At 39.2% G+C, this 335,940-nt stretch carries 283 protein-coding genes and 2 tRNA genes; 103 read left to right on the forward strand and 182 right to left on the reverse strand.

Features of this window, described 5'->3' with window-relative positions:
* Positions 1 to 268 precede the first annotated feature (268 nt).
* From RM541_RS07380 to RM541_RS07395, 4 genes are all read right to left on the reverse strand, one after another.
* The gene (locus RM541_RS07380; RefSeq protein ID WP_311499580.1) at positions 269 to 2,194 is read right to left on the reverse strand and encodes a putative porin; all 1,926 of its coding nucleotides are present in this window, start codon (positions 2,192 to 2,194) and stop codon (positions 269 to 271) included.
* Positions 2,195 to 2,309: 115 nt separating this feature from the next.
* Positions 2,310 to 3,227, reverse strand: coding sequence for a hypothetical protein (locus tag RM541_RS07385; protein ID WP_311499581.1), 918 nt, complete (start codon positions 3,225 to 3,227; stop codon positions 2,310 to 2,312).
* An 85-nt stretch (positions 3,228 to 3,312) separates the two neighbouring features.
* Positions 3,313 to 4,803: a RagB/SusD family nutrient uptake outer membrane protein gene (locus RM541_RS07390; RefSeq protein ID WP_311499582.1), complete on the reverse strand. Its 1,491-nt coding sequence runs from the start codon at positions 4,801 to 4,803 to the stop codon at positions 3,313 to 3,315.
* A gap of 16 nt (positions 4,804 to 4,819) precedes the next feature.
* Positions 4,820 to 8,074 (reverse strand): SusC/RagA family TonB-linked outer membrane protein, encoded by a 3,255-nt coding sequence (locus RM541_RS07395; RefSeq protein ID WP_311499583.1) that lies wholly within the window; start codon positions 8,072 to 8,074, stop codon positions 4,820 to 4,822.
* 161 nt (positions 8,075 to 8,235) lie between these two features.
* Between RM541_RS07395 and rnhB the strand changes: the two genes are divergently transcribed.
* Both rnhB and RM541_RS07405 read left to right on the forward strand, forming a co-directional pair.
* Positions 8,236 to 8,838 (forward strand): ribonuclease HII, encoded by a 603-nt coding sequence (rnhB, locus tag RM541_RS07400; protein WP_311499584.1) that lies wholly within the window; start codon positions 8,236 to 8,238, stop codon positions 8,836 to 8,838.
* Between the two features lie 19 nt (positions 8,839 to 8,857).
* A complete protein-coding gene (locus RM541_RS07405; RefSeq protein WP_311499585.1) occupies positions 8,858 to 11,311 on the forward strand; it encodes a DUF3352 domain-containing protein in 2,454 nt (817 codons plus the stop codon).
* Here the strand turns inward: RM541_RS07405 and lipB are convergent, their stop codons facing one another.
* Positions 11,312 to 12,013 (reverse strand): lipoyl(octanoyl) transferase LipB, encoded by a 702-nt coding sequence (gene lipB, locus RM541_RS07410; protein ID WP_311499586.1) that lies wholly within the window; start codon positions 12,011 to 12,013, stop codon positions 11,312 to 11,314. It abuts the gene before it with no gap.
* A 4-nt stretch (positions 12,014 to 12,017) separates the two neighbouring features.
* A complete protein-coding gene (locus RM541_RS07415) occupies positions 12,018 to 12,176 on the reverse strand; it encodes a YqaE/Pmp3 family membrane protein (protein ID WP_311493920.1) in 159 nt (52 codons plus the stop codon).
* Between the two features lie 132 nt (positions 12,177 to 12,308).
* Between RM541_RS07415 and lysS the strand changes: the two genes are divergently transcribed.
* Positions 12,309 to 14,006 carry a lysine--tRNA ligase gene (lysS, locus tag RM541_RS07420; protein WP_311499587.1) on the forward strand — a complete coding sequence of 566 codons (1,698 nt, stop codon included), beginning with the start codon at positions 12,309 to 12,311 and terminating at the stop codon, positions 14,004 to 14,006.
* Between the two features lie 218 nt (positions 14,007 to 14,224).
* Positions 14,225 to 14,683, forward strand: a complete 459-nt coding sequence (locus RM541_RS07425) for a hypothetical protein (protein ID WP_311499588.1) — start codon at positions 14,225 to 14,227, stop codon at positions 14,681 to 14,683.
* A gap of 73 nt (positions 14,684 to 14,756) precedes the next feature.
* On the opposite strand, the gene RM541_RS07430 is transcribed toward RM541_RS07425, so the two are convergent.
* Entirely contained in the window at positions 14,757 to 14,996 is a 240-nt protein-coding gene (locus RM541_RS07430) for a DUF2267 domain-containing protein (protein ID WP_311499589.1), read from the reverse strand.
* A 315-nt stretch (positions 14,997 to 15,311) separates the two neighbouring features.
* Between RM541_RS07430 and RM541_RS07435 the strand changes: the two genes are divergently transcribed.
* Both RM541_RS07435 and RM541_RS07440 read left to right on the forward strand, forming a co-directional pair.
* Entirely contained in the window at positions 15,312 to 17,813 is a 2,502-nt protein-coding gene (locus RM541_RS07435) for a zinc-dependent metalloprotease (protein ID WP_311499590.1), read from the forward strand.
* Positions 17,814 to 18,094: 281 nt separating this feature from the next.
* Positions 18,095 to 19,003, forward strand: a complete 909-nt coding sequence (locus RM541_RS07440) for a DUF7282 domain-containing protein (RefSeq protein ID WP_311499591.1) — start codon at positions 18,095 to 18,097, stop codon at positions 19,001 to 19,003.
* Between the two features lie 227 nt (positions 19,004 to 19,230).
* On the opposite strand, the gene RM541_RS07445 is transcribed toward RM541_RS07440, so the two are convergent.
* The 11 genes from RM541_RS07445 to xrtF form a co-directional block, all read right to left on the reverse strand.
* Entirely contained in the window at positions 19,231 to 22,470 is a 3,240-nt protein-coding gene (locus tag RM541_RS07445; protein ID WP_311499592.1) for a heavy metal translocating P-type ATPase, read from the reverse strand.
* A 1-nt stretch (position 22,471) separates the two neighbouring features.
* On the reverse strand, positions 22,472 to 23,818 hold the full coding sequence (locus RM541_RS07450; protein ID WP_311499593.1) for an APC family permease: 1,347 nt from the start codon (positions 23,816 to 23,818) through the stop codon (positions 22,472 to 22,474).
* Between the two features lie 68 nt (positions 23,819 to 23,886).
* Positions 23,887 to 24,207, reverse strand: coding sequence for a four-helix bundle copper-binding protein (locus RM541_RS07455; protein WP_311499594.1), 321 nt, complete (start codon positions 24,205 to 24,207; stop codon positions 23,887 to 23,889).
* 95 nt (positions 24,208 to 24,302) lie between these two features.
* A complete protein-coding gene (locus RM541_RS07460) occupies positions 24,303 to 24,869 on the reverse strand; it encodes a helix-turn-helix domain-containing protein (protein ID WP_311499595.1) in 567 nt (188 codons plus the stop codon).
* A 79-nt stretch (positions 24,870 to 24,948) separates the two neighbouring features.
* Positions 24,949 to 25,521 carry a DUF3347 domain-containing protein gene (locus tag RM541_RS07465; protein ID WP_311499596.1) on the reverse strand — a complete coding sequence of 191 codons (573 nt, stop codon included), beginning with the start codon at positions 25,519 to 25,521 and terminating at the stop codon, positions 24,949 to 24,951.
* 22 nt (positions 25,522 to 25,543) lie between these two features.
* The gene (locus RM541_RS07470) at positions 25,544 to 27,268 is read right to left on the reverse strand and encodes an efflux RND transporter periplasmic adaptor subunit (protein WP_311499597.1); all 1,725 of its coding nucleotides are present in this window, start codon (positions 27,266 to 27,268) and stop codon (positions 25,544 to 25,546) included.
* Positions 27,268 to 28,557 (reverse strand): TolC family protein, encoded by a 1,290-nt coding sequence (locus RM541_RS07475; protein ID WP_311499598.1) that lies wholly within the window; start codon positions 28,555 to 28,557, stop codon positions 27,268 to 27,270. Before RM541_RS07475 ends, RM541_RS07470 begins: the two co-directional genes overlap by 1 nt.
* Positions 28,558 to 28,565: 8 nt before the next feature.
* Positions 28,566 to 32,423: an efflux RND transporter permease subunit gene (locus RM541_RS07480; protein ID WP_311499599.1), complete on the reverse strand. Its 3,858-nt coding sequence runs from the start codon at positions 32,421 to 32,423 to the stop codon at positions 28,566 to 28,568.
* A gap of 112 nt (positions 32,424 to 32,535) precedes the next feature.
* A complete protein-coding gene (locus tag RM541_RS07485; protein ID WP_311499600.1) occupies positions 32,536 to 32,940 on the reverse strand; it encodes an HYC_CC_PP family protein in 405 nt (134 codons plus the stop codon).
* An 85-nt stretch (positions 32,941 to 33,025) separates the two neighbouring features.
* Entirely contained in the window at positions 33,026 to 33,493 is a 468-nt protein-coding gene (locus tag RM541_RS07490) for an exosortase F system-associated membrane protein (protein ID WP_311499601.1), read from the reverse strand.
* Positions 33,490 to 34,035 (reverse strand): exosortase family protein XrtF, encoded by a 546-nt coding sequence (gene xrtF, locus RM541_RS07495; protein ID WP_432264666.1) that lies wholly within the window; start codon positions 34,033 to 34,035, stop codon positions 33,490 to 33,492. The genes RM541_RS07490 and xrtF overlap by 4 nt, the downstream gene beginning before the upstream one ends.
* Positions 34,036 to 34,123: 88 nt before the next feature.
* Between xrtF and RM541_RS07500 the strand changes: the two genes are divergently transcribed.
* Positions 34,124 to 34,579 carry a GAF domain-containing protein gene (locus tag RM541_RS07500; protein ID WP_311499603.1) on the forward strand — a complete coding sequence of 152 codons (456 nt, stop codon included), beginning with the start codon at positions 34,124 to 34,126 and terminating at the stop codon, positions 34,577 to 34,579.
* 295 nt (positions 34,580 to 34,874) lie between these two features.
* Here the strand turns inward: RM541_RS07500 and RM541_RS07505 are convergent, their stop codons facing one another.
* Positions 34,875 to 36,128 (reverse strand): ABC transporter permease, encoded by a 1,254-nt coding sequence (locus RM541_RS07505; RefSeq protein WP_311499604.1) that lies wholly within the window; start codon positions 36,126 to 36,128, stop codon positions 34,875 to 34,877.
* Between the two features lie 143 nt (positions 36,129 to 36,271).
* Between RM541_RS07505 and purH the strand changes: the two genes are divergently transcribed.
* The 7 genes from purH to RM541_RS07540 are packed head-to-tail and all read left to right on the forward strand — an operon-like array spanning position 36,272 to position 44,231.
* Positions 36,272 to 37,804, forward strand: a complete 1,533-nt coding sequence (purH, locus tag RM541_RS07510; RefSeq protein ID WP_311499605.1) for a bifunctional phosphoribosylaminoimidazolecarboxamide formyltransferase/IMP cyclohydrolase — start codon at positions 36,272 to 36,274, stop codon at positions 37,802 to 37,804.
* 38 nt (positions 37,805 to 37,842) lie between these two features.
* The gene (locus tag RM541_RS07515) at positions 37,843 to 38,871 is read left to right on the forward strand and encodes a rod shape-determining protein (protein ID WP_311493940.1); all 1,029 of its coding nucleotides are present in this window, start codon (positions 37,843 to 37,845) and stop codon (positions 38,869 to 38,871) included.
* A gap of 14 nt (positions 38,872 to 38,885) precedes the next feature.
* A complete protein-coding gene (gene mreC / locus RM541_RS07520; RefSeq protein ID WP_311499606.1) occupies positions 38,886 to 39,707 on the forward strand; it encodes a rod shape-determining protein MreC in 822 nt (273 codons plus the stop codon).
* The gene (mreD, locus tag RM541_RS07525; RefSeq protein WP_311493942.1) at positions 39,700 to 40,206 is read left to right on the forward strand and encodes a rod shape-determining protein MreD; all 507 of its coding nucleotides are present in this window, start codon (positions 39,700 to 39,702) and stop codon (positions 40,204 to 40,206) included. The genes mreC and mreD overlap by 8 nt, the downstream gene beginning before the upstream one ends.
* Positions 40,203 to 42,071: a penicillin-binding protein 2 gene (gene mrdA, locus RM541_RS07530; protein ID WP_311499607.1), complete on the forward strand. Its 1,869-nt coding sequence runs from the start codon at positions 40,203 to 40,205 to the stop codon at positions 42,069 to 42,071. Before mreD ends, mrdA begins: the two co-directional genes overlap by 4 nt.
* A gap of 1 nt (position 42,072) precedes the next feature.
* Positions 42,073 to 43,320, forward strand: coding sequence for a rod shape-determining protein RodA (rodA, locus tag RM541_RS07535; RefSeq protein WP_311499608.1), 1,248 nt, complete (start codon positions 42,073 to 42,075; stop codon positions 43,318 to 43,320).
* A 35-nt stretch (positions 43,321 to 43,355) separates the two neighbouring features.
* Positions 43,356 to 44,231 (forward strand): GIY-YIG nuclease family protein, encoded by an 876-nt coding sequence (locus RM541_RS07540; protein WP_311499609.1) that lies wholly within the window; start codon positions 43,356 to 43,358, stop codon positions 44,229 to 44,231.
* A gap of 178 nt (positions 44,232 to 44,409) precedes the next feature.
* Here the strand turns inward: RM541_RS07540 and RM541_RS07545 are convergent, their stop codons facing one another.
* A complete protein-coding gene (locus RM541_RS07545; protein ID WP_311499610.1) occupies positions 44,410 to 46,545 on the reverse strand; it encodes a carboxy terminal-processing peptidase in 2,136 nt (711 codons plus the stop codon).
* A gap of 145 nt (positions 46,546 to 46,690) precedes the next feature.
* Here RM541_RS07545 and surE point away from each other — a divergent pair, with 145 nt between their 5' ends.
* Genes surE through RM541_RS07570 form a run of 5 tightly spaced genes read left to right on the forward strand, consistent with a single transcriptional unit; the run spans position 46,691 to position 51,604 of the window.
* Positions 46,691 to 47,473, forward strand: a complete 783-nt coding sequence (surE, locus tag RM541_RS07550) for a 5'/3'-nucleotidase SurE (RefSeq protein WP_311499611.1) — start codon at positions 46,691 to 46,693, stop codon at positions 47,471 to 47,473.
* Entirely contained in the window at positions 47,466 to 47,750 is a 285-nt protein-coding gene (locus RM541_RS07555; protein WP_311499612.1) for a hypothetical protein, read from the forward strand. The genes surE and RM541_RS07555 overlap by 8 nt, the downstream gene beginning before the upstream one ends.
* A 22-nt stretch (positions 47,751 to 47,772) precedes the next feature.
* The gene (lpxB, locus tag RM541_RS07560) at positions 47,773 to 48,888 is read left to right on the forward strand and encodes a lipid-A-disaccharide synthase (protein ID WP_311499613.1); all 1,116 of its coding nucleotides are present in this window, start codon (positions 47,773 to 47,775) and stop codon (positions 48,886 to 48,888) included.
* A 4-nt stretch (positions 48,889 to 48,892) separates the two neighbouring features.
* Positions 48,893 to 49,495 (forward strand): C40 family peptidase, encoded by a 603-nt coding sequence (locus tag RM541_RS07565; RefSeq protein ID WP_311499615.1) that lies wholly within the window; start codon positions 48,893 to 48,895, stop codon positions 49,493 to 49,495.
* A gap of 36 nt (positions 49,496 to 49,531) precedes the next feature.
* Positions 49,532 to 51,604 carry a ComEC/Rec2 family competence protein gene (locus RM541_RS07570; RefSeq protein ID WP_311499616.1) on the forward strand — a complete coding sequence of 691 codons (2,073 nt, stop codon included), beginning with the start codon at positions 49,532 to 49,534 and terminating at the stop codon, positions 51,602 to 51,604.
* Positions 51,605 to 51,771: 167 nt separating this feature from the next.
* Here RM541_RS07570 and RM541_RS07575 read toward each other — a convergent pair whose 3' ends face one another.
* From RM541_RS07575 to RM541_RS07585, 3 genes are all read right to left on the reverse strand, one after another.
* A complete protein-coding gene (locus RM541_RS07575; protein WP_311499617.1) occupies positions 51,772 to 52,317 on the reverse strand; it encodes a thioredoxin family protein in 546 nt (181 codons plus the stop codon).
* Between the two features lie 78 nt (positions 52,318 to 52,395).
* The gene (locus tag RM541_RS07580; protein ID WP_311499618.1) at positions 52,396 to 54,003 is read right to left on the reverse strand and encodes a peptide MFS transporter; all 1,608 of its coding nucleotides are present in this window, start codon (positions 54,001 to 54,003) and stop codon (positions 52,396 to 52,398) included.
* A gap of 19 nt (positions 54,004 to 54,022) precedes the next feature.
* Positions 54,023 to 56,194 carry a S9 family peptidase gene (locus tag RM541_RS07585; RefSeq protein WP_311499619.1) on the reverse strand — a complete coding sequence of 724 codons (2,172 nt, stop codon included), beginning with the start codon at positions 56,192 to 56,194 and terminating at the stop codon, positions 54,023 to 54,025.
* Positions 56,195 to 56,283: 89 nt separating this feature from the next.
* Here RM541_RS07585 and RM541_RS07590 point away from each other — a divergent pair, with 89 nt between their 5' ends.
* Together RM541_RS07590 and RM541_RS07595 are read left to right on the forward strand one after the other, a co-directional pair.
* Positions 56,284 to 57,702 carry a hydroxymethylglutaryl-CoA reductase, degradative gene (locus tag RM541_RS07590; RefSeq protein ID WP_311499620.1) on the forward strand — a complete coding sequence of 473 codons (1,419 nt, stop codon included), beginning with the start codon at positions 56,284 to 56,286 and terminating at the stop codon, positions 57,700 to 57,702.
* On the forward strand, positions 57,699 to 58,616 hold the full coding sequence (locus tag RM541_RS07595; RefSeq protein WP_311499621.1) for a GYDIA family GHMP kinase: 918 nt from the start codon (positions 57,699 to 57,701) through the stop codon (positions 58,614 to 58,616). The genes RM541_RS07590 and RM541_RS07595 overlap by 4 nt, the downstream gene beginning before the upstream one ends.
* A 116-nt stretch (positions 58,617 to 58,732) precedes the next feature.
* Here the strand turns inward: RM541_RS07595 and RM541_RS07600 are convergent, their stop codons facing one another.
* From RM541_RS07600 to RM541_RS07625, 6 genes are all read right to left on the reverse strand, one after another.
* Entirely contained in the window at positions 58,733 to 60,853 is a 2,121-nt protein-coding gene (locus RM541_RS07600; protein WP_311499622.1) for a peptidylprolyl isomerase, read from the reverse strand.
* Between the two features lie 96 nt (positions 60,854 to 60,949).
* A complete protein-coding gene (locus tag RM541_RS07605) occupies positions 60,950 to 62,239 on the reverse strand; it encodes a hemolysin family protein (protein WP_311499623.1) in 1,290 nt (429 codons plus the stop codon).
* Positions 62,240 to 62,428: 189 nt separating this feature from the next.
* Entirely contained in the window at positions 62,429 to 62,998 is a 570-nt protein-coding gene (gene lptC, locus RM541_RS07610) for an LPS export ABC transporter periplasmic protein LptC (RefSeq protein WP_311499624.1), read from the reverse strand.
* A 1-nt stretch (position 62,999) separates the two neighbouring features.
* Positions 63,000 to 64,376 carry a hypothetical protein gene (locus RM541_RS07615; RefSeq protein WP_311499625.1) on the reverse strand — a complete coding sequence of 459 codons (1,377 nt, stop codon included), beginning with the start codon at positions 64,374 to 64,376 and terminating at the stop codon, positions 63,000 to 63,002.
* A gap of 15 nt (positions 64,377 to 64,391) precedes the next feature.
* Positions 64,392 to 65,627: a BamG family beta-barrel-assembly machinery protein gene (gene bamG, locus RM541_RS07620; protein ID WP_311499626.1), complete on the reverse strand. Its 1,236-nt coding sequence runs from the start codon at positions 65,625 to 65,627 to the stop codon at positions 64,392 to 64,394.
* Positions 65,624 to 66,355, reverse strand: coding sequence for a type III pantothenate kinase (locus tag RM541_RS07625; protein WP_311499627.1), 732 nt, complete (start codon positions 66,353 to 66,355; stop codon positions 65,624 to 65,626). The genes bamG and RM541_RS07625 overlap by 4 nt, the downstream gene beginning before the upstream one ends.
* Positions 66,356 to 66,456: 101 nt before the next feature.
* On the opposite strand from RM541_RS07625, the gene RM541_RS07630 reads away from it, so the two are divergent.
* From RM541_RS07630 to RM541_RS07640, 3 genes are all read left to right on the forward strand, one after another.
* Positions 66,457 to 66,529: transfer RNA gene (locus RM541_RS07630), tRNA-Phe, on the forward strand.
* Positions 66,530 to 66,911: 382 nt separating this feature from the next.
* Positions 66,912 to 67,700 (forward strand): SDR family NAD(P)-dependent oxidoreductase, encoded by a 789-nt coding sequence (locus RM541_RS07635; RefSeq protein WP_311499628.1) that lies wholly within the window; start codon positions 66,912 to 66,914, stop codon positions 67,698 to 67,700.
* Between the two features lie 61 nt (positions 67,701 to 67,761).
* Complete coding sequence (locus RM541_RS07640) at positions 67,762 to 67,920, forward strand: hypothetical protein (protein ID WP_311499629.1); 159 nt, start codon at positions 67,762 to 67,764, stop codon at positions 67,918 to 67,920.
* Here RM541_RS07640 and RM541_RS07645 read toward each other — a convergent pair.
* From RM541_RS07645 to RM541_RS07660, 4 genes are all read right to left on the reverse strand, one after another.
* The gene (locus tag RM541_RS07645; RefSeq protein WP_311499630.1) at positions 67,917 to 68,708 is read right to left on the reverse strand and encodes an anti-sigma factor; all 792 of its coding nucleotides are present in this window, start codon (positions 68,706 to 68,708) and stop codon (positions 67,917 to 67,919) included. The genes RM541_RS07640 and RM541_RS07645 overlap by 4 nt on opposite strands.
* Position 68,709: 1 nt before the next feature.
* Positions 68,710 to 69,237 (reverse strand): RNA polymerase sigma factor, encoded by a 528-nt coding sequence (locus RM541_RS07650; RefSeq protein ID WP_311499631.1) that lies wholly within the window; start codon positions 69,235 to 69,237, stop codon positions 68,710 to 68,712.
* Positions 69,238 to 69,429: 192 nt separating this feature from the next.
* Complete coding sequence (locus RM541_RS07655) at positions 69,430 to 70,272, reverse strand: ferritin-like domain-containing protein (RefSeq protein ID WP_311499632.1); 843 nt, start codon at positions 70,270 to 70,272, stop codon at positions 69,430 to 69,432.
* A gap of 32 nt (positions 70,273 to 70,304) precedes the next feature.
* Positions 70,305 to 71,048, reverse strand: a complete 744-nt coding sequence (locus tag RM541_RS07660; protein ID WP_311499633.1) for a ferritin-like domain-containing protein — start codon at positions 71,046 to 71,048, stop codon at positions 70,305 to 70,307.
* 217 nt (positions 71,049 to 71,265) lie between these two features.
* Here RM541_RS07660 and dinB point away from each other — a divergent pair, with 217 nt between their 5' ends.
* From dinB to RM541_RS07675, 3 genes are all read left to right on the forward strand, one after another.
* Positions 71,266 to 72,483, forward strand: coding sequence for a DNA polymerase IV (gene dinB, locus RM541_RS07665; protein WP_311499634.1), 1,218 nt, complete (start codon positions 71,266 to 71,268; stop codon positions 72,481 to 72,483).
* Positions 72,484 to 72,497: 14 nt separating this feature from the next.
* Positions 72,498 to 75,479, forward strand: coding sequence for a DNA polymerase III subunit alpha (locus RM541_RS07670; protein ID WP_311499635.1), 2,982 nt, complete (start codon positions 72,498 to 72,500; stop codon positions 75,477 to 75,479).
* Between the two features lie 88 nt (positions 75,480 to 75,567).
* A complete protein-coding gene (locus RM541_RS07675) occupies positions 75,568 to 76,479 on the forward strand; it encodes a sulfotransferase domain-containing protein (RefSeq protein ID WP_311499636.1) in 912 nt (303 codons plus the stop codon).
* Between the two features lies 1 nt (position 76,480).
* Here the strand turns inward: RM541_RS07675 and RM541_RS07680 are convergent, their stop codons facing one another.
* The 13 genes from RM541_RS07680 to RM541_RS07740 all read right to left on the reverse strand — a co-directional run bounded on the left by RM541_RS07680 (position 76,481) and on the right by RM541_RS07740 (position 87,835).
* Positions 76,481 to 76,696, reverse strand: a complete 216-nt coding sequence (locus tag RM541_RS07680; protein WP_311499637.1) for a VF530 family protein — start codon at positions 76,694 to 76,696, stop codon at positions 76,481 to 76,483.
* Between the two features lie 48 nt (positions 76,697 to 76,744).
* Entirely contained in the window at positions 76,745 to 77,779 is a 1,035-nt protein-coding gene (gene arsB / locus RM541_RS07685) for an ACR3 family arsenite efflux transporter (RefSeq protein WP_311499638.1), read from the reverse strand.
* 10 nt (positions 77,780 to 77,789) lie between these two features.
* Positions 77,790 to 78,422 (reverse strand): arsenate-mycothiol transferase ArsC, encoded by a 633-nt coding sequence (locus RM541_RS07690; RefSeq protein ID WP_311499639.1) that lies wholly within the window; start codon positions 78,420 to 78,422, stop codon positions 77,790 to 77,792.
* A 25-nt stretch (positions 78,423 to 78,447) separates the two neighbouring features.
* A complete protein-coding gene (locus RM541_RS07695; protein WP_311499640.1) occupies positions 78,448 to 78,918 on the reverse strand; it encodes a DUF6428 family protein in 471 nt (156 codons plus the stop codon).
* A gap of 51 nt (positions 78,919 to 78,969) precedes the next feature.
* A complete protein-coding gene (locus RM541_RS07700; protein ID WP_311499641.1) occupies positions 78,970 to 79,299 on the reverse strand; it encodes an ArsR/SmtB family transcription factor in 330 nt (109 codons plus the stop codon).
* 116 nt (positions 79,300 to 79,415) lie between these two features.
* On the reverse strand, positions 79,416 to 80,648 hold the full coding sequence (clpX, locus tag RM541_RS07705) for an ATP-dependent Clp protease ATP-binding subunit ClpX (protein ID WP_311499642.1): 1,233 nt from the start codon (positions 80,646 to 80,648) through the stop codon (positions 79,416 to 79,418).
* 65 nt (positions 80,649 to 80,713) lie between these two features.
* Positions 80,714 to 81,391 (reverse strand): ATP-dependent Clp endopeptidase proteolytic subunit ClpP, encoded by a 678-nt coding sequence (gene clpP / locus RM541_RS07710; RefSeq protein WP_311499643.1) that lies wholly within the window; start codon positions 81,389 to 81,391, stop codon positions 80,714 to 80,716.
* A 168-nt stretch (positions 81,392 to 81,559) separates the two neighbouring features.
* Positions 81,560 to 82,882 (reverse strand): trigger factor, encoded by a 1,323-nt coding sequence (gene tig / locus RM541_RS07715; RefSeq protein WP_311499644.1) that lies wholly within the window; start codon positions 82,880 to 82,882, stop codon positions 81,560 to 81,562.
* 86 nt (positions 82,883 to 82,968) lie between these two features.
* Positions 82,969 to 83,310, reverse strand: coding sequence for a phage holin family protein (locus RM541_RS07720; RefSeq protein WP_311495980.1), 342 nt, complete (start codon positions 83,308 to 83,310; stop codon positions 82,969 to 82,971).
* Positions 83,311 to 83,391: 81 nt separating this feature from the next.
* Entirely contained in the window at positions 83,392 to 84,966 is a 1,575-nt protein-coding gene (locus RM541_RS07725; RefSeq protein WP_311499645.1) for an SGNH/GDSL hydrolase family protein, read from the reverse strand.
* 11 nt (positions 84,967 to 84,977) lie between these two features.
* Complete coding sequence (locus tag RM541_RS07730; protein ID WP_311499646.1) at positions 84,978 to 86,237, reverse strand: OmpP1/FadL family transporter; 1,260 nt, start codon at positions 86,235 to 86,237, stop codon at positions 84,978 to 84,980.
* Positions 86,238 to 86,355: 118 nt separating this feature from the next.
* On the reverse strand, positions 86,356 to 87,120 hold the full coding sequence (locus RM541_RS07735) for an alpha/beta fold hydrolase (protein ID WP_311499647.1): 765 nt from the start codon (positions 87,118 to 87,120) through the stop codon (positions 86,356 to 86,358).
* Position 87,121: 1 nt separating this feature from the next.
* Positions 87,122 to 87,835, reverse strand: a complete 714-nt coding sequence (locus RM541_RS07740; protein ID WP_311499648.1) for a pyridoxine 5'-phosphate synthase — start codon at positions 87,833 to 87,835, stop codon at positions 87,122 to 87,124.
* Between the two features lie 88 nt (positions 87,836 to 87,923).
* Between RM541_RS07740 and RM541_RS07745 the strand changes: the two genes are divergently transcribed.
* The 8 genes from RM541_RS07745 to murI all read left to right on the forward strand — a co-directional run bounded on the left by RM541_RS07745 (position 87,924) and on the right by murI (position 95,946).
* The gene (locus RM541_RS07745; RefSeq protein WP_311499649.1) at positions 87,924 to 88,580 is read left to right on the forward strand and encodes a CBS domain-containing protein; all 657 of its coding nucleotides are present in this window, start codon (positions 87,924 to 87,926) and stop codon (positions 88,578 to 88,580) included.
* 48 nt (positions 88,581 to 88,628) lie between these two features.
* Positions 88,629 to 89,513, forward strand: coding sequence for an NAD kinase (locus tag RM541_RS07750; RefSeq protein ID WP_311499650.1), 885 nt, complete (start codon positions 88,629 to 88,631; stop codon positions 89,511 to 89,513).
* Between the two features lie 100 nt (positions 89,514 to 89,613).
* Positions 89,614 to 90,315, forward strand: coding sequence for a type IX secretion system protein PorG (gene porG, locus RM541_RS07755; RefSeq protein ID WP_311499651.1), 702 nt, complete (start codon positions 89,614 to 89,616; stop codon positions 90,313 to 90,315).
* Between the two features lies 1 nt (position 90,316).
* The gene (gene uppS, locus RM541_RS07760) at positions 90,317 to 91,057 is read left to right on the forward strand and encodes an undecaprenyl pyrophosphate synthase (protein ID WP_311499652.1); all 741 of its coding nucleotides are present in this window, start codon (positions 90,317 to 90,319) and stop codon (positions 91,055 to 91,057) included.
* Positions 90,990 to 93,704, forward strand: a complete 2,715-nt coding sequence (locus tag RM541_RS07765) for a BamA/OMP85 family outer membrane protein (RefSeq protein WP_311499653.1) — start codon at positions 90,990 to 90,992, stop codon at positions 93,702 to 93,704. The genes uppS and RM541_RS07765 overlap by 68 nt, the downstream gene beginning before the upstream one ends.
* 31 nt (positions 93,705 to 93,735) lie before the next feature.
* Complete coding sequence (locus tag RM541_RS07770; protein ID WP_311499654.1) at positions 93,736 to 94,542, forward strand: OmpH family outer membrane protein; 807 nt, start codon at positions 93,736 to 93,738, stop codon at positions 94,540 to 94,542.
* Positions 94,543 to 94,581: 39 nt separating this feature from the next.
* Positions 94,582 to 95,091, forward strand: a complete 510-nt coding sequence (locus RM541_RS07775) for an OmpH/Skp family outer membrane protein (RefSeq protein WP_311495991.1) — start codon at positions 94,582 to 94,584, stop codon at positions 95,089 to 95,091.
* Between the two features lie 66 nt (positions 95,092 to 95,157).
* A complete protein-coding gene (murI, locus tag RM541_RS07780; protein WP_311499655.1) occupies positions 95,158 to 95,946 on the forward strand; it encodes a glutamate racemase in 789 nt (262 codons plus the stop codon).
* On the opposite strand, the gene RM541_RS07785 is transcribed toward murI, so the two are convergent.
* Positions 95,943 to 96,998, reverse strand: coding sequence for a PorP/SprF family type IX secretion system membrane protein (locus tag RM541_RS07785; protein WP_311499656.1), 1,056 nt, complete (start codon positions 96,996 to 96,998; stop codon positions 95,943 to 95,945). The two genes, murI and RM541_RS07785, sit on opposite strands and share 4 nt — an antisense overlap.
* A gap of 61 nt (positions 96,999 to 97,059) precedes the next feature.
* On the opposite strand from RM541_RS07785, the gene RM541_RS07790 reads away from it, so the two are divergent.
* On the forward strand, positions 97,060 to 97,977 hold the full coding sequence (locus RM541_RS07790; RefSeq protein ID WP_311499657.1) for a NifU family protein: 918 nt from the start codon (positions 97,060 to 97,062) through the stop codon (positions 97,975 to 97,977).
* Positions 97,978 to 97,997: 20 nt separating this feature from the next.
* On the opposite strand, the gene RM541_RS07795 is transcribed toward RM541_RS07790, so the two are convergent.
* Positions 97,998 to 100,265, reverse strand: a complete 2,268-nt coding sequence (locus RM541_RS07795) for an inorganic phosphate transporter (RefSeq protein WP_311499658.1) — start codon at positions 100,263 to 100,265, stop codon at positions 97,998 to 98,000.
* 300 nt (positions 100,266 to 100,565) lie between these two features.
* On the opposite strand from RM541_RS07795, the gene RM541_RS07800 reads away from it, so the two are divergent.
* Positions 100,566 to 101,441: a mechanosensitive ion channel family protein gene (locus tag RM541_RS07800; RefSeq protein WP_311499785.1), complete on the forward strand. Its 876-nt coding sequence runs from the start codon at positions 100,566 to 100,568 to the stop codon at positions 101,439 to 101,441.
* A 23-nt stretch (positions 101,442 to 101,464) separates the two neighbouring features.
* Here RM541_RS07800 and tsaB read toward each other — a convergent pair whose 3' ends face one another.
* From tsaB to RM541_RS07975, 35 genes are all read right to left on the reverse strand, one after another.
* Complete coding sequence (tsaB, locus tag RM541_RS07805; RefSeq protein ID WP_311499659.1) at positions 101,465 to 102,124, reverse strand: tRNA (adenosine(37)-N6)-threonylcarbamoyltransferase complex dimerization subunit type 1 TsaB; 660 nt, start codon at positions 102,122 to 102,124, stop codon at positions 101,465 to 101,467.
* A gap of 12 nt (positions 102,125 to 102,136) precedes the next feature.
* Positions 102,137 to 103,408 (reverse strand): efflux RND transporter periplasmic adaptor subunit, encoded by a 1,272-nt coding sequence (locus tag RM541_RS07810; protein ID WP_311499660.1) that lies wholly within the window; start codon positions 103,406 to 103,408, stop codon positions 102,137 to 102,139.
* 3 nt (positions 103,409 to 103,411) lie between these two features.
* Positions 103,412 to 104,848 (reverse strand): TolC family protein, encoded by a 1,437-nt coding sequence (locus RM541_RS07815; protein WP_311499661.1) that lies wholly within the window; start codon positions 104,846 to 104,848, stop codon positions 103,412 to 103,414.
* A gap of 59 nt (positions 104,849 to 104,907) precedes the next feature.
* On the reverse strand, positions 104,908 to 106,026 hold the full coding sequence (locus tag RM541_RS07820) for an efflux RND transporter periplasmic adaptor subunit (protein WP_311499662.1): 1,119 nt from the start codon (positions 106,024 to 106,026) through the stop codon (positions 104,908 to 104,910).
* Between the two features lie 26 nt (positions 106,027 to 106,052).
* Positions 106,053 to 107,318, reverse strand: coding sequence for an ABC transporter permease (locus RM541_RS07825; protein WP_311499663.1), 1,266 nt, complete (start codon positions 107,316 to 107,318; stop codon positions 106,053 to 106,055).
* A 1-nt stretch (position 107,319) separates the two neighbouring features.
* Positions 107,320 to 108,567 carry an ABC transporter permease gene (locus RM541_RS07830; RefSeq protein WP_311499664.1) on the reverse strand — a complete coding sequence of 416 codons (1,248 nt, stop codon included), beginning with the start codon at positions 108,565 to 108,567 and terminating at the stop codon, positions 107,320 to 107,322.
* The gene (locus RM541_RS07835; protein WP_311499665.1) at positions 108,560 to 109,261 is read right to left on the reverse strand and encodes an ABC transporter ATP-binding protein; all 702 of its coding nucleotides are present in this window, start codon (positions 109,259 to 109,261) and stop codon (positions 108,560 to 108,562) included. Before RM541_RS07835 ends, RM541_RS07830 begins: the two co-directional genes overlap by 8 nt.
* 260 nt (positions 109,262 to 109,521) lie before the next feature.
* Positions 109,522 to 109,746 carry a hypothetical protein gene (locus tag RM541_RS07840; RefSeq protein WP_311496005.1) on the reverse strand — a complete coding sequence of 75 codons (225 nt, stop codon included), beginning with the start codon at positions 109,744 to 109,746 and terminating at the stop codon, positions 109,522 to 109,524.
* A 73-nt stretch (positions 109,747 to 109,819) separates the two neighbouring features.
* Positions 109,820 to 110,359 (reverse strand): DUF420 domain-containing protein, encoded by a 540-nt coding sequence (locus RM541_RS07845; protein WP_311496006.1) that lies wholly within the window; start codon positions 110,357 to 110,359, stop codon positions 109,820 to 109,822.
* Entirely contained in the window at positions 110,356 to 111,087 is a 732-nt protein-coding gene (locus tag RM541_RS07850; protein ID WP_311499666.1) for an SCO family protein, read from the reverse strand. Before RM541_RS07850 ends, RM541_RS07845 begins: the two co-directional genes overlap by 4 nt.
* Positions 111,088 to 111,130: 43 nt before the next feature.
* The gene (locus RM541_RS07855) at positions 111,131 to 111,781 is read right to left on the reverse strand and encodes a hypothetical protein (protein WP_311499667.1); all 651 of its coding nucleotides are present in this window, start codon (positions 111,779 to 111,781) and stop codon (positions 111,131 to 111,133) included.
* A gap of 76 nt (positions 111,782 to 111,857) precedes the next feature.
* Complete coding sequence (locus tag RM541_RS07860; protein WP_311499668.1) at positions 111,858 to 112,220, reverse strand: cytochrome C oxidase subunit IV family protein; 363 nt, start codon at positions 112,218 to 112,220, stop codon at positions 111,858 to 111,860.
* A 20-nt stretch (positions 112,221 to 112,240) separates the two neighbouring features.
* Positions 112,241 to 113,221, reverse strand: coding sequence for a cytochrome c oxidase subunit 3 (locus RM541_RS07865; protein WP_311499669.1), 981 nt, complete (start codon positions 113,219 to 113,221; stop codon positions 112,241 to 112,243).
* 44 nt (positions 113,222 to 113,265) lie between these two features.
* The gene (locus tag RM541_RS07870; protein WP_311499670.1) at positions 113,266 to 113,847 is read right to left on the reverse strand and encodes a cytochrome c oxidase subunit 3; all 582 of its coding nucleotides are present in this window, start codon (positions 113,845 to 113,847) and stop codon (positions 113,266 to 113,268) included.
* The gene (cyoE, locus tag RM541_RS07875; RefSeq protein WP_311499671.1) at positions 113,838 to 114,740 is read right to left on the reverse strand and encodes a heme o synthase; all 903 of its coding nucleotides are present in this window, start codon (positions 114,738 to 114,740) and stop codon (positions 113,838 to 113,840) included. The genes RM541_RS07870 and cyoE overlap by 10 nt, the downstream gene beginning before the upstream one ends.
* An 87-nt stretch (positions 114,741 to 114,827) precedes the next feature.
* On the reverse strand, positions 114,828 to 116,969 hold the full coding sequence (locus RM541_RS07880) for a gliding motility protein RemB (RefSeq protein WP_311499672.1): 2,142 nt from the start codon (positions 116,967 to 116,969) through the stop codon (positions 114,828 to 114,830).
* A gap of 121 nt (positions 116,970 to 117,090) precedes the next feature.
* Complete coding sequence (locus RM541_RS07885; protein ID WP_311499673.1) at positions 117,091 to 117,813, reverse strand: energy transducer TonB; 723 nt, start codon at positions 117,811 to 117,813, stop codon at positions 117,091 to 117,093.
* Positions 117,814 to 118,007: 194 nt separating this feature from the next.
* Positions 118,008 to 118,403 carry a VanZ family protein gene (locus tag RM541_RS07890; RefSeq protein WP_311499674.1) on the reverse strand — a complete coding sequence of 132 codons (396 nt, stop codon included), beginning with the start codon at positions 118,401 to 118,403 and terminating at the stop codon, positions 118,008 to 118,010.
* On the reverse strand, positions 118,393 to 118,773 hold the full coding sequence (gcvH, locus tag RM541_RS07895) for a glycine cleavage system protein GcvH (protein WP_311499675.1): 381 nt from the start codon (positions 118,771 to 118,773) through the stop codon (positions 118,393 to 118,395). Before gcvH ends, RM541_RS07890 begins: the two co-directional genes overlap by 11 nt.
* A gap of 62 nt (positions 118,774 to 118,835) precedes the next feature.
* Positions 118,836 to 125,993 carry a T9SS outer membrane translocon Sov/SprA gene (gene sov, locus RM541_RS07900; RefSeq protein WP_489752722.1) on the reverse strand — a complete coding sequence of 2,386 codons (7,158 nt, stop codon included), beginning with the start codon at positions 125,991 to 125,993 and terminating at the stop codon, positions 118,836 to 118,838.
* Positions 125,994 to 126,013: 20 nt separating this feature from the next.
* Positions 126,014 to 126,595 carry a Holliday junction branch migration protein RuvA gene (gene ruvA / locus RM541_RS07905; RefSeq protein WP_311499677.1) on the reverse strand — a complete coding sequence of 194 codons (582 nt, stop codon included), beginning with the start codon at positions 126,593 to 126,595 and terminating at the stop codon, positions 126,014 to 126,016.
* A 79-nt stretch (positions 126,596 to 126,674) separates the two neighbouring features.
* A complete protein-coding gene (locus RM541_RS07910) occupies positions 126,675 to 128,960 on the reverse strand; it encodes an NADP-dependent malic enzyme (RefSeq protein ID WP_311499678.1) in 2,286 nt (761 codons plus the stop codon).
* 99 nt (positions 128,961 to 129,059) lie between these two features.
* A complete protein-coding gene (locus RM541_RS07915; RefSeq protein WP_311499679.1) occupies positions 129,060 to 129,668 on the reverse strand; it encodes a hypothetical protein in 609 nt (202 codons plus the stop codon).
* Entirely contained in the window at positions 129,652 to 130,143 is a 492-nt protein-coding gene (locus RM541_RS07920) for an RNA polymerase sigma factor (RefSeq protein ID WP_311499680.1), read from the reverse strand. The genes RM541_RS07915 and RM541_RS07920 overlap by 17 nt, the downstream gene beginning before the upstream one ends.
* Positions 130,144 to 130,363: 220 nt before the next feature.
* Positions 130,364 to 131,260: a tRNA epoxyqueuosine(34) reductase QueG gene (gene queG / locus RM541_RS07925; RefSeq protein WP_432264667.1), complete on the reverse strand. Its 897-nt coding sequence runs from the start codon at positions 131,258 to 131,260 to the stop codon at positions 130,364 to 130,366.
* Positions 131,261 to 131,289: 29 nt separating this feature from the next.
* Entirely contained in the window at positions 131,290 to 132,618 is a 1,329-nt protein-coding gene (locus tag RM541_RS07930; protein ID WP_311499682.1) for a cytochrome P450, read from the reverse strand.
* Between the two features lie 106 nt (positions 132,619 to 132,724).
* Entirely contained in the window at positions 132,725 to 133,747 is a 1,023-nt protein-coding gene (ruvB, locus tag RM541_RS07935) for a Holliday junction branch migration DNA helicase RuvB (protein ID WP_311499683.1), read from the reverse strand.
* A 201-nt stretch (positions 133,748 to 133,948) separates the two neighbouring features.
* Positions 133,949 to 135,790 (reverse strand): cytochrome c oxidase subunit I, encoded by a 1,842-nt coding sequence (locus tag RM541_RS07940; RefSeq protein WP_311499684.1) that lies wholly within the window; start codon positions 135,788 to 135,790, stop codon positions 133,949 to 133,951.
* 20 nt (positions 135,791 to 135,810) lie between these two features.
* The gene (locus tag RM541_RS07945; RefSeq protein ID WP_311499685.1) at positions 135,811 to 136,977 is read right to left on the reverse strand and encodes a cytochrome c oxidase subunit II; all 1,167 of its coding nucleotides are present in this window, start codon (positions 136,975 to 136,977) and stop codon (positions 135,811 to 135,813) included.
* Positions 136,978 to 137,009: 32 nt separating this feature from the next.
* Positions 137,010 to 138,401: a quinol:cytochrome C oxidoreductase gene (locus RM541_RS07950; RefSeq protein WP_311499686.1), complete on the reverse strand. Its 1,392-nt coding sequence runs from the start codon at positions 138,399 to 138,401 to the stop codon at positions 137,010 to 137,012.
* Between the two features lie 20 nt (positions 138,402 to 138,421).
* On the reverse strand, positions 138,422 to 139,123 hold the full coding sequence (locus tag RM541_RS07955) for a c-type cytochrome (protein ID WP_311499687.1): 702 nt from the start codon (positions 139,121 to 139,123) through the stop codon (positions 138,422 to 138,424).
* 9 nt (positions 139,124 to 139,132) lie between these two features.
* A complete protein-coding gene (locus RM541_RS07960; RefSeq protein WP_311499688.1) occupies positions 139,133 to 139,657 on the reverse strand; it encodes a DUF3341 domain-containing protein in 525 nt (174 codons plus the stop codon).
* Between the two features lie 3 nt (positions 139,658 to 139,660).
* Positions 139,661 to 141,487: an NrfD/PsrC family molybdoenzyme membrane anchor subunit gene (gene nrfD / locus RM541_RS07965; RefSeq protein ID WP_311499689.1), complete on the reverse strand. Its 1,827-nt coding sequence runs from the start codon at positions 141,485 to 141,487 to the stop codon at positions 139,661 to 139,663.
* A 34-nt stretch (positions 141,488 to 141,521) separates the two neighbouring features.
* Entirely contained in the window at positions 141,522 to 144,611 is a 3,090-nt protein-coding gene (locus RM541_RS07970) for a TAT-variant-translocated molybdopterin oxidoreductase (RefSeq protein ID WP_311499690.1), read from the reverse strand.
* A 55-nt stretch (positions 144,612 to 144,666) separates the two neighbouring features.
* Positions 144,667 to 146,025: a c-type cytochrome gene (locus RM541_RS07975; protein ID WP_311499691.1), complete on the reverse strand. Its 1,359-nt coding sequence runs from the start codon at positions 146,023 to 146,025 to the stop codon at positions 144,667 to 144,669.
* A gap of 223 nt (positions 146,026 to 146,248) precedes the next feature.
* Here RM541_RS07975 and RM541_RS07980 point away from each other — a divergent pair, with 223 nt between their 5' ends.
* Entirely contained in the window at positions 146,249 to 146,638 is a 390-nt protein-coding gene (locus RM541_RS07980; protein WP_311499692.1) for an SPOR domain-containing protein, read from the forward strand.
* A gap of 186 nt (positions 146,639 to 146,824) precedes the next feature.
* On the opposite strand, the gene RM541_RS07985 is transcribed toward RM541_RS07980, so the two are convergent.
* A complete protein-coding gene (locus RM541_RS07985; protein WP_311499786.1) occupies positions 146,825 to 147,955 on the reverse strand; it encodes a DegT/DnrJ/EryC1/StrS family aminotransferase in 1,131 nt (376 codons plus the stop codon).
* 97 nt (positions 147,956 to 148,052) lie between these two features.
* Between RM541_RS07985 and RM541_RS07990 the strand changes: the two genes are divergently transcribed.
* From RM541_RS07990 to RM541_RS08000, 3 genes are all read left to right on the forward strand, one after another.
* Complete coding sequence (locus RM541_RS07990) at positions 148,053 to 149,288, forward strand: 3-deoxy-D-manno-octulosonic acid transferase (RefSeq protein ID WP_311499693.1); 1,236 nt, start codon at positions 148,053 to 148,055, stop codon at positions 149,286 to 149,288.
* Positions 149,289 to 149,417: 129 nt separating this feature from the next.
* Positions 149,418 to 149,714: a hypothetical protein gene (locus RM541_RS07995; protein WP_311499694.1), complete on the forward strand. Its 297-nt coding sequence runs from the start codon at positions 149,418 to 149,420 to the stop codon at positions 149,712 to 149,714.
* Between the two features lie 29 nt (positions 149,715 to 149,743).
* Positions 149,744 to 149,884, forward strand: coding sequence for a hypothetical protein (locus RM541_RS08000; protein ID WP_311499695.1), 141 nt, complete (start codon positions 149,744 to 149,746; stop codon positions 149,882 to 149,884).
* Between the two features lie 76 nt (positions 149,885 to 149,960).
* On the opposite strand, the gene RM541_RS08005 is transcribed toward RM541_RS08000, so the two are convergent.
* The 4 genes from RM541_RS08005 to hpt all read right to left on the reverse strand — a co-directional run bounded on the left by RM541_RS08005 (position 149,961) and on the right by hpt (position 152,799).
* Positions 149,961 to 150,482, reverse strand: coding sequence for a DUF4136 domain-containing protein (locus RM541_RS08005; RefSeq protein WP_311499696.1), 522 nt, complete (start codon positions 150,480 to 150,482; stop codon positions 149,961 to 149,963).
* Positions 150,483 to 150,583: 101 nt separating this feature from the next.
* The gene (obgE, locus tag RM541_RS08010) at positions 150,584 to 151,591 is read right to left on the reverse strand and encodes a GTPase ObgE (protein ID WP_311499697.1); all 1,008 of its coding nucleotides are present in this window, start codon (positions 151,589 to 151,591) and stop codon (positions 150,584 to 150,586) included.
* A 98-nt stretch (positions 151,592 to 151,689) separates the two neighbouring features.
* The gene (locus RM541_RS08015) at positions 151,690 to 152,265 is read right to left on the reverse strand and encodes an adenylate kinase (RefSeq protein WP_311499698.1); all 576 of its coding nucleotides are present in this window, start codon (positions 152,263 to 152,265) and stop codon (positions 151,690 to 151,692) included.
* A 3-nt stretch (positions 152,266 to 152,268) separates the two neighbouring features.
* Positions 152,269 to 152,799: a hypoxanthine phosphoribosyltransferase gene (gene hpt / locus RM541_RS08020; RefSeq protein WP_311499699.1), complete on the reverse strand. Its 531-nt coding sequence runs from the start codon at positions 152,797 to 152,799 to the stop codon at positions 152,269 to 152,271.
* A gap of 120 nt (positions 152,800 to 152,919) precedes the next feature.
* Here hpt and RM541_RS08025 point away from each other — a divergent pair, with 120 nt between their 5' ends.
* The 4 genes from RM541_RS08025 to RM541_RS08040 all read left to right on the forward strand — a co-directional run bounded on the left by RM541_RS08025 (position 152,920) and on the right by RM541_RS08040 (position 157,519).
* Positions 152,920 to 154,080 carry a 5-(carboxyamino)imidazole ribonucleotide synthase gene (locus RM541_RS08025; protein ID WP_311499700.1) on the forward strand — a complete coding sequence of 387 codons (1,161 nt, stop codon included), beginning with the start codon at positions 152,920 to 152,922 and terminating at the stop codon, positions 154,078 to 154,080.
* Between the two features lie 43 nt (positions 154,081 to 154,123).
* Positions 154,124 to 154,609 (forward strand): 5-(carboxyamino)imidazole ribonucleotide mutase, encoded by a 486-nt coding sequence (purE, locus tag RM541_RS08030; protein ID WP_311499701.1) that lies wholly within the window; start codon positions 154,124 to 154,126, stop codon positions 154,607 to 154,609.
* Between the two features lie 201 nt (positions 154,610 to 154,810).
* Complete coding sequence (locus RM541_RS08035; RefSeq protein ID WP_311499702.1) at positions 154,811 to 156,844, forward strand: M3 family metallopeptidase; 2,034 nt, start codon at positions 154,811 to 154,813, stop codon at positions 156,842 to 156,844.
* A gap of 123 nt (positions 156,845 to 156,967) precedes the next feature.
* Entirely contained in the window at positions 156,968 to 157,519 is a 552-nt protein-coding gene (locus RM541_RS08040) for a sigma-70 family RNA polymerase sigma factor (RefSeq protein WP_311499703.1), read from the forward strand.
* A gap of 247 nt (positions 157,520 to 157,766) precedes the next feature.
* On the opposite strand, the gene RM541_RS08045 is transcribed toward RM541_RS08040, so the two are convergent.
* Positions 157,767 to 158,591 (reverse strand): UbiA prenyltransferase family protein, encoded by an 825-nt coding sequence (locus RM541_RS08045; RefSeq protein ID WP_311499704.1) that lies wholly within the window; start codon positions 158,589 to 158,591, stop codon positions 157,767 to 157,769.
* Positions 158,592 to 158,718: 127 nt separating this feature from the next.
* On the opposite strand from RM541_RS08045, the gene gcvP reads away from it, so the two are divergent.
* From gcvP to RM541_RS08060, 3 genes are all read left to right on the forward strand, one after another.
* Positions 158,719 to 161,562, forward strand: a complete 2,844-nt coding sequence (gcvP, locus tag RM541_RS08050) for an aminomethyl-transferring glycine dehydrogenase (RefSeq protein WP_311499705.1) — start codon at positions 158,719 to 158,721, stop codon at positions 161,560 to 161,562.
* A gap of 250 nt (positions 161,563 to 161,812) precedes the next feature.
* Positions 161,813 to 162,871 carry a 3-oxoacyl-ACP synthase III family protein gene (locus tag RM541_RS08055; RefSeq protein ID WP_311499787.1) on the forward strand — a complete coding sequence of 353 codons (1,059 nt, stop codon included), beginning with the start codon at positions 161,813 to 161,815 and terminating at the stop codon, positions 162,869 to 162,871.
* A gap of 5 nt (positions 162,872 to 162,876) precedes the next feature.
* A complete protein-coding gene (locus RM541_RS08060) occupies positions 162,877 to 163,398 on the forward strand; it encodes a methyltransferase domain-containing protein (RefSeq protein ID WP_311499706.1) in 522 nt (173 codons plus the stop codon).
* A gap of 2 nt (positions 163,399 to 163,400) precedes the next feature.
* Here RM541_RS08060 and RM541_RS08065 read toward each other — a convergent pair whose 3' ends face one another.
* Positions 163,401 to 166,055, reverse strand: coding sequence for a T9SS type B sorting domain-containing protein (locus RM541_RS08065; RefSeq protein WP_311499707.1), 2,655 nt, complete (start codon positions 166,053 to 166,055; stop codon positions 163,401 to 163,403).
* Between the two features lie 30 nt (positions 166,056 to 166,085).
* On the opposite strand from RM541_RS08065, the gene RM541_RS08070 reads away from it, so the two are divergent.
* The gene (locus RM541_RS08070) at positions 166,086 to 166,937 is read left to right on the forward strand and encodes a glycosyltransferase family 2 protein (RefSeq protein WP_311499708.1); all 852 of its coding nucleotides are present in this window, start codon (positions 166,086 to 166,088) and stop codon (positions 166,935 to 166,937) included.
* Here RM541_RS08070 and pafA read toward each other — a convergent pair.
* A complete protein-coding gene (gene pafA / locus RM541_RS08075; protein ID WP_311499709.1) occupies positions 166,929 to 168,575 on the reverse strand; it encodes an alkaline phosphatase PafA in 1,647 nt (548 codons plus the stop codon). The genes RM541_RS08070 and pafA overlap by 9 nt on opposite strands.
* A 111-nt stretch (positions 168,576 to 168,686) precedes the next feature.
* Between pafA and RM541_RS08080 the strand changes: the two genes are divergently transcribed.
* A complete protein-coding gene (locus tag RM541_RS08080; protein WP_311499710.1) occupies positions 168,687 to 169,424 on the forward strand; it encodes an MlaE family ABC transporter permease in 738 nt (245 codons plus the stop codon).
* A gap of 1 nt (position 169,425) precedes the next feature.
* Complete coding sequence (locus RM541_RS08085) at positions 169,426 to 170,190, forward strand: ABC transporter ATP-binding protein (RefSeq protein ID WP_311499711.1); 765 nt, start codon at positions 169,426 to 169,428, stop codon at positions 170,188 to 170,190.
* A 6-nt stretch (positions 170,191 to 170,196) separates the two neighbouring features.
* Here RM541_RS08085 and RM541_RS08090 read toward each other — a convergent pair whose 3' ends face one another.
* The 9 genes from RM541_RS08090 to porV all read right to left on the reverse strand — a co-directional run bounded on the left by RM541_RS08090 (position 170,197) and on the right by porV (position 179,645).
* The gene (locus RM541_RS08090; protein WP_311499712.1) at positions 170,197 to 171,636 is read right to left on the reverse strand and encodes a DUF389 domain-containing protein; all 1,440 of its coding nucleotides are present in this window, start codon (positions 171,634 to 171,636) and stop codon (positions 170,197 to 170,199) included.
* A gap of 3 nt (positions 171,637 to 171,639) precedes the next feature.
* Positions 171,640 to 172,719, reverse strand: coding sequence for a mannose-1-phosphate guanylyltransferase (locus tag RM541_RS08095; RefSeq protein ID WP_311499713.1), 1,080 nt, complete (start codon positions 172,717 to 172,719; stop codon positions 171,640 to 171,642).
* 11 nt (positions 172,720 to 172,730) lie between these two features.
* Positions 172,731 to 173,330 carry a SprT-like domain-containing protein gene (locus RM541_RS08100; protein ID WP_311499714.1) on the reverse strand — a complete coding sequence of 200 codons (600 nt, stop codon included), beginning with the start codon at positions 173,328 to 173,330 and terminating at the stop codon, positions 172,731 to 172,733.
* Positions 173,331 to 173,335: 5 nt separating this feature from the next.
* Entirely contained in the window at positions 173,336 to 174,016 is a 681-nt protein-coding gene (locus RM541_RS08105; protein ID WP_311499715.1) for an SDR family NAD(P)-dependent oxidoreductase, read from the reverse strand.
* 1 nt (position 174,017) lies between these two features.
* Positions 174,018 to 175,004 (reverse strand): M28 family peptidase, encoded by a 987-nt coding sequence (locus RM541_RS08110; protein WP_311499716.1) that lies wholly within the window; start codon positions 175,002 to 175,004, stop codon positions 174,018 to 174,020.
* 148 nt (positions 175,005 to 175,152) lie between these two features.
* Positions 175,153 to 176,805, reverse strand: coding sequence for a pyruvate dehydrogenase complex dihydrolipoamide acetyltransferase (locus RM541_RS08115; protein ID WP_311499717.1), 1,653 nt, complete (start codon positions 176,803 to 176,805; stop codon positions 175,153 to 175,155).
* A gap of 3 nt (positions 176,806 to 176,808) precedes the next feature.
* Positions 176,809 to 177,810 carry a pyruvate dehydrogenase (acetyl-transferring) E1 component subunit alpha gene (gene pdhA, locus RM541_RS08120; protein WP_311493683.1) on the reverse strand — a complete coding sequence of 334 codons (1,002 nt, stop codon included), beginning with the start codon at positions 177,808 to 177,810 and terminating at the stop codon, positions 176,809 to 176,811.
* Between the two features lie 109 nt (positions 177,811 to 177,919).
* Entirely contained in the window at positions 177,920 to 178,402 is a 483-nt protein-coding gene (cdd, locus tag RM541_RS08125; RefSeq protein WP_311499718.1) for a cytidine deaminase, read from the reverse strand.
* 91 nt (positions 178,403 to 178,493) lie between these two features.
* A complete protein-coding gene (porV, locus tag RM541_RS08130; protein WP_311499719.1) occupies positions 178,494 to 179,645 on the reverse strand; it encodes a type IX secretion system outer membrane channel protein PorV in 1,152 nt (383 codons plus the stop codon).
* 428 nt (positions 179,646 to 180,073) lie between these two features.
* On the opposite strand from porV, the gene gldJ reads away from it, so the two are divergent.
* Positions 180,074 to 181,756, forward strand: a complete 1,683-nt coding sequence (gene gldJ / locus RM541_RS08135; protein WP_432264669.1) for a gliding motility lipoprotein GldJ — start codon at positions 180,074 to 180,076, stop codon at positions 181,754 to 181,756.
* Positions 181,757 to 181,819: 63 nt separating this feature from the next.
* On the forward strand, positions 181,820 to 183,106 hold the full coding sequence (locus RM541_RS08140) for a UDP-N-acetylmuramoyl-tripeptide--D-alanyl-D-alanine ligase (RefSeq protein WP_311499721.1): 1,287 nt from the start codon (positions 181,820 to 181,822) through the stop codon (positions 183,104 to 183,106).
* 33 nt (positions 183,107 to 183,139) lie between these two features.
* Here RM541_RS08140 and RM541_RS08145 read toward each other — a convergent pair whose 3' ends face one another.
* The 9 genes from RM541_RS08145 to RM541_RS08185 form a co-directional block, all read right to left on the reverse strand.
* On the reverse strand, positions 183,140 to 184,234 hold the full coding sequence (locus RM541_RS08145; protein ID WP_311499722.1) for a transporter substrate-binding domain-containing protein: 1,095 nt from the start codon (positions 184,232 to 184,234) through the stop codon (positions 183,140 to 183,142).
* Positions 184,235 to 184,458: 224 nt separating this feature from the next.
* Positions 184,459 to 184,725, reverse strand: coding sequence for a hypothetical protein (locus tag RM541_RS08150; RefSeq protein WP_311499723.1), 267 nt, complete (start codon positions 184,723 to 184,725; stop codon positions 184,459 to 184,461).
* A gap of 95 nt (positions 184,726 to 184,820) precedes the next feature.
* Entirely contained in the window at positions 184,821 to 187,004 is a 2,184-nt protein-coding gene (locus RM541_RS08155) for a xanthine dehydrogenase family protein molybdopterin-binding subunit (protein WP_311499724.1), read from the reverse strand.
* A gap of 10 nt (positions 187,005 to 187,014) precedes the next feature.
* Positions 187,015 to 187,479: a (2Fe-2S)-binding protein gene (locus RM541_RS08160; protein WP_311493691.1), complete on the reverse strand. Its 465-nt coding sequence runs from the start codon at positions 187,477 to 187,479 to the stop codon at positions 187,015 to 187,017.
* 11 nt (positions 187,480 to 187,490) lie between these two features.
* The gene (locus RM541_RS08165) at positions 187,491 to 189,728 is read right to left on the reverse strand and encodes a xanthine dehydrogenase family protein molybdopterin-binding subunit (RefSeq protein WP_311499725.1); all 2,238 of its coding nucleotides are present in this window, start codon (positions 189,726 to 189,728) and stop codon (positions 187,491 to 187,493) included.
* A 1-nt stretch (position 189,729) separates the two neighbouring features.
* Positions 189,730 to 190,719, reverse strand: a complete 990-nt coding sequence (locus RM541_RS08170) for an FAD binding domain-containing protein (RefSeq protein WP_311499726.1) — start codon at positions 190,717 to 190,719, stop codon at positions 189,730 to 189,732.
* Positions 190,716 to 191,234: a (2Fe-2S)-binding protein gene (locus tag RM541_RS08175; protein WP_311499727.1), complete on the reverse strand. Its 519-nt coding sequence runs from the start codon at positions 191,232 to 191,234 to the stop codon at positions 190,716 to 190,718. Before RM541_RS08175 ends, RM541_RS08170 begins: the two co-directional genes overlap by 4 nt.
* Before the next feature lie 949 nt (positions 191,235 to 192,183).
* Positions 192,184 to 193,095, reverse strand: a complete 912-nt coding sequence (locus RM541_RS08180) for an AEC family transporter (protein WP_311499728.1) — start codon at positions 193,093 to 193,095, stop codon at positions 192,184 to 192,186.
* Complete coding sequence (locus tag RM541_RS08185; RefSeq protein ID WP_311499729.1) at positions 193,079 to 194,596, reverse strand: FAD/NAD(P)-binding protein; 1,518 nt, start codon at positions 194,594 to 194,596, stop codon at positions 193,079 to 193,081. The genes RM541_RS08180 and RM541_RS08185 overlap by 17 nt, the downstream gene beginning before the upstream one ends.
* Positions 194,597 to 194,964: 368 nt before the next feature.
* On the opposite strand from RM541_RS08185, the gene RM541_RS08190 reads away from it, so the two are divergent.
* The 11 genes from RM541_RS08190 (at position 194,965) to RM541_RS08240 (ending at position 205,921) form a co-directional block, all read left to right on the forward strand.
* A complete protein-coding gene (locus RM541_RS08190; RefSeq protein WP_311499730.1) occupies positions 194,965 to 196,311 on the forward strand; it encodes a tyrosine-type recombinase/integrase in 1,347 nt (448 codons plus the stop codon).
* Between the two features lie 713 nt (positions 196,312 to 197,024).
* A complete protein-coding gene (locus tag RM541_RS08195) occupies positions 197,025 to 197,345 on the forward strand; it encodes a four-helix bundle copper-binding protein (protein ID WP_311499731.1) in 321 nt (106 codons plus the stop codon).
* A gap of 454 nt (positions 197,346 to 197,799) precedes the next feature.
* On the forward strand, positions 197,800 to 197,931 hold the full coding sequence (locus RM541_RS08200) for a hypothetical protein (protein ID WP_311499732.1): 132 nt from the start codon (positions 197,800 to 197,802) through the stop codon (positions 197,929 to 197,931).
* Positions 197,932 to 198,347: 416 nt separating this feature from the next.
* Positions 198,348 to 198,911 (forward strand): DUF305 domain-containing protein, encoded by a 564-nt coding sequence (locus tag RM541_RS08205; RefSeq protein WP_311499733.1) that lies wholly within the window; start codon positions 198,348 to 198,350, stop codon positions 198,909 to 198,911.
* A gap of 110 nt (positions 198,912 to 199,021) precedes the next feature.
* On the forward strand, positions 199,022 to 199,414 hold the full coding sequence (locus tag RM541_RS08210) for a transmembrane 220 family protein (RefSeq protein WP_265164179.1): 393 nt from the start codon (positions 199,022 to 199,024) through the stop codon (positions 199,412 to 199,414).
* Positions 199,415 to 199,505: 91 nt separating this feature from the next.
* Entirely contained in the window at positions 199,506 to 200,345 is an 840-nt protein-coding gene (locus RM541_RS08215) for an EboA domain-containing protein (RefSeq protein WP_311499734.1), read from the forward strand.
* A 10-nt stretch (positions 200,346 to 200,355) separates the two neighbouring features.
* The gene (locus RM541_RS08220; protein WP_265164181.1) at positions 200,356 to 201,267 is read left to right on the forward strand and encodes a TatD family hydrolase; all 912 of its coding nucleotides are present in this window, start codon (positions 200,356 to 200,358) and stop codon (positions 201,265 to 201,267) included.
* Between the two features lie 5 nt (positions 201,268 to 201,272).
* The gene (gene eboC, locus RM541_RS08225) at positions 201,273 to 202,148 is read left to right on the forward strand and encodes a UbiA-like protein EboC (protein WP_311499735.1); all 876 of its coding nucleotides are present in this window, start codon (positions 201,273 to 201,275) and stop codon (positions 202,146 to 202,148) included.
* A gap of 9 nt (positions 202,149 to 202,157) precedes the next feature.
* A complete protein-coding gene (locus tag RM541_RS08230; RefSeq protein ID WP_311499736.1) occupies positions 202,158 to 203,345 on the forward strand; it encodes a 3-dehydroquinate synthase in 1,188 nt (395 codons plus the stop codon).
* On the forward strand, positions 203,342 to 204,547 hold the full coding sequence (eboE, locus tag RM541_RS08235; protein WP_311499737.1) for a metabolite traffic protein EboE: 1,206 nt from the start codon (positions 203,342 to 203,344) through the stop codon (positions 204,545 to 204,547). Before RM541_RS08230 ends, eboE begins: the two co-directional genes overlap by 4 nt.
* 3 nt (positions 204,548 to 204,550) lie before the next feature.
* A complete protein-coding gene (locus tag RM541_RS08240; RefSeq protein WP_311499739.1) occupies positions 204,551 to 205,921 on the forward strand; it encodes an alkaline phosphatase family protein in 1,371 nt (456 codons plus the stop codon).
* Between the two features lie 29 nt (positions 205,922 to 205,950).
* Here RM541_RS08240 and RM541_RS08245 read toward each other — a convergent pair whose 3' ends face one another.
* The 40 genes from RM541_RS08245 to RM541_RS08440 form a co-directional block, all read right to left on the reverse strand.
* Positions 205,951 to 207,264, reverse strand: a complete 1,314-nt coding sequence (locus tag RM541_RS08245) for a PQQ-dependent sugar dehydrogenase (RefSeq protein ID WP_265164186.1) — start codon at positions 207,262 to 207,264, stop codon at positions 205,951 to 205,953.
* A gap of 400 nt (positions 207,265 to 207,664) precedes the next feature.
* Positions 207,665 to 208,609, reverse strand: a complete 945-nt coding sequence (locus RM541_RS08250) for an ion channel (protein WP_311499740.1) — start codon at positions 208,607 to 208,609, stop codon at positions 207,665 to 207,667.
* A gap of 27 nt (positions 208,610 to 208,636) precedes the next feature.
* Positions 208,637 to 208,864 (reverse strand): hypothetical protein, encoded by a 228-nt coding sequence (locus RM541_RS08255; protein ID WP_266069594.1) that lies wholly within the window; start codon positions 208,862 to 208,864, stop codon positions 208,637 to 208,639.
* Between the two features lie 489 nt (positions 208,865 to 209,353).
* Complete coding sequence (locus tag RM541_RS08260) at positions 209,354 to 209,455, reverse strand: heavy metal-binding domain-containing protein (protein WP_265164187.1); 102 nt, start codon at positions 209,453 to 209,455, stop codon at positions 209,354 to 209,356.
* Between the two features lie 150 nt (positions 209,456 to 209,605).
* Positions 209,606 to 209,854, reverse strand: a complete 249-nt coding sequence (locus RM541_RS08265) for a heavy-metal-associated domain-containing protein (RefSeq protein ID WP_189602887.1) — start codon at positions 209,852 to 209,854, stop codon at positions 209,606 to 209,608.
* Positions 209,851 to 210,093 carry a heavy-metal-associated domain-containing protein gene (locus RM541_RS08270; protein WP_189602886.1) on the reverse strand — a complete coding sequence of 81 codons (243 nt, stop codon included), beginning with the start codon at positions 210,091 to 210,093 and terminating at the stop codon, positions 209,851 to 209,853. Before RM541_RS08270 ends, RM541_RS08265 begins: the two co-directional genes overlap by 4 nt.
* 60 nt (positions 210,094 to 210,153) lie before the next feature.
* The gene (locus RM541_RS08275) at positions 210,154 to 211,476 is read right to left on the reverse strand and encodes an APC family permease (protein ID WP_189602885.1); all 1,323 of its coding nucleotides are present in this window, start codon (positions 211,474 to 211,476) and stop codon (positions 210,154 to 210,156) included.
* 112 nt (positions 211,477 to 211,588) lie between these two features.
* On the reverse strand, positions 211,589 to 212,140 hold the full coding sequence (locus RM541_RS08280) for a PRC-barrel domain-containing protein (protein WP_189602884.1): 552 nt from the start codon (positions 212,138 to 212,140) through the stop codon (positions 211,589 to 211,591).
* Positions 212,141 to 212,339: 199 nt separating this feature from the next.
* Entirely contained in the window at positions 212,340 to 214,484 is a 2,145-nt protein-coding gene (locus RM541_RS08285) for a copper-translocating P-type ATPase (RefSeq protein ID WP_189602883.1), read from the reverse strand.
* A gap of 11 nt (positions 214,485 to 214,495) precedes the next feature.
* Positions 214,496 to 214,801 carry a phosphoribosylpyrophosphate synthetase gene (locus RM541_RS08290; RefSeq protein WP_189602882.1) on the reverse strand — a complete coding sequence of 102 codons (306 nt, stop codon included), beginning with the start codon at positions 214,799 to 214,801 and terminating at the stop codon, positions 214,496 to 214,498.
* Between the two features lie 6 nt (positions 214,802 to 214,807).
* Positions 214,808 to 215,452, reverse strand: a complete 645-nt coding sequence (locus tag RM541_RS08295; RefSeq protein WP_266069597.1) for a hypothetical protein — start codon at positions 215,450 to 215,452, stop codon at positions 214,808 to 214,810.
* Complete coding sequence (locus RM541_RS08300; protein WP_311499741.1) at positions 215,449 to 216,342, reverse strand: ribose-phosphate pyrophosphokinase; 894 nt, start codon at positions 216,340 to 216,342, stop codon at positions 215,449 to 215,451. Before RM541_RS08300 ends, RM541_RS08295 begins: the two co-directional genes overlap by 4 nt.
* 7 nt (positions 216,343 to 216,349) lie before the next feature.
* Positions 216,350 to 217,852, reverse strand: a complete 1,503-nt coding sequence (locus tag RM541_RS08305; RefSeq protein WP_189602879.1) for a thymidine phosphorylase family protein — start codon at positions 217,850 to 217,852, stop codon at positions 216,350 to 216,352.
* 21 nt (positions 217,853 to 217,873) lie between these two features.
* Positions 217,874 to 219,250 carry an MBL fold metallo-hydrolase RNA specificity domain-containing protein gene (locus RM541_RS08310; protein ID WP_189602878.1) on the reverse strand — a complete coding sequence of 459 codons (1,377 nt, stop codon included), beginning with the start codon at positions 219,248 to 219,250 and terminating at the stop codon, positions 217,874 to 217,876.
* 14 nt (positions 219,251 to 219,264) lie between these two features.
* Positions 219,265 to 220,104 carry an ATP cone domain-containing protein gene (locus RM541_RS08315; protein WP_189602877.1) on the reverse strand — a complete coding sequence of 280 codons (840 nt, stop codon included), beginning with the start codon at positions 220,102 to 220,104 and terminating at the stop codon, positions 219,265 to 219,267.
* 2 nt (positions 220,105 to 220,106) lie between these two features.
* Positions 220,107 to 220,937 (reverse strand): universal stress protein, encoded by an 831-nt coding sequence (locus tag RM541_RS08320; RefSeq protein WP_266069598.1) that lies wholly within the window; start codon positions 220,935 to 220,937, stop codon positions 220,107 to 220,109.
* 16 nt (positions 220,938 to 220,953) lie between these two features.
* Positions 220,954 to 221,289 (reverse strand): P-II family nitrogen regulator, encoded by a 336-nt coding sequence (locus tag RM541_RS08325; protein WP_266069599.1) that lies wholly within the window; start codon positions 221,287 to 221,289, stop codon positions 220,954 to 220,956.
* Between the two features lie 27 nt (positions 221,290 to 221,316).
* Complete coding sequence (locus RM541_RS08330; protein WP_266069600.1) at positions 221,317 to 222,327, reverse strand: type II glyceraldehyde-3-phosphate dehydrogenase; 1,011 nt, start codon at positions 222,325 to 222,327, stop codon at positions 221,317 to 221,319.
* Between the two features lie 165 nt (positions 222,328 to 222,492).
* Positions 222,493 to 222,765 carry a DUF5676 family membrane protein gene (locus tag RM541_RS08335; RefSeq protein ID WP_189602873.1) on the reverse strand — a complete coding sequence of 91 codons (273 nt, stop codon included), beginning with the start codon at positions 222,763 to 222,765 and terminating at the stop codon, positions 222,493 to 222,495.
* Between the two features lie 17 nt (positions 222,766 to 222,782).
* Positions 222,783 to 222,995 carry an SHOCT domain-containing protein gene (locus tag RM541_RS08340; RefSeq protein WP_189602872.1) on the reverse strand — a complete coding sequence of 71 codons (213 nt, stop codon included), beginning with the start codon at positions 222,993 to 222,995 and terminating at the stop codon, positions 222,783 to 222,785.
* 4 nt (positions 222,996 to 222,999) lie between these two features.
* Complete coding sequence (locus RM541_RS08345; RefSeq protein WP_189602871.1) at positions 223,000 to 223,236, reverse strand: hypothetical protein; 237 nt, start codon at positions 223,234 to 223,236, stop codon at positions 223,000 to 223,002.
* 150 nt (positions 223,237 to 223,386) lie between these two features.
* The gene (locus RM541_RS08350; protein WP_311499742.1) at positions 223,387 to 225,786 is read right to left on the reverse strand and encodes a glycoside hydrolase family 65 protein; all 2,400 of its coding nucleotides are present in this window, start codon (positions 225,784 to 225,786) and stop codon (positions 223,387 to 223,389) included.
* 165 nt (positions 225,787 to 225,951) lie between these two features.
* Positions 225,952 to 226,326: a YHS domain-containing protein gene (locus RM541_RS08355; protein WP_266069603.1), complete on the reverse strand. Its 375-nt coding sequence runs from the start codon at positions 226,324 to 226,326 to the stop codon at positions 225,952 to 225,954.
* A 375-nt stretch (positions 226,327 to 226,701) separates the two neighbouring features.
* On the reverse strand, positions 226,702 to 227,148 hold the full coding sequence (locus RM541_RS08360; protein ID WP_266069604.1) for a hypothetical protein: 447 nt from the start codon (positions 227,146 to 227,148) through the stop codon (positions 226,702 to 226,704).
* 82 nt (positions 227,149 to 227,230) lie between these two features.
* Positions 227,231 to 227,770, reverse strand: a complete 540-nt coding sequence (locus RM541_RS08365) for a DUF3347 domain-containing protein (RefSeq protein ID WP_266069605.1) — start codon at positions 227,768 to 227,770, stop codon at positions 227,231 to 227,233.
* A 43-nt stretch (positions 227,771 to 227,813) separates the two neighbouring features.
* Positions 227,814 to 229,637: an efflux RND transporter periplasmic adaptor subunit gene (locus RM541_RS08370; protein WP_266069606.1), complete on the reverse strand. Its 1,824-nt coding sequence runs from the start codon at positions 229,635 to 229,637 to the stop codon at positions 227,814 to 227,816.
* Positions 229,630 to 230,922, reverse strand: a complete 1,293-nt coding sequence (locus tag RM541_RS08375; protein WP_266069607.1) for a TolC family protein — start codon at positions 230,920 to 230,922, stop codon at positions 229,630 to 229,632. Before RM541_RS08375 ends, RM541_RS08370 begins: the two co-directional genes overlap by 8 nt.
* Positions 230,922 to 234,758 (reverse strand): efflux RND transporter permease subunit, encoded by a 3,837-nt coding sequence (locus tag RM541_RS08380; protein WP_266069608.1) that lies wholly within the window; start codon positions 234,756 to 234,758, stop codon positions 230,922 to 230,924. The genes RM541_RS08375 and RM541_RS08380 overlap by 1 nt, the downstream gene beginning before the upstream one ends.
* 105 nt (positions 234,759 to 234,863) lie before the next feature.
* Complete coding sequence (locus tag RM541_RS08385; protein WP_266069609.1) at positions 234,864 to 235,259, reverse strand: HYC_CC_PP family protein; 396 nt, start codon at positions 235,257 to 235,259, stop codon at positions 234,864 to 234,866.
* Between the two features lie 476 nt (positions 235,260 to 235,735).
* Positions 235,736 to 236,347: a helix-turn-helix domain-containing protein gene (locus RM541_RS08390; protein ID WP_265164200.1), complete on the reverse strand. Its 612-nt coding sequence runs from the start codon at positions 236,345 to 236,347 to the stop codon at positions 235,736 to 235,738.
* 34 nt (positions 236,348 to 236,381) lie between these two features.
* Positions 236,382 to 236,972 carry a DUF2911 domain-containing protein gene (locus tag RM541_RS08395; RefSeq protein ID WP_189602862.1) on the reverse strand — a complete coding sequence of 197 codons (591 nt, stop codon included), beginning with the start codon at positions 236,970 to 236,972 and terminating at the stop codon, positions 236,382 to 236,384.
* Between the two features lie 18 nt (positions 236,973 to 236,990).
* Entirely contained in the window at positions 236,991 to 237,863 is an 873-nt protein-coding gene (locus RM541_RS08400) for a DUF6503 family protein (protein WP_229793614.1), read from the reverse strand.
* 111 nt (positions 237,864 to 237,974) lie between these two features.
* The gene (locus RM541_RS08405) at positions 237,975 to 238,430 is read right to left on the reverse strand and encodes a heme-binding domain-containing protein (RefSeq protein WP_189602861.1); all 456 of its coding nucleotides are present in this window, start codon (positions 238,428 to 238,430) and stop codon (positions 237,975 to 237,977) included.
* A 3-nt stretch (positions 238,431 to 238,433) separates the two neighbouring features.
* Positions 238,434 to 239,054: a DUF3347 domain-containing protein gene (locus RM541_RS08410; protein ID WP_265164202.1), complete on the reverse strand. Its 621-nt coding sequence runs from the start codon at positions 239,052 to 239,054 to the stop codon at positions 238,434 to 238,436.
* A gap of 43 nt (positions 239,055 to 239,097) precedes the next feature.
* A complete protein-coding gene (locus RM541_RS08415) occupies positions 239,098 to 241,470 on the reverse strand; it encodes a multicopper oxidase domain-containing protein (RefSeq protein ID WP_266069611.1) in 2,373 nt (790 codons plus the stop codon).
* A 148-nt stretch (positions 241,471 to 241,618) separates the two neighbouring features.
* The gene (locus RM541_RS08420; protein WP_265164204.1) at positions 241,619 to 242,056 is read right to left on the reverse strand and encodes an HYC_CC_PP family protein; all 438 of its coding nucleotides are present in this window, start codon (positions 242,054 to 242,056) and stop codon (positions 241,619 to 241,621) included.
* A 508-nt stretch (positions 242,057 to 242,564) separates the two neighbouring features.
* Positions 242,565 to 242,771 (reverse strand): GDCCVxC domain-containing (seleno)protein, encoded by a 207-nt coding sequence (locus RM541_RS08425; RefSeq protein WP_229793613.1) that lies wholly within the window; start codon positions 242,769 to 242,771, stop codon positions 242,565 to 242,567.
* An 8-nt stretch (positions 242,772 to 242,779) separates the two neighbouring features.
* Entirely contained in the window at positions 242,780 to 244,126 is a 1,347-nt protein-coding gene (locus RM541_RS08430) for a dihydrolipoyl dehydrogenase family protein (protein ID WP_266069612.1), read from the reverse strand.
* Positions 244,123 to 244,722, reverse strand: coding sequence for a mercuric transport protein MerTP (gene merTP / locus RM541_RS08435; protein ID WP_189602856.1), 600 nt, complete (start codon positions 244,720 to 244,722; stop codon positions 244,123 to 244,125). The genes RM541_RS08430 and merTP overlap by 4 nt, the downstream gene beginning before the upstream one ends.
* Positions 244,719 to 245,087, reverse strand: coding sequence for an ArsR/SmtB family transcription factor (locus RM541_RS08440; protein ID WP_189602855.1), 369 nt, complete (start codon positions 245,085 to 245,087; stop codon positions 244,719 to 244,721). The genes merTP and RM541_RS08440 overlap by 4 nt, the downstream gene beginning before the upstream one ends.
* Before the next feature lie 565 nt (positions 245,088 to 245,652).
* Between RM541_RS08440 and RM541_RS17480 the strand changes: the two genes are divergently transcribed.
* The 13 genes from RM541_RS17480 to RM541_RS08500 all read left to right on the forward strand — a co-directional run bounded on the left by RM541_RS17480 (position 245,653) and on the right by RM541_RS08500 (position 260,681).
* The gene (locus RM541_RS17480) at positions 245,653 to 245,973 is read left to right on the forward strand and encodes a DUF6660 family protein (RefSeq protein ID WP_432264668.1); all 321 of its coding nucleotides are present in this window, start codon (positions 245,653 to 245,655) and stop codon (positions 245,971 to 245,973) included.
* Between the two features lie 93 nt (positions 245,974 to 246,066).
* Positions 246,067 to 250,545 (forward strand): CusA/CzcA family heavy metal efflux RND transporter, encoded by a 4,479-nt coding sequence (locus RM541_RS08445; protein ID WP_311499743.1) that lies wholly within the window; start codon positions 246,067 to 246,069, stop codon positions 250,543 to 250,545.
* Positions 250,546 to 250,574: 29 nt separating this feature from the next.
* Positions 250,575 to 251,777, forward strand: a complete 1,203-nt coding sequence (locus RM541_RS08450) for an efflux RND transporter periplasmic adaptor subunit (protein WP_311499744.1) — start codon at positions 250,575 to 250,577, stop codon at positions 251,775 to 251,777.
* A gap of 3 nt (positions 251,778 to 251,780) precedes the next feature.
* Positions 251,781 to 252,197, forward strand: a complete 417-nt coding sequence (locus RM541_RS08455) for a Fur family transcriptional regulator (protein WP_189602851.1) — start codon at positions 251,781 to 251,783, stop codon at positions 252,195 to 252,197.
* 164 nt (positions 252,198 to 252,361) lie between these two features.
* The gene (locus tag RM541_RS08460) at positions 252,362 to 254,365 is read left to right on the forward strand and encodes a heavy metal translocating P-type ATPase (protein ID WP_189602850.1); all 2,004 of its coding nucleotides are present in this window, start codon (positions 252,362 to 252,364) and stop codon (positions 254,363 to 254,365) included.
* Between the two features lie 10 nt (positions 254,366 to 254,375).
* Positions 254,376 to 255,008, forward strand: a complete 633-nt coding sequence (locus RM541_RS08465) for a cation diffusion facilitator family transporter (protein WP_189602849.1) — start codon at positions 254,376 to 254,378, stop codon at positions 255,006 to 255,008.
* Positions 255,009 to 255,419: 411 nt separating this feature from the next.
* Positions 255,420 to 255,908: an asparaginase domain-containing protein gene (locus RM541_RS08470; RefSeq protein WP_189602848.1), complete on the forward strand. Its 489-nt coding sequence runs from the start codon at positions 255,420 to 255,422 to the stop codon at positions 255,906 to 255,908.
* A 498-nt stretch (positions 255,909 to 256,406) separates the two neighbouring features.
* Complete coding sequence (locus RM541_RS08475; RefSeq protein ID WP_229793612.1) at positions 256,407 to 256,649, forward strand: asparaginase domain-containing protein; 243 nt, start codon at positions 256,407 to 256,409, stop codon at positions 256,647 to 256,649.
* A complete protein-coding gene (locus RM541_RS08480; RefSeq protein WP_311499745.1) occupies positions 256,646 to 257,566 on the forward strand; it encodes a helix-turn-helix domain-containing protein in 921 nt (306 codons plus the stop codon). The genes RM541_RS08475 and RM541_RS08480 overlap by 4 nt, the downstream gene beginning before the upstream one ends.
* A gap of 243 nt (positions 257,567 to 257,809) precedes the next feature.
* Positions 257,810 to 258,646 (forward strand): RteC domain-containing protein, encoded by an 837-nt coding sequence (locus tag RM541_RS08485; protein WP_189602847.1) that lies wholly within the window; start codon positions 257,810 to 257,812, stop codon positions 258,644 to 258,646.
* Positions 258,647 to 258,962: 316 nt separating this feature from the next.
* On the forward strand, positions 258,963 to 259,244 hold the full coding sequence (locus RM541_RS08490; protein WP_189602846.1) for a helix-turn-helix domain-containing protein: 282 nt from the start codon (positions 258,963 to 258,965) through the stop codon (positions 259,242 to 259,244).
* Between the two features lie 5 nt (positions 259,245 to 259,249).
* Positions 259,250 to 260,035, forward strand: coding sequence for a hypothetical protein (locus RM541_RS08495; RefSeq protein WP_189602845.1), 786 nt, complete (start codon positions 259,250 to 259,252; stop codon positions 260,033 to 260,035).
* Positions 260,019 to 260,681 (forward strand): ATPase, encoded by a 663-nt coding sequence (locus tag RM541_RS08500; RefSeq protein WP_189602844.1) that lies wholly within the window; start codon positions 260,019 to 260,021, stop codon positions 260,679 to 260,681. Before RM541_RS08495 ends, RM541_RS08500 begins: the two co-directional genes overlap by 17 nt.
* Positions 260,682 to 260,776: 95 nt before the next feature.
* Here the strand turns inward: RM541_RS08500 and RM541_RS08505 are convergent, their stop codons facing one another.
* Positions 260,777 to 261,430, reverse strand: coding sequence for an N-acetylmuramoyl-L-alanine amidase family protein (locus RM541_RS08505; protein WP_311499746.1), 654 nt, complete (start codon positions 261,428 to 261,430; stop codon positions 260,777 to 260,779).
* Between the two features lie 194 nt (positions 261,431 to 261,624).
* Here RM541_RS08505 and RM541_RS08510 point away from each other — a divergent pair, with 194 nt between their 5' ends.
* Positions 261,625 to 261,912, forward strand: coding sequence for a hypothetical protein (locus tag RM541_RS08510; protein WP_168137820.1), 288 nt, complete (start codon positions 261,625 to 261,627; stop codon positions 261,910 to 261,912).
* A 16-nt stretch (positions 261,913 to 261,928) separates the two neighbouring features.
* Here the strand turns inward: RM541_RS08510 and RM541_RS08515 are convergent, their stop codons facing one another.
* Positions 261,929 to 262,072 carry a hypothetical protein gene (locus RM541_RS08515; protein WP_189602842.1) on the reverse strand — a complete coding sequence of 48 codons (144 nt, stop codon included), beginning with the start codon at positions 262,070 to 262,072 and terminating at the stop codon, positions 261,929 to 261,931.
* Between the two features lie 110 nt (positions 262,073 to 262,182).
* On the opposite strand from RM541_RS08515, the gene RM541_RS08520 reads away from it, so the two are divergent.
* From RM541_RS08520 to RM541_RS08550, 7 genes are read left to right on the forward strand one after another with little or no spacing between them, the layout of a single operon-like run.
* Positions 262,183 to 264,603, forward strand: coding sequence for a TraG family conjugative transposon ATPase (locus RM541_RS08520; protein WP_311499747.1), 2,421 nt, complete (start codon positions 262,183 to 262,185; stop codon positions 264,601 to 264,603).
* A 4-nt stretch (positions 264,604 to 264,607) separates the two neighbouring features.
* On the forward strand, positions 264,608 to 265,177 hold the full coding sequence (locus tag RM541_RS08525; RefSeq protein WP_189602840.1) for a conjugal transfer protein: 570 nt from the start codon (positions 264,608 to 264,610) through the stop codon (positions 265,175 to 265,177).
* Between the two features lie 2 nt (positions 265,178 to 265,179).
* Positions 265,180 to 266,022: a hypothetical protein gene (locus RM541_RS08530; protein ID WP_189602839.1), complete on the forward strand. Its 843-nt coding sequence runs from the start codon at positions 265,180 to 265,182 to the stop codon at positions 266,020 to 266,022.
* A complete protein-coding gene (locus tag RM541_RS08535) occupies positions 266,019 to 266,633 on the forward strand; it encodes a conjugal transfer protein TraK (protein WP_189602838.1) in 615 nt (204 codons plus the stop codon). The genes RM541_RS08530 and RM541_RS08535 overlap by 4 nt, the downstream gene beginning before the upstream one ends.
* Positions 266,623 to 267,552, forward strand: a complete 930-nt coding sequence (traM, locus tag RM541_RS08540; RefSeq protein ID WP_189602837.1) for a conjugative transposon protein TraM — start codon at positions 266,623 to 266,625, stop codon at positions 267,550 to 267,552. The genes RM541_RS08535 and traM overlap by 11 nt, the downstream gene beginning before the upstream one ends.
* Positions 267,549 to 268,388, forward strand: coding sequence for a DUF4138 domain-containing protein (locus tag RM541_RS08545; protein ID WP_311499748.1), 840 nt, complete (start codon positions 267,549 to 267,551; stop codon positions 268,386 to 268,388). The genes traM and RM541_RS08545 overlap by 4 nt, the downstream gene beginning before the upstream one ends.
* 7 nt (positions 268,389 to 268,395) lie before the next feature.
* Complete coding sequence (locus RM541_RS08550) at positions 268,396 to 268,752, forward strand: nuclear transport factor 2 family protein (protein ID WP_189602835.1); 357 nt, start codon at positions 268,396 to 268,398, stop codon at positions 268,750 to 268,752.
* Between the two features lie 9 nt (positions 268,753 to 268,761).
* Here RM541_RS08550 and RM541_RS08555 read toward each other — a convergent pair whose 3' ends face one another.
* The 21 genes from RM541_RS08555 to RM541_RS08655 all read right to left on the reverse strand — a co-directional run bounded on the left by RM541_RS08555 (position 268,762) and on the right by RM541_RS08655 (position 295,602).
* Positions 268,762 to 271,902, reverse strand: coding sequence for a type I restriction endonuclease subunit R (locus RM541_RS08555; RefSeq protein ID WP_189602834.1), 3,141 nt, complete (start codon positions 271,900 to 271,902; stop codon positions 268,762 to 268,764).
* Positions 271,899 to 273,254, reverse strand: a complete 1,356-nt coding sequence (locus tag RM541_RS08560) for an RNA/DNA-binding domain-containing protein (RefSeq protein WP_311499749.1) — start codon at positions 273,252 to 273,254, stop codon at positions 271,899 to 271,901. The genes RM541_RS08555 and RM541_RS08560 overlap by 4 nt, the downstream gene beginning before the upstream one ends.
* A gap of 3 nt (positions 273,255 to 273,257) precedes the next feature.
* Complete coding sequence (locus tag RM541_RS08565; RefSeq protein WP_189602833.1) at positions 273,258 to 276,299, reverse strand: TrlF family AAA-like ATPase; 3,042 nt, start codon at positions 276,297 to 276,299, stop codon at positions 273,258 to 273,260.
* A 3-nt stretch (positions 276,300 to 276,302) separates the two neighbouring features.
* Positions 276,303 to 277,565, reverse strand: coding sequence for a restriction endonuclease subunit S (locus RM541_RS08570; RefSeq protein ID WP_311499750.1), 1,263 nt, complete (start codon positions 277,563 to 277,565; stop codon positions 276,303 to 276,305).
* The gene (locus RM541_RS08575) at positions 277,537 to 279,102 is read right to left on the reverse strand and encodes a type I restriction-modification system subunit M (RefSeq protein WP_189602831.1); all 1,566 of its coding nucleotides are present in this window, start codon (positions 279,100 to 279,102) and stop codon (positions 277,537 to 277,539) included. The genes RM541_RS08570 and RM541_RS08575 overlap by 29 nt, the downstream gene beginning before the upstream one ends.
* Positions 279,103 to 279,306, reverse strand: a complete 204-nt coding sequence (locus RM541_RS08580; protein WP_189602830.1) for a helix-turn-helix domain-containing protein — start codon at positions 279,304 to 279,306, stop codon at positions 279,103 to 279,105.
* A gap of 334 nt (positions 279,307 to 279,640) precedes the next feature.
* The gene (locus tag RM541_RS08585; protein WP_311499751.1) at positions 279,641 to 280,462 is read right to left on the reverse strand and encodes a DUF8758 domain-containing protein; all 822 of its coding nucleotides are present in this window, start codon (positions 280,460 to 280,462) and stop codon (positions 279,641 to 279,643) included.
* A gap of 3 nt (positions 280,463 to 280,465) precedes the next feature.
* Positions 280,466 to 281,350 (reverse strand): DUF488 domain-containing protein, encoded by an 885-nt coding sequence (locus tag RM541_RS08590; protein ID WP_189602828.1) that lies wholly within the window; start codon positions 281,348 to 281,350, stop codon positions 280,466 to 280,468.
* Between the two features lie 112 nt (positions 281,351 to 281,462).
* Positions 281,463 to 283,043: a type IV secretory system conjugative DNA transfer family protein gene (locus RM541_RS08595; protein ID WP_189603395.1), complete on the reverse strand. Its 1,581-nt coding sequence runs from the start codon at positions 283,041 to 283,043 to the stop codon at positions 281,463 to 281,465.
* 13 nt (positions 283,044 to 283,056) lie between these two features.
* A complete protein-coding gene (mobB, locus tag RM541_RS08600) occupies positions 283,057 to 284,109 on the reverse strand; it encodes a MobB family relaxase (RefSeq protein WP_189602827.1) in 1,053 nt (350 codons plus the stop codon).
* An 11-nt stretch (positions 284,110 to 284,120) separates the two neighbouring features.
* Entirely contained in the window at positions 284,121 to 284,501 is a 381-nt protein-coding gene (locus tag RM541_RS08605; RefSeq protein ID WP_189602826.1) for a BfmA/BtgA family mobilization protein, read from the reverse strand.
* Between the two features lie 430 nt (positions 284,502 to 284,931).
* Positions 284,932 to 285,129, reverse strand: coding sequence for a hypothetical protein (locus RM541_RS08610; protein ID WP_189602825.1), 198 nt, complete (start codon positions 285,127 to 285,129; stop codon positions 284,932 to 284,934).
* A gap of 11 nt (positions 285,130 to 285,140) precedes the next feature.
* On the reverse strand, positions 285,141 to 285,590 hold the full coding sequence (locus RM541_RS08615; protein WP_168025956.1) for a JAB domain-containing protein: 450 nt from the start codon (positions 285,588 to 285,590) through the stop codon (positions 285,141 to 285,143).
* Between the two features lie 73 nt (positions 285,591 to 285,663).
* Entirely contained in the window at positions 285,664 to 286,020 is a 357-nt protein-coding gene (locus RM541_RS08620) for a single-stranded DNA-binding protein (protein ID WP_189602817.1), read from the reverse strand.
* A 1,085-nt stretch (positions 286,021 to 287,105) separates the two neighbouring features.
* A tRNA-Met gene (locus tag RM541_RS08625) sits at positions 287,106 to 287,178 on the reverse strand.
* A gap of 149 nt (positions 287,179 to 287,327) precedes the next feature.
* The gene (locus RM541_RS08630; RefSeq protein ID WP_311499752.1) at positions 287,328 to 287,681 is read right to left on the reverse strand and encodes a SpoIIAA family protein; all 354 of its coding nucleotides are present in this window, start codon (positions 287,679 to 287,681) and stop codon (positions 287,328 to 287,330) included.
* Between the two features lie 80 nt (positions 287,682 to 287,761).
* A complete protein-coding gene (locus RM541_RS08635) occupies positions 287,762 to 287,944 on the reverse strand; it encodes a CPXCG motif-containing cysteine-rich protein (RefSeq protein ID WP_311499753.1) in 183 nt (60 codons plus the stop codon).
* A 16-nt stretch (positions 287,945 to 287,960) separates the two neighbouring features.
* Positions 287,961 to 289,298, reverse strand: a complete 1,338-nt coding sequence (locus RM541_RS08640; RefSeq protein ID WP_311499788.1) for a TolC family protein — start codon at positions 289,296 to 289,298, stop codon at positions 287,961 to 287,963.
* A complete protein-coding gene (locus RM541_RS08645; protein WP_311499754.1) occupies positions 289,282 to 292,479 on the reverse strand; it encodes an efflux RND transporter permease subunit in 3,198 nt (1,065 codons plus the stop codon). Before RM541_RS08645 ends, RM541_RS08640 begins: the two co-directional genes overlap by 17 nt.
* A gap of 22 nt (positions 292,480 to 292,501) precedes the next feature.
* Entirely contained in the window at positions 292,502 to 293,617 is a 1,116-nt protein-coding gene (locus RM541_RS08650) for an efflux RND transporter periplasmic adaptor subunit (RefSeq protein WP_311499755.1), read from the reverse strand.
* Positions 293,618 to 293,682: 65 nt separating this feature from the next.
* Entirely contained in the window at positions 293,683 to 295,602 is a 1,920-nt protein-coding gene (locus RM541_RS08655) for an ABC-F family ATP-binding cassette domain-containing protein (RefSeq protein WP_311499756.1), read from the reverse strand.
* A gap of 139 nt (positions 295,603 to 295,741) precedes the next feature.
* On the opposite strand from RM541_RS08655, the gene RM541_RS08660 reads away from it, so the two are divergent.
* The 4 genes from RM541_RS08660 to RM541_RS08675 all read left to right on the forward strand — a co-directional run bounded on the left by RM541_RS08660 (position 295,742) and on the right by RM541_RS08675 (position 300,835).
* Positions 295,742 to 296,128 carry a DUF983 domain-containing protein gene (locus RM541_RS08660; RefSeq protein ID WP_311499757.1) on the forward strand — a complete coding sequence of 129 codons (387 nt, stop codon included), beginning with the start codon at positions 295,742 to 295,744 and terminating at the stop codon, positions 296,126 to 296,128.
* Positions 296,129 to 296,250: 122 nt separating this feature from the next.
* Entirely contained in the window at positions 296,251 to 296,652 is a 402-nt protein-coding gene (locus RM541_RS08665; RefSeq protein ID WP_311499758.1) for a (deoxy)nucleoside triphosphate pyrophosphohydrolase, read from the forward strand.
* A gap of 62 nt (positions 296,653 to 296,714) precedes the next feature.
* Entirely contained in the window at positions 296,715 to 298,580 is a 1,866-nt protein-coding gene (locus RM541_RS08670) for an MrcB family domain-containing protein (protein ID WP_311499759.1), read from the forward strand.
* Entirely contained in the window at positions 298,580 to 300,835 is a 2,256-nt protein-coding gene (locus RM541_RS08675; RefSeq protein ID WP_311499760.1) for a DUF2357 domain-containing protein, read from the forward strand. Before RM541_RS08670 ends, RM541_RS08675 begins: the two co-directional genes overlap by 1 nt.
* A 119-nt stretch (positions 300,836 to 300,954) precedes the next feature.
* Here the strand turns inward: RM541_RS08675 and RM541_RS08680 are convergent, their stop codons facing one another.
* A complete protein-coding gene (locus tag RM541_RS08680; protein WP_311499761.1) occupies positions 300,955 to 302,763 on the reverse strand; it encodes a DUF885 domain-containing protein in 1,809 nt (602 codons plus the stop codon).
* 629 nt (positions 302,764 to 303,392) lie between these two features.
* The gene (locus tag RM541_RS08685; RefSeq protein WP_311499762.1) at positions 303,393 to 303,863 is read right to left on the reverse strand and encodes a hypothetical protein; all 471 of its coding nucleotides are present in this window, start codon (positions 303,861 to 303,863) and stop codon (positions 303,393 to 303,395) included.
* A gap of 974 nt (positions 303,864 to 304,837) precedes the next feature.
* Between RM541_RS08685 and RM541_RS08690 the strand changes: the two genes are divergently transcribed.
* The 8 genes from RM541_RS08690 (at position 304,838) to RM541_RS08725 (ending at position 312,477) form a co-directional block, all read left to right on the forward strand.
* Entirely contained in the window at positions 304,838 to 305,569 is a 732-nt protein-coding gene (locus tag RM541_RS08690; RefSeq protein WP_311499763.1) for an SDR family oxidoreductase, read from the forward strand.
* Between the two features lie 33 nt (positions 305,570 to 305,602).
* Positions 305,603 to 305,917 carry a hypothetical protein gene (locus tag RM541_RS08695; RefSeq protein ID WP_311499764.1) on the forward strand — a complete coding sequence of 105 codons (315 nt, stop codon included), beginning with the start codon at positions 305,603 to 305,605 and terminating at the stop codon, positions 305,915 to 305,917.
* Positions 305,918 to 306,472: 555 nt separating this feature from the next.
* The gene (locus tag RM541_RS08700) at positions 306,473 to 306,631 is read left to right on the forward strand and encodes a hypothetical protein (RefSeq protein ID WP_311499765.1); all 159 of its coding nucleotides are present in this window, start codon (positions 306,473 to 306,475) and stop codon (positions 306,629 to 306,631) included.
* Positions 306,632 to 306,847: 216 nt separating this feature from the next.
* On the forward strand, positions 306,848 to 307,429 hold the full coding sequence (locus tag RM541_RS08705) for a PAS domain-containing protein (RefSeq protein ID WP_311499766.1): 582 nt from the start codon (positions 306,848 to 306,850) through the stop codon (positions 307,427 to 307,429).
* A gap of 561 nt (positions 307,430 to 307,990) precedes the next feature.
* Positions 307,991 to 308,977 (forward strand): aldo/keto reductase, encoded by a 987-nt coding sequence (locus RM541_RS08710; RefSeq protein ID WP_311499767.1) that lies wholly within the window; start codon positions 307,991 to 307,993, stop codon positions 308,975 to 308,977.
* Between the two features lie 543 nt (positions 308,978 to 309,520).
* The gene (locus RM541_RS08715) at positions 309,521 to 310,141 is read left to right on the forward strand and encodes a DNA-binding response regulator (protein ID WP_311499768.1); all 621 of its coding nucleotides are present in this window, start codon (positions 309,521 to 309,523) and stop codon (positions 310,139 to 310,141) included.
* Positions 310,134 to 311,402 carry a sensor histidine kinase gene (locus RM541_RS08720; RefSeq protein ID WP_311499769.1) on the forward strand — a complete coding sequence of 423 codons (1,269 nt, stop codon included), beginning with the start codon at positions 310,134 to 310,136 and terminating at the stop codon, positions 311,400 to 311,402. Before RM541_RS08715 ends, RM541_RS08720 begins: the two co-directional genes overlap by 8 nt.
* 277 nt (positions 311,403 to 311,679) lie before the next feature.
* Positions 311,680 to 312,477, forward strand: a complete 798-nt coding sequence (locus RM541_RS08725; RefSeq protein WP_311499770.1) for a response regulator transcription factor — start codon at positions 311,680 to 311,682, stop codon at positions 312,475 to 312,477.
* 55 nt (positions 312,478 to 312,532) lie between these two features.
* Here the strand turns inward: RM541_RS08725 and RM541_RS08730 are convergent, their stop codons facing one another.
* The 5 genes from RM541_RS08730 to RM541_RS08750 form a co-directional block, all read right to left on the reverse strand.
* Positions 312,533 to 313,228 (reverse strand): hypothetical protein, encoded by a 696-nt coding sequence (locus RM541_RS08730; RefSeq protein ID WP_311499771.1) that lies wholly within the window; start codon positions 313,226 to 313,228, stop codon positions 312,533 to 312,535.
* A gap of 80 nt (positions 313,229 to 313,308) precedes the next feature.
* Complete coding sequence (locus tag RM541_RS08735) at positions 313,309 to 313,995, reverse strand: hypothetical protein (protein WP_311499772.1); 687 nt, start codon at positions 313,993 to 313,995, stop codon at positions 313,309 to 313,311.
* A gap of 458 nt (positions 313,996 to 314,453) precedes the next feature.
* A complete protein-coding gene (locus RM541_RS08740) occupies positions 314,454 to 314,960 on the reverse strand; it encodes a cupin domain-containing protein (protein WP_311499773.1) in 507 nt (168 codons plus the stop codon).
* Positions 314,961 to 315,106: 146 nt separating this feature from the next.
* Complete coding sequence (locus RM541_RS08745) at positions 315,107 to 322,882, reverse strand: putative Ig domain-containing protein (protein ID WP_311499774.1); 7,776 nt, start codon at positions 322,880 to 322,882, stop codon at positions 315,107 to 315,109.
* Positions 322,883 to 323,439: 557 nt separating this feature from the next.
* A complete protein-coding gene (locus RM541_RS08750; RefSeq protein ID WP_311499775.1) occupies positions 323,440 to 324,414 on the reverse strand; it encodes an alpha/beta hydrolase in 975 nt (324 codons plus the stop codon).
* A gap of 343 nt (positions 324,415 to 324,757) precedes the next feature.
* On the opposite strand from RM541_RS08750, the gene RM541_RS08755 reads away from it, so the two are divergent.
* The 3 genes from RM541_RS08755 to RM541_RS08765 all read left to right on the forward strand — a co-directional run bounded on the left by RM541_RS08755 (position 324,758) and on the right by RM541_RS08765 (position 327,799).
* Entirely contained in the window at positions 324,758 to 325,390 is a 633-nt protein-coding gene (locus RM541_RS08755) for a Crp/Fnr family transcriptional regulator (RefSeq protein ID WP_311499776.1), read from the forward strand.
* A 73-nt stretch (positions 325,391 to 325,463) separates the two neighbouring features.
* Positions 325,464 to 326,261 carry a sulfite exporter TauE/SafE family protein gene (locus tag RM541_RS08760; protein WP_311499777.1) on the forward strand — a complete coding sequence of 266 codons (798 nt, stop codon included), beginning with the start codon at positions 325,464 to 325,466 and terminating at the stop codon, positions 326,259 to 326,261.
* Between the two features lie 200 nt (positions 326,262 to 326,461).
* Entirely contained in the window at positions 326,462 to 327,799 is a 1,338-nt protein-coding gene (locus RM541_RS08765) for an MBL fold metallo-hydrolase (protein WP_311499778.1), read from the forward strand.
* Between the two features lie 319 nt (positions 327,800 to 328,118).
* Here the strand turns inward: RM541_RS08765 and RM541_RS08770 are convergent, their stop codons facing one another.
* Positions 328,119 to 328,508, reverse strand: a complete 390-nt coding sequence (locus tag RM541_RS08770) for a DUF302 domain-containing protein (protein WP_311499779.1) — start codon at positions 328,506 to 328,508, stop codon at positions 328,119 to 328,121.
* 140 nt (positions 328,509 to 328,648) lie between these two features.
* On the opposite strand from RM541_RS08770, the gene RM541_RS08775 reads away from it, so the two are divergent.
* On the forward strand, positions 328,649 to 329,206 hold the full coding sequence (locus RM541_RS08775; protein WP_311499780.1) for a YeeE/YedE family protein: 558 nt from the start codon (positions 328,649 to 328,651) through the stop codon (positions 329,204 to 329,206).
* Positions 329,207 to 329,211: 5 nt separating this feature from the next.
* Positions 329,212 to 329,625, forward strand: a complete 414-nt coding sequence (locus tag RM541_RS08780; RefSeq protein ID WP_311499781.1) for a DUF6691 family protein — start codon at positions 329,212 to 329,214, stop codon at positions 329,623 to 329,625.
* A gap of 112 nt (positions 329,626 to 329,737) precedes the next feature.
* Here RM541_RS08780 and RM541_RS08785 read toward each other — a convergent pair whose 3' ends face one another.
* Together RM541_RS08785 and RM541_RS08790 are read right to left on the reverse strand one after the other, a co-directional pair.
* Positions 329,738 to 331,246, reverse strand: a complete 1,509-nt coding sequence (locus tag RM541_RS08785; protein WP_311499782.1) for a nucleoside hydrolase-like domain-containing protein — start codon at positions 331,244 to 331,246, stop codon at positions 329,738 to 329,740.
* Positions 331,247 to 331,383: 137 nt separating this feature from the next.
* Positions 331,384 to 332,733: a nucleoside hydrolase-like domain-containing protein gene (locus tag RM541_RS08790; protein WP_311499783.1), complete on the reverse strand. Its 1,350-nt coding sequence runs from the start codon at positions 332,731 to 332,733 to the stop codon at positions 331,384 to 331,386.
* Between the two features lie 144 nt (positions 332,734 to 332,877).
* Here RM541_RS08790 and RM541_RS08795 point away from each other — a divergent pair, with 144 nt between their 5' ends.
* Positions 332,878 to 335,751 carry a glycosyl hydrolase 115 family protein gene (locus RM541_RS08795; RefSeq protein WP_311499784.1) on the forward strand — a complete coding sequence of 958 codons (2,874 nt, stop codon included), beginning with the start codon at positions 332,878 to 332,880 and terminating at the stop codon, positions 335,749 to 335,751.
* Positions 335,752 to 335,940 lie beyond the last annotated feature (189 nt).

Raw genomic sequence — 335,940 nt, forward strand, 5'->3', positions numbered from 1 at the left:
ACTTTTCACTTTTCACTTTTCACTTTTCACTTTTCACTTTTCACTTTTCACTCTTCACGACTCACTCTTCTCTTCCACTCCTTTTGCGTTAGGGATAGCAGCGGCATCCTTATAGCGGAAAATAATCTATGCCCTAATTTGGCAATTATCGACCTCCTTATATATACCCCATACTTCTCCCCTTCTCCAAAAACCGCTATAAGATACAGCGGATAGCCCGGTCGCGACCTTTTCCGGGAGCGGAAACGCCCTACTTAAAAGCAAAAGCTTATAAGAAGAAATTCCAAACCAATCCGAAACGGACGAGAAAATCGGTATATGGGTAACCGGGAGCAGAAAAGTGATTATTTCCCATTATGAGCGAATTAAGATGCTCCAGCTTAAAGAAAATCCTGGTCTGCCGAACTTTTCCATTGAAAAAGAAGTCTACAACGGGAAATCCGCCTAAGTTTTGCTGATCCTGGACAAAGAATTCTGCCAGAACCGGATCATATCCATTCATCTCGTACTTTGAAAAATACTTAAATGTAAATCCTGTTTGGAGATATAAGGCTTTTTGAAACCAGTGATCCTGGTAAAAAATTGAGTTTCTTGTTACGAAATCTGGTAATTTAAGCACATCTGCACCATCCATAACATTCTGGTACATGAGCGTATGATACATTCCAAATTTCCCGAAATCGAATTCCCTCTCTGCGCGTAACTTTAGATATCTTACCTGGTCTCCATACTGAAATGGCTTTACTACCCCAACATCAGTCAGCGCAAAGTAGGCGTAATTCTGAATTTGGGTAAGATTTGCTGTGGCATCAAAAAGTTTCTCAGAATTTATCCTGAAATGGAGATTCTGAGAATTGATATTATCATAATCGTTCTGCCAATTATAATTTATATAGTCACTCTGGTAAAGCAGGTAGTTATAATTGGCATTTTGACTGCTTTGCTTAAAACCAAATTCTATTTGATTTTCCTCGTTGAGCGAATAGGAAGCATTAGCTATTATAAAATTTCCCGAAAAATCATCTCCAAGGTTTAACGAAGCTTTGGCATCAACATGGAATCCTGCGATATCTTTTTCATATTCACCCCCCACAGAAACTACGGAGCCGATTAACCTATTGGTGACTTTTTGATCCTCCAGAATGTAAACCGAGTTATATCCATAATTGTAACGGTTATATCCTGCGCGGATTTTAAGTCTCCCCAGAACGGTATTCCTGAATTCAACATTGGCTTCGTTATATACTTCTTCGAGCCGCGTTTGATCACGAAGATTACTGCTCTCAAATGATTTTCCAAAAACCTCCTGCACTGCCGATTCCTGCGAAAACTGAAATTTCTTATAATTAAACTTGAAAATATGACCAAGAGATAGGCTGCTGAGACTATCTGAAGCAGGATTGGTTAGAAAATACTTGTGGTCCAGATAAAAGCGCTTTCCGTTTAAAGTACTTTGTGCATTTTCGAACCGGACATCTAAAAGAGACCTATCATCAAATTCCTCTTCCTCTCCTATATAATGTTCCAGCGCCTGCTCGGACAAGCCTCCATTTTCTTCATTCAGAAGATCGTGGGACACAAAATGGGTTCGGAGTTGATACTTATTATTCTCTGTACGATAGTTGGCAGTGGTACGAAAAATTCCGGTACTGGTGAGGATATGCTGATATTTACCCAGCGCCCGCACTCCTTTATATGCTACTGAAAAGTTAAGTCTATCGCTCGTATTTACAGTAAAAAATGCATCCAACTGCTGCCCCTGCTCGGGAACGGTTTTAAAATAGATTTCTGTAAATGGTGTGGGAACGCGGTAATAATTAATATCCTCAGTTTCAAAAAAGCCGAAATGCCTTGCCTGCGCCGCAAACTGCGGCATGATTTTATCAAATTGCAGGTCATGACTTAGCGAAGTGTAGGTTTGCCCTGTATTGGAAAAAGGTAAAAGTTCGAAATTATCTTTGCGCAGATAATTGAACCGATAATCTTTTTTAATGTTAAGGGTGGTATCTACATAAGCAGTATCATTTTTATAAGAAATAATCTGGTACAAATCGATGGGAGGTACTGCAACAGAATCTGCTTGTGCCGCTCCAGCTTCATCAGGGTTATTCCCGGGTCGCGCAAGGGTTCTTTCCTGGGCTTGTGAATACAGTGAAACGAAAAGTATAGTAATAGTAAAAAAGACTTGTTTCATTACTTATTTTGAGATAACACAAAAGTATAATATTAAATGAATTGAGCCAGAAAATGGTTTAAACAAAAAAACCACCCCGAGGGGTGGTTTTTTAACCAGATTATTGGTCTATTTATTATTCTGCTGTCTCGTCTCCTTCAGAATCATCTCCTTCGTCAGAATCAGAATCGTCAGAATCATCTCCTTCATCAGAATCAGAATCATCAGAATCATCGCCTTCATCAGAGTCAGAACCGTCTGTGTCGTCGCCTTCTCCTTCAGAGTCTTCCTCAGAATCATCTTCATCTACATTCACATAAGGCTCACCTGCACTAGCATTTTCTCCAAGGGTGAAATCTACACTCATTTCTGTAGTAAAAGCACCAGGAATCACAACAAGATCCTCACCGGAAAAACTAAGAGTTACAGAACCATCTGCGGAAAGTCCATCTCCGTAAGAATCATAAACTGTAAAGGTATAATCCCCATCAGAAAGACATCTTTCCACAGTAGCAGATGCAGCTCCATCTGCAAAACCACCACCTGATAAAAGAATATCTCCTTCAGCATCTGTAACATCCCACGTAGCTTCACTTGCGTAGTCGTCAAATACAAAATCTATTACCAATGGGTTGTCACACGACCAGGATACATTTAATTGAAAGTCATCCCCAACAAAACCTCCATCTTCTCGAGCAATCCCCAAAATCAAGCTTTCGCCATTAGGACGAAAATCCACGTCATCAACATTTACTGTAAAGGTACCTTCATTAGTACCACCCGGTACTGTAACTGTTGCAGGAACTGCATATGCCGCAGAACTCATGGTACTGGAGTTCCTTACTACAACATCAAATGTTCTATCATTACCAACAACGTCAGCAGTATAAACATTAACATCGTAAGAGGTACTTCCTCCGAGTTCAACTTTTATATCAACAGGACTCATTTCGAGTGCTGCATAATTGGGCGCGGTAAACTCATCGTCTGTTTCACATCCCGTAAAGAAAGAAGTGGAAACAACCGCTGCCATAATTAATAAATACTTTTTCATACTATGTTATTATATCTTTTATTAGAAATTAACTATTTGACTTTGGAGGTGCTAAGAACACCTCCAGTGCCATCTTTTTAGTCAACTATTCAGTAATAAGCGGATTGTTTTGAAGTTCGTTAAGCGGAATTTCAAAAGTTAATCTATCGTCGTTATAAGGAATAGACTCTCCAGCCTGAGAAAGGTGATTCGGCCCCCTCGTAATCGTAGCCATGTTTCTCTTCATCGCCAGGTAGCTCTTACCTTCACCCCAAAGTTCAATCCTTGTCTGAAGGTAAATTTCATCCTCAAGTGCCTCTCCGGAAAGATCATCTATAAAAGAAACATCATCAAGTCTTTTTTCAAGAAGCATTTTTAATGTTTCCCTGGCTTCTGCTTCATCACCTGTTTTAGCAGCAGCTTCAGCATGCAATAAATACATTTCAGCAACCCTCATATAGAGGTAATCTGTTTCAATGTTACGCTGACCCCCAATTGCACGTGCAGGTGCATAAAATTTACCGGTTGGGTAAAGATTACCGTCAAACTGAGCCTTACGAACATCGTCTGCAGGAATTTCGGCATATAAATTTGCATCTATAAGTTTTGGATCACCTGCCCAGGCATAGCTATAGGTATAAAGGTCAACCTGACCCCACCAGGAAACTAAATCAAGTCCCTGGTCAAGAGTAATATCCATACCCCACATCCATCCTGCATTACTTACGTCGTTAAAACCACCTCCATAAGGATCTGTATCAGGACCATCATGTTGTGCCCTGGCTACCTCTTCCGCAGTCATAATCGAAAAACCACCATTATCGATAACATCCTGGGTCACGGTTTTCACCTCCTCATAATTTCCCATGGCGGCATAAACATAGGCTAACAATCCCTGGGCAACTTCTTTGTTTACCTGGTGTTTTCCTGATCTGTTAAATCCTTCCAAAAGGGATATAGCATCCTCTAAATCAGAAATCATAAGATCATAAACTTCTGAAGTCGGGCTTAAAGGCTGAGCTTCAATTGCTATTGTTGTGTATAGAGGCAAAATAGGCTCTGAAGGATTGTATTCTTCAGAAAAATATTGCGCGAGGTAGAAATAACCGTAGGCTCTCATAGCTTTTGCCTGCCCCATAATGGCTTTTCCTTCATCAGATTCAGGAACAGCATCATTACCACCATAGCCATCAATGACCTGGTTAGCTGAAAAAATAATCCTGTAATAATACCTCCACGGCTTATAATTATCAATATCTGTGTAATCTATGGTAGATTGCATTTGAGAGATACCGGTATACCAACCGTAAGTAACTCCTCCCATAACCATATCTGCAGAAAGAAGATCACCATAGATATCATAACTCTTTTGTCCAAAATCATCATGATCTAAATCTGTTCCACCTGTTCCGGTATTGAACATTAATGAATAAATACCGGCCATGTTTGCTGCCCGCAAACCTGGATTTTTATCAGAATATTCAGCAATTTGCCTGCTGGAAACAAACTCTGTTGGTTCAGTTTCCAGAAAATCTTCGCTACAGCCGGTAAAAGCAAGAGAGGCGATAGCTATTCCTATATAATATTTAATTTTCATTTTCAATTTTTTTTAATTAAAAGTTTACTCTTACTCCTGCAGTAAATGTTGAAAGCGGAGAGTATCTATAAGTATCAGATTCTCCGGCCTCTGCAGTAGAAGGGTTAAATCCATCCCTTTCAGATAACAGGAATAAATTATCACCACTAAGAGAAATTGTTAAATTATTCAACCCCATTTGTTCAGTAAAAGCACCTGGAACACTGTAAGCAAGTTGTACGTTATTTAACGCAAGATAATCTGCCTTAGTTAAGAATCTTGTTGAAGACGAATTTACATTCTGGTCCAAATCATTTGATAATCGTGGAACATTTGTCATATCTCCAGGTTGCTGCCATCTGTTAAAAATATCGGTATGCCAGTTATTATTACCAACAACATCATTCCCCATTAATCCTGCATAAGCCCCATCATAAGAATATCCTCCAATACTGTATAGGAACTGCGCACTTAAGCTGAAACCTTTATATCCTGCAATTAAATTAAATGCACCACGCACATCCGGGATTGCAGACTGGCCTGTATAATGTTGTGTAGCCTGTCCATAAACCTTTGTGGTCGACTCCATGATGTCACTTTCTTCCACATCTGGGTTATCTTGCAAATAATTTAACATGTTTGAAATTTGCTCACCAGGTTGAAAAGTACCGTTTCCGTTTCCATCAACATAAAATACTTTCCAAAGAGAAGTACCATCTGCAGGATCCACACCTACATAATCCCTCGTGTAGAAGTCATAAATAGAATGCCCAGCAGACCTACCATATAAACCTTGCTGATCTAAAACTTTTGGCTCTCCTGTAGTAGGATCTATAGGCATTTCTAATAATTCGTTTTCAATAAACTCCCCATTTACACTAACATCAAAATAAGCATTGGTAGTTTTAATAATATGTCCTGTAAGATCAAATTCAACACCCTGGTTCAGCAATTCACCACCATTTACTGTAATAATTGCTCTACCACTGGATGGCTGAATTCTCCTTTCAAAAAGAAGATCATCAGTGTTCTTCCTATAATAATCTACAGATCCATCAAGGAATCTTCCCAGGCTAAATTCTATACCTGTCTGGAACATTTTTGAAGTTTCCCATGTAAGGTCAGGGTTACCTACTTCATCAAAAGCAAAAGAAGGTTGATCATTTAAGTTTCCAATGTCAAACCTGTCATATCCAGGATAGAAACCTACGCCACCTTGCTCCCCGATAAGACCATAACTGGCTTTTAGTTTTAAGAATGTAAACAGTCCCTGATCCTGCATAAAACCTTCATTCGAAAGTACCCATGCACCACTTACAGATCCAAAGTTATCCCATTTATTATCACCAAGGAATCTTGAAGAACCATCCCTTCTGGCACTAGCAGAAAGAAAATATTTATCATCAAAGTTATAGTTAATCTGTCCAAAGAAACTTTCAAGTGTGAAATCATCTGTATAAGATCCCGGAGGTGAACTATTCACAACAGCATTATTTAATTCTGTTCCATCAGGATTTACAAGATTATTTTTGGATGCAAATAATGTCTGTCTTGCCCAGGAATTACTTTCATGAGCAACAAGAGCATCTATTGAATGTCCACCAAAACTCTTGCTATATCTCAACAACTGTAGAAAGTTATAAGTAAAGAGCTCTGTTTTCTCTTTGTAAATAGAACCTCCCTGACCAGCACTAGGACCGTAGAACGGATTTTGAAGACTATTAAAGCTGTCGTTATAGTACTGTGTACCAAATCTGGTTTCTAAACTTAACCCTTCGGTAATATCTGCCTTTAAGAAAGCATTGGTATTGATTTCATGTCTTTTTGAGTTACTGCCGCTAAAATTAGCGTCTGCAATAGAATTGGTAAGCGCTCCAAAACCACGTCCCTGACCATAATCGTACTGTGGACCACCATAAATTGGATCGTTTACTATGTTACCATCTGCATCACGCAGGAACAAAGGGTAGATTGATGGAATGTTATCTACAAACCAGAATACACTACCAGAGTCTTCAGACTGTCCATTATTATTTGTTTCTGAAAGTGAGTACCCCATGTTTACAGAACCGGAAAGCCAGTCTTTAACCTGATGGGTCAAATTTAAACGCCCGGAGATCCTCTCAAAATCTGAATCAATGATATAACCCACATCCTTAAGATAACCGACAGATGAATAATAACTAGTAGTTTCACTTCCACCGCTAATTTTAAGGTTAGCTTCATTACGTGTCGAAGTCTGAAAACCATAATCTTCCCAGTCTTCCGGATCGTAACGTCTTGTTACACCAGGTCGTACCATTCTTGTCTCAGGATCAATTAACTCACCACCATTAGCGACATTCCACAAATTATATTGTGTCTGAACACCACTTCTAGAAAACAGTCTGGCATTAGCGTAACCAACAGGATCTGTACTACCACTGGCAACACCACGGTTGTAAAGACCTTCCCATCCAAGAGCAATATACTGCTCTGGAGAATCTATAGTGTTATAACGAGGTAAAAGGTTTACGTTAACACCACTTCTTGTACTAACCTCAATGGCAGATCTTCCAGCCCTACCTTTCCTGGTAGTAATTACAACAACACCATTTGCCCCACGAGCACCGTAAATAGCGGTTGCAGCGGCATCTTTAAGAATAGTGGTAGACGCAATATCCTCCGGGTTAATACCGGCAAGACTTACATCCCCCGCAGGATTATCTGCAGTACCAGGATTATTAGCTGCATAAGGAACCCCGTCAACCACGTAAAGCGGAGAAGTGTTACCATTTACAGAACCAATACCCCTTATACGTATATTAGGCGTACTACCCGGCTGTCCTGAATTGTTGATTACCCTAACACCGGCAACTTCACCAGTTAAGGCCTGAGCAACGTTAGAAACGTTTTTTCGGTTTAACAACTCGGCATCAACAGTTTTCGCACTACCGGTAAAAGACTGCTTTGTACTGGTACTATAACCAGTCACCACCACTTCTTCCAAAGCTGCAGCATCAACATCAAGTTCAACGTTAATACTACTACCCGCTCCCACAGGAATCTCCTGCGTAGCAAAACCAATGTAACTAAAAACTAAAACCTGACCTTCATTTACAGAAATATTAAATTCCCCATCAAAATCAGTCTGAACACCCCTGTTACTTCCCTGAACAATTACATTCACCCCGGGTAGAGGCAAACCTTGATCATCTGTAACTGTACCGGTGACAGTTTTTTCCTGCGCAAACGTAATTTGCACGACCAACGCCAGTAACAGCGTCAGCATTCCATTTAATCTTCTTTTCATTATTATTTAATTTGAATTAGCCTGCGCCAAAAATCATAATAAATTACTAATAAAACAAAATATATTTGATTTTTAATTTCTTAAAACCTCCACATAACTCTGTGTTCATCGGATATTTTGTTAAATTTGGCATCGAAAACGTTAGCGCATAATTCTTAAATATGCTTAAAAAATTTAAATCTTCTTTTAGTGTAGCAGGAACAGATGAAGCAGGCCGCGGATGTCTTGCAGGACCGGTCACTGCTGCTGCTGTTTTACTTCCTCGTAATTTTAAACACGTGCTTTTAAATGATTCGAAAAAAACAAGCCTTAAAAATCGTAATATTTTAAAAAATGAGATTGAGAGGCGAGCCGTGTGTTTCGGTGTATCACATGTTTTTATGGACGAAATTGATGAAATTAATATCCTGAATGCTTCCATTCTTGCCATGCACCGCGCCATCGAAAAACTATCTAACTGTCCCGAACATATTTTAGTAGATGGAAACAGATTTAAGCCTTATAAAAACGTTTCTCATGACTGTATTATTAAAGGAGATGGCAAATATCTAAGTATTGCAGCGGCTTCAATTCTTGCAAAAACGCATCGCGACGCCTATATGGAGAAAATTCATGAAGAATTTCCCATGTATAACTGGAAACAAAATAAAGGCTATCCAACTTTAGAACACAGGGCGGCAATAAGAGAATTCGGCATCACAAAATACCATAGAAAAAGCTTTAGACTTTTACCGGAGCAGCTGGAACTGACGTTTGACTCATAAATTTTGAACCTATATATTGATGAAGAGACTTGTATTCTTCTTTTTTTACCTCTTAGTATTTACCGCATGCTCAAATGATGCGGAAGAAAAGCTTCCTATCGAAAGTTTTATTCAGAAGGAGGCTTCTGTCATAATTCACTCACCCGATTTAAAAGAATTTTTGGCGCAGGTTTCTACAAACCCTATTTTATCCAATAAAGCTACAAAGCTCAAGGAATTTAAGGATCAGCTGATTTTTCTGGAGTACATAGATAGTATAGGAGAAACTCTTATAAGTTATCACGATTTGGAAAAGCAAGGTTCCTATTACCTGCTGGCAACCACAGGAGAGCCAAAAATCAATCTTGATTCTATTAGTGATAAATCACTGGAAACCTATAAGACCGAAAATTGGCAAATTAAGCACTATACTATAGAAGGAGTCAGCACTTATGTTTCAGAAAAAGGAGAATATTTTTTGGCCAGCAATTCCCGACAAGTGCTGGAGCAAAGTCTCGAAGATAAGAGCGGTGTCGAAAATGGCAATTTTCAGCAGTTATTTGCTGCGACAGACCGTTCTAAAGCTTCAGTTTTTATAAATCATAGACTTACTGAAGGTTTTCAGAATTTTTTTAAAGTTCTTCAGTTAAACTCCGCTCGAAAAATGGCAAATTGGAGTGCTGTAGACATAGAACTGGAAGAAAAACCAATGAAAATAAACGGAATTGCCATTACCGCGGAAGATTCTGCTTCAGTTTTGAATATTTTCAAGCGTGCGGGAGTAAACAGAAATGAAATTGCAAAGGTAACACCCTCTTCTGCTTCAGGTTTTCTCTCTTTTACCTTTAAAAATGCGGAAATTCTTCAGAAAAATTTTAAAAAGGTAGGGAAAGATAGTATTAATGAAGCTACAGCGCCTTTTTCTGAAGTAAATGAAATGGGTTTTATATATATGGACGGGAATTCTCTTTTTATACTGAAGTCCCTTAATATTGAAGAAACCTTTCAAAAGATGCGTTCTAAGAGCAGTGCCGAAAATGACAATTATCGGGATACAGAAATCTACACCATTAATCAAAGTCCGGAATTCCGCCGAAGTTTTTCTTCTTTAATAACTATAGAAGATCCGAAGCACTTTATAAGACTGAATAACTTCCTGATTTTTGGCAATAATTTAGCTGATTTACAAAAAGTAATAGCCGATTTTCAGAATGACAATTCTTTGAGTGAAAAAGCATATTACCGGGAGGCGATGGAGAAACTTTCTTCAGAATCTTCTATGCTTCTGGTTGCAAATGGAAAGCAGTTTTTACCGCTGCTTGCCAGGAGTGTTGCGGAAGAATTAAAAGCTGATGTCCTTAATATGGAACTTGGTGATTATCGTATTGGCGCAATACAATTCGTCCAGGAAGACGATTTTGCTCATATTCATGGGATTTTACAAGCATCGGAACAAACACAAGTGTCCGGCGCAGCCCCTGAAGAAGTATTCTCTGTCTCCCTGGAAGCGGAACTGGCTACCCGACCATTTTTCTTCAAAAATCATCTTACAAATCAGATGGATATTGCGGTGCAGGATGTAAATAACACGCTCTACCTCATCTCCAACAAGAATAACATTTACTGGAAGAAGACTTTAGAAAGCAGGATTACCGGAATTATTCATGAAGTAGACCTCTTCAAAAATGGCAAATTTCAGCTTGCATTTAGTACACAGAATTCTGTGCAGGTTCTGGACAGGAATGGGAACACGGTGAAACCTTTCCCTCTTCAATTTAATGATCCTATTACCCAGCCACTATCAGTCTTCGATTACGATAATAATAGAAAATATCGATTTCTGGTCACACAGGGAGACAGAGTCTATATGTACAATGGAGACGGGAAAGCTGTTAAAGGTTTTGACTTCAGCAAAGCTACTTCAGAAATTAAAAATTCGCCGAAGCACATTAGAATTGGCACCAAAGATTACATCCTGGTATCTGAAGCGTCCGGAAAAATTAATATTCTGAGCCGGCAGGGTGATGTACGTGTTCCGGTAACCGAAATTTTTGAATTATCAGGAAATGAGTGGTATGAATACAACGGAAAATTTATTTCCACAAGTACGACAGGGGAATTAATAAGTATTAGTCAGCAAGGAAAAGTGCAAAAAGAAAACCGAAATCTTGCCGAAAATCACTACCTAAACTCTACTCCAAAAACTATACTAACGCTTTCGGATAATATTTTGACAATAGAAGGAAAGAAAGTAGAGCTTGATTTTGGACTATATACCGAACCTCAGATTTTTTACGTGAATAACCGGGTTTTAATTTCGGTGACAGATACCCAGGCGAAACGGGTTTATCTCTTTAATTCCAACGCTGAACTTTTAGAAGGTTTTCCGGTTTATGGTACTTCTCAAATCGATCTTAATAATGCAGACCTCGATAGAAACCTGGAATTTGTAGTAGAAGGAGATGATAAGGCACTGTTATACTATAAGTTTTAATTATTCCACCAACTCCGCCTCAAAAAGATCTGCGAAATGTTTTAATAATTTCTCCTGAACTTCAGGCAACGGAATCTCTTTTTTACCTAATTCTACGTTTAAAGAAGTAACCGCTTTATCTTTAATTCCACAGGGAACAATATTATCAAAATATCCAAGATCGGAATTCACATTAAGTGCAAGCCCATGCATGGTCACCCAGCGGCTTGCCCTTACCCCCATCGCACAAATTTTTCTTGCAAATGGTGTATTTATATCAAGCCAAACTCCCGTTTCGCCTTCACTTCTTTCAGCTTTTAATCCGTATTCTTTTAACGTGAGAATCACAGCCTCTTCCAGCAACCGTAAATATTTATGAATATCCGTAAAAAAATTATCCAGATCGAGAATTGGATAAGCCACCAACTGCCCGGGGCCGTGATAGGTGATATCGCCTCCCCGATTTATTTTGTAAAAACTGGCGTTTTTCTGCTTCAGTTCTTCTTCAGAAATCAGCAAATTCGCAGCGTCACCACTTTTTCCTAAAGTATAAACGTGTGGATGCTCGACAAGCAAAAGATAATTTGAAGTCGGTTCCGTAGCGTTTTCTCTGCGGTTTTTAATTTTTAGATCCAAAGTCGCTTTAAACAACTTTTCCTGGTACTCCCAGGTTTCCTTGTAATCTTTTAATCCCAGCCTTTGAATTTCAACTTTTCTGTTCATTTTTCTAGCTCTTTGGATTATTCAGAATAATTAACGCGGCAATTACACCCGGGATCCAGCCTAAGAGTGTAAGGATAAGAACAATCACTATTGAACCACAACCTTTGTCATAGACCGCCAGCGGAGGAAATAAAACCGATAAGACAACGCGCCAGATACTCATTTTACTCTAATTTTTCGGCACAAAGATAGAATTAAAATTTCGGCTTTCACTGGGATTGGTGGATAGCCTGATTGTCATTATATTTGCACCTGCCAAAGGTATAAGCCGGGCAATAATTGACAAAATAACATCATGCAGCTATCTGAACAGGAAATTGTAAGAAGGGAAAAACTATCTGCCCTTAGAAAATCCGGAATCAATCCTTATCCAGCCGAACTTTTCCCGGTGGACCACACTACTTCTGAAATAAAGTCCAATTTTGAGGAAGGAAAAAAAGTGGTCATCGCAGGTCGGTTAATGTCGCGACGGATCCAGGGAAAAGCCTCGTTTGCGGAATTGCAGGATTCAAAAGGAAAAATTCAGGTTTATTTTAACCGCGATGAAATTTGCCCAGATGAGGATAAAAGTAAATACAATGATGTTTACAAGAAGCTGCTCGATATTGGTGATTTTATAGGAATAGAAGGGGAACTTTTTAAAACTAAAGTTGGGGAGATGACGGTAATGGTAAAAGATTACAGCTTGCTGAGCAAATCTTTACGCCCGCTCCCGCTTCCTAAAACCGATAAAGAAGGTAATACTCATGATGGTTTTAAAGATCCTGAACATCGTTACCGCCAGCGTTATGCCGACCTGGCTGTGAATCCGCAGGTGAAGGAAGTTTTTATAAAACGTACGAAGTTATTTAATGCAATGCGGAATTTCTTCAACGACAAAGGTTATTTTGAAGTTGAAACGCCAATCCTACAATCTATTCCCGGAGGTGCTGCGGCGCGGCCATTTATCACGCATCACAACGCACTTGATATTCCGCTTTACTTAAGAATCGCAAATGAGTTGTATTTAAAGCGCCTAATTGTTGGGGGTTTTGACGGAGTTTATGAGTTTTCGAAAAACTTCAGAAATGAAGGAATGGACAGAACCCATAATCCGGAATTTACCGCAATGGAGATTTACGTAGCATATAAAGACTACAACTGGATGATGGATTTTACCGAAAAACTTCTGGAGCATTGTGCCATTGCCGTTAATGGCACAACAGAGGCAACTTTTGGAAAGCACCAGGTAGATTTTAAAGCTCCTTATAAGCGCATTACCATGATAGATGCCATTAAAGAATTTACCGGTTATGATGTTACCGGAAAATCTGAAAAAGAGCTTTTTGAAGCTGCCAAAGAAATGGGAATCGAGGTAGATGATACCATGGGCAAAGGAAAACTTATCGATGAAATCTTTGGGGAAAAATGCGAAGGCAACTTTATCCAGCCGACTTTTATTACAGATTATCCCAAGGAAATGAGTCCGCTTTGTAAGGAACATCGTGACAATCCGGAATTGACGGAGCGCTTTGAGCTAATGGTCTGCGGAAAAGAAATTGCCAACGCCTATTCTGAATTAAATGATCCTATAGACCAGCGCGAGCGTTTCGAGGAACAACTGAAGCTTTCTGAAAAAGGAGATGACGAGGCAATGTTTATCGACGACGACTTTCTTCGTGCACTGGAATACGGAATGCCACCAACTTCGGGACTGGGAATTGGTATGGACAGGTTGATCATGTTTTTAACCAATAAACAATCCATCCAGGAAGTATTGTTCTTTCCGCAAATGAAACCAGAGAAAAAAGCTCCAACCCCGAAACCGGAAGATTTTATTAAAATCGGAGTTCCGCAGGAATGGGTGGATGTGGTGATGCATGAATTTGTAAGCGTTGCTAAACTAAAAGAAAATAAACCTACCCAAGTACATCAAAAACTTAATGGGCTGAGGAAAAAGAACAAATTGCCTATAGCCGCCCTGCAACTGGAAGATGTTGAAAAGTGGTTTTAGGCTTTCAAAACCAAAATTTCGCTCTTTAAAAAATAAACCAGCATTTAGTTTTTCATTTAATAAAACTAAATGCTGGTTCTCTTTATCCCACCATCAGGGACTGATATTTTTTTTACTATCTTAAAAGGGTGAAAGTAGTAGATATACCTAAACAACCCCCTCTTTTTATTTCTTACCTTCGGGTTGGACAGTATCTTTATTATTCGCTATTGCTTTTCATGGCAGAATCATATCTCTTTGGAAGACTTCTGAAAATTGCTTTGCTGGAAAGCCGCCTCTGGAGTATTATTTTTTGGGGCATCTGTTTTTTGTTTTCCTTTGTTCATGTTTTTCTGATAATAATGGATGGCTGGTCAAGATACCAGGATTATAAAAAAATTAAGGATCAATTTTATATCTATGGGTTTCATACACGCATTGCTGCCCATTTTAGAGGATCAAAATGCCAGAGAACAGCGGTAATTGTTGCAGCCACAGAACTCGGATTTGGCAAAAAGGCGAAAAGCTTCTACCAGAAAATTGGAATTGACAACTATCACTTTATTCCTGAATTTGCAGTTAAAGATCCCATTTTCATTCTCAAAAGACATTTCTGGTCTCGTACATTTTTGGAAAAACACTATGAGCCTAAATTTAATTATAGAAAAATTTCCCGGTCCAGAATGGAACATACATAAATTTTAAGAAGCCTAAAATTCAGAGATTAACATCTTTAACTTTATGTATCACCCAAATTTTCCCATCTGCTGCTTATTTTGGACCAAAGGCTCCACTAATTTTATTCCCAATTCCACCTAAACCATCATCAGATTTTTTTCCATCCTTATTTTCTCCGTCAGGTTCATCCTTATTAAGATAATTATCTACCTGCCCTGCAATTCCAGGCGGTAATCTATCTTTAAGAAAAGATGCTACCGTTCTCACTGCAGTTTCTGCCTGTGATTCTGTAATTCCTGCTTTTTGGGCCACTAATTGCACTACTTTTTTCATAACTCAATTATTTATTTACTCTTCAATTTAATCAGTAAATACCATTTTTCCCATTCTTAAACAGAACTTAACAAATGATTATCACACTGTCCTTCAAAGTAGTATCAACTTTATACATAGCAAGATTTACAGAAACAGACATCTTCCTTTAATAAAATTCCAATTAAGTTATCTTTGTACCCTTTCCCCAATTCATATTTTTCAACTAATTTTTAAACCATTCAGGCTTTGACAAGTCAAAGAAACACCAGGAGATCATCTTTTTTTATAATTCAGATCTCCGGTTAATTAAACAAACCCTCAATTAACAAATTCATGATTAAAAATTTTTCTTACAAGGCGCTACTTGTGGCTTTGTCTGTATCTGTTTCCGGTTGTGCTGTTTTTCAGGCAGGAAAAACTGAAAATGCTCAAACTTCAGAAAATACAGAAGCCAAAAGCAAAGACAAGCTAAAGCCTTACAAAAAAGTAATTACTAAAGAAGCAAGAACTGATGAAGGCATGTTCACGGTACATAAAGTGGACGATAAATATTATTATGAAATTCCGGACAGTCTCTTTAATCGCGAAATGCTCACGGTTACCCGGATTGCGAAAACTGCCAGCGGAATTGGCTTTGGTGGTGGAAAACAAAATACTCAGGTTCATAAATGGGAAAAGAAAGGGGACGATGTTTTGCTTCGCGTAGTTTCTTATGAAGTGTACGCAGCAGATTCTTTACCGGTGCACGAGGCTGTCGTGAACTCCAACTTTGAGCCAATCCTTCAGAAGTTTCCTATTCAGACTGTAAGAAAAGATTCGGTGTATAATAACGTGGTTATTGACGTTACTGCACTTTACACCAAAGATATTATGGCGCTGGGCCTTCAGGATGATGAGAGAAAGGAATACAAGGTCTCCCGCCTGGACGAGGATCGTTCTTATATCGATACCATAAGAAGTTATCCAGAAAATGTAGAGGTACGGCACGTAAAAACCTACAACGCAGGAAATCCTCCTTCTAACAGCAGTTTAGGTTCTATTTCTTTAGAATTTAGTAATTCCATGATTTTACTGCCAAAAGAGCCCATGGAACGTCGCTATTTTGACCAGCGTGTTGGCTGGTTCGCGCGAGAACAGACAGATTATGGTCTGGATGCACAAAAAAGTGAGGAAGTCCGCTATTTAGATCGTTGGAGACTTGAGGTAAAAGAGGAAGACATGGAGAAGTTCGAAAGAGGCGAGCTTGTAGAACCAAAAGAACCAATTGTATATTACATCGATAGAGCCACTCCGCGAAAATGGGTTCCTTATATCGAACAGGGGATAGAAGACTGGCAGGTAGCCTTTGAAGAAGCAGGCTTTAAAAATGCAATTATCGCCAAAGATCCACCTTCTAAAGAAGAAGATCCGGACTGGAGCCCTGAAGATGTGCGCTATTCTGTAGTTCGCTACCTGGCTTCCCCTATTCCAAATGCAAACGGACCTCACGTTAGTGATCCACGTTCAGGAGAAATCCTGGAATCTGATATTAACTGGTACCATAACGTGATGACTTTGCTAAGAAACTGGTTTTTTGTGCAAACTGCTGCAATTAACGAAGATGCACAAGGCGTTGCCTTTAAAGATGAAGTTATGGGCCGATTAATCCGTTTCGTTTCGTCTCATGAAGTTGGGCACACACTTGGTCTTCCGCATAACATGGGAAGCAGCGTGGCTTATCCTGTAGAAAAACTGCGTGATCCTGTTTTTACGGCAGAATTTGGTACGGCTCCTTCTATTATGGACTATGCACGTTTTAACTATATTGCGCAACCGGGAGATGGTGATGTCGCTTTAATGCCAAATATCGGTCCATACGATAAATATGCCATCAAGTGGGGTTACCGTCCTATTCCGGAAAAAGAAGGAAGAGAAGAAAAAGAAATTCTTGACCAATGGATCCTCGAACATGCAGGTGATCCTATGTATCGCTTCGGAAGACAACAAGGTGGCGGCGTAATAGATCCAAGTTCACAAACCGAAGATTTAGGTGACGATGCTGTTCTTGCAAGCGAATACGGAATTAAAAACCTAAAGCGTATCCTTCCAAACCTATTGGAATGGACTGCAGAAGACGGAAAAGACTATGAAGATCTTGATGACCTCTACGGTCAGGTTGTAGCCCAGTACAACAGGTACATGGGACATGTCGCAGCCAATATTGGAGGAATTTATGAAAATTACAAAACCTACGATCAGGAAGGTGCAGTTTATACTCATGTAGACAAAGAGAAACAGCAAAAAGCTATGAACTTTTTGCACACTCAGCTCTTTGAAACTCCTGAATGGCTTATGGATCCTAATATCTTTAATAAAGTTGAATTCGACGGAAATATTGAAAGGATAAGAAGTATGCAGGAACGTGCGCTCAATAATATCCTCGATTTCGGAAGAATGGCTCGTTTAATGGAAAACGAAGAAGTGAACGGTAGCGAAGCTTATAGCCTACTAAACATGATGACCGATCTTAGAAAAGGAATCTGGAGCGAACTATCTTCAGGAGGAAAAACAGACAGGTACCGTAGGAACCTTCAGCGGGCTTACCTGGACAGGATGGAATACTTAATGACCAAAGAACAGGCAGAGATTCCTGCGCGATATAGAAATTGGGTTACGCAGAGCAGTATAGATGTTGCCCAAAGTGATATACGTCCGGTAGTACGTGGAGAACTTAAAGCCCTCCAAAGGCAGATAAGAAATTCCGTTTACAATTCTGGTGATACGTTAACCAAATATCATTTACAGGATGCGCTGGAGCGAATAGATTTAATATTAAATCCTATTGCTAAAGGATAATTACCCTTAACAAATGTAGAAGCCTGCCATTTTTTAGTGGCAGGCTTTTTTTATGGATGTCTTTTTTGCAACGGAAATTGCGTTTTTCCAGTAAAAACGTAGGTTAAGGAGTACTTTATGGTTAACGCTTTTTCACAATACTTCCCATTATCTAAACTAATTTTTAAACCGCTTTAAGATTCGAGTTAAAGTAAGATTAAACAGTCTCCAAAATTTTACCGCAGCATTAAATTTTTACAATTTTGAAGTCAATATTTATTAACTATAAAATAAAGGAATCTATGAAATCGATGATTAATTTTGAAAAGTACAGTAGATACTTCTTCGCATTGGTCCTTTCTGCAGGACTGGCAAGTTGTAGTGATGATGATGATGCTGGAGTTGATCCAGAGCCAATGCCAGATCCAACCGGAAGCATCACCGCAAGTGATCAAACTCTTTCCGGAAATACGCTTATCTTAGAAGATGCAACAGTTGGACAGGATAGTTGGATCGTGGTAACAAACACTGATGACCAATCTATGGCAGCCGATCCTTATCTAATTGAAGATGATGAAGACGGAGAAGTAAGAATTCAGTTAAATCAAGACGCAAACCTAACTGGAAATGTTGATGGCGATGACTTTGACGTTTCTCTCTACTCAGATAACCCGAACCAGGGAACAATGGGTACTTACGATGAAGGAATAGATGAGCCTGTTGCAGACTCCATGGGTGCAGATGTAACACAAACCGTGAACACTACCGCTCCAAGTATATATGGAGATGACGATCAAATGGTAACGGAAGAAGGTGATGTTACTTTCAGCAATGTAAATACTGGAACTACCGGTGGATATATTGGCCTTTACGGTGAAAATGAAGACGGTACACCTAACTATGATGAACAGATTGGAGTTAGCGAATATATTGAGCCAGGGGCGCAAACTGATGTTACTGCTCGTTTTAATGAAGACTATAATTACCAGACAGGACAAACTTATTATCCAAGATTGTATACGGACAGCCCTGCTGACCAGCAATATACATATACACCTGACGGAACAGAAGATATGCCTGAAACCTATGGGTATGATACCACCACAGGTGAAGACCGTTTCGTAGGAAACAGTGCTAATACTGCCACACCAGGAGGATTCACTGTTGGTAATACAGGTACAGTTGGAGCCGGAGCTGATGCCGGAATGTAATATTAGAATTATATCAATTATAAAAACCGGGAAAGTTCCCGGTTTTTTTATGCACAAATGATAAATGGATAGTCCTATTTTCTTCTCCTCAAAACCATTAAAGAATGGATTTAATCAAGATCTGCCCACGCTTAAATGGTGCTATTAAAAGATCAAAACTTATTAAATTCAGCTAAAAATTTATTCAATTCATTATTTACAGTTCGATTATTTAGCGTTATCCCGTCTTAGATTTTTGTGTTGCGCAACCTCAGCGCATTCGCAATAACAGAAACCGAGCTAAAACTCATTGCCAGCGCCGCAATCATTGGTGATAATAAAATCCCGAAAAAAGGATACAGAATTCCCGCCGCTATAGGTACTCCCAAAGAATTATAAACAAGGGCGAAAAAGAGATTTTCCTTGATATTCTTCATCACCTTTTTACTCAGCGTTTTAGCCTTTACCACGCCCTGCAAATCACCCTTTACCAGCGTAATTTTTGCACTTTCTATCGCCACATCAGTACCGGTTCCCATAGCAATTCCAATATCAGATTGTGCGAGAGCGGGTGCATCATTAATTCCATCACCGGCCATGGCAACTTTTTTTCCCTCTGCCTGTAGACGTTTTACTTCATTTAGTTTGTCCTCCGGCAACATTCCTGCTTTAAAGTCGGTAAGATGTAATTCTTCCGCCACCGCAGCAGCTGTATTTTTATTATCGCCGGTAAGCATAATCACCTCAACTCCGCGACTTATTAGTTCTGAAATTGCCGCCCGGCTGGTCTTCTTAATAGGATCTGAAATCGTGATAAATCCGGCAATCTTTCCTTCTATCGCCAAATAAGAAACTGTTTTGCCTAAATTTTGTTCTGCAGCGACTTTTTCCTTTGTTTCTGAAGAAATTTCGGCAGTAACGTCTTTCATCAGTTCTTCATTCCCGATGGCAATTTTTTGATTCTGAAGATTTGCCGTCACTCCTTTTCCCGTTACGGAACTGAATTTTTCAACCTCAGAAATCTGCACATTCCTCTCTTTAGCATAGATTACCGTAGCTTCGGCTAAAGGATGTTCACTCTGCGCATTTACTGAAGCTATTTTCTGCAGAACTTCTTCTTCAGAAAAACCATTTACAGCGACTACTTTTTCTACTGAAGGTTTTCCCTCGGTGATCGTTCCCGTCTTATCGATAATCAGCGTATCGATCTTGTCCATTTGTTCCAGCGCCTGTGCATTTTTAATCAATACGCCGTTCTGCGCACCTTTCCCCACTCCCACCATAACCGACATTGGCGTGGCGAGTCCCAAAGCACAGGGACAGGCAATAATAAGTACTGCAATGGCATTTATGAGCGCATATACATAACTCGGTTCCGGACCAAAAATAGCCCAAATAATAAAAGTGATTACCGAAATTATCACCACTACAGGCACAAAATATCCCGCTATTTTATCGGCAAGTTTCTGAATAGGTGCCTGCGATCTGCTCGCGTCGTTCACCATCTTTACAATCTGCGCCAGCAAGGTTTCATTGCCCACTTTCTCGGCTTTCATCGTAAAGCTCTGATTTCCATTTATAGTCCCTGAAGTTACCGTGTCGCCTTTGCTCTTCTCTACCGGAACCGGTTCCCCGGTGATCATGGATTCATCCAGGCTACTCTCCCCCTTTTCAATAATTCCGTCTACCGGGATTTTATCTCCGGGTTTTATACGTAAAATATCCCCAACCTGAATTTTATCTGTGGCAATAACTTCTTCTTCTCCGTTTATCACGCGAATGGCTTTATTTGGAGCAAGTTTCAATAGTTCTTTTACTGCGGAATTCGTCTGACTGTGTGCCCGGGCTTCCAGGAGTTGACCGAGCAAAACCAACGTTAAAATAACCGTGGCCGCTTCAAAATAAACATGAACGGTTCCTGTTTCTGTTTTAAATTGCTGCGGAAAAAAATCGGGAAAAATTAATCCGAAAACACTGAAGATCCAGGCAATTCCTGCACCTATTCCTATAAGGGTAAACATATTAAGGTTCCAGGAAATGACAGATTTCCACGCCCGCTCAAAGAACATCCAGGTGGCATAAAAAACCACGGGAATGGAAAGTCCCCATTGGATCCAGTTCCAGTAGTACATATCCAGCGCCTCATATAACGGATTATCTGCCAGCATTTCGCTCATTGCGATAAGGAAAATCGGCAAAGTAAAACCTACCGCAATCCAGAATTTCTTCAGCAGTTTTCGATATGTTTTTTTCTCGGCAGAAACATCGGCCTGGACCGGCACCAGGTCCATTCCGCAAATTGGGCAATCTCCCGGCTCATCCTCTACAATTTCCGGATGCATCGGGCAGGTATATTTCCCACTGTTCAAATTCAGGCTCATTTCCTCGACGAGATCCATTCCACAAACCGGGCAATCACCCCGTTTATCATAGGTTTTCTCCCCTTCACAATGCATTGGGCAGTAAAAAGTGCCCGTACCTTTACCCTTAGGTTTCTCTTTTTTTAAATGCTCATGATGGACTTCTTCCCCCGGAATAAAAATCTGGTAATTCCCACCCGCTTCTTTCAATGCATGCTGAAATTTGCCAATTTTAATGTGCCGCTTCATTTCAATCTCCGCTTCGGCTTTTTCAAGATTAACGGAAGCATTTGCAACACCGTCGACTTTGTTTAAAGCTTCTTCAACATGAGAACGGCAGCCGTTACAGGTCATTCCGGTGATCTTATAGGTGTGTTTCATCAGGTTTTCACCAGAATTCCCTTCCGAAGAAGATTCAGAAGGCATCAAAACCTGGTAATTCCCGCCCGTTTCTTTTAATGCATGTTGAAATTTGCCAATTTTGATATGCCGCTTCATTTCAATCTCCGCTTCGGCTTTTTCAAGATTAACGGAAGCATTTGTAACACCTTCAACTTTGCTCAAAACCTCCTCAACATGAGAACGGCAGCCGTTACAGGTCATTCCGGTGATTTTATAGGTGTGTTTCATCAAATTTTCATCTTCTTTTCCTTCCGAAGAAGCTTCTAAAGGCATGAAAATTTGATAATTCCCGCCCGCTTCTTTCAATGCATGCCGAAATTTGTCAATTTTGATATGCCGCTGCATTTCTATCTCCGCTTCGGCCTTTTCAAGGTTAACTGAAGCATTTGTAACACCGTCGACTTTGTTTAAAGCTTCTTCAACATGAGAACGGCAGCCGTTACAGTTCATTCCAGTGATCTTATAGGTGTGTTTCATGAGGTTTTCACCAGAAGTCTCCTCCGAAGAAGATTCAGAAGGCATCAAAATCTGGTAATTCCCGCCCGCTTCTTTTAATGCATGCTGAAATTTGCCAATTTTGATGTGACGCTGCATTTCAATCTCCGCTTCAGCTTTTTCGAGATCAACGGAAGCATTTGTAACACCGTCGACTTTGTATAAAGCTTCTTCAACATGAGAACGGCAGCCGTTGCAGGTCATTCCGGTGATTTTATAGGTGTGTTTCATTCTAATTTTTATTATTTTTTTCATCCTGATCCTCATCAGAATCTTCCAGTTTACCTTCCTGACTGGTATTCTTCAGAAACAGTTTTTCTCCAAAAAATGTAACAACGATTAAGCCTGCAGAGACAATAATTACGGTTAGGTTTGTTTGTGCTCTTACCCATACAAATCCTATTAATACCACTGCATCCAGAACGATGGCTGTAACTACAATTATAGGATTTGCTTTTACCTCTTCTTTCATATGGCGAAGCACTCCCACATGAATAATAATGTCCATTATTAAGTAAAATATTGCGCCCATAGCTGCAATTCCCGAGAGATCAAAAAGAATTGTCAATGCGATGGAGAGCACCACAATATATACCAGCATGTGTTGTTGAATATTCCCCGGCAACCCCAGGTTAGAATGCGGAATCAATTTCATATTAGTAAGCATCGCCGTCATTCTTGAAACTGCAAAAACACTGAAAATCACACCTGTAATGGTAGCGACAATAGCGATCCCCACCGTAAACCACAAGCCATAACTTCCATAAAGTGGACGGGCTGCTTCTGCCAGAGCATAATCTCTGGCTTCAATAATCTGCGGAATTTCCAGGTTAGCTCCTACTCCAAGGGCAGTGATAAAATACACCACCCCGCAAATCACCAATGACCAGATAATTGCCCGGCCCACATTTTTATGAGGCTCTTTTATTTCTCCCCCGCTATTGGTAATAGTGGTAAAGCCCTTATAGGCAAGAATAGCAAGCGCCAGAGAGGCAATATATTTGGTAAAACTATTTTCGGGTGCATCAGAAGGCATAGCAGAGCCCACACTAAAATCGGCTGCCCAAAGTGCTCCAATTGCAAAGATCAAGATTCCGCCAATTTTAATGGTTGCAGTAGTCATTGCTGTTTTACCAATGACTTCGTTTCCAAGAATATTCACCACAAAAGCAGCGACCAGAAGTCCCACTCCAAGCACAGGAACCCAAAAGCTGTTTTCACTTCCATTGAACAATTGCATGGTGTAAGTACCAAAAGTACGGGCAACAAGACTTTCGTTCAAAACCATGGAAAAAGCCATAAGCAAGGCCGCAAAAGCCGTAATGGTCCCTTTCCCATAGGCTTTCTGCAGGAACATCGCAATACCTCCCGCAGAAGGATAAGCGTGCGCCATCTTGATATAGGAATAAGCGCTAAACCCAGAAATAATCCCGCCCAATACAACAGCAAGGGCAAAATATTCTCCCGCAAGTTCTGCTATCTGTCCTAAAAGGGCAAAAATCGCTGCACCTATCATTACCCCGGTTCCCATTGCCACCGCGTTTCCAAGACTAAGACTGTTCTTTTCGTACTGACTCATAAAATTTATTTTAAAGAATAAAACCCAGTTAAACTGGGTTTTAAATATTCATTTTACTTACTCTTTGCTTATCCTAAATAAGCTTTACAAGCTTCTTCACATTCCCTACATGCTTTTGCACAATCTTTACAGTGTTGTGCTTCATGTTTTTCACATTCATCGGCGCATGCTTTACAAACTTTTCTACAATATTCCACCAGGTCTCTGGCATCGGCATCTTTAATAGCCAAAATTTGCACCAATGCCGCACAGGCTTCTGCACAAACTTTATCTGATCTTATACAGCTTACCATTTTCTTTACATCGTCTTCACCCAAACAGGCGTCTGCACAATAATTACAATGGTTAATACAGTTTCCTAATGCATGAATCAATTTCTCATTTCTCATAATAACTTAGTTTTTATTGGTTTACCCCTAAATTAAGAATGAAAAATGGCAATGACTTTTAAAATTATGGTAAGATTTTACAACTTTAAGGGAATTTACACAGCATCCAGGTTATTGCGATTATTTAAATGTTTAGCCTTATAATAGGATGGGCTAATTCCCGTGGCTTTCCTGAAACTGGTAGAAAGATAAGCCGCACTCGAATACCCCATATCTAGCGCTATTTCTGAAATGCTGAGTTCATCGTACTCAAGCAGTTCTTTAATACGTTCAATTTTTATTCTATTCTGAAAGCTTTGTATACTCTGTCCTTCACTTTTGCTGAAGAGGTTGGTGAGATAACTATAATCGTAATGAAGGCGCTCACTTAAGATTTTAGAAAGATTGTCGTTTTTAGAACCCTCTTCATAGACCTGCTCGATAATAATAGACTTTATGCTGTTGATGATGCGCTCCTGTTTCTTCTGAAGCAGTTCAAAACCCACATTTTCAAATTCCTTCTGAAGGTCGTGCAACTCCATATCTGTTAACGGCCTGTCAAGAATGGCTTCACCAAGGAAAACCTGACTAAAAGGAATGTTTAAACCTGAGAGAATTTGCTTCACTGTTGCTATACAACGGCCGCAAACCACATTTTTTATATGAATGGTAGTTTTTTCCAAAAGCTGGTTTATTATTCAGAAACAATTATCCAGCCGACAACAAAACCGGACAGGCAATTTCTCCTGAATTAGATATTCTTTAGTTCAAGGTCTGCTCCACCCTTCCACATTTTAGCATGATATCCCCAAAATAAGGATTTCTAATCTGTTCGGAACTGGAAAACCAATAATCCCCCTTACCTTCAAAAGCCATTGGGCAGTATTGCTTATAAATTTCTCCGGAAGCCAAAGCTCCTTCCAAAACAGGCTGCATTGCCGCAGTTAATGCTGAAAAAGCTTCCCGCTGTTGATTTACATCTTCGGTTTCAGCAATTTTTCGTGCCGGCTCCAAAAGTCCCGGTTCTTCCGGATTCTCTTCTAGAAGACTTACCAGATTTTCCGCAGCATCCTGCGCTCCCGAAGCATCTGTCTTCACCAACGCATCCTTAATTTCTGCATAGGCATTGTACACCTGCGCAGTACCTTCATCGGTAAATTCCGGAGAAGGATCAACCATGTCCTCATTTTCTCCTGTCACCGTATCCTGGTGCATTTCATTTTGCATTGGCGGCGCCAATTCATTGTCGTTTTCTTTGTTCTCTCTACAGGAGGTTAAACTTAAACTCCCTGCGATTGCAGCAAAAAAAAGTGCATTTATAATTACCTTTTTCATTTTATGTCAATTTTTATTAAAGTTAATTTATTTCTTTGGAAACCTCACCACAGGTTAACATTGCTTCTCCGTAATAAGGGTTTCGTATTTCACGGGAAAGGCTAAGCCAGTCTGCACCACGATCATTATCTGCCATTGGGCAATGCTGGACAAATAGTTGATGATCTACAGGCCCAAAAGTGGAAACAAAATTGATCATTACTTCAGAAAGTTCATCAAAATTACTCCGCATTTCTGCAATATTTCCGGCTGCAGCAACTGCTTTGTTCCGAGTTTGTAACTGTGCTTTAAAATGTATCATTGTATTTCCTGCCTCTTGAGGAAATCTCTCTGGGTCGATATTTGCCAATTTTTGAGCCAGGCTTGTTGCGGCTTCCTTTGCAGCATCAAAATCATCGTTCACCAACGCGTCCTTTAACTGCAGATAATTTTCTAAAACGGCGGCAGCTTTATTTCTGGCCTCTTCAGGCAGTTTAAAAGTTTCATCAAGAACTTCGTTGTAAATATTGGGGTTCATCATACTTGGTTTTCCCGCCAATTGCACGGCCGCATCTACCGTGAAAGTACCATTTACCACAATTTCATCACCTTCCTGAAGTCCGTTTTCAATTACATAAGAATCTCCCAGGGAAGGTCCTAATGTTACTTCCTGAAGTTTAAAACCTGCACCATCTGCTAAATCTGATTTTATATAGACCAAAGAACGTTCTCCCGTCCATAACACTGCCGACTTTGGTACTACAATTTCTTCGGAAGAATCCTGTCCCAATTGATTTGTAACCACTCCTGAAGCAAACATTCCGGGTTTTAACCTTCCATTTTCATTGTTTACCTCAACTCTCGCCAGCGCCACGCGGGTACTGGAATTAAGCAAAGGATCAATAAAACTGATTTCACCTTCAAAAGTCTCACCGGGAATCGACCTGATCGTGTACTCTACTGTACTTCCTTCCTCTATCCAGCCGAGTTCGCTTTCGTAAAGATCAAAAACCACCCAGACTTCCTCAAGATTGGAAATTTCGTACACCGGCATTCCCTGCTCAAGGTAATCCCCCTGATCTGCAATTTTTTCAGTAACAACTCCGCTTACATCTGCCGTTATAGGAAAACGCTGAATCGCCTGGCCACTATTCAAAATCTGCTGAATCTGATTTTCGCCAATTTTCCAGTTCCTAAGTTTCTGTTTTGCCGCCTCAAAAAGTTCCGGCTGGTTTTCCTTTATTGCCTGTGCCTGTAAAAGTTCTTCCTGAGCCGTAACTAATTGTGGCGAATAAACTGTCGCCAGTGTTTTTCCGCGCGTTACGTTTTCCCCGGTGAAGTTTACCCGCATTTGTTCAATTCTTCCCGGAATGTGAGTGGACTGAGTGTATGCATTGCCTTCATCTACCACCACTTTTCCGTTTAACCGTACTTCCTTTTCAGCATTGCCGCTGCCCACCGTCATCGTCCTTACATTTGCAAGTTTTAACGCATTTTCACTCATCCTGAAAACCGAAGGGTCTGCAACAACACCATTATCTTCAGAAACAGGGATTAAATCCATTCCGCAAATAGGGCAATCTCCCGGCTCCTGCTGGCGAATCTGGGGGTGCATAGAGCAGGTCCAGATTTGATTTTCTTCCATCGCGTGATCATGACCAGAAACGGATTCAGAGCTATCACTTGCTGAAGGTTTCACCAGCCAGCCGATAAACCCACCAATCAGCAGGGTGACCAATATGATTATTATATTTTTTCTGTTTTTCATTATTCCTGATTTTTGTTGATGAAGAAATATTCCAGCTTCGCATTGGCCACAAAAGCATCTTTTATCGCTTCTATTTTCTGAAGTTGCAGCATTAAAATATCCTGATTCATTTGCAGCACTTCTTCAAAATCTCCTGTTGCATTACTGAAGGCCGATATTTGCAATTTATTGACCTGCTCAGAACTTTCCAGCTGCCGGTCGTAAAGCGCAATTAAGCGCTGCGCCTTTCTTAAATCATATCGGGTCATCGCCATTTCGCTCTTCATACTGTTGATTTTTGCCTGTTTATTTTGCTGAATTGCTGTTTCCATAAGTTCAGCTTCCTTTTGCGCCGCTCTGTATTTTTTTCTGAAGATGGGCAGGCTCACTGAAAGCATTGGCATAATCACATCCTGTCCATTATTCACCGGATTCGCATCTGTTCTTTCAGAAATAACTCCGTAATCCACTCCAACGCCTACTTGCGGGAGTCCGTTTTTCCTGGCTACCACCTGCTGACTCTCATAAGCTTCAGCCTGCCGGTTAAACTGAATGATCGCAGGATGTTCTTCAAAATTCTGCTCCTCCTGAAGTTGATCTTCAGCATCATAAAGCGGCCGCTGAATAGTTAGCGTATCTGCAACAATAACCTGTGCATTTCCGGCGCGGTTGATAAGAAAATTAAATTGCTTTTTCCTGGTTTGCAGTTCCTCATCCAGCAACAGAATTTCGGTAAGTACCTGCTCCCGCTGAATATCAATTTTCACGACATTCACCATCGGAGCGCTCCCGGCTTCAAATTTTCTCAGCGCCAACTCCCGGTAAGAATCAAGGATTTCAAGGTTATCCTCCTTTACCGCAATAGTTGCCGATAATTGGAAAATTTCGGCATAGGCTGATTTTACTTCATAATAAAGGTTTGCCCGCACATCCAGGTACTCCTGAAATTTTGCCTCAGCCATTAATTCTGCCGTAGTCGCTTTTGCCTCTAAAGTTCCAAACCACGGAAACATCTGCATTAAAGAGAACCGCGCTTCCTGAGCTCCCAGCCGCGTTTCTACCATCCTTCCAAAGGCACTCATGGTAAGTGTAGGATCGGGCAGGGACGAAACCTGAGGCACCTGCTGTAAAGCTGCTTCAAAGGAGGTATAAGCAGATTGCACCTGTGGATTATTTTCTTGAGCAATTTGGAGATAATTGTCCAAATCCTGGGCATATCCCCCCAGCCCCCAAAAGAAGAAAAACAAAAATCCCCCTAACCCCCGAAGGGGGGATGATAGTGTAAAGAAAAAATTTATAAATGATTTCATAATAATGTTTATTTAGGAGAAATAGATTTATCCTTTCCCTTCAGGGAAGTTAGAGGGGGATCTGGGAAGGGGATGTTTTCCCTCCAATATGCCTGTAAAACAGGAACCACAAAAATCGTCATAATCTGGATCAACATTCCGCCGACGATAGGAATCGCCATCGGCACCATGATATCAGAACCTTTGCCTGTGGAAGTTAATACCGGAAATAAGGCAATTATCGTAACCGCTGTGGTCATCATCGCCGGCCGAACGCGCTTTAGACCGGCTTCCATTACAGCATCCCGAACTTCCGGAACTGTATTCGGTTTTCTTTCTTCAAAAACCTGATGAATATAGGTTCCCATCAAAACGCCATCATCTGTAGCAATTCCGAAGAGTGCGATAAAACCAACCCAAACAGCTACGCTTAGATTGATCGTTCCCATCTGGAACAAATTTCTCATGTTTACCCCCGAGACTGCAAAATCCATAAACCACTCCTGACCGTAAAGCCAGATCATGATGAAACCACCGGCAAAAGCCACAAATACTCCCGAAAAATGGATAGTAGAAGCAATCACTGTCTTAAACTGAAAGTACAGCAACAGGAAAATAATGATTAAGCAAATTGGGATTAGAATGGATAATCTTTTAACCGCCCGCACCTGATTTTCATAATTTCCCGAAAACTTATAGCTTATCCCGGCAGGAACTACCAGTTCCCCCGCATCAATTTTCTCCTGAATAAAAGCCTGCGCATCATTGACTACATTGACTTCGGCATAACCTTCCCTTTTATCAAAAAGAACGTAACCTGTGAGGAAAGTGTCTTCACTTTTGATCATTTGCGGACCACGCTCATAATTGAGATCGGCAAGATCACCGAGCGGAATCTGAGCCCCGGAGCTTGTTGGAACCAAAATTCTTTTTATAGATTCCGGATCGTCGCGAAGTTCCCGCGGATAACGTACCCTAACCGGAAAACGCTCCCGGCCTTCAACGGTGGAAGTAATTTCCATTCCGCCTATTGCAGTTTCAATAGTTTGCTGAACATCTTCAATGCTAAGGCCGTACCTCGCGATTGAATTCCGGTCAATATCGATTTCCAGGTAAGGTTTTCCCACAACACGATCTGCAAAAACAGCTTCAGATTTAACTGAAGGAACTTTTTTCAGTAATTGTTCCAGTTCAATTCCAAATTCCTGGATACTTTGCAGGTTTGGCCCGTAGACTTTGATTCCCATAGGAGCACGCATTCCGGTTTGCAACATCACCAGCCTTGTTTCTATCGGCTGAAGTTTTGGTGCCGAAGTGACCCCTGGTAAATCTGTTCTTTGCACAATTTCGTCCCAGAGATCATCGGGATTATGGATATGTTCCCGCCAGTTGCGGTAATATTTTCCGTCTTCATCTACAACAAGCTGTTCTGCTGAAATATTCCGTTGAATTCCTTCAGCATTGGTTAAGGAATCTCCAGATTTCAGGATAAATCTATTCTCTTCATCCACTTTAAAAGCCACTGGCTTACCATCTTCAGAAAGAATAAATTCCGGTTTATAGTTGATTATATTTTCAAACATCGAAATAGGCGCAGGATCCAATGCACTTTCCACCCTTCCCATTTTGCCCACGGCGACCTCAACTTCCGGAATAGAAGCAACAGCAATGTCCAGCTGCTGCACCGTTTTTTGAGTTTCTTCTATCCCGGCATGTGGCATGGTGGTAGGCATGAGCAAATAACTTCCTTCATTAAGCGAAGGCATAAATTCCTTCCCTACTCCGGGGAACGTATGTGCAATCTCTGTCCAAAGACTGGTTTTCCTGAATTCCCAGCCTGTTTTTTCTATTCCGTTAGCTACAAAACCAAAGATCTTCGGAAAGCCGAACCAGATCATTATCCCGAAGAAAATGGTGATAAACGGTAAAAGCAGAAACTTTCCTTTATTCTGCAGGCACCAGATGAGAATTGGCTCATAATACTTTACGATTGCCATTAAGAACAGCAGCGTGAGCGCCAATAAAATGATGACAAAAATAAAATTTGAAAGTAAAGAATTCTGGAAGCCCAACGGCATCCACTCTTCCGAAAGGAAAAGCACCGTTACTGCCACAATGATCCCGAGGATAATATTGTCTGAATGTTTGCCAAATAATTGGGGTTTTTGAGCATCGACTAACTTCAGGATTCCAATTAGGGTAAGCGCCAGCGGAAGCCAAAATCCGAAAAGGATTGCCAGTACAATTCCTGAGACTATTAGCAGTATATTCCAAATTCTTTGGCTGCGCTCCTTATTTATCTTCAGGTTAAAAGCGAAATAGGAAAGCATTGGTAAAATAAAAATTCCCACAATAAAAGCCGCGCCAATCGCAAAGGTTTTGGTAAAAGCCAGCGGACGAAAAAGCTTTCCTTCTGCATTTTCCATAAAGAAAACCGGAAGAAAACTTACTATAGTTGTTGCCAATGCGGTAGTAACTGCAGGTGCAACTTCTACGGTCGCTTTATGGATAATTTTTAGCAGTTTACTTCCTTTAGCGTTCCTGTTCTCCGGAAATTCCAGGTGCCGGATAGTGTTTTCGACAAAAACAATCCCGACATCCACCATCACCCCTATCGCAATTGCAATCCCGGAAAGTGCCACTACGTTCGCGTCCACATTAAAATACCGCATTACAATAAAAGTCATGAGTACAGCGACAGGCAGTAAACTGGAAATAAGAAACGACGCCCGGAGGTTAAGTACAAGAACAATTATTACAATTATGCTGATTAAAATTTCGTGGGAAAGTGCAGTTTCCAATGTACCAATAGTTTCATTGATCAACTGCGTACGATCGTAAAAAGGCACAATAGTAACCTGACTCTGCGTTCCGTCTTCCAAAGTTTTAGTAGGTAATCCAGAAGAAATTTCTGCAATTTTCTCTTTTGTATTTTGAATTACCTCCAGCGGATTCGAACCATAACGGGCAACAACAACCCCTCCCACAACTTCGGCTCCTCCTTTATCCAGCAATCCGCGGCGTTGTGCCGGGCCAAGTTGAACTTCAGCAATATTCCTTATTAATATTGGAGTATTTTCATTCTCTGTAACAACCGTATTTTCAATGTCTTCAATGGATTCTATATAACCCAGCCCACGAACAAGATATTCCACCTTATTTACTTCCATGGTTTTTGCACCCACATCCCGGTTGGAATTCTTCACCGCCATCATCACCTGGTCTATGCCGATATTGTAAGCTTTTAAAGCATCGGGATCTACATCTATCTGATATTCCTGAACATATCCACCTACGGAAGCAACTTCGGAAACTCCCTGAGTTCCACTCAATCCAAGCTTTACATAATAATCCTGAATCTTACGCAACTCGTGTAGATCCCAGCCACCGGTTACGTTTCCATCCGGATCGCGACCCTCGAGCGTGTACCAAAAAACCTGCCCCAAACCAGTAGCATCAGGCCCCAATGCCGGTTGAACATCTGGAGGTAATAAACCTGCCGGAAGGGAATTTAGTTTTTCGAGAACGCGGGAACGCGACCAGTAAAATTCAACATCTTCTTCAAAAATTATATAAATGCTGGAAAATCCGAACATTGAAGAACTCCGAATGGATTTTACTCCGGGAATTCCGAGTAAAGAAGTGGTAAGCGGATAGGTAATCTGGTCTTCAATATCCTGGGGAGATCGCCCCGGCCAATCTGTAAAGACGATCTGCTGATTTTCACCAATATCGGGAATAGCGTCTACCGGCACAGGATCGTTGGGTAAAAATCCGGTATCCCAATCAAATGGTGCTGTAACAATTCCCCATCCTACCAAAAATAATAGCAGGATGAGAGCGACCAGACGGTTGTACAGGAAATATTTTATAAGTTTACTGAACATTCTTTTGATAATTTAAAGATGAAATGCTTCAGAAAAATCCGGAAGGAACATTTCTAAAAAAAGTGTAGCTATGCCGTTAGGAAAGGCTTAGCCTACAGAACATCTTTAGATATCAAATAAGAAATACGCTGTCTACCAGATGTATATCTGTGACCAGCAAAGGCGGGGAATAATCTTTAAACGGAATTACCTGTTCCGGAAGTCCTTCGAACAGGTTGATGTAAGCCCAGGTAAATGTGGTTAAAAACAGTTGTTGATCCAGGTCGAAAGACTGAAACGAATGTTTTAACTCATCCTGACCTTCTACAGCTAATTTTTGATTGCTGCAGCAGGAATCCGCCATAATAGTGTCTTCAGAAGACGTCATTTCCATCCCGCAGGTTTCGGCTTTTGCCAAGATTGCAGTATCCACCAATATGCTTCCGCAGAAATGTTTATCTACCGTAAAAGAAACGGTAGAAAACAGCACTACAAATGCCATTAATATGGAAATACAAGTATGAAGTGATTTTTTCATCAGCTACAAAAATACAACTTTTTTAATAATCAGCAGATTACTAAAACTTAAGAAACAAATTTATGGCAGAAAAAGAAATTGTGCTTTAGGTATTTTGGGAAAAGCTTTCAATTTTACCGAATTTTTTATTCCTAAGGCGATAATAGTAAAATGCAGGAAGCAAAATCAGTATAAAAATAGGATGGATCAAAAATCGTCTAACATAAAAGAGGGCTAGAAAATGCTCATTTTCGATATTCAGCAGAAGATAAATAAAAATACTGCCCGCGAGGATAAATAGGATTCCGTAGAGAAGAGCACTAAACTTTAGAATGTTCTTATCGAGGAAAGCAACATACAAGATGTAAAGGGAAATGGCTGTGTTGATGAAGAACCTCAGCATGACATTCAGCACCAACGGCCAGAAATCGAATTCGGGAGTTTTATCGTTCAGGTAATCCCCCTGATAAAACCAAAGTAAAGGATCGTAAAAGAGCTCGTTTTCGAAATACCTGACCAGCACCAGTAATATTACCAGTAAAGAAATTCCTGCTATTCTCCTCTTTTGCTTCATGTTTTAACAGAATTAGAGAAAATCTGCACCCAAATTACCCAAAGAATAAAGACGGTACCATAAATAATAAGCGGAAAAACCACACTATGCAGGATCGAAGAGTATTGCGGATATTCATAAAGACCAATCGCTAAAATGGCAATTCTTATAATATTCATCGCGTAAATTATTACTGCTCCTGCCAGAATATAAATTATTGTGCTTTTCAGCCTTCCGAAGAACGAAAGAATAAACGCCGTAAAAAGAATGATAATGCTAACAGAATTGCAGCCTTCAACAATCCTGGCGAGATATACTTCATTTACAAAAAGCTTCATGGATGGCTCTGTTTGATGCGGAAGTACAGTGGAATTATAACCGAAGGATTTTATTAGCGCCTCGCTTTGAACGCCCACTATGTGAGTGAGATAATCTGGAAAATAAGTTTCAGATCTAAAGAAAATAAGATAGGCATTATAGAACATCGAAAAGACAAAATAGCTCCCGAGGAACATAAAAATGAATCGAAGCACTGAACTGTATTTCCGAAATAGCTGAAGCAAAAACGTAATGGGTTTTAACAAATTTATACAAATACTAAAGCTTGCCGACTATAAAAAATCAAATACTTTTGCAGAAAATATCAAAGTTATGTCATTTGAAAAATTAAAAACCAGGGTTGAGGAAATAATAGGAGGAGGAACTTCTGTAGACAAAAGGCTTACAGAAATTTGTGAGCTCCTGCGAGAGAATGTCGAGTACTACGACTGGGTGGGTTTTTACTTTAAAAATGGTAATAAAGAAGAACTTAAATTACATTCCTTCGCCGGAGAACCAACAGATCACACCATTATTCCTTTCGGAAAAGGAATTTGCGGACAGGTTGCCGTTTCCAACAAAAACTTTGTTGTGCCAGATGTAAAAGCACAGGACAATTATATTGCCTGCAGCATAAATGTAAAGGCAGAAATTGTTGTTCCGCTTTTCGTGGATGGTGAAAACATTGGACAAATTGATATTGATTCCAATACTCCTGATCCTTTTTCTAAAGAAGATGAAGAATTTTTAGAATGGGTAAATGAGAAAGTAGCCAGAATTGTAGCTTAGTCTGTTCGGAATTCGGAGTTTGGAGTTTGGAGTTTAGAGTTTAGAGTTTAGAGTTTAAGGGTAATCTTTCAAATTAAAACTGCAAAAAATTTACAGATCGATAATTGACATTTTCAGCATAGCTCCTTTTCAAAAGACTCTGCGTAAAACAGCGTTATCTGCGGGAGCATTAAAAATTCATTTGTGAATTTGTGGTAAAAATCACTTCGGCTGGTCGATAATTGCCAATTTTAGAACATCGCTAAAAGAAATTCAGAATTTAAAATAGCTTCTAACCTAACCTTGCTTCCTACAATCACATTCCGGTTCTAATTGCTTCCACAGGATCAAGTTTTGAAGCTGATATTGCTGGAATAATTCCGGAAATAAGACCAATAATTGCAGAAACTGCTGTTCCAATGAGTATATTCATTGGAGAAAGCACAAACTCGAAATCACCGGTAAATTGCGAAGCGATAATGGAAACCAGCCACACAAAGAAAAGTCCGATTAATCCACCTATTACCGAAAGGATGATTGCTTCAAAAAGAAATTGCGACAAAATAAAACGATTCTTCGCTCCCAGAGATTTTTGAATTCCAATGAGGTTGGTGCGTTCTTTTACGCTCACAAACATAATATTTGCAATTCCAAAGCCACCAACTAATAGCGAAAATCCGCTTATTATCAATCCGATGATATTGAGCTGACCTGTAATCATGTCTATACTATCTGCAAAACCCTGAACCTGGTTCACAAAAAAAGTGCTGACTTCATCAGGTTTTAATCCGCGGTAATTTCTGAGCTGCTGTTCTACTACTGCAAGGAATTCATCATTATCTACTCCATCTTCAGGTTTTAAAATAATTTGCGCAAAAATATTCTTATTATTGTCCCCAAATATCCGGCGAGTTAAATTTACCGGCACCATCACCTGGCCATCCCGCGAATTACCAAACAATCCTGAACCTTGTTTTTCCAACACGCCAATTACTGTTAACCTCCTGCCGTACATCCTCACCTGTTTTCCTAAAGGATTAGTATTTTCAAAAAGGTTGTTGGCAATTTCGTAGCCCAGAACAATTACCGGTGCTCCGCTTCCAGATTCAGATTCATTATAGAACCGGCCTTCAGCTATTTCAAATTCTTCAATATCATAATAACCGCTGGTAACTGCAATTACACCAACGCCCGTACTGGTAATATCCTGATATTTTATGGACTCCTGCGGCACACCCTGGGCGAAAGTCGAAGCTTCCACATCTGGAACACTACGGGTAAGGTGCTGGTATTCATCATAAGAAACATTTGGAAACTGTTGTCTCTTCCACTGCGGGATATCTGTATTCCCAAAGGAATATTTCATGATAATCACGGTACTGTTATCCAGTGCGCTAAGGCTTCCTTTTACTTCACGCTCCAGTGAATCTACAGCAGCCAGAACCGCAATAATTGAAAATATACCTATGGTAACCCCCAATAAAGAAAGAAATGTCCGCAGCTTATTATTCCGTAGTGCATTTAATGCAAAAAAGAAACTTTCCTTTAAAACTCTAAGATAAATAAGCATATAAAACCGCTGTTATTTGAAGGATTAAAGATAAGACGCAGGCATTAATTATTCGTTACAAAATTTATTGAGAAATAAGAACAGCAGCCTTTAATTTTTTTAAGTGAATTACTTACTTTTGCCACCCTAACAAACACAACATAATGAGTAACTTAAAACAAGCTAAATCTGCCCTAATTTCTGTTTTCAGTAAAGAAGGTTTAGCACCAATTGCCAAAAAACTAAATGATCTTGGAATCACCATCTATTCTACCGGGGGTACCGAGAAGTTTATAAAGGATCTTGGAATAGAAGTGATTCCTGTTGAAGATGTTACTTCTTACCCATCTATCCTTGGCGGAAGAGTGAAAACCCTTCATCCAAAAGTTTTTGGCGGGATTCTTAATCGCCAGGATAATGAAAGTGATGTTAGTGAAATAGAGAAATTTGAAATTCCCCAGATAGACATAGTTATTGTGGATTTATATCCTTTTGAGAAAACGGTAGCTTCCGGCGCTTCAGAACAGGATATTATAGAGAAAATAGACATTGGCGGAATTTCCTTAATTCGTGCAGCGGCAAAGAATTTCAAGGATGTAATTTGTGTTTCTTCAGTAAACGATTACCAGGAATTTGAAGGACTGCTGAATGAAAAGAATGGTGAAACCAGTCTTGCGGACCGTAAGAGATTTGCTGCAAAAGCATTTAATATTTCTTCTCATTATGACACTGCAATTTTTAATTATTTTAATACCGACACAGAAATCCCTGCATACAAGGAGAGCATTTTGACCGGAAAGGCCCTGCGCTATGGTGAAAATCCTCACCAAAAAGGTACTTTCTACGGTGAATTTGATGAATTATTTGATAAACTTCACGGGAAAGAACTTTCTTATAATAATCTTCTTGATGTAGACGCTGCGGTAAACCTGATGAACGAATTTAAAGGTGACGCCCCTACTTTTGCAATTCTGAAGCATAACAATGCCTGCGGACTTGCGCAAAGAGATTCTATTTACCAGGCTTATGTAGATGCTTTGGCCGGCGATCCCGTTTCAGCTTTCGGCGGAATATTGATTAGTAATGTGGAAATTGATAAAGCTACTGCTGAAGAAATACACAAGTTATTTTGCGAAGTGGTGATCGCGCCCTCTTTTTCTTCCGAAGCAGAAGAAATTTTAAAAGGAAAGAAGAACAGAATTTTACTTGTTCAGAAGGAAACTGCATTACCGGAATCTCAGGTAAGAACCTGTCTTAACGGAGTTCTGGTTCAGGATAAAGACAATATAACAGACGCTGCTGAGAATTTAACTTTTGCGACAGAGAATAAACCTTCCGATAAGGAGTTATCTGATATGATATTTGCGTCGAAAATCTGTAAGCACACTAAATCCAACACAATTGTTCTGGCAAAAAATAAACAACTTTTTGCGAGTGGCACAGGTCAAACCTCACGTGTAGATGCTTTGCGGCAAAGTATCGAGAAAGCAAATTCATTTAATTTTGACCTAAAGGGAGCTGTAATGGCAAGTGATGCTTTCTTCCCATTTCCTGACTGCGTGGAAATCGCCGGAAATGCGGGAATTTCAGCTGTTATACAGCCGGGCGGCTCAATTAAAGATAAAGAAAGTATTGATTACTGCAGCCAAAATAATATTGCTATGGTGCTGACGGGAACCCGTCATTTCAAGCATTAATTTTAGTACATTTACCAAACCTCAACACACATTATTATATGGGATTTTTCGATTTTCTCATTGAAGAAATAGCAATAGATTTAGGAACCGCGAATACACTTATCATTCACAATGATAAGGTTGTAGTGGACAGCCCTTCCATAGTGGCCCGTGACAGGACTACTGGGAAAATTACAGCGGTAGGAAAAGAAGCCGCTATGATGCAGGGTAAAACCCATGAAAACATCAAGACTATACGACCATTAAAAGATGGAGTAATTGCTGATTTTGACGCGAGTGAGAAAATGCTTACGATGTTTATTAAGGAGATCCCTGCTTTAAAGAAAAAGCTCTTTACTCCTGCCCTACGCATGGTAATTTGTATTCCTTCGGGAATTACTGAGGTGGAAATGCGTGCGGTTAAAGAGAGTGCAGAGCGGGTCAATGGAAAAGAAGTTTATCTCATCCATGAGCCTATGGCTGCTGCTATTGGAATTGGTGTTGATATTATGCAGCCAAAAGGGAATATGATCGTGGATATAGGAGGTGGTACTACAGAAATTGCAGTTATCGCACTTGGAGGAATTGTATGCGATAAATCTGTAAAAGTTGCCGGTGACGTTTTTACGAACGATATCGTTTATTACATGCGTACGCAGCATAACCTTTATGTAGGTGAACGTACTGCGGAAAAAATTAAAATCCAGATAGGTGCTGCCACTGAAGATCTTGAAGTTCCGCCAGATGAGATGAGTGTACAGGGTCGTGATTTACTCACGGGAAAACCGAAACAGGTAAATATTTCTTACCGGGAAATCGCCAAAGCACTTGATAAATCCATACTTCGAATTGAAGATGCAGTAATGGAAACCCTCTCTCAAACACCCCCCGAGCTGGCCGCCGATATATATAATACCGGAATTTATCTTGCAGGTGGAGGTTCTATGCTTAGAGGTTTAGATAAGCGGTTATCACAAAAAACAGATTTACCCGTTTATATTGCGGAAGATCCTTTGAGAGCCGTTGTAAGAGGTACCGGAATAACCCTAAAAACATTAAACCGCTACAAAGGGATTTTGATTAAATAGGGAAATAGCGTGTTATGCAGCAGATTTTTAATTTTCTTATCCGGAATAAGAATAATATTCTTTTCTTATTACTGCTTACGCTGTCGTTGTTTTTAACCATCCAGACTCATTCCTTTCACAAAAGCAAATTTATAAGTTCTGCAAACGCTTTAACAGGTGGCGTTTATTCATGGGCGAACAATATCCAGACATACCTACACCTGGACGAATATAATGAAAGGCTTCTTGACGAAAATCGGGAACTGCGCAACATCCTCACCAATTTAAATGATACTACTGCAGTAGAAAGCTACCTTGACACCACTTCTTTTAGAGGAGATTATTACTTCAGGGCAGCCACAGTTATTAATAATAACTATTCGAAATTTGATAACTATCTTACTATAGACAAAGGAGAGAGTGATGGTATCGTGGCAGAATTTGGTGTGGTTACGAGCCAGGGGATTATTGGGATTGTAGATCGTGTCAACGCAAATTTTTCCCGTGTAATTTCTATTTTAAACAGTCGATCAAAAATCAACGCTCAACTCAATAAAACCAACCACTTTGGAAGTTTAATCTGGGATGGGAAAGATCCCAATATTGTTCAGTTAATAGATGTACCCCGGCAGGCACCGGTAAAAAAAGGAGACACCATCGTTACGGGCGGTCGCTCCCTTATTTTTCCTAAAGGTCTCCCTATTGGAAGCATTAGCGATTTTAATCTCGATGCTACCGGCAGCTATTATACCATCGATATAAATCTTTTTAATGACATGACCAATATTGGTTACGTTTATGTGATTGAAAACAGAAACAAACAGGAAATAGAGGCTCTGGAGGAACAAAATGAATAGCAGTACCTTATCAAATATAGCACGCTTTTTTGGGCTTATCTTTCTACAGGTACTGGTGCTCAATAATATCAATTTTTTAGGGTACATTAATCCCTATTTGTATTTCCTTTTTGTTCTTTTATATCCATTTAATTCAAATAGAAGTTTATTCCTTTTATTATCGTTCCTCCTTGGCATAAGTATTGATATTTTTGAGGACAGCGGGGGGATTCATGCTGCGGCTTGTTTAGTAGCAGCCTATATAAGACCAAATTTTTTACGGTTTTCCTTCGGAATTAGTTATGATCACCAAACCCTGCGGCTTTCCGCTACGCCGTTTGGAGCAAGATTGAGTTATATTTTTTTAATGGTTGTTATTCACCATTTTATACTTTTTTCTCTGGAAATGTTTAGTTTTAATCATATCTTATTAATTCTGGAAAAAACTTTATACTCAAGTCTTTTTACAATAATTTTGATTTTCCTGAGCCTCGCGCTATTCAGCAAAAAATATAGATGAGAAGAGTACTCCTTTACATATTAATAATCACTACCGGAATTGCCTTCCTTGGCCGCTTATTCTATTTACAGGTGGTAGATACTTCCTTTGCCCTGAGATCACAGAACAATGCCATTAAGGTTGTATATGATTATCCGCAACGGGGATATATTTACGACCGCAACGGAGAATTAATGGTTTCTAATCAGCCTTCTTACGATGTAATGGTGATCCCCAGGAATTTAAAGCCTTTTGACACCACTGAATTTTGTAAAATCCTTAGCCTTACTCCACAACAGCTGGGAAAGAAGCTGGATAAGGCAAAGATTTATTCCCCAATGTTACCTTCGGTCGTCGTACCTCAGCTCACAAAAGGAGAGTATGCATACCTGCAGGAGAAAATGCGGAAATATGAAGGATTTTACATTCAGAAGCGATCTTTAAGAGATTACCAGGTGGAAAATGCCGCGAATGTTCTTGGCTATATTTCTGAAGTAAACCAAAAAACTGTGAATGACAATCCTTACTACATTTCAGGAGATTTAATGGGTAGACAGGGAGTTGAACAGCAATATGAAGAATTGTTGAGAGGAGTAAAAGGCGTAAAACACATACAGAAGGATAGATTTAACAGAGATATAGGACCTTACAAGGATGGAATTTATGATACTCTTCCTGAGAAAGGAAAGGATATTACTATTTCTATAGATGCTACTCTACAGGCGTACGGTGAAAAATTAATGGAAAATAAGCGGGGCGGAATAGTTGCTATTGAACCATCTTCAGGAGAAATTTTATCACTGGTTACAGCTCCCAGTTATGATCCCGCTAAACTTGTAGGCAGGAAGCGTTCTGAAAATTTTACAAAGCTTTGGTACGACACCATCGCCCAACCACTTTACGACCGCGGACTTTTAGCTGAATATCCCCCGGGTTCTCCTTTTAAGACCATGAACGCTCTTATAGGTCTCCAGGAAGGTGTCGTGGATGTAGATGATCAATTCTCCTGCAATCATGGTTACAGCTATGGTAGAGGTAGAAAAATGGGTTGTCACTCTCACAGCAGTCCATTGGACATGGTACCGGGAATTGCCAATTCCTGCAATGCATATTTCGCTAATGTCTATAGAAGGATTATTGAGAAATATCCTACTCCGCAGGAAGGGATAGATACCTGGAATGCCCATCTCAAAAGCTTCGGACTAGGGGATTATTTAGGAAATGACCTTCAGAACGGAAGACCAGGAAAAATTCCTGATTCTGAATATTATAATAAGATCTATAATTATCCCACTTACAAGTGGTATTCAACTGCCACTTTATCCAACGCTATAGGCCAGGGAGAAGTTTTGCTTACACCAATACAGCTCGCTAATATGACCGCAGTGATTGCCAACCGCGGATGGTATTATACTCCGCATTTATTAAAAGAGGTGGAGGGCAAAAAGATTAAGGAGAAAAAATTTACTGTTAAGAACCATACCACCATTGATCCTGAACATTTTGAACCTGTCGTAGAAGGAATGCATCAGGTTTACACCAATGGTACTGCTTCAAGCTTGAGAATCCCGGGAATAGAAATTGCCGGAAAAACAGGAACAGCCGAAAATTTTACGAGGATAGATGGAAAAAGGACGCAACTTACAGACCACTCGATTTTTATTGCTTTTGCACCGGTAGACGATCCTAAGATCGCCATTGCTGTTTTTGTAGAAAATGGATACTGGGGAAGCCGATATGCCGGAAGAATTGCAAGCCTCATGATAGAAAAGTATATTCGCAATAATATTACCCGTACAGATATGGAGGATTGGATTTTATCTCATAGTCTTGAAGAAGAATATGCCAAACCCCTAAGCGGAGAACCTTTTATAATTAACCGCTAGTATGTCCAAAAGCTCAGCAGGATTCGACTGGACAAGCATTCTAATCTACCTGGCTCTGGTTCTTTTTGGCTGGGCCAATATATATTCTGCTTCCTTAAGTGGAACCTCAACATCTTTCTTTGACCTGGATGAAGTTCATGGAAAGCAGGCGCTCTGGATTGGACTCAGCTTCTTTTTAATAATTATAATACTTTCTATAGAGGCAAAATTCTATCAGCGCTTTGCCAGTGTTTTTTATGCTTTAAATATTTTATTCCTTGCCGGTTTGTTTGTCTTCGGGAGCACTATTGCAGGACAGACCGCCTGGTACGTTATAGGTGGAGTTAGTATTCAACCGGCAGAATTTGCAAAAGTAGCTACAGCTCTTGCTGTCGCAAAATACCTTAGCGGGATAGATGTGAAGTTGCAGAACTTTTCAGATCAATTAAAAGTTTTTTTGATAATTGGAATTCCGGTATTTCTCGTTCTTATGCAACCCGATGCCGGAAGCGCCCTGATCTATTTCTCATTTGTTTTTCCACTTTACCGGGAAGGTCTCCACTTTGAATACATCCTTTTAGGTTTTGCTGCTGTTTTACTTTTTGTTATGACCCTTTTATTTGGTCCATACTGGGTAATTGCAGGAACCCTGACAGCAATTGTGTTGATCTACTTTTTTAACAGGAGAAACCGTCCCAGTGCACTTAAATATCTCCTTATCGGTATAGTGGCGATAGGTTTTTCACTTTCGGTCAATTATGTCTTTCAGAACGTTTTCAAGCAGCATCACAGGGACCGCTTTAATATAGTTCTAGGGAAGGAGGTTGATTCCCGCGGAATAGGATACAACACAAATCAAAGCGAAATCGCCATCGGGAGCGGTGGATGGACCGGGAAAGGATGGACAGAGGGCACACAAACTAAAGGACATTTTGTTCCAGAACAGCATACAGATTACATATTTAGCACAGTTGGAGAAGAATGGGGCTTTCTTGGTAGCTCTCTGCTAATAATCCTGTTTGTCGCACTGTTGCTGCGACTCATTATCCTTGCAGAAAGGCAGAAAAATCAATTTCATCGAGTTTACGGATATTGTGTGGTAGGAATAATTTTTATCCATTTTCTGGTGAATATTGGTATGGTAATAGGAGTTTTTCCCACCGTGGGAATACCTCTTCCCTTTTTAAGCTATGGAGGTTCCGGGCTATGGGGCTTTACGATTCTCCTGTTCATATTTATTAAACTGGATTCCGAAAGATTGTCTTTTTAAATCCTGGTAATCGGCTAATACTTTATATTCAGAGAATGAAAAACTTTGGTAAAACCATAAAAATATTTCTTGTTGATGGAGAGCCCAATGGACGAATGACCTGTGAGCTTTCTAACTGGACGGGAAAAGCTTTTAAAATTCCCCGGAAGAAAATAAAAATTTCTTCTGATCGTCCTGAACTTGAAAATACCGGAATCTATATTCTTTTTGGACGTTCTGATAAATCCGAGAATAAAGAACTTGCTTACATAGGAGAAGCTGAGGGCATTTATAAGCGTCTAACTCAGCACCTCTCTTATAAGGATTTCTGGAACGAGGCAATTGTCTTTGTTAGTAAAGATGAAAATCTAAATAAGGCCCACATAAAGTATTTGGAAAGTAGGCTTTATGAAACTGCTATACGTGTCAAAAGATACGATCTTGATAATGCAAACATCCCGCCCCGGCCTGTAATTTCCGAGTCTGATCAAGCAGAAATGGAAGAATTTCTCGAAAACATCAAACTGCTGGTTAACACTTTAGGATTTAAAATCTTTGAAGAGCTCCGGGAAAACAGTCAGACAATAGAGGAAGAGATAGATAATACTTTTTGTATTAATTCTACAAGAGGTGCAAATGCAAAGGGACAGCTAACGAACGAGGGGTTTGTTGTACTTAAAAATTCACAGATAGCCGGTTCTGTCACCAAATCTTTTCCAAAAAACTGGTTAAGCTTCCGTCAAAGTTTGGTAGAGGATGGCGTCATTCAAAATATAAACAATAGCCTCACTTTTGTTCAGGATTACTTATTCAGCAGTCCCTCTGCCGCCGCTGCGATAGTCATGGGAAGAAGTGCCAATGGCCTGACAGAGTGGAAGCTTGCCGACGGCCGCATATTAAAAGCTGTCGAATCTCCTGAACATGCACTCTGATTTCAGCTATTTAATCATTCTATTAAGTACACTAAGTACACTGTTCAGCAACTAATAATAGTGCTGCAACAGCGAGAATGATAACCGGATAAAGTATTTTTCTTTTCATAGAATTCAAATATAAAAAAGAACGCCCCGAAAATTTCAGGGCGTTTTGCAAATGTAAGATTTACTTCAACTAATCTTTAATATTCGCGTATTTGGAACTTTTAAAACTGTCTATCCTCATGTTGGATAAAACATTAATAGCTTCTTCCACATAAACATCTCCGCTTAAGCTTCTGTGCCATCTATCCCTTTTTTCTTTGAGTATAGTATCATTTGCAAAAGCATTTTCTTCGTAAGGAAGAGAAACGTAAGTAAGATCAGTTTCGTATTCTCTAACCGAATCGTATTTTTTTGCTTGCTCTGTTCTTTGCTCAATGCTCGCAGAATATTCTTCAAAATTCAGAGAGTAATTACTATCCTCACTTTGGTTCTTAATCCATCTTGCATTTTCTTCAATAAGCTTTAGTTGAGCATTTTCACTCATTCGCTGCTTACTCTGCTCTATAGTCGCCTCAAGATCTACATAACCGTCCCATTCTTCATACTTCGCAGGATCTATTTTATCCCATGGTAGTGGATTTTCCTGATCTTTTTCTCCTATATCTACAAAGCTGTACCGGTCTGGAACAACCACATCACTTTTAACACCTTCAAGTTGGGTGGAACCACCATTCACTCTGTAAAACTTTTGGGTTGTCAGTTTTAATGCACCAAGATCACCATAATCATTGTTTCTTAACCACCGGTTAAGATCTATCACATTTTGCACAGTACCTTTCCCGTAAGTTTGTTTGCTACCTATAATTATTGCTCGCTTATAATCCTGCATTGCGGCAGCGAGGATTTCTGAAGCCGACGCCGAAAGTTCATTTACCAAAATCACAAGCGGACCGTCCCAAAGTACTTCCGGATCTTCGTCCTCAAGCACTTCTTTTCTTTCTCCACTGGACTTTACCTGAACTATTGGTCCTTCTTCAATAAACAGCCCTGCAATATCAACTACAGTTTTTAAAGATCCTCCACCGTTATTACGTAAATCAAGCACGAGTCCTTCCATGTTTTGTTCCTTAAGGCGAATGATATCCTTTTTAATATCTGAAGCAGCATTGCGCTCTTCATAATCTTCCATATTAAAGTAAAACTTAGGAAGATTAATTAACCCGAATTTCTTTCCGTCTTTTTCCACCATAGAAGTTTTTGCATAAGTCTCTTCTATTTCCACAACATCCCGGGTAATGGTGATATCTTCAATGTTACCCATTAATTTTTTTCTAACAGTGAGGGTGACTTCAGTCCCCTTAGGACCTTTTATAAGATCTACCGCATCGTTAAGTCGCATACCTACTATGCTTACAGCCGCATCCTCATCTTCTTGCTTTACTTTCAGAATTACATCTCCTTCGTCCAGCTCCTCACTTCTCCAGGCAGGACCACCCGAAATTACTTCGGTAATGGTAATGTTGTCACTCTTCTTCTGAAGCCTTGCTCCTATCCCTTCCAGCTTACCAGACATGGCAATATCGAAACGATCTTTATCCTGTGGTGCAAAATAAAAGGTATGTGGGTCAAATTCTTCTACAATAGCGTTTATGTATACTGAAAAATAATCCTCTCGTTCAAGATCATCTGTGAAATCATAATATTCGTCCAATGTTTCAAGGGTTACTTCCCGTGCCTCTTTTTCAAGTTCGGTATCAGATTTTACTTCATAATCAGGATCATTCTCTTTCTTCTGCTCTTCCTGCTCTTTCTTATCTCTAAAAGTAATTAAAGTAGAAAATTTTAACTGCTTTCTCCAACGCTCCTTCATTTCCTCTTTAGAAGAAACATAATCCAGCTTATCATAATCTGTATTAATATTTTCTTTCTCAGTAAAGTCGAATGGCTGGGATAAAATATCCTTGTATAGACTTCGCGCTTCTTCCATGCGCTCGTTCAATGTGCTATAGGAAAGATTGAAGAATTCGATTTCCTTATTCTTTATCTCATCATCTATAAGATCCTGATATTCACTAAAATTTTCTACATCCTTTGCATAAAAAAACCGCTTTGAAGGATCCATCCCCTCAAGGAAATCTAAATACACTTCCCTCGAAAACTCGTCATTTATTTCTCTGGCATCATAATGTCCCTGATTTAAAACATAAGTAATAAGGTCTATCAGGAGCTTATCTTTACTGGGATCGTCGAACTTTTTAGTTGTAAAACTGCATGCTGAGGCCGCCATCACCATCAGCATAATAAGAACTTTAAAATTTCTTTTCATAAACCGCGTAAATTTCTTCATTAACTTCTTCCATAATACATTAAAAACTGTGCCAACAAATATAGATGCTACTAATAATTTGTTAAACTACTAAGATACGCTTTCATTTTGAAATTACTATTTTAGCCAAATTAAATTATCTGTTATGCCGAAAGAAAAACCACTGATTTTAGTAACCAATGATGATGGTATAACCGCCCCCGGAATACGTGCTTTGGTTGAAGTGATGAAGGAATTGGGAGACGTGATCGTGGTTGCCCCCGACAGTCCACAGAGCGGCATGGGGCACGCGATTACCATAAGCGACACTTTATTTTGTGAGCCGGTAACAATTAACAAAAATTACAAGCATAAAGAATATAGCTGTTCCGGTACCCCGGCCGACTGTGTAAAAATTGCCACGCAGGAAATCCTGCACCGAAAGCCTGATCTTTGCGTAAGCGGAATTAACCATGGCTCAAATTCGTCAATTAATGTAATTTACTCCGGCACGATGAGTGCTGCTGTGGAAGCCGGTGTGGAAGGCATTCCGGCTATAGGATTTTCACTGCTGGATTATTCTCTTACCGCAGACTTTGAACCAGCCAAAAAGTACGTTAAGAAAATCACGCAGGATGTATTGAAAAACGGACTTCCAAAAGGAGTTGTCCTAAATGTAAATTTGCCAAAATTAAGCGCTTCAAAAATTAAAGGAATAAAAGTCTGCAGGCAGGCAAACGCTCATTGGGAAGAAGAATATGACAAGCGAACAAATCCGCAGGGACGGGATTATTACTGGCTCACCGGGAAGTTCGTAAATAAAGATGACGGCCAGGATACAGACGAATGGGCATTAACAAACGGATATGTTTCTGTAGTGCCGGTCCAGTTCGATCTTACCGCCCACCATTTTATAAAAGAATTAAACAGCCGCAACCTTAATGTCTAAACAGGATCTATTTATTGGATTTTTAGTAGGTCTGGCCGCAAATATTGGTGGCGTTTTTCTCTATATTTCAATTTTTTCTGAAATGAATATTGACGATACCCTGGCCGATGCTGTAAAAAACGAATATTTGGGTAAGCTCATTGCCCTGGGAGCGATACTTAATTTTCTCCCATTCTTTGTATTCCTGAACAAAAACCAACATTACCATGCCCGCGGTGTCCTCCTCGCTACGATCTGCATCGCCGTGGCCATTGCAGTATATAAAATTGTAAGCTGAAGAAATTTTAAACCTACAGACTTTGAAGTACTACATTATTGCAGGAGAAGCTTCAGGCGATCTGCACGCCTCCAACCTCATCAAAGCCCTAAAGGAAATAGATGAAAATTCCGAATTTCGGTTTTGGGGAGGAGATCTTATGGAGCAACAGGGCGGCACCCTTGTAAAGCATTACCGCGACCTGGCTTTTATGGGCTTTGTAGAAGTGCTTTTTAACCTCCGTACAATCCTGAAGAATATTTCCTTTTGCAAAGAAGACATCTCCAGTTATAATCCTGACGTACTCATTTTTGTAGATTATCCGGGCTTTAATCTCCGCATTGCAAAATGGGCAAAGCAGCAGGGAATCCCCACCCACTTTTATGTTTCCCCTCAAATCTGGGCCTGGAAAGAGAATCGTATTGCAGATATAAAAAGGGACATCGATCATATGTACGTGATCCTGCCTTTTGAAAAGGAATTTTACGAGAAGAAGCACCACTTCCCGGTGCATTTTGTAGGGCATCCTTTAATCGATGCCATTTCTAATAGGAAGAAAGTAGATGCTGAAGATTTTAAAAAACAATATAACCTAAATAAAAGGCCGATAATTGCCCTTTTGCCCGGCAGCCGTAAACAGGAAATATCAAAAATGCTTGAAGTAATGCTGAGTATTACTGAAGCTTACAAAGATTACCAGTTTGTAATTGCCGGTGCACCCAGCCAGGAGAAAGAGTTTTACCAGCAGTTCATAAAAAAAAGCAATGTAAACCTGGTGATGAACCGCACTTACGATATTCTCGATTTGGCGCATGCGGCACTGGTAACCTCGGGCACTGCGACACTGGAAACCGCGCTTTTTAAAGTTCCGGAGGTGGTGTGCTACAAAGGCAGTTTTATTTCCTACCATATTGCAAAGCGAATTATTCAGCTAAAGTTCATTTCATTAGTAAATCTTATTATGGATCGGGAAGTAGTAAAGGAGCTCATTCAAAATGACTTTAATCAGAAAAACTTAAAACAAGAGCTTGATAAAATCCTCGAAGGAAAAAAACGTGAAAAAATTATTGAAGATTATTATCTTTTGGAACAAAAATTAGGAGGTGCCGGCGCAAGTAAAACCACTGCGGAACTTATCTATAATGGTGCAAAAAGTTGAAATAATGGAAAACAATTCAACCGTAAATCAATTTTTCTTCAAAAGAAATAAATCAGAAATTCTTAAAAACGGACTTCTGAAATTTAGTTTACTCCTAATTTTCGCAATTTCTTTAACTTCCTGCGGCTCCTTTAGAACCAAAGTTGCGTCTAAAGACAGATCAGAAAGAATGGTTTCTTCAGAAGAAAAATTTGATTCAAGCCCAGATATTGAACCCGCAGATAAGCGTGTGTACAACATCATTTCCAACGCTAAAAAGTATGAAGGCACCGGCTATAAATATGGTGGTACTACAAAAAGAGGAATGGACTGCTCTGGGCTGGTTTATACAGCCTACCTGGAAGAAGATATTCCGCTGCCAAGAACTTCCAGAGCGATGTCTTTAGAAGGAAAAAGATTATTTTTAAAAGAAGTCACTGTGGGCGATTTGCTTTTTTTCGAGACCAATAAAAACAGAAAAGTAATCAATCATGTCGGTCTCGTGGTAGATGTGCTGCCGGACCATATTCTGTTTATCCACTCCACCAGCTCACGCGGAGTAATAATTTCTTCACTTTCAGAAAGTTATTGGCACAATAATTTTGTGATGGCGCGCCGGGTAATTTAATTTTTCTATATCTTCAGAAGTAAATTCTTCTGTGTCTTGAAATTCTTAAATGTCACGCTCATAAAGCTATGCCTGGTTTTCCTGCTTGGTATTTTATTTGGATTCTATGCTGAATTTTCCAGTGGGTCGATAATTGTCATTTTTGGTTCTGTACTTTTTTTGTTCATTTTTACCTTCATAAGGGCTACAAAAGATGTATTTCAGGATATTTTCTTCGGAATAACAGCATATCTTGCCTTTTTTGCCATCGGATTGATCACAGTTCACCTCCATGAGCCCAAAAATCAGCCAAACCATTACATTCATTATTCTGAAAATGCCAATTCTGAAGACATTATTAAGGTTACGATTACAGAAAGTCTAAAAGACGGTTTTTATGCCGAAAAATACCTTACAGAATCCTCTGAAGCTTATACAAATAATTCCGAAGAAGAAAAATTTAGCAGAAAAAAGCTCACTGGGAAAATCCTGATCAATATATCTAAAGATTCAACAAAATTGAACCTCGAAGTTGGTAATGAACTGCTGATTCCTGCTGCTTTGGAAGAAATAAACCAGCCACTCAATCCGCACCAGTTCGATTACAGGGAATATATGAAAAACCTGGGTGTTCTTCGGCAGATCAGTCTTTCAAAACAGCAAATAGAGGTACTAAAGGACGAAAATTGGCAGTTTAAAGCCATTGCTGAAAAATGGCGAAACAAAAGTATTTCCAGTCTTAGAAATTACAGTTTCCAACCTGAGGAAATGGCAATTATCCAGGCGCTAATCCTCGGTAATAGAAGAGAAATTTCCGCAGAAACCTATGAAAATTACGCTGCAGCCGGAGCAGTGCACATTTTGGCAGTTTCGGGCCTGCATGTGGGGATTATTCTGCTTATTCTCAACTGGCTCCTGCGCCCGGTAGAATTTCTCCCTAAAGGCAGGTACCTCAAAATGGCAATTATCGTGCTCCTGTTGTGGGCGTTTGCATTTATAGCCGGCTTATCCCCATCTGTAATTCGGGCGGTGACGATGTTCTCCTTTCTGGCAATTGGCATGCAACTTAAAAGGAAAACCAGCGCCATGAACACACTCTTCATGTCACTTTTGGTGCTGTTGCTAATAAATCCGTATTACATTTTTCAGGTGGGCTTTCAGCTGAGTTACCTGGCAGTTTTTGCAATTGTTACTATTCAGCCAAAACTTGATAATCTCTATTCACCAAAATATAAAATCACCGACTACTTCTGGAAAATTCTTAGCGTGAGTATTGCAGCGCAAATTGGGGTTTTGCCGTTAAGCCTGTATTATTTTCATCAATTTCCGGGTTTGTTCTTTTTGACAAATCTCGTGCTCCTTCCATTTATTGGGTTTATCCTTGGAATTGGGATTCTGATTATTTTCCTGGCGCTGATAAATGCCCTTCCGGATTTTCTCGCGGACTTCTACGGAAGTTGTATTGCGATAATGAATCAATTTGTAGATGTCGTAGCTGCACAGGAAGCTTTTGTGCTCACCGATATTCCATTTTCAGCATTACTAACAGTGCTGACGTACCTACTGATTGTCGCCGGAATCATGCTGATTTATAAAATGAACTTCAGAAACCTCAGTTTCTTTTTAAGTACTATAATTTTTTTGCAGTGCGGGCTCCTCTTTGAAAATTACAATTATCGACAAGCTGAAGCTGTAGTTTTTCATAAAAGTCGCGAAACTGTTTTGGGCTTCAGAAATAACGAAATACTGACTCTTTATACTTCTGAAAATATTCAACCGGATAAAGAAATATTTCTGAAGAATTATGAAGTTGCCACAAAAGCAAATACTGTGACTTTAAATGAGATGCAAAGCATCTATAACTTTTCAGGAAAAAAATTACTCATTGTGGATAGCGCAGCCGTATATAAAATTCCGGATTTTGAACCTAATATTTTACTCCTGACAAACTCTCCAAAATTAAATCTCGACAGATTAATTACAGAACTAAATCTTCACCAAATTATCGCCGATGGTAGTAATTACAGATCTTATGTAGAAAAGTGGAAACAAACCGCTGAAAGCAAAAAAATCCCTTTCCACTATACAGGTGAAAAGGGAGCTTTTATTGTTTCAGAAAAGTCGGAATAACCGTCTCTGATTATCTTTGGATTTGGTGCTTGTTCGGAAAAGCACTTAACTAATAAATTTGTAGTAAAAATTGTTACATCGAGCGCAGTCGGGACGTTTTTGCTTGACCTTTCGACTCCGCTCAAGGTGACAAAAACTAAGTTTAGGTGTTCAATTGGGAAATCATTTCAGTTTGTAAATTCACCTTTAAAATTTTCTCTGTACTCCGTGAAGTCTTCCTGACTGGTGAATTTTTTATACTCATCACCGGCAAATAACTTCAGGAATATCTCTAATTGCTCGGGAGTACGGTAACCAACAACAGGAGCGATCATTTCGCCTTTTTGATCAAAAAACACCATTGTAGGATATCCTGAAATTCTCATTGCACTGGCAAATTCATGGGTGCTATTCCTCCCACTACGCTCTGCATCATATTTTGGATTTTTAAAAACCCTGTCCTTATATTCTATTTCTTCAGGACCTTCAGCATTAAATTTAACCGCATAGAAATGCTTATTCACATATTGGGCAAGATCTTTATTGGAAAACGTATTACTATCCAACATCTTACAAGGGCCGCACCAACTGGTATAAGCATCCATAAAAATGCTCTTCGGATTTTCTTTTTGTGCATCCAGCGCCTCGTTCATACTCATCCACTCAATTTCCTGCGCCTGTGAAGCGATACCAAAAATGGCTATTATCAGGAAAGTAAATATCTTAAGCTTCATATTTCTATTTTTTTCTTCAACAAAGCAAGAAGCATTCCTAAAATTAAGGAATGCTTCTGTTATATATAGAATTTTCTTTTATCTGATTCCGTGCATTTTCTTCACAAGGAACTTATTTATAAGAATCATTATCAATCCCATAAAAATCGGTATAGAAGTGAAAATTAAGAAGAATACAGATAATGAATATTGCTCAGAAATAGCGTCTATATATCCTCCTGTATATCCACCAAGAATACCGGCAATAAAGTTGGCCATAAACCAGATTCCAAACATAAGCCCTACTAATTTTGGAGGCGATAATTTACTCACATAAGAAAGACCCACGGGAGAAACGCATAACTCTCCTATGGTATGGAAAAAGTAAGCCAGAATTAACCAAATCATACTCACAGAAGCCACTTCTGCTCCCTGTGGAATTCCCGAAGCTCCGTATGCAAGAGCACCAAATCCTACTCCCAGTAAAATAAGCCCAATCCCAAATTTCACAGGACCTGTAGGATTAAATCGGCTTTCCCATATTTTAGAAAACAGAGGAGCAAAAAGAATAATGAACAGTGAATTTAAAACTGAAAACCATGAAGCCGGTACTTCTGAAGCATCTGCTATAAATTCTCTGTATAGAATATAAATTACTATACCCCAAATAATCAAAAAGCTTAAGCCAAGAAAAACATTAGACTTGGCAAAAGAGCCAAAGGTCTGTTTAAACAGCAGTCCTAAAACATAGGTAATCACCAGTAATGGTACGATTGTTATAATTGCATTAATTATTTTAAAAGTATATGCGCCACTACCAACAAGTACCCTATCTGTATAATCTGCCGCAAAAATAGTCATAGAACCACCTGCCTGCTCAAAAGCCCACCAAAAGAAAATTGTAAAGAACGCAAATACAGAAATCACAAGAATCCTGTCGCCCTTTACCTTAGATGAAGTCTCAGTTTTTTGCTCAGGCTCTTCATCTCTAATTACTGCTCCTTCTTCAGAGCTCACTTCACCTTTAACTGTCTTTTGATCTACATAATCAATTTCTTTTGTAGGTTTCAAGCCGATTTTTCCGAAGATTTTCTGGGCAAAATAAAATTGCAGCATTCCGAAGAACATAAAGACACCAGCAAGCCCAAAACCCCAGTGCCAGCCAATATTTTCACCTATATATCCACAAAGAAGAATTCCCAGAAATGCACCAGCATTAATTCCCATGTAAAATATGGTGTAACCGGCATCCTTTTCTTTGTCATCTGTTTTATAAAGTTGCCCTACAATTGAAGAAATATTCGGCTTAAACAATCCATTCCCGAGGATCAAAAGTACTAGCCCTAAATAGAAAAAGTAGTCTGTAAAACCTTCCAAAGCCATTGATGCATGTCCTAAGGTCATTATCAATGCACCCCAGACAACCGCATTACGATACCCGAGAAGTTTATCTGCGATTAAACCACCAAAAATAGGGGTCACGTAGACCAGACCGATATACCAGCCATAAAGAATAAGTGCATCCTGACGCTCCCAGCCCCAGCCTTCTTCCATGAGAGAGGCAGTTAAGAAAAGTACCAAAAGAGCCCGCATTCCATAATAAGAAAACCGCTCCCACATTTCGGTAAAAAACAGAACAAACAATCCCGCAGGATGTCCTAAAACTGTACGCTGATTTTCTTCCGAACCTCCAAATTTGAATTCCATGTGATCCTTTTATTAGGTTTTACAATTTATTCTTGATAAAATCTGTCATTTTGGTGTAAAGGTGAAGCCTTGTGTTTCCCCCGTAGATACTGTGATCCTTGTCCGGATATATTGCCCAGTCAAATTGCTTGTTGGCCTGGATCAAAGCTTCTACCATGCGCATTGTATTCTGCAGGTGCACATTATCGTCACCACCACCGTGTATTAACAAGTAATCCCCTTTAAGCTTTTCCACATGATTAATTGGTGAATTATCGTCGTATCCTGAAGGGTTTTCCTGTGGAGTCGTCATATAACGTTCGGTATAAATACTGTCATAAAATCTCCAGCTGGTAACAGGCGCAACGGCGATAGCCATAGAAAAGGTATCATTCCCCTGCAAAATTGCGTTAGAAGACATAAAGCCACCATAACTCCAGCCCCATATTCCAATTCTATCTTCATCTATATAATTCCACGAACCGAATTTTTGTGCGGCAGCGATCTGGTCTTCCACTTCATATTTCCCCAACTCACGCTGAGTCACTTTTTTAAATGCTGCACCTTTATAACCTGTTCCGCGAGGATCCACACAAGCAATAATGTAACCTTCATCTGCCAGTAACTGATACCAGTAATCGTTGGAATTAAAATAGGTATTGGAAACCGACTGTGATCCCGGCCCGGAATACTGAAACATCAAAAGCGGATATTCCTTGTTTTCATCAAAATCCTGAGGCTTGATCATCCACATATTAAGCTCATTTCCATTGACTTCAATCGTAGAAAGTTCTTTTGGAGAAAAATTATAGGCTTCTTCCAGTTCCAGCAATTTGCTGTTATCCTTTATTTCCCTGATGAGTTTTCCGTCCTTAGCACGGTGTAAGGTATAAACATAGGGAGTTTCAGTATCAGTGAAGGAATTAATAAAGTAAGTAAAATCAGCACTAAAATCGGCACTATTGGTTCCTGTTTCCGGAGTTAAAAGTTCTTTCCTTTTACCCTTCGGATTTATAGAATATACCGCCCTGTTGACACTTCCTGTTTCTGTGCTTTGATAGAAAATTTTCTTCTTTTTGCGATCAAAGCCATAATAATTTGTCACTTCCCAGTCTCCTGAAGTTACCTGATTAATCAAATCTCCTTTATCATTGTAATGATAAATATGATTAAAACCATCTTTTTCACTGGTCCAGATAAAGCTGTTATCCTCTAAAAAAGTCAGGTTATCGGTAATGTCTATATAAGCTTTGTTAGTTTCATTCAGGATCACTTCTTTACTGTTATCTTCTGCATTTACAAAGATAAGATCGAGATCATTCTGGTGGCGATTAATCACCTGTACACTTAGCAACATTGGATCTGCACTCCACTTGATCCTTGGGATATAAAAATCGGTATATTCACTTAAATCTATTTCCTGACTCTCTTCGGAAGCTACATCATACATATGTAGTGAAACCAGCGAATTTGTCTCCCCTGCCTTGGGATATTTAAAAGTATATTCTGAAGGATATAAGCTCTGTCCAAAAATATCCATAGAGAATTCCGGTACTTTAGATTCGTCGAACTTGATATAAGCTATTTTTTCACCTGAAGGATTCCACTGGAAAGCTTTTACAAAAGCAAATTCTTCTTCATAAACCCAGTCTGTAATTCCATTGATGATCTTATTTTTTTCACCATCAAAAGTTACCTGCGTTTCCTCTCCGGAAGCGATATCGTAAACAAAAATATTATTGTCGAAAACATATGCTATTTTAGAAGCATCTGGAGAGAATGTTGGCTCCTGAACAAGCCTGTCGGTTAATTTGGTTAATTCCTTAGTTTCAAAATTGAAGAAATAGTAGATCCCTCGGGAAGATCGCCTGTATATTTTCTCTGAAGCTGTATTGATCAGGATTTTACCCTCATCTTCACTTAATTCGAAATCCTGAAATGAGGAAATTCCAGGAAGATCTGCACTATTCAGCATGGTGCGAACCTGCCCGCCGGTACTGTAATTATATACATCTATAGTAGTCGTCCCCGCATTTCTATCGTTATTTAATACAAGGTATTCCTTGCCATTTTTTAGGGACTGCAGCGACTGCAATCGCTCCTGCCGGAATGTACCATTCCAAATTTCTTCAAGGGTGATCTCTTTTTCCTGGGCATGAACAAAAGAGGTTGCAATTAGGAAAAACGTAGCAACAAGTTTAGGGAACTTCATTAATTTTTATAATTTTTACGAAAGGCCAAGTTTACTAAATTTTCAGCAAAAAAAGGAGCGTTTATATGTTAAATGCTAATAATCTGTTAATGAAAAAAATTGGTTTTAAGCTGTATCTACCTGGTCTTTCAGATTATACTCCTAGAAATAACAATTGTATATTTGAACTTTCAAAAATCAACCCAAAAATGACAGAACCCGTAGCCGGTTTTTCCAAATTCAGCAAAGAAGAAAAAATTCAGTGGCTTAGCAATTATTATCTAAATAATGATCCAGAGGCAGTTAAAGTCTTAAAGCAGTATTGGAACAGAGAGGATAAGCTCCAGCAGTTACATGATGAATTTACAGAAAATACTATATCTAATTTTTACCTTCCTTTTGGTCTTGCCCCCAATTTTTTAATTAACGGCAGACTAATAGCAATTCCTATGGTCATTGAGGAAAGCTCGGTAATTGCTGCAGCAAGTAAAGCTGCAAAATTCTGGGGAAGCCGGGGCGGATTTAAAGCCACAGTGTTAAACACAAAGAAGATTGGCCAGGTTCATTTTATTTACAAAGGTGATTTCAGCAAACTGCAAAGATTTTTCACTGAAGTATATTCCCAATTGCTTGATGCGGTAAAGCCTATCACCAAAAATATGGAAAAGCGCGGTGGCGGTGTTCTGGAGGTGGAGCTAAGAGACAAAACAGAAAAACTCGAAAACTATTATCAGTTGCACTGCAATTTCGACACGAGGGATTCTATGGGTGCAAACTTTATTAATTCCTGTCTCGAAAAATTTGCTGAAGTATTACAGAACGAAGCTCATAATTATTCAGATTTTAATGCTGAAGAAAAGGATATCGAGATCCTGATGAGCATTCTTTCCAATTATGTTCCGGAGTGTGTTGTGAGAGCTGAAGTTTCCTGCCCTCTGGATGAACTTTCTGATGATCCCAAACTGGACGGTCAGGAATTCGCTGATAAATTTCTTAGAGCAATTCGTATTGCTGAAGTTGAAAAACATCGTGCTGTCACCCATAACAAAGGAATCATGAATGGGATCGACGCAGTTGTGCTCGCTACAGGAAATGACTTTAGGGCCGTGGAAGCAGGAGTTCATGCCTACGCTTCAAAAGATGGTGAATATACCAGTCTTACCCATGCTTCAGTTGAAAACAAAATCTTCAGGTTTTGGATGGAAATACCACTTGCACTGGGAACGGTAGGAGGCCTCACCAGTCTTCATCCTTTAGTGAAACTGGCGCTTCAGATCCTTCAAAAACCTTCCGCAGAAGATTTAATGAAAATTGTTGCTGTGGCAGGCCTGGCCCAGAATTTTGGTGCGGTCAAATCTTTAATTACAACAGGAATTCAGCAGGGACACATGAAAATGCACCTTATGAATATCCTGAATCAACAACATGCAACTTCGCAGGAAAAAGAATTTATAATAGATTTCTTCAGAAAAAATAAAGTTTCGCACAGTAGCGTGATAGATCAGCTTGAAAAAATAAGACAACAATGAAAAGATTCCAAAGCAACGGTAAATTACTCATCACGGGCGAATATGCAGTTTTAAACGGAGCGAAAGCACTGACTGTCCCAACAAAATTTTCTCAGGACCTTATAATTCATGAAAGTGAAGAGACTACCACGAACTGGAAGAGCTTTGACCAGGATGATAAAGTATGGTTTGAGGGAGCGTTTAAGATTGAAAACGGAGAAGTAAAGTGTATCTCAGAAAATGCTTCTTCTGAAGTTGCCAAACGCTTAATTCAGATTTTACAGGCTGCACATCATTCAAATCCTGAAGTATTTGCTGAGAACATGGGATATAACGTAGAAACGAAATTAAATTTTGACCAAAATTGGGGTTTGGGAACCTCCTCTACTCTCATAAATAATATCGCACAATGGTTCAACATTGATGCATTCCAACTTTTAGCAAAAACTTTTGGTGGCAGCGGATTCGACATTGCTGCTGCGCAAAATAATAATCCTGTGACTTATCAATTAACAGGAACCGGAAGGACGGTCTTAAATGCCAATTTTCGACCTCCTTTCAAGGATGACTTGTTTTTTGTTTATCTGAACAACAAACAGAACAGCAGGCAGGCCATTGCACACTACAAAAATCAGCCACAGGAGAACCTGGATGTGCTAATTGAGAAAATTTCCAATATTACCCTTCAATTTATCGATTGCACAAGTCTAGCAGAGTTTGAAATGCTTATTGAAATTCATGAAACGCTCATTTCTCAGGCAATAAACCTTCCGAAGGTGAAAACGGAGCTGTTTAATGACTATCCGCGTAAAATAAAGAGCCTTGGCGGCTGGGGCGGTGATTTTGTAATGGCCACCGGAGGAGAAAATGAAAAAGAGTATTTCCGAAGTAAGGGTTACCATACCATTTTTTCTTATGAAGATATAGTTTTATAAAATTTGAATCGGCTTAAAAGTCACTGCTCCAAAACGGCAATTATCGTACATAAAACAAAAAAGTCTCCGTAGTGGAGACTTTTTTATATCATCAATATTTTATTTAACTGAAACTTCTAATAGAAATTAGACCTGTTATCTTCAATTTCAGCATTTTTCTTTAGAGCTTCAAAAACCCTTGTACTGGCTTCCTGACGACGACGCATTGTTTCCTGTTGTGCAACAGCATTGTAAGAGTTTAGAGCCGGAGCTTCATTTTTAGCTGTTACTTCAACCACATAAACTCCTTTATCTCCCGCGATAGGCGCGCTAAGGTTTCCGGTTTCCAACCCGAATGCAGTACCAACCACTTCTGGTTCGCTACCGGCACCAGGCAATGTTGGATTGTTAAGATTAACCGCATTGGCCGTCTGAACAATTACATTCTGATTTTCAGCTATAGCCACTAATGTATTACCACTAATTTTCTCTTTAATAATCTCAGCTTTTTTACGCTTAGTTAGTATTGGAATAACAGTAGAAGAAGCTTCTTCGGCACTCATTAATCCAGCGTCCTTTTTCGAGGTTAATTGCGCAACAACATAGCCGTTAGGGGTGTCAAAACGTTTAACCTCACCCACTTCCACGTCTTCTTCAAATGCCCATTGTATTACACCTCTTTGAGGACCAACACCGGGAAGATTTTCATCAAGTGCTTTTACTTGTTGAACTGTCCTTACATTATAGTTTTCACTTTTTGCCTGTTCAGTAAAATCGCCGTCAGCTGCAGCAATCTGGAATTTTGTTACCTCGTTAAAAAGGTCACTTCTGGAGCGCTCTGATGGAACAACTTCTTTTGTTACGGTAGCAACTTTAACTGCTTTCTCTTCTTCTGTCTGCTCATCTATGGAAATAACATGATAACCCAATTCTGTTTCCACAACACCTACATCACCTTCGTCATTGTCAAAAACGTAATCTTCAAAAGCGGGAATCATTTGTCCCGGAGAAAACCATCCTAAGTCTCCTGCATTTTGTTCTTTAGAACGATCTGAAGAAAATTGTGAAACTAAATCTCCAAATTGTGACTGATCTCTTCTTACCACATTAGCAAGACTATCTGCAAGCGCTTCTGCTTCTGCTTTGGTCCTTGTGGCTTCAGGATCTATCTGCGTACCCTCATAAGCAACTAAAATATGACTGGCTTTTACAGAATCAGGAATTTGTTTGGTTTCCAGCATTCTTGTTATTTTCCACGCATTATTTTCTTCGTAAGGACCATAGGTTTCTCCTTCTGAAAGATTAAAAATCTGCTCTGCATGCTCTCCGGAAAGATCACTTCTAAACTGGAATTGATCCTGAAAAGGAGTATCTGAGTATTGATTAACAAAATCCTCAACATCTTCTGTAGCACCAAACCCAGCAATAGTGTCATTTGCTCCTGAAGCAGAATTATACTCTGCCCTGTTTTGCATCAAAGACTGGATTTCTTCCTTTGCTTCAGATTTATCTTCTGAAGAGGCAGTTTCTTCAAAATATACATACTGAAGGTTTACGGCTTTTTCAGTCTCAAACCTGGTCGGATGATTTTTTACATACTCGTTTATTTCAGATTTACTAACCTCCACCTGATCATCTGGAACGGAAGTGTATGGAACCTGAACGAAGCTAAGATCGATATTGTCATTTTCTAACCTGTAAGCTTGCTCAGCTTCGGTTACTGTCGCACCGACACCTGCGCTTATCATGTTAAAGTAAAGATTCTGGCGGGCAGTTGCTGCCATATTCTGAGTGTATTGTTGCCATTGAGCATAAGCCTGAGGAGAAGTAGCTCTCATATTGGCCACATATTCCTTTAACCTGTTCTCGTCAAACATTCCTGCCTCGTTCTGGAAGTTAGGATTATTTGCCATCTGAACCCTGATCATCTGCGTTATTTGATCTTCTTCAGCCCTTAAACCTATCTCTTCCAGTTGATCTTCAATAATAATCTCTCTAAGTTTTAGCTCCCAAACGCGGTTAGCAGCCTGTATATTACTGACATTTCCTCCGGTATTACGCTGGAGGGCCTCTACCTGCTGTGCAAATTCTTCACGACTAACTTCTTCTCCATTCACTGTAGCAATGATGTTTTGTGACTTCTGTGAAGACAAGCCGCCATTACGTATAACATCTGCCAAAACAAAAGAGAACAGAGCCAAAGCAATGATGATAATCAAGAAAACAGAACGCTGTCTGATTTTATTTAATACTGCCATTTGTAATTAATTTTTTATCAAAATATAGTGGGCGAAAATAGTGTTTTTAGCCTAATTATAAAACTTATAATTAGCAAAATATTAACTCGTAGAAAATTAGTCAGCAGGTTTGACTTTTACCTCTACCACCTCAATTTTTGTATTGGAAACTTCGAGGATCAGGAATTCAAAATTTTCAATCTTAAGAACCTCTCCCTGCTGCGGAATTTCTTCAGTATGATTTACAATATAACCCCCCAGAGTTTCATAGTTTTCACCAACCGGAATGTCCAATTTATAAGCTTCATTTACATAATCTACTTCTGTCCTTGCAGAGAAACGGTAGTAATCTTCCTCTAGTTTTTCCTCAATTAAAATGGCAGAATCATGCTCATCCTCAATTTCCCCAAAAAGTTCCTCGACAATATCTTCTACAGTCATCATCCCGCTTGTACCACCGTATTCGTCTATAACAACGGCTATACTTTTTCGCTTTTTGATTAGCACATTAAGGACATCTTTTACCCACATGGTCTCTGGAATAAAAACAACAGGTAAAAGCACAGATTTTATGGATGTTGGCTTTTTGAACAATTCAAAAGAATGAACGTAGCCTATAATATCATCTATGGTTTCGTTATAAATCAGGATTTTGGATAATCCCGTTTCTGTAAATTTATTAATAAGATCCCCTGGATTTTCTTTTTGATCTACCGCAATAATTTCTGTCCTGGGAATCATTACCTCGCGGGCTTTAATTTCAGAAAACTCCAAGGCATTCTGAAAAATCTGGATCTCGGAATCTACTTCTTCATTTTCCTCTACGGTTTCCATCTGCTCACTTATAAAATTTCCAAGCTCTACCTTGGTAAAAGCAAGCTGAACCTCGTCCCCTTCAGTTTTAAAGAACCTCTTCAGTACCTTGTCTGAAACCCATATAACAAAGGAAGAAATAAAACTAAAGAGCAGGTAAAAGAAATAAGCCGGTACCGCAAAAAGCTTAAGCATGGAATTGGCATATATCTGAAAGAAAACCTTTGGAAGAAATTCCGCAGTTAGCAAAATAACCAACGTAGATATTACCGTTTGGGTAAAAAGGCTTAAATCTACAATGAGATATCTTAGTATATCGTTCTCCACTGGACGCATTCCAACAAGCCATTCCATTAAGAGATCACCCATAAAAAAGCCGTAGACAACAAGTGCGATATTATTCCCTACCAGCATGGTAGCAATAAATTTGGAAGGTTTTTTTGTGAGCCTTTTCAGAACCGTAGCAAGAAAATCGTTCTGACGTTTTTCAATTTCAATAAAAATCTTGTTGGAGGAAACGTACGCGATTTCCATTCCGGAGAAAAAAGCAGAAAATACAAGGGAAAGAACAATAATTAGAACATCTATATTCATATAGATTATTTGTTTCGGTCCTTAAGCTTTTTTCTAAAGCGCCTTTTAAAGAAAAACATGAAGATGGAAATTAGAGCGAAAAATATGAATATATAAGCTCTGTCCCTTTCGAGATCCCATATCCTGATAGTTTCAAAGATGAAGAATGCAGCAAAAGCTAAATATGCATATTCAAAAAATTTGAAGTATTTACTCATCCTCTTTTTCGTCTATTATTTGTACCCCTACGTTTGTCCTGGAACGGAAATTACCGAAATTTTGGTTAGAATCAAAACCCTGCCCTTCGTTTACAGCTCCATTTGGAAATTTGATGGTGTTAGCCCTGTCTGTAAATACCCAGCTCCTGTTCTGATCCCAATAAAGCTGATTCGCTTCTAACTGGGTGCTATCACTAGTAACAATAACTACGTTGCCTCTAAGATCAATTAAACCAGTTTCCTCATATATAATACCATAATCGGAGTTTACAGTGTTCTTCTTGTTCTCTTCATCGAAAAACTCTACTTCAACCCCATCAGGAAATTCCCGGTAAGGGAATTCTTTATTTGTATAATCGAACATCTTGGGACTCCGCAAAATAGCAACGAGCCTGCCAGAATCGGTAAACTTAAGATTTAAACCTTCAGCAACTGCCTGCGGCGAATCTCCCTCTAAGTCCATTTCCCGGACTTCATTCAGGTTGCCCTGGCATGAAAAAAGTATTGTCACACCGATAAGCGTGACAATACCTGAAATTATATGATTATATGTAACCTTCATTCTACATCTGAGGGATACGGACTGTCTCACCAATCCAACACCCTATCTGGATAGCCTCTCCTGCACCTCTACCAGCCTGGAATACTTCAGACTTCTGGGGAGCTCTACCTCTATAACTTGCTGCTGCCTGGCTTGCATTACTGGAGATCGAAGGATCTACCCTACCTGCCCTTGCAGCGTAATCTGCAGCCAACCAGTATACCGCTCTTTTATTGAAAGGAGTATCTCCACAATCGTTAGCACTCTGAGCAATCATATTAGCAATCTGTAAGTAAGCAGTCCCCATAGAAGGTCTTGCTTGCAAAGCTCTTCTGTAATAAGTTCTTGCCTGACCAAAGCTTCCTCTTTCTTTATAATTGCTTGCAATTCTATAGTAAATCCTTGCCTGATCACTAGGATCTTCCTCTAACTCTGCAGCTTCGTTATAATACTCAAGAGCTTTAGCTCTGTCGCCATCAGCCTCTGCCAATTGTCCTAATGAGAAAGCAGAATTTGCGGAAGGCTGTAACTGGTGTAAAGCTTCTGAAACCTCGAAAAATAACGGATCTTCTGTACAATCTTTAGCAGACAACCTGGCGTTAGCATTCTGCAACCAATCTACATCTGATTTCTTTTCTTCGAAATCTTTCTTATACAAAGGAATAAGGTTATCACAATCTGCCCTTGCTCCCAGCTTAGCATTAAGTGCGTTTTTAACCATATTATAATTTTTCAGGTTAATTTCAGCATACTTGATTTGCGCTGCTTCTTTAGAAGTAAGCTCTTCACCTGCCTCCTGCTTTTCAAGAAGCGGAGCTAAATTCTCAGCAGCATCATTCTCTTCTTCTTCTATTTTAGCCATTACCCTGTCGTAAATGTCAAAAACATCCTGAAGTTCTCTGTCTCCTGCATCCTGCATTTCCACCATCAGGTCAAAATATGCATAAAGACCTTTTGCACTGGTAAAGTTCTCACTATCCTCAGTATATGCTTTGTCATATGCGTTATACAACTCCTCTTTAGTACCTATTTTGTTATCATACTTAAGTTGTGCAATATCACCATAAACTTTCCCTTTACTTGTTTTTTCAGGATAAAGCTCAAGACGCTGCTCCCATACAGAAATAAGTTCTTCTATAAGAGGTTTTTTTTCTGCCTCACTTCCAGCTTTATTAATTTTATCTTCTAAAATCCTTTCAAGATATTGGTATGTTGCCAAACTATAGTCCGGACAGTTTTCCCTAACATCTTGCAGGGGCTGGTAAGCCGCATCATAATTTTTAGCTTTGGCATCATCATATGCCAGTGCAGCCATTGTTGGACAATCGTTGGACTGCGCATTTAGTACGCCTGAACCTAATATCGCCCCAGTGACTAATGCTATAAATTTCGTTTTCATTTTTTATGTATTTGGTTAATTAAATCTTCTTCTTTCGAACCACTTATCATTTAAAGACAATCCTATTGAAACCTTAAAGAAGTTTTCCTGTATTAATCCTGAATCTGTTGTACCGCGCTGACCATACTCGATTCCCAGATTTAAATTGGAAAATTGTGCTCCTACAGGTAATCCCACTCCAAAAGATATGCCAAACTCATCTATACTTTGATTGTTGAGCTGCAATCCTGTCTCTTCATATCTAAAACCGCCACGATATACTACTCTTCCAAGATAACTGGTAAAAGAGTTATAACGCGGAATATAATACCCTCCAACTCTGTACTGCGCGGCGTCCATGTATTCAGCATCATCTGAATTATTGAGAAGAAAAGAGCTTTTTCCAATGCTATTATATTCCCCACCAATAAACCATTTTCGGGGTTCTCCAATCCCCCCGCCAAGAGTAAACTGTCCCGGAAGGGCAAATTCTGTATCAGCCACATCGAGGTTCCTTGCTTCTACAATAGCTTCACCTGTAGGAATAAAAGCCACCGTAGCCAGCTCTCTAAAGTTTTCTGAAGAAAGATTTACTTCAGGAGCATAAGTACCCGCCACATGTAACCTTAGGTTATCTGAAAGCATGGCCTGATAATCTAATCCAAAGTTAAAGTTAAAACCCTGAATATCTGAGCGACGTATATCTCTTGTCCCATACTGAATATCCTCACGAACGACGACTCTTCTGTTTTGAAAATTTCCGAAGTTATAGTTGGCATCAACACCAACACTAAAGTTTTTATTAAACTGATATCCGGCTGAAAGAAAGACTTTATTCATCCCTCCCCGACCATTAAGTCTACTCGCAACCTCCTCATTTACATCTAAGACCCTATATCCCACAGAGGTGTATGGCACCAAACCCAAGCCAAAACCTAGATTATTACCAACAGGAATTCCTATACCTAAATAATCCAAAGAAGAAATTTTAGCTTCGCTCTCTGCTTCATCAGACTTAAGAGTAGTCCTTTCATGGCTGGCACCCAAACTATATGTTGTAAGCCGAAGTCTACCATATGAAGCGGGATTTCTAAGGTTTAAATGTATACTATCAGAAAAAATACTTAACCCACCCATAGCCCTGTTTTCAACAGTTCCTTTAAAGTTAGTAAGTCCTATGCCGTAGTATGAATATGGAGAAGCAATGTTCTCCTGAGCAGCCGTTAAGGCGGTAGATAGAATAGCTACGATTACCAGAAATCGTTTTATCATTGAGTTTTATTAAATTCTAAAATGTGGTTCAATCCCTCCAGGAGAAAATTTGAATTGGCAAATATGCTATTTTTTAACCGCATTGACAAAAATTGAGTATCTCCACCTGTTAAAATAATTGTTAAATCTTTATATTCAGTGGCATACGAAGCCATTGTACCTTCAATTTCCAGCAGCAGTCCGTTTACCACTCCAGAGTTAATAGACCCTGCTGTAGAAGTGCCAATTAACTGCAAATTATCTCCTGGTTTTAATAACGGCAAATTTGCCGTAAACTTGTGCAGCGCCTTAAATCTCATTTCCAGACCGGGAGAAATAGCCCCACCTAAATACTCTTCTTTTTTATTTTTAAAATCAAAAGTCACACAAGTGCCTGCATCAATAACCAATGTGTTTTTATGAGGAAATTTTGCTACAGCCGCAGCGACCAGGGCAATTCTATCTTTTCCCAAGGTAGAAGGAGAAGCATATTTATTTTTAAAAGGCAGTGATAAAGCCGGAGTCAGTTCAATAAGATCTGTGCTTTGCTGAAGCATTTTTTTTTCTTCAGAAATAGTATTTACTACACTGGAGAGCATGCAATCTTTAATTTCCGGAAACTGATCTTTTATTTTTTGAAAATTTTTAAAAAAATCTGACAAGGAAAAAATTCGTTTATCTAAAAGGCTATTGTTTTGAAATACAGCCATTTTAACCGAAGTATTTCCAATATCTACTACTAAATTCATGAGGCAAAATTAGAAATTACTAAATTACAAAAGCATTTTTTTAAAATTTCCTTTGTGAGTTAATAAAAATGAAATTATATTTGCCACCGCTTACAAGCACTGGTGCCTTAGCTCAGTTGGTAGAGCAAAGGACTGAAAATCCTTGTGTCCCTGGTTCGATTCCTGGAGGCACCACTTGAAAACCCGAGACGAAAGTCTTGGGTTTTTTCGTTTTATAGCACCAGTTGGGTTAATAGGGATCAAGCCTAATGGTTGGGGACTAAACAAAAATTGTAGTTAATCTATACAGGAAGAATTCTACATTTTTCACTCCTCTGAACTGACTGACTTCTAAAGGTTCTTATTCGCCTGGTCACACAACCGATCTTCTATTCCCCCTTAAAAAGCTACTGCTAAAATATACCTACAGTTTCTTCCGAAGAAAATATTATAATTGAGTGACTAAGAATAGAATGGCTGTTAAATAAAAACTAAACTTACTTAAAACGGTGAGATTTTTTCCTTTGAAGCATTAATTTAAGAAGACAGGAAAAACATAATTTAGAAACAGCAATATATGATTATAAAAAACAAAAAAATTCTTATTACCGGAGGTAGTGCAGGAATAGGCAAAGCAGTTATTGCTGAGTTGATCAAGTACGGTGCAACGGAATTCGCTGTCATTAGCAGAAAAAAGGAACCGCTGGAAAAACTCCGGGAAGAATTTAATACTGCGAAATTTCTGCTCATTCAGGGTAATGTTGCTGACCTTGAAGATCTGGATAGAGCTGTCGAACAAGTTCAGCAGAAATGGGGAAAATTAGATATTCTCGTAAATAATGCGGGAGTGGTTAGCGCAGGTTTATTAAAAGATTTGAGTGACCAGGATATTATAGGACAGATCAACGTAAACCTGACAGGATTGATCCTCCTAACGAAAAAAGTATTACCGCTCCTAAAGGACAGTAGTGAAGGAGCTATTATCAACGTTTCTTCCGGCTACGGCTACATTGCTATGCCCTTCTACAGCGTGTACGCTGCCACTAAAGCAGCAGTAGGACAATTTTCTGACGCTATGAGAAGAGAGCTGCATCAATATCCCCTTCACGTGATGACTGTCTACCCATCAGCGACAGAAACTAACATGATGAAAACCGCAGATGTTGGAGGTATGGACAGTCCCCAGGAAGTAGCAAAACGAACAGTCGATGGGCTGATTTCAGGAGAGATAAACGTGATTCTGGGTGGTGAAGAAAGAAAAAAACACATCGAACTAAACTTTAATAATCCTCGAAAGATAGACGAAGCGGCCATAGCAAATTATGAGGCTTTGGAAAAAAGAACGCGCAACCACCGTTCCATGTAACCTATTCTTCTACGCAGGAAGAGCAAAAAAAGTTCAATAGAAAAAAAGAAATGGAGAAAAAATGAGAGCTGCATATTATGAAGATTTTGAAGGTCCCGAAGCCTTAAAAGTAGGTGAATTGGAAATACCGGAACTTAAGAAAACTGAAGCACTACTAAAAAAGATAGACTTATCAACAGATTTTTTTTTACGAGGTCCTGCTATTTATATTTCTGTTTAAGAAGTAATTACGCCCAAAGAATAGAGCATTTCCATGGTAGGGGTTTCACTTCCTCCTGCCGGTTCTAAGGTAATTCCAAAGCCTTCAGAAATGTTTGAGTTATCCAGCTTAAAAATTTTATCTTCATCTTCTTCAAAATCATTTAAAAGGCCAATACTACTAGGAACAAGAGGGGACATTTTCAGGGACCAGACCTGATATACCATTCCTCTTGGCGGTTCGGGTAAATTTTGGGCATCGATGAGGGTCAAATCTTTCTCATCATCATAATATGCAGTTGCGTATGCTTCCGGAGCTATCTCCTGCCCCTCAAGTGGGACCTTTAGGATATTCCTGTCTCTCAAAGTATTTAAAAGTTCCCGGGATTTGGCCGCATCATTCCTTGCTTCCGCAATTTCAGATTCTATCTGGGCATTCTCCATTTGCAAGGTCTGCAGGGATTCCCTTAATTCACTATTGGCCCTGAACATAAGGAACAAACCTGCCAATAAAAGGAAACTTGCTGCCCAACCCGCAAGTGCAGACCAATTTGCCCGCTTCTTTCGAACCGGAACATTTCTGCTTCTTTGCGAAATTTTTTCTTTTAAAGGTGCCAACAATAGTTTCTGATTAGAAGGTGCCGCAGCTTCAGACAAGCGTAATAAAGCTTTTTCTATTTCTTCCACCTCTGCCCTCATTTCGGGATGCTTCTTAAGCATACGGGTTACTTCAGCACTTTCAGACTCAGAGAGTGCACCATAGACATAGAGTTCTAAAATTCCTGATGATATGTACTCTTTTTCATTCATCCTAATTAATGTTAGCTCTTAATTTATCTATGCATACTCTATTTTTGGTTTTTACTGTTCCTAAGGGAATTTGAAGTTCTTCGGCACTTTCTTTTTGTGTAAACCCTTTAAAGAATAAAAGATCAATTATTTTTTTACAAACAGGCCCCAGCAGGTCTATATATTTTTGCAGTCCAATAGCATCTATCTTTCCTGAAGCATTATTGCTTGTCTCCAGAATTTCAGTAAAATCATAATCTTTTAAATCTGATCTTTTATTTTTAAATTCTTTAGATCGCAATTTATCAATTGAAGCATTTCTGGCTATATTCAGAATCCAGGTAAAGAAACGGCCCTGATCTGAATCGTATGATGCAGCATTATCCCAGATTTTAAGGAATACATCCTGAAGAATTTCTTCTGAAATTTTCTCATCCCGAATTATACTGAAAATGATGCCGTACATACTTGTAGCGTATAGCTGATAGATACGTTCAAAAGCCTTCTCATTCCCTTGCTGGAGCTGAGCAATTAATAAATCTTGTTGCATTCGTTTGAATAAAGGATCAATTTAAACAATTATTAGTAAAACCGGCACAAAAGAGGGGCTCTACTGGTTTAAATATTATTTTTGGATATCCTGAAATTGTAAAACAGTTAAAATCAGAATGTTGAACAAAAACAATCGCCTGAAAATTTTCATTCCCAGGCGATCTCTAAGCTTACTATACTATTTTGAGTTTTATGAAACGATAAATAACCCTGCAATGTTAGAAGCAGTTTGACCGTCCATTGGTTCATCATAGGCTTGAGATACTGCAACATCACCAAAAGCTGTGGCATCAACAAGATTTACTCCGCCCTGCACCACATTCTCTTCCCCGTCATAAACAGCCTGAGTTGCTTCCGGCATTCCCGGTCCTCTGTTATCCAGGGTGATCCACCCCAAGGCATTCTGATCCAGGTTTTCTCCCATTACATCTGCTCTAAGTCTTCTGATTTCTGAAGCATGCCGGGCTTCTACAGAATGTATCTGCAACGCAGGAGTAAGGAACTGAGTTCCCATAAGATTCCCTGCCTGTCCCTTATATGCTCTCACGCCTGTATCTTCAAAAGCCTGAGCAAGCGCCAAAAGCTGGGCATAAGCTACTTCCTGTCCGGTGCCATTTTTATTAAAAGGATCAAATGCTCCTCCTGCCGTAAAATCAAATTCCGGAGATTCTATAGAATTTTCACCCAATCCAGATTTTAGGAATTCCACATGTGCAGATTCATGTTTGGAGATCTGTTCGTAGATAGCCTCTGCTTTACTCCCTCCCGGTAGCACTCCCGAGTTTAATGCTTTTAAATAGAATTCTGCTTCCAGGTATTCTAATGTTAAAGCTAGTTGTAAGGCACCAATAGCTGCATTTTGATCCTGGGCGGCATAAGCCTTTCCAGAAGAAGTGGCCAATCCAAAAGGGATCGCGGTTAAGGCTGCTTTCTTTCCTAAAGAACCAAGCGTACTAAAAGCCTCTCTCCTTGAGGAGGTCTTGGCTGAAAGATTTTCTGATGTGAATTCGTCTAAGAATTTTATAATATTCATAATGATTATGTTTTAAAGTTTTTGAAATTGGTTTATCCTGGCAATTGATTTGCTGTAAATTGAGTTTTTACAAATCCGGTATCTCCCACTGCTGTTAGGATTTGAGAAGGAGATCTTGCCACATCCAGCCCATTTTCATCTACTACATCGTCCCCGGCAAAAGCTTTTGGATCATCCATAAAGATGGATCTGATGGCAGCAGCATGCCTGGCCTCCACAGAAACTATTTTTCCGGCAATTACCAGATAATCAGGTGTGGTCAATAAACTTCCGGCTCCATTATAAGCAGCTACACCGGTATCCTCCAATACCCTCGCAGTACCAAGAACTGAACTTCTGTCTGAAAAATTTACAGAGGAAAAATCAAATTCTAATTCAGGTAAAACCTTGCTGGTATCAGCACCAGCAGCCTGGGTGATTGCCGCTTTAAAAAAATCACGGTGTATTACTTCATGCTTATAAAGGTCTTCCAGAATTAATTTTTCTTCAGCACTGGCATTCATCCAGTAAGATCCGTCCATTACATTTGTATAAAACGCAGCTTCCAGTTGCTCCAGGGCGTAGGCATAATTAAGGATGCCCAGGTCTCCGCTTCCTAAATCGAAGACATCGCCTCCATCTACAGGATCCATGAGATCATCGTCACTACTACAGGAAAGCAAAAATCCCGATCCCACTACGGCTAAACTTCCCATCTTTAAAAATTTTCTACGAGAAGAGTTGTTTCCATTTGGTGCAGTATATTCTTGCTGCACTTTAATCATAGGTTTTTTCATAATTATGTTTTTGTTGATTACATAAATACTTACGTAGCAAAGCCAACCCTGGTTTTTCATTTCCAGTTAAGTTTTTGTTAAAGAAAGAAAATTGCCATTTTCAACCCTTCACCTTCACTAAAAATCTCTTTTATAAGTTTAACTATTTCCGCCTACTCTTCTTTCAGGATATTTTATAATTTTGGAAATAATCCAAAACAAAGGAATTATTCCTATTATGAAAAACAGATCAATCATACATCTGGACCTTGATACTTTTTTTGTTTCTGTAGAGCGGCGACTCAATTCAGAATTAGAAAATAAGCCGCTAATCGTTGGCGGAATGGGAGATCGTGGAGTGGTGGCTGCTGCCAGTTACGAAACCAGAAAATTCGGTGTTCATTCGGGAATGGCAATGAAGGTAGCCCGGCAGCTTTGTCCTCAAGCTACAGTAATAAAAGGAGATTCCAGCCTTTACACTAAACATTCACATATAGTTACCGACATTATCAAAAGCAGCGTTCCTTCTTTTGAAAAAGCAAGTATCGATGAATTCTATGCCGATCTTTCCGGAATGGATAAATTTTTCGGGATCAGGAAATTTGCCCATGAATTGCGACAGACAATCATTAAAGAAAGCGGACTTCCCATTTCCTTCGGCTTATCACAAAATAAAGTAGTCTCTAAAATTGCTACCGGTGAAGCAAAACCAAACGATGAGCTGTGTATAAATAACGGGGAGGAAAAAAATTTTCTGGCTCCCCTTTCGGTGCGAAGAATACCCATGATAGGAAATAAGACATTTCAGAAGCTGCTCAATCTGGGAATCAGGGACATTAGAACCATTCAGGAAATGCCGGTAGAAATGCTGGAAAGTGTGCTCGGTAAAAACGGAAGAATCATCTGGAAAAGGGCTCAGGGTATAGATGATTCACCTATTATTCCTTTTCATGAACGAAAATCTATTTCTGCCGAACGGACTTTTAACCGCGACACAACAGATATGATAAAACTGGAAGCTACTTTAAGAGGGATGGCAGAGAACCTGGCGTATCAGCTAAGACGGGGAGATAAGCTAACTTCCTGTGTAAGTGTGAAAATTCGTTATTCTGATTTTCAGACGTATACAAAACAAGCTAAAATCCCCTACACCAGTGCAGATCATATCCTTATTCCCAAAATAGAAGAATTATTTAAACACCTGTACAATCGCAGGTTACTGATAAGGCTTATTGGTGTAAAATATACCCATTTGACGGGAGGGAACTACCAGATCAACCTTTTTGATGATTCTGAAAAAATGCTAAACCTATACAATGCTATGGATAAAATTCGCAACAGGTATGGCGATCATGCCGTAGTACGGGTTTCTACGATAGGTGGCAATGGTGTTGGCAGAATGGAAAATCCGTTTAACGGAGAGCCACCAATAGTTCTCGCCCATAGACAGCAATAAAAATCAATTAGATAATGTTCTTAAACTGCCACACTTATTATTCTCTTCGTTATGGAACTTTTCCAGTAGAGGAATTGTGTGAACTTGCCAAAAGTCAACATGTGCAGAGCCTGGCAGTTACCGATATCAACAATACTTCTGCATGTTTAAAATTTATAAAAATTGCTTCGGAATATGGTATTAAACCATTAATAGGAATTGATTTCAGGAATGGAGTCCAGCAGCAATATGTGGGAATAGCCAGGAATAATGAGGGATTCAAACAATTGAATCAGCATTTATCCAACCATCTGCACAATGGAAATGATTTTGCAAACAATGCGCCTTCTCTGTCTCAATGCTATATTATTTATCCTTTTGAAAAGGTGGTTTCTGAAAATAAAATAAGCTTTAAAGAGAATGAATTTATAGGAATTTCAGTAGAAAGCCTGCGAAAACTCAAATTTTCGAAGTATCTCCACTACAGGGAAAAACTGGTACTGTTGCAGACGGTCACCTTTCGGAATAAAAGAGATTACAATGCGCACCGATTGCTACGGGCAATAGATAACAATACCTTGCTGAGTAAATTACCGAAAAGTGAGGAAGGGAATTTTTCCCAGCAAATGATTTCTCCTGAAATTATTAAAACTGAATTTAAAGATTATCCTCATATCCTACAGAATACAGAAAAGCTTACAAACACCTGTAAAGTCAATTTTGATTTTGGGGAATTCCGAAAAAATCAAAATCTGCAGGTTTTTGGTAAGAACAAAAAAGCAGATGAAGAAGAATTAAATAGACTTTGTTACGAGAACCTGCCAAAACGCTATCCCCAGGCTTCAGAAGAAGTTTATGAGCGGGTAAAAAAGGAGCTAAAAGCGGTGATCAGCCTCGGATATGTAGCCTTTTTCCTGATCAATTATGATATTATCCAATATGCCAAATCCAAAGCTTATCCATATATAGGCAGGGGCAGCGGCGCCAATTCCATCCTGGCTTATATTATTGGTATCACCAATGTAGATCCAATGGAACTTGACCTTTATTTTGAACGTTTTATCAATGCACACCGCAATTCCCCACCAGATTTTGATATAGATTTTTCCTGGAAACACCGGCAGGATGTAACGGCTTATATCTTTGATCGTTATGAAAACACCGCTCTTATGGGAACTTATGTAACCTTTAAACGCCGGGCGGTTGTTAGAGAGCTCGGGAAGGTACTGGGGCTGCCCAAAGAAAATCTTGACAAGTTGTCTGCCGGATATTTCAATTATCATCAGCTGGACCACCTGGAGAAACTAGTGCTTAGGTATAGCAAATTAATAGCAGGATTTCCTAATTATATAAGTGTACATTCAGGAGGTATATTGATTTTAAAGGATTCGGTATACAATTATGCAAGCACCTTTATGCCTCCCAAAGGATTTCGGACGATCCAGATTGATATGAATATTAGTGAAGCAGTCGGGATACACAAATTTGATATTCTCGCCCAAAGAGGACTTTCAAAAATAACAGATGCCATTGAGATCATCAGGCAAAATCAACCTGATGCGATAATAGAGGATATTGAAAACACAAAAGTCTTTAAAGACGATCCTGAAATTAATTATTTGCTTAAAACGGGAGATTGTATGGGCGTATTTTATGTAGAATCCCCTGCTATGCGCGGACTGATGATCAAATTACAGACCAGCAGCTATATTGAACTTGTCGCGGCGAGTTCCATTATCAGGCCGGGAATTTCCAATGGCGGGATGAAGGAAGAGTATATCCAACGTCACCGTAATCCCGAACAACGAAAAGTAGCACATCCTGTTCTCTTTGAGATTTTAGAAGAAACTTATGGAGTTATGGTCTACCAGGAAGATGTTCTTAAAGTAGCCCATCATTTTGCAGGGCTATCTTATGACGAGGCGGACATATTAAGGCGTGGAATGAGCGGCAAGAAAACTTCTAAAGGACAAATAGAGAAAATCGAAGCCAAATTCAGGAGTAATTGTAGAAAAAAAGAATATCCCGAACAACTAATAAATGAAGTATGGGAGCAAATTTCTTCCTTCGCGGGATATGCCTTTCCAAAAGGACATTCAGCTTCTTACGCGGTGGAAAGTTATCAAAGTCTTTATTTAAAGAAATATTTTCCGTTGGAATTTATGGTGGCAGCGCTCAATAACGGAGGTGGTTTTTATGACGTGGAAACCTATATTCAGGAAATACGAAAATGTGGCGGAATGGTCCATGCGCCATGCATTAACAAGAGTGACCATCCAAATGTTATTTTCGGAAAAAATATTTATTTAGGCTTAGGGAATATTAAGGAACTGGAAATAAAAGCAATACAACGTATTCTTGAAAACCGGCAATTCTTTGGTCCGTTTAAATCTTTAGATGATTTTATAGATCGCGTAGCTATTTCTATTGAACAGTTAAGTATTCTATTAAAAATTGGTGCTTTTAGATTCACCAAACTGGACAAATATCACTTGCTTTGGAAAGCACATTTTAAATTAAATAAGAGTAAACCTAAAACCAATCAGGCAGTATTATTTAAACCGAAGCAAAGAGATTTTGCTTTACCTGAATTTACTCTTTCTGAAATTGTAGAAGCTTACGACCAGATGGAACTTTTGGGCTTTCCACTCTGCAGCCATTTTAAATTGCTAAAAAACCCAATACAACCTTCCATAAAAGCAAAAGAATTAAAACACTTTATTGGCAGGGATGTACAGATTTATGGCAACCTTATCACTGCGAAAAGAACACCAACCGTGAACGGGAAATTTATGTGCTTTAGCACCTTTTACGATATGGACAGCGAGATTTTTGACATTGTCCAATTTCCCACAATTGCTGAAAAATATCCTATAAGAAGCAAAGGGATTTTTTTATGTTATGGACGAGTAGTAGAAGAATTAGGTTACCTATCCCTAAACCTTAAATGGATTTCGCGGCAGGAAACTATGGGAGATCCGCGCCTGGTTGATTCCCGTAAATTTAAGGCAGTATAAAAACACATCCTTCCAAAATCCTAAGAATTTATTAATCCACCGTGTGGTGATTGGAAAAATTATTAGCTTGTTTTTAAAGTACAGATAAATGAACATTCTGCAGATAAGTGCACCAAAATCGGGAAGTTATTGGCTACACACCATTTTACATCAGATTCTTCAGAAAAAGGGATTTTCAATAAAGTCTTTTATTCAGCAACAGGAGGTTTACCAACAGGCAAAAAATATGGAGCTCAGCTTTAAAGGCCAGGCTGAGGTAGATATGATGGATATTGAAGAAGACGGTTGCTATTACAGGATTAGTTCGGTTTTTAGAAAAAAAATATCAGATCCTGCGCTATATGCAGATGCTACAAGCCTTGCCTGGACACATTCCACCTTATGCGCCACGAGTTTTGATGTTTTTCCTCTTTTTGATAAAAAAATATGCATCGTTCGGGATCCACGGGACCGGGCTTTATCGGCTGCAAAGTTTGCTTTTACTCCGTATATGAAAAAACATTATCCCTCGCATTATTCTTCTCCGGAAGAGTTTATGGAAAATGAATTTGAGAACCTACTGGAACGATGGGTATGGTTTTATGGCAATTATCTACTTCATAAAGAAGAACTGGATATTCATTTTGTTTTTTATGAACGCTTGTTGCACGATTTTCCTGCTGAATTAAAATATTTACTAGATTACCTTCAGGTTAGTTTATCCCAAAAAGAGCAGAAGGAACTTGAAGAAGCCGTGACTTTCTCGAACATGAAAAGTAAAAGCCCAAAGCACCTCAACAAAGGAAAATTTGGGAAATGGGTAGATCAATTAAATCAAAAACAAAAAGAACTTGCGATAGAAAAAACCGGAGATTTAATGCAGTACCTCAACTATCCTTTAGAAATGACAGAAGGACAGGAAAAATTGCCTTCGCTTACTTCTAATATTCCGCAAGATAAACTGAAAGAAATACTTCAGGATATTTCCTGGTACGAATTGTACAACAGCAACAGCCTTTAAACTAAATACTCTTCAGATATAATTGCTCTACTTTTTCGCGTGCCCAAGGCGTCTTCCGAAGAAATTTCAAGCTTGACTTTATAGAAGGATCATGTGTAAAACAACGGATGTTGATTCTCCTTCCCAGTTCGTCCCAGCCGTACTTTTCTACAAGAACGTTGAGGATATCCACCAGTTTTACTCCGTGCAGAGGATTATTTTTTTGCTGTTGATCCATATTTGGTTTATTCAATTTCAGAAAAATCTACTTCAGAAAAATGAAAATTCAATAATACTTTTTTTTCAGCCAAAAGGAGACACGTACCAGAAGAATAAGTGCAGGAACTTCTATTAGAGGACCTATCACTCCCGCAAAAGCCTGCCCGGAATTTAAGCCGAAGACAGCTATCGCAACCGCTATGGCCAGTTCAAAATTATTCCCCGCGGCAGTAAAAGCTATAGCTGCATTTTTATCATAGGTTGCTCCCATTGCTTTACTGATAAAAAAGCCAATTATAAACATAAGTGTGAAGTAAATCAGCAACGGTACGGCAATAACCACTACATCCATAGGAATTTCAACAATAAGTTCACCTTTTAGAGAAAACATAAGCACGATTGTAAAAAGCAATGCTATAAGTGTAATGGGTGAAATTGCAGGTATAAATTTGGTATCGTACCAATCGCTTCCTTTTCGTCTTACTAAAAAATATCTGGTAAGAATGCCCAGCACAAATGGAATTCCCAAATATATAGCGACACTTTCTGCAATAGTTGCAATTGAAATATCTACCACGGCACCATCGAACCCAAATAACGGTGGCAATTCTGTAATAAACAACCAGGCATAGAAACTATAAGCAAATACCTGAAAAATACTGTTTAAAGCTACCAGTCCGGCTCCATATTCACTACTCCCCTCTGCAAGATCGTTCCATACCAGTACCATGGCGATACAGCGCGCCAGGCCTATCAATATGAGACCTACCATATATTCGGGGTAATCCTGTAGGAAAATCATTGCCAGGGCAAACATTAAAATTGGGCCGATGATCCAGTTGAGCAGCAATGAGATGGAAAGTATTTTCACATTCCGGAAAACTTTTGGTAAAAGCCTGTAATTAACTTTTGCCAGCGGCGGATACATCATAAGAATAAGCCCCACCGCAATTGGCCAGTTGGTACTGCCGCTACTATAAGATTCTATCCGCTCCGGGAAAGATGGAAAGAGGAAGCCGAGAGCTACACCAATCCCCATGGCAATAAATATCCACAGCGTAAGATACGTGTTGAGAAAACCAAGTTTTTTATTTTCAGCCATTTAATAGGTCTTAAGAAGATTTTTGCTTTTGAACAGTAGAGAATACGTATAACATTTCTGTTGCTATTTCGTCACTACGTTCTTCGTACTTCTGCTCCTGTTGCGGAGTATCGTCAAAAGCTTTTGGATCATCATATTTCACCGGTATACGCTTTTCTGCACCGGGAATAAAAGGGCAGGTTTCATCGGCATGAGAACAGGTCATTATCGCTGCAAAATCACGTTGCGGATTGGCCTTATCGTCGAATTTTTTGGAATACATCTTTAAAGCAGGTGTATCTTCAGCATAATTAACTGAATAAACCGGATTTTCAGTACCTTCAGATGATAACTCAAAACCGGCATTTTCGATAGCAGACACCGCATTCCCGTTAAAGGCTGTAACCTCGACTCCGCCAGAAAATGCGGAAATTTGAATATTGCTGTAAGCGGCTATCGCCTGAGCCCAAATTTGGGAAAACTGACTTCTTCTTGAGTTATGAGTACAAATAAAATGAAGCTTTATTGGCTTATTTTGGTCCAATTTGCTCTTTATATACTGAATTAGCGGTTTTAAAACCTCTTTTCGCGTTTCTGAAACAGAATCTATATCAAAAGAGGCAATTTTTTGCTGTACTGAAGGCAGTAAATTTGTTTTTTTCATCCTTTTATATGTCAAATTAAATTTATTAGCAACATCCGCTACCAGGTTCACAGGCCGCTGAAGGTGATGCCTCAAATTTGGCAATTATCGGCTTTGAGTTTTCCTTCACGCCACACTGATCCATGGCAAGACAGGCGGTTTGTTTATTTAACAGCAGAAAATGTTTTCCATCGAAACCAAGATCATATTTGCCTATTGTATTTCCCTGATACTCTACCTCAATTTCTGAATCTTTCAATTCAAGCAGCCTTTCAGAAAGTTCAATTATCGACATTAATTTTTCCGGATGCAGGCGATGGTCATAATCCTGTGCTTCCCACAGCTGGAAATTAACAACTTCTTCATTTCGTAAAGTTCCTCCGCAATCGATAAATTTCTTCCTGACTTTTCCAATTTCGGTAACGTGAAAATGACGCGGAACCAAAGTACCATCTGGCAATTCAAAAGCAATCTGCTCCAGCTCATCCAGGTGCTTTTTAATTTCTGATAATTTCATAATTACTATTGTTTTATCGCAATAAAGCGATGATTAACATTAAAATTTTTATTAGCAACAGCTTTTATCTGAAGCTGTCTGGTTAAGAAAACCTGCAAAAAGTTCTTTTAATTCCTCCCACTTTTGGGTATCGATGCAGTAACAAACCCTTGTACCATCAATATTTCCTTTTATAATTCCAAGATTCTTAAGTTCTTTAAGATGCTGAGAAATTGTTGGTTGAGCCAAACCTATGACCCCAACAAGATCTCCGCAAACGCAGGAATCGGTTTTAAACAAATGCTGAAGAATGGCAATACGGGCCGGATGTCCCAGGACCCTTGCAGCCAGTGCCAGTTTGTTCTGGTAATCTGTAAATATTTCAGACTTTGTAACGCCCACTTTTCTTCAGAATTTATTAATTGTAATATTACGATAGATGCTTTAATTATCAAAACTTAAATTCAAAAAAAGCCACTCCCGATAGAAGTGGCTTTAAAAAAATATTTTATTAAGCTCTAAGAAACTGCTTTAAGCTTATTAATTGTGGATTTGTTCAGCTTATTTTCAGCATATTCGGCATCTACAACAAGTTTAGTTTCCTTACTTTCTGGCATTTCAAACATGGCATCTGTAAGAATTGCTTCACAAAGCGAGCGTAATCCACGGGCACCAAGTTTGTATTCCACAGCTTTTTCAACAATATACTCCAAAGCATCTTCAGTCATCGTAAATTCAATATCATCCATCTCAAAGAGCTTTTGATATTGCTTAATAATCGCATTCTTAGGCTCGGTGAGAATTTGTCTAAGTGTTTCTTTATCCAGCGGATTCATATAAGTTAAAGCAGGAAGACGTCCTATAATCTCTGGAATCAACCCGAAATCTTTCAAATCCTTCGGAATAATGTACTTCAACAGGTTAGTCCGCTCTATTTTGTCATCACTTTTGGAGGCACTAAAGCCTACCGCCTGCATATTAAGTCTTTTGCTGATGTTTCTTTCTATCCCATCGAAGGCGCCACCGGCAATAAAAAGAATATTCTCTGTATCGACTTCTATAAACTTTTGATCAGGGTGTTTTCTTCCTCCCTTTGGCGGAACATTTACTGTAGTTCCTTCCAGCAACTTCAACAACGCCTGCTGAACACCTTCTCCCGAAACGTCTCTCGTAATAGAAGGATTATCACTTTTACGGGCAATTTTATCAATTTCATCAATAAAAACAATCCCGCGCTGCGCTTTTTCAGTATTATAATCTGCAGCCTGAAGGAGGCGTGTAAGTATACCTTCCACATCTTCACCAACGTAACCAGCTTCAGTTAAAACAGTAGCATCCACAATAGCCAGAGGTACATTAAGCATCTTTGCTATAGTTTTTGCAATAAGGGTTTTACCGGTACCGGTTTCCCCAACCATAATTATATTACTTTTCTGGATCTCCACATCGTCATCTGAACCCGGCTGCAATAATCTCTTATAGTGATTATAAACTGCAACAGACATCACTTTTTTTGTGTCTTCCTGGCCAATTACATACTCATCCAAAAAAGATTTTATAGCTTTTGGTTTGCTCAGCATTAAATCTGAAGACAGTTCTTTGGCTTCACCCTGCCGGGATTCTTCCAGAACTATACCATGAGCCTGTTCAATACATCTATCACAAATATGAGCATCCAGTCCGGCAATTAACAAGCTGGTCTCCGGCTTCTTTCTTCCACAAAATGAACATTCTAAATCTTCTTTACCCATTATTTCGGTTTTCCAATTAATACTTCAGGTTTCATATAATATAAAAAATGATTCCTGAATTCCAATTATGCGTCTCTTTTTAATATTTCATCGATCATACCGTACTCTTTAGCTTTATCTGCTTTCATCCAGTAATCACGGTCACTATCCTCATGTACCTTTTCATAATCCTGACCGGTATGCTTGGAGATAATTTTGTACAATTCTTCCTTCAAAGTGATGATTTCCCTCGCAGTAATTTCAATATCACTAGCCTGCCCCTGTGCTCCACCTAAAGGCTGATGAATCATCACCCTGGAATGTGGAAGTCCACTTCTTTTGCCTTTTTCGCCGGCACAAAGCAAAACAGCACCCATAGAAGCTGCCATTCCTGTACATATTGTCGCGACATCTGGTTTTATAAACTGCATGGTATCGTAAATCCCAAGACCTGCATATACACTACCTCCCGGGGAGTTAATATAAATCTGAATGTCCTTTGAAGCATCTGTACTTTCAAGAAAAAGTAACTGCGCCTGGATGATATTGGCAATCTGGTCGCTTATACCCGTACCCATAAAAATAATCCGATCCATCATTAAACGTGAAAAAACGTCCATCGCAACAGCATTCATCTGGCGTTCCTCTATAATGTTAGGAGTCATTCCCACCGGTGTTACCGCGCTCACCAATTTATCGTAGTAATTACTATTGATCCCGTGATGTTTAGTAGCGTATTTTTCGAATTCTTTTCCGTAGTCCATCAATTTTTGTTTTTATTTTTCTGCTTTATGACAGTCAAAAATTCAGCCAATTAAACTTTTAAGTCAAATTGGCTTTTTTCGTATCCAAAGCGGATAATTTTTACTAAAAAAGGTGTTAGACCGATTCGGTTTAACACCTTAAAGATAAGTATAAATTATAGAAAAAGCTTATTCATAAATTTCTTTCACAAATTCTTCGTAGGTCACCTCTTTCTCATTGAAACTCATATTTTCCTTATAAAATTCCAATAGTTTTTCATTCATCACCTGCTCAGACAAACGTTTAGCTTCATCCTGATTAGACAAAATTCTTGCAGCAATATCGTCCAGTTCCTTTTCTGAAGGATCCATCTGACCAAATTGAGCCATCTGAACTTTAATTTTATCAATTGCAAAAGCTTTCAGATCTTCAAAGTTAATTTCAAGATCATTTTCTTTCATGACTTTACCTTCGATTAACTGATAACGAAGCCCTTTCTCACTCTTTTCGTATTCTTCTGCAGCTTCCTCCTCTGTCATTGGCTCCTCACCTACAGTCCGGATCCATTTCTGAAGGAAATCTTTTGGAAGATCAAACTTAGTATTCTCTATTAAAGCTTCAGTTACATCATTCATTAACTGCTGATCGCTTTGTTGCTGAAACTGCTTTGCAGCATCTTCTTTTATTTTCTCTTTAAGGTCTGTCACAGTTTTTACCTCATCCTTACCAAAAAGTTTATCAAATAATTCCTGGTCAAGATCTGCAAGCTCCTGTTTATTAACTTCAGAAACGGTAAACTCTACATCAATATTTAAATCGTGCGCTTTATCATGCTCAATCTTAAGATGTTGAATTAAATCATGATCATCTTCAAAAAGATCTTTTGTGTTCAAGCTGAAAGTATCACCTGCTTTAGCTCCAATAAATTTTTCAAGATTTTCCTTTCCTTTTATTTTCTCTAGTTCTACAGAAGTTGAATTCTCAATCCCTTCCTCTTCATTCTTAAAAGTACCGGCTACGATATCACCTTCTTCAGCCTTATCTTTAGAAACAAGTTTTCCATATTGCTTCTGCATATTTTTGATCTGGCTATCAACCATCTCCTCATCGGCTACAATCTTGTAGTGAGTGATAGGTTCTTTAACATCAAGATCTACGTTAAACTCCGGAGAAAGCCCAAGTTCAAACTCAAAGGTGTAATTATCTTTATCCCAGTCAAAATTTTCCTGTTCTTTAGGGAGTGGATTCCCAAGCACATCAAGCTTCTCCTCTTTAAGGTAGTTGTTCAATCCTTCCTGAAGTAGTTTATTCACTTCGTCTACCAAAACGGCTTTACCATATTGCTTCTTCACCATTCCCATAGGCACATGACCTTTCCTGAATCCTGGTATATTGGCGTTTTTGCGATAATCTTTTAAAATTTTATCTACTTTTCCCGAATAGTCCTCTTTTGCGATATCTACTTTTACAATCGCATTTAGTTCATCAATATTCTCTCTGGTAATATTCATCTTGACTTGTTATAAAAATTGGAGTGCAAAATTACACTTTTTTCGTAAGCCATCAAAGTTTCAATTTACTGAATTTCAGCAGGGTTCTAATCTGAATCTAAAATGGAAAATAAGAGCGATTGGAAAAATGATAGTAACAAACTGAAAATTATGGCCATTAACAATCCATCTACCACAAAACCGCCTACAAAGGCATCTGCCAAAAGAATAATTATTGCATTAATAATTAAAAGAAATAAGCCAAAGGTAATTATGGTAACAGGCAACGTAAACAATACAAGAATTGGTTTAACAATAAGGTTAAGAATTGCCAAAACAAGGGCCACAATAACTGCGGTAATATAGTTGTCTACACTAACGCGGGGCAGTAATTCAGCTAAAATAAAAACTGCTATTGCCGACAGGAGGATGCGTATAATAAATTTCATATAAATAATATTTGCTAACAAATGTGCAAAAAAAAACGCCGGAGTAAATTCCGGCGCTAAAGTTTTATGTGAACTTTAATATTATTGGATATCGTTACTTAATGTAACCGTTCCATAGTTCCCTGGATTTACCTTGGGAACTTCAGAATTATAAGTTGCATTAATTTCATTAATTATTTCATTAGCAATAATTGCATAACCTCTTGGTGTTAGATGGACGCCGTCCAGAGAGAAAGCCCCACCCGTAACAAATTCTGCAGTAATTGTGCCGGCATCAAAAGGAATTCCTTCGTTTGCCAATCGTGTCAAGGTTGCATTTGCATCTACCAGGCCAAGACCGTTAGCCTCTGCAAGTGCCGCAATGGTTTCGTTATATCTTTGAGTTGCCGCAGCAATCATTTCCTGCTCACTTGTGGTTAATACATGCTGATCCCCAAGAGGAACAGAAACACCATTTACCATCATAGGGTCTCCTCCCACGGTAGTACCAAGAAAACCGGAAGAGGTTAACGGGATAAGATCCCCAACAGTCGCCTGTCTTAATTGCCCTAACAAGCCTGCAGTTTGCGCGTCAAGATTAAAAGGAGCTCCCTGGATTATCTGGCTTATATCGGTTAAACTCTCATCTCTAAGTGTCACAAAATTTTGTCCTTCAGTAAAATTAATCCTTCTTGCCTGCACTTCTTCCGCAGATAATAAGCCAAGCCCCATAAGTCCCGGAAGAATCTGATCATTGTACGCAGCAAACTGTGCATTTAAAGCAGTCGCAGTTTGTGAATCCAATGGAATGGCGTTGACGGGAACAGTAGTAAAATAAGGTACAGAAGCAACATCAGGAATATTGATTAAAACTCCGCCAGATGCTGAAGTGGCTAAAGCCTGAACCATCTGCCCATACACCGCTGCAAACGCATTGGGATCTGTAATATCGTTATCACCGTAATTACTAAAATATTCCTGGGGATTGGCACCAGTAAATGTTCCCGTTTGATCCACACCTACTCCTCCCAAAGTAGCAAAAGCTAAAACATCGTTGTTACCTATCCAAAGGGAGAAAAAAGTAGGCTCCTGGGCCAGGGCATCTTCTAAAACCGTTGCTGTAGGAGTAGAAGCAAATCTTACAAAATATGGATTGGCTGTCGCAGGCTGAGTTGTAAGACCGCTGAAATCTCCATATCCCGGAAAAGCCAGATGATAACTTTTAGCCCCCGGAACACCCATATTGTTAAAGGCACCTTCTAACTTAGTACTAACATCTGTTGTTGGTTGGCTTCCGCGGTATCTCCTAGGGCTCGGATTGCTTCCATCTGCATCAAAAGAAAGAACGAATCTTGTATCAAAGCCGGGAATAGTCTGACCAGCCAAGACCAGCCCACCTGCATTATCGTTTACCAAAGGCTGTCTAAATTCTTCAATATCCTGTACCATAGCAAATTGTTGCGCCAGAATATTGGGATAAGAATTCTGCTGTCCGGTGATATAAAGAGAACCATCTGCATATCCCGCTGTCAATGAATTCCCCAGTGCCACATAATTAGAGAAGTCCGCTTCTCCATTGCTATAAAAACCTTCTTCTTCTACGGGATTCTCAAATTCCGGTTCACAGGAAACAATACCCAAAGCCAGAACTGCTATATAATTAAAATAATTTTTCATTGCGATTCCTATTAAATTTTGATTGTTAATCCAAGTCCAGGTACAAAAGCACTGGATTTAAAAGTTCCTCCAAAAGGAACTTCTACTTCCTGTTCCCCTTCACCTTCAGTATAATGATCATAAGTTTCATCAATTTCATTAAACCTGCTGTAAAGGAAAGATGCATCTATTGCAAAACGATCATTAATATTTATTGAAAGTCCTCCTGTAAAATTATTAGAATCATTACGGGGAGTTTCAGGAGCAAAGTAACCGGACTGTACCGGGGATTCATCAAAATAATAACCCGCGCGAAGCGTGAAAGTCTCATTTGCCAAATATTGAAGTCCGAACCTGTAAATGGACGCATTTTTATAATTCCTTAGATTTTCTGAATCAGGAATAGTTGTGTTTGCAAAATCAATATCTAAAGAATTATAGACATCCCAGTAATTTCTATTATAATCTACTGCTACCGTCCATTTGTCAAACTGGTACGAAGCACCTACAGTAAGTTCTGCAGGTAAAGGCAGAGCAGCATCAAATTGAGTGTCCACAAAAGGAGTTCGAGGCGAATTTGGAATATTCTGAAAATCTGCATCTCCTCCTTCAGCTTCCATTATTATTTCTGAACGATAATTTACCCCAAACCGGAGATTCTCAGTAGGACTATACATCCCTCCAAGAGACCATCCCCATGCGCTAACACCAGAAGCATCAACAGTAACGTTTGCCCTGTTTCCTTCAACATCAGTCAGGGTTCTATTCAGGTTCCTGTTGAAATTAACTGAACCATTTACGTAAATGGGACCACCACCAATACTTAACTTCTCTGAAATTTTAACAGATGCTAACGGTTGAATATAAATCGCCTGCAAGTCAATGTTATTAACTAAATGAGAACCAGCCCAATCATCAGGCCACTCTACAGAACTTCCATAAGGAGTATAGGCGCTTAAACCTAATGTTAACCAATCATTTGCCCTATATGAAAAATAAGCATAGAAAGGAGTTCCCACCGGACTATCAGTCTCGGCCATCTGCCCAAATTCTTCGTTTTGCCAGATTACATTAGAAAATACAGCACTTGCCCCAACGGCAACATTAATTTTGTTCTCCAGATATACCAATCCAGCAGGATTAAAAAAGGCAAGCTCTGCATTGTTTACCATAGCTACCCCTGTATGTCCCATCGCGAGAGAACGCTGTCCCTGAAGGCTCACCCGATACCCACCTGCATAGATAGCGGCAGAAGTTAGCCCGCATAAAACGAGCAAAAATATTTTTTTCATAAATTACTAATAGTTAAATTCAATATTGTTTAGCATAATGACGCTAAATATTAGAATAAAATAAAAATTAAACAACCAATGTAGTAATTTTATTATGCACACATAACATATTTAACATTCACTCGAGAAAATCCATTAAAGCCTTCAGGAAATCTTTTCTCTTTTCTGAATGAACCCAATGACCGGCACCGGGTATCGTCACAAGTTCTGCTTTGCTAAATTGCTCTTTAATTGCTTTCCAATCTTCTTCTTTAATATATCTGGAATTCCCTCCTTTAATAAAAAGTGTCGGCTTATCGTAAGTATATTGTACAGGAAGTGCAGCTCCCAAATCCTCTATATTCTCTTTTAAAACTTTCAAATTAAGCTTTAAAGCAAGTTTTTCTTTAGTTTCCCAGTAAAGATTTTTAAGCAGGAATAGGCGCGTTGGTTTATCTGGAACAAACTCTTCTAAAAAGTCTTCAGCATCTCCTCTAGAAGTTATTGTAGCTTCATCTAAAGCTGTTAAACCATCCAAAATTTCCTGGTGGTGAGGTGCGTAATATTTTGGTGCAATGTCTACCACTATTAATTTCTCTACTAATTCAGAATTCATGAAAGCCGTTAACATTGCGGTTTTACCTCCCATGGAATGGCCAAGAAGAATAATTCTCTCCAGGTTCTTCTCTTTGCAATAATCTTGAATATCTTCAGCAAGAAGATTATAATTAAAGTCATCACTATGCGGACTTTTTCCGTGGTTACGCTGATCTATAAGATGAACCTCATATCCTTTTTCTGAAATAGAATTTCCCAGCGTTTTCCAGTTATCACTCATTCCCAGGAATCCATGCAAAATTAGGAAAGGTGTACCTTCTCCAAGTATAGTTGAATGTAATTTCATCTTATTTCAACAGTTTTAAATAGTTTTGTATCGTTTTTTCCAGACCCCTATATAAAGATTCTGCAATAAGGGCATGACCAATGGAAACTTCTTCTAAGTGAGGGACTTTCTCCTTAAAATAGCCGATGTTTTCCAAAGAAAGATCGTGACCTGCATTTATTTCCAATCCCAAATCATGGGCAATTTTAGCACATTTAGTATACGGGCCCACATCTTCTTTTAGTCCATTTGCATAGGATACTGCATAAGCTTCCGTATATAATTCAATTCTATCTGCTCCTGTCTCCGCTGCCGCCTTAACCATTACAGGATCGGGATCTACAAACACAGAAGTTCTGATATTATTTTCTTTAAAAACTGATATTACTTCCTTTAAATAAGTTTTATTTTTTACAGTGTCCCATCCCGCATTAGAAGTAATAGCATCTTCTTTATCTGGCACTAGCGTCACCTGCGCTGGTTTTACCTGCAACACAAGATTGACAAATTTAGTAATAGGATTTCCTTCTATATTAAATTCTGTAGTAAGGACACGGCTTAGATCAAGAACATCCTGATAAGTAATATGCCGCTCATCAGGTCTTGGGTGCACAGTTATGCCCTCTGCTCCAAAAGATTCTATGTCTAGCGCTACCTGAACGACATTGGGTATATTTCCGCCGCGGGCATTTCGCAGAGTAGCTATTTTATTAATATTTACACTTAATTTGGTCATGTTTTCCACTTTATATAACAAAAATACAAAGTTGCCCCTGCTTCATTGAATATTATTTTGATTAATTTGCAGAAAAAGGAGCAAGGTTATGAGCATGGAGGAATACATATTAAATGACGTAAAAATTCTCAAACTATCTGACAGGATTGGAGAAACGCAGGATTTATTTAACAATCTAACCTATACACATCTGCCGGTAGAAAAAAGCGGAACCTACATTGGATGTATTTCAGAAAATGATATCCGCTGCTTTGATGCAGAAAAGACTCTGGAGGATTATCAATATGCTTTGGAAGGTTTTTTTGTAAGGGAAAATGGTTATTGGCTGGATATACTTGAATCTTTTGCTCAAAATGATACCAATTTGCTTCCGGTATTAGATGAAGGCAATATATATCAGGGCTATTTCGAAGTAAACGATATGATAGGTCTTTTTAATGAGACACCTTTTTTAAATGAATCGGGAAACATTCTTGTAGTTGAAAAAAGTTTTAAAGATTATTCGATTAGCGAAGTAAGCCAGATAGTGGAGACCAATAATGGGCATATTTTAGGTGCCTTTGTTTCCAAAATAGAAAATGATGTTGCCCAAATCACCATTAAGACCAGCCCAACAGCCATGACTGCTATTATCCAGGCTTTTAGACGTTACGGCTACAATATAATTTCTGAACACCAGGAAGATACTTTTAAAAAGAATATGAAAGACAGGTCTAAATATCTGGATAAGTACCTCAACATCTAAATTATCCTACTTCTGAAAAGCAGGAATTCTTTTTTAATACTTATATGAATGAAAATAGGGATTTACGGACAATTTTATCACACGAATGCAGGAAAATACATCGGACAGTTACTGGAACTGCTCGACAGGGAAAATGTTGAAGTTATAATAGAAGAAAATTTTCTTGATTTAATTAACCAGAATAAGACAATCAACAAAGAATACAACCACTTCAGGACTTTTGAAGAACTGGATAATTCTTACGACCTTTTTTTCTGTATTGGAGGAGATGGAACTATTTTGAAATCCATTAATTACATACGTGATCTGGATATCCCAATTTTAGGAATTAACACCGGCAGGCTTGGTTTTTTAGCGACAATTCAAAAAGAGGAGATAAAAGCTACTATTCATAATATTCTTCAGAAAAATTACAGCATTTCAGAAAGAACCGTCCTTAAAATATCTACAAATCCTGAAAGTCCTGATGTTGTTTTTAAACATGTAGCCCTGAACGAAATTGCTGTTAGCCGAAGGAACACCACCTCTATGATTACAGTAGATACCTGGCTGGATGACCAGTACCTTACTTCTTACTGGGCAGATGGAGTTATAATCTCTACTCCCACAGGATCAACAGGATACTCCCTAAGTTGTGGAGGACCCGTTATCACGCCAAATGTAAATTCCCTGATTATCACCCCTATTGCACCTCACAATCTTAATGCCCGACCTTTAGTGATTACAGATAATACAAAAATTCGACTCAGGGTTTCCGGGAGGGAAAGCTCTTACCTTGTTTCTATGGATTCCCGAATTGCCACTCTGGAAAACAACACAGAAATTACTATAGAAAAGGCTCCCTTTGTCATTAAAATTGTAGAATTGCACGGCGACAGTTTTTTAAAAACACTCCGAAAGAAGCTGCTTTGGGGAGAAGATAAGCGCAACTAGGCAATAAAAGTTTTGCAAATCTGTTTATAACTGTGTACAAAAATGCTCAAATTATTGTGGAGCAAACATAATTGTTATATTTGCAGACTTTTAAAAACCTATGAAGCACCTACTTGCTTTTGCCATTTTGGTTATATACACCACGCTTTCCTACTCCCAAACCATTGAAGTAGGGCCTTTTATTGGTGGAGCCAATTACATTGGAGATGTAGGCAAATCTAACTTTATTTATCCAAACACATTAGCAGCTGGAGCGATAGCCAAATGGAATAGAAGTCCACGGCATGCTTTTCGCCTGTCCCTACTTTATGCAGAAATTGCTGCAGATGATGCGGAATCTAACGAGACAAGAAGACAGCAGCGAGGATATTCCTTCAACAATACTGTTGCTGAAGCTTCTTTGGGGGTCGAATTCAACTTCTGGAGTTATGATTTACATGAAGGTGTCCCTCAAAGTACACCTTACCTTTATACAGGACTAACCTTTTTTAGAGCAGATCATGTCTACCTGCGTAATGGAAGAGATGGAAACCTGGAAAATGAAGGAACAAATTGGGAATTTGCAATCCCGATGGTCCTGGGATATAAAGAAACTATTACAGAACATATTATTGGAGGTCTGGAAATAGGCGCCCGATATACCTTCTCTGACAATCTGGATGGTAGCTGGCCTTCTGAACTATTAGGGAGAAGGGATCCACCTATTGAGTTTGGAAACAGAAATACCTCAGACTGGTATGTATTTACTGGGATAACCCTTACTTTTACCTTCGGAAGAAAACCATGCTATAGCCGCTTTTAATATGATTTTTAGAGACGAAATAAACCTTAACAAACTACCTGTGCATATTGCGGTTATTATGGACGGCAACGGACGGTGGGCTCAGAAAAAAGGCTACTTAAGAGCTGCAGGGCACGAAGAAGGAACTACTGCTGTAAGAGACGTGGTAGAAGGATGTGCTGAAATTGGAGTAGATTACCTTACCCTCTATGCTTTTTCTACTGAAAACTGGAACCGGCCAAAACTTGAAGTGGATTTACTTATGAAGCTATTGGTTTCTTCCCTTAAAAAGGAAATTAAGACTCTACAGGATAACAATATACAGTTAAAGGCAATCGGGAACATTGATACCCTTCCTAAAAAGGCACGCCGGGAACTTTTAGAAGTTATTGAGAAAACCAGCTCTAATAAAAGGATGGTTCTTACCCTTGCATTAAGCTATGGTTCCAGGGAAGAATTGACTAATTGCATTAAAAGTATAAGCAAAATGGTCAAAAGTAACGATTTATCTATTGATAGTATTGACGAATCGATTATAAATAAGCATCTTTACACCCACAATTTACCGGACGTAGACCTTTTAATCAGGACCAGCGGCGAGCAGCGAATAAGTAATTTCCTGCTATGGCAGATTGCATACGCCGAATTATATTTTACAAAAATTTTATGGCCGGATTTTAGAAAAGAAGATCTTTTTGAAGCCATTTACAATTATCAAAACAGAGAACGAAGATTTGGAAAAATTAGTGAGCAACTCGATTAATGCATTCACAACAGGGAGACTTTTAGCACTCTTAGCATTCATATTTACCTTTAGTACATCCACACAAGCTCAGGATCTCCCTCTTGCCAACGGAGAAAAGTATATTATTGGAGACATTAAAGTTACCGGTACGGTGAGCTTTAATGAGCAAACAGTAATCGCCTACACCGGTTTAAAAGAGGGTGAAGAGATCTACATTCCCGGAGAACGTTTAAGTAAGATTGTTCAAAAACTTTGGGACATCGGTAGTTTTAGTGACATCAATTTTTACATTACTAATGTAGAAGGGAACGTGGCAGATTTGGAACTAGAAATTCAGGAAGTACCTCAGCTCGCCCAGGCACGAATTCAGGGAGTAAAAAAGAAAAGAGAAAAAGAGGAGCTGATTGAGGAAAACAGCTTAACACCCGGAACAAAGGTTACTGAAAACCTTATCACCACTACAAAGAACTATATTGAAAATAAATACAAAAAAGAAGGTTACTTTAACACCAAAGTAGCTATAAATACAATTCCTGTAGAAGATACTGCCACCTCTCAAGCCAACCGTGTAAACATGGTTGTAAATGTGGACCGGGGAGATCGTGTCAAGATTGAAGACATTGAGTTTATTGGAAACGAAGTCTTTTCCGACGCCAAGCTAAGGCGAAACATGAAAAATACAAAAGAGAAAAATATCTTCCGCTTCTGGAAAAGATCAAAATTTGTTCGCAGTGACTATCAGGAAGACAAAGTTGCCGTGGTGGATAAATACAAAGAAAACGGCTTTAGAAATGCAAGGATTGTTTCTGATTCACTAGTCCGCATAGATGATGAAACAATCGCGCTTCAACTAAAAATTGAGGAAGGTGACCGCTACTATATTGGAGAAATAGATTTTGTTGGAAACAGTGTGTATACAGATGAACAACTTTCAAGAGTCTTCGGGATTCAGAAAGGAGATGTCTATAATGGCGTATTATTGGATAAAAGAATAGCAGATAACACCAAACCCGACGCACAGGATCTAACCAATCTGTACCAGAACAACGGATATCTTTTTTCTAATATTAACCTGGTGGAAACCAGTGTTGAAAATGACACCATAGATTTTGAAGTGAGAATTTCCGAAGGAAAAGAAGCCTACTTCAATAAAATTCGAGTAACAGGGAACGACAGAACAAAAGACAATGTTATTTATAGAGAACTTTTAACCAAGCCGGGACAAAAATATAGCAAAGCCAACATAATGGGTACGCTACGTGAATTGGGACAACTTGGTTTCTTTGATGCTGAACAATTAACCCCAAATCTCATAGACCCTAATCCGAACACAGGGACTTTGGATCTGGAATATTCTGTTGTAGAATCAGGAGCCAGCCAAATCGAGCTACAGGGAGGTTATGGTGGTGGAGGTTTCATTGGAACGTTAGGTCTCTCTTTTAACAATTTCTCTCTTGGAAACATCTTCGATAAAGAAGCTTATAAACCAGTACCAATGGGTGACGGGCAAAGCCTCTCCCTTAGAGCCCAGGCGAGTACTTTTTATCAAACATATAGTCTTTCTTTTCGTGAGCCGTGGTTGGGAGGTGTAAAGCCGGTAAGTTTTTCTACATCTTTTAGTTATACTCGGCAATTTTTATTTGATCGTTTTAGTACTAGTGGATCAAACGTAGATAGAAGCAGAAGCTTTGATATTCTTGGTGTAAGCGTTGGTTTAGCAAAACGATTAAGTGTTCCAGACAGGTTTATGACCGTTTCTCATGCCGTAGGTTTCCAGAGATACGACCTTAACAATTATAACACCGGTCTCTTTACATTTGGTGATGGATATTCGAACAATCTTACTTATACATTTGGATTAACAAGGGATAACACCTACACCAACCCCGTATTTCCGGTTGGAGGATCGCAGTTTAGATTAACAGCAAAATTCACCCCACCATATTCTCTATGGAATGGAGTAGATTATGCAAATCTTGGCGAGCAGGAGGAATTTCAGTTAAAAGATGCAGAGGGTAATTTCATTGGTGCAAACGGGCAGAGAGTAACACCAGCAAATGCGATTCCAGACCAAAGAAAAGTAGACCAGGAAAAATTCAAGTGGCTGGAATTTTATAAGGTTAAATTTAACGGTACATGGTATACGACTTTAGCCAATTTTGGAACCAATAAAAATCTTGTTTTACGAACAAATGCTGAATATGGTTTCCTTGGAGCTTATAATAATGAAAGAGGAATTCCACCCTTCGAGCGTTTCTACCTTGGCGGTGATGGTTTAGGTGCATATAGCCTCGACGGAAGGGAAACCATACAGCTCAGAGGTTATGAAAATCAGTCTGTAGTTCCCTTGGATAGACCAACAGGAACAAGAGATGATGGAGCCACCATTTACAACAAATACTCATTAGAGATGCGTTTTCCAATCACCCTGAAACAATCGGCATCTATATATGCCCTGACTTTCCTTGAAGGAGGTGCTTCTTATGACAATTTTCGGGATTTTAACCCGTTCCAGTTAAACAGATCCGCCGGGGCCGGTATCCGGATATTTATGCCAATGTTTGGTTTATTGGGAATTGATTTCGGGTATGGGTTTGACCAGGTTGTGGGTGAACAGGGACCGCATGGTTGGGAGACACATTTTATTCTTAACCAGCAGTTTTAAATTTGGCACGGTATTTTCTATATTCAAAAATATGAAAGGTAGAATTTTCGGTTTGACATTATTAACTATTTTTTCCGGGTTGGGTTTACAGGCACAAAAAACCTTCCGGATTGGTTATGTTGACATGGAATATATTCTGCAAAATGTTCCTCAATATCAGGAAGCTTCGTCTCAACTAGACGCAAAGGTTCAGGAATGGAAATCTGAAATTGAAGAAAAGAAACGGGAAATTGACGAAATGAAATCCAGGCTCAATAATCAAAGAGCTCTTCTTACGAGGGAATTGATAGAAGAAAGAGAAGAAGAAATAGCATATCAGGAAGAGCAGGCATTGGATTACCAGCAAAAAAGATTTGGTCCTAATGGAGATTATTTAATACAGAAAAAACAACTTGTACGACCAATTCAGGACCAGGTTTTTACAGCTGTTAGAGAAATTTCAGAAAACAGAAACTTAGACATGGTTTTTGACAGGACTGCAGATACTGGAATGTTATATGCTGCAGAGGAGCATGATATTAGCGATCAGGTTCTCAGAAGTATAAACCGGGCGGCAAACAGAAGACAAATTGATTCACGGCAGGATCGGCGGGAACTGGAAACAGCAGAAGAAAGAACTGTAGAAGAGGATAAGAAAATTGCTGAACAGGCAAAGGTAAAAGAGAATAAACAGGATGCAAGAGAAGCTATTCTGGCTGAGAGACAACGACAGAGAGATTCTATCAAAGCTGCCAAACAGAAGGAACTCGAAGAAAGACGTGCCAGAATAATTGAAGAACGTCAGCGAAGGATGGATTCAATAAGAGAATTAAGGCGACAAAAAGATACAATTAATTAACTTTAAACTTTAAATACTTTAACACTAATAATGATTAAAATGAAACAATTCAGAACACTTTTTATAGCTTTAGCATTGACCCTTGGAGCTACAGCTTTTACAAACGCACAATCAAAAGTTGCTCACATCGCAACACAGGAACTGGTAGAAACGATGCCGGCCTATAGCAGTGCAATGACACAACTGGAAAAGCTGGAAAAAACTTACGATGCCGAAATTAATGATATGTTGACAGAAGCTCAAAGCACTATGCAACGCTACCAGGCTGAAGTTGAAACAGTAACTGATGAAGAGAATCAAAAGCGTTCTCAAGAAATGCAGATGACTCAAAGGAGAATTCAGGAACATAGCCAAAAAGCAAGGCAGGAACTGCAAAAGAAACAAAATGAACTCATCGCGCCGGTAATAGAAAAAGCACGTGTTGCTATTCAAAAGGTAGCCAGAGCTAAAGGTTATGACTATGTCCTTGACTCCACTACAGGAACAGGGGTAATACTTGCTGACGGATACAATCTTATGCCAGATGTAAAAAAGGAGTTGGGAATGTAATTCTTTTCTTTAATAATAAAATGAAAAACTGCGCAGTAATCCTGCGCAGTTTTTATTTTTGTACTCATGAGCTCTAAACCGATTGGCATTTTTGATTCTGGAGTAGGTGGCACTTCCATCTGGAAAGAAATACACAGTTTACTGCCGTTCGAAAAAACCATTTATCTGGCAGATAGCAAGAATGCTCCATATGGAAAAAAACCTGTGAGAGATATTATAGAACTCAGCAAAAAAAATACAGATAAGCTACTCTCCATGGGGTGTAAGATAATTGTAGTAGCCTGTAATACCGCCACCACTAATGCTATAAATGAATTAAGATCCCTCTATTCCATTCCATTTATAGGCATAGAGCCTGCCATTAAACCGGCTGCCCTTAAATCCCAAACTAAGGCAATAGGGATTCTCGCTACTAAAGGAACCCTTAGTAGCGCTCTTTTCTCTAAAACTTCAGAATTATATACTCAGAGTATTAAGGTAATTGAAGTAGAAGGTAATGGGTTAGTAGAACTTATTGAAAGTGGAAAAAAAGATTCTCTCGAAATAATCAGCTTATTAAAGCAGCTTTTACAACCCATGTTACTTCAAGAAATAGATTATCTGGTTTTAGGTTGTAGTCATTATCCTTACCTCATCCCTACTTTAAAAAAAATCCTTCCTGAGGATGTGCAAATCATTGATTCCGGTGAAGCTGTTGCGAGGCAAACAAAGAGTGTTTTAACACAACGAGACCTCTTAAACACCTCTACTTTATTCGCAAGGCCGGAATTTTTAAGCAACAAAAATCCCATGATTTTGGCCGACCTAATTAATGCAGAAAAAAATGGATTTTCTGTTTCTTATTCAGACTTTTAATAGTTTACCGCAGGGCATTTGCAGTCATAACGTTTCCTGCTTTTACCAAAGTTATATCCAAGGGTAATCTGATGAAAGCCATTGTTGCTTAATACCAGAGAATTCAGTTGATAGGTAAAAATATAACCTACCAGAAAATTCCTATAATTCACACCCACAAAAGGTGTAATATAGCTTAAATATTGACTCCTTAATTCTTCTCCCTCCCCGGAATATTCGGCTCCTTCAAAAGTATTTCTATAAGACACACCACCCCAAACCTGACCAAAATCAACCTCTCTGTATGCCTTGAGGTTAAGGTCTATAGCTTTTTCATTAGTGGCTTCCCGCAACTGAAATAAAATGGAAGGCTCCAGACTAAATGAATCTGTAACATCTTCAAAAACATATCCTGCTGAAACAAAATATTTTCTTTGATTGCTAGGAACTGCATCTGAATAGAACAAATCCCTTTTAACAGATAACATATTCTTTGCAGCAAAATGACTATAAAAGTTCCTGTAGTAATACGAAACTCCAAAATCCATATTCGCGTAAATATCTGATAAATTCCCTTCAAGAGCAGGATCAAACTCTGTGAACCTGCTTTGATCAAGCCTGTGCTGAATTATTCCCCCACTTATCCCAAATGATAGTTGATTAAGATCTGCATTACTTCTTGAGAACATTAAGTGGTAAGCAAAAGTTCCATAGGCTCCACTCTTAGAAAAATTGCCATTAGAATCATTAAACAATATTCCTCCAAGTCCAACCTTTTCCCCTACTCTACCATTAACGCTTAAAGTTTGTAAGCTTGGTGCATCCTCTACGTCAAACCATTGTTTCCTCGCCGTTAATCTAATCTGGTTCATATTAGCTGCACCAGCCATAGAAGGATGTAATAAAAAAAGATTGTCGGTGAGATAATCTGAGTAGGTTGGAATTACCTCCTGAGCCTTTACTTGAAGAGTAAATAAAAATAGAATAAATATAAGTTTTCCTATTCTGCCCCCTCCGTTAAAAGAGAAAAACCAGACTAACAGCCGGTGTTGTAATAAAGTGTAAGTCCCCATAAGTGCAGTAAATATATAGATTAGATGACTTTTCTTTAGTACTTTTGTAATAAAATTTGATATGGACAACTTCAAAATAAATATTCAGCATACCAATAAGCCAGGAATTGTAAAATTTGAGACAAATAAGTTTCTCACACAGCATGAAAGTTTCGAATTTAAAAACATAGATGAAGCCTCTGCCTCACCTCTGGCCCAGCAATTATTTTATCTACCTTTTGTAAAAACAGTATATATTGCTCAAAATTTTGTTGCTCTCGAGAAATATGATATTGTCGACTGGAAAGATGTAGAGGAGGAAGTAGCTGGACAAATTGAAGACTACCTGAATTCCGGAAGCCTCATAGTCAAGAAGAAAGAGGAACAGTCAAAAAATATTCCGGTTACCATTTATGCAGAAAGCACCCCGAACCCCGCTGTTATGAAATTTGTTGCCAATAAAAAACTTGTAATTAATGCGGCTGAGTTTAAAAATATTGACGACGCAAAAGACGCTCCTCTAGCGCAAAAGCTTTTTCATTTTCCCTTCGTAAAGGAAATTTTCATTGATGAAAATTACGTTTCAATTAATAAATATGAAGTTGCTGAATGGAATGACATTACGGTAGAAATAAGGGAATTCATTACTGGTTTTCTTCAGGAAGGAAATGAAGTGATCACTGCTGAAGCTGCTAAGGTTCAGCAACAAGAAGAAAAAAATAATTCTGAAGAAACAAAAGTTGAATTAAATAACTTAGATGATACTGCCAAACAGGTGATAGCCATTTTAGATGAATACATTAAACCTGCAGTAGCTAGTGATGGAGGAAATATCCTGTTTGAATCCTATGACGCAGATACAAAGACAGTAAAAGTGATTTTACAGGGAGCTTGTAGTGGTTGTCCCTCTTCCACAATGACTTTAAAGAATGGCATAGAAACCATGCTCAGGGACATGTTGAGAGATAAAGTAGATACTGTAGAAGCCATTAACGGATAACGTTATGGCTTCTTACGGATTTACAGTGTGGTTTTGGCTTCTTTATAAAACTCCTGAAAGAGCTGTAACAAACTCATCGTAGAACTTACAAGATCTTTTGTTTCAAGCAGCAGTCCGAAATATAACTTTGAATTTTTAGGACTTGTTTCCGACGTCCGAATTCTATCTATCTGTTTTTGAATCAGGTCAGAAACAGAATCCAGAAGCTCCTGCTTTTCTGAAAGAACCCGCTCTATATCTCCAAATTCGTGATTATCAAAGAGGTTCTTGATATCATCAAAAAGCACCTGCATTTTTTCATCAATCTTTTTCAGATCTCTTATTTGATTAAACTTTAAGTTTTTATGGTTATTATGAACATGATTATAGCTATTACGTGTAATAAAACTTATAGACTGCACCATATCCTGCAAATAGTCCAGAATTAATATGTAAAATTTACTTGCCTCTACAGAATCTTCATCCAGAGATTTTATAAAATAAAATATATTACCTTTCAATTCATCAACTTCTTTCTCCAGCTTTTTAAGTGCTTTATTGTTCTTTTTAAGTTTACCCAAATCATGGTACCCGAGATTATCAACGGTTTTAGTGTACATTTTATTAACTCCGCCAATGACACTCGATATATTCTCTGAAGTTTCTGAAGTTATTTCATTTATAGTAATTATATCTGCCCGGTTGTAACGCTTTCTATTTTCTTCTTCTTTAGATTTTTTTGAATGCATAATAGTACTCCGAACCACCAGGGCTGCAGCAATAATGATCAACAAAGCAAGAGCAATAGTTCCGCCATAAAATATGATAGCTGCGAAGATTGCTGCTGCAGTAAAAGCAACCAGCGCGGTCACAAACCAGCCTCCTATAACGTTTAAAACTCCAGCCACTCTATATACAGCACTTTCACGATCCCATGCACGATCTGATAAAGAAGTACCCATTGCAACCATAAAGGTTACATATGTAGTCGATAATGGTAATTTCAGACTGGTCCCTATGGATATTAAAACACTCGCTACGACCAGGTTTACAGAGGCCCTCACCATATCAAACGCAGGAGCATTTATCCTTTTACTTCTAATATGAGAAGATGTAGGTTTATTAAATTTGTCATCTATCCGCCTTTTTAGAGGCGATGGAAGAACTACAGAAACTGCATTTCCGAAAAGCACCGAATATCTCACAATACTGCGAGAGAGAAAATTAGGCTCGAAACGCTCAACTCCTTCTCCCTGTCTCGCCAAATTTACACCGGTATCTACCACCGAACGCGCTTTTTTAGAAAACCATATTGTAATGACCATAACCGCTCCGGCGAGAACTAAAAGAAATTCAGGAGTGGCAACTTCTCCAGTTAGTCCTGTCATTAGTAATTCTGAAGGTAAAACTCCTGAGGACTGATATGCAGATTGCCATATCTCAAATGATTGCCATGCTGCTATAGGCACCCCAATAAAATTTACCAGGTCATTTCCTGCAAAAGCAAGTGCAAGCGCAAAAGTGCCTATTACAATGATAATTCTGAGAATATTCAGTTTCAAAACACTCATTATAAATTGTGAGAGCAGCGTAAAAAAAACAAATCCTCCAATTATGATAGTAAGTGTATTAGAATTAATGAATTCCAAGGTACCATCAGAAATAAAAGAAACACTTTTTAATCCTTTAATAAGAATAAAAAATAAAATTGCTGTTAAAGATACTCCCCCAAAGAGCGCTCCTACGTATTTTATCTTCTTCTCATATTGAAACGAAAAGATTAGTCGTGAAACGTATTGTATAACTGCACCCACTATAAAAGCGATAAAAACAGCCAGGAATATTCCAAAAATAATTTCTGTCGCTTTGGAGGTATTGATATAAGAGGTCAATTCACTAAGATCACCTGTATCTGCATAAATTTTAATAACTGCCATACAAACTGCAGCACCTAATAATTCAAACACAATAGAAACAGTAGTTGAAGTTGGAAGGCCTAAAGAATTGAAAAAATCCAGAAGTAGAACATCTGTGATCATCACTGCCATAAAGATGATCATTATCTCCTCAAAATAAAATTGACCAGGCATAAAAATTCCTTTTCTGGCTACTTCCATTAACCCACTGGAAAAAATAGCACCAACGGCAACTCCAAGACTTGCAACTATGAGTATTGTTCTCATGGAAACTGCTTTGGAACCTATCGCAGAATTCAGAAAATTTATGGCATCGTTACTTACTCCAACCACTAAATCTGTAACAGCCAGAGCTAGCAGCACTACTAACATCACAATATAAACATCCTCCATATAACTGAATTTCAACCAGCAAATGTGAAACTTTTTTATTGAAAAGCTCACCTGCAAAGGTTATTAAAAGTTTAACAATATGCGCCCACCTATTCCATACCTAAAGAATAGGCAATCTATTAACTACTAAAACTAATTATTGTGGCTGTTTTAAAAGTAATAGAAGAAATGGCAAATAAATATCACAATATAACGTGCGTCGATAATTCTACGTGAGTGATGAAACGTTTTAACAAAATTTAAACATTTATAATTCCGTTTTCTTTGGGTAAAATATCAATTTGCACAAAATTTTAAATGATGGAGCAAATTCAGGATTGGGAAATGTATGCTAAAGAATACACCCAAAAATTCATAGATTTTTTACCAGACCTATTGGCGGCAATTTTTATGCTGCTGGTTGGATTGTGGATCATTCGGATTGTTGTAAAATACATCCGAAAAATTGCTGATTCCAGAGGATACGATCCTGCTCTCGAAAATTTTATTGTAAGCCTTATCAATTGGGGGTTGAAAATTTTATTGTTTGTAGTAGTCATTTCCCAGTTGGGAATTGAAACCACTTCCCTTGTTGCTGCTATAGGTGCCGCCGGACTGGCTATTGGTCTTGCCTTACAGGGTTCTTTATCCAATTTTGCAGGCGGAGTACTTATTATAATGCTGAAACCATTTAAAATTGGGGACTGGATTGAAGCCCAGGGTGTTTCGGGAAGTGTGGTAGAAATTTCCCTTTTCTATACTAAACTCAATACTTTTGGAAATCAAAGGGTAGTGATACCCAATGGCGAGCTTAGCAACGATAATATAACTAATTATAGCCATAATGAAACAAGAAGAGAGAATTTAACCTTCGGAATTTCCTATGACAATGATATAAAGAAAGCTAAAGAAGTTCTTCAAAACCTGGTAAACGAACAAAAAGATATTGTTGAAGATCCGGCTCCGCAAATTTTAGTAGGAGAACTTGGAGACAATTCTGTTAATCTACTGGTTAGATACTTTGCCCCCAACAGCGTTTTCTGGGATCTGCACTGGTACATGATAGAAGAAGGTAAGATACGGTTGGAGGCAGCCGGAATGACGATTCCTTATCCGCAACGTGATGTTTACATTTACGATCAAACAAAAATGAACGGAACAGTTGAAAAAGAATCTAAACCCACGATAGAATCATAGAAATAGAAAATACTTTCATTCTATTAACCGGCTATAAAGTCTTTTAAGTAATAAGGTTCAAAATAAGCGACATCTTCCATGTCGCTTATTTTAAATTTGTTATTTGCTAAAGAAGTAATTTCCCTAGCCGAGGGTAATTTGGAATCTATAAAAAACGCATTAGGATGAGCACATATCTTCTGAAATTTCTCCACTCCGTTACCAATAAAATATACCTTCTGGTTTTCGAGGTATGACCGGTAAGAATCCTCGTCTAATATTTCTGCCTTTGTTCCCCTTAACTGCTCATAATTTTTATTAAAAACTGCAGAATAAACTTCCATTCTTCTTGCATCTAACAAAGGAATAATTAACCCATCGTCTGTTTTAACCTGATGTGCGAGCGAAGTTAACGTAGGAACAGAAATAAGAGGAATGTCCAGTGAAAAGCATAATCCTTTTGCAGCAGATACACCTATCCTTAAACCAGTATATGAGCCTGGTCCTTTACTAATAGCTACAGCATCAATATCTTTGTTCTCTAACCCGTTTTCTTTAAGAATTTCCTCGATAAATACATGCAACTTTTCTGCATGCGAGTACTTATCACTATTATCTTCCTTTAATGCCAGGACTACTCCTTCTTTAGCTATAGCTACAGAGCAGTTTGTTGTGGCGGTTTCAATACAGAGTATAATTGCCAATGTTGTATTTTTTTATTCGTTAGAAGAATTTATATCTCCCGCAACTTCAATTTTATCGCCGGCCTCAAGGCTTTTGGTTACCGTATTGTATGGACCTGTAATGACTACGTCCCCCTCTGTAAGTCCTTCAGTAATTTCGATCTGTGAATCATCCTGTATTCCTGTCTTAACCACCTGAAGCCGGGCTTCATCTCCTTCTTTTAAAAACACTGCCTCAAAACGCTCCCCTGAAGCGGTTGCATTCTGAGATCCTGTTTTACTTGTTATCGTATCACTTTTAATAACAATTGCACTTATAGGAACACCCAAAACACTATTTCGACTGTTAGTAATGATATCGACAGTTGCGGTCATTCCAGGACGAAAAGGAGAGAAATTCTCTGGTTTCCCTTCAGTTAGCTCCTGATATGATTCCTCAAGGATACGAACTTTTACCTTAAAATTTGTTACCTGATCTGAGGTCAATTCAGAATCGGCAGAATTTGATATTTCCGTAACCAATCCCCTGAATTCTTTCCCAAGATATGCATCAACCTCTACAATGGTGGAATCACCAACAGAAACTTTTACTATATCATTCTCATTTACATCAACTTCAACTTCCATGTTTGAAAGATCAGCTACTCTCATAATTTCAGTTCCTGCCATTTGTTGAGTCCCTACTACCCTTTCTCCAAGTTCTGCATCAAGTTTAGAAATTGTACCCGTCATAGGAGCGTAGATATTTGTTCTGCTAAGATTATCTCTTGCCTCGGTAACAGAAGCTGCAGAGCTCTGCATATTGTAAAACGCCGATTCTTTACTCGCCTCAGCCACTTCATAATTAGAAACGATCTGATCCCATTCTGCCTTAGAAATCACCCCTTTCTCAAAAAGCTGTTTGTTTCTCTCATAATTTGCAGTTGCTTGTTTTAAACTCGCCTCGGTCTGAGCGTAATTCGCTCTCATATTCTGAAGACCAGCCTCTGCCCGCTGTACGCTGGATTGGTAAATATCAGGATTTACCCGTACAAGAAGATCACCTTTTTCGACCATTTGTCCTTCAACTACCGGCAATTCTATAATTTCTCCTGAAACTTCTGATGATAATTTAACCTCCACCTCTGGCTGGATTTTCCCTGTTGCCGAAACTGTTTCGGTTAAACTAATAGGATGTACCTCAGAAACTTCTACTTGCTTATAATTGCCACTTTTGCCATACCACCCTTCTTTCTTCCCAACAATAAGCAACACAATAAGAGCTATAACAATCCCAATAATTATATAAATAGTTTTCTTTTTCATTTCTTAAAATTTTAGTTCAGTCACAGGCATTCCAAAATACAATTCTATAACTTTTATATTAAAAATATAATCGAATTTCGCCCGTAAAACCTCCCTTTGAGCGTTTTCATACCTCACTTTTGCCTGGCTAAAGTCAAAAGCATTGGTTAAACCTACTTCAAAGCGCTGATTTGCATACTCATAGGCCAACTCCTGAGCATTTGCGGCAACAATCGCTGCTTCGTAAGCTTCATATGCTCCTTCTGCATCCACATAAGCCTGGTAAACATCTGCTTCAAGATCCAGTGCTGCCTGTTCGAGCTGATATTCTGCTCGTTGCACGTTAATTTCACTTCTCTTAACCTGGTTACGTGTAGCCCAGCCATTGAAAATTGGAATATTTAGCTGCACACCATAACTCACTCCATCATTCCTTTGCAACTGCTCAAAAAATGGCAAAGGATTACCAAGTGTACTCACAGTATTTGGAGTAACCACTATTTCATTGGTATTTTCAACGACTCCAATCTGCCGGGTTGGCTCATCGGGATCAGTTTCAAAACCGATGATTCTTCCGGCACCAGATTCCCTGGTGTTATAGTTAAAAAAAGCTCCCAGACTGGGCAAATATGCCGCACGAGCCATTTCCACATCTATTTCTGCCAGCTCCCTATTTGTTTCAGCTATTTTTATTTCCGCTCTCTCTGCTTTAGCTTTTTCAATAATACTACTTACAGAATTTTCAAGAACCTCGGCACCCAATATGTCGTAATCTCTCTCCACAATATCAAAGCTGTCATAATCCTTTATTAAAAGAATCTGGGCAAGATTGATAAGCGAAATTTTTACATTGTTTTTAGCAATAATAATACGCTGCCTTTCATCGGCATTAGAAGCCATAATTTCCAATAAATCTCCTTCCGGAAGACTTCCTGCATCTACAAGTTCCTGCGTTCTCTCCATCTGTTCCTGAGTGACTAAGTTTTGAGATCTCAGTACTTCCAGATTTTGTTTATTAAATAAAACCTGGAGATAAGAATCAACAACAAAAAGTGTAATGTCATTTTCCATCTGTTCCAGGGAATATTCCGCTGCAAGTCTGGATATTCTGGCCCTCTGCAATTGCTTAAAATTACGAAGTCCATCAAATAATGTAAGACCGGCAGTAACTCCTGCTGAAAAGTTCCTGGTGGTTTGGGTTTGAAGAACTCCTGTAGTAACATTTGTTGTTAAACCTGTATTCCAGGAATTACTTGCTGAAGCATTTACGCTGGGAATAAAGTTACCAAGTGCGTCCAGCCTCTCAACATCGGCTGCTTCAAGATCCAGTTGTGACTGTTTAATTGAAATATTATTTTCCAGGGCACGGTTTACACACTCCTGTAAGGTCCACTCTTTTTCCTGGGCGTTAGCCAAAAGACCTGTAAAAAACAAGATGGCTAAAAAGCTAAATTTATTCATAATTATGGTTGTGAAAGATATGTCTGTAATAGTTAGAAGATGTTACATTCTAATTAGAACTAATTAGATGTGAAAGATTCAGTTGGCTTCAGCTGATTCCATACTTTTATTTTTGAATCTTTAGTAATTCCGCTCTTCACCTCCACATATATCCCATCACTTACTCCAAGTTCCAAATCCTTACGCTCAAACTGCTGATCCCCTGTTTCAATTTCCACATATGGCTGCTGGGTATCTGTATCAAATTGAACAAGCGCTTCCTTTATAGCCAAAACATTGTCCACTTTCGCAAGAATAATAGATGCATTTGCGCTTAAGCCTGCTCGTATAAATGTAGTATCTGCTTTTTCCAGCGTTCCCTTAATATCAAATTGAATAGCACCGTTCTCTTCAACACCTTTAGGCGCGATGTAATCCAGAATAGCGTTAAAGGTTTTATTTTCTATCGCACCCACGCTTATTTGAAGTGGAAGATCTTCCTTAATTTTTCCGACTTCACTTTCGTCAACTTTCCCTTCAAAGATCATTTTGTTCACATCTGCCAAAGTAGCAATGGTAGTACCATCGTTAAAGTTGTTACTTTCGATAACCTGGTTTCCTGTCTTTACAGGAACATCCAATACCATCCCGTCTATTGTTGAGCGAATTAACGTATTGGCAGCAGTTCCAATTCCACTGGTGGTACCTGTTTGTATAATTTCGAAATTTTGCTGCGCAGATTTATATGACTGCTGCGCTCTTTTATAAGCTACTTCCACCTCTTGAAAGTCATTAGCCGAAATCACTCCTTTATCATATAAAGCCTTTTGACGATTATAGTTTTGCTGTTCGTTATCAAAGTTTATTCTTGCAGTAGCCACGCCATCTTTAGCACTCTGTAAAGAAGAAACATTAGGAATAACCCTTATTCTTGCAATAAGATCACCAGATTTTATCTTCTCTCCAGCTTCTATATAAATTTCGTCTATTATCCCTGAGATATTAGGTTTAATAAGCACTTCCTCCTTAGGCACAATACTTCCTGTAGCGACTGTTTTCTTAATAATAGTTTGTTCGGAAGGTTGCTCTGTCTCATAGGTCACAGGGTCTTCCTGATTTTTCTGATATAAGTAATAAAGAGCTCCAAAGAAAGTTACTGCTATTAATACTAAAATGATGATGGTGAAAACTTTTTTCATTTCTTGATTGTATTATTTATCTTTTTTTATTCTGTTCTTAATGCATCAACCGGCTGAATTTTTATTGCATTCTGTGCCGGAATTGAACCTGCGAGTAAACCTGAAAATATTAAAATCGTAAGCGCAGTGAAAATTACTCCTAAATCTACGCTGGGATTGGCAAACATCATTTCTGAAGTATCCATACCTTCCATTTTTAAATTCACCAGTACTATTATCCCTGTTGCCATTGCAATCCCTGCCATACCTGAAATTACAGTGAGAAAAATTGATTCCATTAGAATTTGTCCTCTAATAGACCAGGGAGTTGCACCAAGGGCGCGCCTGATTCCAATTTCATTAGTCCTCTCCTTTACCACAATCAACATAATATTACTAATACCAATAACTCCAGAAAGCAAAACCAGGATTCCCACAAAATAAGCGACTCCTTTGAGTGCTATGAACAATCCATTAACCTTGCTGAATTCTTCATAAAGATCAAAATTTCCAATTGCCTGTTCTTCTTCAGGATGCAAAGAATGCCTTTCCTTCATAAGGTCAAAAACCTTTGACTTCAGATTTGTAATAGAAGAACCATCTTCTGCAGTTAATGCCATCCAGCCAACAGTTTCCCCCATATTGAACGCCTGTGAAAATGCAGTAAAAGGAACAAATATTTCTTTCTGTCCTTCCTCAGCATTACCACCTCCATTTCCTTTTTTCTTATACGTACCAACAACCATAAAGTTTACTCCGCTAACCTTTATGTAAGTGCCGATAACTTCTTCCCCAATTTCATACAAGCCATTTTTTACCCCTTCTCCAATAACAGCAACTTTTCTATTAGCTTTAATATCATTGTAGTTTATGAATCTCCCCGAAGTAATATCCATGGGCTCCTGTTGAATAATTTCAGGATAATCGCCGTAAACATTATAGGCCCCTGCATTTAAACCCCTTACCACATTATTAGTTCCTCCAAAGCCGCCTAATTGATTGCGCGGTGATACAAACCTTAGCTGCGGAATATTCTGCTTTAATGAGGTCACATCATCTAGTTTAAAATCATACCTTCTCCCTTTAGGCATACCTTTATAAGATTTAGAAGTTGTCCTGGTCCACATAAACATACTGTTGGTAGCAATACCCCCAAAACCCTGTTTCACACCATTTTCCAGTCCTCTTCCTGCAGCCAGAAGAATCACCAGAATAAATATTCCCCATAAAACTCCAAAAGCAGTTAGTAAGGTCCTAAACCAGTTAGAACTTAAAGCTTCAATTATTTCACTCCATTTATCCCTGCTAAACATATTATTCGTCTCTTAAGGCAACAATTGGTTTAATTCTAGCAGCACGTCTGGCGGGGAAAAATCCTGCGAGAGCACCAGCAATTATCAGAATAAAAACGGTAGAAATTGCTACGTTAAAATTTACTGAAGGGTTTGAGATATATTGGGTTTCGATAAGAGGCCCCACAAATTCCAATAGTGCCAGGCTAAAAATCAATCCCGCAAAACCTGCAATAGTCGTAACAAAAATAGATTCGTGTAAAACCATACCAATAATGGAAAGTGGTTGAGCTCCAAGAGCTTTCCTTACCCCAATTTCTTTTGTTCTTTCTTTTACGATAATAAGCATAATGTTGCTCACCCCTACTATCCCGGCTATAATTGTACAAATTCCTACTCCCCAAAAGAAAAACCGAATCATATCCATAAGATCATAAAATCGTTTAGCATTCTCGAGGGAATTATTTATACTCACCGCACTATTATCATCGGGAGCAATAGTATGCTTCTCCTTTAAATAAGTTTCAAGTTCTGCTGAAAAACGTTCTGATGAAGCAAGGGCTGCTTCAAAGTTTTCTTCCTCTTTCAGGGTAAAGGACAAATTCCTTATTTCATCATAACCGCCAAACACACGTTGTGCCGTACCAAGCGGGAGAAAGACCCGTGACTCTTCCCGTTCCCCTGCCGGATCTGAAAAAACGCCTATTACTTTAAAATTAATTCCTGAAATCTGAACATATTCCCCGATTGGATCTTTACCATCTTTAAAGAGATCATCCCTTACCTTCCTTCCAATTACCACATATTTTTCGAAATTTTTAAGGTCCTGTTCATTAATGTATCTTCCCTGTAACATGGCCTCATTTTCCAGAAACTGATAATCGGGCATAACACCTTCAACTCTATAGGAGCCAGATTCATTACCAAAATTTACAATTCCATTCCAAATTCTGTAAATAGAAGATTTATATTCCAGCTCATCTTCATGTGCCGCAACAGTATAGTTAAAATCCTCATTTCGCATGATAATATTCCGGCCTGGATTAAGACCCTTATGTTCCTTTGTAGTTACCCCGGTCCAGATGTAAAGGATATTTTCAGCATCGCCCTTAAATTCACTGGAGATCCCGTTTTGCATTCCCTGTCCTATACCCAATAAAACGACGAGAATAAAAATCCCGGAAGCTACAGATATACCGGTAAGAAACGTCCTCAGCTTATTTTTACCGATTGTTTCAAAAATCTCCTGCCATCGTTCTATATCAAACATTGCTCAGCGCTCTTATCTGGTCTACCTTAGTATCGTCTATAATTAAACCATCCTTCAAATTCACGATACGCTTGGTCATTTGAGCAATATCATGTTCATGTGTTACCACAAGTATTGTCCTACCCTCATCATTTATCCCCTGGATAAGGTCCATTACCTCATAGGAAGTTTTAGTATCCAATGCTCCGGTAGGTTCATCGGCAAGTAAAACTTTTGGATTGGATGCCAACGCCCGGGCAATAGCCACGCGCTGTTTTTGACCTCCCGAAAGTTCGTTTGGTAAATGTCCGGACCATTTAGCAAGACCTACTTTCTCCAGATAAGCCATCGCTATATCTATCCGTTCACTGCGTTTTACGCCCTGATAATAAAGTGGGAGTGCTACGTTGTCTAAAGCACTTTTGTAAGAAATAAGATTGAATGACTGAAAAATAAAACCTAAAAATTTGTTCCGGTAGCGGGCGGCTATTTTTTCATTTAGATTTTTAATAGGCAGACCATCTAGTGTATAGGAGCCGCTATCTGCCTCATCAAGCATTCCCAGGATATTAAGTAGCGTAGATTTTCCTGAACCTGAAGACCCCATAATAGAAACAAGTTCTCCTTCCTGCACACTAAAGTTAATACCCTTTAATACATGAAGAGAATTGCTCCCCATTTTGTAGGATTTATGCAAGTCTTTAATTTCAATCATAATACCGAGAAATGAAAATTAAAAGCAGGTCATGACCGGCTTTACGATATAAGACTATTTATATCTTGAAAAGTTACAGTGCAAGCGCGAAAAATCTCGAGAATTAGACACTACCTGAAAATTCAGATTTTCATTACTCATGATGACCTATAAAAAACCTCAAAAGAACCGAATCATATACTGCTATAGAGTGCTGCAGTTTAAAGACATCTGTAAGGGAGAGAATACAAGGAGGAAGCAAATAAGATTTAACCTATAAATTATAAAGATTTATCCTTTTTTCTGGAGCGATAAATATAATACCCTATTCCACCTATTAGAAGATATGGAAATACCATAAGATAAACAATACCATTGTTAATTCCCTCTGCTGCACTTTGATCTGCCTCACTTTCCAGCACTGCCCGGCACATAGAACATTGAGCTTCAGCAATAAAAGGCAAAAGCATCAAAATCGCAATAATTAAAAATCGTCTATACCTCATTGTGTCTCGCATCAATATGTAAATAATAAAATTACAACTTCACCTTTAAAAAAGCAATTATCAACAATAGATACTAGTAGTAGGGCAACATAAAAATATAAACCAACACTCCGGTGACCGCAACATAAAACCATATAGGAAAGGTCCACCGCGCAATCCTTGCATGCTTTTTATATTCCCCCGTAAGACCACGGTACATAGTAAATAGTACCAGCGGGACGATAATTGCCGATAATGCGATATGACTTATAAGAATAAAAAAATACAGTATTCTAAGAAAACCATCTCCGCCGTATGGAACAGGGTCATTACTAATTTTTGATAAGACATAGCTCACCAAAAAGATAGCTGAAAGAAAGAAAGCTACAATCATTACGTTACGATGAAGCTTATATTCCCGTATACTGATGAAAAAATAACCCATCATCAACAGAACTGCTGTGGAGCCATTCAAAACAGCATGAAAAAGAGGAAAACTACCTGATTGTATTCCAAAAAAGTTAAAACGTTCAGGTAAGAACATAAGTACCAGCACCAGTAATGGCACCAGGATCGATAGCCCGATAATTACGGGAACAGCAACCTTATCCTGTCTTGAAAGCGTTCTTCTCACAATAGTTTCTTTATATCTTCAATAAGAATGTCTATTTGGGGTTCTTCTTCACCCTCCGTAATCGATTTATTTCTTTCAACAGAACCTCTGTAGTAAATAAGTGGATTGCCAAATTTGTCAATTCTCGATCTTATATAACCTTCCTGATCTACCAGTGCAAAAAGACCTGAATGGGCAAAACCACCCGGAACAGCTTCATCTACTCCCGCATAGATATTAAAGCCACCATTGGCCAGGCCATAGATCTTTTCTTTATCCCCGGTTAGAAAATGCCAATCTGGATCTGTTATTTCATAATTTTCAGCATATGCTTTAAGCACCTGCGGAGTATCATGATCGGAATCTATTGTAAAAGAAGCTATTCCAAATTCATTATCTTCAAATTCCTGCTGAACTTCAATTAAATTTTTATTCATCACAGGGCAAATTGTAGGACAGGTCGTGAAGAAGAATTCTGCGATGTAGACCTTACCTTTGTAATCCTCATTGGAAATAGTATCACCATTTTGATTAATTAACTCAAATTCCGGTGCCTTCCTTTTTTTTCCATTAAGAAAAATATAGGATAATTCCTCCCCTGATTTTTCTCCTGAACCGCCTACTTTTTTACTTAACCGATCCGAAGAAACTATCTCTTTATCACTAACCCGGTCTATGATTTTGGGCACAAATATGATCCCGAAAATCAGGATAACCAATGATATGCCTATGTAAGAATAATTCTTCATTTAATAAATTCTCTTTTTTAAAGATGAAGCCCTTTCTTTTTATTTATTCTTCAGACTCCACTCCATTTTTATACTTTTTAAGTTCCAACCTGTACTCTGCAAGTATAATTTTTACGTCATCATTCATTTTGTTGCTCAATTCAGCCACAGACCTGGAGTCATAACCATACAGAACTTCATCATCCTCATTTTCATTTCGACCACGGAGAGCAGTGTTTTTATCTACAATAAAAACGTAAGGCGAATAACTATCATCATTCAGACGGTAAGGAGAATCAAGACTATTAAAGACCTCTCGAATCTTTTCCGGGGATGCAAAAACAAATTTCCACCTGTCTGATTGGCTTATAGCTGCAAATTCCTGTGTAAATTCAGCAGCCTCCTCCCGACTTTCTTCCGGAAGAAGAATCACGAATTGAAAATCTTCGAATTCATAATATTTATCCAAAATTTCCTGATCTAGATTGAAGGTATTTCCCCGCGTATTTCGGAGATCACTCCCAAAAAAAGCGAGAATGGTAATCTTGTTCTCCAGAGAAACCTTATTTCCAGATAAACTTTCAAAATTAGAAATATTCTGAACCTCTGGCGTCAAAACCGGTAACCGGGCAAAATTATTTTTACCTGAAGAAAAGAAAAGGTAGGCTACTATTGGTAAAGCAAAAAGCACTCCTACTATAAAAATCTTTTTCATATCAATATAAACCAAAAGGAGTGCAAAAATAAAAAAGACGGTTTATAAAACCGTCTTTTCTTATGCTTTTAACTTTCTAAAAATCCCAGGATACATATCCTTCTTTATAGACTTCATATATATAAAACCCTTCATTAAGAAGAATAAACACTAAGTATAGTATAAGAAAAATTGCAGTCCAGACAATAACCCTGCGTAACCATTTATTCTCTGCTTCAAGGTGCATAAATGCCCATGCAATAAGGTACGCCTTATACAAAGTAAGAAGAATAAATATCCAATTTAACAGTGACATATTCACCAGATCTGTATCTGTTAAAAATTCCGGTTTAATAATACCCAGAACTACTTCTACAAGTGTTACAACAGATAAAATTATAAAAACAGACCAAATTCTTTTGGTATTCGATTCGTGATGATGTGCAGTATCGTGTGCCATAATGTTTTATTTCTTCAGAGTTAAACCAGGTAAAAGAAGGTAAATACAAATACCCAAACTAAATCTACGAAGTGCCAGTAAAGACCAACTTTTTCTACCATTTCATAACTACCACGACGCTCGTAAGTTCCTACGATTACGTTAAAGAAGATAATTATGTTAATTATAACACCAGAAAGCACGTGGAATCCGTGAAATCCAGTTATGAAGAAAAAGAAATCGGCAAAAAGCGGAGGCCCATATTCGTTCTGTGAAAGATTAGCACCTTCCACCACACCTATACCTTCAGATTCAAGCTTTTCTAAAGATTCACGTCTGGAAAGAATTGTTTTCTCTCCTTCTTCGTTTAAAACTCCTGTCCTAACATAAAGGTCTTCGTTGGCAGCAAATCCTTCAACCACTTGATCAATGGAGTAAGTAGGAAGAGCTACACCAGATTCAAACCAGACACCTTCATTTTCTTCATGATACACTCTATCTGAAGACCTCTCTACTGCGAAATCACTTAAAGCCACTCTATGACCTTCATTATCTACAAACTGAAGAATATTTCCTCCAGTAGTAGTAACAGCACCATATTCACCACTAATAAAGTTCGACCACTCCCAAGCCTGAGAGCCAAGGAAAATAATACCGCCAATGATGGTCAAAAACATATAGAAAGTAACCTTAGCTTTCTTTAACTGATGTCCTGCATCTACAGCCAAAACCATAGTTACAGAAGAAAAAATAAGAATAAAAGTCATTAAGGCCACGTAATACATAGGAGCATCTACGCCATGAAGAAATGGAAAGTGGTTAAACACCTCATCTGCAATAGGCCAAATATCAGCATATTTAAAACGGGAAAAACCGTAGGCCGCCAAAAAACCCGAAAAGGTGAGGGCATCGGAAGTGATGAAAAACCACATCATCATTTTTCCGTAACTAGCGTCTAATGGCTGGTTGCCACCGCCCCAAGTTTTACCTTCGGTGCCTGTTCTCACAACAGAAGCTTCCATAAAATAAATTTAATTTAAGTGATGCGCAAAAATACGCAATTTTATTATTTAAAGAAATATAAAAACAAAAACAGGTAAATCCATAGAAAATCTACGAAATGCCAAAAAGTTGCACCCAACTCAATACCAAGCATTTGTCCCTTTTGGTAACGTTGTTTAAAATGATTATAAATTACCACTAAAAGAACAATAAAGCCCGCCGCAAGGTGGACAAGATGGGCCAGAACAACAATATATATAAAGGAGGTGGTGACTGTACTCTCACTTCCTGTAAAATAATATCCCTGCTCAAAAATTTCAGAAAACCCCCTGAATTGCAATACAACAAAAAGGATTGCCAACACCAGTGTCCCTATTAACAAAGCCGCTCCATTTTTACGATTCTCTGCAGCAATGTTCTTTTTTGCCAGCACAAACGTCACGCTACTAAAAATTATAACAATTGTACTCCAGAAAAAAGAGTTAGGTAACTCAAACTCTGTAAGCCAATCTGGCCGCGTTTTACTTACCACATAAGCACTGGTAAGACCGGCAAAGGTCATAATCATGCTTATTATTCCAAACCAGAGCATCATTTTCTTGGCTCTGTCGTGTTTGATCTTATCTGACCCTTCTGTTAAATCCATTGTCGTATAAATTTATCCAAAACATATATTATCTGCAGCAAAGTGATGTAAGACACACTGGCAAACATCAATTTCTTAGCTGCTTCTGCAGTTCTTTCTTTGTACAACTTTAATGCGTAGTAAAGCATTCCCATTCCAAGCAGGAAGATAATCACCGCTGCAACCGGAGTAAGATATAGTCTTCCCGTTACCCCAAAAGCAGGAATTAAAGAAACTAAAACAGTCCAGATTGTATAAAGCACCACCTGCATAGCCGTACCTTTATCTCTCTTACCTGTAGGAAGCATAAAAAATCCTCCTTTTTTATAATCCTCATAGAGCCACCAGCCTATCGCCCAAAAATGTGGAAACTGCCAAAAAAACTGAATCATAAACAAGGTCCCGGGCTCTATACTAAAACTTCCAGTAGCAGCAACCCAACCCAACATGAAAGGAATAGCCCCTGGAAAAGCTCCCACGAAAACCGAAAGAGGAGTTTTAGTTTTTAATGGTGTATAAACACTTACGTAGAGAAAAATACTTATAGCACCGAACATCGCTGTTCTTGGATTGATCACATATAAGACAATTAATCCCAGGATAGTAAAGACACTGGCTATGGTAAAAGCTGTAGAAACCGACATGCGTCCTGCAGGAACAGGCCTGTTACTGGTACGATCCATTAAAGCATCCAGATCCCGCTCAATTATTTGATTATAGGCATTAGATGCACCGACCATTAAATATCCTCCTATCGCCAACAAAAGCACGGTAACAAAATCGAGAGTTTCTGCTCCCAGAAAGTATCCCGCTACAGAAGAAAACACCACGCTAATAGCCAATCGCATCTTGGTAATTTCCTTAAAATCCGATAGAACTGAAGCAGAGAGAGTATGTGTTTGTGTATTGCTCAAAAAGCACTTTTTAAATTGCCGCAAAGATACTCCTTAATTAGGTTTTAACAAGGGACGAAAATTGTTAATTTTAAGGGCACACCTCTTCTAATAATCATAGTACCAATTAAAAATATCTGTTCTTAATCCAAAGTTGATCCAGACAGTGGAATTATCAAAATGGGTAGCTGTCTTCACCTGTGTATTAAAATTCCTGTACATAAAATTCCCATATAATTTAAGATTAGTCGTAGGATTTATGATATACCCAACCTCGACCTCGGCAAACAATGAACGGGCGGTATTTCCCTGTCCTATTTTTACTCCGTAATCGAAGGGTCTGTCATTATAACTCTCGTAGATATCACCTCCATACGCCGCATTATCAACTCCATTATTAAAATCAAAACCTCTTTTGCCATAAATTACCTTCGCATGACTATAAATCCTTTCCTTTTTAAAACGGGCAATTCCTACTATTTCCCGGAAGTTAGCACCCCATAAATGGGCCATAGACTGATTGTTATGGCCATAATTAAGAACCACTTCTTTGTTATGAGAATAGGTATAGGGCCGCACCTGATTATATTCAGCCTGCAATAACAGATCCGGAATATTAAACGCATTAAAATATTTAACTCCTAATTGATAGCCAAGCTTATTCTTCCAGCTTTGAGATCCTCCGAATATTTCTCCTGTAGAAAATTCATCTACTACCCATTGGCCGTAAGAAATAACCTCATCACTCCATTTATACTTCGCGGTTAAACCCAATAGCGCATTTCCTCCACGTGCGCCTGTAGCAAATTCGGTAGCGCGATAAAATATTACGGGATTAAGGTAATTTACATCAAAGCCCCGATTATTATCATTTTGCCAGATCACAGATTCAAATAGCCCAACATTTAACCTCTTGGTTAAATTCAAACTCAAATAGTGGTTAGCCATATATTTTGTTCTGAAAGAACCATCTGCGGTTACCTCCGGCCTCACATCTCTTAACGACATCCAGGTATTAGTATATTTAAGTTTCCAGAAAGTAGTACTAAGCTTAAGGTATGGATATGGAGAAGCATTATCACTCATAAGCAAAGAACGATACCCGTCTCCAATAAAATTCTTCCCGTGACCCAACTGAATATTAAAATATTTACCAGGAGAGTAAGATAGATATCCTTCTGCCACGGGGTAATCATACCCTCCATCCATAAAAGGTTTTGCAATTCCTCTACCTGGAATTATCGCCGGATCTCCTCCGTCTGGACGGATGGATTCTGCATAGCGATTGTAATATTCAGCAAAACGTCCCTGATTCTCATAAGCGACTGCATAAAAATTCAAATTATCGCCCAATCCTCCATTAAGGATAGCCATTCTGGTATTATTATAAGTAAATCGATATTCTTCCTGCTGAAAATCTTTCCCTAACTGAAGATCCAATCCAAAATCTATAGTAAACCAGTAATCTTCAGTTTGAAACTGAACAAGATGTTCATTCCAGATCTTTCTACCTAACCAGGTTGACCTATCCTGTAAAATTTTTTCCTGTTCTGCTTTAAAATCATAATACTTTGCTACTTCAGAATATAAAAAAGGTTTAGTAGACGTGTGGGTGTTAGTTCCAATTCTATTTAATTCGGCATCAAACCTACTGTACATTTCATGTGAAAAAGGAATATTTAATTTACTTTCCAAATGCGGTCTGGTGAACTTTTCAGACTGTATAAGATCATACTCAGTTGTCGCTTTATCCGCCTGAACTCCTGAATAATATTCGTCACCTGTTTCATCCTGCTCAACCTTAATTTCAGTAGCACCGCGTCTTACAATATTAACTTCCTCATTTAGCCGCAAAGGGATTTTTACAGCCATTCGAAACTGCATATAGGTGGGTTTCCCATTATAAGTTGCGGGTGTTATCTGCGGAAGTGTCTCAAATGTTTTATCAACCTCATCTTTAAGCTCATCATAAGCAGCATCTACATAGATTACTTCAAAATCTCCTTCTCTGGTAACTTCAAAAAGTACTACCACAGTACCCTGAAAGTTATTTTCCTCAACAACCTGAGGTATTTTTAAGTTTTCGACTATGAAATTTTTTAAAGTCTCCTGAAAACAAGCGGAACGTTGTTGAAAGTCCACCGTTTCGCACTCAGGAAAAACCGGAGGAATTTCAGAATTGTTAAGTTTCTCCTGACTGTAGGTAAATCTTGTTAAAAGTAGAACCGAAAGAAGTAGTGTATACTTCATAAATATGAGGGGGGAAATTTGATTACACACGCGAAATATACATTTTTTCCAAGAGTCTGACTTTTTAAAATAAAAAATCCCGGCATAGGCCGGGATCTTTAAGAATTTTATATATCGGAAATTAATCCTGTACCTGGAAAACAATTGGTAAGGAATACATTACTCCAACAGCTTTTCCCCGTTGCTTACCGGGCTGCATGCTTGGCAATTTATTAATTACCCTGGCTGCTTCCTGCTCTAACCTTGGGTGAGGAGCACGGGAACGTACCTCTGTAATTTTCCCGCTCTTATCTATCTTAAACTGAACAATTACACGGTTAATACCCGAAAGCCCGAGTTCTCCGCCTAAGTCCTTGTCAAAGTTACGGTTAACGTGCTGACTGATTTTCTCACTCATACATTGCTTACGCTCATTATTGTTACTTAAATTTTCACAACCTGGGAAAATTGGCACGTCTTCAATAACTGCAAAAGGAACGTCTGCTACTTCCTCCTCAACAGGAGCTTCCACAACCTCCTCAACTTCTACGATCTCATCAAGGTTGGTTTCAGTAGATTGGATTTCATCCTCTTCTACTTCTTCCTCATCCTCCACAACCTCTATAATTTCAGGTGCCGGTGGTGGTGGCGGTGGTGGCGGTGGTGTGTTCATAATTTCAGTAATTGGCACTTCCTCATCATCTAAGGCGTCCATATTTACCTGACCTACATCAATATCTTCCCTGTCATACGTTTTCCATTCTATGGCTTGCCAGGTAATAAAAAGAACTAATATCAGCCCTAATTGAAGAAAGAGTACGCTCCTTCTAGTTAAATCTGCTTTCGGATTTTTCTTAGGTTCCATGGTTATTAATTAATAAGAGTTGCTAAAATAAATATTTTTTCTAAAAAACTGAACTAATCTGCAAGAATATACAACTTTAATAGCATTCTATTCAGGATTAATATATTACAAATTTTAATTTACACCCCTCAATCCTCCAGAAAAAAGCAAACAGGCAGAGGAGCAGCCTTACTGCTATACATAAACTACCTATTTCAAATTATCTTACTCTTCAATCTTTTTAAAAACTTTTCAAGCACCAAAAAGAGAAAAACAGCAAGTAAAACACCAGTAGTGTTGGCTAAAACATCATACCAATCTGGATCCCTGTATCTGGTGAGAGTTCCCTGTAAAACTTCAATTAACATACCAAACAGTATGCTTAAAGCAGAAATTTTAAATAAATTAATTTTATAGTCTTCATCTCTACGGGATTTTAGAATAAAAAAAACCATCCAAACCCCTACAAGTAGCAGGTACGCCCCGGCATGCATCATCTTATCTGTGGGACTAAAGGTACCTACACTTATCTTCCCCAGCTGAACCAGAGATAAATAAGTTATTAATATCGTATAAAGAAGAGCAGCTATTGCAGCAATTTTAGTTACCAACTATATCTTTATATGCTTCAGCAGTTAATAAATCATCCACTTCAGACGGATTGGTAAGTTTAATCTTTACCATCCATCCTTCACCAAAAGGATCGTTGTTTACCTTTTCCGGCTCATCTTCAAGACTTTCATTAAATTCTATAATTTTCCCTGATAATGGCGCAAATAAGTCCGAAACGGTTTTTACGGCTTCTACTGTTCCAAAAACCTCTTCCCGCTCCAGAGTTTCATCTACCGTTTCTACCTCAACATAAACAATATCCCCAAGTTCACCCTGAGCAAATTCTGTAATCCCCACTGTTGCGATGTCTCCATCTATCTTCACCCATTCGTGATCTTTAGTGTACTTTAATTCTTGTGGAATATTCATAAGATTAATTTTAAGTGCGGCAAAGTTACTTTTTTAAAACAATTGTTCAAACCGCCAAACTCTTAATTTCCGAAATTATATCTTAAAGTTATACCAGATCGTATCGTTGTTTGGGGAAAGGCCGTAGAAACTGCATACTCAGAGAAGTTATGTTCATAATAAAAAAGAGCTGTGAGATTCCGGCTTAGAGCATAATCTGCAGTAAAACCTATAGCCCAGATATCCTGCCCTGCAACTACCTGGCTATCCTCCAGATCAAGATACCTTATAATGGTCTTGTTTTGCCTTAGCGTTAGATCTCCTTTAAAATTAAGATCACTGCTTAAAATACGATTTCTTCCCGCGATTTTAGTCGCTATTTTTAAATCCCTAAGACGGTATCCAAGCCCTAAAGTATATTCGTTACCTTTAAATTCCGTCAATAGGTTATTATCAAAACTTAAAGAAAGCGCCCTGTCTTTTCTGATCTCCGCCAAAATTTGAATTGCATTCTCAGTTTCAAGATCTATCCGCAACAGTGGAGTAAAGAGTTCTGATAAAACAATATTTGAAAATAACACCGGATTCTTAAAATCTCCCGCCTGATTTGTTTCTTCTCTATTAGAAGGATCGTAATCCAGATTAGTCTGAAATTGATTGATAGTGTAATCACTCTGATACCCATGGCTCATGGAAAATCTTCTGAATTTGTCCTTAAACCATTCCAACCTCATAAAACCAGTATATTTCACATCCCAGTTAGGTAGGGGCACATTTCTAAATGCTCCCAGTTTAATATCCCCTACATCATCTCCAGAATAAGCTGCAATAAATGCTGGTAAAAGCACCGCCTGGTTCGTTTTTCCCAAACCTAGAGGAAAACCCTCTTCATCGGTTTCATTCGGATCCAGGCCCTGCTCAAGTGCCAGCCTTTGTGCTACCTCAAGTCTGTTTTGTCTAAAGGTTTCAAAGGTTTCTGAAGATTGTTCAGAACTTTGGTTAAATGCAGTTTTAATTAATAAGGTAGATATACTGAAATTTCCGTAAGTGTAAGGCGTTAGTGACTGGTACTGCCTGGAATTGGGATTTATCTTGTAATTTTCGGTATAAGTTTCAGCATAAGTTCTTCTGGCACTAATGTCTATAGTAAGATCTGGCAGTAGTCTTACGGAAGACTGAATATCCAGCTGCTCATTTTCTACTGCGGAATACTGCTGATTAAAGTTCTGAAACAAAGTTAGCCACCCGTTTCTTGCAGCAATTGTTCGTATATCATTTTGAAGGCCAAAAGTAAATCCTGTTGTTGGCTTTATAGTTCCCATAAAACCAATACTCTCTGTATATCCCGGCATGAAAATCCCTCTGTTCTCTCTATAATTTACCTGAATAGTCTTTACAGCGGTTGCAATAGTTATTAAGGAATTATATAGCTTATTTCCTGAACCAGTTTCCTGAGCCTGAGCCTGTGGTTTTTCCCGCAATGGATTACTTGCAGCGTCTGGTGTTGGCACTCCTGCACTCCTTTCCCTAATACTGCGCCGCTGAGGCGTCTTCTTCTTTTCTACCAAACCTACATAATCATAAAGATTTTGCATATTAAGGCTTGCATTTATTTGATGCGAATTGGAATTTTGAATGCTGTTCCCAATATCCGGAATTCCTTCCAGATCTTCATATATTTTAGAGCCGCGTTGCCACTGAAAATCTCCTGTGTAAGAATACGTTGCCTTTATAAATCTAAGAACAGGGATCTTATCCAGGGGCAAATCGTAATTTACCTGTAAACTTTGATAATGCAGATTGGGCTCGCCAATATTGAAAAAATCATCCCACAGGCCAATAGCATTATTTGCAAAACCATCTTCATCTATGTAGTTTCTTACAATCCGGTTATTGGAAGCATTAAAATTAAAGCTAAGGGATTTAGTGAGGTTGTAATTGATTCCGTACTGCCAGTCGAACAGATAGTTCCGCTGATACAAGGTTGGAATACCTATATCATTTTCTGAAAGATCTAATGACCTGAACTTTTGCTCATTATATTGCCTTAAGATGTTAGCACTGGCATTAATATTAGTCGGTAAAGCATTCAGGTTAAAATCCTTTAAAGGGGTGAAATATTCACTACTGTCCAGAACTGAAATATTTTTAAAAGGCTCAATCACTTTCGGGGCAAAGTTAAATTCATAAGTAGATCCCAAACGTACATTTTGATCTAAAGCCTCTTCAATTTCAAAATCTCTGTGGTTAATTTCATTATAGGAAGTAGAAAAGGCAAAATTTTCGATATCGTAAGGCATAGGTTTCGCCTTTCCCATCCTTTCCTTTCTCAACCCGATAACATTTATACTTTGCCTCCTGGTATAAGATTGTGACTGTTCCTTTATCTGCTCCCTTTCTACAGGGTCTGCAATGGCATCCAGCCGTGTGTCTAACTCTACATCTAAAAATTCCTGATCGTACTTAGGCGTTATTAGTTCTTCTCCCCTGCTATAATTAAATGGAATTCTCACTCCCCACTGCACAGGCAGCAATTGCCCCACGTTTACATTACTCACCACATCGTATTGCTGTAGATCTTCACGGCTACGTTGGTTGGGTCCCTGCTCAATAGATCCAAACCCAACAGTACTTCTTCTCCCGGTTGCAGATAAAGTGGCAAAATCTGCAAGGTTCGTATCCATATTCACAATTCCTGCCCAGCCTCCTTCATTTTTAAGACCTGAAAGACGCAACTCATTAAACCAGACTTCCCCACAAAGATCCTGCACTCCATCCCTTCTGGTTCCATTCTTAACCCCCAGCATGAGTATCCTGATATTTCCAAAACTCGGATTTCCTTTTACGCCTATTCTAAGCCTCCCTGTGTCATATCCAGCTTGTTCATCTATGAGCTGCAAATTTTCAGTAAAAAAATTTACTTCGGAAGAATTTAAAGACGGATCACCTAAAACGGCAGTTTTCACCTTCTGCAGCAAATCCAGGGAAAGGTTAAGCCGGTTTGCTTCCGGCCAGATTTCCTGTGCGGTAGCAGCGCCAAATGCTGTGGGGGATAAAGGAACTTCTATCTGGTAATAATTCTCTTTAAAATCTGTTCCCATTCTTATAAAAGCCACCAACTGACCATCTTTTAATGGTGTTCTGTTAACCAGGGATTCGGCATGTAAAAACATTTCCAGATTTTCGTATTGACGCATGTCTATCTGAAAATTTTTATATACTGCCCTTGCATCCTGGGGCTCAAGATCACAGACTCTTATCGAAAGTGATTGCTCGTTCTGCCTTATATTGGTATTACTCTCAAATAATTCTTCCCGAATAACCCCCGGAGGCAAAACGTAAGGAACCGGTTGCCTGTTTTCGTTTTCTTCAATGTTTACGGCTGCAACTTCAAATAATGTTCCTGAGTTTGCCGGTAACGGACTTTCAGTATTCAGGCTTTGAGTATATCTCCTGTAATCCCCCCTCACCAGGTCCATAGTCCCAAAACGCAAATGCACTTGTTCTTCAAAACCTTTCAGGAACATTCTCATAAAACGGATCGACCGAAAATCGCCAATTCCGCCACGGGAATTGGTAGGCTCATATATTGGAACTTTAAATTGAATCCATCTTACCGGCAACTCCTGACCGTTTCTAAGGGTGGTGGTTAACTCGCGAACGTCAGTTATAAACTGGTTGTTATCAATATTCATCCCCGGAAAAAAAGGAACTTCATACTCAAAATAACTGTTAATAGTATTCATTGTATTATCCCGGTTAATATCCTCTGTAGTCGGCAGGGTCGTATTACCGCGGTTAGTAGCACCCACATCTGTAGGAGAATTTCCCTGTGAGCCATTATAATTACTATACCTGTTAACGATATCGCCAGAGGTATTCAGGAAATATTCAAAATTATCTTGTGAAGGATCGGGCAATTCAGCAAATTGAGGAAAAAATAACGCTTCTTCCGCATCCAGAAGACCGTCGTAACCGGCATCCTGATTAATCCGCGCCTCTCCTTCAGAATCAAAAGCATATACCAGGGATTGATCTGCAGGAACAAGACCAAAGTCCGTAGTCACCGCGTTCATGGCACCACCATCGGTAGGAAGTCCGTTTTCATATTGCTTGCGCCCATCCTTTAAAACATCTTCAGAAATATTCCCCAGGTTAAAAACAATATCTCCTCCGGAAGTACCCTGGTTTTCAGGATATATATAAGGATCCATTACCCAGAATTCAATGAACTCAACATTGGACTGTTCAAAATTTGTGGTATTTATCCCCCGCATTATACCACCAAAATTGTCTTCCGGATTTGGCAAAATGTTGGTTCCTGCAGCAGCCGGATTGAAATTATAAGGCCCGCGCTCTGCTGGATTGTAGGAAACATCCATGGTGTAAAGCACCTGCGGCTGTCCCTGTACCACATCTGTATTTGGAAAAATTTCACTCAGTGCCACACGGCGGGTCCTGAAATTTGAAAGATCTGAATCTGATATCCCATCTGGCCTCCCGTTACTATAAAAGATAGGATCTATAGTATACCAGGACATTTGTGCTCTTCTGTAACCATAAGCCAGGTCTCCGTTCGCTAATTCTCCCCCAAACCCCAGCGGTACACTTGAAAGTTCCCAGGAAAGGGGACTATTTATATCAATAGAAGTTTGCGCAGCCTCAAAATCGTCTACATAACTTGTCACCCTGCCATCAAAATCACTGGCATTTGGTGCTCCCGGAAGGAGATATGCAAATTCACCACGTATGGAGAGGTTCGATTTTACATCTGTATCGATATTTGGCAATTTATTCACCAGTCTTGTGAGAAAGGGAACTTCAGTAGAATAATTAAGGTTAAGCCCGAAAATTGAATTATTTATAGGCTCATAACTATAATTGGCTTTTTGTGTTAGCGGTCGCTCCTTTAAGTTTAGAAAAGTACCGCCAACTAAAAAGTTTTCGTTGAAAAGGTGCTCCACATTAATTCCGGTAAAGCGCTTTGTCTGCTGACCAAACAAGGCGTTATTTTCTGTATTGACCTGAATTGGTATATCTGAAGCAAGCAAAGCTTCATCCAGGATTTGCACTCTTCCAAGTTCATAATTCACCACATAGTCCACTCCCTCCTGAAGGAGGCGACCGCCTGCAGTTACAGTAACCGAACCCTGGGGCAGGTTAAAGCCAATTGGGATACCCTCTACTTCTGCAGATTTGTACCTTCCGCTTAGCTGAAATTTATTCTTATCAGCATCTTCCTGTTCCGCCTGAGTTTTCGTTGTTCGATATAACGAACGGAAAACATATTTTTCCTGGTTTTCATTCCAGGTTGAAGGCTGACCGTAAATTTCCTGCCCATCATTGGGATTCAAATCCAGTTTCTCAAAAAGATACTCTCCAAAAGGTTCAACGGTGGTAAAAATGATATTGCCGTTTACCGGATCAATAGTAATTCCCGGAACATAATCAAAAAAGCCGTCTCCGCCGTTTATGGGATCATTATTGTTGTTCAGTTTGTCCATCCTGAACACCCGGAGTAAGGGTGTTTCTTCGACATCTTCCGGCAAAGGTACAGAAGAATTTTCGGCAGGTTTAATATAATTCAGAGGCTGTGGATCTGTATATAAAATATTCATTCTGAAATCCTCCCGCTCCAGCTGATAGGCACCAAGACTATAAATATTTTTCATCATAAGGTCCCAAACCGGCTCATTTACATTTGTAATAGTGCTTTTCAGCATTTTCACAACCAGGTTTCTATTTGAGCGGGGATTAGCCTCAGGATCATCATTTATGCTTATATCACCCGTGGCATTAACACCATCGTTGGCAAACTCCCCTACCTGGTATACTTCACCATTCACGGTAAATTGAAAAGCCACCGCTAAAACTTCGTCATTGCTTAACCGTTGATTAAGGGAAATGTACCCGAGCTGGGTATTTAAAGTAAATTCAGAAGAATTTAACTGCCGTGCATTTTCAAGTTTAACATAATCTGTCCCTTCAGACACCTGCACTCCGCCAAAACCTCTTTCTACTGTAGAAACATCTCTTATTGCAGGGGTTAAAACAGATTGTGGCGCTGCATTTATTCCGAAGGGATTAAAATCGTTGTTCGCATTATCTGGAAAAGCTCCCGGCGGCTGATTAAAAAATCCGGCCGGCACACTTGGAAGTCCGATATTCCCGGGGACATTAGTCTCCCCCAGATCCTGAATTCCAACAATATTCCTGGTGTCCTGCAAATTTTGGACATTATTGGTCCTGTTGGTAATCCATACCTGGATTCTTTTTACCTGGATGTTTGAGTTTATAAAAGGGTAATTCGCTAAAGCCTCGTTGTAATGATCCCGAAAGTAGTGCGCGAGGAAAAAATGGCGATCCTGGTCATAATCCAGTATAAATCGGTCAAAATCCTCTACTGTTGCACCTCCTTCAACGTTTACAGTTCGGCGCTCCGACTTCTGTTCTGAAAAAACTCCGGTGACTCTCGTTTTTCCAAACTGAAGTTCCGTCTTAAACCCGAAAAGGCTCTGCGCACCCTGAATGAGTGCAGAATTTAGTGGCATATTCACATTACCCACCTCTATTTTTCTCACAATATCATCCTCTGTAGGTGTATATTCCAACTTCAGCTGGTTCTGAAAATCAAAGGTAGATTCGGTGTCATAATTTGCAATCACTCCTAATCTTTTGCCTATTTGCCCCATTAGGCTCAGGCTTATGCGCTGGTCGAAATCAAAAGTAAGATTGCTCCTGTTCCTTGGGGAAAATGCGGGGTTATCCTGTTTGGTATAAAGTAAACCCAAATCCATTTCAACTGTCCCCTGCGGGACAATATCAATTTCGGTCCCGCCAAAAACACTTTCAAAAAAATTATTATTTACATAAAAATCGGGAAGGAGATCGCGCTGAATTTCTTCAGCTCCTTCTTTGTTTCCTGAAAGTGCATCATTTTTCAGTTTAAAGTAATCGCGCATTTCCTCCTGCAGCACGAGTTCTTCGTATTCTTCAGGAGTTAAAATAAGAGGAAGGGATATATTTATTTCACCAAGAATTTGGCGATAAATGTAGCGATCTAAAACAGGATCGTATTCGTATTTTGTGACAATACTATCGGGATCAGGCAAAGATATTTCCCCGAGGACATAACCTGTACCGGTGGTGTCCTGTTGCGTTTCTTCTTCCTGTGCCGAGAGTTTAAACGTAATTACTAGTAGCAACACTAAGGTAAACCGTCCCGATGTTGACAATTTCAAGTAATTGTTCCTCAAACTAATTATAGATTTTTAAGCGCCTGCTTTATCAGGGACTCCACGCTTGGATCTGGAGTTTCCTTTAAGATTTTGTCAATAACTTTTTCAGCCTGTTTCCTGGCAAAGCCAAGAGTTTCTAAAGCTGATAACGCTTCCTCTTTAATAGTATTGTTTGAGGAGACAAAAACTTCGTCGGCGCCAAAAACTTTTAGGATTTTATCTTTGAGGTCCAAAATCACCCGTTGTGCGGTTTTGGCACCAATTCCTTTAATGCTTTGGATGGTAGCCACATCCCCGGTTGCTATTGCTTCCTTTATTTGATTGGGTTCCAAGGAAGAAAGCATTGTACGCGCAGTACTGGCACCAATCCCCGAAACTGAAATCAGCAGCCGGAAAATTTCTCTTTCAGACTTTTCTTTAAAGCCGAAAAGAGTATGAGAGTCTTCTTTTACCTGTAAATGGGTATAGAGACTAATTACTTCAGAAGCAGAAATGAGTGAAAATGTGTGGAGGGAAATATGAACATAATATCCAACTCCTCCACATTCAATAACAACAAAAGTCGGGTTCTTCTCAATGAGCTGCCCCTTTAAGTGATGAATCATAAGCTATAAGAAAATATAGAGCTCAAATGTAGTAAAATTAAGCAAAGACCGAAATCTCCTAAAAACTCTCAGAGAAGTGCTATTTCTTCGGCTTCTTTGATTTCTCCTGCGCATCTACTACTGCAACGGCAGACATATTTACCATCTCTTCCACACTGGCGCCCAACTGAAGTATATGAACGGGTTTTTTCATTCCCATCATAATAGGACCTATAGAATCTACATTATTAAGTTCCTTAATAAGCTTGTAGGTACTATTAGCTGAATCGAGATTAGGATAAACCAAAGTATTCACCTTTTTACCTGCAAGTTTCGAAAATGGAAATTTGCTTTGCAGCATCTCTTTATTAAGTGCAAAATCACTCTGCAACTCTCCATCCACCTTTAGGTCTGGATGATAACGATGAAGATAAGCAACAGCTTCTTTTACTTTTTTCGCACGAGGATCGCTAGACGAACCAAAATTGGCATAAGAAATCATAGCTATAACCGGTTCCATACCAAAAATCTGTACAGTTCTGGCTGTCATTTGAGCGATTTTGGCCAAATCTTTTGCTGTAGGATCTATATTTATCGAGGTGTCGCTTATAAAAAGAGGACCTCGTGCAGTGTTCATAAGGTTTGTTGCCGCCACTCTGCTCACTCCTTTTGCCATCCCAATAAGCTCCAGCATTGGTTTTACCACTGCAGGATAAGCCCTGGAATACCCTGAAAGTAAAGCATCGGCATCACCTTCATTCACCATCATCGCCGCAAAATAATTACGCTCCCTCATTAAATTTTGAGCATCATACAAGGTTATACCACTTCTACTCCTGGTATTCCAGTACACACGGGCATAAGCATTGCGTTTCTCTTCCTCCTCGTCAGCCTTCGGATCAATAATTTCTACATCGGCATCAAAATCAATTTCCGCCATGAGTTCCTGGATCACTTCTTTTCTCCCGAGCAGGATAGGAATTGCTATTCCTTCATCATTTGCGATTTGAGCAGCTTTAAGTACATCAAGGTGATCTGCTTCGGCATAAACAATCCGTTTCGGATTTGTTTTGGCACGGTTCATTAACAGGCGGGTAACTTTATTGTCGTTACCCATGCGCTCCAGCAGCTCATCTTCATATTTCTGCCAGTCGTGAATAGGTTCTTTTGCAACACCACTTTCCATAGCAGCTTTAGCCACTGCCGGCGGTACTTTTGCAATTAATCTTGGATCAAATGGCTTCGGAATAATATAATCGGGACCAAAATTCAGTCGGGTTTCACCATATGCTATATTCACCTGCTCCGGCACAGCTTCTTTTGTAAGCTCTGCAAGGGCTTTCACCGCGGCCATTTTCATTTCTTCATTTATCTTGGTTGCACGTACATCCAATGCTCCTCTAAAGATGAATGGAAAACCAAGTACATTATTAACCTGGTTAGGATGATCACTTCTGCCCGTAGCCATGATGATGTCTTTACGTGTATCCATAGCCAATTGATAATCAATTTCCGGATTTGGATTGGCCATTGCAAAAACAATTGGCTTTTTAGCCATGCTGGTGAGCATTTCCGGAGAAACAATATCGGCAATAGAAAGTCCTATAAAGACGTCGGCATTCTTCATAGCTTCATCTAGAGTGTCGATTTTCCTGTCGGTAGCAAATTCCAGTTTTTCTTCTGAAAGTCCCGGACGATCTTTTCTAATCACTCCTTTACTATCCAACATTACAATGTTTTCAGCTTTTGCACCAAAAGCTTTGTAAAGTTTGGTACAGGAAACAGCAGCGGCACCGGCACCGCTCACTACTATTTTTACTTTTTCGATTTTCTTTTTCGTCAGTTCAAGAGCATTTAACAATGCTGCTGCAGAAATTATAGCAGTCCCATGCTGATCATCGTGCATTACGGGTATATCCAGCTCTGCCTTTAACCGTTGTTCAATTTCGAAAGCTTCAGGAGCTTTAATATCTTCAAGGTTAATTCCGCCGAAAGTAGGAGCAATATTTTTTACAGTTTCAATGAATTTATCTACATCTTTAGTATCTACTTCGATATCAAAAACGTCTATATCTGCAAAAATCTTAAATAAGAGTCCTTTTCCTTCCATTACTGGTTTGGAAGCTTCAGGACCTATATCACCAAGGCCCAGCACTGCCGTTCCGTTAGAAATCACCGCCACCAGATTTCCTTTAGCGGTATATTTATAGGCGTTATCCTTATCTTTTTCTATTTCCAGGCAAGGTTCTGCAACGCCGGGAGAATAAGCCAGCGACAAATCTCTTTGTGTAGCATATTTCTTGGTTGGAACAACTTCTATTTTTCCGGGTTTTGGTTTGGCGTGATACACCAAAGCTTCACGTCTCTTCCTTGCTTTACTACTCATAAAATTCTTTTTTGCCTTACCAACAAATATAACAAGGTTTCTTTAGAAAACTGAAGCAAAAGCTTATTAATACCTCCTTCTAAAAATTGCAATGAAGGCCTAGCTTTTCATCAATTCCTCCATATCTTCAATAGTATCTTCCAGCCTGGCCAGTAATTTCCCATAAATAATTGCTGTGCTTATCCGATACGCTAAGATTCCCAATATTGAAAGCAACACAGCCACTCCTGAAATAATTAAAATTTCCTGAGCTAAGTCGAGCTGTTCAAAATTGCTCATTATTTCGCTTCCTCTAAAAAATATCCAGTAAGCAGGAATAGCCACTAAAGGAAAACCAACACCCATGAGCCATGTAGAAAATTTCACTATACTTTTAACCTGGTTTCTATAATCAAGGAGATAATTATATGTACTGTTTTTAACATCCAGCGTTTCCAATTCTTTCAGCTTCTTTTTGTTCAAAAAAAAGAGTGCTGTAATTAGAGTAGCCACATAAAAACCTAATATAACTTTCCCCATGAAAACCAGAACACCAAAAATCACAACCCCCACAGGAATTAAACTGAAGTTGTCTTTTTTGGTGGTCCTTTTTATTTTTTCTATGAGCAGCGTCGATTTGCGTTCATAAAGATTCGACACTACCGGGGCTGAAAGTTTTTCTTCAGCTTCAAATCCTTTTTTCCAGATATTTTCAATAGATCTTTCCATCAAGTAAATTTTTTAGTTGTTTTTTAATTCGTGTAATTCTCACTCCAATATTATTTGAAGTAGTTCCAATAATAGCCGCAATTTCTTTATAAGATTTTTCTTCCAGGTAGAGTAGAATTATAGCCCGGTCTAATTCTGAAAGTTGGCGGATTGTTTTATATAGTAGTTTTAAAGATTCATCCTGAAAAGCCTTCTCCTCATCTGGCACATTCTGAACCTCAATATAATCTGAAGCTCGAACCTGCTTCTTTTTGCTTTTTCTCAATAAACTCATACAAACATTCAGCGAAATCCTGTAGATCCAGGTGGACCATTTAGATTCTTCTCTAAAACTGTTTCGGCTATTCCAGATTTGAAGGCAAACCTCCTGGTAATAATCCTGAAAATCCTCCTCGGTATCGGTATATGCCCTGCAGATTTTGATGATAATGCCTGCATACGGCAGAATAGATTGGCTGTAAAAATCTTTTGTCAAAATTGTCTTTACCTGTTTAGTGATGAAAAACCTGATTTATTACACGAACAGTAAAAAAACTTAAATTTTGATGAACTGAAGTATTTAATAAAGCCAAATCCACATTAAAAGGTCGATAATTGCCAATTTTGGGGTCGGGCTTTTTATGGAGGTAAAAGATCTGTCAGCTTTTAAAAACCTGACAGATCTCTATTAGAGGTTTTAACCGAAAAAAGCTCAATTACTTCTGAAGAAACCGCATATTCCGCTTCAAACCTTCAAATTTTGTTCTTTTTACGGCAGATTTCCTGAAAATTTCATTGAAAGTGTCCTTAGTGATCTCTTCCCAATCCTTTTTTTCATTTTCCAGCAGTTGCGGGTGCGGATTAAAAAGCGGCTCGTTATGAGGTTTCGAAAATTTATTCCAAGGGCACACATCCTGGCACACATCGCACCCAAACATCCAGTCGTCAAATTTACCACTGTACGAATTTGGCAATTCGTCCTTAAGTTCAATCGTGAAGTAAGAAATACATTTACTGCCATCAACTTTATAGGGTTCCACAATGGCATCTGTGGGGCAGGCATCGATGCAGGCGGTACAACTTCCGCAGTGATCGGTCACTGGAGTGTCATATTCCAGCTCCAGGTCTACAATTAATTCGGCAATAAAATAGAAGGAGCCGGTTTGCTTGGAAAGTAGATTCGAATGTTTCCCAATCCAGCCGAGTCCGCTTTTTGCTGCCCAGGCTTTGTCAAGAACCGGTGCGGAATCTACAAAAGCACGGCCTTCAATTTGCCCAATTTCGTCCTGCATATAATGCAGCAACTGCTTCAGTTTGTCTTTGATCACAAAATGATAATCCTGACCGTAAGCATATTTGCTAATTTTATATGAATTCTCCTTCTGAAAATCGTGCGGATAATAATTTAGCAACACGGAAATTACACTTTTCGATCCTTCCACGAGTTTTGTAGGATCCAGGCGCTTATCAAAATGATTTTCCAGCCACCGCATCTCCCCATGCATGTTATTCTGAAGAAAATTTTCCAGCCGCGGAGCTTCCTTTTCTAAAAATTCTGCTTTAGAAATACCACAAGACAGGAAACCGAGGCGTTTGGCTTCGGTTTTTATCATTTCTGAATATTTCCTTCTGTTATCCATTCTTACCTGGGTGTGAACTCTAAAATGGCATTTTTCGGCTTCAGGGTGATTAACGGTTGGATTTCAATGTCTGCTGAAGGAGCTGAAATTTTAAACCGGGAAACTAATTCCGCAACCGTCATTATCATCTCGTACATTGCAAAATTGTTGCCAATGCATTTTCTTGGACCGGCTCCAAACGGAAAATAATAAGGTTCATGTTTATTGCCGCCTCCTTCAAACCTATCGGGATCAAATCCTTCCGGATTTTTCCAGTGCTCCTCATTTCTATGGATTTCATATAATGAAAATAACAAACTAGAATTCTTCGGAATATGAATTCCGTTAAACTCATCATCTTCAAGATTTACACGATCTATAAAGTAAACCGGAGGATACAGCCGCATGGATTCTTCCACCACCTGGGAGGTATAAGTGCAATTCTTCAGAAATTCAAAATGATTTTCTGAATTTGCCCTGGCTTCTTTTACTTCAGCAGCAATTTTATCCTGAATTTCAGGATGGTTCGCGAGCAGTTTAGCCGTAAAAGTAAGTGCGTTGGAAGTAGTTTCGTGACCGGCAGTAAACAAAATCAGGATTTCATCTATTAGCTGCTTTTCGCTCATTGCTTCACCGTCTTCATAACGGGCGTCCAGCAACATATCCAACAAATCGTCCTGTCTTTGGCCGCTTTGCCTGCGATCTGCAACTATTTTCTTCAGAATATCCCTGGCTTCCTGTGTGAGTTCCAGGTGGTGTTTTATTTTTCCGCTCAGTTTAAACCACCAGCCTTTAAAAGGTTGACGTAATTCTTTAACCAACATTTTTTGAGCAGCCTCTGTGATATATTGTAACCTGGTAATTTCTTCCTGACCTGCGGCACTACTAAACAGAGATTTAACCACCGTTTGGAAAGCAAGATCATTAAAAATGGGAAAAATATCTATTGCTTTTCCGGTTTCCACCTTATCGATTTCAGTTTTTATGGCAGCATCAATGGTGTTCAAAAGCTGGGCGAGTTGTTTTTTATGGAAAGCAGGCTGGATCATTCGCCTTTGCTTCCTCCATTCTTCCCCATCTGTGGTTAGAAGTCCGTGGCCAAGATATTTGGCCATATCTTCTGTCTGAATTGTAGATTTATGGTAATTCTTGTGGTTCTTTTTCAGCACATATTCGGCAAAATTGGCATCCCGGCAAAAGATTACGTTTTTTCTGAAGCCAAGATCCACCTGGAAAATATCTCCAAGCTTTTCGAAGTTTTCACGATGAAAAGGCAAAGGATTCCGTAGAATGAGATTGGCATTTTTCAGAAATTGAAAAGATGAAACTGTAGGTATATCGATATTTGCCATTTTTAAAAGGTGTTTCAGAATTAAAGAAGTTTTTTAGGCAGAAAGTAAAGCCCAAAAAACTAAAGGGTCTTATAAAGGTCGAAATTTGCCAATTTTCGGCTTCAACTTAAAAAAGTCCGCCCTGTACGTTGCCTTTTACCCGACCCAGGTGCTTATAAGCAGCTTCGGTTACCTCCCTGCCACGCGGAGTGCGGTAAATAAAGCCCTGCTGAATAAGAAAAGGCTCATAAACCTCTTCTATAGTTTCGGCACTTTCGCTAACAGCCGTCGCGAGTGTCGTGATGCCCACAGGACCACCCTTAAATTTGTCAATTATCGTGCTTAAGATTTTATTATCCATCTCGTCCAGGCCATGTGCATCGACATTTAAAGCTTTGAGGGCATATTTTGCGATTTCCAGGTCGATTTTTCCGTTCCCTTTAATCTGGGCAAAATCCCGAACCCGTCTTAGCAAAGCATTTGCTATACGCGGTGTTCCCCTGCTCCTGCCGGCGATTTCGATGGCTGCATCAAGAGCAATAGGAACTTTAAGAATCTCTGCACTACGTTGAACAATATCTGAAAGCAGCTCTGTAGTATAATATTGAAGTCTGCTGGCAATTCCAAACCTCGCCCTCATAGGTGCGGTAAGCAAACCTGAACGTGTGGTGGCACCAATAAGAGTAAACGGATTTAAATTGATTTGAACAGTTCTCGCATTGGGACCAGATTCTATCATAATATCTATCCGGTAATCTTCCATTGCTGAATATAAATACTCCTCAACAACCGGACTTAGCCGATGGATTTCATCAATAAAAAGAATATCCCTTTCTTCAAGGTTTGTTAACAAACCGGCAAGATCTCCGGGTTTGTCAAGTACGGGACCGGATGTAACCTTGAGGGTTACATTTAATTCATTGGCTAAAATATGTGCCAGGGTAGTTTTCCCCAAACCGGGAGGTCCATGAAAAAGGGTATGATCCAATGCTTCCCCTCTTAGATTCGCCGCCTGAACAAAAATTTTCAGATTTTCCAGAACCTGATCCTGACCTGCAAAATCATCAAAACTCAGCGGCCGCAACGCTCTTTCTACATCAAATTCTTCCGAAGAAAAATTCTCACCGGTAGGATCCAGATTTTCGTTCATAAACAAGGTTTAATTTTGCCGGGGTTGGCTTTAGCTTATCTTTTTCAACTTATCACAAAGATAAAAGAAAAAAGCTGCCAAACGGGACGCTTCTTAAGATCTAAAATTTCACCTAGCGTCAGGAATTCAGAAGAAAATATTTACAGAAAAACCCCGCAGGAATCATCTTGCAGGGTTTCATTATACTCAAAATTAAAATTCTTAAGGATTTGCCACCTGGTGCCCCTCACCTAATTCTTCTTCATGCTCCTGAAGCGGCACATCTTGCGGCACGTAATCCTGACCAGGAATTACGTATTCACCATCTTTATTCGTTTTACTGTAATCGTAAGCCCAACGGTGTACAGATGGTATTGGTCCTGGCCAGTTCCCATGAATATGTTCTACCGGAGTAGTCCATTCTAATGTATTGGCTTTCCATGGATTTTGTACGGCTTTTTTTCCGTAGAACATAGAACCAAAGAAGTTATACATAAAGGCCAGTTGCACCAATGCTGTAATTATAGCTGAAACGGTGATAATCACGTTTACATCCTGAAGGTCATCGAAATATGGGAAAGCCGTGTTGGTATAATATCTACGAGGCAAACCTGCCATCCCTATAAAGTGCATTGGGAAGAAAACTCCGTAAGCTCCCGCTAGAGTTACCCAAAAGTGAAGGTAACCAAGATTTTTATTCATCATCCTTCCGAACATTTTAGGATACCAGTGGTAAACACCGGCAAATAGTCCATATAATGCTGAAATACCCATTACAAGGTGGAAGTGAGCTATTACAAAATACGTATCGTGAACATTAATATCCAGTGTTGAATCCCCTAGGATAATCCCTGTAAGACCACCGGTAATAAACGTACTTACAAACCCAATGGAAAACAACATCGCAGGGTTCATTTGTAAGTTTCCTTTCCAGATTGTTGTGATCCAGTTAAAAGCTTTTACTGCGGAAGGAATTGCAATTAATAAGGTTGTAAAGGTAAAAACTGAACCTAGAAACGGATTCATACCAGAAACAAACATATGGTGACCCCATACTATTGTAGATAGAAACGCAATTGCCAGAATAGAAGCAATCATCGCACGGTATCCAAAAATAGGTTTACGGGAATTGGTCGCTAAAACTTCTGAAGCAATACCCATTGCAGGAAGTATAACTATATACACTTCAGGGTGACCAAGGAACCAGAATAAATGCTCAAAAAGTACGGGAGAACCTCCCTGATGAGCAAGCACCTCTCCTTCCAAATAAATATCACTAAGGAAGAAAGAAGTTCCGAAGCTACGGTCCATTATAAGTAATAGTGCTGCAGAAAGTAACACAGGAAAAGAAACCACCCCGATTATTGCAGTTACAAAGAATGCCCAAATTGTTAAAGGAAGTCTGGTCATGGACATTCCATTAGTTCTTAGGTTAAGTACGGTAACAATATAGTTTAGTGACCCTAACAAAGATGAAGCAATGAAAATAGCCATGGAAGTTAACCAAAGGGTCATCCCCATTCCAGAACCTCCTATGGCCTGTGGCAAGGCACTCAAAGGTGGATAGATAGTCCAACCGGCAGATGCAGGTCCTGCTTCTACAAACAATGAACTAAGCATTATAATACAGGAAACGAAAAACAGCCAGTAAGAAAGCATGTTAAGGAATCCTGAAGCCATATCTCTTGCGCCAATTTGCAAGGGAATTAAAAGGTTACTGAAAGTACCACTCAATCCCGCTGTAAGCACGAAAAAGACCATTATCGTACCGTGAATGGTAACAAGTGCAAGGTAAACCGAAGGTGTCATTACCCCGTCTGGTGCCCATTTGCCCAGCAGTGCCTCAAAAATCCAGAAGGACTCTTCAGGCCAGGCCAGCTGCATTCTAAATAGAATAGACATAAGTATGCCTATTACCCCCATTAGAAGGCCAGTAATAAGATATTGCTTGGCAATCATCTTATGATCCTGACTAAAAATATATTTTGTTATAAATGTTTCCTTATGATGATGTCCATGATCGTCATGATGATCCTGAGCCGGTGCGTTTGCTATTGCTGACATATCTTTAATTCTTTAATCTTTTAAATTTCTTCTCCTTGTTCCATTGCTTCCATCGTCTCTCTCACCTCTTTTGGTGCTTCTCTCTTCTCCTCCTTAAGCTGTTCTTCCTGTCCCGATGGCGGCTCCTGGTCTGCCATAGTCGCACCAAAAGTTTGCTGTTCGGCAATCCAGGCATTATAATCTTCAGGACTTTCCACAACAATTTTCATTTGCATGTTGTAATGAGCTACTCCACAAATCTTGTTACATAATAAGTAATAATCAAATTCATAAGAATCTAAAGGTGCTTCTCCATTGGCCATCAATTGCTGGCTGTTTTCTTTTCTTATTTCATTGATCGTTCTCACCTTATCTACCATATATTCAGAACTCCGCATATCTTCAGTAGTAATGGTTGGGGTGAACCCAAATTGGGTTGTCATTCCCGGCACCACATTCATTTGCGCCCTAAAGTGTGGGAAGAATGCTGAATGCAATACATCCTGAGACCTCATTTTAAAAAGTACCGGCCGACCTACAGGTAAATGTAGTTCTGTAGCTATAATATCATCTTCAGCATAGTTATCATTTACATCGACCCCTACTGTATTAATACCTTCAATAAAGCGAACATTAGCTTTACCCAGCGTATTGTCCTCTCCTGCATATCGCGCCGTCCAGCTAAATTGTTTTGCGTATAACTCTATGACCAAAGGATCATCGTCCTCGTTGATATTCATAATGCTGGACCATGTAAACAAACCATATATAATTAATCCTGCAAGAACAATAACCGGGATTATCGTCCATATAAATTCAAGTTTATCATTATCTGCATAGAAAAGAGCTTTTTTACGCTTATTACCACGATAATAATAAGAAAAATAGAATAATAATGCCTGAGTTAATACCTGCACCACCATAATGACGGCAAGGGATATAAACATAAGACTATCGTACTCGGAACCATGCTCTGAAGACGCTCCGGGTAAATAAAACCTACTGTAATACCAAAAACAGTAAGCCATTAGGATAAAAAAGAGGATAACAAAAATCATCATGAACAACCCCTGGCTGTTGTTATCCTTATCATTGGCAATTTCAGATGTATCTTCATCAGGACTTCTTGACAACTGAAATATCTTCGACATTTGCCAACCCGTTATGGCAAGAAGTGCCAGTACTACTATTACTAAAAATACGGTCATCTTATAAATTCTTCTTTAAACAATAATCTTTATTAATAATGGTAATTCTCGCTTTCTTTGAGGAAAGGGTTTCTCTTCACCAAAAGAGGAGCCTTTGTAAGTGCATTAAAGACCACAAAAGTAAACAATCCTCCAAAGAAAAGCACTGCACTTATTTCAGGAATTCCAATAAACCACGACTCGCCAACAGTTGCAGGCATGATCATTACATAAATATCAAGATAATGACCAATTAGCACGACAATTCCTGTCATTACCACAAACCAATTAACCCTTTTATAATCACTGTTCATTAGTACCAGAACAGGGAAAAGAAAGTTAATAGCTACCATTCCAAAGAAGGGCAGATTATAATCCTCCATACGTGTGATATAGTACACTACCTCTTCAGGTATGTTAGAGTACCAGATCAACATAAATTGTGAAAACCAAAGGTACGTCCAGAAAATACTAATTCCGAACATAAACTTGGCCAGATCATGAATATGGCTGTTGTTAACAAAAGTCAGATATCCACGAGACTTTAAATAAATTGTAATTAAAGCAATAGTCGTAATTCCAGAGACAAACATACTGGCAAATACATACCAACCAAACAAAGTACTAAACCAGTGTGGATCCACACTCATTATCCAGTCCCATGACATCATAGACTCAGTCACAATAAAGAATACTAAAAAGCCAGCGGCTAACTTGAAATTGGTTTTAAACCATCTGTTATCATTCGCCTCATCATGTCTTAGCGAATTTCGTCTTAGTAAATATCCAAAGAAAATCCATCCACCGAGGTAAATCGCAGCTCTTATTAAAAAGAACGGAACATTAAGGTAAGATGATTTATTCTGAATGATTTCGTCTGTTGCAACGACTTCTGGATCCATCCATATAAAAAGATGATTTAAATGGAGTCCTGAAAGCACAAGAAGAACAAACATAATTATTCCCCCCGGAAGCAGGTATGCCGATATGCCTTCCATAACCCGGAATAATACCGGAGACCATCCCGCCTGTGCTGCATATTGTATAGCATAAAACGCCAGCGTACCAAGAGAGATCATAAAGAAAAAGAATGCGGCTACATATACAGCAGCCCAGGGTTTATTCTGTAACTGGTGCAGCAGATGTTCAAAATGTTCGTCTTCGTGAGATGCTGCCTCTTCGTGATCCATTTCAAGGTCTTCTTCATAACCTGCATCCTCAACTTCTTTAGAGAAATTGTGGTCTGTTGCATTTTCTATTCCCTCTTCATCGAGTTCTACTACTTCCTGGTGCGGTTCAGCATCATGTTCTCCGTGTGATGCCATCATTTCCCTGACCTCTTCCACAGAATCCGGTGCAGCTATAAATCCGTATATGAGACCTATGGCACCAACAATCATACATATAATTGCGGTTAACTTTAATTTACTGGATAGCGTGTACATAATGATAGATCTAAATACTTTTATTCTTCGTTTTGATTTTCTTCCTCCTCGCTACTCGTGGTAGAAGTTTCTTTGGAAACCATCTCTTTATCCGCATTGACTGCTGGAATAATATTTTCCACCTCATTAAAACTAGCGGCTTCTTCAAATTCTCTTTCCGGATTTCCTGCTAATTGATCTTTCAGATTCATTACATAATGATCGATTAACCAACGCTCCTCGATAGAAGTTTGCGAGGCATAAGAACCCATGTTATTGAGACCATAATACATTACATGGTATACACTACCTTCTGTAATAGCCCTACCTGCATCATCATAAGCTGGAATACCAAGGATCTTTTCTCTTTCAGCCAAAATACCCTGACCATCACCCTCATCGCCATGGCAAACTGCACAATATATCGTGTACAGTTGTTTTCCCTCAGCAAGGTTATCTTCTGTATAAGGCAGTGGATTCTCAAGATTTGCTTTTGCAGATGCATAGCCTTCTGCATCGTTCTCGTATGGATAAGGCATCCATCCCCTGGAAACAGTTCCTTCTACGGGTAATTTTGCTTCCTGACCATTTTCAAAAATTGGATATTCACCATACGTCTCATATGGTACGGTGCGATACATGTTTGGCATATATTCGTAGTTCGGCTTGTTATTTTCAACACAAGAAACCACGGTCGCAGCTATTATGAACAACAATAAGTATCTTTTAAATAAACTTTTCATTATGTCTATTTATTTTTCAATTAGTTTAATTTCAGATGCGCCTGTATCATATAAAAACTTTGTAAGCTCATCTATATTATGACTTGCCGCATCAACTTCCATGAGGAACATATCATCTGTTGTTCTTAAATCAGGATTTTCGGCTTTCTTGAAAGGCCATAATTTACTTCTCATATAGAAGGTAATCACCATTAAGTGAGCTGCAAAAAACACGGTAAGTTCAAACATAATAGGCACAAACGCCGGTAAATTTTGAAGAAAGCTAAAACTCGGCTTCCCTCCAATATCCTGTGGCCAGTCTTCAATCATTATAAAATTCATCATTGCGATCGCCACACTCAGTCCAATTACACCGTAAATAAAGGACGTAATAGCCAATCTCGTTGGAGCAAGACCCATTACTTTATCCAAACCGTGCACCGGGAACGGCGTATAAACCTCCCCAATATGATAGCGTGCTTCACGAACCTGCTTCACTGCCTGTATAAGCAAGTCGTCATCATTATAAATAGCGTGTATAACTTTTGATGCCATCTCTTATCTATTGTTTTTTAAATCATTTGCCTGTGCCACCCAGTTATTACGTTTTTCAGCGATTGGAAAAGCCTCTATAACCTCGTCAAGCAATGTAAAATCTTTTTCTGTGAGTTTACTTACCTGATCATAAAGATAGATTCCCACCTGGTGTAAACGCTGCTCCAATAAAGGTCCTACATTTTTAAGTTTCTGTAGATCATCCTGAGATTGCGTTGCAGGATCATAAGTTCCTATTCTGCTTAACATCTCGTCAATCCTATCCTTCGTAACCTCACTAAATGTCAAAGCATCGGCATTTACTGTTCCTTCGTGTCCATTTCCGTTAGCATCATCTTCAGTTTCTCCCGGAAGTGATTTATTAAACTCCCTCGCTTTATCTTCATCTCTTGTAGAATTAGCTACCGGCTGTTGAATTGGATTTGGGTCATAATGCTTCACATGATCCCCATGCTCAGCTCTTAATTTTTTATACCTGTCTCCTGAAGCTTTTAAAATAGATTTAACTTCAGCCTGTGCAATTACAGGGAAAGATCGTGCATATAAAAGAAATAACACAAAGAAGAATCCAATGGTTCCAATAAAAATACCAATATCGACAAAGGTTGGCGAGAACATCGTCCATGAAGACGGAAGATAGTCTCTGTGAAGAGAAGTAACGATAATTACAAACCGCTCAAACCACATTCCAATGTTTACCACTATCGAGATAAAAAAGGAGAACATAATACTTCTTCTCAATTTAGGAAACCACATAAATTGTGGCGAGAATACGTTACAGGTCATCATGGACCAGTAAGCCCACCAATATGGCCCTGTGGCCCGGTTAAGAAAAGCATATTGCTCGTATTCAACACCAGAGTACCACGCAATAACTAATTCTGTAATATAAGCTGTACCCACAATAGAACCCGTAATCATAATAACGATGTTCATCAATTCTATATGCTGGATTGTGATATAATCTTCAAGATGAGATACTTTTCTCATAATAATAAGCAAGGTGTTCACCATTGCAAATCCGGAGAAAATCGCTCCAGCAACAAAGTACGGAGGGAAAATCGTAGTATGCCAACCAGGAATAACCGAAGTAGCAAAGTCAAAAGATACAATAGTATGCACAGAAAGTACCAATGGCGTTGCTAAACCAGCAAGCACTAAAGAGACTTCTTCGAATCTTTGCCAGTCTTTAGCCCGTCCACTCCATCCAAAGGAGAGAATTCCATAAATTCTTTTATTAAATGGAGTAATAGCTCTGTCCCGAATCATTGCAAAATCCGGAAGCAAACCAGTCCACCAGAAAACCAGAGATACAGATAAGTAAGTGGAAATTGCAAATACATCCCAAAGCAAAGGTGAGTTAAAGTTTACCCATAGTGTTCCAAATTGGTTTGGAATAGGCAATACCCAATATGCCAACCAGGGACGCCCCATGTGAATGATTGGAAAAAGACCAGCCTGCATTACCGAGAATATTGTCATAGCTTCCGCTGAACGGTTAATTGCCATTCTCCACTTTTGGCGGAAGAGCAAAAGTACCGCGGAGATAAGGGTACCGGCGTGACCAATACCTACCCACCAAACAAAGTTGGTAATATCCCATGCCCAACCAACGGTTTTATTTAATCCCCAAGTACCGATCCCGGTTGAAACTGTATAGATTATACATCCTAATCCCCACATAAAAGCTACAAGAGCAATGGAGAAAACAATCCACCAGGATTTATTTGCCCTTCCCTCTACCGGTGCAACTACGTCTAACGTGACGTCGTGATACGTTTTATTACCGGTTACTAAAGGCTTTCTTATAGGTGCTTCGTAATGAGACATATCCTTTTATAATTGATTCTTTATTATTGATTTATTAAGCGTCTGCTGTATTTCTCACTTTAGTTTGATACATCACGTTTGGCTTTGTGCCAAGATATTCCAACATGTGGTACATCCTTTCATCCTGCCTTTTTTCATATATCAAACTTTCTTCATCATTTACATCTCCAAATACAATTGCACCTTTATCACAAGCGAGGGAACATGCAGTCTGGAATTCTCCATCCTGAACAGGTCTTCCTTCCCTTTTCGCATCCAATATAGTTTTTTGGGTTCTTTGAATACATAATGAACATTTTTCCATTACTCCCCTGGACCTTACAGTAACATCAGGATTCAACACCATACGACCAAGATCATTGCTCATATGATAATCAAACTCTTCATTTTTGTTATATAGGAACCAGTTAAACCTACGAACTTTATATGGACAGTTGTTAGCACAATATCTTGTACCCACACAACGGTTATAAACCATTTGATTTTGTCCCTGGCGACCATGAACAGTTGCCGCTACAGGACATACAGTCTCACAGGGAGCCTGGTTACAGTGCTGACACATTACCGGTTGGAATACTACCTGCGGATTATCTGCAGGCTGCTCCAGTTCAGCAAAAGTAGAAAGCGAACTGCCCAGACCAGACATATTCTCTTTAGTCTCTATATCTGTCCCGAAACCTTCATCTTCAGAAGCATAATATCTATCTATACGCAACCAGTGCATATCTCTCGATTTCCTTACTTCTTCCTTTCCTACTACCGGTACATTGTTCTCAACGTGACATGCGATAACGCAAGCTCCACAACCGGTACAGGCATTAAGATCTATAGACATATTAAAATGATGACCAATACTACGGTCAAAATTTTCCCAAATATCGACCTCTGGCGAAGTAACCGGTGTTTCCTGGTGATTTAAAGAAACTTCGGCAACAGGATTCCAGAAATGATAATCCTTTGTATTAAAAATTTCTAAGGTTGTCTCCTTTATAATATCACCTCTTCCCATAAGGGTGTTATGAAGCTGAACACATGCAAATTCATGAATACCCTCTACTTTTTCAATGCTAACGGTCTGAACAGAATTGAAATTTTCATAAAGAGGATAGGCATTAACACCAACTTTCATTTCATCCTGTACAGCCTCAGTCTTACCATAGCCAAAAGCTAAAGCAACCGAACCTCTGGCCTGACCAGGTTGAATGTATACGGGAACGTTTTTTACAACAGTATCTCCAAGTGTAATATTAACTTTGCTTCCGTTTAGTCCACCATTAGAAACGTGATAATTCTCAAGCCCCATTTCCTCTGCGTCTATCCTGGAAATTTTAAGGTAATTATCCCATGATGCTCTCGTAAGAGGATCAGGCATTTCCTGAAGCCAGGGGTTGTTAGCCTGTTGGCCATCTCCCATAGCAACAGAAGTATAAAGTTCTAATTCAAGACCTGCTCCTTCATCTATTGCCGAAGAAAGATTTCTTGCCGCAACAGAATCACTGTTCATTTCCGGTAAAGCTTCGGCAATATCACCCGCAGAAGCAAACTCAGAAGCTGCATCCAACTCAAAAGCTCCATCATGTAATCCCTGATTCCAACCTTCGGCACCCAAAGATCCAGACCACATTTCTTTTAGATACTCGTAATAATTTTGAGAATTATCACTCCAGTTTAACAATGTATCCTGTAATTGTCTTGTATTAAAAAGCGGCCGTATAGTTGGCTGCATCAAAGTAACATTTCTGGTTGTGAACTGAACATCCCCCCAACTTTCTAAATAATGTGGAGTTGGACCTACAAATTCACATAGTTTTGCTGTTTCATCTTCTTTAGATGCAAAGGCTACTGAAAGTTCTACGTTTTTAAGCCCCTCTACAAACTCCAAGGAATTAGGCAAACTGTAAACCGGATTTACACCCGCGATAATTACAGCTCCAATATTACCTGCAGCCATATCATTCACAAGCTCAGTAACTGCAGTAGCGTTTCCCTGCCTTAGCATCCTGGGATTTTCAACATCCATTACAGCACTTCCAAGGCTTTCATTTATTGCCAATGCTAATGATTGGGCATCATTATCAGGAATACCCGTAATTACAACCGCATTACTTCCTGCACGTCTAAGTTGAGCAGCAGCTTTTACAACGATATCATCAAGTTCTGAAGGAAGGTTACTGGTAGAAGCACCATTTACAATATAACCATAAAGAGCAGCCATTACTGCCTTTTGCTGAGATGGTTTTAAAGGAACACGCTTATCGGCATTCGCACCAGACAAACTCATATTGGCTTCAAACTGAATATGTCTTGACATTTTTCCATCTTTAGGAATACGGCCAAGAGCATACTTAGAATCATATCCACCACCATTCCAGTCCCCTAAGAAATCGGCACCAACAGAAACAATAGTTTCAGCCCTCGAAAAATCATAAGCCGGTAATGCGCGTCTTCCATATCTAGCCTGAAATGCATTTAGAGCAGCATCTTCAGAAACAGCATCGTAGACCACATGCCTTACATTACCGTATTTCTCTGAAAATTCACTAATGATTCGCGCCGTAGATGGACTTGCAAAAGTTGGGGTAAGCAAAGCGATTTCCCCACTAACATTATCTAATCTTCCTTTTACTGAACTATCAAATTCCTCCCAGGAGATATTTTGTCCTTTAGCCTTGGGATTTTTGAGCCTTTTTCTATCATAAAGTGATAATACTGAAGCCTGTACCCTTGCATTCGCGCCGGTATTAGCCATGGTATTAACCTCAATCTTTATAGGCCTTCCTTCCCGGGTCTTTACAAGAACCCCGGCGAAATCGAAACCATCGGCCATCGTAGTAGCGTAGTAATTTGCGCTACCAGGAACAATTCGTTCCGGCTGCACTACATAAGGTATAGATTTAACAACAGGTCCTTCACAGGCTGCAAGCGTTGCTGCTGCAGTACTAAAACCAACATACTTAAGAAAGTCCCTTCTTGATGTTTTAGAACTTTCGAGAGAGTTTTTATCTCCCAAAAATTCATCAACCGGTATTTCCTCAACAAATTCCTTCTGTTGTAGTGCCTCAACAATAGAACTGTTCTTATCCAGTTCCTCAACACTTGTCCAGTATTTTTTGTTTGATGACATATATATCTAAATATTAACTTCTAAATTAAACCTGCTCTTCAGCAGAAAAAACATTTTAATAATGGCATTTACCACATTCTATTCCACCTAAATCAGCAGCAGTAACTTCTTCTACTCCATACTTTTTAGCCAATTCTTCATGGATTTTCTCGTAATATTCATTGCCCACCATATTCACCTTAGTCTCACGATGACAATTTACACACCATCCCATTGTTAAAGGCGCATGCTGATACATCACCTCCATTTCTTCAACAGGACCATGACAGGTTTGGCATTGTGTCCCCTGCACCGTCACGTGCTGGGAATGATTAAAGTATGCAAAATCCGGAAGGTTGTGCAAACGAACCCACTTCACAGGTTTTGCTTCACCGGAATATGTTCTGGAGCCAGGCTCCCAACCTGTCGCTTCATAAAGTTTAGCAATTTCTTTATCGTAGAATTCCTTTGAAAATTCTGCAGTTGCAGTTTCAGGAGCCACTTCAGAAATAGATTTATGACAGTTCATACACACATTCAAAGAAGGTATTCCTGATGTTTTTGAAGTACGCGCAGAAGAGTGACAGAATTTACACTCTACCTGATTATCTCCGGCATGAATTCTATGCGAGAAATGAATTGGCTGGATTGGCTGGTAACCTTGATCTACTCCAACCTGCATCATATATCCATATCCATAATATGCAACACCAAGCAGCACTACCACAGCAAGCACCACCACAAGGAACTGGTTTTCCACAAAAGATTTATATAACGGCTTTCTTTTCGGTTTCTCCGGAATTACCACGCCACTTGCGGCTGCAAAATTTCTAAGCGTTTTATTAACAAGAAAAAGTACCACCAACAGCATTAGGAGCACAAAGGCAAGAACACCTAAAATCAAGTTAGTTGAAACTCCCTGACCCCCACCAGCACCAGCCTCTGCACCAGCCTGCTGGGCTGAAGCCGGGGCTTCTGGTTTTGGCTGCTCTACATAAGCTAAAATATCATTAATCTGTGTTTCTGTCAATTGAGGAAAAGGAGGCATCACTGTCTCGTTATACTCCTCAAAAACAGCCACAGCTTCAGCATCTCCAGAAGCAATAAGATTAGTGCTATTATGAATCCACTGGTAAAGCCAATCCATGTCACGTCTTTCAGTAACACCGTTAAGGGCCGGGCCTATAGATTCAGAATAGGGTTTATGACATGCAGCACATAAAGAATTAAACAGAGACTTACCATTGGCCGGGTCTCCCAATCCACCAGTAGCCGCAGCGGCTCCCGCAGTTTGCTCCTCACCCTGGACCTGCTCCTGAGAAGCATCGGCCGAAGTGTCATCCTGTGCAATTCCAGTAACTGTAAACGATAAGAAAAACGCTACGCTTAAGAGCAGCAATCGTGAAGTTGAATGGCGGTATTTCACCTTTTTCATATTATAAGTTGAATTAACGTCTAAACTTTGGTACGGTTTTTCTACTCCTTAAAAGCAATAAAATTAAGTATCCGTACCTTGAAATTCGTGCACAAAAGTAATATATAAAGTGCATTTAAGGAATGTTACAGATGTGTTAATCGATAATTTATATTTGTTCTAAATAATAAATTAAGATGCGTTTAAATTATTTAGCTTTACCTTTGTCTTAAATGTAATAATTATGCAAAAATTATCCCGAAATAACCTGATATTCACCTGCTTTTTGACTGCAGTTTCGTATGCAAATCTTTCAGCTCAAAATGCAGAGATTAATATTAATCAGGATGAAAAAATTTCAAAACTTTTGGAATTAAAAACTGAAATGTCTGAAGAAAATAAAATTGGGGATCGATATAAGATACAATTATTCTACGGAGACAATAAAGAGGCCAGTGAAGTGTTCAAGGATTACGAAACCAAGTACACTTATCCGGCAATGATCGATTATGAAACCCCAAATTATAAAGTATATGTAGGTAATTTCCGTAACCGACTTGAAGCAGACAGAGCATTAAGAGAAATTAAGGAAAATTTTCCCGGAGCTTTTATCCCGAAGCCAAAAAGGAGATAATCTTTCTTAATATAAAAAGATTCTATCCCCAAAGTGTATAAAGTTTAAATAACAGAGATTAGACTTTTTAAAATCTGACCCGTTTTTTATAGATCGAAAGGAACTGATTTAATATAATACCTCAATTCCTGATAGGCACCGACCACTTTTTAGTAACTTCCCTTGTAGAGATAGCTTTTTACATTCCTATTTTAAAAATTCAATAATCGCATTGGTAATATATGTAATCTGATCGTCTTCAAGCTCCGTATGCATCGGCAAGGAAATCACCTCTTTTACCAGTTGATTCGTCACGGGAAAATCTGCTTCATTATACCGCTCATCGGCATAAGCTTTCTGCTTATGTAAAGGAATAGGATAATACACTCCGCACGGAATTTCCTTTTCCTGCAAATGCTTTACCAGCTCATCCCGTTTTCCATTGGTGATCTTCAGGGTATATTGATGAAAAACATGGGTATCAGGCTCACCTTCCCTTACCGGAATTTCCAGAAATTGCTGCCCTTTTAGCGCTTCATCATACTTTTCTGCAGCTTCCCTGCGGGCTTCATTATAATAGTCAAGCCTGGGGAGTTTTGCACGTAGCACAGCGGCTTGCAAACTGTCCAGTCTGGAATTTACGCCCACAACATCATGGTGATACCGCTCATACATTCCGTGGTTTACAATTCCTCTTATCGTATGTGCTAAACCATCATTATTGGTAAAAATAGCACCGCCATCACCATAACAACCTAAATTTTTCGACGGAAAAAATGAAGTTGCGGCCACATCTCCAATTGCACCTGCCTTTACTTTTCCGTTTTTCCCCGAATGATAATTTGCGCCAATCGCCTGCGCATTATCTTCAATCACGTAAAGATTATGTTCCCTGGTAATTTCCATGATAGCGTCCATATTTGCCGTTTGTCCAAACAGGTGCACCGGCACAATAGCTTTTGTTCTTGGTGTAATTGCTTTCCTTATGGCTTCAGGATCTATATTAAAGGTATCCTGCTCTACATCTACCAGCACCGGAGTTAACTGAAGCAGCGCGATAACCTCTACTGTTGCAGCAAAAGTGAAATCTGCGGTTATTATTTCGTCACCGGGTTTAAGATCAAGGCCCATCATGGCAATTTGTAAAGCATCTGTCCCATTAGCACAGGGGATCACGTGCTTTACCCCCAGATAATCTTCCATTTCCTTCTGAAAGTTCTGAACTTCAGGGCCGTTAATAAATGCCGTAGATTCAAGAATTTCCTGGAAAGAATTGTTTACTTCACCTTTTATAGCTTCATATTGACCTTTAAGGTCAACCATTTGTATCTTTTTCATCATCTTTTTATTGTCCAACAAAAATACGAAATATCAGCCCTACAGCCAATGCAATTTTTAGGAAAGGCCTATTTTAGCGCTATTAAAGAAAATCGTTTTGTATATCCTTTATAATATTCTTGTTGGCTTAACTGAACTCTTCTTGCCGATAATTGCCATTTTTAAGCCCCGGCTTAAATTATTTGTGGAGGGCCGGAAAGATGTTTTTGATAAACTGAAGGTCGAAATTAGGCAAAATGACCGGGTGATCTGGTTTCATGCTGCTTCCCTTGGCGAATTTGAACAGGCAGTTCCGGTAATTGAAATGATGAAGGCTGAAATGCCTGATAGGAAGATCCTAGTCACATTTTTTTCTCCTTCAGGTTACGAAAACAAGAAAAAACATCCTTTAGCTGATGTTATTACCTACCTTCCGATGGATTCGGCTAAAAAAGTTGAAAAATTTCTAAATATTGTCTCTCCGGAGCTCGTTTTCTTCGTGAAATATGAAATTTGGCCAAATTATTTAAAGGAATTACGTAAACGGAATATCCGAACGTTTCTTATTTCGGGTGCTTTCAGGGAAAATCAGGTTTTCTTTAAGGAATACGGTGGCTGGATGCGTAAATCGCTACGAAGCTTTGAGCACGTTTTTGTTCAGAATGAAGCTTCTGAAGCATTGCTTAAAAAGCACAATTTCAATAATGTGACTATCAGTGGAGACACAAGATTTGATCGTGTTTCGCGACAAATAGAGTACGACAACAAATTAGCTTTTATAGAAGAATTCCTTCAGGATAAATTATGTCTTGTCGCCGGAAGCACCTGGCCGGAGGATGAAGAATTGCTGCTGGATTACATTAATTCTGCTTCAGAAAAGGTGAAGTTTATTATTGCGCCGCACGAAATAAAAGATGAAAAGATCAGTGAATTTCAGAAAAAGCTAAAAGGATCTTCTGCACGATACTCTGAAGATCAAAAGGATTTGTCTGCTTTTGATGTTCTAATAATTGACACCATTGGCCTGTTAGGGAAAATTTATAGTTATGCAGATGTTGCTTATGTAGGTGGTGCCGCGGGAAATTCCGGACTACATAATATACTTGAACCCGCTACATTTGGTGTTCCTATTGTTATTGGATCAAACTTTTCAAAATTCCCTGAAGCAATAAAACTTCAGCAACTCGCCGGACTTTTTTCTGTTGAAACTCCCCGGGAAGCTTCATCTGTATTTCAAATATTAATTAACGATGAAACTTTCCGAAGAAAAACCGGAATGATTTCCGGTCATTTCATCAATAGTAATACAGGTGCTACAGCCGCAATTCGTGATTATCTTTTCAATAAAAGCTAACCGTAAAAATTCGATTAAATTATTCTGATTTATTTAACACTTTTGGTGCTATAATTTAGCATCAAATTTGACTTTCGTGTACATTACATAATTAGCTTTGATGAATAATAACAAAAACATCATTTAATTATGAAAAGACTAATTTTAATTATCGCCATGTTCTTTACCCTTAGTACAGTCTTTACTTCCTGCCGTGAGGTTAATGAAGAAGAAAATGAAATGGAAATGGAAATGGAACGCGAAGAGATGGAGCATGAAATGGATGCAGATGATGACCTGGACCGTATGGGAGAAGAAATAGAAAATGCTGCTGAGGAAACCGGCGATGCTATTGAAAAAGGCGCACGGGAAACTGGAGATGCCATAGAAGAAGGCGCTAACCAGGTAGAAAATGAATTGGATGGGGATCCAACAGACGATAATTAATATTTAAAACCAATCATATGAAAAAATTAATGCTAATACTTGCACTTGTATGTTCTACCGGTGTTTTTACATCATGCAGAGAAGAAAAATCGGGCGTTGAAAGAGCCGCAGACGATATTGAAGACGCTGCCGATGATGTGGGAGACGCTGTAGAAGATGCTACAGACTAGGTAATAAAGAGACTGCCTGAAAATTGCAATTTTCAGGCAGTCTCTTTTTTTTGATAGGATCCTGCAAAAACCGGGATTATTTTTCTGGGGGATAGTTCTTTAATGCTTTCTGTAACACTTTATCAAATAGCGCCTGTCGTTGTTCCGGACTGGCATTAGGATTAAACTTAACATCTACCACTGCCTGCCATACAAGACTGTCTTTTTCTTGGTCTATAAAATCTATAGTCATTTTAAGGTAATTTTCAGGACCTCCAATTGGTATTCCGCCGGATACACCAACTCCCATATTGCCTCCACCGCCTCCAACTCCAAGGCCAATACTGTTCCCACTCTGTTGCTGAAATCTTTCAGTATAAACATTTACAAAAATATCAGGATTATCTACTGTGGAAAAGCCTTTTTGCTGCATCGCATTATCCAGTGCTCTTATTAGCCTTGCTTCATCCAGCTGGCTTAATCCTGAACGAAAATCGGGAAAAAGTGCGTAAGTAGAATAATTGTTAAAACTTGCAGTCTCATCGTAATCGTAAGCAATTTTTGGAACATTGCAGCTTGCAAAAAGCACACAGATAAACAGAATTTTCATTATTCTCATATTATAAATATTTAAAGGATAAATTTTAATTTTTCCCGCCATGCGGAATTGATCTAAAGTTAATCAAAAACTATCCCGAAAATGAAAATATGATGAACGGTCTATTCAGGCTTTTTATTGAGCATTTCCCAAAGCCGGTCTTTCAACTCGGTAAGCCCCTGTTGTGCAACTGAAGAAATAAATACGTAATCTGCATTTAAGTTTTTATCGAGTTCTGCCTTTAATTCTACTTTAAGTTCTGCATCCAGCATATCACTTTTTGAGATCGCAATAAGCCGGTCCTTATCCAGCATCTCCGGATTATACCTTCTCAATTCATCGACCAGAATTTCATACTGCTTTGCAATATTGGGAGCATCGGCAGGAATTAAGAATAGTAAAGTGGAATTTCGCTCGATATGCCGCAAAAAGCGATAACCAAGTCCCTTTCCTTCCGCAGCTCCTTCTATAATTCCCGGAATATCGGCAACTACAAAAGTTTTAAAATCCCGATACTGTACAATTCCGAGGTTAGGCTTTAGAGTAGTAAATTCGTAATCTGCAATTTTAGGTTTTGCAGCAGTAATTACGGAAAGCAGTGTAGATTTTCCGGCATTAGGAAATCCAACAAGTCCAACATCGGCAAGAACTTTTAATTCCAGAGTAACATCTACTTCCTGTCCTTCAATTCCCGGCTGCGCATAGCGCGGAGTCTGATTTGTTGAACTTTTAAAATGCCAGTTTCCAAGACCACCTTTTCCGCCTTCTGCTACAATATATTCTTTGCCGTCTTCAGTAATCTCATGGATTATTTCTTCGGTTTCGGTATCCCGGATTACTGTTCCCAAAGGAACATCGATATATTCGTCAGACCCATCAGAACCTGAACTCCTGGATTTTGATCCGTTACCGCCATGTTCTGCCCTTACATGCCTCTTAAATTTTAAATGAAAGAGCGTCCAAAGATTTTTATCGCCGCGAATAATCACATGTCCTCCCCGGCCGCCATCTCCCCCATCGGGACCACCTTTAGTAATATATTTTTCCCGGTGTAAATGTGCAGAACCACTCCCTCCTTTTCCGGAAGAAATGTGAATTTTCACATAATCAACAAAATTCCCTTCAGTCATATTCGTTCTTGTTTGAGGCTTTCAAATTTTATTTTCGTCGCTTTTTAAACAGCATGCCGATAATTGGCATTTTAAGGCGGCCTCTTTTCCTTCAGTTATTAGATAAGTTGGTCTATAACCTCACTTAAACGTTGGGTGATTTCCTGAACAGATCCAACCCCGTCTACGCCGTAATATTTATCGTCTTTTTTGTAATACTCTTTAAGAATAGCAGTCTCTTCGTAGTACACTTTTATTCTTTCCCTTATTACAGACTCATCTGCATCATCTGGTCTTCCTGAAGTTTTTCCACGTTCCAGTAAGCGTTGCACCAAAACCTCATCTTCTACCTCCAAGGCGATCATAGCATCTACTCCTTCGCCCTTGGAAGCAAGAAATTCACCCAATGCTTCTGCCTGGGCGCGGGTTCTTGGAAAACCATCAAAAATAAAGCCTTTAGCACCCTCATTTCCTTCAACTTCTGCTTTTAGCATGTCGATAGTCACCTGATCGGGAACCAACTGCCCTTTATCCATATAGGATTTTGCACTTTTACCAAGCTCTGTTTCGTTTTTGATGTTGTACCGAAAAACATCTCCGGTAGAGATATGAACCAGTTGATATTTTTCCTTTAAAATTGAAGCTTGTGTTCCTTTGCCGGCGCCGGGAGGGCCAAAAAGTACCAGATTTGTCATTTTTTATTCTTTGCGTTTATATACTTGCGTAAGATTCCTGCCCAAACCGTCATAATCCAGGCCGTACCCTACAATAAATTTATCAGGTATTTGAATTCCTATATATTCGATATGCAATGATTTCTTGTAGGCTTCAGGTTTAAAAAACAGCGTGGCCACTTTATAATCGGCTACTTTTTCAGCTTCCAGAATTTTGTTTATCTCTTCCAGCGTGTTACCTGTATCCACAATATCTTCAAGGATCACCACTTTTCTCCCTTCTACTTTTTGATTTAACCCAACTAAGGTTTTTACTGTACCAGTAGTCGAAGTACCTTCATAGGAGCCCATTTTCACAAAACTCACCTCGCAATCTCCTTTAAAACGTTTTATTACTTCTGAAGCAAACATAAAAGAGCCATTTAAAACCCCAATAAAAATCGGGTTTTGATCTTTATAATCGGCATTAAGCCGACTTGCAATCTTTGCCACAGCACCTTCTATTTCTTCTTCGGAAATATAAGGCTCAAATTTTAAATCGTGAAGTTGAATCAAAGCATCAAATTTTAAAGAGGCAAAGATAAGGATTCTGAATCATCCAAACTATCAGATTTCTATAAGAATAAGTAGTGCATTCCACCTTAAAAAATTATTTTTGTATAAACTGAAATCTATATGCTGAATTATTTTTCTTCAGACTTTAAATTAGGAATTCTCGGCGGCGGTCAGCTGGGAAAAATGATGCTTTATGAAACACGGAAATTTGATATCCAGACTAATGTTTTAGATCCAAACGCTGAAGCTCCCTGCAGCATTTCCTGCAACTATTTTGAGCAGGGCGATTTAATGGATTACAAAACGGTTCTTGAATTTGGCAGAAAAGCAGATGTAGTTACTTTTGAAATTGAAGGTGTGAATGTTGATGCTCTCAGAAAACTGGAAGAAGAAGGTATAAAGACCTACCCTTCTGCCGCTACCCTGGAAAAAATTCAGAATAAAGGAATCCAGAAAAATTTTTATCTAGAAAATGACATTCCTACAGCAGTTTTTCAGCTATACAAGAACAAAGAAGAATTGCTGAAGGAGATTCAGCAAGGGAAGCGAAAACTGCCTTTTGTCTGGAAAAGCACCACCGGCGGATACGACGGCAAAGGAGTCGCTGTTATAAAAACTGAAGGTGATTTAAAAAATCTACCTGATGCAGAATGTATAGCAGAGGAAATGATTCCGTTTAAGAACGAGCTTGCAGTTATTGTGGCGAGAAATCCTTCAGGCGAAGTAAAGACTTACCCTGTTGTAGAAATGGAATTTCATCCAGTTGCCAATCAGGTGGAATATGTAATTTGTCCGGCAAGAATTGATGCTGAAGTAACGGAAAAAGCAAGAAATCTCGCTAAAAAAGTTTCCGAAGCATTTAAGCATGTAGGCCTATTGGCCGTAGAAATGTTCCAGACAAAGGATGATGAAATCCTTGTAAATGAAGTTGCTCCAAGACCGCACAACAGCGGACATTACAGTATAGAAGCAAGTTACACCAACCAGTTTGAGCAGCATATACGGGCGATTCTCGACCTTCCATTGGGAAATACAGATAGCAAAGTCGGCGGAATTATGGTAAACCTGGTTGGTGACGAAAATTATACGGGCGAAGTCGTATATCAGAATATTAAAAAAATAATGAAGATGCCAGGAGTCACCCCTCACATCTACGGAAAAAAAATCACACGTCCCTTCCGGAAAATGGGGCACGTTACCATTGTAAATGAGAAAATTTCGGAAGCGAGAAGAATTGCCGAAGAAGTAAAAAATTCAATTAAAGTAATAGCTAAAAAATAACAATTATCTCACATCTGTTCTTGTGAGCACCAGAAAACAAACTATGGGAAAAGTAGCAGTAATCATGGGTAGTACCAGCGATATGCCGGTAATGCAGGATGCAATAGACATTCTGGAAGGTTTTGATATTGAAGTTGAAGTGGATATAGTTTCTGCCCATCGTACTCCCGAGAAGTTATTCGAGTACGGAAAAACCGCCCATAATCGCGGCATACAGGTAATAGTTGCCGGTGCCGGTGGTGCAGCACATTTACCGGGAATGATTGCGTCACTCTCCCCACTTCCTGTAATTGGTGTTCCCGTTAAATCCAGTAATTCTATCGACGGGTGGGACTCTGTACTTTCCATCCTACAAATGCCGGGAGGTGTTCCTGTGGCTACGGTAGCATTAAATGGCGCAAAAAATGCCGGTATACTTGCAGCTCAAATTATTGGCTCCTCAGATAAATGCACACTGGATAAGATTTTGGTTTATAAAGAAGGTTTAAAAGAAAAGGTAATAGAAGGCGCAAAAAAGATCCAAAAATAAAACAAGCCACACTTTCGTGTGGCTTGCGCAGTAGTTACTTAGTGTAAAATCTATTTATTAACCATTCTAAATATATTAATCCACAACTTTTAAAAGTAACCTACATCTTAATATTTTCTAAAGAAGGTGTAAATATAGTTAAAAAATATACAAATAATGATTTAGATCATTAAATAATCCAATAACGTCAAGCTAATCCTTATGATTACAAAAAATAATTTACTTGAAGAATTTACCTACGCACCTTTTTCTAAGATAAAAAATGAGCATTTTAAGCCAACAATTATTTCTGCTATTGATGCTGCGCGTGCCGAAATTGATGCTATTACAAACTCGAAGGAAAAACCCAATTTTGAAAATACCATAGCTGCTTTGGAATTCTCAGGAAAACAACTGGACCGGGTAACCAGTATTTTCTTCAATTTAAATTCTGCTGAAACCAATAAGGAAATTCAGAAAATCGCCCAGGAAGTATCACCGCTCCTAACCGATTTCAAGAACGATACTATTTTAAACAAAACCCTTTTTGATAAGGTGAAAAGCGTTTACGAGATTCAGGATCAACTGGAGCTAAGTGTAGAACAAAAAACGCTACTTGACGAAAAATACAAAGCCTTCTCGAGAAACGGCGCCAATCTTCCTGAAGACAAGCAAAAGGAACTGAGAGAGATCGATAAAGAGCTCTCCTCTCTAAGCCTTAAATTTGGAGAAAATGTACTTGAGGAAACAAACAAATTTGAACTTCATATTACAAATGAAGAGGATCTAAAAGGACTGCCGGACAGCTTTAAAGAAGAAGCAAAATCTGTAGCCGCAGATAAAGAAAAAGAAGGCTGGATCTTTACGCTGCAGTATCCAAGTTACATTCCGTTCATGAAATATGTCGAAAACCGGGAACTTCGAAAAAAAATGGCGCTTGCTTTTGGATCTAAAGGTTTTCACAATGATGAATTGGACAACCAGGAAAATGTGCTGAAAATTGCCAAATTAAGACATCGACGTGCAAACCTGTTAGGTTTTAAAACGCATGCTCATTTTGTCCTAGAACAGCGAATGGCAGAGACGCCAGACAAGGTAAACAACTTTTTAGATCAAATTTTGGAAAAAGCTAAGCCTGCTGCTGAACGTGAATTTTCAGAACTTGAAAATTTCGCCAAAAAACTGGATGGAATCGATCAACTGCAAAAATGGGATGCTGCTTTTTACGGTGAAAAACTAAAACAGGAGCTTTTTGATCTTAATGATGAAAAACTAAAGCCTTATTTTGAGCTTGAAAGTGTTATTCAAGGCGTTTTTCTTGTTTCCAATAAACTTTACGGCCTGAACTTCACAGAAGTTTTTGATGTCGACAAATATCATCCCGATGTAAAGACGTATCAGGTAACAGATGAGCAAAATAAGGACATCGCTTTACTCTATGCAGATTTCCATCCCAGGGAAGGGAAACGTGGCGGTGCCTGGATGACCGGCTATAAACCGCAATACATCCAAAATGGCAAAAATGAGCGTCCCCATATTTCTATCGTCTGCAACTTCACAAAACCATCTAAAAAAGATCCTTCACTATTAACTTTTAACGAAGTAACCACCCTTTTTCATGAATTTGGACATGCCCTGCACGGGATGTTGGCCAACACAACTTACCCGAGTATTTCAGGAGCTAATGTCTACTGGGATTTTGTGGAATTGCCGAGCCAGGTACTCGAGAATTGGTGTTATGAGAAGGAGGCACTTCAGCTTTTCGCAAAGCATTACAAAACCGGAGAGACCATCCCGATGGAGCTTGTAGAAAAGATAAAGGAATCGGCTAATTTTCACGAAGGTATGGCTACGGTGCGACAATTGAGTTTTGGAATGCTGGATCTTAGCTGGCATGGGATAGATCCTACAAATATCTCTAATGTAAAAGCACATGAAGACGAAGCTTTTGAGCCCACAAAGTTATATCCCGATGTTGATAAAAATTGTATGAGCACTTCATTTTCACACATTTTTCAGGGCGGTTATTCTGCCGGATATTATTCTTACAAATGGGCAGAAGTGCTGGATGCCGATACTTTTGAATATTTTCAGGAGCAGGGAATTTTCAGCAGGGAAGTGGCGAATAAATTTAGGGAAAACATATTGTCTCAGGGAGGAACCGAGCATCCAATGACGCTTTATAAACGCTTCCGCGGAAAAGAACCTCAACCGGAAGCTTTGTTAAAAAGAGCGGGATTACTTCCGAAGGAATAAAAAAATTACGCAGCCAAATTCCAGTTAATAAGGAAATTGGCTGCACTTTTTGGCATAAAATCTTATCGTTTTTATAACTTATTTGAATATTTCTTTTTATATTTTTGAGTAAGAAAATTTCTTATGCCAGCTCACAGCCTCGACCCTACCAAGTGGGTGGACAAATATTCAGACTATCTATTTAATTATACGATTGTTCGGGTGAACGACCGGGAGATAGCTAATGACCTTATTTCTGAAACTTTTCTGGCCGGATTAAAGTCGATGAAAAATTTTAAAGGAGAAGCAAGTGAACGCACCTGGTTAATTTCAATATTGAAGCGAAAAATAATTGACCATTACCGCAGGATAAATTCCAGAAAGGGAAAAGCTGAAGTACATATCAATTATTCAGATGAATATAGCGATGGAGAATGGTTGGAGGAGCGGGTTCCAGATTATTCTGACCGTAATGCAGAAGATGAAATGGAGAATACCGAATTGGGAATGGCTATCCTGGAATGTCTTGATCAAATAAACGAAAAGCAGGCAGCCATCTTTAAAATGAAAACAATTGATGGTGCAGATACAGAAGTTATTTGTAATGAGTTTAATATCACGCCGTCTAACCTGTGGGTAATCATACACAGGGCGAGAGTATCTCTTGCCGCATGTCTTGAAAAAAACTGGTTTTAGATTATGTTTAAAAATTTCTTCCTTATTGACTGCTCAAAAGCAGAAAACTGTTGTGATAAAGCCCAGTACAGGGAGCTTAGCAGAATTAACAAGTTCAAATTGCTAATGCACATTGCGATTTGCCAACGTTGTAAAGAATATACCCACCGTAATTCCCATCTCACAAAACTTATTAAAAAGTCTGACCTAAAGACCTGCAGTAAAGTGGACAAGAAAGTGTGGAAAGAAAGAATTAGAGAAGAACTCGCTAAACAAAATTCCTGAGAAGGAGTAAAATCATTAACCAGAAGACTGGCACACTCTCCACCCAAAATGACGAAAAGTAAGGACCTTGCGCTACTTTCGTTTTTAAAAGGAATCCTCCAGTGAGGATTAAAATAAATACCAGGGATAGAAAATTGATTACTACAAATTCTTCCTGAAAAAATTCCAGAACAAGAATTATTAACAACAGTATATAACCTAAAATTTTCGTTTTCTCCACCCCTATTTGCTGTGGAAGAGTAGAAAGAGAGGGAATATCGTATTTTAAATCCCTTACTTCGAATGGAAGCATCAACACCACCACTAACAGGAAACGCTGTAGTAATTCAATAAAAATATCAGATGTCAATGAGTCTATTGATTTCACCAACGGAAGTAAAACAGTGGCTCCTGCCCAGGAAAGAGCAATTACGAAGATTTTTATCCCGCTAAGGCTTCTCAAGTTCCTTTTACTCCCCAGTAAAGGCACGGCATAAAAGAGTGTAAAAAGCCCGAGAATAATGGCTATAGTTATAACACTGATACTCTGAATAATAAGGAAATAAGCACCGGCTAAAAAACAAAGCAGTGAAAACACCTGGATAATTCTAAGATTTCGGGTAAGACTCGAATGTTTGAGTTTAGCAATGCCTGCATACTTCACAAAATTGTAGCCGGTAATTGTTCCAAAGAAGATAAAAAAGAGCAGGTCATAATCCAACGGAATTTTGAATTCAAAGAAAGTTAGTGCACTTAGGGATACTACTGCCAGCGCCACGTGTACACTACTGTGTATGTATAAATCTATAGAATTCTTCAGAAAACTCATTGCCCAAAATTACACATAATAAAAGCACCGGCCGCACACTCTAAATCTTAACAACTGTAAAAGGGTAAACGACAATTTTTTAGATATAAATTACGTATTTTCGCGGCTCAAAACCACAACGATTTTTATGAGAACAGATTCTTTTGCACTGCGCCACATTGGCCCCAGGGAAAGCGAACTAAAAGAAATGTTGAACACTATTGGAGTTGACTCTCTGGAACAGTTAATTTATGAAACCATTCCGGACGACATCCGCTTGAAATCCCCTTTAAATTTACCGGTTGCTTTAAGCGAAAACCAATATGCTGAACATATCGGGAAACTGGCTGCCAAAAATAAGATCTTCAAAACGTATATTGGTTTAGGATACCATCAGGCAATTTTACCGGCTGTTATACAGCGCAATGTTTTGGAGAACCCGGGTTGGTACACTGCATACACGCCATATCAGGCAGAAATCGCACAGGGAAGACTTGAAGCACTGCTTAATTTCCAGACTATGGTAAGCGATTTAACCGGAATGGAGATTGCTAATGCCTCACTTCTGGACGAATCTACAGCAGCGGCAGAAGCGATGGCTTTACTGCATGCTGTTAGGAACAGAAAGCAAAAGAAAGATAATGTAAATAAATTTTTTATTTCTGAAGAAACTTTACCTCAGACCATTTCTCTTTTGAGCACCAGGGCAGATTTCCTTGGAATTGACCTGGTTATTGGAAACCATCAGGAATTTGAATTTTCTTCAGAATTTTTTGGAGTGCTGCTTCAATATCCGGGAAAATACGGACAGGTTCACAATTACACAGCATTTGTTTCTCAATGTAAAGAAGCTGAAATTAAAATAGCTGTTGCTGCAGATATCTTAAGCCTTGTAAAATTACAGGCTCCCGGAGAATTGGGAGTAGACGTGGTGGTGGGGACCACGCAACGCTTTGGAATTCCTCTTGGTTATGGCGGGCCACATGCTGCATATTTCGCTACAAAAGAAGAATATAAGAGAAATTTACCGGGAAGAATTATTGGTGTAACCAAAGATCTGGATGGCAACCATGCCCTTAGAATGGCTCTACAAACCCGGGAACAACATATTAAGAGGGACAAAGCCACTTCCAATATTTGTACTGCACAGGTGTTACTTGCAGTAATGGCAGGAATGTATGCTGTTTATCACGGTCCTGAAGGTATTAAGTATATTGCTGACACCGTACATTATTCTGCAACGAACCTTGCTGCTCAACTTGCAAGATTAGGATTTGAGCAGCTAAATACTTCTTACTTCGACACGATAAGGCTTAAAGCTGATGCTGCAGCGGTAAAAGCTATAGCAGAAAAGAATGAGATCAACTTCTATTATCCAGATTCAGAAACGGTAACTATTTCCATAAATGAAACTACCACCCTGGAAGATCTTAATGCGATAATTGCAGTTTTCTCTGAAGTAGCCAACAAAGAATGTGATTCGCTTACAGAACTTTTGAAAAACGAAGCTATTCCTACAGAATTAAGCAGAAAAAAAGAGTTTCTGACTCATGAAGTTTTTAATTCTTACCGTTCGGAAACAGAGTTGATGCGCTACATCAAAAAACTGGAACGAAAAGATTTATCCCTTACCCATTCCATGATCTCTCTGGGATCCTGCACGATGAAGCTTAATGCCGCTTCAGAAATGCTTCCCTTAAGCAATCCGCAATGGGGGAATATTCATCCGTTCGTCCCCGTGGAACAGGCAGAAGGTTACCAGATTGTACTTAACAGACTGGAAGATCAGTTGACAGAAATCACCGGATTTTCGGCAACCTCACTTCAGCCAAATTCAGGTGCGCAAGGGGAATATGCCGGACTAATGGTGATTCGGGCTTATCAGAAATCTATTGGAGAAGGACATCGCAATATCTGTCTTATCCCGTCCTCTGCTCACGGTACCAACCCTGCTTCTGCAGTATTGGCCGGGATGAAGGTGGTCGTGACAAAAGCCAGTGAAAATGGTAATATTGATGTAGACGACCTTCGGGAAAAAGCAATAAAACACAAAGATAACCTTGCCGCGTTAATGGTTACTTATCCTTCCACTCATGGTGTGTTCGAATCGGCTATAAAAGAAATTACTCAGATTATTCATAACAACGGCGGACAGGTTTATATGGACGGCGCAAATATGAATGCCCAGGTTGGATTGACAAATCCAGGTGCAATTGGTGCCGATGTTTGCCATCTCAACCTACATAAAACATTTGCTATCCCGCATGGTGGTGGTGGCCCTGGGGTAGGTCCAATTTGTGTGGCAAAACAACTGGCTCCGTTTTTACCAGGGAATCCTGTGATTAAAACCGGAGGAGAAAGTGCTATTGGTGCTATTTCTTCAGCTCCATGGGGATCTGCGCTCGTATGCCTTATTTCTTACGGATACATAAAAATGCTTGGCAGCAAGGGACTTCAGAAAGCTACAGAACACGCTATTCTGAATGCCAATTATGTGAAAGAACGTTTAAGTGAACATTACAAAACCTTATATTCCGGAGAAAGAGGTCGTGCTGCGCATGAAATGATCGTGGACTGCAGGCCTTTTAAAGCCAACGGAATTGAGGTGAGCGACATTGCAAAGCGGCTTATAGATTACGGCTTCCACGCTCCCACTGTATCTTTCCCGGTAGCGGGAACCGTAATGATAGAGCCTACAGAAAGTGAAAGCAAAGCAGAACTTGACCGCTTTTGTGATGCCCTTATTTCGATTAGAAAAGAAATTAGTGAAACTTCAGCTGAAGAAGATAATAATGTTCTGAAAAATGCGCCGCATACATTGCAGATGCTAACTTCAGATGAATGGAGTTTTCCTTACAGCAGGGAAAAAGCTGCATATCCATTAGATTATATTGCTGAAAACAAATTCTGGCCAAGTGTGAGGCGTGTAGATGAAGCTTTTGGAGATCGTAACCTTATGTGTACCTGTCCTCCTACTGAAGAATATGCTTAAGCAATAAAAGCAGAGAATATCTGCGGAGAAAATTACTATTTGGGTAATAAATTTCAGAATTTCGAGCCTCTACAATCGAGGAATCAAATGAGGCTGCTTCAAAAACAGTTAGACGAAAACTGCCATTTTAAAGCAGCCTCTTTATTTTCTATAAAAGAATGTCTTTCAGACATCGTAATTATTCACCGAGCGACGGGGACAATTCCTAATATTTCGTTAAATTAGAAGCCAATAATCAGAATATTGCATGATGAACATTAAAATTACCGGTACGGGAAGTTATATCCCAAATGTGATCACGAAAAATGCCGATTTTCATCAACATGAATTTTATAATACAGACGGTTCTACTTTTCCCCACGATAATGAGACTACGATAAAAAAATTTAAAGCCATTACAGGAATTAAGGAGAGACGCTATCTCGATGAAGACCTTACTACCTCGCAAATGGCAATTATCGCAGCACAAAAGGCGATTAAGGCTTCCGGAACAGATCCTGAAACTTTAGATTATATCATCGTTGCCCATAATTACGGCGATGTGAAATTTCAAAGCATGCAAAGCGATACGGTACCCAGTATGGCCACCCGAGTAAAGTACGAACTGCAAATAAAGAATCCGTCATGCGTGGGCTACGATGTGCTCTTTGGTTGCCCAGGCTGGATTGAAGGGATGATCCAGGCACAGGCTTTTATTCGCTGCGGAATGGCCAAAAAATGTCTTGTTATTGGAGCCGAAGCTTTATCACGTGTCGTAGATAAACACGACAGGGATGCGATGATTTTTTCTGATGGTGCGGGAGCAGTGGTGGTGGAAGCTACAGAAGAAACAGGTGGAATCCTTTGCCATAGCAGTGCGACACATTCTTATGAAGAAGCAAATTATATCTACTTCGGAAAATCAAATAAAGCAGAATCCCCTGAAGACGAGCGGTACATCAAAATGAATGGTCGTAAAATTTACGAATTTGCTTTAAAGCATGTTCCAAATGCAATGAAATCCTGTCTTGAGAAAAGTGGCAAATCCATAGATGATCTTAAGAAAATCTTTATTCATCAGGCAAATGCAAAAATGGATGATGCCATTATAGAACGATTTTACAAATTGTATGGCAAAAAAGCGCCGGAAAATGTAACGCCCATGACTATCCAGGAGCTCGGAAACAGCAGCGTAGCCACGGTCCCAACTCTTTTTGACCTTGTAGTAAAAGGAGAAATGAAAGACCAGAAGCTGGAAAAAGGAGATGTTGTGATTTTTGCCAGTGTTGGTGCAGGAATGAACATTAACGCGATCGTCTACGAATACTAAGAGGAATGTACGAAAACAATTTTCCGCATAAAAGGTATCGCGAAACACTCAATTTTCTAAAAGAAAATGTACCGGCTCCGGCCCAGGTACTGGACCTGGGAGTAGAAAATCCATTTGTGAAAATTATGCGGGAGCATAATTATTCTGTAGAAAATACTAAGGGGGAAGATCTGGACACAGACACGGCTGCTGTCAAAAATGGCAATTTTGATGTTGTGACCGCTTTTGAGATCTTTGAACATCTAGTCGCTCCATATAATGTTCTGAAAGATATACAGGCAGAGAAACTTGTAGCTACTATTCCATTAAAATTGTGGTTTTCCAGTGCCTACAGAAGTAAAACCGATAAATGGGACCGGCATTTCCATGAATTTGAAGACTGGCAGTTCGACTGGCTGCTGGAAAAGGCGGGATGGGAGATAAAAAACACCACAAAATGGACTAATCCCGTCAAAAAGATTGGAGTGCGGCCGTTATTGCGGAAATTTACTCCGCGCTACTATGCTGTTTATGCCGAACGACGGTAATTTTATCGAATAAGGCTGATATTTGCCTTTTTTACCTCTTCACTTAAATCCTCCGGGAACTCGATTCTAATCCAATAATCGTCTGAAGGCATTGGCCTGTTGTTAAAAATACCATCCCATGCTTCGCCCGGCCCGCGAAGAACTTTCAGCAATTTTCCATACCTGTCGAAGATAAAGCATTCAAAATTGGGATTACAGGCGGCATTAGAAATTTCAATTTTCCAACTGTCGTTTATTCCATCGTTATTTGGTGTAAAGAAAAGAGGAAAAGTGTAACATACCTCCTCTTCAGGGGTGTCACAATTCAGAATAAAATCCGCAACAGGATAAGAACAGTCATTATCAAAAATTATAATATCTGAATATGCTCCTGGTTCAAGATCACTAATTATAAGTTGCCCCTCGTCATCAGAAGAAAATGGACCAACCTGAAAATTTGCACCATTTAAGTTGAATTCAGCGGAATATGCTGTACTAAGATTCAGATTTTTCAGAATAACACTACCATTATCAGTTTCACATTCCGGATGAATCAGCTCCTCAATTTCAACAGAAATTTCCGCAGCATTTAAAGTGAAATCTTCATTGAAGGTAATACTACAGTCATCGTACAGTAACTCGAGGTTGGTATAGACCCCTACTCCCAAATCCTCTATGATTAGCGTACCGGAAGCATCAGGAATAATTTCCTCGAGTACAAATAATTCTGAATCATATTCGTATAAAACTGAATAAGAAACTGTGGTATCCAGTTCTGTAATAGAAATAGAACCATCCTGTGAAGAGCAGGAATCGGGATTAGTTGTTTGTACTACAGGTTCTACTGACTGTGGTGCCTCAATCTGAAGTTCTTCGGTATAGTTATAGGTGCAACCACTACTGATAATTTGAAATTCCGAATAGTTTCCTGCAGCAAGAGAATCTACAGTTATTTCCCCGCCAGCGTTACTATTTACAAAACCGGTAGTCTGGGTAGTTTCATTAAAGGTATAGTTAATTTCATAAGGAGCATTAGGATTTAAACCAGAAATAGTGAGACTCCCATCTTCCCCACTACACCCTGAAGTTGCAACGGTTTCGAATTGCACATCCAGGCTTTCACTACTTTCCAAAGTAAAAACGTCGTCATAATTAAAAGTACACGGGCCTTTAGTAATAGAGAAATCTGAATACTCCCCTTCCGGCAGGCCGGAAACCCTTAATTCGCCATTAGCATCACTGGAAAGCAGACCTGTAGATTGAGAAGAACCATTATGCAAATAATGAATATTATATTCGGAATTAGCACCAAGGTTAGAAAATATTAACTCAGCACTCTCACTATTACATTCAGAAGTGCTGTTTTCAATTTGTACATCAGAAAGATTTTCAGAAAAATTCATGATCCATACAGCCCCTTCTTCGTCTTTAAAAGCTCCTGCCACTACTTTTAATAGATCAGAATTAGAAATAAAAGCGACAGAAATCCCAAAAGAATCACCGGAAACGAGATCTCCTATAAATCCGCCAACGTTCTCTGCATACTGATAATTTTCAGTCACCGTCCCGTCACTATTCAACTCTACAATAAAAAAAGCACCTGTCTGCTGCCCGGTTACCGGATTATTACATCTTGCACATCCTACAAGAATTTCTATTAGTCCGTCGCCGTCAATATCCGATAAAGTATCAATAGACTTGGCAAAAATAGCATTAGAGTTCAGGGGAAAGTTACCACCACCGGTAGTGGCCGAAATTTTCTGACTATTCTTTACAGATCCGTCAGAGTCTAAAAACAGCACATAAAAAGCTCCGTAATCTGATCCTCCATCATGATCCCTGTATGTTCCCACAGCCAGATCTACCACACCATCGCCGTCCAGATCTCCAAGAGAAGCAACTGACCCACCAAAGTAGTCACCCGACTGAAGATTGCCAGTAAATCCACCCCGGGTTTCACTTATTTTCTTATAAGCTTTTACCGTAAAATCATCATTTAGAAAAAGCAGCCAGATTGCACCTGTTTCTATACCTCCATCCGGATCTCTACGGGCGCCAACCACAATATCCTGAATACCATCACCATTAAAATCTCCGATATTTTCCACATCTGTTCCAAATACAACTTCCCCGTCAAATATTCCTGAAAAACCACCTTCAAAGTCGCTTATTTTCGCATGAGTAGCCACCGTACCATCTGTATTCAGGCTCAGAATATAGACGGCACCGTGCCAGTAACCTCCATCACCATCATACTCAGCACCAACGGCAACTTCAGGCTTTCCATCACCATTAAGGTCTCCCAGATATGCTACAGAAGCACCAAAGACATCATTGTTATCTAAGTTTCCGTTGAAGCCTCCCTGTGTATCGCTTATTTTTTGAAAATTCTTTACTGTGTCATCTTCATTTAAAAAAAGAATATAAACAGCTCCCTTGTTTGCACCGCCATTATCATCTGTAAATGCTCCAACTATAATATCTTCGATCCCATCATTATTAAGATCTCCGATATTATCTACGGAATATCCAAACTGGTCCCCAAAATTAAGTGCACCCGAAAAATTTTGTGAAGAATTGTCAATTTTGGTATAACATCCTACCTCATACTGCTGGCTAAAAACTGAATTGACAAAAAGAAAGCAGAAGCCTATAAAGAATTGGATGTTTTTCTTCATATTTGGTTGAAAATTGAAGCAATTCCCTGCATGAAACTCAGCATTATTATTCCGGCATATAATGAAGAAGAACATCTTTCAGATTGTCTTTCCTCTTTTGTAAGCCAGTCGACAGTGCCGGATGAATTAATTGTTGCCGATGATAACTCCTCTGACAGCACATTTTTAATTGCTCAAGAATTTAGCAGAAAATACGATTGGATAAAGGTTTATAAAAATAACTCTCAATCTCTGCACATGCCGGGATCAAAAGTAATTAATAATTTTTATTTCGGACTTTCATTTAGTGCCGGGAATTATGATCTTTTAGGAAAATTTGATGCAGATGTATTACTTCCACCAAACTACTTTGAAGAAATAAAGAATTATTTTCTTAAATACCCCAATCTTGGAATGTGTGCCGGAAATGTATATGTTGAAAGTCAAAATGGAGAATGGGTGCATGAAAAAATTTCAGATAAAGAGCATATTCGCGGACCGGTAAAACTTTATTCTGCAGAATGTTTTAAAAAAATAGGTGGACTAAAAGCTTCTATTGGCTGGGACACGGTAGATGAGTTACTGGCTAAATATTACAATTATCAAACAATGACCGTTCCTTCGCTAAAGGTGAAGCACCTGCGACCGACGGGAAAATCGTATAACCCAAAGGCAAAGAAACTCCAGGGAGAAGCGCTTTATAAGATGAGGTACGGCTTTAGACTGGCTTTCCTCAGCGCCCTGAAGATGAGTGTGAACTTCAGGGATCCAAAAATTCTTCAGGCGTATCTTGTCGGCTACCTTAAAGCTGAAAAAGAAAAGCAGCCTTTTCTTGTTTCCGAAGAAGAAGGCCGCTTTATTAGAAATTTCCGATGGAAAAATATCCGGAAAAAATTATTCTGATGATTTCCTATCCAGCATTTGATACAATGGTTTACCGGTTGCTGCATTAGGAAATGCAATTCCCAATAATGCCGATATTGTAGGCGCTATGTCCACAATTTCTGACCGCTCTGTTGTACTTCCGTGGTCAATACCATTTCCGAAGAAAATTAGCGGGGCATGGGTATCGTAAGTAAATCCACTCCCATGCATCGAACCTTTTTCAGAATAAGAAACCACCGCCGGGTCTAAAACATAAATCACATCCCCACTACGCTTCTGGTTAAAACCCTCTTGAATAGCAGCTGCCATTCCATCAGTATAGCTAACATCTTCCAGCTGTGATCTGGTATAAACCTTATCTATCTGTTCCTGCTGAAGAATATAGTGGGCAATTTTCTCTTCAAGTTCATCGGCATTAATTTCAGCATCGTACAGCGCCTGATAATTAAAAAACACCTGATCATTATAAATTTTGGATATGAGATTAGCTTCTCCAAATTCTTGAACTACGAATTCGTTTAGCTTTTCAGTAAAATTGTCGGAATCAAAATAACCTGCAGGAATTTTTAAAGACTCGAGATAGGCCGAAACATCACCGCCACCATGATCTGAAGTAAGAAAAATAGTATAAGCTCCTTTACCCACATTTTCATCCAGATACTGAAGCAAAGTGGCTATATTTTTATCCAGCCTGAGATAGGTATCTTCAATTTCCTTGGAATTTACCCCAAAATTATGTCCCACTTTATCTGTACTGGAAAAGCTTAAAGTAAGAAAATCTGTATCTTCATCCTGTCCCAATTCTTCAGCTTTTATAGCTGCCAGGGCAAATTCCAGAGTTAAATCATTTCCAAACGGAGTATTCGTAATAAGATCAAATTCGTTATTGCTACTTCTTAAAGCAGCAAGGTCGTAAGGAAAAGATGCGTTTTCTTCACCTTTAAAACCATATTCAAAATTATTAATATCCACTCCGCTTGCAGTATAACTTTCTATAGGATAGAGCGTATTCCAGGTTTTAAAATAGGATTCCGCAATATTGGAATTGTTGAAATCCTTTACCCATTGTGGCAACTCCTCCAAATAAAACGAACTGGTAATAAACTTACCTTCGTCTTTGCCATGAAACCAGTAAGCTGCATTAGCAGTATGGCCGGCAGGTAATATTGAACCGCGGTCTTTAATGGAAACCCCTATGGTTTTTCCCCGCATCTGGGTGTGCAAACGGTTTTGATCTGCAACTGTGGTTACTTTCATTCTATGAGGGGACATTTCTCCCGCATCAGAAATTGTTCCCACGGGCCGCACAGATTCGTCCCCCGTGCAATAAACCAGTTCATCTTCGAATTTACTATACCAGTTATTTCCTATTATTCCATGATTTGCAGGACCTGTTCCTGTATAAACAGAAGCATGGCCGGGAGCTGTATAAGTGGGCACATAATTAAAATGATTATTTTTAAAGCTATAGCCTTCATTGATTAGCCTCTTAAAGCCTTCATCTCCATACCTATCTCCAAAGCGCGTAAAGTAATCGTATCGCATTTGATCTACCACTATACCAACCACAAGCCGGGTTTTCTGCTTATCGCTCTCCTGAGCAATTAGAGAGAAGGTACATATTGTCGTAAGTAGTGAAAAAAAAATTCGTATCATAATTTCTTGTTGAATGGCTCAAAAATAATAAACTCAGGACCATAAACTTTAATTCTACGTTAAATACTTTCGTGCTACTTTTTTGTATTTTAGCTTTACAAAAATTCTTTGATGGGTTATCTGCATTCTATTGGTGAATACTTTTTAATGATTAAAGGGGTGTTTGGAAGAATGACCAAGCGCTCTGTTCTAAAAGAATTAATTTTCAAGGAAATAAATGAACTTATAATAGGTTCTTTGGGTATTGTGGCTTTTCTATCGTTCTTCATTGGAGGGGTAGTTGCGCTTCAAACCGCTTTAAATCTAAACAATCCTTTAATTCCAAAAGCATTAATTGCTTATGCTGCCAGGCAATCCATAATTCTGGAATTCTCCCCTACATTTATCTCTATTATTATGGCAGGAAAAGTTGGATCTTTTATTACTTCGAGCATAGGATCCATGAGGGTTACAGAGCAGATTGACGCCCTGGAAGTAATGGGAATAAACTCCCTTAATTACTTAATTTTCCCCAAAATTATTGCGATGCTTACTTATCCGTTTGTTATTGCCATTTCCATGTTCCTGGGAATCGTAGGTGCTTATATGTCCGCGGTGTTAGGAGGCTTTGTGGTACCGGATGAATTTGTAACAGGACTGCAGGATGATTTTGTTGGCTTTCAATTGTTTTATGCTTTCTTTAAAACATTTCTGTTTGCCTTGATTTTGGCAACTGTTCCTGCTTATCACGGTTATTATATGACGGGTGGTTCACTGGAAGTTGGTAAAGCAAGTACCACTTCGTTTGTATGGACCAGTGTGGTAATTATTATTACCAATTATGTTGTAACGCAATTATTACTTAGTTGATATGATAGAAATAAAAGATCTACATAAAAGTTTTGCTGAACAGGATGTCCTAAAGGGAATAAGCTTTGTTTTCGAAACCGGGAAAACAAATCTGATTATAGGACAGTCGGGGTCTGGTAAAAGTGTGCTCTTAAAGTCTATGCTGGGGCTGTTCACTCCGGAAAAAGGAACTATTGAATATGATGGAAAACCTTACTCTAATTTTAGTCCGGAGCAAAAAAGGGAACTCAGAAAAGAAATAGGAATGCTTTTCCAGGGTGGTGCTTTATTTGATTCCATGACGGTTGAAGAGAATGTAATGTTTCCTTTGAGAATGTTTAAAAAAGGTCGTAAAAAAGACTTTCTGGAACGGGTAAACGAAGTCCTGGAAAGAGTAAATCTTACCGGAAACGGTAAAAAATTCCCTGCAGAAATAAGTGGCGGAATGCAAAAGAGGGTGGCTATCGCGCGTGCAATTGTAAACCGTCCAAAATATTTGTTTTGTGATGAACCAAATTCAGGACTGGATCCTAAAACAGCCACAGTTATAGATAACCTTATCCACGAACTAACTGTAGAATATGATATTACTACTGTTGTAATCACCCACGACATGAATTCTGTCCTGGAAATCGGAGAAAATATCGCTTTCCTAAAAGATGGTGTACTTGCCTGGAAAGGTGACAAAAGCCAGATCTTTAAAACCGATAATGAGGCCGTAACTGATTTCGTATACTCTTCAGATTTGTTTAAAAAAGTAAAACAAGCGCAACTTCAGGGGCTGTAAACTAATCTAATTTACAGATTGTACAGCAAGTGTATCCAGAGATAACCTCACCTGCAGCCATTCTCTTAACTTATTCATTTCCCGTTGTTGTGTGCTTCGCGACATCGAATTATCCCATTTCACGTTAAAAGTAGGAATAGTATCCATTCGGGTAAAGTCTGTTACAATACTATTTGAGTAACTTAACTGCTCGAGGTTGGTATAATTAATCTTAGCCTCCCTGCTTATCGCCTGGAAGGGAATTCCCGCAGACCTGTACCTTAGTAATTCATTTTCCAGAAGCTGAATGCGCGCATCTTTATCTTCCACTACCTGTTGATTTCTCACGTACAAATCCTCAAGTATTCCAGATTTAACTTCAGAAGTAAGCCGCGCTGCCATTTCAGAAGTCTGATCTGCTCCCTGATGAATTCTTAGGGTGACTTCCTGTAATTCCTCCGTAGATCTGATCTCCTCAACCCAATCCTGAATTTGAGATTGAGGTACGGGACGACCTATTAAATATACATCTACAAACTTTGTTTTATAATCCTGGGCAAATTTCACTACTTCAGCTCCGGGATAATCGATCTGATTTTCCACAAACTCTTTTGTTCTCGTCACAAATACCTGCTCTCTAAGAAGGTTTACAAACAGAAAAATACTTGGGATCATTACAAGTATTGCTAACAAAGAAGCAAGCCTGGCAGTATTTCTTCGGCGTTTGCTATTTGCATACTTTACTAAAGGAAAGCCAAGGACTTTCGCGACCACAAAGGTTGAAAGTGCTATAAAAACCGAATTTATGGCAAAGAGATATAAGGCGCCACCGGCATATTCCCAATTGGCGATTGCGAGGCCGTAACCAACAGTACAAAGTGGCGGCATAAGAGCTGTGGCTATAGCAACCCCCATAATTACACTGGCAATAGTTCCTTTTTTGGTTTTTGCTACAATTAATGCCAGACCACCAAAGATTGCGACAAGAACATCCAGAATAGTGGGATATGTACGTGCGACAAGTTCTGGTGTCTCCTGCTCTATAGGAGAAATAAGAAAGTAGAGGTAAGCCGTTAGCACACTCAGTACCACCATTACGGCCAGATTCACCAGAGAACGTTTTAACGTATCGATATCGTTTATGGCAACAGATAAACCAACTCCTACAATAGGTCCCATTAAAGGAGAAATAAGCATCGCACCAATTACCACTGCAGGACTGCTCACATTAAGACCAATGGAAGCCACAAAAATCGAAAAAATGAGGATCCAGGCGTTATGGCCTTTAAAAGAAATATCCTTCTTTACCGTCTCTATGGTGCTATCCCTATCAGTATCCGTAAGGATATCCAGTAATTCTGCAAAGAACGACCTGGAATGTTTGATCAGATGCTTCGCGTCTGACGAAAGTTTGGCTTTGCCATTTCCAGCTTCCGGAGCAGCCGAAGAATTTTCATTGTTTTCCATCTGTTAACCGAGTTTATCCCCAAACTTATCAATTGCCATTTGCCGTATTTCTTTAATCCCCTGTTCGTTTTTCTTCGGAACAATAAGAAGCACCTGCTCGTTCTCCAGAACGATATAATCCTTAAGCCCTTCAAGTACCACTACCTTATTTTCTGCCGCTCTCACAATATTGCCTTGAGAATCAAACGGAAGCAGTCGCGCATTAATTGCGGTATTCCCGTCTGCATCCTGAGGAAGTTGCTCCTGCAGGGATCCCCATGTGCCAAGGTCGTTCCACTCGAAATTGGCCGGAATCATATAAACATTTTCAGCCTTTTCAATGATTCCGTAGTCTATGGATATTTTGTTGGCAAGGTGATAATTGTCATTTATGAACTCCTGCTCATCTTGGGTATTCCAATATTCTTTTCCTTTCTGAAAGAGATTATACATCTCTGGCAGATACTTTTTAAAATTCTCTATTATAGAAGAAGTTTTCCAAATAAAAATCCCTGCATTCCAGGCATAGTTGCCTTCTTCCAGAAATTTTTCAGCTCTTTTAAAGGAGGGTTTTTCTGTAAACTGTTCTACAGGAATGAGTTTTTCATTTTCAGATTGTTGAAACTTTATATATCCATATCCTGTGTTTGGAAATGTTGGCTTAATTCCCAGCGTAACAAGTTTGTCATTTTCATTAACAGCTTCAAAAGCAAAATTAACATCATCAACAAATTTTTCCAGCCCCTGGATCCAGTGATCACTTGGTGCCACCATCATAATGGCATCCTTGTTCTTCTCCTGGATTTTTAAAGCTGCGAGAAGTATACTGGGAGCCGTGTCCCTCATCACGGGTTCCAGTATAATTTGTTCCTGTTTGATTGTGGGAATCTGTTTTTTTACAATTTCCTCATAACGTTCATTGGTGAGGATGATAATATTTTCCGATGGTACTATTTTTTCGAGACGGGCAAAGGTTGTCTGGATAAGTGTTTCCCCGGCTCCTAATATATCCTGAAATTGTTTAGGGCATTCTAAAGTACTCACAGGCCAAAACCTGGAACCTACTCCGCCGGCCATTAATATCGCGTAATAGTTACTATTCATCTAACTCGTGATTAAATTTTTAAAACTTCTACTTCAGCATTTGGCTGAAATAAGTAAATCTTTCCTGTTGAGATTTCCAAACATTCATACCTCTTAATTCTTTTGGGTCCACGCTTAAAAGTCTTTCCGTTGTAAATTTGAAAAACTCCTCCAAAAGGCACCTCGAAGATATAATTTTTATCGTTCTGTGGGTCGTAACTTTTTAAAGCTACCGAAAGTCTTGCATCCGTATCACTACTGGCTTTTGGGTTGCGAAAATGATGAGCAATTATAGGTAAAAGTTTATTCGGAAAAATTTCGGGTCTTATAAAAGGTAACATCAAATTTCGGAAAGTAAGTTTCCATTCCTGCCCATGGGGCTTTATATTCCTTCCGAATCTATTAAAAGCTACCAGGTGAGCGATTTCGTGTATTAACGTTATGAGAAACCGATACTTATTTAGATTGGCGTTTATGGTGATTTGCTGTACTCCATCCGCCATTTTCCGGTAATCACCATGCCTTGTTCTGCGCTCATTGACTATTTTAAGATGCACATTATTGGCTTGAATAAGCACAAAAACGGGCTCCAGCGCATGACCTGGTAAATATTTCTCAAGAATATGCTTCATTAAAACTAGGGAGTACTATTGGAAACCTGTAATAATTTACCGTTGTAAAATTTATTTCCGGTTAAACTAAAATTGAAAATATATTCTGCCATTTCTTCTGCAGAAAGTGGCGCTTTGTAGCCGGGAAAAGCCTCTTCCAGCATTTCTGTTTGTACAGCCCCTAGTGCCAAAACGTTAAAAGAAGGACCGGTTTCTTTGTACTCTTCAGCAAGCAATTCAGTTAAATTAATGACGGCAGCTTTACTGGAACTATAGGCCGATAATCCGGGGAATTTCATGCTTCCCTGAACACCGCCCATTGTACTTACGTTCACCACGTGAGCTTCCTTTGCCATAAAAGGCAACATTTTCTGAATCATTCCTACTACTCCAATTACATTGGTTTGGTAGACACTATTGAAGTTTTCCAGGCTGAGTTCCTGAAAAGGTTTATTGATCAGCGTTCCAGCGTTATTGATGAGAATATCAACTTTTTTCCATTCTGAAGAAATAAAACTGCTGACTTTTTCCAGATCTTTTTTTCTAGTTATGTCACAGGCGAATACTTTTACATTTTCAAGTTTAAGTTCCGAAACAGGTTGCGGATTACGGGATATGGCGAGTACCTTATGTCCGGCTTCCGAGAACTTTTTGGTTAGTTCGAAACCAATTCCCCGGCTTGTTCCGGTGATGATCACATGCTTCATTTTAGTTGAGTTTTATTTCTTTTTCTTCAGTATTTGTCATTTTAAAGATGGCGGGAAAAACTGCATCTATTAAATTGGTCATATGCTGAAAATCCATATTATCGGCCTCGTCTGAAACGTGGTGATAATATTCATAATTGGTGAAATCGAAAGTACTGATAGTTTGCGCCGGAATATTAAATTCCTCAAAAAATGGATAATTATCGCTCCGTTGAAAAAGTTTATATTCCTTTGCCTGCGGTAAAAATCCCAATACTTTTTCACCGGCATATTCATTAAGTTTTTCAGCAAAATTTGAATTTTCGTAGCCGGTCAAATATGCCATATGATCTTTTCCCTGCATCGGTATACCAATCATTTCAAGGTTAACGACCGCGTATAAATCCAAATTTTCAGCTTTTAGCTTCTTCGCAATGTGTTCTGAACCTGTTAGGCCTAATTCTTCTCCGGAAAACAGCACGAACAATATACTCCTGCCGTTATTCTCCTTTAAAGCGAACTTTCTGGCCAGTTCCATTACTGCGACGGTGCCTGCTGCATTATCATTCGCACCATTGGCAATAGAATCGTTGCCCACGGCTTCCCCAAAACCAATATGGTCGTAGTGGGCGCCTATAATTATAAACTCGTCCTTTAATTCCGGATCATTCCCCTCTAAAAAGCCAACAACATTAAACGCTTCTTTCCCTTCAACTTCAAAGCGATCCCGATAATCTTCAAAATATGGCTCTACATCGTGCTCCTGGAAGTACTCTTCAATAAAAGTAGCTGCTTTCTCTATCCCTTCGGTTCCTGTAGCTCTTCCCTGCAGCTCATCTGAAGCTAAAAAGCGCAAATTTTCTTCAATTTTAGCTTCTGAAGCTTCAAAACTGGCTATTTCTGTCTCCTGAGCAGTAGCATCATCTGAATTTTTATCCTGAGTAGAGTTACAAGCGAGGAAAAATGCAGCAAAAAGCACTGCAGTTAATTTAAAGAGGCTATTTTTCATGTTTTTAATCAAAATTTAGAGGAGAGCCTAAAATGGCAATTATCGACTTATCATTAGGGCCGCTGCTCCCATTACCTGCTGGCACTAAAGATAAAAAAATCCCACTGGAGTGTGGGATTTTAATATTGCTTATTGAAAGAATCAATGTCTATGCTAACATAGTCACCGGATTCTCCATATACGTTTTTAATGTTTGTAGGAATGCCGCTCCGGTAGCTCCATCCACAGTTCTGTGGTCACAGGCTAACGTAAGTTTCATCGTATTCCCAACTACTATCTGTCCGTTTTTAACGACCGGTTTCTCCACGATTGCACCAACAGATAGAATAGCAGAGTTTGGCTGATTTATAATACTGGTGAATTCAACGATTCCAAACATTCCCAGGTTAGAAACAGTAAAAGTACTGCCTTCCATTTCCTGAGGTTGTAATTTTTTATTCCTGGCTTTACCGGCAAGGTTTTTCACGTTACCACCAATTTGCGTCATAGACATTTGGTCTGCAAATTTAAGCACGGGCACCACAAGGCCTTCATCTACTGCAACGGCCACACCCATGTGGATATGTTTTGCCATTTTCATAGAATCTTCACTCCATTGGCTGTTCACCTGAGGATGCTTTCTAAGCGCCATTGCACTCGCTTTGATCACCATATCGTTAAAGGAAACCTTCACATCTGGCATCTCGTTAATTTGCTTACGGGAAGCCATTGCATTTTGCATATCCACCTCTATTGTAAGGTAGTAGTGCGGAGCTTTAAATTTGGACTCGCCCAACCTCTTCGCAATAACCTTACGCATCTGAGAATTTTTAACCTCCTCAAAGCTTTCTTCACCGGCAGGAACGTAAGGCTGTACAGAAGCCCTTTGATCTTCGCTACCTGCAGTACCCTTAGATTGCTCAGCTGGTTTTTCTGAAGGTTTGTAAGACTCGATGTCTTTCTTTACAATTCTTCCGTTTTCACCGGAACCATCTACTTTAGAAAGGTCGATTCCTTTTTCTTCAGCCATTTTTTTAGCTAAAGGAGAAGCAAAAATTCTTCCGCCGTCCTTAGATTCTGAAGTAGTTCCCGGCTTCTCTTCTGTAGCCGCTACCTCTTTCTGCTTTTCTGCAGCTTTATCTTCTTTTTTCTCAGCTTTTTCTGAAGATTTCTTTTTTCCTCCGTCTTTACTTATTCCGGAAACATCTGTCCCTTCCGGGCCGATAATTGCCAAAAGGCTGTCTACTTTGGCAGTTTCACCTTCCTGAATTCCAATTTTTAATAAAGTCCCTTCATAGAAAGATTCAAACTCCATCGTTGCCTTATCGGTTTCGATTTCAGCAAGAATATCTCCTTCTTCAACTTTATCACCTTCTTTTTTGATCCATGTGGCAACAGTACCTTCTTCCATGGTATCACTTAGGCGCGGCATTGTGATGATCTCTACTCCTTCCGGAATTTCACCATCACCGCTTTCTTCTTCGGAAGTTTCTTCTTCAGCTTCGTTTTTAGAATCATCAGAAGATTTTTCTTCTTTCTTATCAGACGAGCCTCCGCCGTTAATAAGATCAGAAATATCCTCTCCTTCTTCACCAATTATAGCCAACAGTGTATCTACAGGTGCAGTTTCACCTTCCTGTATACCAATATGAAGCAAGGTTCCTTCGTAGAAGGATTCGAACTCCATAGTCGCCTTATCGGTCTCTATTTCGGCAAGAATATCTCCTTCTTCAACCTTATCACCTTTTTTCTTAAGCCATTGTGCGACAACACCTTCTTCCATGGTGTCGCTCAATCGCGGCATATTAATTACTTCAGCCATAATTTAGTTTACTTTATGTGATAAAAACGGGTAGTCTTCCTGTTCGTAAACAACGTCGTACATAATATTTTTATCAGGGAAATCTGACTCTTCAGCAAATTTCTCACATTCTGATACTTTATCCTTAACGCGTTTATCTATTTCTTTTATCTCCTTTTCAGAAGCATATTTTTTATCTTTTATAACATCCAGCACCTGAGTGATAGGATCAAGTTTCTGATACTCGGCCACCTCATCTTTAGTACGGTATTTTTGGGCATCACTCATAGAGTGACCACGATACCTGTATGTCTTTAATTCAAGAAATGTTGGACCATCTCCTTTCCTGGCTCTTGCAATTGCTTCATCCAAGGCTTCAGCAACTTTTACCGGATTCATGGCATCTACAGGTCCGCAAGGCATTTCATAACCCTGACCAAGCTTCCAGATATCTGTTCCTTTTGCAGTACGTGCCACAGAAGTTCCCATAGCATAACCGTTATTCTCTACACAAAAAACAACCGGAAGATCCATTTTTACAGCCATGTTAAGCGTTTCATGAAGTGCTCCCTGGCGCGTCGCACCATCACCCATAAAAGTTAAAGTAACTGCATCTCTCTTAAAATACTTATCTGCAAAAGCAAGTCCTGCTCCCAACGGAATTTGTCCACCAACAATACCGTGACCTCCATAGAACCTGTGTTCTTTAGAGAAGATATGCATCGACCCACCGAGTCCCATAGATGTACCGGTTTTTTTACCGTAAAGTTCCGCCATTACTCTTTTAGGATCTACTCCCATTCCAATAGGCTGAACGTGATTACGATAAGCGGTGATCATCTTGTCCTTTTCCAAATCCATAGCATGAAGTGCTCCTGCAAGGATAGCTTCCTGCCCGTTGTAAAGGTGTAAGAAGCCTCTAACCTTTTGTTGAATATAAACCTGCGCAAGTTTATCTTCAAATTTGCGCCAAAATAACATATCCTCATACCACTTTATATAGGTGGCTTTTGTGATTTTCTTCATATCTAAGTATAAAATTTAGGCCGGACACATGGATTTTGCCAAGCGGATAACAAAAATACTATTTTCAGTAAGAATGAAAAACAGTTTTGCTGCAAAAATAACGAAAACATCATAAGATGTTCCTGTCAAATATTAAAGGTAATAAATCCTTAACCGATTTGACCTTTAAAACCTTACCGGTTTCACCCATAAAATACAGCTCAATATTTTCTTCCTGATTTACTTCATACTCTGCCATTACCTGCCGGCAGGCACCACATGGAGAAACAGGCGCAGCAACCGCATGCTTCAGTGATTTTGCTGAAATCGCTACTTTCTTCATTCTGACGCCAGGATATTTCGCCCCGGCATAAAAAAATGCCGTACGCTCGGCACAAAGTCCGGAAGGATATGATGCATTCTCCTGGTTACTTCCAGTGACCACCTTAGCATTTTCCAAAAGAATTGCCGCCCCCACATTAAACTGAGAGTACGGAGCATAAGCATTATCCCTGGCATCAAAAGCTTTCTGCATTAAATCAAATACATCCTGAGGCAGCTCTTCCAGGTTATCGTAAACTTCCAGTTCTGAAGTAATATTTATTGATTTCATATAAATCTATTGGAAAGACAAGTTAATTCAAACAAAAAAAGTATCAAATCGAAATAAGATACTTTTAGTCAAATTAAATTTTTATTTAAAATTAATTCACGAACTCCTGTCCGAAATTAAAGGTTAGACCAAAACGCAGTGTTCCTTCCAGAGGACTGGGCACATCTGAAGTGGAGAAAAGGTACGAAATATCAATGTCTACTATTTCATACACAAAACCTGCTCCAAATGAAAGGAACCTTCTGGAACCCTTAGCTTCACTTTCATTAAAATATCCTGCCCGAAAGGCAAACACATCCTGGTACATATATTCTGCACCTAAAGCCCAGGTGACTTCCCTTATCTCCTCTCCAAAACCATCAGGAGCATCCCCGAAAGAAGTAAAAATTCCTTCTATAGCACCTATCTCATTGTATTCCTCATCATCTTCTGCATCAATATCCCCATCATCATTAAAGTCCTGTGGAGTTGGCACCAGTAGTTTATTAAATTCGACATAAGTACCTATTCGGTTTTGCGGATCCAGAATAAAATCAAAACCAGCCCCAGCTTTAAAATTTGTGGGAATAAAGTTTTCCTGTCCCGCATCGTCATATTTCATCTTAGGGCCTATGTTGGAAATATTTGCGCCCAGCCTCCAGCGGCCATCGAAGCTGTCCATATAAATAACGTCACTCTGATAAAATGCTGCAACATCTACCCCAAAGCTGCTTGCTGCCCCAAGGTCCTCATCGTCCTGTAATCCAAGATCAGATCGCAGGTATCTTCCCGCCACTGCCATAGAAACGTTCTCACTTAACTTAAGTGAATACGACAAATCAAAAGTTAGCTCGTTAGGATTTACAAGAAGAGGCGCCTGCTCAAAAGTTGTTCTGGTTTCGATAGACCCAAGGCTAAAATACCTGAGACTTCCAGCAAAGGCACTACGATCATTCAGCTTATAGAAATAACTGAGATTACCAAGAAAAATATCATTTACAATGTCACTAAGATAAGGAGTGTATGAAACACCTACTCCCTGTTGCATTTCAGCAAATGCATATTTAGCAGGATTCCATTGTTGTGAAAATGCATCTACCGAAGTAGCAACCCCCTGGTCACCCATTCCCGCAGCGCGTGCATCTGCAGCAACCTGTAGAAACGGAACTGCAGTTGTAATTACCCTGTCCCGCTCTTCCTGGGCAATAGACGAAAGACCAGACAGTAAACTGGCTCCAACCAGCATAAGTGTAATTTTTTTCATTCTGAACATTATCTGTAACAAATATAAATTTTAATTCTTGCTAAGAAAGAACCTTCCTACCAAAATTACAAGCAAAACCTTAAGAACGAGCCAAAACAAGGTGTGCAATCCATTGAAATTGCTGTAATAATCCTTCAGGTTTCCACTAATAACTTTAAAATAGAAAAATTATTGCTTTAGCATTTCTCTTTCCTATTATTATTTTGGTATAAAATCTGCCCTATAAGAAAAAAGGACTATTTTTGCGCAAGTAAAAAACCCGAAATTACTATGTTTCGATGCTTCACGAGACCAGTTGAGAATCAGGTAAGCATCAAGTACATCAGGTAGTTAAAGGGTTTTTGGGACAATTTTATAATAATGAAATAATCTTGCAGATTTAGCGTTAATTACTATATTGCAAAGCCTAAAAATCTATCTAAGAGATGATGAATATGAGAAGAGATACTGCTATAAGAGCATTTTTTGCATTTGCCTTCGGCATAGGTCTGATAAGCTGTAATAACTCCAGGGATTATAAAAATAATTCTCGTGCCACCGGTTGGGATATTAATTCTGACGAAGGTGGATTTCAGTATAACAATGATTTTAAAGAACAAGAAACCGCACCGGGACTTGTTTTTATAGAGGGTGGAACTTTTACCATGGGTAGGGTTCAGGATGACCCTTTGCACGACTGGAATAACAGCCCAACACAGCAACACGTACAGTCCTTTTATATGGACGAAACTGAAGTAACAAATAAAATGTACCTGGAGTACCTGGACTGGCTCAAAAGAGTTGCACCACCTTCAGACGAACGATACAGTGATGTATATGCAGGAGCACTTCCTGATACCCTGGTATGGAGAAACCGTTTGGGTTTTAATGAAACAATGGTAAATAATTACCTGCGTCACCCGGCCTATGCAGAATATCCTGTAGTTGGAGTAAGCTGGATTCAGGCAGTTGAATTTAGTGACTGGAGAACCCAAAGGGTGAATGAATTAAAGCTTATAAATGAAGGCTATCTTGCGGAAGGCGCTCAATACAAAGCCGGACCGGGAGAAACTTTTAATTCTGAAACCTACATCTACGATCCTGCAAATGTTTATGGAGGAAACACTGAGTTAAACCAGGGTGAAGAGGTTCAGGACAGACTGGAAGACACCAATGAGGAAGGAAACCCTGTCAAGAAAGTATATCCGGGAAGAGAAAGTGGTCTGGTTTCTCCGGAATACAGATTACCAACTGAGGTAGAATGGGAATACGCGGCACTTGGCATGGTTGGATTAAGAAACTACAATGTCTACAGAGGTAGAAAAAAATATCCATGGGATGGACAATATACCAGATCCGGAGACCCTAAAAGACAGGGAGATCAACTGGCCAACTTTAAACAAGGTGACGGAGATTACGGTGGTATTGCCGGTTGGAGCGATGATGGAGCAGATATTACTGCTGAAATAAAATCCTATGCACCCAACGATTTTGGCCTTTATGATATGGCCGGTAATGTTGCGGAATGGGTATTGGATGTTTACCGTCCTATTGTAGATGACGAGTTTAACGACTTTAATTACTACAGAGGAAATGTTTACACCAAAAATGCAATTAATGAGGACGGAAGCATTAAAATACTGGGAGCAGATGAAGTTGTGTATGACACTTTAGCCAACGGAAAACTTGTAGCCAGGAATTTGCCGGGCGAAATTGCCCAGGTTCCGGTCACCGAGGAGGATACTTATATGAGAACTAATTTCACTGAAAGTGATCAGAGAGATTTCCGCGACGGTGATAAGAGTTCTACCAGATATTACCAGCCTTTTCAGGACGCAACAGAACCTTCTCAAAGAATGTACAATTCCCCTACATATAATAATGTACAACTCAATGATACAACCGGAGCTGTCACTGAGCGTGGATATGACACCGCAGAGAGGACCACACTAATTAGTGACGAAGTGAGAGTCTATAAAGGAGGATCCTGGAGAGACCGTGCTTATTGGCTTGACCCGGCACAAAGGAGATTCTTCCCGCAGGATATGGCAACTGATTATATTGGCTTTAGAAATGCCATGTCCAGAGTAGGTTCTAAATCTAAAAGCGAAAATAAAACAGCCAGAAATTAGAATTTTTGGTTAAAAAACTTATAAAGCCCTAATTTTTAGGGCTTTTTTTATAGCTTTAAGCTTATGAATATAGCACAAATCCATCAGCGCTTTCTGATTAGTTCAGGAGCTTGTATCGATACCCGGAGCCTTACTGAAGGCTGTATTTTTTTTGCATTAAGCGGTCCAAACTTTAATGGCAATGCTTTTGCCCTTGAAGCTTTGGAAAAAGGCGCAAAAGTCGCCGTGGTAGATCAGGAAATATATGCCAACGACACCACAAATTTTATTGTGGTGAAGGACGTTTTAAAAACCTTGCAGGATTTGGCTACATTTCACCGAAAGTACCTTGATCTTCCAATAATTGCCATTACAGGAAGCAATGGGAAAACAACAACCAAGGAACTGGTTAATACTGTGCTCTCCAAGAAATTTAGAACCGTTGCCACAAAAGGGAATCTCAATAATCACATTGGGGTTCCCCTCACCTTACTTTCAATGGATGAAAGAACTGAAATTGGAATTGTGGAAATGGGTGCCAATCATCTTAAGGAAATTGAAATTTTAAGTAAAATTGCCAGTCCCGATTATGGTTACATCACCAACTTTGGAAAGGCGCATTTGGAAGGATTTGGAAATCTTGAAGGAGTTATTGCAGCAAAAAGTGAGCTCTACACCAATATAAAAAGGAATAAAAGACTCCTTTTTCTGAACATCGATGATGTTACTCAACGAAACCATCTGGATTATAATCACACCTTCACCTTTGGTACTACAGAGGATGCTAAAGTACAATTCTCATATTCCGATAATCAGTCTTACGCCAGTGTTAATTACAATAACACGCTGTTTCAGAGTAAAATTACCGGCAAACACAACGCGCAAAATATTGCTGCAGCAATAACTATCGGATTATACTTTAAAGTTCCATTTGATCAGATAAAAGAGGCTATTTCTGAATACAAACCCTCCAACAACCGCTCGGAAGTTAAAGAAAAAGGCAGCAATACAATTTTCATGGATGCTTACAACGCCAATCCCACCAGCATGCAGGCTGCACTTTCCAACTTTGAGGACATTAAAACCACAGAGCCGAAAATTGTCATTTTAGGAGATATGCTTGAAATTGGTGATTCTTCAGATGAAGAGCATCAGGAAATTGTAAATATTCTCGAAAAAGGAAACTTTACAGAATGTTATCTTCTGGGAGAAAATTTTAATCGTACAGAAGCAAACAAAAGTACAGTCATCAAATTTAAAAGCAGTCAGAATTTAAAGAAGCACCTTGAGGAAACCCAGTTCAGGAATTGTCATATTCTTATTAAAGGTTCCAGAGGAATGGCTTTAGAAAAAATGCTTGATGCGATTTAATTAGTAAATAAAAGAAGTAGGATAGTATCTCTTTTAGCCTTTTTTCTTTTCCGGCACGTAACGATCAAGTTCCTGCTGCCATAAGTGTGAATTTAGTACCTGGAGTATGGCTAAATTAATAGCCTCACGCCGGGAATCTCCCTGTGCAATTCCAAAAGCGTAGTAATGAGGATCTATGTTCACCGGCTGCACCTTCAGTGAAAGATCGGAATCATTATTTATCGTGTACCTCATTACCGGCACGCTGTTGAGCACTGCTTCGGCATCCATACTTTTCAGCTTTTTCAAGGCCACGGAAATTTCCTTTACTTCCTGAAAAGGTATCCTTTCCTGTTTCATATAATCTGCCGCAAAGGAGCCTTCCACTGCCACCATTTTCATATTTCGCAGATCACCAGGCACATCAATCTTATTAACAGAATTTCCCATCACTGCTGAAACCAGTGAAGCGGTAAGTACGGCAGTAACTGCCATGGCCACCAGCATCCAGATTAGGGCAACGGCACGTCCCCAAAAAGTCACCGGCGCTTTGTCTCCGTATCCTATTGTGGTCATAGTCACACCGGCCCACCAAAATCCGGAACCTATTCCTTTGGCTATGGAGCGTTCCCCGCCAAAATTGTCTTCATTACTATTACGTTCTATAAAATAAATAATCGACCCTACTATAAGTAATAATATAGAGAGCATTCCGGCTATATACCAGAAACGTTTACTAAAAAAACCTTTGACTATAGATGAGATACCAGTCCCTGGCGCAGAAGCCACACCCATTTCAGCTTTGTGGTAAATATGACTGAAATCTATTTGTTTTTCAGCAGCGGGGGTGACATCCTCTAAAAGCACAATATCGGCCTTCTGATTCAGCAATGCAGTAACTGCAGAATCTCTTGAGATCTCCTTAAGTTCATACTTTACATTCATCCTATCGGCTACAGCCCGCCATAATCTTATACTAATACCATCCCAATTTCCATTACTGTCGGCAATTATGTAAGGTGGCTGCGAAAAAACACCTACCACCAAAGAATTATCTGTTCCTTGTTGCAGACTGTCCGTTTGAGCAGAAGTTTTTGCTGAGGAGAGCATGATCATCAGCAAGGCGAGTACAATTAGCACTTTTTGCATAATAAAGATATTAGAATCAGGATTAAATGAATAAAAATCATTTAGCTATAATCACAATTTAGTAAATTCCGCAGGAAACCCACTTTCTATTTTCCTAAAACAGACCGGAAGAGAACGATGGTTTATTCACATTGTCTATTTCAATGATCCTTTACAACGGCAGGTTCTCCAAATATTCTTTTTTCGTGTTCGTTCGTTTTCCTTAAAAAGCATTGACTGAAAATTTACCTAACAAATGCTGCGTGTCGAAAGTTGTTTCGACACGCAAAACTTTTTGGATATTCTAATGAAATAATTAAACTCTGATAGGTAGTAGCATCTTCTCCCGCTTCAAGACTGGCTCCCACTTCAAATCCATCCGAAAAAATAGATTCAGCATCGAAAATGTAGATATTTCCTTCCTGACCAATCGGAGAAATGGCTTTATAACCCTTTTCCTTCCAACACGCCATTTTGGTATCGTTGTAACCAAAGGTTGTGCGGAAGGTCAAGTTTTACAGCAGTATTAATCCTTTTGAGCAATGAAACCTCAAATTCCATCGGGGACTGGCTGCATGTCAACTGCTCAGCACTTAATACGTATTCTTCACCTAAGATATTTTTCAACAGGATTCACAGGTAAATCCCTGATACGCTCCCCTGTTGCATCAAAAACAGCATTTATCACCGCTGCCGCAGTCGGCCCTTGCGCTGCTTCCCCGGCACCAAGAGGCTTTTCCTCAACACGATCTATCACCTCTACCTCTACCTCAGGAATTTCTTCAAACCTAAAAATAGGATAGGTATGCCAGTCCCTGCTGGTAACATGTTCTTTATCAAATTGCACTTCTTCCCGAAGCGCCCAACTGGCAGCCTGAATCATACCTCCTTCCGTCTGGTTCTTTAACCCGTCCGGATTAATAGTTTCCCCGGAATCTATCACTCCCCACATTTTTTTTACTTGTACAATACCTGCTTCATTCACCTGCACATGAACTGCAACAGCAAAATAGGAAGCCGAATTTTTATAACGTGCAAAAGCGTATCCTAAACCTTCCCTATTCTTTGGAGTTACTTCGGAAGTCATTTTTTTAATTCTATCGAGACAGGCAATAGCTCGTTCATCATCAAGATGGTCTAATCTGAATTCCACCGGATCCTTTCCAGCTTTGTGTGCCAGCTCATCCATAAAGCATTCTATGGCAAAAATATTTCCGAAGGCTCCCAATGCGCGTAAAGCAGATTTCCGAAGCGGACCCTGAAAAATATGCGAGGTAGTTTGAAGCGCATCAATAGCGTAGTAAGGTTTGGAATTGCGGACTGCCCCACCCTTAAATCCCACTCCGGGAACTCCATGGTCACGGTCTAAAAAGCGGGCAGGCAGCAAGGTCTTAGGCTCTCCATTGGGACGTGTGCTGTGGCCATCTGACCAGAAATCGTATTTCCAACCCTGAATTTTTCCTTCGGAATTTAGTCCCGCCTCAAGTTCCATAATCATAGCTGTACCATAAGGTTCCCATCGGTGTTCTTCGTCCCGCATCCATTGCAGGCGCACGTGTCTCCCCGGAAATTCAACGGCCAACAGAGCTGCTTCCGCAGCAACATCATCTGCACCATTATGCCCGTAACACCCAGAGCCGGGAACACCTTTTACATGAATGGAAGCTTCCGGGATTTCCAGAAGGTTCGCCAAAGTTTCCCGTAGCGGATAAACTCCCTGCGTATGGCTCCATACCTGTAGTTTTTCGTTTTCAAAATAAGCGACTGCACAGGAAGGGCCATTGGCCGCATGCATGAGGTAAGGTTTATAATAAGCAGCCTTATGCTGAATTGGAGCTTCTTTAATGGCACTTTCCCAATCACCTTTTTCTTCTTCTGTTTCCACCTCAGCATCAAGCGTTTTAAGGTGCTCTTTTAACGGCACACCTGCAGGTAATTCATCCCCCAACTCCCATTGTGCGAGGTCATTTACCTCCCAGCTGAATTTGATTGCCTGATATTCTTCTTCAGCAATAACCCCAACAAAACTGCCAATACGAACCAGCTTTAAAAATCCGGGGAAATTCTGAAGTGAGGCATCGTCTAAAGAACCAAGCTTTGAAGTATAACCCGAAGGGCGAATTACACGCGCATGTACCATCCCGGGAAAAGTAAGATCCTGAACATAATCCAGGTTTCCGCGAACCATCTGGGATATATCTTTACGCGGCACCGGTTGACCTACATATTTTCGTCTTGTTTTCCCGTAAATTTCGGTAGGCTGACCTATTTCTTCCCTTAACTGCCTGCCTTCAAGTACTTCATAGAGGCTCATCTTCTCATTTCCACCGCTTATCGTTCCATTTTCCAATGTGAGTTCTGACTGCGGAACTCCCCATTTTTCAGAAGCAAGGCTCAGTAATTTTTCTCTGGCTGCCGCGGCAGCATTGCGAATAGACATTGCACTGGTCTCTATGGATCGGCTTCCGGCAGTGTAGCCTTCGTTGGCCGTAACCCCCGTCTCTGCAAGGTTCACTTCCACAAGATCGGGACTCGTATTAAGTTCTTCTGCAGCCACCTGTGCCACCGCTATTCTAATGCCCTGCCCAAGTTCCATTTTTCCGGTGAGGATGAGGATGCTGCCATCTTCCATAACCCGTAGCCAAGCATTAATATCATCAGGACGATTGGAATCGTCAGATTCTGCCACATTTTCGCCGGTTTCATTACTCATGCAGGCAGTTCCTAAAATAGAAAAACCTATACTCACAAATCCCAGCTGTTTAATAAAATCACGTCGGGTAGATTTCATAAAATTGTTTTTATAAAGCCGATGCTTTCTTTACTGCTCTAATCACTCTGGCGTGTACTCCACAACGGCAAATATTCCTGTACAAACCAGCCTGTATTTCCTTATCTGAAGGATTGGGCTTTTCATTCAATAAACCCACAGAAGCCATGACCAGTCCGTTGAGGCAATAGCCGCACTGCGCAGCCTGTTCTTCAACAAATGCCTGCTGTACCTTGTGTAGGTTACCGTTTTCATCTGCAAGACCTTCCAGGGTGGTTATTTCCATTTCGGCAGCGCGTTCTACGGCAATAAGGCAGGATGGATTGGCTTTTCCGTCAAAAAGTACCATACAGGCACCGCACTGGGATAATCCGCAACCGAATTTAGGTCCCTTGAGCCCCAGATTATTTCTAAGCACATAGAGCAATGGCGTTTGAGGATCTACATTTACCTCATGTTCCTTTCCGTTCACTCTAAGTGTAATTAAAGTCTTCATACATGTATATTTTATATTGCTGTTTCTGTCATTGCCCTATCCAGGGTTAAAGGCAAACTTCTTATTCTTTTTCCGGTGGCATGGTAGACCGCGTTACTTATGGCGGCAGCCACTCCTACCATTCCAATCTCACCAATTCCTTTAGCGCCTAAAGAACTTACCACATGATCAGGCTCTTCCACGAACAGGATATCAACATCAGGCATGTCTGCATTTACCGAAACATGATATTTGGAAAGATCGTGATTTATAAACCGACCAAAATTATGATCCATAAAAGAATCTTCATGCAGTGCCATGGAAATCCCCCACACCACACCTCCCAGAATCTGGCTATGAGCGGTTTTCAGGTTTAAAATACGACCGCCATCAATGGCACTCACAATCCGTGTCACTTTAATGGTGCCGAGATCTTCATCTACCTTTACTTCTGCAAACACTGCAGAATGGGTATTACGATTGTACTTCCTTTGTTTCAGCATATTGGGAAGCAGCATATATTTTTTCTGAATTTTTTCAAGATCCCGTGATTTCATAATTTCGGAAAACATCATATTCACAGAAGGGTCATTTTTATCTGAAATCTTTTCATCTGAAAAAACCACATCTTCCAAACCGGCACCTTTAAAGGGAGAGCCTTTAATTTTTCCGGCTTCTTTCAGCAGTTTTTTTGCTATTTTCCTACAGACCTTCTGAACAGCTGATCCTACTGATGCTGCTGTTGATGATCCTCCCTCTATAAAGGCAAAAGGCAGATCTGAATCTCCCAGTTCAGCCGTGACTTTTTCCAAAGGAAGCCCCAGCGTTTCTGCAGCAATCTGAGTCATAATAGTATAGGTTCCTGTTCCAATATCCGCAGTAGCACTCCCTACCCTTAGTGTACCATCTGCAGAAAATTCCGCTTTCGCCCTTGCCGGCACCTGCATGGCATCCCATACTCCCGTAGCCATTCCCCAGCCTGTAAGATTTCCATCTTTCATAGAACGTGGTTCAGGATTTCGTTTCTCCCAACCAAACCTTTCTGCACCCTGTTTAAAACACTCGCGCAGGGTTTTTGTGGAAAAAGGCTTTCCGTCGCTCATATCCTCTTCCGTATAATTTTTAAGCCTGAGTTCCAACGGATCCATTTTCAGTTTATACGCCAATTCATCCATAGCCGCTTCCAGGGCATACATTCCTGTAGCACCACCAGGAGCCCTCATATCCAACGGAGTGTAGACATCCAGGCGCACCAATTTATATATTTGTTCTATGTTCCCGCAGTCATATAATTTTGCTGACCAGTTCACAATATTTTCAACGTACTTCTCGAAGGTGGAGGTTTCGGAATATGCCTGGTGACTAATGGCTTCAATTTTTCCTTTGGTAGTTGCACCTAATTTTAGGCTTTGAATGGTTATCGGCCGGTGACCAAAAGAAAACATCTGCGGCCGGGTAAGCTCTACTTTTACAGATCGTTTTAATTGCAGCGCGGCAAGCGTAGCCATGAACAGCTGATACTGCGGTCTTAAAGCCGATCCAAAGGCACCTCCCACAAAAGGAGAAAGCACTCTTACCTTCTTTTTTGACAAGCCAAAAACCATAGAAATGTAATGCTGGCTGTTAAGTACTCCCTGCGTTTTGTCGTAAACTGTAAGGCTTCCGTCTTCTTCATAAAATACGGTAGAAGCATGCATCTCCATAGGGTTGTGATGTTCTGCCCCATGAGAATATTCTGCCTCGATCTTTACTTCAGCATCTGCATAAGCTTCCTTAAAATTTCCGATTGATTGGGGAGGTGTGAAGCCTGCTCTTAAGCCTTTCCCTTCTATAGAATCTGCGAGATGATCTGCAAGTTTTGTACGGTGTTTCTCCACTTCATAATCTACCTTTACCAGCGTGGCAGCGTATTGCGCAAGTTCCAGTGAGTCTGCTACCACCAATGCCACAGGCTGCATGTTAAACTGAATCTTATCGCTATGGAGAGGCCGGAAAGGGTTCCCCGGGGGAGCATCCATATCTTTATAACTCAGGTCCAGCCAGGCGAGGCCGGGAGTGTTATTATGAGTGAAAACCTCAATAACTCCTTTAATTTCCAGAGCCGCGGCTGTGTCTATATTTTTAATTCGTCCTTTTGCTATGGTTCCCGAAACCACCACGCCATGCAAAAGACCCGGCCGGTGAAACTCTGCAGTATATTTGGCGGCCCCTGTAACTTTGTCCCTGCCGTCTACACGATTTTTTGGTTTTCCTATAAAACTTGTTGCCATCTTATTCCTCTGTTTTAGCAGCCTGCATTAATGTACGGACGATAGAACGCCGCGCAAGTTCAACTTTAAACTGGTTGTATTCATATGCTTTTGCTTCACTCACAATAGCATCGGCAACATTTTCAAAATTTTTCTTTGTAGCTTTCATATTTTCCAGCAAAGCTTCGGCCTCTTTGTTCCTCCAGGGTTTATGGGCCACCCCACCCAATACAATCCGGGCTTCTTTAATTTCCCCTTCCTTTATCTCCAACCCAACAGCAACAGAGACCAATGCAAAAGAATAAGATGCCCTGTCGCGGTTTTTTATATATGTGAAGTTTTCTGAAAATCCTTTGGGAGGCAGATCTATAGCTGTAATCATTTCATTTTCATAAAGATTTGAATCCTTTTCCGGGGTATTTACCGGCAGGCGGTGAAAATCTTCAAAAGGAATAATCCTGTCCCCATCAGGCCCCGTTACCTGCACTTTGGCTTCCAGAGCTGCAAGCGCAACACACATGTCTGAAGGATGCGTGGCGATACATTCTTCACTTGCCCCAAAAATGGCATGCCAGCGATTATAACCATTAATTGCAGAACAACCTGTGCCCGGTTCCCGCTTGTTACAGGGCGTTGCAGGATCATAAAAATAATAGCAGCGGGTTCGTTGTAACAAATTTCCACCATCTGTAGCCTTATTCCTTAATTGCGGGGAAGCACCCGCCAGTATCGCATGGGAAAGTAACGGGTAACGCTTTTCCACTTCTGCGTGGTAAGCCGTATCGGCATTGGAAACAAGCGCACCAAGCCGCAATCCGCCATCTTCAAGCGCTTCTATATTCTTTAAAGCAACACCTGTAATATCTATTAGGTGCGCAGGATGCATGATATGGAATTTCATCAGGTCAAGAAGATTGGTGCCGCCGGCAATAAATTTCCCTTCTTCTGCTTCTGAAATTACTTTTATTGCCGTGGCTTTATCCCCCGCTTTTGTGAATGAAAATGGTCTCATGATCTGCTTCTTTCCAGCGCTTCCTGCACTACCTTTGTTATGTTATTATATGCACCACAGCGGCAAATGTTCCCACTCATCAGGTCCCGAATATCATCAAGATTTTTAGCCTTTCCTTCGTTAATGAGCCCAATTGCGGAGCAAATCTGTCCCGGTGTGCAATATCCGCACTGGAAAGCATCATGTTCTATAAACGCCTCCTGTACAGGATGAAGCTCTTCTCCTTTTGCCAATCCTTCTATTGTGGTAATTTCTGCGCCCTCGTGCATTACCGCAAGCGTGAGGCAGGAATTGATCCTTGTGCCATCAAGTAAAACCGTACACGCACCGCACTGGCCGTGGTCACAGCCTTTTTTTGTCCCGGTTAAGTGCAAATGTTCCCGTAGCAGGTCCAGGATAGAGGTCCACACCTCTACTTCAATTTCCTGTTTTACACCATTTATGGTAAGGTTGACCTCCCTTTTTTCTACGGAAAAATCTGCCGGTTCAGGTTGGTTGGTTTTTGGTTTTATCATAGATGAAGTTTAGTTTATGTGTTCATCTTTATTTCATTTATCCTGAATTTTTCGCAGTAGCATGGACATTTTCTAACAACGGCGAGTTGCTTTAAACTAAGATTCGGGGTTTCCGAAGGCTTCAGCTAAAACAGGGAATGGAGAATTGCCTTTTTCAACACTATACCCTATTGCAGTCCTGATGATTATTTTCAAATTTTTAATGACAAATGTTCAACTTCAGAAAAAGATTCCAGAGTATCTTCTAAAAGACAAAAAATTCACAGTCTTTACTAAATTTAGTAAAAGATTACAGAACATAATTTTAATTGAGAGAGTTTAAAGGTTTTTTATGAAAAATTGATATGGAAAAGACATGCTTTGCTCGTTCAAAAGCTATTGGCTTACTTTCCTCTTCAAAACATCACCCAAAAAATGGCAATTATCGACCTTCAGTAAAAAAGTTAAAGAGCAAAAGAGCCAAGGAGGGAAAGAGTAAATTTAAGGAGGAGTGAAAATTGGCAAATTTCGGCCTTTATTGAAAACGTTAAAGAGGAAATGAGCGAAGGAGGGAAAATGGAAAAGAAAAAGAATAAAAAAAGACAACAACCCATCTTATATCCCAAACTACCTAAAATTCCCCCCCGATCTTCTGCAAGTCACCCTCTAAAAATGGCAATTATCGACCTTCAGTAGAAAAATTAATGAGAAAAAGAGCGAAGAAAGGAAAGAGCAAATTTTAAGAGAGGTGAAAATTGGCAAATTTCGGCCTTTATTAAAAACGTTAAAGAGGAAATGAGCGAAGGCGGGAAAATGGAAAAGAAAAAGAATAAAAAAAGACAACAACCCAACTTATTTCCCAAACTACCTAAAATTTCCCCCCGATCTTCTGCAAGTCACCCTCTTGAAATGGCAATTATCGACCTTCAAATAAATTGTATGCTTTTAAATTTTGGTTCTACTGAAATTTTTATTGAAAAAACATAGCCATCGCAGGAACTAAAACAAGTGATACTATCATAGATAATATTATCATTAAAGCAGAATCTTTTTCTTCAGAACCTAACATGGAGGCGAATACTGTTAATGTAGCAGCAATAGGAAAAAGCGGAATCAAAGAATATACACTTCTTTCCTGCGAATTAAGAAGATCAAAAAGAAAATATTCGGCAGCCAGGAGCACGCCGGCTATTAATATTGCACTGCCCGTTCTAACACCAAGTATTTTTGAGAAATAGGAAAGATCCAGGTTTTTAAAATTTATCTTGGTAATATTCATTCCCAAAAGTGTCATTCCTGCAGCCGAAACAATTACGCCCAGCACATCAAGAACCGGAGTAAAGAATTCCGGAAGCTCATAATTAAACAGCTTAAGGCCAATCGCCAGCAAAAACGCATATATAAATGGGACTTTAAGAGCTTCTTTAATAGATTTTTTTGTTCCGAATTTAGACTTTGCAACCATAGTGTACCCTACAGTATAACCAAATAAACCTGTACCTATGTAAATACATATTAAGGTGGTGACGGCATCCTGATCAAAAATGGCTTTTACGGTAGGAATCCCGAAGAAAAGTACATTAAAAAAGGAGAAACCACTTATTAACAACGGCTTATCCAGCCCATCAAATTTTTTAAAAGACCATATGGCCGGAAAAGTGACAAAGAAAGCCAGGCCAAAAGACATACTGGCCAGGATGATGAGATTGGACATTTCGGTTTTTAAAACGTGATCTATAAGCAGGAGCGGAATAAGCACAAAGAGCAATGGCTTATGAATATACTCCTTTGGCACAAGCTCTTTCCGCTTTAAAAAGTATCCAACGGGAATACATAGCAAGTAAGGCAGTAAACCGGAATATAGTTTAAGAAAAATCTCCATCCTGTTCTACTTTAAAAATAATTTCACTTACCAACCTGCTAATTGTCCTCACATTAAACCACATGGCATCTACATCCAGTAAAAGACCGTTTGCCAAATGTCCCACTGCATATATGTTGCCACCAGATTTTTTTGAAATAACCTGCATACTACGCGGGTTAATCACGGCGCCACCGGCAGGATAGGCTTGTAAATAGTCTTTTTCCAGAAGCGTATGAATAAGATCACTATCCATACCCTTAAGGCTGGACGATGTTCCTGTGGCATTAATCAGTTTTTTTACATAATGCATGCCGTCCCCTACAGTTTCAATTTTGAATTCCTGTTCTTCCTGGCTAAATTCTATATTCGTGTTCTTCGGAATTACTTTTAGCTGCCCGCTTTCTAACAGGGACAACAATTTTTTTGCATTGTGCAGGGGCATGGCATGACGGTTTGCCGACCAATGACTGCCAAGCCATTTTTTAAACAATTTCTTTTGATGAAGAGACATCCAGCCCCATATGTGAGAGGCATCATACCTAAGCGAATAGGTGGCATTTAAAAGATGGTCGCCGCCGCCTTCAGCAGCAGCAATGTCGTATTCCAGGAAATCTTTTACCGGACGGGCGGATCTGTCCAGTTTCTTCCAATCCAGTTTCTTTCCTTCAGCTGCTTCAACATCCTTTATATATAACCTGAAAAGATCCTTTACACGTGGATGGCGCATTTTGGTCCTGGTCATTTTATGAATATTGTCAATCGTAAGGTATTTTCTTTTGAAGCTATTATTTTCAGAAGGTTGTACACGCGGCAACATCCCAAAAGGGGAAAACATTTTAATTTCCCCTGTATGCCCGTTGTCCATGAGTGTCATTACAGTGTCTACTGCACTAAGGCTGCTGCCCGGGATACCCACCGCTTCATCTTTGTTAATCCTGTTTTTTATTCGATTTGAAGGCCAGGGAAAATCTATATAGGATCTGAAAGCTCGAAATTCTTTAAACTTATTGGTCTTTGGCGTTCCCGGAGCTAATAAGATATAATCTGCCGTAATTGTTTCTGAAGATTCCAGCGTTATGGAAAACTTCTTATTTTTTTCCCGATCGATATCTACAGCTTCATCATTGATTAGCTTTATTTTGACGTTGTGCTCTTTAGCTTTCTGAATATAATTTTCAAGTTGTTCTGAAACGTAATTTCCGTAAAAAATCCGGCTGGTATACGCTGAAGAAAGGCTCCCTTCTACCTTAACTTCATCTTTGTTACCATCTTTTTCTTTTATCCACTCCGCAAAATGTCCGGGTTCATTTGCATAAATTCCCATTAATTCTGCCTGGGTATTAAGGAGATGTGATTTTTGACGGGAACCAAAAGCAAGTCCGTAACCAAATTTTTTCCTGCGTTCTATGAGTGTAATACTTAATTCTTCCTGAAGCCCGAGACTGCAAATTTCGATGATTAATTCTATAAAAGTGGCTGAGCCACATGCCCCACCTCCAATAATTGTAAAGTTCTTCATTTAAAATGATTTGTTAGCGATTAACAATTCTTATAATGTAAAGAACAGGGAATAAAAAATGGAAACTTTAGGATTTATTTAATAATGAGAGATTCAGAATTATTCTGTACTAGGTGGAAATAAAAAAGGCTTCACAGAAATGTGAAGCCTTTTTTTTGCTAGTAGCGGGAACTGGACTCGAACCAGTGACCTTCGGGTTATGAGCTTGACACTTAACATCATCAAACTTGACCAAAAGCCATTATAATCAACTGTTTTCAAGGTCGTTAATATTTTTGGAAATCAAATAATATCATCTAAAATAAAATTATTCTGTACTTATTCTGTACTAGTTTTTATTATCTTTATACTCTCCTAATAAGATGGTTATGGCAAGTATCAAAATTGTATTGCGCAAAAATATGATGAAAAAGGACGGCACTATTCCTTTGGCTCTTAGAATTAGCGAAAATTATAAGACAAATTACAAGTGGCTGGGTCAATATATTTCCGAAAAGGACTGGGATAAAGTTGCAGGAAAAGCCAAGAGAACCTATCCTAATCATAAAAAGCTGAACAACTTTTTGATGAAGAAGTTGACAGAGGCAAATGATCTTTACTTTGATTCTAAAGATGAAAGCATGACACCAAAACAGGCTAAACAAAAATTGAAAGGACCAGGTGGCTCTAAGTCATTCTTTGCAGTTGCAGCAGAACGAATTAAGAGTAAACATGATCGTGGAACTTTTTCGGTTGCTAAATCAGAGCTTTCCATTTTATATAATATTGAAGAGTTTCTTACTCTTAAATCCTCGTCCTCCAAAAATGATGTAATTAAAGCTATAAAACAAAGAAGAAAGGATAGGGTGAGTAAAGCACGGAAATCTCAATACTCTTTTATGGATGGCATAGATCATTTTAAGAAAAATAAGACTTTGAAGTTCCGGGATATCGATCAAGCATTTATAGAGAGATATAAAACTTTCTGTTCTACCTACTTGAATCAGAAAACACGTACTATATCAAATCAACTAATTTTCATTAGAACGCTTTTTAATATTGCTATTAAAGATGGAACTGTAGCTTCGAAATTTTATCCATTTGCGGGAGAAAAGGAAAAGATACGAATCGGTTCGGGTAACAAAATTGGCCTTACAACTAAGGAAGTTGAAAAAATAGAATCCCTACAATTTGAGCCTCAATCATCAATCTGGCATACGCACAACGTATGGTTGATTGCCTTTTACTTTGCTGGCATACGTATTTCAGATGTGGTCAAATTAAAATGGGCTAATTTTAAGGATAACCGACTTTATTATGTTATGAATAAAAACGAAAAACCCTTAAGTCTTAAAATTCCTGATAAAGCTAATGTCATATTGAATTTTTACAGAAAAAATCAAAAAGAAAATAATGGGTATGTATTTCCCTTTCTAAAGGATTCAAAGAGTGACAACGCAGAGGATATTTTTATAAAAACTAGAAATTCAACAAAACTGTTTAATAAATATTTGAAACGAATTGCCAGCCAATGTGAAATTGATAAGAATTTATCAAATCATATTGCACGTCATAGTTTCGGGAATATAGCTGGGGATAAAATACATCCTTTAATGCTTCAGAAATTATATCGACATAGTGACTTAAAAACAACTTTGAACTATCAGGCAAATTTTATTCATAAAGATGCCGATGATGCTTTAGACAAAGTTATTAATTTCTCCGTTAACGGGTAAATACAAAGCGAGCGCCGTTTCTGCAATAGGGATACTTTGGTCGTTTTGAAGTACGGAAATAGAAAAATTTTTGGATTTCATCTGTTGCTGCCATGGTTTTTCAACGGCTATGGTTGAAAATATCTACATCTTCGGTTACAACGATTAATTTTATTAATGAAGATAGGTTCATAATCCGGAGGTCGGGGGATCGTGCCCCCTCTCGCTACCAATAAAAATAAGGCCTTCGAGAAATCGAAAGCCTTTTTTCTTTTATCAAGTACAGAATAAGTACAGAACTTTGATATTTTCAGGGTTGGCATTTGAATTGTTACTTTTTGATCTTTATTGTAGGTAAATTTTATTTTTTCCGGGAAAAACGAGCACATATAATATCTAACCAATTTTGAAAAATTGTACGTTTTGAATTTTTCGTAATAATTCACCGAAACCACATGGCCTGCCGCCTTTTGCTTTTGTATAGCCAAGCAATTCAGAAATTGGGCGACTAAGAATTCTATGAACGCTGAATGCTACTCTCAATAACCTAAACATAAACGCTCTTCACCTTAAACATTTATAGCAGAACGTGCATGCAGGTTGTGTATTAAACAGAAAGTTAAAATATGCTAAAAATGTGATAAACCCATAATAACTAAGGTTTTATATTTAAAATCAAAAGGTCTTTTACATCGTTAAACTGTAATTTCGAAATAAACTTAAAAAATATAACGATGAGAAATGAAGAATTAGTTAAAGGCATGTCAAACTGCGTAAATCACTGCAACTGGTGTGCGGACGCTTGTTTAAATGAAGAAAACCTAAAGGATATGGTTGAGTGCATAAGACTGGACAAAGCTTGTGCAGCAGTATGCAGGGCATTAAACGACATTCTTGTTACAGAATACAAGGATGTTCAAAATTTGGTGGATTACTGTATTGAAATGTGTGAAAAATGTGCGGAAGAGTGTGAGAAATTTGATTCCAAGCATTGTAAAGACTGCGCAGAAGCCTGTAGGGAATGTGCTAAAAATCTCAGAAATTTTAGAGCTTAATCCTTGTAAACTTAAACTATTTAAAGGCTGCTAAAAAAAAGCAGCCTTTCTTTTTCTACCCGTTATATCTGATACAGAAACTTTTTCGCGCCCCCGGTAATTTCAATAATTTGAAATCTACGTTTGATCCCAATAAACAGCTACAATTCGAATTCAGAACGCTCCGTTCCGGTCTTAGGATTCAAAAATTTAGCTTTCACCGCTTTTTTGTGTAGCGCAATATTTCCTTCCTTCCGACAACTATTCCCGAAACTCCAATTCATGTGGTGGTGGTGGGCAGAAGCTACCTAAGCTGCAATACAATTTTATGACTCAGGGGCTGTAGACCTGGAACAGATTATTTAGATTATGATTGTCACAGGAACAAAACCGGCCTACAGTACATAAATGATTTACCAGGACCCACTACAACAATTGTATGGGAAACTGCTCCCCAATAGTTAAAATTAAAAAGATGAAGGTAAAATATAGAATTATAATTCTCTTTGCTATTCTGATGGGATTCCAAAGTTGTTATCGTATAATGCCTTCCAAAGGCGGCGGCCAGCTGGATGATGTTCCTGAAAAGCGAAATGTAGTAAATTAATTACCACCTCAAAGACCTGTTTTATTTCTATCTCTTCCGCATTAACACAAAAGCACTCTATTGGCTTACAGACACGGGTCCGCTTGATTATTCAGCTTATTATACTTGTCCTAAAAAGAAAAGCAAAAAAGAACGCGGCGTACTCATATAAAATGAAGTTTGCCCTATTTTGAAAAAGCTTATTGAGCCGGGAGGTCAGGCCTATTTCACTCTTGGAAAACTATTAATTCAAGGGCTACAGCTCTTTAAAGTTTACCGTAAAGAAATCATCCTGAAAATCACTCCCAAAGACAAAAATTACATTTAACACAATTTTTATGTAATTAAATTTTCAAGCTATTTAATTTGTAAAAGCGTTTAATACTCAATCAAATTAAGCTTAAATCAGAAATAACTTCTAACCAAATAATCTAAAAATGGAAAATAATCAAAACAACAAAAAGCCTTACATAAAGTTTTTTTTAATGATAGCAACTTCAATGATTGCCATGTTCTTTCTGATGTATGTACATTCTTACCAAATTATAGATCATTTTTGGTATAGTGAAACCAGATTGTTTATGACAATGATCATGGGAGGGGCAATGATCATTATTATGTTATTGTATATGCTCAACATGTACAAAAACAAAAAAGCTAATATGCTCACTCTTGCTTTCGGAGTTTTACTAATAGGTGGTTCGATATGGCTGGTACGAAGCCAGGTAACTGTTTCAGATACAGATTACATGGAAGGCATGATACCTCACCATTCAATCGCAATTTTAACCAGCGAACGTTCTCAAATAGAAGATGTTAGGGTAAGAGAGCTTGCAGATAAAATCATTAAGGCGCAGCGTAGGGAGATCATGGAAATGCAATGGCTAATAAATGACATAAGAGAAAACGGCATAGTAGAAACAGAGGAAGAAAAAAAGGAACGTCCGGTTCCAGATTTTGAAGGTACGGTCGAGAAAGAGACCATAGATCTATATGAATAACTAAATTCTTGCTAAATCGGCTAATCTTCTTAAATCACGTTTATAACTTTAAATGAGAACCTCCAGCACCTTGTGGGGCGAAGCTGACTAATGTTCAAAACCAACTTTTCGTGAAAATAGCCAATGGATTTTTTGCAGTAATTTTTCTTGTTTCTGCCGCTATACAACACAACGACCCGGATCCACTTTTATGGATGTCAATATATGGCTACGGTGCACTGATCTGTACCCTGGCGATTTTCCGGAAGGATAGTAGGATTTTACATTATGCAGGCCTGGCCGTTTTCGTTTCTTACGCTGTGTATTTGTTTTTTATTCATAACGGCGTCTACACCTGGTTCAGCTTGCATTCTGCAGAAAATATCACCGGATCAATGTCAGATGAAAAACCATGGATTGAAGCCACCCGGGAATTTTTCGGGCTTCTTATTCTCAGTTTTGCCCTTTTATTAAACCTGATCTTTCGAAAACAGAGAAAAGGCTCTACCTCTTCCTATAGCTGAAATTAAGATAAATACAACAGAGGATGAAGATTAGATTTCTTATATTAAAAAGGCATTGGCACATCGAACTGCAACCAAAAATTTAATCACAATGAAACAGCCACAAAAACTACTGCTAGATTGGATCGCTGAGGTTTGTTCTTCAGAAGAAGTAAAATGGCTTGAGGAGGAAGAAAAAAAGTTCAGATCTCAAGGAAATGAGAGGGATCTGGTATTAGCTTTTTCTAAGGTTCCTCGAAAAATTACCCGAAAAGATCTGAATATTGGGCCTGAAGAAACCTTTAAGGCGCAAACGCTGAAAAAGAATTGGCATCCGGAGAATCTTGATTCAGAGCAGGCGGCAAGAATTCTGCTTCTGCTTTCTTTTGCGTCAGAGAAGCCGGAAGAATTTTCAGGTACAGTTGAAAAATTGTTGGAAACTGCAGATCTAAATGAACAAATCACTATTTATTCAGCTCTACCATTGTTTCCTAATCCTGAAAGATTTCTCCAAATAGCTTACAGCGGTACCCGTTCTAATGCTACCTCTGTCTTTGACACCATTACATTGGAAAATCCTTATCCTTATGAACATTTTTCAGAAGAAGCTTATAATCGGCTGGTACTTAAAGCCGCTTTTATGGAGAGGCCTTTTTGGAAAATTGTCGGCATCCCCGAACGTGCCAATCCGGTACTTGCTGAGTTACTGCTGGATTTGGTCTCAGAAAGATGGTCTGCCGGCAGGGAGTTTAATCCACTCGTCTGGCGATTAATTACTCCTGCCTTAACTGAAAATCGCTTTCGGGAATTTAAAACAAGGGCAAAACAAATGGATCCCATAAATGAAGAAGCTGTTGTTCTTGCTTATGAGCAACATAAAAATTCTTCAACTCCGGATTCCCGAAAGTGGGAAGAATTACTTGAAAAATGGGAAACTCAAAAACACACCTAAATATTGACATATGAAATTTATAGATCCACACATTCACATGACATCCCGAACTACAGATGACTACAGCCGTATGCGCGAGGCAGGAATTGTAGCTATAATTGAACCTTCTTTTTGGCTTGGCCAGTTACGAACAAATGTTGGCACATTTAAAGACTATTACAGTAGCCTTATAGGCTGGGAAAGGTTCAGGGCGAGTCAGTTCGGGATCAAACACTATTGCACCATCGGCCTTAATTCAAAGGAAGCCAATAATGAAGAACTGGCAGAACAAGTGATGGATCTGCTGCCCCGGTTTGCTCTCAAGGAAGGTGTTGTGGGAATAGGGGAAATAGGATTTGACGAACAAACAAAAGCAGAAGAAAAATACTTCAGAAAACAGCTGGACCTGGCAAAAGAGCTGGAACTACCGGTGCAGATCCATACACCGCACAGGGACAAGAAAAAAGGTACTTCTTTAAGCATGGATATATGCCTGGAGCATGGACTTGACCCGGAATGGGTAGTAATAGACCACAACAACGAAGAGACAGTCAAAGAAGTTCTGGACAGAGGTTTTTGGGCAGGGTTTACTATATATCCCAACACCAAAATGGGAAATGAACGTATGGTGGAGGTTGTGAAGCAATACGGTTCAAAGAATATATTCATAAACAGTGCCGCCGACTGGGGGATTAGTGATCCTCTCGCAGTCCCAAAAACAGCTGCCCTAATGCAAAGAAGAGGTATTGATCAAAAGGATATTGAAAAGGTAACCTACGGCAATGCACTGGTTGCATTTGGACGCAGCGGACAAATGAAAGAAGAGGACTGGGAAACGGAAAAAGAAATTGATCTCAATGCCAAATTCTCGGGGAATTCGGTTCTACGTGGGGAACAAATTCCGACTTCTCAATCAAACGAAGAGGACATCCTAATAAAGTAGAATAAATGTTGCCATACCTGAAGCTAATGAGGCCTGCAAATATCATAACCGCCTTTGCAGATATACTTGCGGGATCATCAATTGTTGCCGGGGGTTTAGTCGTATTTTATAGTGCAGATCTCTACCTGTTATTGTTGGCGACAGCAGGCTTGTATGGTGGCGGGGTAGTCCTGAACGATTATTTTGATGCCGAAATAGATCAACAGGAACGACCGGAACGGCCTATTCCAAGTGGACAGGTGACCAAAAAGGAGGCTTTGAGCCTGGGAGTGGTGCTTTTTCTGATTGGAATAGCAGCTTCTTTTGTGGTTAATGTAGTTTCAGGGTTTTTGGCAGTGGCTATTGCAGTTTTAGCCACCGCTTATGACGCCAAAGGGAAACATATTGACTGGATAGGCCCCATAAATATGGGGCTTTGCAGGGGTTTAAATCTCCTCCTGGGAATGTCAATACTTCCTGCTATCACTGGGGAAAACTGGTACCTGCTATTCATTCCGGTAATTTACATTGCAGCCATAACCTCCATTAGCAAAGGTGAGGTAACAGGTTCTACCCGGAAACCCTTATATGTGGCAGCTTTTTTTTATCTTTTGGTCATTACAGCTATTGCATATTTGGGATATGAATCAGAAGCCAGCGACTTCTTTTCCACTGTTCTGTTTGTAATCCTGTTTGCAGCTCTTATCCTGCCTCCCCTTGTTCGGGCTATTAAAGAACCTTCAGCTAAGAAAATACGCCTGGCTGTAAAAGTGGGGATCATCTCCCTGATTGTTATGAACGCAGCCATTGCGGCTTCCTCAGCAGGTCTTGTTTTTGGGCTTGTGGTGTTGACTCTTTTACCCTTTTCTTTCCTGACCGGAAAATTGTTCCCGGTCACTTAAAACCTTGTTATGAATTCCAAAATAAGTGCTCAAAAAACAAACATCCGGCAAAGCTTCACTCTACCTGTAGCGTATGACGTGTATTTTACCGAAGATCTTTTTGCCCCTGCAAATCCCACTTTTAAGCAGGTATTCAGTCGAAAGACAGAAAAAAAATTAAAGCTCTTATTTGTGGTTGACAGTGGTTTACTTGAAAAAACACCGGGCCTTCAGGAAAAAATCAGGACTTACTGCGAAGATATTTTACAACTCGAGGATTTTCCCGATCCCATCATTCTACCGGGTGGCGAAGAGAGCAAGAACTATTTAGATCACGTTACTTCTGTTCTGGATCAAATTAATAAATATGGCATTTCCAGGCATTCGTTCGTAGTAGCTATTGGAGGAGGCGCCGTGCTCGATGCCGCAGGATTTGCAGCAGGCATTGCGCATCGCGGAGTAAGACTGATAAGAGTTCCCACCACTGTTTTATCCCAGAATGATTCGGGCGTGGGCGTCAAAAATGGAATAAACTGGTACAACAAAAAGAATTTCCTGGGAACCTTCACCCCTCCCTTCGCTGTCATCAATGATCAGCAGTTTTTACGAACTTTAGAAGAAAGAGACTGGCGAGGCGGCATTTCTGAAGCCGTGAAAGTGGCCCTTATTAAAGACAGGAATTTTTTTGACTGGATTAAGAATGACACCGAAAGACTGGTCAACCGGGATAATGAAAGTATGCAGTACCTCATTTACAGATGTGCAGAGCTTCATTTAGAACATATCTCTTCGGGAGATGCATTTGAAACAGGCTCCTCCCGGCCTCTTGATTTTGGCCACTGGGCAGCTCATAAACTGGAACAGTTCACCAATTACTCCTTAAGACACGGGGAAGCTGTTGCTATAGGAATCTCTCTGGATTGCGTCTATTCATGGAAGACCGGCTTGATAAAAAAATCTACTTGTGACAAGGTGCTTCAACTACTTTGGAATCTGGGTTTCAGATTATATACGCCGGAATTACTTCGATTGGAAGAAAAAGAATTTGAGGTGCTCGAAGGCCTTCAGGAATTTCGGGAACATTTAGGCGGGGACCTCACTATTATGCTACTTGAAGAAATTGGCAAGGGGAAAGAGGTACATCAAATAGATCAGGATAAAATGAAGGAATCCATCCTTTTTCTTGAGAAGGAAGATCAAAAAATTGGTGCATCTTGAAATACAAAAACTATCATCTTACCTACTGTACCAATGTGCATCCCGGGGAAGACTGGGCAACCACTTTCACTCAGCTTAAGAAGTATATCCTGCCTTTAAAGGAAAAATTGGCACCTGAGACACCCTTTGGCATCGGCTTGAGATTGTCGGCAAAAGCTGCAGCCGGTCTCCTGGAAAATAACGGGCTGGACAAATTTCAAAAATGGCTTGAACAAAACGACCTGTACGTATTCACCATGAATGGCTTCCCTTACGGCACTTTTCACGCCACGCATGTTAAAGAAAAGGTACATGACCCCGACTGGAGCACTAAGGAAAGACTAAAATACACCGGGGACCTTATTGAAATTTTGGGCAAGCTTATACCGGCGGAAATTAGTTCAGGCAGCATTTCAACATCTCCCGTATCTTATAGGTTTACTCAGAAAAATATTAAAAATGATAAGGAGACTGAACAGAAGATCACTGAAAATTTCGCTGCTGTTGTGGAGCTGCTTTTTCAGCTGAAGGAAAGTACAGGTACAGAGATTCATCTGGATATAGAACCCGAACCGGATGGAATGGTAGAAAGTTCAGCCGAGGCGGTAGCATTCTTTGAATATTTAGTACAGGATGTTGGGGTACTTCTACAAAAAAAGCTCAGGGTCCCGGCGGAAAAAGCACATGCCATCATTTTGGATCATCTTAGGATCTGCTATGATGTTTGCCATTCTGCCCTTCTTTATGAGGAACCATCTGAAGTCATGGCAAATTTTGAGAAAGCAGGAATAAAGATTGGAAAAATCCAAATAAGTTCAGCCTTGAAGATCGCTATTCCCCTGGAGCAACCTGAGCGGAAAAGAATTCAGGACCGTTTGACAGCTTTTGCAGATTCTGTTTATTTACATCAGGTAGTGGGTTTACTACCCGACGGTTCTTTTGAACGCTATAAAGATCTTCCGGCTGCCTTAGAAAGTTTGCCCGTGACCCATTCCACCGAATGGCGAATTCATTTCCACGTTCCCATTTTTGCTGCGGAATATGATGAGATCTGCTCTACCCGGCAACAAATAGAAAAGGTTTTTTCCCTACCAAACCTGAAGGAGATCACTTCTCATCTTGAGATAGAGACCTACACCTGGGATGTATTGCCCGAAAAGAATCAAAGCTCTTTAACCGAATCTATTGCCCATGAATATCGGTGGGTGCTAAGTAACCTTTAAAAAATGAAAAAAACAGTCGTTATTAATGTAGTTGGACTTTCAAAGAATTTAGTGGGAGACAAAACACCTTTCTTAAAAGGGTGGGCAGGAAAAAAACAGGTAAGAGCTATAGATCCGGTACTTCCCGCTGTTACGTGTAGCGCCCAGGCTACTTACCTTACAGGGAAATATCCTGAAGAGACAGGGATTGTAGGCAATGGCTGGTTTTTTAAAGAGGAAAGTGAAGTGAAATTCTGGAGGCAACCCAACCAGCTTGTACAAAGCGAAAAGATCTGGGAAACGCTGAAGAAAAGTAATCCGGATTTCACCTGTGCAAATTTTTTCTGGTGGTACAATATGTATTCCTCTGTGGACTATTCGATCACCCCTCGCCCAATGTATCCGGCAGACGGCAGGAAAATTCCTGATATCTATACCTTCCCCTCCCATTTAAGAGATGATCTGCAGAGGGAATTAGGACAATTTCCTCTGTTCAAATTCTGGGGCCCTGCCACTTCAATTGAGGCTTCAACATGGATTGCTCGGGCCTCGAAGATGGTCGATGCACAAAATGATCCCACTTTGACTCTCATTTATATTCCACACCTGGATTATAATTTTCAGCGCCTGGATTCACATCATCCCAATATTGACAAAGACCTGAAACAGGTGGACGAAATTTGTCAGGACCTTATCAACTACTATGAATCTAAAGGTGCTGAAGTAATTTTACTTTCTGAATATGGAATAACTGAAGTAGAACGTCCTGTTTATATCAACAAACTGCTAAGGGAAAAAAACTGTATCGCTGTCAGGGAGGAACTGGGTTATGATGTTTTTGATGCTGGCGCCAGTGAAGCTTTTGCTGTTTGTGATCACCAGCTCGCCCACATTTACGTCAGGGACAAAAGCAGGATTTCTGAAATAGGAAAACTGCTAGGGGAGCTACCCGGAATTGAAAAGTTAATTACAGGAGAAGAGAAAAAGGAGTATCACCTGGATCATGAACGTGCCGGAGATATTATTGCTATTGCCGACAAGGATTCCTGGTTTTGTTACTATTACTGGCTGGATGACAAAAAAGCTCCTGACTACGCCCGAACAGTCGACATTCACCGGAAGCCGGGATATGACCCTGCGGAGCTTTTTATCGATCCTGACATAAAATTCCCCAAGCTGAAAATAGGTCTGAAATTACTACGGAAAAAGCTGGGCTTCCGGACACTCATGGATGTAGTTCCGTTAAAGCCTGAGCTGGTAAAAGGTTCCCACGGCCGCCGTCCTGAATCAACCGGGGATTGGCCGATCTTCATTTCTTCTTCTAAGGGAAAAGAAGCAACCTTAAAACCTGTGGCTGTCTTTGACGAGATTAGATCCGCGGTACTTTCAGAATGAACTAGCTCATCACATAAAGCTAACTTTATTTAAGGAGCAACCATTTTAAAAACCTTGCCGGTAGTACCTATAGGGCCTTCTTCATCGGTTGTAAGAATAAACATTTCTCCTTCCTTGTTCTGACCGAAAGACAATAAATAATGGCCGATTGAAGTAGAGTTGGTCTGAGCAATTTTCAGCTCTTGAAAATCCCACATGCCGGTCTCTTTTGGAGTTGAAACGAACACGGCTCCCGCAGGTTTTCCATGATGCTGCGTCCAGGTGCCAAAAATGTACTTTCCGTCCATATTTCTAAGGTCTTCACCCCTGTAAACATAACCTCCTATGACGACCAGGCCTTTGCCTCCATGGTCGGTCCCGCCTTGTTTAAATTCAATCACAGGACTTATTAAAGGGTTGCCCATCTTATCTTTTTCGGGACATTTCTCCTTCTCTTTATCGTTATTATAGGCATTGAAGCAGTGTGTTCCTTCCATCACGTTCCATCCATAATTGCCACCTTTTGTGATCACACTTACTTCTTCCCAAAGTACCTGTCCTGCATCTCCCGCAATGAGATCATTGGTTCCTTTCATGTCAAACGAGAACCTGTACGGATTTCTGAGCCCGTAGGCGTAGATCTCGTCCATTCCCTCCTTATCTACAAAAGGATTGTCATCAGGAATATTATAAGGAGCATCTCCATTTACGTCAATTCTCAGGATACTGCCCAGCAGGTTTTGCTCTACATCCTGCCCATTACCACCGGCATTTTCCCCATACCAATCAGGTACATGTCCCATGTCGATATCATTTGCCCCACCACCATCGCCAAGGGCAATGTAGAGGTAATTGTCTGGCCCAAAGGCCAAAGTCCCAGCATTGTGATTATCCTGTGGCTGATCGACCTTCAGAATGATCTTTTCTGAAGCTTTGTCAGCCATATCGGGGTTATCCGGAGAGACCCTGAATTCTGAAATGTGGCTGGTATGATCCCAGTTCTCGGGACCATCCCCACTCAGGGGTGCACTATAATAGACGAAGAACCTGCCGTTTTCACTATAATTGGGGTGAAAAGCAAGTCCTAACAAACCTCGTTCTTCATGGGCATCTTTTAGTTCAACTATCTTATTTTTCAGATTTAAGAATGGTTCTTCCAAAAGTCCTTTTTGGGGAGTATGAATTCGGATCACCCCTACCTGGTCAACGATGAAATACCTTCCAGATTCATCAGGAGATTCAACAAATGCCACAGGGGAAACTAGATTATCTGCTACAACCTCCAGTCCTACCGATTCCTGCGAAAAAGTTGCGAAGGATATAGTTAATAAGCAGATTAAAGAGAAAAAGGATTTGATTTTCATAATGGTCTATTTTTAGTGGAATTCCTTGTTATCAATCTGTTAGCAAGGTACACAAAACCATATACAGCAGTGGTTAACAGGCTGTTAAAGACTGACATATGACTGATAAGTCTATAAATACTAAATCGACATTTAACCGCTCTATTTAACTATGATTTAAACTTATCCTCTTATTAACTTTAAAGAGAGTAAAGTATTAGTTCTTCAATAGTATTTCTATCATTTTATTTTAAAAAAAAGAAGAATATTTGAATGTAATTTTATCCATGGCTATCTATAGTAAAAATCGATTCCGCTAGGAGAGACATTTTATTTTTAAGTTTTTTATTCAGAATAGAGGATATAATTGTTAATTATGACATATTTTTTAGCTTTCTTGATCCTGTTCCACGACCTGGTGCTAGCTAAGGCCCTCGCTTCTAAGCAAGCTCCCCAAAATACGCCTACGCTCAACCAACTCTTGTGAGTTTCTTTGAGTCAAACTGCGCGGTAAATCTTCATTGCCTGGGGAAACTTCAGCTTTAGGCAAGCTGCGGGAGAAATTTTTATCTAGATTTCGAAGAAAATCTGACAGAGAAGAACGCAAAATTTTCAATTCCTCCCGAAAATTTTCTCCCTTGTTAGATTTAAGAAGAATTGATAAAGCCTCATCTAATCTTGTGATATTAATACTGAACGAGTCTTTCACTTGGGACCGACTGTAGTAATGAACAACAGGATAAGCCTGATGACTTACGGAATGTTCGTCTACCTTCTCCTGAAGGTCAAGGATCTGTAGGTAACTATAGGGGGAATCTAGTCTAAGTAACTTATTTGCTATGGCCTGGGGGCTATTACCCAAATTATGGATGCTTTTCGCCAGGGTTCTTTTCTTTACCACAGCAGATGAAACTGAAAGAAAATAAGTCATCGAGCTGGTGAAAAAAATGAATCCAAAGAAGGAAAAGCAGCTCGTAACCAGTTCAAAAAAAGGCGATATAGGTTTAAAATTTCCCATCCCCAGAGTAGAAAGTATATATCCAGTAAAATAGAGCCGTTCCCAGAAATTTGCTACTCTGCCGCTACTGTTAGTAATATCCTCGGGGTTGGAAGAATAAACCAGGAAAAGTCCAAACCAAATCATAGAAAGCCATACTGCGAGGATCATGAGATTTATGAATAGCCCGTGATAGTTATAAAGCTTTCTCCCAAAAATCCCCACACAGAACTGTAGTATCCTATCTGATAAAATTGCCACATTTTCAGAAATAAAACCCGCCCCACTGGCGGAAAGAGTAGTGTAAAAGAAATCATGTATAGCTATTAATAGTATAATGAATCCAAGGATTAGCAATGTTTCTGACATTTTATTATTTATTTGTTTTTATCTATGTTATAATTTTTGAGAAGCCAATATAAATAGACCCTGAAATTCATCCTGAAATCCTACAAAAAAAGAATCATTAGGTGAAATTTCTTTCTCTCCTTTAGAATCAACCTCTATTACAGGCTCACAGAAAACTTCTTCTGCTATCCACCATCCCAACTCTACAATTACTATTGAAGCGAAAATCAGACACCATAGCCGCTTATTCGCATCTCTCTCTCTTTTGAAATCCATAACGTAATTTGTATCAATTTTGAACAAATTAGTTATTATGGATTTCGCCCTGTTCTATTATTTTAGAAAATACATTCACTATCCCAGGATAATGGTAATTTAGATTGTAATGTCTTTGTCAAGGAACCATAGATTTTCATTATATGCTAAACCTTTGCAGCTCTAAGACGCCAAGCATTTGCTATTACCGCAACAGGGCTGCAATAGCCAAGGCAGCAATTATAGGTGAAAGAAGTATTACTAAAAATGACTACGGCAATCCTGCTGCAACTGGAATACCCAGGGTCTTGTTTTCAATAAGCTCGTTCAAAAAACATCCAGGTGGCATAAAAAACAACAGGAACAGATAGCCCTAAATGAACCCATTTCCGGTACTTTCAATCCATTAGCTCTAACAGTGGATTATCTGAAAACATTTCCTCAGACATCGCTGCTATTAAATTAGGAACGGTGAAGACAGTAGCAGTCAAGAACTTCTTCAGCAGTTTCTTAAGTCTTATCATCTCCATCCACACCTCCTTCCATAGGCACAAGATCCATCCCGCAAATTGGGCAGGAACCCATTTCATCCTCTACTGTTTTAGGATGCATGAGGGAGGTAAATCACTGAGGCATCTTTTGCGAAAACGGTACTTCCACAAGATTCACCCTACACACCGTGCAATCCCCGGGTTTGTTGTAGGTTTTTTCCTCCTCGCAGTACATTGGATAATAAAAGGTTCCAGATCCTCCCGTCGCTTTTTATGTATTTTCTTTAGACGGTTTTTTGGGTTTCTCTCCCGGCACAGTGATAGAATAAGTTCCTCCATCTTCCTCCAGCTTTTTCTGAAAGGTTTTAAGTGGAATATGTTTATCCATCTCTATCATCGCCTCTTCCTTTTCTAGGTCTACCGAAGCCTTTGTGACTCCTTCTACTTCATTTAAGGTTTTTTCGACACGGCTACGGCAGCCGTTGCAGGTCATCCCGTGAACAGCATAGGTATGCGTCATATTGTTTGAGAACTACCTTCATCCTCAAGTGGTAGAGCAATAGAATAGCTTCCTTTCGTTTCTTCCAGTGCCTGCTGTAGCTTTGCCACGGGCACATGCTGCTTCATCTCAATAACTGCCTGTTCATTCTGAAGGTTTACTTCAACATTAGATACTCCTTCAACTCCCTGCAAAGCTTTCTCCACCGTACTTCGGCAGCCGTTGCAGGTCATTCCTGATATTTTATATTTATGGGTCATTTAATTACGTTTTTAGTTAAAATAATTTACGCTACTATTCTGTAAAAGTAGAATTTGTATTTACTCATGGGAATGCATATCAGCTTCCCCTTCGTCAAACCTGTTTTTCAGAAAGAAAAATTCAGCAATAAAAATTAGAATAATAGAAGGAACCGCGACATAAATTATAAATATGTCAGTTTGAGATTTTACAATCAAGAAGGCAAGAAGAACAACAACATCAAGAATAATTGCTGTAATCAAAATAGCTGATTTTGCTTTTACTTCCTTTCTCAGATATCTCAAAACCCCCACATGAACGATTATATCCATGACCAGGTAGAAAATAGCACCCAAAGAAGCAATTCGGCTTAGGTCAAAGAATATGGTCAAGATAATTGCAATTACTACTATATATATCAGCATATGCCTTTGGATAGTTCCAGACATTCCAAGATGGCTATGGGGGATTAAATGCATATCTGTGAGCATTCCTGTCATCCGGGAAACTGCAAAAATACTGGCGATCACCCCGGAAACCGTTGCTATAATAGCAATTCCAACGGTAAAGATTAATCCAAAATCCCCGAACAGGGGCCGAGCAGCTTCCGCAAGCGAGTAATCTTTTGCTTCTATTATTTGAGTAATAGAAAGATTCGATCCTACAGCCAGAGCTACTAAAAAATAGATTACCACACAAGTTGATAAAGAAATTACTATGGCCCTACTAACATTTTTGTGAGGCTTTTCAATTTCACTCCCGCTATTGGTTATAGTAGTAAAACCTTTATATGCCAAAATAGATAAGGCAAGTGCAGCAACATAATCAACAATGCTGTTTTTGCGTTCTTCAGAAGGAACAGCCGCATCCAGATCCACCCCGGAAGCCCAAAGGGCTCCAGCTGCAAAAATAATTAAACCTCCAATTTTTAAAGCTGCCATATAAAGGGAGATTTTTCCAATTGCTTTATTTCCAAGAATATTTACAACAAAGGCTGTTATAAGCAATCCTACCCCTAAGGCTGGAACCCAGAAGCTTCTTTCCCCAGCATCAAATAGCTGCAAGGTGTAACTCCCAAATGTCCTGGCGACCAGGCTTTCATTAATAATCATAGAAAAGGCCATGAGCAAAGATGCGGCAGCTGTAATAGTTCCTTTGCCATACGCTTTTTGCAGGTACATAGCTATCCCTCCTGCTGAAGGATAAGCATTGGACATTTTAATATAAGAGTAGGCACTAAAACCGGAAATAATTCCTCCCAGGATAAAAGCATATGCAAAGTATTCCCCGGAGAGTTCGGCCACCTGCCCAAGGAGCGCAAAAATCCCTGCACCAATCATTACACCTGTTCCCATTGCCACCGCACCGGTAAGGGAAAGGCTGTTCTTTTTATATTCAGACATATAATTCTTTAAAAAAAATCAATCAACCTTCAATATAACTTCAAAAAAAGGAAATTCCGGGCTTTCATTTAATAAGCTGAATTCCTTTGACTATAAGTAGACCTGCATTTCCTCATTCTTCATCAGAACCGAAAAAAGTCCTTTCATTGAAATCCTCCTGGTTGTAAAAATTCCCTTGCGTATAACTGATTTCCTCCTTTTGTTTTGCGGAAAAAATTAGCAGAGTCTTCTTTTCATCTTCAATAGCGAGACTTTTTAAGTTTTTATAGGTGGGCAATGTTTTTAGTTTCTCAGCACTTACTTGTTCCTGAACAACAATTTTTTGTTTCTCTTGATTTAGTTCTGCTCTTCCTATGGGAATTAAAACATCCTTATCCTCTTTTACATTTATCTCTAATCCCACAACGAGGTATCTTATTCTTTTCTGGGTTTTGTCGAACAAAAAATCCTTCAGCTTTCCCACTCTTGTTCCAGTAGCATCAACTATCTGCCTTCCATAAATCCTGGAAAAATGATCATCAATTTTGTAGTCGCTGTTCTTAAGCTCTTCCAAATGTTCAAGTGGTGCAGAAATCTCATTAGGATCTCTTGAGGTACTTCTTTTTATATCCTGACCAACCTCATCATATTTCCACTTCTGTATCATTATTCTGTGTCTCGTCATATCCTAATTTTAATCGGGTTTAATTATTTCAAAACATATCATTAAAAACTAAACATATTATTTTTCAAAGTAAAAATTGGACCCTTGATTTCCCTTTATAATTCTAATCAGTGAGAAAGAAATATTTTAGCCTTTGCAAGTGTCTCCATTGCAAAATTTTTCATGAAAATTAAATGAAATTTTCCAAGAACTTTTTCTCCTATTTTCCAATCTTTTTCTTCAGTAACTGCGCATTAATTGCAACAATAACTGTACTCAAACTCATAAACACGGCCCCAACGGCAGGTCCTAACACAAAACCTGTGGAATAAAGTACTCCGGCAGCTAATGGAATGGCTACAACGTTATAACCCGTTGCCCATACCAGGTTCTGAATCATCTTATCATAAGTAGCTTTTCCAAAAAGGATTAGATTGGCAATATCCTGAGGATTACTGTTGACCAGGATGATATCGGCAGTTTCTGCAGCCACATCTGTTCCCGAACCTACTGCAATACCAACGTTCGCCTGAGCCAAAGCCGGCGCATCATTAACCCCGTCACCGGTCATGGCCACAAATTCTCCCTTACTTTCCAATTCTTTAACTATTTCCACTTTTTGATGGGGTAAGACTTCTGCATAATATCCATCCAGACCGAGTTTGTCACTAACTGCTTTAGCGGTCCTCTCATTATCCCCTGTTGCCATAAAAACTTTAATATTGTTCTCTTTAAATATCCTGATGGCGTCTGCAGACTCGGGTCTAATCTCATCGGCAAGCGCGATATACCCGGCTAATTCACCGTTGATCAATACAAAAACCACAGTTTCGGCTGCATCGCTATAGGCATCTTCGGGGATGTTGATATTTTCATCCCGCAAGTATCCAGGACTTACTACTTTCACCTCTTTTCCCTCTACAGTGGCCTCGACTCCTTTGCCGGTAATGGCATTAAAGTTTTCTGGTTTTGGAATAGGGACTTTATCATCTTTTACTTTTTTGATGATCCCAACAGCAATAGGGTGTTCAGAACTCTGTTCTAACGCGCTGGAAAGCCTTAGAATCTCTTCCTTGGAGAATTTATCATTCACAGATTCGATACGGGTGACGCCGAAGTCCCCTTTAGTAAGGGTTCCGGTTTTATCAAAAAGTAAGGCGGTAATTTTTCGGGATTCTTCAAAAGCCGTTCGGTTACGAATTAACAATCCATTTTGGGCAGATACTGCTGTAGAAATTGCGACTACAAGTGGAATTGCCAGTCCTAGCGCATGGGGGCAGGCAATGACCATAACCGTCACCATTCTCTCAAGTGCGTACACAAAAGGAAAGCCTAAGATCAACCAAACCGCAAGAGTGCCAAAACCAATACCCAATGCTATGTAGGTCAACCATTTTGCGGCCCTGTCGGAAAGGTTTTGCATTTTGGATTTGGATTTTTGCGCTTCCTCCACCATAGTGATCACCTTATTGAGATAGCTATCCTTCCCGGTATGTTCGACTTTAGCCTTTAAGGATCCATTGCCGTTAATAGATCCACCAATTATTTTTTGATCTGTACTTTTCTTTACCGGTTTTGATTCCCCGGTAAGCATCGACTCATTCAGGTAGCTTTCACCCTCCACGATTATAGCATCTGCAGGCACTTTTTCACCAGGTTTAACAAGAATTATATCTCCTTTTTTTAGCGTATCCAGCTTTACATCTTCAATCTGATCTCCGTTTACCCGATGCGCTTCCGCAGGCATCATACTCACCAAAAGCTGTAAAGCTTTGGAAGCACCCAAAACAGATTTCATTTCAATCCAATGCCCTACCAGCATAATAGCAATAAGCGTAGCGAGTTCCCAGAAAAAGTCAACACCCTCGAGACCAAAGACCGTGGCAGAACTGTAGAGATAAGCCACTGTAATTGCCATAGAAATGAGGGTCATCATCCCTGGGGCAGCTTTTTTCACTTCAGACCAAAAGCCTTTCAAAAATGGCCAGCCTCCATAGAAGTAAACAACAGTCGAGAGGGCAAAAAGGATGTACTTATTTCCTGGTAGAAGATATTTGTACCCAAAGAAATCCTGGATCATTGGCGACAGAAAGAGGATTGGGATAGTTAAAACAAGAGTTACCCAAAAACGCTTCTTAAAATCTTCAATCATCATTTTATGGTGATCATGACCTGCATGGCCATGAGCGGGTTCATCATCGTCATGTTTCCCCCTGTCATGATCCATCATGTCCCGGTCCATCGCCTTATTGTGCCCATGTTTTGTTTTTTCAGCAAGGTCATCCTTTAAGTTAGCTTCTTCTTTTCTTGCTTCCCGCTTCGCTGAATTCTTTGACTCCTCCTTGTGTTCGTCGTGATGTTCCATAATTCCTGAATTTACTGGTTAATTTGTCTTAGTTTGGTTCGCATTGTTTCCGAAATATTTTCTGAATAGATACCGTATGCATCTACCAAAATCCCCCTGACCCCATAACGGGAAGAGATAGCAAATAATATACTGTTGTCATCTGTACTGCTCATTCCTTCAAATCTATATACTTCATTGACCAAAAAATCCTGTGGGTGTATCTCCAGCTTTAAAGAGGGGCACTCAAGACAGTGAGGCTTTAAATTAAAATCATATTTGTAACCTCTGGCCTGGAGGCCATTCACAGCTTCTGAAAGGGTGTCATAATTATTCATTTTCTTTTATTTATAAGTCATTGTAAAATAACTGTTGTCTTCTTCGATAAATTCTTGAAAGTTCAATAGACCTTGTCCATTTAATTTCTCGTTAACAGTATAATTTAGTTGCTTAATGCGAATCCCCCACGCATAGGTCTTAATATTGATCTTTGAATTAATAGTTTTTTTGTTGTCATTGAACTTTCGGTCATATATCTTTATAATACTTTTGGAACCAAAAAAATCGAGCAGTCCCGAATCAAAAGTCATTTCCAATTCTATATTTTCAAGGTTGTCCAAATCGTAAAGCCTTTTAAATTTTTCAGAGGTGGTATTAACCTTGGTCTGCCTTGATTTTGGGTTGGAAAACGGCAAAGCCGTTATTATAATACTGGCTTCATCAGGCTTACAGAGATAGGTCGTGGTGTATTTATCGGTCAATTTTTTGTCTTTATCCAACAATTCTGTAACTACCTCAATTTCATAATATCCATTTTTCTTTATTGTTTCACCCGCTTCAAATATTTGTTTATTGAGAAAAGCACCTTTTTCATCAAAATTCTCACGAATGACCACTCTGCCTGAAATCTGCCCTATAAGCATTTCCGTTTGTCCAGTCATTGTGATGCTGAATAAGATAAATAGTACTATAAATCCTTGTTTTCTCATATATGGTGCATTAATTTCTTTACCTCTTTTGCAATAATATTGCTTAAATCTATGCCATTGGATGGATGCGGAATGGTATTGCAGGTAACTATCTTTTCTACTCCGGAATCCAATAAATCTTGATAGGCATTTCCTGAAAAAACGGCGTGAATGCCTACGCAGATAGGGGGTTTCATTCCTGCTTTTTTCAGATGTTGTACGGTTTCAATCATTGTTCGCGCGGTGGAAATAATATCATCTACCAAAATGGGTGTGGCATTCTTGTACTTATCCATATCAGGAACAGAGACTTCCACGTCACGGTCGCCGTGACGTACTTTCTGTAATACCGTAAAAGGTGCGCCAGCATTTTTAGCGACTTCGGAAACCCATTGTTCACTTTCCAAATCGGGCCCGATAAGTACCGGGTTTTTGATGTATTTCTTGATCCATTCTGAAATGGCATCAGCAGCGTGAATTACTTTATTTGGAATTTGATACACTTCTCCCAAAGAACTAATTCTATGCAAATGAGGGTCAACTGTGATAATGCTATCGGCAAAACCTGAAATCAATCTTCCAAAAAAACCGGAATTCACTCCTTCACCTTCATTAAATACTTTGTCCTGACGCATATACGCCAAATAGGGTGCTACCAAGCAGGTGCACATTGCTCCCAAGGATTTGGCTGTGTGGCTTAAAAAATATAGAGGCAGCAGTTTCTCGTCCGGTTCGTGCAAGGTGCATACTAGTACCACACATTTATCTTTAACATCAGATAATATACGCGTGTATGACTCCCCGTCAGGGAATTTACGCACGTTGGCTTTCCCTATTTCAGCATCCATTTTTTTTGCTAAAAGCTCTGTAAGTTTTTCATTTCCGGGAAGGCTAAATAATATTGTTTTCATAGCACGTTTAAATTATGGTTATGATGTCGTTATGGTTATTTTTATATTCCAATGCATAGTTAAGTTCGCCTTTGGATTCAGCATATAAAGTATATAGCAATTGATTCTTTTCTATTTGTTCTCCCAAATGGATATTTAATAGAATTCCTGCCGAAATAGATTGAGGTGCTCCTGAAAGCTTTGCGAGCTTCGCTATTTTTCGGTTATCAATTCTTTTTAAAATTCCGGATCTTTCGGCTGTAATTTCCATCTTATGAGGTGCTAAAACAGGTTTTGAAAAGCGTCCTTGTGCTTTGCAAATGGCCACAAATTTTTCATAAGCTTTTCCAGATTTGAGAATTTGACGTGCTGTTTCCAGTCCCTTTCCTTTTTCTTCTTTTCCAGAAAGCTCAAATAGTTCAGCGGCTAAAAGCAATGCTCTTTCTGTTAGGTCTTTAGGTGCATCAGCTTCATTTTTCAAAACTTTTAATATATCAATAGCTTCTAAAGTGGGACCGATACCCCTTCCAACAGGCTGCGTTCCATCAGTAACCACAGCTTTTGCCTTCAACCCAACAGCAGTGCCAACGGTTTCCATATGATTTTTTAATTTTAGAGCCATTTCAGTACTGCGAACCTTGGCGGTTTCACCAATTGGAATATCAATGACAACGTGAGTAGAACCTGCCGCCGCTTTTTTAGAAAGTACAGAAGCGATGAGCTGACCTTCACTATCGATATCCAAAGCTTTTTCAACTTTAATGAGCACATCGTCGGCAGGACTTAATTGCGCTGTACCTCCCCAGACAAAACATCCTCCTTCTTTTTCGACTACAGCTTTTATTTCTTCGGAAGAGAGCGTTACATTGGTCAATACTTCCATCGTATCTGCTGTACCAGCTGGTGAAGTGATGGCACGTGACGAAGTTTTAGGCATTGTAAGTCCATAAGCGGCAACAATAGCTACTACCAATGGGGTTGTTCTATTGCCTGGTAAACCACCAATACAATGTTTATCGACCACAATATCTTTACTCCAGTCCAACTGTCTTCCTGAAGCTATCATTGCTTTAGTAAGGTCGCATATCTCATCAATATCCATTCGGTCGCCCGCACAGGCTGTAATAAATGCCGATAGGTGAATGTTAGAATAATTGCCTTCTACGATATCGTTGATGATGTTGTTATAGGCTTTAAAATCCAGTTTTTGATTATAGATTTTAGCTCTTACGTGGCTTAACGATTCAATAGGCTCCAAATGGGAAACATACAGCATTTCATTTTGGGAAACATTCAGTTTTTTTGCTGCAGCATCCGAAAGGCCTATTTCATTTGGTAAAAGAAGGCCGGAACTCAAAACGTTCAAGCTTGCGACGATTGAGGTGGTTGCATTTGATATCCTGATCCTTGTTAGTGCTACAAACCCTTCAGAACTACAGACGTGGCAATCCTCACGCATATACACTACATATTCGTTTTGGGTGTAAATCCCGAGATGTTTATATTTTAGTATGTTTGAGTGTGGGTCCATTATTTTATTGATTGCTGGGATTTATTCTATTTCTTCGATGGTGTATAATTGCGGAATTTCTGTATTCCATCCATAGGTTTCCTTGATACCTTTTTGTAATGCTTCTGCACTTTCTTTTTCACCGTGGACAATGAATATACGTTCGGGCTTATTTTTAATGTCGCCCATCCATTCTATAAGTTCTGCGTGGTCTGCGTGTGCCGAGAGACCTTCAATTTCAGCGACCTGCATATTGAAAGGCACCCATATTCCATAGACTTTTAGTTCTTTCTCACCTTCCAACAGCTTTCTACCACGTGTGCCTTCAGCTTGATAGCCTACAAAAAGCAAGGTGTTATTTGGATTTTGTGCCTGTGTTTCAAGATAGTTGAGCATTCTTCCGCCTGTGAGCATTCCACTCCCTGCAATTACAATTTTTGGTCTGTTATCAGTTCTTAATTCCATTGTTTCGCGATAACTGCTAACAAGTGTAAAATGTGAACACATTTCGTCACATTCGTTGTCTTCCAATCTGTGCCAATCCCGAGTTCTATGAAACAGTTCCAATACGTTGGCACCCATTGGGCTATCCATAATCATTTGAACTTTAGGGATTTTGTTCTCCTTGAGTAATTTCCAAAAGATAAGCATCATTAGTTGGGCACGCTCTACCGAAAAACTGGGAATAAATAAGCTGCCACCTCTATTGATGGTATCGTTGATTAATTTTTCGATTTTTGGAAGCGCTTCTACTTCATCAGGATGAAACCTTCCTCCGTAAGTGGATTCAACGAAAAGTATATCCGCTTTTTTTGGTTTAAGGGGTGGATAGAGCAATAAATCATTGGTTCTACCAATGTCTCCAGAGAAGACAAAGCGTTTTCCATAAATATCCAACTCAATATAAGTTGCACCCAGAATATGCCCGCTGTACTGGAACCGAGCCCTGATACCATCAAATAACGGAATCCATTGTGCTTGTGGAATGCCCTTAAAATGCGGAATGGTTTTTTCTACATCCTTTAAATCGTAAAGCGGTTCTGCGAGACTGTGTTTGGAATAGCCTTCTTTATTGGCACGTTCTGCTTCCTGTTCCTGAATTTTTGCACTATCGTTCAATATGATTTTTGCAATGTCCAAAGTAGGATTCGTACCATAGATGGAACCATTGAAGCCTTGTTTCACCAACCTCGGCAGATAACCTGTATGGTCCATATGGCCGTGGGTGAGCAAAACAGCATCAATATTTGCAACATTAACAGGTGGGTACTCCCAGTTTTTAAGGCGTAATTCCTTTAGCCCTTGAAAAAGTCCGCAGTCTATGAGTATCTTTTTATCTCCTGTATCCACTAAATATTTTGAGCCGGTTACTGTACCTGCTGCCCCCAAAAAGTGAATGTTTATTTGATTAGTTTTCATCGGTTGTTCTAGGATTAGATTTTGCATAGTTCAAGTGAATCTTCCAGAATTCTTTTGTGTCGGGAGTTGGGAATCCCTACTTTATCCAACAAGTTCGGACTTTCGTGGAGTTCTTTACAGAGAACAATGCCTTCATCCAATAATTTTGTTTTCTCAGCTTTCGTTAAACTTGTTAAGGCTGTTAAGGGGTGCAATCCCGCCTGGTCAATTCTATCTTTGAGTCCACTCTCCTTTGGATAATCCCAACTGGTCATTAGCAGGCCAACACAATTGCCATAGTTTATGGCATCAGATGTAAAACGTGTATTGGTATATAAACCTCCTTTGTGGATTTTGTTCTGGTGACCCTTTTTACGTCTCCACTGTTTTTCCACATCTAAAAAACGGGAATGGATGTACAAAGGAATTTTTACATTGCAAAACCTGCCTTGATCACTATGGTATTTACATTCAATCATATAATGTTTTTCACCTTTTTGCGCTATCACATCCACTTCATGCTGAACGCAATTGCCTTGTACAATCACACCAACCTTTGTTTCAAATCCTTCGTGTGCCAATAATTTGCCTACCAACTTTTCAAATGGGAAGCCAGAAGGGCCTAATTCCATCAATGCCTTTTTAAGCTTGTATTTAAAGGCACTTACTCTCGATTTTGCCTTAAGCATTTTAAACGCTGCCTCATAGATCCTTTTAGTGGTCATCCCTTCTTCAAGCTGTTCATACACCTTATGAGCTATATCCTTAACAATAACCTCATTTGCTCCCGCCCGCCTAAGGGAATTGATGAGTTTTTCAATTTGGAAATCCTCATACTCACCCGAAGACTTTTTAACCAGGACTGATCTTTTCATAGTCACATTTTAATTGTCATAACGGGCAATTCAGAATGGTTGGTTACCTTTTCAACGGTGCTACTGGAGAAGAGACTTAAAAATCCCGTGCGCCCGTGCGTACACATGGCAATAAGATCCACATTTTTGTAGATCAAAAAATCATTTATTCCTTCCTCTACACCCGATTCGTTATAGACATTCATTGAGTAAGTTGTGAGCCCTGGGAAATTTTCAAGGAAATCTTTTATAGGTTGCAGACTCTTTTCAATACTATTATAATCTGTTGTAGTATTCACCTTTAATAAATGGATACGTGCATCACATTTTTCAGCAAGTGATTTTACGTGTTGAAATTCTTCTGTCACATCTTCTTTAAAATCTGAGACAAACAAAATGTCTTTAAAAGGAAAAGAAACATCCTTATCTTTAACTACGATGACAGGCACCTCGGCTTTTCTCACTATTTCTTCTACATTGCTTCCCCGTAATTCACGAATTCCTCCTTTTGTGCCACTACTACCGGTAACTATAAAATCATGTTCAAAATGACCGCAGTGGCTTAGGATGTTGCTTATTTCACCATTATATTCCAAAAAGGTTCTGCATTTAAGTCCAAGGCCCTCTGCTTTTTTTTCTAATTCTCTCAAATCTGCCTTCGCGCTGCCAATCTTTAATTTTGTTTCGGGGTATAGATCTTCCTTCTGTTTGTCCAGTCGAACCCAGTCAACCGGGGTTTTTACGTAATGGAAGAAATGGATTTCCGAATTGTAAAATTTAGCCATTTTGAGCCCCAGCTCCTCTGCTTTTTGACAATTTTCAGAAAAATTGGTAGGTACAAGTATATTGTTCATAATTTAAAATTATTAGTTATTTCACATTATCGTTTTTGGTATTTTTTATCTTAAATATATCCTGGACATCAGAAACATATATGAGACCATCACCACTTTTTCCTGTTCTGCCATTTTGACGAACGATGTCACAAATAGCCGCCACTTTACTGTCCTCACAGACGATTTCCAGTTTATAGATCTTGCTGTGGAGGAATGGTAGTTTGAGGGAAGGCCAATCTTCTCCAGGATCTGTGTAATCGCCGGTTCCTTCTCCCTCAAAGACTGTTAAACAGCAATGGCCCTCTCTCCTCAAGGAAGAAATCACCTCCTTAATTTTATTTGGCCGTATGAATGCTTTTATTTCTTTCATAACCTCTTATTTATTGTTATTGATAAATCATATTCCTAACGTGCGGTTGGTTTTAAGTATGGATACGTGTTCATCTTCTATGATACCTGTGAGTGCTCTTATCGCATCAATAGTTTCGGGGATTACAATAGCCTGGTTGTCTACCACATAGGCATAGAAGAGTTCGTCTCCCTGTACTTTCAACATATCCTCCCAAAGTGCAACTTCGTACATGTCCCCCCAGGGTCTTCCCATATCCAGGAACATTTCTTTTATAGTATTGTTTGAAACCAAACCCTGCTCGTACCGAATCATCTTAATTCTTGTCGACGTTTTAAAAGCATTTAAAACTTCATCTTTTGAGGCCTTTTTTGTCAGTCGCACATTCCAGTAGTGCATATGGCTCAGGGTTTCAGGTACTTTTACTGCAGCAGTAATAACATCCAGTTCGGGATCTACACTTTGAGCATCGGGACCCTGATGACTGGGAATATCTTTTTCAGGAACCATTGTATTCATGATTCCCCCCATATGGCTTTCCCAGGGATCTGTTGCTCTTCGTAAAAGAGTACCGCGGGCACTTTGTAACAGATTTGCCCTTTTTAGAGCCGTAAGAGTTCTTAAAATGGAGGTGGTGTTGCACGAAACCACCCGCGTAGCATCTATGTTTAGAGCGGTTTGGTAATTGTTTTCGGCACTGAAGGAATGGCCCGCAGTTTCATGCTTTTCACCTCCTTGTACAATAAATTTTTTACCTTGACTTTTGTATCGTTCTACGTTTTTTGCGGCAACTTTTTTAGGGGTGCAATCCACAACCAGGTCCACCTGATCTAAAAGCTCTGTCATTCCGCCTTTAACGGAGAATCCGGCGTTTTTCATTTCCTTTTCTGCTTCTTGTGTCGCGCTGTAAATATTGTAGTTTTTTCTTACCGCATTTTCTATGCGCCAGTCACTTATGATATCACAAATGCCGGTTAACTCCATATCATGTTGTTTGTCAATGGCATCGGCAACTCTTTTGCCGATGACTCCATAACCTACTACTGCTATTTTTTTCATGACTTCCAATTTTTTAATTTGATCTTGTTCCTTTGTTTCACATTACTTTCGTGTTTAAAGTAACCTGATTATGCTTTGGATGTACCAGGCGAGTGGCTTATCTCGATTAAAAGTGTATTTCAAGTAGATCCTTAATTACAAAAGCATTAAATGCAGCAGTATCCTTTAACCTTTTACTTGAGCATTATAAAATGCCGCTACACAAGCACCGATTAGCCAGCTTAAGATGAAAACCTGGATAATTCCAAAGAACACCTCCAGTACAGGCACATCCATTCTTATTATACTACTTGTGTCCAGTCCGTGTAAAAGACTGTTAAAGAACTTTACTGTTCCTTCCCGCCCCACTGTGGCCATCACCAGTACACACCCCACATAAAGGAGAGCTCCGGTAAGACCGAGTGCCAAACCAAATTTTTTTATGTTTAATCGATACATATTTTCAGATTTTAAAATTATTTATCCGATTCTAATAGCTTCTTTTGTTCTTCGAACTGTTCCTTCGAAATTTCGCCACGTGCAAATCGCTTTCTTAGGATGTCCAGTGGTTCTTCTCTTCTTGTTTTTTTTCCCCATTGTGTTGGTATCATGAAAACCCAGATAAGAAAAACTATCCAGATGAACCACCAGATGAGGTGCATTCCAAAAAATCCATCATAATTGTGCATGTCTTTATTTTTTTTGATGTTGGTTTGTTACTTGATCTTTGCTTTTTTTCTTTAAATTCTCATCGGTTAACCCGTGAGTATGATCTCCATGCCGCATAGGCATCATTAGATGTATGGCAAACATTATGATGATAAATGTGAAAAGCCAGACATCACCACCCAATCCAATTGATGGGGCCAAAAAGATGAGCAAAAGAGGTAAAACACATCCGATGATCATCCATAACCAGTGATTTTTCATTTTAATTTATTTTAATGATTAAACAATTACTTCATAGAGTATATTATAAGTTAACAAAAAAGATGTTTTAAAAACATGATATTGCTCAATTCTGCCCAACATTCAATACTCTTTGTTGACTGTATAGGTTATTTTCTCATCTATTTATCTTTAGTTTTGTTGATATTGAATCACTTTAGTTGATTTATTGGAAATTGTAAAAGATTGTTTCTTAAATTGAATTTTTATGTCGGATTCAACTTCATCCAGAGGCTCTATTCGACAACTATTGGCCGAAAAGTTTAACTGTAACCATACACCTCTATAATTGATCTTCATACTGAGGGAATTTATCTCTTTGGGTAATTGGGGATTTAGCCAAAGCACATCATTTCGGATCTCCAAACCTGTAAAACACCTTTGTACAATATCTATGGTACCTGCCATAGCGCCCAGATGTATACCCTCGGGTGTGGTGCCGCCCTGCACATCTTCAAAATCACTAACAAGTGCCTCTCTGAAACAATGCCAAGCACATGTACGATCGGATCTGGCCACAACCCAGGACCGGACTATACGGCTAAGAGTAGAACCATCTGAGGTGCGGGTACCGTAGTATTTAATGTTATCAGGAATGTTGGATGGAGTGAAATCATACCCTAAACCTTTGAATAGCAGTACTAATTGTTCAGAAGAAAAAAGGTAAAAGAGCATAAGCACATCTGCCTGCTTGGAAGCCTTGTAGCGATTAACAGAGTCACCCTCGGCATCTAATATTCTGTCAAGCCGGTGAATATCGTTGTACTTCTTTCGATAGGCTTCCCATTCGAAATCCTCCAACTGTTCATAACCCTCAAACTGGGCGATAATTCCTTCTTCAATAAACGGAATATATAATTTGCTTCCTATTTCTTTCCATTTTTCCAACTCCCTGTCATCCAACTGCAGCTCTTGTTTTAAAACATCCCGACGGGTAATTCCAATTAAATCAAATGCTTTTAAAGAATGGGAGAAAAGCCAGGAAGCCATGACATTGGTGTATGCATTGTTATTTATTCCCGGTCTGTCACTTCCAGGATAGGCGGTATGGAATTCGTCGGGGCCTACTACTTTTCTTATTTCGTAACGCTGTTTTGAATCGCTCCAGCTGGCCAGTCCGGTAAAGAGACGAGCGATTTCAATGAGCATCTCAGCACCGTAGAATTTCATGAAGTTTTTATCTGCCGTCACTTCATAATATTGCCAGATATTATAAGCTATAGAGAGATTAACATGACGCTGGAGGTATGTATTGTCTGGAACCCATTGTCCAGATTTCGGATTTAAATGAACCACCTGGCTTTCTTCCCGTCCATTGCTTCCGCTTTGCCAGGGGAACATAGCTCCATCATAACCTTCCCTTTTAGCGAGTTTTTTAGCTTCTTCTAAGCGTTTATATCGATAGAGGAGCAGGGAACGGGTAAGGTCAGGTAGGCGGTAATTAAGAATTGGGAATATGAATAACTCATCCCAGAAAATATGGCCACGATAAGCCTCTCCATGCCAACCTCGCGCCGGTAATCCAACATCCCGACCAATGGTAAGTTTAGAAGCCGTTTGAAGCAAATGAAAAATATGTAATCTGAGGAGGAGCTGAGAGTTTCCCGATGCATTGACGAAAATATCAAACTTGTTCCACAATCTTTTCCAGGCTTCAGAATGTCTTCTTTTTACAACAGAAAAATCTGCCTGACCATTTACTTGCTTCAAAGCATCGTTGAGCGGTTCACTTATTGCATCGTCTTTGGAGGTAAAAAGGGACACCGTTTTTTCTATAGAAACTTGTTCTCCCAGAGTCACGTGAAAAGTGAATATTTCACCAATTACCTCTTTTTCCCGAAAAAACTTTCGTATTACATCCAGCTTTTGAGTTTTAGAAAAAATAACGCATTTGGCTGCCTGAGCCATATAGAGGAGGGATTGATTCGTTTGAACCAGAATGTAAATGGCATTTTCTGCTTCTCCTTTTTTAATTATTTTTAGATGCTGATTCTTTAAAGGTTTATATCGTTTTACGCCCTCATTTTTTGTTGATCCGTCAAGGGTAGAGCGTACTTCTACCATTCCGGACCAGTTTACCAGCACAAAATCCCATTTTATGGCGGCAAGGTGAGGATTATCCATACTTACCAGTCTTGTACTGATAATCCTTGTTTCCCGCTGTTGTTCATCGATGAAGTGCATCTCCCTTCTCAGGATACCTGCAGAGATATCAAGTTCCTGAACATAATTTAAGACCTGTTTTTTTTCTAACTGAAACCAATTCTTATCTCCTTCCAGCCTGAAGCTTAAGTGCAGCCAGTTAGGCCAATTAACCAGATCTTCATTTTCAATGGTCTTTCCTGCTATTTGTGATTTAAGCCTGTTGTAACCACCTGCCAGGTAAATGCCCGGGTAATGAGTGCCATCAGCTTTTGATTCTTCTGCTGCTCCCCTGGTGGCGAAATAGCCATTGCCAAGGGTACATAGAGCTTCCCGGAGACCCTCTTGTTCTTTTCTTAAACCGTCATATTTCAGCTTCCAGTTTTGCATAGCTTCTATTTTTTTTAACTTTCTGACGATCTAAGTTTCTAGAGGCCGCCATCACCTACATAACATTCTGATCATGTTTATAATACCATTAATTCTCCTTACAGTTAATACCTCTAAAGTTCATATTCCAATTGTTTCCAATATTTAATAGGTAATCTTTTTCTCTTAATGACTTACTCCAATAATCATAGCTGCCGTCATTCCTAAAACCATTACGATGCCGCCGACTGGAGCCAGGCCCATGTGCATCCAGTTTGTAGACCTTCTTTTTTGTTGGGATTTATGAAACTTTTCTGGATTCTTTCTAAAAACTGTCAGACATTGTTCAGAATCAAAATAGTGCGTGTTTTCCATGTATTTAAAGTTTATAGCACTTTTCTCGCTAACGACTACCCCACATACAGGATCCACGTGTTGACCTTGAGCTAAATCTATACGGCTGCTGCTACAAGAGGTGAAGGTGAGCAGGGCGGTAATCCAAATCAAGAGTATGATTAGAAAATTTCTTTTTCTGAGGGTGCTCGCAAAAATCGATTTCATCTTTTTATTTTTACTATTTTTTTATTCCACCACTATAAGTACCAGTCTCTCAAAAATGCCATGGATAGAGCTAGAAGAAAGAGTATTACGAAAGCACATATTGCCAGAAATTTATCACTCTTTTTGGCCTTGGAACGATACCGCTCTTTCTTTTTCTTTTTCTTTCTTGATTTTCTCCTTTGTTCCCTGTAAGATCTCATGATAGAATTTTATGGTACTTATTATCTCTAATTAGTTCAAAATCTTCCTGATCCTTTTTCGAAAACTTTATTCAAAAAGTGCTGTTGTTCATACATTGTGCCTGCCAATGGGCCGGTAACCGATGTGGGGGAATGGGAAAAACCTCCGGCCCATTTATGCAGGCCTTAATATTATCTAACTTCCAATTTTTCCTGTTTTCAAAGCTTTTTTGTATGTAGCTTCCGATTTGTAGTAGGCTACTTCGCCCTTTTTGTTTAGCAGGACAATAAAAGCTTCAGATTTGTCCACGGCCTCGCCGGTTACAGGATCAACAGCCACGCGGGCCGTTTCTTTTTCGTTAAGGGTGTCAACGCACATGTTACAACAGCCATAGTAGATCTTACCATTTACACCTATTGGAATCTGAATTTTGGCCATATATGCATCGTTGACCATACATACTAAATTATTTGGGATCTGATCTCCAATTTTATAATTGTGCTCTGCTTTCACAGTACTTTCTGCTACTTGATTAACCTCCGTTTGCGTTGTTTGCACTTTTTCTTTCTCTTGCGAATTACAACCGGACAAAAACATTGTACCTATTATCGCTAATGCGAAAATTTTTATTTTAGCTTTCATATTTCTTGCGCCTGCTTTATGGACCGGATAAGTCTTGAGGGGATAGTAGGGGAAACCACCGGTCCACTTACGCAGGTCTTTTTTATTTTATAGTTTCTTGTATACTACCACACTTCAGCATTTTTCCTCCGAAAAATGGATTTTGAATTGCCTCTTCGTGGCTTAGCCAAAAACCTCCTGAGTTATTATTAGCCATTGGACAGCGGGCAAGATATAATTGGTTGTCAGCAATTTTTCCCTCAAGAAAACTTGCAAATGCATTGCTGAACTCAGAAAATGCTCCTTTTTGTGCTTCCAGATTGGGACTGGTAGTCACCTTTGTTACAATTTTCTTTAATTGACCAGTCCCTTCAAACTCTCCGAGAGCGCCTAGAAGTTGCTCTGCTTCCTCCTTCGCCAGTTCTTGATCAGACTTGAGTATTGCGGCTTTAAGGGTTAAATAGTCTTCATAAGCTGTAGTTATTTTTTCGTTATTAAATTTTGGGATTTTACTGTCCATCATTTTCATCTCACCTTTCTCCATTTTATGATGGTCCTGGTGCATCATTTTTTTCTCCTGGCTGTAACCCAGGCTTACCGTCATAAGTAATACTGCTGCAATTTTTACTTTTAAAATCTTCATAGTTTTGATTTTAGATATTAGTATTTAATTTATCTTTCAGTTTTTAGTTTATTGTCGATCTCACTTCACCGCAGGTAAGCATGGCTTCTCCAAAAAACGGGTTCCTGATTTCTTTGCTGTTACTTAGCCAGTAGGCACCTTTGTTATTATTGGCCATGGGGCAAAAGTTCACATACAACTTCTGGTTAGCTCCAAAAGCCTCTACGATTTTTATTAAAGGCTGTGAAAGGAAAATAAAGTTTTCGCGTTTCCCTTCTATTGTATTAGCCTCCTTACACAACTTTGTGTGTTTGAACAAGAAGGCCTTTTTTTCTTCCCAGAAATCCTTAGCATGACCAGACAGGGAATTTCCATCAAGTTTATCAAGAGCAGACAACAGTTCTGTACTCGATTCCTGTGTCTCCTCTATATTAGCCCTAACCAGTCCTTCTTTAAGTTCCAGATAGGCTTCGATTACTTTATTAAGTTGGTTTTTGAAAGCTTTAGGGACATCTTTGCTCATATCCATCACATCTTCCTGAACAAATTTTGAAGTTTTTGTTTGCTCCGGCATGTCGTTCCCCTCTTCCATTTCCATTCCACCGTGATTGTGTCCTGTCATGGCAGGACCACCTTCCGGGCTCATCATACTTCGTTTGCCTTGTAATTGTGCTGCAGCATCCACCTTGAATACTCCATTGGCTACCACCTCATCTCCCGCTTCCAGACCTTCTGTAACCACATACAAGTCCCCTGCCTCGGGCCCTAAGACCACTTCCCTGAACTCAAAGGTAGGCTCTTCAAACTCCGGGCTCTTTACATAGACCACAGCTCTTTTCCCGGTCCACAGGACAGAAGACTTGGGTATTACCAGTGCATTTTCCATATTTTCCAGTTTGCTATTAATGACCCCCTGGGCGAACATGTCTGGCTTTAGCTGGCCTTTAGGATTATCTACTTCTGTTCGCACCAAAGCGACCCGGGTTTGGGGGTTAATAACCGGATCAATAAAAGTAACAGTACTTGAAAAGGTTTGACCCGGCATCGAGGGTACAGAAAAAGTAACTTTATCTCCTTCTTTAATCCAGGCAAGATCGCTTTCATAGGCGTCATAAAGAACCCACACCTTGTTCAAATTAGCAATATCAAAAAGCGGCTGACCTTCACCCACATAATCCCCTTCACTTATATTTCTACTGGTAACGGTTCCCGACTGTGTTGAATAGATATCAAAATTGTATTGCACTTGCCCGTTCTCCTGAATATTCTGAATTTGAACATCTGTCAAATCCCACTGCTTCAGTTTCCTTACCGCGGCTTCATAAAAGGAAGGGTTTGTCTCTTTAAACCTGACAGCTTCCAATAGCTCCTTTTGCGCCTGTACCAGTTCTGGGGAATAAATAGAAGCCAATCTTTCTCCTCTCCTCACTTCCTGTCCCGTGAAGTTCACAAATAATTTCTCAATACGTCCCGGAAAACGTGCAGTCACAGCCGAAACATTGCGCTCATCTGCGGTTACCCTCCCCGTAAGATATATCTCTTTAGTAGGTGACCCTGCCTTTACAGTCACGGTTTGAATATCGGCAATTCTGGCTGCGGCTTCACTCATTTGTATCTCAGAGTCATTGACAGCTGCAGACGCTTTTACGGGTATTAATTCCATGCCGCATATGGGACAATTTCCCGGTTCCTCCTGTCTGATCTGTGGATGCATTGCACAAGTCCATATTTCTGATTCTCCTTCCTCATGAGCATGGGCTTCCTCCAGCTGATTTTCGTTGGTGGCTGAACTTTCTGATGTTCCACCAAAAAAAAGCCACCCCAATAGGAGCCCTCCAAATAAAAAGCCGAGGCCGATATAAATTGATTTCTTATCTATCTTATTCATAATTTTCTCCAATTAAATAATTGATCCTGTATACGTTGTTATTTTGTTCTGTTCTTGCCCTTGCCAGTTCAAGGCCGTAGTTTAAAAGCTGTCGTTCCATACGAATGATCTCCAGGACATTATTTCGGCCTGTGGAAAGTTCAGTCTGGAACAGCTCCAGGGATTGTCGGGCAATTGTTGTTAAACGGCCATAAAGCTCAACATTCCGTCGTGCGTCAATGTAGTCGCGATATAAGCGTTCCAACTCGGTTTCCAGTTCATTCTCCAGGTTTTCCCTTCTCAATTCCACTGCCTCTTGCTGCAGGATGGCTTCCTGCCGCATGGACTTGTATTTTTTTCTGTAAAGAGGTATCCGAATCCCCACCTGTGGAAAAATGAAAACATCCTGTCCATTGTCGGGAAGTGCCATTCCGGGTTCTAAATCGGTTCTTGGGGCAATATTCGTATAGCTTGCACCTAACGTAAATGAAGGTAAACCCATTTTTTTAGCCACCGTAAGCTGCTCCCCGAAACTCCTCGCCTCATGGTCGAGCTGTTCAAGGCGCGGATTTCTGGCTAAGATCATCTCCAGCAGAGCCCTCTTCTCAATTATAAGTTCTTCCTCCCAAAGATTGTCGGGAAACTCAAGGGGTTCCTGGAGTTCTGAATTTAACAACTCTTCAAACTCCGTCACCAGGGGAAGCCTGCTGTCCCGCAGGTATGCGAGCCTGCTTTCCAATTCTTCCTCTTCCAGTTCAACCTGCAGTACAGAGGAAAAACCTGTACTCCCGCTCTCGAACTGCACCTCAGCAATGGCCTTAAAAGAGCTAAGCAGTTCCAGGTTTTCTTCCATAACCTCGATAGCTGTTTCAAGGTAATACAACTCGGTGTAGGTTATTTTTATATCCCTGTAAAGCTCAAGTTTAGCATCTTCAAAAACCTGTAACCTGGCCTGAGCCCTTTCAGCCGCAACCCGCTCCTGAGCTCCAAGAGTCCCAAACCAGGGAAACATCTGGCTAAAGGAAGCCATAGCCTGTTGCGCCCCTACCCGGGTTTCTACTGGTTGGATGAAGTAACCAAAACTAGCCTGGGGATCGGGCAATGTTCCTTCTTGGGTTACCTCCTCCAAAACAGCGAGATATTCATTGAAAAGGGATCTTAATTCAGGATTTTCTTCGGCTGCCAATACAAGATATTTATTCAAATACCTGCTTTCGAATTCTTCTTCCTGGGCGTAGGATGCCGTTGTAGATATTCCTACAAATAGCATTATCAAAACGCCTGTATTTATGATTTTCTTTCTCATTACTGATTTAATTCTTTTTTATGTTGCTCCTGTAACTTGGGGTTTGACCATTTTCTCTCCTGCCACATGCTATACAGTACAGGAACCACAAACATCGTTATGGTTTGGAACAGCATTCCTCCAAAGGTAGGTATCGCCATTGGGATCATAATATCTGAACCTTTACCTGTAGAAGTGAGGATAGGCATTAGCGCAATTAACGTAGTTGCAGTGGTCATGACAGCGGGCCTTACCCTTTTACTTCCTGCCATTACTACAGCTCTTCTAATGGAAGCTTTGTCTGTCGTTCTTTCTTCAGCAAAAACCTGCTTGAGATAGGTTCCCATAAGTACGCCGTCGTCTGTTGCCACCCCAAAAAGGGCAATAAAACCTACCCAGACCGCAACACTTAAGTTTATAGGCCCTATTTGAAAGACCTCCCGCATATTTTCTCCAAGAAGATTGAAATCCAGGAACCACGTCTGGTTATACAACCAGAGCAGGATAAACCCTCCCGACAATGCCACGAAGACACCTGAAAAGGCCATTAATGTGGTCTGAAAATTGCCAAACTGGAAGTAAAGCAGCAGAAAAATAGCTAACAAGCTGATAGGAATAACAATAGACAAAGTTTTTGCAGCCCTTAATTGATTTTCGTAGTTCCCTGCAAACTTGTAGCTCACTCCGGGAGGTACTACAAATTCTCCTGATTCAATTTTCTCATTGATCAGAGCTTGTGCATTTTCTACTACATCTACCTCTGCAACATCAGCTTCCTTATCAAAAATTACATAGGAGAGCAAGAAAGTATCCTCACTCTTTATGACCTGAGGTCCTTGTACATACTGGACCTCCGCCAAATCTCCCAAAGGAATTTGGACTCCGGTAGGGGTAGGTACCAGTATGCTTTTGACATCTTCAGGATTATCCCTGAACTCACGGGCATACCTCAGCCTAACCCCATACCTTTCCCGACCTTCTACGGTGGTAGTCATAGACATACCTCCCACGGCAGCACTTATTATACGTTGCACATCACCAATAGATAAACCGTATCGCGCGATCGCCTGTCGGTTTATATCAAGTTCCAGATAAGGTTTACCTACTACCCGGTCGGCAAAAACAGACGGTGCTTTTATACCCGGCACTTCTTGTAGGATTGCTTCCATTTGTAGCCCAACCTCTTCAATCGTTTCCAGATCGGGGCCAAATATTTTCATACCCATGGGGGCTCGCATTCCTGTGGAGAGCATTATTAATCTCGTGGCTATGGGCTGCAGCTTTGGTGCAGAGGTGACTCCCGGTAAGCTGGTAGTGCTAACTATCTCATCCCAAATATCGTCTGGTGATTTGATGTGATCCCTCCATTGACGGAAATATTCACCGCCTGCGTCGGGAACCAATAGAGACACATCAAGATCTTGTCGCTGCATCGTCTCAGGATCAAAAACTTCCCCGTTCTGCAAAACATACTGCTCTTCATCGTTCACTTCAAATCGCATGCGACGGCCGTTCTGGTCAAGAACATATTCCGACCTGTAGTTTATAACATTCTCGTACATCGATATTGGGGCTGGATCCAAAGCTGTCGCTGCCCGTCCCCATTTACCTACCGTCATGTCAACCTCTGGAATTGCAGTTACTCTCTTGTCCAGGATTCGAATTGTTTCAATATTTTCCTCTACACCGGAGTGGGGCATTGTGGTGGGCATTAATAAGAATGATCCTTCTTCTAACGGAGGCATGAACTCTTCACCTGCACCAGGAAAGGTTTCACTTATACCCAGCCAAACCTCAGTTTGCCTTACGTTATATCCAAGTTTATCAAAGCCTGTAGCAACAGGACTAAAGATCTTATCAAAACCCTGCCAGGTAAAAAGCCCGAAGAGAATTATCAAAATGGGAAGCGACAAAAATTTCCATTTATTTTCTAAAGCCCACCTAAGGATGGGTTGGTAATATTTTACCATCGCCATTAATAATCCCAGCACTATGACTATAATCCCTCCTACAAAAATGAGATTGGTAAATTCAGATTGATCTGCACCAAGTGGCAACCATTCTCTGTTTAAGAAAAACAGGACCCCAACTAATACAATTCCAATGTTTAGATAGGTTGGATATTTACGCTTTTCTTCAGGCCATCGCGGCTCCAGAAGATTGTTAACTCCCAGTGCTATAAACATTAATCCTACCCAGGCTACCTTAAACAATAGTAAAATTCCTAATGCAATAAGGGCAAAATTCCAAATTCTCCGGGTTTTCTTTTTCCCAAAGTTCATGGAAAAGAGTCCATGCGCCAAGGCGGGGATCACAACGAGTCCCACAAACATCGCAGCAATAAGGGCAAAGGTTTTTGTGAAGGCAAGTGGTCCAAATAACTTTCCTTCCTGTCCTGTCATAGCAAAAACGGGAATAAAACTAATGACCGTTGTTGCCAGTGCAGTTAATACGGCTGAGGCAATTTCAACCGTTCCTTCGTAGATGACGGGCAATATAGGACGACCTTTATTATCAGGTAATTCAAGATGTCGCAGTATGTTCTCTGTGAAGATCACCCCAACGTCAAGCATGACTCCAATAGCAATGGCAATCCCGGAAAGAGCTACGATATTGGCATCTACTCCTGCGTACTGCATGACTATAAACGTCATGAGTACCCCAATAGGAAGTAGACCTGAAATCATAATAGCTGCCCTTAAATTTAGAACGAGTACTATGACCACTATAATGCTAATCAAGATCTCCAGAATAAGTGCTTCCTCCAGGGTTCCTAAAGTCTCATAAATTAATCCGGAGCGATCGTAGAAAGGCACGATTGTAACTTTGGAGACAGTTCCGTCTGCCAGTGTCTTACTTGGCAATCCGGGAGCAATATTCTCTATTTCCTTTTTTACATTATCAATAACTGCGAGAGGGTTCGAGCCATATCTTGCGACAACCACCGCTCCTGTTGCCTCTGCGCCCCCTTTGTCCAGCCCACCGCGCCTGGTAGCTGGCCCCATCTGTATCCTGGCCACATCTTTGAGGCGAATAGGAGTATTCTCATTGACAGCAACAACAGCTTCTTCGAGATCCTCAAGGCTTTCTATATAGCCCAATCCACGAACCAGATATTCTGCCCGGTTAAACTCAATGGTGCGTGCTCCTACATCCAGATTGCTCTCCCGCACAGCCTCCATTATTTGTTTGACATTTACGCCGTAGCTTTTCATCGCGGTAGGATCAATTTCCACCTGATACTCCTTGACAAATCCTCCTATTGAAGCTACTTCAGATACACCTTCGGCAGCAGATAAAGAGTACTTGATATAAAAATCCTGAATAGTACGAAGCTCCTGAGGATCCCACCCCCCGGTTGGCTCACCGGTTTTTGGGTCTCTTCCCTCCAGAGTGTACCAAAACACCTGTCCCAATGCTGTAGCATCAGGACCCAGGGCGGGCTGGACGTCTGCTGGGAGTGTTCCGGCGGGCAGAGAATTTAACTTCTCAAGAATTCTCGAGCGGCTCCAGTAAAATTCCACATCCTCTTCAAAAATTATATAGATGCTTGAAAGACCAAAAAGGGAACTACTTCGAATAGTTTTTACGCCTGGCACTCCCAAGAGTGAAGTAGTAAGGGGATAGGTTATTTGGTCCTCGATGTCCTGAGGAGATTTCCCCATCCATTCGGTATAGACGATTTGTTGGTTTTCACCAATGTCTGGTATGGCATCCACTGGCACGGGATCCCTTGGCATCCAGTCTAAGTCCCAGTTAAACGGTGCTGTAGCTACTCCCCAGGCCATTAAGGCAACCGTAAGTAAAGCGGTCACCAATTTGTTCTCTAAAAAGAACTTTATAGTTTTATTAAGCATTTGGTTTTAATTCTGAATTAATACTCTTTTGAAGCTGCACGTTTGCAACATCAAAAAAACTCTGCTCCGGCGGTAAAGCACCAGAGCCTAAATATTAATTCAGAATCAAATTAAGAAGGTCTCGTTCAATATGTGGATTTCCTGAACGATTAAGGGAGGTATATACTTGATAAAAGGAATATCTTTCGCAGGCAGTTCTTCAAAAAGCCCGTTAAATGAATAAGCAAAACTTACAAGAAATACTTGCTGATCAAAGTTGAGATCATAAAAGGATATCTTCAAATCTTTCTGACCATCAATAGCTATAGAATCGTCAGAACAACCTTTCTCATCAGCTACTCCGGAATCATGTTCCATTCCGCAGGTATCAGCTTCAAAAAAGACTGATTGGTCCACAAGAAAATCACCGCAAAAGTGTTTATTCACAGTAAAGGACATTGTCGATAGGAACATTAAAAATGCCAGGACCAAAGATGATATTTTTAATAGGAAGGCTTTCATAACACTCTTCTAATTTCCTCTATTCATTAGCTAATTATCACTGAAATAAGGTTGAAATTATATTTGGAGCATTTTAATAATTCAATAACAAAAATAATTAATTGCTCTTTTTTCAAATATGATCAAAGTCATATTTTCCCTTTTCTCTCAGAATTCTAAACATAGGACGCATTTTCCTTATCCAGAATAAAGATAGCTCAAAAGGTTCAAAAGCACTTTTAATATAACAGAAAAAACATTCACTATTAAGGGTTTGTAATTATTTAACAGTAAAGACTACGAAAAATGGTCATGAAAAGATTATAAAATATAGAAGAATCATATGACGTTTAGAAAAGAGAATATTTACTTTACCTAAATTACCAGTATCTAAAAATTGAGACAATATAGGCGGCCAAACCTTCTATTTTCCCATGGCTTTCAACAAAAAACTTATTGTAATGTTTCTTTTCACAAAAGATCAATTCCTTACTATCTCAGAACCTATTGAGATCTGTTTTACGTTTTTCTTCTTTATTTTTATAATCCGAAGGAGTTACACCAGTAGCTTTTTTAAAGTGGGTTGATAGGTAGGTAGCACTGCTGTACCCCGTTTCATGAGCAATCTCTAAAACAGTTAGCTCGTTATACTCCAATAACTCCTTTATTCTTTCTATCTTTACTTCACTATAAAACTTCTGAATATTTTTCCCTTCAAGTTTTGTAAAAATATGGGTAAGATGGCTATAGTCGTAGTGTAGACGGCTGGTCAACAGATCTGAAATCTTCTGTTTCCCAAAATCTTCCTCCTTGTAAACCCGCGCAATGATTATTGATTTTATCTGGTTCACCAGGCGTTCATTTTTTTCGAAAATGAGCTCAAATCCCACTTTACGTAACTCTTCCTGAAACAATGTGAACTCAAAATCTGAGAGACTCCTTTCCAACTCTGCCTCTCCCAAAGACACTCTTTTGAAAGGAATTTTTAATGTAGTCAGTATTTCTCTTACGCTCCTTTTGCATCGCTGGCAAACTACATTTTTAATCTGAATAACTCTATGATTTTCAATATTCATAGAATTCCTGTCAATTAAAATTTCCTTTTTCATGGTTGATGGTTGGTTAGTTCTTTAGGTTTTATACTTAGTCATTCATCCTTTGTTCATCTGCACTGACTTGAAAAGGAATACTAATTTTCTTTCTTTCCCAAGTGAGAGAAATTACTCCTTCATCATTTTCTATTTTTTGAACTTCATAAGTCAGTGCCTCCTGGACATTCTCCAGCGTCTCAGAATGAACTTCCAAAACAACTACATTTTCTTTTTCATCATATTCATCCTTTCCATGCTGATCCCAACGGGAATTGAACATGACTTTCCAATTTTCTTTACCGGGAACTGTAAAAAAAGCATACTTCCCGGCAGGCAATATTTCATCACCAATTACCAAATCCTTATTGGTTTCTATCCAGGTCGCTTTATGAGCTCCGGCCTGCCAAACTGTGTTGTAGCCTACCAGTCCGCCAAAAATTATCCTGTCACGCACGCGTGGTGAAGAATAATCTATATGAATATGAGCCCCATCAATTATGGCCATGGTACTGGTATGCGGACTTAACACCTCTTTGTTTTGTGTTGTCACCTTTTCGGCCTGGTGGTTTTCATGTTGCGCCTGCATCCCACTTGTGGAAAATAATACAAGCAGCACGTAAATAATATATTTTGTGGTTTTCATGGAAAATGTTGTGTTTAATTAATTGTTTTTATTAATGCTTACGCTAATATTTTCAGTTTGGATATCAGAGAAAAATTCCAGTTTTCCTGCTTCATATAGGGAGTCCAAATCACGTAACGGTGTGGAAAACTCTTTGGCTTTATAGTTTTGGTAATCTACGAACCTGATTCCTTCTACCACCCTGGGATTCAACGCTTTCCTGAACCTTATTCCCCCGTCATTGGTAAAAAACCTATAAGCTAAATAATCTACCGTGAAATTTTCCTTGTGGATCCAGTATAAGAACTCATCCTCAAAATCTGTCCCTCCACCTTCCTCACGAAAGGTAACTTTAACTTCGTAATAGGTCTCCCCTTCCACCTCATCTTCCCCCAACAGTTCTTTGTTGGCCGCAGGCGAATTGAGCACAAAAGGCACCTGGACAAAATAATGAACAGAATTTACCCCATCACTTATCCGGGTGACCATCGAATCTGGAACAGTAGCAGCTTTGCTGTTTACAAAACGTTTCAGACCCTCATTGCTTAGAACATCATGTGTGGTGTTACCGGCGGAATCCTTTACAATACGCTCCAACCGGAAGATGTCCCCATTGCGTTTACTCTTATATCTCCTGTTCCTAAAAGTGAAATCGATTTCAGCATTTACATAGTTTTCTCCACCGGAGGCCTCAATACTTTTCTCTATAATTTTCTCACCTTCTGATTTTTTTTCGGAAGTGCCACAAGACAGCGATAATACTGAAACCAGTATAGCAGTTAGAACTGTATTTTTGTGAAAGGTGTTCATTTTGATTTCTCCCATTTTAAAGTACTTAAATTCGATCCCTATGAAAAGTCCCAGATAACGATGGGCTTTCCTCAATTTTACCCCTGTTTTTCTTTTGACCAATAATTATAATTTTTATTTGTTGCTGAAAACTTTTTATAAAGACCCTGCACCTGAAGTGTTAACTAATTAAACAGACAATTTCCAGGCACAGGGCCGGGGGATTATTTTCTTTTACCTTACTTCCATGGCCAAAGAATCCATCCAAACTGTGAATTCTTCCTTCTCCTTGTCAGAAAGTTTCGCATCCCAATGCACCAGGGTATATGATTGCAAAGGCATTTCCCCATCTTTCACCTGGCTGCTTATAGAGCGCAACTTACTTCTTTGCCGCCGGGAGGAATATTCCCCAAATTCACTAAAATTCAAATCTGCCTTGCCTTTTTCAATATGGTCGTTCAAATACCAGGTAAACGGCTGGATCTTATTATACCATGGATAATTGGTATTATTGCTATGGCAGTCATAACAAGAGGTTTGCAGGATGGTATTGATGTTTTCGGGCACCTCGTAAATCTCCGTAAAATCTGATTTAGGAATATAATCACTATGATTGCGGTTTGTGGGGATAAACTGTATCCCCACAAAGGCAACCAATAAAATCAGACCGATGATCTTTAGGAACTTCATTCCTTAAATTTCCTTCTGGACTTCTCCACAGCTAAGCATATTTTGTCCAAAGTAAGGGTTCCTTATTTCCTCACTGGTGCTTAGCCAAATCGCGCCTTTCTTGTTGTTGTACATAGGGCAAAACTGCTGATAAAGCCTTTCGGGGGAACCGGTAATAGCCAGCATATCAACCATATCAATGCTCATTAGTTCAAAATGTTCCCTTTGGTGTGCCATATCGCTATAGGAAATATGATCGGCGTGTTCCTTGGCACTTTCAATAATTTCGGTCAGTTCCTGCCGTTCGGCAGCTTCATAACCGCTCATATTAAAGTTTTCAAAAGCTGCTACGAGGCTTTCACCGGCTTGCGCAGCCCCTTCGGAATTATCGGCTACCAGGGCATTTTTTAGTTCCATATAATCATTAACGATAATTCCCGTCTGTGAATCCTGGTTTTCACTGCCAGACATATTTTCGGAAGTTTGTTCCCCACCTTCCATCATTTCTGAACCTTCGCTCATATTTTCATGGTCCATTCCTGAACGGTCAACGTTTCCTTCTTCATTGTTGTTTTTACAGGATACTGCTGTTAAGCTCACAATTACTAGCATTGCAATTCCTAAGTTAACTTTTAGATTTTTCATTTTTGAATTGTTTAAACTGATATTAATTGATATTGATACTTCACTAAAATCTTATGCTAAGTCCACCCCCCGCACCAAACCGGTTGTCATAACTTCCCATTACAGAAAAATTCCTGGAAAGGAAGTATTCGGCACCCACATTGTACACTTGTTCTTTTTCAAAGTCAGTGCCTTGGGGCAATTCATTTACCCAGCCAAAATCGGCCTGGAACTCATATTCCCCGAATATGACGAATCTTGGAAATAACATAATTTCCCGGCTTAAACTTATTTGCGGTCTTAGCTTATGGTCCAACCGTACATCCAGGTTGAACATATATGGCGTAAAATAGCGTACCCCGGCAACGGCAGTAGTACTTAGTTCATCCAGGTTATCTTTCATTTCATTTTCCACGTTCACCCCACCAAATACCCGAAACCAGTCGTTCAGGTAATATTCGTAAGAAAACTCAGCTTCTAAATTTTCGTTCCAGCCGTATTCTGCAATTAAATTGAACTGGTTCCTGATATTGCTGGAAACCACATTCACTTCGGTCATGTGAGAGGCTACATCTGCTAAGCCCCAGGTAAAAAAGTGATTCCCTTCCTGAAAGAGAATTTCTCTGGGATGTTCTTTCATTAGTGGATTGCGCTCGGTCTGGTAGGTTACTGCCCTGGCCATGCCCCCAACCATGTGATACAGCACATGGCAGTGTAAAAACCAATCACTGTCCTCATTGGCCTCAAATTCAATGATGGTCTTTTGCATAGGTGCTACATTCACTGTGTGCTTGAGCGGAGAATAGGCTCCATGCTTATTAAGAACACGAAAGAAATGGCCGTGAAAATGCATGGGGTGGTGCATCATGGTGAGGTTGTTGAATATTATTCGCACTTTTTCACCTTTTTCAATTTTAATCATATCGGCTTCGGCCAGGGGTACTCCATTCATACTCCAGATGTAGCGCCACATATTGCCGGTAAGGTTCAGCAAAATCTCTCTTTCGGATTTCGTCTCATCAATAGTAGTAGGGACAGGAGCCTGTAGAAAATCATAATTATAATCTGCAAACATTCCCATTTTTGACATATTGGATCCCCCCCTCTGCTGTCCTTTTTCTGAAGTTTGGGTCTTCTCTGAAGAGGAACGCTCTGCCCGAAGGCTGTCAGTCATCGGTTCATGTGCGTCATGATCCATCTCGGGCATTCTCTGCCTGTCCATATTCCCCATTTTTTTATCGTGGTCCATACCCATATCCCCCTCCATTTTTTCACCATGTTCCATGTCCATTCCCCATTCTTTCATAAACTCGTAGGGCTCGACTTTGCCCGGATTGAATTTCATGGCGGGAGCTCCCATACGCATGTCCATTTCTGCCATCTGCATCATCATACCTATTTTATCCGGCCTTGGCAGCACCTCTGCCGGTAGTATGTCTCCACTTCCGAAATAGGCATGTGTAGCCCCTGAACCATCCTGGGCTACGGCCCGCATTTCAATCTGTCCGTTTTCAGGAATGGTAATGATTAGGTCATAGGTTTCTGCGATGGAAATAAAAAGTTTTTCTTTGTTCACCGGGACCACATCCAGGCCATCGGCCGAAACTAAAAGAGGCGGAGTGCCTCCGAAGGTAAGCCAAAATTGCGTTGATGCGGCTGCATTTATAATGCGTAGCCTTACCTTATCCCCGGCTTCATATTTGGTGTAATGTTGTACTGTATCCCCGTTAGTCAAAAAAGCAGGATAATATATGTCCGCGATATCTGCACCTTCCATGCGCTGACGCCAGAAATCCAGCTGGGCACCCAAAGCGCCCCTGGCAATTACACGGTTCAAGGGAGTCGCAGTTCCTTTTTTAATGCTGTACCATTCGTTGCCGCGCTTTAGGTTCCGCAGGACATTCCGCGGTTTCTCAAAAGTCCAATCCGATAGAACCAGTACTTCGTCGTGATCATAATTATAAGCGGCCGATGGTATTTGTGGTTCTATGACAATTGAACCGTATACGCCACTTTGTTCCTGCAGCATGGTGTGAGAGTGATACCAGTAAGTCCCAGCCTGAATGAGGGGAAATTCATACTTCTGTATCTTACCGGGCTCTATGGGTGGTGTAGTGAGGTAAGGCACTCCGTCGTAAAAATTGGGTAGCAGGAGGCCGTGCCAATGAATTGAAGTTTCCTCTTCCATTTCATTCTTAACGTATATAACGGCATATTCCCCCTCTTTAAAGTTTAAAGTTGGACCGGGAATGCTGCCGTTAATCGTCATGCCCATGCTTTCCTCTCCTGCAATATGGACCATTTCTTCATCTAGGGTTAAATGGTACTCCCGTACAGGTAAATTATCCACATTCCCTTCTAATGAGGGGGTTTGTTGGGCATTAGTAAGATTTATTGATACAACTATTAATAATACTGCAAAAAGATGTTTTTCCATTTCCTATTAATTTAATTAATATTTGAACATGAAGTCATTTGTAGTGGCTATTTCAAATAAAGTATAATCTCAATGAATATTTTAATTCACTCCTAAAACAGATATACCTTACCAGTAGTAAGTAACTGGTATTGACAAAAATATTAAATCAAATAAGAAACACCTGATCCCGAAGATAAATACTATGGATCAGCAAAGGAGGAGAATAAAATGTGTAAGCCGGCACCTGCCGAGGTATATAATTAAATAGAGACACATAGGAATTCGCAAAAGCACCTAAAAACACCTGTTGTTTAAAATCCAGCGATAAAAACGAATTTTTCAACTCGTCCTGACCTTCAACTAAAATTTTTTCATTACTACAACAATGATCCTTCTTCATGGAAGTGGCCATATTGTAATGATCATGAATTCCCATTACGCAACTTTTAGCTTCAGAAAAGACAGCCAGATCCATTAAAAGACCTCCACAGAAATGTTTTTCTACAGTAAAAGATAAAGTAGACAACAACACCACAAGTGCCATCAAAATAGAGACAATATTACGCAATGTACTTTTCATCGTCAATGGAGAAAACATTCCCATAATAGAATGATCTCCTAATTTTTTCGCTTAAAAAGCGAAATTAAATATAAAATAGCAGCTAGTGTTATACTATTATGGAAAAATGTTGTACTAATTGGCTAAGCGAAATAAGCTTTCTTAATTTCATTATATAAAACTCTTTTGAGCGGCATCTCGGCGAACCTCAATATACCGTCAAGACTACGACAATTCTTCTCCCTCTTAAGAACTATATTAATGCTCTGTAGCCGGGTTTTTTTGGGTAACAGCTAAAATCCCTGATGAATGAGGCATTGAAGAGTATTTTCAATTATACAGCTTGCTTTTAAAGCATTATAAATTCTGCTGATAATTAGCCTGTTGTAAAAAATATTTACGCTATAACCATCTGTTTATCAGATAATTAAAACCTAGTCTTACTTCCTCTCTCTTGCCGTTTTGCCTTTGGCGGAACGATCTTGATTTTTTACCGGAGACTATTAATTTTAAAAACATATCCCCGGGTGGAAATCAAATTATAAAAGGGAATTTAACAGCAACTTTTATTCTCCTGAATAGGAGGACAGGGAATACTTCCAAATGAACAGAACACACAACAATCACCCTCTTTGGGCCTTAAAACCTCTTTACATTGCTCACATTGATAAAAAAACTGGCAGGCATCTGTTGGCATTTCTTCTTGCTTGGAGTGGCCGCAATTAGAACACGTCAAAACAGATTTTAAAATAGTTTCCATAGGTATGTTTATAACATTGATGTGATATCCGAGCCCATTGTCGGATAGGCATAAATCATTTTCTTTAAGTCTCGTACTGGCACCTCTTTGTACATCGCAAGTGAGAAAAAGTTAATCGTTTCTTCTACCCCCGGACCAATGAGATGAGCTCCCACCAAAGTACTTTTATCAGTGTCTATTATGGTTTTATAAGCATATTCCTGAACGTTAAGACGTTTAGCATTGAACCACCCTGGAACTGCCTTGGTGTTCACTTTGATATTTAACCCAGCTTTCTCCGCTTCCACTTCAGTCAGACCTACCGAAGCCATAGGTGGTAGGGTAAAGACAACTGACGGCATAGGTGGATATTCCGGTTTCTTATTTTTACCCTTTAATATGTTGGAAGCAATGATATTACCTTCATAAACAGCTACCGGGGTTAATGGAAGCCCATCAGTATCGGCAGCGTCACCAGCAGCATATATGGATGGATTGGAGGTACTTTGTAAGTACTTATTGACCTCAATTCCTTTCTTGTTATAATTTACAGAAGCCTTCTTCAAGTTCAAGTCATCAATATGGGGTACTCTTCCCGCACTGTTGAAAACAGCTTCAGCTGTAAACTCTGTTTCGGAACCATTTGTTTCACCAATTACCGTATAACCTTTTGCATCTTGCTTGATTCCCGTGACGTTTGTTTCGAGCATCAATCTTACTCCAAGTTTTCTGGTGGCCTCCGACAAATGGTGAACTATATCCTTATCAAAATTCTCCAAAGGCTGAGGTCCCCGATGTATGATGGTAACTTCTGCTCCACATCGCTTAGCTATATGTGCAAACTCAAAGGCAATGTATCCACCACCTATAAAGATTAATGAGTTAGGAAGTTCCTGAAGATTTAAAAAATCTGTACTTGTCAATGCAAGGTGACCACCGTCAAATTTCAACTGGCGTGGACGTGCTCCAGTTGCAATAACAATCTTGCTTCCCTTTAAAACTTCCGATGCAATTTCGACTGCATCACTGCCGATGAAGCGAGCGGCACCATGATAGGTGTCGATATCATTGTGTTTATATCCTTTTTCAATTTTTTCAGGCATTGCATCTACAAATTCCTGTTTAAAGGCCATAATGTCCTTCCATTCTACTTGAGGAACCGTATTAATACCCTTTCCTACCAGACGTTGAGCGAAGTCTCTCACTTCGGTAGCACCAATAATTATCTTTTTTGGGTCACAACCACGAAGAGCACAAGTTCCACCATAGGGTAGCTCATCTGTCACAGCTACTTTTAATCCTTTGGAAGCACACTTGTTCGCAACGGTCATACCCGACATACCTGAACCTATTACTATAACATCATATTGTTTCATTGTTTTCTAATTTCTGTTACTTTATATCCTGTTCGTGCAATAGCCGTTTTTACCTCTTGAACATTAGTACGTGTATTATCGAATTCGACAACCGTGTTACCATCTTCGTAAGATACTTTGCAGGAAACAATACCATTCAGCTTGTTAACTTCGGATTTTACATGACCCTCACATCCTGCGCAGGTCATACCGCTCACTAAGAATTCCATGGTTTGAATGTTTTTCTCCTGCACGAACACAACTTCTCTTTCATTGGAAGGATAAAAAGCTTCTGCGTAGTAAGGAAATGCTAAACTCAAGGCAACAAAAACAGTCACTCCACCCAAAAATGTTCTGGATTGGAAGAATGATGTTCGAGATTCTGTGTCGCAACCGCAATCCTCAACCTTGACAGGTTTAATCTTAAGATACCAGGCAACAGCCAAAGCAAAAAGGGAAATCACGACAAGAGGCCATCTAAAAGGCTCCAACCATTCAAATGCACCTGCCATGGTTCCCGTTCCTGCTACTATAGTAAGTAAGGGAGTTATGCAACAAAGGGAACTGGAGATACCAGTTAAAATTCCCACTCCAAGTAAACTGTTTTTAGCATTCATATGGCTTCAGGTTGCCGATTCAACAAATTAAAAAAAGGAGCAAGAAGTTCCCGATGGTCATCCCGTAGCGAGTAAAAGATTGTTTGACCTTCCTTTTCCGATTTTACAAAATCCCTGTCCTTCAACTTTCGCAAGTGTTGCGAAACTGCTGGTATGGTCATGTTCAGAATATCACTTAAATCACAAACACATAACCTTTCCTCTGCCTGAAGGACATAAAGAATCTTTAATCTTACGCTATTACTTACTAAAGAGAGCTTATTGGTTAAGGCACCTACTGCCTCTTCAACTTCTGATATTTGTTCTTTACACCGTTTGATTTGGTTCAAATCGGCCTCTTTCCGTATGCAACTATTTTCTTCCATAAAACAAAGGTAAAAAATTATTTAAGCAAGTACTTAAATACATGAAATATTTTGTTCGGCTAATTATTTTTGACATCCGAGGGTGTAGGACTATTTTTTATTTTACAAATGGCATCATTTTAATTCAACTAATCAGTTATCTGGAGGAAAAAATAAAGAAAATCGCTGAATCATTTTTGTCGCTGATAATTAAAATAAAAAAGTAGGATAGGATGTAGAATAAATTCCCATTGAGATAGAAAATATCTTTCTGGATGGCTGGTATATAAATCCCTTTGTTTTCCATTCTCAATGCCGTTACTGTGATGTAAAAGAAAGTACTCAATAATGAAATTTCCGTAAAACCATCGCTAAAGTGGTTAGATGGAAAACTTAGATGGGGCAATCTTTATTACTGAAGGAATTTCAAAATTAGGCTTCTCCCTCCCGTAATTGCCATTTTAAACACAACATTAATATGTACAAGCCTGCCACCGTTTCTAAACTTAGGTTAAGTAACCTTTCATTAGCTCATCTATCTATTAATTGCACTTCCTGTGCATTCATATTTTAATACCTTTGCAATGTGAAATTTTTCGCAGTCATATTATCCGTTTATTTCCTGGGGCTAAACTTTATACCCTGTGATGATACAGCCGTGTCTGAAAATCAGGATACTGTCTCCGTTAGTATGGAAATATACCAGGATCAGCCGGGAGACCAGCAGGGGACTTCTGATGACTGTCCTCCTTTTTGCCAGTGTCACTGCTGTCATATCCATTTGGTGAGAAGCACTCCCAGTGCCTTAGAAATTTTTGAACCAAAAATACCTTTTTTGACACCTTTGTTTGGAGAGCGTGTCGGCAAAGAAATTGCCTTTTCTCACTTTCAACCACCCCGCGTTTAATTCAACTTTTGTGATAGGATAATTATATCCTTACGCCATTGACTTCATTAATGGCCATCTCATCTATTTATGTTGAATTAAATTCTATTATTAATGATTAACAAAATTATAGCATTCTCTATAAACAATAAGTTTATAATAGGTTTGCTAACATTGGCACTTATTGGAGCCGGAGTATGGTCTATGATGACCGTAAACCTGGGTTCGGTTCCTGATATTACAAATAATCAGGTGCAGGTTATTACCCAATCTCCCAGCTTAGGTACTGAAGATATTGAACAGTTTGTCACTTATCCGGTCGAACTGGCAATGGGTAATCTTCCTGGGGTGACTGAATTACGGTCTATTTCCCGCTTCGGACTCTCGGTGGTAACTATCGTTTTTGAAGATGACATGGGCACTTATTTACCCCGACAGCTGGTTCAGGAAAAATTGACCGAACTGCAGGAAACCATTCCGGAAAACTTTGGTAGCCCATCGATGGGTCCAATTTCTACCGGGCTAGGACAGATTTATGAATATACCATTCAGCCGCAACCCGGTTTTGAGACGCAATATACTCCTGTTGAGCTTCGCAGTATTCAGGACTGGATTGTAAAAAGGCAGTTAACCCTGCTGGAAGGGGTTGTGGAAGTCAATTCGTTTGGTGGATCAATCAAGCAGTACGAAGTAGCCATCAACCCTGAAAAATTAAACGCGCTGGATGTAAGTATCTCTCAGGTGTATGAGGCCCTGGCCCGGAATAATGTAAATACCGGTGGAGCCTACATTGAGAGGAACAGAATGTCCAACTTCATTCGGGGAGAAGGCCTGATCCAGTCCTTAGATGACATCAGGAAAATAGTGGTTACCCATGAAAATAATACTCCTGTTACGATTGGAGATATAGCCGAAGAAGTGAATTTTGGAAGTCAGGTGCGTTATGGTGCTTTTACCCAGGATGGAGAGGAAGCTGTGGGGGGTATTATTATGATGCTGAAAGGTTCCAATCCTAATGCAGTGATACAGAATGTAAAAGACAGGATGGCAGAGGTGGAAGAATCCTTGCCGGAAGGACTTGAAATCAGGCCCATCATTGACAGAAGTATGCTAATTGGCAGAACAACCGATACTGTGACTAAAAACCTGTTGGAAGGAGCCTTAATTGTAATTTTTGCTTTGGTTTTTCTTCTTGGTAGCTTGCGCGGAGGTTTAATTACTGCTACCACCATTCCTCTTTCTCTGCTTTTTGCTTTTATTCTTATGAAGCAGTTTGGCGTTTGGGCAAACCTGATGAGCCTGGGTGCCATCGACTTCGGGATAATCATTGATGGTGCGGTTATTATCATAGAAGGTGCCGTTTATGAAATCCATAAAAGGATTAAAGCCGGAAAAGCCAAGTTTAATCAGACTGTAATGGACGAGGTAGCTTACGACTCCGGAAGCACTATGATGAGGTCGGCATTTTTTGGTCAAATTATTATCCTGATTGTGTTTGCACCTATTTTATTCCTTACCGGGGTGGAAGGCAAAATGTTCAAACCAATGGCTTACACTTTTGGTTTTGCAATGATAGGTGCCATCATCTTGTGCCTTACCTACGTTCCTATGATGACTGCATTATTTATGAAGCCGATTCAAAACAAGAAAAACTGGTATGGCAAGTTGGAGCGCTGGCTGGAAAAAGTTAGTGATAAAATCATTGGTGGTATCCATCGTGCCTACCTTCCGATTTTAAAAGTTTCCCTTCGCCTTAGAGCAGCGGTAATCATAGGATCTATTGTTTTATTAGGGGCTGCAGGTTATGTTTTTTCCACGATGGGGGGAGAATTTATTCCTCAGTTAGATGAAGGGGACATTGCCATGCAGGCTTTGATCAGACCCGGTAGTTCGCTGACTGAATCCATAGAAGTCTCCAAAAAAATAGAAACTTTGCTACTGGAAAACTTCCCTGAAATTGAAACGGTAACAGCCCGTATCGGGGTGGCCGATATTCCTACAGATCCCATGCCGATGGATATAGCAGACATGTATCTAATTCTCGATAAGGACAGGGACAAATGGGTATCTGCTGAAACCAAAGAGGAACTCATTGAACAAATCGAAGAACTACTCAATAAAAACCTTACCGGTGTCAACTTTGTTTTCACTCAGCCGGTAGAGCTGAGGTTTAATGAACTTCTGGAAGGGGTAAGAGAAGATATTGCAGTAAAGCTCTATGGGGAGGATTTAGAGGTACTTTCTACAAAGGTCCAGGAAATGGCAGAGATTATTCAAACCGTTCCCGGAGCCGGAGATGTGAATGCGGAAAGAACGTCTGGTCTCCCACAAATGACGGTGCGTTATAACCGGGATAAACTCGCTCAATACGATCTGGATATTCAAAAAATCAATGAGTACATAAGCACTGCATTTGCAGGCGGAGTAGCCGGGGTTGTTTTTGAAGGAGAAAGGCGTTTCGACCTGGTGGTTCGCTTTGATGAAGCACACCGACAAAGTATTGAAGATTTAAGAACTTTATACATTGATCTTGACGATGGTACTCAAATTCCTATCAATGAAATAGCCGATATACGTTATGTGCCCGGACCGATGCAGATATCACGTGACGACACCTATCGAAGAACTTATGTTGGGGTGAACACCCGGGGGCGCGATGTCGAGTCTGTTGTCAATGACATTCAGGCAAAACTGGATGCCGAACTGGATTTACCCCCGGGATACTACATTGAATATGGTGGAGAATTTGAAAATCTTCAAAGTGCAAAAAGCCGACTCTCCATTGTTGTTCCTATCGCCCTCTTCCTGATTTTTGTACTACTTTATTTTGCACTTAAATCTTTTTCGCAATCTATCATGATCTATATGGCCATCCCATTAGCTGCCATTGGGGGTATTTTTGCCCTCTGGCTTCGGGACATGCCTTTTAGTATTTCGGCAGGTGTAGGATTTATCGTGCTCTTTGGAGTTGCAGTATTAAACGGACTTGTGCTGGTGAATCGCTTCAATTCATTAAAAGAAGAAGGAGTAACAAGTATTAAGGATCGGATATTAATAGGTACCAAAGAACGAATCAGGCCGATCATGCTCACGGCTACAACCGATATTTTAGGGTTCATGCCTATGGCATTTTCCACATCAGCAGGAGCAGAGGTGCAGCAGCCATTAGCAACGGTGGTTATAGGTGGTATGCTCACAGCTACCCTCCTTACCCTGGTGGTGTTACCTGTGCTTTATACTTTAATAGAAAATATGAAAAACAGAAGAAGAAGTAGTAATAATAGTAATGGCTTTGCACCAGCTCCGGCAATATTGGTGGCATTGCTTTCTGTCGGAAGCCTTTTAGGTTTTAGCACCCGTGCAGGGGCACAGGAAAATAATTTTTTACAGAAAAATATTCCGGTGCAGTCTGAGACAGTTCAGCAGCAGGATTCACTACAAACCTTAACCTTAGAAGAGGCCCAGAAGCGGGCAATTGAAGTTTTTCCGAGAATAAGAGCCGCTGCCCTGGAGATAGAAAGTCAGCAGGCCTTAAAGAAAACGGCATGGGACTTTGGTAATACCCAGTTATTTACCGGTGCGGAAGAAATTAGTAGTGGTTCGGATAATGCTGACCTCGGGGTTTATACACAAATTGGAGTTCAGCAACAGAATATTGACATCTTCGGAATTGCCCCGCGCCTGAAGTTGCAGAAAGAAAGAGTGGCCCTGGCAGAAGAAGCCCTTGATCTTTCCATTCTTGAAGTAGAACTGGAGGTAAGTCGGGCCTGGGCTTCGGTATATGCTGCTAAAAATGCATATGAAACACTGCGGAGCCTGGATTCCTCATTTACCGATATCGAAAGGGCTGCACAAATAAGGCTGGAAACAGAAACAATCTCAAGGTTGGAATATTTGGCCACCGTAAACCAGGGCAATGAGGTTGAAATTCAAAAAGAGCAGGCATACAGGGATTATCTTAAAGCCTTACAGCGATTCAACCTGTGGTTTGCCAGTGACACTCTTTATACGGTACCTAACGTTCCTACCGAAGAGATTGATGAGCCCATTTCCGAATTATTACAACCTCTCGGCAATCATCCCCTCCTGGATGTATTTGAGCAACGAGTAGAAGTGGCTGATGCAACTTTTAAGGAAAGGCGGGCGCAGTTTCTTCCAAAATTTCAGGCGCAGTACGGTAGGCAGAAAATTGACGGCCAAACGGGCTTTTATCAATATCAGGTGGGCATCAGTATTCCCTTGTTCTTTGGACCTGAGCTAGGGAGAACACAATCTGCCAGATTAAATCGTGAGATAGCTGATGCAAATTTACAACAAACCCAACTGGAGCTTAAAACAACTTACACCAGAGCGCGCGAGGAATACCTTAAATGGCTTAACTCCTGGAGATATTATCAGGAGGAGGCGCTTCCATTAGCCGTCGAACAGCGGGAAGGAGCAATCATTGCCTATAGGGAAGGAGCAATTGATTATGTCACTTTTCTACAAAATATAAGGGATGCTGTACGAATAGAGATTGATGCCTGGGAGGCATTAGCAAATTATCTCAACAGCCGCTCCCAACTTGAGTATTTTATGAACACTTCAGAATAAATCGGTACTAATAGCTAAAGAATAAAAAAATGAAAAAACATTTTATAAAATTGTTCACCCTATTTATTGCAACAAGCTTTTTTGTTGCTTGTAATAATGGAGGAGGCGAAGAAGGGGAAACTGCAGCTCAGGAAGAGCAGGCTCTAGAAGAAGGCGGTATGGGAGAAGTGCATCTCTCCGAACTCAAGTTTAATAGTCTGGGCATAAAAGTGGACACTCTGCCCACCCGTCCGCTTTCCGAGATAGTGGAAGCGACCGGGCAACTGGAAGTACCGCCACAATATGAGGCGACAGTAACTGCAATTTTAGGTGCCAACGTTACTTCTATTGAAGTTATTGAGGGCGATGAAGTTAGAAAAGGCCAAACCCTGGCGTATCTTTCCCACCCTAACCTCACAAGTTTACAGACTGATTATATGACAACTTACAGTCGTATGCAGAACCTGGAACAAGAATTTAATCGCCAGCAAAGGCTGTACGAACAGGAAGTTGGTTCGGGTAAATTATTTCAACAGGCACAGGCCGATTATCAGGTGGTACAGGCAGAGGTCAAGGGGTTGGAGTCACAGCTAAGACGGTTAAACCTAAATGTTACGTCGATACGAGAAGGAAATATTAATGAGAATATACCTGTGGTAAGTCCAATCCAGGGGAACATTGAAGATGTTAGTGTGAAGATAGGACAATATGTTGATCCTCAAACCGAGCTATTCGAAGTGATTAATACCGAACATGTACATGCCGATTTAATGGTATTTGCAAAAGATGTATACAAGATTAAAGAAGGGCAAAAAGTTTTACTTCAAATGGAATCCATACCAGGAAGATCTTATACTGCTGAGATATATTCCGTCGGTAAAAAGTTCGAGCAAAATCCCAAAGCTATTCACGTCCATGCAGAGATACAGGAGGAAACAGAAAACCTTGTTCCCGGTATGTATATCAACGGCAGGATTATTACAGGCACCGGTACGGAGGTGACGGCTTTGCCGGAGGAGGCCATTATTGAGGAAGAAGGAAAATTCTACATCTTCACCGCTGAAAAGCACGAGGAGAACGGGGAAACCGAATGGTCGTTTAAACCGGTGGAAGTGATCACAGGAGAAGAAAATGAAGGCTGGGTAGAAATTAAGTTACTGCAGCCTTTACCTGAAGATGCAAAGGTGGCGTGGAACAATGCTTATTACCTTATTGCAGAAATGAAGAAAGGGGAAACAGGTCATGACGATTAAACTATGAAAGCTATAGAAAAATTTTTAGAAGAGAAGCATGTGAGACCCACTGCTATGCGAATGCTTATATTCAAGTTTTTGGCACAGAAACAAGTGGCTGTAACATTAGCTGATATAGAGATAGCTTTTGAAAAAAGTGAAAGAACAACTATTTACCGTACCATTAAAACTTTTGAAAATAGCGGAATTGTTCACGTCATAGAAGATGGAAGTGGAGTATCTAAGTATGCACTTTGTGAGGCGGGCTGTAATTGTGAGCTCGACAGCGATCTTCATCTTCACTTTCACTGTGAAATTTGTAAAGAAACCCAATGTTTAACTGAAACTAAGATTCCGCATATTAACCTTCCGCCGGGTTTTACAGCAACTGACGCCAGTTTGGTAGTCAAAGGAACCTGTGACAAATGCAATAAGGAATAAGCATTTTTAAACTTTGCGATTCTAAAGCACATCCATCAGGAAAAAATGCACTTCCGTTGCAGGACTATATAGATTAATTTCGTTCCTGTAATTAATTATTAGATAGGAAAATGCCAGTTTTAATGGATTGGCTTTTTCTATTGAAAGACCTTTAATAAGAAGTTATGGCGAAAGACAAGGACTATAAAGACGCAGAATTACAAGATCCAACAATTACTTCTCCCAGAACGGCTGAAGAACCCGGACCAAAACCTGAAAAAGGTGAAGATAGCTGTTGTCCACCTCAGCATAATGGAGCAGGTAAAAATGAGGAAGAAAGATCTTCCTTTATTCCGACTATAGTAAGCTTGATACTTTTACTGTTTGGTATTGGGCTGGACTTTTTTGATGTGGAATGGTTTCAAGGATATCTGCGCTTAATTGTTTTTGGTGTTGCTTATGTTCTCGTTGGCGGGAAAGTTGTACAACATGCTGTGACCAACATCGCAAAAGGAAATATCTTCAATGAATTTTTTCTTATGACCATTGCCACTCTCGGGGCATTTTATATTGGAGAATATGCAGAAGGAGTTGCCGTAATGTTGTTTTACGTGATTGGAGAACATTTTCAGGAAGCAGCGGTTGCACGATCCCGTCGCTCAATAAAAGCTCTTATTGATAATCGTCCCGAGGAGGTTACATTGATCAAGAATGGACAAGTTTCAATTGTTAATCCGAAGAATGTGAACATTGGGGAAATCATCCAGATCAAACCCGGGGAGAAAGTAGCGCTTGACGGAGAAATGCTTAGTGAAAGCTCCTCCTTTAATACTGCCGCCCTTACAGGAGAATCAAAACCTGATACCAAGAAAAAAGGAGAGACAGTGCTTGCAGGGATGATAAACCTAGATAAGCTGGTTGAGCTAAAAGTAACTTCCGGTTATGAAGACAGTGCTTTATCAAAAATTCTCAAACTCGTTGAAGAAGCAGGTGGGAGGAAAGCAAAAACCCAAAAATTCATCACCCGCTTTGCAAAAATTTATACTCCGATCGTGGTTTTCTTCGCCATAGGTCTGGCGTTGCTGCCCTATTTCTTTGTCGACGCTTATATTTTTGAGGATTGGCTATACCGGGCCCTGGTATTTTTGGTGATCTCCTGTCCCTGTGCCCTGGTAATCTCCATTCCCCTGGGATATTTTGGAGGTATAGGCGCCGCTTCCCGCAACGGTCTTCTTTTTAAAGGCTCCAATTTTCTCGACCTCATTACAAAGGTAGATACCGTGGTAATGGACAAAACCGGAACACTCACTGAAGGAGTGTTTAAAGTACAGGAGGTAAAAGTCCAAAGTCTGGAAAAGGACCGGTTTTTGGCTCTGACAGCGGCATTGGAGAGCAAGTCCACCCATCCTATTGCTTCGGCAGTTGTAGAACACTCCGGGAACGCTTTCAAACAGCTGAAAGTGCAGAACGTAGAAGAAATTGCCGGACACGGATTAAAAGGAACGGTAGACGGGAAAGAACTTTTGGTCGGGAACGCGAAATTGTTGCGAAAGTTCAACATCTCCTATGCCCCGGAGATAGAGGAAATAGTGGAAACGATTGTTGTGGTAGCAATGGATGGTAAATATGAAGGTTACATAACTATTGCCGATCAAATTAAAGAAGATGCGGCGTTAGCCATAAAGCAACTTCGGGAGTATGGTATTGATAATATTGTAATGCTCTCTGGCGATAAAGATTCTATTGTTCAAAAAGTAGCGCGACAGTTAAAGATCGACAAAGCATACGGTGGACTACTGCCTCAGGACAAGGTGGCTAAGGTCGAGGAACTAAAGAAACAGGGGAAAAAGGTGGCATTCGTAGGAGACGGTATAAATGATGCCCCGGTGATCACCTTAGCCGATGTAGGAATGGCCATGGGAGCCTTAGGCTCTGACGCAGCAATAGAGACCGCAGATGTGGTGATACAAACAGATCAGCCGGGCAAAATCGGCACGGCCATTAAGATCGGCAAAAAAACGCGACAGATTGTATGGCAGAATATTGGCCTTGCCTTTGGAGTAAAGGCACTGGTGCTAATTTTTGGCGCATTTGGGGTAGCATCTTTATGGGAAGCAGTTTTTGCTGACGTGGGAGTGGCATTCTTAGCCATTTTGAATGCTGTGAGACTACAAAGGATAAAATTCTAAAACCAGCGAAATGAAAAATCAGCACCGGAAAAAGGATTTAAAAATAGCCAGGAAAATTCAGGTTTATAATATTATTTATGATATTATAGAAGTCGTAGTTTCTTTAATTGCAGGATTTACCTCTGGAAGTGCAGCCCTTATTGGTTGGGGTCTGGATAGTGTAATTGAAGTTGTTTCTGCCAGTACTTTATGGTGGCGTCTAAATGGTGAAATAGAGGGAATTGAGGACAATAAAGTCAGGAAAAGGGAAAAAATCACTTTGTTTGTAATCGCAGGATCTTTTCTCCTTGTAAGTGGTTATATTACTTACGATTCAATCACCAAGTTGATAAATGAAAATACCCCCAACTGGAGCACCCTTGGAATAATTATTTTGTTGGTCTCTTTAGTGGTTAATCCTATTTTAATATACTACAAACGAAAGTACGGTAAAAAATTGGACAGCAAAGAATTGCTTGCCGATTCAAAAGACACCTTCATATGCCTTTACCAAACAGTGGCAGTATTAGGTGGTTTATTAGCTGTTCGATATTTAGGTTGGTGGTGGGCTGACCCTGTGGCGGCTCTTCTTATTGTGCCATATGCCTTAAAAGAAGGTTGGGGGGCGTTTAAAAATGGAAGAAATATTAGTTCGGACACATGAATAGGTTGTTATTAGTTTATTTAGAGGCTTGATATTTTTTAAAATGAAGTTATGAGTTGTTGGTTATGGGTCTTAATATTACTTGCTGTTAGTATTAAAACCTTTGAATCAATTGTTCCTATTGACTTCTTGTTTACTAGAGATATGCTCGCTTGCATTGCCTTGACCGCCTTTTCTGAGGATTCTTTGATTTCTCTGGCACTGGTTATAGAGCGGATATTGCAACTGCCCATATTGGCCCTTCCATCTCAAGTGTTACTGAGAATAAGGAACAGTAGCAACAATCTATCTTAGCTTTTAGTTGTTTGCTACAGGCAATTATCGTTCTCCTAGTCAAAAAATTCCATATTCAGTATTTACTAAAGAGCAAGTATCTTATCTTTAGTACGTATAATCTCAAATCTTACAATTTTGATACATATACTTACAACAGGTGGCACCATCGAAGGGCTGGATTGTGACCAAAAACAAAGCGCCGGGAAAACTTCACTAAGTAATTTTCTGGAAGCGGCGAATGTTTCTTTTTCTTTTTCCATAGAAGAAGTTTTCCAGAAAGATAGCAGATTTATTACATTTGATGACCGGGAGTATTTGGCAGAAAAAGTCCAAACCTCAGAATCTTCAAAAATTTTGATATCTCACGGCACTTTCACTATGGAAGAAACTGCAAAACATATAGCAGATCGAAAAATAAATAAAACGATAGTTCTCACCGGTTCCTTTATCCTGGGGTCCTCTCGAAATACAGATGCTCCATTCAATTTAGGCTATGCAATATGTGCCTTACAGTTTTTAAAACCAGATGTCTATGTGGCTATGAACGGCAGAATTTTTCATTGGAGCAATGTTGCTAAAAATTTAAAGACAAATAAGTTTGAGTCTAAAGATGAAACACAATGATGTTTGGCACTTCAATCCATTGGGGACGACCATTTTTTATTTATTGATTGACACCATTATTGAATTACTTGCTGTCATTCAAAATCCAAAGCTGAAATCCAGATATATTGCTTTCAGTCTGCTATAGTAAAGGTTTAGCTTTTAGTGAAAATCCAAGGCTTATCTTGTCAATTCATTACTCCGAATAACTACTACTAAATAATAGTTAAGATATTTTCCATAATAATAGAAGGTAACTGACTTGATAATGCTTAATTTCAAGATTAGATAATCAGGTGGAAAAGATAGAAGGCCTGGATAACGAATTAAAAAAAAGAAGCAACAGCTTTTATTAAAGAGTGCCCTAGAATCAGTAAATGCGTCTTTTTACCTATATCATCGAAGACACTTTTAAAATAAAGACAGCAGATCTATCACATTTGAAGACCGAAGTATTTGGTAGAAAAAATCCAAACCTCAAAAGCTTCAAAAATTTTTATATTCCACGGTACTTTCACTATGAAAGAAACTGCAGAACATAAAGCAGACCGTAAAATAAATAAAATGATAGTTCTCACCGGTTCCTTTATTCTGGGATCCTCTCGAAATACAGATGCTCCATTCAATTTAGGCTATGTAATAGATGCCTTACAATTTTTAAAGCCAGACGTTTATGTGGCTATGAACAACAGGATTTTTCATTGGAGCAACGCGACTAATTTGAAGACAAATAAGTTCGAACGCAAAGATGAGAAACAATGATGTTTGGCACTTCAATCCATTGGACGACCTTTTTTTACCTATTGATTGACACGATTATTGTACTTATTGCTGTCATTCAAAATGCAAAGCTAAAACGCCTGAGCCTAAGAAGGTATATAACTCTCGGGTTGCTGTATATTGCTTACAACTTAACCGGTGGATTCCTGCCAACAGAAAGTTTTCCTGATCCAGTAATTTTTCAATATATCATTACTTATGGCGTAGCAATAGCTCTGTGCCTTTATATGATTTATTATTTATATAAAGATTATGATATTCAATTTTTAAAGTATGGTTATACCATCCGCAATATTGCTATACTCGTTGGTGGTTGTTTCATTCTTCTATTTTTAATCCCGTATTTTCTTACAAACTCTTTAAATGCAGCAAGGATTTATTTCACGATCCCGGTTTCAATTATAGCGTTTATTTTTCTCGGCTTATTTTACAGAAGGATTTCAAACATCGATAGTCCAAATTCATTTGTTTCTAAAAAGAATAGATTAGCCATCATAAGTATCTCTTGCATAGCCCTTTTGCCCATTCTAACAGTTATAGGTGATTATCAATGGTTAACCTTCACTGTAATGAACCTGGCTTTCTATGCAATATCAGTTATTGAAGTAAATAGATACCTTCGTTTTCTGAAGAATAAGCCTGAAGCCTTCGAAGTCTTTGCTTTTCAAAAAGTAGAAGGAAATGAAGCCCTGAAAAACAAAATAATTTATGGAGATCTGACAAGAAGGGAAGTTGAAATTGCATTATCCATTTTACGAGGATTATCCTATAAAGAAATTGCCAGAGATTTTTTCATAGCAGAAAGCACTGTTTCTAAACATGCCTCAAATATTTTTAAAAAAACTGCGGTCAAGAATAGAGGTCAATTTATATCCCGCTTTAAGCCAAAGAATGAATAGCTTTGGTACTATTTTGGGCTTTTAGCTCTTATTCCGTAGGAAAATACGGACTTTTCCGTAATAAAATACGGCATCAATTATTGACCGTAAAGGTATTTGTGATTATCTTCAAGGAGGTTCTTTAGCTGTCATTAGAGTACCTCCCAATTTCCTTTTTGATCATTCGCAGTCGACAGACTCGCATTGGCTATCTAACCATTTATATAAAGAAGTGCATGATGCTTTACAGTAAAATTGTTACAGATGGATTCAGAGGTGCTCTCATACAAGCTATTGGAAGAACTGGAGGAAATCAAACTTCAAAGCAGGAATATCCTTGAGCAATCCTATCGCTCTATTGAATTCTGTCGTAACCTACTCATTACACTCAAAAGAGAAGTCATAGCTAAAGGTTTTGACTCAATTGAAGCCGAAACTGAATTCTTTAAAACTACAAAACAGATTCCCCTTGTTCATCTAATTTATTTCTCCGAAGTCCATTCCTTTGAAATTCAGTTTCCAAAAGCGGATAAAAACTCCCAGCTTAAATTCATAAAAAAGAAAATTGGTAAGCTAAACCGTTTCTTTCTGTACAATATGGATTTCGGGCAGTATGTCAATTCCGGGGCAACCCATTTCGACAAAGAATATTACACCCGGGATTATCTGGATAGCTTTCATATAACAACTTCAAAATTTTATTTTCAGGATCCGGATTTTTCTACGCCCAGGGATATGCTCTTAGGGAAATTCAAAGCCTACAATAATCTGGTTATTTATCTGGATGAACGAATTTCCAATCTTGAAAATAATCGCAATGGGAAAGAGGTAAAGCAGCGTGCTACCGAAAAAATACATTGGCCATTTACTAATTCAGATTGGGTGGAATTGGTTTATGCCCTATGGTATAATGGACTTCGGAACCAGAATGGCCTCAGCATTATGAAGGTTTCACAAAAGCTTCAGGAAATTTTTGATTATACACCAAGGCACATCTACAAAACCAACCAGGACATCAAGGGCAGAAAAAATAGCAGGACGTTATTCCTTGATCAATTAGCGACCTCACTACTTTCCGAAATGGATAAGAGCGAAGAATAAAAATTTCCATTTTTCGATCTTTCAAAATTGTTAAAAAATACCGTACTACGGTTGACCTACCGAAATTATTTTTTTATTCAAACCTTCATTTAATTTAATGGTATTTGAAGATTTAAGTTTAAAATCTGAAAAATAAAAACAGCCAAAGTCCAACACATTTCAAGATGTTAAATTTTGACCGTACTACGGCCGTACTGGGGAACAAAATCCAGTAATCCCTCTCAATTTTGTAGAACGAAAGTCAAACCTTGATAGGGGCTATTAACTAAAAAGATATAACAGCTTGATAGTCCCTTTCTTTAAAAACAGTTCTATTATGCCAACAAGTATTATTACCACCGACGATCTTCGGGAGTTCAAACTAGAACTACTAGAGGAAATTAAAAGTTTAATCACCAAACAATCATCAGGAACTTTAAAGAAATATTTAAAATCTTCTGATGTAATGGATTTGCTCCAGGTAAGTCCGGGAACTCTTCAAAATCTAAGAATTAACGGCACACTCCCCTACACCAAAGTTGGAGGAATTATTTACTATGATGCCGAGGAAATCCAAAACCTGATGACCACCAATCGGGTAAATCACAAATTTGAATAACCATTATGAACTATATCAAGCAACTGAATGCGGCTTTTGAAAAGTTCTTTTTTGATGACCGTTTGAACCCGACCCATATTAGCTTGTATATGGCTTTATTTCAGGAATGGAACAGCAGCCGGTTTGCAACTGAGTTTTTCGTTAACCGCAGGGAACTGATGCGCGTGGCCAAGATCGGTTCAAAATCCACCTACCATCGGTGTATTGTTGAACTGGATAAGTGGGATTATCTCTCATATTTTCCGTCCAGCAATCCGTACAAAGGCAGTAAAATCAAGATGTTCATTATCAAGACATCTGATGAATCGTTCACGGGAGATGACGATCCCATATTGGAACAGCTTGCGGAACAGTACCATCCCATAAATGAACCAGTAGTGTACCGGCACTGTCCCAATGGTGGACAAGCAGTGAACCCACACCATCCCACCAATGGACAAGCTGTGTACCCACACCGTCCCATGAGTGGACAAGCATTGGTATCTAATATAAACAATACTAAACAAGTAAACATTAATAAACAGCCAAAGGACAGGCAGGCTGTTTTATTTTTTTTTAAAGAAAAAGGTCATTCTGCCGATGAAGGAAAAAAATTCTTTGAACACTACCAGGAAAGAGATTGGAAAACCAGCGATGAAAATGAGGTGAGGGATTGGCGGGCTTTAGCCATAAACTGGATGGATCGTGCTGAATTGTACGGCTCAAAAAATAGCCAAACTAAAAAAGGAGCGTCCCAAATTCAGGACAACCTAAAAACCACTAAAATCAAAGACTATGGTCAACCCCTCTAAAATAATCGAAGGCGGTGTAGAATATTCGCTGGGCAAGTTTGATGGGAAAATTGTTTTTTATGATTTCCCTAAAATCCTTATTTACCTTAACGCCAAAGGAAAATTACTTTTTGGAGAAAAATTCAAGATTTACGCGGAAGACCGGGATATTATACTAAAGTTGAGTTCTTATTTTATCAAAGACAAAAAGAGCTGCCAGAAGTCTGGAATTGATGTTGAGAAAGGCATTTTACTGTCAGGTCCCGTAGGATGTGGAAAAACCACCCTAATGAAACTTCTCCGCCACCTGGTTCCTTTGCAAAAGCCTTACGAGATGATTCCATGCCGTAATGTCACCTTCAGCTTTAATCATCTTGGCTATAAAACGATTGAAGATTACGGAAATACTAAATTCTATTGCTTTGATGATTTAGGGGTAGAACCTCCAGGCAGGTTCTACGGAAAAGATTGTAATGTTATGGGTGAAGTGCTGTTATCGCGTCATGAACTTTTTCTTCAGACAAATCAAAAGGTTAAAACCCATGCCACAACAAACCTGAACGCTGAAGAGCTCGAGGATCGCTACGGAACCCGGGTTCGTAGCCGAATGCGGGAATTGTTCAACCTCGTTGCTTTTGAAGAAGGTGCTATAGATAAAAGAAAATAATTAGCGCCTAAAGATATTGGTAAGCAGAACAACTTCAGATATAAGCTGTCTTATAATTTCGCCGATACTCTTGATAACTTCTGAAAATGCTGCTTTCATAATTCTTTTTTTAGATAATTACTTATGCCTGATAAAATAGCCAAAGCCATCGTCCTAATTCCTGATGGTTCAGAAAAATAAGCAGCCTCAACCGGATTATTTAAAAATCCCACTTCAATTAGAATAGCAGGACAAAACTTTATCATTTCCCTGAGTACCTGAAAATTGGCAAATTTCATCCCCCTGTTTTCTATGTTTATATTAAGAGTAGACTCTCTTAAAATTTCATCCCCAAGAGAGATTGAAGTTCTGGTGTTATAGTCAAATTTTTTGGATTCAGAATAAAATGTAAAAATTTCCATTCCCCTGGCAACGCTATAAAATGAATTGCAATGCAAGGAAATAAATATATCTCCCCTTAATGATTTTGCTAAGTTGATCCTTTCTGAAAGGGTGAAAAAACTATCATCATATCTTGTAAGGTAAATGTCGTACTCATCTCCAAATATTGATTTATTGAGCCTGATCATTTCTTTTCCTATGGCCAGGACAACATCTTTTTCCTGGATTCCATTTACTCCGATTGCACCAGAATCTTTTCCTCCATGACCAACATCTACAATAATTCTTTTTTGATGTTCTTTTCCCTGCCCAAAAATGAAACACATTTTCAGGAGCAAAATCAGAAAAATGACGTTTTTCAGCCTCATGAGCATTTAAAATTTTCAGGTTCTGGCCAGTACTACTTCTGTTTTTAATCTAATTTAACATCAAATAATATCAAACTAACCTATTCAAAATCAAATATTATTTTTTATTTATTTAGCTGATTTTCAGTTGTTTATAACTAAATATATGTATTTTTTCCATAACAAAAACAACACAAAAATTAATGCTGTTCGTTATGAAAAAATCAATCTATCCAACACTTTTTTTGTCCCTGATTTCTTTCCCGCTTTTTGCACAAATCGGGGGAATTGAAAATTCGGTTAATGATATTGCCGATACTATCCGGACCATCTTCCCCATCCTCCTTGGAGTGATTTTTCTTGTTGGTTTCCTGTTTAACGCAGGCCACTTCTTTGGAGAAAACGCAGACCTGAAAAAAGGAATTACCCGGGTGCTCGTTTTTGTCCTAATTGCAGGAGCAGTAGTGGGAATCTTCACCTATTTAATTTCAATCGTGGTCTAATGAAACAGTTTGAAGTCTATAGAAACATTAGGAAAGGGGCTGTCATTTTTGGGCTTCCCATCTCCTCCTTTGCTTTAATGATGATTTGCGTAATAGCTTCATTATTGGTCATCATTTTCTCTTTCAGCTTCTGGATCATCATTGGTGCTTTGATCTTCAATTGTATCCTTTATTTAGTACTAATCAGAATAACCAGAACATCACAGCTCTTTCAGGTGTCGGTAAGATTTCCAGAAATCATCAGCAACAGAAGAAATTCAAATTTAAATTATGAACAAGATTAATCTATCAGTTTTTACGCCCATAATCGATATTCAGGACAATATCATTTTTGCCAATAACGGGAACGTAGTTCTTTGTTATGAGGGGAAGTTACCTGAAATCTACTCAGTATCTGAAAAGGATTTAGAAGATATCCATGGGGTTTGGTTCCAGGCCCTAAAATCTTTGCCCACTGGAAGTGTGGTACACAAACAGGACATTTATTTAAAGAAATCATATGCTGCCGATTTGTTGCCGAATACCACCTTTTTGGAAAAGGCCACTCACGATCATTTCAAAGGCAGGGAATTTATGGAACATCGCTGCTACCTGTTTTTTATCCTCACCAAAAACAAAGCATTAAATAACCCGAAGTATGTCAATCCATATCGAAAGGTCTCTAAAGGGATGTGCCAGGAACTGGATGATAATCTCAAAAGTTTTATCAGCTCTGTCAGCGATTCCGTTTCCTTTATCAATAATAGTCGAAAGATGTCTTTTCTACCCCTTGGTGAAGTGGAAATTCAGGCTTTGACCAATAGCTTCTTTAATGGTTTTCATGAAGGTTTTGATACCGATATGCTGCTGAATAAATCTAATGTTCAGGTTGGCGACCAATATTTTGATGCCCTGGCTATCAACAGCGAGCTTTGTTTTGGCGATACTGTTCAGAGCAGTAAGGTCAATGAAAGGTTTACTTCTGATGATTTCACATTCCACCAGGGTTTTATTGACGGCCTCGGCTTGACCCTTAATGAAAATCATATGGTGAATCAGATTCTCTACCTGGATGACAAACAAAAATGGCGGAAGCTCCTTGATAACAAAATTGAAGAACTCCATAAAAGTTCAAATTTTGGATCCCAGAATAAGGTGGTGCTGGGTAAAATTCAGCACATCCTTGACCAGATAAACGCCGATGACACTTCAAGAATTATTCGAGGCCACTTGAATGTCATCTATTGGGCTAAGGAAGCCGGAGAACTAACACAGATAGCTTCAAAAATAAAAACTGAATTTAAGGAACTGGATATTACGCCCTACTACCCCCGCGGCGAAGAACGTAAAAATTATGTGCTGAATAGCTACTGTTGTTTTTCTTCTAATTTTTCCAATTCAGATGTATATGTTACGGATTTAAAACATGCGCTGTGCCTGCTGATCAATAATACGAATTACAAATCTGATCCTACAGGAATCATCTTCAATGATCGGGAGCACAACATTCCGGTACTAAAGGATGTATGGGACGAGGGAAAGAAACGGATTAAAGCCCGAAACTTTGCCATTTTTGCCCCTACAGGGGAAGGAAAATCCTTTCTGGCCAATAATATTCTGCGGCAGTACTTTGAGAGCGGAGTGCGCCTTGTAATCATTGATCTGGGTGGATCCTATACAAAATTCGCAAAATTATATCCTGAGAAATATACAGTTCTGAGATATGAAAGCGGAAAAAATTTGGGTATCAATCCGTTTTACATCAGTAATTCAGAGGATATAACGCCTGAACGCCTCGAGGATTTGTCAATGTTCCTGTTTGAACTCTTCGGCTCCGATTTAAAAGTCACCAAAGCACAGTCGGTTTCGATCAAAAAAATATTGCTCCACTACTATTCGAATGTTCCAGAAAAACATTCCTTGGATAGTTTTTATCGGTTCATAGAAACAAATCAAAAAGATCTCCTGCAGAAACTAAAGATCCATCCCGATTACTTCAACATAGTGAACTTCCTACACGTGATGTCCGAATATGTTGGGGATGGCCTGTACAGCTTTCTTTTTGAAATTAGCGAGGATCAAACCTACAAAATTGAGGACAAGCGATTGATTGTTTTTGAACTTGATGAAGTAAAAGACAATAAGGAAGTCCTTTCAGTAATGCTTAAGCTGATCAAATCTGCTATCCAACGGACCATTTGGAAAAACCCTGCGGAGAAAGGCATCATCCTTTTTGATGAATTCGCGAAGCAGTTGAAATTCGAGAATGTACTGGAAAGCGTGGAATTTTATTATCAGGCGATTCGTAAACAGAACGGGGCAATCGGCATCATCTTACAATCTATTAACCAGCTGCCGAACAATTCCACCTCGGCAAGTATCCTGGAGAACACCCAGGTCATTTACAGCCTGCACAATGAAAAAGGGTATAGCGAGCTGGCCAGGCGGTTAAATCTTTCCAGTCACGATCTTAACCAGTTAAAATCCATCAGGAACAATCTTTCCGGAGGGCGCAAATACACTGAAATGTTTATCAAGATTGGAAAGGAAAGCAATGTCTTCCGTCTTGAAGTGCCCAAAGAAGTTTATGCAGCTTATTTAACCGATGGATTCGAAAATGAAGAAATAATGAGGCTCTACCGGGAACATCAGGATATGGAAAAGGCCATTATGCTATATACAACAGAAAGTCGGCTGACTATAAAAATTTAAAATCATGAAGAATTTACTTTTAACCTTAAGTCTGATACTATTTGTGAATGCCAGTTCCGCCGGTCAGGGAATGCCCGTGTACGATAACACGAACTTTATAAGTCTTGTAAAGTCGCTGGTCGAATCTGCCAAGCAAACCTCACAACTTTTAAAAACTGCTGAATTCCTGAAACAGCAGAAAGAAAATCTTGAGAAGGTGAATACGGTCGTGAAGCAACTGAAGGCAGTCCGCGAAATAGGCCGAAACAATCAACGTCTTATCGGGATAATGCAAAACGATCTAAGAGAAATCCTAAACTCGCCCTATATCAAACCGGAAGAAGTTACGCGGGTATCGGAATCTTTTAATGCCATTGTAGATAATTCTTTGGAAACAATGGATTTCATAGATGAAATCTTGTCCAGCGATTATCTAAAAATGAGTGACGGGGAGCGTACAGAAATGCTTCAGGAAAAGGAAATGCAGTCCAGGGAAATGGTTATGGAGATCAATATGAAAACCAAACGCTATCGGAATATCATTTCTTTCAGAAAGATGCAGGATAAGATCAACAATCGTGAAACAAATTTTTAGAGATGAGTGCTAACATCATTTTAGGAATTGGACTGGAATATGTCGATACAGTTTTCCAGACCATCCAGAACAGTGAATTTTCACAGTACACCATTGTGGGTATGAAAACGCTTGCTGTGCTCTTTTTCCTTGTGAACATCCTTAAGAAATATAATGAAGGTATTGCTGATAAGGAAGGTTATACATGGGGATTGAGTCCCGGGGAACTTGCAAAGAATTTTGCAGTAGTGCTACTGGTAATTTTTTCCACACAAATCCTAGGTTTTTTTGATGGAATTCTAGTAGCCATTGAAGATCGCTATCGGGATACGGCTCCTGCATTGCTTCCCTTGCAGATGCAGGACATCCCCATTGAAGAAGATGTGAGCGCAATTGAAGCCGCAAGAAAGGCTATGGCCTTACTTTACGAAGTATTAGTAACGCCACTTTATGGATTCAAATTCTTTGCATTTATAATTAGCTTGTTTCTCTGGTTATTGGACCTGTTTATCTACCCATTATTTCTGGCTGAACGCTACTTTTTATTGGGATTGATGCAGGCTTTTTTTCCACTGGTCATAAGCCTGGCAGTCTTTGAAAAATTTCGTTCCCTGGCCTATAACTTTTTCAAACTATATGCAGCAGTCTATATGCTTGTTCCTGCATTTTTCCTGGTAAACGTTTTTATCAATGCAATTTACACAGAAATTAATACCAACTTCTGGACAAACCTGTTCGGTACAGACGTGGGTAGTGGTTTTTTTGCCCCGGTAGTTGAACTGGGATCTATCGGGTTTATAGTTTTTCTCAAGTTTAAACTTTACAGGCGGGCAACTTCTTTCACCCTAAGACTTTTCACATCATGAAAACACCTTATCAAAATATATATGCCGTGTTAAAGCTAAATAGGTTTGTAGTTATTGCTGTAGTTATATGTGCATTCTCTTCGAGCATCTTTTCGGGATGGATAGCATTTTCAATTCATAAAAGAGCACTGAACAGTGCCTTTGCGGTTAATACAGACGGAGAGTTAATTCCGTTAAAACTGGTTTCCCAAAAAGAAAACTTCAGGGTGGAAGCAATGGCACATTTGGAGTTGTTTCACAATTACTTCTATAACATCGATGCCAGCAATTATGAAAAAAACCTGGAAAAAGCGCTTTGGCTGGGAAACAGCTCTGTCGACAACCTATACCGGCAGAAGAAAGCTGATGGTGTTTACAACAGGTTGATTCAATATTCCCTGGTGCAAAAAGTACTTAGTATAAATACTGAGGTAGCCGAACAAGAAGGAACGTACAGCTTTAAAACCACTACCATTTTTGAAATCAACCGCGGATCTGTAATCGATACTTATGAGCTGGTTTCCACAGGAAACTTGATCACTGTAGATCGAAATTTTCCCAACAACCCTCACGGGTTGCTTATCACTAATTACTTTGAAAACACTTTAAAGAAACTAAATAATGAAAATTGAAAAGAATAAAATAGTGTTTGGGGCTGTAATCGCAGTAATACTCCTATTTCTAATTTCCTATTCGCTAATGATTATGGGCGATGACGAAAATGAGAGCCAAAATTTGAAACAAACTTTGGTTCCTGAACTGGAACAGGAATCGAAGGAATACGATTCCAAACTTGATGCTATAAATGATTTGAGGGAAGTCCGAGAAACCAATGCTCCCAGTATTTACGATGAGAAGCTGATAGATTCCCTGGGTTTCTATGACACAGAATTAACCGAAAAGGAAAAGGAAAGGATTGTTGACAGTATCTATGAATCTGGACGTATAAAATATTCCGAAGGAATAGACCAGGAATTCACGCCAGAACAAAAGCTTACCACTCCCACTCCTCAATTAGAAATTGAGGAGATACAGCAGGAACATAAAATTGAAGCTAAGGAAATGGGACTGGAGCATCAACTGTTCTTTGCCTCCTCCCCTACTTCAGACAGTAGGCTTGTTACAGCGGATACCCATTCAATTGTATATGCTGTGGTCGATGGGAACCAGGTCGTAAAGACCAATTCCCGCCTCCGAATGCGCCTGACATCGACAGCTAAGATCAATGATCAATGGATTCCTAAAAATACTATTATCTATGGCTTTATCAACTTTAAGCCTAACAGGACATTGGTCGAAGTTAAAAATATAGATCATCATCTGGTAAACCTGAAGGCTTTCGACCTCCAGGATGGCAGCGAAGGTATTTATGTGGTAAACAGTTTCCGGGCAGAGGCAACCAGTGAGGTTCTGGATGATATCATACAGGACATAAATATTCCAAGTGTGCCACAAATTAGTGGAATAACCAAGGTTCTTAGGCGCAATAACCGGAACGTCAAAGTAACCGTACTTAATGATTACAAACTAATTCTAAAATCTGAACTATGAAAACTAATATCTTATTCCTCCTGTTTTTTACCTCTTTTGCATTTCGTCCTTGTTTGGCTCAAGAAAGAAAAATCCTCGACACCATTTTTGCAAATGACCAAAAAAATGTGGCCCTGTTCTTTCCGAAACCTATACGGCAGGGAATAACAGGTTCTGACAATTTTGTTTTTACTTATAACCGGGAAGCGGAACAATATTTCGGACTCTTACAGGCCACGCCTGGAAAAGAAAGTAATCTTCTGGTAGTCAGTTCAAATGGTTCGGTTTTTTCGTATATTGTAAAGTATAAGGATCAGCTTAACCAGCTGAATTATTTTATTTTGAAATCTGACACCATAGGCAATGAAAAGCCTGTGGTCATTGATGAATCGGAGATAAATAAGGAAGAGCTTAAAGAAAGGGACAAGACCTACTATTACGATAATTTTTGCTCCTTTCTGGTTGAACGCAAACAAACATTAGGGCGATTAAAAAAACGAAATCAGTCTATTATCTTAAGTGTTGAAAATATTGTATTTGATAAAGAAGAACTCTATTTCATTATCCAGATAGAAAACAAATCATCCTTGGATTATGATTTGAATTTCCTGAATTTAGGAATTGAAACCAGGCAAAAAGGAAAAAGGAAATCCTCCCAGACCATCTATGAAAAACCTCTTTTTAAGTACAGTATGCCTTCTAAAATCAGAGAAGGTGAAACTGAAAAACTGGTCTATGTGCTACCTAAATTTTCTTTGGGAGATGACCGCAGAGTCATACTGGAACTGAATGAAAAAAACGGCGGGAGAAATCTAAAATTAAAAGTACCTCATAAATATATCAATAACCCTAACTAGAAACGTCATGAAAAGAGTCCTCCTGTATTCTATCATTATAGCTTTGGTAGCTTGTAATGAAAAACAAATGTCCCACACCGAAACGGCTAAAATTGTTGCGGAAAGTTTTTATCACGATGATAAAGCTACCCTTGAAAAATATACAACTCCTGATATTTATGCTAATTTCATTACCATTCAAGATTTATATTCTGGAGAAGAGGAAGTAAATTTTGAAATTTCAGAAGAACAATCTAATGATCAAACTGCCTGGGTAAAATTTACCACCACCTTTACTGATGAACCAGAAACTTTTAAACTGGTTAAACAAGATGGGCAGTGGAAGGTAACAGAGCGTAGTGAAGGAGAACGTCCACCATTTTAAATAAACAATCTACACCGCTCTATTCCTCTTAAAATTTTCCGCTTGTTCAAAGATTTCTTCATAAACCTCATCACGTTCTACTGGTGGATAACCATGTTCGTCGAGCAATAATATAAGTCCAACTTTTAGGGCAGATTTAATGTCATTTCTTTTGCTCCAGTCCGGGAATTTTGCTTGTTCATCTACTAAATCTTTAATTGATTTTGAAAGATCGATGAGTTTGTTTTCCGGATATTGAAAATCATATTTTATACAAAGTTCTTTTAAAATATCATAGAAAGCTTTTTCCTCAAAATCAATCCCTAACTTTTCCCCAGCCGAAAATTCTTTCTGTACTTGCCAAATAAGATCTGTGAGTTGTTCAGCCATTTCTTCATACACCTCCCCCCGTAGCACATCTCCTTTTCGTTCATTGTATCGGGAGACCAGGCCTTCCATCTTTCTTGAAAAATCAACTCCTTTTACTTTATTAACTTTTTTAATCTCCCCAATAGCCTTGGCCAGTAATTGCTGTAAAAGTTTAATTTTCGTATTGGGCAATTTAATCTTATCAATTTTGGCCAAATAATCCTCATCAAAAATATCTTGCTGACTGTTGGTTTCATCGCTCATTTTAAAGATTTCTTCTACACCTTCGCTTGCCAGAGCATTTTTAATCATTTCCCTTACTTTGGCATTCATCTGGGCGGTATCGGGTGCATTTCCCTTGGTAAGCTTAAAAACTATAGACTTTACAGCTAAATAAAAATGAATGTAATCCCGTTCTTCCTGTGTTAAATTTTCACTTCCCGCACAAATATCATAGGCAGCTTTCAAACGTTTCACCAAATCCATAAAACGTGTCTCCAGTTCCTTGGTTTGTTGTACGTATTCAACAGCTTGATTAAGATTATTTAACTGGCTCAAAGGATTTCCTCGGAAATAATCTTCGCTATCAAATTTGTGAAATATCTTAGCCAATAAATCCAAGTGATCTCTAACTATTTTCAGGGACTCTTTGATATCCTCAAAGTTTTGCCGCTCTCCCTTATTATATTTGGCAAGTGCTAAGTTCATTTGTTTTTTAATGCCAATATAATCTACCACCAATCCTTTGTTTTTACCCTGAAATTTCCGGTTTACCCTGGAAATAGTCTGGATAAGGTTATGCTGTTGGATAGGCTTATCAATATAAATACTATCTAAAAATGGAACGTCAAAACCGGTGAGCCACATATCGACTACAATGGCAATTTTAAAATTTGATTTCTCATTCTTAAATTGACGATCCAATTCTTTACGGTACTCTTTTGTTCCTAACAAGTTATACATTTCTTTAGGATCGTCTTTCCCCCTTGTCATTATCATCTTTATACGCTCAATAGGCTTGAGTTGCTTTTTATCTTTTTCAGTTAATTCGGCACCTTCCTCTGCCATTCTAACCTCCGCCCATTCAGGTCGTAATTCAATGATGTTTTTATAGAGTTCATAAGCTATTTCACGATGGCTACAAACAAAAATGGCTTTTCCTTTTACGGTAGCACCTTCCTTCAGCCTTTTCTCATAATGCTTGACAAAATCTTCTGCTATAGCCTGTAAGCGATCTGGATCACCCAGAATGGCGTTCATATTGGCCGATTGCTTTTTACTCTCTTCCACCTGGTACTTATTTGCGCCTTCTTCCTCAGCGACCTGATAATATTCTTCAATTTTCTTTAGTTCCCTGTTTTCAAGGGCCACTTTGGCTGCTCTTCCTTCATATACAATACGGACTGTAATTTCATCTATTACCGATTCTGTCATTGTGTACTCATCTACTACCTTCCCGAATACATCTAAAGTAGCATCGATTGGCGTACCGGTGAAACCTACAAACGTAGCATTAGGCAAAGAATCGTGAAGGTATTTGGCAAAGCCAAAAGTTTTCTGCACCCCTTTTTCAGTGATTTTTATTTTCTGGTCAAGATTCGTTTGACTTCGGTGTGCTTCATCAGATATGCAAATAACATTGCTCCTATTGGTGAGCAACTCAGTATCTTCTGTAAACTTATGAATAGTGGTGAGGAATACTCCCCCACTTTCCCTTCCCCGAATACGTCCCCTTAAATCTGCCCGGCTCTCTACGCTGGCAATAGCATCATCTCCAATAAAGGCTTTTGCATTGGTAAATTGCCCTGCAAGCTGATCATCTAAATCGGTTCGATCAGTAATTAAAATAATGGTGGGGCTTTCAAAATAATCACTTTTCATTAAAAGCCGGGTCAGGAAAAGCATTGTGAAACTTTTACCTGAGCCAGTTGCTCCAAAATAAGTACCTCCTTTTCCGTTTCCGGTTGGTTTTTGAGCCCTCTGGATATTTTCAAATAAAGCCCGCGCCGCATAATATTGTGGATAGCGGCAAACGATCTTTTCATCCTTTTTGGAACTGTCAGGTAAGAAAATAAAATTTTTAACAATATCCCGAATTCGATCTTGCTGAAGCATCCCCTGAATAAGGGTAAACATACTATCTATACCATCAACGTCTTTTGCCAATCCTGCGATTCTGCGCCAGGCATAGAAAAATTCGTAAGGCGCAAAAAAAGAACCTGCTTTGGTATTTACGCCATCACTGATCACACAAAATGCATTATACTTAAAAAGTTCCGGTATGTCCCTTTGATAACGCACGGTCAACTGAATATAGGCGTCATGAATTGTAGTGTTTTCCTGAATCGCAGTTTTAAATTCGAAAACAACCACAGGAATTCCATTAATATAAAGAATCCCATCAGGAATACGTTTTTGGGTTCCGCTTATTTCAAGTTGATTAACAAATTTATAGGTGTTCTGGTTTTCTTCTGAATAATCAATTAAATAAATCCAGATGTCTTTTTGGGAACGGTCTTCCCGCTTTAAAGGAAAACCATCGGAGAGCATTCGCATAAACTCTTTATTGCTTTCATAAAGATCTGAAGCCGGAAGAGTTTTGAGTCTAAGAATGACGGATTCCATTTCATTTTTAGTGATACCGTTTTTCCGATACCTTGCTAACAGAAATTCCCGAAGGTCTCTTTCAATAAGCACTTCATCTTCCTTTCGTGATATGCTACCTCCTAATTGATGCTTATAACCTTCTTGTTCCAATTGTGTGGCAAAAACGGCTTCCAATTGTGCTTCGGTAAATTTCATTCCTGTTTTGCTTTTCTTCCTTTCTCAGTTAGCCTATACTTCTGTTTACTGCTTTTTGGCTTATCAGCTATTGTTAACTCTACAAAACCATTTTCTATAGCTGGCACTAAATAATTGATTCGAAAATTTTCCCTATCCGAAAGTCTTAAGTGGTTTTGCAACACGGTTCTACTGTGTTCCCCCCTAAAAACATTTAAAAGGTCCTGTACTTGCGGGGTGACTTGCGGGGTGACTTGCGGGGTGACTTGCGGGGTGACTTGCGGGGTATCAAATCGGACATCTTCTGCTGAAGGCAGAACCATCCTTAAAAAATTCTCAGAAAAATTAAAGCTATTTGTTTCATAATATTCCAATATTCTCGGAATGCCTGAACCTAATTGCTCCACCAGGTCCAAATCTTTATAAATACGCATAAGCTCCTTGTTCCTGGGGATGGAAAAACCTTCAAAAAATTCGCTTTTACTTAAACCGTCCGGTAAGGAACCTGCGGATGTAATCTCTATTCTATCATTGAAAATCTCAAATTTTGGGGCTATTTCGCGCGTATAGTCATTATGTACAAAGGCATTAATAATTGCTTCCCGAAGCGCAATGGCATTCCAAAGACGATGTTCTTTTCGTTCTTTGTGAGTAATTTGTGTGATCGTCCGGTTTTCCAGGTTCATTTTATCCAATACGCTTTTCGTAGCTTTCACTAGCGAACAATAGCCATATTCATTGCTTTCCATTAAGTCAACACGTGTTTCGCCTTTATATTTAGCAACCTTTACAGAAACATTATTATCATCAGCCAACAAATAAGCTGCGTAATTCAAATCACCTGCCGTGGTAGTAAGCTCTAAATTTTTCCTGAATTGTTTGTTAAGGGGTTTTTGTTTTTCCTGGTAGTAAATGTGAAGCTGCTCGAACTGTAAGTCCTGACGGTGTGATTTTATTTTTCCAATGGAATTTCGGGTACGCGAGGCAAAAAGTTCTTCAATGAGTTTTTGCGACATTGGTTCTGCCGCAGAACCCAGGCGAATGAAACAGCCTTTTTCACTCATCCCGTATTTTTTGAGATGGTAAGGTTTTTCAGAACCGCTGGCCACAATAATTTTTAAAATTTCTTTCCCGTCCCTTTCTTCGCTTACAATATCAAAAAGCCCAAGGGCAGAAGGACGAATATTATTTTTTAATCGGTCTTTGATTTTTAACTGGTCGCCATCAGCATCTTGAACGCCAACTGTCTTACCTTCTTTATCTATGCCTATATAGATAATGCCGCCCTCCCGGTAATTCAAGAAAGCCACAACTTCTTTTTCCAAACCTTCGGAAAGTTCCCGTTTATATTCTATGCGATTGGTTTCGGGCATTATCTAATTCTCGTAATATTTTAGTTTTCTTTTATTAAATGCCGGCATTGTACCCTCTAAGACTTTTACAATGCTTTCATTGATAGTAGGATTTTCTATAGCTCCTGATTTAAAACTAAAGGTGTTATTATTTTCTTTGTCTAATTCAACATAAATAACCTGTTCCGCATCAGCTACTACTGCTAGGTTTGGATTATGGGTAACTAAAATTATTTGTCGCCTGCATTTAGCTTTTTTAATGAATGGAACTAAAATATTAGCCACACTATTATTATCTAAATTGTCCTCTGGTTGGTCAATAATTAGAGGTATATCATTATTGTCTAATAGTAAGTAGAAAATTAAAAGTAATGCTCCTTTTTCTCCAGGAGACAATAGTTCTAACCTTTTTTCTCCCTGTCTTAACTCATAGTTGTAATCTAAAAAATCTAAAGAAAATAGATAATCATAGAATTCGGTTACTTCTGTAACCTGATTCTCTATAAAAGCTTGTTGTGTAGGCTTTTGCCTTAAATCTTCAAATAGAGCCTTAACAATATCCTTTAGGAATTCTTTTAATGAATTAAATTCATTAAAATCTCTATTTTCTAAAATTTTTTGTATTTGAATGTCCGCATTCTCTTTACCATAAAAAGTTCCAACTTTATTAAGTGAAATGTAATTCAAGAACTTACTAACAAAGTTGGCTTTTACGCCAAAAGAGGCTTCAATATTAATCCTGTACTGATCTAATAAATCACCATTCTCTGAAATAATATCGTCAATTTTCGTTTTCACCTCGATATATACATCCAAGACAACTTTCATTTTATCAAAAATCAACTTTGAGATTTCTAATCTTTGAGTTCTTAGAACGTCTATATCACTTTTTAGAGTTTCATCAACATACTTTAGTTCCTTTTCGAAATATTTTAAAGTATTTGGTGTATTTTCATTTCCTATTATATTATCTTTTTTCCCTTGCCAGTTCTTTGTATCAATCAAATACTGCTGGTACTTCTTTTCCTCTTCACCAAGACCTTTTTGGATTGTATTAAGGGCCTCTTTTTTTTGTTTCAATAGATTATTAAATGAAATAAAATTAGGTGTTGTCGGTGCTTCTTCACCCAATTTTATCTTTACCTCTTTTAAAGTTGATTCTTTGTTAGAAATAACTAGGTCAAGAGTGGAGTAATTAAATCGATATTTAACAACTTCATCTATCTCTATATTATACTTTGATAAAGGTTCTTTATTAGTTTCTTTAAAAAAGTCTAAGTCTTCTTCTTTTCCTTTTATTAATTGCTTAATTCTTTTTAAATCATTAATTTCAGTTAACAATAATTGCTTTTTTTGAGTTTCGTTAGATATATCTTGTTCTAACTTCTCAATACTATTTTTAATTTCAGCTATTTTGTTATTTACCTCCTCATTTTTCTTAGCAATTTCTAGGTCTTCATTGGGATTGGGAACAGCAATAGGTTCTACCAAAGCAGTCAATTCCTCCTTTTTCTTTGCTATTTGGGCAATTATGTTATTTTTATACGAAGTGTTAAGCTTTTTCTCCTTTTCGAAAATTGTAGAATTAATTGGTTGCAATCTATCTTTCAGATTGTTTATCTCGTGGTTTATTAGTTCCTTTTTGCTATTAATTAATTCTTCAAAAGAAGTATAACCAACTTTGTCATCTTCACTTAGATGAGTAAATACAACATTTTCGATTTCTTTTCGAAATTCTTCAATTGAGCTTATTTCATTGGTTAACCTCTCAAAATAACCTTGTGGTAAATATTTAACGAGTTCTAATTCTCCATTAACCGATGAATCTCCTAGATTTTTATGATTTGAACTTTCACTTTCCCAGGTTATGGTTGCTTCAAAATTTTTAGCGTGTTTTCCATCTCTAAATTTATTCTTATGTAAGAATGAAAAATCATCTTGATTTTTATAATTCCCACAAAGAGCAATAATATCTGCCAATGCACTTTTTCCACTGCCTTTATTACCTATGATAGCGACCAATTCTGGATTAAGGGGGATTTCCAAATCTTGAAACCAATTACCATATTGTCCAGTATAGCTGGATATTTGATTAATCTTTACCTTTTTTAAATATTTGGTTCTGTTTAATTTTACTCTATCTAATATTTCTGGTTCTTTACCAGTTCTTACTCTATCAATTGGTTCAATATAAAGGTGCTTTAAACCTTTAATTGAGGGGTCGCCTTTTATGTAACTAAACTTGCTGCCGATTTTTTCAAGAGACTCTGAGTCAGATGTATTAATAACTGCTATACATTTATCTCCCCAACTAGAGTGATTGCCACTGCATATTCTTTTTAAGTCCTGATTTTTTGAGATTAATGAAATATCTACAATCCCAAAGTTATCATTAGAGTAAATTTCTTTTTTGTTACTATCCTGTAGTTCCTTCCAGAGTCCATCTGAATTTTCAATATGGGGAAAAACAGGTATAAAATCCCAATCTTTCGACTTAGAAATTATATCCTTAGCGCCTAAAGAACTTGAATTTACCGGTTGTCCATTATTAAATCTTGTTGACGGAATATTAATAGCATCAAGAAACCTATCAATATATTCTTTCCAAGACAACTCACGTTTAATAGTTCTTCCATCTTCCTGAAACTCAAACTTCCTATTATTATTGGTTTCAGGATTGAAAACAATAATAATATGGCATCTATCATTTCCTCCTATTTCAATTCCTGGGAAAATAAATTTATCTGTATAAATTGAGTCTTGGTTCTCTGCTTTTCTCAATTTTAGATGAGATAAAATTTCTTCTATTCCCTCACCTGTATTATGATTGGCTAAAGAGATTACATCTGTATCATTATAGTGTATAAAATGTTCAACAAATAATTTTGCATAATCATCATTACTTAAATCTTTATGATTTCCATTTATTTGTTGTTCGTTTAAACTTGTTAAGTCACAAAGATTTGACAACTTTTCCCCAGAAAATTGCACTCCCGTATACCTTGTGTAATCTTTAGTACCTACTTGTAAGTCCCATTTACGCCATATTGAACCTTTATTTGTCATATTTTAAATTTCTACTGATTCAGGTTTGATAATCTCTTCTACCGTACTCATTTTACTCAACAATATTAATTGTAGTTTCGCGAGGAGTTGAGATTTACGCATTATTTTTTCTTTGCGATTCATTATTTTAATAAACGGATGCTTTAAAATAGTTTCTTCACTTGGGACAACCATTTTCAGGTTTTCGATAATATCTTTACTTAAATTTGGTTGCGCTCCACCAATCGCTACACTTACAATCTCATCTCTATTTACTCTGAGATAATAATAAATAAATGTGGATTTATATTCATTGTCACAGATAATGGCACAACAAGCTTGATTGGTTGTAGCAGGTATTTTTAAATATCCAACTTGACCTTTAGTATTACCTTGTCCATACATTGCCACCAATACAGTATTTATTGGTAAAAGAGTTACGGAACAGTCCCCTAAAGCTAAATCTGAAATATATTCCTCTACTTCAATTAACACACTGTTATTAAGTTCCCCCGTTTTAATCCAAGGATGATCATTTGATGACCAGTATTCTTCCCTACCACGATTAGGAGTACTTCCACTCTTCATTTTTAATGCAAAGTCACCAATTGTTTTAACTTCCCACCCCTCCGGAATTTCATTATCCAGTTCCACATTATAACCCATTTTCCCACCGGAAGATTTATAAGGTTCACCTTCTTCATTAGGAAACTCAAAATCAACAAACCAATGCCTATAAAGCGCCTGCGCAGTTTCTTCCAGTTTTTTGTTGAGTTGCTGATTTAGGGCGATGCGATTTTTTATTACATTATATTCCCTTACAATTTCCCGCTGTTGTTCGATGGATGGAACGGGAAGTTCAAAAGCTAAAAAATCCTCCCATTCCAGGCTTCCTCTTACACCCCCAACAGCGTGAAAAGTCGCTTGCCTGTCAAATTCTGAGCGTGTAAACCACATCATCAAATATTGAGGTAATAAAACTTCAGTATCTATAATTTCAAATACTGGATAAGCTTGGGAAATAATAGCTTCTTCAATATCTTCAAGTAATGCCACTGGCATTTTACCATCTCTCCTCACCTGCATAATACTACAAGCAAATTGATTCTTACGAATGATCTTATAGTTGCGCATATTTGTTCCAACCGTATTTGCCACGGAAGGAATAAATTCTTTCGATATGCTTAACCCTAGAAGCGTAGAAATTTCTAACTCCTTGTTACGTTCATCAACCAGCTGTATGTAATTTCCAATAGGCCTATAGTTTGATCGCATAGCCCAGCTCATTAAAAACGTCTAACAATTCCTTTTTAGATTGCTCTTCCTGTTGTAGTAAATCGGACAGTTCGCTTTGTAAACCCGCCATTTTGGAGTCAAAATCAACATTCTCATCCCGGTTTACAAATTCAATATATTTACTGGGCACCAGGGAGAAGTCTTTCTTTTCAATATCAACTTTGGTGGCACTGTAACAATATTCCGGAATATCTTTATAATCTGTATTTTCCTGTTGCCAATCGTGGTAGGTTTTAGCAATATCCTGAATATGTTTTGGGCTAAACTGAATGAATTTTTTCTCAAATGGTTCACCAATCTGCCGTAAATCCAGAAACAAAACCTCCTCCTCCCTATCCCGGTAATGGCGTTCCTCATCACCAATAGAACGTGAATGTGCTGTTTTATTCCTATTTAGGATCCAAACGGTTACACTTATGTTAGTGGTATAAAACATATTTTGTGGTAAAATCACTATAGCTTCCACAAGATTGTTCTCCACCAATTTTCTCCGGATTTTATATTCTTCGCCACCCCCGGAAAGGGCACCATTTGCTAAGATAAATCCGGCAACACCTTCGTTTGATAGTTTGGAAACCATATTCAGGATCCAACCATAATTTGCATTGCTTTTGGGAGGTACTTCATAACCCTGCCATCGCGGATCATCAATTAATTCCTGCGGCCCCCGCCAATCTTTTTGATTAAAGGGCGGGTTAGCCATAATATAATCTGCTTTTAAATCCTTATGCTGGTCATTGCTAAAGGTATCGGCTGCTTTTTCACCCAGGTTAGCAGATATTCCCCGAATGGCAAGATTCATTTTTGCCAGCTTATAAGTGGTATTAGTATATTCCTGGCCGTAAATGGAAATCTCCTGTTTGCTCCCGTGGTGGCTTTCGATAAACTTAATAGATTGCACAAACATTCCACCCGAACCACAAGCCGGATCATAAATAATCCCTTTATAAGGTTCGATCATTTCAGCAATGAGGTTTACAATACTTTTTGGAGTATAAAACTCCCCCTTTCCTTTCCCTTCCGCCAAAGCGAATTTCGATAAAAAATATTCATATACACGCCCCACAATATCCTGTGATTTGTCCTTTTGGGTGTCTATTTTATTGATGGTATCTAAAAGCGAAGACAATTTACTTTTGTCCAGACCTAACCGTGAAAAATAATTATCTGGCAATGCACCTTTTAGAGAGGGATTATTTTTTTCGATTTGATTTAAGGCGGTATCAATCTTTAGGGCAATATCGTCTTGTTTTGCATTTTTGATCAGGTAGTTCCACCGGGATGTTTCTGCTAAAAAAAAGACGTTCTTCATATTGTAGAAGTCTTTCATTTCAAGGTATTTTTCCTTCCCTTCGGAAATAAGCTCCTCACGGCGCACCTCAAATTTATCACTGGCAAATTTTAAGAAAATAAGCCCTAGAACCACGTGTTTATATTCTGAAGGTTCAATGGAGCCACGCAATTTATTGGCAGCATCCCACAGGCTTTCTTCAATAGATTTTTCCTTTTTTAATTTTTCTTTAGCCATTTATGTTTTTAAATCTTTATGTTCCAATAAAAGTTCTTTTGCTTCCACTTCGAGTATTTTTGCAATCCGATATAAATCCTCCACACTGGGTTGGCGTCTGTTCTGGGCATAGGAATTAACCATATTATAGCTCTTCCCCAATTTTTCCGCCAACCATTTTTGATTGTGATTTTTTTCCTGCAAAACGGCTTTAATCCGGTTCATCTTATCAGAAGTTTACGAAAGTCCTAATTTATAAAATTTTCTTAAATATCTCATTGAATGAGTATATCGAATATCGTCAAATAACCTCCACGACTTTTGAATGGTAAGAAAATGGAGCAGATTATTTTTGGAAAATTTAATAAACCGGGCCACACCGAGTCCCGGATCTCATTTCCAAAAGAGGTTTGTCGAATTTGAAAGCAAATTATTGGGTACAGATATCACACACAGCACCTTTTGCAAAAGTAATTCTTGATTCCCCAGAGATTCAGGTATTATAAGATATACGCTTGAGGAATTTGATATTTTTTTTTACAGAAGATACAGCGCACACTTAAAAAAGAGATGTCTGAATTTCAATATCGGGGGTGAAGGTCCCTATAATCATAAACGGATTTTTTGACCGATAATGAAAAGCTTTTGTAGTGCCTAAATAAAGATGCAGATCCTTCTGAAGAGCAAAATAATTAAAATATTTTTCTTTTACTTTCTCGACAGCTATTGCTTCATTGCCTTCTGCGGCTGCAAGTGTATTTCTATAAAGTTGGCCTATCTCCCAATCCTCTATCATCATAGTACTGGAAACACCGTTTACATCTTCAATTACATAGGAAAATTTATAAGGAAGTTTCTCAACGATTTCAAAGGGTAATTCTTCCATATCAAAGAGATTACCTTGGTCATTAAGTGCTTTTAGCTGGTCAACTTTTTTCTTGTCCCAAACAGAGGAAACCTTTTCAACTTTAAAGTCAGAAACTTTTGCTGGTTTAAAAACGGCTAGTGATGTACATACCTTCCTATCGTGAGCTTCAGCTATTAACTTTTTAATATCAGTGTACACCTTTTTAAGGGCAAATTGTTTTCTTTTGAACCAATTACCTTTTGTATCAATCGTTTCCAAAAGGGCAATAGGTGTATCAATGGTTGCAGGACGAAAACTTTCAGGTCTAAAATCTTTATCATTTTTTACTATATCCAATTCTACCCATTGATATTTCTTGTATTTTTCTTCCTTTTTTAATTTCCTAAAGGGTACAGGGTACAATCTAATCCATGTTCCATCTTCAAGAAATCCGGCGGTACAAACAAGTTCACCATATGTGGCAGAAAGGGAAGGGTAAGTTTTGACAGTAATAAGTATTTTGGTTAACCCCATTAATTAGATATGCATTAGTTCGTACTTAAAATCCGGAGAAAGTTTTATTTTTTCTGCTAAGTGACTTCTATGGCATTGACAAATATCTGCTTCAAAACAGGTAAGTGCAATACGTTTATATTTTTCCAAAAGTGATAAAATCTGCTCCTGATTCTCAACCGTGTCAGTTAGAACCGTCGCCTTATACTCTTCGAACAACATATCATAATCAGATTGATTTTTTAATTCTCGCCTTTTACTCGAATCAATTCCAACTTCAGGAATATGAATATAGCCTATACCTAATCTATGACAGAAACCGCTTAATAATTTTTTACTAAAACCATATTTTTGGCTTAAGGGGTTACGTCTAACATCAACTAAAAGATGAACATTATTCTTTATTAATCTGTTCAAGTATTCTTCAAGCGATATACCCTGATAACCAATTGTAAATAAAACTGTACTTTCCTCAATAGCACGCGCTGACAAAACTTTTTCAAAAAATTTCTCAGGAAGAATTTTTTCGGCTATTACACTCTTAGTGGCATAGTAAGGAAAATTGAGGTAAGTATGTTTTGTAATCACCTCTGTATTCATTTTACCGTAAAGTTCAAAAGTTTCATTGACAAGTTCTTGGTCGCTTGCTTTCAACTCCTTATAGTAATTCTTTTTGATATTAAGAGTATAACTTTTTTCGGCTGTAACCAACCAGTTATGCTTAACCATTGCAACAAGATCTGCTTTTAAAGAATAAGAATAACAACCAAATCTATAAGGCACAAATTCGTAGTCGGGTTCTTTTTGCATTTGAGTCAACAAAAACATAAGTTTCTGAAGGCGTGTACTTTCCAATCCTTCTTTGAACTTCTCCAACAACGCAAAAACTATTTTTCTTCTATAAAACATCTTGTAAAATTACCGAATATAAAAACCTTGTAATAATTTTTTCGCACTTATCCACAATACAATCATCAAATCACTGTCTTCTCATTAAGCTAGATAATTTTGGGTTATTTTTTTAATCAAAAATAGATCTTGCTTCACCATAGATCCTGTCAAAGTTAGCTTCTAAATCAGCTTTGGCAAACATCTTTGTCTCTTGTGGAAGCTCCCTTTCAATTTCTGATAACTTAAACTGTACCTTTTTATCCTCCCCATCCGCATAGGTAATAAATTCCCCCTGCCTTAATCGGAAAAAGGCATCAGCCCGTATTTTTGGGATTTCCCGTTCCCCGGTGGTAATGCGAGTATCAAAATCAAGACTGTAACCACGGTTGATACTGGTTGTTTCCTTTTTGACGATCTCAAAAAAGCGTTCATAATATTTAGCGGTGTCCGGGTCATTGACCTTCCCAAAGAACTGATATGAAAGGTTACTTAAAATAGCTTTACTGGCCTTATCACCATACATCATATCATTCTGAATCTTGTCCTGCATTACATAAACAGTTGCTATATCATAACTTCTTAATGTCGCCGGAATGCGGTGCATATTTAACAACCGAATGGTTGGTGCTTCTTCCATTAAAAGAAAGGAAGAATTTGAGTTACGCACACTCATTTGCTTTATAATCGTGTGGATTATAGTGGCAATCACAGGTGAATAAGAGGTCTCAAATTTAGGATTGTTCACTACTGAAATCACAGCAGGATTTTCCGGATTATTAATATTTAATGGCACTTCATCTGCAGAAAGGGCCATAAAAATATTTTGTGTGCTTATGCGTTTCAGAGCATTGGCCAGGGTACTTTTCACTCCTGCGGTCTGTCTTTCGGAATCTTTGCCGCTAATGAAAGCATCTGCCATGGCTCTGGAGGTGGTATTGGTCTCTAAAAACTTTATGAGACTATCCGTGTCCAAATATTGATAGATGGCGATTAGATGGGGTAAGGTGCAGAATTTAGGATAGGATGTTTTCAGTTTCCAAATCAATCCGCCTATCAAACCTTCAGCTGCATCGTTAAAAAATTTCGAGGTTCCCGTGGTTCCCGATTCCCGCTGTTCCAGAAGATTTTCAATAAGTACCCGGGAAATTTCATTTACACTTTCTTCGTTTTCGAGATACCGGGGTGCAATGGGGTTTACCCTATGAATAATTTTGTCAAAGGAGATTATACGAAAAGGAATATCCGAATTTTTAAATAACGGGTACGCCATTTCGGTAAGTTCAAAATCCTTATAATCGTGAATAACCCCACAGAAATCATGTTCCTGGAAATGTTTTAAAAATCCGTAAACGACGCTTTCGGTTTTTCCACTTCCGGCAGACCCAATAATGGATGCACCACGTTTGATGTTTTCAATTTTAAAACTTTTCTTGTCTGTTTTAAAAGTTACCCGATATTTTTCAGAGGTATTTTGCTTTAAATCCGGTTTATGCAGAAAAACGTAAAATACCGTATTGACCAACAATAAAGGACAACCTAAATAAAGTAGTGCTTTTATCGTATTATGCGGATAATACAAATAGGCTATCAGTCCCAAAAGCAGCACAGTATTTATGAAAAAGGCATATTTGGAAATCCGATATAGTCCATAAAATACTGAAGCTGTCAAAACGATAATTAAGAGTATATGTAGGGGATTGGTTAGTTGCATCATTGTTTTTCCTTTAGATACCTATTGAACTTGATTTAATAGCCACTTCCACACCACGGCGCAGGCGGTTGAATACTTTCATTGCCAGTTGTGCCTGTGTAACCGGAATACTTGGTAGCATTGGAACACCACTTTCCTTCATAATTTTAAAAGCAATCGCCCTTTCATTGGTGGGCAATTTCATCAGCGATGCAAAATATATTTTAGGATTTTTGATGAAATCCTTTCGGGCCTTATAGGTCTCGGCAAAGTTTCTTTGATAGACAAAAGTCCTGTCAAAGGTCTTTTCTGCCCGGTCAAAAAATTGATCACGGTCAAAGCCCCGTTTTACATTCTTACCATGCATCTGGACTTCCGAGGCCTTATGCTTGCTCCCAGGAGAAAGACTGAAAGTATTGGATGCATCCTTTCTGCTTACGATGATATGGATATGGCTTTGATTTCCTGCCTTTGGCATCCCCTGGACAATTCGCTTCCCGTCCTGTTGGTGCGGAGCTTCCTTTTCCAATCGGTCAATTTTATTCTGCAATAGTTTGATATTGCCTTCAGCTCGCCCCTCTTTAATGTTTCTGATTTCTGTTTTGAGCTGCAATATTTTGGTAGCAAAGGGTTGGTTTTCCCTAATCTGCCAGTCCGTTCCCTTAAAAGTTCGTTGGTGTTCTATTTTGGCGTAATATTTAATATCATCGATGCTAATCGGTCTTCCGTTGATTTCCCGATTGAAGGAAGCCACGTAGTCCTTCATCAGTTCTCGGGTGTATCTTTTTAGATCCTCGCTGTTGTTCTGTAACCGGTTCAGTTCGTATTTGGAAGGGCTGACCGTAATCGAATAGAATTTCGGTTCTGTCTTTTTGAGTTTGGCACCATTTCCATCAATTTCCTTTACAACTTCATCCGCTGATATTTCAACATCATATTGATTGAAAAAATGTTCCATACCTGCCTTGCCGGCAGGCAGGGCTCCCTGTTCCAGATCCTGGTTTTCCTTCTCCAGGTAGCCCACAAAATCCGCTGAACTTTGCGAGTAATTGTTCCCTAATTTTTGAGGTGTGATGGTAATGTACATAGCTCAAAAATTTACAGTTCATTCTTATTATTTTGCTTTTCCTGAAAACGTACCTCCTTCTTCTCTTCAATAATTTTCTTTTCCAAAATCAACGGTTTCTTTTTAGGTTCTTCGGTTTGAAAAAGGGATTCCAACATTGCGACGGTGGGTTTGGTCTGGCTCTTTTCCATATCCCTCATAATGGCAATCACCGCATTTATACGTTTCTTTAAAGAAGCTTCGATTGTCCTTCCCGTAGGCCCCAATTTTTCCTTTGGGGAAATTTCGTTGTAGAAGAAAAAATCGAGCATTGTTGCCATTGCCTCGGTGTGCGATTTGAAGTGTGTCCTTGAAAATTCCTGAAAACGTTTTGCCGTTTCCTTTTTGAACCTGATGCCGATAAATGAGTCCATAATTGGCCGATTTGTCGCAAATCCTCCCCTAAAAATGGGCGTTCACAGGGCATTTGTCGCAAATTGTGAAAGGTCGGGAATTTTTTATTTTTTCAAGTTGCTGAATATCAGCATTTTGAAAATGAAAAGGAGTGCTTAACATCGCATCGCGTGTTACCCTCTTGCTACTCCTTTTCGTTCGCCACAGGCGAACAAAAATTCCGTACAATTTGGTCAAAAGCCAATTGCCAGTTTCAGGGAAATAATTTCCTGTTATGTATTTTTTTGATGGGTACGGTTATCAGCGAAAGTCAAAAAATGGATAACCCTACGTAAAATTAAATGCTGGAATTCAGCATAATAAAGATAATGATTTTTATTGAACTGAAGACAATTGAACAGAAAAACACCTCCAAAAATTTGGAGGTGCTGGACTATAAAGTTTAGATAATCAGATGTTGAATATGAAAGTATAGGAATATAAATTTCGCAATGCTTCTTCCTCTACCATCGTCTCAAAGCAGGTATAATTTTCTCTTACGTACGTGCGGATATCATTCCCAAATTTTCGTTCCACATCCTTTTTGGAATTCTCCAAAAGTCGGTTTTGGGCTTCTTCGGTCAGGTCTGAAAAATTAAGATAAATCATAAGCTTTCCATTTAAAGGATTCCTTCATCTGCAAAACTGAAATAATTTCCATCAGGTATCAGGATCAAATGGTCCAATACCTTAATATCAAATAATTCCCCTGCCTTTTTAATTTTTTGGGTCAGCCGTTTATCGGGTTCACTCGGTGTCAAGGTTCCGCTCGGGTGATTGTGGACCAAAATAACTGCCGTTGTCAAGCTCTTTAACAGTACGGCAAATAAGATGCGGACATCCACTAAAGTTCCTGTTATTCCTCCGTTAGAGGTTTCATATATTCCTTTTACCTTATTGGCATTGTTGAGCAGCATTATTTTAAAAGTCTCGTGCAGTTCAATAGTATCTTTGTTCCATTGGCTGTAGGCTAAATCTGCAGCACTTTGGGAACAGGTTATCTTGGGAAGCAAATTTGCTTTTAAACTTCCACTATAACTTATCGCGATTTCATTAACTTTGGTTTCCATTATGATCTGATTTAAAAGGTGAATAATGAAAGAGGGCGAGACTTTCGACCGTACCGCCCTCTTTGTTTTTAATTTACTCAATTGAATTATTGCCGTTCTTTACGCCTAACAAAAGGATTTCGTTGGCTTCCACTTCGGTAACATAGCGCTTAATGCCATCGTTATCCTCGTAACTACGGGATTTCAATTTTCCGCTAACTCCAATTTCCTTACCCTTTCCTGCATACTTCTCAATGATTTCTGCAGTTTTTCCCCAGGCGACTACGGTATGCCATTCCGTATTTTGCACTTTTTCGCCCTTGTCGTTTTTGTAATACTCATTGGTGGCAAGTGAAAAACGGGCTACTTTTTTACCGTTTTCGAGGTTGGTAATGGTTGGTTCCTGACCAACGTTTCCAATTAGCTGTACGTGATTTTTGATAGTACTCATAATAAAAGAATTAAAGATTACTTAATAGACTACCTGAACCTTTCAGGCAGTTTCCGTTTATATTTTTTTGAAGCGATTTACTTATTGTATCCTGAGCGTTTTCCTTTTTTTGTTTTTTTGGCCCCGCTTCCTTTCTGATGTTCTTGTACGATTTCATAATGTTCATTTTAGATTTACTTCCCGTAGTGCCGTCGCTGTTACCTTTTTTTGTTGCTTATACATTTTCAATATTTGGAATTGATAAAGACTTATAAAAGGGAGGCACGACCGGTTATGCAGTCTGTTCAACTTCCAAATGTTGGTATTTTGCTTACAAAAAAAGGGAAGGGACAGTGACGGCGCGGAAGTGCGTCTAAAGTCTTTATGTGAAGTACAAAAACATTGGAAGCGGGGCCAAAAGCAAGGATGGAAATCCGATTAAGCGGACTCCATTCCCGATTTGGAATTGGAATGAAGTGCGCTTCCCAGCATAGCGGGAAGCGCTAACGAAATGGAAAGGAGAAATTGGGGATGGTGTCCAAGACTTTTATAGTGAAGCTCTTTCCCCGCAATGGAGCTTTTTCTGCGGAATGAAGTGGGAATGTGCTGAACGGGCTATGAAAAACCGAAATTCTATTCTTAGCAGGGTTTAAAGCGGACTTAATTTTAAAGATGGAGATTGGGAATGTAGCGTTCCTGCCTTTTCGGCAGGGGTAGCGAAATGGAAATCGGAAGCTTTGAAGTTGTGTCCAAGATTTTTTGAATGATCCCGTATTTCCCGTAATGGAGCTTTTTCTGCGGAATTTAGGGGAATGGGCTGAGTGGTTTATGAAAATGAATTATCCTCTTGTAGTAAGATTTATGTCAGATTTGACTCAGAAGAATTGAGAAATGAGAACGGAATACCATCCTAACGATTATATTTCAGAAGAAAACATGTAGGGCAATTGTTTGGTCCTCTAGCAAATCAATAGAATATAGCATCAAATGAATTCAGTTGATAGTAAAAGATATAAAGTTTTTAAAAAAGCCAAATTCTGTACTTATTCTGTACTATATGAAATAAAAAAAGGCTTCACATTTCTGTGAAGCCTTGTCTTTGCTAGTAGCGGGAACAGGACTCGAACCTGTGACCTTCGGGTTATGAGCCCGACGAGCTACCTACTGCTCTATCCCGCGATATAATCCAATATATTTAAAGAACTTTCGGGTTATAATCCCGATGAGCGAACTTTTTGTTAAGCCAGCCGAAGCACACTTTCCTATCCGCGATATTGGACTGCAAATATACAACTGATTTCTACTTTTGCAAAGAAAAAATAAAAAAATTACTGAGATATCCAGGCCAGCGCATTTAACCGGTCTTTATTTGGAAAATCAGCAATATCTGCAGGCATTAATGCATCTTTAATAATCATAGAATTCCTTAACCAACCAAGGTCTGTGACCACGGCAATCTTGTTAAACTTCCCGGTATTCCTAAAGTTAAACTTCATCTGGTTCAGAAAAGCCTTAAAAGAAACTTCATTACCCCGACGTATTTCGAAAAACAGGTTAATGTATTCATGAACACTTATTTTTTCTGATATCATAGCCTGAACTTTGTCAATAAGTTTTTCGTCCACATCAGACTCTATGAGTATACCCACAACATTATCTGCCAATTCAAAACTTGAGACCATAATACCTGCAATAATAATTTCATATAATTTACAAATATTATCTATTGAAGAAATGGAGAAAAAGGATTTTAGCGAAATTTTTACTGTTCTACATTCCGAACCTCAAATCCCTGCAATTCATTATTCTCGAAACTCACATGAAATTCAATGGGATTACAGCACACTTCACAGTCTTCTATATACGTCTGCCTCCTCATCGAAGGATCCAGCAAAACAGAAATTTCTTCCCAGCAGTAGGGACACTGAAAGTAATGTTCGTACATATTTCTCTTCTTTTCTTTACAGTTCCACGTTAAGCAACTGACCGGTAAGCTGCAGTAACTGCAATTCGGCGAGTTTGGCATCATATTTAGCTAAATTCAGGCTTGTTCTCGCGTTAAGAAGATTTATTTGCGCCTGCCGGAACTCTATGGAAGTTATTTGACCCAGGCTAAATTCTTCCCGGGAACGTTCAAAATTATCAAGATTAGTGGACACATTCTCCTCCTGAATCTTAAAAATGTAATACTTATTTTCAAAGTTATTAAGCGCATTTGCAATGTCCCGTCTTACTTCCAGCTCTATCTGCTCTTTAAGTAATTCCTGATTTTCATAATTAATTTTTGCATTTTGCACCTGCACAAAAGTTTGGCCTCCGTTAAAAATATCCCAGCTTAAACTTACCCCGGCAGAGAGTCCGTCTGTAATAGTAGTAGAACCAGGAAAAAATGCCGTCGCTGCACTACGGTTTCTATTCCAGCCATAAGAGCCACTTAAACCAATAGCGGGTAAATATCTGGATCTACTTATTTTGATATCATATTCGCTTATAGTGATATTTCTTTCGATCTGAAGTAAGGAAACATTGTTTGCCTCCGCATTTTCTATAAAACTTTCCAGTCGTAGTCCAGGAAGAAAATTTACAGTAGTGTCCACGGCAAAACCAATTGCAGAAATCTCCCTGTTTAAGAGCACATTTAGATCTCGTTTGGAGTTGGCAAGCTGCTGCCTTGTATCAATTAGGATTACACTATCATTATTCACATCTACACGTGCGTTGAGTACCGCGAGATTATTGCTTTGCCCATAGTCAAATTGATACTGCGCTCTTATTTTTCGTTCTTTTGAAATTTGCAGGGTTTCTTCCAGAACCTGGATATTTTCTGTTAACCGGGCTACTTCGTAATATATGCTTAATAATTGAAGCATGGTATTCTCTATTGTCTCCCGCGCTTCAAGTTGTGACAGGTTATACTGTTCTTTCAGGCTTTTGTAATTATAATACCGGCCAAGGCCATCAAAAAGGGTATAATTAAGATTTACAGCAGCATTATATCTATTACTTTCAATTCCTCTCTGTTCTAAAATATCTCCATTCTCGGGTTCTGTGGTCCGGTTATTAAGATCATAATTTGCCCCGGCAACTCCTGCCAGAGATGGAAGGTAACCGGAGTTGAGGATACTCTGGTTGTTTTCCGCAATTTCTACCTGATTATTTGCAATTTTGATTCCGTAGTTACTTTCCAGCGCACGGGTTATAACCTCTTCCTTGGTCAATACCGAATCCCGGACCTGTGCAGTCAGCTGGCTGGTAAGTGCGATAACTAAAAGAAAAATACAGCTACTTATTATCCTCATGCTCATTTTCTTCTTTTTGTTCTTTAATAGAGCGCTCCATATCTTCAGCCTTTGGTTTTTCTCCTGAGGTAAGCCACTTCCCTCCAATCTTAATATTATTACTAATAGACAATAGCAAAGGCAAAAGCAAGAGAGTTAGGACGGTAGCAATAGCAATCCCATAAGAAATTGAAATAGCCATAGGTTTCAGAAACTGCGCCTGCCGGCTTTTTTCCAGAAGCAAAGGTGCAAGCCCCGCAATTGTGGTTAGCGACGTTAAAAATATTGCCCTGAACCTGGCCCGTCCTGCTTCATAAAGTGCATCTTTAAACAGCAGGCCTTCCCTCATAAATCCATTGAATTTACTTATCAGCACCAGCCCATCGTTTACCATAATTCCCACCAGCGCTATTATGCCCAGAGCGGAAAGAACATTTATAGGGAAGTCATGCAACCAGTGCCCCCATGCCACCCCAATAACACTAAAGGGAATCATAAGCATTAACAGTAACGGTTGACTATAACTTCTGAAGGTAAAGGCAATCGTAGCATAAATAAGGAACAAGATGATTGGAAGAACTGCTTTAGCCGAACTTGACAGTTTATCTGCTTCCCGGTTTTGCCCTTCATAAGAAACGGTAAGACTGGAATAATTAGCCAGAATCTCCGGCATTACATTTTCCCTTATATCTGCCAGAATTTCGGTAGAACTGCCGTTAGGATCTTCCATATCTGCACTAACTCTTATTTCCCGAAGTCCTTCCAAATGACTAATAGACTCTGTTCCTCTAATAATTTCATAGTTAGCTATTTCGTCAAAAGGAACCCGGTCGCCTGAAGGTGTAAGAATACGCATATCGTCCAGGTCATTTATAGAAGAACGGTTTTCGCGATTATACCTCACCCAAACCCTTATTTCATCCTGTCCCCGCTGGAAACGTTGCGCCTGGGCTCCAAAGAAACCATTCCTGATCTGTCGCATTACGTTACCAAGATCAAGCCCCAGGGCGTAAGCATTATCTTTAAGCTTTACATTTATCTCTTTTATCCCTTCCGGATCGCTATCGGTTACATCTTTTAGCAAAGGATTATCTTCAAATATCGCTTTCAGGTCTTCCTTGGCAGCCTCAAGCTCCTCGAGGTTATTACCTAAAAGAGAAACCGAAACAGGGGAACCACCAAAATTACCACCAGATCCAAAAGTTAAGTTTTCGACTCCGTATACAGGACCTACTTCTTCCCGAATGGAATTCGTTATTTCCGGAGAACCAAAATCCCTTTCCTCTCCAGGCAGTAAATTCACCTGAAGAGAAGCTTTATTATTTCCAGGACCTACTCTTTTTATAATATTTTCGACAACCTGTTTATCACCAGATTGTCTTTCAGAATAATCTTCATTTACTCTCCAGGCGGCAGCTTCAACCATAGAAATAATAGAATCTGTACGGGCAGGATTTACACCTTCCGGCATTAACAGACTAATATTTACCTGGTCACTGGCAATACTGGGAAAAAGGGTGACGCGTATCCAGCCTCCTCCTATAGATCCAATAGTAAGGATCAAAACAGCCATTAAAATTCCGAAGGAGAGAATCTGTTGCCTAAGCACAAAAGCAAGTACAGGGCTGTATATTTTATCACGCAGATATTGCATAATTCTGTCTCCGGTACGGTTAATCACCCGCATCTTTTGAAAAAGTCCCGCAATGCCGGTCTTTTTTTCTTCTGTATTCTTTCTTAAAGCTTTGGAATGAGCAATATGCGCGGGAAGAATAATAAGTGCCTCCACCAGGGAAACCACCAGAGTAAGAATTACCACAGTAGATACTTCAGCAAAAAATTCACCTATCCTGCTGTCCAGAAACATAAAGGTTGAAAAAGCAAGAATAGTAGTAATTATAGCAGAAAGGATAGAAGGCAACACTTCCATTGTTCCGTCCAGTGCTGCCTGGATTGGCGGCTTTCCTTTCTCGTATTCCTGATAAATATTTTCTGAAATTACTATCCCGTCATCTACAAGAATACCAATCACGATGATCATTCCAAATAAGGAAAGAACGTTAATTGTTACACCCAGAGATCCTGCAAAAATAAACATTCCCAAAAAGGCAACAGGTAACCCAAAAGCAACCCAAAACGCCAGGCGGGTATTTAGAAAAAGCGAAAGAAAAAACAGCACGAGCAACATTCCCACCAGTCCGTTTTCCAGCAGTAACTGTGTTCTTTGGCCAAGTGTAATGGAAGAATCGCTAACTACATCCAGTCTTATATTGCTGTTTCTCTCATTAAACGTTTCTACATATTCATTTACCTGCTCTGCAGTGGAGAGAAGGTCTTCATTATTGGTATTGCTTACCTGAACGTTTACGGCAACGTTTCCGTTAAAGAAAGAGGCATTTGGAGTTTCTGCAAATTGATCCCTTACCGTTGCAATATCTCCAAGTCTTATAATCTGCCCTGTAGATGTAGATCGGACCACCAAATCATTAAGCGCATCTGCATAGTATACACGGCTGTTGGCACGAATAAGATAATCTTCAGCATCGGTTTTAATGGTACCGCCGGTAGAAAGGATATTTGCACTGGCAACGGTTTGCGCCACCTCTTCAAATGTAAGATTGTAAGCCAGCAAGTCGTTCTGACTTACTGCAATTTCAATTTCTTCTTCAGGGAAACCCCAGATTTCGATTTGGGAAACCCCGTCCAGCCGGCGCAAATCATTCTCTATTTGTTCGCTGATTCTTTTAAGGGTAACCAACGGAATATTCTCGCCGCTAATAGCAAAGCTAATGGTGGACCTTACCCTTTCCTCCTTGGCAACGACAAGAGGCTCCATGCCACCGGGAAAATTAGGCACCCTGTCTACCGCATTCTTCACCTCGCTTAGCATAACGTCGATATTCTCGTCACGCTCAATTTCTACAGTAATAGAACCTCCGCTTTCACGTGCGGTAGAAGTAACACGGTCTATCCCGTCCAGCCCTTTAAGGTTGTCCTCAATTTTAAGGATAATTCCTTCTTCAATCTCTTCCGGAGCTGATCCGGGATAATTTATATTTATGTTTATAATCCTTGAATCCTGAAGCGGAAAAAAGGAGGATTTCATGTTTAAAACCCCAACAACCCCAAAAATGACAAATGCGAAGATTACGATATTTACCGCAACCTCATATTTAATAAAATAACTTATTACTTTTCTCAAGACTATCGGATTTTTGCCGGAGCTATTCTTCTTCTATGGTTACCAACATTCCTGAATACGCTCCGGGTACAGATGCAGATACCAACCTGGCACCGTCCTCCAGCCCTTTTACTACAACAGAATTATTCGTGAAATAAACAGGATTTACTTCCACAAGATCCAACACACTATCCTTAACAACAAAGACTTTGGAACGATCTACTAAAAGTTCACGAGGTATTTCGATCGCATTTTCTTCGGCATTAGCATCCAGTCTCGCTTCCAGGTACATTCCTTCGCTAACATCTTCATCTTCAATGCGGATAAAAACCTGGATTGTTTGTGTTTCCTGGTTTACCCGACTGTTTATCCTGCTTAAAGTACCCTCATAGGTCTGAGTTCCATCAAGATTATGTAGTTCTACTTTGGCTCCCTCCTGAAGCAAATCACTGAATTTTTTGGCAATAGCTACTTCCAGCTCATATACAGATGGATCTATAAATTCACCTAATTTCTGACCCTGCCGGATTAACGTTCCCTCATTTACCAGCGCTTCAGTAAGCACCCCGCTAAAAGGAGCGACTATTGCGTATTTCCTTAGCCTTTCCTCGAGATTTTTAATAGCGTAGTAGGAAGAGATGATGCCGCGGCCTGTAATAAAATATTTTTCTTTATCTGTGTCCAGTTCCGGCAAAGGAGGAACCGTTTTGCGGATATCAAAATTGTTGAGATAAGTTTGCCATTTCTCAAAAACCTCCGGATAATCCATACGCAAATCGGGCATAATAGCCGTTATGCTATTATAGAGATCACTTTTTGCCGATTGCACACTGGCCTGAAATTCATCTGAGTCGATATTGAGCAAAATCTGACCCCGGCTATATTTTTGCCCGGGTCTGAATTCTTTGCTGCTGCTCAGGAAGATTCCCTGTACTTCTGAATATAATTCGAATCTTTGCAATGCCGTCACACTTCCGTTGGCGGGAACTATAATTGGCACCGTCCGGTTTTGAACAGTATCAACAAAAACCTTTTTTACAACTTTTGAAACAGGCGGTGTTTCCTGCACATTACTGGCAATAATTGCCTTTGCACCAAAAAAAGATAGAACTATTAGAACCAGTCCTAATACCGAGAGAATAATTTTACGTTTGTCCATAATTCAATACTAGGACTTAAAAAAACCGAATTAGTTTAATTGAAGTCAAAAAAAATTTAATAATGCTAGTTATACCTGTCCAGTTCCTGCTGAATTTTCTCCCATTCCTTCATGAATTTCTCAAGTTCCATTTTTTTTGAATTGTACTTCTTAAGAAATTCCGGCTGCTCCATTGTTTTTTCATAATTCGAAGCCAGCGCCACATCTTTTTCCTTTAGCTCTTTTTCAAGCTTAGTAATACTGGCTTCTGCCTTACTCAGCCTGTTATTCAGTGATTTTAGCTTTTTCTGATCTTCGTAAGATTGTTTAGGCGAAGCTTCAGCTTTATCCTGGACTGCCGCTTTTTGTTTCTCCCGCTTCTCTACAGCACGCATATCCTCAAACTGCCGTTGCTCCAGGTAATAATCAATATCCCCAAGATATTCTTTTACGTTCCTGTTTTTAAATTCATAAACTCTTGACGTTAATCCCTGCAGAAAATCCCGGTCGTGAGAAACAAGAATAAGCGTTCCTTCAAATTTCTTTAACGCCTCCTTTAAAACATTCTTGGATTTTATATCGAGGTGGTTGGTAGGCTCATCCATTACCAGCACGTTAAAAGGCTGCAGTAATAATTTACACAAGGCAAGCCGGTTACGCTCACCACCAGAAAGAACTTTCACTTTCTTATCCACTTCATCTCCACGGAATAAAAATGAACCCAACATATCGCGCACCTTACTTCGGTTCTTCTCGTTTGCAGAATCGATCATAATCTCATGCACCGTCTTCTCCCCATCCAGGTAATCTGCCTGGTTTTGGGCAAAATATCCAAGCTGTACGTTATGTCCCAGTTTAAGTTCACCTGTATAAGGAATTTCATCGATGATCATTTTGGCAAGAGTTGTTTTCCCCTGTCCGTTTTGGCCAACATAGGCAATTTTGCTTCCCCGCTCGATCAACAGGTTAATATCTTCCAGCACCTTTTTATCACCGTAAGATTTCCCAACATGTTCTGCTTCCACCACTACTTTTCCCGGTTGTACAGAAACAGGGAAGGTTATATTCATTACCGCATTATCATCCTCATCAACTTCAATACGATTAATTTTATCAAGTTTCTTGATCAGCGATTGCGCCATGGAAGCTTTAGAAGCCTTGGCGCGGAATTTATCTATCAGTTTTTCCGTCTGCTCAATTTCTTTCTGCTGATTCTTTTGGGCAGCCAGTTGCTGATCCCGAAGCTCTCCCCTTAGCTCCATAAATTCTGAATAAGGCTTCTTGAAATCGTAAATCTGCCCCAGGCTTATTTCAATGGTACGGTTGGTAACATTGTCCAGGAACATTTTATCGTGAGAAACCAGGATCACACACCCGGCATAATTATTCAGAAAAGATTCCAGCCAGATAATACTTTCAATATCCAGGTGGTTGGTAGGCTCATCCAGAAGCAAAATGTCGTTACTCTGAAGTAAAAGTTTCGCCAGTTCAATACGCATTCTCCATCCTCCCGAAAAAGTATCCGTCAGTTTCCCGAAATCTTCGCGTTTAAATCCGAGACCCAGCAAAACTTTCTCGGTTTCACCTTCATAGTTATAGCCTCCAATAATCTCGTATTGATGTGTTATTTCGCTAAGATCCTGGATAAGCTGCGTATAAGATTCACTCTCATAATCTGTACGGGTAGCAAGTTGTTCATTAATATGATCGATCTGCTTTTCCAGTTTCTTGATTTCTTCAAAAGCCTGTTGCGCTTCCTGAAGCACGGTACGGCCCCTTACAAAATCGATATCCTGCTTTAAAAAGCCAATTCTCAGCTCCTTATCTTTTGCAATACTACCCGTGTCGTACTCCTGTTCTCCGGAAATTATACGAAGCATCGTAGATTTTCCCGCACCGTTCTTCCCGATAAGACCTACACGATCCCCGGCACCTAAACGAAAAGTTATTTCTTCAAAAAGATATTCTCCGTTAAACGAAACGGAAAGATTATGAATGTTAAGCATGAAAATTGATTAATTTTTGCAAAGATGATTAAATTTGTGAAGCAAAAAAAATGATATTGAGGCGCTTAAATGCTTTTTGCGATAATGTGAATTTTTAGGCATTCACCTCAGCAGACTATTTTGCGAAAACCGACTTCAGATGAAATTTTTAAAGGGAACAAAACTGTACAGCATACTTACCGGAACCTGTCCCGTATGCCAGGAAGAAAGCATTTACAAAGAACCGAATCCTTACAAGCTGGGCAGCATCTTTAAAATGCCCGAGCGCTGTTCCAATTGCGGCACTAAGTACAAGATCGAACCTTCTTTTTTCTTTGGCGCTATGTATGTAAGCTATGCCGTGGGAGTCGCGTTTGCCGTAGCAGCATTTATTATTTCCTATTTTTTCTTTGGCAGCACACCATTTACTGCATTTCTTGTAATCGTAGCTACCCTTGTTGTTTTTGGACCCATCATCATGCGCCTGTCGAGAAATATCTGGATTAATTTCTTTTTTAGCTATGATAGTGCGGCGGGAAAAAGTTAATCTGCTTTAGACTGGAATAGACTTAGATTACAGTTTTACATTCTCATTTCTTCTACGGAAAAAAACAAAAGGAATTTTTCGTTTCTTTTAATTCTTCTATTTTTATTTCAAAGAACTATCTATTGAAAGTAATACCCGTCACCTGTGCTATTATAGAACAAAATGGAAAAATCCTCTGCGCCCAACGCAGTGAAAAGATGAAGCATCCGTTAAAATGGGAATTCCCGGGCGGAAAGATCGAGAAAGATGAAGGTCTACTGGAATGTCTTCATCGAGAAATAAAAGAAGAGCTGGGAGTGGAAATTAAAATTCTCGAAAGACTACCATCCAATAAACATCGGTATGCCGATGATAAAATAATTGAACTTATTCCATTTCGCTGTTCCCTACAAACATTTGAAATTGATTTAAAAGAACATTTAAAAATAGAATGGGCATCCAAATCTCAGTTAGGAAAATTTGACTGGGCAGAAGCTGATATTCCTATTATTCAATATTACACCTCGATATATATTGAAAAGTAAACTAGGACTACTTTTGAAATTTATGTTAATTTAGACGACAATAAAGTTGAAACCCCCTCAAGATGAGCATTCCAGACAATATTTCCAAGGAACATTTAGAAAAAGCTATATATAAAATTGATGAGGAAGGGATACCTCCTAAAGGAGGTTCTCAATACTACGATGTTTTCTATAAAGGAAAGAATTATCCACCCAAGTTGATTGTTTCGTATGCAAATTTATTTGCAAACGGGGAAATTTTGGACCGCAAACAATTTACAGGGGGATTGGAAACTACATGTTTTAAACTTTTAGAAGAAAATGGGTTTGAAATAAAAGAAAAGAAAATAAATTTTTACCCGTACTTGGAAAAATTTATTACCCAAAGCACGACAGGAAGCTTAAAAACCAAAGATCTATATCCAAAAAAATATAAAGGTCTTAAAGTAAAAGTCAGCTTCGGTCAAGGTGTTTCAGCCAGAGTCCCATGGATTTCTTTTTTACTCCATCCGAATACGACCATGGATGGAATATATCCAGTTTATCTTTACTATAAGGAAAAGGATCTTTTAGTCCTCGCTTATGGCATAAGCGAAACTAATAAACCCCGAACGACATGGAAATTTTTAGAAAAAAAGTTAACCATAAATGCATTATTTAACCAGACAGAAATAGGAAAGCCTGAGAGATATGGTGAGTCCTATGTTTTCAAAACCTATGACACCAATAACTTGCCAGACGAGGAACTTATTGAAGAAGATTTAGACACTATTATTACTGAGTACAAAAGTCTTCGCTTTAATAGCCAGACCAATAAAGAAAATTCTACAAATATTGCTTTTCAAATCGATTCATTCAAGGAAAGTGCGGAGGTTTCGGGTTTATTCTTTTCTAAAGAATTAATCACTCGTTATGTCGCTTCTTTATGCACCAAACCTTTTGTAATATTGACAGGTCTTTCAGGTTCAGGAAAGACGAAGCTAGCCCAAGCTTTTGCAACCTGGATATGCGAGGAAGAAAGTCAATACTGCATCGTACCGGTAGGAGCAGACTGGACAAATAGGGAACCACTGCTGGGATATTCCAACGCTATTGAGCAGGATAAATATGTCAAACCGGAAAACGGGATTTTAGATCTTTTAATAAAAGCAAAAGAAAATCTGGATAAGCCGCATTTTATTATTCTTGACGAAATGAACCTGAGTCATGTAGAACGTTATTTTGCCGATTTTCTCAGCATCATGGAAACTGGACAGGACATAGTATTGTTTAAAGATGCAGAGAAAAAAGGCGAAATTTATTCAAAAATTCATTGGCCCAAGAATGTTTTTATTATTGGAACCGTAAACATAGATGAAACGACTTATATGTTTAGTCCTAAAGTGCTCGACAGAGCAAATACCATTGAATTCCGAATTACAGCTGAAGAAATGGAATTATTTCTCGATAACAACAGCAAACCAGATCTTTCTAAATTAAAGTCTAAGGGTGCAAACATGGCTCGGGATTTTCTAAAAATCTCTGAAAGTTCAGAATTTCAAAAACCCGAAGACCCTGTAAACCAGACGCTTTTACGATTTTTCAAAGAACTTAAAAAAACAGGTGCAGAATTTGGATATAGAAGTGCCTCAGAGATACATCAGCTTTTACATAATCTTACGGTAATTAATGGAGATCTGAAAGAAGATGAAAAAATTGACATAACTATCATGCAAAAGCTTCTGCCAAAACTTCACGGTTCAAGAAGAAAACTTGTTCCGGTGCTTTCTACACTGGGAGGGTTTTGTATGAAAGATCCTGAAACAAAAATCCAAAAAGAAGTTTTTGAAAAACCTGATTTTGATTTTTCTGATTTGGACAAAGTAAAATATCCTTTATCCCTGGAAAAAATTTCCAGGATGTATCATGGAGTGATTGAGAATGGATTTGCGAGTTACGCAGAAGCTTAATGAATGGGCAGGAAGTACATATCCCTCTTGATTCTATTGAGGAAGGCCTTTTTTTAGAAATTAAATCGAAGGGATCAAACTTTGTTTCGAAAGTAAAAGACGCAGAACAAAACGGAGAAGCGTCTTATCAGATAAAGGAAGGTTGCTTTTATCACTATCAGTTTTCCTCTCCTCTCTATTTTTTTGAAACCCATGAAATAGTGGAAGAAAATCCCTTTCATTCCAATTATGGCCGACTTGCTCCAAATACTTATGTCGGTACTCTGGAAATTCCGGTAAAGAAAAAAGAGATTGATGATCCGGTTGGTAAAGTAAGAATTGAAGTTCAGTCAAAGAAAACAAGCTACAGAGAAGACTACCGTTTTATGCTGGAAAGTATAACGGAATATTGTATTGACCTGCTTATGCAGGTAAATTCACCTGTTACACAAAACTTTGAACCTGATTTTTCCAAAGGCAGTGAGACTTTATACCAGAAGTTCACTTTTATAAAATCTGTAATTGATACTGATGAATTTAATGAAACAGTTCACAGAATAATAACCTCTCCTAATACGGTATGGAGTAAATCTTCTGAAGAAGTAGATATAAGAAAAATTGGGAGGTTCAAAAATCACCATGTGCGGCAGCTCTTAAGTGGAACCCAAAGATCAAAATTACCTGCTAATTCGCCTTTGTCAGGAAAAAGAATTTCCAGTCTACCCACAAAATTAAAATCTCACTTAAAGGTGGAAACGGTAGACACTGCAGAGAACCGTTTCATTAAACATGCTCTTTCAAACTACCTCAAGCTTTGTACAGATATTGAGGCTGCTGTAAAACCTGATACTCGTATATATAAGGAAGTTAAAAAAACTATAGAACAACTTGAACAGCATTTACACCATACATTTTTTAATGAAATTTCAAGAGCCCAAATCCTAAAGATTAATAGTCCAATTCTCCAGAAGAAAGAAGGTTACCGTGAGGTTCTAAAAACCTGGTTAATGTTTGATCTGGCTGCAAAGCTAATCTGGGAAGGTGGAGATGATGTCTACAAAGGCGGCAAAAAAGATGTTGCAACACTTTATGAGTACTGGCTTTTTTTTACTCTTTTAGATCTTTTAAAAGATATGTTTGAAATTTATCCAGAAGACCTTGAGGATCTGATTAAACCTACAGAAGATGAGCTGAGTTTACAATTGGTACAGGGGAAACGTAAAGCAATACGGGGAGTTTACCAAAATGGAATCCGTAAGTTAAAGATGAAGTTTAATTTCAATCGCACTTTTTCAGGAAACCAGGATCACCCAAATACAGGAAGCTGGACTAAAAAAATGCGTCCCGATTATACACTTTCCATTTGGCCTTACAATATTACTGAAGAAAAAGCTGAGAAAGAAGAATTAATAGTTCACGTTCATTTTGATGCCAAATACAAAATTGATAAACTCGTTGAAATCATCGACAAGACTAATCCGGATGAGGAAACCAATGTTAAAATTACGGGTTCATATAAAGATGTAGATCTTTTAAAAATGCACGCCTATAAAGATGCCATACGCCGCACTGCCGGTGCATACGTGCTCTATCCTGGTACAGATGAACCTTTGGAACGAAAAGGATTCCGGGAGCTTCTTCCGGGATTAGGTGCCTTTCCCGTAAGACCATCAAAAACCAATAATGGTACTGCAGATTTAAAGGATTTCTTGATTCGTGTTATTGAACATTTTCTTAACCGTGCTTCGCAAAGAGAAAACCTGGCTTATCGGATTTTTGATATTCATAAGAATGATCCTGATGAAGTCAAAGAACCCCTTCCCGAAGCATACGGTAAAAACAGAAGCTATATTCCAGACACAATTAATGTCTTGGTAGGGTTCTATAAAGATAATAATCACTTAGAATGGATTCGTAATAAAAAGTATTACAATATAAGGATAGACGACCGAGCTGGAGCCATACCATTAACAGCAGCTGAACTAAGTGCAAATTATCTTTTATTACACACCAGTAAAGACAAGAATTCTGGAAAATTATTTAAAATAAAAGGTGATGGTCCTAAAGTCTTTTCTAAAGAAAGAATGGCAAAGGAAGAATACCCCAAAGAAAGCAGCTATCTCATCTTTGAAATAGATGAAGTGGCGGCTAGCGAGTTTCAAGGTGTAAAATGGGATTTTCGTAAACTTTCTAAATTTAAAACTGGTAGAGGAGCAGGGATTCCATTTTCTGTAACATTAACTGAACTGATGAAAGTTATAGTAAAGGAAAATTAGAATCCACAAACCAAATAAGAAGATTATCTAAAATGAAGCCACCTAAATAGGCGGCTTCTTTTTTACTTCCGATAAGTCCGGCCAATTACCATGTGTCAAAAATGCCAATTTTCGATCCTCTATTCCTGACTTCCTTCAGGCTGAGCTTCCCCAACCCACCGGTCAATTTTATTTTCCAACAACTGTAAAGGCACGGCTCCGGTTTCCAGTACTTTATTATGATACTCTCTGATATCAAACTGGTCTCCCAGTGCTTTACGGGCTTTATCACGCAATTCCTGTATCTTAAGTTGGCCGATCTTATAAGAAAGCGCCTGGCCGGGATTGGCCATATACCTTTCAATTTCTGAAATTACACTGGCTTCAGATTCGGCTTCGTTGTCCAGCGAATATTGTATCGCCTCTTCCCTGGTCCAGCCCTTGCTGTGCAAGCCTGTGTCTACGACAAGCCTTACTGCACGGTGCATTTCTGCGCCAAGCATCCCAAAATATTGATAAGGATCTGTATACAGCCCGAGTTCTTTTCCGAGGGATTCAGAATAAAGTGCCCAGCCTTCACCATAGCCGCTGTACCAAAGTGTTTTCCGGAAATCCGGTAAATCTTCATTTTCCTGAGTTAAGGAAATCTGGTAGTGATGCCCGGGAATGGCTTCATGAAGAAACAAAGATTCGTCGCTGTACACATTGTACGCAGCAGCATCGGGAACAGGAACATAAAATATTCCGGGACGGGTCCCGTCCAGAGAGCCGGGATTATATTCGGCACTGGCAGAACTCTCACGGAACTCTTCAGTTCTTCGCACTTCAAAAGCTGTTTTTGGCTTTACATTAAAGAGTTTGTTCAGGTGCGGCTGCATTCGCTGGTGAATGTCTTCAAAATTCGCAATCACTTCTTCCGGAGAACTATACGGCATCAGCTCCTTACTTTCCCGCACATAATTGAAAAATTCCTTCAGGCTGCCTTCAAAACCGACCTGCTCCTTTACTTCCATCATTTCCTGCGAAATACGTTCCACTTCCTGTAGCCCGAGTTGATGAATTTTTTCCGCAGTCATGTTCGTGGTAGTATAAAGTTTGATTTGGTGTCTGTAGAATTCCTCACCGCCGGGAATATCAGCAATTCCACTACTTTCACGACCTTCCGGAAGATAATCCTCCGTCATAAAATCGTGCATTTTTTTATATGCAGGAATCACTTTATCTTCAATCATCTGCTTGTATTCTTCCGTCAACTGTGTTTTCTCTTCTTCAGAAAAACTTTCAGGGAAATTGTTCACCGGTCCAAAGAACAGGTGATCTTCAGCATTAGCTTCAGCCATAGAAGCGAACTGCGGAATCACCTTCGTGATCAGGGAAACCGGCAGGACATAACCTTTGGCCATCCCTTCACGCATCCTTTCTTCCGCAGAAGTCATCCAGGTAAGATAACCATCCACACGCTTAAGCCAGTTTTGGTAATCTTCCACCGTATTAAACGGCTGCGCTCCCATCCCGCTGGCCAGTTGCCCCATAAAAAGATTAACCGACCACATTTGGTCGATAGGCATATACTTATTCTTTTCGAACCCCAGCCCTTCAAGATTAATCTCTGTCTCCCAAAGCAGGATCTCCCTGCTCATCTTTTCACTTTCTGAAAGATTTGCATCGTCAATTGCCTCCACTTTATCCCTGTAGGTGGTGTAATAATTACGTAAGCTGTCGTGATAATCGTCGGAAAGTGAATTCGGAAAACGATCATTATAGCGCATATCTCCTGAAGTGGTTGCTGAAATTGGATTCAGCCGCAGTCCGTCTTCGTAATAATTATTCAGGATGGTATCCAGCTTTGCACCGGCCGCCATCGCCATATCTTCCTGATTAGTATTTTCGTCTTTACATCCTGTAAGCACGAGGCCCAGCAGTAACGCAGTAATTACCTTTTTAAACATTCCGGAAAGTTTAGATGAAGTAACGAAGATAGGAAAAATGTTCATTGTTAATTATCTATTGTTTATAACCAATTGCTTATTGTTTACTGAAGATATCATAATGAACGTCATGCATTACAGGCGCAAAAAGCGCTAATAGAAGTCAAAATCCAAACCCTAAAAAACCTCCTGATAAATATAAATCCATCAAAATTTTACGACTACAAATTTATTTTTTGTAAATTATATCACATTTAATTAAAAAATTTGCAGTCATGGAAGATGCTTCAAAAAATTCAAATCTGATCAAAAAGTGTGTGGGCGATTTTATTTTCAGGAAGCACAGTGGCATAAAAGTCAATGAATCCGGAGCACTTGTTCTTCCGCAGGAAATAAGCTTTTATAAATTGGGCGGGAAATTTATTAAAATAGAAATGATTAATTCCGGATCTTCAAAAAAATCAAAAAAACAGAAAATCTTTCGATGTGCTTATAAGATGATGACACGGTTTAACCGCTCCCTTAATTAATTCGGCATTCTTCTTCCGCAACAATTATTACTTAAAATAATAAAAGGTCGATAACTGGCAATTTAGAACAGCCACTTATCAACCTTTTTCAGTATTAAAACTTCAGCATAAAAATGCTGCTTAATTCTGGTTTGAATTTTCAGCAGAAGAAATATCAATCAGTTTTATTTTCCACTGGCTGTCGCCACTCTCCTGCTCCCAAATAATGGTATAGGTTCCTTCCTCCTGCATAGTTTCAACATTAGAAAAAGTCCCGGCCTGGTATTTAATTGTTTCACCAGAGCCATCCAGAGTCGCTTCCCTGGCAAGGCCTCTCATTGTGGCTGCATTGGTGTTAAACCAGGATGTTATACTATCAACAGTAGAAATCCTTCTCCCGCCAGTAAGTAAAACAGCATCATTGGAGATGCTTTCCCTAAAACGCAACGATTCTGCTTCGTTGTTACTGTCATTCCCGTCATCTTCCCATAACCTGTCCCAGTCCTGCATCAGGTTTTCCGGATTATTTATTTCGTTTTCTACCGTAACCTCATCCTGAATTTCTGGTTCTTCTTCCTGAATTTCCTCATTTCGCTCCGGGCCAAACTGCAAATGTTAATAAGAATATTAATTCTGAAATTTTCATAGTCTTTGGTTTTTAGTTTACCTCTTAAGATAAGAATTCTGAAGGAAAATAGATTCCACTAAAATGCTCTTTGGAATATTATAACATTTCAGTTCTTATAGCAACTTGAAGAAATTAGAGGTAAGAATTTAAAAATGGAAACGGTTTTCAGAATAACTTCTGCGGAAATCTGCGCGATCTGCGGGAGATTTTTTGAGAAAAAATTGTTTGGAATTCGTGTATCCGTGGTAGAATAGATAGGTCTTAAACTGTAGGTCGAAAATTGGCATTTTAGAGCTGCTTCTTTTCATAAACCGGTAGATCAAATTTTGATCTAAAGATTGATAATTCCCAATTTAACCTCCCTTCTACAAGCTCAGGGGGGACTATAAATTCTGAACGCAAAAAAATTTCGAATGAAGAAAACTCCACATCTCTCAACTCACAACAGACAACTACTTCCGGGGCGTAAATTATCTGGTACTAGCAAATTCATGGTGGAGCAAGTAAACAATCGTTAAGCTGAAGGTCGAAAATTGTCTTTTTTAACACCCCTTCAACAAGCTCAGGGGGGCTATCAACCCTGAACGCAAAGAGATTTCGAATAAAGAAACCTCCACATCTCTCAACTCACAACAGACTACTACTTCCGGGACGTAAATTATCTGGTACTAGCGAATTCATGGTGGAGCAAGTAAACAATCGTTAAGCTGAAGGCCGAAAATTGTCTTTTTTAACACCCTTTCGACAAACTCAGGGGGACTAAATTCGGAATGGTGGAGACCGGAGGCAAGCGCCGGGATGCTAAAAAATTTGTGGATTTATTGTAAAAGAAACATCAACAAACCTTCATATTGCTGCATTTTTATACCTTTTCAACTCGTTAAATTCTTGTTATTTACAAACCTCTTAACTCCTTTCCCACGAGGAATATTGGATATTTAGTAAAAATTGCAATTACATGAATTTGAATAATAAAGTCGCAGTAGTAACAGGAGCCAGCAGCGGAATAGGGATGGCCATTGCAAAAAAACTCTCTACTGAAGGTTGCCACGTGGCATTAGCGAGCCGGAGTGTAGATAAATTAAAAGAGTTACAAATGGAACTCGGAAAAAAAAGCATGGTCGTGGAGATGGACGTAAGTCTTACAGACAGCGTTTCCCACGGTTTTAAGCAGGTCGTAAAAGAATTTGGCGGAATAGACATTCTGGTTAATTCGGCCGGTGTTATGCCGCTTACTTATCTTAAAAACCGTCATTTGGATGAGTGGCTGCAGACGGTAGAAGTAAATTTAAAAGGTTGTCTCAGGTGTATTTATTCCGTGCTTCCGCATATGAAGGAGCAGAAAAACGGACATATAGTGAATATAGCATCTGTTGACGGAAAAGAAATTTTTGAAGGTGGTGCCGTTTATGGTGCTTCAAAAGCTGCAGTTATTGCACTTTCCAAAGCTATGCGAATGGAACTTTCTCCGGAATTTAATATTCGCGTTACTGCAATAGAACCAGGAACCGTTGCCACCAACCTTCGGGACGATATTACAGATCAGGAATTGCTGGAGGACAAGGAATATGGCGATAACGAAGCAAAACTGGATACAGAAAACATAGCCGATGCTGTTTTTTATGCACTATCGCAACCGGAAAGTGTAAACGTTAACGAGCTACTCATAAAACCAACAGGAAAAGCATAAATACAGATAATTTTAATTTAAAATCAGATCAATATGAATGACGCAGTAATAAAAACAGGAGAAAAATTAGTAGCAAGAGGTAGTGATCTCGCTGCAATGGGTGGAAAACTTATTGCCAAAGCCACAGCCTTTAAAGTGGGAAAAACCCTTGCGACCCGAGGTGGAGTAATAGGTGTGGGAATTGCAGCAGCAGCGGGTGTAGGCTATTTGGCTTACAAATACATGGAGACTAACAGCGATGAAATCAATGAGAAAAAAGCGAAGTTTAAAAACAAGCTGAAAAAGAAGAAAAAAGATCTTAGTGGTAACTATAAAGGAGTAAAAGGAGATAAGAAGATCGTGGTTTAATTCTCCACCACACTTAAGGTATAGCAGGCAGTCCAAAAAGCTATTATCCAGACTGGAATTGGTTTTTAGGTGTAATGAAGATTTCTACTGAATTCACCTGAAATTATTCAGCAGGTCGATAATTTTAATTTTTGGACTGCCTCTTTTTTGGTAAATATTATTAGTGCCTTACGCGAAAAACCTTCTTTCTCCTACAAGAATTTACTACTACTTTTAATCGCTTTCCCTTCCAGCTCCCAAAAGAAAAACCTGTACAAATAGAGTTTAAAAAAAGTGAAATCGAAAGCTATTATTTACTGATTCAAATTTGTTCTGCAGAGTCTGGCCTGAAATTAAAGAAAACTCCAGTCTCTTAAATTTTAAGAAAATAACCTCAGTTTCCTTCAACTTCCTGCTCGTTTCGTTAAACATGGTTATAGCTTAGTTAAAGATGTTTTAAAGACTTTGAGGATCGAATTACATCAGTTAACTTTAAATAAATCTGAATGTCAAACAGGAAGATTTGCGCCCAAAGAGGCCGAAGTAAAGAATAATTTTCAAATAAAATAAGACATTATGAAAGTAAAGAAAACAGCAAAAGACGCAGGAGAAAAAGCAGCTAAGCTATGGGCTGCAAAGAAAGGACTAGGACTAGCCGGAAGCCTCCTAAAGTGGGGAGCTCTTGCAGGAGTAGCCTATCTTGGATATCAATTCTATAAAGAAAACTACGAATAAATGCATAGCGGATTACACGCCGACAATTTAGGTTAAAAATCTATACGTGTAATAGTTACAATCTTAATGGAAAGCTTATGTTTAAAATAAGTTTTCCATTTAAAGTTAATGTGAATAACATTATAATTGCATGGCCAATACCACTACATTTATTCTTTCGTTTTTACAGAATTCCCAATGGAATTTATAAGGTGGAAAGGGGCAAAAAACTAGAAAATGAGTAGATATCAGGATGATTTGAGTAATATGAGATCTTTAGATCTTTACCTGGAAACCCTTGGCAATGAGGAATACCGGAAGGTAAGAAGTAAAATAGGAACTCAAAAATTAATTCCTGCCCCTCTGGTAGGTATGGATATCTCCTCTAATAGTTTTCATAGGTTGCTACATCGAAAAAGTAAAGAGAGTGAACTCAGAAGTCTTAAACAATTTCAGAAGAAATTTAAATGGCAGTTTGATATAGATTCTGTTCTGGAGGGTGAATATGATGCACTGGTGTTAACGGATGCCAAACGTGTTATTAACTGGGTAAGCAAAGGTTTTTTCGACATGACCGGATATTCCTCCAGCTTCGCCATTGGCCGAACTCCTGACTTTTTGCAGGGAAAAAGCACTCCAGCAGAAAAAAAGAAAAGAGTTTCCCGAAAATTAAAAGAGGAAATTATTTTTACTGAAACTTTCACCAATTACAGAAAGAATAAAGAGGAATACTTGTGTGAAATAACAGTGATTCCGTTGCTCTCCTATGGCACAGAACTTACTCACTTCCTGGCGTTGGAAAGAGAAGTCGCTGCTTAGCAATTTGAAGTGCGAAATAAAAGAGAGTACCAGGCAGGAAGTAAAATGATCTTTTCTATTTCTCCTGAAACTTAAAAAGAGGTGGTAAAAATGGCAAATAGCGGGCCTGGTCTAAAGTTCGAAGAAATAAGGAATCGGCTCCGATTAAGAAAGCTTCACTCTTTTCTTATTTTTTGCCTCAAAAACAGGGTTATACTGAGACTGATGAACTGTACATGAGTTTTCTGTATTATTTATTTTAAATAATTTAAGTGAACTGCTTCGGAGCAAGCCCACGAAGCATTAGGAAGAAATAACTTTAAATTTCGATTATCGAGTAAAGAAGCGACATCTCTAAGATTCCAGTTATCGAGCTGATTTACAGAACCAAGCTTAGAAAAAAGATTTTTCTTGATTCAGTTTCCACTAGTAAATTCCCGGTTTGCAATTTTGAATACCTCCTCCACCTTTGTTTAGTAATGAGCACTTATCCTGTTATAGAATTCCTAAACTTTTCTCATATTACTCTCTCTACTTTTTTATACCCGTATTAATTTCTAAATTTATAAAAAACAGAATATAATGAACTATAGAAAACTGGGGAAAACAGGATTAAAAATTTCAGAAATCTCACTTGGAACATGGCAGGTAGGAGGAAAATGGGGATCGGGATTTGACGATGAAAAAGCCGATAAAATTATAAACACAGCAATAGACCAGGGTGTAAATTTTATTGATACCGCCGATGTGTATGAAGAGGGCCTAAGTGAAAAGGCAGTTGGTAGAGTCGTCCGTTCCCGGTCTGAAGAAATTTATGTGGCAACAAAATGCGGCAGACAAATTAATCCACACATAAATGAAAATTATACTCCGGAAGTTCTTACAAAGTTCGTGGAAGACAGCTTGAAAAGAACCGGACTTGAACGGCTGGACCTTGTTCAACTGCATTGCCCTCCAACAGACGTTTACTATCGTCCCGAAATTTTTGAAACTTTTGATCGGCTTAAAGATCAGGGAAAAGTCCGCAACCTGGGAGTAAGTGTCGAGAAAATTGAAGAAGGCATAAAAGCAATGGAATATGATAATGTTGCTACCGTTCAGATAATCTTCAACCTCTTCAGGCAACGTCCGTCTGAATTATTCTTTACGGAAGCCAGGAAAAAAGACATTGGAATTATCGCTCGGGTACCTTTGGCCAGTGGATTACTAACCGGAAAATTTGATTCTAACAGTCATTTTGACAAAGAAGATCACCGGAATTTCAACAGAAACGGAGAAGCTTTCGACAAAGGTGAAACTTTCGCCGGAGTAGATTTTGAGCAGGGATTAAAAGCCGTGGACGAACTAAAATCGCTTTTTCCAGATACAAAAAACCTTGCACCCATAGCTTTACAATGGATTCTTCAGTTTCAGGAGATAAGCTGTATCATTCCAGGTGCGTCTAAAGAAGATCATTTATTATCAAACACTTCAGTTTATGACCTTCCGCCGTTATCTTCGGAAAAAATTGAAAAAATGAATGCTATTTACGACAAATACATTAAGCCACAAGTGCACCAACGCTGGTAGTATTGTCGCTATAATAAGATGTCTTTAAGAGGCCGTCTGGAAATGCCAGTTTTCGTCAACTGAAGTTGTATCAGAAAATTGACAGGCTTATTTTCGGACGGCTTTTTCTTTTCCTGAAAAAGTTCAGTTAAAATCATTTCTTAAACTCTTTCACTAAAAGTGGGTATTGTATCAGCAAAGCTTTCCCTTTAAATTTACCGGAAAGATTTAGCTCATATTTTTTCGGAATTTCTTATTCCACTGAACACAAAAATTTGCTAATGCTTCTAACTTAACTTTCAGAATTAACTGAAATTAATTTGATTTATTAAGCTGATAAAATATTCCGGAGAAGAACTATCTTTCCTATTACTTTCAGCTTTAATGCCAAATATATAATTGATTTAAATTTTAATAATTGTCCGTTTGAATACTAACTAAGTTATGTCCCTTTAGCGGAATAGGAAGGTCAAACAAAGGCGTCGCGATAGCGCTTTACGTAACAATTTTACTAAAATTGTATTTGTATAAATTTAAGCTTTACCTATGTAATACGCTGTTGTAATGACATCTCAAGAAAATACTTCTACTAAAGATCTTCATATTTTAATAATTGAAGATGAAATTCTGGTTGCAGAGAATATCGCCAAAATCCTGAGTAAACAGGGAGATTATATATTTTCTATTGCGGCTAATGAGAAAGAAGCGCTAAAAATTTTCAAAAATAATCCCGTCAAACTCATTGTAAGCGATATCCACCTAAACAATAGCGCAGACGGGACCTGCATTGTGAAAAAGATACAAGGTGAACACTGGGTGCCGGTAATTTATATTTCTGCTTACACAGATAAGAGCTTCCTGGATGCTGCATTAGAAACCGAACCTGTGGTCTACCTCGTAAAACCATTCTTAGAGCGACAGTTACTGGTAGCCTTTTCTATTGCACTAAATAAAATTGAAAAGTTTGAAATGGATAATGCGGTTGCCAAACCAAGTAGCAGAGAACTTCAAATCATAGCCTTACTCACCCGTGGATTTAACAGCCGCGATATTGGAAATATTCTTTTTTTAAGCGAGCATACAATAAAAACTCAACGTAAAAATCTTCTGAAAAAATTTGACGTGGCGTCCACTTACGAATTAATTGCCCTGGCAGCCAGGCTTAAGTGGGTCAAGAATGAATAGGAAAAGATTGCAGTTTTCCCACTTCTTTAGAACATTAAGCGGGACACAGGGACTGGAAATTGAACAGAAAATTTTTAATGTGTCCTCTTTTTCCATCTCTGTTTTTGCCCTGGTGGGAACTTTTATAAATTACATTATAGGCCTTAACATGGCTGTTGTTGGACTGAGTTTTATTGGTAGTATTATCGCATTTTACTTGTTCTATTTATCAAGGTATGGGAATAAATATTCTAACCAGCTTATAAGCTACTACCTTTTAGCGATAATTGCGGTCCTGGGCGTCATGTACTTTTATAATAATGGCCTTGGCGGCACAGTGGCCTATCTCATTATTGTCCTTCTGAATGTTTTTATTCTGGTAGCACCGGCAAGATTTCAGTACAGAATTGCCGGGATTCTGTTCCTGTTTTTTACGGCTCTGCTCCTACTTGAACTCCACTTCCCAGGTTGGATTACGCCCTATTCTTCCCGTGGTGAAGCTGTAATTGACCATATGACGACGATGCTCTATTCTATGGGTTTAACGACTTATGTGATTATCAACTTCAGGAATAAGATGCTGAAGGACAGAAAGGAAATTTTGAGAAAAAATTCAGAAATCCAGAGTCAGAAGATGGAGATTGAAAGCAGGCAGCTGGAACTTCAGAAAACTATAAACGAACTACAGGAAAGAAACGCCTTCATAGAAACCCTTCTGCGGGAGTTAAGCCACCGGGTAAAAAATAATTTGCAGCTGGTAATAAGTATCCTGGATATGCAGATTATGGAAGATGAAAAATCCCAGGTACAGGAAACAAAAAACCGGCTCACCGCACTTATTCTGGTGCATCAACGGCTGTACGGACAGGAAACGGGTGTTGCTATTTTTATGCCTGATTATATTAAGGAACTTTGTGAATCTATAGAATTCTTTAATAAACCTCTGACTACTGAGAGAGAAATAATTTCCTATCATGTTGAACCCATTGATTTAAATGTTGAAAAGGTAATTTCTTTGGGACTTATTATCAACGAAATCATAACTAATTCCTTTAAACATGCATTTCACGATGCCGAACATCCGCATATTACAGTAGCTTTTAAGTTTATAGATAACCATTATCATCTTAAAATAGAAGATAACGGTTCAGGTTTTATCTATAACAAAGTAAATAGTAGGACAGGAATGTCTTTAATTAATTCCCTTACAAAGCAATTAGGCGGAAAATTAACTATAGATACTAAGCCAGGAAATGGGACGGTGTATTTTCTGAATTTTTAAATGAACAGCTGATTTTGTGAAATTCTCTAAAAAAGGAAGCCCTTAAAAAAACAATAATTCTGCTTTCCATTTCTTTCAAATCGAAGTTTAACCATTTAAAATGTTAAAATTGGCATAGACTTCAAGTTCTACAATCACTTCGGTTTAATATGTTAAAAACCTGATTGCCATCAAATTGACCCTTAACAAATGTATTAAATTAAGGTTAGCATCTATGGGTGAGCTTTTTTGTAATGTGTAAGAATTAACTATATTGTTAATAATTTAACAATATAGCATGAAAGCTGAAAACCACAAAATTTCAGAATTGTGGAGAAGAGAATACTCTTCTGAAATTATGGAATATTCGCGTTATCAAATTACTGAACAATTCGAAAGAATGGCTGCTCTTTTTGCTCCTGGAGAGTCTTATTTCTACATACTGAACATGCACAATCTGGAACTGGATTATATTTCCCCCAGTGTAGAAAATTTTATGGGTATTTCTTCTAAAGACATCAATATGGAACAACTACTTATGGCTGCGCTACCAGAAGAAGTCGAAAAGCTGGAAAAAAAAGAACTGGTAATAAAAGATTTTTTTTGTCACCATCTTAAAGCCTCAGAGATTACGAAATACAAAATTATCTATTCTTACAAAATGGTGGATCATAAAAAGAAAAACCGCATCATGCTTATGCAGGCCACCCCTATTTCTATTGCAGACAATAATACGCCAATGCACGTCTTCACAATTCACAGTGACATATCACATATTGCAGCCAATAGTACCAACAGTGTCTCTTTTGTTAATATCCACGGGGGCCAGTCTTTTTATAACGTTCCGGTAAACAAAGGGATTTTTAAACCTACTATGGGAAATGCAGAACCTTATATTTCTGCTTCTTCACTAACCAAAAGAGAAAGAGAGGTTGTAGATCTGCTCGCCCGGGGCTATAGTGCCAAACAAATCGCAGATAATTTAAACCTTTCTATCCACACCATCCACACCCATAGAAAAAATGTCCTATCTAAAAGCGGATGTAAAAATACAGCTGAACTTATTGCCGAAAGCCTGATGGCCGGAATAATATAAGAAGAAAAACCATAGGATCCTGATACACTCATTCTCCTATGGTTGGCTAATTCTCCTATTTTATACGGGCCTGGAATTCAGAAATAACATTGTTATAACTCCTTAGTACCCGGTCCCATTCCTTGTACAGGTGATCACTTTTTACACTTGTCATAGAATCTCCCGATTCTTCGCTCACAAGTTTTACTTTAAAACTAAGCGGATTTGTTGAAGATTCTTTCACAATCATCCTTGTTCGGATTGTATTTTGCTCAAAAGTTTGTAACGACCATGCTGTTCTTAAATAACCCGTTTCCTTATCGGTCATTTCAATAACATCTATATAGTTTAAGACGATTTGGTTGATTAATTTCCATGCCTGATTTTTATCCATTGTATTCACTTTGATCTCTATGTCAACATTGGCAATATCTGTCTGCACAGAAGCATCAAAAGCATCGTCGTTTCTCATCTTCACATAATGAGTTCTTGGAGGCTTAGTCATACCTTTCTGGTTGCAAAATTCTATGGTTTCGTTAAGAAAGCCCGTCTTTTTTGTCACTACTGTAACACAGGAATTTTTTGGCACCAGCACTTCTGTAGATCCTTTTCCTAATAGTTTACCATTAACATAAATTTCTGCATCTGTTTCTGAAACTCCAACCTTTACTTTTTTCTTTCCGTAGTAATTTTCATCATTGTGAGCAATACTGGTAGCAGGTAAAAGGGAAAATGAAAGCGCAAATAAAATCAAAAACGTAATTTTCTTCATAACTGAATTTTTAATAATTAATAACTGATAATTGTTGTTGTACTCCTGAAGAATTGAAGATCAAAACATCCTGTGTGTTTTTAAAAAGCAAAGCCAAGGCCAATATTTGCTATTAAGCCTTTATACAGTAGATTTTGAGGGGAAGACTCGGTATCAAAAGATTCGGTATGGGTTTCTGTATGGCCGTCATCAAACACCACTTCCATCTCGTAACTCTCTGGCAGAGAAGAAAAACTGTAGCCTATTTCTGGTCTCAGATAAAACAGACCACCAATTTTAGCTCCCAGCTTCAGATTAAAGGAGCCATGGGAAAGATCAATATCTCCCGTTCCTGAATCTGTTCTTGATGGGTCTTTAGATGCAATACCCGTTAGTACTCCTTCAATTTTTATATTACCATAACTGGCACCTACATAGAGACCCTTTCCCGGACTAAAAAGGTAGTAGTTGAGGCCACCTTCCATATAGGTGAATTCGAGCTTATCGCCGGAATCTTCGTAGCCTTCCTCCTCTTCAGGTGCAATCCAATCTGTTGAAAGCATTGAATAATCTACACTTACAGAGAGTTTGTGATCCAGCAAAGGAGTCACATACTCCACGTTGCCACCTATCAGGTTTGGAAAACCCAGTTTCACTCCAAACCTGAAGGGTCTTACCTTTGGTCTGTCTTCCTGGAAATAATACTCCTCACTCACCTCCTGCGCCGAAGCCACAGCGGAGATTATCATAAACATTGTGATAAAAGAGATTTGAATAGCTTTTTTCATATTATTCTGAATTAATTTTGTTTAGAAGTTGAGGTATTTGTTATTCTTCATTACTGTTGTAAAAATAAAAGAGGGTGCTGCTCCACACAATACCCATTTATAGTGATATTTTGTTTTTACAAAAGTGAAAAGTTAATGAGGGAGGAGGAAAAGAGTTAAAAGAGAAGAGAAAATAGAGAAGAGAAGCAGGAATCAGGAGAAAAAAGGTAAGAGGTAAAATTCAGAATTAATCTGAGCTTAGAAAATATAGCATTCTGATAATTGCAATTTTTAAGGCATGATCCAAAGGTTCAGTGATTTGTTATTTGTGCATTCGTGGTTTTATTACGTTAATAAGGGAGAGAGTTGAAACAGAGAAAAGAAAAGAGAAGCAAGAAGCAGAAGGTGAGATTCCTGGTTCACGTGGGTTTATATAATATAACAGATAATTGCCATTTTTGAGGGATAGTCTAATACGTTCAGCGGTCAACTTCAGCCCAGATCTTCGGTAAGCCTTCTTTACCCAATAAAGGATCGGTGCCAGGCAATGGCACCTCAGCAATGTTTTCATCAGCTTTGGGACGTTCGGATTCCTTTCCGTAGTTCATATCATGCTCCATACCATCGGGATAAGCCCCTACAATATGAAAATCTTCACCTCCAAGATTTTTATGGCCTACTCCAGCCGGAATAACAATAATATCTCCGGCAGTTACCTCCAGCTTCTCACCCTTTTCTCCGCCTAATTGAAGTAAAGCGCTTCCACTATAAACCCCGAGCACTTCATGAGTGTTACTATGATAATGATGATAACTAAAGACGCCATTCCTCCAGGAATTTCTCCAGTTATTCTCTAAAAAATGATGCTCAAGCCATTCCGCACCGGAACCTCCTCTTTCGGAAAAAGCATTTTTATATAACAGCAAGGGAAGCTTATTATTTGGAATGCTTCCGTCGTCCTTAAAAAAATATTTTTCTGGTTTCATAAAACTGCTTTTTTGACTGGTTTAAGCTGAAATCCCTTGAATATAGGAAACTCTCCGGAATTTCAGGAATGAAAACCAGGCTTTGATCTTACTTTAACAAAAAGAAGCAACCCCTTATTTCATACAATTGTTTGTTAATTTTCAAATTAATTCCTAACGATGAGTCTTATGTTTATCGCATTGGAAATATCTGTATCTAACCGAATAATATAAATTCCGTCAGGAAGACCAGAAACCTTGAAAAGGTACAGTCCATCATCTATTTTCGTAAGTTCTTTCTTAGGATAGGTTTTAATCTTTTGTCCGCTATACCCGTATAAAGAAATTCCGTTTAATTCTACCTGCGTATCAGACAACTGAAGATAAGCTTCTGAAGAAACAGGATTAGGGAAAATTGATGCTTTAACCTCCTCCGATTTTGCCCACTGACTCTCTTGCTCAGAACTTTCATATGCATCTAGCAAAAATTCTTCTGCTTTTTTATTTTCCAGGGATGGACCAAGAATTTCTATTCCGTTTATAAGCGGATTTTCCACATTATGAATAAATGAAATATCCAGAGTACCGTCCAGAACCTCTGCATTGTAAATCACAATTCCACCTACCTGATGACCAAACCTGCTAGAGAGGTCCAGATCATTTAGATCTGAAGGTATAATACCTTCAATTTCCACATCATAAACACGTTGACCCGGGGAGGAACTTCCTTTCCAGCCATTGCCAAAATATAGGCGCACCTCATAAATTCCCGAGGTGGACACCGGGAAAGAATAGGTCATATTGGGTGGCCCGGATTTGTCATCATAACGCTCTGAATTGTATATACCCGTAGGGGTAGTAGTAAGATCCACATCTGGATGATAGGATTTCATTCCATATTTAAGGGTGCGGTTGCCTCCAGCCTGAACCAGATAGGGCGAATTACCCCCGGAAGTATCGGCACCCCAGTCCATTTCTCCGTCAATAGCTGGAATTGCGGGGCCACCTGCGTTTACCCGATAAAGCACCACATTTTCCTGAGGTATCTCCTCCTCTTTAATTATAATTCCAAAGGTCTGCTCCACAAAATTCCCATCAGTATCTGTAGCCCGGATGGTTATGTCTGATACTGCAGGAGAAGATGGATAACTCAGAGCGAGTTTATTGTTCGTGATAACAGCACCTATTTCCGGATTTGTATTTTGTAAAGTGTAAGTGAGAATTTCATCATTATCATCAAAATAAGTATCCAGAAGTATTACTTCATCGGGAGCATTAACATATCGTTCCTGGTCTGGCAGCACTTCAGTTATAAAAGGCTCTCCTGAGAATATTGTCCAGGTAAAGCTGATTTCCACAGCATCAGAACTTTCCGCATCACTGTCGTCTACAGTGATCGTTACGTTGTAAGGGCTATAATCATGAGCATCTGAAGCAATTACTCCCGAAATAGCTCCTGTGGCAGCGTCTATAGTAACACCTTCTGGCGCACCTGTCATGGAATAGATTAGTGTTCCATCCCCACCTGTGGCTGTGACGCCAAAGCTGCCATCCAGTTCATCTCCAACAAGATTTCCCTGAGAAGCAATTGGAGCCATTTCAATAGGAATACCTGCAGGATCGTAAATCACACTTACCTCAAAAGTCTGCTCCACAAAATTCCCATCAGTATCTGTAGCCCGGATGGTTATGTCTGATACCGCAGGAGAAGATGGATAACTCAGAGCGAGTTTATTACCCGTGATAACAGCTCCTATTTCCGGATTTGTGTTTTGTAAAGTGTAAGTGAGAATTTCATCATTATCATCAAAATAGGTATCCAGAAGTATTTCTTCATCGGGAGCATTAACATATCGTTCCAGATCGGGCATCACTTCAGTTATAAAAGGCTCTCCTGAGAATATTGTCCAGGTGAAACTGATTTCCACAGTATCAGAACTTTCTTCATCACTATCATCTACATTGACAAGGACGTTGTAAGGACTAAATTTATGAGCATCTGAAGCAATTGTTCCTCCTATCTGGCCGTTGGTTGGCTCAATAACTAAACCTGAAGGTGCACCGGTCATTGAATACTTCAAATTACCCTCACCACCACTGGCAGAAACTACCAGGCTACCGTCCAGTTCCTCTCCGGAAATATTAACTTGATCCTCCAGGTCTGCCACTATAATCGGATTACCTCCTGAAACACCAAGGATTTCTATTCCATTTATAAGCGGATTTTCCACATGATGAATAAATGATATATCCAGAGCACCGTCAAGAACCTCTGCATTGTAAATCACGATTCCACCTACCTGATGACCAAACCTGCCAGAGAGGTCCAGATCATTTAGATCTGAAGGTATAATACCTTCAATTTCCACATCATATACACGTTGACCAGGGGAGGAACTACCATTCCATCCATTGCCAAAGTACAAACGAACCTGATAAAATCCTGGTGCGGAAACGGGGAAAGAATAGGTCATATTGGGTGGACCGGATTTGTCATCATAACGCTCTGAATTGTATATACCCGTAGGGGTAGTAGTAAGATCCACATCTGGATGATAGGATTTCATTCCATATTTAAGGGTTCGGTTGCCTCCAGCCTGAACCAGATAGGGCGAATTACCCCCGGAAGTATCGGCACCCCAGTCCATTTCTCCGTCAATAGCTGGAATTGCAGGGCCACCTGTGTTTACCCGATAAAGCACCATATTTTCCTGAGGTATCTCCTCCTCTTTAATTATAATTCCAAAGGTCTGCTCCACAAAATTCCCATCAGTATCTGTAGCCCGAATTGTTAGGTTTGATACTGCAGGAGAAGATGGATAACTCAGAGCGAGTTTATTACCCGTGCTAACAGCTCCTATTTCCGGATTTGTGTTTTGTAAAGTGTAAGTGAGAATTTCATCATTATCATCAAAATAGGTATCCAGAAGTATTTCTTCATCGGGAGCACCAATATATCGTTCGATATCCTGTATAATTTTAGCAATAACAGGCTCTCCTGAGAGTATTGTCCAGATGAAGCTGATTTCCACAGCATCAGAACTTTCCGCATCACTGTCGTCTACAGTGATCGTTACGTTGTAAGGGCTATAATTATGAGCATCTGAAGCAATTACTCCCGAAATAGCTCCTGTGGCAGCGTCTATAACAACACCTTCTGGCGCACCAGTCATGGAATAGATCAGTGTTCCATCCCCACCTGTGGCTGTAACACTAAAACTTCCATCCAGTTCATCTCCAACAAGGTTTTCCTGAGAAGCAATTGGAGCCATTTCAATAGGATTACCTGCAGGATCGTAAATCACACTTACCTCAAAGGTCTGCTCCACAAAATTCCCATCAGTATCTGTAGCCCGAATGGTTATGTCTGATACCGCAGGAGAAGATGGATAGGTAAGAGCGAGTTTGTTGCCTGTAACAACAGCACCTATTTCCGGATTTGTGGTTTGCAAAGTGTAAGTGAGAATTTCATCATTATCATCAAAATAGGTATCCAGAAGTATTTCTTCATCGGGAGCATTAACATATCGTTCCAGATCGGGCATCACTCCAGCAACAACAGGTTCTCCTGAGAATATTGTCCAGGTGAAGCTGATTTCCACAGCATCAGAACTTTCTGCATCACTGTCGTCTACAGTAATCGTTACGTTATAAGGGCTATAATTATGAGCATCTGAAGCAATTACTCCCGAAATAGCTCCTGTGGCAGCGTCTATAGTAACACCTTCTGGCGCACCTGTCATGGAATAGATTAGTGTTCCATCCCCACCTGTGGCTGTGACAATAAAACTTCCATCCAGTTCATCTCCAACAAGATTTTCCTGAGAAGCAATTGGAGCCATTTCAATAGGAATACCTGTTGAATCATCTATTACCCTGATTTGGAAAATCTGTTCAGTATAATTCCCATGATGATCGGTAGCCCGAATAGTAATATCTGATTCCGCAGTTGAGGAAGGATAATTAATAGTAAGGATATTGCCATTTATGACGGGCTCCACTTCAGTATCAGTATTTTTCTCAATTGTATAGCTTAAGTTCTCCACACCACCATTATCATCAAAAAAAGTGTCTAAAAGCAATTCGTCAGCCGAAGCATTAATATTTCGTTGCAGATCTGGTATTGCCTGAACAATCTCCGGTTTGCCAGAAGTTACCACCCACTTAAAATTAACAACCTCAGCATCGTCGGTTTTATTATCTGCATCATCTACAACCACCATGACTGTATAGGGACTGTTTAAATATGCATCGATATCAATATTTCCTGAGATTCTTCCGGTAGCTGAATCCATAGTTAAACCTTGTGGCGCCCCTGTCATGGTATAATTTAAAGCTCCATCCCCTCCATCAGCCAAGATCTGAAGGCCGTTTTCCATTTCCTCTCCGGAAGGATTGATCTGGTCGTCTACTTTAGTGACTATAACTGGATTTCCTTCTGAAATCTTTAGAATTTCGATCCCATTTAAAAGCGGATTTTCCACATGATGAATAAATGATATATCTATAGCTCCGTCAGTTACCAAAACATCATAGAGAACCGCCCCACCAATCTGATGACCAAACCTGGCGGAAAGATCCACTTTGTTTAAGTCTGAAGGTGTAACTCCTTCAATTTTTACATCAAAAACACGCTGCCCCGGGGCAGAACTTCCGCTCCAGCCGTTTCCACAATAGAGTCTAACCTGGTAAAACCCGGCTGTATTTACCGGAAATGAATAGGTCATATTTGGTTCTCCCGACTTGTCATCAAACCTTTCTGTATTAAATATGGTCTTAGGGGTAGTGGCCAAATCCACACCCGAATCATATCCGGTCATTCCAAAAATCATGGTACGGTTACCGCCGGGTTGAGACAGGTAAGGAGATTGATTTACAGAAGTGTCGCCGCTCCAATCCATCTCTGCATCTATGGAAGTTATTACCGGACCACCCGCATTTACCCTATAAAGTACCGGCTTTTTCTCAGAATCTGGATCTACAGCTTTCACCTTAAAAGTTTGCTCTGTAAATTTCCCCTCAGCATCGGTTGCACGGATAATTATACCCGCTATCGTGGGAATGGAAGGATGACCAATAATTAAATTATTCTCTGAAATTACTGTAGAAACTTTTAAATTGGTATTACCCTGAACAGAATAAGTTAGATTCTCTACACCATTATTGTCATTAAAGAAATTATTCAAGTCTATATTACTTTCTTCCCCATTTAAATTAACTTCCATATCGGGGATCTGTTTTACCACATAAGGATTATCTACTGTAACATTTAAGAAATCCCAGGTTCCTTCAACCTCCACACCTTCTGCATTTGAAGAACCAATAAGACCCACTGCCAGATCGATACCTCTTTGCTGAATGGCATCAAGAATAGCCCCTTCAGCATAAATACTTCCAACTTCACGGCGTACATCCGAATCCGAATCCATGGAATACTCCAGCCTGATTAAACCTGTAGAGGGATCTATTATAAAAAATAAAGAAGCTCCCGATTCCGGTCGCTCTTCAACAGCAATATCATAATTTATTGGTGCACCGGGAATGTCATTTACCTCCTGTTGCACTCTTATTCCTCCGGGAGTAAAAACAAATTTGATGTAGTTACTTTGTGAACCATCACCTATAAAGATTCCCAGCTCACCATTTGGCGCATGAGAGTTTCCATACAATTGAAGCGGTGCATTAAAATTAAATAAACCACCCGCCACAGTAAAGATGCCGGTCGTAAAATTTGTCTGCACCCCGTACTGGAAAGCTTTTTCCTGTGTATTATTGCTTCCATGCGCCGTCCCTGAAGTCATTTGCATGGTCATGGCACCAATAGCCCCACCAAGAATATCATTTGGATTTGGATCATTGGGATCGTCCCGGCGATCCAGCCAGTTTAACCAGTTTGGGTTAGAATCGCCGTTGTTCATTAATCCTGTAAGACCAAGTCCCATATAACCATTCAGATTAGTATTACTGGAAAAGAGTTGGTTTGTTACTGGAAGTACAAAGGCGTCACTGCCTTCTTTAGAGGGATCTCCCAGCTGAAAAGGATCATCCTTATCCGGAATTCCATCATTATCATCATCTGGATCATTTAAGTCTGAAATCATTAATCCGTCTGAAGATTTGTCGAAATCTCCCGGCTGGGAAGCTCCGTTACAGGGATCTGTACCATTATCAAATTCATCCTGATTGGTATATCCATCAAAGTCGTTATCTGCTAATGGGTCATAATCATCTTCAGGAGAGAGTTCACAGTTTATAAAATCCTGCGGCTCTAAAACCACCAGTTTCCCTCCCAAAGTCGCCACCCAGATTGTACCGGGAAAAGGATCGTTATCACTATTACAGGTTACTCCCAGTGCATCCCCTCCTATTCCTGAGGCAAAGGATGGGGTTAATTTTTCAAGAGTTCCATCCGCTTTTAACTCCACTCGTCTCAACACACCGGTATTAACGCCCGCTATTAAGTCGCCTTTCATGGAACCATCAAAATTTGATGCAGTATACTCATCTATCCCATTGGTATTAGTTCCCCAGATAGTGACCAGAACATCCTTCTCTCCATCTGGATTGAGATCTCCAGGAGAGCGATTATCTCCCTCTACAGAATTAGCTTTTAAAACCGGAGGCCAGTCGGCCGGTAAAGCAAGATGAGGATCTGAAGTATAACCTGCTGAAGTTGGGTTTGGGTGGTATTTCAAGGTACGAAACACTGCGCCTGTTGTTCCGGTACCAGCAGGATTGGTATATAAACCTGCTCCATGAGGATTAGCCCGTATGGGAGTACAGTGACCTCCATAAAAACTTCCGAATTGATAATTTTGAATATCCTGCGTTACCAGGGTTAAATGATCCTTATTATTGATCTTTTCTCCATTACTAAAAGAAGTACTTCCCGGTTCGGCAGGATCGTAATTGTTGTTGACATTTGCTGTTCCTTCATTTACAGGAAAACCTCCCCAGCCTCCATTCGCACCATTATCTGTAACATAAACAGCACCGCTTTCGGTAATGACCAGATCATAGGCATTACGGTAACCGGGAGAAAAAATTTGGACCGGTCCACCTTCAACAATTTTCGCCTGGTTTAGGCCATCATTGCCCCCAAAGGGATCGTTAATATCAATTCCGTCATAAGCAGGATCATCGGGATCTGTAATTCCATTGATATTCGGACGGGTAGGATCATCTACCGTGGGGAGATCATATATGTATTTTCTCCCATTATCTTCCTGAACAGGCATATTTTCGAGCATGCTAAGGTTCACCGAAAGAATAGCGGCAGAGAGCGCATACTCTGTAGTATGTGCAAAGTTAACCGAAGGGCTTCCACCATTAGTATGCCCTCCCTGTGCAACAATCAGATAATCCTCACCTTTAATGGTGCGGAATTCCATACCGTTAGTAGCGTGGTTTTCTTCAGACCTGGGGAGACCACGTACGATATCCACCACATCCCAACCTGTACCATTCCAACTGAAGCGGGTAATGATTCCGGAGTTGGTATCCAGATCCACATCGCCACTGCCACCTCCTCCACCGCCACCTATACGAAAATCGCTGGAAGCCACATAGATCACCGGGTGCTCTGATGTACCTGTAACGGTAAGACCTACTGTCTCTCTATAAGTCGAAGAAAAAGAAGTTCCATCATCATTGTAATTTGGAATACTCTGGATTTGCTGTAATATCTCTACATCAGTAACCATATAATCCCCTGGACCCGTACGCTCGAGGGATAGGATTTTGATCTCACCTGTATATTCGGCTACGTAGAGACGCTCATCTGGTCCAAACATGAGAGAAGTACCGTTATTGAGTTTTCCTTTTCCATTAAAATTCAGCTCTTTTTGCGAAAAACTCTGCGCGTTAACATTATAAAAATGGAAAAACAGGATCAGTAATGTGATAATAATGGAGTATGTGAGACGCTCGTAATTTTGCTCCATAACAAAAATATTTAGGTTAGACAGATTCGAATATGAAGATGAAAGTGCTTCAGAAATAACTGTTATTAAGACTTCACGAAAGGCAATTCATCTAAAGACCTTATACACTATAATTTTTAATGGGGAAAAATTTCGCGAAATATCCTTTAGGAAGGGGTAGGACAAACGACGTACACGGCATTATGTAAGAAAAACATTTTCTAATCGGAAGAACTGAAGATAGGGTACAGATTAATCCTTCATCTAAGATAGGAATTTGTAGAAATAGTTAGCACTATTTTCGATGAACAACCTGAAATTTAGATAAACTAAATTTTCCTCGTTATACGAAGAATATTCCTATTAATTAGTTTTCAATTTCTTACGATTTGTATTTTAAACAGCGAATATCTATTACCCCGGGCATAAAAACTGCCATTTAAGAGTAGAATTTCTGAAGAGAAGGAATGTTAAAATATGCAGATGTATCACCTCCAAAACTAGGTGCGGCAATTGCCAAATTTCGACCTGCAGTTTCCAGCTCAACGGGATAACTGAGAAAAACTCCTTCAGATTGTTTATGGCTTCTTCAGATCTTTTGAAGAATTTTCGGAAAATTTTAGATAAGAATGCTGCTGCAGCCATTTTTCCAGTGTCGCAGGCCAATATTGTTGGGTGCCATCATGTCCCAAACCAAATCCATGGCCTCCTTTTTCATAAATATGAAGTTCTACGGGTACATTTCTTTCTTTTAAGGCACTGTAGTAAACAAGGCTGTTTTCCACAGGCACTGCCTGATCATCTGTGGCATGGACGAGAAAAGTTGGCGGAGTTTGTTCTGTTACGAGGTTTTCATTTGAAAATTGTTGAATTACATCTTCTGAAGGTGCAGTTCCTAAGAGATTTTCACGCGAACCAAAATGAGTATAAGCATCCAGCATGGAGATTACCGGATAAATAAGTATACTAAAATTAGGGCGTGCAGAGACTTCAGCGATTTCAGAATACAAATCTTCTGCGAACCGCGTGGAGAGACTTGCAGCCAGGTGTCCCCCTGCCGAAAATCCGATAACCCCTATTTTTTGCGGATCTATCTTATATTTTTCGGCGTTCTGCCTTACTTTTTTGATCGCCTGCCGTGCATCAGTTAAAGGAGCAAGCGATTTTTCCTTCATAATTTCATCGGAAGGTAGCCGGTACTTTAGAACGAAAGCAGTTATCCCGATTTTATTAAACCAGTGAGCAACTTTACTCCCTTCTGCCTGTACCGCGAGGTGCCCGTATCCCCCGCCCGGAAAAATAAGGACAGCCGTGCCATTGCGCTCTTTGGGATAAAATACGCTGAGGGTGGGATTGGAGACTTTTCTGATACGTTTAAGGTTTCCTTCGGTGTCAATTTCAGGTTGCTCTTTATAGTTTTCTGAAGTTATTGCAGCGGGAATAGCTTCATCATAAAGATTTATTACCTCATCTTGTGCAAAGCCGGTGCTAAAACTGCACATAGTGATGAATGTGCAAAAAAGACTATGCTTTAAAATGCTTAATTTCTTCATTATACCTTTTTCTATTCAGCAGGAATGACTGAATTATAGCCAATTTATACAGAAAGACTTAATTCCCCTCTAAATATACCAATTACAGTCAATTTTTGCTGCTGAACCATGGTTTATACAGATTTTTCAGCTGTAATAGCTACATTTTGGCCTTCAAAAGCACATTTTCTCTTCTTTTAAAAAATTTTTCCTGCTGAAATTTCTTCAGTAAAAAACCTATTCCGAAGAAAATAAGAGGCAGCCCAAAAATGGCAATTATCGACCTTTAGTTGACCTCTTTACCTTTATGGAATTCGGAAATTTGAAATTATACATTAACTTAAGCCCTTCTAAAAAATTATCTATGCTACAAGAGCTCAATAATGCTTACGGGTTTATTTTTGAAAAGGAACTGCTTGAGGAAATTTCTAAAACGGGCATTTTAAAATCTGCCAGGGAAGGTGAGATTATTATGGATATAGGTAATTATATTACTTCTATGCCTTTACTTCTGGAGGGAGCGATTAAAATTTTACGTGAAGATAAAGAAGGTAATGAATTATTGCTTTATTTCCTGGAACGAGGTGACACCTGTGCTCTTACTCTTTCCTGCTGCCTTGGCCAGACCAAGAGCGAGATAAGAGCAGTAGCCGAAAAGGATACACAATACATCCTGGTGCCCATTGCAAAGATTGAGGAATGGACCACCATGTTTAAAAGCTGGAGAAATTTTGTTTTTGAAAGTTACCAGTCCCGGCTATCAGAAATGCTTGAAACTATAGACACCTTAGCATTTATGAACATGGACCAGCGCCTGCTACGCTACCTTCAGGACAAAGCCAAAATAAATCAATCGCAGGAATTACAGGTCACACATCAGCAAATAGCTTATGATTTAAACACCTCGCGAGTGGTTATTTCAAGATTATTAAAAAAACTTGAACTGGAGGGGAAAATTCTTCTGCAACGCAATCATCTGGTGGTTTATGATCTCTAAGCTCAAGTCTGTAACTTTTGTTACTGCCAGATGAGCGATTGAAAATTACTTTTGCACTGAATAAAACAAAAAAATGGAATTAATGGATTTCCTGGGATATTTAGGTGCGTTGGTAATTGGGATTGTACTTGGACTTATTGGAGGTGGGGGCTCAATTCTCACGGTACCCGTGCTGGTTTACCTGTTAGCGGTAAATCCCGTTACAGCAACAGCATATTCCCTTTTTGTGGTAGGAACATCATCTCTTGTAGGAGCGGTCAATTTTATGAAGAAGAAATTGGTGGATTTCCGTACTGCAATTGTGTTTTCCATTCCAGCTTTTATAGCTGTATATAGTACAAGGAAGTTTCTTGTTCCTGCAATACCAGAACAAATTTTCACGCTATGGGGCTTTGAAGTAACCAAGAGTATCGGGATCATGTTGTTTTTCGCAATTATTATGGTCGTGGCATCCATTTCAATGATCAGAGATAATGGTAAAAACAAAGTGAAGGGATCTAAAGTAGAATATAACTATCCGCTAATTGTCATTGAAGGGATAGTAGTGGGAATGCTTACAGGGATTGTAGGTGCCGGTGGTGGATTTTTAATCATTCCTGCCCTTGTGCTGCTGGCAAAATTACCAATGAAAAAAGCTGTTGCAACTTCCCTCCTTATTATAGCGATAAAATCTCTTATTGGTTTTATCGGGGATGTGCAGAACCTGGATATAGACTGGAATTTTCTTTTAATTTTTTCAGGCCTTTCCATCCTTGGGATTTTTATTGGAGGGTATTTAAATAAGTTTATTGATGGTGAAAAACTTAAAAAGAGCTTTGGATGGTTTGTTCTTGTAATGGGAATATATATTATCTGGAAAGAATTATCTTAAGTATTCTTTTTAAGCTTCAAAATTTTGAATCCACAGAAGCACTGCAAAGGCTTAAGTTGAAGCAGTTGAATTTGTTAGCAATGAATTGTGTAACAAATGTTACTGCATAATGCTCATTTTGAAGGTATTTTTGCAGTAGTAAATATTAAAGGAAATGGCGGAGTGCATTTCTGAATTAGAATTAACTTGAATTGAAAGAGATGAAAATAGAACAATTTAAAGACGAACCATTGGCTCATTATTCTTATGCTATTGTAAGTGAAGGCGAAATGGCTTTAGTTGATCCCAGCAGAAATCCGCGGCAATACTACAAGTTTGCGGAAGAGCATAACGCCAAAATTGTAGCAGTATTTGAGACCCACCCTCACGCAGATTTTGTAAGCGGACATTTACAAATCCACAAAGAAACCGGTGCTACTATCTATATAAGCGAACATGTAGGAGTAAGTTATCCGCACGAAACTTTTGATGAAGGGCAGAGTACGAAAATTGGCAAAATTACTATCCGACCCTTACATACGCCGGGGCACTCCCCGGACAGTTTAACTTTCGTGGCCGAAGAAGGTGGCAAAACGGCTTTATTTACTGGCGATACGCTCTTTATTGGCAATGTGGGCCGACCTGATCTTCGGGAAAAAGCCGGAAATATGACTGCTAAACGAGTGGAACTGGCCAAAGCCATGTATAACACCATGCAAACAAAATTTAATGATCTGCCAGATAGCGCATTGGTGTATCCTGCGCATGGAGCAGGATCTTTATGTGGTAAGAATATGAGTGCTTCACCTTCCAGCACTTTAGGAGATGAGCGCATGGGAAACTGGGCATTTAAGGATCAGACTGAAGAAGAGTTTGTAGAAGAGATCCTTAAAGATCAGCCATTTATACCCTCATATTTTGGATTTAACGTAGATCTTAACCGCAATGGTGCCGGAAATGTACAGCAGGAAAAATACCGTGTACCTCTAAAAATAGCTGCAGATAAAGTTGAAGAAGGAATTAAAGTGGTAGATGTAAGGGATGAAGCTGCTTACAAAAATGGACATTTGCCGGACAGCATTAACATTATGTCACGTACAGAAAGTGACAAATACGAAACCTGGCTGGGAGCAATTATTGAACCTAATGAGCCGTTCTATCTTGCCGTGAGCTCTGTAGAAGATATTGATGAACTGCTTGAAAGGACAGCCAAAATTGGCTATGAGAAACAAATGAAAGGAGTAGTTACGCTAAGCGAGAAGGTCTCAGGGAAATCAGATGAATTTGATCTGGAAAACTTTAAAAACAACAAAGAGGATTACACAATTGTAGATATTAGGAACGAAAGTGAACTCGCAGAAGGCAAAATTTTTGATAACGCTATAGGAATTCCGCTGAACGAATTGAGAGACCGTGCAAATGAGTTACCAAATGACAAATCTTTTGTTGTGCATTGTGCGGGTGGATATCGTTCGGCTGCCGGAAGCAGTATACTGGAGAACAGGTTTAAAGATCAAAAGGTTTTTGATCTTAGCGAAGCAATTCAGGAATTCAAATAAAACAGGATATAGCTTTTTATTAAGATACTGCGGAAGCACATGGATATCAAGTAGATCTTGAGTGGAAAATGGACAGAAAAGGAGAAATTTCTTCTCCGGGTGCTTAATGAGAAAATAGAAGTTAAAACTCCGCCCGAATTTCCAAAAGGAGTGGCAGGAAGTTCATTTGGAACGAACATAATTATTTCACGAAAACAGCCTGTTTAATGCTTTGAAGCAACAAATTAATCCCGAATTCTATAGTGGTATTCGGGATTAAATAATTTTATGCTCACGTCCATTCTCCTCAATAATTTTTAAGTATCCTGCGGAAAATTATCTAAGCTAATCTTTCAATAACACTCTTGAGTTTGGATCGCACCTCCCCGGCTATGTCTCCCAGCTCTTTATTTCCAACAGCACTCATGGATGCAACGGGATCGACGGCAGCAATCTCAGTTTTACCCTCTTCTGTCTCCTGGACGATAACATTACAGGGTAACATCGTTCCAATTTTGCTTTCTTCAGAAATAGCTTTGTGCGCCATTTCAGGATTACATGCCCCCAGAATTCTATATTTCCTAAAATTTACATCCAGTTTCTTTTTAAAAGTTTCCTTAACGTCAATTTCAGTAAGAATTCCAAAGCCTTCTTCTTTCAGACCCCTGGTAACTTTATCTATTGCGTCTTCAAATGAATCATTGAGGACTTTTGAAAAATAATAACTCATAATTTAAGTTTTTGATTTAATGTAATTTACTTTTTCCATTCGTTGTAAAGAAGCATTTACTAGAATAAATTATTGTAACATATGTTACTGTGCAATGATTAAAATCATGTTTACTTTGCAGCCTATAAATAATATAATATATGAACTGGATTTTAGAACCTTGGCCGTGGTATGTTTCGGGGCCGCTTATTGCCGGAATAATGTTTTTGTTACTGTTTGGAGGTAAAACCTTCGGAATGTCGTCCAACCTGCGCACCATGTGTAGTATAGGAGGTGCCGGAAGAAAATCAGATTTTTTTGCATTCGACTGGAGATCGCAGCGATGGAACCTGGTAGTCGTAGCAGGAGCGATTACCGGCGGATTTATAGCTGCAAATTTTTTAAGCAGCGATACTGCTGTAGCTATAAATCCTGATACTATTTCCACCCTAGAAAACCTGGGATTTGAGAGTGCAGGAGAGGCTTATCTTCCAAATGAACTTTTTGCAACAGATGCTTTATCAGATCCTAAATCGCTAATCATTCTGCTTACAGGCGGACTGTTAATTGGATTTGGCGCGAGATATGCCGGTGGATGTACTTCAGGACACGCCATTTCCGGTCTTAGCAACCTGCAGTTACCCTCACTTACCGCTGTAATCGGATTTTTTATTGGTGGTCTTGTAATGATTCACCTATTGTTTCCTTTAATTTTTTAAGAAATATGAAGTATTTAAAATTTTTATTGATTGGGATTATCTTTGGGATTGTAATGTTTAAAAGTGAAGCCGCATCCTGGTTCAGGATTTATGAAATGTTTCAGTTTCAGTCCTTTCACATGTATGGTATTATGGGTTCTGCGCTGGCACTGGGCGTGCTGGGCACTTACCTTATTAAGAAGTACAAGTTAAAGTCAATAGACGGGAAAATTATTCAGTTTACTCCGAAGGAAAAAAGCTTTAGCAGGTATATGTATGGCGGGATCATTTTTGGACTCGGCTGGGCACTTGCCGGTTCCTGCCCCGGCCCTATTTATACGTTAATCGGGGCTGGATATGCCTCTATTCTGGTGGTGCTTTTGGGCGCTTTATTGGGAACTTTTATTTATGGACTTCTACGGGATAAATTGCCGCATTAGAATTAAACCAACCTCTATAAATGGCAAATATCGGGCATCATAATATAATCTTATCCAATAGAAGTTAATAACTTAAATGAATTTCAGTTATATACGAACTTTTTTAAGATAATTACTCCACCCTAATAATTGCACGCCTAAGAGCATAGAGGTTGGGTTTCCCGTCATCATGAATTTGTAGTATAATATGAATATTCTTACCATCAGCATCTTCCGGAATTTCAACAGTGGCTGAAATTGATGAGCTATTTTGAATTTTTACGGGTCCATCATAGGAACTTGGTTCGTCATAAAAGGACCAGGAATATTGTAAGCTGTCTCTATCTGGATCGTTGGAACCCGCTGCGCTAAGTTCAACAGTTGAACCCGGTGCGGCTTTTATTTCCAATATTTGCTTTGTTTCATCTCCATTTAAAATAGCTACAGGGTGATGGTTGGCATCTTCGTAATTTTCTGAAATACTCCAGTCCATACGGGCCTGCAGATTGTTGTGGATATGCTGTTTCCAACGATTAATCGCTTCCATACCTTCAGACGTATTCGTAAACATATAGTAGGGATCATAACGTTTTTCATCCAGACCCGGAGTTTTGGCAGCTATATCCATTACCCTTATACCATCCTCCTTTTTGGTTTGAAAGCGTCCGCCCCATCCACCCTGATCGATTTCATCAGGATTATTTAAACCATTGGACCATACATGAAAAAAGGCTGGAGAATCACCTTCTGTAGCCCATCTCCTGTTGGGATAGACTTCACCCATCGGTCCGTGGCTTTGGACGTTATTGCTTATCCACTCATCAGAGGGAGCCCAACCATATATAGATTTGGTGCGTATATAAACTAGATCAGGAAAAGTTTTCGCCATCCAGGCTCCAGCATCATCCTGTCCAAGTATGTCAAATATTCTAATCTTGTTGATGAATTGAGAGACCTCCTCTTTAGAACGGGTTTGCTTCACTGTCCATAGCGCCTGTGCAATAGTATTTGCACCTCCCCAGGCATTCAACCAAACCGGACGAGGATCATCAGCCTTATCAACTACTTTAATTATTAATTCTGAACCCCGGGAAGCTTTATCACCTCCCACACCTGACCTGTTTGGTAAGGTTTGTCCCACGGCTACAATGGAACGTAGATAACCAGGAGTAGGATATCCGTTAGCATGTATTTTCAAGTTTGGATACACTTTTTCGTAGGCATCAATTATCGCTCGCAGTGGTTCAACTCCCGGTTGGTTTTGATCAGCCTTTAGCCAGGCTAATCCCATGATCAATCCTTCCAGATCAAATTCGTTAGCGCCCAGCAACAGATGAACCATCGATTGTTCATCGTCAGGATCTGCGCCCCCAAGATCGGAAGTTACAATTAGTCTGTGCTTTGCTGCATTGAGTTTAATTTCCAGATTTGATGTATCTAAACCTTGCAGTTTTACCTGCTGGGGCCAGTACCGATTATCTGAAACAATTAGTGAATCAATGGAATTAGAGGTTGAAAGAGCAGCAATTTCTATTTCAAATTTTCCCTCTTTATCAGTCTTAACATTGACGTCTGATTTTAGCAATTTAACTTCAGCTCCTTTAACCGGAAGTAATGTGGACTTATCTTTAACAATTCCCATTATTGTCGCAGATTGCGAATACGAAACTGACAGGAATAAGAAATAAATAATAGATAGACTAAAGAATTTCATTGCTTCTCTTAAATTAAAGTTTTTACTTACCAACAAACATAACCGATTTGTATATACTGGGATAGTTAATTGACACTAATTATCACACGCCGATACGCAAATAAATTTGGTTCCCCGTCATCATGAACTTCCAGTATAACATGAATGGTTTTATTTCCAGCATCCTCAGGAATTTCAACAGTGGCAGAGACTGAGGAACTATTTCTAATTGTAACGGATTTTTCATAGGAACTAGGTTCGTCATAAAAGGACCAGGAGTAGCTAATAGCATTACCATCAGGATCACTGGATCCCGCTGCGCTAAGTGCAACAGTGGAACCTGGAGCAGCTTTAATTTTCAGAACCTGCCGGGTTTGATCCCCGTTTAACACAGCTAAAGGATGATGGTTGGCACCTGAATAATCTTCGGTGATGCTCCAGTCCATTCTGGCCGCAAAATCATTATTATAAGCTTCACTCCATCGTTTTATCGCTTCTGATCCTTCTGAAGTATTCCCGTACATATAATAGGGATCATATTTGGTTTCATTTTCTTCTTCCACGCACGACATGCTTCGGATACCCTCTTTTTTGGCAAAGCTAAATCGGCCGCCCCAGCCACCCTGCTCGATTTGCTCCGGGTCATTAAGTCCTGTAGGATATACGTGCATAAATGCAGGAGTGTCCCCTTCAGTAGCATATTTGCGGTCTGGATAGGCAGCACCCAAGGGACCATGGCTTTGAATATGTTTATCGATATACTCATCAGAAGGAGCCCACCCGTAAACTTCGGTGGCGCGTATATAAAAAACTTCCGGAAAGTTTTTTGCGATCCAGGCACCCGAATCACCCTGACCAAGAATATCGAAAAGGCGCAATTTGGAAAGGAATTTTTCCAGTTCAGCTGGAGAACGGGTTTCCTGAATTTTCCAGATTGCCTGCGCTACGGTGTTCATACCACCCCACCCCATCACCCAAACAGGGCGTGGATCATCTTTATCTACAGCTTTAATAATTAGTTCAGACCCGGGACTATCTTTACCTGAACCTACATCCCCCATTCCATATTCATCCTGTCCCATTACAGAGATAGATTTTAAATATTCTGGTGAAGGATACCCGTCAGCATGAGTTTTCAGGTTGGGATATGCCTGAGAATAAGCTTCGACAAGCTTGTCCAGCATATCCGTATTGTTCTGCGACTTTTTCCAGCAACCCGTAGCTACAATTAAACCTTCAATATCAAATTCATTTGCACTAACCAATTGACGTACCATAGACTGCTCATCGTCTGGATCGGCGCCTAAATCGGTGGTGTTAATTACCCTCGGTTTATAACTATGAGTTCTGTTTTCTAAAAGTTGAGCGCAAAGTGGCTGTATAAAAAGCAATAACGAAAAAGAAGAAAATAAGATTTTTAAAGAAACTGACTTCATAGGTAAACTTAATTATTGAGAAAAAATTAAATGCTAAAATATGTGAATGGGATCTAGGTTTATTAATTGAAAATAAATTTACTTCATTTTTTGCAAATACGCAATCGATTGCGTTATATTTACCAGTAAAATTAATCAATAGTTATGAAATCTTACTTAATAATCTTCCTGCTAATCCCTCCATTTTTATATTCTCAAATAAATATTAGCACTTCCAGAAATGAGATAAAAAATTTTCCGATTGTTTCTGATTCTGGAGAAGCCAATATTTTTTATGATTCCTCTGAGAACATCCTGATAAAGAAATCTGCTGAATTTTTAGCGGAAGACATTGAGAGAGTCACTGGCAGGAAACCCAGTGTATCCGAAGCTGATAAGACAACAGATAGCAATATGATCATTTTAGCTACTGTAGGAAATAACCGTTTAGTTAACCAGTTAATCGATCAGGGAAGAATAAATGTCGATCCTATAAAAGATCAATGGGAACGTTATATCATACAAACTATTAAAGATCCTTTTCCTGGTGTAAAGAATGCGCTGGTTATTATAGGAAGTGACAGAAGAGGAGTTGCTTTTGGAGTCTTCAGCCTATCCGAAAAAATGGGAGTCTCTCCCTGGTACTATTGGGCAGATGTACCCACTGAAAAGAGTGAACTTCTAAGTCTGGAACCTCTTGAATATGTTTCTGATGCGCCCTCTGTTAAGTATAGAGGAATATTTTTAAATGATGAATCCCCGGCATTAAGAAATTGGGCAAAAGAAAAGTTTGGAGGATTTAATCATGAATTTTATGAGAAAGTTTACGAATTACTGCTTCGGAAGAAGGCCAACTTTCTTTGGCCTGCAATGTGGCTTCCTACAGTTTTTGCTGAAGATGACCCCTCGAATCCTAGAGTTGCCGATGAATATGGAATTGTAATTTCTACCAGTCATCACGAACCTATGATGCGTGCACATGACGAATGGGGACGCTACAGAGGTGGTGCGTGGAATTATGAAACCAACAAAGAAAAACTTCAGGAGTTCTGGAAAGGTGGTGTTGAGCGAATGAAGGATTATGAGAGTGTGGTTACGGTGGGAATGCGTGGAGATGGTGACGAAGCAATGAGTGAGGGTGCCGCTGTAGATCTACTCCAGGAAATAATTTCCGATCAACGGGAAATAATAGCTGATGTCACGGGAAAACCTGCTGAAGAAACTCCACAGGTTTGGGCTATTTATAAAGAAGTTCAGGAGTATTATGATAAAGGGATGCGGGTAGATGATGATATTATTATTCTGTTTAGCGACGATAACTGGGGCAATGTTAGAATACTACCCAAAAAGGAAGACAGTACCTACGAAGGTGGTTTCGGAATGTATTATCATTTTGATTATGTGGGAGCACCTGTATCCTACAGATGGCAAAATGTTACGCAAATTGAAAGGGTTTGGGAACAGATGCAGCTTACCTATGAATGGGGAGTGGATGAATTGTGGATTGCTAATGTCGGTGATATCAAGCCAATGGAACTGCCTATCAGCTTTTTTCTGGATATGGCGTGGGATGTAGACAGTACAAATGCAGATAACCTTCCGGAATATTATGTGGACTGGGCAGCACAACAATTTGGAAGTAAACACGCAGCTGACATAGCTGAAATTCTTTCATTGTATACTAAATATAATGCAAGAAGAACTCCAGAAATGATAACTCCGGAAACGTACAGTATTGAGAATTATAAGGAAGCAGATAACATTTTAAGTGAATTCAGAAATCTAACTGTAAAAAGTGAAGCATTATTAACTGAACTTCCTGAAAACTATAAAGCAGCCTATCAGCAGCTTGTTCATGCCCCACTAGAAATGTCCGCGAATGTTAATGAAATGTACATAGCTGCAGCTAAAAATGAATTTTATGCTGAACTGGGCGCAACGGTTGCAAATCGATATGCTGATACCGTAAAAGAACTATTTGAAAAAAATGCAGATTTAACCAGGCAATTCCATGAAGAGATGGCTGATGGAAAATGGAATCACATGATGTCGCAAACTCACCTGGGATACACAAGTTGGAATCATCCACCAGCTAATAAAATGCCCTCAGTTTCCTATATTCAGGAGCGTGATACTGCTACGCTTGGATATATTTTGGAATACGGAACTGAGCCTTCCTGGCATGGCTTCAGTGTAGAAGGGGATGGATTGTATAGTGAATCTTTTTCGGCTTTTGATCCTGTTAATGATCAAGAATACTATATAGAAATCTTCAACAGAGGTAACAAAGAACTTTCTTATGAGATCAAGACCAAAGATGAATGGATAAATCTTTCCTCAAATAAAGGATTAATTCAATATAACGAGAAAGTATATGTTAGCATAGATTGGGAAAATGTTCCCAAAGGAACTTCCAGGGGTAAAATAGAAATTTCAAGTAAAGGGCAAAGTTACACGGTAGAAGTACCGATTACTACGGACTTGCCGAAAGTTTCCGGATTCGTAGAGAACAACGGAGTAATTGCGATTGAAGCTGAAAATTTCTCCCATAACAGAGAAGGTGAAAATGTTTCCTGGAAAGTGGTTCCTAATTTAGGTCGTACCGGTTCTTCAATTCTTGTTAATCCTATGGACGCCGAAAGGCAGGAGCCAAATGGGAAAACCGCCATGGTTGAATATAAATTTACCACGTTTGAAGATGCAAACCTGAGCGTTGAGACTTATGTTTCTCCCACTCAAAATTACCAGAAAAATGAAGGTCTAAAATTTGCAATCGCCATCGATGACGAGGAACCACAAATAATTAATATTAACGAAAACGAAATTAAACCCGATTGGGAATATGCAGACTGGTGGACTCAATCTGTGGCTGACCACGTCAAGAAAAGCATTTCAGAACATAAAGACATAAAAGCTGGTATTCATACTCTAAAAGTATGGGCAATGGACCCGGGGATAGTTATTCAGAAATTCGTTATAGACGCAGGTGGCTTAAAGCCAAGTTACCTGGGTCCTCCAGAAAGTAGTTATGTTGATTAAAGGATCCAGCAAGAGCATTGAAAAACTATAGAAGTTTATTGGTCAAGTCTAAATTTTGTCTAACCCACAGCATTTATTCTTGATCCAGGATCAATCTCAAAAGTTGTGTGTGAATTGAAATAATAGTTTGATTTTTGTTTTTTAAACAAGAAGCATTGGACCCATATATAGACCTACTCAAGATTTTAC

It is taken from the genome of Autumnicola psychrophila (genome assembly GCF_031846645.1).
GTDB lineage: Bacteria > Bacteroidota > Bacteroidia > Flavobacteriales > Flavobacteriaceae > Autumnicola > Autumnicola psychrophila.

Bases quoted from the DNA above. Each gene is read 5' to 3' on its own strand.
- RM541_RS08480 (WP_311499745.1), top strand. From the start codon at position 256,646: ATGATGTTTGGCACTTCAATCCATTGGACGACCTTTTTTTACCTATTG.
- RM541_RS08595 (WP_189603395.1), bottom strand. From the start codon at position 283,043: ATGCAACTAACCAATCCCCTACATATACTCTTAATTATCGTTTTGACA.
- clpX (WP_311499642.1), bottom strand. From the start codon at position 80,648: ATGGGTAAAGAAGATTTAGAATGTTCATTTTGTGGAAGAAAGAAGCCG.
- RM541_RS07605 (WP_311499623.1), bottom strand. From the start codon at position 62,239: ATGAATATAGATGTTCTAATTATTGTTCTTTCCCTTGTATTTTCTGCT.
- RM541_RS08710 (WP_311499767.1), top strand. From the start codon at position 307,991: ATGAACTATAGAAAACTGGGGAAAACAGGATTAAAAATTTCAGAAATC.
- RM541_RS08325 (WP_266069599.1), bottom strand. From the start codon at position 221,289: ATGAAAGAAATAAAAGCATTCATACGGCCAAATAAAATTAAGGAGGTG.
- RM541_RS08490 (WP_189602846.1), top strand. From the start codon at position 258,963: ATGCCAACAAGTATTATTACCACCGACGATCTTCGGGAGTTCAAACTA.
- RM541_RS08395 (WP_189602862.1), bottom strand. From the start codon at position 236,972: ATGAAAACCACAAAATATATTATTTACGTGCTGCTTGTATTATTTTCC.
- arsB (WP_311499638.1), bottom strand. From the start codon at position 77,779: ATGGCTGAAAATAAAAAACTTGGTTTTCTCAACACGTATCTTACGCTG.
- RM541_RS08155 (WP_311499724.1), bottom strand. From the start codon at position 187,004: ATGAAATCTACCCGACGTGATTTTATTAAACAGCTGGGATTTGTGAGT.
- RM541_RS07580 (WP_311499618.1), bottom strand. From the start codon at position 54,003: ATGGAATTCAAATTTGGAGGTTCGGAAGAAAATCAGCGTACAGTTTTA.
- RM541_RS08390 (WP_265164200.1), bottom strand. From the start codon at position 236,347: ATGAAAAAGGAAATTTTAATTGACAGGAATTCTATGAATATTGAAAAT.
- RM541_RS08735 (WP_311499772.1), bottom strand. From the start codon at position 313,995: ATGAAAAAAGCTATTCAAATCTCTTTTATCACAATGTTTATGATAATC.
- RM541_RS07555 (WP_311499612.1), top strand. From the start codon at position 47,466: ATGTCTAAACAGGATCTATTTATTGGATTTTTAGTAGGTCTGGCCGCA.
- RM541_RS07880 (WP_311499672.1), bottom strand. From the start codon at position 116,969: ATGAAGTATACACTACTTCTTTCGGTTCTACTTTTAACAAGATTTACC.
- RM541_RS08090 (WP_311499712.1), bottom strand. From the start codon at position 171,636: ATGGAAAACAATGAAAATTCTTCGGCTGCTCCGGAAGCTGGAAATGGC.
- RM541_RS07390 (WP_311499582.1), bottom strand. From the start codon at position 4,803: ATGAAAATTAAATATTATATAGGAATAGCTATCGCCTCTCTTGCTTTT.
- RM541_RS07430 (WP_311499589.1), bottom strand. From the start codon at position 14,996: ATGAAAAAAGTAGTGCAATTAGTGGCCCAAAAAGCAGGAATTACAGAA.
- RM541_RS07730 (WP_311499646.1), bottom strand. From the start codon at position 86,237: ATGAAAAAAATATTTTTGCTCGTTTTATGCGGGCTAACTTCTGCCGCT.
- RM541_RS08350 (WP_311499742.1), bottom strand. From the start codon at position 225,786: ATGCAAAACTGGAAGCTGAAATATGACGGTTTAAGAAAAGAACAAGAG.
- RM541_RS08070 (WP_311499708.1), top strand. From the start codon at position 166,086: ATGAAACTCAGCATTATTATTCCGGCATATAATGAAGAAGAACATCTT.
- RM541_RS08730 (WP_311499771.1), bottom strand. From the start codon at position 313,228: ATGAAGAAAATTACGTTTTTGATTTTATTTGCGCTTTCATTTTCCCTT.
- RM541_RS07515 (WP_311493940.1), top strand. From the start codon at position 37,843: ATGGGATTTTTCGATTTTCTCATTGAAGAAATAGCAATAGATTTAGGA.
- RM541_RS07960 (WP_311499688.1), bottom strand. From the start codon at position 139,657: ATGGCATCAAAAGTTATACACGCTATTTATAATGATGACGACTTGCTT.
- RM541_RS08185 (WP_311499729.1), bottom strand. From the start codon at position 194,596: ATGAAGAACTTTACAATTATTGGAGGTGGGGCATGTGGCTCAGCCACT.
- RM541_RS07940 (WP_311499684.1), bottom strand. From the start codon at position 135,790: ATGTCAGCAATAGCAAACGCACCGGCTCAGGATCATCATGACGATCAT.
- RM541_RS08200 (WP_311499732.1), top strand. From the start codon at position 197,800: ATGAAGGTAAAATATAGAATTATAATTCTCTTTGCTATTCTGATGGGA.
- RM541_RS08345 (WP_189602871.1), bottom strand. From the start codon at position 223,236: ATGAAAAATCACTGGTTATGGATGATCATCGGATGTGTTTTACCTCTT.
- queG (WP_432264667.1), bottom strand. From the start codon at position 131,260: ATGATAAAAACCGAAGCCAAACGCCTCGGTTTCCTGTCTTGTGGTATT.
- RM541_RS08500 (WP_189602844.1), top strand. From the start codon at position 260,019: ATGGTCAACCCCTCTAAAATAATCGAAGGCGGTGTAGAATATTCGCTG.
- obgE (WP_311499697.1), bottom strand. From the start codon at position 151,591: ATGACTGAAGGGAATTTTGTTGATTATGTGAAAATTCACATTTCTTCC.
- lptC (WP_311499624.1), bottom strand. From the start codon at position 62,998: ATGAAGGTTACATATAATCATATAATTTCAGGTATTGTCACGCTTATC.
- RM541_RS07565 (WP_311499615.1), top strand. From the start codon at position 48,893: ATGGAAAACAATTCAACCGTAAATCAATTTTTCTTCAAAAGAAATAAA.
- cdd (WP_311499718.1), bottom strand. From the start codon at position 178,402: ATGAAATCAATAAATATTACTTCAGAACTGGAAGTTTACGATAACCTG.
- RM541_RS08100 (WP_311499714.1), bottom strand. From the start codon at position 173,330: ATGAAGCATATTCTTGAGAAATATTTACCAGGTCATGCGCTGGAGCCC.
- RM541_RS07540 (WP_311499609.1), top strand. From the start codon at position 43,356: ATGAAAAACTTTGGTAAAACCATAAAAATATTTCTTGTTGATGGAGAG.
- RM541_RS07870 (WP_311499670.1), bottom strand. From the start codon at position 113,847: ATGGATTTAACAGAAGGGTCAGATAAGATCAAACACGACAGAGCCAAG.
- RM541_RS07585 (WP_311499619.1), bottom strand. From the start codon at position 56,194: ATGAAGTTCCCTAAACTTGTTGCTACGTTTTTCCTAATTGCAACCTCT.
- RM541_RS07995 (WP_311499694.1), top strand. From the start codon at position 149,418: ATGAAAAGACTAATTTTAATTATCGCCATGTTCTTTACCCTTAGTACA.
- RM541_RS08095 (WP_311499713.1), bottom strand. From the start codon at position 172,719: ATGAATAGTAACTATTACGCGATATTAATGGCCGGCGGAGTAGGTTCC.
- RM541_RS08650 (WP_311499755.1), bottom strand. From the start codon at position 293,617: ATGGACAAACGTAAAATTATTCTCTCGGTATTAGGACTGGTTCTAATA.
- RM541_RS08620 (WP_189602817.1), bottom strand. From the start codon at position 286,020: ATGAGTACTATCAAAAATCACGTACAGCTAATTGGAAACGTTGGTCAG.
- RM541_RS07800 (WP_311499785.1), top strand. From the start codon at position 100,566: ATGGAGCAAATTCAGGATTGGGAAATGTATGCTAAAGAATACACCCAA.
- RM541_RS07415 (WP_311493920.1), bottom strand. From the start codon at position 12,176: ATGAGTATCTGGCGCGTTGTCTTATCGGTTTTATTTCCTCCGCTGGCG.
- RM541_RS07505 (WP_311499604.1), bottom strand. From the start codon at position 36,128: ATGCTTATTTATCTTAGAGTTTTAAAGGAAAGTTTCTTTTTTGCATTA.
- RM541_RS08335 (WP_189602873.1), bottom strand. From the start codon at position 222,765: ATGTATCGATTAAACATAAAAAAATTTGGTTTGGCACTCGGTCTTACC.
- RM541_RS08775 (WP_311499780.1), top strand. From the start codon at position 328,649: ATGAACTGGATTTTAGAACCTTGGCCGTGGTATGTTTCGGGGCCGCTT.
- RM541_RS08115 (WP_311499717.1), bottom strand. From the start codon at position 176,805: ATGGCTGAAGTAATTAATATGCCGCGATTGAGCGACACCATGGAAGAA.
- mreC (WP_311499606.1), top strand. From the start codon at position 38,886: ATGCAGCAGATTTTTAATTTTCTTATCCGGAATAAGAATAATATTCTT.
- pafA (WP_311499709.1), bottom strand. From the start codon at position 168,575: ATGATACGAATTTTTTTTTCACTACTTACGACAATATGTACCTTCTCT.
- RM541_RS08640 (WP_311499788.1), bottom strand. From the start codon at position 289,298: ATGAGGATAATAAGTAGCTGTATTTTTCTTTTAGTTATCGCACTTACC.
- RM541_RS08690 (WP_311499763.1), top strand. From the start codon at position 304,838: ATGAATTTGAATAATAAAGTCGCAGTAGTAACAGGAGCCAGCAGCGGA.
- mreD (WP_311493942.1), top strand. From the start codon at position 39,700: ATGAATAGCAGTACCTTATCAAATATAGCACGCTTTTTTGGGCTTATC.
- RM541_RS08420 (WP_265164204.1), bottom strand. From the start codon at position 242,056: ATGGGAATGTTTTCTCCATTGACGATGAAAAGTACATTGCGTAATATT.
- RM541_RS08000 (WP_311499695.1), top strand. From the start codon at position 149,744: ATGCTAATACTTGCACTTGTATGTTCTACCGGTGTTTTTACATCATGC.
- eboC (WP_311499735.1), top strand. From the start codon at position 201,273: ATGTTGCCATACCTGAAGCTAATGAGGCCTGCAAATATCATAACCGCC.
- RM541_RS07955 (WP_311499687.1), bottom strand. From the start codon at position 139,123: ATGAAAAGTTTATTTAAAAGATACTTATTGTTGTTCATAATAGCTGCG.
- RM541_RS07465 (WP_311499596.1), bottom strand. From the start codon at position 25,521: ATGAAAAAGGTAATTATAAATGCACTTTTTTTTGCTGCAATCGCAGGG.
- RM541_RS08175 (WP_311499727.1), bottom strand. From the start codon at position 191,234: ATGATAAAACCAAAAACCAACCAACCTGAACCGGCAGATTTTTCCGTA.
- RM541_RS07770 (WP_311499654.1), top strand. From the start codon at position 93,736: ATGAAAGGTAGAATTTTCGGTTTGACATTATTAACTATTTTTTCCGGG.
- RM541_RS07475 (WP_311499598.1), bottom strand. From the start codon at position 28,557: ATGAAATCATTTATAAATTTTTTCTTTACACTATCATCCCCCCTTCGG.
- RM541_RS07810 (WP_311499660.1), bottom strand. From the start codon at position 103,408: ATGAAAAAGAAAACTATTTATATAATTATTGGGATTGTTATAGCTCTT.
- RM541_RS07660 (WP_311499633.1), bottom strand. From the start codon at position 71,048: ATGAAAAAACCTATGATTAAAGTGCAGCAAGAATATACTGCACCAAAT.
- RM541_RS08240 (WP_311499739.1), top strand. From the start codon at position 204,551: ATGAAAAAAACAGTCGTTATTAATGTAGTTGGACTTTCAAAGAATTTA.
- RM541_RS08550 (WP_189602835.1), top strand. From the start codon at position 268,396: ATGAAAAGAGTCCTCCTGTATTCTATCATTATAGCTTTGGTAGCTTGT.
- RM541_RS07775 (WP_311495991.1), top strand. From the start codon at position 94,582: ATGAAACAATTCAGAACACTTTTTATAGCTTTAGCATTGACCCTTGGA.
- RM541_RS08530 (WP_189602839.1), top strand. From the start codon at position 265,180: ATGAGTGCTAACATCATTTTAGGAATTGGACTGGAATATGTCGATACA.
- RM541_RS07860 (WP_311499668.1), bottom strand. From the start codon at position 112,220: ATGGCACACGATACTGCACATCATCACGAATCGAATACCAAAAGAATT.
- RM541_RS08615 (WP_168025956.1), bottom strand. From the start codon at position 285,590: ATGGAAACCAAAGTTAATGAAATCGCGATAAGTTATAGTGGAAGTTTA.
- RM541_RS08505 (WP_311499746.1), bottom strand. From the start codon at position 261,430: ATGAGGCTGAAAAACGTCATTTTTCTGATTTTGCTCCTGAAAATGTGT.
- RM541_RS07575 (WP_311499617.1), bottom strand. From the start codon at position 52,317: ATGAAGCTTAAGATATTTACTTTCCTGATAATAGCCATTTTTGGTATC.
- RM541_RS07500 (WP_311499603.1), top strand. From the start codon at position 34,124: ATGTCATTTGAAAAATTAAAAACCAGGGTTGAGGAAATAATAGGAGGA.
- RM541_RS08560 (WP_311499749.1), bottom strand. From the start codon at position 273,254: ATGCCCGAAACCAATCGCATAGAATATAAACGGGAACTTTCCGAAGGT.
- lysS (WP_311499587.1), top strand. From the start codon at position 12,309: ATGCAGCTATCTGAACAGGAAATTGTAAGAAGGGAAAAACTATCTGCC.
- RM541_RS07455 (WP_311499594.1), bottom strand. From the start codon at position 24,207: ATGAGAAATGAGAAATTGATTCATGCATTAGGAAACTGTATTAACCAT.
- RM541_RS08375 (WP_266069607.1), bottom strand. From the start codon at position 230,922: ATGAGAAAGAAAATCATAAATACAGGCGTTTTGATAATGCTATTTGTA.
- RM541_RS07490 (WP_311499601.1), bottom strand. From the start codon at position 33,493: ATGAAGCAAAAGAGGAGAATAGCAGGAATTTCTTTACTGGTAATATTA.
- RM541_RS08005 (WP_311499696.1), bottom strand. From the start codon at position 150,482: ATGAGAATAATGAAAATTCTGTTTATCTGTGTGCTTTTTGCAAGCTGC.
- RM541_RS08035 (WP_311499702.1), top strand. From the start codon at position 154,811: ATGATTACAAAAAATAATTTACTTGAAGAATTTACCTACGCACCTTTT.
- RM541_RS08280 (WP_189602884.1), bottom strand. From the start codon at position 212,140: ATGACGAGACACAGAATAATGATACAGAAGTGGAAATATGATGAGGTT.
- purE (WP_311499701.1), top strand. From the start codon at position 154,124: ATGGGAAAAGTAGCAGTAATCATGGGTAGTACCAGCGATATGCCGGTA.
- RM541_RS08510 (WP_168137820.1), top strand. From the start codon at position 261,625: ATGAAAAAATCAATCTATCCAACACTTTTTTTGTCCCTGATTTCTTTC.
- ruvA (WP_311499677.1), bottom strand. From the start codon at position 126,595: ATGATTCATCACTTAAAGGGGCAGCTCATTGAGAAGAACCCGACTTTT.
- RM541_RS08265 (WP_189602887.1), bottom strand. From the start codon at position 209,854: ATGACGCATACCTATGCTGTTCACGGGATGACCTGCAACGGCTGCCGT.
- RM541_RS07830 (WP_311499664.1), bottom strand. From the start codon at position 108,567: ATGTTTGATATAGAACGATGGCAGGAGATTTTTGAAACAATCGGTAAA.
- RM541_RS08315 (WP_189602877.1), bottom strand. From the start codon at position 220,104: ATGAAAAGATCAGTCCTGGTTAAAAAGTCTTCGGGTGAGTATGAGGAT.
- RM541_RS08495 (WP_189602845.1), top strand. From the start codon at position 259,250: ATGAACTATATCAAGCAACTGAATGCGGCTTTTGAAAAGTTCTTTTTT.
- RM541_RS08660 (WP_311499757.1), top strand. From the start codon at position 295,742: ATGAAATTTTTAAAGGGAACAAAACTGTACAGCATACTTACCGGAACC.
- RM541_RS07970 (WP_311499690.1), bottom strand. From the start codon at position 144,611: ATGTCATCAAACAAAAAATACTGGACAAGTGTTGAGGAACTGGATAAG.
- RM541_RS08165 (WP_311499725.1), bottom strand. From the start codon at position 189,728: ATGGCAACAAGTTTTATAGGAAAACCAAAAAATCGTGTAGACGGCAGG.
- RM541_RS08415 (WP_266069611.1), bottom strand. From the start codon at position 241,470: ATGGAAAAACATCTTTTTGCAGTATTATTAATAGTTGTATCAATAAAT.
- RM541_RS08575 (WP_189602831.1), bottom strand. From the start codon at position 279,102: ATGGCTAAAGAAAAATTAAAAAAGGAAAAATCTATTGAAGAAAGCCTG.
- RM541_RS08080 (WP_311499710.1), top strand. From the start codon at position 168,687: ATGGGTTATCTGCATTCTATTGGTGAATACTTTTTAATGATTAAAGGG.
- RM541_RS08290 (WP_189602882.1), bottom strand. From the start codon at position 214,801: ATGAATAATTATGACACCCTTTCAGAAGCTGTGAATGGCCTCCAGGCC.
- RM541_RS08790 (WP_311499783.1), bottom strand. From the start codon at position 332,733: ATGAAGTCAGTTTCTTTAAAAATCTTATTTTCTTCTTTTTCGTTATTG.
- RM541_RS08580 (WP_189602830.1), bottom strand. From the start codon at position 279,306: ATGAACCGGATTAAAGCCGTTTTGCAGGAAAAAAATCACAATCAAAAA.
- RM541_RS08250 (WP_311499740.1), bottom strand. From the start codon at position 208,609: ATGTCAGAAACATTGCTAATCCTTGGATTCATTATACTATTAATAGCT.
- RM541_RS07820 (WP_311499662.1), bottom strand. From the start codon at position 106,026: ATGAAAAAAGTTTTCACCATCATCATTTTAGTATTAATAGCAGTAACT.
- RM541_RS08310 (WP_189602878.1), bottom strand. From the start codon at position 219,250: ATGAAAACTAATCAAATAAACATTCACTTTTTGGGGGCAGCAGGTACA.
- RM541_RS08785 (WP_311499782.1), bottom strand. From the start codon at position 331,246: ATGGGAATTGTTAAAGATAAGTCCACATTACTTCCGGTTAAAGGAGCT.
- RM541_RS07790 (WP_311499657.1), top strand. From the start codon at position 97,060: ATGGACAACTTCAAAATAAATATTCAGCATACCAATAAGCCAGGAATT.
- RM541_RS08320 (WP_266069598.1), bottom strand. From the start codon at position 220,937: ATGAACAATATACTTGTACCTACCAATTTTTCTGAAAATTGTCAAAAA.
- RM541_RS07975 (WP_311499691.1), bottom strand. From the start codon at position 146,025: ATGAAAAAGGTGAAATACCGCCATTCAACTTCACGATTGCTGCTCTTA.
- RM541_RS08195 (WP_311499731.1), top strand. From the start codon at position 197,025: ATGAGAAATGAAGAATTAGTTAAAGGCATGTCAAACTGCGTAAATCAC.
- RM541_RS07590 (WP_311499620.1), top strand. From the start codon at position 56,284: ATGAAAAAAATTGGTTTTAAGCTGTATCTACCTGGTCTTTCAGATTAT.
- RM541_RS08535 (WP_189602838.1), top strand. From the start codon at position 266,019: ATGAAAACACCTTATCAAAATATATATGCCGTGTTAAAGCTAAATAGG.
- rnhB (WP_311499584.1), top strand. From the start codon at position 8,236: ATGCTTAAAAAATTTAAATCTTCTTTTAGTGTAGCAGGAACAGATGAA.
- RM541_RS08680 (WP_311499761.1), bottom strand. From the start codon at position 302,763: ATGTTTAAAAAGGTAATTACTGCGTTACTGCTGGGCCTCGTGCTTACA.
- lipB (WP_311499586.1), bottom strand. From the start codon at position 12,013: ATGAACAGAAAAGTTGAAATTCAAAGGCTGGGATTAAAAGATTACAAG.
- RM541_RS08105 (WP_311499715.1), bottom strand. From the start codon at position 174,016: ATGAAGCATGTGATCATCACCGGAACAAGCCGGGGAATTGGTTTCGAA.
- RM541_RS08445 (WP_311499743.1), top strand. From the start codon at position 246,067: ATGATTAACAAAATTATAGCATTCTCTATAAACAATAAGTTTATAATA.
- RM541_RS08015 (WP_311499698.1), bottom strand. From the start codon at position 152,265: ATGACAAATCTGGTACTTTTTGGCCCTCCCGGCGCCGGCAAAGGAACA.
- RM541_RS07745 (WP_311499649.1), top strand. From the start codon at position 87,924: ATGAGCATGGAGGAATACATATTAAATGACGTAAAAATTCTCAAACTA.
- RM541_RS08145 (WP_311499722.1), bottom strand. From the start codon at position 184,234: ATGCAAAAAGTGCTAATTGTACTCGCCTTGCTGATGATCATGCTCTCC.
- RM541_RS08180 (WP_311499728.1), bottom strand. From the start codon at position 193,095: ATGGAGATTTTTCTTAAACTATATTCCGGTTTACTGCCTTACTTGCTA.
- RM541_RS08085 (WP_311499711.1), top strand. From the start codon at position 169,426: ATGATAGAAATAAAAGATCTACATAAAAGTTTTGCTGAACAGGATGTC.
- RM541_RS07795 (WP_311499658.1), bottom strand. From the start codon at position 100,265: ATGGAGGATGTTTATATTGTGATGTTAGTAGTGCTGCTAGCTCTGGCT.
- RM541_RS08295 (WP_266069597.1), bottom strand. From the start codon at position 215,452: ATGAGAAAACAAGGATTTATAGTACTATTTATCTTATTCAGCATCACA.
- RM541_RS07840 (WP_311496005.1), bottom strand. From the start codon at position 109,746: ATGAGGTATAGACGATTTTTAATTATTGCGATTTTGATGCTTTTGCCT.
- RM541_RS08025 (WP_311499700.1), top strand. From the start codon at position 152,920: ATGCTGAATTATTTTTCTTCAGACTTTAAATTAGGAATTCTCGGCGGC.
- RM541_RS08255 (WP_266069594.1), bottom strand. From the start codon at position 208,864: ATGGATTTCAAAAGAGAGAGAGATGCGAATAAGCGGCTATGGTGTCTG.
- RM541_RS07615 (WP_311499625.1), bottom strand. From the start codon at position 64,376: ATGAAAACGAAATTTATAGCATTAGTCACTGGGGCGATATTAGGTTCA.
- RM541_RS08190 (WP_311499730.1), top strand. From the start codon at position 194,965: ATGGCAAGTATCAAAATTGTATTGCGCAAAAATATGATGAAAAAGGAC.
- RM541_RS07865 (WP_311499669.1), bottom strand. From the start codon at position 113,221: ATGGAAGCTTCTGTTGTGAGAACAGGCACCGAAGGTAAAACTTGGGGC.
- RM541_RS07720 (WP_311495980.1), bottom strand. From the start codon at position 83,310: ATGAAATTTATTATACGCATCCTCCTGTCGGCAATAGCAGTTTTTATT.
- RM541_RS08745 (WP_311499774.1), bottom strand. From the start codon at position 322,882: ATGGAGCAAAATTACGAGCGTCTCACATACTCCATTATTATCACATTA.
- RM541_RS08170 (WP_311499726.1), bottom strand. From the start codon at position 190,719: ATGAGACCATTTTCATTCACAAAAGCGGGGGATAAAGCCACGGCAATA.
- RM541_RS08795 (WP_311499784.1), top strand. From the start codon at position 332,878: ATGAAATCTTACTTAATAATCTTCCTGCTAATCCCTCCATTTTTATAT.
- RM541_RS07635 (WP_311499628.1), top strand. From the start codon at position 66,912: ATGATTATAAAAAACAAAAAAATTCTTATTACCGGAGGTAGTGCAGGA.
- RM541_RS08780 (WP_311499781.1), top strand. From the start codon at position 329,212: ATGAAGTATTTAAAATTTTTATTGATTGGGATTATCTTTGGGATTGTA.
- RM541_RS07950 (WP_311499686.1), bottom strand. From the start codon at position 138,401: ATGTACACGCTATCCAGTAAATTAAAGTTAACCGCAATTATATGTATG.
- RM541_RS08405 (WP_189602861.1), bottom strand. From the start codon at position 238,430: ATGAAGTTCCTAAAGATCATCGGTCTGATTTTATTGGTTGCCTTTGTG.
- RM541_RS07545 (WP_311499610.1), bottom strand. From the start codon at position 46,545: ATGAAAAGAAATTTTAAAGTTCTTATTATGCTGATGGTGATGGCGGCC.
- mobB (WP_189602827.1), bottom strand. From the start codon at position 284,109: ATGTACATTACCATCACACCTCAAAAATTAGGGAACAATTACTCGCAA.
- RM541_RS07625 (WP_311499627.1), bottom strand. From the start codon at position 66,355: ATGAATTTAGTAGTAGATATTGGAAATACTTCGGTTAAAATGGCTGTA.
- RM541_RS08360 (WP_266069604.1), bottom strand. From the start codon at position 227,148: ATGAAAGCTAAAATAAAAATTTTCGCATTAGCGATAATAGGTACAATG.
- RM541_RS08300 (WP_311499741.1), bottom strand. From the start codon at position 216,342: ATGAAAACAATATTATTTAGCCTTCCCGGAAATGAAAAACTTACAGAG.
- RM541_RS08450 (WP_311499744.1), top strand. From the start codon at position 250,575: ATGAAAAAACATTTTATAAAATTGTTCACCCTATTTATTGCAACAAGC.
- RM541_RS07855 (WP_311499667.1), bottom strand. From the start codon at position 111,781: ATGAAAAAGATTTTTATAGTAGGAGTGCTTTTTGCTTTACCAATAGTA.
- RM541_RS07450 (WP_311499593.1), bottom strand. From the start codon at position 23,818: ATGAGTCAGTACGAAAAGAACAGTCTTAGTCTTGGAAACGCGGTGGCA.
- RM541_RS07640 (WP_311499629.1), top strand. From the start codon at position 67,762: ATGAGAGCTGCATATTATGAAGATTTTGAAGGTCCCGAAGCCTTAAAA.
- RM541_RS08770 (WP_311499779.1), bottom strand. From the start codon at position 328,508: ATGAGTTATTATTTTTCAAAAGTCCTCAATGATTCATTTGAAGACGCA.
- RM541_RS07655 (WP_311499632.1), bottom strand. From the start codon at position 70,272: ATGAATATTATAAAATTCTTAGACGAATTCACATCAGAAAATCTTTCA.
- tig (WP_311499644.1), bottom strand. From the start codon at position 82,882: ATGAATATTACCAGAGAGAATATTGATGAACTAAATGCGATTGTAAAA.
- RM541_RS08765 (WP_311499778.1), top strand. From the start codon at position 326,462: ATGAAAATAGAACAATTTAAAGACGAACCATTGGCTCATTATTCTTAT.
- RM541_RS07885 (WP_311499673.1), bottom strand. From the start codon at position 117,813: ATGGAACCTAAGAAAAATCCGAAAGCAGATTTAACTAGAAGGAGCGTA.
- murI (WP_311499655.1), top strand. From the start codon at position 95,158: ATGAGCTCTAAACCGATTGGCATTTTTGATTCTGGAGTAGGTGGCACT.
- RM541_RS08655 (WP_311499756.1), bottom strand. From the start codon at position 295,602: ATGCTTAACATTCATAATCTTTCCGTTTCGTTTAACGGAGAATATCTT.
- RM541_RS07930 (WP_311499682.1), bottom strand. From the start codon at position 132,618: ATGGCAAATATCGATATACCTACAGTTTCATCTTTTCAATTTCTGAAA.
- RM541_RS08590 (WP_189602828.1), bottom strand. From the start codon at position 281,350: ATGTTTTATAGAAGAAAAATAGTTTTTGCGTTGTTGGAGAAGTTCAAA.
- porV (WP_311499719.1), bottom strand. From the start codon at position 179,645: ATGAAAAAAATTACACTTATGCTGGTTGGAGCCAGTTTACTGTCTGGT.
- bamG (WP_311499626.1), bottom strand. From the start codon at position 65,627: ATGATAAAACGATTTCTGGTAATCGTAGCTATTCTATCTACCGCCTTA.
- RM541_RS07440 (WP_311499591.1), top strand. From the start codon at position 18,095: ATGAAATCGATGATTAATTTTGAAAAGTACAGTAGATACTTCTTCGCA.
- RM541_RS08205 (WP_311499733.1), top strand. From the start codon at position 198,348: ATGGAAAATAATCAAAACAACAAAAAGCCTTACATAAAGTTTTTTTTA.
- RM541_RS08370 (WP_266069606.1), bottom strand. From the start codon at position 229,637: ATGAATAAGATAGATAAGAAATCAATTTATATCGGCCTCGGCTTTTTA.
- rodA (WP_311499608.1), top strand. From the start codon at position 42,073: ATGTCCAAAAGCTCAGCAGGATTCGACTGGACAAGCATTCTAATCTAC.
- ruvB (WP_311499683.1), bottom strand. From the start codon at position 133,747: ATGAACGAAAATCTGGATCCTACCGGTGAGAATTTTTCTTCGGAAGAA.
- purH (WP_311499605.1), top strand. From the start codon at position 36,272: ATGAGTAACTTAAAACAAGCTAAATCTGCCCTAATTTCTGTTTTCAGT.
- porG (WP_311499651.1), top strand. From the start codon at position 89,614: ATGAAGCACCTACTTGCTTTTGCCATTTTGGTTATATACACCACGCTT.
- RM541_RS08485 (WP_189602847.1), top strand. From the start codon at position 257,810: ATGGATTCAGAGGTGCTCTCATACAAGCTATTGGAAGAACTGGAGGAA.
- RM541_RS07485 (WP_311499600.1), bottom strand. From the start codon at position 32,940: ATGAAAAAATCACTTCATACTTGTATTTCCATATTAATGGCATTTGTA.
- RM541_RS07480 (WP_311499599.1), bottom strand. From the start codon at position 32,423: ATGTTCAGTAAACTTATAAAATATTTCCTGTACAACCGTCTGGTCGCT.
- RM541_RS08440 (WP_189602855.1), bottom strand. From the start codon at position 245,087: ATGGAAGAAAATAGTTGCATACGGAAAGAGGCCGATTTGAACCAAATC.
- RM541_RS08410 (WP_265164202.1), bottom strand. From the start codon at position 239,054: ATGAAAAATCTAAAAGTTAACTTAGGAATTGCAATGCTAGTAATTGTG.
- RM541_RS08355 (WP_266069603.1), bottom strand. From the start codon at position 226,326: ATGAAATCGATTTTTGCGAGCACCCTCAGAAAAAGAAATTTTCTAATC.
- RM541_RS07470 (WP_311499597.1), bottom strand. From the start codon at position 27,268: ATGAAAAACAGAAAAAATATAATAATCATATTGGTCACCCTGCTGATT.
- RM541_RS07600 (WP_311499622.1), bottom strand. From the start codon at position 60,853: ATGGCAGTATTAAATAAAATCAGACAGCGTTCTGTTTTCTTGATTATC.
- RM541_RS07815 (WP_311499661.1), bottom strand. From the start codon at position 104,848: ATGAATAAATTTAGCTTTTTAGCCATCTTGTTTTTTACAGGTCTTTTG.
- RM541_RS08060 (WP_311499706.1), top strand. From the start codon at position 162,877: ATGTACGAAAACAATTTTCCGCATAAAAGGTATCGCGAAACACTCAAT.
- RM541_RS08520 (WP_311499747.1), top strand. From the start codon at position 262,183: ATGAACAAGATTAATCTATCAGTTTTTACGCCCATAATCGATATTCAG.
- RM541_RS07735 (WP_311499647.1), bottom strand. From the start codon at position 87,120: ATGAAATTACATTCAACTATACTTGGAGAAGGTACACCTTTCCTAATT.
- nrfD (WP_311499689.1), bottom strand. From the start codon at position 141,487: ATGTCTCATTACGAAGCACCTATAAGAAAGCCTTTAGTAACCGGTAAT.
- RM541_RS07915 (WP_311499679.1), bottom strand. From the start codon at position 129,668: ATGGAAAGATCTATTGAAAATATCTGGAAAAAAGGATTTGAAGCTGAA.
- RM541_RS08215 (WP_311499734.1), top strand. From the start codon at position 199,506: ATGAAACAGCCACAAAAACTACTGCTAGATTGGATCGCTGAGGTTTGT.
- RM541_RS07445 (WP_311499592.1), bottom strand. From the start codon at position 22,470: ATGAAACACACCTATAAAATCACCGGAATGACCTGCAACGGCTGCCGT.
- RM541_RS08725 (WP_311499770.1), top strand. From the start codon at position 311,680: ATGAAAGCTGAAAACCACAAAATTTCAGAATTGTGGAGAAGAGAATAC.
- RM541_RS08245 (WP_265164186.1), bottom strand. From the start codon at position 207,264: ATGAAAATCAAATCCTTTTTCTCTTTAATCTGCTTATTAACTATATCC.
- RM541_RS08610 (WP_189602825.1), bottom strand. From the start codon at position 285,129: ATGATTTATCTTAATTTTTCAGACCTGACCGAAGAAGCCCAAAACCGA.
- RM541_RS08720 (WP_311499769.1), top strand. From the start codon at position 310,134: ATGAATAGGAAAAGATTGCAGTTTTCCCACTTCTTTAGAACATTAAGC.
- gcvH (WP_311499675.1), bottom strand. From the start codon at position 118,773: ATGAATATTCCACAAGAATTAAAGTACACTAAAGATCACGAATGGGTG.
- RM541_RS08040 (WP_311499703.1), top strand. From the start codon at position 156,968: ATGCCAGCTCACAGCCTCGACCCTACCAAGTGGGTGGACAAATATTCA.
- pdhA (WP_311493683.1), bottom strand. From the start codon at position 177,810: ATGAAGAAAATCACAAAAGCCACCTATATAAAGTGGTATGAGGATATG.
- gcvP (WP_311499705.1), top strand. From the start codon at position 158,719: ATGAGAACAGATTCTTTTGCACTGCGCCACATTGGCCCCAGGGAAAGC.
- RM541_RS08305 (WP_189602879.1), bottom strand. From the start codon at position 217,852: ATGGACCCACACTCAAACATACTAAAATATAAACATCTCGGGATTTAC.
- RM541_RS07985 (WP_311499786.1), bottom strand. From the start codon at position 147,955: ATGAAAAAGATACAAATGGTTGACCTTAAAGGTCAATATGAAGCTATA.
- mrdA (WP_311499607.1), top strand. From the start codon at position 40,203: ATGAGAAGAGTACTCCTTTACATATTAATAATCACTACCGGAATTGCC.
- RM541_RS08545 (WP_311499748.1), top strand. From the start codon at position 267,549: ATGAAAACTAATATCTTATTCCTCCTGTTTTTTACCTCTTTTGCATTT.
- RM541_RS07725 (WP_311499645.1), bottom strand. From the start codon at position 84,966: ATGAAAAATTATTTTAATTATATAGCAGTTCTGGCTTTGGGTATTGTT.
- RM541_RS08555 (WP_189602834.1), bottom strand. From the start codon at position 271,902: ATGAAATTTACCGAAGCACAATTGGAAGCCGTTTTTGCCACACAATTG.
- RM541_RS08275 (WP_189602885.1), bottom strand. From the start codon at position 211,476: ATGTCTGAATATAAAAAGAACAGCCTTTCCCTTACCGGTGCGGTGGCA.
- RM541_RS08220 (WP_265164181.1), top strand. From the start codon at position 200,356: ATGAAATTTATAGATCCACACATTCACATGACATCCCGAACTACAGAT.
- RM541_RS07405 (WP_311499585.1), top strand. From the start codon at position 8,858: ATGAAGAGACTTGTATTCTTCTTTTTTTACCTCTTAGTATTTACCGCA.
- RM541_RS08455 (WP_189602851.1), top strand. From the start codon at position 251,781: ATGAAAGCTATAGAAAAATTTTTAGAAGAGAAGCATGTGAGACCCACT.
- gldJ (WP_432264669.1), top strand. From the start codon at position 180,074: ATGAATATGAGAAGAGATACTGCTATAAGAGCATTTTTTGCATTTGCC.
- clpP (WP_311499643.1), bottom strand. From the start codon at position 81,391: ATGGACTACGGAAAAGAATTCGAAAAATACGCTACTAAACATCACGGG.
- RM541_RS08110 (WP_311499716.1), bottom strand. From the start codon at position 175,004: ATGAAAAATAGCCTCTTTAAATTAACTGCAGTGCTTTTTGCTGCATTT.
- RM541_RS08630 (WP_311499752.1), bottom strand. From the start codon at position 287,681: ATGGTCTCAAGTTTTGAATTGGCAGATAATGTTGTGGGTATACTCATA.
- RM541_RS07695 (WP_311499640.1), bottom strand. From the start codon at position 78,918: ATGAAATTATCAGAAATTAAAAAGCACCTGGATGAGCTGGAGCAGATT.
- RM541_RS08670 (WP_311499759.1), top strand. From the start codon at position 296,715: ATGAGCATTCCAGACAATATTTCCAAGGAACATTTAGAAAAAGCTATA.
- surE (WP_311499611.1), top strand. From the start codon at position 46,691: ATGCCGAAAGAAAAACCACTGATTTTAGTAACCAATGATGATGGTATA.
- RM541_RS07425 (WP_311499588.1), top strand. From the start codon at position 14,225: ATGGCAGAATCATATCTCTTTGGAAGACTTCTGAAAATTGCTTTGCTG.
- RM541_RS08700 (WP_311499765.1), top strand. From the start codon at position 306,473: ATGAAAGTAAAGAAAACAGCAAAAGACGCAGGAGAAAAAGCAGCTAAG.
- RM541_RS08695 (WP_311499764.1), top strand. From the start codon at position 305,603: ATGAATGACGCAGTAATAAAAACAGGAGAAAAATTAGTAGCAAGAGGT.
- RM541_RS07740 (WP_311499648.1), bottom strand. From the start codon at position 87,835: ATGACCAAATTAAGTGTAAATATTAATAAAATAGCTACTCTGCGAAAT.
- RM541_RS08140 (WP_311499721.1), top strand. From the start codon at position 181,820: ATGAATATAGCACAAATCCATCAGCGCTTTCTGATTAGTTCAGGAGCT.
- RM541_RS07825 (WP_311499663.1), bottom strand. From the start codon at position 107,318: ATGTTTAGCAGGGATAAATGGAGTGAAATAATTGAAGCTTTAAGTTCT.
- RM541_RS08755 (WP_311499776.1), top strand. From the start codon at position 324,758: ATGCTACAAGAGCTCAATAATGCTTACGGGTTTATTTTTGAAAAGGAA.
- RM541_RS08365 (WP_266069605.1), bottom strand. From the start codon at position 227,770: ATGAAGATTTTAAAAGTAAAAATTGCAGCAGTATTACTTATGACGGTA.
- uppS (WP_311499652.1), top strand. From the start codon at position 90,317: ATGATTTTTAGAGACGAAATAAACCTTAACAAACTACCTGTGCATATT.
- RM541_RS08285 (WP_189602883.1), bottom strand. From the start codon at position 214,484: ATGGAACATCACGACGAACACAAGGAGGAGTCAAAGAATTCAGCGAAG.
- RM541_RS08430 (WP_266069612.1), bottom strand. From the start codon at position 244,126: ATGAAACAATATGATGTTATAGTAATAGGTTCAGGTATGTCGGGTATG.
- RM541_RS07595 (WP_311499621.1), top strand. From the start codon at position 57,699: ATGAAAAGATTCCAAAGCAACGGTAAATTACTCATCACGGGCGAATAT.
- RM541_RS08055 (WP_311499787.1), top strand. From the start codon at position 161,813: ATGAACATTAAAATTACCGGTACGGGAAGTTATATCCCAAATGTGATC.
- RM541_RS07380 (WP_311499580.1), bottom strand. From the start codon at position 2,194: ATGAAACAAGTCTTTTTTACTATTACTATACTTTTCGTTTCACTGTAT.
- RM541_RS08675 (WP_311499760.1), top strand. From the start codon at position 298,580: ATGAATGGGCAGGAAGTACATATCCCTCTTGATTCTATTGAGGAAGGC.
- RM541_RS07850 (WP_311499666.1), bottom strand. From the start codon at position 111,087: ATGAAGAATTATTCTTACATAGGCATATCATTGGTTATCCTGATTTTC.
- RM541_RS08565 (WP_189602833.1), bottom strand. From the start codon at position 276,299: ATGACAAATAAAGGTTCAATATGGCGTAAATGGGACTTACAAGTAGGT.
- RM541_RS07750 (WP_311499650.1), top strand. From the start codon at position 88,629: ATGAAAATAGGGATTTACGGACAATTTTATCACACGAATGCAGGAAAA.
- RM541_RS08605 (WP_189602826.1), bottom strand. From the start codon at position 284,501: ATGGACTCATTTATCGGCATCAGGTTCAAAAAGGAAACGGCAAAACGT.
- RM541_RS08230 (WP_311499736.1), top strand. From the start codon at position 202,158: ATGAATTCCAAAATAAGTGCTCAAAAAACAAACATCCGGCAAAGCTTC.
- RM541_RS08045 (WP_311499704.1), bottom strand. From the start codon at position 158,591: ATGAGTTTTCTGAAGAATTCTATAGATTTATACATACACAGTAGTGTA.
- RM541_RS08465 (WP_189602849.1), top strand. From the start codon at position 254,376: ATGAAAAATCAGCACCGGAAAAAGGATTTAAAAATAGCCAGGAAAATT.
- RM541_RS08260 (WP_265164187.1), bottom strand. From the start codon at position 209,455: ATGCATCCTAAAACAGTAGAGGATGAAATGGGTTCCTGCCCAATTTGC.
- RM541_RS08270 (WP_189602886.1), bottom strand. From the start codon at position 210,093: ATGACCCATAAATATAAAATATCAGGAATGACCTGCAACGGCTGCCGA.
- RM541_RS08705 (WP_311499766.1), top strand. From the start codon at position 306,848: ATGAGTAGATATCAGGATGATTTGAGTAATATGAGATCTTTAGATCTT.
- RM541_RS07910 (WP_311499678.1), bottom strand. From the start codon at position 128,960: ATGAGTAGTAAAGCAAGGAAGAGACGTGAAGCTTTGGTGTATCACGCC.
- RM541_RS07690 (WP_311499639.1), bottom strand. From the start codon at position 78,422: ATGAAAAAAACAAATTTACTGCCTTCAGTACAGCAAAAAATTGCCTCT.
- RM541_RS08635 (WP_311499753.1), bottom strand. From the start codon at position 287,944: ATGTACGAACATTACTTTCAGTGTCCCTACTGCTGGGAAGAAATTTCT.
- RM541_RS08525 (WP_189602840.1), top strand. From the start codon at position 264,608: ATGAAGAATTTACTTTTAACCTTAAGTCTGATACTATTTGTGAATGCC.
- RM541_RS08740 (WP_311499773.1), bottom strand. From the start codon at position 314,960: ATGAAACCAGAAAAATATTTTTTTAAGGACGACGGAAGCATTCCAAAT.
- dinB (WP_311499634.1), top strand. From the start codon at position 71,266: ATGAAAAACAGATCAATCATACATCTGGACCTTGATACTTTTTTTGTT.
- RM541_RS08570 (WP_311499750.1), bottom strand. From the start codon at position 277,565: ATGAGCTGGGCTATGCGATCAAACTATAGGCCTATTGGAAATTACATA.
- merTP (WP_189602856.1), bottom strand. From the start codon at position 244,722: ATGAATGCTAAAAACAGTTTACTTGGAGTGGGAATTTTAACTGGTATC.
- RM541_RS08160 (WP_311493691.1), bottom strand. From the start codon at position 187,479: ATGAAGACTTTAATTACACTTAGAGTGAACGGAAAGGAACATGAGGTA.
- RM541_RS08330 (WP_266069600.1), bottom strand. From the start codon at position 222,327: ATGAAAAAAATAGCAGTAGTAGGTTATGGAGTCATCGGCAAAAGAGTT.
- RM541_RS08585 (WP_311499751.1), bottom strand. From the start codon at position 280,462: ATGGGGTTAACCAAAATACTTATTACTGTCAAAACTTACCCTTCCCTT.
- RM541_RS08475 (WP_229793612.1), top strand. From the start codon at position 256,407: ATGAAAGAAACTGCAGAACATAAAGCAGACCGTAAAATAAATAAAATG.
- RM541_RS07435 (WP_311499590.1), top strand. From the start codon at position 15,312: ATGATTAAAAATTTTTCTTACAAGGCGCTACTTGTGGCTTTGTCTGTA.
- traM (WP_189602837.1), top strand. From the start codon at position 266,623: ATGAAAATTGAAAAGAATAAAATAGTGTTTGGGGCTGTAATCGCAGTA.
- RM541_RS07675 (WP_311499636.1), top strand. From the start codon at position 75,568: ATGAACATTCTGCAGATAAGTGCACCAAAATCGGGAAGTTATTGGCTA.
- RM541_RS08460 (WP_189602850.1), top strand. From the start codon at position 252,362: ATGGCGAAAGACAAGGACTATAAAGACGCAGAATTACAAGATCCAACA.
- RM541_RS08715 (WP_311499768.1), top strand. From the start codon at position 309,521: ATGACATCTCAAGAAAATACTTCTACTAAAGATCTTCATATTTTAATA.
- RM541_RS07395 (WP_311499583.1), bottom strand. From the start codon at position 8,074: ATGAAAAGAAGATTAAATGGAATGCTGACGCTGTTACTGGCGTTGGTC.
- RM541_RS07680 (WP_311499637.1), bottom strand. From the start codon at position 76,696: ATGGATCAACAGCAAAAAAATAATCCTCTGCACGGAGTAAAACTGGTG.
- RM541_RS07835 (WP_311499665.1), bottom strand. From the start codon at position 109,261: ATGATTGAAATTAAAGACTTGCATAAATCCTACAAAATGGGGAGCAAT.
- RM541_RS07385 (WP_311499581.1), bottom strand. From the start codon at position 3,227: ATGAAAAAGTATTTATTAATTATGGCAGCGGTTGTTTCCACTTCTTTC.
- RM541_RS08380 (WP_266069608.1), bottom strand. From the start codon at position 234,758: ATGCTTAATAAAACTATAAAGTTCTTTTTAGAGAACAAATTGGTGACC.
- RM541_RS07785 (WP_311499656.1), bottom strand. From the start codon at position 96,998: ATGGGGACTTACACTTTATTACAACACCGGCTGTTAGTCTGGTTTTTC.
- RM541_RS07645 (WP_311499630.1), bottom strand. From the start codon at position 68,708: ATGAATGAAAAAGAGTACATATCATCAGGAATTTTAGAACTCTATGTC.
- RM541_RS07650 (WP_311499631.1), bottom strand. From the start codon at position 69,237: ATGCAACAAGATTTATTAATTGCTCAGCTCCAGCAAGGGAATGAGAAG.
- RM541_RS08340 (WP_189602872.1), bottom strand. From the start codon at position 222,995: ATGCACAATTATGATGGATTTTTTGGAATGCACCTCATCTGGTGGTTC.
- RM541_RS08425 (WP_229793613.1), bottom strand. From the start codon at position 242,771: ATGGAAACTATTTTAAAATCTGTTTTGACGTGTTCTAATTGCGGCCAC.
- RM541_RS08065 (WP_311499707.1), bottom strand. From the start codon at position 166,055: ATGAAGAAAAACATCCAATTCTTTATAGGCTTCTGCTTTCTTTTTGTC.
- RM541_RS08385 (WP_266069609.1), bottom strand. From the start codon at position 235,259: ATGAAAGCCTTCCTATTAAAAATATCATCTTTGGTCCTGGCATTTTTA.
- RM541_RS08760 (WP_311499777.1), top strand. From the start codon at position 325,464: ATGGAATTAATGGATTTCCTGGGATATTTAGGTGCGTTGGTAATTGGG.
- RM541_RS07945 (WP_311499685.1), bottom strand. From the start codon at position 136,977: ATGACCGTATTTTTAGTAATAGTAGTACTGGCACTTCTTGCCATAACG.
- RM541_RS08750 (WP_311499775.1), bottom strand. From the start codon at position 324,414: ATGAAGAAATTAAGCATTTTAAAGCATAGTCTTTTTTGCACATTCATC.
- RM541_RS07670 (WP_311499635.1), top strand. From the start codon at position 72,498: ATGTTCTTAAACTGCCACACTTATTATTCTCTTCGTTATGGAACTTTT.
- RM541_RS07980 (WP_311499692.1), top strand. From the start codon at position 146,249: ATGCAAAAATTATCCCGAAATAACCTGATATTCACCTGCTTTTTGACT.